General features: G+C 43.2%; 344 protein-coding genes and 2 pseudogenes (2 of these 346 running past the window's edge). 163 read left to right on the top strand and 183 right to left on the bottom strand.

The genetic code is table 11. The features are described 5' to 3' along the window. From ACFGVS_RS08420 to ACFGVS_RS08435, 4 genes are all read left to right on the top strand, one after another. A protein-coding gene (locus ACFGVS_RS08420; RefSeq protein WP_439698265.1) for a RagB/SusD family nutrient uptake outer membrane protein crosses the window boundary here: on the top strand, nucleotides 1-1,144 show its 3' portion. The gene continues 269 nt to the left of window position 1, outside the view; 1,144 of the gene's 1,413 nt are visible here — the last part of the coding sequence; its start codon lies off the left edge, out of view; its stop codon occupies nucleotides 1,142-1,144. A 14-nt stretch (nucleotides 1,145-1,158) separates the two neighbouring features. Next, nucleotides 1,159-2,139 (top strand): ABC transporter ATP-binding protein, encoded by a 981-nt coding sequence (locus ACFGVS_RS08425; RefSeq protein WP_439698266.1) that lies wholly within the window; start codon nucleotides 1,159-1,161, stop codon nucleotides 2,137-2,139. 2 nt (nucleotides 2,140-2,141) lie between these two features. Beyond that, nucleotides 2,142-4,430, top strand: coding sequence for a Gldg family protein (locus tag ACFGVS_RS08430; protein WP_439698267.1), 2,289 nt, complete (start codon nucleotides 2,142-2,144; stop codon nucleotides 4,428-4,430). Between the two features lie 146 nt (nucleotides 4,431-4,576). Continuing rightward, a complete protein-coding gene (locus tag ACFGVS_RS08435) occupies nucleotides 4,577-7,378 on the top strand; it encodes a M16 family metallopeptidase (RefSeq protein ID WP_439698268.1) in 2,802 nt (933 codons plus the stop codon). Between the two features lie 918 nt (nucleotides 7,379-8,296). Here ACFGVS_RS08435 and ACFGVS_RS08440 read toward each other — a convergent pair. From ACFGVS_RS08440 to ACFGVS_RS08450, 3 genes and pseudogenes are all read right to left on the bottom strand, one after another. Continuing rightward, a pseudogene (locus ACFGVS_RS08440) lies at nucleotides 8,297-8,787 on the bottom strand (transposase); the annotation flags it as partial. A 544-nt stretch (nucleotides 8,788-9,331) separates the two neighbouring features. Continuing rightward, nucleotides 9,332-9,802 carry an Lrp/AsnC family transcriptional regulator gene (locus ACFGVS_RS08445; RefSeq protein ID WP_439698269.1) on the bottom strand — a complete coding sequence of 157 codons (471 nt, stop codon included), beginning with the start codon at nucleotides 9,800-9,802 and terminating at the stop codon, nucleotides 9,332-9,334. Between the two features lie 68 nt (nucleotides 9,803-9,870). Beyond that, nucleotides 9,871-10,104: a hypothetical protein gene (locus tag ACFGVS_RS08450; protein WP_439698270.1), complete on the bottom strand. Its 234-nt coding sequence runs from the start codon at nucleotides 10,102-10,104 to the stop codon at nucleotides 9,871-9,873. A gap of 313 nt (nucleotides 10,105-10,417) precedes the next feature. On the opposite strand from ACFGVS_RS08450, the gene serC reads away from it, so the two are divergent. The 5 genes from serC (at nucleotide 10,418) to ACFGVS_RS08475 (ending at nucleotide 15,718) form a co-directional block, all read left to right on the top strand. Further along, complete coding sequence (gene serC, locus ACFGVS_RS08455; RefSeq protein WP_439698271.1) at nucleotides 10,418-11,515, top strand: 3-phosphoserine/phosphohydroxythreonine transaminase; 1,098 nt, start codon at nucleotides 10,418-10,420, stop codon at nucleotides 11,513-11,515. A 2-nt stretch (nucleotides 11,516-11,517) separates the two neighbouring features. Continuing rightward, the gene (locus tag ACFGVS_RS08460) at nucleotides 11,518-12,756 is read left to right on the top strand and encodes a DUF1015 family protein (RefSeq protein ID WP_439698272.1); all 1,239 of its coding nucleotides are present in this window, start codon (nucleotides 11,518-11,520) and stop codon (nucleotides 12,754-12,756) included. Next, nucleotides 12,753-13,757, top strand: a complete 1,005-nt coding sequence (locus ACFGVS_RS08465; protein ID WP_439698273.1) for an NAD-dependent epimerase/dehydratase family protein — start codon at nucleotides 12,753-12,755, stop codon at nucleotides 13,755-13,757. The genes ACFGVS_RS08460 and ACFGVS_RS08465 overlap by 4 nt, the downstream gene beginning before the upstream one ends. 3 nt (nucleotides 13,758-13,760) lie before the next feature. Continuing rightward, entirely contained in the window at nucleotides 13,761-14,615 is an 855-nt protein-coding gene (locus ACFGVS_RS08470) for a sigma-70 family RNA polymerase sigma factor (protein ID WP_439698274.1), read from the top strand. Nucleotides 14,616-14,740: 125 nt separating this feature from the next. Further along, the gene (locus ACFGVS_RS08475) at nucleotides 14,741-15,718 is read left to right on the top strand and encodes a D-2-hydroxyacid dehydrogenase family protein (protein ID WP_439698275.1); all 978 of its coding nucleotides are present in this window, start codon (nucleotides 14,741-14,743) and stop codon (nucleotides 15,716-15,718) included. Nucleotides 15,719-15,763: 45 nt separating this feature from the next. On the opposite strand, the gene ACFGVS_RS08480 is transcribed toward ACFGVS_RS08475, so the two are convergent. Continuing rightward, on the bottom strand, nucleotides 15,764-16,054 hold the full coding sequence (locus ACFGVS_RS08480; protein WP_439698276.1) for a hypothetical protein: 291 nt from the start codon (nucleotides 16,052-16,054) through the stop codon (nucleotides 15,764-15,766). A 346-nt stretch (nucleotides 16,055-16,400) separates the two neighbouring features. On the opposite strand from ACFGVS_RS08480, the gene ACFGVS_RS08485 reads away from it, so the two are divergent. From ACFGVS_RS08485 to ACFGVS_RS08580, 20 genes are all read left to right on the top strand, one after another. Further along, nucleotides 16,401-16,991 (top strand): RNA polymerase sigma factor, encoded by a 591-nt coding sequence (locus ACFGVS_RS08485; protein ID WP_439698277.1) that lies wholly within the window; start codon nucleotides 16,401-16,403, stop codon nucleotides 16,989-16,991. Nucleotides 16,992-17,152: 161 nt separating this feature from the next. Beyond that, nucleotides 17,153-18,283 (top strand): FecR family protein, encoded by a 1,131-nt coding sequence (locus ACFGVS_RS08490; protein ID WP_439698278.1) that lies wholly within the window; start codon nucleotides 17,153-17,155, stop codon nucleotides 18,281-18,283. A 117-nt stretch (nucleotides 18,284-18,400) separates the two neighbouring features. Further along, on the top strand, nucleotides 18,401-21,988 hold the full coding sequence (locus ACFGVS_RS08495; protein ID WP_439698279.1) for a SusC/RagA family TonB-linked outer membrane protein: 3,588 nt from the start codon (nucleotides 18,401-18,403) through the stop codon (nucleotides 21,986-21,988). A gap of 10 nt (nucleotides 21,989-21,998) precedes the next feature. Next, the gene (locus tag ACFGVS_RS08500; RefSeq protein WP_439698280.1) at nucleotides 21,999-23,435 is read left to right on the top strand and encodes a RagB/SusD family nutrient uptake outer membrane protein; all 1,437 of its coding nucleotides are present in this window, start codon (nucleotides 21,999-22,001) and stop codon (nucleotides 23,433-23,435) included. A gap of 26 nt (nucleotides 23,436-23,461) precedes the next feature. After that, nucleotides 23,462-24,631 carry a redoxin domain-containing protein gene (locus ACFGVS_RS08505; protein WP_439698281.1) on the top strand — a complete coding sequence of 390 codons (1,170 nt, stop codon included), beginning with the start codon at nucleotides 23,462-23,464 and terminating at the stop codon, nucleotides 24,629-24,631. Then, nucleotides 24,631-25,185, top strand: coding sequence for a TlpA disulfide reductase family protein (locus ACFGVS_RS08510; protein ID WP_439698282.1), 555 nt, complete (start codon nucleotides 24,631-24,633; stop codon nucleotides 25,183-25,185). The genes ACFGVS_RS08505 and ACFGVS_RS08510 overlap by 1 nt, the downstream gene beginning before the upstream one ends. Then, complete coding sequence (locus tag ACFGVS_RS08515; RefSeq protein ID WP_439698283.1) at nucleotides 25,185-26,705, top strand: S8 family serine peptidase; 1,521 nt, start codon at nucleotides 25,185-25,187, stop codon at nucleotides 26,703-26,705. Before ACFGVS_RS08510 ends, ACFGVS_RS08515 begins: the two co-directional genes overlap by 1 nt. 80 nt (nucleotides 26,706-26,785) lie before the next feature. Next, the gene (locus ACFGVS_RS08520) at nucleotides 26,786-27,346 is read left to right on the top strand and encodes a TlpA disulfide reductase family protein (RefSeq protein ID WP_439698284.1); all 561 of its coding nucleotides are present in this window, start codon (nucleotides 26,786-26,788) and stop codon (nucleotides 27,344-27,346) included. 169 nt (nucleotides 27,347-27,515) lie between these two features. Beyond that, nucleotides 27,516-28,928: a tryptophanase gene (locus tag ACFGVS_RS08525; protein ID WP_439698285.1), complete on the top strand. Its 1,413-nt coding sequence runs from the start codon at nucleotides 27,516-27,518 to the stop codon at nucleotides 28,926-28,928. Beyond that, complete coding sequence (locus tag ACFGVS_RS08530) at nucleotides 28,903-31,749, top strand: M16 family metallopeptidase (protein ID WP_439698286.1); 2,847 nt, start codon at nucleotides 28,903-28,905, stop codon at nucleotides 31,747-31,749. The genes ACFGVS_RS08525 and ACFGVS_RS08530 overlap by 26 nt, the downstream gene beginning before the upstream one ends. A gap of 1,121 nt (nucleotides 31,750-32,870) precedes the next feature. Further along, nucleotides 32,871-33,584 carry an alpha/beta hydrolase gene (locus tag ACFGVS_RS08535; protein ID WP_439698287.1) on the top strand — a complete coding sequence of 238 codons (714 nt, stop codon included), beginning with the start codon at nucleotides 32,871-32,873 and terminating at the stop codon, nucleotides 33,582-33,584. A gap of 127 nt (nucleotides 33,585-33,711) precedes the next feature. Beyond that, complete coding sequence (locus ACFGVS_RS08540; protein ID WP_274212838.1) at nucleotides 33,712-34,572, top strand: helix-turn-helix domain-containing protein; 861 nt, start codon at nucleotides 33,712-33,714, stop codon at nucleotides 34,570-34,572. Nucleotides 34,573-34,667: 95 nt separating this feature from the next. Then, nucleotides 34,668-35,462, top strand: coding sequence for an alpha/beta hydrolase (locus tag ACFGVS_RS08545; protein WP_439698288.1), 795 nt, complete (start codon nucleotides 34,668-34,670; stop codon nucleotides 35,460-35,462). A 748-nt stretch (nucleotides 35,463-36,210) separates the two neighbouring features. Next, nucleotides 36,211-39,348, top strand: a complete 3,138-nt coding sequence (locus ACFGVS_RS08550; protein WP_274212836.1) for a SusC/RagA family TonB-linked outer membrane protein — start codon at nucleotides 36,211-36,213, stop codon at nucleotides 39,346-39,348. Nucleotides 39,349-39,409: 61 nt separating this feature from the next. Further along, complete coding sequence (locus ACFGVS_RS08555) at nucleotides 39,410-41,227, top strand: RagB/SusD family nutrient uptake outer membrane protein (RefSeq protein WP_274212835.1); 1,818 nt, start codon at nucleotides 39,410-39,412, stop codon at nucleotides 41,225-41,227. A gap of 18 nt (nucleotides 41,228-41,245) precedes the next feature. Then, complete coding sequence (locus ACFGVS_RS08560; RefSeq protein WP_274212834.1) at nucleotides 41,246-41,950, top strand: DUF3823 domain-containing protein; 705 nt, start codon at nucleotides 41,246-41,248, stop codon at nucleotides 41,948-41,950. A gap of 24 nt (nucleotides 41,951-41,974) precedes the next feature. Then, nucleotides 41,975-43,123, top strand: a complete 1,149-nt coding sequence (locus ACFGVS_RS08565) for a hypothetical protein (protein ID WP_439698289.1) — start codon at nucleotides 41,975-41,977, stop codon at nucleotides 43,121-43,123. Nucleotides 43,124-43,210: 87 nt separating this feature from the next. After that, a complete protein-coding gene (locus tag ACFGVS_RS08570) occupies nucleotides 43,211-44,188 on the top strand; it encodes a family 43 glycosylhydrolase (protein WP_439698290.1) in 978 nt (325 codons plus the stop codon). Nucleotides 44,189-44,193: 5 nt separating this feature from the next. Next, nucleotides 44,194-45,198: a family 43 glycosylhydrolase gene (locus ACFGVS_RS08575; RefSeq protein WP_439698291.1), complete on the top strand. Its 1,005-nt coding sequence runs from the start codon at nucleotides 44,194-44,196 to the stop codon at nucleotides 45,196-45,198. A gap of 27 nt (nucleotides 45,199-45,225) precedes the next feature. Continuing rightward, the gene (locus ACFGVS_RS08580; RefSeq protein WP_439698292.1) at nucleotides 45,226-46,497 is read left to right on the top strand and encodes a glycoside hydrolase family 71/99-like protein; all 1,272 of its coding nucleotides are present in this window, start codon (nucleotides 45,226-45,228) and stop codon (nucleotides 46,495-46,497) included. 187 nt (nucleotides 46,498-46,684) lie between these two features. Here ACFGVS_RS08580 and ACFGVS_RS08585 read toward each other — a convergent pair whose 3' ends face one another. The 4 genes from ACFGVS_RS08585 to ACFGVS_RS08600 all read right to left on the bottom strand — a co-directional run bounded on the left by ACFGVS_RS08585 (nucleotide 46,685) and on the right by ACFGVS_RS08600 (nucleotide 55,412). Next, nucleotides 46,685-47,941 carry a glycoside hydrolase family 71/99-like protein gene (locus tag ACFGVS_RS08585; protein ID WP_439698293.1) on the bottom strand — a complete coding sequence of 419 codons (1,257 nt, stop codon included), beginning with the start codon at nucleotides 47,939-47,941 and terminating at the stop codon, nucleotides 46,685-46,687. A gap of 36 nt (nucleotides 47,942-47,977) precedes the next feature. Then, nucleotides 47,978-50,224 (bottom strand): GH92 family glycosyl hydrolase, encoded by a 2,247-nt coding sequence (locus ACFGVS_RS08590; protein WP_439698294.1) that lies wholly within the window; start codon nucleotides 50,222-50,224, stop codon nucleotides 47,978-47,980. A 104-nt stretch (nucleotides 50,225-50,328) separates the two neighbouring features. Continuing rightward, nucleotides 50,329-52,878: a galactose oxidase gene (locus ACFGVS_RS08595; RefSeq protein WP_439698295.1), complete on the bottom strand. Its 2,550-nt coding sequence runs from the start codon at nucleotides 52,876-52,878 to the stop codon at nucleotides 50,329-50,331. Between the two features lie 386 nt (nucleotides 52,879-53,264). Then, nucleotides 53,265-55,412, bottom strand: coding sequence for a DUF5703 domain-containing protein (locus tag ACFGVS_RS08600; RefSeq protein ID WP_439698296.1), 2,148 nt, complete (start codon nucleotides 55,410-55,412; stop codon nucleotides 53,265-53,267). A gap of 516 nt (nucleotides 55,413-55,928) precedes the next feature. Here ACFGVS_RS08600 and ACFGVS_RS08605 point away from each other — a divergent pair. The 6 genes from ACFGVS_RS08605 to ACFGVS_RS08630 all read left to right on the top strand — a co-directional run bounded on the left by ACFGVS_RS08605 (nucleotide 55,929) and on the right by ACFGVS_RS08630 (nucleotide 67,079). Further along, nucleotides 55,929-59,027 (top strand): SusC/RagA family TonB-linked outer membrane protein, encoded by a 3,099-nt coding sequence (locus ACFGVS_RS08605; RefSeq protein ID WP_439698297.1) that lies wholly within the window; start codon nucleotides 55,929-55,931, stop codon nucleotides 59,025-59,027. Nucleotides 59,028-59,039: 12 nt separating this feature from the next. Then, nucleotides 59,040-60,692, top strand: coding sequence for a RagB/SusD family nutrient uptake outer membrane protein (locus tag ACFGVS_RS08610; RefSeq protein ID WP_439698298.1), 1,653 nt, complete (start codon nucleotides 59,040-59,042; stop codon nucleotides 60,690-60,692). A gap of 77 nt (nucleotides 60,693-60,769) precedes the next feature. Beyond that, the gene (locus ACFGVS_RS08615; protein WP_439698299.1) at nucleotides 60,770-61,780 is read left to right on the top strand and encodes a winged helix-turn-helix domain-containing protein; all 1,011 of its coding nucleotides are present in this window, start codon (nucleotides 60,770-60,772) and stop codon (nucleotides 61,778-61,780) included. An 8-nt stretch (nucleotides 61,781-61,788) separates the two neighbouring features. Next, nucleotides 61,789-63,387 (top strand): solute:sodium symporter family transporter, encoded by a 1,599-nt coding sequence (locus ACFGVS_RS08620; protein WP_439698300.1) that lies wholly within the window; start codon nucleotides 61,789-61,791, stop codon nucleotides 63,385-63,387. Between the two features lie 156 nt (nucleotides 63,388-63,543). Further along, nucleotides 63,544-64,989 (top strand): trehalase family glycosidase, encoded by a 1,446-nt coding sequence (locus ACFGVS_RS08625; protein ID WP_439698301.1) that lies wholly within the window; start codon nucleotides 63,544-63,546, stop codon nucleotides 64,987-64,989. Between the two features lie 29 nt (nucleotides 64,990-65,018). Beyond that, on the top strand, nucleotides 65,019-67,079 hold the full coding sequence (locus ACFGVS_RS08630) for a hypothetical protein (RefSeq protein ID WP_439698302.1): 2,061 nt from the start codon (nucleotides 65,019-65,021) through the stop codon (nucleotides 67,077-67,079). A gap of 170 nt (nucleotides 67,080-67,249) precedes the next feature. Here ACFGVS_RS08630 and ACFGVS_RS08635 read toward each other — a convergent pair whose 3' ends face one another. Continuing rightward, nucleotides 67,250-68,926, bottom strand: coding sequence for a hypothetical protein (locus tag ACFGVS_RS08635; protein ID WP_439698303.1), 1,677 nt, complete (start codon nucleotides 68,924-68,926; stop codon nucleotides 67,250-67,252). A gap of 660 nt (nucleotides 68,927-69,586) precedes the next feature. Here ACFGVS_RS08635 and ACFGVS_RS08640 point away from each other — a divergent pair. After that, nucleotides 69,587-69,916, top strand: coding sequence for a MarR family winged helix-turn-helix transcriptional regulator (locus tag ACFGVS_RS08640; RefSeq protein WP_439699239.1), 330 nt, complete (start codon nucleotides 69,587-69,589; stop codon nucleotides 69,914-69,916). A gap of 39 nt (nucleotides 69,917-69,955) precedes the next feature. Continuing rightward, nucleotides 69,956-70,882 carry a DUF6268 family outer membrane beta-barrel protein gene (locus ACFGVS_RS08645; protein ID WP_439698304.1) on the top strand — a complete coding sequence of 309 codons (927 nt, stop codon included), beginning with the start codon at nucleotides 69,956-69,958 and terminating at the stop codon, nucleotides 70,880-70,882. Nucleotides 70,883-71,032: 150 nt separating this feature from the next. Here the strand turns inward: ACFGVS_RS08645 and ACFGVS_RS08650 are convergent, their stop codons facing one another. Continuing rightward, complete coding sequence (locus tag ACFGVS_RS08650; RefSeq protein ID WP_439698305.1) at nucleotides 71,033-73,372, bottom strand: beta-galactosidase; 2,340 nt, start codon at nucleotides 73,370-73,372, stop codon at nucleotides 71,033-71,035. A gap of 100 nt (nucleotides 73,373-73,472) precedes the next feature. Continuing rightward, nucleotides 73,473-74,855 carry an alpha-L-fucosidase gene (locus ACFGVS_RS08655; protein ID WP_439698306.1) on the bottom strand — a complete coding sequence of 461 codons (1,383 nt, stop codon included), beginning with the start codon at nucleotides 74,853-74,855 and terminating at the stop codon, nucleotides 73,473-73,475. Nucleotides 74,856-74,949: 94 nt separating this feature from the next. Here ACFGVS_RS08655 and ACFGVS_RS08660 point away from each other — a divergent pair, with 94 nt between their 5' ends. The 3 genes from ACFGVS_RS08660 to ACFGVS_RS08670 are packed head-to-tail and all read left to right on the top strand — an operon-like array spanning nucleotide 74,950 to nucleotide 80,098. Continuing rightward, entirely contained in the window at nucleotides 74,950-77,226 is a 2,277-nt protein-coding gene (locus ACFGVS_RS08660; protein WP_439698307.1) for an alpha-N-acetylglucosaminidase, read from the top strand. A 39-nt stretch (nucleotides 77,227-77,265) separates the two neighbouring features. Next, nucleotides 77,266-78,636 carry an alpha-L-fucosidase gene (locus ACFGVS_RS08665; protein WP_439698308.1) on the top strand — a complete coding sequence of 457 codons (1,371 nt, stop codon included), beginning with the start codon at nucleotides 77,266-77,268 and terminating at the stop codon, nucleotides 78,634-78,636. 37 nt (nucleotides 78,637-78,673) lie between these two features. Next, entirely contained in the window at nucleotides 78,674-80,098 is a 1,425-nt protein-coding gene (locus tag ACFGVS_RS08670; protein ID WP_439698309.1) for an alpha-L-fucosidase, read from the top strand. Between the two features lie 20 nt (nucleotides 80,099-80,118). Here the strand turns inward: ACFGVS_RS08670 and ACFGVS_RS08675 are convergent, their stop codons facing one another. The 16 genes from ACFGVS_RS08675 to ACFGVS_RS08750 form a co-directional block, all read right to left on the bottom strand. Next, a complete protein-coding gene (locus ACFGVS_RS08675) occupies nucleotides 80,119-81,333 on the bottom strand; it encodes a glycoside hydrolase family 27 protein (RefSeq protein ID WP_439698310.1) in 1,215 nt (404 codons plus the stop codon). A gap of 129 nt (nucleotides 81,334-81,462) precedes the next feature. Then, nucleotides 81,463-82,497, bottom strand: a complete 1,035-nt coding sequence (locus ACFGVS_RS08680) for a LacI family DNA-binding transcriptional regulator (RefSeq protein ID WP_439698311.1) — start codon at nucleotides 82,495-82,497, stop codon at nucleotides 81,463-81,465. A gap of 158 nt (nucleotides 82,498-82,655) precedes the next feature. Next, nucleotides 82,656-84,170, bottom strand: coding sequence for a right-handed parallel beta-helix repeat-containing protein (locus ACFGVS_RS08685; protein ID WP_439698312.1), 1,515 nt, complete (start codon nucleotides 84,168-84,170; stop codon nucleotides 82,656-82,658). A gap of 26 nt (nucleotides 84,171-84,196) precedes the next feature. Beyond that, nucleotides 84,197-85,747 carry a hypothetical protein gene (locus ACFGVS_RS08690; protein ID WP_439698313.1) on the bottom strand — a complete coding sequence of 517 codons (1,551 nt, stop codon included), beginning with the start codon at nucleotides 85,745-85,747 and terminating at the stop codon, nucleotides 84,197-84,199. A 230-nt stretch (nucleotides 85,748-85,977) separates the two neighbouring features. After that, nucleotides 85,978-87,291, bottom strand: coding sequence for an IPT/TIG domain-containing protein (locus ACFGVS_RS08695; protein ID WP_090651902.1), 1,314 nt, complete (start codon nucleotides 87,289-87,291; stop codon nucleotides 85,978-85,980). Between the two features lie 95 nt (nucleotides 87,292-87,386). Then, nucleotides 87,387-89,222 (bottom strand): RagB/SusD family nutrient uptake outer membrane protein, encoded by a 1,836-nt coding sequence (locus ACFGVS_RS08700; protein ID WP_439698314.1) that lies wholly within the window; start codon nucleotides 89,220-89,222, stop codon nucleotides 87,387-87,389. 46 nt (nucleotides 89,223-89,268) lie between these two features. Then, a complete protein-coding gene (locus tag ACFGVS_RS08705) occupies nucleotides 89,269-92,619 on the bottom strand; it encodes a TonB-dependent receptor (protein WP_439698315.1) in 3,351 nt (1,116 codons plus the stop codon). Between the two features lie 196 nt (nucleotides 92,620-92,815). Further along, complete coding sequence (locus ACFGVS_RS08710) at nucleotides 92,816-93,994, bottom strand: FecR family protein (protein ID WP_439698316.1); 1,179 nt, start codon at nucleotides 93,992-93,994, stop codon at nucleotides 92,816-92,818. 151 nt (nucleotides 93,995-94,145) lie between these two features. Beyond that, nucleotides 94,146-94,733, bottom strand: a complete 588-nt coding sequence (locus tag ACFGVS_RS08715) for an RNA polymerase sigma-70 factor (RefSeq protein ID WP_439698317.1) — start codon at nucleotides 94,731-94,733, stop codon at nucleotides 94,146-94,148. A gap of 164 nt (nucleotides 94,734-94,897) precedes the next feature. Beyond that, a complete protein-coding gene (locus ACFGVS_RS08720; protein ID WP_439698318.1) occupies nucleotides 94,898-96,646 on the bottom strand; it encodes a glycoside hydrolase domain-containing protein in 1,749 nt (582 codons plus the stop codon). Further along, nucleotides 96,609-97,337 (bottom strand): carbohydrate-binding family 9-like protein, encoded by a 729-nt coding sequence (locus ACFGVS_RS08725; RefSeq protein WP_439698319.1) that lies wholly within the window; start codon nucleotides 97,335-97,337, stop codon nucleotides 96,609-96,611. The genes ACFGVS_RS08720 and ACFGVS_RS08725 overlap by 38 nt, the downstream gene beginning before the upstream one ends. Further along, nucleotides 97,334-98,479 (bottom strand): phosphotransferase enzyme family protein, encoded by a 1,146-nt coding sequence (locus ACFGVS_RS08730; RefSeq protein WP_439698320.1) that lies wholly within the window; start codon nucleotides 98,477-98,479, stop codon nucleotides 97,334-97,336. Before ACFGVS_RS08730 ends, ACFGVS_RS08725 begins: the two co-directional genes overlap by 4 nt. 873 nt (nucleotides 98,480-99,352) lie before the next feature. After that, entirely contained in the window at nucleotides 99,353-100,438 is a 1,086-nt protein-coding gene (locus ACFGVS_RS08735) for a substrate-binding domain-containing protein (protein WP_274212806.1), read from the bottom strand. A 348-nt stretch (nucleotides 100,439-100,786) separates the two neighbouring features. Continuing rightward, nucleotides 100,787-102,547, bottom strand: a complete 1,761-nt coding sequence (locus ACFGVS_RS08740; RefSeq protein WP_439698321.1) for an SGNH/GDSL hydrolase family protein — start codon at nucleotides 102,545-102,547, stop codon at nucleotides 100,787-100,789. A gap of 10 nt (nucleotides 102,548-102,557) precedes the next feature. Continuing rightward, nucleotides 102,558-102,689, bottom strand: coding sequence for a hypothetical protein (locus tag ACFGVS_RS08745; RefSeq protein ID WP_439698322.1), 132 nt, complete (start codon nucleotides 102,687-102,689; stop codon nucleotides 102,558-102,560). Nucleotides 102,690-102,711: 22 nt separating this feature from the next. After that, nucleotides 102,712-104,733, bottom strand: coding sequence for a hypothetical protein (locus ACFGVS_RS08750; RefSeq protein ID WP_439698323.1), 2,022 nt, complete (start codon nucleotides 104,731-104,733; stop codon nucleotides 102,712-102,714). Nucleotides 104,734-105,145: 412 nt separating this feature from the next. Between ACFGVS_RS08750 and ACFGVS_RS08755 the strand changes: the two genes are divergently transcribed. From ACFGVS_RS08755 to ACFGVS_RS08780, 6 genes are all read left to right on the top strand, one after another. Further along, nucleotides 105,146-105,478 (top strand): hypothetical protein, encoded by a 333-nt coding sequence (locus ACFGVS_RS08755; RefSeq protein WP_439698324.1) that lies wholly within the window; start codon nucleotides 105,146-105,148, stop codon nucleotides 105,476-105,478. Nucleotides 105,479-105,601: 123 nt separating this feature from the next. Further along, the gene (locus ACFGVS_RS08760; RefSeq protein ID WP_439698325.1) at nucleotides 105,602-105,985 is read left to right on the top strand and encodes a LiaF domain-containing protein; all 384 of its coding nucleotides are present in this window, start codon (nucleotides 105,602-105,604) and stop codon (nucleotides 105,983-105,985) included. 551 nt (nucleotides 105,986-106,536) lie between these two features. Next, nucleotides 106,537-108,072, top strand: a complete 1,536-nt coding sequence (locus ACFGVS_RS08765; RefSeq protein ID WP_439697858.1) for an IS1182 family transposase — start codon at nucleotides 106,537-106,539, stop codon at nucleotides 108,070-108,072. 152 nt (nucleotides 108,073-108,224) lie between these two features. Next, nucleotides 108,225-108,902: an SAM-dependent methyltransferase gene (locus ACFGVS_RS08770; protein WP_090651915.1), complete on the top strand. Its 678-nt coding sequence runs from the start codon at nucleotides 108,225-108,227 to the stop codon at nucleotides 108,900-108,902. A 109-nt stretch (nucleotides 108,903-109,011) separates the two neighbouring features. Further along, a complete protein-coding gene (locus ACFGVS_RS08775) occupies nucleotides 109,012-110,574 on the top strand; it encodes a M20/M25/M40 family metallo-hydrolase (protein WP_439698326.1) in 1,563 nt (520 codons plus the stop codon). 195 nt (nucleotides 110,575-110,769) lie between these two features. Beyond that, on the top strand, nucleotides 110,770-111,294 hold the full coding sequence (locus ACFGVS_RS08780; protein ID WP_090651916.1) for a hypothetical protein: 525 nt from the start codon (nucleotides 110,770-110,772) through the stop codon (nucleotides 111,292-111,294). Nucleotides 111,295-111,521: 227 nt separating this feature from the next. Here ACFGVS_RS08780 and ACFGVS_RS08785 read toward each other — a convergent pair whose 3' ends face one another. The 7 genes from ACFGVS_RS08785 to ACFGVS_RS08815 form a co-directional block, all read right to left on the bottom strand. Further along, nucleotides 111,522-113,819, bottom strand: a complete 2,298-nt coding sequence (locus ACFGVS_RS08785; RefSeq protein ID WP_439698327.1) for a GH92 family glycosyl hydrolase — start codon at nucleotides 113,817-113,819, stop codon at nucleotides 111,522-111,524. 306 nt (nucleotides 113,820-114,125) lie between these two features. Further along, a complete protein-coding gene (locus ACFGVS_RS08790; protein ID WP_439698328.1) occupies nucleotides 114,126-114,986 on the bottom strand; it encodes an HvfC/BufC N-terminal domain-containing protein in 861 nt (286 codons plus the stop codon). Then, on the bottom strand, nucleotides 114,979-115,899 hold the full coding sequence (bufB, locus tag ACFGVS_RS08795; protein WP_439698329.1) for an MNIO family bufferin maturase: 921 nt from the start codon (nucleotides 115,897-115,899) through the stop codon (nucleotides 114,979-114,981). The genes ACFGVS_RS08790 and bufB overlap by 8 nt, the downstream gene beginning before the upstream one ends. A gap of 14 nt (nucleotides 115,900-115,913) precedes the next feature. Continuing rightward, a complete protein-coding gene (locus ACFGVS_RS08800) occupies nucleotides 115,914-117,995 on the bottom strand; it encodes a ferritin-like domain-containing protein (RefSeq protein ID WP_439698330.1) in 2,082 nt (693 codons plus the stop codon). Nucleotides 117,996-118,015: 20 nt separating this feature from the next. Next, nucleotides 118,016-118,927, bottom strand: coding sequence for a PorP/SprF family type IX secretion system membrane protein (locus tag ACFGVS_RS08805; RefSeq protein WP_439698331.1), 912 nt, complete (start codon nucleotides 118,925-118,927; stop codon nucleotides 118,016-118,018). Between the two features lie 281 nt (nucleotides 118,928-119,208). Next, on the bottom strand, nucleotides 119,209-127,863 hold the full coding sequence (locus tag ACFGVS_RS08810) for a cadherin-like beta sandwich domain-containing protein (RefSeq protein WP_439698332.1): 8,655 nt from the start codon (nucleotides 127,861-127,863) through the stop codon (nucleotides 119,209-119,211). Between the two features lie 269 nt (nucleotides 127,864-128,132). Further along, nucleotides 128,133-128,669 carry a phage tail protein gene (locus ACFGVS_RS08815; RefSeq protein ID WP_274212793.1) on the bottom strand — a complete coding sequence of 179 codons (537 nt, stop codon included), beginning with the start codon at nucleotides 128,667-128,669 and terminating at the stop codon, nucleotides 128,133-128,135. A gap of 463 nt (nucleotides 128,670-129,132) precedes the next feature. Between ACFGVS_RS08815 and ACFGVS_RS08820 the strand changes: the two genes are divergently transcribed. The 4 genes from ACFGVS_RS08820 to ACFGVS_RS08835 all read left to right on the top strand — a co-directional run bounded on the left by ACFGVS_RS08820 (nucleotide 129,133) and on the right by ACFGVS_RS08835 (nucleotide 131,916). After that, complete coding sequence (locus ACFGVS_RS08820) at nucleotides 129,133-129,717, top strand: hypothetical protein (RefSeq protein WP_439698333.1); 585 nt, start codon at nucleotides 129,133-129,135, stop codon at nucleotides 129,715-129,717. A gap of 12 nt (nucleotides 129,718-129,729) precedes the next feature. Next, nucleotides 129,730-130,386 (top strand): hypothetical protein, encoded by a 657-nt coding sequence (locus ACFGVS_RS08825; protein WP_143065507.1) that lies wholly within the window; start codon nucleotides 129,730-129,732, stop codon nucleotides 130,384-130,386. Further along, a complete protein-coding gene (locus ACFGVS_RS08830; RefSeq protein ID WP_090651926.1) occupies nucleotides 130,353-131,141 on the top strand; it encodes a sensor histidine kinase in 789 nt (262 codons plus the stop codon). Before ACFGVS_RS08825 ends, ACFGVS_RS08830 begins: the two co-directional genes overlap by 34 nt. A gap of 121 nt (nucleotides 131,142-131,262) precedes the next feature. Then, nucleotides 131,263-131,916, top strand: a complete 654-nt coding sequence (locus ACFGVS_RS08835; protein WP_090651927.1) for a response regulator transcription factor — start codon at nucleotides 131,263-131,265, stop codon at nucleotides 131,914-131,916. A 214-nt stretch (nucleotides 131,917-132,130) separates the two neighbouring features. Here ACFGVS_RS08835 and galB read toward each other — a convergent pair whose 3' ends face one another. The 12 genes from galB to ACFGVS_RS08895 form a co-directional block, all read right to left on the bottom strand. Beyond that, nucleotides 132,131-134,545, bottom strand: coding sequence for a beta-galactosidase GalB (gene galB / locus ACFGVS_RS08840; RefSeq protein WP_439698334.1), 2,415 nt, complete (start codon nucleotides 134,543-134,545; stop codon nucleotides 132,131-132,133). A gap of 108 nt (nucleotides 134,546-134,653) precedes the next feature. Continuing rightward, nucleotides 134,654-135,772: a glycosylase gene (locus ACFGVS_RS08845; RefSeq protein ID WP_439698335.1), complete on the bottom strand. Its 1,119-nt coding sequence runs from the start codon at nucleotides 135,770-135,772 to the stop codon at nucleotides 134,654-134,656. Nucleotides 135,773-136,153: 381 nt separating this feature from the next. Further along, nucleotides 136,154-138,919, bottom strand: a complete 2,766-nt coding sequence (locus ACFGVS_RS08850) for a family 78 glycoside hydrolase catalytic domain (RefSeq protein WP_439698336.1) — start codon at nucleotides 138,917-138,919, stop codon at nucleotides 136,154-136,156. A gap of 25 nt (nucleotides 138,920-138,944) precedes the next feature. Next, nucleotides 138,945-142,604, bottom strand: coding sequence for a malectin domain-containing carbohydrate-binding protein (locus ACFGVS_RS08855; RefSeq protein ID WP_439698337.1), 3,660 nt, complete (start codon nucleotides 142,602-142,604; stop codon nucleotides 138,945-138,947). After that, the gene (locus tag ACFGVS_RS08860; RefSeq protein WP_439698338.1) at nucleotides 142,531-145,425 is read right to left on the bottom strand and encodes a glycosyl hydrolase family 95 catalytic domain-containing protein; all 2,895 of its coding nucleotides are present in this window, start codon (nucleotides 145,423-145,425) and stop codon (nucleotides 142,531-142,533) included. The genes ACFGVS_RS08855 and ACFGVS_RS08860 overlap by 74 nt, the downstream gene beginning before the upstream one ends. An 8-nt stretch (nucleotides 145,426-145,433) precedes the next feature. Further along, a complete protein-coding gene (locus tag ACFGVS_RS08865; protein ID WP_439698339.1) occupies nucleotides 145,434-148,199 on the bottom strand; it encodes an alpha-d-galacturonidase in 2,766 nt (921 codons plus the stop codon). Nucleotides 148,200-148,414: 215 nt separating this feature from the next. Continuing rightward, complete coding sequence (locus ACFGVS_RS08870) at nucleotides 148,415-149,974, bottom strand: MGH1-like glycoside hydrolase domain-containing protein (protein WP_439698340.1); 1,560 nt, start codon at nucleotides 149,972-149,974, stop codon at nucleotides 148,415-148,417. A 32-nt stretch (nucleotides 149,975-150,006) separates the two neighbouring features. Beyond that, nucleotides 150,007-151,659, bottom strand: coding sequence for a UxaA family hydrolase (locus ACFGVS_RS08875; RefSeq protein WP_439698341.1), 1,653 nt, complete (start codon nucleotides 151,657-151,659; stop codon nucleotides 150,007-150,009). Nucleotides 151,660-151,692: 33 nt separating this feature from the next. Next, on the bottom strand, nucleotides 151,693-153,162 hold the full coding sequence (locus tag ACFGVS_RS08880; RefSeq protein ID WP_439698342.1) for a tagaturonate reductase: 1,470 nt from the start codon (nucleotides 153,160-153,162) through the stop codon (nucleotides 151,693-151,695). A 26-nt stretch (nucleotides 153,163-153,188) separates the two neighbouring features. Continuing rightward, nucleotides 153,189-155,090, bottom strand: coding sequence for a glycoside hydrolase family 88 protein (locus ACFGVS_RS08885; protein WP_439698343.1), 1,902 nt, complete (start codon nucleotides 155,088-155,090; stop codon nucleotides 153,189-153,191). Nucleotides 155,091-155,098: 8 nt separating this feature from the next. Beyond that, nucleotides 155,099-156,097 carry a pectinesterase family protein gene (locus ACFGVS_RS08890; RefSeq protein WP_439698344.1) on the bottom strand — a complete coding sequence of 333 codons (999 nt, stop codon included), beginning with the start codon at nucleotides 156,095-156,097 and terminating at the stop codon, nucleotides 155,099-155,101. Continuing rightward, nucleotides 156,097-157,752, bottom strand: a complete 1,656-nt coding sequence (locus ACFGVS_RS08895) for a glycoside hydrolase family 28 protein (RefSeq protein ID WP_439698345.1) — start codon at nucleotides 157,750-157,752, stop codon at nucleotides 156,097-156,099. The genes ACFGVS_RS08890 and ACFGVS_RS08895 overlap by 1 nt, the downstream gene beginning before the upstream one ends. Nucleotides 157,753-158,044: 292 nt before the next feature. Between ACFGVS_RS08895 and ACFGVS_RS08900 the strand changes: the two genes are divergently transcribed. Further along, nucleotides 158,045-159,076 carry a LacI family DNA-binding transcriptional regulator gene (locus tag ACFGVS_RS08900; RefSeq protein WP_274212776.1) on the top strand — a complete coding sequence of 344 codons (1,032 nt, stop codon included), beginning with the start codon at nucleotides 158,045-158,047 and terminating at the stop codon, nucleotides 159,074-159,076. Nucleotides 159,077-159,203: 127 nt separating this feature from the next. Here ACFGVS_RS08900 and ACFGVS_RS08905 read toward each other — a convergent pair whose 3' ends face one another. The 10 genes from ACFGVS_RS08905 to ACFGVS_RS08950 form a co-directional block, all read right to left on the bottom strand. After that, complete coding sequence (locus ACFGVS_RS08905; protein WP_439698346.1) at nucleotides 159,204-160,544, bottom strand: OmpA family protein; 1,341 nt, start codon at nucleotides 160,542-160,544, stop codon at nucleotides 159,204-159,206. 725 nt (nucleotides 160,545-161,269) lie between these two features. After that, nucleotides 161,270-161,827: a DUF4199 domain-containing protein gene (locus ACFGVS_RS08910; RefSeq protein WP_439698347.1), complete on the bottom strand. Its 558-nt coding sequence runs from the start codon at nucleotides 161,825-161,827 to the stop codon at nucleotides 161,270-161,272. A 203-nt stretch (nucleotides 161,828-162,030) separates the two neighbouring features. Continuing rightward, nucleotides 162,031-162,606 (bottom strand): DUF4199 domain-containing protein, encoded by a 576-nt coding sequence (locus tag ACFGVS_RS08915; RefSeq protein ID WP_274212773.1) that lies wholly within the window; start codon nucleotides 162,604-162,606, stop codon nucleotides 162,031-162,033. Nucleotides 162,607-162,636: 30 nt separating this feature from the next. Continuing rightward, nucleotides 162,637-163,305, bottom strand: a complete 669-nt coding sequence (locus tag ACFGVS_RS08920; protein ID WP_274212772.1) for a hypothetical protein — start codon at nucleotides 163,303-163,305, stop codon at nucleotides 162,637-162,639. A gap of 6 nt (nucleotides 163,306-163,311) precedes the next feature. Beyond that, a complete protein-coding gene (locus tag ACFGVS_RS08925; protein ID WP_274212771.1) occupies nucleotides 163,312-164,562 on the bottom strand; it encodes a dihydroorotase in 1,251 nt (416 codons plus the stop codon). A 28-nt stretch (nucleotides 164,563-164,590) separates the two neighbouring features. Further along, entirely contained in the window at nucleotides 164,591-166,639 is a 2,049-nt protein-coding gene (locus ACFGVS_RS08930; protein ID WP_439698348.1) for a BatA domain-containing protein, read from the bottom strand. A gap of 179 nt (nucleotides 166,640-166,818) precedes the next feature. Beyond that, complete coding sequence (locus tag ACFGVS_RS08935; protein ID WP_439698349.1) at nucleotides 166,819-168,240, bottom strand: alpha-L-fucosidase; 1,422 nt, start codon at nucleotides 168,238-168,240, stop codon at nucleotides 166,819-166,821. A 120-nt stretch (nucleotides 168,241-168,360) separates the two neighbouring features. Next, a complete protein-coding gene (locus ACFGVS_RS08940; protein WP_439698350.1) occupies nucleotides 168,361-169,464 on the bottom strand; it encodes a twin-arginine translocation signal domain-containing protein in 1,104 nt (367 codons plus the stop codon). A 455-nt stretch (nucleotides 169,465-169,919) separates the two neighbouring features. Beyond that, on the bottom strand, nucleotides 169,920-171,422 hold the full coding sequence (locus tag ACFGVS_RS08945) for a DUF1501 domain-containing protein (protein WP_439698351.1): 1,503 nt from the start codon (nucleotides 171,420-171,422) through the stop codon (nucleotides 169,920-169,922). A gap of 5 nt (nucleotides 171,423-171,427) precedes the next feature. Next, nucleotides 171,428-174,661, bottom strand: a complete 3,234-nt coding sequence (locus ACFGVS_RS08950; RefSeq protein ID WP_439698352.1) for a DUF1553 domain-containing protein — start codon at nucleotides 174,659-174,661, stop codon at nucleotides 171,428-171,430. A 144-nt stretch (nucleotides 174,662-174,805) separates the two neighbouring features. Between ACFGVS_RS08950 and ACFGVS_RS08955 the strand changes: the two genes are divergently transcribed. The 4 genes from ACFGVS_RS08955 (at nucleotide 174,806) to ACFGVS_RS08970 (ending at nucleotide 178,657) form a co-directional block, all read left to right on the top strand. Further along, entirely contained in the window at nucleotides 174,806-175,681 is an 876-nt protein-coding gene (locus ACFGVS_RS08955; protein ID WP_439698353.1) for a helix-turn-helix domain-containing protein, read from the top strand. 104 nt (nucleotides 175,682-175,785) lie between these two features. After that, nucleotides 175,786-177,156, top strand: coding sequence for a sensor histidine kinase (locus tag ACFGVS_RS08960; protein WP_439698354.1), 1,371 nt, complete (start codon nucleotides 175,786-175,788; stop codon nucleotides 177,154-177,156). Between the two features lie 80 nt (nucleotides 177,157-177,236). Next, a complete protein-coding gene (locus tag ACFGVS_RS08965) occupies nucleotides 177,237-177,614 on the top strand; it encodes a response regulator (protein ID WP_090651949.1) in 378 nt (125 codons plus the stop codon). Beyond that, on the top strand, nucleotides 177,614-178,657 hold the full coding sequence (locus ACFGVS_RS08970; RefSeq protein ID WP_439698355.1) for an adenylate/guanylate cyclase domain-containing protein: 1,044 nt from the start codon (nucleotides 177,614-177,616) through the stop codon (nucleotides 178,655-178,657). The genes ACFGVS_RS08965 and ACFGVS_RS08970 overlap by 1 nt, the downstream gene beginning before the upstream one ends. A gap of 86 nt (nucleotides 178,658-178,743) precedes the next feature. On the opposite strand, the gene ACFGVS_RS08975 is transcribed toward ACFGVS_RS08970, so the two are convergent. Together ACFGVS_RS08975 and ACFGVS_RS08980 are read right to left on the bottom strand one after the other, a co-directional pair. Further along, the gene (locus ACFGVS_RS08975; protein ID WP_274212761.1) at nucleotides 178,744-179,622 is read right to left on the bottom strand and encodes a YitT family protein; all 879 of its coding nucleotides are present in this window, start codon (nucleotides 179,620-179,622) and stop codon (nucleotides 178,744-178,746) included. Between the two features lie 10 nt (nucleotides 179,623-179,632). Continuing rightward, nucleotides 179,633-180,211, bottom strand: coding sequence for an HD domain-containing protein (locus tag ACFGVS_RS08980; protein WP_439698356.1), 579 nt, complete (start codon nucleotides 180,209-180,211; stop codon nucleotides 179,633-179,635). Between the two features lie 679 nt (nucleotides 180,212-180,890). On the opposite strand from ACFGVS_RS08980, the gene ACFGVS_RS08985 reads away from it, so the two are divergent. Further along, the gene (locus tag ACFGVS_RS08985) at nucleotides 180,891-182,120 is read left to right on the top strand and encodes a dicarboxylate/amino acid:cation symporter (RefSeq protein ID WP_439698357.1); all 1,230 of its coding nucleotides are present in this window, start codon (nucleotides 180,891-180,893) and stop codon (nucleotides 182,118-182,120) included. A gap of 340 nt (nucleotides 182,121-182,460) precedes the next feature. Continuing rightward, nucleotides 182,461-183,075: a trimeric intracellular cation channel family protein gene (locus ACFGVS_RS08990; protein WP_439698358.1), complete on the top strand. Its 615-nt coding sequence runs from the start codon at nucleotides 182,461-182,463 to the stop codon at nucleotides 183,073-183,075. 640 nt (nucleotides 183,076-183,715) lie between these two features. Here the strand turns inward: ACFGVS_RS08990 and ACFGVS_RS08995 are convergent. The 4 genes from ACFGVS_RS08995 to ACFGVS_RS09010 all read right to left on the bottom strand — a co-directional run bounded on the left by ACFGVS_RS08995 (nucleotide 183,716) and on the right by ACFGVS_RS09010 (nucleotide 192,647). Beyond that, complete coding sequence (locus tag ACFGVS_RS08995) at nucleotides 183,716-186,004, bottom strand: GH92 family glycosyl hydrolase (protein WP_439698359.1); 2,289 nt, start codon at nucleotides 186,002-186,004, stop codon at nucleotides 183,716-183,718. A 196-nt stretch (nucleotides 186,005-186,200) separates the two neighbouring features. After that, complete coding sequence (locus ACFGVS_RS09000; RefSeq protein WP_218152471.1) at nucleotides 186,201-187,706, bottom strand: RagB/SusD family nutrient uptake outer membrane protein; 1,506 nt, start codon at nucleotides 187,704-187,706, stop codon at nucleotides 186,201-186,203. A gap of 23 nt (nucleotides 187,707-187,729) precedes the next feature. Continuing rightward, nucleotides 187,730-191,080, bottom strand: a complete 3,351-nt coding sequence (locus ACFGVS_RS09005; RefSeq protein WP_439698360.1) for a SusC/RagA family TonB-linked outer membrane protein — start codon at nucleotides 191,078-191,080, stop codon at nucleotides 187,730-187,732. Between the two features lie 352 nt (nucleotides 191,081-191,432). Further along, nucleotides 191,433-192,647: a FecR family protein gene (locus ACFGVS_RS09010; RefSeq protein ID WP_439698361.1), complete on the bottom strand. Its 1,215-nt coding sequence runs from the start codon at nucleotides 192,645-192,647 to the stop codon at nucleotides 191,433-191,435. A 617-nt stretch (nucleotides 192,648-193,264) separates the two neighbouring features. On the opposite strand from ACFGVS_RS09010, the gene ACFGVS_RS09015 reads away from it, so the two are divergent. Beyond that, complete coding sequence (locus ACFGVS_RS09015; RefSeq protein WP_439698362.1) at nucleotides 193,265-193,468, top strand: hypothetical protein; 204 nt, start codon at nucleotides 193,265-193,267, stop codon at nucleotides 193,466-193,468. Between the two features lie 105 nt (nucleotides 193,469-193,573). Here the strand turns inward: ACFGVS_RS09015 and ACFGVS_RS09020 are convergent, their stop codons facing one another. From ACFGVS_RS09020 to ACFGVS_RS09040, 5 genes are all read right to left on the bottom strand, one after another. Continuing rightward, a complete protein-coding gene (locus ACFGVS_RS09020) occupies nucleotides 193,574-194,212 on the bottom strand; it encodes a sigma-70 family RNA polymerase sigma factor (RefSeq protein ID WP_439698363.1) in 639 nt (212 codons plus the stop codon). Nucleotides 194,213-194,378: 166 nt separating this feature from the next. Next, entirely contained in the window at nucleotides 194,379-194,981 is a 603-nt protein-coding gene (locus tag ACFGVS_RS09025) for a TMEM175 family protein (RefSeq protein WP_439698364.1), read from the bottom strand. Nucleotides 194,982-195,007: 26 nt separating this feature from the next. Further along, nucleotides 195,008-196,222 carry a glycoside hydrolase family 88 protein gene (locus ACFGVS_RS09030; RefSeq protein WP_439698365.1) on the bottom strand — a complete coding sequence of 405 codons (1,215 nt, stop codon included), beginning with the start codon at nucleotides 196,220-196,222 and terminating at the stop codon, nucleotides 195,008-195,010. 181 nt (nucleotides 196,223-196,403) lie between these two features. Further along, on the bottom strand, nucleotides 196,404-197,051 hold the full coding sequence (locus tag ACFGVS_RS09035) for a hypothetical protein (RefSeq protein WP_439698366.1): 648 nt from the start codon (nucleotides 197,049-197,051) through the stop codon (nucleotides 196,404-196,406). A gap of 24 nt (nucleotides 197,052-197,075) precedes the next feature. After that, nucleotides 197,076-197,720 (bottom strand): hypothetical protein, encoded by a 645-nt coding sequence (locus ACFGVS_RS09040; RefSeq protein WP_439698367.1) that lies wholly within the window; start codon nucleotides 197,718-197,720, stop codon nucleotides 197,076-197,078. Between the two features lie 132 nt (nucleotides 197,721-197,852). Here ACFGVS_RS09040 and ACFGVS_RS09045 point away from each other — a divergent pair, with 132 nt between their 5' ends. After that, complete coding sequence (locus ACFGVS_RS09045) at nucleotides 197,853-199,136, top strand: hypothetical protein (protein WP_439698368.1); 1,284 nt, start codon at nucleotides 197,853-197,855, stop codon at nucleotides 199,134-199,136. A 5-nt stretch (nucleotides 199,137-199,141) separates the two neighbouring features. Here the strand turns inward: ACFGVS_RS09045 and ACFGVS_RS09050 are convergent, their stop codons facing one another. The 6 genes from ACFGVS_RS09050 to ACFGVS_RS09075 form a co-directional block, all read right to left on the bottom strand. Beyond that, on the bottom strand, nucleotides 199,142-199,390 hold the full coding sequence (locus tag ACFGVS_RS09050) for a hypothetical protein (RefSeq protein ID WP_439698369.1): 249 nt from the start codon (nucleotides 199,388-199,390) through the stop codon (nucleotides 199,142-199,144). Nucleotides 199,391-199,588: 198 nt separating this feature from the next. After that, on the bottom strand, nucleotides 199,589-201,571 hold the full coding sequence (locus ACFGVS_RS09055; protein ID WP_439698370.1) for a M1 family metallopeptidase: 1,983 nt from the start codon (nucleotides 201,569-201,571) through the stop codon (nucleotides 199,589-199,591). Nucleotides 201,572-201,656: 85 nt separating this feature from the next. Continuing rightward, entirely contained in the window at nucleotides 201,657-202,037 is a 381-nt protein-coding gene (locus tag ACFGVS_RS09060) for a DUF5071 domain-containing protein (protein ID WP_439698371.1), read from the bottom strand. A gap of 17 nt (nucleotides 202,038-202,054) precedes the next feature. Further along, the gene (locus ACFGVS_RS09065) at nucleotides 202,055-204,271 is read right to left on the bottom strand and encodes an outer membrane protein assembly factor BamB family protein (RefSeq protein ID WP_439698372.1); all 2,217 of its coding nucleotides are present in this window, start codon (nucleotides 204,269-204,271) and stop codon (nucleotides 202,055-202,057) included. 329 nt (nucleotides 204,272-204,600) lie between these two features. Continuing rightward, complete coding sequence (locus ACFGVS_RS09070) at nucleotides 204,601-205,530, bottom strand: nucleoside hydrolase (protein WP_439698373.1); 930 nt, start codon at nucleotides 205,528-205,530, stop codon at nucleotides 204,601-204,603. Nucleotides 205,531-205,536: 6 nt separating this feature from the next. After that, nucleotides 205,537-206,847 carry a hypothetical protein gene (locus tag ACFGVS_RS09075; RefSeq protein WP_439698374.1) on the bottom strand — a complete coding sequence of 437 codons (1,311 nt, stop codon included), beginning with the start codon at nucleotides 206,845-206,847 and terminating at the stop codon, nucleotides 205,537-205,539. A gap of 502 nt (nucleotides 206,848-207,349) precedes the next feature. Here ACFGVS_RS09075 and ACFGVS_RS09080 point away from each other — a divergent pair. The 8 genes from ACFGVS_RS09080 to ACFGVS_RS09115 all read left to right on the top strand — a co-directional run bounded on the left by ACFGVS_RS09080 (nucleotide 207,350) and on the right by ACFGVS_RS09115 (nucleotide 218,019). After that, a complete protein-coding gene (locus tag ACFGVS_RS09080) occupies nucleotides 207,350-208,597 on the top strand; it encodes an efflux RND transporter periplasmic adaptor subunit (RefSeq protein ID WP_439698375.1) in 1,248 nt (415 codons plus the stop codon). A 128-nt stretch (nucleotides 208,598-208,725) separates the two neighbouring features. Next, nucleotides 208,726-210,183 carry a TolC family protein gene (locus tag ACFGVS_RS09085; protein ID WP_439698376.1) on the top strand — a complete coding sequence of 486 codons (1,458 nt, stop codon included), beginning with the start codon at nucleotides 208,726-208,728 and terminating at the stop codon, nucleotides 210,181-210,183. Nucleotides 210,184-210,367: 184 nt separating this feature from the next. Then, the gene (locus tag ACFGVS_RS09090) at nucleotides 210,368-211,033 is read left to right on the top strand and encodes an ABC transporter ATP-binding protein (protein ID WP_090651970.1); all 666 of its coding nucleotides are present in this window, start codon (nucleotides 210,368-210,370) and stop codon (nucleotides 211,031-211,033) included. A 22-nt stretch (nucleotides 211,034-211,055) separates the two neighbouring features. Beyond that, nucleotides 211,056-212,288 (top strand): ABC transporter permease, encoded by a 1,233-nt coding sequence (locus ACFGVS_RS09095; RefSeq protein ID WP_439698377.1) that lies wholly within the window; start codon nucleotides 211,056-211,058, stop codon nucleotides 212,286-212,288. Nucleotides 212,289-212,317: 29 nt separating this feature from the next. Further along, nucleotides 212,318-213,505 carry an ABC transporter permease gene (locus tag ACFGVS_RS09100; RefSeq protein ID WP_090651972.1) on the top strand — a complete coding sequence of 396 codons (1,188 nt, stop codon included), beginning with the start codon at nucleotides 212,318-212,320 and terminating at the stop codon, nucleotides 213,503-213,505. Nucleotides 213,506-213,580: 75 nt separating this feature from the next. Beyond that, entirely contained in the window at nucleotides 213,581-214,954 is a 1,374-nt protein-coding gene (locus ACFGVS_RS09105; RefSeq protein ID WP_274212734.1) for a sigma-54-dependent transcriptional regulator, read from the top strand. Continuing rightward, nucleotides 214,938-216,236 (top strand): sensor histidine kinase, encoded by a 1,299-nt coding sequence (locus ACFGVS_RS09110; protein ID WP_439698378.1) that lies wholly within the window; start codon nucleotides 214,938-214,940, stop codon nucleotides 216,234-216,236. The genes ACFGVS_RS09105 and ACFGVS_RS09110 overlap by 17 nt, the downstream gene beginning before the upstream one ends. 112 nt (nucleotides 216,237-216,348) lie before the next feature. Beyond that, nucleotides 216,349-218,019: a hypothetical protein gene (locus tag ACFGVS_RS09115; protein ID WP_439698379.1), complete on the top strand. Its 1,671-nt coding sequence runs from the start codon at nucleotides 216,349-216,351 to the stop codon at nucleotides 218,017-218,019. Between the two features lie 67 nt (nucleotides 218,020-218,086). On the opposite strand, the gene ACFGVS_RS09120 is transcribed toward ACFGVS_RS09115, so the two are convergent. From ACFGVS_RS09120 to ACFGVS_RS09210, 19 genes are all read right to left on the bottom strand, one after another. After that, a complete protein-coding gene (locus ACFGVS_RS09120) occupies nucleotides 218,087-218,425 on the bottom strand; it encodes a response regulator transcription factor (protein WP_177183887.1) in 339 nt (112 codons plus the stop codon). Nucleotides 218,426-218,688: 263 nt separating this feature from the next. After that, nucleotides 218,689-219,471: an NIPSNAP family protein gene (locus tag ACFGVS_RS09125; protein WP_439698380.1), complete on the bottom strand. Its 783-nt coding sequence runs from the start codon at nucleotides 219,469-219,471 to the stop codon at nucleotides 218,689-218,691. Between the two features lie 182 nt (nucleotides 219,472-219,653). Beyond that, on the bottom strand, nucleotides 219,654-220,424 hold the full coding sequence (locus ACFGVS_RS09130) for a 3-keto-disaccharide hydrolase (RefSeq protein WP_439698381.1): 771 nt from the start codon (nucleotides 220,422-220,424) through the stop codon (nucleotides 219,654-219,656). Nucleotides 220,425-220,440: 16 nt separating this feature from the next. After that, entirely contained in the window at nucleotides 220,441-221,316 is an 876-nt protein-coding gene (locus ACFGVS_RS09135) for a sugar phosphate isomerase/epimerase family protein (RefSeq protein WP_439698382.1), read from the bottom strand. A 50-nt stretch (nucleotides 221,317-221,366) separates the two neighbouring features. Beyond that, nucleotides 221,367-222,257: a hydroxypyruvate isomerase family protein gene (locus tag ACFGVS_RS09140; RefSeq protein WP_090651980.1), complete on the bottom strand. Its 891-nt coding sequence runs from the start codon at nucleotides 222,255-222,257 to the stop codon at nucleotides 221,367-221,369. 165 nt (nucleotides 222,258-222,422) lie between these two features. After that, nucleotides 222,423-222,863, bottom strand: coding sequence for a c-type cytochrome (locus ACFGVS_RS09145; protein WP_090651981.1), 441 nt, complete (start codon nucleotides 222,861-222,863; stop codon nucleotides 222,423-222,425). A gap of 178 nt (nucleotides 222,864-223,041) precedes the next feature. After that, complete coding sequence (locus ACFGVS_RS09150) at nucleotides 223,042-224,295, bottom strand: MFS transporter (protein ID WP_147052066.1); 1,254 nt, start codon at nucleotides 224,293-224,295, stop codon at nucleotides 223,042-223,044. 56 nt (nucleotides 224,296-224,351) lie between these two features. Then, nucleotides 224,352-225,404 carry a sugar phosphate isomerase/epimerase family protein gene (locus ACFGVS_RS09155; protein WP_439698384.1) on the bottom strand — a complete coding sequence of 351 codons (1,053 nt, stop codon included), beginning with the start codon at nucleotides 225,402-225,404 and terminating at the stop codon, nucleotides 224,352-224,354. A gap of 9 nt (nucleotides 225,405-225,413) precedes the next feature. Next, nucleotides 225,414-226,565, bottom strand: a complete 1,152-nt coding sequence (locus ACFGVS_RS09160) for a Gfo/Idh/MocA family protein (protein WP_255369895.1) — start codon at nucleotides 226,563-226,565, stop codon at nucleotides 225,414-225,416. A 391-nt stretch (nucleotides 226,566-226,956) separates the two neighbouring features. Continuing rightward, nucleotides 226,957-227,529: a gluconate 2-dehydrogenase subunit 3 family protein gene (locus ACFGVS_RS09165; protein WP_274212728.1), complete on the bottom strand. Its 573-nt coding sequence runs from the start codon at nucleotides 227,527-227,529 to the stop codon at nucleotides 226,957-226,959. A gap of 176 nt (nucleotides 227,530-227,705) precedes the next feature. After that, nucleotides 227,706-229,136 (bottom strand): Gfo/Idh/MocA family protein, encoded by a 1,431-nt coding sequence (locus ACFGVS_RS09170; protein ID WP_090651986.1) that lies wholly within the window; start codon nucleotides 229,134-229,136, stop codon nucleotides 227,706-227,708. A gap of 24 nt (nucleotides 229,137-229,160) precedes the next feature. Continuing rightward, nucleotides 229,161-230,840, bottom strand: coding sequence for a GMC oxidoreductase (locus ACFGVS_RS09175; protein WP_274212727.1), 1,680 nt, complete (start codon nucleotides 230,838-230,840; stop codon nucleotides 229,161-229,163). A 237-nt stretch (nucleotides 230,841-231,077) separates the two neighbouring features. Further along, complete coding sequence (locus tag ACFGVS_RS09180) at nucleotides 231,078-232,793, bottom strand: GMC oxidoreductase (RefSeq protein ID WP_439698386.1); 1,716 nt, start codon at nucleotides 232,791-232,793, stop codon at nucleotides 231,078-231,080. A 3-nt stretch (nucleotides 232,794-232,796) separates the two neighbouring features. Next, nucleotides 232,797-233,351, bottom strand: a complete 555-nt coding sequence (locus ACFGVS_RS09185) for a gluconate 2-dehydrogenase subunit 3 family protein (RefSeq protein ID WP_439698387.1) — start codon at nucleotides 233,349-233,351, stop codon at nucleotides 232,797-232,799. Between the two features lie 170 nt (nucleotides 233,352-233,521). Continuing rightward, on the bottom strand, nucleotides 233,522-234,430 hold the full coding sequence (locus tag ACFGVS_RS09190; protein WP_439698388.1) for a sugar phosphate isomerase/epimerase family protein: 909 nt from the start codon (nucleotides 234,428-234,430) through the stop codon (nucleotides 233,522-233,524). 101 nt (nucleotides 234,431-234,531) lie between these two features. After that, nucleotides 234,532-236,061: a hypothetical protein gene (locus ACFGVS_RS09195; protein ID WP_439698389.1), complete on the bottom strand. Its 1,530-nt coding sequence runs from the start codon at nucleotides 236,059-236,061 to the stop codon at nucleotides 234,532-234,534. A 234-nt stretch (nucleotides 236,062-236,295) separates the two neighbouring features. Then, entirely contained in the window at nucleotides 236,296-237,378 is a 1,083-nt protein-coding gene (locus ACFGVS_RS09200; protein WP_439698391.1) for a fatty acid desaturase, read from the bottom strand. Nucleotides 237,379-237,624: 246 nt separating this feature from the next. Next, nucleotides 237,625-239,532: a tetratricopeptide repeat-containing sensor histidine kinase gene (locus ACFGVS_RS09205; protein WP_439698392.1), complete on the bottom strand. Its 1,908-nt coding sequence runs from the start codon at nucleotides 239,530-239,532 to the stop codon at nucleotides 237,625-237,627. A gap of 99 nt (nucleotides 239,533-239,631) precedes the next feature. Next, on the bottom strand, nucleotides 239,632-240,198 hold the full coding sequence (locus tag ACFGVS_RS09210; protein ID WP_090651994.1) for an acyl-CoA thioesterase: 567 nt from the start codon (nucleotides 240,196-240,198) through the stop codon (nucleotides 239,632-239,634). A gap of 186 nt (nucleotides 240,199-240,384) precedes the next feature. Here ACFGVS_RS09210 and ACFGVS_RS09215 point away from each other — a divergent pair, with 186 nt between their 5' ends. Continuing rightward, nucleotides 240,385-241,068, top strand: coding sequence for a hypothetical protein (locus ACFGVS_RS09215; RefSeq protein WP_439698393.1), 684 nt, complete (start codon nucleotides 240,385-240,387; stop codon nucleotides 241,066-241,068). Nucleotides 241,069-241,114: 46 nt separating this feature from the next. Here ACFGVS_RS09215 and ACFGVS_RS09220 read toward each other — a convergent pair whose 3' ends face one another. Further along, on the bottom strand, nucleotides 241,115-241,480 hold the full coding sequence (locus ACFGVS_RS09220; protein ID WP_439698395.1) for an STAS/SEC14 domain-containing protein: 366 nt from the start codon (nucleotides 241,478-241,480) through the stop codon (nucleotides 241,115-241,117). Nucleotides 241,481-241,641: 161 nt separating this feature from the next. Between ACFGVS_RS09220 and queG the strand changes: the two genes are divergently transcribed. Beyond that, a complete protein-coding gene (queG, locus tag ACFGVS_RS09225; RefSeq protein WP_439698396.1) occupies nucleotides 241,642-242,571 on the top strand; it encodes a tRNA epoxyqueuosine(34) reductase QueG in 930 nt (309 codons plus the stop codon). A gap of 129 nt (nucleotides 242,572-242,700) precedes the next feature. Here the strand turns inward: queG and ACFGVS_RS09230 are convergent, their stop codons facing one another. Next, complete coding sequence (locus ACFGVS_RS09230; protein WP_439698397.1) at nucleotides 242,701-243,738, bottom strand: exonuclease domain-containing protein; 1,038 nt, start codon at nucleotides 243,736-243,738, stop codon at nucleotides 242,701-242,703. A gap of 130 nt (nucleotides 243,739-243,868) precedes the next feature. Between ACFGVS_RS09230 and ACFGVS_RS09235 the strand changes: the two genes are divergently transcribed. Both ACFGVS_RS09235 and ACFGVS_RS09240 read left to right on the top strand, forming a co-directional pair. Beyond that, the gene (locus ACFGVS_RS09235) at nucleotides 243,869-245,848 is read left to right on the top strand and encodes a DUF3857 domain-containing protein (RefSeq protein ID WP_439698399.1); all 1,980 of its coding nucleotides are present in this window, start codon (nucleotides 243,869-243,871) and stop codon (nucleotides 245,846-245,848) included. Beyond that, the gene (locus ACFGVS_RS09240; RefSeq protein WP_439698400.1) at nucleotides 245,848-247,761 is read left to right on the top strand and encodes a DUF3857 domain-containing protein; all 1,914 of its coding nucleotides are present in this window, start codon (nucleotides 245,848-245,850) and stop codon (nucleotides 247,759-247,761) included. The genes ACFGVS_RS09235 and ACFGVS_RS09240 overlap by 1 nt, the downstream gene beginning before the upstream one ends. Here the strand turns inward: ACFGVS_RS09240 and ACFGVS_RS09245 are convergent. The 3 genes from ACFGVS_RS09245 to mutS all read right to left on the bottom strand — a co-directional run bounded on the left by ACFGVS_RS09245 (nucleotide 247,748) and on the right by mutS (nucleotide 251,539). Continuing rightward, nucleotides 247,748-247,876: a hypothetical protein gene (locus tag ACFGVS_RS09245; protein WP_255369896.1), complete on the bottom strand. Its 129-nt coding sequence runs from the start codon at nucleotides 247,874-247,876 to the stop codon at nucleotides 247,748-247,750. The genes ACFGVS_RS09240 and ACFGVS_RS09245 overlap by 14 nt on opposite strands. A 329-nt stretch (nucleotides 247,877-248,205) precedes the next feature. Further along, a complete protein-coding gene (locus ACFGVS_RS09250; RefSeq protein WP_439698401.1) occupies nucleotides 248,206-248,769 on the bottom strand; it encodes a C40 family peptidase in 564 nt (187 codons plus the stop codon). Between the two features lie 160 nt (nucleotides 248,770-248,929). After that, nucleotides 248,930-251,539 carry a DNA mismatch repair protein MutS gene (gene mutS / locus ACFGVS_RS09255; protein WP_439698402.1) on the bottom strand — a complete coding sequence of 870 codons (2,610 nt, stop codon included), beginning with the start codon at nucleotides 251,537-251,539 and terminating at the stop codon, nucleotides 248,930-248,932. A gap of 475 nt (nucleotides 251,540-252,014) precedes the next feature. Between mutS and ACFGVS_RS09260 the strand changes: the two genes are divergently transcribed. Next, a complete protein-coding gene (locus tag ACFGVS_RS09260) occupies nucleotides 252,015-252,722 on the top strand; it encodes a DNA alkylation repair protein (RefSeq protein WP_439698404.1) in 708 nt (235 codons plus the stop codon). Between the two features lie 66 nt (nucleotides 252,723-252,788). Here ACFGVS_RS09260 and ACFGVS_RS09265 read toward each other — a convergent pair whose 3' ends face one another. Together ACFGVS_RS09265 and ACFGVS_RS09270 are read right to left on the bottom strand one after the other, a co-directional pair. After that, nucleotides 252,789-258,737, bottom strand: a complete 5,949-nt coding sequence (locus tag ACFGVS_RS09265) for a gliding motility-associated C-terminal domain-containing protein (protein WP_439698405.1) — start codon at nucleotides 258,735-258,737, stop codon at nucleotides 252,789-252,791. 399 nt (nucleotides 258,738-259,136) lie between these two features. After that, nucleotides 259,137-259,700 (bottom strand): sugar O-acetyltransferase, encoded by a 564-nt coding sequence (locus ACFGVS_RS09270; protein WP_439698406.1) that lies wholly within the window; start codon nucleotides 259,698-259,700, stop codon nucleotides 259,137-259,139. 104 nt (nucleotides 259,701-259,804) lie between these two features. On the opposite strand from ACFGVS_RS09270, the gene ACFGVS_RS09275 reads away from it, so the two are divergent. Both ACFGVS_RS09275 and ACFGVS_RS09280 read left to right on the top strand, forming a co-directional pair. After that, a complete protein-coding gene (locus ACFGVS_RS09275; RefSeq protein WP_439698407.1) occupies nucleotides 259,805-260,215 on the top strand; it encodes a DUF2809 domain-containing protein in 411 nt (136 codons plus the stop codon). Then, nucleotides 260,200-260,958 carry an oxygenase MpaB family protein gene (locus tag ACFGVS_RS09280; RefSeq protein WP_439698408.1) on the top strand — a complete coding sequence of 253 codons (759 nt, stop codon included), beginning with the start codon at nucleotides 260,200-260,202 and terminating at the stop codon, nucleotides 260,956-260,958. Before ACFGVS_RS09275 ends, ACFGVS_RS09280 begins: the two co-directional genes overlap by 16 nt. Before the next feature lie 110 nt (nucleotides 260,959-261,068). Here ACFGVS_RS09280 and ACFGVS_RS09285 read toward each other — a convergent pair whose 3' ends face one another. Beyond that, on the bottom strand, nucleotides 261,069-261,569 hold the full coding sequence (locus ACFGVS_RS09285) for a hypothetical protein (RefSeq protein ID WP_439698409.1): 501 nt from the start codon (nucleotides 261,567-261,569) through the stop codon (nucleotides 261,069-261,071). Between the two features lie 70 nt (nucleotides 261,570-261,639). Further along, on the bottom strand, nucleotides 261,640-262,575 hold the full coding sequence (locus ACFGVS_RS09290) for a cation diffusion facilitator family transporter (RefSeq protein ID WP_439698410.1): 936 nt from the start codon (nucleotides 262,573-262,575) through the stop codon (nucleotides 261,640-261,642). 197 nt (nucleotides 262,576-262,772) lie between these two features. Here ACFGVS_RS09290 and ACFGVS_RS09295 point away from each other — a divergent pair, with 197 nt between their 5' ends. Then, complete coding sequence (locus ACFGVS_RS09295) at nucleotides 262,773-263,159, top strand: hypothetical protein (protein ID WP_439698411.1); 387 nt, start codon at nucleotides 262,773-262,775, stop codon at nucleotides 263,157-263,159. 129 nt (nucleotides 263,160-263,288) lie between these two features. Here the strand turns inward: ACFGVS_RS09295 and ACFGVS_RS09300 are convergent, their stop codons facing one another. Beyond that, nucleotides 263,289-263,861, bottom strand: a complete 573-nt coding sequence (locus tag ACFGVS_RS09300) for a hypothetical protein (RefSeq protein ID WP_090652010.1) — start codon at nucleotides 263,859-263,861, stop codon at nucleotides 263,289-263,291. Between the two features lie 193 nt (nucleotides 263,862-264,054). Between ACFGVS_RS09300 and ACFGVS_RS09305 the strand changes: the two genes are divergently transcribed. Both ACFGVS_RS09305 and ACFGVS_RS09310 read left to right on the top strand, forming a co-directional pair. Further along, on the top strand, nucleotides 264,055-264,336 hold the full coding sequence (locus tag ACFGVS_RS09305; protein ID WP_439698412.1) for a pyrimidine/purine nucleoside phosphorylase: 282 nt from the start codon (nucleotides 264,055-264,057) through the stop codon (nucleotides 264,334-264,336). A 62-nt stretch (nucleotides 264,337-264,398) separates the two neighbouring features. Further along, the gene (locus ACFGVS_RS09310) at nucleotides 264,399-264,728 is read left to right on the top strand and encodes a YbjQ family protein (protein ID WP_090652012.1); all 330 of its coding nucleotides are present in this window, start codon (nucleotides 264,399-264,401) and stop codon (nucleotides 264,726-264,728) included. Nucleotides 264,729-264,852: 124 nt separating this feature from the next. Here ACFGVS_RS09310 and ACFGVS_RS09315 read toward each other — a convergent pair whose 3' ends face one another. The 6 genes from ACFGVS_RS09315 to ACFGVS_RS09340 form a co-directional block, all read right to left on the bottom strand. After that, complete coding sequence (locus tag ACFGVS_RS09315) at nucleotides 264,853-265,050, bottom strand: hypothetical protein (RefSeq protein WP_090652013.1); 198 nt, start codon at nucleotides 265,048-265,050, stop codon at nucleotides 264,853-264,855. 35 nt (nucleotides 265,051-265,085) lie between these two features. Further along, on the bottom strand, nucleotides 265,086-265,577 hold the full coding sequence (locus ACFGVS_RS09320) for a hypothetical protein (protein WP_274212696.1): 492 nt from the start codon (nucleotides 265,575-265,577) through the stop codon (nucleotides 265,086-265,088). A 403-nt stretch (nucleotides 265,578-265,980) separates the two neighbouring features. Next, on the bottom strand, nucleotides 265,981-266,169 hold the full coding sequence (locus ACFGVS_RS09325; RefSeq protein WP_090652016.1) for a hypothetical protein: 189 nt from the start codon (nucleotides 266,167-266,169) through the stop codon (nucleotides 265,981-265,983). 453 nt (nucleotides 266,170-266,622) lie between these two features. Then, entirely contained in the window at nucleotides 266,623-267,222 is a 600-nt protein-coding gene (locus ACFGVS_RS09330; protein ID WP_274212694.1) for a GIN domain-containing protein, read from the bottom strand. Between the two features lie 352 nt (nucleotides 267,223-267,574). Next, entirely contained in the window at nucleotides 267,575-269,467 is a 1,893-nt protein-coding gene (locus ACFGVS_RS09335) for a RecQ family ATP-dependent DNA helicase (protein WP_274212693.1), read from the bottom strand. A 120-nt stretch (nucleotides 269,468-269,587) separates the two neighbouring features. Further along, a complete protein-coding gene (locus ACFGVS_RS09340; protein ID WP_439698413.1) occupies nucleotides 269,588-270,757 on the bottom strand; it encodes an alpha/beta hydrolase in 1,170 nt (389 codons plus the stop codon). Nucleotides 270,758-271,104: 347 nt separating this feature from the next. On the opposite strand from ACFGVS_RS09340, the gene ACFGVS_RS09345 reads away from it, so the two are divergent. The 3 genes from ACFGVS_RS09345 to ACFGVS_RS09355 all read left to right on the top strand — a co-directional run bounded on the left by ACFGVS_RS09345 (nucleotide 271,105) and on the right by ACFGVS_RS09355 (nucleotide 276,814). Beyond that, nucleotides 271,105-274,110, top strand: a complete 3,006-nt coding sequence (locus ACFGVS_RS09345) for a SusC/RagA family TonB-linked outer membrane protein (protein ID WP_439698414.1) — start codon at nucleotides 271,105-271,107, stop codon at nucleotides 274,108-274,110. Between the two features lie 26 nt (nucleotides 274,111-274,136). Further along, nucleotides 274,137-275,720 (top strand): RagB/SusD family nutrient uptake outer membrane protein, encoded by a 1,584-nt coding sequence (locus ACFGVS_RS09350; RefSeq protein WP_274212688.1) that lies wholly within the window; start codon nucleotides 274,137-274,139, stop codon nucleotides 275,718-275,720. Between the two features lie 68 nt (nucleotides 275,721-275,788). Beyond that, complete coding sequence (locus tag ACFGVS_RS09355; RefSeq protein ID WP_274212687.1) at nucleotides 275,789-276,814, top strand: SusE domain-containing protein; 1,026 nt, start codon at nucleotides 275,789-275,791, stop codon at nucleotides 276,812-276,814. A 223-nt stretch (nucleotides 276,815-277,037) separates the two neighbouring features. On the opposite strand, the gene ACFGVS_RS09360 is transcribed toward ACFGVS_RS09355, so the two are convergent. Further along, entirely contained in the window at nucleotides 277,038-278,324 is a 1,287-nt protein-coding gene (locus ACFGVS_RS09360) for a citrate synthase (RefSeq protein WP_274212685.1), read from the bottom strand. Nucleotides 278,325-278,478: 154 nt separating this feature from the next. On the opposite strand from ACFGVS_RS09360, the gene ACFGVS_RS09365 reads away from it, so the two are divergent. Next, nucleotides 278,479-281,748, top strand: a complete 3,270-nt coding sequence (locus tag ACFGVS_RS09365) for a PAS domain S-box protein (protein ID WP_439698415.1) — start codon at nucleotides 278,479-278,481, stop codon at nucleotides 281,746-281,748. A 12-nt stretch (nucleotides 281,749-281,760) separates the two neighbouring features. On the opposite strand, the gene ACFGVS_RS09370 is transcribed toward ACFGVS_RS09365, so the two are convergent. Continuing rightward, the gene (locus tag ACFGVS_RS09370) at nucleotides 281,761-282,288 is read right to left on the bottom strand and encodes a DUF3347 domain-containing protein (protein WP_439698416.1); all 528 of its coding nucleotides are present in this window, start codon (nucleotides 282,286-282,288) and stop codon (nucleotides 281,761-281,763) included. 8 nt (nucleotides 282,289-282,296) lie between these two features. Beyond that, nucleotides 282,297-283,544, bottom strand: a complete 1,248-nt coding sequence (locus ACFGVS_RS09375) for an ABC transporter permease (protein ID WP_090652025.1) — start codon at nucleotides 283,542-283,544, stop codon at nucleotides 282,297-282,299. Nucleotides 283,545-283,782: 238 nt separating this feature from the next. Between ACFGVS_RS09375 and queA the strand changes: the two genes are divergently transcribed. Further along, the gene (gene queA, locus ACFGVS_RS09380; protein WP_090652026.1) at nucleotides 283,783-284,832 is read left to right on the top strand and encodes a tRNA preQ1(34) S-adenosylmethionine ribosyltransferase-isomerase QueA; all 1,050 of its coding nucleotides are present in this window, start codon (nucleotides 283,783-283,785) and stop codon (nucleotides 284,830-284,832) included. Nucleotides 284,833-285,131: 299 nt separating this feature from the next. Beyond that, the gene (locus ACFGVS_RS09385; protein ID WP_439698417.1) at nucleotides 285,132-285,854 is read left to right on the top strand and encodes a 2-C-methyl-D-erythritol 4-phosphate cytidylyltransferase; all 723 of its coding nucleotides are present in this window, start codon (nucleotides 285,132-285,134) and stop codon (nucleotides 285,852-285,854) included. A 41-nt stretch (nucleotides 285,855-285,895) separates the two neighbouring features. On the opposite strand, the gene ACFGVS_RS09390 is transcribed toward ACFGVS_RS09385, so the two are convergent. The 3 genes from ACFGVS_RS09390 to ACFGVS_RS09400 form a co-directional block, all read right to left on the bottom strand. Beyond that, nucleotides 285,896-286,042, bottom strand: coding sequence for a lmo0937 family membrane protein (locus ACFGVS_RS09390; protein ID WP_143065512.1), 147 nt, complete (start codon nucleotides 286,040-286,042; stop codon nucleotides 285,896-285,898). Between the two features lie 104 nt (nucleotides 286,043-286,146). After that, nucleotides 286,147-286,368 (bottom strand): DUF2795 domain-containing protein, encoded by a 222-nt coding sequence (locus ACFGVS_RS09395; RefSeq protein WP_002996718.1) that lies wholly within the window; start codon nucleotides 286,366-286,368, stop codon nucleotides 286,147-286,149. Between the two features lie 92 nt (nucleotides 286,369-286,460). Further along, nucleotides 286,461-287,009: a cob(I)yrinic acid a,c-diamide adenosyltransferase gene (locus ACFGVS_RS09400; RefSeq protein ID WP_090652028.1), complete on the bottom strand. Its 549-nt coding sequence runs from the start codon at nucleotides 287,007-287,009 to the stop codon at nucleotides 286,461-286,463. A 182-nt stretch (nucleotides 287,010-287,191) separates the two neighbouring features. Here ACFGVS_RS09400 and ACFGVS_RS09405 point away from each other — a divergent pair, with 182 nt between their 5' ends. Together ACFGVS_RS09405 and ACFGVS_RS09410 are read left to right on the top strand one after the other, a co-directional pair. Next, nucleotides 287,192-288,208, top strand: a complete 1,017-nt coding sequence (locus tag ACFGVS_RS09405; RefSeq protein ID WP_439698418.1) for a chitinase — start codon at nucleotides 287,192-287,194, stop codon at nucleotides 288,206-288,208. A gap of 76 nt (nucleotides 288,209-288,284) precedes the next feature. Next, nucleotides 288,285-289,073: a hypothetical protein gene (locus ACFGVS_RS09410; protein ID WP_439698419.1), complete on the top strand. Its 789-nt coding sequence runs from the start codon at nucleotides 288,285-288,287 to the stop codon at nucleotides 289,071-289,073. On the opposite strand, the gene ACFGVS_RS09415 is transcribed toward ACFGVS_RS09410, so the two are convergent. From ACFGVS_RS09415 to ACFGVS_RS09435, 5 genes are all read right to left on the bottom strand, one after another. After that, nucleotides 289,074-290,276: a sensor histidine kinase gene (locus ACFGVS_RS09415; protein WP_439698420.1), complete on the bottom strand. Its 1,203-nt coding sequence runs from the start codon at nucleotides 290,274-290,276 to the stop codon at nucleotides 289,074-289,076. Between the two features lie 217 nt (nucleotides 290,277-290,493). Continuing rightward, entirely contained in the window at nucleotides 290,494-292,314 is a 1,821-nt protein-coding gene (gene yidC, locus ACFGVS_RS09420) for a membrane protein insertase YidC (RefSeq protein ID WP_439698421.1), read from the bottom strand. 21 nt (nucleotides 292,315-292,335) lie between these two features. Continuing rightward, nucleotides 292,336-293,946: a CTP synthase gene (locus ACFGVS_RS09425; RefSeq protein ID WP_439698422.1), complete on the bottom strand. Its 1,611-nt coding sequence runs from the start codon at nucleotides 293,944-293,946 to the stop codon at nucleotides 292,336-292,338. 199 nt (nucleotides 293,947-294,145) lie between these two features. After that, nucleotides 294,146-295,678, bottom strand: a complete 1,533-nt coding sequence (locus ACFGVS_RS09430) for a response regulator (protein WP_439698423.1) — start codon at nucleotides 295,676-295,678, stop codon at nucleotides 294,146-294,148. Between the two features lie 3 nt (nucleotides 295,679-295,681). Then, a complete protein-coding gene (locus ACFGVS_RS09435; RefSeq protein WP_439698424.1) occupies nucleotides 295,682-296,818 on the bottom strand; it encodes an FIST signal transduction protein in 1,137 nt (378 codons plus the stop codon). Nucleotides 296,819-297,244: 426 nt separating this feature from the next. Here ACFGVS_RS09435 and ACFGVS_RS09440 point away from each other — a divergent pair, with 426 nt between their 5' ends. Beyond that, nucleotides 297,245-300,274, top strand: a complete 3,030-nt coding sequence (locus ACFGVS_RS09440; RefSeq protein ID WP_439698425.1) for a glycosyltransferase family 117 protein — start codon at nucleotides 297,245-297,247, stop codon at nucleotides 300,272-300,274. Between the two features lie 113 nt (nucleotides 300,275-300,387). On the opposite strand, the gene kdsB is transcribed toward ACFGVS_RS09440, so the two are convergent. The 4 genes from kdsB to trpS form a co-directional block, all read right to left on the bottom strand. Further along, a complete protein-coding gene (gene kdsB / locus ACFGVS_RS09445; protein WP_439698426.1) occupies nucleotides 300,388-301,122 on the bottom strand; it encodes a 3-deoxy-manno-octulosonate cytidylyltransferase in 735 nt (244 codons plus the stop codon). Beyond that, nucleotides 301,119-301,772: a hypothetical protein gene (locus tag ACFGVS_RS09450; RefSeq protein WP_439698427.1), complete on the bottom strand. Its 654-nt coding sequence runs from the start codon at nucleotides 301,770-301,772 to the stop codon at nucleotides 301,119-301,121. The genes kdsB and ACFGVS_RS09450 overlap by 4 nt, the downstream gene beginning before the upstream one ends. 99 nt (nucleotides 301,773-301,871) lie before the next feature. Then, the gene (locus ACFGVS_RS09455; protein ID WP_090652037.1) at nucleotides 301,872-302,486 is read right to left on the bottom strand and encodes a deoxynucleoside kinase; all 615 of its coding nucleotides are present in this window, start codon (nucleotides 302,484-302,486) and stop codon (nucleotides 301,872-301,874) included. Between the two features lie 127 nt (nucleotides 302,487-302,613). Beyond that, the gene (trpS, locus tag ACFGVS_RS09460) at nucleotides 302,614-303,609 is read right to left on the bottom strand and encodes a tryptophan--tRNA ligase (RefSeq protein ID WP_439698428.1); all 996 of its coding nucleotides are present in this window, start codon (nucleotides 303,607-303,609) and stop codon (nucleotides 302,614-302,616) included. A 159-nt stretch (nucleotides 303,610-303,768) separates the two neighbouring features. Between trpS and ACFGVS_RS09465 the strand changes: the two genes are divergently transcribed. The 6 genes from ACFGVS_RS09465 to ACFGVS_RS09490 all read left to right on the top strand — a co-directional run bounded on the left by ACFGVS_RS09465 (nucleotide 303,769) and on the right by ACFGVS_RS09490 (nucleotide 308,965). After that, nucleotides 303,769-304,401: a lysophospholipid acyltransferase family protein gene (locus ACFGVS_RS09465; RefSeq protein WP_439698429.1), complete on the top strand. Its 633-nt coding sequence runs from the start codon at nucleotides 303,769-303,771 to the stop codon at nucleotides 304,399-304,401. 237 nt (nucleotides 304,402-304,638) lie between these two features. Beyond that, the gene (locus ACFGVS_RS09470) at nucleotides 304,639-305,241 is read left to right on the top strand and encodes a lysophospholipid acyltransferase family protein (protein WP_439698430.1); all 603 of its coding nucleotides are present in this window, start codon (nucleotides 304,639-304,641) and stop codon (nucleotides 305,239-305,241) included. Further along, nucleotides 305,238-305,528, top strand: a complete 291-nt coding sequence (gatC, locus tag ACFGVS_RS09475; protein WP_439698431.1) for an Asp-tRNA(Asn)/Glu-tRNA(Gln) amidotransferase subunit GatC — start codon at nucleotides 305,238-305,240, stop codon at nucleotides 305,526-305,528. The genes ACFGVS_RS09470 and gatC overlap by 4 nt, the downstream gene beginning before the upstream one ends. A gap of 195 nt (nucleotides 305,529-305,723) precedes the next feature. Continuing rightward, nucleotides 305,724-306,479, top strand: coding sequence for an ABC transporter ATP-binding protein (locus ACFGVS_RS09480; protein WP_090652042.1), 756 nt, complete (start codon nucleotides 305,724-305,726; stop codon nucleotides 306,477-306,479). A 180-nt stretch (nucleotides 306,480-306,659) separates the two neighbouring features. After that, nucleotides 306,660-308,024 (top strand): exonuclease domain-containing protein, encoded by a 1,365-nt coding sequence (locus ACFGVS_RS09485; protein ID WP_439698432.1) that lies wholly within the window; start codon nucleotides 306,660-306,662, stop codon nucleotides 308,022-308,024. Between the two features lie 404 nt (nucleotides 308,025-308,428). Further along, entirely contained in the window at nucleotides 308,429-308,965 is a 537-nt protein-coding gene (locus tag ACFGVS_RS09490) for a pyridoxamine 5'-phosphate oxidase family protein (protein WP_090646118.1), read from the top strand. A gap of 116 nt (nucleotides 308,966-309,081) precedes the next feature. Here ACFGVS_RS09490 and ACFGVS_RS09495 read toward each other — a convergent pair whose 3' ends face one another. From ACFGVS_RS09495 to ACFGVS_RS09515, 5 genes are all read right to left on the bottom strand, one after another. Beyond that, nucleotides 309,082-310,164, bottom strand: a complete 1,083-nt coding sequence (locus ACFGVS_RS09495) for an efflux RND transporter periplasmic adaptor subunit (RefSeq protein ID WP_439698433.1) — start codon at nucleotides 310,162-310,164, stop codon at nucleotides 309,082-309,084. Nucleotides 310,165-310,168: 4 nt separating this feature from the next. Next, entirely contained in the window at nucleotides 310,169-313,429 is a 3,261-nt protein-coding gene (locus ACFGVS_RS09500; RefSeq protein ID WP_439698434.1) for an efflux RND transporter permease subunit, read from the bottom strand. Nucleotides 313,430-313,435: 6 nt separating this feature from the next. Then, on the bottom strand, nucleotides 313,436-314,827 hold the full coding sequence (locus ACFGVS_RS09505; RefSeq protein WP_439698435.1) for a TolC family protein: 1,392 nt from the start codon (nucleotides 314,825-314,827) through the stop codon (nucleotides 313,436-313,438). A gap of 721 nt (nucleotides 314,828-315,548) precedes the next feature. Then, on the bottom strand, nucleotides 315,549-317,540 hold the full coding sequence (locus tag ACFGVS_RS09510) for a prolyl oligopeptidase family serine peptidase (protein WP_439698436.1): 1,992 nt from the start codon (nucleotides 317,538-317,540) through the stop codon (nucleotides 315,549-315,551). A gap of 55 nt (nucleotides 317,541-317,595) precedes the next feature. Next, the gene (locus tag ACFGVS_RS09515) at nucleotides 317,596-319,563 is read right to left on the bottom strand and encodes a prolyl oligopeptidase family serine peptidase (RefSeq protein ID WP_439698437.1); all 1,968 of its coding nucleotides are present in this window, start codon (nucleotides 319,561-319,563) and stop codon (nucleotides 317,596-317,598) included. A 288-nt stretch (nucleotides 319,564-319,851) separates the two neighbouring features. On the opposite strand from ACFGVS_RS09515, the gene ACFGVS_RS09520 reads away from it, so the two are divergent. Further along, nucleotides 319,852-321,267 carry a B12-binding domain-containing radical SAM protein gene (locus ACFGVS_RS09520; protein WP_090646087.1) on the top strand — a complete coding sequence of 472 codons (1,416 nt, stop codon included), beginning with the start codon at nucleotides 319,852-319,854 and terminating at the stop codon, nucleotides 321,265-321,267. Nucleotides 321,268-321,331: 64 nt separating this feature from the next. Here the strand turns inward: ACFGVS_RS09520 and pyrF are convergent, their stop codons facing one another. Then, the gene (gene pyrF, locus ACFGVS_RS09525) at nucleotides 321,332-322,162 is read right to left on the bottom strand and encodes an orotidine-5'-phosphate decarboxylase (RefSeq protein ID WP_439699240.1); all 831 of its coding nucleotides are present in this window, start codon (nucleotides 322,160-322,162) and stop codon (nucleotides 321,332-321,334) included. 353 nt (nucleotides 322,163-322,515) lie between these two features. Here pyrF and rho point away from each other — a divergent pair, with 353 nt between their 5' ends. The 3 genes from rho (at nucleotide 322,516) to purS (ending at nucleotide 325,199) form a co-directional block, all read left to right on the top strand. Then, nucleotides 322,516-324,150, top strand: coding sequence for a transcription termination factor Rho (rho, locus tag ACFGVS_RS09530; RefSeq protein WP_090646078.1), 1,635 nt, complete (start codon nucleotides 322,516-322,518; stop codon nucleotides 324,148-324,150). Nucleotides 324,151-324,241: 91 nt separating this feature from the next. Continuing rightward, entirely contained in the window at nucleotides 324,242-324,964 is a 723-nt protein-coding gene (gene pssA / locus ACFGVS_RS09535) for a CDP-diacylglycerol--serine O-phosphatidyltransferase (protein WP_439698438.1), read from the top strand. After that, nucleotides 324,945-325,199 carry a phosphoribosylformylglycinamidine synthase subunit PurS gene (purS, locus tag ACFGVS_RS09540; RefSeq protein WP_274212660.1) on the top strand — a complete coding sequence of 85 codons (255 nt, stop codon included), beginning with the start codon at nucleotides 324,945-324,947 and terminating at the stop codon, nucleotides 325,197-325,199. The genes pssA and purS overlap by 20 nt, the downstream gene beginning before the upstream one ends. Nucleotides 325,200-325,438: 239 nt before the next feature. On the opposite strand, the gene ACFGVS_RS09545 is transcribed toward purS, so the two are convergent. Further along, nucleotides 325,439-325,816 carry an Hpt domain-containing protein gene (locus tag ACFGVS_RS09545; protein ID WP_090646064.1) on the bottom strand — a complete coding sequence of 126 codons (378 nt, stop codon included), beginning with the start codon at nucleotides 325,814-325,816 and terminating at the stop codon, nucleotides 325,439-325,441. 24 nt (nucleotides 325,817-325,840) lie between these two features. Then, nucleotides 325,841-326,320 carry a 2-amino-4-hydroxy-6-hydroxymethyldihydropteridine diphosphokinase gene (gene folK, locus ACFGVS_RS09550; RefSeq protein ID WP_090646060.1) on the bottom strand — a complete coding sequence of 160 codons (480 nt, stop codon included), beginning with the start codon at nucleotides 326,318-326,320 and terminating at the stop codon, nucleotides 325,841-325,843. Nucleotides 326,321-326,407: 87 nt separating this feature from the next. On the opposite strand from folK, the gene sppA reads away from it, so the two are divergent. Both sppA and ACFGVS_RS09560 read left to right on the top strand, forming a co-directional pair. Further along, nucleotides 326,408-328,180, top strand: a complete 1,773-nt coding sequence (sppA, locus tag ACFGVS_RS09555; RefSeq protein ID WP_439698439.1) for a signal peptide peptidase SppA — start codon at nucleotides 326,408-326,410, stop codon at nucleotides 328,178-328,180. A gap of 65 nt (nucleotides 328,181-328,245) precedes the next feature. After that, nucleotides 328,246-328,734, top strand: a complete 489-nt coding sequence (locus tag ACFGVS_RS09560; protein ID WP_274212655.1) for a hypothetical protein — start codon at nucleotides 328,246-328,248, stop codon at nucleotides 328,732-328,734. An 82-nt stretch (nucleotides 328,735-328,816) separates the two neighbouring features. Here ACFGVS_RS09560 and ACFGVS_RS09565 read toward each other — a convergent pair whose 3' ends face one another. The 3 genes from ACFGVS_RS09565 to ACFGVS_RS09575 all read right to left on the bottom strand — a co-directional run bounded on the left by ACFGVS_RS09565 (nucleotide 328,817) and on the right by ACFGVS_RS09575 (nucleotide 331,593). Continuing rightward, nucleotides 328,817-329,749: a hypothetical protein gene (locus tag ACFGVS_RS09565; protein WP_439698440.1), complete on the bottom strand. Its 933-nt coding sequence runs from the start codon at nucleotides 329,747-329,749 to the stop codon at nucleotides 328,817-328,819. A 246-nt stretch (nucleotides 329,750-329,995) separates the two neighbouring features. Then, entirely contained in the window at nucleotides 329,996-330,784 is a 789-nt protein-coding gene (locus ACFGVS_RS09570; protein ID WP_274212653.1) for a carbon-nitrogen hydrolase family protein, read from the bottom strand. 59 nt (nucleotides 330,785-330,843) lie between these two features. Then, nucleotides 330,844-331,593 carry an ankyrin repeat domain-containing protein gene (locus ACFGVS_RS09575; RefSeq protein WP_274212652.1) on the bottom strand — a complete coding sequence of 250 codons (750 nt, stop codon included), beginning with the start codon at nucleotides 331,591-331,593 and terminating at the stop codon, nucleotides 330,844-330,846. Nucleotides 331,594-331,858: 265 nt separating this feature from the next. Here ACFGVS_RS09575 and ACFGVS_RS09580 point away from each other — a divergent pair, with 265 nt between their 5' ends. The 11 genes from ACFGVS_RS09580 to ACFGVS_RS09630 all read left to right on the top strand — a co-directional run bounded on the left by ACFGVS_RS09580 (nucleotide 331,859) and on the right by ACFGVS_RS09630 (nucleotide 343,390). Beyond that, nucleotides 331,859-333,538 carry a helix-hairpin-helix domain-containing protein gene (locus tag ACFGVS_RS09580; protein ID WP_439698441.1) on the top strand — a complete coding sequence of 560 codons (1,680 nt, stop codon included), beginning with the start codon at nucleotides 331,859-331,861 and terminating at the stop codon, nucleotides 333,536-333,538. A 135-nt stretch (nucleotides 333,539-333,673) separates the two neighbouring features. After that, entirely contained in the window at nucleotides 333,674-334,657 is a 984-nt protein-coding gene (gene rfaE1 / locus ACFGVS_RS09585; protein WP_439698442.1) for a D-glycero-beta-D-manno-heptose-7-phosphate kinase, read from the top strand. A gap of 97 nt (nucleotides 334,658-334,754) precedes the next feature. Further along, complete coding sequence (locus tag ACFGVS_RS09590) at nucleotides 334,755-335,312, top strand: D-sedoheptulose 7-phosphate isomerase (protein WP_090646025.1); 558 nt, start codon at nucleotides 334,755-334,757, stop codon at nucleotides 335,310-335,312. A 43-nt stretch (nucleotides 335,313-335,355) separates the two neighbouring features. Beyond that, nucleotides 335,356-335,859, top strand: coding sequence for a D-glycero-beta-D-manno-heptose 1-phosphate adenylyltransferase (gene rfaE2, locus ACFGVS_RS09595; RefSeq protein WP_439698443.1), 504 nt, complete (start codon nucleotides 335,356-335,358; stop codon nucleotides 335,857-335,859). A gap of 15 nt (nucleotides 335,860-335,874) precedes the next feature. Next, a complete protein-coding gene (locus tag ACFGVS_RS09600; RefSeq protein ID WP_439698444.1) occupies nucleotides 335,875-336,843 on the top strand; it encodes a glycosyltransferase family 9 protein in 969 nt (322 codons plus the stop codon). Nucleotides 336,844-336,897: 54 nt separating this feature from the next. Beyond that, nucleotides 336,898-337,584, top strand: coding sequence for a porin family protein (locus ACFGVS_RS09605; RefSeq protein WP_439698445.1), 687 nt, complete (start codon nucleotides 336,898-336,900; stop codon nucleotides 337,582-337,584). An 84-nt stretch (nucleotides 337,585-337,668) separates the two neighbouring features. Beyond that, nucleotides 337,669-338,145 (top strand): SixA phosphatase family protein, encoded by a 477-nt coding sequence (locus ACFGVS_RS09610; protein WP_439698446.1) that lies wholly within the window; start codon nucleotides 337,669-337,671, stop codon nucleotides 338,143-338,145. A 165-nt stretch (nucleotides 338,146-338,310) separates the two neighbouring features. Beyond that, nucleotides 338,311-340,938, top strand: coding sequence for a sigma-54-dependent Fis family transcriptional regulator (locus tag ACFGVS_RS09615; protein ID WP_439698447.1), 2,628 nt, complete (start codon nucleotides 338,311-338,313; stop codon nucleotides 340,936-340,938). 176 nt (nucleotides 340,939-341,114) lie between these two features. After that, nucleotides 341,115-341,870 (top strand): SDR family oxidoreductase, encoded by a 756-nt coding sequence (locus tag ACFGVS_RS09620; protein ID WP_439698448.1) that lies wholly within the window; start codon nucleotides 341,115-341,117, stop codon nucleotides 341,868-341,870. Nucleotides 341,871-342,144: 274 nt separating this feature from the next. Beyond that, entirely contained in the window at nucleotides 342,145-342,342 is a 198-nt protein-coding gene (locus ACFGVS_RS09625; protein ID WP_439698449.1) for a hypothetical protein, read from the top strand. Between the two features lie 49 nt (nucleotides 342,343-342,391). Then, entirely contained in the window at nucleotides 342,392-343,390 is a 999-nt protein-coding gene (locus ACFGVS_RS09630; RefSeq protein ID WP_274212642.1) for a hypothetical protein, read from the top strand. Nucleotides 343,391-343,490: 100 nt separating this feature from the next. Here the strand turns inward: ACFGVS_RS09630 and ACFGVS_RS09635 are convergent, their stop codons facing one another. Together ACFGVS_RS09635 and dprA are read right to left on the bottom strand one after the other, a co-directional pair. Beyond that, entirely contained in the window at nucleotides 343,491-343,856 is a 366-nt protein-coding gene (locus tag ACFGVS_RS09635) for a DUF2200 domain-containing protein (RefSeq protein WP_274212641.1), read from the bottom strand. A 117-nt stretch (nucleotides 343,857-343,973) separates the two neighbouring features. Next, nucleotides 343,974-345,065 (bottom strand): DNA-processing protein DprA, encoded by a 1,092-nt coding sequence (dprA, locus tag ACFGVS_RS09640; RefSeq protein WP_274212640.1) that lies wholly within the window; start codon nucleotides 345,063-345,065, stop codon nucleotides 343,974-343,976. Nucleotides 345,066-345,411: 346 nt separating this feature from the next. Here dprA and ACFGVS_RS09645 point away from each other — a divergent pair, with 346 nt between their 5' ends. The 4 genes from ACFGVS_RS09645 (at nucleotide 345,412) to ACFGVS_RS09660 (ending at nucleotide 350,179) form a co-directional block, all read left to right on the top strand. Next, nucleotides 345,412-345,792 carry a BlaI/MecI/CopY family transcriptional regulator gene (locus ACFGVS_RS09645; RefSeq protein WP_090649392.1) on the top strand — a complete coding sequence of 127 codons (381 nt, stop codon included), beginning with the start codon at nucleotides 345,412-345,414 and terminating at the stop codon, nucleotides 345,790-345,792. Next, nucleotides 345,789-347,684 (top strand): energy transducer TonB, encoded by a 1,896-nt coding sequence (locus ACFGVS_RS09650; protein WP_439698450.1) that lies wholly within the window; start codon nucleotides 345,789-345,791, stop codon nucleotides 347,682-347,684. Before ACFGVS_RS09645 ends, ACFGVS_RS09650 begins: the two co-directional genes overlap by 4 nt. A gap of 7 nt (nucleotides 347,685-347,691) precedes the next feature. After that, nucleotides 347,692-349,353, top strand: a complete 1,662-nt coding sequence (locus tag ACFGVS_RS09655) for a M56 family metallopeptidase (protein WP_439698451.1) — start codon at nucleotides 347,692-347,694, stop codon at nucleotides 349,351-349,353. Between the two features lie 583 nt (nucleotides 349,354-349,936). After that, nucleotides 349,937-350,179 carry a hypothetical protein gene (locus tag ACFGVS_RS09660; RefSeq protein ID WP_090649383.1) on the top strand — a complete coding sequence of 81 codons (243 nt, stop codon included), beginning with the start codon at nucleotides 349,937-349,939 and terminating at the stop codon, nucleotides 350,177-350,179. 135 nt (nucleotides 350,180-350,314) lie between these two features. Here ACFGVS_RS09660 and ACFGVS_RS09665 read toward each other — a convergent pair whose 3' ends face one another. The 4 genes from ACFGVS_RS09665 to ACFGVS_RS09680 all read right to left on the bottom strand — a co-directional run bounded on the left by ACFGVS_RS09665 (nucleotide 350,315) and on the right by ACFGVS_RS09680 (nucleotide 353,409). Continuing rightward, nucleotides 350,315-350,893 carry a hypothetical protein gene (locus tag ACFGVS_RS09665; protein WP_439698452.1) on the bottom strand — a complete coding sequence of 193 codons (579 nt, stop codon included), beginning with the start codon at nucleotides 350,891-350,893 and terminating at the stop codon, nucleotides 350,315-350,317. A gap of 179 nt (nucleotides 350,894-351,072) precedes the next feature. Then, nucleotides 351,073-351,705: a 16S rRNA (guanine(527)-N(7))-methyltransferase RsmG gene (gene rsmG, locus ACFGVS_RS09670; protein WP_274212637.1), complete on the bottom strand. Its 633-nt coding sequence runs from the start codon at nucleotides 351,703-351,705 to the stop codon at nucleotides 351,073-351,075. Continuing rightward, the gene (locus ACFGVS_RS09675) at nucleotides 351,695-352,300 is read right to left on the bottom strand and encodes an RNA polymerase sigma factor (protein ID WP_274212636.1); all 606 of its coding nucleotides are present in this window, start codon (nucleotides 352,298-352,300) and stop codon (nucleotides 351,695-351,697) included. The genes rsmG and ACFGVS_RS09675 overlap by 11 nt, the downstream gene beginning before the upstream one ends. Further along, nucleotides 352,291-353,409: a glycosyltransferase gene (locus ACFGVS_RS09680; protein ID WP_177183828.1), complete on the bottom strand. Its 1,119-nt coding sequence runs from the start codon at nucleotides 353,407-353,409 to the stop codon at nucleotides 352,291-352,293. The genes ACFGVS_RS09675 and ACFGVS_RS09680 overlap by 10 nt, the downstream gene beginning before the upstream one ends. Before the next feature lie 241 nt (nucleotides 353,410-353,650). On the opposite strand from ACFGVS_RS09680, the pseudogene ACFGVS_RS09685 reads away from it, so the two are divergent. The 12 genes and pseudogenes from ACFGVS_RS09685 (at nucleotide 353,651) to ACFGVS_RS09740 (ending at nucleotide 368,171) form a co-directional block, all read left to right on the top strand. Continuing rightward, a pseudogene (locus ACFGVS_RS09685) lies at nucleotides 353,651-354,534 on the top strand (Rpn family recombination-promoting nuclease/putative transposase). Nucleotides 354,535-355,288: 754 nt separating this feature from the next. Further along, nucleotides 355,289-356,455, top strand: a complete 1,167-nt coding sequence (locus ACFGVS_RS09690; protein WP_090649363.1) for an alpha-xenorhabdolysin family binary toxin subunit A — start codon at nucleotides 355,289-355,291, stop codon at nucleotides 356,453-356,455. Between the two features lie 78 nt (nucleotides 356,456-356,533). Then, nucleotides 356,534-358,924 (top strand): hypothetical protein, encoded by a 2,391-nt coding sequence (locus tag ACFGVS_RS09695; protein WP_439698453.1) that lies wholly within the window; start codon nucleotides 356,534-356,536, stop codon nucleotides 358,922-358,924. Further along, complete coding sequence (locus ACFGVS_RS09700; protein ID WP_439698454.1) at nucleotides 358,900-359,589, top strand: hypothetical protein; 690 nt, start codon at nucleotides 358,900-358,902, stop codon at nucleotides 359,587-359,589. Before ACFGVS_RS09695 ends, ACFGVS_RS09700 begins: the two co-directional genes overlap by 25 nt. A gap of 360 nt (nucleotides 359,590-359,949) precedes the next feature. Further along, nucleotides 359,950-360,669, top strand: coding sequence for a hypothetical protein (locus ACFGVS_RS09705; RefSeq protein WP_439698455.1), 720 nt, complete (start codon nucleotides 359,950-359,952; stop codon nucleotides 360,667-360,669). A 61-nt stretch (nucleotides 360,670-360,730) separates the two neighbouring features. Continuing rightward, on the top strand, nucleotides 360,731-361,435 hold the full coding sequence (locus ACFGVS_RS09710; protein ID WP_439698456.1) for a hypothetical protein: 705 nt from the start codon (nucleotides 360,731-360,733) through the stop codon (nucleotides 361,433-361,435). Between the two features lie 154 nt (nucleotides 361,436-361,589). Next, nucleotides 361,590-362,720: a tRNA guanosine(34) transglycosylase Tgt gene (gene tgt, locus ACFGVS_RS09715; RefSeq protein WP_274212630.1), complete on the top strand. Its 1,131-nt coding sequence runs from the start codon at nucleotides 361,590-361,592 to the stop codon at nucleotides 362,718-362,720. 83 nt (nucleotides 362,721-362,803) lie between these two features. Continuing rightward, nucleotides 362,804-363,907 (top strand): LptF/LptG family permease, encoded by a 1,104-nt coding sequence (locus ACFGVS_RS09720; protein WP_177183827.1) that lies wholly within the window; start codon nucleotides 362,804-362,806, stop codon nucleotides 363,905-363,907. Between the two features lie 52 nt (nucleotides 363,908-363,959). After that, nucleotides 363,960-364,862, top strand: a complete 903-nt coding sequence (locus tag ACFGVS_RS09725; RefSeq protein ID WP_439698457.1) for a DMT family transporter — start codon at nucleotides 363,960-363,962, stop codon at nucleotides 364,860-364,862. Nucleotides 364,863-365,928: 1,066 nt separating this feature from the next. Next, nucleotides 365,929-366,207, top strand: a complete 279-nt coding sequence (locus ACFGVS_RS09730; RefSeq protein WP_090649341.1) for a LapA family protein — start codon at nucleotides 365,929-365,931, stop codon at nucleotides 366,205-366,207. Nucleotides 366,208-366,211: 4 nt separating this feature from the next. After that, on the top strand, nucleotides 366,212-367,099 hold the full coding sequence (locus ACFGVS_RS09735) for an NAD(P)-dependent oxidoreductase (protein WP_439698458.1): 888 nt from the start codon (nucleotides 366,212-366,214) through the stop codon (nucleotides 367,097-367,099). A 187-nt stretch (nucleotides 367,100-367,286) separates the two neighbouring features. Further along, a complete protein-coding gene (locus ACFGVS_RS09740; RefSeq protein ID WP_218152422.1) occupies nucleotides 367,287-368,171 on the top strand; it encodes a polysaccharide deacetylase family protein in 885 nt (294 codons plus the stop codon). A 387-nt stretch (nucleotides 368,172-368,558) separates the two neighbouring features. On the opposite strand, the gene ACFGVS_RS09745 is transcribed toward ACFGVS_RS09740, so the two are convergent. From ACFGVS_RS09745 to ACFGVS_RS09760, 4 genes are all read right to left on the bottom strand, one after another. After that, nucleotides 368,559-370,445 (bottom strand): alpha/beta fold hydrolase, encoded by a 1,887-nt coding sequence (locus ACFGVS_RS09745; protein ID WP_439698459.1) that lies wholly within the window; start codon nucleotides 370,443-370,445, stop codon nucleotides 368,559-368,561. 338 nt (nucleotides 370,446-370,783) lie between these two features. Then, nucleotides 370,784-371,281, bottom strand: a complete 498-nt coding sequence (locus tag ACFGVS_RS09750; protein ID WP_274212623.1) for an FKBP-type peptidyl-prolyl cis-trans isomerase — start codon at nucleotides 371,279-371,281, stop codon at nucleotides 370,784-370,786. A 25-nt stretch (nucleotides 371,282-371,306) separates the two neighbouring features. Then, nucleotides 371,307-373,316: a thioredoxin domain-containing protein gene (locus ACFGVS_RS09755; RefSeq protein ID WP_439698460.1), complete on the bottom strand. Its 2,010-nt coding sequence runs from the start codon at nucleotides 373,314-373,316 to the stop codon at nucleotides 371,307-371,309. A gap of 115 nt (nucleotides 373,317-373,431) precedes the next feature. Beyond that, the gene (locus ACFGVS_RS09760; protein WP_439698461.1) at nucleotides 373,432-374,046 is read right to left on the bottom strand and encodes a hypothetical protein; all 615 of its coding nucleotides are present in this window, start codon (nucleotides 374,044-374,046) and stop codon (nucleotides 373,432-373,434) included. A gap of 729 nt (nucleotides 374,047-374,775) precedes the next feature. Here ACFGVS_RS09760 and ACFGVS_RS09765 point away from each other — a divergent pair. The 3 genes from ACFGVS_RS09765 to ACFGVS_RS09775 all read left to right on the top strand — a co-directional run bounded on the left by ACFGVS_RS09765 (nucleotide 374,776) and on the right by ACFGVS_RS09775 (nucleotide 377,716). Next, nucleotides 374,776-376,737 (top strand): M1 family metallopeptidase, encoded by a 1,962-nt coding sequence (locus ACFGVS_RS09765; protein ID WP_439698462.1) that lies wholly within the window; start codon nucleotides 374,776-374,778, stop codon nucleotides 376,735-376,737. Nucleotides 376,738-376,918: 181 nt separating this feature from the next. Beyond that, on the top strand, nucleotides 376,919-377,329 hold the full coding sequence (locus ACFGVS_RS09770; protein ID WP_090649316.1) for a response regulator: 411 nt from the start codon (nucleotides 376,919-376,921) through the stop codon (nucleotides 377,327-377,329). A 27-nt stretch (nucleotides 377,330-377,356) separates the two neighbouring features. Further along, complete coding sequence (locus ACFGVS_RS09775; protein ID WP_090649313.1) at nucleotides 377,357-377,716, top strand: response regulator; 360 nt, start codon at nucleotides 377,357-377,359, stop codon at nucleotides 377,714-377,716. Nucleotides 377,717-377,931: 215 nt separating this feature from the next. Here ACFGVS_RS09775 and tnpA read toward each other — a convergent pair whose 3' ends face one another. The 10 genes from tnpA to ACFGVS_RS09825 all read right to left on the bottom strand — a co-directional run bounded on the left by tnpA (nucleotide 377,932) and on the right by ACFGVS_RS09825 (nucleotide 389,732). Further along, nucleotides 377,932-378,327 carry an IS200/IS605 family transposase gene (gene tnpA / locus ACFGVS_RS09780; protein WP_439698463.1) on the bottom strand — a complete coding sequence of 132 codons (396 nt, stop codon included), beginning with the start codon at nucleotides 378,325-378,327 and terminating at the stop codon, nucleotides 377,932-377,934. 365 nt (nucleotides 378,328-378,692) lie between these two features. After that, the gene (locus ACFGVS_RS09785; RefSeq protein ID WP_439698464.1) at nucleotides 378,693-380,909 is read right to left on the bottom strand and encodes a transferrin receptor-like dimerization domain-containing protein; all 2,217 of its coding nucleotides are present in this window, start codon (nucleotides 380,907-380,909) and stop codon (nucleotides 378,693-378,695) included. 420 nt (nucleotides 380,910-381,329) lie between these two features. Next, on the bottom strand, nucleotides 381,330-383,828 hold the full coding sequence (locus ACFGVS_RS09790; RefSeq protein ID WP_439698465.1) for a hypothetical protein: 2,499 nt from the start codon (nucleotides 383,826-383,828) through the stop codon (nucleotides 381,330-381,332). A 279-nt stretch (nucleotides 383,829-384,107) separates the two neighbouring features. Continuing rightward, on the bottom strand, nucleotides 384,108-385,925 hold the full coding sequence (locus ACFGVS_RS09795) for a glycoside hydrolase family 2 protein (RefSeq protein ID WP_439698466.1): 1,818 nt from the start codon (nucleotides 385,923-385,925) through the stop codon (nucleotides 384,108-384,110). Nucleotides 385,926-386,087: 162 nt separating this feature from the next. Then, nucleotides 386,088-387,461, bottom strand: a complete 1,374-nt coding sequence (locus ACFGVS_RS09800) for a dipeptidase (RefSeq protein ID WP_439698467.1) — start codon at nucleotides 387,459-387,461, stop codon at nucleotides 386,088-386,090. A 188-nt stretch (nucleotides 387,462-387,649) separates the two neighbouring features. After that, nucleotides 387,650-387,820, bottom strand: coding sequence for a hypothetical protein (locus ACFGVS_RS09805; RefSeq protein ID WP_177183825.1), 171 nt, complete (start codon nucleotides 387,818-387,820; stop codon nucleotides 387,650-387,652). A gap of 39 nt (nucleotides 387,821-387,859) precedes the next feature. Further along, a complete protein-coding gene (locus ACFGVS_RS09810; RefSeq protein ID WP_274212613.1) occupies nucleotides 387,860-389,095 on the bottom strand; it encodes a hypothetical protein in 1,236 nt (411 codons plus the stop codon). 66 nt (nucleotides 389,096-389,161) lie between these two features. Further along, complete coding sequence (locus ACFGVS_RS09815) at nucleotides 389,162-389,317, bottom strand: hypothetical protein (protein ID WP_177183823.1); 156 nt, start codon at nucleotides 389,315-389,317, stop codon at nucleotides 389,162-389,164. 51 nt (nucleotides 389,318-389,368) lie between these two features. Next, nucleotides 389,369-389,512, bottom strand: a complete 144-nt coding sequence (locus ACFGVS_RS09820) for a hypothetical protein (protein WP_177183822.1) — start codon at nucleotides 389,510-389,512, stop codon at nucleotides 389,369-389,371. A 64-nt stretch (nucleotides 389,513-389,576) separates the two neighbouring features. Then, nucleotides 389,577-389,732, bottom strand: a complete 156-nt coding sequence (locus tag ACFGVS_RS09825; RefSeq protein ID WP_274212612.1) for a hypothetical protein — start codon at nucleotides 389,730-389,732, stop codon at nucleotides 389,577-389,579. A 556-nt stretch (nucleotides 389,733-390,288) separates the two neighbouring features. On the opposite strand from ACFGVS_RS09825, the gene ACFGVS_RS09830 reads away from it, so the two are divergent. Continuing rightward, complete coding sequence (locus ACFGVS_RS09830) at nucleotides 390,289-391,728, top strand: tetratricopeptide repeat protein (RefSeq protein WP_274212611.1); 1,440 nt, start codon at nucleotides 390,289-390,291, stop codon at nucleotides 391,726-391,728. 218 nt (nucleotides 391,729-391,946) lie between these two features. On the opposite strand, the gene ACFGVS_RS09835 is transcribed toward ACFGVS_RS09830, so the two are convergent. From ACFGVS_RS09835 to ACFGVS_RS09845, 3 genes are all read right to left on the bottom strand, one after another. Further along, nucleotides 391,947-392,279, bottom strand: a complete 333-nt coding sequence (locus ACFGVS_RS09835; RefSeq protein ID WP_090649284.1) for a hypothetical protein — start codon at nucleotides 392,277-392,279, stop codon at nucleotides 391,947-391,949. A gap of 202 nt (nucleotides 392,280-392,481) precedes the next feature. Further along, nucleotides 392,482-392,850, bottom strand: coding sequence for a helix-turn-helix domain-containing protein (locus ACFGVS_RS09840; RefSeq protein WP_274212610.1), 369 nt, complete (start codon nucleotides 392,848-392,850; stop codon nucleotides 392,482-392,484). A gap of 149 nt (nucleotides 392,851-392,999) precedes the next feature. After that, nucleotides 393,000-395,300, bottom strand: coding sequence for an ATP-dependent helicase (locus ACFGVS_RS09845; protein WP_439698468.1), 2,301 nt, complete (start codon nucleotides 395,298-395,300; stop codon nucleotides 393,000-393,002). 403 nt (nucleotides 395,301-395,703) lie between these two features. On the opposite strand from ACFGVS_RS09845, the gene ACFGVS_RS09850 reads away from it, so the two are divergent. The 4 genes from ACFGVS_RS09850 (at nucleotide 395,704) to ACFGVS_RS09865 (ending at nucleotide 398,411) form a co-directional block, all read left to right on the top strand. Next, entirely contained in the window at nucleotides 395,704-395,832 is a 129-nt protein-coding gene (locus tag ACFGVS_RS09850; RefSeq protein WP_255369849.1) for a hypothetical protein, read from the top strand. A 289-nt stretch (nucleotides 395,833-396,121) separates the two neighbouring features. Further along, nucleotides 396,122-397,009, top strand: coding sequence for a dienelactone hydrolase family protein (locus ACFGVS_RS09855; protein WP_439698469.1), 888 nt, complete (start codon nucleotides 396,122-396,124; stop codon nucleotides 397,007-397,009). Between the two features lie 335 nt (nucleotides 397,010-397,344). Then, complete coding sequence (locus ACFGVS_RS09860) at nucleotides 397,345-397,818, top strand: hypothetical protein (protein ID WP_439698470.1); 474 nt, start codon at nucleotides 397,345-397,347, stop codon at nucleotides 397,816-397,818. 65 nt (nucleotides 397,819-397,883) lie between these two features. Then, nucleotides 397,884-398,411, top strand: a complete 528-nt coding sequence (locus ACFGVS_RS09865; protein WP_439698471.1) for a hypothetical protein — start codon at nucleotides 397,884-397,886, stop codon at nucleotides 398,409-398,411. Nucleotides 398,412-398,473: 62 nt separating this feature from the next. On the opposite strand, the gene ACFGVS_RS09870 is transcribed toward ACFGVS_RS09865, so the two are convergent. From ACFGVS_RS09870 to ACFGVS_RS09880, 3 genes are all read right to left on the bottom strand, one after another. After that, a complete protein-coding gene (locus ACFGVS_RS09870; RefSeq protein ID WP_439698472.1) occupies nucleotides 398,474-398,917 on the bottom strand; it encodes a DoxX family membrane protein in 444 nt (147 codons plus the stop codon). Nucleotides 398,918-398,999: 82 nt separating this feature from the next. Continuing rightward, a complete protein-coding gene (locus ACFGVS_RS09875) occupies nucleotides 399,000-400,058 on the bottom strand; it encodes an acetylxylan esterase (RefSeq protein WP_439698473.1) in 1,059 nt (352 codons plus the stop codon). Between the two features lie 174 nt (nucleotides 400,059-400,232). After that, the gene (locus ACFGVS_RS09880; RefSeq protein WP_439698474.1) at nucleotides 400,233-400,829 is read right to left on the bottom strand and encodes a short chain dehydrogenase; all 597 of its coding nucleotides are present in this window, start codon (nucleotides 400,827-400,829) and stop codon (nucleotides 400,233-400,235) included. A 106-nt stretch (nucleotides 400,830-400,935) separates the two neighbouring features. Between ACFGVS_RS09880 and ACFGVS_RS09885 the strand changes: the two genes are divergently transcribed. The 4 genes from ACFGVS_RS09885 (at nucleotide 400,936) to ACFGVS_RS09900 (ending at nucleotide 403,051) form a co-directional block, all read left to right on the top strand. After that, nucleotides 400,936-401,283 (top strand): winged helix-turn-helix transcriptional regulator, encoded by a 348-nt coding sequence (locus ACFGVS_RS09885; RefSeq protein ID WP_439698475.1) that lies wholly within the window; start codon nucleotides 400,936-400,938, stop codon nucleotides 401,281-401,283. Between the two features lie 110 nt (nucleotides 401,284-401,393). Continuing rightward, a complete protein-coding gene (locus ACFGVS_RS09890; RefSeq protein WP_090649540.1) occupies nucleotides 401,394-401,969 on the top strand; it encodes a Crp/Fnr family transcriptional regulator in 576 nt (191 codons plus the stop codon). Between the two features lie 46 nt (nucleotides 401,970-402,015). Next, complete coding sequence (locus ACFGVS_RS09895; protein WP_439698476.1) at nucleotides 402,016-402,441, top strand: tautomerase family protein; 426 nt, start codon at nucleotides 402,016-402,018, stop codon at nucleotides 402,439-402,441. A 58-nt stretch (nucleotides 402,442-402,499) separates the two neighbouring features. Then, nucleotides 402,500-403,051 carry a hypothetical protein gene (locus ACFGVS_RS09900; protein ID WP_439698477.1) on the top strand — a complete coding sequence of 184 codons (552 nt, stop codon included), beginning with the start codon at nucleotides 402,500-402,502 and terminating at the stop codon, nucleotides 403,049-403,051. Nucleotides 403,052-403,107: 56 nt separating this feature from the next. Here the strand turns inward: ACFGVS_RS09900 and ACFGVS_RS09905 are convergent, their stop codons facing one another. Further along, entirely contained in the window at nucleotides 403,108-403,539 is a 432-nt protein-coding gene (locus ACFGVS_RS09905) for a DUF1801 domain-containing protein (RefSeq protein ID WP_439698478.1), read from the bottom strand. 268 nt (nucleotides 403,540-403,807) lie between these two features. On the opposite strand from ACFGVS_RS09905, the gene ACFGVS_RS09910 reads away from it, so the two are divergent. From ACFGVS_RS09910 to ACFGVS_RS09920, 3 genes are all read left to right on the top strand, one after another. Beyond that, the gene (locus tag ACFGVS_RS09910; protein WP_439698479.1) at nucleotides 403,808-404,257 is read left to right on the top strand and encodes a hypothetical protein; all 450 of its coding nucleotides are present in this window, start codon (nucleotides 403,808-403,810) and stop codon (nucleotides 404,255-404,257) included. Between the two features lie 187 nt (nucleotides 404,258-404,444). After that, nucleotides 404,445-405,416 carry an aldo/keto reductase gene (locus ACFGVS_RS09915; RefSeq protein ID WP_439698480.1) on the top strand — a complete coding sequence of 324 codons (972 nt, stop codon included), beginning with the start codon at nucleotides 404,445-404,447 and terminating at the stop codon, nucleotides 405,414-405,416. Between the two features lie 184 nt (nucleotides 405,417-405,600). After that, nucleotides 405,601-406,404 (top strand): helix-turn-helix domain-containing protein, encoded by an 804-nt coding sequence (locus tag ACFGVS_RS09920; protein ID WP_439698481.1) that lies wholly within the window; start codon nucleotides 405,601-405,603, stop codon nucleotides 406,402-406,404. Nucleotides 406,405-406,424: 20 nt separating this feature from the next. On the opposite strand, the gene ACFGVS_RS09925 is transcribed toward ACFGVS_RS09920, so the two are convergent. The 4 genes from ACFGVS_RS09925 to ACFGVS_RS09940 form a co-directional block, all read right to left on the bottom strand. After that, nucleotides 406,425-408,821 (bottom strand): hypothetical protein, encoded by a 2,397-nt coding sequence (locus ACFGVS_RS09925; protein WP_439698482.1) that lies wholly within the window; start codon nucleotides 408,819-408,821, stop codon nucleotides 406,425-406,427. A 14-nt stretch (nucleotides 408,822-408,835) separates the two neighbouring features. After that, complete coding sequence (locus ACFGVS_RS09930; protein WP_274212595.1) at nucleotides 408,836-410,020, bottom strand: DUF4249 domain-containing protein; 1,185 nt, start codon at nucleotides 410,018-410,020, stop codon at nucleotides 408,836-408,838. Nucleotides 410,021-410,087: 67 nt separating this feature from the next. Further along, complete coding sequence (locus tag ACFGVS_RS09935) at nucleotides 410,088-412,859, bottom strand: TonB-dependent receptor (protein ID WP_439698483.1); 2,772 nt, start codon at nucleotides 412,857-412,859, stop codon at nucleotides 410,088-410,090. A 1-nt stretch (nucleotide 412,860) separates the two neighbouring features. Further along, on the bottom strand, nucleotides 412,861-413,601 hold the full coding sequence (locus tag ACFGVS_RS09940) for a hypothetical protein (protein WP_439698484.1): 741 nt from the start codon (nucleotides 413,599-413,601) through the stop codon (nucleotides 412,861-412,863). A 337-nt stretch (nucleotides 413,602-413,938) separates the two neighbouring features. Between ACFGVS_RS09940 and ACFGVS_RS09945 the strand changes: the two genes are divergently transcribed. Further along, nucleotides 413,939-414,340 (top strand): protease inhibitor I42 family protein, encoded by a 402-nt coding sequence (locus tag ACFGVS_RS09945; protein WP_439698485.1) that lies wholly within the window; start codon nucleotides 413,939-413,941, stop codon nucleotides 414,338-414,340. 223 nt (nucleotides 414,341-414,563) lie between these two features. On the opposite strand, the gene ACFGVS_RS09950 is transcribed toward ACFGVS_RS09945, so the two are convergent. Both ACFGVS_RS09950 and ACFGVS_RS09955 read right to left on the bottom strand, forming a co-directional pair. Beyond that, a complete protein-coding gene (locus tag ACFGVS_RS09950) occupies nucleotides 414,564-415,583 on the bottom strand; it encodes an LLM class flavin-dependent oxidoreductase (RefSeq protein ID WP_439698486.1) in 1,020 nt (339 codons plus the stop codon). A gap of 185 nt (nucleotides 415,584-415,768) precedes the next feature. Continuing rightward, nucleotides 415,769-416,413, bottom strand: coding sequence for a hypothetical protein (locus tag ACFGVS_RS09955; protein ID WP_439698487.1), 645 nt, complete (start codon nucleotides 416,411-416,413; stop codon nucleotides 415,769-415,771). 168 nt (nucleotides 416,414-416,581) lie between these two features. Between ACFGVS_RS09955 and ACFGVS_RS09960 the strand changes: the two genes are divergently transcribed. Further along, nucleotides 416,582-417,085: an SMI1/KNR4 family protein gene (locus tag ACFGVS_RS09960; protein ID WP_439698488.1), complete on the top strand. Its 504-nt coding sequence runs from the start codon at nucleotides 416,582-416,584 to the stop codon at nucleotides 417,083-417,085. Nucleotides 417,086-417,202: 117 nt separating this feature from the next. Further along, the gene (locus tag ACFGVS_RS09965) at nucleotides 417,203-417,766 is read left to right on the top strand and encodes a hypothetical protein (RefSeq protein ID WP_439698489.1); all 564 of its coding nucleotides are present in this window, start codon (nucleotides 417,203-417,205) and stop codon (nucleotides 417,764-417,766) included. Nucleotides 417,767-417,876: 110 nt separating this feature from the next. Here ACFGVS_RS09965 and ACFGVS_RS09970 read toward each other — a convergent pair whose 3' ends face one another. From ACFGVS_RS09970 to ACFGVS_RS09995, 6 genes are all read right to left on the bottom strand, one after another. Beyond that, nucleotides 417,877-418,899, bottom strand: a complete 1,023-nt coding sequence (locus ACFGVS_RS09970) for an LLM class flavin-dependent oxidoreductase (protein ID WP_439699241.1) — start codon at nucleotides 418,897-418,899, stop codon at nucleotides 417,877-417,879. 451 nt (nucleotides 418,900-419,350) lie between these two features. Further along, nucleotides 419,351-420,877 carry a TlpA family protein disulfide reductase gene (locus ACFGVS_RS09975; RefSeq protein ID WP_439698490.1) on the bottom strand — a complete coding sequence of 509 codons (1,527 nt, stop codon included), beginning with the start codon at nucleotides 420,875-420,877 and terminating at the stop codon, nucleotides 419,351-419,353. Nucleotides 420,878-420,890: 13 nt separating this feature from the next. Beyond that, nucleotides 420,891-421,649, bottom strand: a complete 759-nt coding sequence (locus ACFGVS_RS09980; RefSeq protein WP_090649214.1) for a LytR/AlgR family response regulator transcription factor — start codon at nucleotides 421,647-421,649, stop codon at nucleotides 420,891-420,893. After that, nucleotides 421,646-423,388, bottom strand: a complete 1,743-nt coding sequence (locus ACFGVS_RS09985) for a sensor histidine kinase (RefSeq protein WP_439698491.1) — start codon at nucleotides 423,386-423,388, stop codon at nucleotides 421,646-421,648. The genes ACFGVS_RS09980 and ACFGVS_RS09985 overlap by 4 nt, the downstream gene beginning before the upstream one ends. Nucleotides 423,389-423,803: 415 nt before the next feature. Continuing rightward, nucleotides 423,804-424,262: a GNAT family N-acetyltransferase gene (locus ACFGVS_RS09990; RefSeq protein WP_439698492.1), complete on the bottom strand. Its 459-nt coding sequence runs from the start codon at nucleotides 424,260-424,262 to the stop codon at nucleotides 423,804-423,806. A gap of 252 nt (nucleotides 424,263-424,514) precedes the next feature. After that, entirely contained in the window at nucleotides 424,515-425,624 is a 1,110-nt protein-coding gene (locus ACFGVS_RS09995) for a mandelate racemase/muconate lactonizing enzyme family protein (RefSeq protein ID WP_439698493.1), read from the bottom strand. Between the two features lie 334 nt (nucleotides 425,625-425,958). On the opposite strand from ACFGVS_RS09995, the gene ACFGVS_RS10000 reads away from it, so the two are divergent. The 4 genes from ACFGVS_RS10000 (at nucleotide 425,959) to ACFGVS_RS10015 (ending at nucleotide 431,657) form a co-directional block, all read left to right on the top strand. Continuing rightward, nucleotides 425,959-426,708, top strand: coding sequence for a DUF4290 domain-containing protein (locus ACFGVS_RS10000; protein WP_090649202.1), 750 nt, complete (start codon nucleotides 425,959-425,961; stop codon nucleotides 426,706-426,708). A gap of 499 nt (nucleotides 426,709-427,207) precedes the next feature. Then, nucleotides 427,208-428,515, top strand: coding sequence for a UDP-N-acetylglucosamine 1-carboxyvinyltransferase (gene murA, locus ACFGVS_RS10005; RefSeq protein ID WP_090649199.1), 1,308 nt, complete (start codon nucleotides 427,208-427,210; stop codon nucleotides 428,513-428,515). A gap of 179 nt (nucleotides 428,516-428,694) precedes the next feature. Next, entirely contained in the window at nucleotides 428,695-430,260 is a 1,566-nt protein-coding gene (locus ACFGVS_RS10010; RefSeq protein ID WP_439698494.1) for an ArnT family glycosyltransferase, read from the top strand. A 176-nt stretch (nucleotides 430,261-430,436) separates the two neighbouring features. Continuing rightward, a complete protein-coding gene (locus tag ACFGVS_RS10015; protein WP_439698495.1) occupies nucleotides 430,437-431,657 on the top strand; it encodes a glycosyl hydrolase family 8 in 1,221 nt (406 codons plus the stop codon). Between the two features lie 500 nt (nucleotides 431,658-432,157). On the opposite strand, the gene ACFGVS_RS10020 is transcribed toward ACFGVS_RS10015, so the two are convergent. From ACFGVS_RS10020 to ACFGVS_RS10030, 3 genes are all read right to left on the bottom strand, one after another. Then, nucleotides 432,158-432,724, bottom strand: a complete 567-nt coding sequence (locus ACFGVS_RS10020; RefSeq protein WP_439698496.1) for a Crp/Fnr family transcriptional regulator — start codon at nucleotides 432,722-432,724, stop codon at nucleotides 432,158-432,160. Nucleotides 432,725-432,820: 96 nt separating this feature from the next. Next, nucleotides 432,821-433,240, bottom strand: coding sequence for a response regulator (locus ACFGVS_RS10025; RefSeq protein ID WP_090649184.1), 420 nt, complete (start codon nucleotides 433,238-433,240; stop codon nucleotides 432,821-432,823). A gap of 40 nt (nucleotides 433,241-433,280) precedes the next feature. After that, nucleotides 433,281-433,826 carry a hypothetical protein gene (locus ACFGVS_RS10030; RefSeq protein ID WP_274212576.1) on the bottom strand — a complete coding sequence of 182 codons (546 nt, stop codon included), beginning with the start codon at nucleotides 433,824-433,826 and terminating at the stop codon, nucleotides 433,281-433,283. Nucleotides 433,827-434,185: 359 nt separating this feature from the next. Between ACFGVS_RS10030 and ACFGVS_RS10035 the strand changes: the two genes are divergently transcribed. Continuing rightward, entirely contained in the window at nucleotides 434,186-438,376 is a 4,191-nt protein-coding gene (locus ACFGVS_RS10035; protein WP_439698497.1) for a two-component regulator propeller domain-containing protein, read from the top strand. 118 nt (nucleotides 438,377-438,494) lie between these two features. Next, nucleotides 438,495-438,956 (top strand): DUF1569 domain-containing protein, encoded by a 462-nt coding sequence (locus ACFGVS_RS10040; RefSeq protein WP_439698498.1) that lies wholly within the window; start codon nucleotides 438,495-438,497, stop codon nucleotides 438,954-438,956. Between the two features lie 127 nt (nucleotides 438,957-439,083). Here ACFGVS_RS10040 and ACFGVS_RS10045 read toward each other — a convergent pair whose 3' ends face one another. Both ACFGVS_RS10045 and ACFGVS_RS10050 read right to left on the bottom strand, forming a co-directional pair. Continuing rightward, entirely contained in the window at nucleotides 439,084-440,211 is a 1,128-nt protein-coding gene (locus tag ACFGVS_RS10045) for an AAA family ATPase (RefSeq protein WP_439698499.1), read from the bottom strand. Continuing rightward, nucleotides 440,183-440,890, bottom strand: a complete 708-nt coding sequence (locus ACFGVS_RS10050) for an RNA ligase family protein (protein WP_439698500.1) — start codon at nucleotides 440,888-440,890, stop codon at nucleotides 440,183-440,185. Before ACFGVS_RS10050 ends, ACFGVS_RS10045 begins: the two co-directional genes overlap by 29 nt. A gap of 201 nt (nucleotides 440,891-441,091) precedes the next feature. Between ACFGVS_RS10050 and ACFGVS_RS10055 the strand changes: the two genes are divergently transcribed. The 3 genes from ACFGVS_RS10055 (at nucleotide 441,092) to ACFGVS_RS10065 (ending at nucleotide 443,606) form a co-directional block, all read left to right on the top strand. Then, nucleotides 441,092-441,856 carry a DUF4262 domain-containing protein gene (locus tag ACFGVS_RS10055; protein WP_439698501.1) on the top strand — a complete coding sequence of 255 codons (765 nt, stop codon included), beginning with the start codon at nucleotides 441,092-441,094 and terminating at the stop codon, nucleotides 441,854-441,856. 192 nt (nucleotides 441,857-442,048) lie between these two features. Next, complete coding sequence (locus ACFGVS_RS10060) at nucleotides 442,049-442,570, top strand: YceI family protein (RefSeq protein WP_090649161.1); 522 nt, start codon at nucleotides 442,049-442,051, stop codon at nucleotides 442,568-442,570. Between the two features lie 115 nt (nucleotides 442,571-442,685). Next, nucleotides 442,686-443,606 carry an Rpn family recombination-promoting nuclease/putative transposase gene (locus ACFGVS_RS10065; RefSeq protein ID WP_439698502.1) on the top strand — a complete coding sequence of 307 codons (921 nt, stop codon included), beginning with the start codon at nucleotides 442,686-442,688 and terminating at the stop codon, nucleotides 443,604-443,606. Between the two features lie 82 nt (nucleotides 443,607-443,688). Here the strand turns inward: ACFGVS_RS10065 and ACFGVS_RS10070 are convergent, their stop codons facing one another. After that, nucleotides 443,689-444,318 (bottom strand): hypothetical protein, encoded by a 630-nt coding sequence (locus ACFGVS_RS10070; RefSeq protein WP_439698503.1) that lies wholly within the window; start codon nucleotides 444,316-444,318, stop codon nucleotides 443,689-443,691. A gap of 243 nt (nucleotides 444,319-444,561) precedes the next feature. On the opposite strand from ACFGVS_RS10070, the gene ACFGVS_RS10075 reads away from it, so the two are divergent. The 10 genes from ACFGVS_RS10075 (at nucleotide 444,562) to ACFGVS_RS10120 (ending at nucleotide 454,411) form a co-directional block, all read left to right on the top strand. Then, on the top strand, nucleotides 444,562-445,401 hold the full coding sequence (locus ACFGVS_RS10075) for a phosphatidylinositol-specific phospholipase C/glycerophosphodiester phosphodiesterase family protein (RefSeq protein ID WP_439698504.1): 840 nt from the start codon (nucleotides 444,562-444,564) through the stop codon (nucleotides 445,399-445,401). A gap of 324 nt (nucleotides 445,402-445,725) precedes the next feature. Then, a complete protein-coding gene (locus ACFGVS_RS10080) occupies nucleotides 445,726-446,790 on the top strand; it encodes a hypothetical protein (RefSeq protein WP_439698505.1) in 1,065 nt (354 codons plus the stop codon). Nucleotides 446,791-446,805: 15 nt separating this feature from the next. Continuing rightward, on the top strand, nucleotides 446,806-447,648 hold the full coding sequence (locus ACFGVS_RS10085; RefSeq protein ID WP_274212569.1) for a glycosyltransferase family protein: 843 nt from the start codon (nucleotides 446,806-446,808) through the stop codon (nucleotides 447,646-447,648). Further along, the gene (locus ACFGVS_RS10090; RefSeq protein ID WP_439698506.1) at nucleotides 447,638-448,507 is read left to right on the top strand and encodes a transketolase; all 870 of its coding nucleotides are present in this window, start codon (nucleotides 447,638-447,640) and stop codon (nucleotides 448,505-448,507) included. The genes ACFGVS_RS10085 and ACFGVS_RS10090 overlap by 11 nt, the downstream gene beginning before the upstream one ends. A gap of 2 nt (nucleotides 448,508-448,509) precedes the next feature. After that, nucleotides 448,510-449,448, top strand: a complete 939-nt coding sequence (locus tag ACFGVS_RS10095; protein ID WP_439698507.1) for a transketolase family protein — start codon at nucleotides 448,510-448,512, stop codon at nucleotides 449,446-449,448. A 12-nt stretch (nucleotides 449,449-449,460) separates the two neighbouring features. Beyond that, entirely contained in the window at nucleotides 449,461-450,807 is a 1,347-nt protein-coding gene (locus ACFGVS_RS10100; RefSeq protein WP_439698508.1) for an aminotransferase class III-fold pyridoxal phosphate-dependent enzyme, read from the top strand. Further along, a complete protein-coding gene (locus ACFGVS_RS10105; protein WP_439698509.1) occupies nucleotides 450,808-451,614 on the top strand; it encodes an SDR family oxidoreductase in 807 nt (268 codons plus the stop codon). A gap of 14 nt (nucleotides 451,615-451,628) precedes the next feature. Beyond that, a complete protein-coding gene (locus tag ACFGVS_RS10110) occupies nucleotides 451,629-453,068 on the top strand; it encodes an N-acetylneuraminate synthase family protein (RefSeq protein ID WP_439698510.1) in 1,440 nt (479 codons plus the stop codon). A gap of 3 nt (nucleotides 453,069-453,071) precedes the next feature. Continuing rightward, complete coding sequence (locus ACFGVS_RS10115) at nucleotides 453,072-454,031, top strand: sterol desaturase family protein (protein WP_439698511.1); 960 nt, start codon at nucleotides 453,072-453,074, stop codon at nucleotides 454,029-454,031. 2 nt (nucleotides 454,032-454,033) lie between these two features. Beyond that, nucleotides 454,034-454,411 carry a DMT family transporter gene (locus ACFGVS_RS10120; RefSeq protein ID WP_090649138.1) on the top strand — a complete coding sequence of 126 codons (378 nt, stop codon included), beginning with the start codon at nucleotides 454,034-454,036 and terminating at the stop codon, nucleotides 454,409-454,411. Nucleotides 454,412-454,433: 22 nt separating this feature from the next. On the opposite strand, the gene ACFGVS_RS10125 is transcribed toward ACFGVS_RS10120, so the two are convergent. Beyond that, nucleotides 454,434-455,003 carry a hypothetical protein gene (locus tag ACFGVS_RS10125; protein ID WP_439698512.1) on the bottom strand — a complete coding sequence of 190 codons (570 nt, stop codon included), beginning with the start codon at nucleotides 455,001-455,003 and terminating at the stop codon, nucleotides 454,434-454,436. 283 nt (nucleotides 455,004-455,286) lie between these two features. Here ACFGVS_RS10125 and ACFGVS_RS10130 point away from each other — a divergent pair, with 283 nt between their 5' ends. Then, a complete protein-coding gene (locus ACFGVS_RS10130; RefSeq protein WP_439698513.1) occupies nucleotides 455,287-456,288 on the top strand; it encodes a hypothetical protein in 1,002 nt (333 codons plus the stop codon). 700 nt (nucleotides 456,289-456,988) lie between these two features. Here the strand turns inward: ACFGVS_RS10130 and ACFGVS_RS10135 are convergent. The 3 genes from ACFGVS_RS10135 to ACFGVS_RS10145 form a co-directional block, all read right to left on the bottom strand. Continuing rightward, on the bottom strand, nucleotides 456,989-459,571 hold the full coding sequence (locus tag ACFGVS_RS10135) for a BamA/TamA family outer membrane protein (RefSeq protein ID WP_439698514.1): 2,583 nt from the start codon (nucleotides 459,569-459,571) through the stop codon (nucleotides 456,989-456,991). Nucleotides 459,572-459,837: 266 nt separating this feature from the next. Then, a complete protein-coding gene (locus ACFGVS_RS10140; protein ID WP_439698515.1) occupies nucleotides 459,838-460,773 on the bottom strand; it encodes a hypothetical protein in 936 nt (311 codons plus the stop codon). A gap of 243 nt (nucleotides 460,774-461,016) precedes the next feature. Beyond that, a protein-coding gene (locus ACFGVS_RS10145) for a RagB/SusD family nutrient uptake outer membrane protein (RefSeq protein WP_439698516.1) crosses the window boundary here: on the bottom strand, nucleotides 461,017-461,373 show its end. Its footprint extends 1,458 nt past the window's final position; only the last 357 of its 1,815 coding nucleotides appear in the window; its start codon lies off the right edge, out of view; the stop codon is at nucleotides 461,017-461,019.

Consider the following 461,373-nt stretch of genomic DNA (forward strand, 5'->3'; position numbering starts at 1 on the left):
CGCATTGGAAAACAATACCTACGAGCCCCAAAGCAGCAGCTACACGTCAGATATATGGACAGATTCTTATACATCGATCTACAGTTTCAACAGCATTATCGAACGATTGAAAAACAATACTGCTGTCGGCGAAACTGCCGCGAGGCAAATGAGTTCCGAAGCGCTGGCTATGCGCGCCTATTGTTACATGCAGCTCGTCGGTCATTTCGGTGATGTTCCGCTGGTGGTAAGCACCAACGTAAACGTGACAGCCCTGCTACCCAGGAGTTCAGCGGCTGCCGTTTATACGCAGATCATACAGGATTTAACCGAGGCAAAAGCGGGTTTGAGCGAAGCGTATACCTCCAATTCCGGCGTCAGCGGCCGTTCCCAGGTCAACCGGAGCGCCGCGACCGCTTTGCTTGCCCGGGCCTATCTGGCTACAGGCAACGCACAAGGCGCCGTCAGCAATGCTACGGAAGTAATTAACCATACTGATCTGTACGGATTATTGCCCGGAAACCAGCTTAACAACGTTTTTCTTGCAGGTTCAAGGGAGGCGATCTTCCAACTGGGTTCTGCGCTTAACGAAACCTCCGGTTACACCAATGAGGGACAGGAGTTTGTCAGCGGCATTTATACATTCGCCTTACCCTATACCCTGACTGATGCATTGTTAAATTCATTTGAACCAGGTGACCTGCGCCGATCCGCCTGGGTACGTGACGTAACCCTGGATGGAGTGAACGCCTCGGAATCATTTAAGTATGAGAACTCTGATAATGACGACGCTGTCGCATCCGGAAGAAACGAGGCTCCGACAGTGATCCGACTGGCTGAAATGTATCTGCTGCGCGCAGAAGCGAATGCTACACTTGGCAATGCTGCAGCAGCCTTAGCTGATATCAATGTCATCCGTAACCGGGCCGGGCTTCCCGCGCTTACAACCGGTATAAACTTAAATTTAGCTATCGAGCATGAAAGAAGAATAGAATTATTCTGTGAACGCGGCGACCGCTGGCTGAGCTTAAAAAGAACCGGACGGATTAATGCGATACTTGGCGCAGCCAAACCTACCTGGCAATCGTTCGCTCAATTATTTCCCATACCTCAAACGGCTATTGATGCTAATCCGAACCTGACACAAAATCAAGGGTACAGATAGATGAACATGGTTTGATGTCCCGCGCCATTTTGGCGCGGGACATCGGCCTCAAACTTAAATTAATGGACAACAATATAGTAAGACTGATCGGGCTGTCGCACCGGTACGGGACCTCATGGGCCATTCGTGACATTAGTTTTGAAATCAGTGAGCATGGTGTGCTGGGCTTATTAGGCTCTAACGGCGCAGGTAAATCTACGACGATGAACATCATGTGCGGTGTACTCAACCAGACGGAAGGCTTAGTCGAGGTCGGTGGTTTTACCATGCAGGATAACCCTATAGCGGCCAAAAAACTAATTGGATTTCTGCCGCAAAACGCTCCCCTTTATATGGAGCTTACGGTGAAGGAATACCTCACTCAATGCGCCTACCTCCGGTTGATTTCCAAAAAAGATGTGCCTTACGCTGTTGACAAGGCGATGGCAAAGTGCGGTGTTTCGCATTTTAAAAACCGGCTGATCGCCAATTTGTCCGGAGGCTACAAGCAACGGGTGGGGATTGCCCAGGCCATCATTCATGAACCGCGGCTCGTCGTGCTGGATGAACCCACAAACGGGCTTGACCCCAACCAGATCACAGAAGTACGTAAACTGATTAAAGCAGTAGGTGAAGAAAAAGCGGTTATATTCTCATCCCATATCCTTTCCGAAATACAGGCTACCTGCAGCAATGTCAAGATGATCGAGAACGGGAGAATGGTTTTTTCTGACAGCATGGAAGCCTTCAACAACTACATAGAACCGGATAGCCTGGTTATCACGCTTCAGAATCCCCCACCCTTCGAACTGCTGGAACAAATTGATGCGGTAAAAAGTGTAGAGGTTTTGAGCGATACAAGATTCCGGATTCATTTTACAGGGGGGCCGGAAATCTGTGAACATCTTATCCGGCGGAGCATTGACCAGGATTGGCGCATGCGCGAAATCACGCTGGAGAAAAGCTCTCTCGATCAAATCTTCGCGCAATTATCAACCAAAACATCTAAGAATTAAGCATGAAAAACATTTTAAGGATTGCCCGGATCGAACTGAGCCTTTTATTCTATTCGCCTGTAGCATGGATCGTATTACTGGTATTTATCATTCAGTCCGGCTGGGGATATATGTCCACCCTGGAACGCCTGGAACAAGCACAGCAAATGGGAATGAACCTTAGCGGCCTGACCGATAATGTTTTTGCAGGTTTCAAAAGTTTGTTTCCAAAAATGCAGGAATACCTATACCTGTATATCCCGCTGCTGACTATGGGCCTGATCAGCAGGGAGACGCATAGCGGATCCATTAAACTATTATATTCTTCGCCCATCAGGGTTTTCGACATTGTTGCCGGAAAGTACCTGGCAATGATCACCTACTGTTTTCTTCTGATGTGCATATTGCTGGGGCTGGGGGTGTTATCTATTTTTACGATCAAGGACGTTGATTTTACTTTTATTCTTTCCGGCATCATCGGACTGTATCTCCTTATATGCGCCTATTCAGCAGTAGGTCTCTTTATGTCCAGCTTAACAAGTTACCAGGTGGTGGCGGCCATCAGTACACTGGTTGTTCTGGCTGTCTTAAATTTTATTGGCGGCCTGTGGCAGGATATTGAATTTGTCCGGGATATTACTTACTTCCTTTCTATTTCAGGGCGAGCGGAAGAATCCATCAACGGGCTTTTAGGAAGCAACGATATACTTTACTTCCTGATCGTAATTGCTATGTTTCTCGGCCTCACCTTTCTGAAGCTGCAATTTGAGCGCAGAACCATTTCCCTGTCGCTCAAAGCCGGAGGCTATACTGGTTTAATTGCCTTAATGCTGCTGATCGGCTACATCGGCTCGCTACCTCAGTATATTTTTTATATAGATATGACGGCGGATCAAACCCGTACATTAACAAAACCAAGCAGGGAAGTGATTGCAAAGATTAATGAACCTGTCGTCATGACCACTTATGTGAACCTTTTGGATGAAAATTATTTTATGGGAATGCCCATATTTCAGAACAATGACAAGAAGTCCTTTGATAAATATCTCCGGTTTATGCCTTATATGCGGATGGATTATGTTTATTACTGGGATCATTCTGAAAACGAGCGCCTGTATAAGGAGAATCCAGGATTAACTGATGAACAATTGGCCAGGAAAATGGCAAAAATTAACGGGATGGATTTCGATAGTTTTCTGCGGCCGGAACAGATCAGAAAGATTATTGATCTCAAGCCCGAACGAAACAGGTTAGTCCGGACACTTTCGTATAAAGGTAAGAAAGTGTTTCTCCGCATGTTTGATGATATTATGAAATATCCGTCAGAGAAAGAGACATCCGCCGCATTGAAAAAACTGATAACAGCATCCCCGAGAGTAGGTTTTGCCACGGGGCACCGCGAACGGGACATCACCAGGACCGGGGACAACGATTACGAAGTGTCCACCAATGAAATAGCCTTTCGCTACTCTTTGCTGAATCAGGGTTTCGATGTCCGCTCTGTCAGCCTTGCCGGCCCCAGGCTGCGTAAGCAGGTGGATGTACTGGTGATCGCAGACCCGCTTACCGCGTATACCGCCGGGGAACTAACAAATCTTACAGACTATATCAATGAGGGCGGAAACCTGCTGATAGCGGGTGAACCGGGCAGTCAGGCTATCTTAAATCCTGTGCTGAGTTTAGCTGGCGTTGAAATGGGAGACGGTATACTACTGCAAAAGAGCCGGAACTTTGAACCATCCTTTGTATTAAGCGGCCTGGCAACAAAGAACTGGCTGCAAATCGCAGGCAACGCTGAGTATTTAAATAAAGACAGCGCTTTTGTAACCACGCCGACGGTAGCTCCTCTAAAGATTCTTCCTAATTCGCCTTTCCGCGAATTACCGATTCTGGTAACACAGGCGGCCAATACCTGGCTGATTCCCGGTCTCCTGGTCGATAAAACAAAAGAATTGACAGATGTCCGAAAGAATGAAGACAAAAAATCCTACCCGGTAGCCCTGGCCCTTCGACGGGCAGTCCCCCGAGGCGAGCAACGGATTTTTGCTATCGCCGACGCCGATTTTATGAATAATGCCGAATCAAGAAGAAGAACTCCCCGGTCAATCAATTTCGCTTTCGTTACGGAATTATTCAAGTGGTTCAGTAATGGCGAGTTCCCCATTGATACCACCCGTCCTGAGCCTCAGGATAACCGCATTCTGATGAACAGCACTCAGTTAACCTGGATACGCTGGGCGTGGATGGGCATTCTGCCTTCTCTGATCGCCCTTTCAGTTTCATGGACCTTAATTGCCAGGAAAAGGCGATAGTTTTTTACAGAAAATTCGATATCGCGTGCCGCGTTAGGCAACGCTCCAGACAAAACAATCCGGAGTATATGGTTAATAAACCGGCTTCGAACACTAAATGAATTAAAACGCCGTTTACCCGGCTTTTTTAAATGAATTATTACAATATGCAAATTCCAAAACTGTTCTTTTTTTCAGGAATTTTATTCCTATCCGTAGCGGCAATAGCGCAGGAAAAAAACCTCCCGCTTGATCCTGCTGTCCGTACTGGCAAACTTGCCAACGGCTTTACTTATTACATCCGGCACAACGAAGAACCCAAAAAGCGGGTCGTTTTTTACCTCGCCAACAAAGTGGGTTCAGTATTGGAATCTGAAGACCAGCGCGGATTGGCGCACTTCATGGAACATATGAGCTTTAATGGCACCAAGCATTTTCCAAAAAACGAACTGGTAAACTACCTCCAAAAAAGCGGTGTACGGTTCGGAGCAGACCTGAACGCCTATACGAGTTTTGATGAAACCGTCTACCAGCTGCCGCTGCCAACCGATAACCCGGAACTCCTGCAAAAAGGTATCGCCATCATGCGGGACTGGGCGCAGGAAGCCGCGCTGGATCCCGTTGAGGTTAATAAAGAACGCGGCGTGGTACTGGAGGAAAAACGCCTGGGCAAGGGCGCGCAGGAACGTATGCGCAGACAATACTGGCCGCTGATCCTGAATAATTCCCGGTACGCGGTACGGATTCCCATAGGTACTGATGAAGTGCTGAATAATTTTAAACCTGAAACCATCAGGAGATTCTATCAGGACTGGTACCGTCCTGACCTGCAGGCGCTGATCGTAGTGGGTGACGTGGATGTGAATCAAATGGAGCAAACGATTAAAAGACAATTTAATAGCCTCAAAAACCCCCTGCATGAAAAAAAACGCACGAAGTACAGTGTACCGCTAACCGGGAAGAATCAATTCATCACCGTAACGGATAAGGAAATGACGGCCACCGTAGCAGAAGTGCTGATCAAGCGCCCTATGCTCCCTTTACGCACCGCTTCTGAATATCGTAAGTCTGTTGTCCGCGAACTCTATAACCAGATGCTGAGTGAACGTTACGCGGAACTATCCCGCCAGGCTAACCCTCCATTTGTACGCGGCAATGCGGGGATCAGCAGTTTTATCGGTGGCCTGGATAATTTTGATGTTAGTGTTGTGGCAAGGCCCGGTGAACTGGAAAAAGGGTTTAAAGCGGTGTGGCGGGAAACTGAACGGATCAAACGATTTGGTTTTACCTCCACCGAACTCGGCAGGGCGAAACAAAGTTACCTGAACAATATGGAGTCTGCGCTTAACGAAAAAAACAAGACCAATTCAGAAAATTATGTCCAGGAATATCTCGCTTATTTTTTAAAAGGGACTGCAGCGCCAGGTATCCAATATGAATATGACATGGTCAGAAAGGATCTGCCCGGAATCACGCTCAGCGAGGTCAGCGCGTTGTCAGCTGAATACATTCCCCCGTCTAACCGGGATATTCTGCTGATGGCTCCTGAGAAGGATAAAAATACCCTGCCGGATGAGAAAACGGTGAACAGCTGGATAAAAGCTGTGGCAGATGAAAAACTGGAACCTTACAACGACGAAGTGAGCATTCTGCCTTTGATGACTGTAAGCCCGGCAAACGGAAAAATAACCGGCGCGGCTAAGGACGAAAAGTTGGGTACAACGCTGCTCACCCTGAGTAACGGTGTCAAAGTACTGCTCAAACCTACCGCCTATAAAGACAACGAGGTGCTGTTTACTGCCTTTGCCCCCGGCGGTACTTCCCTTTACCCGGATTCAGATTACCAGAGTGCAGCCAATACGGCCGGGATCATTCCTTCTTTTGGCGCGGGGAATTTTAATCCTACTCAACTGGATAAATTTCTCTCGGGAAAACAGTTAGTAGTAAGGCCCTATATCAGCGAACGGGCGCAGGGTGTCAGCGGAGCGGCAACTCCAAAGGACCTCGAAACAGCTTTACAGCTTTTGTATACATATTATACAGAACCCAGAAAAGATACGGAACTGTTTCAGGGCATCATTGACCGCTCGAAAGCCAGCCTGCAAAACCGGGCCAACGATCCGTCCAGCGTTTTCAAGGATACGGTCAGTGCTGTATTGGGAATGCACAGCATACGTCGTACAGGTCCGACTTTGGCTAAACTTGACCAGATCAGCTTAGACCGCTCTTTTGAGATCTATAAGGAGCGCTTTGGCGATGCATCCGGCCTTGTTTTTACTTTTGTAGGCAGTTTTGATGCAGAACTGCTTAAACCCCAGCTCGAGAAATATATCGGCAGCCTGCCGGCCAGCGGGCATTATACTCAGGCTAAAGACCTGGGCATCGATGTGCCGCCGGGAAAGGTCGAAAAAACAGTTTATAAAGGCACGGAGCCCAAAGCCAGCGTACAGTTATACTGGTCGGGTAATTTCAAGTATAATACGGTTGAAAAAGTAACGATAGATGCGCTAAGGGAATGCCTGGAGATTCGTTTACTGGAAAGGTTAAGGGAAGATGAAAGCGGGGTGTATTCTCCGGGTACTTTTGCACAGACTTTTAAATATCCCAAGAACCGTTACCTGTTCGGGGTAGAATTCGGCTGCGGTCCCCAGAACGCAGAAAAGCTCATTGCTTCCGCTCTTGATGAGATCAGTAAGCTGAAGACACAAGGTCCGGCGCAGATCAACGTAGACAAATGGCGGGCGGAAAGCCTCCGAACCAGGGAGTCGGAAAGCCAGACTAATCGTTGGTGGCTCAGTTATCTCAATGGTCAGCAATCAAATAATGACGACCTGCATGCTTTGGATACCTATCAGTCGGATCTGCAATCGGTAACACCGGAACGCATAAAAGCGGCCGCGAATACATACCTGAGTGGAGAGAATTATATACAAATGGTATTACTACCCGAAAATCAAGCCAAACCATAATCTCAGGGAATGCTAGTCTGTTGGATCTCCGTGATGCCGCGTTAGTTGCGCGCCGCACTGCTGATTTGTACGATTGAACTGAGAAGACCATCATCTATCTCTAATTAAGATAATCAGAATATTGCTCCATCGTTCTTACGTTTTTTTCATGACGTTATATGAAGATCAGTTAATAATAATCGCACCTCCCGGAGCTGGGGGTGCTTTTTTGATTCAAATGGGTAACACGGCCGCCGCTACGACAATATGAGCTATTCCGATTACCATTGCCCGGTAAAAAAGACTGCGTAGCTACTTTCAAAGCTTAAGGAAGTGGTCCTTGCCATTTCGGAATCAGACTCAGCATGTTGCAGAGAATTATAACTAAAAATTTGCGAAAATACTTCCAGCTTATAGCTGGTAAGATTACAGCTTTCCAGAGAAAAGCAGAATGTCCGAGGAATTCAAGCAGCGATGCCGGCAGAAAGCCATGCCACTGGGTTTCGAGATCAGCAAACTGGAATGGAAGGATTATTAAGCGCTTCGCGCCAATTGCTGCTACGTAAACTTTACTGCAGTTGCCGGGGTTTTTCCCGATAACAGCTAACAGGCCCGAATCGGGTGGGCTTCTGCTTCACCGGTCGTATGCAGCGCACGGTAGCTTCCATCCTCATCGGGCTCAAATATAGTGGCTATCTTTTCAATGAATCACACGATAAAGTAAGTGCAGCCGTAACGTTGAAAAATCGCCGGGATTTCCGGGGGCACTGAAAAAGTGCCTCTTTAACGGGAGTTAACATTTTAAAGCGATCAGGTAAAGCATAGTTTTACCTGATCGCTTTTTTTGTAGACTGATCGGGAGTTATATTATTGGATGAACTGGTGGTTAAAAACGGGAGAGAGCAGGTGTTTTAGCCGTTCTTTTAAGTTTTTTTTCGATCAGATGGTTAGTTTGATGGTCCTTTTCAGGTTAACCGTGAAGATCGCCAATGCCCCCTGCATCTGCATATTTTCGATCCCATAAGCTATTGCCCGGTCATAACCGTGGACGTTTTTCAACTCACTGTTTTTTGCCTCGATCTTGTACCGGTGCCGGGCCTTGTCTTTATAAGCGGCCGTTTCCTGAAAAGCCATCTGCTGTTGGTGAAGTTCTGATTTTATGCTTACCGAATAGCTCTTGGTCTTTGCACCGGGTTTATAGCAGTTGTCTCTTAGTGGCAGACCTTACATTTTTCAACGTCAAAGTAATAGGTGTCTGTCTGATTTGTTCCAACGTTCTTTTTCCCCTGTCTTGATTTTCGTATGGCCAGATGTCCTGCCGGGCAAACGAACATATCAGCATCCTTATTGTAATCAAACCTGTCTCCTTCCTTTCTGAGGCCCTGGGTTATGGTGGGGTTTAGCCGGGCCACAACCTGTATATCCTGATCAGCCGTTAAGGATATGGAACTATCGAATATTATGTAATATCAATAACTAACTCTTAATTGCAATTGAAATAACCTTTATTATCACCGTTTTTTTTAAACAGAACACTATGTCACTCTGCGACCTTTGTCAAAAAAATGAAGCTAACAAAAAGAATACCCATTATCTTTCTGATAAGATTATCAGAAGCGGTGTAAATGAGAACGGTAACAATACCCGCGAGAAAGGGCAAATGTTCAATATCTCAAATAATGCAGATACCATAGAATTCAGATTTCAGAGAAGCACCTCACCGGAGGCAGTAGAGGAAACTTTAGGCAGTCGATAAGCACAGTACGGCAATTTAATTTAAATTCACCAAAAGCTAATTTCACTTATTAAGCCGGCCTGGCGAATTGGAGCTGCATTTTAAACATCCTACGTTAACGTCAGTGAAAAGCCAAAATACTGCGGATCGAGATATCCTTATCGTAGTCTTTATAGTGATCGCTTTGAGGTATTTTCAAAATTAATTTTAAAGCCATCTTTATTCAAATAACAGCAAACTCATTTTTCATCAAACATATATCCCGTTTCGTGCTTTACTTCTGACATCACAAACAAACTCTGCATGTTCCCAACATCAGGTAAAACGGAAAGCTTGTCGTTTAGGATAACATTATATTCGTCGATGTCTTTGCAGGCAATACGCAGCAGGAAGTCAAAAGGGCCGGTGAGATGATAGCATTCCATCACTTCAGGAACTTTGACAACTTCCGTTTTATAAGCATTAAGACTCTCCTTAGAATGTTGCTTTAACAGTACCTGAGTGTAACAAATCAAGCCTTTTCCTACCTTTTTGTGATCAACAGTTGCACGATATCCTTTGATATAACCGCTATTTTCAAGATTACGAATACGGGCATGTATAGGATTTACAGTCTTGTACAGCCTATAAGCAATCTCTTTGTGTGTTAGAGTGCCGTCCTGCTCCAGCAGCTTTAAAATACCTTTGTCGGTTTTATCCAATTCTTTCATATTTATATTTTTTTGCAAAACCTCCTACTGTTTCAACCATATCAGTTAAGCCGATAAAATAAAGGAGATTACCGTTGTAAGGCATTTACATTTAGTGCAAGTATTCGTTCGTATTCAGCGACAGTTCTTGCACCTTCCTGCTCTATGACAAAGGCCGGTCTGGGATTATCAATTAGCCCCGCCCTATTCACCTCCCGGTTAACAATTTTCTCAGCAACGCCAATATTGCATAATAACATCAAAAGTTCCCCCTTTGAATTGAGAAAGTCAGCCTGTTTTTCAATAATAAACGTGCCTGCCAATTATATAGTTTCATATATAACCATAGTGTAAAACATACATCAAAAACCACACAACTAAAAGGGCAATATAATGACATTTTTTTGTCTAAATACAAACAATTAGATTTTAAATTAAGCCATTAACTACAAATCAAGAAATGACTTAGTGTACTGGATCAGTGCCAAAACAACGATTTTTATTGATTAAAACATACCAAACAGGTTATTGACACCACTATTTATAGAATAAATGAATTTCTATCCCAAATATAGTAGTAGGTATAGTTTTAAACACCAAAACTACCAAACTTTACCGCGCTAACCACCAATTGATATGCCAATTAAAAAACACAATTTTGGAGCAGGCCCCTGCATCCTGCCCGACACCGTTTTAACCCGCGCCGCGGACGCGGTAAAAGGCTGGGGTACCACAGGCTTGTCGCTATTGGAAATTTCGCACCGCTCGACTGAGTTTGAGTTCGTTGTGAAGGAAACCGAAAAACTGGTCAGAGAATTATTGGCTGTCCCTGACACTTACAGCGTTTTATTCCTGCAGGGCGGCGCAAGCCTGCAATTTGCAATGGTGCCGATGAATTTCCTAGGCAAGATGAAAAAAGCAGCTTATCTTGACGCAGGCTATTTCGGTCAAAAAGCGATTAAAGAAGCCGGTATCAGTGGCGACGTTGTGGTTGTTGCCTCCTCAAAAGAAAAAGCATATAGTTATATTCCCAAGGATTATGCCATTCCACAAGATGCTGCTTACTTCCATATCACATCCAACAATACCATAGAGGGCACAGAATTATTTCATTTTCCAAAATCACCGGTACCGTTGATTTGCGATATGTCATCTGATATTTTTAGCCGGGTTATCGACATTACAGCTTTTGACCTGGTTTATGCGGGTGCGCAGAAAAATATGGGCCCTGCCGGGATGACACTGGTTATCGCCAAAAATAGTTTCCTTGACAGTGTTAAAAATAAAGTAAATGCAATCCTGGACTATCGCGTATACCGGGAGAACGGTTCAATGTACAACACGCCGCCGGTGTTTGCCATTTACACCGCCATGCTGAATCTCCAATGGCTGAAAAGTAAAGGTGGCGTTAAGGTCATTCAGACAGAGAATCTGGCTAAAGCGCAGTTACTATACGATGAAATTGACAGCAACCCATTGTTTTATGGTTTGGCCGAAAGGCAGGATCGTTCTCTGATGAACGTTACCTTCAGGATGCACGCCCCCGCAGCCGAAGCCGGGTTCATTGAGTTTGCTGCAAAGCAGGGAATGGTTGGCATCAGAGGCTATCGCACAGTTGGCGGTTTCCGTGCCTCGTTATATAACGCGCTTCCTTACGACAGTGTTAAAGCTTTGGTGGATTGCATGAAAGCTTATGCCCGCATTCTCCATGTTGATTTAATACCGGCTTATTAAATATGGCAACTATCAAACCATTCCGCGCATTGCGGCCCGACCCCTTTTTAGCTGATCAGCTGGTATTTCCGTCCAGCGAGCAGATTTGCTTTTTTGGCATTGGCGAAAAGATACTACCCTTGAAGCCCCTAAAGGAGCAGTTGGAAGCACCGGCCCGCAGACGGCCTGAAACCGAAGAAGGGCAAATACTTGCCTACCAGGAAATCAGGGAAAATATTGACACCCTCAAAAAACTGGAAAGAATCAAGCTGGAAGATGAACCGGGGATTTATATTTATGAGATTGTTCACCGCGATTACCGGCAAACCGGCATCTGGGCGCTGACCTCTGTAAAGGACTATACCGAGGGTAAAATAAAAATCCACGAACAGACCTTGGCCGACAGTGAGCGCAGGATTTGTAATTACCGTAAATATACCGGCTTTGAAGGCAGCCCGGTTTTGCTGGCCTACCGGCCTGAAATAGCCATAAACCGAATTATTGCAGAAACCTGCGCCGGGCAAAAAAAATCGACGGTTGGCAACAAAAAAGGCCTGCACCGGATCTGGAAAATACAGGATATTGATACGATAAAAGAACTTATCGCCGCTTTTGCCAAAATTCAGCAGGTATATCTTGCTGATGGCCACCACCGGCTGGCGGCAACGGAGCGACTGGCAAATGAAAATGGTGCAGATGCCTTGATATCGTCGCTTTATATCGCCTCTGACCAGCTTCGCATCATCGACTACCACAGGCTTTTTGTACCGGAATTTGATCTGGATACAACTGCAGTTATAGCTAAGCTGCAAGAAGTGTGTGAAATCATTCCGAGCAAAGACAATCAGCCCGTCAGGCCTGGTCACAGCCAGCTCATAGGTATGTGGCTTGAAGGAAATTGGTATGAACTGGTCCTGAAGAATGCCGGCACACTGGACGTGGTGTTTTTGCAAGAGCTAATCCTTGAACCTGTTTTCGGCGTAACCAATCCGAGAACAGACAGCCGGTTAAAATGTATAGGCGGGGAAACCGCAATGAAAGAAATAGAAAGCTTGCTTAGAGCAATACCATCTGCCGTTGCTTTTACGCTTTACCCAATGACGGTGGATCAATTAATGGCCGTTGGTACGGCCTGCCAGATTCTTCCACCAAAATCAACCTGGATAGATCCCAAAGTTCCTTATGGCTTGCTAACGTACCAACATAGCTTTTCAGGGAAGGATATCTCCAAACAGCATTATGATAAGATAAATCAAGTATGAAAAAAGATAAAATTTTGGTAATCGGGGCCTGCGGGCAGATCGGCACTGAACTTACTGCTGCACTTGGCCTGCAATACGGTATAGAAAATGTAATTGCCGCCGACATTCAAACCCACCCAGCCGGCGTAAAAAATTACATCTGCCTGGATGCGCTGGACCATCAGCAAATTGAGCGTGTAGTAAGGGAATGTGATGTTACACAAATTTATTTACTGGCTGCCATGCTATCGGCTAATGGAGAAAAGGATATTAATGCTGCTTGGAGGCTAAATGTACAAAGCCTGATGTCTGTTTTACAAATTGCCCGTGACCAAAAGCTGGATAAGGTATTTTGGCCAAGCAGTATTGCAGTTTTCGGGCCGGGCTCGGCCAAATATAATTGCAGGCAGCATGCCCGTTCCGAACCGATCACCGTTTATGGTATCAGTAAAAAAGCTGGTGAACACTTTTGCAATTATTATTTTGAGAACTTTGGTGTGGATGTGCGCAGCCTGCGTTTCCCAGGCCTTATCTCTTATACCGCGCCTCCGGGAGGCGGTGCCACGGATTATGCGGTTGATATTTACCACCAGGCTTTAGAAAAAGAGCAATACACGGGTTTTCTGGAAGACGATTGCTGTCTTCCAATGATGTATATGCCGGATGCCATTCGTGCGACGCTGGAATTGATGAATGCGCCGAAAGAAAAAATAGCAATACGTACTTCTTACAACATTGCAGGGATGAGCTTCGCCCCCTGTGATATTGCGGCGGCTATAAGGAAGCACATTCCCAGTTTTAAAATGTCGACTGTGCCGGACTTCCGGCAGGCTATCGCACAAAGCTGGCCTGCCAGCATTGATGATCAGCAGGCACATAACGACTGGGGCTGGAAACCGGCATTTGACCTTCGCAGGATGACCGAAGATATGTTAATGAACCTCTCACGTCAAAAAGGGGTTGAATTTGAAATGGCAGCTAATATTGAACCGGTAATCGATTTTTACCCGCACGAACATTAACCCATGAGAAATCTACAAATAACCAATACCATAACCAACCGCGAGACAGCCGCCGTTGAGCTATACTTTAATGACATCGCCAAAATGGATATGGCTAGCCCGCAAGAAGAAGTGGAACTTGCTCAAAAGATCAGGCTGGGTGATCAGGTCGCCCTTGATAAACTAATTCATGCAAATTTACGATTCGTTGTTTCGGTTGCAAAAAAGTACCAATACCAGGGCTTACCTCTTAATGATTTGATTAATGAAGGAAACTTGGGCTTGGTCAAAGCAGCCAGGCGCTTTGATGAAACCAGGGGTTTCAAGTTCATTTCCTTTGCGGTATGGTGGATCAGGCAAAGTATCTTATCAGCGATTGCCGAACATACGCGGATGGTCCGCCTGCCAATGAACCAGATCAACCTGCTTACGAAGATGAACCGCCTGTCTGGCGAGCTGGAAAGCCATTTGGAACGAAAACCCACAAATGAAGAACTGGCAGAATTGATGGAAGTTCCGATACGGAAAATCGAAGATGCTCATTATTTCTCCGCCCGTACCAGCAGCTACGATGCGCCTTTTTGTATTGAGGACCAATATGCCCTGATTGATACACTTCCCGCTCAAGGCCAAAGCGTGGAAAGTATATTAATAAACGAGTCCTGTCAACAAAATATTAGCTGCCTGCTTAATAATTTAACCCCATGCGAACGGCAGGTCATCGAGCTAAGCTTTGGGCTTCACGGTGATTGGCCATTATTGCCCACCGATATCGGCAAGGTCATGAATCTAACCGCAGAAAGAGTAAGGCAGATAAAAAACGATGCGGTGAAAAAACTAAAAGATAAAACAGTGGAAATAAAGACACGCCTTTTATAAAAAAACAAAGCCCCAGAGCACTCGCCGCCGGCGAAATCCATATTCTGATACCGCTTATTCTTTTGAGCGACTGATACTTTTATTAGTTATGGGTTAGTTACTTTTACCCCAAGTATAGACCAATAATGGAACTAAAAATTGCAGTGCTGGACGACTACCAGAAAGTAGCCTCTTCTTATGCGGACTGGCACAATGTTGAAGAACAGGCTGATATTACCTTTTTTCACGACCACATAGCAGACCCCGCTGCGGTCATTGAGCGATTGAAACCTTTCCAGATCGTCTGTGCAATGCGGGAAAGAACGCCACTCACCGCAGCCATATTAAGCCAGCTGCCCAATTTAAAGCTGATTGTTTCGACTGGAAAACGCAATGCAGCCATTGATAGCAAAGCAGCAGAACAGCTGCGAATCACGCTTAAATTTACGGATTACATAGAAAGCGGTGCGCCAGAACATACCTGGGCATTGCTGATGGCGATGGCCCGGCATATCCCTGAGGAAGCCGGAAATTTCAGATCGGGCAATTGGCAGACGACTATTGGGCATGACCTGAAAGGAAAGACACTTGGTATCGTCGGCTTGGGTCGCGTTGGCTCAAAAATAGCGGCATACGCCAAAGCGTTTGAAATGAAGGTGATCGCCTGGAGTGAAAACCTGACTACCGAAAAGGCCGCGGAAGCGGGTGTCGTGCTGGTAAGTAAGGAGCGCTTGTTGCAGTGGTCTGATTTTATTACGCTGCATCTTGTGCTGAGTGACCGCTCAAGGGGAATTATCGGTACAAAGGAATTGGCTTTGATGAAACCATCGGCCTATTTGATCAACACCTCGCGCGGGCCGTTGGTTGATGAGCCTGCCTTGATACAAGCGTTGAGCGAACAGAAAATTGCCGGCGCGGCTTTGGATGTATATGATACTGAACCTTTGCCGGCCGTGCATCCTTTACGGGCCCTATCAAATGTGCTGGCAACGCCACATGTAGGTTATGTTACCGAGCATACCTACCGTGTGTTTTACCGGGATACTGTATTGCAGATAGAAGATTGGCTGAAGGATAATTTCCAGATAGCAAACGGCGTCATTTTGAAAAAATCAAAACCATAAATACAGGATTATGTCAATAAAGTTGACGTGGCAATATGTTCCGTTTTAGGTTGCTAACCTCGAAAATACTATAATCAAACCGTAGTATCCTTTAAATTTTCGGATATTCGGAAGGCCTTGACCAGCCCATTTGATGCGATCTTGAACAATGATTTTTGTTGACGGCAAGGAGAAATCAAACGATCCTTGAATTTGTTGGAATGGTAAAAATATGATGGAACTGCCTGCATGACATTTCAGAATAGCATGGTCAATTGATCCATGTCTGCCACATACACCTCTTATCCGGTTAAACAGGTTTTTCCAAATTCCACCATTCCACCTTACTGCTGTCATAGCTTTAGTTTTAGTCCCCTTCAGTTATTGTCAAGTTGTATTTTCACAGTAAAATCACTTACTAAGTACAAAGTTGGCCCAACCGATATTGATTGATATCCGAGTTCGTCGGGGTCGGGCGGAGACTTTTTTTTGAAATTCAATAGGTAAATCTTTTTTTAATTATGGTAAGTTTGCGATTTCGCGATTTAACAAGCAAATCTCCTACCGGGAAAGATCAGGATAAAAAAAGTCTCAAAATCAATTTGGTATTTCGTTCTTGGTTCCGCTCAACTGCAAGATTCAAACAACCCTGTGTTTTAACATTCGCAAAAAAGCAGTATATTCACAATTTGTATCAACATTCATGTCGAAATATGATGGATTTAGTGACAAAGAATTGCTCGCATTGCTTCAAAAAGACGATGAAGGTGCATTGCGGGCAATATATGATATCCATATCCGTCAGCTCCATTATTTTGTTTTGAAAACTGCCAAATCCCGGGAACTTGCAGAAGACATTGTTCAGGATGTTTTTATTAAAGTTTGGGATAACCGCATCCATATCGACCCAACCCTGCCATTTAAACCTTACCTGTACACCATAGCTAAACGGCATCTCCTTAATTTATTAAAAAGGATTCAGCATGAATCCGGTATTATAGATGAAATAAGAAAATATACGTCCAGCATAGAGAATACGACAGACATGGAGTTGGACTTTGAGGAAAGCAACACGCTCGTTAATGAAGCCATAAGTAAATTGCCGGGGCAGTGCAGAGCGGTTTTTTTAAAATGTAAAATCCAGGGATTGTCCTACAAACAAGCTGCAGAGGAGCTCGGGATTACTGAAGGAACGGTTAACAGCCAAATGGTAAAAGCGCTTAAAAATATAAGGGCATACATTAACCTGAGAAACTCTATTGGCCTATTGTTGATTTGCCTGTCAAAATATTAACCTGTAAATCAAAGCTTTAAAAATAATTTACATTTTCTTTACATTAAGTGTATATGTAATCTGCCTGCCATTTGTATTAGTTACAAAAAGGCAAAATAGTGGACCAAAGAATCATAATCCTGTTTGTTAAATACATCAATGATCAATACGATGCCAATGAATTGGAAGAAGTATTGATGATGTTGAAAAATGGAACTTATCAATCTGAATTGGCTGCCGCAATTTCTCAGGTTGCCGCAGAGGACTTAAATAGTAACACTACAGGCGATTTGACAAGCCTAGAGATTGAAAATATTTATGCCGGGATTCAGCAAAAGCTTCATCACACTGACGCCGAACCGGATGAATTTCAAACCCGGCGAAAAATTATTCCGCTCTGGTCTAAAATTTCAACAGCAGCTGCAATTGCCCTCATTGCCGCAGGTGTTCTCTTTTACAATCAAAGAAAAATGCCGGCAGTACCTGGAACAGCTACTGTTAAAATTAACATTGTGCCAGGAGCTAATAGGGCCTTCCTTACTTTGTCGGGCGGTAAAAGGATTTCATTATCCGATGCCGCCGATGGCAAAATAGCGCAGGAAGAGGGAGTCTCTATCACAAAAACTGCTGGCGGCCAACTGGTTTACTCAGATGCTGGTTCCGGCCCGGAGAAAAATGCAAAACAAAACCGTGTAAGTACCCCCAAAGGGGGTAAATGGCGTATAAATTTACCTGACGGCACCGCTGTTTGGTTAAATGCAGCCTCAAGCATAGCTTATCCGGCTTCCTTTAAGGGGTCGAAAGTTCGCGGGGTTGAACTAAATGGGGAGGCTTATTTTGAGGTTGCGAAGGATAAAGCCCACCCTTTTATTGTGAAGACTGATAATCAGGAAGTAGAGGTATTAGGCACACATTTTAGTGTGAATAGTTACGCCGATGAAACCAGCGTAAAAACCACCTTATTAGAGGGCCGGATCAGAATTACCGGGGCCGGTCAGCAAAAGATACTTAAGCCGGGTGAACAATCTATACTTAACGGAAAGGTTCTGAAAATTGGAACTGCGGATCTGGAGACCGCGGTTGCCTGGAAAAATGATGAATTTGTTTTCAGGGGCGAATCTATCAAAGAGATAATGAGGGTTTTGGTACGATGGTATAATATCGATGTTGAATACCGGGGAGCAGTTACAACGGAGGGATTTCAGGGTAAAATCGGGATGCAAAAAGATATAACAGAGGTTCTTCAACTTTTGGAATTAACAGAGGCCGTTCATTTTAAAATTGAAGGGAGGAAAATTATCGTAACAAAATAAAACAAAAACAACGATGATTTTAAACAAGTCAGTCCCGACGGGCATCGGAACTGACAATAGTTTGGAGCATCAATAAATATCAAGAGAACAATTGTTAACAAACCAAACTGAACGCAAATGTACAAAAAATACATAACTATCGGGCGTTTTCATCCTGGCTATATAACCCTCGTACTGGTGATTATATTGCTTCAAATAAGCATGTCCTCTTTTGCACAAAAGGGGATTACACTGGATGAAAAGAAAAGCTCATTAATGGAGGTCTTCAAAAAGATCAGTACTCAAACAGGAATAGATTTCCTGGTTACCAATAATATGCTTACAGATGCATATCCGGTAACAATTAAAGTAACCAACGCACAATTATCTGATGTGTTGATACAAGTTTTTAAGGGACAGCCGCTTACCTATATTATTCGTAAAAACGCTGTAGTTGTTCAGCGAAAGCAGGCCCCTGCGGCAACCGAGCCAGCGCCCGCCCCCCCGGCTTTGCCGCGTAAAGAAGTAAAGGGGAAGGTCGTAAACGAAAGCGGTCAACCGATGCCCGGTGTTTCAATAACCTTTGACGACTCAGGTATCCAGGCTATTACAGATGCAAATGGTAATTTTGTTATTCAGGAGATCCCTGAAGAAGGCTTCCTGGTTTTTTCCTACATCGGATACGTAAAACAAATCGTTCAGGTAAAGAATGTTAAGGAATTAAAAATCACTATGGTAACAGGAGTTAATAAGCTCAGAGAAGTTACCGTGGTTTCTACAGGATACCAAAACTTAGATAAAGAGCGTGCAACGGGCTCTTTTGCAAAACCGGATATGGAGGTATTCAAAAGCCGCACCGGAACAATGGACATTGTAAGCCGCCTGGAAGGTCTGGTTCCCGGGTTGGCAATTAAAAAAGGACTTAATTCCCTACTTGATGAAAATCCAAATATTCCGAATGGGAAAACTTCGCAAAAAGCTACAATAAGGGGCGAGTCAAGCATATCACTTAGCACCGATCCTTTATATGTGGTTGATGGTGTGCCCATTACCGGCATTAACCAGTTTAACCCGGATGATATCGAAGACATTACCGTCTTGAAAGATGCAGCCGCTTCAGCTATTTGGGGTGCCCGTGCATCCAACGGCGTTATTGTTATAACTACCAAAAAGGCATTAAAAGGAAGTCGCCTGAATATCAGTTATAGCGGTTTTTTGAATTTTGAGGGTAAGCCTGATCTCAGCTATCTCAAGATGATGAACAGTGCGCAGTATATTCAATCGGCTAAAGAGGTTTTTAACCCCCTTCAATTCCCTTATCAGTCATTATCTTACGGTGTTATCGCGCCGCATGAGCAAATACTGTACGATAAATATAGCGGTAAAACTACCGCTGCTCAGGCCGATAAAAGCCTGGATAGCCTCGCTTCTATCAGCAACCTTGGTCAGATAAAGGACTTGTGGTACCAAAATGCTATGACCCAGAGCCACACGCTATCGGTTTCCGGAGGCAGTAATCTATATTCTTTTTACACATCCGCTGCTTATACAGATTCCAGGTCGTCTACTATAGGCCAGGGTGAAAAGACCTACCGGGTCATGTTGAATCAGGAATATAATCCCACCGGAAGACTCAGGCTTACTTTATCAACAACATTAGGAACCAGCGCTGTAAGGCAGGGGGATTCGAGAAATGTAAACAGCACATTCCTCCCTTACCAGTTGTTTCAAGATGCAAACGGCAACAATATTTCCATGGCTTACTTACAAGGGCTTTCTCCGGCAGTACGCAGTGATTATGAGCAGAGGAGCAGGATTGGGCTGAATTATAGCCCTTTAGACGAAATTAACTACAGGCAAATAAAGACCAACAATACGCACATCAACCTTGCAGGTACGGTACAATTGAAGTTATTCAAAGGCTTGAGCTTTAATGGTAACTATGGCATCCAGGAGTCTCCGGGTAATCGCAAGGACTATACCGATCATAACAATTATATGCTAAGGAGGAACCTGGTTGGTCTAACAGTTGCCCCTACATCAAGCAGCGTTCCGGTTTATTATTTGCCCACCAACGGAGGTACCTATATTGAAAGCAACTTCGAAGAAAGAAACTGGACCGTAAGAAACCAATTGGTTTATTCGACACCGTTAAGGAGCGGTAAAGATCAGTTGAACTTGCAGATCGGGCAGGAAGCTCGTGAACAGTTTGCCAGAAATTCTTCGAACACCCTGCTTGGCTATGATCAGCAATTGATGACATATTTTACACCCACGGTTACTAATGCATACATACCTAACACGGTAACCGGCGGGAGTTTTATTTCGAGTAGCAACAATACAACATTTTACGAAGTAAAAAACCGCTTTACGTCTTATTTTGCATTACTTAATTACACCTTAAATGAGCGGTATAATCTTGACGGAAGCTGGAGGGTTGATCACAGCGCGCTATTTGGATCTGATAAATCTGCCCAGAACAGGCCTATCTGGAGCCTCGGCGGAAAGTGGAACATCAAAAAAGAAAGCTTTCTAAAAACGGCCAGTTGGATAGACGGCTTATCCATTAGGGCAACTTATGGGATTACTGGAAATTCTCCTTATGCAGGTACCGGCACCCAATGGGACATACTGATGACACCTTATTATTATATCCTGCCGCTTGCCGGTAATTACTTAGGGCTGACGCCAAAAAATGACCAGTTAAGCTGGGAGTCTACGGCGACCACGAATTTAGGCGTTGATTTTTTGGTTCTAAAATCAAGATTGGGCGGAAGTATCGATATCTATAACAAAAATACGACCGATTTGCTTGGGGAAGTGAACGTAAATCCTTTAACAGGGTTCAGCAGGACGCCTGGTAATATCGGAAAGCTCAGCAATAAAGGAATTGAGTTGAGCCTTCATAGTTTAAATATACAGACGAAGAACTTTAGCTGGTCATCGAATTTTAATATCGCATATAATAAAAATATGCTGGTTTCTTACAGCCAGGTAGACCCAAGGGCAAACAATGTATATTCAAGGCTGGGGAATTCGAGCTACCTGGTGGGTTACAGGCTGCAACCTATGTTTTCATATGCTTACGCGGGCTTGAACAACCAGGGAAACCCGATGATCAAGTTGGCCAATGGCAGTATTAACAGTACGCCGGGTGCTGAAACGGTGGGCGATTTAGTATACAGCGGAACCACCACTCCGCCTTATACCGGCGGGTTAAGTAACATATTCACTTATAAAGCTTTTTCTTTGGGTGCAAACATGATCTTTAATCTCGGGCATGTGATGAGGGCGGATGTCAATCAAACCTATACGGGAAGAATTACGGCAAGCACGTCAAGTTTCGATGGTAACCTGACCACCGACTTTTTAAATCGCTGGAAAAAGCCGGGTGATGAGAAACTCACCAATATTCCTTCGTACATCCCTGGTTTTGAGTCGTATTTCACCAGAACTGTGGCTTACTATACCCAGGGGGATATCAATGTAGTAAGTGCGTCCTATGCCAAGGTCCGCGATATCAACCTGTCTTTTAAACTACCCGATAACCTGTTAAAAAAGATCAAAGTGAAATCGGCCAGCTTCACCATTCAGGCCACAAACTTTTTGGTCTGGACAGCAAATAAAAAGGGGATTGATCCTGAATTTAATGATTTGAATTCCGGCATCAGGGCTGTTCCGCCATTTCGCCATTCTTACAGTATCAGGACTAATGTTACATTTTAAAAAAAAGAACATGAGAACAAAAATATATAAAGTATCAGGGTTGTTGATGGTTGTATTGTTCTTGATTTCCTGTAAAAAGGACTTTTTAGAAATTGTACCCAAAGGCAAGTTGGTTGCCAGTACCCTGAAGGATTACGATCTGTTAATGAACAATACAAGTTTTTACAAGATCGATATTAGTGACGTAACTGTAGCGATGGGCGATGAGGTAGCTGCTGAACAAAATTATTTCAAAAATGCTGGATCAGATGCTCAAAAGGCATTTGCCTGGGCGGATACGCTCTATACGCCTGATCAGGACGTGGTTTATACGAGTAATGAATTGCTGAACTTATATATCTGCAATAAAATCATAAGCGAAGTAACTACTATTTCGGATGGTACTACTGCCCAAAAAGCAGCTTTACAAGCAGAAGCAATTGCTACACGTGCATGGATTAACTTTGATCTGATCAATCATTACGGAAAACCCTATAACGCGGCCACAGCGGCCTCGGATCCCGGCTTTCCGATCATTAAGGAAGCCAATGTCAATTTAACGAATTTTAAAAGGAATTCCGTAAAGGAAGTCTATGACCAGATCGTCGCCGATTTACAGGCTTCAATCGTTAGCCTTCCGCTTAAAGGCTCTTTTGTGACCCGGATGTCACGCCCGGCTGCACGAGGCCTATTGGGAAAAGCTTATTTGTTTATGGGCAGATATCAGGATGCACTGACACAGTTCAACGATGCATTTAGCGATTTGGCAAGTGTTGCATCTCCGCCCAGCCTGTACAATTATAATGATGCTTTTGGCACTGGCGGGGCGTTTTTGCCTGTCGGTTTTTTCGGCCCGGATTATCCCGGCAATGACTATTCAAAATACCAGGAGTCCATACTTTTAAAAACCGCCGACCTGAGTGGTATTAGCCGCGGATTGGTCATGGCACCCGAGACCATGAACTTATATGCAGCTTCAGATTTGAGGCGGAATTTTTACGGTAGCATGCATTCAGATCACACACCTATCCCAGGAGGCCTGTACCGGAAGTACGCAACGTATTCACATGTGGGCCTGGAGCTGGCCGATTTGTTATTGATGCAAGCTGAATCCCGGCTCCGAACCGACGACTTGGCAGGCGCAAGGGCCGATGTTGAATTATTACGCAGAAACAGGATGCCGGTTGCAGATGCCGGTGTGCCGGCAGGCATAACATCGAAGACTGATCTGCTGAAATTTATCATTGATGAGCGAACCCGGGAGTTTGCCGGAGAAGGGCAGCACTGGCTGGATATGAGAAGGCTTTCAGTAGACCCCGTTTTCTCTTCCCGTACCTATACGCATAAGGCCTATGCTGCCGATGGCGTAACTATCTCCCAAACCTATCAGCTAAGGCCGGTGCGGTTTACGTTAAGATTGCCTTTTTCAATACTCCAGGCAAATCCGGGGATGACTGATAATCCATAATTTTTTAATTTTTAAAAATCAAAAAAATGAACTTAAAACAACTTATAAAATATAGCATCTCGTTTATATTATTGCTAACCACCTCTTTAGGTCTTCATGCTCAGAAAGCCTTTTCAATCAACGGTCAGATAGGAAAGGACCAACAGGGAATGATTACGTTAAGATATACCGAAAACAATCAGGGCATGGCTGATTCATCAAAGGTGGTAGACGGCAAATTCTCGTTGAATGGAAAAATTATTGAACCGGAGGCTGCTTCCTTAACCTTTATTCCGGCCGATAAACAAAAAATAGGCGAATACCGGGACATGTTTTTAGATCCTGGGACGATCACGGTTGCAGGAGATTCTACCCTCAATACGGCCGAGATCAAAGGCGGACCTGCGTCAGCGGACTTTGCTGCTTTAAGTAAAGCTGGCGAGTCGGTAGTAAAAAGGGGGCTTGATTTAGATAAGCGTATGCTAAAAGCTAAGGAAGATGATGACCAGGAAAAATTGAAGGAGCTTGGCGCAGAACGCCGTCAGCTGTTAGATGAACGCGCTGCTGTCGGCGTTGCATTTATAAAATCCCATCCCGACAGCTATGTTGCATTCGGTTTGTGGGTCAGGAAGACGCGCCGTTTTTTCCTTCCTGAAGAGATCGAACCTGAATTCAATGCATTTTCGGTAAGGATGAGAAACAGCACGGAGGGCAAAACGGTTGCAGCCAAACTTGAGGCCGCAAAAAAGCTTGCTGTAGGTAGCCCGGCTCCTGATTTCACCATGAACGATGTTTCCGGAAAGCCGGTTTCTCTTGCTTCGCTTAAAGGTAAAAATGTTGTGCTGTTTTTCTGGGGAAGAGCCTGGGTTCCGTTTGAACCGATCAGTTTTGCGATAACTAAAATCAGCAGGCAACTCAAAGACGAAAACCTGGTGATCCTTTCTGTTTATTTCGATGTCCCAAATAGCAGTTATGAATGGAAGCAAGTCCTGGAAGAGTCAGCGCTGACAGCCGCCAATATTATCAATGTAAAAGATACCATGCCTATCGTGCCGTATTATCGCAAGGAAAAGAGTGAACTGATGAAGGCCTTTAACGTATCTGCCGAAATTATCCCGCATGCTTATCTAATCTCAACAGAAGGGAAAATTTTAAATCGTTCAATTGACCTGGGTAAAGATCCCGTTGCTGACATAAAGAAATCGCTCGGAAAGTAATGAAAAAGGTCATATATCTAACTATAACAGCGGCCATGTGGCTGCTGTTATTTACCGCTTATGCCGCTAATGCACAGATTACCTATCTAGATGCCGGCGAAAAAGTAGATAATTACCCCAAAGTTGAATGGCTTAGGGGAGTACCGCTGGAGCGGTTCGAAAAAGATAAAATTTATGTAATAGAACTTTGGGCAACGTGGTGCAGGCCGTGCATCGAGGCCTTGCGTCATCTGAGTGATCTTGAATCAAAGTTCGGAAATAAAATCGTTTTTATCGGTCAGAATGTAATGGACCCGGATATGGCTAAGGTAAAGGCGTTTATTGCCCGGAATGAGAAGTTAATGAAATATAGCATAGCGTACGGCGGCATGGAAGACAGTGACTTTTATAAGAACTGGATGAAACCCTCGGCTACAATAGGAATCCCCCGCACGTTCGTCATCCAGGATAATACCTTGGTTTGGATGACCAGCCCTTCAGAACTGAACGAGCGCGTACTGCAATTATTGGTAGATAAAAAATTCAGCATAGAAGCTGCACAAAAACTTAAATAATGAAACTGAAAGCGATTATCTTTTTAATGCTGCTAAGCAGCGTTATTGGCGCTGCCCATGCCCAAAAAATTAACTGGCAGAACCTGGATTTAAAAACCGACAGCGCTTTCGGGATCAGCACAGAAAAAGCGTATACCCAGTTGCTGAAAGGAAAAAAAGGCCACGAGGTAGTGGTTGCAGTGATCGACGGAGGCGTTGATACCAATCACGCCGACCTAAAGCCCGTTCTGTGGCGCCAGTCAAAAAAATGGGGATGGAGCTTTTTGGGCTCGTCCCGGGGAAATGTAAATAATGAAAGCCTTGAACTCACGCGGTTAGTAAGCGCAGGTCAAAAGAGATTTCCAGACCCGGACCATCTGCCGGCTGATACTGCCGGACTGGCCGAATACCTGAAACTGCGCCAGCTCTTTAACCAAAAAAAGCAACAGAACAAGCAGGCATTGCAATATATGGGGGGTTACAAATCAGTTGCTGATACCATATTGAATGCTATCGGCAAACCGGAGCCATCCATTCAGGATATTATGGCCTATGTGCCGCTTACCTCGCTTCAAAGTTCCATCAAAAGTTTAATGCTGAACGAATTTAAAAAGGATCCTAAGCTAACGGTTGCGGATCTCAAACTCCAGTTAGAGGACGCAGTGAAACACTTCGGGAACGAGAAGGATTACTCCCTGAATCTGGCATTCGATCCGCGTACCATTGTAGGCGACCGTATTGACGATCTCAGGCAGACGGATTATGGAAGTGCCGATGTGATGGGGCCGGATGCTACACATGGTTCGCATGTTTCCGGCATTATCGGTGCTGTCAGGAATAATGGTGTCGGTATGGATGGCGTTGCCGACCATGTCAGTATCTTGAACATCAGGGCCGTTCCAACCGGAGATGAGCGGGATAAAGATGTTGCGAACGCCATTATTTATGCGGTAGATCATGGTGCCAGGGTGATCAATATGAGTTTTGGCAAGCCCTATTCCCCGGCTAAAAGCAGAGTGGATGAAGCAGTAAGGTATGCGATGTCAAAAGATGTACTATTGGTTCATGCAGCCGGCAATGATGGCCTGGATTTAGATGGTGAGGGGAATTACTTCCCGAATAAATTTTATGCCGCGGGTAAAGACACCGCGCAGGCCTGGCTAAATGTGGGTGCCAGCAATGCCCGGGATGATGAAAAGTTGGTAGCCTCCTTTTCCAATTTCGGAAAAACGAGGGTTGATGTATTTGCGCCTGGCGTAGATATTTATTCAACAGTACCCGGTTCGGGCTACAAATCATTAAGCGGAACAAGTATGGCGGCACCGGTAGTTACAGGACTTGCTACACTCATCAGATCCTATTATCCAAAACTAACTGCTGTACAGGTAAAGGAGATCATCATGACTTCTGTTGTTAAGGTCGGCCATGACGTCGAGGTAGTGCAAAAAGGCAGAAAAGTGAAGGTTCCATTCGCTGATGTATGTGTTAGCGGGGGAATTGTCAATGCCTATCAGGCTTTGAAAATGGCGGCGTCTTATTGACTTTTACAGATCAGAACATGATTATTTCGCCCATTTACTCAAGGTGTTATTTAATGCTTATAAACAAAATCAAAGAACATATGAAATCAATAACTATAACGACCGGAACTATTTTACTCTTGTTCATTACATTTTTTACCAGTTCCGCCCAGGTGACATATCTGGATGTCAATGAAAAGGTGGAGCAATACCCCAAAGTTGAGTGGCTTAAAGGAATGCCTGTTGACAAATTTGAGAAGGATAAGATCTATTTGGTGGAACTATGGGCTACATGGTGCAAGCCTTGTATTGCCTCTATGCCTCATATGGCTGAGCTGAATTCGAAATTTAAAGATAGGATAGTTTTTATAAGCCAGGATGTATGGGAAGATGACGTAGAAAAGGTGAAGGCATTTATAGCAAAAAATGAAAAGCTGATGGATTGTAGGATCGGATATGCCGGTACAAGCAAAACAAGCGACTTTGATAAAAACTGGATTAAGCCGTCAGGCACATCAAGTATCCCCCGCACTTTTATCATTCAGAATAATACATTGGTCTGGATGACACAACCCGATCAGGTTAATGAAGAAATACTGCAATTACTGGTAGACCATAAATTCAGTATTGAAGCAGCCGAGAAGCTTGCCAAAAAGAATTGAGGTGAAGCAGCTAAGTTTATTATTTGTTTCGGCCATCTTAAGCGACATCTATAACCCAACCGTAAAAATGAATATCTGGAAAAATATAATTAGAAGGCCTACCTGAAGCTCGCCTTGCTTGTTGAGCCGCGTAATTAGCTTTTTTTAGAATATTTAATTATTTTTTTCAGTGAAAACTATCATAGAACCATTTAGAATTAAATCGGTTGAGCCGATCTTTTTGACTTCACGCAGCGAGCGCGAACAATTATTGCAGGATGCACATTTCAATCCCTTTTTGCTGCGGGCTAAAGATGTAACCATTGATTTATTAACAGACAGCGGGACAGGGGCCATGAGCAGCAACCAGTGGGCTGCCATCATGAGAGGTGATGAAAGCTATGCCGGCAGCGAGAGTTTTTACCGCTTCGAGTCCGTTATCCGCAATCTTACCGCTATGCCTTTCATCCTTCCAGTTCACCAGGGACGGGCGGCGGAAAAGATACTTTTTAGCATAATCGGCGGCCCGGGAAAGTACGTGCTGAGTAATACCCTTTTTGATACCACCAGGGCCAACATAGAAGTTTCCGGCGCGACAGGGGTTGACCTGTTATGCCCCGAAGGGAAGCAACCTTCCCTGATCGCTCCTTTTAAGGGAAATATGGATGAGGCGGCATTGGAGAACTTTATAAACGACAAAGGGGCCGGAAACATCAGCATGGTTATCATGACCGTGACCAATAATTCCGGCGGGGGCCAGCCAGTCAGCATGGCAAACATCCGGAACGTAAAAAAGATCTGCTCCGGCTACGGGATTCCTTTTTTTATTGATGCCTGCCGCTTTGCAGAGAACTGTTACTTTATTAAAACCCGTGAACCCGGCTTCCAGGATCGCAGCATCCTTGAAATAGCGCAGGAATTATTTTCCTATGCCGACGGCTGCACCATGAGCGCCAAAAAAGATGCCTTTGCCAATATTGGAGGCTTTATGGCCATGCACAACAAGGCATTGGCTGACGAGTGTCGCAACGTGCTGATCATTACCGAGGGCTTTCCTACTTATGGAGGCCTGGCGGGCCGCGACCTGGAAGCAATAGCCACCGGACTGGAGGAAATTGTACAGGAAGATTACCTGGCCTACCGGATCCGCAGCATAGCCTATTTGGGCGAACAACTCGATAAAGAGGGCATCCCCTATTTAAAACCAACGGGCGGCCATGCCCTTTACCTTGATGCCAAAGCTTTTTTACCACATATTCCGGTTGATAAATACCCGGCCCAGGCGCTTTGCTGCCAGCTGTATATAGAGGGAGGTGTGAGAGGGGTTGAAATAGGCTCCGTGATGTTTGGAAAATATGATCCGGACGGTAAACTGATACCTGCCGCCAACGAACTGGTAAGGCTTGCTTTTCCCCGCAGAATGTATACCCAAAGCCACCTGGATTATGTAGCCGAGGTGATTGTTCAATTATACCATAGCCGCTCCCGGATAACAGGACTCATTATTACAGAGGAAACCCCTTACCTGCGGCACTTTACCGCAAAGTTTAAACCAGATACTACTAAAATATTACAAGATGACTTGCAACATATTGCGCTTTAAAAAAATTGAATTAGGGCTGCTATTAACTTTATTGCTCCCTGTTTGCTGCCTCGGGCAGCATTGTCCGGAAAAGAGCAAACCGCTACCCACTGCTGAACGCATCCTGCCGTTGGATCCAGCTGTAAGGACCGGCAGGCTGGCCAATGGATTTACTTATTATATCCGGCATAACGAAAATCCAAAAAACCGGGTCACCCTATACCTGGCAAACAAGGTGGGTTCGATCCTGGAGACAGACGACCAGCAGGGACTGGCGCATTTTATGGAACACATGAGTTTTAACGGGACCAAACATTTTCCCAAAAACGAGCTGGTGGAATATTTAATGAAATCAGGGGTACGTTTTGGTGCCGACCTGAACGCCTATACCGGCTTTGACGAAACGGTTTATAAACTGCCAGTTCCTTCTGATGATCCTAAGGTACTTTCAACAGCTATGCAGATTGTGCGGGATTGGGCCCAGGAAGCTACGCTTGACCCTACAGAGATTGACAAAGAGCGCGGCGTAGTCCTGGAAGAAAAACGTCTGGGAAAAGGTGCGCAGGAAAGAATGCAAAGAGTTTACTGGCCGCTGATACTGAACAACTCAAGATACGCAGTGCGGAGCCCCATTGGTACAGATCAGGTTCTGAACAACTTTAACCCCGAAGCGATCAAACGTTTTTACCATGATTGGTACCGCCCCGATCTGCAAGCTTTAATTATAGTTGGCGATGTAAACGTGGATGAAATGGAGAAGAGGATCAAAGCAAAGTTCTCGGATCTGAAAACCCCTTTAAAAGAGCGGACAAGAACAAGGTACACTGTTCCGTTAACAGGTAAAAACCAGTTTATAGCAGTAACTGACCCGGAAATGACCTCTACCACGGCAGAAATTATGATTAAGCTGCCGGAACTCCCTTTACGTACCATTGCTCAATACCGGGAAAGCATTATTCGTCAACTGTTTAACGCTATGCTCAATGAACGTTATAGCGAACTACAGCGCCAGGCGAACCCTCCATTTTTCCAAGGAGGTGCAGGCATCGAAGGTTTCATGGGCGGATTAGATACTTACAGTATTTCTGTAACAGCCAAACCCGGCGAACTGGAAAGGGGCTTTAAAGCCGTATGGCGGGAAACTGAGCGTGCCAAACGCTTTGGATTTACCGGCACCGAACTGGAACGTGCAAAAACCACCTATTTGAATCAGTTCGAATCGGCGCTCAAAGAAAAGAATAAAACCAACTCTGATAGTTATGTTAATGAATACCTGCAATATTTTTTGCATGGTACAGCCGCACCCGGAATAGATTATGAATTTACTCTGGTGAAAAATGCACTGGCAGGTATTACCCTTACTGAGCTAAATACGCTGGCTAAAACAGCAAGCAGATCAACCGACAGGGACATTATATTGATGGCTCCTCAAAAAGAAAAAGCTGGTCTGCCTGATGAGGCAACATTTATTGGCTGGACGAAAGCTGTGGAAGTCGAAAACATTCCGGTTTACAAGGATGAAACCAGTAATGAAAGCTTACTAAAAACGCAGCCGTTACCGGGTAAAATTATCCTTGAGCAAAAGAATGAGCGGTTAGGGCTTACTACGCTTACACTTAGCAATGGAATTAAAGTATTGCTAAAGCCAACTGACTTTAAAAATAATGAAGTTATATTCAGCGGTTTTGCACCGGGTGGTACTTCGCTGTATAGCGATGCAGATTACGAGTCGGCCGCAACTGCGAATCTCATACCATCATTTGGAGCAGGTAACTATAACACAACTGCCTTAAGCAAATATTTATCCGGGAAACAGTTAAGTGTGCGGCCATTTGTAAGTGAACGAATACAAGGGATAGATGGGAGTGCAGTTAATAACGACCTGGAAACTGCCCTGCAACTGGTATATGCCTATATTACGGAGCCGCGTAAAGATTCCCTTATGTTCCTGGGGATGTTAGATCAAACAAAAGCAGCCATCGCCAACCGGCTGAATGAACCAAAAAATGTATTCCAGGATACCATCAGGTCAGTATTAAGCAATAACAACATCCGCAAAACCGGTCCATCGCTGGAAAAAATAAGCCGGATCAGTTTAGACAAAGCCTTTGCTATTTACAAAGAACGCTTTGCCACTGAAGGTAATTTCACATTTGTATTTGTAGGTAATATAGATACCCAGGCAGTCAAACCATTATTAGAAAAGTACTTGGGCAGTTTACCCGGAGTCGGCAAATTTGAACAGGCAAAGGATCTGCATATCAACATCCCCGCAGGGATAATAACAAGAACTGTGTACAAGGGAACTGAACCTAAAGCAACTGTTGAACTGGTATTTTCCGGCCCTTTTGATTACAGCCTTGAAAATAAACTAAAAATGGATGCGTTGACAGAAACACTTCAGATCAGACTAATGGAAAGATTACGCGAAGACGAAAGCGGAGTTTATACGCCATCAGCAAGGATTAACACCAGTAAATATCCGCAGGGAAGATTCAGCCTGACCATATTATTTGGTTGTGCCCCTCAAAATGCGGATAAGCTAATTGCTTCTGCTTTGGATGAGGTCAATAAAATAAAAATATCGGGACCGCTGCAGGGCAATGTCGATAAGTTTAAGGCTGAAAACCAGCGCGCCATTGAAACGGCGTTAAAAACGAATAGTTTTTGGCTCGGCTATCTTAGCGGCCAAATTCAGAATCAGGAAAAGTTGGACCAAATTGGCAATTATTCGGCAAACTTGAACCAAATTACAGTGGCTGATATAAAGGAAGTAGCCAATAAATATCTGAGCGATGATAATTACATCCGACTGGTATTGTTACCCGAAAAAAATCAATAATTACTGGGTATTGATTACCCTATAATTCCGAAAAAACTCCCCGTTCTTTTCAATAGTTAATAGTAAAGTTAATCAATAACAAAAAGTACCTATCGCGGGAGTGGTAGGTGCTTTTTGGATAAACCACTCATGATTAACCCCGTTTGGCCAATTTCAAAATGGCCACCTTTAGCGCTTAAATTCGCGCTTTTAGGACAAGAAAGGAAATTGGCGAAAAGTGGTCAGCCTGGTTCGATCCTGAAACTGATGATGGATCAGGATATAACTATTCCGAAGACCTTATTCCGCAGCTTCCAAAAATATATGAAACTATCACTTGTAGCGTTTCAAACAAATTCCAAGGAGGACGATATAAATTCTTAGTTCACTGCCAAAATCGTTTTCAACAGCGTTTAAAAGGTTTTAATCTGGAAATATCTAAATTATAGTTGATTATTTATAGAGGCCATTTTCTTCAAATCTTCCATAAAAAAGTTCGAAAACTGCGGTCGGAAGGTCACCTTTAAACCCCATTTGCGCTATGTAAATGGGGTTTTTTATTAAAAATGGTTAATGTTTTGTTAGTCCAAAATCATTATGATTCTTTAACACTCTGCTTTAACATATGCAGCTCGCAGATAGCGTCCTCCATTTTTTTCTCTAAATTCCGATTCTGGCCTCCTGTAATTCGATAGTATTTTAAGGGAAATTACATCTGTCAACCCGCATCAATGGCCTCGGCAATAGATGATCGGTTCTGCACATCGAGCCGTGCGACCTGGGTATTCGGCAATTGGTTAAGTTCCGGTTCATTTTGGGGGAACTCGTCGTAGCGATAATAATCGAATCTTTTTGCTGGAACCGTTTGGCGGTTTCCCGCCCAATTCCGGAGGACGCACTGGTGATCAGAATAGTTTTTTTCATGGTCTTATATCATTTTGTTGATACAAAATTCCGTCTATCCTGCTTCCCAGACTTGACTGTATTTATTCAATCCTCGACAATTTCACGGTAGAAGCATCTTAAAATTTAAAAAAGGGAAATAATCACAACTAACCGGGAATTCCACTAATAGCCCGGGGCAGGTATTCACCGCATCTTTGTATCGTCAACAAAAACAAAAAACTTAAAAACTTAAAAAAATGGAAACTCAAGCAAAATCTCAAACAGTAAAAAATGTAGTTTTGGTACATGGCGCATTCGCCGATGGTTCAGGATTTAAAGCGCTTTACAACGAATTAACTAAAAAAGGGTATAACGTATCGGTTGTACAAAACCCGCTAACCTCATTGGAAGACGATGTTTTGGCAACACACGTTGCTCTGGATAGGATTGGCGGTCCGGCTATCCTTGCCGGGCACTCATGGGGTGGCGCGGTGATCACCGAAGCTGGCAATCACCCAAATGTTGCCGCCCTGGTTTATATCGCGGCATTTCAGCCAGACAATGGCGAGTCTGCCCTGCAATGGTTACAAACTGCTCCCCCTGCACCTGAGAACGGCGTGCTTCCTCCTGATGAAAAAGGAATTGTATACTATGACAAAGATAAATATCATGCAGGCTTTTGTGCAGATATCGACGCGGATGAAGCAGCATTTATGTATGCTTCTCAGGGTGCTTTTTATGCCAAAGGCTTTGTAAGCCCCATCACCGATGCTGCCTGGAGGCACAAACCTGCTTATGGCCTGATCGCTACTGAAGATAAAAGCATTAACCCGGACATACAAAGAAATATGTATAGCCGGTCGAACACACAAGTAACCGAAGTTAAAGGCAGTCACGTTATCTTCATGTCGCAGCCCGAAATCGTTGCAGGTGTCATTATTGAAGCTGCTCAGGCAGTGTCAGCCCAATAACAAGAATACCAATTCGCCCACAATCCCTATTTGCTGTGACCGGTAAATGGGGATTGTGCATTTACGGCAAGTTTTAACTTTGTGCTTTGACGCTTCTTTAGTACTTTGGAAGTTCGTTTGATCAACCATGAAACTTACACTAAGAGAGGAAAGCACCGGCGGCGAATTGCTGCTTTTTAAAGAAGAAGCGGGTTTTGACCGCCTGTTTTTTAGCAGGGATAGGTTCAATAAGTATTTTACCATCGCCTGGAACCCCGGAGAACGCCAGACTGTTACCATTGACGGCACCAAATATGATTTCCCGGCCAATTCCCTGCTGACCCTTTTGTTTAACCAAACTTTCAGCTTTGAAAATTCTGCAGGCATCGTTGCCTGGCAGTTTAACCGGGAATTTTACTGTATCATCGATCATGACAGCGAAGTAAGCTGCGTAGGCTTCCTGTTCAGCAGTACCGATCATATGTTTGTTCAGTTAAATGATCCTGCACAACAAAAGCTAAAATTGCTGTCAGATGTTTTCATCGACGAATTTCAAACCTCAGACAATATTCAGAATGAAATGCTGCTGGTACTGCTCAAACGCCTCATCATTTATGTGACCCGGCTGGCAAAATCCGGTTATGTACCGGTCAAAAAGTTGCAGGACGAAAGGTTTCATATCATTAGAAAATTCAACCTGCTGGTCGAAGCTAATTTCAAAACAGAGCACTCCGTTAGTTTTTATGCCGATGTGCTTTGCAAGTCGCCTAAAACCTTATCCAACCTTTTTGCCATTTTCAATCAGAAGACCCCATCACAGATCATCCAGGAAAGAATCACGGTAGAGGCTAAGCGGCTTTTATCCTATACCGACAGGTCGGTAAAGCACATTACCTTCGAACTCGGGTTTGAAGATGTGCCCTACTTCTCCAACTTCTTCAAAAAAAATGCCGGCCTATCGCCATCGGACTTCAGAAATTCGCCAAAAGATTCCAAAGAAGGGAAATAGTCACAACTAACCGGGAATTGTGCCTATGATCTCCGGTCGCTTTTCACCGCAACTTTGTATCGTTGATCCAAACAAAAAAACTCAACGACAAAATCATGAAAAAGCAAACATTAAAGAATTCATTAAAAGGCGGCATTGTAGCCTTAACAGTTGCGTTAGCTACAGTAACAGGCACAGTAACTGAAGCAGCTGCACAAGCAGTAAAAAATGTAGTATTGGTACATGGTGCCTTTGCAGATGGTTCCGGGTATAGAGCCCTGTACACCGCACTAACCAAAAAAGGATACCATGTAACAGTAGTACAAAATCCGCTGACTTCGCTCGAGGACGACGTAACTGCCACAAAAACAGCCCTGGACAAACAGGATGGCCCTGCAATTTTAGTAGGACATTCATGGGGAGGAGCTGTAATTACAGAGGCGGGTAATCACCCTAAGGTAGCTGCCCTTGTATATATCGCCGCTTTCCAGCCAGACAATGGCGAATCTGCCCTGCAATGGCTTCAAACGGCCGCTCCGGCTCCGGAAAACGGCGTTCTTGCTCCTGATGATAAGGGGATTGTATACTATGACAAAGATAAATATCACGCCGGCTTTTGTGCTGATATCAGTAAAGAAGAAGCAGATTTCATGTATGCTTCCCAGGGCGCCTTCTACGCAAAGGGTTTTATAACGCCCATTACTCATGCTGCATGGAGAGACAAACCTGCTTATGGCCTTATTGCCACAGAAGATAAAAGCATTGCCCCGGAAATTCAACAGGCGATGTACAAACGTTCCAATACCAAAGTTACCGAGATAAAGGGGAGCCATGTCATATTCATGTCGCAACCCGAAAAAGTGGCGGCAGTTATTATAGAAGCCGCAACAAAAGGCGCTCAGAAAAAATAACTTAAGCTGGTGTTAAGATGGGTGAACTGCTTAAGACAGTCTACAAGTTCGATATACTGACAGCTATAAACATAATTTTAAAAACTGCAGATGACTAGTTCTGCGGTTTAAATAATGGTAAAAGTCTCTCTTAAATTTCCAATTCGTCGCAACTTCTCAATAAATTGGTTAAAAAAACACCGCTCTCTGAAGCTTAAGCCCCGCACCTCTGCGAGGCTTTTTTTATGCCTTATGGATTTCTGCATTTATATCCTGCATTATCTCCCCTATTTAAAGGTCAGAAGGAAAAAAGTCATTACCGAATTAAGCAATGGCAAAATTTGAGAAAATGGCATTTTATCGTGCCTCTTTTTAAGTTGCCCCCACAATGCCCCCCTTTAGGGATGGCGCTTACAAAATATTAAGCCATCCAGGTGCCTTTATTACAGTTTAGGCGCATCGTCGCGCATAAAATCGCAATCGATTGCGAAAAATAATTCAAAACCTACCTTTTTAGCGCTTTTACAGCTAAAATTAATCTATTATTTATTTTTTATTAATGATCGCCTCTTCTTTTGTGTCAGTAAAATAAACCAATTATAGCACCTGCCAGCCTTCATAAAGGTTCAGGTGATTTATTAACCAACCAAATTAACACCATGTATCATTACGCACCTAACCCGCCGTAAGTATGCCGCTGCACGCGCTATTTATTGCCCTAACGAGGTAACCAAAACCAAATAAACTTAACCATTAACAGAGAGACAATATGAAAAAACTTAGATACTTACTTATACTCCTCTTCCTTTTCCCGCTTGGTTTGTTAGCCCAGCAAACTTCTATCAGCGGAAAGGTCATTGATTTAACCGATGGGTCGGCGCTTCCGGGGGTAAGTGTAAAAATCAAAGGCACTACTGCAGGCGCCATAACCGATGTTGGCGGAAAATTCAGCCTTAACATTGCAAATACCGGTGTTATTTTACAGGTATCATATATAGGTTACCTTACCAAAGAAGTAGTTGTAAAAGATATAAAAGGTGGTATTATCGCTTTAACTGCAACTAACAAAACCCTTGATGAAGTGGTAGTTGTAGGCTACGGTGTTCAAAAAAGAGCAACCATAACCGGCTCTGTATCAACACTGCAAAGTAAGGAAATTACTACAACCAAAAACGAGAGTGTTATAAATATGCTTAGCGGTAAAATACCGGGCGTACGCATTGTTCAAACAACTGCCGAACCGGGATCTTTCGCCAATAACTTAAATATCAGGGGCTTTACAAGCGCTCCATTGGTTGTAATTGATGGTGTTATTGGCGGCGACCAATCAACAATAGGCCGGATGGACCCCAATGAAATTGAAAGTGTTTCTGTGCTAAAAGACGCTGCTGCATCTATATACGGTATAAGGGCCGCGGGCGGCGCCATTTTAATAACCACCAAAAAAGGCGGAAAAAACGGCAATATCAACATCAATTATTCTGTTAACAATGCTATCCAAACCTTTTTAGGTATGCCGCAGGGTGTAGGCGCTGTTGACTACATGATGCTGACCAATGAAAAAGTTAAACGCGATTTTGCCAATAATTTTGTATCCAACGTAACTCCGCAATATTCATATGCCGATATAAAACCATGGCTTGATGGCACTTACAAATCGGCCGACTGGATAGGCATGGTTTTCAGGAAAACAGCCAACCAAATACAGCATAATTTGAATATTGATGGCGGAAACGACAAAATAAGCTACTTTTTCAACTTTGGCTATCAACGGCAGGATGGCGTTTTTAAAACAGGGGATTTAAACTATAATAAGTATAATTTCCGCTCAAACGTTACGGCTAATATAACAAAAGGGCTAAAAGCGCAGGTATTAACATCGGCCTGGATGGATGAAAAAAACATGCCTTACACCGATGAATGGACTATTTATAAATACACCTGGAACCAAATACCTACACACCAGATATATGCTAATGATAATCCTTTATACCCCGCTGTAATTGATGATAACATGAACCCTTCTATCATAACCGATGCCGACAAAGTAGGTTCAAAAAGAAGCCGGAATAAAAGTATTACCAGCCAGCTAAACTTAACCTATGATATTCCAGGTATAAAGGGATTAAGTGCAAAGGCCTTATTTAATATTGATTATGGGGTTAATGATTACAATCAAATAAAAAAGACATTCTCTTTATATACTTACAAAGCAGCCGATGATACGTATATACCAAGTGTGGTTAATTCACCTTCGGGCATAACCCGCGCTTATTATACCCACTTGAATACCTTAAGCCAGGTAACGTTAAATTATGCCCATACCTTTTTTGATGACCACCACATCACAGCTATGGCTACCTATGAGCAAAGCCATGAAACTGCCGATAACTTTAATGCTTACCGGGATACCGAGATTCCGGTAGAATATTTGTTTGGCGGCCTTCAAAATTCCAATATGTACGGTGGTATGGATGCCAACGCTTTACAGGACCAGGCACACAGGAGTATTATAGGACGGTTCAATTATGATTTTAAAGGAAAGTATCTTGCCGAATTCAGCTTTCGCCGGGATGGCACCAGTTTGTATAAACCGGGCGCCGATCAATATGGTTTCTTCCCGGGCGCGTCAGTAGGCTGGGTTTTAACCAAAGAAAACTTTTTCCGCAAACTGATTTCAGAAAACATCCTTTCCAATTTAAAGCTCAGGGCTTCTTACGGCCGGGTTGGCGACGAGAAGGGCAATGCATTCAATTATGTTAACGGTTATACCTACCCGGTAAACAACTACATTTTTGGTGCAAGCGCTGTAAATGGGTCGGCGCCAAAACTTGGCAACCCTGGTTTAACATGGCCAATAAGTACTATAAAGAATATAGCCGTTGATTTTGGTTTGTTTGGTGGAAAAGTTGACGGAACTATTGAAGTTTTCAGAAACGACAGGACCGGATTACCCGCCACACCTTCGGTTGCATTACCCGGAACAGTGGGTGCCGCTGTGCCACAAATCAATTATGAAAGCGACCGGGTGCAGGGTTTAGATTTTAACTTATCGTACAGGAACACCTTTGGCCAGGTGGGTGTAAACCTTACCGGTAACATAGGCACAACACGCCTGAAGAAAATGAAAGTTCTGCGCAGTAATTCGGGTAACGAGTATTTAAACTGGAAAGAGAACCAAACAGACAGGTATCAGAATGTTTGGTGGGGGCCGGAGTATGCCGGGCAGTTTACCACCTACAAGCAAATTTATAATTATGGCGTAAACACAGGTGGTGGCAATAACAATACAATTCCCGGCGACTATTACTACAAAGACTGGAATGGTGACGGCGTTATTGATGATAAGGACAGCCACCCTATTGCAACTACCGATATCCCCCTATACAACTATGGTTTTACCGTAGGCTTAAGCTACAAAGGTTTTGATATGAACATGCTGTTGCAAGGCGCTGCCGGTGTTTACGTACAATACGGCGAACAATTTGCAGAGCCGCTGATGTATGGCAGAAGCGCTTTAACACGTTTCCTTGACAGCTGGCACACGGCAGACCCTTCGGCAAACGTTTTTGACCCCAACACACAATGGGTTCCAGGTTATTATCCTGCAATGGGTTCGCCTGCCGCACAGGGTACAAAAGCTATACAAAACGCAAGTTACCTGCGCATAAAAACATTGGAATTTGGTTATTCATTATCTCCTGCAATACTGAAAAGCATAGGCGTCAGAAAACTCAGGGTGTATGCAAACAGCTACAATCTGCTAACATTTACCGGGTTAAAGAATTACGATCCTGAGCACCAGGGGCCCAATCCAAGAGATAACGGTGATTTCAGCAAAGCTTTCGCAGGCTACACCTACCCGATGAACCGGACTTTTAACCTGGGAGCAAACGTTTCCTTTTAAACTGCTGAGCATCTCATGAGCGCTTTTAAAAAGCGAATTATTAACGAATAACTATTGACACATGAAAAGTATACATAAATTTATTATAGCAATATCTATCAGCGTAGGAGCTTCGCTAACTTCCTGCCAAAAGCTGAATATTGCGCCAACCAATATCTTTACCCCCGATATTATATATGACAGCGAGGCCGGTGTTAAGTCGTTTTTAGCAACCATATACCAGAATTTGCCTATTGAAGACTTTAAATACCGGCCCGACCAGGGATTTAAAACAGGGGGCAACGATTGGGAAAACTTTTACAATTCGGCCTCGGTTACAGGCGAAGAAGTTGGCCCTTTTGGAGGGATGGACATTGGCGGCGGCTTTGGTTACTGGCCATATGGCGATATCAGGAATGTAAATATCCTGATAGACGAACTGCCTAAACATGTGGCCAAGCTAAGCCAGCCAACTGTAAATGCCCTTTTGGGCGAAGCCCATTTTTTAAGGGCATACTATTATTTTGGCCTGGCCAAACGTTATGGCGGCATTCCTATTATAACCGTGCCACAGGATCCGGGCGCCCCGCTGTCAACACTCCAGGTACATCGTGATAAAGAACAGGCTGTATGGGATTTCATAGGGGCCGAACTTGATTTGGGTTACCAGATGATGCCCGAAACCAGTGATGCAGGCAGGGCCAACAGGTATGCCGCAGCCGCATTAAAATCAAGAGCAATGCTGTATGCGGCATGTGTTGCCAGGTACGGCTCGGTAAACTTTGTTGATGGGCCTGCGCGTACGCAAGGTCTGGTAGGCATCCCTGCAGATAAGGCAACCGCCTATTTCCAGGCGGCCTATGATGCCGCCAAATTGCTGGAAGGCCATTACTCCCTTTACAATGCAAATTCAGACAAGGTACAAAACTATGTTGATCTGTTCTTAAAAAGCACAAGCCCCGAAAATATTTTTATAAAACAGTATTCTATCGCTACCCACACTGCACATAGCTGGGATGCTACCATGTCGCCGCGCTACATGACAGCCAATGCGCTTTCGCGTTCATACCCAACGTTGGATTTTGTAAGGCTTTGGGGAGAGTTACCGGTAACTAACGGCGATGGTACGCCCAAGCGTTTTGATAACCGTGCCCAATTGATGCAGGGGCTTGAACCAAGATTGCTGGCCACCGTTTATTTCCCCGGGGCAACCTTAAGGGGGCTCATGTTTGATATGCAAAGGGGCATTTATCCGGCTTTTAGCGGCACAGCTGCCGCCGAGGTTGCAAAACCGGCCAATTCCCGCTCATACATACTTGCAGGCGACACAAAAACATTGTACCAGGGCAAACAGGTAATTGGCTTTACCGGCCCATGGACAGGTGGCGACGAACTAACACGTACAGGCTTTTATGTGCGCAAATATGTTGACTATAACAAACCCCAGTCGGCAGTTGACCTTAACAGGAGCGAACAGCCCTGGATTGACCTTCGTTATGGCGAGATTTTGTTAAACCGGGCAGAAGCAGCTATGGAATTGGGCAACACGGGCGATGCATTAACCTCGGTTAACCTGATCAGGAGCCGGGCCGGTGCAAGCCCTTACGCTTCTATCGATTTGAATAAAGTCCGTAACGAAAGGCGCATGGAACTTGCCTTTGAAAACCAATACTATTGGGATTTAAAAAGATGGCGAACCGCCGATGTGGTGCTTGACCGTGCGCATTTTAAAGGCTTGATGCCATATTACGTATTGAATGAAAATAAATTCATCTTCTTAGCAGAACCCGAGTTGTTTAACCGCGAATATTCTTTCCAGAAGCAATTTTATTATGAAGGAATTCCGGGAGGCGAAATCGGAAAGAACCCTAACCTGCTCCCTAACAATCCAAATTATTAAGAATTTAAAATTTAAGATATGAAAAAACTGATTAGCAGAATTTTGGTGGGCGTAACTATTCTGGCAAGTTCTGCGTGTACAAAAACAGACAATTACGATGGTCCAACCGCTTCATTCCAGGGCAATATAGTTTCCTCCGAAGGCGGTAATTTGCCCACGTCGGGCGGTAGCACTACAATAAAGCTTCAGCAAATTGGCTGGACCACCCCACAAACTATCCCAAGTAAGTTTGACGGTACATTTCAGGACACCAAACTTTTTAAAAGCGCATATAAGGTTGTACCAACCGGGGGCGCCTTTTGGCCAGTTTATGATACCCTGACGGTGAATATTGATAAAGGCACTAAACACGATTTTGTTGTTACTCCGTACATCGTCATTAAAAACTTTACCACCAGTTTAACCGGCACAACCTTAACCATAAAATTTGATATTACCGCACCCGTTATTGCAGGGTTGCCAACCATTAAGGATGTGCAGCCTTATGTAAATACAACAAGGCTGGTAGGTACAGGAGCTTCTATCAGAGATTTCTCGGATTTAAATGCTGTAACCATCAATAAAGAATTTATTGACCTGACTGATGCCCAAAAATCTATCACCTTAACTGTGCCCAATCTCATTCCTGGCCGCACATTTTTTGTACGTGCCGGGGTGCGTCTAAGCGATAGTTTCAACAGCTCAAATTTTTCGGAAATAGTGCAGATAGACGTTCCTAAATAATTTAACCTTAAACCAAAAAAGGAAATGAAATTCATTAAAACAACGATGGTATGCGCCATCCTCATAGCAGGCCTTATAATTGTGGGCTGCCAAAAAGAAAAATATGTTTCGCGGGATACATCAGGTCTTAAACCGCCTCCCCCTGTTGATACTACAACACCTCCGGTTATCGATACGTCCGTGGTAATAGACAATTGCGATAAAACCGACGGCTGGCAGGTAGCAGGCGGAGATCCTGTTTTAGCAACAACCGGCAAAAAAGAAGGTACCGGCTATATCCAGGCAACAATTAAAACGGGACAAGACTTTATGCAGTTTATTAAAACCCTGCCCGCCCCTGTTAACACAAAAGTAAGCTTAAGTACCGGCGAACTAAAACTCTGGTTTTATGTTCAGGATGTTTCTTTGCTTAAAGTAGATGGCCAGATACAATTTAGCAGCGCCGCCGATCCGGATAAGAAGCGCATTGGCTGGGGAATGGATAAAATTATCCCAACATTAACAAATGGCTGGAACCACTTAGAGTTGAAATTCACCGACGGATACGTATCCGGAGATGGCGGCCCGGATTTAACGGCGATGAACTTTATAAAGATATTCTTTTGGACCGCGGCCAAAGCAGCTACCGACCAAAATTTTGGTATCGATGATATCAGGGTTGCTGCGCTGCCGCCACCGCCACCGGTTGTATTTGACGCCTGCGACTCAAAAGACGGCTGGCAAACTGTAGGCGATGTAAATATTACAACTACCGGCCAAAAAGAGGGTGCGGGTTATATCAAAAATACAATTGCCAACGGCGGCGATTTTATGCAGTATATTAAAGATGTGGCTGCACCAATTAATACAACCTTTACCGCGAGTACCGGCAGGTTCCAATTTTGGTGGTATGTATCTGATGTATCGCTGCTTAAAGCTGATGGCTCTATCGAGATCACAAGTTCAGGAAAGTCTGATTTTAATGAGTCGGCCTGGGATGTAGCCCCCCTTATACCGTCGCTTAAAAACGGGTGGAACCTGGTAACGCTGGATTTTGATAAAGCCATTAAAACAGGTGATGGAGGAGCCGATTATACGGCCATCAATCACTTCCGTATCTTCTTTTTTACCAGCGGTAAAGATCATGCCGACCTGATTACCGGTATAGATGACCTGAAGTTTATATCAAAATAATTATCCCCTAACCATCCATTAATTTTTAAACATCAAAAAGGCGGAGAGAGCGATCTCTCTGCCTTTTAAAAAAGAAACACCATCCTGATGATAAAACATAATTTATTAAAAATATCGGCTGTATTGGCCATAAGTTTGGGTACATTATCTACTTCCCTGTGTATTGCCCAGGACAAACCTGCCGATACCGCACCTGTTGGAACCCCTTTTGTTACTGATATTTATACAGCCGACCCATCTGCCCATGTTTGGAAAGATGGCCGCCTTTACGTGTATCCATCACATGATGTAGCCCCGCCGCGCGGCTGCGATTTGATGGACAGGTACCACGTTTACTCAACCGACGACATGGTACATTGGAAAGATCATGGCGAGATACTAAACGCCAGTCAGGTTGAGTGGGGCCGCCCCGAAGGAGGCTTTATGTGGGCGCCCGATTGCGCCTACAAAAATGGCACTTACTATTTCTACTTCCCGCATCCAAGCGGCACCGCCTGGAACAGCACCTGGAAAATTGGCGTAGCTACCAGCAAAAGTCCGGCAAGTGGGTTTAAATCGCAGGGATATATTAAAGGGCTGGAATCGATGATTGATCCATGTGTATTTATTGACGATGATGGACAGGCATACTTTTATTATGGAGGTGGCGGCACCTGCAAAGGTGGCAAGCTAAAAAGCAATATGGTTGAAATTGATGGCGAAATGCAGAAAATGGAAGGCCTGGAAGATTTTCATGAAGCCAGCTGGGTACATAAACGCAATGGCATATACTACCTATCCTATTCAGACAATCATGATGTGAACGGCAAACACAACCAGATGCGTTATGCCACCAGCAACAGTCCATTAGGCCCCTGGGTTTCGAAAGGTGTTTATATGGACCCTACAGATAGTTATACTAACCATGGTTCCATTGTTCAGTTTAAGGGGCAGTGGTACGCGTTTTACCATAACAGTTCGCTCTCCCACCAGGATTGGTTACGGTCTATCTGTGTAGATAAGCTTTACTATAACGCTGATGGTACTATTAAAAAAGTAATACCAACCGGACCTATCAAAAAGTAAATAATATGAATAGGAAGATAGTTCATGCGATACTTTTAATTACCCTGGCGGTGGCAATAAGCAGTTGCTCAAAAAAAAGCAACACTACCAGCGAAACCGCAACAGTGGTTATTGAAGACCCAAAGGGCGATGGTTTTAAAAACCCTTTTATTACCGATATATACACTGCCGATCCTTCGGCACATGTTTGGGCTGATGGCCGGTTGTATATATACCCTTCTCATGACATCGATCCACCGCGTGGCTGCGATTTGATGGATAAATATCATGTATACTCCACCGATGATATGGTACACTGGCGGGATGAAGGACAGGTATTACAGGCAAGCGACGTTGATTGGGGCCGCCCCGAAGGCGGTTTCATGTGGGCGCCCGATTGTGCTTATAAAAACGGCACCTACTACCTGTACTTCACGCACCCCAGCGGTACCGAATGGAATACCACCTGGAAAATAGGCGTAGCAACCAGCAAAAGCCCGGCAAAGGACTTTAAATCGCAGGGATACATCCATGGGCTCGAATCATTGATAGATCCCTGTGTGTTTGTTGACGATAATGGGCAGGCCTATTTATACTATGGCGGCGGCAACATCTGCAAGGGCGGCAAGCTGAAGGATAATATGATAGAGCTTGATGGCGAAATGAAAACCATGCAGGGCCTTACCGATTTTCATGAGGCAAGCTGGGTACATAAAAGAAACGGAATCTACTACCTGTCATACGCCGATAATTTTAACGAGGCCGGTAAATTCAATCGCATGCGCTATGCAACAAGCAATAACCCGCTTGGCCCCTGGACCTATAAAGGCGTATACCTTGACCCTACCGACAGTTTTACCGATCATGGTTCAATAGTTGAATTTAAAGGGCAATGGTATGCCTTTTACCATAACAGTTCGCTATCGCACAACGATTGGCTAAGGTCTATCTGCGTAAATAAATTATACTACAATGCCGATGGCACCATCAGGAAAGTGATTCAGACGGATATTAACGGTTTGAAAAAATAAAAGATATAAACAAATAAAACAAGGGACATGAGAAGAAGATCATTCAACGCGTTGCTACTGATAACGCTGATAGCGGCGAACACCAGTTGTTCAAAAAAAAGTACTAATACCCCAACCCCGCCGGTAACGCCAACCGATACCATCGACCGCACCCCCTCGCCGGCTGGCGATGTAGTTGGCAAGGTAGTAGTAGGTTACCAGGGCTGGTTTGCAGCGATAGGCGACGGATCGCCGATAGACAGGTACTGGCACTGGGCACAAACCTGGGAACAGCAGCCATCAACAACCAATAAAGCTATTTCAGCCTGGCCCGACGTACGCGACTATACCAGCACCTTCCCTACCAAATTTGCCAATTTAGGCAATGGGCAGCCGGCAACGGTATTCTCTTCATTTTCAGACCAAACTATCGATACCCAGTTTAAATGGATGAAAGACTATGGTATTGACGGTGCTGCGCTTCAACGTTTTAACCCAAGCGGACTGGAAGGCCCTGTACGCGATGCCATGGCAGCCAAAACCAAAATAGCAGCCGAAAAAAACGGTGTTAAGTTTTACATTATGTACGATGTAAGCGGCTGGACAAACATGCAAACCGAGCTAAAAACCGACTGGACCAATAAAATGTCGCAATATACTTCGTCGCCTGCCTATGCAAAGCAAAATGGCAAGCCGGTGGTATGTATCTGGGGATTTGGCTTTGCCGATAACAACCATGATTTTACCGCGGCAAACTGTCTTGAAGTGATTAAATGGTTTAAAAGCAAAGGTTGTTATGTTATTGGAGGTGTACCTACAAACTGGCTTACGCAAACCAGCGATTCGCGCCCCGACTTTTTAAATACATATAAGGCATTTGATATGCTTTCGCCCTGGATGGTCGGCAGAATTGGCAATGCCAACCAGTCTGACGGCTTTTTTGTAACTATCAATAAAGCCGACCAGGCCTATTGCAATGCCAACGGCATTGATTACCAGCCCTGTGTACTGCCCGGCGATCTATCCGGCCGGCAGCGCGCCCACGGCGACTTTATGTGGCGGCAGTTTTACAACATGACCCGGGTCGGCGCGCAGGGCATCTACATCTCGATGTTTGATGAATATAACGAAGGCAACCAGATAGCTAAAACTGCCGAAAGCCAGGCATTTATACCGGTAGGCTCCGGCTTTTTGGGACTTGATGAAGACGGCACCGCCTGCTCTGCAGATTACTACCTGAGGCTTACCGGCGACGGGGCTAAAATGTTCAAGAAAATAACTCCGCTTACGGCAACAAGGCCTACAAAGCCGGTGTTGTAATAAAAGTTATATCTATGCAAAAAGGCCGCTGGCACCAATGGTTCCAGCGGCCTTTTTTTGAAAACCATTAGATAGTTTTACTGTCCTGAAAAAGCATACCCTAATTGAAGCAAAAAAATAAGTGTGCCCGTATCTCACCCCGGGCACACCGGTTACCAAACACCTGGTAACATCAACTAAACCCCGGTTATTTTTTTACCGGCGGTGGTACATTTTCCCGTAAAGGCAGCTGCCGCCTAAGCATTTTGGCAGCATAACCCGTAAGGTATAAATAATAATCATTGGGGATATCATCCTCATATTTAACAAACGTGCTGAGCCCTACAGGTGGGTTTTTGGATGCTTTGAGGATGGCGGTACCCTCATCAACCTCATCAAACATGGCAACGTACAGCATGTCGGCGCCGCTTTTAATAGCACCGTTAATTTGTTTCCAGTAAAAGCTTCCCCGGTTGCGCGGAATCTGGTTTTGAGGTGCCCGCGGATTCATATTATGCCAGCTGAAGCCCGGGAAAATTGTAGGCACATAGTCCACCTTATTGGCTTTACACCAGGCAATATCATCCACTATCCGGGCCTGAAATTTGGGGTAAGCATCCTCGTTAAAACGGCCTACAAACCATGGGTGTACAATATCCACCTTACGCAACAGATCATGCAGGTGTTGGTCTTTCTCGGTATCGCTTCCAAAATCGCGCCAATAAGTTGGTACACCAAGCAGTACGGCACATCCGCCATAAACAGGGTCATTCTTTAAAAAATCGATGATTCGCTCAGCTTCGGCAAGGCCATATTTCCTATTATCGTTAAAGCCTACACCCCAAATGGCTACCAGGGGCTTACCGTTATGGTATAGCCAGGTTTGCTTATTGCCGCGGTTGGTTAATTTCATGCTGTCAACCAAATGCTTCCAATCTTTTATTACCAGCGAATCGCCTCCGGCACCCATCCCCGAAAGATCGTACATTACCGAAATTGCCCTACGATACTTTTCCGAAAACTTAAGCGCGCTGCCCAAAACCACATCATTATGGTTACGCCCTCTGCCCCGCTGCACATCGGCAATAAAACGCTGCACAAACACACCGTCTACGCCATATTGCTGCATCCATTTAAAATGGGTTTCAACCGAAGAGGCATCGTATGAACTATAGAGGTACGCATTACTGCCATCGGCCAGTTTAAAGGGCGATTTATAGGTCTTTTTATATTCGCTCACATCGGGCCATATATCAATATTGGTAAAGCCAGGTTCAAACTTACCATGTGATAAGTAATGGTTCCACCACCGGCTGGCCTCATCTTCCGGGGCATTAAACCAACCCTGGTAGCCGGCCATTACCAACCCTTTATAACTTTTAAATGCGGATGTTTTGCCGTGTTTTTGGCTATAAGCAACAGTGCATAGCAGTAGCAGCAAGATGCTAAAAACTTGTTTTTTCATCAGGATAGTGGTTAATGTTTTGTTTTGTTGATTAGATCAAATACCCCAGTCTTTATTTGGTTTTGGCCCCATTTCCAGTTCGAGCGTGCCGCCGGAGATTAGTTGTTCATGAGTAAACCATGGCTTATTTAAAACTTCGCCGTTAAACCTTGCGCTTTGGATATACTTATTAATCACCGAACAGTTATTTGCGATCAATTTAAACTGCTTTCCGTTTGGCAAACTGATAGTAACCTTACTAAAAACAGGGCTTCCAATAGTATATATAGGCTTGCCGGGTGTAATTGGATAAAAGCCCATAGATGAGAACACCACAAAGGCCGACATTCCGCCACCATCCTCGTCGCCTGGGATACCGAAAATGTTATCCTTATACCATACATCAAGCAGGAAACGGATCCGTTTCTGTGTTTTCCAGGGGGCACCTACATAATTATATAGATATGGTATATGGAAACTTGGCTCGTTGCCCATTGAATACTGGCCAACCAAACCAGTAGCATCCGGAAATTTAGCCCAGAACTGGTACTTACTGCGATCAAGGCTTTCGCGAAATGTTTGATCCAGCTTCGCCTCAAAATTAGCTTTGCCACCCATTAAACCGATCAATCCGGGTATATCATGTTGTACCTGCCAAAGGTAAGTCCAGCCGTTATTTTCATCATAAAAATCACGGCCACCCAGGCCACCATCAAATTTAGGGTCGATATTTATCCAGTTGCCGTCCTTATCCTTCGGAATAAACATCTTTTTATCATCGTTCCATAGATTTTTATAGTTAGATGCCCGCTTTGCAAATATTGATTGATCATTTGTCTTCTTCAGCTCCGTAGCCAACTCACCAACCGCCCAATCGTCATAGCTGCCACCCAATGTAACCGCAACAGCTTGTCTTTTCTCGAATGAATGCACAAGGCTTACTGTTTCTTTTTCGCCTTTTTGCAGGGCGGGGAAATAGCCTTTGTTATAATAGAAATCATCCAGCTCGCATTTGGGGCCGTTCTCCCAGGGCAGCATGGTGGCCTGGGTTGCATTTTTCAGGATACCTTCATATGCTTTTTCCACATCAAATCCACGGATCCCTTTGCGATAATCGTCCAGGAACATCACTGTAGAGTGGAAACCATTCATACAGGGGTTATCGCCAAATAAAACCGGGAAGGTAGGCATCCAGCCACTTTGCCGGTACATGTTCACATAGGAGTTCAGCATGTCCGATTCCATGGCAGGGTTCAGGATCGATCTGAGCGGGTGTAGTGCCAAATAAGTATCCCATACCCAATCATCTACATAAAAAGGCCGGTTGCTGTCGTGCACTTTTTTATCGTAGCCGCTGTAATAATGCCCATCCTCATTAATATCAACCATGCGCTCATTACTGCGGTACAGGGCAGTATAAAACGACCGGCGCTGGGCTACTGTCCCCCCTTCAACCTGTACCTGGTTCACTACTTTTGCCCACGCATTTTTAGCAGCTGCCATTAAAGTCGCAAAGTCAACCCCGGTAAATTCATCTTTAAAATTCTGCCTTGCCTGCTGTGCGCTTACGTAAGATATAGCGTATTTAAATTCAATATTATCCGGAGCATCACCTGAAAATGTAATAAATGACCGGGCATCCTTACCTTCTATTGATGTTTGTTTGGTTAAAACACCATCCTTAATTACCCCGGCCGTTCCTTTTGCACTAAACTGCCCATAAACATATACTTTAATATCATCATGATAGGTTTCTGTGCCGGTTACTTCATTGTCGCCGGCAAAATTCCAACTGGCCCCCCCTTCGTTATATACGTTAAAAAGGATGCTTTTAGCTGCAGTTTTAGCAGGAAAGGAGAACCTGTATATACCTACTTTTTTTCCTGGGGTAAACAGCACGGTAATCTCCTTATCAATAAGGTAAGTTGAATAATACCACGGCCGCGTTATTTCCAGATCATGATCATAAGGCATTTGCTCGTTCCATGAGTCGGCGGTGAGCGGTTTATCATCGGGCTTTATGGCAAAAATCTCGCCCAGCCTGTGCGAAACCATATTGAGCGGAAAGCTCGATACCTGGTCGTCAATATAATCAGCCCGTTTAGGGTACATCCTAATCATTTGGTTGGGCAGGTGCATGGTAGGCCGGGTGGGCTCCAAAAGTTGGCCCACATTGCCAATGCGTGGGTCAATGTATTCTAAATTACCATCGGCGCTTTGCGCATAACTTGTACCAGGGTGTGCAACGCTCAATAACGCAAATAACGGAACCGACTTTAACAATCGGGAAAAATGATTAACCATCTCAGAAAATTTATATTTGGTTTACAGTGTCAAAATTGCCCATAAAACTTAATGAACTATTAATAATTGATTAATGGGGCAAGAAAATAGCTTTTGTAACAGATTTATTCCAAAATTGAATTGAAATCGCGGTCAAAAGCTTCGCCATAAATCACTTTATACTCTTTATTAAAACTCTCAAAAGTGTTTTTTGCCAGCGAATGTTTACCAATATGTGCAAGAGCTTTACATTTCAATATCATGGCTTCCTCGTTTACAGGGTCGAAGTAGAAAATATCATTGGCCAGTTTGATTAAAAACTCGGGGTCGTCGGCAATTTGAACACTGTTTGCAAATTGAATGTATGAGTCGATGATTTCGTTAGACACTTCCGATTTAAAAGCATCAAGCCACTCATATTCAATGTTCGATAAAAAATTACCTCTTTGGGTGATATGAGTAAGCTGGATTATTCTTTGCTTGTTCAACCTGGTTTTGTTGCACACGATATTCAGGTAATTGTGATAATCAACCAATATATTGGTATAATCAATCTCTATCTTCCAATAACCGGTATCCTTTGATAAATGGCAATGCCCCATTTTATCCAGCAGCGATTTAAGTTTTGCAATATTTACCGAACGGTTGTTACGTGCGCTTTTTTCTGATTTATCAAACCAAAGTATCTCGTTCAACTTTTCGGAGCTTACCCCCCTATCCAGTTTTACCGAGTACAGTAATATCACAAGGAACAACTCTTTTAATAAAGGTGTAAAATATTTAGTTATCTCGTTCCCATCAGGGGTAAAAAGCTGAAGATCGCCAAATAAAAATATGGCATTACTGTTGCTGGTTCGCGTGTGATCATCTTCTTCTACGAACTCCGGTTCGGTGTGGCGAGCAACTACAGGCAAATCGTTAACTGTCTTAGACGGTACCGGGACGATTCCTTTTTTACGCCGACGGACAATGACAGTAGCCAAAGTTAACACTAAACCAGCAGCGCATACGCCGCCTATCCATAAGAAATAATTGACGTGGCTAATCTCAACCACTTTATCTGCCAACGGCTCGGGTGGGCTTAACAGAGAATATATCTTGATTCTTGTCCGATCGTTTTCCCTGAAAAGCGTTATAGCCAAAAACTTACCGCTGTGCGGAAAATAACCCAAATCGGCATAAGAGTGAATATCATGAAAAAGAAAAGGGATAGTATCACCTACCAAATGATAGCTTGCCTTATCCAAGGATCCCTGGATAAGCTGAATGCTTGAATTAAATTTGTGCTGGGGAAAAATGAGCCCATAGTACGACCTGCTTTTTTCGTTGATGACCAAAGAGTTTGCAAATACAAAATCTTCACCTTTAACATCGATAGTAAACAGCTTTTTAAAGGATTTGTCCTTAACCGAAAACCGCATCATATCGTACAAATTGCGCGGGTTCACTATCTGCTGCCCCGAAGCACTACCGTACCCGCCTATTACATAAGCGGTATCGCCGGTTTTATTGACGCCCAGGCCCGCCAGGTATCGGGGGGTAAAGGTATCGCCTTTCACTGCTACTTTTTGCCAGCTATTGGTAACTACGTTGTAACATTTCACGCTATCCTTATATATCAGCTGACCATAGCCGCCAATGGTATAAATGCAACTATCCTTTTTATTGTAAAACTTATTCAGATGCCCATTATTGGTTGCAAGGCTTTTGAAACCTTTGTTCCACCGTCCGGTTTTAAAATCATAGGTAGCAACGGCCATCTGATCGATATACAAATAATATAGTTTGTCATTACCAAACAGCGCCTGATCGCCGGGCACCAGCAATTGCCTGCCCGAATTGTAAGCCGTACTTTTTAACTGCGGCGTTTTATTCACCGAAAATGTAACTAATGAATCTTGCGAGATTATGTTAACAACTTCATTAGCCCCATCAAAAGCAACGCTGGCATCGCCAGGCACCGTAAACTCTTTTTCTATTTGCCAATTACGATGGCGGGCTTTTATCCATAAGGGGTTTGTTATTGTTCCATTGTTTTGGTTCACGCTTTCATTGGCAACACAACCCTCCCATTCGTTAAGTGGCCAGTTGGCCAACAGCGTACCACTTTGTGTTACATTAACATCCCTTAATTTTAACGGCGGAAGATCGGTTGTTTGATATTGGCGGTAAGCATTGGCACCAAAAAGTAGTTTGTAATTTCGACTTTGCTTCAGGTGAACACCCGACTCAGAAAATGATTCCCGCCCGGAGAATATAGCGATCCTATCATTCTTATAATCAATCAGTAAGCGCAATTTGTTCCAACGCTCAAACAGCATCTTATCGTCAATATTAAAAGAGATTTTTGAAAGCCGGTCGCCAATGATGATCTTAAAATGCCGGGTGTTAGCCTGGTTATCATAAACTAAATCGATGTTTTGTTTATTATCGTCAACAATCCTCAATATATAACCAAAATATATTTCATGATTGGGCATGAAAGACAAGTCGAATGAAATTTCCAGGTTTTCTTTTGGGGAGACATTATTCAGGCTTAAATCTAAAGTAGTACGCTTATCCTGCACCACTTCGTGGCTATAAAACCCAAGCCCATACGATTGCGCATTAACTGGCAATACAAATAGGATATTTAATAGAATAACCGTTATAGCTCCCGATAAAAAAAATCTCATGTTGGTAAGTACACATTAAGCATTAAAACTTATGTACCCGGCGTATAGTTTATAATTCAGGTTATAAAAACATGCAGTATTATTAGGTTACATGTGATGTACCGGCTAAATTACAATAAAAACCATACAGATTCAAGGAATATAACTTTATATAAGGCTATAATGTCATTGAAATTTGAGCCAGATAACTGGCATAAATTTAACAAATAACAATACTAATTTAACATCTATTTTTCGACATTAGGCGTGGAATTTGCCCGGCTATAAGGATAATGTTTAAAACCGGGCTTATATATTTGCAGCTATGCAGGTTACTTTAATTGCAGCTTACCTGTGTGGTTAGGCATAAAACTAAAATTAGGCTTACAATAAATTTTTTCCTTTTTTTATTCTTGTTTAGTCAGATCAGTTACATCGGCCATTCGGCTTTCAGGGCTAACTTTCAAGTTAATCAGCTTTCCATTTTCAACCCTCCCCTCTACAGTTGTGTTATATGGTGCATTTAGTTTAAAATCGGCATCCCAGCCGGCAGGCCAGGCAGGTAAAAGCATTATCTTTTTGCCGTTAACCAGCATTAACATTTGCTGCAATCCGTTTTCGCCGTTACCTCCGTTATCTTCATCAGGCGTATAATCATTACCCTTATCCCAAAATGCCGGAAACTTAAGGGTTGGGTCTTTACGTGTAAGGGCAAAACTCACATATTCTTTGGCCACATCGGCCTGGCCTAACATGGCTGCCTGTATAGGATCTTGCACCCAGCAACCTTTTGAGCGCTGTTTGCGTGCATTAAACGTATTTACAGCTACATCCAGATCCGGCTTTCCTAAGCCATAAATACGAAACGGGTATATTGCATATAATTCTGGATTTTCACTGTTAAATGATTTTGCCGTTTGAGGCCCCGTGTAAGGCAGCAATACCTTTTTGTTGTTATTATTTGATATTGGCAGTGGCGGCAGCTCGTCATAGAGTTTTTCCCATTGCGAAAGAGTCTTTTCATCTACCATACCGCCAGGTAATTTTATCATACGGCTAAGTACAGCTTGCAGGCCGGCAATATCAGGTGCCGGATTGTGCACCTTCCAAAACATTTCTATTGCGTTATCCGGATCAAGCAACAATTTCCCCGTACTATCGCGGCCAAAATGCTGATCAAAAAATTGTAGCCCGGCAGTGGCAACTGGTAATAAGGTTTTCTTAACAAATGCGGTATCACCTGTATATTCATAGTAATCAAGCATCATCATGCTTAATTCCAATATGGGCGTAAAGTAATGATTGGTATAATTGGCTTTAACATCAGGTCCCATAAAATTCAAGCCGCCCCAAAAAGGTGCGGTTTCTGCAAAATAAGCCCCACCATGATGGTAATATTGCTGAACCTGCGCGGCATTAGCCGGCAAAATACTGGCGTACATCCTGAACAAAGGCTGCATCATATCAAAATCGCCGGCCATAAGCCTTGGCCAGTACATGGCCCTGGTGTTTTGAAACCAATACTGGCCGCCCCAGGCACGAAAATCGGCATTCTCATTTTTAGCCGGGTTATCTGCCACGAAAATAGATCCATTAAATTTTATAGGATAAGCCCCCCTACCCGCGCATGCGGTAACAAAGCGTTGCAAAACATAACCCTGGGTAACATTACTTGCCTGTTCATCGCCATGTACAAATACCCAGCTACGCTGCCAAAATTGCTGCCACCATTGCTGATGAGTTAGTCGTGTTTGTTCAAGTTTTAGCTTTTCAATCTGGTTTACTTTCCTTTCGAGACCCGACAGCCACCGGTCTCCACTGGCCGAAACCGATGTTAGGGGATAAATAGAGATTAGTTGCGAGTTAACCTTTTTACGCGACTGCAAGGTTAGGTTATCCATATTCTCCAACCCTTTCCCTTTAATAATGGCCCCAAACGTAAGGTTGGCCAAATGAGGGTCAACCGCCGACGAGTTGTGATGATACCAGGCTATACGTTTCCTTTGACCATTTAAGACGGTATCCGTTAAACCCGCGCGCCAGTTTTCGAGTTTTACATTGATAGTTGCAGGCTTAGCACTTTTAGTCTCCACCCTTATTACCGGGTTATTGGCATCAACCCAAACCCGCAAGATTACAAGAGATGTGCCCTCGCCTTCCTGTATCAGGATTTCGCCTGTTTTTAATTTAAGCACCTGTTTAAAAACCGGACTATTAGCTAATGGATCAGGGTTTATAGAAACCCTGATGGCCCCCAGCTTCATCAGCACGCCCCCCTGTTTCATCCACTCATCTTTTTGGGTATCCGGTTCGCCTCCCCATGCATCCGTTTTACTGATGTAGAAAACCAGGTCGCCGTTTTTCTCAACCCAAACGTTAAGTCCAATATCCCCATTTCCCAAAGGCATCGATTGTGCCGAACCCGGGCCCGGGGAATTCCAGCTCACGTTATATTTATCAAGCAAAGTATCAACCACAGCTCCTGGTTTGGCAAAAACAGGAGAAACTATTATCAAAAACAAGATTGTGATAATCAATAAGGTGTTCTTTTTCATTTTTTATTTGGCAGATGATCAATTGAGGAAACAATTTAGCTTGCATAACCAGTTTTGCGCAGGATGTATACAATTACCGGGATTATTTAGGTTAAAAATAAAAACCGATACTCTCCAATTTTCTCCTAACACGGAAAGAGCTCATTAAATGTAAATACAAATAAAGCTGCATAACTTAATAAATCATTAAAAAAGCATTAACAATAAAGGTTACCGTTAGCCGGTTGCTTAAATATTGTATGCCATACGGATCGCATCTATTGGGCTGTCTTATAGTTTCCATTTTCTCCGATGATCGTTGATATCCACAAGAAAATTAATGTTCAATTTTCGAACCCCTTCATAGTTTTTTATTGCCGCAGGAAATAATTACAAACCTAAAAGAGGTTAACAGCAAAAACGTATTTAAGGTTATAAAAAAATAAAAAACATTTGGAGGTGTCAAAAAACTCCTTATCTTTATTAAAGAATAGAACAGAACAGAATAACCAATTATTCAAAACCAAATCAATTATTATGAAAAAAAAAGTACCACCTAAAAAACTGGGCATGTATTTATTGTGCCTTATTTTGCTGCTTTGTTACCAGCATTGTTTTGCCCAACAAAAGAGAAGTGTATCGGGCCATGTAACCGACGAACACGGCCAGGCCCTTCCCGGAGTAAGTATTTTGCTTGACGGAACTGCTGAAGGCACAAGTACCGATGTGAACGGATTTTACAAGATCAGCGTTCCCGAAACCAATGCAAAGCTCTCGTTCTCCTTTATCGGTTATTTAAAAAAAACAGTCGCAGTTACCAAAGAATGGAATGGAGATGTAGCCATGGCACCAGACAAAACCTCGGGAAACCTTGGTGAAGTAGTGGTGATTGGTTATGGTACCAGGAAAAAAGCAAACCTCACGGGAGCTGTAAGCACCATTAAAGGGACAGAACTGGAGAAGTCGCCCGTTGCTAACGTATCCAATACGCTTGCAGGCGCTGTACCGGGATTAATTGTTAATACCCGGAGCGGCGAACCCGGCGCTGATGATGCCAGTATCCTGGTGAGAGGAAAAGGTACCCTGGGTAATACCAGCCCACTGGTTGTGATCGATGGTATCCCCGATCGTGGTTTTAACCGCTTAGATCCTGCCGATATCGAATCCTTCACCGTTTTAAAGGACGCTGCCGGGGCTATTTACGGCGCCAGAGCGGCAAACGGTGTTATATTGATTACTACGAAAAGAGGCACAGCAGGAAAAACCACCTTATCATTTACGTCCAATTTTTCCATGACGCAGCCTACCCGGGTCCCCAAAATGTTAAACTCCTGGGAGTTTGCGCAATCGGCTAATGAATATGACGACCTGGTTGGCCAGCAGCACGAATACACTGCTGATGATATTCAAAAGTACAAAGATGGCACCGACCCGCTTGGTCACCCGAACACCAATTGGTGGAACGCAGTAATGAGAAACTGGGCGACCCAAACCAACAACGTGTTAACATTAAGAGGCGGTTCGGATAAGGTAAAGTATTACATCTCGGGCCAGCACTTGTTCCAGAACAGTATATATAATAGCGGCACCGATTATTACAAAAATGACAATGGCCGCGCTAATATCGACATCTCGGCTACCGATAATTTCAAGATTGGTGTGGACGTGATGTACCGCGCTGAATACAAAAACGGCGAAGCGCCAGGATACGACGCCAATGCCATATTCAGCCAGTTGTGGAATGCGTATCCTTACCTGATTCCAGTATATCCAAATGGTAAAGTCGGCGTAGGTATTGGTGGCGGCCCTGCCACCAGTATGGTATATATATTGAACGGCGACCTGGGCTATACCCATAACAATTATAACTTTTTGCAAACGAAAACATCGTTCAGCTGGGCATTGCCAAAGGTAACGCCAGGCCTGCACCTTGACGGCTATTTTGCATACGATGTAAACTCAAACCAGTATAAAGGGTTCAACGCGCTGCCCCCTCCTGCTTATAGTTATAATAAAACAACAGGCAATTATGATGAGTTTACTTCAACCGTTCCTCCTAATTTATCCATTACCAATAGTCAAACTGTAAGCAGGCTGGCTAACATTAAACTGGGCTACGAGCACAAATTTAAAAAACATGGTATAGAAGCATTTGTAGCCTACGAGCAGCAACAACAAACGTATACCGAGCTGGATGCCTACCGTACCGGGTTTTTAAGTAATAATGTAACCGAATTATTTGCGGGCAGCACCGTAGGTCAAACCAACAATTCTATAACTACACAATTTGCCCGTCAAAACTTCATTAGCCGGTTATCTTATAATTATGATGACAGATACCTGCTGGATTACAATATGCGTTATGACGGGTCTCCTAACTTTCCGGCAGGCAAACGCTTTGGTTTCTTCCCGTCCTTATCAGCCGCCTGGCGCATATCGCAGGAAAGCTTCTTTCATTCGTCTGTAATTGATGACCTGAAACTGAGAGGATCATGGGGCAAAACCGGTAATGATGCGGTTAACGCCTTCCAGTATATTCAAACCTATGGGCTTCAGGCAGGTCAGATATCACAATACCTGGGGGCAGGTTATTATTTCGGCCCCAACGCTACCCAGGTGCCTGGTTTCTCGTTAGGCCCAACACCAAATACCAATATCACCTGGGAAGTGGCCACAACCACCAACCTTGGCATTGATGCGAAGTTATTTCACGCGCTATCCATCAGCGTAGATGTTTTTCAGTCGTCAAGGAATAATATACTGGTTGCGCCAAGCGCGGCAGTACCCGATTATACAGGGCTTACTTTACCCGATGTAAACCTGGGTAAAGTAAATAACAAGGGTATGGAGCTTGACCTTGGCTACAATAAAAAACTAAACGAAGATTTCTCTTTCAATGTTAACGGCAATATGACCTATGCGGTTAATAAGGTGATATACGGTGCCGAACCGGCAAATGTACCGGCTTACCAGCGCGTAACAGGCTATCCCATTGATTCATGGTTGCTATATCAGGCCGACGGCATTTTTCAAAATACCACTGAACTAAATGCCTCCCCCCACCCAACGGGTACAGGTGTTGGCGACATCAGGTATAAAGATGTAAACGGAGACGGTGCGATAAATGACCTAGACAAGGTAAGAAGTACACTTTCAAACACGCCGCAGATCCTTTACGGCCTCACCCTTGGCGGACGGTATAAAAACTTCGATCTTACTATATTTTTCCAGGGACAGGCCAAATCAAAAGCTATTTTGTTACCAAGCGGATTGAATATGGCCGAAGAATTTTTCACAGGTCGTTGGCAAAAAGAAGGGGATGATACCTACCCCCGCACATTTAATGGTCCAACAAGCCGCACTTTTGGTTCAAACGCTTATCCCTCAACTTTTTGGCTTCGTAATGATGCTTTTCTGCGCCTTAAAAACGTAGAGCTTGGCTATAGCTTTTCTAAAGACTTGTTAGCCCGGATAAAAGTAAAGGCGGCAAGGGTATTCGTAAGCGGAAATAACCTGTTCTCCATTGACAGCTTTGGCCCTTCGTTCGATCCTGAAAGTGCTACCGGTACCGTTAATAACGGCAGGATCTATCCGCAGCAACGGGTCATCAATCTTGGGGTAAATGTTACATTTTAAATGATTTACGCAATGAAAAAAACAGTCAATATATTCAGTTTAGTACTGCTGCTGTGTACAGGCATCTCCTGTAAAAAAGTACTCGACTTGCAGCCAACCAGCTCCTTTTCAACCAATACAGTTTGGACGGATCCCGCGCTTATCCAGGTATTTGTTAACCAAATATATAAAGAATCGGTATTTGCGTTTAAAGATGGCGGCTTTGGATGGGGCTCGCAAACAGATGAGTTATACAGTAACTTTAACTGGTGCCATGAAAATACCTACGTACTGGGGCAGGCCACTCCAGATAACCAGGGCAGTTCTTTCCCTTTAAATTACAGTTCTACCCTTAATTATTGGACAACTTTATACAGCACTATCCAAAAAACCAACCAGTTTTTTCAAAATGTGGCACAGGCAGATACCGTGGGCCATGGTGCACAACTCAACAATATGAAAGGTGAAGTTCACTTTTTAAGAGCGCTATGTTATTTTGAGTTGTTAAATCGTTTCGGCGGGGTGCCGTTGATCACCAAAGTTTATACGGCTAATGATAATACCTTCAATGAATCAAGGGCCACCTGGGACCAGACAAGAGATTTTATCCTGACTGATATTGCCGCCGCAGCTGCCATACTTCCAAAAAGCTATAGCAGTACTGATAATTATGGCAAAGCCACCCTGGGTGCTGCACTCGCGCTTAAATCGCGCCTGTTGCTGTATGCGGCAAGTCCTACTTATAACACAGGCAATGATGCAGGCAGGTGGCAGGCTGCTTCCGATGCGGCAAAGGCAGTTATCGATCTGGGCCAATATTCGTTGCACGGCACATCGTCAACTTATAACACCATTTTTACCGATTTTTTTAACAGCGAGGTAATACTTTCAAGGGTATTCAACGCAACCGTTCAGGAAGATAGATATAACACGCTTTACCGCGATCTTAGCCCGAACGGATACAATGGCTACAGCGCTTACAATGTATTGGAGCAAATGGTGGAAGACTTTGACATGGCCGACGGAACGCCGTTTAACTGGGCTACCAGCGGTGCTAACCCCTACCAGAACCGGGATCCGCGGTTTTATGCAGACATCCTGTTTAACGGATCGCCTTTTCAGGGGCGTGGCGCACAGTTTTATGAAGGCGGCCTCGATTCAAAGGAAAGTCCTTTATCTCCGTGGAATGCTTCAAAAACAGGGTATACCATGCGAAAAATGGTTGATGAAAGCTATAATTTTAATATTCAGCCCTATAGCGCTTGTCAATGGGTATCGTTCCGTCTGGCCGAAATTTATTTAAATTACGCAGAGGCACAAGCTGCGCTTGGCAATAGTGCACAGGCGTTACTTTACCTGAATAAGATAAGGGACAGGGCCGGGATGCCGGCAATTACCGCTACGGGCGCCGCTTTAACAGACGCCATTCGCCATGAAAGACGAATAGAACTGTGTTTTGAAGGGCACCGATACTTTGACCTGCGCCGTTGGGGCATGGCAGAAATTGGTTCAAAAGATGGTTTGGGCATTACTATTACGCCAACCTCGCCTGCCAATACTTCCTTTACTTATAAGGTAGTTACCATGCAAAAAAGAACATGGGTGCCCAGTTTTTATTATTATCCAATTCCCCGCAAGGAGATACAGATTAATCCTAACCTGAAGCAAAACCCTAATTACAATTAAAACTGATGATATATGAAAAAAGGCAGCAAAGCAGCTGCCTTTTTTTTGCTTACTTTGGCTAAAACTACTCGTACTCAATGGATAGAATTTTCGAAGAAATAAGGAAGCTGGCAGAAATCCCGTCTTACTCAAAGCACGACCGCTTTGTACAGGGAATTATTAATTCTATAGATGAAAAAATAATTGGCCAGGACGAAATGCTGCCATCCGTAAACCGGCTGATTAAAGAGCTTGGTTTTTCAAGGGAAACCATTGTGAAAGGCTATAAAGATTTAATTAGCCGCGGAATTGTGGAAGCGAAGAACCGTTTGGGTTATTTTGTAGGCAACGGCAATACGGGGCAAACTTTAAACGTAGCCTTGCTGATGTATAACCTGGATACTTTTGAAGAGCAATTTTACCGTAATTTCAGGCACGAACTGGGCGAAAATGTACAGCTAACCCCGTATTTCCATCACGGTAATATAGAAATATTTGAAACTATCCTGCTGCAAATAAAAGGCAAATACGGCATGTATGTAGTTGCCCCTATTCCTCACCCCAAAACAAAAGAATTATTGGAGACCATCCCCCGCAATAAATTCCTGATGTTTGACCGCTTTGAACAATTGGATGGGGAGTTTAACCATATTACCCAGGAGTTTGGCGATGCATCCTATGCTGTTTTTTCAAAATTGGCTCCCAAAATAAAACAGTTTGATGAATTTATATTTTATCATTCGGCAAATTCATTAGATCCGAAAGAGATTGTAGATTCATTTAAAAAGTTTCTGAAAGAATTTAGTATCAAAGGCCGGATAGAGGAAGAATATCTTCCGGGTTCGGTTGAAAAAGGTAAAGTATATTTTACGCTGGATAACTTTGCCTTATGGCAGATTATGCGTGACTGCAAAACCCAAAAACTTAAGCCGGGTAAAGACCTGGGTGTGTTATCGCATAATGATGAGCCCGCTAAAGAGATCATCGGTATCACCACCTTTTCTGCAGATTTCTCGAACATGGGGAAAATGGCCGGCCATGCTGTTTTATCAAAAGAAAAAATACAGCTTACGGTTCCTATGAACCTGTTTGAGAGGCATACGCTTTAGGCTTTGTTATGAGCGCCAGCATGATCATCGGCTTTCTATTTTTTAACGGGATAGTTGCTTTTGCTTTCTGGTACAAATCTGGCAAAACCAAGGTCAGTACATTAAATGGCCTCTTTTTTGCCAACAGGAGCCTTGGTTTTTTAATGGTTGGCGGCGGCCTGTTGTTTACTAACATCAACACAGCATCAATTATTGGCGAAAACGAACTTACCTACACCAATAACATGACGGTTATGGCCTGGGGCGTAACATCTGTATTAGCCATGTTGTTGGTATCAGAATTTATTATGCCGCTGTACATCAAAATGGGTATAGCAACCACACCCGATTTTTTGACCGCGAGGTATGGGGGCGGCGTTGGCAAATTGGTTTCGGTTATATTTTTGGTCAGCTACGTATTCAACCTGCTCCCATCAGTATTATATGCCGGGGCCGTGGCTTTTAACGGTTTATTTCACTTTTCAGACGTTTGGAAAATAGAATACTCAACTGTTATCCTGATCCTGGTTTGGATAATGGGAACAATCGGCTGCCTTTTTTCTATGCTGGGTGGGTTAAGGGCGATTACCAAACTGGATATCCTGCTTGGGATTGGCTTTTTTACCTGCGGAATCCTGCTGCCATTCTTCGGGTTAAAATATATAGGGCATGGCAATATCCAGGCAGGTTTACATCAGGTGCTTACTGTGCATAAGGAGCACTTGAATAGTATCGGCTCGTCGTCAGATGCTATCCCTTTTGGCACCTTATTCACCGGCATGTTATTGGTCAATCTTTATTACTGGGGCACCGAGCAATATATTATCCAGCAGGTGCTTGCCTCGAAAGACCTTAAAACTTCGCAAAAAGGTTTAGCCGTAGCCTCATTAGGAAAACTGATCTCGCCCCTGCTTTTAAATATACCTGGCATTATAGCAGTGCATGTTTTTTCAAAAATGCATAATACCGCCGAAGTTTTTCCGCGGCTGGACAGCCTGGTATCCCCTCCTTTTATTGCTGGCTTTATTGCCGCGGTGATATTTGTTGCCGCCCTTACCACTTTTAATGCGGGCCTTAACAGTTCCAGTACATTGTTTATGCTGAATATTTATAAGCCCTGGCTACAGAAGAATTCGAAACAGGTACCCGAAAAAAAGCTATTAAGAACAGCCACGCAATTTGAAATTGTGGTTTGCCTGGCAGCCATGTTTATTGCGCCACTTATCCTGTTTGTAAAAAACGGCTTTTATACTTACGTGCAAATAGTTAACGGCTTTTTTAACGTGCCCATATTTACCATTATGTTCATGGGCTTTGTTACAACCAAGGTCCCGGCAATTGCGGCTAAAACAGGGCTGATGTTTTTTATTATATGCTACGCCCTTTCGCAGTTAGTTTTTGATACGCATATCCATTTTCTCCACATCCTGGCTATTTTATTTGTGGTTACCTGTGGTATTATGATGGTTATAGGCAAATTATACCCCATGCCCGTTCCGTATACACTAAAGCTTAATAATGCGGTAGATATAAAGCCCTGGAAAAACCGGCATTATTATACCGTGATATTGCTTGTACTTATGATTGCATTATTTGTTCTTTTTTCACCGCTTATTCTTGCAAAATAATTTTGGCACTATAAAAATATTTAATAATTTTATAGAATAGAACAGAATAGAATTTTTCCAAACAGGCGGAGTTTTATTCGATGATCAAATGGCGATCATACAAGTTCAAATTTAGTTTACCAATTCACTTAACCTGATAATTATAACTTACACAACATGGTTTTGCTTAAACACAAAGCAGCTTTAATCCTATTCCTTTTTACAGGCTATAAAACTATCGCCCAGGAAAAGGAAGTCGCTTTTAACTCATCTGATAAAGAACTTGTACAGTCATTCAACTGGGCTAAAGAAACAGCATTACATTATAAAGGTGCTGATACTGATCCCGTTGGCCCCTGGTATGAATCTGCCCTGCCGCCCAGATCAGCATTTTGTATGCGCGATGTATCTCACCAATGCATCGGTGCCGAGATATTAGGATTGAGCCGCCAAAATACCAATATGTTTAACCTCTTTGCAGCTAATATATCCCAGTCAAAAGATTGGTGTACCTATTGGGAAATTAACAAATGGGCAAAGCCGGCACCAGATGATTACCGGAATGACAAGGAATTTTGGTATAACCTGCCTGCCAATTTCGATATTTTAAATGCAAGCTGGCGGATGTACCTTTGGACCGGAGACAGTCATTATATTGATGCTCCTGCTTTTGTCAATTTTCAGCAAAAAACGGTAAAAGAATATATAGACGCCTGGGTACTTTCACCAGACTCTTTGCTCACAAGGCCAGCCCACCCTAATGCGCCGGTGCCTTATAACGAAAATGATGCTTTTCACAGATGCCGCGGGTTACCTTCTTACTCCGAAGGCGTGCCGAATTTAAAAACCGGGGTCGACCTGGTTGCAGCTTTGTACCGGGGAATGCTTACCTATTCGGAAATTTTGACAACAAAAGGAAAGCTTAAAGAAGCGGCACTTTATGAGCAAAAGGCACAACAGTACCGGAAACACCTGGAAGCCGACTGGTGGAACGAAAAAGATAATCAGTACTACACCTATTACAGCAACAACAACCAATTTGGTATGCAGGAAGGAGAAACCTTTCTGCTTTGGTTTGATGCTTTGAAAGATACTGTAAGAACAAATAAAACCATTAAGCGTGTAGCTGCCTCGAGGTGGAACGTTGAAAACATGTCATATTATCCTTACCTGCTTTATAAATTTGGTGCGTGGGAAAAGGCAAGGGAATATATCGTATTCCTATCTAACCCATCAACAGCAAGGCGTGAATATCCCGAAGTATCTTATGGTATAATTGAAGGAGTTGTGCAAGGCTTAATGGGTATTGCTCCCGATGCGCGAACCAAAACGCTGGGTACCATTTACAAAACCAACAGTGCAGGCAACGCTTCCATTGATCACTTATCTCTTTTAAACACCAGTATCAGTTTGGCACATATAAACAGGAAACAATCAACTATTACTAATACAGGGAAACAACCATTTAAATGGAAAGCGATGTTTTATGGTGCATTTAAACGGGCTAATATTAATGGGAATGCTGTTATCTTAAAAAAAGGGACTGATGACCAAAACAGGGTGATATCTTTTGTTGAAACAACCATAACTCCTGGTCAGAAAGTAAACGTTAAAGTGTATTAATCTTATCGCAATTTCCATCGTCCATCTTTATGAAATTTTCAAAAAAATTGTTTTTTTCAATTTTAGCTATCCTGTTTGCTCATTTAACAATCTATGCACAGCAACAAAATTTACCGGTACAAAATGACAGGTGGAGCATCCAAAAAAACGGCGCCATATCCTGGAAAATAGATAGCAGGCTTCCGCATGCAGACCATATCGAAATGTCGGGCGAAAAGGTTTCCCTTTGGGTTGGCTACCGCGTAGATACGCCTGGTTTAGCTAAAATCACCCGCACGGTGGTTTTCCCTACCTTCAGGATGCTGCCCGATGATACCCGAAGCCATATAGCACACACCTTTCGGGATAATGAACTGCCCCGGATCTTTATCAATAATAAACTGCTGACAATTAATAATACCACCCAGGGAGTATCGGCCGATGAGATACCCCTGAAGGTGAAAGGTATTAGCCAGCGCGGTATTATGCGAATATCCGCCCAAGCCGGGAACCCCAGACTGGTAGATATTGAGCGGAGCATGTTTCCCTCGGTAGATAAACCATTAGCCATAGAAAGATTTAAGCTGACCAACGTTAGCGCTAAACCGGTAACAGTTTCGATGGAAAAGTTAAAACGGGAGGAGACAACAGACCCGCTTACCAGCAAATCATCGCCGCATACAGTCATCATTAAATCGGTTAATGACGGTAACCATGTATTGCAGCCCGGTAAATCTTTCAGCTTTTCGATTTGCTTTCTTGCCACCGACCATCCTGATGCCCTACCGCCTGTGAATCCTGATCTGGAAGAAAAAGCCAGGGAAAAACGGATAGCAGAAATCATGAAACCCCTGCAGCTACAAACCCCGGATAGCATACTAAATACCGAATTTGCCTTTGCCAAAATACGCGCTACAGAAAGCATTTTTAAAACCAAAAGCGGTTATATGCACGGGCCGGGCGGCCTATCCTACTACGCAGCTATATGGGCCAATGACCAGGCAGAATACGTTAGCCCATATTTTGCTTTTTCGGGCGATAAGATAGGAAACTTATCGGCCATGAATTGTTACCGGTTATTTGCCCGGTATATGAATCCGCAGTATAAACCGATACCAAGCTCCATAGTTGCCGAAGGCGATACTACCTGGAATGGTGCTGGCGACCGCGGCGACCAGGCCATGATTGCCTATGGCGCATCAAGATACGCCCTTACTTATGGAAACATTGATTCGGCCAAAAAGCTGTGGCCCTTAATAACCTGGTGCCTGGAATACAGCCGCAGGCACATTAACCAGCAAGGCGTAGTAACATCCGATGCAGATGAGCTGGAAGGTCGGTTTCCTGCCGGCAAAGCCAATTTATCTACCAACTGTTTATATTATGATGCATTGATCTCCGCTGCTTTTCTTAGCGAACAACTTCATCTGCCAAACAAAATAGCTGCCGGATATAACCAGGAGGCTGCCCGGTTAAAAACAAATATTGAGCAGTATTTCGGGGCAACGGTTGATAATTACAAAACATACAGGTATTATGAAACTAACAATACATTACGCGCCTGGATCTGCATGCCCCTGGCCATGGGAATTTTTGACCGGAGCAAAGGCACCATCGATGCACTATTTTCGCCAGAGCTATGGACAGCCGATGGTTTAGCTACCGAACAGAGAAAAGATACTTTCTGGGATCGCTCTACCCTATATGCTTTACGGGGAGTTTTACAGGCTGGTGAAACGGGTAAAGCACTTACATTTTTACATTATTATTCGCGAAGAAGGCTTTTAGGCGAGCACGTTCCCTACCCCGTTGAAGCCTACCCCGAAGGCAATCAAAGGCACCTATCGGCCGAAAGCGGCTTGTATTGCCGGATTTTCATTGAAGGGCTATTCGGGATCAGACCCACCGGATTAAATAACTTTAACTGTACCCCCAGGTTGCCCAAAAATTGGAAAAAGATGGCTTTAAATAATATTCATGCTTTTGGTGCCGAATTTGATTTAAAGGTTGCTGAGCGAAGCGACGGCAAAGTTGCAATATCTATTCTAAAAGGGATAAACAAGCGTACCTACATTATTCAAAACGGACAAACTGCACATATCCAAATATAGTTTGCTTGTGTGGATAATACGATTCCACCAACCACCTATTCCGGAAAGTAAAAGATCAACAATTATAAAGCGAAAAATGCTGGTCAGTTGAAAAACAGATAGGCTACCATTAAAATGACCGGCTATTAATAAGCCGGCCATTTCAAAAAGTTTAATCCCGATCTGGTTGATTATTGATTTACCCGAAACGATTCATAAGTCTGGGCAGCGGTGCGATTACAGGTCATGGCCTGCGTACCGTTTTCGCTCGAAACAAATTTGGCGTTGTTTCCTCTTAGCGAAAATGTGCCATTCCCATTGTTTACCCAATCAAATTGTTCCCATGCCCCAATCGACGTTCGGTTGCAATTTATTGCCTGGGTACCATTTTCAGAAGATACATATTTACCCTGGCTCATCAGGGCTACCTTACCTCCCCCGGCATCAACAATGGTAAACTGCTCCCAGCCCTGGGCGGTAGCACGGTTGCAATTCATCGCCTGGGTACCGTTTTCGCTGCTTACATAAAGGTTATTATTTCCCTTAATGGTAATTGTTTGCCCTATTGGCGCAGGAACACTGCCCGATACAACCGGTAGCGTAGGGCGCGTGGATGTAAGCCCAATCTGGCCTTTCAGCATCCTGCCACCATCGCCTGTAAGGCGCAAATAATAATCTGCAGAACAGGCTGTACCATCTTCATCCAACGAGAAAAAGCCCAAACCAGCGGGTGTGTAGGCCGACGTCTCGGTAGTTTTGGCAATCTGGTTACCCTCATTATATTCATCAAACATGGAAATATAAATACCCTGGGCGCCCAGTCTTACCATGTTATAAAATTGCCTCCACATAAAATCACCGTGTACTCTTTGGTGTTTTTGCAAATCTCCCGGCAAAACACATGGCTGGTAATCAATACCGTTAGCGTTACAATAAGCCTGGTCCCCAACATTATGGTCGGTGTAGAAACCATCGGCTTCCGAGGTATTTGAAATCTTCCCAATCATCCAGGGCGAGATCATGTTCAGTGCATTATAAGTTGCTAAAAAGTCGGGCCTTACCTCGGTGCTATTTGTATCGCGCCAGTAAGCAGGTACGCCGCCAATTATATAACAACCCTGGGCTTTAAACCAGTTAATAACATCAAGACATACGGCTGCCGACCAGGGGTGATTATTATCATTAAAACCGAAACCCCATATACACACAACGGGCTTGCCATTTTGTTTAGCGTAAGCCGATGATGAGGTATAGGCGGCCATTTTGTTGGTCCAATCTGTTTTAATTTCAGATTGCATGTTTGTCCACCCGCCCACATCATACATAATGTAAAATTTACGGCCATAGGTCTCGGCTGCCGTTTTAACTTTAGCAGTAATAGCATCGCGGATTGGCCCTTCCTGTCCGTTGGGGTTAAATCGTTGTAAGGCCGCTCCATCAATATTGTTTTGTTGCATCCATAAAAAATGGGTATTTACTGTTTGATCATTAAACGAAGAGAACAATTTGGCGGGCTGGCCATTGCCGAGGTTGCCAAAGTTGGATGCCGTGTAGGTGCTGGTATATTCACGAACATCGGGCCAGGATATAATACTGGCATTAGTTGGCGTGGGGACACCAAAAGGGTCGCCCGAGGCATAATGCCACCAGGTATTAAGGGGCGAGCCGTCGCCGGGCGCTGCGAACCAGCCCTGGTAGCCTACGATTACTTTGCCAACAACATCGCCGACGGAAGAAGCCGTAGTTTTGAGCTTGGCTGTCTTTCCATCCAAAGTTGTAGAAGGGGGACTAAGTTTGTTCTTTGAGCAGCTGATGATGACAGCCGTGCAAACCGCCATCAAGATAAGATTGGTCTTTTTGAAATTCATAAATAATTGGTGTTAAAAATTTAATAATTGGTTAAACGACGGAGTTGCGTACCAGCTATGGGGGTACAAAGAGTTTCCTTTTCATAGATGCAGATTAATTTGTTCAGTAGAATTGTGAAATTTTTACATGGATAGTTGATTGCTTATAAAGTAAGCCGGGGTAATTAATAAAAGCTTAATTATTGCTTAATGTGCAATTTCCGAAAAGGATGACTGGCAACCCGGCGAAATTTAGAACATCGGGATATGCTCAGGAAACAGACAATGAACTGATACCCCTGATTATAAAACCATATTCAATTTATATTTCCCTGTAAGGGAGCCGGAAAAAGCACAGAGCTATATATTAAAAATCTATGATTATCATTTGAACCGAAACAGGACAGGCAATTAACAATTGCAGAAAATCAAAATCTTTACGACGTTATCTGGGCGCTAAATGTTATTATCTTAAAAAAATCCTAATTCCCGAGTAAACTTTTTTTAATAATTTCCCAATAATATTGGTTGATATATCAACCAATATTATACCTTTGCATTATGGATCGCAAAGTTAATAACCCTGCCCCGCCTTCACTGGTAGCTCAAATAGGCTCTCTTTATCATAGAATATACAAGGAATGTGATAAAATTTTCCGGGGGCATGATTTTCCTCTTCAGATGGATCAGATACCTGTTCTCATGAGCCTGTATTACTCAGGCGGAGGGTCTCAGAAAACTATCGGCTTAGCCCTTGGGCGCGATAAAGCATCAATTAACAGAACAATATCGGTTTTACTTAAAAACGATTTTGTGAAGGTAATCCCGGATATCACCGATAAGCGTAAAACCCATGTAGAACTAACAGCAAGCGGCGTACTACTGGCAAAGCAGGCCGATGCTATTCTTGGAAAATTTGACGCGGTCCTCTCTGCGGAACTGGCAGGCGAAGAAAGAAAGGAATTTGACAAAACGATGCTGAAACTAATCGAGATAGTTACTCCCCGCTAATGTAACTGCTCTTTCGTCTTCAAAAAAAATCAACAAAAAATGAAAAGAAACTTGTTTCTTATGGGCATGCTATTGCCTGTATTTAGCTATTGCCAAAGTGTTGACAGCACCGGCACGCGCAAAAAGTTAACCACTACTGCTCCCCTGTTCGGTGGAGTGACTGTAACCAATATTGTGGCTCCGGTTAGTACCAACGGGGATGCCCTCACCATGCAGCAACCTATTGTAGATGTCGGGTTTCCTGTGTTTAAGAACTTTTCGGCACCACATCCCATTTTGATAAAAACGGGCGTTCGTTACCAGGGGCTTTTTCTTTCGGGCGAGCAACATATAAGTAGTAACGGATTTCAATCTATCGCCATTCCCTTATTAATAAACTATTCACTCTCGCGCTTTACCAGTATCTCTTTTGTAGGGTTGGCAACCGTTGCATCCGACCTTAAACGAAATATCGGCGCGGAAGACATTCTTTATACTGCCGGTATTCGGATAGGTTTTCGCCCAGGCAAGTCTTTCAAGTATGGTGTCACACTTATTTATACCAGTAATTACTCCGGGAAGTTTCTGCTGCCCCTGCCGGATATCGACTGGACAATTAGTAGCAGATTAAGCCTCACGGGCATTATACCAGCCCGGGCCTCCTTAAAATACAAACTATCAAAAATACAATCACTGGGAATTACCGCATCACTAAATGGAAGCATGTACCGGCTTAATGGGGATGACAAAGATCAATACATACATTTGCGGCAAAATAGTGCGGGACTCATCTATGACTTTAAACTTAGCCAGCGATGGAAATTGAACCTGATTGCCGGTCATACTTTTTCGCAAAGACTGGAAACATTTAATATGGATCAAAAAGTGCCCTTCGAAGGGTTCGGCAAACTCAATAACCGGGTAGCCAACGTGTATTATCGTCAGAATTCATTTATATTCCATGGCGGAATCAGTTATGAATTCTGACGAAAGGATACCTTGATTACCCAGAAAGATGGAAAAAGATAATTGTCTTACCTAATAACCCGAAAGTTCGGTCACAGACATATAGCCGGTGAAATAAAGCGACCTTATGATCACTATCTGGCAACGAGTAACGATGCCTTAAAATTGACATTATAAACCATTAAAAAGTTTATCGGCCAAATAAAGTTTAAAATCTTTAATCCTTCCGGTTTCCATATCCTGCCGCGGCAGCATTTTAATACCACTTATGGTTGTTTTACCTCCCAGGTCTATAACAACCTGGTGCGGGTGTTTGGTGGCATTATCCTTCCATTGGGTATGCCAGATACTGGTGTACTGCAGGTCGAACACGTTTTCTGATTTGCCGTCCTCCCCTTTCAGTTCTTCGCTATCTGCATAAATCACTTTCCACAAACCGCGGGGTATTTGATTTCCGTTCTCATCCAGCAATTCGAGCTCGGCCAATGAGGTAAACTGGTCGCCCACAAAGTTGTTTAAAGCTTCCAGGGCAATATAACGACCGCTTTTTATGGGGAACGTAAATGTTTGCCATTTAGTAGAATTTTCCATTACTCCCGAATATAACAAGCTATTCAAATTATTTCCGAACTGTTGCCCGGCTTTACGATGATTGCTGCTCACAGCTTTTATTTCTGTAAGACTATCCAATATTGGTTTATCCAAACCTTGCAGGCGGGCAGCAGATGGCTGGTGCATATCCAATACCACTACTTCATTTTTCCCATTATTTAGCCATACTCCGGGTACATACATGGTTTGGGTTGGCCCAATGTTCCAGTACCGGCCCAGGCAATGCCCGTTTATCCAGGTAACGCCTTTTTTAAACCAGCGCATATCCAAATAAAAATCATCCTTGCTTTTTACATTAAAGTATCCTTTGTAAAACGCGGGCTCATTCAACTTAGCTACGGCATTAATTGGTTTATATTTAAATGCCGGGTTGCCTTCGCCCAACGGAATGGAATAATGTTTCCAGCCCTTTAACATCACTTTTTGCCCCCCTGTTATGTTATAAACTTCGCCTTGCAAGCCCTTACGGTCGTGCAGGTAATAACCGTAATTAACCCGCCCCATGGCTTCAACAAAAACCCTGAGCCTGGTACGCTTAATAAGTGCAGGAATTTCAATTACATGGTCATTTTTTACCCGGTTTAGTACACCAATAAGTTTATCATCAATAAAAACTTCTGCATAATCATGTACTTCGGTAAAATCCAGTTTACTTTTCGGGCCAGCCGGCAATGTTGTTTCATAAACCATCATTCCGTAACCCTGGTTCAAATCTTCCATAAAAAGTGTGGTATCACTTAATACAGGTTTTCCCAGTTGACTCATTATTGGGGCTACCATGGTAAGATTAAAAGGCTTTATTTTTTGTACCGGTAACGCGGCGGGCACGTCCGTCAATACCTCGCCTGGCTGAAGATACTTTTTAAGCGTGTTACGCAACTCATCATATTTTGCAGTTGCAGAGCCATTTTCGCTTATAGGCGCATCATAATCATAACTCGATGTTTCGGGGGCATAAGGCTGACAGTTTGCGCCTGCCCATAAGCCGAATGATGTGCCGCCATGGATCATATAAATGCTAAAAGACGCCTTATGATCAAGCATCCAGCCAATTTCTTTGATAAGATGATCATTTGAGCCCGTATGGTGCGGCGCGCCCCAGCTGTCAAACCAGCCCGGGTAATATTCGCCGCACATCAACGGACCGGTGGGCTGTACCTGGCGCAAGGCCTTAAATCCGGCTTCGGGATTATTGCCGAAATTCACCACGGCAAAAATATCTCTCTGAACATCGTTTTTTAGCTGAACAGTGCCATCGCAGGTAAACAAGGGAACGGTAAAGCCTGCCTCCTTTAAATAATCGCGTATTTTTAAAATATATTCTTTATCTGTGCCGTAGCTGCCATATTCATTTTCAACCTGTACCATTAGTATGGGGCCGCCTTTAGTTATTTGTAAAGGGCTTAACACCCGGCCAACTTCTTTTAAATATTGGCGGCAACGCTGCATGTAGTAAGCGTCCTGGGTACGTAATTGAATGTCTTTCTTTTTTAACAGCCACCAGGGCAGGCCACCAAACTCCCACTCGGCACATGAATATGGGCCGGGGCGCAACAAAACATACAGGCCCTCTTCCTGCGCTATTTTACAAAATTCGGCTGCATCAGCCTGCCCTTCCCAGGTAAACTTCCCTGACTCTGTTTCCTGGAAGTTCCAAAACAGGTAAGCGCATACCGCGTTTAAGCCAACAGCCTTCGCCATTTTTAACCGGTGCCTCCAATACGCCCTGGGTATACGCGCGTAATGCATCTCGCCACAACGAATAACAAATGGCTTACCGTTCAATATAAATGACTCCGTGCCAATTTTAAACGGCTCGTTAATTTCCTGCTGACCAAAGGCGGATCGGGAACTCAATCCGGCTAATAATAAGAGTAACCAAACAATACTTTTCTTCATTAAAAAAACAATTTTAACATCGTTTATAAATTTATAAGAGGCAATAGCTCTATCACTATTGGCAAAATTTTAAGCCTGTAGCTATTTGATCCAAAATCGGTCAATCCTTTTTTAATTGGAGTGTTATCACAAATGGTTGGCTAAACTTAGCTTCTCCTAAATGCAGGTAATATTCGTTTCCATACGTTTTTTCGATTGTGAATTTTTGAAGGCTATCAGTTAAAAGTGAGTTATCTGCAATGCTCGTTTTTTCAGGAAGCTTTAATTTTAATGCTTTTGATACAGGTATATTAAAAACTACCATGTAAAGCTTGTCATCACCCGGCTTTTGTGTAAAATAGCCCCAGTCCTGCTTTTCCAAGCCGGCGTTATCGCAGCCATATATCGCAGCCGAATTGGTTTTTATCCATGCGCCAACCTCTTTGGCCAGGTTTTGCTCATAGGTACGGATAGTGCCATCGGGCTGGGGTCCAAAATTGAGTACAAAATTACCACCCATCGAGGTGCAGGTGGCCAGCATTTCTTCTATTTCGTAAGGAGTTTTTGTATGGCCCTGCCATATTTTGTGGTATCCCCACTGGTTTTCCGGAACGGTCATACAGGCTTCCCAGTCAAAATCAAGGCTTTTTACGTTTGATGGTAAACGACGCTCAAAGCTGCCGTCAAAATCGCCAAAATGCCGGCCCTTATAATCATGATCTACATGCCCCTGCGCATCTGTACGAATGCGGTTATTAAGAATAATACCCGGTTTTAATGCCCGGCAATATTGCTCCAGCTCATAACCCATTTTGTAGTTCTTTTTATACGATGCTTCCCATTGCCCGTCAAACCAAAGGCCTTTAATACCTGGATAAGTGGTTATCAGCTCTTTCAGTTGATTTTTAACGAATGCAAAGTACCGTTCAAAAGCCTTTTGATCATCATCCGATTGTATAACCGACCGGTAATCGGGATGATGCCAGTCAAGGATAGAATAATAAAAATAAACATCAATCCCCTCCTTTTGATAGGCCTTTACAAAAGGCATCAGTAAATCTTTTTTATAAGGTGTTGATACTATAGAAAAATCTGTAAAGGCACTGGGCCACAGGCAAAATCCCTCGTGATGTTTAGTTGTCAGGATAACATATTTCACACCCATATTTTTAGCAATACGGGCCCATTCTGTTGGGTTATATTTTTGAGGATTAAACTGATGGATGAGTTCGGCATATTCTGCCGCGGAAATGTGGGCATCGGCTTTTAACCATTCAGCAGCGCCCGGATAATCTTTACCCTTCCACTGCCCACCCGGAACAGCGTACAAACCCCAATGGATAAATTGTCCGAATCTATTGTCGCGCCATTTTTGCATCGCGGCATCGGTACGCTTGCTTAATATCGTAGCCCCCATCAATGTATCGGCAGGGGTTGTTGTTTGCGCAAATGAAACCACACTTACAACTGTGCAAATAATAAGGCTGATTATGATTTTCTTCATTTTATAAGATGATTTTTAACGATGAAAGGGGCGCCATTTGGAAAAATATGGCCTTTGAGATACAATGGTAGCAAAATAATAATCGAAAAAAATAGTGAAAACTTACGCAACCGTTTGCGCATGCCGCAACAAACGTTTGCGTAAGTTTTATGCAGCAACAGCGCCGGGCTGCGCCTTATTTTCTATTTTAATTTTAGTTAGTTTCGAGGATGTTAACCCTCAAAATCAATATTTTTATATGCGAAAACTAACTTTTCTGCTTGTTCTACTTTTGCCTATACATCTTTTTGCCCAACAATTTGAACCGGTAAAAGCACTGGTTAAAAGGCGTGCTCCCTGGTTAAGTGATCATATTATTTTCAAGACCTTAAAATCTCCCGACTTCGAAATAGCCCAGCTACAAACGGTAAAAAACAAACTGGTGATCAGCGCTTCAGGGCCTAATGCAGCGGCAGTTGGTGTAAACTGGTATTTAAAATATTATTGCCACAGATCCATGTCGCACATGGGCGATAACCTGGCACCTGTGTTTCCGATTCCGGCTGTTGGCAAAAAAGAAACTGTAAAAGCGGAGGCTAAGTATCGTTATGCATTAAATTATTGTACCTATAACTATACCATGAGTTTTTACAGCTGGGCCGATTGGGAACGGGAGCTTGACTGGATGGCGCTAAATGGTGTTAATACGATGCTTACCGTTGAAGGCATGGAAGCGGTATGGCAAAATACACTGAGGAAGATAGGGTATAACGAAAATGAAATTAACAACTTTATAGTTGGCCCCGCTTATACCGCATGGTGGCTGATGGGCAATATTGAAGGCTGGGGCGGACCGATGCCGCAAAGCCAGGTTGACAACCGCAAGCTGATTCAACAAAAAATGATAAAGCGAATGCGGGAATTGGGGATAGAACCTGTTTTACAAGGTTTTTATGGAATGGTGCCAAGTACGTTAAAAAATAAAAGCAAGGCGCACATTATAGACCAGGGCACCTGGGGCGCATTTAAAAGGCCCGACATACTTGATCCTACTGACCCTGAATTTAGCCGCGTAGCGGGTATATATTACAGCGAAATGCAGGCATTATATGGCAAAAACATCCATTTTTTTGCAGGCGATCCTTTTCATGAGGGAGGTAAAACCGACGGTATTGATCTGAAAAAGGCGGGGGCAAGCATACAGGCATCAATGCAAAGTTATTATCCGGGCTCCTCATGGGTGTTGCAGGGCTGGCAGGATAACCCTAAACAGGCCATGCTTGACGGTCTTGATAAATCAAAAGTACTGGTACAGGAACTTTTTGGCGAGTTTACCAACAACTGGGAAAAACGTAAAGCCTATGATAACACACCGTTTATATGGTGCAGTGTTAACAATTTTGGCGAACGCCCCGGTGTATACGGCAAATTACAACGCTTTGCCGATGAAATTTACAGGGCCAGGGAAAGCACTTACAGCAATTATCTTAAGGGTGTTGGTATAATGCCCGAAGGCATCAACAATAATCCCCCAGACTATGATTTGATGCTCGAACTGGGCTGGCGCACAGAACATGTTGATACCCGTACCTGGATTAATAATTACGCCAAATACCGTTATGGTGTAAACAATGCGCATACAAGTAATGCCTGGCAAGGCTTTTTACAAACCATTTATCAAAGCCTTCCCGGTTACCAGGAAGGGGCCGGCGAATCTATTTTTTGTGCAAGGCCCGCGCTTAAGGTTAAGTCAATCTCCAGTTGGGGCACGCTTACCCGGAATTATGATACTGTACAATTTGAAAAAGCGGTAAAAGAATTTGCACTGGCTGCACCCGGGCTCATGAATTCGGCTACCTACAAAATAGATCTCATCAACATGGTTAGGCAGGTGCTGTCAAATAAAGGAACTCTTGTTTTTAATGACCTGGTAACAGCCTATAACAACAAGGATTTACCGGCCTTTAACAAGGCAAGTGAAAAGTTTCTGCACATGATAAAATTGACAGACGACTTGCTGAATACAGATGGTTACTTCAGGCTCAACACCTATCTCAAACAATCCATAGCCAACGGAAACACTGCTGAAGAGAAAGCAAATAACTTAAAAAACGCTTTAATGCAGATTACTTATTGGGGAGAAAACATACGTACCGAAGATAACCTGCATGAATATGCCTATAAAGAATGGGCCGGCCTGATAAATAGTTATTACCTGCCCCGCTGGGAAATTTATTTTGATTACCTGCGTGGTAACCTGCAGGGCAAAAACGCTCCCGAGCCCGATTACTTTTCCTGGGAACGCAAATGGGTGGATGAAAACCAGAAGCTAAATCCCGAAAAACCACACAGGCCTTTACAGGAAGTGGTTAACCAAATTTTATCGATGTAAACTTAGTATACCTAATTTAATTCAAACTAACAGACCGCTATGCGTCAACTCAAAAAAACAGTCTTAATTACGTTATTAATATCCCTGGTATTTTCCTCCTCGTATGCCCAAAAGAAAATAGGAACAGAAACACCCGAACAAAAAGCTAAACGCATGGCCTGGTGGACCAACGATCGGTTTGGCATGTTTATTCATTGGGGGCTTTACTCACAAGCCGCAAGGCACGAATGGGTAAAAAGATGGGAACGGATGACCGACAAACAATACCAGCCTTACTTTGATGAGTTTAACCCGGACTTGTTTAACCCTAAAGAATGGGCAAAAAAAGCCAAAGCAGCCGGAATGAAATATGCCGTACTTACTACCAAACACCACGAAGGGTTTTGCCTGTTTGATTCAAAATACACCGATTATAAAGCCACCAATACCGCAGCTAAACGAGACCTTGTAAGAGAGTTTGTAAATGCATTTAGGGCCGAGGGTATAAAAATAGGATTCTATTATTCGCTGTTGGATTGGCATCACCCTGATTTTACGGTTGATGTTTTGCACCCATTGCAACCGGCAAGCGAAAAGGATGAGGATTACGATAAGTTGAATAAAGGCCGGAATATGGCCAGGTACCGCACCTACATGCACAACCAGATTAAAGAACTGCTTACCAACTACGGTAAAATTGATATGCTTTGGCTCGATTTTTCATACACCGACATGGGAAAACGTGGTAAAGGCAGTAAAGACTGGGGATCTGTTGAATTGGTTAAAGAAATAAGAAAACTACAGCCCAATATTATAATTGATAACCGCCTTGATATAAATGAATACCAGGATGGATGGGACTACCTGACACCCGAACAGGTAAACCTAACAGAATGGACCCAAAAAAACGATTACAAAACTTATTGGGAAACCTGCCAAACGTTTTCTGGCTCCTGGGGATATTTCCGCGATGAAAACAGCTGGAAAAGCACTAAACAGTTAATTACTATGCTGATAGAGGCTGTAAGCAAACGCGGTAACCTGCTGTTGAATGTGGGCCCTACTGCACGTGGTTTATTTGATAAACGGGCCAATGAAAGGCTTGACGGATTAGCAGCCTGGATGAAATACAACAGCCGCGCTATTTATGGATGCACCGAAGCACCGGAAACATTTAAAGCCCCTGAACATACCATGCTTACTTATAATGCCAATACCAGGCGTTTATATGTTCATTTGTTGGAGTACCCGGGCAAAACAATCACTTTACCAGGATACAAGGACAAAGTAAAATATATACAGTTTTTGCACGATGCCTCAGAAATTCAAACGGATAGCAAATCAAAAAATGCAGGAAATGACCTTGTGTTAAATCTACCGGAGACCAAACCTGATACCGAGATACCGGTAATTGAATTGATACTGAACTAATGCAATATACCCTGCTATTAAAATATATCCATTTATCATGATCCCCAAATTCATACTTGGCCTCTGCTTGTTGGCTTGTGGCCAGGCGGCGCTTGCGCAAAACGAGCACGAAATGTCCACTACGTACCAGGCTCCTAAAGACTCCCTGGTACGGAAAAAGCTTGCCCAATGGCAGGACCAAAAATTTGGTTTGTTTATGCACTGGGGCACCTACAGCCAATGGGGCGTGGCAGAAAGCTGGACTATTTGTCCCGATGACTGGGTTACACGTACCGGCCCCTATAGTGCTGATTATTTCACCTATAAAAAAGCCTATGAAAACCTGCAAACCACGTTTAACCCTATAAACTTTAACCCCGAAAAATGGGCTAAAGCTGCCAAGGCCGCTGGCATGAATTACATGGTATTTACTACCAAACACCATGATGGCTTTAGCATGTTTGATACCAAGCAAACGGATTATAAAATTACAGATCCTAAAACGCCTTTCTCAAAAAATCCGCGAAGCAATGTCACTAAAGAAATATTTAACGCTTTCCGTAAAGATAATTTTATGATCGGGGCATATTTCTCCAAACCAGATTGGCACAACCAAAACTATTGGTGGCCATACTTTCCCCCTAAAGACCACAATGTTAATTATTCCCCGCAACGCTACCCCGAACGCTGGCAAAAATTTAAAGATTTTACCTATAACCAGATTGAAGAATTGATGACGGGCTATGGCAAGGTAGATATTTTATGGCTCGATGGAGGCTGGGTAAGGCCCTTGCCAACAAATGATAACGATCCGCAGCACTATAACCAGGATCTTGATATGGCCAAAATAGCCAAAATGGGACGTAGCCATCAGCCAGGCCTTATTATCGTAGACAGAACAGTTGCCGGCGAATTTGAAAACTATACCACCCCAGAGCAGGAAGTACCGGATAAACCTTTATCGTACCCATGGGAAACCTGTATGACCATTGGTAAATATTGGAGTTACGTGCCGGATGACGAATTTAAACCCAGCCGGCAACTGGTGCAAACATTGATAAAAATAGTTTCGCGCGGCGGTAACCTGCTGCTTAATATAGCACCGGGACCTGACGGCGACTGGAATCCGGTTGCCTATCAAAGATTGCAGGATATTGCGGATTGGATGAAAATTAACGGGAAGGGTATTTATGGTTCAGAGCCGGTAGCCCCTTACTCTGCCGGGAATATTTATTTTACTAAATCGAAGGCCACGAAAACGTTATATGCTTTTTGGCTGTCTGAAAAAGATATGGTAAACCTACCGTCCAACGTAAGTTTTCCGGTAAATAACATTAAACAAGTTAAAAAAGTAAGCTTGCTGGGCAGCAGTCAAAAATTAAAATGGGACTACCAAAACGGACTGTTAAGTATTCAAATACCCGATGCTTTACAAAAAAGCGATGCCTTAAAATATAGCGGCACTTTTGTGTTGGCATATTAAGGAAGATGATTATGAAATGGTTACAACTTCGTTAATTTAACCATCACCACATCGTGTATTCCGATAGTTGTTTTTAATGCCCGTTTGGTGTTACCTAAAATTTTCTTTAACCACAAGTCGTATATCTTGTAAGCCGTTGTATTAAAATCAATATTGATTCCCGAAAGATCATCTTTTACCGGATGATCTTTCCAGTTATAAGCGATGGTTTGTTCCTTGGCCGATCTGTTAAAAAAACAAACCGCCAGTTGGTTATTGGCTAAAGGCTTTATCCATATCTCCAACCCGTCAACTGCCGAATACCTAAACCCCTCAATCCCCAAAGCATCCTGATCTACAGCAATTACATCCTTATTTGTGAGTATGGATTTAGTTTGGTCAGTCATTTTACGCAGATCATTACCGGCCATCAATGGTGCTGCCAGCATACACCATAACGAAAAATGCGCCTTATCTTCGTTATAAGACATGCCGTTACCTACTTCCAGCATATCTAAATCGTTCCAATGCCCTGGCCCCGCATATTTTCTGAGGCCCTCCTGCTGATCAAGGATTCCGGTAACCCCTAAGGCATTCCACGTACCCTTGTTTACCAAACGCCCGAAACCGGCACCTATGTCGCCTGTGGTGCGCCATAAATGACCTACGTTTTTGGCCCATAGCCAGGGTTTATGGTTACCCCATTCGCATAAGCTAAATACCATTGGCCGGCCGGCAATTTTGATAGCCTTGCTCATGGTAGTATAGGCCTCGTGCGCATTCAGGCTGTCTGTATTGCACCAATCAAACTTCAAGTAGTCAACACCCCACGAGGCATACAAGCGGGCATCCTGGTACTCATATCCACGGGTGCCGGGGTAGCCGCCGCAGGTTAGCGTACCTGCACAATTGTATATACCAAATTTTAAGCCCTTGGCGTGCACATAATCTACCAGCTTTTTTATGCCTCCAGGAAACTTCGCGGGATCGGCAACAAGGCTGCCATTATTATCTCTTTGCATGGCCATCCATCCGTCGTCCAATACAAAATATTGGTAGCCGGCATCCTTCATACCCGATGAAACAAAATTATCAACCATATTTTCAAGCATTTGCTCATTAATATTGGTTTGAAACGTATTCCAGGTGTTAAAACCCATAGGCGGCGTTTGCGCCAGTTTCTCAAATTTTTGAGCAAACAGGTTATTAACGTTCAATAAAATTATAATCGCAGTATATAAAAATGATTTTACCATAGTGGTGTAATTATTAAGGGAAGGGTAATGTAATGCACTACCTGTCGGGTTAAGCGCATAATGAATAATTTATCAGGCCGACTTATACAGCTGAATAAATGGCTTTCAACCGGGAATAATCACCTGTATTTACATCAAGCTGTTAACCGCATGTATAACCATGCTTGAATCAAATACAACCCGGTGAAAGCCAGGGATTGATGGAGTTTCTTTAGCACGGTCGTCAATTAACTTGAAAAGTATTTCTGCAGCTTTTACGCCTTGCTCTTTAGGGAACTGTTCGATAGATGCGAGCGGCGAATTATCCGTAAAACTCCAGATAGGCGAATTGGCAAAACTAATAAAGCTGATATCGCGATTGACTACCAAATTGTGTATTTTCACCTGCCCCATTGCATCCCGGGCCACATAATCGTTAAAAGTGATGACGGCTGTGGGCCTATCCGCCAATGAAATCAGCTCGTCCATGGCCTGCTGATTTCGCTCACGCGATAGGTCTGAATACACAACAAACTCTGGCTTTATGTCAATTTGATGATCGCTAAGCCCTTTTTGATAAGCCTCCAAACGTTCTTTACTTGCTGCTAACTGCCATGGGCCATTAATTAACCCAATATTGCGGTGCCCTTTGGCTATTAAACACTCAATGGCCTGTAACATTCCCGATTGGAGGTTACAAGCCGAATAATGTATATCTTCCATGTCGGGTATACGATCAACAAATACGATGGGGATATTATATTTTTTCAATTGGTCAAACACTTCATAATCGGTAGTATTTTTACTTATAGATATAATGATGCCATCTAACCGGTGATTCCTCATAGTTTGCAGGATTCCTTTTTCTTTATCGGGGTTTTCTAATGACTGCCCGATAAAAACATTGTAGTTTTTTTTACTCGCATAATCTTCAATGCCGCTAAGAGCCAAAGAAAAAAAAGCATCAGAAAAATCAGGAAGAATAACACCGATAGTGAATGTTTTTCGTTGCTTAAAAAAAACCGCGGTTTGATTACGCTCATAATTTAATTCGTTTGCTACCTTATTAACCCTCATGGTTGTTACCAGGCCAATACTGGGATGCCCATGAAGGGCCCGGGATACCGTTGATGCATTTACTTTTAAGCGTTTAGCTATCTCTTTAATTGTCGGGATCTTTTCCATTTGATAAACGAGATTAAAACAATTGGTATTTATTATCTATTAGTCTTAGTCCAAAAAAATCGTTGAAGTCAAATAATTAAAGGGTTAACGTCACCCGTGTGTTGTTCTATAATTGCAAAACCAAAGCCGTATGCGTAACCTGCATATACAACTAATGGTTATTGATAAGCACCTTTGCTTATTTGCTGATTAACAATACGCGCGTTGCCATCAAAATCAGTATTACCATTAACAACATCTGATATAACCTGCCCGCTATTTTTTGCAGTAGAAGATGATTGCAAACGAAGATTGAGGCCGGATGTATTTATGAATAAAGGATCGGCACCAGTTGTAGAATTAGCATCTCCGCCACTGGCGGCCTTCCAGGCATTGTAATCGGTGTAGGATACGCCGTTCCAGGTCCACTGTGCGGCACCCGTGGTATAATACAGATTGTAATCAATAACGTTTCCGGATCCTTTAGCCGTGTACTTATGAACAAACATATCTGATGCACCTCCATAAATAACATTGTTCTTAATCACATTATTGGTGCAATCTTCCCTGATACTAATTTCTCCTTCTATTTCACCAAAAGCACCCAATGCCTGATTATTATTGTATAAGGTGTTATTTACAATGAATGAGTTACTTGTGCCCGCGCCGGTATAATTCAAATACCCCCCCATGTAAATACCCGAGCACCAACAGTTGTATACCAGGTTGTTCCTTATGGTAACGTGATCAGTAGGAAATCCATTTGTTTCGCTTACTGCACCAATCCCCCTATCTGTAACAGATACCCTGTTCTTTTCTACTACCACGTTTCTGCCGCCATCTACATAAATACCTATAGCGCCATGCCCGCCAAGCGGCCCTCTTTTGCTTTCAATATTATACAGGGTGTTACCGCTGATGACCCCGTTTCGAGCATAATTAAGTGCAGGGTCGGCATTGGCAGCGTAACCGCCGGCAGCATCAATACCAATGTTTTGCGCGTTATAGATGGTATTGTTTGTAATGGCGAACCCGTCAACATACCCGTTGACAGTCAGGTTTTCGCCATAGCCGGTTTTACAATCGTGTATGGTGTTACCGGTAACGGTAATATTTGTTACCGGATCGGATGTGTTCCCGATAATTAAAATGGCATTGCCTCCCCCATTAAGTGGAAGCTGGGTATAATCAATACCGTATATGGTGTTGTTTTTTACGGTAATATAATCAGAGCCCCCCTCAACTATAATGGCTTTAGGATCGCCGGTAGATGTTTTAAAATTGCGTATTTCAAATCCATCAACCACAATAAACTTAGCTTTATCAATGGTTACCAGCGCCTCGCGGCCGTTAACGCTAAAAGCGCTGCCGTCAATAACCGGTTTCTCGCCACGGTAGGCTTTCAATGTAATATACTTATCCATTACTCCCGACTTGGGGAATACCACTTTTTCACTATACGTTCCACTTCTTACAATTACTGTATCGCCGGGGATGGTATGGCTTAGCGCGTTATTAATGGTCTGAAAAGGCGCATCAATCGTTCCCTTATTCGATTCTAATCCGTTGGCAGATACATAATAAACATGAGTATTGCCAGAAGGTGTTACTACTGCTGCGCCGTTTTTTTTACTGCAACCAAATACCTGCGCTGCAAAGCCAAGCATTAAAAAAATATTGATATTACGTTTCATTGCCGTTCGTTTTAAATTAAAAACCTTTACTGCTGCGCCCCCTTGCTTATTTTGTTGTTCACAATCCGCGTATTGCCATCAATATCTGTCGTCCCGTTGATATCGGCTGAAATTACCTGGCCCGAATTTTTTGCAGGGGATGATGACTGTATATGCAAATCAGGCAGCGAAGTACTCTGTAATAACGGGTTGGCGCCGTTTATTGAACTGGCATCGCTGCCGGTGGCGGTCTTCCACGCATTAAAATCGGTATATGGCGTACCGTTGGTACTATTCCAGATCCATTGTGGTGTGCCCGTGGTAAAGTATAAATTGTTATCAATTATATTGTTGCTCCCTGTTGAAGTGTACTTGTGAATAAACACATCAACCGGCCTTGCATACACAATATTGTTTTTTATTACGTTGTTGTCGCAATGTTCCGTGAGCCTTATCTCGCCTTCAATCTCGCCAAATGCGCCCACAACACGATCATTTTGATACAGCGTGTTATTTACTACATAGCAGTCTTTAGTTCCGCCGGATGTATAGTTTAAATAATCGCCCATGTATATGCCTGTACGATAGCAGTCGTATACAAAGTTGTTTCGCACAATGGTGGTTTTGGTGGCATATACATTGCTTTCGCTTACCAACCCTATCCCGCGATCACTGTTATATACTTTATTCCGCTCTATAATGGTGTTAGCACCGCCGCAAACGTAAATTGATATGGCGCCATACCTGTCGGGGCCCCAAATTTCCGGCGTTTTGATCATGGAGTTATCGTGAAACTCATTATCGCTTATTACCCCGTTACGGGCATAATTGGTAGCAACTGCCCCATTTTTATTAAGGTTATCGCCACCGGCAATAATTATCCCTATGTTTTCCGTATCGTATACTTTGTTATGGCTAAAAACAAAGCCGTCTATATTACCCGCCAACGTTACGTTTTCGCTTGTACCGGTTTGTGTATCATGTACGGTACACCCGGTAATAACCAGGTTGGTAATAGCCGCAGTTCCGTTACCTATTACCAGTATAGCATGGGCGCTTCGCCAATCGGCTAATGACGCATTGCTTTTTATGTTATAGATATTGCAGTTTTTGATGGTGATGTCGCGCGACTCGCCGTTAATGGCTATCCCCTCCGGATCAGTATTAAAAGTCGCACTTGTAAAATTGCAGATATCGAAACCCTCCAATGATATATACTTTACATTGCTTAGGGTAATTAATGACATCCAGCCCGAAACTATTATTTTGCTTCCGTCTATTACAGGTTTTTCTCCGGGATACGCCTTTACCGTAATTACCTTATTCATTATTCCCGATTTCGGAAACACCACTTTATCGTAATAAGTGCCCCCCCTAACCATAACTGTATCACCAGGCACGGCACGGCTTAATGCAGTATTGATGGTTTGAAAAGGCGAACTAATTGTGCCTGCATTAGCATCGGAACCATTAGCTGATACGTAATAAACGTGAGTACTGCTCAAGGGTACTACATTGTTGCCGGCAGTTTTTTTACTGCAAGCCAGCGTTTGTACAGCCAAAACAGATACTAACAAAATATTGATACAAAATTTCATTGCGGTTTTTTAATTAAGAAATGTGTGTTGCTTTTTGCTTCCTGATAAATAAAGCTGTAAAGTATAGCCCCTGCAGCAGTTAGGTGTCTGCTACGGGGCACTATACAAACCAAACAATCATAAACTACTACTCAAATGACCTTCCGAATAATAAAAGGAGTGCTTGTCGGAAACAGATGATCAAAGATTTACAGTATTGATTCGGGAAACTATTCAGCCTGCGGATTGCATTATTCTGAAACTATTTTCCTTATTCTGTTATTATTTTTATCCAGCACATACACTGTTCCGTTTTTGTCGACAGCGACACCTGTTGGCGCACTAAAAAGTGCAAAGCCCCCAATTGCATCGGTATAACCTGCTGTGCTGCTTCCGGCAAAGGTGCTTACATCAAACGTACCTGCCTGTATATAGCGGATACTTTGGTCCGGATGGCTGATATCGCCATAAACGGTCCCGTTACCTGCCACATATACATTGTTATTATTATCAACAGCAATGCCCCATGGCAACGAAAACTTTGATACTGCCGGTCCTCCGTTCACATACCCGGCACTCCCCTGCTGCCCGGCAATGATACTGCCTTGCCAGGTGCCGGCGGTATACTTTTTAATAACGTGATCTCCGTTCATTGATACGTATAGATTACCGGTTTTATCAAATTTGATGCCTGCGGGATAATTGAGGCCTGATATAACTTCTTTAGCAGTCCATTGAGCCGATACCTGGTAAATGTTTCCCGGGCTGGAGCAGCTTGAATAATAAACATAGCCGGTAGTTTTATCAACAGCCACACTCCAGGGCGATTGGTTTCCCCAGGCCCAGGTAGTAGCTGTACCGTCGGGAGATATTTTACGGATGTCCCAATTCCCGGGATCGACAGAATATACGTTGCCCTGGGCATCAACAGCCACATCATAAGGCAAAGAAAAAGTTGCGGCTGTGCCTTTTCCATCAGAATAACCAGAAACTCCCGGATTACCGGCCAGCGTTGTAACGTTTCCGCCGGTATCAATTTTCCGGATACAGTGATTCCCAGGATCGGCAACATAAACGTTCAGGTTATCGTCAACAGCTACGCCACAACTCCTGTACCAGCCCTGGCCATTAAAATCAAACTGGGCATCCGCTCCCTGGCCATTGGCAAAACCGGCTTTACCCGATCCGGCCAGGGTAGTTACAGTCCTGGTGTATTGATAAGTAAAGTTAGTTGTGCTTGTAGCGGTTCCTTTACCTATAGTTACAACAATAGGTCCGCTGCCCGCTTTTTTGGGTACTACTACCATCATTTGTGTGGTATTGGCGCCAATAATCTTCAGCTTTACACCATTCAGGGTAACAGCAATTTGCGAAGTGTCTGTTGAAAAATTTGTACCATTAATCAATACTTCTGTGCCGCCGCCGCCCTGCGCCGGGATAAAGCTATTGATGCTAATTGGCGAATTGGCATTATGCGCGGGAGCTTTATCTTTTTTACAACTTATAAAAGCCAGCATTATAAAAACCCCGCCGGCAAGTAAGTATTGATTTATACTTTTTGCCATTATGTTTATGAATGTCTTCATTTGAATAATTACTCTTTAATTATTTATTTTTTTATACACCTTTTATTGCCTTTTGGGCAAATAAAAACACACATTTACCAACCGGGATTTTGTACTAATGCCCTATCGCGGTCTAACTGGTACTGGGAAATTGGGAACAGGTACATTTTATTGTTCCATACTCTTTTTTGGAAAAGCGTTTTGTTATAAAAAGCTCCAAACGAAAATCCCTGGCCCTGATCGTCGGTATTTACATTTAATCCATAAATGGTTTGGTTTTCGTCGGCACCCAATGATAGCCTTCTTATCAAGGTATAGTATCTGTCGCTTTCAAAGCACAACTCTACCTGCCTTTCCCTCAAAATGTATTTGCGCATCAAATCTTTGTTTCCTATAGCACCTGGGTAAACAGTTTCTATACCGGGCAAACCGGCTCTGCTCCTGATCTGGTCAAGGTAAATCACAATATTTTGATTAGCCGGATCGTACTCATTTAAAGCCTCAACATAATCCAGCAAAATTTCGGCATACCTTAGGAGTATAAAAGGGCGGTAATTGGCAGTCCACTGCCTTATATTATCGGCAGGGCTTACATTTTTCAACACGTCATACCCGGTGATATTATTACTGGCACCGCTTGCCTTTGCACCTGCCTTGCCGTTATAATAAAACTCGGCACGGCCTGTTCCATCAATATTTTCGGTTGAGGAATAATAGTTTTTATCGTCAACAGTTGGTGCAGGTAATACCGGGCGGCCGTTATATTGAATGTACGCGTAAAACCGTGGTTCACGATTGGCGTACATATTCCACTGCCCCTTCTTGTGTTCCCAATACTTTGCGCCATTACTTTGCACAAAATTGCTTGCAACGTACCCAGACTGTGGGTCGTCAATGGTTCTGCCGTTATTCATGTAAAATGCATCCACAATGTTTTGGGTAGCGTTATACATACTATAACCTCCGGCTCCCGGTGTTACGCATTTTGTATATCCCGCGTAATTCCATGAATTTCTCGAAAATATAATTTCGCTGTTCCAGTTGGTAATGAATAGATCTCTTACCGACAGGTAAGGATCAAACACAGTTCCGCCATTGTCAAGATTGGTAAACAATTTATAGGAGCCAAGGTCAATTACGGCTTTGGCGGCATCCGCAGCTACTTTCCATTTATTAGCGTCATATGCTGTTGGAGCCAGCTGCTTACCATCCTGGTTTTTAAAAGAAGCAAAGGCCGAGTTACCATTCCATAACGGACTGGCTGCCAGCAAAGCAATTTGTGCTTTTACCGCAAGGCAGCTGCCTTTTGTTGGCCGGCCATAGTTACTGGTTGTGCCCCATTCGGCAGGTAAGCCCGCCGCGGCCTGGTCCATCAATTGGTTAACATAATCCTTACATTCATCAAAAGATGATCTTGGGTATTTATTGAAGTCATCATTTAAGCTTATTGCCTCAGTTACTTTTACAACCGGTCCGTATTGTTTTATCAGCTGCCAGTAAAACCAACCGCGTAAAAAACGGGACTCTGCTTTATATTGATTTTTTAACGTTACGCTTAACTGGCTCAGCGGGACCCTGTCAATATTAGCTTCAAAAATAAATGACGACCGTATTCCCCTGTAATAGTTATCCCAGTTGTCAAAATAAGCATTTACCGGACTCCAGTTGCCCGCAACCATCTGCCGTACATTTGTACCCGGGATAGATACAGATGATTCATCACTTGCTCCCATGGCACTAAAATCGCCTCCATCAGTCTCAACAATATATCCATATATATTGTACAGGTACGATTCGGCATTGGCCCGGGTGCTCCAAATCAGATCAGATGTCAGCAGGTTATCGGGTTTTTTATTGAGATAATTACAGGACGATAAACTGGCACTCAGGAACCATACCCCAACCGCCATAATTAGTATATTTTTTTTCATTGGAAAAACTTTAAATACTTTTAAAATTGATTTAAATCCATTATTTCTAAAACGCAGCCCTTAATCCAAAAGCAAGTATTCTTACCGGTGGATAGCCCGCGCCATTAGAGCCGAGTTCGGGGTCCCAAAGTTTAAATTTGGAGAATGTTAACAGGTTTTGGCCTGTTAAATAAAGGTAAATCGAGTTAACACCCGCATTTGTAAGAAACTGTGGACTAAGCGTATAACCTAATGTTGCCTGTTTTAAACGGACAAAACTCGCATCTTTAGACCACCATGTACTTGGCTGATAGTTGTTACTATTTTGGTTGGAAATACCTAATCGTGGATAATCTACATTTTGACTGGGGTTTTCAACTGTCCACCTGCTTTCAAGATTAGCAAGCATACCTGATGGATATGTACCCATACCCGTAAACGGCACAATACCCGCACCACCGGCACCTGCGCCGGTTATGGCCGAACCATTGGCCATTATAATTACATTGGAGGTTCCCTGGAAGAAGAGCGAGAGATCGAACTTTTTATAACCAACCGTAAAGCCGGCGCCGTATAATATAGTAGGTATATCAGATTTACCGGTGTATACCTTATCAAAGCTATTTATTACACCATCGTTATTTACGTCTTTATATTTAATATCGCCAGGCCTTAAAATTGCTCCAAACTGACCCGGGCTTTTATCAACATCTTCCTGGGATGTAAACAACCCTTCGGCAACGTACATCAAATTATCGCCATACTTGCGCCCTGTTGACTGCTGATAAGCGTACAGCTGTTTAGGTTCGTCTTTTTGTACAATTTTATTATTGTTATAAGTAAAGTTACCATACAGACGAAGGGATACTTTACCTATATTGTCGTTATATTCAACGTTGCCTTCAATACCATGGTTGTTCATTTCGCCCAAATTGGCAAATACGGCCCCGCTTACACCCAATATTCCCGACAGTGAACTGCGTTGAACAAGGATATTGGTCCTTCTTTCTTTATAAGCGTCAATTGTAATGTTCAGTTTGTTAAACAGCCCTATTTCTAACCCGATATTATCTTTGGTTGCCTTCTCCCACGTAAGGTTCTCTACCCCAATTACGGTTTCGGTAGTGCCGCCATATACAGTTCCGTTTAATCCTAAACCCACCGATCCGCCGCTGCCATATTGATTGATGTAGGGGAACCTGGTGATGCCATAGGCAGAGCCAATCTGATCGTTACCCACAAGGCCATGTGAGCCTCTTATTTTAAGTAAATTAAATGTCTTTGAAAGCCCCTTAAAAAAAGGCTCTCTTGAAATTACCCAGCCGCCTGAAACGGAGGGGAAAAAGCCGAATTTTTTACCTGCTTCAAAATTTTCTGAACCTGTATAACCGGCATCAAACTCCAGCAAATATCTGTCGGCGTATGCATAAGTTACCCTGCCCGCCAGGCCCTGGTTATTATAAGGAATAGAGCCAATAACGCTCCCGGCCGAACTAACCACCCGCGACCTCATGTTATATAAAAACAATGCGCCGACATGGTGTTTACCAAAAGCCCGGTCGTAATTTAAATTTGTTTCCAGGTACATGGTTTTTTCGGCAGATGACGATTGTGTATACCCCAAAAACTGGCTTCCGTACCGCGACTGGCCAAATACCAGATTACCCTGCGGATCTCTTGACGTGGCTAAAAAGAGGTCATTGGTGCCGGTCCGGCCATTATCATTTTCGCTATAAGAATCGAACGAAAACCTGGCCATAGCGCTTAACCCGTCTGTAACAGCATCCAATTTTTGGTTAATAGAAAAAACAGACTGGATGGTAGGACGAAACTCGCTGGAATAGCCTGAGTTTTGAATATCATTTACCGGGTTTGAACCTCCGTTGTTAAACGGACCAGCCCATATGCCCCCCGGATATTGTATCGGGAATGCATTAGGCGGTGTTAAATACGATTCATACCAGATACTTGATGCCGATAAGCCGGGATAACGGCTGCTCACCAGCATCGCATCCAGGTTCATCGACAATAAGGTGGTTTTACTTAAATCAATATCAAGATTTGATCGGAAATCGTACCTTTTAAAGTTAAGATTGGGGTTGTAGCCATTTTGCTTGGTAACTTTATAACTCCCGTCCTGATCATAAAAAGAAGCAGAAACATAATACCTTACAGCTGATGCACCACCGCTCACATTCAGGTTGGTATTATAGCCTGGGGCCCAATCCTTATAAACAGATTTTATCCAGTTAACATTAGGGTACAGGTATGGGTCTAAGCCGCTTGCCGTTTTTTGAATAGTTTCTTCAGAATAGGCAGGCAAGTTACCGTCATTTGTAGTTGCCTCGTTGTGCAGCCTCATCCATGATACAGCGTCCAGCATTTTTGGCGTTTTAGTGAGGCCCGACATGCTCATTTCGCTTTTTAAGGAAATTTTAGGCTTACCTGCAACACCTCTTTTGGTAGTAATAATCAAAACGCCGTTGGCACCTTTGGCACCATAAACAGCCGTTGACGAAGCATCTTTTAACAAAGAAATACTTTGAATATCCTCAGGATCGATGTTGTTATAAGCTCCTCCATAGGTGCTGTTTACATCATCGCGCTGCACACCATCTATAATAATAAGCGGGTTTGAATTACCTGTAAAAGTACCTATACCCCTGATGGTAAATGATGCGTTATCGTAGCCGGGCTCTCCGCTTCGCTGCATAGATATAACCCCGGCAACTTTACCCGCCAACGCGTTAGATAGTGAGCGGTTTGGAGTAGTCACATCGGCAACGCTCACTGTTGTTACAGCCCCTGTTATGGTCAGCTTTTTTTGTTTACCATAACCTACAACCACAACTTCATTTATGCCCTTGGTATCGTCAAGTAATTGAACAGTAAGGGATGATGTTGCCCCGGTAACCGTAATTTCTTTAGTTATAAAACCGGCAAATGAAATAACAAGCACGTTATTAACATCGGCATCGATAGTAAACCGGCCCTCGCTATTAGTTACTACACCTTTGCCGGTACCCTTAATACGCACGCTTGCACCTGGCAAAGTAAGCCCCTTTGAATCGGTAACAACACCCGAAACTTTTATAACGGGTGTTGACTGAGACGGCGTTTCAGAAGGTTTAGGTTTAACAATAATTGTTTGCTCGCTTATACTATAAATAAACGGCTGACCTTTAAATGTCAGTTTTAATACTTCCTCTAATTCGGTATTCAGAACACTAATACTTACCGGGTTAGCCTGCTTAATCAATTTTGAATTATAGAAAAAATCATATCCGCATTGTTCCCTAATTTCTTTAAGAACTTTTTCTAATGGGGCGTTTTTTTCTGATAACGTAATTTTTTGCGCGTAACCTGAAGCACTTGCCTGAAGTATGGTTGCTACCAACAGTATGATGGATAGTTTCATAATCAACAAAGCTTTATTTTTTATACAGGGGACCCTGCATAAACTTATTTCATAACATTTCATACATTTGAACTTGTTTGGGTTTAAGGTGTAATTGGACTACGAATTTAGTTTCATGGTAAGCCCTAACTTTTTAGTCGGGAGTGTTCGAGCACTTCCGGCTTATTTTTAGGTTACCTTAATGTGGGGGTAATTATCACGGCATAATGATAACTCTCCTTCCTTCAATTTTAGTTTTAATATTTCCTGTCTGTTCAATAATTTTCAAAGCCTGGGCTAAGTCCCTTGATCGGGAAACCATCCCCCCAAATCTTAAATTATCTACATTGGCGGCGTACTCTACATCAACATTATACCAGCGTGCAAACTTGCTCATAATGCTTTTCAGGTCTTCATCAACAAAAAGGAAATAACCGTTTTTCCAGGCCACAACCTCTTCTGTATTTACCTGTTGCACAGATAATGAGCTATTTGAGTAATTGATATTAGATTGCTCGCCCGGTTTCAGCAATTTTGATTGGTTTGATTTGGTGGATAATACCTTAACAGAACCTTCTAATAAGGTAGTTTTAACCGAAGTGTCATCGATGTACGAACTGATGTTAAAATGCGTACCTAAAACTTCAACCACCTGGTTGTTACTTACAACCCTGAATGGTTTTTTAGCGTTTTTAGCAACTTCAAAATAAGCCTCGCCTGCTAATTCAACACTGCGGATGTTACCATTAAAATTTGTTGGGTACTTTAGCGAAGAACCTGCATTTAGCCAAACTTTTGAACCATCCGGTAAATCAACCTGGTACTGCCCGCCCTTTGGCGTTTCGATGGTGTTGTAGGCTATTGGGCCAGATGTGGCTGAATTGGATGATGTATTTTCGACAGTGTAAACCAATTGGCCATTAGCCGCTTTGGCTACTTTTACGCCGGATTGTTTGGCCAATTCGCCGGTGGCGGCATCATCTAAAATAATTTTCGAACCGTTAGCTAAAGTTAATAAGGCTTTATTGCCTCCGGGGGCAATAGTGTTTTTAATTGGCTGTGTTTTGTTTTTAGTTGATAAAAAAGAATTGTCATTTTTTAAATAAAAGAACAATGAAGCGGAAACACCCAGTAACAAGGTTACGGATGCTGCTATAAACCACCTCCTCATAAAAAAAACCTTTTTTGATGAAGATTCGCGCGCTTTTATCTCTGATAATACTTTACTGTAAAGCTCAACCCTGGCTGTATTTTCATCACCCATTTCAAGCTCATCCCATTTCAACTCATTTTTTTGGAGTGTGCTGTAATAGCTTAACAATAGTTCTTCCTCTTCGGCCGTTGCCTGGTTTGAAAGGTATTTATTTATTAAGTTCAGCAGTATTTCTTTTTCCATTTGGCGTTAATTATATGTAAGTACCCTAACACAGCAGGTACCCCCAAAGAAATTTCAAATATTTCTATATCATTAACAAATCATGAAGTTTTGGGAATTTATTAAGGGAGAATGTTAAGAAAAGAGTCTGGACAAAATCTGCAAAAAAGGATCAAAACCACCGTATGCATAACATAACGGCGGCTATGCAAACAAAATCGCCCAGTGTTTTACGTAAACGGCCCAAAGCTACAGTTAGTTGATTTTCAACGGTTTTTGGCGCTATCCCAAGCCGTTCGGCAATTTGTTTGGTTGATAAATGCTCCTTACGGCTCATGATAAATATTTGCCGGCACTTTTCGGGCAATTCGGCAACGCCCTGATCCAGCAAGCGGTTAATATCTTTTTCAGACAGGAGATCCTCGCCGCCGTTATTGCTAAAAAGTTCTTCGAGGTGATTAAAAAGATCTGCCCTTACTTTGCCGGAGCGGATAACATTAAACACCTGGTACCTGACAGATGTATATAAATAAGCGTTTAAAGAGTTAAGCTGAAGGCTGGCCCGTTTCAACCACAGGTTTACCAACACCTCCTGTGTAACATCCTCAGATACCTGTCTGTCCCTGAGAATATTGTATGCCGATAAGTAGAGTTTTGACCAATATTTATTATAGATGTGTTCAAATGCCGTAAGATCATTCTCCCGGATCAAGGCTATAAGCCGCTCATCTGTCAATATATGGGTCTCAACGCAATTCATTCCGCATGTGAAATTTTAAATTTGGCAACTTTAAGAAAGTGTTTTTATCGTTTTAAATATTAAAATAGTACCTTTTTGTATTGGCACCGAAACCAGCATTTTGTTTAACTCCTCATCAAAAAGTTGTAGAAAAAGTTAAAAAAAATCATTTTTAAACTAAAAACTTACAAGTTATTTAAACTCCTTTGCGCAACATCCAAAACTTCATCCGCACGCTTTCCCTTCAGCTCGCTGATATCAAAACCGCTCAATAGTTTTTTAAGCTGATGTAGTTTGTCTTGTTGGTTGCCCTTTGTAAACTCACCTTTAAGCACATTAATTTTTTCGTAATCCTGGATGCCTTCAATCAACCGTTCAAAGCGGATAGACGACCGCAGGCCCGGGTAAACCAAATAGGCATCCCCCGATGACCATGACCCAAATCGCGTATCGCGCAAAGCATCCTTCGTCCAGCAATTGTAGGCCCACCTCAGGTACCCGTCATATCCCTTATAGGCTGCATACCATGCCAGCCAAACAGATTCGGCGGGTGCAGAAAAGGTAAATGTATTGGGATGCCCTTCTGTACAGCAGGTATAATAAGTAGTGTTAAGCCCCGCTTTTTTACGTGCAAGCATGGTAGAGTTATCTATTACCTGGTTTGAGGCCACACTGTAATCTGCTAAATCGTTCTCAATTTCGGGATGGTAGTTACCGGCCAGTGAAATCTTAAAATCCTTATCGGCGCTTTTGATTAATGCTATCGCCTTTTGCATATCGGCCATCGATCTTTCGTCCATAGCGATAGTGGTTTTGCCAAACCACCCTTTTTGTTTAAGGTGCCTGGCAAAATCGGTAAGCATGGGGCGCCAGTGGGTATCATATTCCGGCGTACCGGGTTTGGCTATAATGGCGGTGTCTTTCCCCAGTGCTTCGTCGTGATAATAGAATTTTAAATTCCAGGGGATCATGCTATAACAGTTGATAAACTTATCAATCCCCAATGTCATCATAAAACTTACCCATTTATCAAAAACCGTATAGTCATATGTCCACGAGCCATTTTTGTTCCGGGTCCATTTGATCATCGATCCATAGATATCGTAGGTTTGGCTGTTCCAGGGATCGTGGATAAGTGTGGTAGTGATTGATTTTTGGCCGGCATCAGCCAGCATTTTCATATAAGGGCGCATAGCATCGAAATGCTGCTCAGACCAGGGTTTTACACCGTACACGCGCGAAACCGAATAGGGATTTTGCCAAAGGTCAAGGTGGAATTTCCAGTTCTTTGGTTCGGGCAGCGTATGGTTAAGTACTTGTATGGTATAATGCAAAATCGCGGGATACTTGCTTTTTCCTTCTTTAACTTTCACGTAGCCGCTATAAGTACCTTCAACCGCATTGCCCGGAACTTTAATGCTTAGCCAAACAGGCCGGGTAGTATTTTTAGCAGCCGGCAGGTATTTTACGTTATCAATTACATCCTCAACCAATGATGAATCATGACCGGCCTTGATACCGCAGCCCCCGCCTTCCTCATTCAGGCCATCGGCCATCACGTAACGTACAAAGTTGGCACTGATATTTTTTACCGGAATTTGATGCCCTTTACCATCATCAAGCTTGCTCCATTCAAAACTCAGCTGTTGCAAGTTACGGGTAACCCACACCAGGAATTGGGTATGTACTTTTTCGCCTTTCCATGCTTTGGCCTGCCAGTGGGTTTGCAAGGGCGATATAGCAGGCGCATCACGTTTATCGTAACGGATATCGGCAGAAGCAAAACTTACATAAATACCCGGTTTCAACCCACTCCAGCTTTGTTGCTGAACCGGTTTAGCATCCGGGAGTTCCTGGTAGTACCCGCCGGTTTTTGATTGCGCCGAAACAAGGGCGCTATATAATAGCAGCAGTACAGTAATTTTCAGTTTCATGCTTACGTTGTTTTTGCTTTGAAGTGGCTAAATATCCCTGTTGCTTCCCGAATTTAATTTTACCAAAAAATTCAGGCAGGTGAAAGTCAGGATCGGCTGATTTAATATGGTTCCAGGTCAAAAAATGGGGGTCGGGCAGGTCATCGCCGCATTTGTAAAAATTGGCCCTGCATTGCCACCCGTCTACTGATTCAAGCGAATGGTAATAAAATGCTTCCAGCGGGATCATCAGGGTAAGTTCCCAGGCTATATTGCCTTCGCCCTGGTTGTTCACCACTTTTAATTGTGCATGGTGCCTTATCATCCTGATAACGGGTTCCGGTAATAATTTGCGATTTTCCCGGTTTGCCCCAAAACCCACCAAACAAGTACCGGCACAGTTAAACTCAAAATTGTAATATTCCTTTTCGTCGCCAAAGGCCACAAAAAATTCTACGCAGCTATCTTTATAAACGGGCTGGTTAGGTTGGCTGTAAACCGCCCTCACCGTTTTTTCGGTTACGTAATACTTTATAAAAATGCAGTCGCTTCCATAGGCTATCGTGAAATTAACATCAGGTTTATATCCGTAACGCGGCCACGGAACCATTCCAATAGTGTTAGTTTGATAACTATCTAACAAAAAAGATAAGTGGGCTATAGGGCTACTTCTGCTTACATCCCTCAAAAATGGTACGGTGAGTTCTTTCATTTAGTTTCGGATGCTAATTGTCTGGATGTTTCTGCTACGTTTTGAATTACCTGGTCTAAAAGGTCATATTTTTCTTCCAGCTTTCTGAGCAATTGAAACTGCGCCCTGGTACGCTGCAAATTATGGCCGGCAAAATGCGTTTTGTAATAAACATCGCCCGCTATATAATCCGTCAGGAAACGCACGCCCTGCATGTAAGGGATTAACAAAACCCCCATCGAAAGCGATTTAACTTCCGTACCTGTTAAAAAACCGCCGGCACTTTCAAAATATCCTTGCGCGTAAGCTGTAAACAACGGAATGCTAAGGTCGATTTTGGTAAGGTCTTCCTCATCTTCGGATGCGGTATTGATAATGGTGCGGATAGCATCGCCAAAATCATACGCTACATAGCCTGGCATCACGGTATCCAAATCTATTACACACTGCCCGTGGTCATTTGCATCAAGCAATATGTTATTAAATTTGGTGTCGTTGTGTATAATACGCAGGGGCAATTTGCCTTCTTTTCCTAAATTGATAATCGTAACCATCTCCTGCGACCTTTCCATCACAAATGTAAGTTCGGGCAACACATCTTTAACCCTGTTTTCCGGGTCGGCCAATACTATTTTATTTAAACTATCAAGCCGCATGGTAATGTCATGAAAACCTTTTATAGTTTCATAAATTAACCCGGCATCCAAATCTGCCAGCAGTAACTGGAATTTACCAAATGCCTTGCCCCCTTCATAGGCTTGCTGTTCGGTTAATACCAGGTCGTAACTTTTGGTATCTTTCAAAAAACAATACATTCTCCAGTAATTTCCTTCCGCGTCGCAAAAAAAGCATTGCCCGTCTTTTGCCAAAACAATGGTAAGCACCTCCTTATCGGGGTTTGACCCTGCTACAAGGGCCAGCTTTTTTTTGAGGTGACCGGTTACCAGCTGAACATTTGCCATCAGGGCGGGCACGTTTTCAAATACATGATGATTGATACGCTGAAGCAGGTAGCCAGGCAATGCAACGTTGGTATTCTTCAAATAAAAGGTATCGTTAATGTGGCCAGATCCATGCGGAACAATAGTTTCGATATTTCCCTCGATGCAAAAATTAGATGCTATTTCAAAAATGTTATAAGCCTTTTTTTCTTCGTTGTTCATTTTAAATTAATCTTCAAATCCTATATCGCGTAAACGCGCTACAGCTTCATTTTTATTGAACCCGGCCTGGTAAAACAACCGGGATGTGTTTGTTTGTGCCTGCTAAACGTTGTTAAAATTAACAACTATGGCATCGGGAGCACCGCAGCCAAATGAGAACAGGGAATAAAAATTGCGTACAACAACTATCGGCAGATAGCCGCGACATGCGTAAAATAAATGACTTTACAGGCAGTAGTATGCGCACACATTAAACTACTAAAGTATAGCCAAATACAAATATAAAAATATTTGCGTGTTCGCACACATTTTTGTTAATTTTATTTAAAATAATTTACAACATGATAAATGATACAGAAGATATGCGGGATGTTATTAAGGATTGGAAGTTAAATTTGGCCGATTAATGTTTTCATACTTCTAATGAAGCGCATATCCACGCATGATTGCGGGTATAAAGAAGGGTGGTCCTGGAAAAAATGGGGATGACTTGTTGGCTTTAGATGCCCACAACCTATAATACGAGCGATAGCGCGGCAATCGCAAGGATGCAAAGCGAATCTGGACAGTTCGCAATTGCTTTGTGCCTATCCATGAGCTGTTTGGTTTTACATAAACATTCACTTAAACGCAGACCACGACTCACCCCGGCTACGCTGCGCTGGCCGACCCTCTCTCCGGCTAAAGCCGCAAAGAGGGTGAAGTTCGATTTTGGTTTTATTGCCCCTCTATGCGACGCAGTCGGAGAGAGGGGCAGACGGGCGCAGCCTCGTCGGGGTGAGTCGACTCGCCGACATGCGATATACGTCATTCTTCCTTCAGAATTTCGCAAAATTTTACCACTCAGGATGACAGAAAAATTACATCAGATTCTTAAATATTCAGATAAACAGTATCCTCATCATCTACATAGTAATTCATATTTTCTTTCGTCACTATATCCAGCGGAAGATATTTGATGATGGGGACTTCCTTTTTAAATACAAGATGATCGGTTAGCTGGTAAATGCCCCAGTAACCCTGGCCCTTTGGGTTTTGGTTAATTAAAAAACTGATTGCTCCTTTATTCAAAAAATGCAAATTGGCGGGCATCAAATCATATCCTATTATTTTGATATGCTTTATATGGCGTTGCTCCAAATGCCTGGCAATTTCATGCGCCTTAGATGTTGTTACAAAAATACTGGCAATATCGGGCGTGCTATCAATAACGTCATCCAACTGCGTTATAAACAACGCCGGGTTCGACCGGTTTAACTCAATCCTTAAAATTTTATACTGGTGCTCCAGGTTATTTTGGGCAAAGTAATTACGGAAGCCCTGTTCTTTTTTCAAAAGGTGGGCGGCGTTACTTATCTCTTCGTCAATATGGGCAATCAGGATTGAACAGGGATCGGGTTGCCCGTATTGAATGAGCTTACCAGCCAAAAAACCGCTTTGGTATGAGTCCTGGCCAATATAACTTATGGGCTCGCACTCGGCAATTTGGGTATTAAACAATACAAATGGTATTTCGGCCGCTTTCCATTTCTCAAAAAACGGCAGGGTTTCCCGGTAAAATATCGGGGACAGAATGATACCATCCGGATTATCTTTGGTTAGCTGATTGGCTTGGGTAATAAATGACTCTACATCGTACGGATTAAAAATATATTGCTGAACAACGATGCCATATTGTTTCAGGTCTTTCTCGGCCTTTTCAATTCCGGCTTTTGGGGCGTACCAATAGGAGTCGGTTTTATGATCGGGTATTAAGGCAGCAATCTGGTATATTTTATTAGAACCCAAGGCCCTTGCCATCAAATTGGGCTCATAATCCATCTCTTCGATGATTTTTAATACCTTTTCCTCCACTTTTTTTGATACCCGCCCCCGCTTGTGTAATACGCGGTCAACTGTACCTGTAGAAACTTTCGCTTTTTCGGCAATATCTTTAATGCGTACAATTTTATTCTTCATATTGGCCTTTTGTATAAAAAAGATAGCAAAGGTAATTTAATATAGTTTTATCACATTATCCTGTTATAATTTTGCCGGGGAGATGTGTTGGACGTTTTATACCTCAGCATGACGGTCTTTTATTTTTGTATGTCATTCCACCTTCGTTGTTTCGCGAAATTTTACCACTATCTATGACATATCCCATTTCCCTGTCATCCTGAGGTACGAAGGATCTGTCAGCTGTGCATGACCGATAGAAAAGTTGGCGAATAGATGCTTCGTTCCTCAGCATAACAGTCTTTTATTTTTGTATGTCATTCCCCCTCAGAACTTTGCAAATTTTACAGCTCAGCATAACAGCCTTTTTTATTTAAGGTAAGAAACCAAAGCAACTGCCAGTTTTTGATACCCCACCTCGTTAGGATGCAGGCCATCGCCAAAAAGGGACTCATCAATATTCCCGGCATTATTAAGGAATATCTTTCCCGGGTTAATAAAACGCACACCGGTTTGCGCGGCCAACTCAGCAACAGCTTTATTAAGCGCCCCTACCCTTTTTTCCAGCGCCCTTCGTGGCAACAGGCCTGATAAAAGAATTTGGGTTTGGGGTTGGCGTACTTTTACAGCCTGTACCAATAATCTTAATCCTTCAATTATCTCCTGGTCGTTGTTAATTGAAAGGTTATTGGTGCCTATCATAATCATCACCTTATCAGCTTTAAAACCATCTAATTCCCCGTGATATACTCTCCATAACACATTTTCTACCTGGTCCCAGCCAAAGCCAAAGTTTATTACACCTAATGGCTGCAGGTATTTGTCCCATGATGCGGCCCCCCTTGCCAAAGGCGCCTTTGGCGTTCCGCCCCAGTAATTCAGGATGGAATTACCGAGGAATACAATTTTCGGCGCATCGGTTTTAACAAGCGTTAATATCTCATTATGCCTGTTTCGCCAATCGTAATAGCCATCCCGGCTCTGCACAACCGGCGCGGTTGTTGAATATGGGCCCACCGGCTCATTAATAATCGCCCGGATGGCTTTTTCATAAGCATCGGCATATTTTTGCATCCCGGCATCATTAGGGTGCACGCCATCAACCGTTGAATTAATATCAAAAGCAATTTCCTTATTGGTTAACAAATAAATGTTTTTTGCTCCGGCGGCAACCAGCCTGGAGTAAGTTTGGTTAAGCACTTTATTTACCCGGTTATAATCGGTATTTCTGCCCGTATCCAACAGGCCATCTACATTACCCTCGCTATGCTCCACAAGCAGTATAGGCGTTAGCGGATGCTTCTCTTGCAAGCCTTGTATCGATGCCGATAAACGTATTTCAATCTCCTGGTCGGGAAAGCTGATTAAATTGGGCATGCAATCAAGCACATAAATTTTTGCGTCCACCTCGGCCATCAGGTCGATCACTGATTTTTCGAGCCGACCCGACCCGGAAAAACCGAGATTTATGAGCGGGCGGTCAAGCGCGCGCTGTAATAGGGCGGTCCATGCCAAACCTGGCCTTGATGCACAGGCACCCTGGGCAATGGATGTACCATATACCAGCACCGGCTTTTCTTTAGATAAAGACATAAAATTAAGTGTATTGCCGACCGGCACACCTACCTGAAGCCAGGATACTGAATTGTATAGCGGCAAAAAAAGCCTGTACTCATAGCTTCTGCCCGGAAAGGTTTTGCTTACCTGTATGTTTGAAAAGCGATAAGTGATGGTGTCTTTAAAAGTAAAACTACCGGGGGCCAGGCACCATTTCCCGTTAGGGTCCAGCGCATACAGGTCAACGCCGCTTACCCCGGTGGCCGGCATGTGCGACATGGCTAAATCGCCCTTTACTTTATAACGGATAACCAGGTTTGGCGCATCTGTTTTAAACTTGATATACAAACCCGCACTACTGTGCGATATGTTCCACACATTGGGGTTAAGGCTTTTTTCGGCACGTGCCGGGAACCTGTCGTAGGTATTTGCAGTTTCTGCCGGCCATGCCTGCCCCTCAATAACCGGGAAGCCGGCGGTAGCCGGGTCGAGCCATTTATAGCTTGCCGAGGTTTGGCAAAAGGATGCTGTATTGAAAAAGCAAAAGATCAATAAGGTTACTATACGGTTCATTTCAGGTTGTTTAAAGGTACTCGTGGGTATAAAACAAGTCGTATTCAGGGTCTATCCGGCGGCTGTATTTACAGGCAGACTTGAGTGTATGCGCACACACATCCCAACTTTCCATAACGCCTGCAACTATGTCAATTTGCATAAACACAAAGTTAAAAACTGACTTATTGCAGCGCAGGTGTGGCGTTTAATACCAATACTTCAAATGGTTGAAGCGTAACGGTAAACATCCCTCCTTTAAATAAAGGATTTATTGCCTGGTTGCTGTTTAGCCTGGCGTTATAAAAAAGATAACTGTATTTACTATTTAAAGGCAATTCAAAAACTTTACCCGCGTTAACCTCAAATGTTTTTGCTTTATCTGAAGGGTTTCTTAGAGTAAGAATAGCTTTTTTGGGCGACCAGGCCGCAAATCCGTAAACATCGCCCCTGGCCGGGTCGCCGCCTACCCAATGTGTATCGGGCATGATATCGGCATTTTCCCGCGACCATTTTATCGCTTTGGCAAGGCAATCCCAGTTAGCAGTATTTAATTTATGCGGATTAATATACAACTCCTGTAAACTTGTTCCCGATCCAAAAAACGACCAGATCTCGTCGGCAATATCTTTATCGTTTATATCAAATTTGGCAGGTGGGCCATTATCGGCAATACAAACGCCATGATACATTAAAGCGCTTATAGGATATAGCGGCGCACGCTGTACAATATTTTTATATACTTCGCCATCGCGATAATTAAGCCATTGCTGCCTGGTACCCCCCTGCCCCTGTGTATTGGTATCCCAGCCGTTTCGCCAAATTACATCGCCATATTTAAGCCAAAAGGGCGACGGCCATGTACCTATGGTCATGCTGAAATAAAGATCTGACTTTACTTTACGGAGCGATGATACCAGGTTTAGGAGCGATTCCATATCCGTTTGATATTCAGGCGTAGCGCCTGTTGATTGGTCTCCCGCTCCTACACCATCGAATTTAAACATCGAGACACCATATTTGGTAACAAAATTAGCGGCCGCATCCTTAAACCTGCCGGAATAAACGGCGCCCGAAAGTGAGAACCCATGCGAATTGGTTTCAAACGGAGGGTTTTGTTTCCTGCCATATTCCAGCCTTTGCTCTTTTGCCTGCTCGTATCCGCCCCATGGCGACATCCAAACTCCCAGCGATGCATTGTATTTATTGGCCATCGTTTTCATATTATCAAAACCTGCCGGAAAATTCGTTTTACTGATTTGCCATAATGTTTGATTATCGTCCCAGCCATCATCAAATAAAAACGCGTTTAGGTTAAGGTGGCGCTTTACTGTAAGGCTATCGCCAAAGGTTTTAATACGGTCAAGGCAACCTGCTTCGGTCAGTTTACGATCGGCCCATGAAATATCATACCAGGAGTTATAATGAAGCATCTGCCTGTATGGAACAACACGCTCCCGCTCCAGGTAATACAAAAATCCCCGGCGAAGCTGGCCTTGCGGTGCAACGCCCCAAACGGTAGAACCTGTTAAATCCAGGGCTGGCTCCTGGCGTTCAATATAGCTGCCAAACCAGCCGTTATCGGCCTTGTATTTACTTATAGGGCTTTCAGATGCAAAAAAGTAATTACCACATACTATCGGCGAGCCATCAACAACACCCGATGGCTTAATACCCGCTTCCGCCGGAAATTTTATGAGTTTCAATTTAGCTACCCTTAATGAATCCTTGAGGCTGTGAAAATTAAAGGCTTGCCTGATATAATTGGAGTTATCTTTTAAAATAGCTTCCCACATTACGCGGATACCATATTTTACGTTCAAAAGTTCGGCAAAAACCGCTGCCCCGTTTTCCTTTTCTGAAAGTTTAACCGCTTTGGGATTGCCTTTCGTCAGCATGATTTTTGGAGGGGCGCTCAATTGAAAATCGGCAGAATTAATTACCGTGCCGTCCTTAAGTTCCAGCTCAAACATGGGCGAGCCTTTTAAGGTAATCTGCTTATTATTTTGCGCGACAAATTCGTTTATCGCAACGGACTTTTTATCGGCCAGCCATTTTACAGATAAGCAGTTGTTTTTTAAAGTTAATATCCCCTTGTTGGAAGATACCAGCGCTTTGCCCGGCTTTATACCCGAAAGAAAGATATCCTGGCCCCTGGCAGCGCCTGCTGAGCCGATACAAATTAAAAGCAATAGTTTTTTTAGCATGTTTGATAATTTACAGGGAAAAACACAAAAAATAATTTGCGTGTGCGCACACAAATATAGATTTTAATTTTTCTATTAAAAACAGGCTGCAGAATATTCCCCCCTTTGAATCACGAAAAAAACGGGAGATTATCTATTAATGGTCAAAACAATCGTTTGCGCTATTTTTAGGGTATGGATGGTGTGTAAATAAATTATTATCCCCCCTCTGTTAATGCATGGCGAATTGTTGTTAAAAAAGATGAAATCTCGAACCATCTGCCAACAACAGGTTTAAGTTTACCGAATATGGGTAATCTGCGGGTTATTTTGCAAAATAATTTTGCCCTCTATTGCAAAAACCAATTACAATAAATAAATTTATAGTGCCTGCAATAAGGCGGGCATGCACAAAACCTAATAACTTATCACAATGGAAGAAACAGCAACCATAACCCAAAATACGTTTGACCAAATGTATCAATATGCGTGCAACCTGTTTATGGCAGGCCAAAACGTATTTGAAGTAAAAGCCGCATTGCTTGAACGCGGCTTAGATACCGAAAACGCCGAATACATTGTTAATACGCTTCAACAACAGATTGTAGATGCTAAAAGAGACAAAGCAAAAAAAGATATGCTTTACGGCGCCTTATGGTGCGGCGGTGGCCTGATACTAACGTTGGCCCATATTGGCTTTATATTTTGGGGCGCGATAGTTTTTGGCGCGATACAATTTTTCAGAGGGGTTGCCAATTTAAACTAAACACTGCCGTTTAGTTTACCGACATAATCCCCACTTTTACCGACAACTTACACCACTTTGCAAACTTTGAGTTTCGGCGGCGGCTGTGTTACTTACCTTTGTTCGACGATTAAATCAAAGGATATGAACATTTTATCAGGAACCATGAGCCAAAACGCCAACGATAGCTTTGATACTTCAACCATTTTTGGCGAGATAAAAAGAACCATAATTTCGAAAGATTTTAAAGGAGGAAGCGTGAAGAATGTATTCGGCAGCACCGAACTGGATTTTACCCAGGCCGATATTACAGGCACTGCCTCCGTAGATATATCGCAGGCATTTGGACAGGTAACCATTGTAATCCCCTCCAACTGGCAAATTGAAGCCGATATAACCCATTTTGCCTCTCAGTTGGAAGACAACCGGAGCTACCTAACCAGGAAACAAAAGTCTGATAAAGTTTTGGTGCTCAAAGGCCTCTCGTTTTTCGCCGCTGTTGAAATTGTGAACGATATGGAGGATTAACTGTTGTCATTCACCGCAGTGGTCACTTATTTGTTATTAGAATGGTGGAAATATTGCGATATCAATGACTCGCCCTCGATTATCTCCATCGGTATTTAATTCTTATTAGCGCTTTAGGCGTTAATTCTGCGCTATGTTATTCTTTTTTCGATCTGTCGAAACCCGCCGTCAATCCGGTTATTAAGAGGCAAAGAATTATCTTTTTTCATTTTCTTGAATATGCAAACATCTCACCGTTGAATATTTACTTATTAAATCTAACCTATCACACTTTTAAGTTTTTAAAGCAAAACTAATTCCTACATTTGTTATCCATAATTCAAATGAAACTAACAGCAAATAATAATTGGCAACCGCGCAGTATAAATTTATTGTAGCAGTTTAAATTATTATTTATAGCGTAAATACTTTAAGGAGGCTGTATCATAAATCATGATCAGCCTCTTTTTTATTATTAAGGGTTTATTACTATAAATTCAAACAGCTATCTATTGTTTTTATTTGTTTTAATCATCTGATTTTCATATATTTAAGGTATAGATATATGAGATATGGCAATTAGGCAACCTGTTTTCAAACATTATGATCAGCAGCAAATATTAGCTATTCCTCCAACCCTGGAGGAGCTAATCCCTCAATCCCACCCGGTTAGAGTTGTAAATGAGGTAATTAACAAGATCAATATTGAACCTCTATTAAAAGCTTACCATATCAGGGGAAGTTCCAGTTATCACCCTCAGTTGTTGCTGAAAGTATTGGTTTATGGCTATGTGACCAATATTTATTCCAGCCGTAAATTGGCGACCGCCTGCCAGGAAAGCATCTACTTTATGTGGTTGAGCTCAATGAGCTACCCCGACCATAATACGATTAACAGGTTTAGGGGTGTTCGGTTAAAGAATGCGTTGCGTAACGTGTTTGAAGATGTGGTAAAGCTATTGGCTGATGAAGGGTTGCTAAGTATTGATGAGATCAATACGGATGGAACAAAGATTGAAGCCAATGCGAACAAGTACACCTTTGTCTGGAAAAAATCAATCCAGACGAACAAGGAAAAAATGAAAAAACAACTGACCGAGATCTGGCAGTATGCACAGCAGATCGCTGCCGATGAGGACAAAATGCCTGAACCGCCTGATTTCACAGAGATCGACAGTCAGAAGGTAAAGGCAACGATAGATCAGCTCAATGAAAAACTATCCGGTAAAGAGAACACCGATAAGAAGATGAAGGCTAAGCTTCAATATGTGACTAAGAACTATCCCGTAAACATTGCTAAATACGAGCAGCAGGAAGCTATACTGGAAGAAAGGAACAGCTACAGTAAAACAGATCCTGACGCTACCTTCATGCGCATGAAAGAAGACCACATGAAAAATGGCCAGTTAAAGCCGGGCTATAATGTGCAGATCTCCACCTCCAATCAATTCATTGTTAATTATACCATTCATCCCAATCCTACAGATACCACTACGTTTCCGGCACATATAACGCAGCATGAAACCAGTTTCGGCAAGGCCCCTAAAGTAGTTACCGCAGATGCGGGGTATGGATCAGAAGAAAATTACACACTGCTTGAAGAAAAACAGGCCACCGCTTTTGTAAAGTATGGCATGTTTGATAAAGAGCAGCATGAAAACCACAACAATAACTTTCCGTTTGCTTCGGATAAGCTTTTTTATAACCAGGAAAAGGATTGTTATATCTGCCCGATGGGCCAGCAGATGGATTTCATTGGAAATTACATCAGGAAAACCAGTACCGGGTTTGAACAGCATGTTAAAAGATACCAGGCAAGAAATTGTAGCAATTGTCCGCTGAACGGTGCTTGTCATAAATCAAAACACAACCGGATCATTGAAATCAATGAAAATCTGAAGCGGCAGAAACAAAAGGCTTATCTACTGCTAAACAGCGAAGAGGGTATAGAACGGCGAAAGAAACGGTGTTTCGACGTCGAACCCGTATTCGGAAATATCAAACAGAACCATGGGTTCCGGCGCTTCATGCTCCGCGGTAAAGAAAAAGTCGCCATTGAATGGGGTTTACTTTCAATCGCTCAAAATCTAAGAAAAAAAGCAGCCTAAAGAGCTTCTTTTCTCTCGTTCTCAATCAATAATGTTCGTTAGTTCGAAATCAACAGTAAAAAACTACTTGAAATCAATTTTTTTGCCGTAAAATAAAAAAACCGCATCATTTGAATTATGATACGGCCTCTTTTTCATTTAAATCATTTTCCATGTCGTTTACTTTAAAATCTGTAGTCCCATGGGGACGTACCTTAACGGAATACCAAAAAATGTTTGGTCTAACTCCTGCCGATTTAAATCTTAACTTTTTAAGCGTTGGTGATGGGCCGGCAAGCTTTAACGCCGAATTTACCCGTATGCAAGGACGCGTAACTTCAATAGATCCTGTTTACCAGTTTTCCAGAACGGAGATAGAACAGCGGATCATTGAAACCAAAACCGAAGTTATTGAACAAATGACCAGCAACTACGACAAATTTGTATGGAACGAAATAAAGACGATAGATAATCTTGTTAGCATTCGCATGAACGCGATGAAAACCTTCCTTGCCGATTTTGAAAAAGGCAAAAATGAAGGCCGTTACGTAACCCATATGATGCCGGATAAAACACCTTATCGCGACCAGCAGTTTGATATCGGATTAAGCTCGCACTTCCTGCTATTGTATGCAAATCTTGGTGTCGATTTCCACATTGCAACCATACAGGAAATGTTACGTGTTTGTAAACAGGTACGAATTTTCCCGGTTTTAAACCTTGATGCACAAAAAAATCACGTTATCGATACTGTATTAGACCACTTTGCAAAACACTCTGTTTTAAAATTGGTAAAAGTAGATTACGAGTTTCAAAAAGGTGGCGACCACATGGTTCAAATTCATGCTTAAGTTAGCCGTATAACTATCACCTTTAAATTTTATGTAACAAAGTGTTTGCAATGAAGCCGGGTGAGGCATAAATTATCAATGCCTGCCTCCTTTTACCTAAATTAGGTTCATGAAACACATTAACCTGAATTTCGGCCTGCATATTTGGTACAAGGCACGACCAATTGTTATAGGCGCTTTACTTTATGGTGGTGTTGCCAGCGCGCAATCTGCCAATCCTGTTATCAACAACATCGTGACCGAAGAAACCGGCAACTCGCAATTGGAAAACCTGGCCCACCAGCTTTTTGACGGCATAGGCCCGCGCCTGGTTGGTACGCCGCAAATGAAACAGGCCAATGATTGGGCCGTAGCCAAATACAAAAGCTGGGATATACAGGCCCATAACGAAAAATGGGGCGAGTGGCGCGGCTGGGAGCGCGGTGTTTCGCATATAGATATGGTATCGCCGAGGGTAAAATCATTAGAAGGCACCCAACTGGCCTGGAGCCCCGGCATGGGCAAAAAAACGGTAACAGCCGAATTGATCATCCTGCCCGACCTTGCCGATTCTGTTGCGTTTCAGCAATGGCTGCCCAATGTAAAAGGTAAATTTGTACTGATATCCATGTGCCAGCCAACCGGCAGGCCCGATTATAACTGGACCGAATTTGCCACCAAAGATTCATTCGACAGGATGAAAGCCGCACGTACCGCCCAAACGGATGCCTGGAGAAAGCGCATCAGCAAAACCGGTTTTACCAACAAAACACTGCCGGTTGCACTTGAAAACGCCGGCGCCGCAGGCATTATCACCAATAACTGGTCGGCAGGCTTTGGGGTTGATAAAATTTTTGGCGCGTACACCAAAATAGTCCCCACGGTTGATATCGCGTTAGAAGATTACGGCATGCTTTACCGCCTAACCGAATCGGGCACCAGCCCTAAAATCAGCATTCACTGCGAATCAAAAGAACTGGGTGTAGTACCAACCTTCAACACCATTGCCGAAATTAAGGGCACAGAAAAACCTGATGAATATGTAATGCTAAGCGCGCACTTTGATTCATGGGACGGCGGCACAGGTGCTACCGACAACGGTACTGGTACGCTTACGATGATGGAGGCTATGCGCCTGCTCAAAAAGTATTACCCCCATCCAAAACGTACCATTTTAGTGGGCCATTGGGGCAGCGAGGAAGAAGGGTTGAATGGTTCGCGCGCATTTGTAGAAGACCATCCCGAAATAGTTAAAAACCTGCAGGCCTTGTTTAACCAGGATAACGGCACAGGTCGTGTGGTAAACATCGGCGGCCAGGGTTTTGTTGAATCAAAAGATTATTTAACCAGGTGGCTTGCAGCCGTGCCAGATACGATAAAAAACAGGATAAAAACCAACTTCCCCGGCCAACCCGGCGGCGGCGGTTCTGATTTTGCTTCGTTTGTAGCAGTTGGCGCTCCCGGCTTTTCGTTAAGCTCGCTCAACTGGTCGTACGGGTCATATACCTGGCACACCAACAGGGATACTTATGACAAGGTAGTATTTGATGACTTGAAGAATAACGCCATGCTGGCGGCTATAATGGCTTACATGGCCAGCGAAGACCCGGTAAAAACAACCAATACCAAAACCGAAGGCATCAAATGGCCGGCACAAACCAAAGCCACGCGAAGGGGCGGATTGGATAAGTAATTGGTTAAAACAAGCACCATATACCGGGCAACGGCAAGGGTTTTAACATTGTACATTTATCGACACATTATATTAAAAGCTTCCGGTTTGGGCCGGGAGCTTTTTTGCTTTATCGCATTGTGTAACAATGTGTTTTTCATTAAAACTTTTTGCGTATTTATAGCTTGTTGATTAAATAAACCAACACATAGAATTATGAAACATGCATTTATTTTTGGCACCACCATCTTTTTAAGCGAACAACGTACGCTTACCGTAAATGATGGTAACAACAGCACAGAGTTTTTGCGGATACTAACTTATTACAATGAGCAAAAAGGCAATATAAATCAGCCGCTCCGCATTGATGCACACATTGCCACTACCGATGGCAAGGCATTAAATATTACCGATAATGCAGTTGCCGACAGAGCCGACATCCGCGTGGATTTAAGCAATTACCGCATTAAAGTTTACCAAACGGGCCACGAGGAGCCGGTGCTTGATGTTTACCAAATGGATAAGCACGAATTTCATGGGCTGTCAAGCCACATTCTGAATGAGATTAATGCCCAGCATCCCGACCGTGTAGTTACCATAAAAGGTAATTTTAACGTAGGCGAAGTGCATTTCTTTATTGAAAACGAAAAAATGTTTGTTGATAATAATGGCTACGCAAACGGCGTGGTAAACGCGCACCACGGCATTATCTTATCACCGGTTGATCATGATTTTGATTGATTTGCAAGTACCATAAAGCAGCCTTTGTGTTTTTGCAAAGGCTGCTTTTGAACAAATATTTATTGGTAATGCAGTTTATATCAGACCAGGTCACTCCTGCTCGCCGCCACTGCACTTATCGGCACAGTCGGCTACATGCTCAATGTGCAATACAGTGTTAAACTCAGCTTAAAGTCTTTAAAACCTTAAAAGTTCTTTTTTTGAATTTTTACTTTTGAATTTTGAATTTAATACCCCCACGCCAGAGGCGCATCGGTAGGTTTAATGCCCCAATTTTTGTTGGGTTTCGGCCCCATTACAAATTCCAGTTTACCGCCGCCGGTGATATCACTTTGGGTGATATAAGTTTTGGTGTAGCTTTTACCGTTTAATTTTACCGATTGGATGTAGGCATTTTGCCTGCCCGCGTTTTTTACATTAACTGCGAATACCGTACCATCACCCAGGTTGATCTCTGCGTTTTTTAATATAGGCGAACCGATAGCATAAACCCCGTTGGCCGGGTTAACCGGATAAAAACCCATGGCACTAAATATATACCATGATGACATTTGCCCACAATCTTCGTTACCCGAATAGCCTGATGAGGAGTTATTATACAATTCATTCAGCACTTTGGCTACATACATCTGTGTTTTCCATGGCTGGCCGGCATAGTCATACAGGTAAGCTACGTGGTGGCTTGGCTCGTTGCCATGCGCATACTGGCCAATAAAGCCGGACGCATTGCCGTTTACCTCGCCGGGTTTATCCTTTGTAGAGAAAAACAGGTCGAGCTTTTGGTTGAAAGCGGTATTCCCTCCTACTAAATCAATTAAGCCGGATACGTTTTGCGGCACGTACCAAAAGTACTGCCAGGCATTACCCTCGGTATACGGGCTGCCACCATTGCCGCCATAAGCCAGCGCATCAAAGGGTTCCTGCCAGTTGCCATCCTTCTTTTTGGCCTGAAAAAAGCCTGTTTTGGTGTTGTACAAGTTCCGGTAATATTCAGATCGTTTCATGAAGCGGTCATAATCTTCGGTTTTATCCAGCTTTTTGGCTAATTGTGCCACGCACCAGTCATCATAAGCCATCTCCAGCGTTACCGAAACCGACTGCGATTCGATATCTTCAGGAATATACTGGTATTTTTCCCAGGTAGTAAAAGGCGAGCCGGGATGATCTGTTATGGATGAACCTTTAACCGCTTCGTAAGCCTTCTCCTGGTTAAAACCTTTAATATCTTTCAAAGCCGCATCGACAATAACCGGGATGGCGTGATTGCCTATCATACAATAATTTTCATCGCCCCATAATTGCCATATAGGCAAGTAGCCATAAGTATCATACTGGCGCATCATGCTGTTGATAAAGCCGGCAGTTTTTTCCGGTTGAATGAGCGTATACAAAGAGTGCGCCGCCCTGTAAGTATCCCACAACGAGAAGGTTGAATAATGCGTTTTATCCGGCGCGTTGGCAATGGTTAAATCCGTAGCCTGGTAATCGCCGTTTACATCGGCCATATTATTGGGCTGGGTAAAGGCATGGTACATTCCGGTATAAAAAATCTGTTTTTGCTCCGGGGTACCTTCTATTTTAATTTTGGCCAGTTCATGTTCCCATTGCAGGCTGCTTTGCGTGCTGGTATTATCAAAATCCCAGCCCGGCAGCTCGGCTTTTATATTCATTCGGGCATTCTCGGTACTTACGGGCGACAGGCCTACTTTTACCAATACTTGTTCTTTATCCTTAGTGCTAAAGTTTAAAGCAGCCTTCAGGTTTGTGCCGTTGATGATTGACAGATCCGGATAGCGTTGGCTGCCGCTGGCCAGTACACTACTGGTGAATGGTTTTGAAAATTCGGCATGGAAATAAATTTTTCGCAATTTGGCCCAGCCGCTTAAAATACGATAACCTTCAATGGTGTGGTCGTCTATTACGCGTATTTGCGCACTCACAATTTTACACGACCAGTAGCCCCGTTTTTTGTCAAGCGAGTGGTCCATATCAATAATCACATGCGATTCATCACTTTTAGGAAAAGTATAGCGGTGCAAGCCAACGTGCGATGTTGAGGTAAGTTCGGCGTTGATGTTATAGTCCTTCAGCATTACCTGGTAGTAACCGGGCCGGGCTGTTTCTTCTTTATGCGAGAAGGCAGAGCTATAGCCGCTTCCGGGCTTCCCAGCGCTGCCTGGCACCAGGTTAATTGCGCCAGTGGTTGGCATCATCAGCACATCAAACAAATCGGCAACGCCGGTACCGCTCAGGTGCGTGTGGCTAAAGCCGATGATGGTTTTATCATTATAATCATAACCGGATGCCGGATCGTCCGGTGCTTCGCGGGTATCGGGGCTTAGTTGTACAAAGCCGAAAGGGACTGTTGAACCGGGAAAATTACTGCCCGATAAACTGTTTTTGTCAACAGCGCCGGTACCTATAAAAGGGTTAACATACTGTACCAAATTGCCCGGGGACGATTTTTTTTGGGCAAACACAATGGGACATAAACAAACGAAGCCAATACTTAAAAGTTTTTTCATTAATCAATAGGGTTGATACGGCTAATATACCGCACAAAACTAAATTTAAATGTATCTACATATTTTTTTTATAAGTATATTGGCCAACAACAGGCACAAATATTTGGATGCGCCTAAATTGCGTGCTCAGTTTAGTGTTAACCGTGTTAAAATACAAAATATTGATTATCAAATATTTATGAATATTTTATTTGAAATATGTTAAGTTATGTTAACCCAATTTGATGCGCTTGCCATGGGTCTTCCTTATCACTTAACCAATCGCTACATCATAACAACACGGTTCAGCTGGGTTTAAGGCCCTCATCAGGCCCAGTCAAGCAAGCCATTTTTATGAAATAGGGGCATCCAAAGAAACACATCTGCCAATAGTTCGGACGGGGGTATTTTATTAAATGATGCTGTCGCGGTTATGGCATCGTATAGGTTATCCCCTGCCTGGCATAACGAAAGCAAGGTATATTGCACTTCGGTAACATCGGTCATCGTGACCCTGAAATTCTTGCGGCTTACTGCGATGAATGTTTTTTGGGGCGACGGCAGTTCATAATCCTCACCCCGGTAAACCGCGGTAAAAAACGGGATCATGGGAAAATCCAGTTCCAGCAATCGCAGGCAATCGGGGGTAATTATTTTAGCCGTGTTAAAAAGGACATTCTGGATACTGATCTCCTGGTCACGTTCGGCAGTGCCCTCAGTTCCCGGCGCACGTACGGCTTCCTGCCGGGCACGTTCCAGTTTGGCAAAGGCTACAGGCAGGTTCATAAAATCATTTATAGCCGATTCTTCGCCCGAAATAACGGGAGGCTTTGTTTTAGCCAAAAATCCTGGAAATGCGGCACCCAGATCATACAAAGTAAACGAGGCGGATGGATGATATAACAGGTAAGCTTTAGCAAAGCTATCAAACACTTCATCGCCCATAAATTTCCGGCTAACGGCATAATCGGCATACATGCATTCCAGCAAACGCAGTAAATATCCAGAGCTATAAACGTTCAGGCGGGTATAAACCGATGCTGTACCCTCATCGGCAACAACTACATCGGCTTCATCAAGCCCATGCAGACGCCATGCCTGCCCCAGTTTTTGAGGCAAGTGGCCCGGCGTCATCACTACGGTTTTGAGCCAGTTTTGCAATAATGCTAATTTTTGTTCTTTAGCCATTTGCTGCCAGCAATTGAAATTCAACCGGGTTTGATACAGGCTGATGTTCAGATTTATTAACACCCTGAACGGGGATATTTCCTTTTAAAGCTTCACGGGCCTTGTAAAGTTCAATAAGCAAATCAGGATAATCGGGTATTTTTGCATCCCATTCCAGCAATGTGCTTACACCACCCGTTGATTGCTGGGCCTGGGCATACAATTTCCAAACTTCAGATGGTACAGGTTGGTCATGGGTATCTATCAGCAAATCGCCGCAATCGGTAGGCCCGGCAATATGCATTTGCACAATATGTTTATGTGGCAGGTTGTTGATATAATTTGGTGCATCAAAACCATGATTTGTTGCCGATACAAATACATTGTTTACATCAAGCAACAACCCACACCCTGTTGTAGCAGCCAATGACGATAAAAAACCCCATTCAGAAATTATCGACGCTTTAAACTGCAGATAAGTTGACGGGTTTTCCAATATCAGTGGCCGTTTTAAATAATCCTGTATACGCATTACGCGTTCGCAAACGTGGGTAAGGCTTTCCTGGGTCATGGGCATTGGCAGTAAATCGTGGGTATTGGTATAGGCAACACCCGTCCAGCATAAATGATCTGATATCCACTCCGGCTCGATAGCTTCAGCTAATGCTTTTAACTTTTCCAGGTATTTATAGTTGATAGGATCGGTACTGCCAACAGATAATGATACCCCATGCATTACCACAGGTACCTGTTTGCGCACATGCATCAGCACGTGGCGGGCAAAGCCAAAATCATCCATAAAGTTTTCGCTGATGATCTCGAACCAGTCTACCTGCGCCGGGTTGTGCAGCAGGTAATTAAAATGCTTGTTTCGTAAACCCACGCCAAGGCCCAAATTTGGCAGGCCCAGGCGTGGTAAATTATTATTATTCATAAAAATAATTTTCTTTAGGTTGACGGCGGGAAGGCCAAACGCAAATCACTTGGTTTTGGCTTTTCGGGTACGGGCAATCCCCTTTTCTCCAACACCGCTTTGTAAGCTTTCCAGGCCACATCATAAACCAGCTCGCCCTTTTCGTAATCAAGAATACCGAATGATTTTGGTTTAAAACCGGGCTTGTCTCCAAAATCATACAGTTGCATCCGGTACTCTTCTCCATCTTTTACCGCAGGGTACATTTGTGATGCCGAAATAGGAACAGCGCAGCCACCCAAAGCTTTACAAGCATTATCTGCCGGCGGGCTAAAAGGCAAAGTGTTTGCTGCAGGCCATCCGGGTTGTGTTTTATAAAACGCAGTAGCCTTGCCACCGCACAGCCCGCCGCCCGTAGTCTTCTGAACAAAGCCGCAACCACCTTCGGTTTTACAATCGTTTGATCCTTTGCAGGTATGGTAAATTGCCGTTGTTGCACAGGTTTCCGGGTTATCCTTCAACACATCATCCAGGCTCATTCCCTGGCAGGCATGGTAAAGGTGCTGGGTACGGTCTATTGGTTTATCGTCAGGCGATGTTACGCCAAGGCTGATATCCGGCGCTTTGCCAAAAACAGCCCAACAGATTGACATCCTATCGCCCGAGCCTCCCATTGATGGGTAAGGGAACTGTGTTTTAGGATTTTTAAAATAATCGTTAAGTACTTTGGTTACACCGGCTATGGCGCCTGTAGAGGCGCGGCTAAACAGTTCAAAGTTTTTTTCATCGGCATCATTCAACTTTAACCTGTTTAAAGCACCGGCAATATCGCCTGATGCAGGCAGCTGCGGATTGTGTGAAGCATCATAAGCTGCCGTTTGCAATGATTCGGCCGACCATGAATTACCTTTCGCATGCCATTGGTCCCAGGTTTCAATCTGTCCTTCCATTAGCAGTTCCATCACAAACTTAAAAGTTTCAAAATGGTCCATTTTTCCAAATGTGTCGCGGGCATCTGCTTTGGCCGATGGCGCATCGGCTCCGGTAGCTGTAAATGATGGATATTTATTTTTCAAAACCGGGCAGCTTGGCCTAAATTGGTCTTGTACGACGCTTAGGTTAACATGCTCATGAGCACCCCTGCTTTTATTCATCCTGTCCAGGATTTGTTTAATTACGCCGCCGCCTTCACCCTGATCGGTAATGCCGTTAATCATGTTCATGGCATCCAGCAGAGCAGCTTCCGATTCGGTATTCTGGATACTGGTAGCAATGCCGGGGTATTCATCATCGCCGGGATCTTTCGGATCTGGTTCTGTTTTAGGGTTGAGTCTCTCCGGATTAAAAATTTCCTTTTGTACGGCTACATCACCTCCGCCCTTTCCTTTTTCAAAAACAATATCCCAAAGGGTTGCCCCATCGGTATAGGTTATGGACAGGTAATTCCACAATTGCAGGTACATGTTCCCTATCGATCCAAACAAAGGCAAATCGGCTCCAGGTTTCCAGTTATCAAAAGGAGCTTTCTCATTGTATTTAGCAATTTTATCAGGATTGAGCACTTTTTCGGCATCAGTTTCGGTTTGCTCAATAGCCAAAAACAAGCGTACCTGTTCTTTATTCATTGCCCCTGTTTTAACTTTTACCTTGTCGAACGGCGCCACGCAATCTTTAAAGTCGAGGATGTGCGGCAGCACTGTTTTATCATCGCCATAACATTTCCAGGCATAAGTTTCCTCATCCTGTAAGGGCTCGCAGGTAAACTTTGGTTCATAACCAATTACTTTTGCCAGGTTTGATACAATTTGCAGGTGCAGCATTTCGGCCACAAAAACACTAAAAACAGCATTAAATGCTTTTTCGTTTGCCGTTGCAGGTTTGGCCGTTGCCGCCATGCCTGGCCAGGTGCGACCCAGGTAAAAGTTATTGCCTTTGCTGTTTATCTCATGCATACCTTGCAGGGAGTACAACGAGGTCATGTACAAAGGGATGGTAAACAACTCGACGTTGACCGCTGCCTGTACAATAGCGTGCAGGGCCTGTTCGTCAACCTCCTTAAAGGAAACCGGGCGGTTTTTTAGCCGGTCGTCATGCGTAAACAGTAAGGTACTTTTCATGGTTAGGGTTTTATTCTGGTTTATAATAGTTTATTGCCGATTACATTTCCAAACCGGTAACTTATGCTTACTTCATGGGTGGTGATATTAACGCCCCCCAGGTTATTTGATGATGTGCCAAACTGGTAGCTATACCCTACCCTGAATGCTTTACCGATCACCGATAACATTGCCGCTGCTTTTTTATCAGTGCGGTAATTTAAGCCTATGCCCAATTGCTCCTTAAGATACAATGTGCCCGAAATATTTGCCAAAACCGGCGATCCGTTTACATAGCTAACCAACGTGGCTGGTTTAACCTTTACATCGTCGCTTACATCGGCCAGGCAGGCCCCTGTAAAGTAATAATGTGTGCGCAGGTAATTGGCCTGCTGTTGTGATGCCGTGCCCAGGCTACGGATGGTAAACTCTGGAACCGATAAGCCTAAATAGTAATTGGCACTGTACAACATCACCCCGAAACCGATGTTAGGTTTCGTTTCGCGCACATCATTCATAAACTGCGGGTCGGTAGCATCCAGTTGCGAATAATTGCCTACATAATTACGTACGCCTAAATTTAAAGCCACAGCCAGGTAATCGGTTTGGGTAAGCTGCACGCCTTTAGCAAAAAAAACGTTAGCCTCAATTTGTTTCTCTACAGCAGCCTGGTCATTCAGTACATACACACCGGCTGCGCCGTTGATAGATTCGATAGGAAAATTGGCATTCAGCATTAGGCTGCTTGGCGCACCATCTATACCTATAAACTGCTTGCGCCCCAGCACGCTTACAGACCCGGCCTTATCAAGTATAGAATACGCCGGGTTAACTGCTGTAAGGTTATCTGCATATTGGCTGTAGTTATAAATTTGTTGTTGCGCAAAAACCTTACTGCAAATTGTAAATGCAAGTATCAGGCTTAGCTTTATCGTATTTTTTTTGATGAACATTTTTTGTAATCCTGGTTAGCCAGTGTGTTTAGTAGTATGGTATTACTCTTTCATCTAAGGCAGCTTTGCGGAATTTACTCCGCAAACCCGCCTATGAAAAACTAAGTAATGATAGCGTGAATTATTAGCTTGTATACAGGGATTATTAGCCTAAATTGTAGCCATTCACCAGCTATTTTTACCCTTCTTTGGCAGATAAATTACAGTAAACCATGGTTACCTGTCTGCTAACGGCAACCATGGCCAGTAATATTCCTTACCAGGCTTCTATTCTATTCCTGTTAATATTTCAGGATGATATAACCTGTCTTACGTTTGGTTTCATTACCATCCTTGTACTCCAACGAATAGTAATAAGTGCCCGGCTTTTGCATAGCCAAGTTCTTGTTGGAGTGGCCGTCAAACACATTCCCATTACTGCCATAGCCTTGTACGTCGTATATCAGTACACCGCCGGCGTTCATGATGCTCAGGTGGTTATCGGCGTAGTTTTCAATACCATCAATGATGAACACGTCGTTAATACCATCGCCGTTTGGCGACAGGGCCTGATGAACGGTGATATTCCTGGTGTTTATTTCATCTGGTTGCTTTTCAATTCCGACGGCGGGGCTCAAAGCCAATGAATTTAAGTTCATGTTACCCGGGTCATTTTTATTTACAACAATCGAATAAGTACGGACACTGACACCATCCTGGGCGGTTACGGATATATGGATTGTTGTGGAACCGGTTGCATTCAGCGTTATTGGGCCGGATGTAACCCCGCTGGCTACCGTATTGCCCTCAATCTGTATGGTTGCATTGGGGTCTGAAGTTGTAGCTACAACCGCAACTGTGGATGCTGTCACCGATACCGAGGTTTGGTAATTTATATTACTCGTACCCGTTGTTATTGATAATGGGCTTGACGGGCTTAATGCCAATGAACTTATTGAGGTATTACTTGATCCGTTTTTGTACACGGTTATGGAATATGTGCGGACACTTACACCATCTTCGGCTGTTGCAGAAACATGGATGATAGTAACTCCGGTGGCGTTCAGCATTATCGGGGCAGATGCACTGCCACTGGCTACCGTATTACCTTCTACCCGTATCACCGCGTTAGGATCTGTAGTTGTAGCCGTAACTGTTATGCTCGATATCGAAGCCAATACTGAAGTTTGATAATTTACCGCGCTGCTACCGGTTATAGCCGTCAAGGTGGAGGCCGGGCTTAGGCTTAACGAGGTTAAAGCGGGGTTACTTGACCCGTTTTTATACACAACGATGGAATAGGTACGAATGGTGACGCCATCCTCGGCTGTTATAGAAATATGAACAGTAGTAGTTCCCGTAGCATTCAGCGTTATAGGGTCAGATGTACTGCCACTTGACACAATATTCCCTTCAACCCGTATCACCGAGTTAGGATCTGACGCTATAGCCTTAATAGTTATGCTGGATGTGCTTGCAGATACCGAAGTTTGATAATTTACGTTACTGCTGCCGGTTGTAGCCGTGAGCGTGGAGGCCGGGCTTAATATTAGGGACGTAAGCAAGGCATTACTTGACCCGTTTTTATTTACAACAATCGAATAAGTACGGACACTGACACCATCCTGGGCGGTTACGGATATATGGATTGTTGTGGAACCGGTTGCATTCAGCGTTATCGGGCCGGATGTAACCCCGCTGGCTACGGTATTGCCCTCAATCCGGATGACTGCATTTGGGTCAGAAGTTGCAGCTACAACGGCGACAGTGCCGGCTGTCACCGATACCGAGGTTTGGTAATTTACGTTACTGGCACCCGTTGTTATTGACAACGGAGTTGACGGGCTTAATGCCAATGAACTTATTGAAGTATTACTCGATCCGTTTTTGTACACGGTAATGGAATAAGTACGAACACTTACCCCATCTGCAGCCGTCGCAGAAACATGGATGATAGTAGCTCCGGTGGCGTTCAGCATTATCGGGGCAGATGCACTGCCACTGGCTACCGTATTACCTTCTACCCGTATCACCGCGTTAGGATCTGTAGTTGTAGCCGTAACTGTTATGCTCGATATCGAAGCCAATACTGAAGTTTGATAATTTACCGCGCTGCTACCGGTTATAGCCGTCAAGGTGGAGGTTGGGCTTAGGCTTAACGAGGTTAAAGCGGGGTTACTTGACCCGTTTTTATACACAACGATGGAATAGGTACGAATGGTGACGCCATCCTGGGCGGTTATAGAAACATGAACGGTAGTAGACCCGGTAGTATTCAGCGTTATAGGGGCAGATGTACTACCGCTGGCTACCGTATTGCCTTCTACTCGTATCACCGCGTTAGGGTCTGTCGTGGTGGCTGTAACTGTTATGCTCGATGTCGGGCCCGATACTGAAGTTTGGTAATTTATGGTGCTGCTGCCGGTTATAACCGTCAAGGTGGAGGCGGGGCTTAATGTTAATGCACTCACACCTACATTAGTTGACAATCCGGCAGCAGAACGATTTACTGTTAATGTATAGGTACTGGTAGTAGTGCCGTCCTGCGCGGTTGTTACTATACTTATAATATTTGAACCCTCGTTCAATGATATAACTGATGATAATACGCCATGGGGAACTGGCGTGCCATTAGCAGTAACTGTTGCATTGGCATCATTGGTGCTTGCCCCAATTTTTATGGTACTAACCGCATTAGGCACATTAAGCGTATAACTACTCGCGGCCTGATTAAATACCGGGTTTAAAGATCCGGCATTGGTAGTTAAACCAGTAAGTGTGGCATCGGCGGATACAGGCCTGCTAACCGTTATTGTATAGGTGTTTTTAGTGATACCATCGGCCGCAGTTATTTCAACAGGTATGATAGTATTACCGCCATTCAAGGTAACAGGGGCGGAAGCCACTCCGGACAGGACTGCTGCCCCATTTACTTTTACGGTTGATGTTGTATCGCTAAGGGTTGGCGTAACCGTTATCGATACATCGCCGATGGATACTGCAGCCGTATAGGCGTTAGTATTGGCATCAAAAACGGGGCTTAAGCTTCCTTTGCTCAAAGTAAGATTAGACAGGCCGACATTCGATTGACGGGTTATTATTAAACTATACGTTTTGGTAGTCGTGCTATCCTGAGCTTTTACCATAATAGTTATGGCATTAGCACCTACGGTTAGGGGGATATCGATGGTGCCGCTAACATCCAGGCCGTTGCCGTTTACAAGTACCGCCGCATTAATATCATTTGCAAATGGCGAAAGTGTTAAAGTACCTGTGGCGTTGCTTACTGTGGCTGTATAAGCTGTTGTACCGGCATCGAATAAAGGGCTTAATGTCCCGTCGCTTAAACCAAGGCCGGCCAAAGCTGCATCAGTTGATGCTGCCGCACGATTAACAGTAAGGCTATAGGTTTTGGTGGTAATACCATCTTCAGCGGTCACAACAACCGGTATTGGATTACTGCCTGCGTTTAAAGGCACACTCAAACCAGATCCGGATGCAGCAAATATACCGCCTATAGTAATTAACGCGTTGGCATTGGTTGCGGCCGGGGTTATGGTAATTGAACCCGTTGTGTAATTCACGGATGTTGTATAAGTATCTGTACCGCTGCTAAACACCGGGCTAAGGGTACCGCTACTGAGGCCTAAGCCGGTCAAAGTAGCATCTGTAGACGGCACTGCCCTGGTAATAGTCACCGTATATGTTTTGGTGGTACTGCCATCCTGTGAGGTTATTGTTGTTGTTACCACATTGGCGCCTGCATTTAGCGGGATCAGCACCGATGGCGTGGCTGGAGTAATAGTTGTTGTATTACCCCCATTTGTTACGGTAATGACAGATGTCGCCTCGGCAGTTACCGGCGTAAAGTTAACAGACGATACATTACCCGCAACCGAAGCTGTATAATTTACGGTGTTCCGGGAAAAAACAGGTGATATAGCTCCGCTGCTCAAAACAATGTTACCCAGGAAAGCCTGGCTTGCCGACGGACGAAGCACATTTAAAGCGTAGCTTGTAAAATTCACTCCATCCGGAGCTGTTACCCTCACAGTGATGCGTTGGTTGCCTACAAATAATGAACTGTTGGTGTATGAAGGCGTTGAAGCATTAATGGTTTGTCCGCCGGCTGTTACGCTTGCATCGGCTGCCGAAGCCACCGGTGTAACCGTAATAGCATTATCACTGGCGGCTACAACTACCGTATAGCTTGTTACAGCCGGTGAAAACGCGGGTGCAAGAGCGCCTTTATCTACCGCTAATGAACTTAGGGTAACATCTACAAACGGCAACCTTATGGCATGTACGGTATAATATTGTGTATTGGAGTTATCCGCTGCTGTAATACCTATGGTAAATAGATTATCACCTACAGCAAGGGGCAGGTTATCAGATGCGCCACCAGATATTGCATAGCCGTTTACTGTAATAACCGTACCGCCAGGGTCAGACGCGTTGGGACTTAGCCTTATAGCCGTTACATTATTAGGAATAGTAGCGGTAAGGCTATTGGTGGCCTGGTTAATGATAGCCGAATATCCCGCGTTACCTGAAAGGATAACATTAATTAAACCTGCATCTGATGAATATGCCCGGTTGATGGTAATATTATAGGTATTGTTACCACCGCCAAATGAGTATACATTTACAGGAACAATGTTCACACCGCCCTGTAACGCTACAAACTTAGACTCACCTGTACTTACGGGTACCCCGCCTACTCTTAATTCGGCACGGCTATCCTGTGCTACAGGTGCAATTGCGACACCGGTTATATTAGGGTTGCTGATGATCATCGTATAGTCATTCGTCGCCGGATCAAATACGGGGATTAACGGTGTTATTGTGCCGTTGATGTTCATCGTTAAGCTTTGCAGCAAGTTATTTGTCGAGAAGTTCCTGGTTACATTTATGGTGTAGGTTTTTTGAGTTACTCCATCGCCGGCAGTAACAACGATCACCATAGGTTCAACTGCCGAAAAGTATTGAAGCGTGGTGGCGTTGCCAGTGGCAGTATTTAAAGCCACGCCGTTGATGGTTATCGTTGCGCCGTCGTTGGTTGCAATTGGTTTCAGGGTGAAGGCCATTACATCGCTGGTTACTGTGGTGTTATAAGTGTAAGTACCACTATCAAAAGGCACATCCAATCCCGAAATGGTGGTCATGATACCCAGATTGACTAATGTAGCATCGGTCGATGTCGCCCTGTTTACTGTTATGTTGTAGGTTCTTGGTGTTCCGTTTTGTGCTGTCACAGTTATAGGTACTTGGTTATCGCCTATAGCAAGTGCACTTGTAAAAGCCGCTCCTGATGGTGCGGGCAAGCCATCATGAGTTCCGTAGGCAGTAGCATCAAAAGTGGGTGTAATATCTATAGATTTAGTTGCATTACTTACCTGCACAGTGTAGTTAAGCGTAGCGCTGTCAAATGCGGGGCTAAGCGACCCTGCGCTTAAAGCCAGGCTGTTCAACAGGTTGTTTGATGAAAAGGCGCGGTTGATTACTATGCCGTAGTAGCTTTGCGTAGTGCCGTCTTGCGCGGTTACTACTAAATTGTATGCGTTGTCGCCCAAATTAAGCGGCAGTGTCACCGACGTACCCGACGTTGCAGGATTGCCGTTGACTGTTATAGTGGCATTGGGTTCATGAACTACTGCGGTAACATCAAAACTGGTTACCGTATTGGCTACGTTTGACCGGTATACATTGTATACATCGGGTGTTGGCGTACCTGTGCTAATGGTAAAGCTATTTAATGTTGCGTCCGAGGAAGGCAGGCGGGTTACGGTAACATTATATGGGTTGGTGGTGGTACCATCCTGCGCGGTTACATTTACCGGGATAACATTGGGGCCAACATTTAAAGAAATACTGCCCGATGACATGCCGGATGTTACCTGGCTGCCATTCACAGTTACCCTGGCGTTAACATCAGATAAGGTTGGCGTTAAAGTTAACGATGTAACACCTGTTGCAACTGTTGCCGTATAATTATTAGTGCCCGATGCAAACGAGGGCGATAAACTGCCCTGGCTGATAGCTAAACTGCTCAGGTTACCATTGGTTGATAAGAATATAGAAAACGCCGAAGCATTTGAAGCATCCTGTACAATGTTATAATTGGCCGAGCTTAACCCTGCGCCATCAATAGCATATGTGCCAACAGGTGTACTTGTTGTTGCAGTTGTACTAAAGCTAAGCGTGCCGGTAGTAGCTGATGCCTGGGTATCGCCATTTAAAAAGCCTGTTACTGTACCAGTTACCGATGGGTTGGCCGTATTAAATGCCCGGCTTGCCGGAGTGGCCACGTAACTCAGTGTGTTTTTGGTGATGGTTAAGGCCGTATTGTTAACTGCGGCAGCTGTTATGTTATAGTTGGCTGCTGACAGGCCGCTTAAAGTTATAGGGTAACTGCCCACACCGCTGGCTGTGCCGGCAGTGGTACTATAAACCGGCGTACCTGTTAAAGCAGTTGCAGCGGTTTCGTTATTTACGTAACCGGTAATAGCACCGCTTAATGTAGGATTGGTTTCACCGTAATGTTTGGTGGCTGCCTGGGCTGTAAAGATTAAATCGGCCTTGGTTACAGTAAACGCAGTGACATTGGATGATGCAGCAGAAAACGTGTAGTTGAGTGCATCGAGGCCGCTAACCGTAATGGGATAAGCGCCAACCGGGCTGCTAACTGTGGCTGTGGTAGCGTACGAAAGGGAATTAAGTACCTGGTCAATCGTCTGACCGTTTGCCATACCGGTAAACACTACATTCAATGCCGGGTTTACGGCACCATAAACTTTGGTTGCCGGTTGTGCGGTATAGGTAATAACAATTTTATTAAGCGTTAATGCTGTAGTATTTGCCGTAGCCTGTACAAAGCTATAATTGGCCGAGTTAAGCCCGCTTCCTACAATTCCGTACTGGATAACATTTGTGTTATTAGTAGTTACAGGAGATGTAGCATCTGCTGCCGAGGTAAAAACCATGGTACCGGTTGTAGCGGTTGCCTGGGTGTCGCCATTCACAAAGCCGGTTACCGAGCCTGTAAAGGTTGGATTGGCTGCGCCGTAATCGCGCGATACAACGTTAGCGGTATAGGTTAATACTGCCTTGTTTACAGTTAGCTGCCTGCTTACATTTGGTGCCGCAAGGTACGTAGTATTGCCCCCTTGTGCTGCCGTAATATTTACGGTACCGGCACCCACAATATGCACAAGGCCGGCACTGGTTACAGTGGCTACATTGTCGTTGTCGCTGGTATAAGTTATAGGTAGCGTACTGGCTGCTACAGCGCCTAAAGTAAAATCTGCCGCCCCATAGGTTACTGCCGGAATACTATTAAAAGTGATGGCCTGAGGGGTTTTGTCCTTGGTAATAGTGGTAGTATACGTTTTTGTGGTGAAACCATCCTGCGCGGTTACTATGGTAGTGATGGTATTACTTCCCGGGTTTAAACTGAGCGCACCGGATGCTGAACCGGATGCTACGGTTGTATTATTAATTTTCACTGAGGCATTCGCTTGCGCAACCGTTGGGGTAATGGTTAACGACGTTACATTATAAGTCACATTTGCAGTATAGGCGGTTGTATCGGGTGCAAATACCGGACTTAAAGTACCGGAGCTGAGTGCAAAACTTGTAAGATTAGCGTTGTTGGATAAAGTTGTGAAGCTTTTTACATCCCCGTACGAAGTACCCGCGCTACTTATTGCGTATGCCCGGGTATAATAAGTTGCCACAGGGTTAAGGCCGGTAATACTTGCCGAAAAAGCACCTATACCACTGCCCATTACCTGTTTGGTATCGGTACCTATAACCGGCAACGCGTGTACCGAGCTATAAACCACTCCCCTTTCTGTAACCGCTACATCGCTCCGGGCTATATTACCCCCGATTGTTACCGAGCCCGACGATATAACGGTGGCTGCTGTTGTTGTAAGCGATGCAAGTTTAGGTACCCAAAGCCCCGGAGCAACCGCAGTTGATGGCAGGGATTGAATAGAGATTACCTCTGTTGTGTTGCCGGTGGTAAGATCAACTGAGAATATTGCCCTATGGGTTGAAAGATTGTCATAAATATACGCTTTGTTGTTACCGGCATCAAGCGCCATCTGGTATGCGGGAGCATTGATAATTGACGACTTTATAGCAACCTGGCCGGTACCGTCAGAATGTATCTTATAAAGTGCGTCATTGGCAGTTTTTGAACCTGTATTATCTGATGTTAACAAATAAATATAATCTGTAACAGGGTCATAATCGCAATCGACGCCTACAATAGAGCCTGATGCAGCGGTTGTTGGCGATACCCTGGCCACCGAGGCAGTATAACCTGACAAACTGAGCGTTACAAATCCATGGTCGGCGAATAAATTTTCATAAACAAATACCCGGCTATTGGCAATATCGAGTGCAAGGAAAGATGGGTTTTTACAAAACCCGCTTATGAGTATTGTCGAACCAGTGCCATCGGGCTTTACCCTAACAAGTGCGTCATTTGCAGTTGCTGTTGATGGCGTACCATCCTGTACTACATAATAAATATAATCGTTGACAGGATCGTACTTTATTGATTGTATCCTGCCGGTTAATGTAACCGGGATAGTTGTTGTTACAGCGCCGGTGTTTAAATCAATTACCTTTATACTTAATCCGTTTGGCGGGGTTAATGAATATGTTTCGTATACAAATGCCCTGTGGTTAGGCAGGTCGACCTGTAATATCGTAGGTGAATATGCAATGCCTGAAACCAGGCTGATTCCCTCAGAGCCATCTGCCTTAACCCTGTATAGCGCGTCATCAACCGATTTGGTATCCTTGTTGGCGTCATTGGTTAAGTAATATACCTGTGCATGGCTCTGCGCGGCAATGCCAACTAAAACCAAAAGCAATAAGACCGTTAAAAGGTTGCGAAGCTTATTTACCCGCGGGCTTTTTAATAAAAGTAAAGGTTTCATCATAAAAAATTTATTGATATCTTGATTATTTTAACCGGCCTATTGCCGTTAACATTTGTCATTAAAAGCCCTGTGTTCGTATTTTTATGTCCATGCGGGGCCATTGCAGACATAGGTTATCAGAGTTTACTATACCAACTATAGTAAGCGGGCATAAATTTCGTGGTATACTTAACAGACGTGATATAGTACAACCCCTGCCTTATTGTAAAGCAGGGGTTAGTTCTTTTTGGTAAACCGGCCTTATTCAGGCCACCGGGTTATAATTAATACTAAGGCCTTGGCGGATAGATACCTTCCAGAGCTATAATGAAAGTTATGGCCAAAACAGGTTGAACTAATTTTACCGCGGTTGCACCTCCAACTGTTGATACCGTACCTGCGTTTAAAGTAACGTCTGGCGCAACATCTGAATACAGGTTTGTACTTTCGCCTGAAACAGAGTCGATAAGGGCCGACGGGTAAAAATTTGTTGGTAAAACCTGGTTGGCGCCGGTTGAATTGGCATTGATAAGGTGTGAGTGAGCAGGCATCTGGTCTTTTGAAAGCACAACAGATTCTGAACCATCTTTTTGACCGAGATAGTAACCTGATGTAATGCCAGTGCTTGCACCTGCATTAACCGGCGCGCGGCCGCGCAAATCGGGCACGGCAAAGTTACTTGCGCCATCACCGCCATAATAGGTCTGGATGATCGAAAATAATTTATCCCACTGATCAATTCTTAATAAGCTGCCATCGCAAAGCGCCCAGCCACGGGGGGCAAAATCGCCTGCAAACATTCTGATCTCGCCAATGTAAGGTTCCATAGTAATAAGTTTTATAGTTTAAATAATAAGTTAGTTTTAGGGGGGAGTGAATTAGTTGTTTTGGTTTAATCGGTTATAAATATATGCCATTATATCAAGCGAAAAATTTTATCTATAGTTAACATTCAAAACCAATTGCTATGAGCATCAGCTTAATTATCAATATTTTATGATAATACACCATTAGTTAATTTAATTACAAATTCCAGTGTACAGCCACTACAACAAAGCATTATTATTGCTGCCAGGTTATGTTTAAACATTGCATCAACACACGTAACAAAACCGTTACTTCATTTTCTTTGCTTTTGCATTACATCACAAATGTCTGCTATAGTTAAAAGGTAGTATAGGGTATAATCAGCTTTTCTAAAGGTGTTTTTAAGGGTAAAAAAAGGTTTAATATAGATGTTGTGGTTCTACACATAATTAAGCACTTTCGATAAACTCAAATAACAATATCATGATCAAAAAAATTACCCTAATTACGTTGACTATTGCCGCTATCGGTTTTAGCTCGTGCCAGCAAAAGCAAACCTCCGATCCCTCGGTTGTCATCGACCCGGACACTTTAAGCCGTGAAGTTGCACTAAAGTATGTTGCCAACTACGGAAAACACGCCGGTACCGTAGATTCGACCATAACCGATGCCCAGGGCTTGGAAAAGAAAAAACAACTACCGAATACCAGGGCCATTTATTTTAGTATTGAGCGTATGGAAGCTTTAGTTAAAAAGATTAAGGACGAAGGCGGTCAGGGTATACGCTTTTACCTGGCTGCTTATGACAGCACTTATACTAAAGGCTTTAATGGCCGTAAGCCTGCCAAAGATTATTGGGGCTATAATACTTTGGTAATGGTATCAACAAAAGATACCACCATAAACGGCACATTATACCATTGGGATTATTACAACCAAAAACCGCCGGCTGGCAAAAACGGAGGCCTGCAAGGTTCTATCATAGGCACCACTCCCGAAAACCGTGGCGAACAATGCCCACCGCCGGCTACATGCTCTACAACCGGTGCAACACTGGTGCAACCCTAATTAACAAAACAAATGATGTTCATCACCATAAATACCGGGTGTGAATTTATATGCTTCCTGGCTGCCCTCATCTTTTTAATAAAAGATAAGGATACAGCCTGGAAGCTGTTTATCCCATACCTGCTACTTACCTGCCTTGTTGAAATGACCGGTGTATACATGCGTAAAGTAGCACACGTGCCTAATTATAACCTGTACAACGCTTTTTTAATGTTTGAATGTGGCGTTACCAGCTATACATTTTATAACTTATATAAACCGTTTAAAAACACAGGTAAATGGCTTATTGCCTGGTATGTATTCTTTATAGCAATGTGCACAACTGAGCTGGTGATGACTCATTTTAAAGCATTTGTTTCTATAACGGCAGTCGTTATGTCGGTTGTATTTGTACTGGCAAGCCTGTATTATTACTACCTTAAACTGATGGATGAAAACTTTGAGCGGCTTTCATTTTCGGCACCGTTCTGGTGGGTAAGCGGCGCGTTATTTTTTTACTTCGGCAGTACAACCTGCAACATATTTTTCGATTATCTTTCCAGTTTAAAACCCATCAATAATCAGCTTTCAATCCGTTACTATATCTTTATTTTACTAAACATAACACTATACTCATTTTGGTCATACGCTTTTTTATGCAGATATCTTCGCAGGAAATCATCTTCCTGATAGGATTAACTTCCATCATTTTTTTGATTGCCCCCCTGTTTCTGATCATTTATGTAGTTTCATATAACCGCAAAAAAAAGAAACACCAGGAGGAGAAGTTGCTGCTGCAAAAAACTTTTGAAAACGAGCTGCTTAAAAGCCAGATAGAAGTACAGGAACAAACGCTTAAAACCATCGCTTACGACCTTCACGATAATATAGGGCAGTTGCTGAGTATCACCGCCATCACGTTAAGTTCTATCGACCTGAACAATACCGATAAAACGACCGAAAAACTTGCATTTATTGAAGACCTGACCACCCGGTCGATTAAGGAAGTAAAAGCCCTGTCGCGCCTGTTACATGGCGAAGAACTGGTAAATCGCGGGTTGGCAGCGGCTATTGAATTTGAACTGGAATGGCTGCAGCGATCAGACAAGTTTAAAATCAATTTCGATAAACGGAATCTCGGCTCATTTAATGCCGACAGCGGTAAAGAAACCATCCTGTTCCGGCTGTTCCAGGAGATTATAAATAACATTATACAGCATGCCAAAGCAACGGAAATATTTATAACTTTAGAGCAGATCGAAAATTCGTTTCAGTTAACAATCCGCGATAATGGGAAAGGTTTTAATGTAGAAGAAACACTGAAACGAAAAAACGGGATGGGCCTGCACAACATCACCAAAAGAGCGGCCATGATAAATGGCACCGCTTTTATCAACTCGGCCCCCGGAAACGGATCTGAAATTATCGTAACTATACCCTACTAAGTTTAAGTTAATAGAACCAAGTTTTGAGTCAAAAGCTGGATCTATCCTTTTTCGACTTAGAACTTAAGACTTTCGATTAAAAACTACCAATTATTGCACAATTAACATAACCTAAATATTAATGGACGCCGATAAAATAGACATAGCCATTGTTGATGACCATACCCTTTTTCGCCAGGGCCTGGTGAGCCTGCTCAGCGATTCGGGCAAGATAAATGTAATTTTTGATGCCGAGAACGGCCAGGATATGATCCATAAGCTATCGCGCCATCCTATACCCGAGGTAATCCTGATGGATATTACCATGCCCCAGATGGATGGTTACGAAAGCACAAAATGGATTAAAGAAAATCATCCCGAAATTAAAGTACTGGCCTTAAGTATGTTTGAAGAAGACAAGCCTATCATCGGTATGCTTAAAAGTGGTGCCGGCGGCTATATGCTCAAACAATCAAGGGCGTCTGATCTGGTTGATGCCATAACCGGTATAGCCAAACAATCTTTTTATATTAATGAGCTGGTAAGCGGTAAATTACTACGCAACATTCAAAACAATCAGCCTGTAAAAACGCTACAGGTTGAGGTAAATGCCAACGAACTAAAATTCCTTGAACTGTGCTGCAGCGACCTCACCTACAAGCAAATAGCCGATATGATGAACCTAAGCCCGCACACCATCGACAATTACCGCGAAGCGCTGTTCCAAAAATTTGAAACCAAATCAAGAACAGGCCTGGTGATTGCCGCATTAAGGCAGGAATTGATAAAGATATAAGGGGCCTGTTTTAACTATCCGAAGTCATGCCGATTACTTGTTTCGGCATGACTGAAGTATAACGCGAAGAAAATGTCATCCTGAACTTGTTTCAGGTTCCCTACAGGACGGTAGCCGTCATGGTGTTCACCTTGCATGTGGGGTGCCGAAACAAGTTTGGCACGACCGTAGTGTAGCGCGAAGAAAATGTCATTCCCCTGCCATCTTCCCGGTTTTATCTACCACTTTGTATAATAAGCTGCCCCGGCTGCAAACCTTCTGCTGCTGCGGTTATACTAATTTTACCTGACTTATTATTCGATTGAATAATAGCCAACCCCAAACCATTAAATACCCGGTGCTGATTGGAAACAAATGGATCAAGATCTGTTTGCGAGCCATTATCAACCGCTTTTAAAATCCCCTGCCCCCCTACTTTAAATTTAATGAGCTGACCGGCATCCGGCACCGGAACATGATTTTTATCCAGTATGGTAACCGTAACATACGAAAGGTCTTTACCATCCGCTTTAATATGGCTCCTGTCGGCTTTAAGCTGTATGCGGTATGGCTCACCTGCCGTAACAACCTGTGTACTCATAATGACTTTGCCATTTTTGCGCGAAACCGCCTTCAAGGTACCGGGCTCATATTTAACCCGCCACATTACATGCAGGTCATCGCCGGTTTTCTTCCGGATGCCTAATGATTTGCCGTTTAAATAAGCCTCCACCTCATCGGCATTATTATAATAAGCCCAAACATCAATAGTTTGACCGGCGCTCCAGTTCCAATGCGGCAGCAGGTGCAATACCGGCTTAGTTGTCCACTCGCTTTGGTACATGTAATAAACATCCTTGGGAAAGCCTGCCAGGTCAACTATCCCAAAGTATGAGCTGCGTGCTGGCCATAAATATGGGGTAGGTTCACCAATATAATCAAAACCAGTCCACACAAATAAGCCCGAAAGGAAATCGTATTTTTTGATGATCTTCCAGGTTTCTTCATGTGTTGAACCCCAATAGGCCGATACATTGTCATAAGCCGATACCGTAAAATCGGGATTGCCATCTTTTAAAGGTGTTTTGCCATCCTTTGGCCAGCGCCTTATGCTATCCGATGGCATATCATAATGCCCGCGGGTAGCCAGTGCCGACATATTTTCGGTGCCGATAAACTTTTGGCCGGGGTAATTCTTTTGAAAATTGGCATACAACTCCTGGTGGTAATTTAAGCCAACCAAATCGAGCGCGCCGGATTGATAGATGAAATTCTTTTTAGGATCAGCCTCGCTCAGGGCCGATGTAACCGGCCTGGTTTTATCCAGCTGCTTCACTATGCCAACCAATTCGCGACTAATACTTATACCGGTAGTGTCAAATTGTTCCCTTATTTCGTTACCTATGCTCCAGGCAAAAATTGAAGGATGGTTACGGTCACGCAATACCTGGTCCTGCAGATCTTTTACATGCCATTTATCCCAATCCTGGTGATAGTCATACTTGCTTTTCTTTTTTCGCCACATATCAAAAGCCTCATCCATCACCAAAAACCCCATCCTGTCGCACAGGTCTAGAAACCCGGGTGCAGGCGCGTTGTGCGATGTGCGGATGGCGTTACAGCCCATGGCTTTCAGTATCTGCAGCTGGCGCTCCATAGCCCTTACGTTTACAGCTGTACCCAAAGCGCCCTGGTCATGATGCAGACAAACGCCTTTTATTTTCATCGGCTCGCCGTTTAAAGTAAATCCTTTATCGGCATCAAAGTTAAAATAACGGATTCCCGTGTAAATTGACTGGTCATCAAGCACTTTGCCATTCTGCAGCACTTTTATTACTACTTTATACAAATATGGCCTTGTTACCGACCAAAGCTTCGGTTTGCTTACTGCCAAAGTTTGATGAACAACAATCGAAGTGTCTCCAACATTTTTTACCGGGGATGTTTGGGAAACAACCATTTTACCTTCGGCGTTGTAAATGGTGGTTTGCAGGCTTAATTTGTTTTTTGACGGGGGTTGATGTACCCCGATCTCCAAAGCCACTTCGGCGGCTTTATCATTTACTTTAGGTGTTGTTATAAAAGTTCTCCAGTTTGTGAGGTAAGTTTTAGCCGTGGTAATCAGCCACACATTACGGTAAATACCCGAGCCTGTATACCAGCGGGAATTAGGCTGATCGGAATTATCTACACGTACCGCAATCACATTTTTTTTGCGGCCAAAGTTAAGGTATGGCGTAATAGCATACCTGAAAGAGATATATCCATTTGGGCGTTTACCCAGGTAATGCCCGTTTATCCAAACCTCGCTGTTGTGGTAAACACCCTCAAAATCAATAAATATATTTTTGTTTTGGGCCGATAAAGGCAAGGTAAAACTTTTACGGTACCAGCCAATGCCCGCGGGTAAGCCACCCTCGGCCTGTGTAGTCGGATTTTTCTGATCAAAGCGGCCTTCTATGCTCCAATCGTGAGGCAGATGCAGGCTGCGCCACTTTGCATCATCAAAGGTGCTGTTTTGGGCCCGCGGCTCATCGCCTAAAAAAAACTTCCAGCCGGTATTAAAACTTTCTGTTTTACGCGCGTTTTGTGCATCAGCCGCAGCGGCACAGATTAATAAAGTAATGAGCAAAAAATAATGATACCGCATAATTAAACCCCCTCTAAATCTCCCCCTGAAGGGGAGACTTTTTGATTTGCATATTTTATGTTTTGTTTTTTAAAGCCCTCCCCTTCAGGGGAGGGTTGGGTGGGGTTCCTATTTCTTCTTTTTAACCGGTGGTGCAACAAAATTCAATTCGCTTTTGCCCACATCTTTTGATGTGGCTACGGCTATACCCCGCTGATCGGCTTTGTTTACCGCGCAATAATAGTGGTATACAACACCCTTATATTTTACCACAAATGATTTGTGGGCAAACATATTATCATAAGGTTCGGACGATTCAATCAGCTTATCGCCTGTCCAATCCGTCCAGTGAACCAGGTCGTACGAACAGGCAAAGCGGTTAAATACACCTGTTGTTCCGGTTTTCCAAAAGGCGCCGAAATAGAACATCACATATACATCGCCCATTTTTTGAATATACGGGTCGCCGGTAATGCCATCGCCATGGTTCAGCACAGGATCTTTACCAAAACGCTGCCAGTGCAGCATATCATCAGATACAGCCATACCAATGCGCTCGGCGCCGCGCTTTTTGTTTACACTATCGCCATTGGCATTGTAATACATTACAAATTGGTGCCCGGTAAGCTTTGCCTTATCCCATATCACGGTTTCTTTGTATTGGGTATGGTTATCCCACCAGCTTACATCTTTATCGATACTTGATAGTACGGGATTATCTAACCGCTGCCACTCGTGCGGTGTTGATGGATCTTTGTCGGTATAGGCAACGCTGATTGATAGCAGCCCTTTCTCGTACCCCCGGCTTTGCCCGCCGAAATACGACATCCAGTATTTATCCCGGTATTTTTGCAACTGGTAACTGCCGCCCCACTTGTAATCCTGTAAAGCGATATAACCAGCCTTTTGGTTGCTATCCCACTGTGTGGTATCAGAGAATGACAGGATACGGCCTCGGGTTTTCCAATGCAGCAGGTCTTTGCTATCAGCCAGCCAGGTTTCATAACCGCGGCCGTTAAAAACAAGATAAGTCATGTACCAACCGTTCCCTTTCCTGAAAACACTGGGGCAATCCATTTTTTTTGAATTGCTATCGGGCACCATCACCAGGCCATATTTATAAGGGGTTTTTACCTGCTGATAAATATCCTGCATTACCTTATTGGGCACCGTGTTGGTTTGTGCCGATAGTTTTATTGCTGGTAACAGGCAAATGAATAGTGTAAAGCGTTTTAATGTATCATTCATAATTTCCATAATTCCTAAAAGCTGTTTAAAAACAGATCGTCATTGCGAGGTACGAATCAATCCCCTACTTACAGAGCACCTTTGTAAATCCGATCTGCATAGTTTGGGATTGCTTCGTTCCTTATAATGACGTGGTTGGTATAAACCAAGCAATTGGCTCTGTATACTGGCAACGACTCACCCCGGCTACGCTTCGCTGGCCGACCCTCTCTCCGGCTGCGCCGCAAAGAGGGTTGAAAAAAAAACGACCTTTTTGCCCCTCTATGCGACGCAGTCGGAGAGAGGGGCAGACAAGCGCAGCGATGTCGGGGTGAGTCGTCGCCGCCATGCTGTATACGTCATTCCTTTCCCAAACTTCATAACTCAACATGACAACCCTCCTTACCTAACCACAAACGAATAACCCCCAGATCCCACCTTAACCAAAGCCTTACCGTTTTTGTATCCTATAAATTCCACGTCTTTCCTGTTCCTGATATCCACCCCTCCTGACATAATCATAGCCGCTTTAGCTGCCGGCAAATAAATGATGGCCGTTGTATTAGCGGGAATACTTACACTCAGCTCAAACTTACCTGCCTCCTTTTTCCAGCTGCTTGAAATGGTGCCGTAAGGCGATTGGTAGTTTGCCTTTGCCCAGGTTACATCGCCTACAACTTCGGGCCTGATCTCTATTTTGTTAAAGGCGATGGCATCATCTGCCGGGCGGATTCCTGCCAGTCCGCTGTAAAACCACTCCATTAAATGGCCCAGCATAAAGTGGTTGTTTGATACCGATGGCAATGCCGCCCATGATTCCGTCAGAGCTGTTGCTCCATGCGCCAGCTGATACCCATAACCAGGCACATCCGCACGGCTATTCATATCAAATATCACATCAGATCGACGTTCATCATCCAATACTCTCAGCAGGTATCGATAACCAATATCACCGGCGGTAAGACTGTTACCCCTGCTGCGGATATCCTTTACAATATCGTTCACCACAGCGGTTTTATATTGCGGTTCAACCAAACCGGTATAAATCGATATGGCATTTGCAGCCTGGCTGCCGGTACCGTATTGTTTGGTTTCGGCGTTAAAGAATTTTTTATTGTAAGATTGCTTTACCTGGGCCGCTAATTGATTGTAAGCTAAAGCGTCTTCGGGTTTTCCCAGCAAGCCGGCAATTTTTGCCGCGATATCCAGGTCGTAATAATATAAGGCTGTGGCGGTGATGCCTTGTGGTGTTAACTGCGATACGCCGGGCGGATTGGGACCCAAATCGTACCAATCGCCTAAGCCCTGCATTAAAATATTACCATCTGCTTTTTTATTGAGGTAAGCCAGGTAGCGTTTTATCATATCGTAATTTTGGACCAATACACCTTTATCGCCATACCATTGATAAACGTACCAGGGCAGGATAACGGCGTTGCTGCCCCATTCTGGCGAGTCGCGGAAGGGCTCATCAAACTTTACATATTCAGGAGCTATCTCCGGTATCAAACCATCTTCGGTTTGCGAAATTCGCATATCGTTGATGCACTTACGCGCCAGCCCAACTATATCATAGTTATAATGCAGGGAACTCCCCACCAAATGTGCTTCTTCCAGCCAGCCCAGCTTTTCGCGGTGAGGGCAATCGGTAAACACGCTGGCCATATTACTCTTCATGGCCCAGTCTATCAGTTTATAGGTTTTATTGAACAGCTCATTTGAACAGGCAAAATCGCCAACCGTAGCAGCGGCGTTGCGCGTATGCAAGCCTTTTATGGCCATGATAGCCGGCTGCTGTTTGGCATTAGTCTCATTTTGCGGAGCCGCGCCCACCACCTGTAAATACCTGAAACCATAATAGGTAAACTGCGGATGCCAGGTTTCAGCACCATCACCTGTTAGAATGTAATTGTAATAATGGGGGCCGCCTGATCCTTTTTGATTGGCACTACCATCTTCATTAACCAATTCGGCAGGAATGATCTTTACGGTATCTCCTTTTTTGCCCTTAACGGTAATCTGCGGGACGCCCGAAAAGTTTTGTCCAAAATCATATATCCATGCCCCGGTGTTTAATTGTGTTTTGCTTTGGGGGATAAACTCCTGCATAATCTTCAGCGGGGCGGCCGCCTGGGCGTTCAGCATCGGCGGGCCATCAACCTGTATAACCTTATGCCAGGTTTCATCATTAAAGCTATTGGTATTCCATCCGGTTTGCTCCAGGTTGGCATTATAGTCCTCGCCACCATAAATACTGCTGAAGGTTACCGGGCCGGGGGCTGTTTTCCATGTGGTATCGCTTACAAGGTTATCTACCCTCCCATCCTGGTACTCCATAACCAAACGACATATCATTTTGGGGTAGCCATATCCACCGGTAAGTTTTCGGTAGCGTTTATCGCGGGGGATATAATAAAACCCGTTACCCAACATTACGCCGATTGTGTTTTTACCGGCTTTTAACTGACCGGTAACATCAAATGGTACATACAGGGCCTGTTTATCATATTTTGTCCAGCCGGGGTCAAGGAAATGATCGCTTACTTTTTTACCGTTCAAACTCAGGTCGAAATGACCCAGCCCGCAGATGTAAAGCGTAGCTTTTTTAAGCTGATTGCCCACACTGAATGTTTTACGCAGCAATGGCAGCACATCATTGGCTATCCCTAATTTTTTTGGGCCTTTACCATGATAAAACGGAACAATAACCGAAGTATCGGGCAGTTTATCATAGGCTATCCAGTTGGCTCCTGCCCAGTCGGTTTTGGTAAGCAAGCCCATTTGCCAGCGGGCAATTCCGCTCCAGGCTGATTGCTGTTGATGGTTATCCCAAACCATTACTTTCCAATAATAGGTTTTGGCCGGCTGCAATTGCCTGCCCTTGTAAGCCACCTGCAAGGATGCCGGCGAGTTCACTTTTTTTGAATCCCAGATGTTGCCACTATTGCTTTTCAACTTTTGCAAATCATCCGATACCAATACCCGGTAAGCCGTTTGCATGGTGCTGGCTCTGCTGCTTTTCAGCCGCCAGCTTAGCCCTGGCGATACCGACTCGATCCCTTGTGGATTTTGTTTGTAATCACATTGTAGACCTGCAACTTTCAGCTCCTGGGCAAATAATCCCAATGGTAATACCAGCAACAAAAACAAAATGATTTTTTTTTGCATTTTTTTGTACTTTTTTTGAAATTTATTACTGCATTTCTATCGCAGATATGCACAAACCTGCACATTTTTCACCCATAATTACCAATTTATAATTACCCGCGTTAATACTCGTCCCCGTTGTGGTAGCCACCATTCCCGACTTGTTTCTAGCTACCGGTTTAAAGCTTAAATCTTCTTCTTTCATCACCGTTCCATCGGCAGCAATAAGTTTCATTTTTGCCGTGAAGGTGTTACCAGTTGCGTTATAATATTTTACGCGCAAGGCATAAGTATCAGCCACGCCGGGCGTAATTGCAAACGATACCGCGCCGCCTTCATCCCTTTCAAATCGGACTACTTTTTTGCCAGCCAAAGTATCCCTGGTTATGCCGTCGCCATGTATTTCTGCGATATCAGCCTTATAATTTATAGTTTTACGCAAATCGGTTGCTGGTTCAAGTGTGGTCACCGGCAAAACAGCTACGGTGTACATGTATTTTCCTTTGTTTGCACCTAATTGTACTAAGTTATCCTTTTTATATCTTTTCCGGTAAACCGGGAATTGATGCCCGCCATTGGCGTCATTTTCTATATATAAACCGGTAACTTCATAATCATTTAACCATTCGGGCCTTTGTGAAGGTTCGGTATCCATTGCCACAAATACATCTGCATCGGCGGTTATATTAAACGAGGCAAACTGCTTATTATCAGAAAGATTGGTACAAATCCAATCAGCCCCAAAAAGTACAGGCGGCAGGTTACTGAAGCTGATGTCAGTGTTCACATATTGCTTTTGGCCCACATCCATCCAGCTTTGCAGTGTCCACCCACCGGCTGATTTTAAATGGGTTATTATACCGCTGTTGTTTGGTACCGCATGTACCTTGCCATTTAAAGTACTGATAGCCACTGCAGATATGATAGCTTCCCCAGCCAGTACATTGGGGAAGCTTATACTTATTTTACCACCCGTGATATGGGCAGTGATTGTTTTCTTTAATGCGCAGGCATAACCCGCTTCTTTCCAGATATCCAGATTTTTGATCTTTATTTCACCGTTAACAGCTACATCAAATAAACGCCACCCGGTGCAATCCATCCCGCCGCCTGTGCCATACCATGGTTCGGTAAAATATAATTCAATACGGTAATCGCCATCAGCTACCGGGAAGTTAAACTGCAATTTATCCATCCCATACCTAAATGTTTGAAACAATGGACTATCATTTGTACCGCCAATATTATCAAACGTACGTTGCTGACTGGCAAAAAAGGCGGGCATGCCCGTATAATCGTCGGTCCATGATAGTGAGCCCGGTTGGTTTTTATTATGTTGATGCCTATCTGCCATCCATAAATTACCAAAGCTGTCTTTATAATCGGGGCCTCCACAATTTAATCTGTACACGTAATTGTAACCAGCTGCAGGTTTAAGAAGCGCCGAATTTGCAGACCTATACCTATTTAAATGTGGGGCAGCTGGTAAATGATTGAGCACAACCTGGTCATGCGCAACGGCTTGGCCATTTACATAGCCAACGGTGTACAAAACATTATATCTTATATCCACACCATCCCACTGAAAATGAGTACCTATCCTACCTTTTTTCTTTTTACCCAACGAAATATGCTGTACATCATTAAACAATTCTACCTCGTCGCAATTGGAGTAAACTATAATGCTATCTTTTTTACCCGCTGCCAACCAGTGGTCGGGCCATGTATGGGATACAATGTAAACCATCGGCTCTTTATCTTTTGGTGCATAATTGGCCTGGTACATATAAAATGCATCGGTTGGCTGGCCCCAGGGTGTAAATAAGCCTTTATAGTTAACCGGCCCTACCCTGTCCAACTCCCGCTGACCTTCTCCCCCTTGGGTGCGACCGGAATTTTCATGTGAGTACAACAGCCATTGAAAATGCCCCGCAACCTGGTCTTTTACAGAATCGGCCAGGCGAACTTTGGTTTCCATCAGTTGGGTCATCCGGTCTTCGCTGAGCGGACCATTCTGATTAAACGGACCTTCGGTATGAAAACCAAGACTTCTCCAGGCGCCATACTCACCCACAAGGATCTGTTTTTTGAGGTCTTCGCCATAAGTTAATGGGTTGCCACCATAGGTGCCGGTCCAGTTTTGGGGAACATCCCAATCGGTGCCCTGGCCACCGTTACAGGTGGTTATTTTACGCTGTGATGATGCTGTAGGATCAAGCTTGCGGATGATTTCGCTGCATTCACGGGCAAAGTCAGCGGGTAGCTTGCTTTCATTCTGCAAACCCCACAAAATTACTGAGGGACTGTTGCGGCGCTCTTTGACCCAATCAACCAACAGGGCTTTATAAGCAGCCCTGAATTCGGGCGTATCAAACCAGATATGCGCCGAATATTGCGGCCACCAAAGGATGCCCAGCTTATCCCAATAGGTTTGATATGCCAGGTTATGCGGTTGATGCGCATCCCTAAAAGCATTAAAACCTGCAGCTTTTACCTGCATCACTCTTGCTTTAATTTCTTCGGCGGTAAAAGCCTGGCTCTTGCCCATCAGGTGTTCATACTCAGCAATGCCATTGATAAACACCGGTTTACTATTCAAATAAAAACGATTGTCGCCATTATTACGCCCAGGTGGCCAGCTTATCCAACGAATGCCATAGGGGGTGTTTGTTTGATCCTCAAGTTTGCCATTTTGCCAAACCCGGGTAATTAAATTGTATAAATACGGATTTTGTAAAGACCATAAATGGACACCGGCTATATCTTTTAGTAATTGCTGTACTATAACAGTTTCTCCTGGTTTAACTTCCTTTGAGGTATTAACTTCTGCAACAACTTTTCCTGTAGCATCAACCAGTTTATTGCCGACACGAATGGAAGATGACTGCTTATTATAATTTTTTATTTCTGTTTCGAGGTTAAGGGTGGCTGATTTTTCGGAGACCGTGGTATCATTCCAAATATGTACACCAAAAGGCTCAATACGTACCGCGTTGGTCACAATCAAATGTACCGGCCTGAAAATACCCATAGGCTGCGATCCTTCCGAAAAACCCGGATCATCTGAGCAGCCGCCACATACCCAGGGCAGGTCTTTTATAAAGGCCGGATGATCTGCACGAACACAAAGCAGGTTTCCGGCACCCGATTTTATCGCGTCGGTAACATCCAATGTAAACGAAGTACGCCCACCTGCATGATAGCCCACCGGCCTGCCATTAAGCCAAACAGTAGCATAAGAGCCAACACCCTCGAACCATAAAAAGTAGCGCTTATTTTGCTGCTTTGCAGGCAGAAAGAACATTTTGCGATACCATGCATAGCCATGCCTGTTGCCATGTTTTAAACGGCGGTAACCTTCATATTCATCCCAATTGTGCGGTACGTTTACAGTTTTCCAGTCTTGATCTTTAAAGCCGGCCTGTTCAAAGCCCGGATAAGCCTTTACGTTATTATCATCAGCGATGGTATGCCAACCGGCGTTTAAAAAAATCTCCTGCCTGGTGTTATTTTGCGCAAATGCCGGGCTTATCAAAAAAGTAAACACCAGGCATATAAAAAGCATTAAAACCGGTTGATGATTAAACCGGGAAAACTGTTTTTTAATATGAGCTTTGTTTACCTGCATCTTTTTATAGCTGTTCCAGATCAGCGTTAAATTGGTACGACCCGCCCTTTTGTGTATTGATGTTGACGGTTTTATCATGATAACGCAAGCGACAAACCCCGCCAATTTTTGATAGCACTTGTCCCCCCTGCAGCTGCCCTTTTTGCCAGTTAAAGTTCAATTCAAAACCACCACGGGCGCAAATGCCTTTTATACTTCCCTGCTCTAATGCAGATGGCAGCGCTGGCAGCAGCTCAATATCATCGTCCTGGCTTTGCAGCAACATTTCTGATAACCCGGCGGCCCCGCCAAAGTTTCCGTCAATCTGGAAAGGCGGATGCGCGTCAAACAGGTTGTGGTAAACACCGCCTTTTTCTTTACCAGAGCTTACATCAGCAGGAGAAAGTAATTTGGTGAACATCAAGTAAGCATGATCGCCCTGCTTCATCCTGGCCCATATATTTACCTTCCAGGCTATACTCCACCCGGTTCCCTCATCACCGCGATATAGCATAGATTTTTCGGCTGCATGCATCAGATCCGGGGTTTCCCAGGTGATATCTGTACCGGGGAATACACCCCACATATGTGATACATGCCGGTGGGTATCGGTAGTATCGTCCTTATCTTCCATCCATTCCTGCAGCTGGTTGTATTTGCCAATCCTGTTGGGGGCTATCTGATCGTATTTTGCTTTTAGTGTATCGGCAAAATCCTTATCAACTCCTAAAACAGTTGATGCTGCTATGCAATTTTTAAATAAATCGCGGATGATCTGGTGATCCATAGCAGGTCCCGCTACCAATCCGCCATGTTCAGGCGAATTGGAGGGGCTGCTGATAAGGTAACCGGTCTTAGGATCTTTCACTAAAAAGTGCACAAAAAACTCCGCCGCCCCCTTCATTTCGGGGTAAGCGCGGTTTTGTAAAAAACTTTTATCCTTAGTATACAAATAATGCTCCCATAACTGGTGACAAAGCCATGCGCCGCCGCTTACCCAAATACCATGATTGGATGCATTTACCGGAGCAGTGCCCCGCCACAGGTCGGTATTATGGTGCAGCACCCAGCCGGGTGCACCGTAATGTTCTTTTGCCGTTTGCTTACCTGTTTTAGCCAGGTCATCAACTATACTGAAAAACGGTTCGCTGCAGACCGAAAGGTTCAACACCTCGGCAGGCCAATAGTTCATCTGTAAATTGATGTTGGTGGTAAATTTACTGCCCCATGGCGGCGTAAGCAGATCATTCCATAAGCCCTGCAAATTGGCCGGACCATTGCCGGCACGAGAGGACGATATCAACAAATACCTGCCATATTGCGTGTACAGTGTGATAAACGAAGGGTCGGGTGTATCCCTGAATTTCAGGAGCCGCTCATCTGTAGGTAAATCGGCATTGATGCCTTTGCCCAGGTCAAGGGAGAAGGTTTTGAAGTATTTTTGATAATCTTTAATATGATCTGCCTTTATAGCCGGGTAGCCTTTATGGGCGATAACCACTATTTGCTTTTTGCAGATGGCTTCCGGGTTGCCCGATACATCATGATAATTTTTAAAATTTGTTGCCGCCGTTAAATAAAACGTAGCTTCATTGGCACCGGTAACTTTAATATTTTTTGTTGTTACCAGCACTTTGCCGCCAACAGCCTGCACGTGCAGGTAACTAACCCCGCTTAATACCCCATCCTGCACTTTTAATGATAATGCGAGGGTATTATCATCAATCTTGCGGGTAATAAATTTTTTATGCAGGCTTTTCATCAGGGCTTTTACCGTAATGCTGCCGGGATTGTTGGCAGTTAAATGAATAGCTATTATCTGACCGGGGGCGCTTGCCAGGTACTCGCGGGTGTAGTTTACTCCATTTGCTGTATAGGTTACATGAGCTGTAGCGGTGGTGATATCAAGGTCGCGTTTGTATTCACTTATTGTTTGGTTGGGGAATTGCAGGTACAGGTCGCCAAAAGGCTGATAATCGGCATTGTAGTGTGGGTACGCCGGCGGGTTATCATCCTGGATCCGGTATTTCCAGGTTCCGTTTAATTTTATAGGAGTTACAATAGTACCCCCTTTATCAACTGCGGTTGTTATTTCACTGCTGGTTATTCCGCCTTTGAGGGTAGTAGCCTCAAACCCTTCGGGGTAGATCAGCATTTCTTTTTCCGGGCTGGTTAAGCCACCTTTATCATTAAAATTCAATACCTGTATAGCTAATAAATTTGTTCCTGTATGTAGCTCTTTAGCCGGGATGATATATTTACGATAAGCGGTTCCGGTGGTTGTGCCTATCTGGGTGCCATTGATATAAGTAAAATCCAAATCCCGGATGCGGCCCAAACTAAGCACCAGGTTTTTTCCTTTCCAATCAACTGGTACTTCAAAAGCTGTCCTAAACCAAACCGCACCATCTAACCCCTCAAAGCCAGGTGTTGTTTCCCAACCTTGGGAGGTGGGTAACCTAATGGATTTCCATGTGTCATCATCAAACCCGGCACTTTGAATCCCCTTTATATTCCGCATCATTTTAACCCAGCGGGCCGAATCGGCAGCATACGTAATTTCATTGCATTTCATGCCCATGAAATGTTTTTCGGCAAGGGCTTCTGCTTCGGCCTGTTTGCCATCAAACAAAAGCTGGCGAATAGGTTGCAGGTATTTTACAGCCCCTTGCCGCTCATAGGCGCGGGGGCCGCCCGTCCATAACGTTTGTTCATTAAACTGGATTCTGTCTTCTTCCACCCCTCCGAATATCATTGCACCTAAACGTCCATTACCAATTGGTAAGGCATCCGTCCATTTTTGTGCAGGCTGCCTGTACCAGAGTTTAAGGTCTGATTGGGCCTGCGCTAAATGAGTGGAAAGCACAAGAATAATTGCAATTATTAGATATTTTAAAGCCGGCAGTGTAGGGTTTTTCATAGCACCGTTTAGTTAAATAACCAGCGTAAATCTTTAATGTTACCCGTATTGCTCAATCCGGCATCGTAAACCGGGATATAAGCATCATCATTAACAATACCTAAAATTAAACAGGCGCCTTTACCCAGTGTAAGCGTATTGGTGCCCGCCTTAAACGAATAGGTATGCACATTTACCGGTGGTAAGCCTTCTACCTGTATGGCATTGGCAATCTTTACATCTGCCTGGCCGTAATCGTTAGCGCTGGCATCGGTTTCCAATTGTGGTTCTGGCAGGTACTTAGCATCCTTCTCATTAAAAAACCCCACCAATACTTTAACCGGTTTGGCGTTGGTAAAGCTCAGTGATGAACCATTTTTAAGCTGATCTGCTTTCATTAATTTTAAAGCCTGCAGGTTTGCCAGTTCAGGAGCTGCATTTTTAACAACTACTGCAGTATCGGCAAATACCTGCTCACCGTTACTCACTTTGTAAAAGGTTATACCCCCTGTTTTAATCACTGCCTGCGCGTTGGTAAGGCTTACCTTCTCAGCTTTTTTCGCTACCACCGGCGGCGATTTCAACGAGTCGATATTCCGCTTAAAATTATCGAGTTCTTTTTGGTAAACCGGCAATAATTCTACCCAGGTTTTCATTTTGGCATCATTACCGCCAACAGGAATTTTACGCTGCTTGGTTTGCATGCTATTGGCATACAGATAAGTATCTTTGGTAAGATTAACCAGCTGGTTAAAATAATCCAGGCTGGTTTGCAATTCAGGCAGCGCCTTTTCAAGGTCGGCAATGTTATCAGAATATTTATACCGAAGCACCCATAATGCTGCTTTTGCTTTATAAGCATAGCTGTTTGCTAAAGCATTATAGCAATACATATCATTTTTTAACCTGTTAAATTCAGTTTTATCTTTTGTTATTTGTGCCGATGCCCGATCAATAGCTTTAACAGCTTTACGGCCCTGCGCTATTACACTATCAATCACCTTAACAGGTGTTTCGCCGATATGCGGCTGGTGTTTCCATTCCTTTTCGGCATACTCACTCATCATTTCGCCAACCGGTCCTTCAGAATTGTAAAGTAATGTGAACAAACCATATTTTTCGGGATTAACCAACTGGCTCATCAGCATACCTAATGTCATGGTTTGCCGGTTACCATCGGTAATCCCAAAACGCCTGAGCAACTCTGGTGCAATCTGGCCCGATTGCTCATAAGCCGCCAAAATGTTTTTCGCGTGGGCTTCGTCACACCCGTACTTGGCAGCCAATTGCTCTGCCCAATACTTTACTTCGCCACCCCTGCTGCGGTTGCTGTTCCAGGCATAGCGCGACCAGGCCTTGTACCAAATCCAATCACGATCCATCTGCAATAACCGCTGCCCACCGGTATTGTCCGCGGTATATGGCCAGTCCCAATAAGATGCCTGGGGATAAAGGTGCAGCCCATTGGCTCCATAAATGTGGTGCATGGCCTGTACACATTTCTGTATAAAATCTGCCGATCCGTATCGAAAAGGTTCCAGGTTAGCCATAATATGAACATTTTCAATTTGTACGGTACCAATACTGCTTAGTTTGCGGTGCAGGTCGGCCCAGGGGCCATGGGGTTCGTAGGTAGTAAGCGCCTCGCCATTGTACTTGGCTTCGGTGTATAAATTCTTGTAAAGTGGCTTGGCATACTTCATAACTTCCGGGGCATCGGTATCATGCGCACGTAGCACTATGGGCGGTTCGTCGGTACGACCAAGCGCTTTTAACCCATCCTTTACGCCAGGAATTATAGTTTTTGTAAACCAGTCGATATCGTCCTGCCCTACGCCTTCCATAGCTTCACCCAGGGTGATCAGCAAACCAACATTCGGATATTTTTGGACAAAAGCAGCTATCGATTTACGGGTGTAATCGGCAATAATGGGCACTATATGGCGGTTCCTGTCCTGCGTTTTCAGGTTATTCTTTTCAGCAAATGGTTTAGATACGATGATGTTATAAAAACCCTGGATCAGCCAGATACCACGCTTGTCGGCTTCGCTGGCCAGGAAACGATAGATCTCCTCATTTTTTTTAAACGTTGCATCATCCACCTCAACCGCGTATGGATATTCCTTTACTTTTACCAATGAAGCAAAGGGATGCCCGTTCCACAGGTATAAGGAGTTCATCCTGTTTTCGGCCAAAGAATCCAGGTACCGCAGCCAAAGTGCTTTATCATAAAACCAGGGGAAATTTTCGGGCGTATAAGGATATTCATAAGTGCCCCTGCCGGGTAGTAATGCTGGCTTTTGCACCCCTATACAGGTGCCACGCAAAACCATTTCGGGTTGATCGGTTATTTCCAGCTTCGCAGGCAAATCATGTGCACCTTTTACCCTTGCGGCAAGTTCCAGGCAACCATATAAAGCACCCGAGTTATCTGCACCTGCTACGATGGTTACATCATTTACACTATTAATGATAAAGCCCTCTTTGCCAGGAAATTTGACACTGTCAGGATACCGCTTTACCAACGCTTTTTTGATTACAGGATCGTTTAAAAGCCCAACAAAAATGGCATTACCAGAAATCGCTTGTGTATTTTGCTGTATAGTAACCACATAACCAACTTGTTGCAAAGCCAGTTTTAGCTTTTGAGCGCCATAATCCAGCCGTTGGTGATGTATTGCGGCTAGTACTATGGTTATTTTTTTATTGGTGTCTTGAGCCTTCAATGAGGAATGAAAACAACTGAATAAGAGTATCAGAAGCGCAATGTAGCTATGGGTTATTCTCATTTTCATGTTTTTACATCATTTGCTACAAGCCATTTCAGGGGCCAGACTTGGTATAGCAGGTTATGTTAAGATGGTATTAAGGTTGAACTTAATTGGTTGTATAACATTCAAAAATATCAGTATAGCATGGGAGTTTCATCTGATATTTTTCCCAGCTACTATACGATATTACCATTATTGCAGCCTTTGCAATCCATGAAAGAGAGAACGTAAGCTACTAATTAAACAGGCATCCTTACCAATACATGCTTAAACCGTGTACTGCGCATAATTATTTTACCATCGGCATAAATTATAAAACCTTTGCCTTTATGATATTTGGTGCCTGTTTTATCCCATAGGATACTGATGCGGTGGCCGTGGTAAAGCACATTATCCAATGCAAACCATTTCCATTGATTTTTAGGGATAAGCGGAAAAATCTCCAGCATATTATCGGCGCGGGGCTTTAAGCCAACCAGGTCGTTAATCACCAGGTCGCAAAAACCGGAGTGGTTATAATAGCTGCTGCGCGGGTTATCGCCTTTTAGCCAATAGCCGGTTTTTTCATCCTGGTACTCACCGAGATATGGTACCCCTCTTTTTATGTGCGATAGGGCATATTTACGCAGTTCATTATAGAAAACAGCCGGGGTCATGCTGCCTTTGTTTTGGTAATTGGTAAGCAAATTTGATAGCCCCTTTAAAGTTTGGGTAGTAGCAAATGGCCAAACTGCCCCATCCCACTCGCAGCCATGCCCGGTACCATGTGTGCGGAACAGGGGGTGGCGTCTTTCGGCTGTGGTAATCCCCCATGGTGCATTAAAACCTTTATCATCAGTTAACTGATCCCATTGTTTGGCAAAAGCTGGTTTATCATCGGGCAGATTAAAATACCATGGGATAAACCCCAATTCCTCACGGGCTCCGGCCAAACTCCCGTCGGGCCTGCGTGCCTCAAAAAATAAAGCAGAATCGTTCCATAAACTATCCTGTACCAGTTTTTTAAGTTCGATAGCCTTTTGGCTGTATCTACTCTTCAACGAATCGATACCAAGCAGCGATGCCATTTTTGATAGCGCCACAGCGTTACCATACATATAACTGTTAATGGTTGGCCTCTTATTTTTTACTTTTCGTGAGCCGCTAATAGATTCTTCCATAGCATCCCTTACATCAAACTGCCAGAACAGTTTTGAGGGTAGTTGCTTTTCGGTTTCCCATTGCCTGTAATCTGTATTTAAGGCAGGTATTACCTGCTCTACAAAATTTTTATTGAGGTTAACCAGGTAATAGTTATAAACGGCATCATCAATCCAGCTGCTGAACGCATGCAAATGAGGCTTCTTTTGCTTTGGATCAACATAGAGCCAGAATTTGATATAGTCGTTTATATATTGGGGATCATGCAGCCAGCGGCCCTCGTAAATTTGGTGACCAAGCGCACTGCTCGAGCTGTTGTAAACACCTGTAAAACTTACCGGTGTAATAAACTCTGTAAAAATAAAGCCATCGGGTGTTTGCTTCAGGTGTTTACGGAACGTCCACCAGCGATAATAATATATCTTTTGTATGGCCGAATTGGGGCATTCAAATAATGGTATATTTTTAGCCATCCAATCATAGGCATGGTCATTGGTTACGTAGTTTTTTACCGTTTCGGTATCTATTTTATTGAAGTACCTTACATAAGTTTTTAGCTTATCATAGCCTATCAGCGCCTTTTGCTGCGCATAAGCACTATCTGCTGCAAAAGAAAGCAAAACGGTTATAACACTGAACGTAAAAATTCTCCTGATCATACTCTCACCTCAACGATAGCTTATCAATATATTTATAAGGATACGCCTCTTTTCCATGGGATAAAATCATCCTGGCCATGCCTTACCGCGCTTACTTCAATTTCGCCGCCGGCTACTTTAATTACGTAGTCAAGGATCCTTTCGCCTGCCTGTTCAATTGTTTCGTCGCCTTCTACTATGGTACCTGTATTAATGTCGATGATATCGCTCATCCGGTTAAACAAAGTGGTGTTTGTGGCGATCTTAACAACAGGGGCTATCGGGTTACCCGTTGGCGTACCCAAACCGGTTGTAAATAAAACTATATTAGCTCCCGAACCAACTTCGGCTGTGGTTGATTCAACATCGTTACCAGGGGTACAAAGCAAATTCAAACCCGGTTTGGTAACTTTTTCGGGATAATCAAGCACATCTGCCACCGGCGATGTACCGCCCTTTTTTGCAGCCCCGGCAGATTTAATAGCATCGGTTATTAAGCCATCTTTTATATTGCCCGGCGACGGGTTCATATAGAAACCAGAGCCTGCTTCTTCGGCGCGCTGGCTATAGCTGCTTACCAGGCTGGCAAAACGTTCGGCTTTATTTTTATCCAAGCAGCGGTCAATCAGGTTCTGTTCAACACCGCAAAGCTCCGGAAACTCAGCCAGGATAACCGAACCGCCCAGCGTCACCAGCAGATCGGACGTATAACCGATCGCGGGGTTTGCCGAAATACCAGAAAAACCATCTGAGCCGCCACATTCCAATCCTATAACGAGTTTACTTAATGGTGCCGGCTTACGAACGTTTGTATTGGCCTGCATTAAGCCAGCCAAAGTTTGCCGAATGGCCAACTCCATCAGGTCGGCTTCCTTCCCGGTTTTTTGCTGATCCAATATGTACAATGGCTTATTAAAGTTTGGCGAACGCTTACTGATCTCTTCCTGCAACGTCTTCACCTCGGCATTCTGGCATCCCAGGCTTAGTACTGTAGCCCCCGCAACATTAGGATGGGTAATATAACCCGCCAACAAACCGCACAAAGTGGTTGAGTCCTGGCGTGTACCTCCGCAACCGCCGGTATGCGATAAAAATTTAATACCATCAACATTAGGGAACAGCTTATTACCAGTTGCCTGGGCTGTATCGCCATCAATTTCGGTATACAACACTTCATTGATCTCTCCGCCAGCTTTAATCATGGTTATCAACTGCTGCGCTTTTATTTCATATGTTTTTTTACGTCCGTAACCCAAGGGCTTTACAAGCGCTTCCTGCAATACCTCAATATTACGGTTCTCGCAAAACACCATCGGGACCACCAGCCAGTAGTTAGCTGTACCCACGCTACCGTCCTCCCGGTGATAGCCGTTAAAGGTTTGGCTTTGCCATTTGCTTACATCCGGTTTATGCCAGTCGGTATGGCTGCTGCCGGTTAAAAAGCTGTTGGCCGCATGCACTACATTGCCGGTTGATAACAAACCACCAACCGGGATAGGGCTTTGCGCTTTACCTACTAAAACCCCATACATAATAATTTCGCCGCCCTGGGGAATATCGGCAATTGCAAATTTATGCTTGGCGGGTATAAATTCGAGCACTTTATAACTATTCCCCTTATATTCAACCTCTTCGCCTGGCTGCAAATCGGCCAGTGCTACCAGTACATTATCGGCAGGATGTACTTTTATAATCCGTTGTTTCATCGTTTTAATTTTTTAATTAGTGCAGCAATCTGTTTATCCTTTATTCACCTGCTTAAATTGCTCAATCACAGCTGCAGTAAAACCTGGTAAAATGTCCAGGTCGGCATCCCACAAATCTTTATTTTTTAATATGTTTTGAATTACAGCATCGCTATCCGGATTTTCCCACACCTTTGCAAAATAGCCAGCCTGGCTATCTGTAACTTTATATTCCTCATTGTCGATGGTACCGGTATATTGCCCCTCATCGCCTGCTTTAACGCGCATAAAACGGATAAAGGCGGCAAAACCCTTGGCCATGCATGCCGGTACAGTGTTGTTTAATTTATAATAGTTTAATAATAACGGAATAACACGCATTTTAATTTTAGTGGAGTATTGTACCGAGATGCTTAACCACTCGTGCCTGATATATGGATTGCGGAACCTATCCAAAACCTTGTTTGCAAAATCGGTGGCTACAACATCATCAATTTTATAGGGGATGGCAGGCCTGATCTCATCAAACACCAGCTGCGTAATAAACTTTGTAAACTGTGCATCATCCATTGCATCTTTAACGGTTTTAAAACCCGATAAATAGGCAAAAGCACAGCACAATGTGTGTGTGCCGTTTAGTAACCTTAACTTTAACTCCCTGAATAATTCAATATCAGGTGTTATTACCACGCCTTCATCCACCTGGCCAAATGATAATACTTCTTTTATTTTATCATCGCCCTCAATGGCCCACAAACTATAGGTTTCGGCCATAATACCAAGGTTATCGGTATAGCCATTCTTGCTCTCTAATTCATCTTTCGACGCATTATCCGGCCGACCAGGCACAATCCTATCTACCAATGAATTACAGAAACTATTGCTACTTTCCAGCCAATCCATAAAGTCGGGTTCCAGTTTGTTCAAATGGGCCAGTTCCAATACAATTGCTTCCAGTTTTTTACCGTTATCAACAATAAGCTCGGTTGGGATAATTACCAGACCGCTATCCGGGCTACCATTAAAAGCCATGTAACGCTCATACAAAACGGCTAAGAGCTTGCCGGGAAATGAAACCGGCGGATGTTTCCGCACATCTTCTTTTACGAGCTTAATGCCCACTTCGGTGGTGTTGGATATGATTACTTTTAATTTAGGTTTCCTGGCCACGTCCAAAATCTCGTCCCACTCATTAGCTGCCGAAAGCACCCTGCTTATTGCCGACGAAATCAGCTGCTCACTTACCTGCCCGCCGTTTACAATGCCTTTTGAATAAATGGTGTATAAATTATCCTGTTTACCAAAATCATCAACGGTACCGGTATCTGTCGACTTAACCACAACTACCCTTCCGTTAAAAATCCCTGCCCTGTTAGCTTTATCAATATAATAATCGGGCAATCCTCTTAATAATACGCCGGTACCAAACTGCAATACTTTTTCGGGGAGCTCAAACAAATGTTCGGCGGGCACTTCAACGCCTTCAACGTTTATTCTTTTAAGGTTATACTTTGATAAGATCATGTTTTGTTTTATTGGGGTATTTATGATTATTTATGTTTTGTTAAAATCTGCCCAGCCACCCAGCTTACCAAGTCGTTAGCGGCATTAATGTTTTCAAATTGCGGGGGCAGCTTCCGGCCATCTACATATTCGTTGTAAAACCATGGATCGCCTACAGCAAACACAGCCCCTTTGCCATATTTAGCGGTGACAACTATTATATCATTATTATTAATAAGTCGGGCTACAGCCGGGGCGCTTATGTTTAATGTGCTAAGCTCCTTGATGTACACCTTTTTTGCTGTTTTAAATATCTTATTATCGGCCGGTATGTTTATTGCGCCCTGCTCAAACTCACGGCCGGCTACATGGTTAATGCTGTTTTTGTTAAAACTGATACCAAACTTTGCCATCAGCTGGTTAAGATGCGTAAACTCTGCATTACCAGTATCATTATTCAGCACCAATAAAACACCTCCGTTTTTAACCCAATCGCTTATGGCTTTAATGTGAGGTTCGAGTATATATTTGGCCTGTGGGTTTTCTTTCGGAATATCCGGATCAACAATTATATACACTGCTGCTTTTTTCAGATTTAATGCATTGGGCTCCTCATTCAAAGTTTGTGTACGGAAGCCGTAATTATTAAATACCTGCCCAAAAAACGAAATGCCATTATTATCCCACTCCTCCCATTTATAATGAAACGATGCCGTTTTGCCGTTAATATCCTGGCGATGTTCGTCATTAAAATAACTATCCAGCAAGGCTATTTTACCTTCGCCTGCAGCCAGGGTTTTTAGTTTTTCCATTTCAACACTGGCCAGTATAAAAGCGCCAACACCCTTAGTTTCATTGGTGACGGTTTTTACACCCGTATAATATTCGTAGCTGCCATCACGATATGGTTGCCCACCCACGCCAACGGCACCACAGGTTCCTTTTATATTTACCTGCCCGGCCGCATCCGTTTCAATAAACTGTTTTATAATGCCGTCATAGGCTTTTTGTGCAGGTTGCAAGTATTTTGAAGGCAGGTAGCCTTCCCGCACACTTTTAGCCAAAGCATATACAAACATACAGGACGCTGATGCTTCCAAATAATTACCTTTTTGAGCGCCTTTGTCCAGCACCTGGTACCACAGCCCTGTTTGTTTATCCTGGTAATTAGTTATCGCAACTGCCAATCGGTTTAAAATAGCCAGCAACTGCGCGCGTTTTGGATGATTTAACGGCAACTGGTCGAGCACATCAACCAGGCCCATAATATACCAGCCATCGGCCCTGGCCCATAAACATGCAGATAAACCCGTTTGGGGGTTAACCCAGCGTTCTTTTTTGCTTTGATCCCAGGCATGGTACAACAGTCCGGTTTTAGCATCGCGGGCGATCTTTTCCATCAGGATGAACTGGCTGGTTATATCATCCAAATCACTCTCCTGGTGAAATTCCGTGGCATATTCTGCATAAAAAGGTTCGGCCATATACAGGCCATCCAGCCACATTTGGTTTGGGTACCGTTTTTTATGCCAGAAACCGCCTTCGGGGACACGGGGTTGCTTGTCTATCTGTTTACGTAACAGAATGGCCGCCTTGTAATACTTTGGGTTATTTAAAACCCGGTAAAGCATGATGAGGCTGCGGCCGGCTAAAATATTATCGAGGGTAAAATCATCCGCTTTATACGTGCGGATAGTGCCGTCAGTATTAACATACCTATCGGCGGCACGTTGTACGTAGCTAAAATACTCGCCGTTGGCGCTTTGCTGCCAAACGCTTTGCATTCCCTGCAAAACTATGCCCTGGTCGTACGACCAATTACCACCGGGCAGCGAATCTTTCCAGATATGCATAACTGTGGCAGCCATGCGTTGAGACCAGGGCTGCTCCTGCGCCCGAAGCAATAATCCTTGCAAGAGAATGGCAAACAACAAAAAGATCTTCTTCATTTTTAAGGTTATTTTAAGGATGAAACATCCCAGTTATCATTACCGGCCAGGATATTTTTTATAGTATATTTTTTAAAATCATCAGCGCTCAACGGGTGCGACCATGTTACTCGTTCTTTTGCATCCGCTCCGTTACCTTTTGACTGGTATTCGGCAAAAAAAGTGGTTTTCTCGTTTTCGGGGTTACGCCAGTTATCCCAGCCTTCTTTGAGTATATGGCTGCCCATAATTGTATTAATGTAAACAGCTTTTGCATATGGGCGCCACGGACGGCCGAGGTAAACTTTATTTACGCTGGTATCTGCAGCGGCAAGCGTGCAATCAAAAAACACAAAGCCAAATTGCTGGCGTGGGGTTGTAGCAGGAGCGGTAATGAATGAGTTTTTAACGCTATTGATAACACAATGCTGAAATACTGCTGTTGCTTCGCCAAAAATAAAATCGGTTGTACCTTCAATATAGCAATCTTTATAAAACTGGCGGCTGCCTTCTGTGGCGGCATAAAGGGTATCCTGGTTACCCAGCAAACGGCAGTTAATCACTGCACACCTGTCGCCTTCAATATGTAAGGCTACGGCCTGCCCCACCTGCCCCGCAGCATTGGCTATGGTAAGGTTTTCGGCGATAAAATCATTACCCTGTACTAAAACAGTGTATGAGGTATAAGTGGTGAAAGTATCCTTACCAAAGGCATCCTTAGCCTGCGGATTTGGCTTTCCCGAAAAATCGCTATTGGTGATGATGGTTTGCTCTTTATCCTCGCCAATTAAAGAGATCCTGGTTTTCCATGATGGGATAACCAGTTTTTCGTGATATACCCCTTTTTTTATAAAGATGGACACTTGCTGCTGCGACAGGTCGCGCACGGCGTTTACGGCCTCTTGTATGGTTTTATAGTTACCGCTGCCATCCTGCGCCACCGTAAAACGGTTGGGATAGGTAACAGCCTGTGCCTGCAGCATGGCAGGCATCATCAGGATCAATATCAGCAGGTATAATTTCTTCATTATTTTGCTGGTATAAGTGAGCTGCTTTCGGCACCGGGGCCAAACTCTGCTTTATTTTTAGCCTTTGCCGCATCGGTATTTAACAATTGTACCTGCGCCGATTTTTTGCCTGCTATTTTAAGCAGTAATTGCGCCTGGTTATACCTTATGCCGCTAAGCATAATGCTGCTGCCGTTTTTAATATTAATAAGCGGGCTGGTGTTTTCACACTCAAGGTGCACATTTTTAAGGCTGATGTTTTGCGCTTCAATAATATCAATACCATCGTTTGTTTTGAATACGCTGTTTTCAATGTGGATGCCTTTAATGCTCATTTCGGGCAGGCCCCGTATCATAATGGCTTTTTCGGCACCGTTGCAGGCTACATTGTCCACATAAAAATTGCGGAACGCGGGTGTAGCTTCCGTTACCGGGAAATTTGCCTGATCGTTAACCTCATCTGCTTCTCCGGGCGATTTGCCGCCGTAATACATGTCAAAAAGTATAGCCTCATGAAGTATATCTTTCATGCTGATGTTTTTGATAAAAATATTTTCTACCACCCCACCTCTGCCACGGGTAGTTTTAAACCTGAGGCCAATATCGGTACCTATAAAGGTGCAATCGGACACGAAAATATTGCGCGCGCCACCCGACATTTCACTGCCAATTACAAAGCCGCCATGCGCACGGTAAACAACATTGTTTCTTACAATAACATTTTCGGTTGGTTTGCCCCTTTTACGGCCCTCCTCATCGCGACCAGATTTGATGCAAATGCCATCGTCGCCGGCATCAAATGTGCTGCCTTCTATCAGCACATTTTTACATGATTCCACATCAATCCCATCACCGTTCTGCGCGTTCCATGCGTTTCTTACACGCACATTTTGCACGGTAAGGTGTTGACACAACAAAGTATGAATATCCCATGCCGGTGAATTTTGAAGCGTAATACCTTGCAGCAAAACGTTTTTACAATTGGTAAGCACCAACATATTCGGCCTGAAAAAATCCTTCATAGCTTCATTATCCTTGATGGTTTTCCCTTGCCCAAGCACACCGGCACCTGGTGTTTTCACACCTTTCATAAAGCCTTCTGATGGATACCATGATTTGCCGTTTTCGCTTACAACACCGCCGCTTGCCACCAGCTTTTTCCATTCGTTTTCGGTAAGCCTGTCTTTGCCGATGGCACGCCAAACCTCGCCATGCCCATCAATGATTCCATCGCCGGTAATAGCAATATTCTGTAGATTGGTAGCCGATATAGGCGACTCATTACGCACGGCGGCATGCCCTTCATAATTGCCTTCAATTAATTTATACTGGGTTTTATCATCGGTAAACTGGAGCAACGCCGCCCTGCTTACATGCAGGTTTACATTGCTTTGCAATACCAACGGCCCCGTTAACCATAAACCCTGCGGAATAAGCACTACCCCACCACCTTTTTTGCTGCAGGCAGCAATTGCTTTATTAATATTAACCGTATTTAATGTAATGCCATCGGGCTTTGCGCCGTAACTTAAAATATTAACGGTATCTTTTTTAAATACAGGTACATCTACATGGGGCAAATACTGCCAAGAATACAGCGGGCCCTGTGCAAATGCAGTTAGTAAACCGGTCGCAAATAAGACCGCAACACTAAATGATACTTTTATTAACGACATGCTTTTATAGGTAATTTTTTTTACGCCTTAATTGGTAGCGAATTAAAATAGGCAACGCTGCTGACGGCGCTATGTAAAATTCTTAAACAAGATTAACGGCTCTTAACTATAAAAAAAAGGAATTGACCAACTAAAACCACGCAATCGTTCCCAGTAACGTTTGCGTGATTTTAAGAGTTATGGGGAAACACGACAAAATCCCGGTTTTTAGGATAACTTAGTCGTAAAATAATTTCTTAATATTTGAAAACGTTTGATCTTGCCGTAATTTGCACGATCAGAGAACCAAATTATGTTTGAATCCTATACCATTAAAGACATTGCAAAGGCGTTGGGTGTATCCACCTCCACCGTATCAAGGGCATTAAAGGGCAGCTATGAAATTGGCGCTGAAACTAAAAAACTCGTTCAGGAGTATGCCGAGAAGGTGAATTACCGCCCCAATCCTATTGCCTTAAGTCTTAAAGATCAAAAAAGCCATTCAATTGGTGTTGTGGTATGCGAAGTGGCGAACGACTATTTCTCGCAAGCCATCAATGGTATCGAATCTATTGCATACAACCTTGGGTACCACGTTATTATTACGCAAACCCACGAATCGTTTGACAGGGAAACAGTTAACGTACAACATTTGCTTTCAAGGCATGTTGATGGGTTGCTGGTTTCTTTATCTGCCCAAACCACAGATACATCGCAGTATAAATATCTTCATGAAAAAGGGTTCCCTATTGTATTTTTTGACAGAATTGCCGCAGATATTGACACACACAGGGTTGTTGCTGATAATTTTAAAGGGGCATTTGATGCTACGGAGCTTTTAATAAAATCCGGATTTAAAAAGATAGCGCACCTAACCAATTCAAATAACTTATCGATAACAGTTGAAAGGCTCAACGGGTTTAAAGCCGCGCTGGATAAGCACGGCATCGAATTTAAACCTGGTTATTTAAAAAACTGCGAGCATGGCGGAATGATACACGATGAAATTGAATTTGCGGTAAAAGCATTGTTAGCTATGGATGACCGGCCCGAAGCCATTTTTATCGGCAGCGACAGGCTGACCATTAATTGCATGTCGATATTAAAAAAAATGGGCGTAAAAGTACCCGACGATTTGGCGCTGGCTGGTTTTACCAATTCGGATGTTGTTGATTTATTTGATCCGCCGCTTACCGTAGTCCGCCAGCCTGCATTCCAGATAGGCCAAAAAGCAACTGAACTACTTATAAAAACCATTGAGAGCAAATGGCCCGTTGAAGAATTTACGACCGAGCGGGTGGATACACAGTTAATTGAAAGATTATCGTCGCAAAAATTAAAATAACAATCACTTTCTTATAAAATAAAACAAGTGGGAGCTCCGTTCGCTTCAAACCGACTTGCTTTTTGTATAAATGCAAAAAGCCCCGGGTTATCCGGGGCTTTCGCAAATAATATTTAATTAAAGACTATTACTTTTTGAACTGAACGCGACGGTTTAATACACGTCCTTCTTCAGTTGAATTATCAGCAATTGGCATGGTTTCGCCATAACCCTTAATTTTTACCTTCTTGGCATCAACACCAGAGTTAACCAGGTAAGTTTTTACCGAGTTAGCACGATCTTTTGATAAAGAAAGATTGTGAGCAGCTGTGCCTTCAGATGAAGCGAAGCCATCAACCTCAACTTTAGCACCAGATGCACGTAAGTCTGCAGATGTAGCATCTAATACAGGGTAAGATGAAGTGCGCAATACCGAGCTGTCAAATTCAAACTGGATGTTTGAGTAAGCGGTACCAACCACTTTACCACCAGCCAGCGTTGAATCTGGTTTAGGGAATACGATAACGCAACCAGAACCATCAACTACGCTGCCTGCAGCAGTACCTGGACATTTGTCAAACTGATCGGCAACACCGTCACCGTCCGAATCTTTTTTCAGGTCGTTAACCGCAGTTTCCACATTGGTAACGCGGCCTTTTAAAGCTTCAACTTCCTGGCGTAAAGCTGCATCGTATAATTCGTCATACATTTGAGCAACCGGGTTAACCCATGTTAGGTTCTGTTTGGTTTTCGGGCCAAAAGTATACTCTAAACCACCATAGGTATAAGAGTAGTGGCTAAACTGCGGATAGGTATGAATAGCGCCAAAGTTATAGCCCTGTACAAAGCTAATAGTGTAACCTAAATTTAAGGCTAACGCGTCAGACAGTCTGAACTTTACGCCTGCACCAACCGGAGCAAATAATTCTTTAATGGTTTTGTCGCCCCATGGATTAGTTACAGGGCTACCGCCAACGGGAGTATTTTCTTTAACTTTATACAAGTCTAAACCTAAACCGGCAGAACCATAAAAGTTAACACTGTTTTTGCGATGCAGGAAACTAACGCTTGCAATGTTAAAAACACCACTAAGTGCGGCTGAATTAAACGAAGTTTTGTATTCGGTGTAGCCAAATTTTTGAGTACCGTCCTTGTCAATGCCATGCACTTTGCCACCTAAATAATCTAACTGTAAGCTAAAAGTGTGCGATAATTGTTGCCTTAAATACACGCCATAGCCCAAATCAGCTTTAAATTTGTTAGTAGTGTTAATGGTAAACGGAACAAGCCCATCAGTAATACCGGCACTTACGCCAATGCTGAATGTGTTGTACTGACCAATGCCACCAAATACCTTGGCGGTAGAAGTCTCAGAAGACATTGTAGTAGTTGTTGTTTTGGTGGAATCGGTTTGGGCATTAGCCATACCTACAACCATCAAAGACGCAAACGATAATGCGACTGTTTTCTTTAATGTAGAGTAATTCATAGTTGTTTGTTGTTGTTTTTTTAAGCCTTACAAAAGGCTTTATAATCACCTATAACTTTTTAAGAAGCAAATTGTTTCGAAAAAGGAAAATTGATTTATAGTTATGAAATTAAAAACACCTTTGGTTGAATTTTCATTTAAATAACTGGTCAACTAACCTTAACATTTTCTCGACCTATTTACCCCTTTTGTTATTTTGCTGTTTTGCAAAAAGAACGCCAAAAACACAAAGTTGCACTTTTAAATTCAAAAAAATAACATATCAACAAGGGTCATGCGGCTTACGTGCATAATTTTAGTTAAAAAAATAGGCTGATTGCAAAAAAATAATAAGCCCCCGATTTATTATTTTTATTTTAAGTACATAAACTGTCTATATTAGGATACATTATTTTCGTCATTCTACAATCAGTTCCTTAATAAACTGCATTCCTGTCCTGAAGATAGTGCGGTGAGCGGTAAATTATCACAAGTCGGAGCAATATCAGGGTATAAAAAACGCCGGTATAATAACCGCGTTTCTGATTGCAGGAGGCAAAACTTGAAGCCGTTGCCTTTAAACTTTAATCAATAATACTTTTACCCTCTGTCTTTTCTTTATTGATATCCCTGGCATTTTTTTGAAGGCCTCGTTAATATGTGTCCCGATAAAATCTGGAAAGCAAAACAGGCCTTTCTTGTTCAGAAAAGGCCTGTTGAATTGTTATAAGATCAGTTGTATCATATTACACGGGTGAATCAAGCGGCTCCGGGTCGTTATATCCGGGAGTATCAAACGGAGAACGCTCTTTTTTAAATATGGCCGCACCAATGAGAGCTCCAATTACCCCCATTATAGCCGAACCAAAAACAGCACTAACGGCACCTATTACTGCAAAATATTTACGGGTTATATTCATCGCCGTATCAATTTGTTCCTGCGACATCCCCTTTGCTTCCATTTGAGCTTGTGCAGAGGCTACTGTTTTTTCCACCATTTCGGGGCTTAATACAGCATAGTATAAATAAAGGAATATAGCCGATAAAATACCGGTAAAAATGGAATATAAAAAACCAGATAAAAAACCCTCACCAAAAGTCATAAATCCGCCAAGTTGTTCTCTGTATTCTTTTTGAGCTAATAATAAAAACCCAAAGAAAGGAATCAGCCCTATGTACTTAACGGCAGAGTTGGGATCGAGATTTGAAAATTGAATAGCATACGTAATAATTATTGATGTAACCAGGCCAATTAGTGCCCATTTTATTGCCGGGGCAGATGGACTTGCTTTTTTTAATTCCATGAGATTGTAGGTTTATTTTTTGTTTCTCTAAATTAACTAATATTTTAGAAATCAGCTAAGTCCGGCCAAATATATTTAATACACCTATTGGTAAATCATCCACATGTGTTGGCAATTGCACCAAATTAAAACAGGCCTCTCCGGGTGAGAAAAGGCCTGTAAAAATCATATATACTTATAAATTAAGCTGATGCATCATTGACTCATGAACTATATTGCTGTTGTTCATTTTTAAAAAATGCAGCGAAAATTAATGCTAACACAAACAGGAATATAATACTGATTCCTAATGATTGAATTTGCTGCCCAACCGTGATGTTTTTTTCTCCCTCTAATGCTTTTTTCATGTCGCTTATTTTAGCGTCCACATCCTTAGCATTTGCAGGATTTTCGGCTTTCAGTTTATTTAACGCGGTAATCATTGCTGTCTCAGTTTTTTGCAGCATATCAGGCTCAATAACTTTGGCAAAAACATTGTCTTTAATTATAAACACCAATAAGTACGAAGCAAAAAACATGATAAAAATACCGGTTGTTGCCTGCCGGACATTCCAGTACCCTCCTATCTTTTTTCTGAGGCTCATGCAAAACAAAATAGCTATCCCTATTGGCAATACATACGAAAACAGCACCGAGCCAACGGTCACTGTAACAGCTGTTTTTGCCACCAGTATCATAAAATAAAAATAAATGATACTTACAACAGACAACACCCCCCCCAAAATCAACCCGTTGATTAATCCTTGTACTTTTATTCTTCTGTTTATGTCTTCGCTCATGCTTGCGTGTAATTAAGGCAACCTAATTGTCTATTGAAAATTGATCAGGATCTCTAAAACAGCCATATCGAAATCAGCTTCCAATGCGTTTTCAGCTATAATAGCTTTTGCCTCCGGCGATGGATCGATATTCTGGAAAAAACACATTACCGGGTAAAACAGTTCGGCCAGCTCAGAATCTTCGGGCAGGCTGCTGGCTACATTGGCAATTTCTTCAACAGGGCTTTCCATCAATATCTGGTTAGCTATTATAGGCTCATAAATGCGGTACTCATCCTGAAACTCGTCTTCATCAACCAACAAAAATTCTTTTAAATAGTCTTCCAGTTCGGGCTCAATATCTTCATCTTCGCACTCGTTCAGGTACAGGAGCATGTTTAGCAGTTCGGTACCACGGTCAAGGGTCTGTTCCTCAATATCTTCCCATTCGGGGGTATCCAGGTAATCTTCTTCCAGCTTTTTAACATCAGCGCTAAAAAAGTTGATCATCAACAGATCAAAAAACACCTCGCGCAATACCTCCACCTGTGGATTATTGTCAAATACCTCGTCCAAAGCGTCAACTTTGGTCAGGAAATCTTCATCGGATATAAAAACATCCCCAAAATCGCCGGTTAGTACTGTTGCATCAAAGCTGTTATATTTAGAAAATGCCTCTAAGGCCGCCTGGAAGGCAGTTTCTATTTTTGGATCTATCATGTTTTTCTATTTAGATATTTGTTTGTTGTTAAATGTTAACAGCACTTTTCCTTTTAAAGTATCGCCAATAAAGGGCGAGTTTATTGATTTTGACATATTGCTCTTGCTATTATACTCCCACTCCGTATCAATATCAAAAAGCACCAGGTTGGCTTTTTCGTCTTCGGCAATTACAGGCACAGCTACCCCAAGTATTTCACGTGGATTGATAGCCAGTTTTTCTACCAGCAATTCAACCGGCAAGCCGGCCTTAAGCGCAAGCGGTAATACAGTTTGAAAACCTACCATACCATAAGCTGCCACTTCAAATTCCACATCTTTAAATTCGATTTCGTGCGGTGTATGCTGCGATACAATGGCATCAATTGTGCCGTCTTTTAAGCCTTTTATAAGCGCTTTTACGTCATCCCTGGTACGTAAGGGTGGCTTTACCTTGTATTGGCTATCAAAGCCCAATAATGCTTCATCAGTAAGTATCAAATGGTGTGCGGCGACATCACAGGTAACCTCCAGCCCCTTTCGTTTGGCTTCCCTGATAAGCTCTACAGAACGGGCAGTTGATATGGTACTGAAATGTATTTTGGACACGGTATACTCGGCCAGGTAAAGGTCGCGGGCTATCATCAGTTCTTCGGCCAATGAGGGGATTCCCTTCATGCCCAAGAGGGTACTGATTTCGCCTTCATTCACCTTGGCCTTGCCTGCAATAGCGGTATCTTCGGGATACGAGAATACCATCGCATCAAAACCTTGCGCATACAGTAAAGCACGTTCCATTAAACCGGCATCCTGCACGGGGCGGTTACCATCAGTAAAAGCTTTGGCACCGCTCAGGAACATATCATACATCTCGGCAAGGTCTTTCCCCTCCCGCTTGTGCGATATGGTACCTAAAGGGTAAACATCTACCAAATTACCTTTTGAACGGTTAATGAGGTATTCAACCTCGGCTTTGGAGTGCACCGGGTTTGCGGTATTAGGCATCATAGCCACGCCGGTAAAACCTCCGGCGGCGGCGGCTTGCGTACCCGATGCTATATCTTCCTTTGTTTCTAACCCCAATTCGCCTATGTTGCAGTTTAAATCGAAAAAGCCAGGCGAAACGTATTTGCCTTCTGCTTCAATTAACTTAGCATCAGCTTCAATATCGTCAGCAATACGGGTGATAACTCCGTTTTCAATTAAAATATCGGCAATTTGTTGATGAAAGGGCGATCCGGGATCAAGGATAGTGGCAGATTTGATAAGCAAATTCATTAGCACCGCTTTAAGGATTTTTTGTTGATTAAACCGGGTGTTTTACTACCGCGACACCCGGTTTAAAATACCTGATGAGCACAATTTCGGCAGCCAGAAAAATCAATGCCAAAATTATACAAAGTTTCCATAATTGTGTACCTAAATTTGTTTCGGCAACAATACCTTTTAATGAGGCGTTACCTCCTGTAATTAAGGCGCTTGACTTTGGCATAATTTCTTTTAAAGCCGCGGCGTCGAGGTAACTCATATCCGATTCGCTCCTGTTATCGTTAAAAGCCAGCGCCGCCAGGGTGCTGTCTTGTTTTTTTAAAGTATAAATGCCGGGTTCATGTAATTGATCGGATACATACAACAACGTGCTACCCTCCTGCTGCCTTACATCTGGTATAATACTTTGTTCCCCCTTGCTCAATTTAAGCAATTGTTTTTCGGCGATTTGCACCGGCGGAATCTCTAAAGCCTCATCCTGCCCTAAAGTGTAAAAAAGCGGCAGGTCATGGCCGCTTAATAAAGCTATCCTGAACAATACCGGCACAAACAACGCATGCCGGGGCAAATTGCTAAATTCTTCATCTAAGGGAACAGCAGCTATGTAAACTTTGCCTTTGCCGCTGTTATAGCCGGCCCAAAAAGTTTGGCCGCCGGTAAGCGTCATCAGGTTATCGGCAACGCCATGGGCAGCACTTAACTGATAATATTTTTTTACCACCGGCAAATCGGGGTTTTGAGGAAAACTTTCAAATACATTTTTGAATACCGGGCTTTGGCGGTTAAGGCCGGATACCTTGTTTGCTTCGGTTATTAACTTTTCGGGGTAAGCGGCATTCATGCCCTGCAGGAACAGCCGGTAATTAGCCAGATCGGCATTGGCCGAGGGGAAAATCGCCAGCGTACCACCTTTGGAAACATAAGTTTTCAGCTGCTGCGCCAATCCGGTAGATATCGCTTTAATATCGCTTAGCACAATTAAAGGATAAGTGCTTAAAGCCCCATAATCAACATTACCCTCAGGCACGTTCCTGGTTTTAAAAAAAACATCGGCTGCAAAAACGGCTTTCAGGTATGGGTTGGCTATGCCTGCATCAATCAGCAAAACAGGCATCTGTTGTGCCACGTTAAAGCTGAAATAGAATTTATTATCAAAGGTAATGGGGTTATCCTGTAATTGCACTTCGCCCTGCTGCCAGCCTGCCTGCAGGCCCATAAACGACAAGGTATCGTTTTGTACAGCGCGTGCAGCAACGGTATAGCTGCCCAGTGCCTTTTGCTCGCCATTAATTAATACTTTTAAAGGGATCTTCTCTGCCTTTTCTCCGGCGTAATTGTGCAGGCGCACCACCAGCTTCTCACTTTCGCCGGGCCGATGGATGGCGCTGAGCAGCCAAACAGAATCAACAGTTACGTTTGACAGGTTACCGGCTTTAAGCTGGATGAGACTGTAAGCGATACTACTATCGGCTTTCAGCGGCTTATCAGCCATGTTTTTTTGTAGATCAGATATAATATAGCCAGCTTTTGTAGTGCCGGGCCGGGCTAACAGTAAACTTTGCTGCCTGCCAATAATTTCCTGCAATTTTCGGCTTTGTGGGCTAATCTTTACCTGGTCTACCGCGTCATTAAACTCATCGCGGCTGAGCAGGCGCTGATGCTTGCCCTCAAAATCCTGCGTAAGCAATTGAAAACGATCATTTATATTGTATGCCGACGCTATCTCTTTAGCTTTTTGCCTGGCATCGTCCAATAATGAACCCTCGCGGTTAAGGGTTTGCATGGAGTATGAATTATCAACAAAAACACTCACTACATTTTGCCTGCCCGCACCCGCAGAATTTTGACCGGGGATAAAAGGCCTTGCAAAAGCCAGCACCAAAAAAAACAAAGCCAATAACCGTGAAGCCAAAATCAAACGCTCCTTTAAATTACGGCGGGACGATTGTTGCTCCTGTATCTCTTTTAAAAACTGAACATTGCTAAAATTAACCTTCTGAAACTTCCGAAAGTTGAACAGGTGGATAATTACCGGGATAGCTAACGTAAGTAATGCAAATAAAAAAGCCGGATAGATGAAGTGCATTTACAAATGAAGTGAAAAATGTGCAGATTTCAGATTACAGATGTGTAGATGTTCAAAAAGCAAAAATTGCCTCATGTATTTGGCATGAGGCAATCGTTTTATAATCATCTGTAAATCTGAAATTTGCAAACTAATCCTTCAAACATCATCTGCACATCTATAATCTAAAATCTGCACATCTACAATTTCGGTTCATTATAAACCTGGAATTCCGCTATACTTGGCGCATTATCATAGGTTTCGATAGACATGCGTACTTTGTCGCCTTTTACCTGGGCAAAGCGGTTTACTTTAACGCGGCTTAGGTTCTCGCCTTCAAATATTGTTTTCCAGGTGGCACCATCAAGGTATTCCAGCTTGTATTTTTTAATGTTGGGTTTGCGTTCAAATATCACCACCGTGTTAAAAGGCTGGCCTGGTTTTAAAGTAACCTCGTACCATGGATTTTTTACCCTTGGGTTCGACTGCCACACGGTGCTAAAATCATCATCGTTGGCAAAATCCATAATCTCGGAGTCATCGCTCCAGCTTGAGTTGGCCGGCGCGTGTTTAGCCAGGTTGTGCGATACTATCGGCGGGCCTGTTTCGCCTAATTTGCCTACCGGGCCTTCATTTTTCCATAGCTGCCCTATTTGTTTTAAACCGGCAAGCGCGTTATCGTCCATCAAACCATCGGTGTTTGGCGCGACGTTCAGGATAAAGTTACAGCTGGCATTATTAAGCGGGATCAGGGTTTCATTAACAAATTTATTTACATCGCGGATTGGTGTTGTTGGGAAGTCTGTTTTCCAAAACCAGTTAGCCTGTATTGGCAGGCAAGCCAAGGCCGGCATTTTATTGGTTTCTTTTGATAAACGCTGGCCGGCACCCATTTCATAGGTTTTAATATCGGTGTAATACAAACCATCTCCCGGGTATTTGGCGCCGTTCAAATCCATCATCAGGCAGTTTGGTTGTAATGATTTTACCAGCTGATAGATTTCCTGGAACGGAACGTCGTCATAAGAGATCCTTGACCATGGTGCATCCCAGCCGTCAATGATCAAAGCTTCTATCGGGCCGTAGTTGGTAAGCAACTCGGTTATCTGCTTTTTGATCATCTCGATATGCCTTGGCTGGATCATATTAGGGCGCAGTTTGTGGTGCGTATCTAAAATAGAGTAGTACAACATCACCTTTAAACCTTCATCCCGAAAAGCTTTAACATACTCTTTAACTACATCGCGTTTCAAAGGGCTGTTCATCACATTGTAATCGGTGCTTTTGGTATCCCAGATGCAAAAACCACTATGGTGCTTGGTAGTTAAACAACCATAGCTCATATTGGCCGATTTTGCTGCCTTTGCCCATTGCACACAATCCAGTTTTTTAGGGTTAAACTCCAATGCGGGTGTTTCAGGATCAGGCCAGTCGGCGTTCTCGTAAGTTGGTATATTAAAGTGAATGAACATGCCGAAACGCAGGTCGACAAATTTTTGCTGTAATTCTGAAAGCGGCAACTGTTTTTTTGAAACGCTTTGGGCGTTTACATTGGTTACGCTTAAAATGAGCGCGGTTATTAAAAACTGGATTAATTTTGTTTTGGTAATACTGTTAATCATAGTTAGCTAAATTAATTTAGTAAGGTGTTTGAAGGTAGCTAAGATTGTTAAAAACAGGTAATTAAAATTGAATTCATATTGGCATATTATTCAACGATATTGACTATATACCTGATTAACTTACACCCTTGTTAATTTCACCGGAGCCGTATGATAAGCATTCCATTGGCATACATAAACATTTTTATCTTCATCAACACAAACGTCATGACCGTGCTGAAAAATGCGGCTCGACGCTTGTAAAGTAGGCTGTAAAACACCGTTTTTATACACAGGCGCGGCACCGCCCGGGTTTGATACCACTTTATTGTCTTTATCCAAAATGGTTACAAAGCCCGAATAATCAAACCGGTTACCGCTGGCATCCTTGCTCCAGCAAACACCGGCGTAAATATTCTGATCGTCAATTACCGCCCGGCAAACATACATGCCCGGCATATCGATACGCTTAATGAATTTACCATCCATGGTAAATACTTTAAAGCAGTTTTCTTCGCGCGAGGTACAAATGAGCGTAGGATTATTTTTGTCGCGCGTATCTACCGTGATGCCATGCGCGTTCACCAGGTTATGATCCTTATTGGCATTATTATGCCCGCCGAAATGACGGATATACTGCCCCTTGCTATCGTAATGAATAATATAATCCGATCCGTAACCATCGGCCACATAAATATCGCCGTTGGGCGCTACCGCCGTCTCGGTTGGTTTAAAGGGTTCATTATCTTTATAAACACCAATGGTACGTGGGTGGCCAATGGCAAATATCAGCTTACCATCAACAGTGGTTTTAAGCACCTGCCCCGATTGCCCGTACGAGTTGCCCGTTTTATCAACTGCCCAGCCGCAGTCAGTCAACAGTAAAAAATCCTCGCCCCCTTCTTTGCTGATGGTTAGCCCATGGCCGCCCGGTAATGCGGTGCCCCAATAATCAAGCAGCTTGCCCGATTTATCAAAAATGAGAATGTTGTTTTGGGTATGATCGCCCAGCATGATCAAACGCCCCTTACTGTCCTGCACCATTTCGTGGCAATTGGCCAGCGGATGGCTGTTTACACTGATTTTTGCCCAGCCTTTGTCGGCTTTGTAGGTGTATCCACCCTGCCCTATGATCTGGTCATCTGGCTTTAAGTCCTTGTGCAAAATAGCAAAACTATTTACCGGTGCAGCAGCCACCAGTGCCGACGCGATGGCCGAGTTTTTTATAAAATTCCTTCTTTCCATAATGTAATAGTATCAAGTAGTAAGTATCAAGTATCAAGACAGCTGCGGAACGCGGCCGGCTTTTCAATTGGTGTTTAATTGGTTAATAAAATAGTATCAAGTAGTTAGTAGCAAAACAGCTTCTTAATGTGGCTGACTTTTACATCACTATTCGATTGGTTAAAACAAGTTCTAATATCTGATTTCTTATTTGTATGTACAAATAAAATATACCTGCCAATTACCAGCTCCTGTGGGCTATATAGTTTCAGCTTTCAGATGAATTTAGGACGCAAGCTTCTATCGCTTTATTGTTAATCTCGATATGCTGATCTTGTAGCTGATAGAAAAACAATCAACCAAATGCAGCTGAAAGCTGCAAACATGATTAACCACGAGCTGGAAGCTCGCGGCAGCGGCTTCACCCTTCTAAAATCTTACTACTTGATACTTACTACTTACTACTAAAAATGATACTAACTCAAAATATCCCTCACCACCTTCCCCTCCACATCGGTAAGCCTGAAACGGCGCCCCTGGAACTGGTAGGTTAGCAATTCGTGGTTGATGCCCATCAGGTGCAGCAGCGTTGCCTGGAAATCGTGTACGTGCACCGGATCTTTTACAATATTGTAGCTAAAATCATCCGTTTCGCCATAGCTGATGCCGTGTTTTACACCTGCACCGGCCATCCACATGGTAAAGCAGCGCGGGTGATGATCGCGACCGTAATTGTCGGCAGTTAGCTTGCCCTGCGAGTATGCAGTGCGGCCAAATTCGCCGCCCCATATTACCAGGGTATCATCCAGCATACCGCGTTGTTTCAGGTCTTTGATCAGCGCAGCGGTAGCCTGGTCGGTAGCCTTACATTGACCAGCTATGCCCGATGGCAGGTTACTATGCTGATCCCAGCCCTGGTGATATAGCTGCACAAACTTCACATCTTTTTCCAGCAGTTTTCGCGCCAGCAGGCAATTGGCAGCATAGGTACCGGGATCTTTACTATCGGGACCGTACATGTCAAAAATTTCTTTGGGTTCGTTGGCGGTGCTCATTACCTCGGGTACCGATGTTTGCATGCGGGCAGCCATTTCATACTGGGCTATGCGGGCATCAACTTCCGGATCGGCATAGGCGGCGTTTTGCAGGTTGTTCAATTTTGACAGGTATTCCAGCATTTCCTTTCTATCAGCACCATCATACCCTTCCGGGTTATTCAGGAACAAAACAGGGTCTTTACCTGAACCAAACTGCACCCCCTGGAACTTGGATGGCAGGAAACCGTTACCCCATAGCCGGGCGTACAAAGGCTGATCTTTAGGTGCGTTTTTTGAGACCAGTACAATAAAAGTAGGCAGGTTTTGATTATCTGACCCCAAACCATAGCTAATCCAGGAGCCTATTGAGGGCCTCCCTGGCAGCTGGTTACCCGTTTGCAGGAAAGTTATAGCCGGATCATGGTTTATGGCTTCAGAATACAGCGATTTCACAATACACAGCTCATCTACCACCTGGGCGGTAAAAGGCATCAATTCGCTCATCCAGGTTTGGCTTTGGCCGTGCCGGTTAAATTTACAAAATGATGGGGCCAGTGGCAGCACGCTCTGGTTCGCGCTCATCCCGGTAAGTCTTTGTCCCTGCCTTACAGAATCGGGCAGGTTTTGGCCAAGCATGGTAGCCAGTTTGGGCTTGTAATCAAAAGTTTCAAATTGCGATGGCCCGCCCGCCTGGAACAGGTATACTACCCTTTTGGCTTTGGGGGCTATCTGCGGCAGGGCGCTCAAAATATCATCCTCCAGGCTGCCAGGGCGTTTTAGCGGGCTGCCAAAAACACTGTTGCCAAATAACGATCCAACGGCCAGCGCGCCCAACCCCAGTGAAGTTTTGGTTAAAAAATTGCGCCTGTCCATCTTCCGGTGAAGCTCATTAAACTCCGGCGTATGCAGCCTGAATTCCTCATCATGGTGAAAATCTGACATTGTGTTTATCTTTTGGTTAATGATGCATCTGAATTTAAAATGGCGCTGGCCACTACGGTATTGGCAGCTATTAAAGCACCGTCCAGCTTTTTATCTACCCGGTACTGGCCGGCAGTAACCCAGCCCTTTTGTTTCTCGGGGTGTGTTTTAAACTTCTTGAGCTCTACCTGTTGCAAGGCCATTAACAGGCTTACTTCATCTGGCGTCGGGTTTCGGCTGGTTAGTTTGCGGTAGGCGGTGGTTATAGCTGCTTTACCGTCAGCGTTTCGGGTCATTTGCTCGCCCAAAACTTTGGCGGCCTCCACAAACGTAGGGTCGTTCAGGGTTACCAAAGCCTGCAACGGTGTATTGGTTTTTTGCCTGCGGATAATACAATAGCTGCGCGATGGCGCGTCAAACGTAGCAAGCGTTGGGTTGGGGACAGATCGCTTTACAATAACGTACAAGCTGCGCCTGTACACCGCCTTCCCGGTATCCGGTGTGTAAGTGGTATTATTAATTTCCCATAAACCGGCAGGCTGGTATGGTTTTATACTTTTGCCGCCTATTTGGGTATTTAACAACCCGCTGGCAAATAAGGCATTGTCGCGAATCATCTCGGCAGGCATCCGGTACGCCGGGCCGTGCGACAGGTAACGATTTTCAGGATCTTTTTCAGCAGCCTCTTTAGTCGGCCGCGAATCCTGGCGGTACGTAGCCGACATCACGATCAATTTATTCAATGCCTTCATATCCCAGCCCTGCTCAACAAAGGTTGTGGCCAGCCAGTCAAGCAGTTCGGGGTGGCTTGGAATTTCGCCCTGGTTGCCAAAGTCCTCGCTGGTTTTCACCAGGCCGGTTCCAAAAAAGTTCTGCCACAAACGGTTTACCGCTACCCTTGCTACCAACGGATTATCGGCATTGGTAGCCCATTGTGCCAGGCCATACCTGTTTTTAGGCAAACCGGCAGCGAATGGCAGTATCGCTTCGGGCGTGTTGGGAAAAACCTGTTCGCTGGGCATATCGTAGTTGCCACGGTTAAGCAGGTACGAGTTTTTAGGCTTAGCCATTTCCTGCATCACCATCAACTCGGCCACGTTTTCGGTCGAATCTGATAAAGTGGTGCGCAAAGCGGTTAACTTTTTTGTTTCGGCCAGCATCAGCGGGTCAACGGCGGTAAGATAGTAGGCTTTTAGCTTAGCAATATCATCGGCACCCAGGGCATCCTTGCTTTTTGCAGCCACCTGCTGCCAGCTATCCTTTTGCGCCAGTATTTTCATCTCGAAAGCGGTAAGGGTCCGGTTGTATACCACAATGTCATCTACCTTTCCATCTTTAAAACCACGCCCGCGTTCCCAGGCGCCTATCTGTAGACCGGGCTGGCTGCCGCCTGTAAATAAAATATCCTTGGTAAGCTGATCCATGGTTGTTTCCATTTTCATTTCGCTGCCATCCAGGTACAATTTAAAGCCGGCGGCACTTGCCGATCCATCATACGTGGCAGTGAGCTGCACCCACCTATCGCGGGGCACATCATCAACGGTAACCAGGGTGATAGCATTTGAAGGCCCGGTGTGGGCCATGTTCAGCTCCAGCTTATTGTTTTTGAGGTATAAATGATAGCCCCTGAAATTGTACAGCCGTTCGGAATTGCCTTTATGGAAAATTACACCTTCGCTCAACTGTTTAGGAATGTTGACCCAAATACCGATGCTAAAGGGCTGCGATTTGCGGAAGACGCCAATCTTATTCAAATCCAGCCAGGTATCGCCATTTAAAGCCAATGCCTTGCCATCGCCCTTAGCCTCAAATAAAGGTGCATCGCCGGCCTGGCCGCCTTCGCGTTTCATGGTGCCCATATCTTTAGGGTTTACGCTGCTTGCCAGGTCGCCCTTATCAAAATTAAAACTGGCCTGTAAGCCATTAGCCGGGATTTTTTCAGTGGCCAGTTTTTTATACTCGCCATTGGCAAGCCATTTATCAAAATCAACTATAGCCTTACTTTCTGTTTGGGCAATGGTGTTTTTTTGCTGCGCGATGTTGTCATTAATAAAAGTAAGTATTTTTTCCTTTTGCGCTGTTGGCAGCATTAATGTCGGTGTTGGCAAGGCATCATCCCAGGATATTTGCCCCGCCTCTTTTACGTTGTTAAAAAAGCTGAACAGCTGGTAGTAATTCTTTTGCGATATCGGGTCGAATTTATGGTCATGGCATTTGGCGCAGCCTACAGTCATCCCTAATACCGCGCTGCCAAAAGTGTTTGTGCGATCAATCACATATTCGGTTTGGTACTCCTCTTCTACAACGCCACCCTCCATATTTTGTTGGTGATTGCGGTTAAAGGCGGTAGCAATGATCATATCTTTTGTAGGGTGTGGCATTAAATCGCCGGCCAATTGCCACTGGATAAATTTATCGTAGCTAAAGTTGCTGTTAAAAGCCTTGATCACCCAATCGCGATAGGGCGACATATCCCTTATCCTATCTACCGTGTACCCATGCGAATCTGCAAAACGGGCGGCATCCAGCCAGTCCACCGCCATTTTTTCGCCATAATACGGCGAAGCCAACAGGCGATCTACCTGTTTTTCGTAAGCGTTGGGCGATGCGTCTTTTAAATAATCATCAATCTCTTTCAGCGTTGGCGGCAGGCCGGTAAGGTCGAGCGAGAGTCTGCGCAACAACAATTCTTTATCAGCTTCTTTAGATGGCAGCAGGTTTTGCCGTTTAAGCCTGGCCAGTACAAAGTTATCAATTGGGTTATTCACAACGCCGTCAACCACGGGAACGGCTGCCTTTACCGGTTTTACAAAGGCCCAATGGGGTTTGTATATGGCCCCGGTTTTTATCCATTTTATAATTACAGCCTTTTCATAAGCCGACAAGGTATGGTGCGATTCGGGCGCGGGCATCAGGTAGGTTGAATCGGTTGATAAAATGCGTTTTACCACCTCGCTATGTTGCAAGTCGCCGGGTTTAATGGCAACAACGCCTATATCGTCGGGTACTTCGGCGTAGGCGTTTGCAGCTATATCCAACCTTAAACCCGCCTTTTGCTTGTTTTTATCGGGTCCATGGCAGGCAAAGCACTTATTGGATAGTATGGGCTTTACATCAATGTTATAATCAACCGTTGGCGGCAAGGCATCGTATGCTTTTTGTACATCAGCGGGCAAGTCGACAGCCGATGAATAAAAAAACAACCCGCTGCCTGTTACCATTACGGCACTCAGCGTTACTAAAAAAGACCTCAGCATCATACAATTTATCAGGTTTGATAATCTGGATAAATCTACGCGGAGCCAGGGATTAAAAATTTCACAAAGGCCACATCAATTTGCACAAATCCGACGTTTACGGGTTAATCTGACGATTAATTTATTAAATTGCATTCCCTTATAGGTATGAACAAAAGCGTTTTAAGATCGACATTCAATTTACTGAACATTGACCATGTAGAACTAAACAAAAACTGGAACTACAAAAACGTTACCAGTACATTTTACCGGCTGTATTATATCGACGGCGGCGAAGGCGTGCTATATAATGCCGATAGCAGCATTAAACTGGAGCCAGACTATATATACCTGGTGCCGAGTTTTACCACCTGCAATTATTATTGCGACAACTATTTAAGCCAGTACTACATCTGCTTTGCCGAGGAATCTGTTGACGGGGCCTCGCTGTTTTCATCAAACCGTAAAATATTTAAGTTAAAAGCCGCCGATAATGCCCTGGCATGTTTTAAACGCATACTGCAATTAAACCCTAACAGAAGTTTGTATATATCCTACAATCCCAAAGTTTACGAGAAGCGACCGGTTCAAAAAAACTTCGAGGAATTGAACCAGTTGACGCATGCCTCGGCTTATATGGAAACTTACGGCTTACTTTTGCAATTGGTATCGATGTTTTTAAAACCGGATGTTTTCTTGATGGAAGATAAAAGCATCATCCACTCCAAAATATCTGATGCTATCAATTATATACAAACCAACCTGCACCAGAACATCACAGTTACCCAGCTGGCCAAACGCGCCAACCATAATGCAGATTATTTTTCGCGCCTGTTTTTTGAGAATACCGGCGAGCGGCCCTTAACCTACATCCAATCAAAACGCATTGAACGCGCGCAATTGTTGCTTACCACAACCAATATGCCTTTTTATGAAATAGCCGCCGAAACAGGTTTTGAGAGCCTTGCCTATTTTTCACGCGTATTCAGGAATATTACCGGGCAAACACCCGGATCATATAAAAAAAACAGCCTGGTAATGTAGCTATACGGCTGAATTCGCTATTAAATGCTGATTAATGCAAATAAAATATTAGTTTTAAAACTGTTTGCCTAAACATCCGGCGCAAATTGAAAATTTGATTCTCTATGATAGGAATAGAACCTGCTGTAACCATATTTCTTACAACCCAGCTGCGCAAAAGTTTAAAAGACCGGGGCATCGTCAGCGAATGGGATAAATATCTTTTGTATGTATTATACGGCGCTGTGGCCGTAATGATGGGGAGCATTTTTCTTGAAAAAGAAGGGCTGATCAGGTGGTTTGGGCATCTTCTTTTAGCATGGCTTATATCGTTACCCTTTACAAAAGAAGAGTTTAAGGCAAATCGATCAATTATCAATTGGGTGCTGCCATTTGCGGTGGCCGTAATTTTTAGCGACCTGGTACGCCTTGTTGCGTCTGGCTTTTACGATGATCATAACGACCTTTTTGAAAACTCGGTAGGCTTTACCGTGCTCTGGCTTTTTGCCATGTGGTGGATAAACCGGAAGCAAGCTAAAGCGCTTGAAACAGAACGGATAAAACGCCGAAATGAAGAAGAACAAAACCGCATGATGGCCGCCATGAAAGTTAACCTGGAAAGCGAAGTAAAGCAACGTACCGCCGAATTAACCAGCCAGAAGGAAGAACTTCAACTCGCTCTATCCGAACTGAGAAGCACCCAGGCACAATTGGTGCAACAGGAAAAAATGGCATCGCTGGGTGAACTTACCGCAGGGATAGCCCATGAAATTCAAAACCCGCTTAATTTTGTGAACAACTTTAGCGAAGTGAGTATCGAATTGCTGGATGAACTTAAAGATGAGGTATTAAGCAAGCTGCCCGACGATATCAAACAGGAAGCGGATGATATTATAAACGATATTACCCAAAACCTAACCAAAATAAACCAGCATGGCAAACGCGCCGATGCCATAGTAAAAGGAATGCTGCAGCATTCGCGTACTACCACGGGTAAAAAAGAGCCAACCGATATTAATGCGCTTGCCGATGAATACCTGCGCTTAAGCTACCATGGTTTACGGGCCAAAGACAAAATGTTTAACGCCGGCATGAAAACCAGTTTCGATGAAAATATTGGTAAAATTGAAGCCATTCCGCAGGATTTAGGGCGGGTATTACTAAACCTGTTTAACAACTCCTTTTACTCGGTTGCCGAAAAGAAAAAGCAAAACATCGCCGGCTATGAGCCAACCGTAACGGTGGTTACCAAAAAATTACCAAACGCTATTGAAATTACCGTAAGCGATAACGGAACAGGCATCCCTCAAAAGGTATTGGACAAAATATACCAGCCATTTTTTACCACCAAACCAACCGGCCAGGGAACTGGTTTAGGCCTGTCTATGAGTTACGATATAATTACCAAAGGCCATGGCGGCGAACTAAAAGTGGAAACAGCCGAGGGTGAGTTTGCCCGGTTTATTATCACTATTCCGGATGTAAAAGCCAATTAATGGCAAAACAGCCGCAATAATGGCGTTTTAGCTGCCTGTTAAATCAATACAAAACCTAAATTTGAAACGAGAATAAAACTATGAAAATACTTGTTGTTGATGACGAGGCCGATGTACAACCATTGTTTTTGCAACGATTTCGCAAAGAGATAAAAAATGGAGAAATCGAGTTCAACTTCGCGCAATCGGGCGAGGAAGCCATGTCGTTTTTGGCGGTTAACCACTCTGAAGTGATCCTGATATTATCCGACATTAATATGCCCGGCATGACGGGGTTAGAATTGCTTGACAAAATAAGGCATACCTACGAAAAACCGCCACCGGTGGTCATGATGATAACCGCTTATGGCGATGATGAAAACTACCAAAAATCGATGGAGTTGGGCGCTAATGACTTCTTAACCAAGCCCCTTGATTTTAATAATTTAAAAGAAAAACTAAAACACATAGAACAATAATGGCCAAAATACTGGTGGTTGACGACGAATTGGACCTGGAGTTGTTAATAAAACAAAAATTCAGGAAAAAGATCCGTGAAAAAGTATATGATTTTGTATTCGCCCACAACGGTTTTGAAGCACTAACCAAACTTGCCGAAGACCCGGAGATTGATATGATTTTGAGTGATATCAATATGCCCGAAATGGACGGCCTCACGCTGCTTACCAAACTGCCCGAAGCCAACCCTATTATAAAAGCTGTAATGGTATCGGCTTACAGCGATATGGACAATATTCGTACCGCCATGAACCGTGGTGCTTTTGACTTTGTTGTTAAGCCGGTAAATTTCGACGACCTGGATATTACCATCGAAAAGACATTAATGCACGTGCTGGAGTTGAAAAAAACCATGCAAGCCATTAAGGAGAATAACATTCTTAAAATGTATGTTGATGAAAATGTGCTTAACTTTATGACCCACAAGGAGTTTGAAACAAGCCTACTGAGCAACGAAACTGTTGATGCCACTGTTTTATTTATCGATATCTGCGGCTTTACGGCCATATCCGAACACGTACCGGCCAATGCTGTGGTAAGTTTAATAAACAAGCTTTTTGATATGATGGTGCAGGAAATTATTGCCCAAACCGGCCACATAGATAAATTTATGGGCGATGCCGTTATGGCGGTTTTCCGCGGAGAGTACCACCTTGACCGCGCCATAGATGCAGCCCTCGCCGTGCGCGAAAAAATGCACAGCACCGAGACTATAGTTTACGGCGATAAAACTTTTAAACCCGATGTATCCATCGGCATCAACTCGGGCGAAATGATATCAGGCAACATTGGTTCTGCCTCCCTGAAACGCCTGGATTATACCGTAATTGGCGATGCCGTAAACCTGGCCCAGCGCCTGCAGGGTGTAGCAAAGGCCAACCAGATTGTGGTTACCGAAGAAGTTTACCAAAAAGCCAAAGAATCCTTCGAGCTCAAAAAAATTGGAGAAGTGACGTTGAAGAACAAAGCGAAGCCGGTGGAGATTTATGAAGTAGTTTCTTGAGTAGTAAGTATCAAGTAGTAAGTATCAAGACAGCTGCAAAAAACCGGGTCAAAAAATCTTACTACTTACTACTTGATACTAAAATCTCAATGCTCCCGTACCCTTTTTTTCAACACCCCACCTGCAGCTTCTTTGATGCTGTTGGTAAATACGAATGCTTTGGGGTCAATGCTATGCACCAGGTTTTTGAGGCGGCGTACTTCGAAGCGGGTTATTACGGTAAAAATGATATCTACAGGTTGGTGAACATCAAAGCTTTCTTTTAAAAAGCCGCGCTCGCCTTTATATATGGTGATGCCCCGGCCCAGTTCCATAACCAGTTTTTGTTTGATGATCTCGCTTTGGCCGGATATGATGTTTACCGCCGTGTATTCTTCCAGCCCGTCAATTACAAAGCTAATGGTGCGCGATGCGGTGTAGTAGGTTAAAATGGAGTATAATGCGGTTGGCAGGCCAAGTTCAAACGCAGCTATTAAAAATATAATAATGTTGATGCCTAAAATAATCTCGCTAATAGTAAAACTACTGCGCTTTAAGGTGTAAAGCGCCAATATCTCAATCCCATCTAACGCACAGCCGCCACGAATAGAAAGGCCAACACCCAGGCCCATAAACACACCGCCGAATATGGATACCAATAGCTTATCGGATGTAATAACCGGATAAGGTACATACAACAAGCAAACCCCAAGCCCTATTACGCAGGCAAAAGTTTTGAGCGCAAAAGACCTGTTCACCTGGAACATTCCCATAATGATGAACGGAATATTGGCAGCTATAATCACAAAAGCGATATTGATGTGATAAAGCTCATGAATCAGCAGGGATATACCTGTTACGCCTCCATCAAAAAATTGGTTAGGCACCAAAAAACCTTTCAGGGCAAATCCGCAAAATAAAATCCCGATAATTACGGTTACTACATCCTTAATTATTTCAGATAAACTATGTTCCGGTTTAGTCATGTATAGTACTTTATATTAATCTTTCAGTTATTGTACACAGGTGCTTTTCTTTTTCAGCTTCTCTTAAACCGATAGCTGTTTTGGTAAAATAGCGGTGGCTTTTCAGAAAGCTTACCTGCTGCTTATCCCACTCCTGTTCTGTTTTCAGTTTATAGGTTATTTCAAGTTCCGAAAATAACCTTTTACTAAGGATAAAAAAATCATTCCGACCTAAATAATCCAAATCGGCATCACAAATAATTTCGCCAAGCTTGTTATGCGGTTTCTGGGGTATTTTGGTAGCCATAATGATATCGCAAACAACGGCTATCTGGGCATCGGTATAATTAAAGGCCGGCAGATGCTCGCGGGCTATTTTACAGGAGTTGCTTTCATGATCATCTACCCCGCACAAAAAACCCGAATCATGAAACAGGGCGGCTGTAAGCAGCAAAGTAGTGTCTGCTAAATCGATACCTTCACCCAACGCTAACTGTTTAGCAGCGTTGCATACATCCTGCGCATGGGTTGCATTGTGGTAGTAAAAATGTACCGGGAGTTCGCGTTTTATTTTATCCAGGATAAATTCCCCGGCCTTATCAATCTGCATTGGTTATAAATTCGCTGCTAATATAATAAAATGTGTTATCGTACATGAATCTGATGCGCCACCACAAAATAAGTTACGCGGGTGCCGGGGGAATCGCCTTTAAAAGTTTGTCTATCGGATGATGGGTAGCCTCTACGAGGCAAAATATTTTTTTGTTTTGGTTGCTACAAACGGGTAGCCTCTACGAGGCACACTACTACCGGTAAATACAGGCAGGGTTATTAAAACTGTAAACTTTCTTTAAAAGCTGTATAAAAACGAGATTTGTTTATTGCCGTTGACTTTAGTCAACGGTAACAGAAGGTACCGTTGCTGGCTTTAGCCAAAATATTCAGTGGAATTTGGCTAAAGCCATTCGCCTTTTAGTCATTATTCCGTTGACTAAAGTCAACGGCAATGATTTTTACATGATACATAAGTAATCTAAATCAAATTTAGACAGGTTCTTAGGACGATAACGTTTCCTTTTATGTAAACTCATTTCAGTACAAGACCCATTTTAGCTAACAATCTTTGCCTCGTAGAGGCTACCTGTTTGTAGCAATATTTACAAATCTTTTTTTGCCTCGTAGAGGCTACCTTTTTAAATAGCGCTTACGTTTTAAAAGTTCCAACGCGATTAACCTGACGCAGGTATGCCACATGCCAAATTATACGTGTAAAAAACTATATTAGCTACATGAATGATTGGTTCAAAAACTACAAGGGCATTATATTGCTGATGGCGGGTATTATAGTTGGCAGTATTGCCGGCATTTTTTTAGGCGATAAGGTAAGTATTATTAAACCCATAGGCGATATTTTCCTGAACCTGTTATTCACCGCCGTGGTACCCCTGGTTTTCTTTGCCATCGCATCGGCCATTGCCGGGTTGGATGCCACAAATAAGCTGGGGAAGTTATTAGGAGTAACCTCGCTGGTATTTTTGGGTACTGTACTGATAGCGGCCATAGTAACTATTATTGCTATCTGGATCTTCCCCATTCATCAGCATTTGGTGGCCAACCCCATTACGGAAGCCATTGACAAAAAACCTTTGGGCGACCAGCTCACCAACCTATTTACCACCAGCGAATTTTACCAGTTGTTATCGCGCAAAAGCATGATGGCCATGATCATATTTTCGGTACTTATTGGCTTTGCCACCCTTAATGCCGGCGAAAAAGGCGCTGCTTTTACCCGCTTTTTGCATAGCGGTAATGAGGTATTTAAAAATATTTTTATCCTGATTATGAAACTGGGGCCTATTGGGTTAGGGGCTTATTTTGCTTACCAGGTGGGCGTTTTCGGCCCGCAGCTATTTGGGGGTTACGCCCGTTCGATGGCTTTGTATTATGGCGTGGGCGCGTTTTATTTTGTGGTGATATTTAGCTTATATGCTTTCATAGCGGGCGGCGTAGGTGCGGTAAAAAGGTACTGGAAAAATAACATTATCCCATCGGCTACGGCAGTAGGCACCTGTAGCAGTATTGCAACCATCCCGGCAAATTTAGATGCCGCAAAAAAAATGGGCATCCGCGATGTTATTGCCAATGTGACTATCCCGCTGGGCGGCACCCTGCACAAGGATGGCTCGAGCATATCCTCAATTGTGAAAATGGCGGTGGTGTTTGCACTCTTCGGCAATAGCTTTAATAACGTACAAACCATTGTGGTAGCGCTGGCTTTAACAGTACTGGTAAGCCTGGTTGAAGGCGGCATACCCAACGGCGGTTATATAGGCGAATTGTTGTTTATATCGGCCTACGGCTTTCCGCCCGAAGCCTTACCGCCCGCTATGATCATTGGCACGTTGGTTGACCCCATGGCTACCCTGCTAAATGCGACCGGCGATACCGTGGCTGCCATGATGATTTCCCGCTTCGTAGATGGAAAAAACTGGATGGGCCCTGAACCTCTGAAGGGGTAGGAAGACTGGGCAAACGCCTCTGATTGGGTTAACATAACTTAACACATTTCGGAAAAAATATTTATAAATATTTGATAATCAATATCTTATATTTTATCATGGTTAACACTAAATTGAGCGCAATTTAGGCGCATTCTAATACTTTTGCCTGTTGCTGGCTAATACAAGTCCCTTCGGTAACCGGATCATTTAACCAGGATCAGCCAATAAAAACAGGGTGTTGTTTGATGCTTATATCGCTCATTCCATTAGCTATTTGGATGCGTTTGCCCTGGAGAGAAAGAATCTCAGCTTTTTGATAGAAAACAAATTAGCTATATTTGTTAAACACCTACCTGCCATGCTACACATATTATATATCATCGCCATTATTGCCGAAGCCATGACGGCAGCCCTATCTGCCGGGCGCCGGGATATGGATTGGGTGGGCGTTTGTATTATTGCCTGGGTAACTGCATTAGGCGGCGGCACAGTGCGCAATATCCTGTTTAACCACTACCCTATGAGTTGGGTTGAACATCCCGAATACCTGGTGATAACCGCCGGCGCAGCGATATTGGCAGCCGTTATAGCCCGCCTGATGACCAAAATGAAAACGCTATTCCTATACCTTGATGCGCTGGGTTTGGTAGTATTTACCATTATAGGCTGCCAGATAGCGCAGCAAATAAACCTGCCGGCTACTATTGTATTATTAAGCGGAATGATAACGGGCTGCGCCGGCGGCGTACTGCGCGACGTGCTTTGTAACGAGGTCCCTTTACTATTCCGCAAGGAGATTTATGCAAGTGCATCAATAGTTACCGGGGCTGTTTACTTAGGGATTGAATATTTGGGCGCCAGCGATGCGGTTGCCATAATAATTGCTTGTATCATTGGCCTGGCGTTACGCCTGCTATCCATCAAATACAACTGGCAAATGCCCAAGTTTGTTTACCGGGAAGAATGGCATTAAGCTTACTTTAGACAGCAGTCTCATACATGCTAAGTCCCACATAGTTCGGGATTATTAATGTTGTGTTTTGATTTTCATAGGTATTAATGAGCTCCCTGCGGTCGGTTATCTTCGTGCCTTATGATGACGTGTTTGTAAGTTACTGATTGTCAATATCAAATATCCGTCATTGCGAGGCACGAAGCAATCCCCGACATGCTAAGTCCCACATAGTTTGGGATTGCTTCGTGCCTCGCAATGACGGTAGTTTTGGACTTTGGTTTAACTATATTTCGTTGCACGTCATCCCCATTTTTTTCAGGATCATCCTGATGGATACTTATAATGACATAATTATAATACGCTGATTATCAAGCGTATTTTTTATTCCCCTCTCGAGAGGGGGCGCGGTAGGAGGTGCGTTGGCAGGGGTGTGTTTTTCCGCGTTTCATTGCGCGTGCATAACACACCCCTCCGCCCCTCTCAAGAGGGGAATCGCACTTTTCCACCGCTTTTTAAAAGGAAGCGCAAATCTGATGGTACCCAGAATAACCCCATTTGCAACCATGTCATTACTGTTTTTTCCAGCCGAAGCTGATGGATACTCGCTATGACATAATGAGAAAAGACTTAAGCCCGTCATCGTTCCCCCTTCAGGGGGTTAGGGGGCTTCGTTTGATAAGGAGTAAGGCACATCGCTATCCTTTACCCCTCTTGTTTTATTAGGCGTTGGGGCCATATTAAAGTTGATGGTTGCGCCTTTTTGTAACTCCTTGTGGCTTAACCAGTTTAAATCATAAGGCTTGCCGTTTACGCTCATGGTATTGATGTACCGGTTGGCGTAATTATTATTGGCGGCATTGATGGTTACCGTTTTGCCGTTCTCGAGCTTTAAAGTGATCTTTTTAAACAAAGGCGCACCCAGCACATATTGGTCGCTGGCCGGCGTTACCGGGTAGAAGCCCATTGCCGAGAATACGTACCAGGCCGAAGTTTGCCCGTTATCTTCATCGCCGCAATAACCATCGGGGGTGGCTTTGTACAGCTTGTTCATTACATCGCGTACATGGAGCTGGGTTTTCCATGGTTCGCCGGCGTAGTTGTACAGGTAAATCATGTGCTGTATAGGCTGGTTACCATGGGCATATTGCCCCATATTCACAATCTGCATCTCGCGGATTTCGTGGATAGTTTCACCGTAGTAGCTATCGTCAAAAACAGGCGGCAGGGTAAATACCGAATCGAGCTTGTTAACAAATTGCTTTTTGCCACCCATCAGGTTTATCAGCCCCTGGATATCATGGAACACACTCCAGCTGTAATGCCAGCTGTTGCCCTCGGTAAAGGCATCGCCCCATTTAAACGGACTAAAAGGCGTTTCAAATGAGCCATCCTTGTTTTTACCGCGCATTAACCCGGTTGATGGATCAAACAGATTTTTGTAGTTCATGCTGCGCTTTTTGTAAACATCTGTTTCAGCAGCAGGTTTGCCTAAGGCTTTACCTAATTTATAAATGGTGAAGTCATCGTAAGCATACTCCAGGGTACGGGCTGCATTTTCGTTTATCTTAACATCATAAGGTACATAGCCTAATGTGTTGTAGTACTCCACCCCTTCGCGGCCGGTTGCTGCCGGCCCTTTGTTGTTCGCACCGTGTACCAAGGCTTCATACAGTTTCTCGATATCATAACCTTTGCCTCCTTTCAGGTAGGCTTCGGATACAACAGATGCAGAGTTGTTGCCTATCATTACAGCAGAATATCCGGGACTGGACCACTCCGGCAGCCAGCCGCCTTCTTTATAATCGTTAATAAGGCCTTCCTGCATCTCTTTATTAATCGAAGGATAAACCAGGTTCAGGAACGGGTACAGCGCCCTGAAGGTATCCCAAAAGCCGGTACCGGCAAACTTATAGCCGGGGAATACTTTACCTGTAGATGCGCTGTAGTGTACAATATTTCCTTTCTCGTCTATCTCATACAGTTTATTCGGGAAGAAAACCATACGGTACATACAGGAGTAAAAAGTACGTGTCTGATCGATAGTGCCACCCTCAACAGTTAAGCGGCTAAGGGTTTTATTCCAAACGTCTTTAGCTTTTTGTTTGGTTACGTCAAAGCTGTCGTTGCCTACTTCCCTTTTCAGGTTCAGTTCGGCCTGCTCAATGCTGATGAATGACGAAGCTACCCGCAGATGTACTTTCTCGCCATGGGTAGTGGCAAAACCTATTAAAGCGCTTGCATGCTCGGCTTTCAGTTCCAGGCCATTGCTCAGAGTTGTATCGCTGTAGGTTTGCGCAATGGTGATAGGCTTATCTACATAAATAACAAAGTAGTTCTTAAAGTTTTTTAAGGGGCCGCGGGCGTACTTGGTAGAGTAACCTACTATCTTTTTTTCGCCGGGAATAATCTTTACGTATGATCCTTTGTTCAGCGCGTCTATCACAATAAATGAGCTGTCCGTTTTGGGATAAGTAAACCTGAACTGGGCCGCCCTTTCTGTTGGTGTAATCTCGGTAGTTACATCATGATCGGCCAGGTAAACGCTGTAGTAATATGGTTTGGCAATCTCAGCCTTGTGCGAAAACCAGCTTGCCCGACCGTTTTGCGATACTTTTAAATGTTTGGTTACCGGCATTATAGCAAACTGCCCATAATCATTCATCCATGGCGATGGCTGGTGGGTTTGCTTAAAGCCACGTATTTTATGGGCATCATAAGTATAAGCCCATCCATCGCCCATTACACCGGTTTGGGGTGTCCAAAAGTTCATGCCCCAGGGCAGTGCAATTGCCGGGTAAGTGTTACCGTTGGATAAATCATAATGCGAATCGGTACCCATCAGCGGGTTAATGTATTCAACAGGGTCGGTTACTTTATTTACCTGCTGCGCCATGGCACATGTGGCAGCCATTAATAATGAACCAATGAGTACAATGTTTTTCTTCATTCCGGGAGACATTTAATATTTTTCAATTTACCTGTAAATATAAAAGACCAGCTGCATTGGCCGGTCTTTTATATTTAAATATTTAGCTTCACCCTGCCCTCTCCAAAGGAGAGGGTTCTTGATTTGAATGTTTTTTTAAGTCCTCTCTTTTGGAGAGGATTTAGGTGAGGCCCTTTTAGTAAGGGCAGGTTGAGGCTTACCAACCCGGGTTTTGGGTTAGTTTAGCATTAGTGCTAATCTCGCGCTGCGGAATAGGCCACAAGTAATACTGAGCTTTCATGGTTACATTTTGCTCGTTTTTGGTTGATGTAGCATCGCCAAAAGTATTGTTGATAACATCATAAACCTGGTGGGTACGCTGTATGTCAAAATAAGCTTTGTTTTCATACGCCAGTTCATGATAGCGCTCTTTCCAAACCTCTTTACGGAAGGCATCCTGGCTTAATGCCCCTATCGGCGCCAGTTGCGCACGTGCCCGTATTTTGTTAAGCTGGGCAATTGCTGTTGCATTTGGTGCTCCTTCAGCTTCGTTGCTTGCTTCTGCATAAATCAGCATAGCTTCAGGCAAGCGCAAAAAGGTCCAGTTTTCATCGCTCTGGCCATTACCTGTTGCACTCTCTACGTGGAAATATTTGTAAAGGGCATGCTCGCCAAAGTTGATGATCGTACCATCTTTAGATGATGGGTAGCTTGAAAAATAAAACTGCCTTTCTTTTGCACGTAAGTCGCCCGCTTCATAACTGTTAAAGAAGGCATTGGTAGGTATCATCGCGCCAAGGTGATCGCCATATACACCAACCAATAAGTTAAATGGAACAGTTAACTGGGGAATGGCATTTGTAGCCACGCCAACCAGGTAATTGGATTGAAATATCAATTCGCCCTGGTTTTTGTGGGCATTGTCATGCAGATAATCATACTTATCAAACAAAGTGTATGCGGTACCATTTATAACCGGTAATATTTCGGCAGCGGCCAAAGCGTAATTCGCAGTCTTTTTAAGCGGAAAACCAGCAGTAGTTAAATAAACACTGGCTAACAAAGTACGCACTGCACCTAACGATACCTTACCTGTTTTATCAGATTCAGGCAGGCCCGATGCTTCCGCGGCTTTGAGGTCGCTGATGATTTGATCATACACAGCAGCGGCAGCTGTACGTGCAGGATAAAGATTGGGGCTTGTAATAGTAACCGGTTCGGTAATTAATGGTACATCGCCGTATAACCTAACCAGGTGATAATAAAAGAACGCCCTTAAGAAATAAGCTTCGCCTAACAAAGCTTTTTTATCCGCGTCGGCAAAAGGAGTTATCGGCGGAATATTTGCTATGGCCACATTGGCATTTGCTATAGCGCCATAGCTATTTTGCCATACATCTTCAAAACCCGGGTTAACAGCGTCGGTACGGTTGTTTATAACGTTGTTATTATTAACACTTTGCCCTAATGAGGTAGTATGACCTGCAAAAAGCTCGATGGTAATAAACGGGCTTTCACCGTAGGCATCCCCATTTTGAAACAGGTAAAGCTTTTGGTAAATACCATTAACAAATATACGCGCCTGGTTTGCACTGGTAAAATAATTACTTTTTACAAAACCGCCTTTATTTTTTTCGACAAGCTCGTTTTTGCAACTACCAAGCATTATAGTGAGAATCAGTAATGAATAACCAATCCGGTATTTTTTTAAATTAAACTTCATAATAGTATGTTTTAACGTTTAAATTAGAAACTAACATTTAAGCCAAGCAGGAAGGTTCTTGGTTTTGGATAATCGTAAAACTGGATGCTTTGATTAAAGTTGCTGTTATTGTTAGGATTCTTAGGATCGTAACCATAGGTAGAAACTTCCGGATCATAGCCGGTGTACTTGGTTATCACAAACAAGTTTTGAGCCTGCGCATACACCCTTAACCTGCTCAATTTAATTTTAGCTATTGAAGCAGTTGGGAAAGTGTAACCAAGTGTTACCGATCTGCCGCGGATAAAATTGCCGCTTTCAACTTTGGTTGAATAGATTTCTGTTTGGTAATACACATAGGCTGGCCTGTCTTCGGCTATGCTTGTATTTTGATTGGTTGGTGTCCATGCATTTAAAACAGTGGCATAGCTGTTAGCCTGGCCTGTACGATCCTGGCCCGAGTGACGGGTTAGGTTCATGATTTGGTTACCATAATTAAATTGCAGGTCGATACCTAAATCGATGTTTTTATAACGGAAAGTGTTACTTAATGTTCCGTATCCATCTGGTATCGATTTACCAAGGATCACTTTATCATCAGCCGTAATTTTGCCATCGCCATTAGTATCCTGAATTTTCAGGTCGCCTGGCAGTTTGTTAAATATTGCAGCTTGCGATGCTTCGGCAGTACCCCATGTACCCAACACTTTATAACCGTAAAAGCTACCTGCAGGTAAGCCAACGCGCATCAGGTTAAATTGTGAAAGGAACGTTGGCGACAAAAATATGTCATCGTTTGATGCGCCCAAAGCCAATATTTTGTTCTTTAAGAACGAGATATTAAATGAAGTATTCCAGGAGAAGTCCTCGGTTTTGATATTTTGGGTATTGATAGTTAACTCCAAACCTTTGTTTTGCAGCCTGCCAATGTTTTTGTAAACGCTGTTAAAGCCGCTGGTTTCTGGCAATGGCGCGTTAAGCAGCAAGGCTTTGGTTTTCTTTAAATAAGCATCAGCTTCAATATTAACACGGTTGTTGAATAAGCCTACCGAGAAACCAAGATCAAACTCGGCGGTTTTTTCCCATGAAAGATCTTCGTTACCAATGGTAGTTTGCTGCGTACCTATAGCCTGCGCACCGTTAAACACGTAGTTAACCGTTCCAATTTGCGCTTGTGAGCGGTACTCACCAATTTCGGAGTTACCTGTTAAACCATAACTCAACCTGAATTTAAGATCAGAAATAGTTTTGTTGTCCTTCAGAAAATCCTCCTGCGAAGCCCTCCATGCGAAAGCTGCCGATGGGAAAAAACCGGTTTTTACATTTGTACCAAAACGGGAAGAGCCATCCTGGCGACCGGTTACTGTTAACAGGTATTTATCTTTGTAGTTATAATTTAAACGTCCAAAATAGGAGCGCATTTGCCATGCGTCATAATTTGAAGAAGGGATACCAGGGATAGAACCTGCGCCTAAATTATAATACTGATAATAATTATCAGACAGGTTACTGGTAGAAGCACCTAACCCGGTTTGTTGAAAATTTTGCTGCTCGGTACCTGCAACAATGTTAATAGTATGCACCTTGTTAAAGGTTTTATTATAGGTAAAGTGATTTTCCCACTGCCAAAAAGTATTGTTCTGCTCATCAATTGATGCAGAGCTTTTTGTTTGGCTTGCTACAGAACCACCTACTAAGCCACTTTGAAAGTGAGGATTATAATTGGCAGACGTTGTAACGCCCAGGGTGCTGCGAAACTCAAGACCTGGAATTATGTTTATATTAAGGTAACTGTTACCGCTAAAAATGCGTTTACGGTAAAGTGCTTCAATCTCGTTGGCCTGGGCTACCGGGTTATCGCCGCCTTCTAAGTTTGGATAATCTGTACGTTTACCATAAGTTCCGTCGGGATATTTAATTGGGATAAACGGAACCATCTCAATTAACATACGCGGAATGTTGTTACCTCCGGTACCATCATCAGCAGTACGCTGATCCTGGGCATTGTAATTTAAAGTAGCCCCAACTTTTAACCATGATTTAATTTGATTGTCGATGGTTAACCGGGCATTGTAGCGTTTTAAATAACTATTTAAAATTATACCCTGATCATTGGCGTAGTTTAAAAATAAACCGTAGGTTAATTTGTCTGATCCACCTGTAAAAGTCAGGTTATGATTTTGACTTACTGCATTACGTGTGGTAGCTTTTTGCCAATCCACATCATATAACGGTTTAAGATTTGAATCAAATAATTTACCAATTAAGGCAGTGCGCAATTTAACCGGATCCTGATCAGCATATTTACCAGACGCCCAGCCGGTAGGGTCGTATTTTTTAATGTTGGCGTATGACAGGTCTTCAACAGCCATAAATTGGGCTGAATTCAACACAGGCAACTCTTTTGCCATGTGGCCTACGCTTACGTAGCTATCATAGCTTACTGTGCCTTCTCCTTTTTTGCCACGTTTGGTAGTAACCAAAATAACACCGTTTGCACCGCGTGTACCGTAAATAGCAGTTGATGATGCATCCTTTAACACATCTACCGACTCGATATCATTAGGGCTTATAGCGTTACCGCCCTCTGTCCATATCACACCGTCAACCACATACAAAGGATCTGTGCGGGTGTTGATGGAACTGTAACCACGAATCCTGATTTTAGTATTACCACCTGGGGCGCCGGAGTTTGTTGAAACGTTTACACCGGCAATTTTACCTGATAATTCCTGCTCCAGGTTGGTTTGTGGCCTTTCCTGCAAACCTTTGGCGCTTACGCTACCAACCGATCCTGTTAAATCAACACGTTTTTGGGTACCATAACCTACAACAACCACTTCGCTTAACGCTTTTGGCGATTCTGCCAGCACCACGTTTAAAGTAGTTTTACCGCCAACAGCAACTTCTTGTGTAGTATAGCCTACAAAGCTAAAAACCAATGTTCCGTTTTCGGGTGCGTTCAATGTGAATTTACCATTTACATCGGTTTGGGTGCCCTGGTCAGACCCCTTGATCCTGATGCTTACGCCTGGAAGCGGACCTTTTGAATCAGACACCGTGCCTGAAACTTTGATGTCTGCGACTGGCGTACTAACTTCATCTTTCTTTTTAACCACAATGGTTTCCTGGAAAATTTTGTAGGTTAAAGGCTGATCTTTAAAAGCAAGGTCGAGCGCCTGCTCCAATGAAACACCGGCAACTTCGATGTTAATTGCGCTTGCTTTAGCTACATCCTGTTTCTCATACATAAAATGATAGCCTGTTTGTTTTTCAATAGAGCGAAGAACTTTTTCGACAGAGGCATTTTTTTGGTGCAGGGTAACAACCTGGCTGTAGGTTTTGGCACTTACGTTGGTAAGTACCGCCACCATAATAATAACTGTTAGCTTCATAGCTAAAATTATTTTGGATAATTGGGGCCATACCAAAGGCGTGGCCTTAGAATTAAAATTCATAAGTTTGTAGAGTTTGGGTTAAACATTAACTTTCAATTCGTCGATTGCATTTTTTTGGGGCCCAGATGCTTAGCCGGGAAAGTACTGCGAATACTTCCCGGTTTTTTATTGGTTATATTTTGGCATAGGCACGTTTATTTTTTACATGAGCAGTAAGCCATTTTCACCATGCGGGTCCCTCCCGGGCTAACTTATTTTTGGTATTTCTTCCATCATAGCTTTTTTAAAAAGTGAGTAATTGGTTGTTGATTAGTTGTATATAAATTGGTTATTAATTGGGGCTGGTTATTTATGGCAGCACTGTTATATGTTTGTCTTCAATTTTAAAATTAACACCCATATATTTTAGCATCCCCATCAGTTCAGAAGCCTTTACATTGCGCGAAATGCGACCGGTAAATTCTTTTACCGGTACTTTGCCGGTATAGCTCACCTGTACATCGTACCAGCGCGCTGCCTGCCTCATGATGGCCTCGATACCTGCGTCTCTAAACTGGAAGATGCCCTCCTTCCAGGCAATGGCATCGTCGGCATCTGCCTCATCCGTTATTTTTATAGGTCCGTTTTGTTTAAGTAACGCCTGCTGCCCGGGTTTTAAAAGGCCGCTAAATTGTTTGTTGCTGATTTTTACCGATCCTTCTAACAAGGTTGTTTTTATAGCATCTTCATCATTATAAGCCATAATGTTAAAATGGGTACCCAGCACTTCAACAACGGTATTATTTACCTTTACTTTAAATGGCATCTTCGCATTTTTGGCCACCTCAAAATAAGCCTCGCCAGTAATTTCAACCTCCCTGGTAGCGCCTTTAAATGTCGCGGGGAAACTTAACGATGATGCCGAGTTTAACCAAACCTTGCTTCCATCATCCAATACCAGCTGATACTGTCCTCCGCGCGGGGTAGATACAGTATTGATAGCAGCGGGCGCATCAGATCCTTCATTTTTACTCCCTTCGTAAACTAACTGGCCATCATGTGTTTTTTTGATATGAGCATTGCCTTCATTAGCCAGCAAACCATTTTTTGCGCTATCCAGCGTTATGGTTTTACCGTTGGCCAGGGTAAGTACAGCCTTGTTACCACCGGGCAAAACATCATGCGCCGGCACAGGCTTTAGCCTGGCCTGGGGCCGCTTATTTGCAGCAGTTTTGTGTTGGTTAATTAATACATAAGCACCAAAACCAACAAACACCATCATGGCGGCTGCAACACCAACTTTTAACCACAACTGGTTTTTATTTGGCGGCCTTATGGGGTGTATATTATCCGGATTTGATTTATTTTGAAGAATATTGTTGAGCATATCCATGCTTTTTGCGGCATCAAAAAGCGGCTCATCTGCCTGCAGCGTGTTCCAGGCTTCATGAATAAGTGCAGTAAGCTCCGCATCGTTGGCAGATGAATTGATGATTTCAAACAATTCATCCCGCTCCTGCTGCGTAGCGGTTTGGTGGTAATAACTATTAAACAGGTAGTTAAGCCTTGCATTAAATGCACTCATACAGGTAGATGTTAATTCATATTATAAATTGGTAAATGCCGAGCTTGGGGTTAACTCACATACAAGACAATAAATGCGATAAAAAAGGGGCTATCGCTTTTGAAAAAAAATAAAAAAAAATTTTAAACGATAGCATAGAAATACACATGTGCTTAACCATCAAAGCATATGGCCATTAAGATAGTAGTAAGGAAAATCGCATTTAAAGTTGATAAGATTTATTTCGTGCGAAGACGCAGAGGTGCAAAGTGATTTGCTTATTTTTTCTTTGCGCCTTAGAGGCCGTCTAAAAACGAGAGTTATTGATTGCCGTTGACTTTAGTCGACGGTAAAAGAAAGCATCTTTACTGGCTTTAGCCAAAATACCCAAGCGAAATTTGGCTAAAGCCAGTAGCCTTTTAGTCATTATTCCGTTGACTAAAGTCAACGGCAATGATTTTTATTAGATAATAAATACTCTAAATCAAATTTAGACAGGCTCTTAGCGATCTTTGCACGAAAAAACTAATAACTTGATACCATTGATACCTGTATAGCACAATATAGTTGATCATGGAATTTTAGAAGGACCCCTTAAGTGGTAGTAATTGCTAATGATTTTTATTAAATTTGTTATCATGACAACATTAACCATTGATGTTTTAAACGACAAAGCGCTAAATCTATTGAAGGATTTGGAAATGCTTAAAATTATCCGTGTCAGAAATAACAAACAGGTTGCCGACACAAATGCTGATGATTTGGTAAGTAAATACAAAGGAGCAATGGCGATACAAACATTAAACGATGTTGATAAGCAATTAAGCGATCTGCGTAACTAATGGGACATAATATGTCTTTGGAATACCAATACATATCATTACTAAATCCATTTGATCTTTAATCAATTCTTTCAAATTAAAGATTTACATCGTCCTTCCATTATCTTATTTTTTATTACTTAACCAATAACTTATTGCCAGTAAAACAACAGGATACACATCCAAATGGCTGCGTACATAATCGGTTATAGAGGTGGTGGCTATTTGCAGGTATTTTTTTACCGTTTCGCGGGAGAGTTTAAGCTGATCGGCAATTTCGTTATACTTAAGCCGGTTGTGCCTGCTTAGCAAATACACTTTTTGCTGTTGCGATGGCAGGTGATCTATTGCTTCATCCAATAAGTTATAGTACAGGTTATCCTGCTGATCGTCCATGATCAAACCAATACTGCTCTCTTCCAGTTTTTTTGCCTGTACCTTTTCTTTCGCCAGCTTTTTGAGGCAATTAAGGGCATGGTTTTTTGATATAACAAACAGGTAAGCCTTAAAATCCTCTACTTGCGCAAGGGTTTCGCGCGCCATCCATATTTTCAAAAAAACATCCTGAACCACTTCTTCGGCCAGTTCTATTGAGTTGGTAATGCGATGAATATGAACACCTAATTGCTGATGGTGCATAATAAACAAACAGCGAAAAGCATGTTCATCCCCTTCCGCTACTTTTAATAGCAAATCCTTGTCATGATGTTGTGGCGCCGCCCTTATAAGCAGTTCCGGCTCATGGTTATAAGCAATATCCAACATAGGTAAACGTATAGTAGTGGCAAATATTGGTTAATTAAAATGCAATAAAAATCACTTAGGTTAAAACACTACTACAACTACGAAATTGCGAAATAGTTTATACTTTTCCATCAACTAAATGCATTTAGTTGATATTATTTAGCAACAGACAACCAGGTATTTCTATTTATAGCTGGCTGTCAGCATCATGATGAGTTAGTTTATTTTCAATTCTTTTGTCAGGAATAAACCAGATGCCGGCAACTAAAACATACAACCCAAGTGCCCCAACAGGGCTAAACCAGGATAAGCAAATGGCTACGGCATATAAAATAACAGATATTTTACCCTTCCAGTCTTCACCAAAGGCCTGTGCCAATAAGGAGTGCTCGCCATGATGGCGAACAAGATTTTTCACCAGGATTGTGTACGCTATGCCATTCATCAGCAGTACAAAACCGTAACACATTACAGGCCATTTGGCAAAGTGATTTTCGCCCATCCATCCGGTTACAAATGGTATCAACGATAGCCAAAACAGCAAATGCAGATTGGCCCACAGCGTTTTGCCATTTATTGATTTTACTGCCTGCAGGGTATGGTGATGGTTGTTCCAATAAATGCCTACGTAAACAAAACTCAATACATAAGTCATAAAGACTGGAATAAACGGCTTTAACACCTCAATACTATCGCCGTGGGGCACCTTCATCTCCAATACCATAATGGTGATAATGATGGCGATAACACCATCGCTGAAAGCCTCTAACCTACCTTTACCTAATGCCATTTTATATTTTTACAGCTAAAAGTAAGTTATTTTTTTGTGCCGAATGCCAGGTAACGCTGCATAGCCTCAATAAAATAGTAATCGGCGTAAGTTAAAGGGACATCAATTTCTGTCCCGGCGGGGAAATGGCCAACGCTGTGCTGCAAAATAAAACCGCCGTTGGTACCCGCAGCAGCCATATAAGGAGGTGCCGATAGTGTTTTTAATATGGTTTGTGCAACATCAAAATACTGCCGCCCTTTTTTGGCATCGCTATACCTGCATAATTCAAGCAGGGCCGAAGCCATAACAGAAGCCGCCGATGCATCTTTTAATGCGTTGGGAATGTTGCTGGCATTGTAATCCCAATATGGAATTTTATCTGCCGGCAAATTTGGGTTAGTCAATATAAAATGCGCTATGTTTTGTGCCTGGTCAAGATATTTTTTATCATGCGTTTCGCGGTACATAACGGTATAACCATACAAACCCCATGACTGGCCCCTTGCCCATGCCGATTCATTAGCAAAGCCCTGGGCAGTTTTCTTTTCCTTTACCGCGCCTGTTAGGGCATCGTAATTTATGACGTGGTACGAGCTAAAATCGGGTCTGAAATGGTTTTTCATGGTTGTATTGGCATGGGTAACCGCTATTTTATAATAACTGGAATCGCCCGTTTCCCGCGTTGCCCAAAAAAGCAGTTCAAGGTTCATCATGTTGTCAATAATCACCAGGTAATCGCCTGGTTTTGAATCCCAGGATTTAATACAGCCCACCGCCGGGTTAAACCTGGTTGATAACGATTTAGCGCTATTGATTAATATCTCCTTATACTCCGGCTTAGGCTCAATTTTGTTGGCGTTGCCAAAGCTGCAATACATCATAAAGCCCAAATCATGGGTATGGGTATTAAACTGCTCTTTAGCCAATACCCCCATAATGCGGTTGGCCTCGGTAAGCAGCTGTTTATCTTTTGTTTCCTGGTATAAAAACAACAGGCTGCCGGGATAAAAGCCACTGCACCACCAGGCCGAGTTGCTGTTTTCCTGTTTGTCCTTATCGTGATGATAAGTTTTCGGGAACTCCTCCGGTCCTATCTTTGTTGCCAATAATTTGTATTGGGCATCCGCAGCAATAAAGTTTTTTTTGATGGTATCTGAAAGCGCTCTTTCCGGTTTTAAAGCCGGTTGGGCATTACTAAAAAAAGCAATCGCTATTAAGCAAACAGTACAGATGAGGGCGGGCAATATTTTGAATTTCATAGATATAATTTGGCTGGCAATAAAGTTGCATATTTTGATTGGAATTTTAAGAACCAAATTTATCTCGTAGCCCTTCCAGCATCAAAACAATTTTGCCCGCTGCATAATATAAATACTGCTCCTGTGCTTGCCATGCATTTTTAGTATCAAACCCGCATGCTGAATTATTGTCCGTTCATCGCTATTCGAGTGTTTTTATTGTCAGATTCCGGTAAGCGCCTAAGGACGAATTACCATGCCAATAACCCACCGAGCCTATTTTTAGTGAAGGATCAAGCGAGGTGTAAACCATCGCAGGTTTAGCAGCATTGTTCACATATACTTCCATTTTTTTGCCTGTAACTATCACTTTAACATGAAACCAGCCGTTAGCAGGCAGTATCGCGCTGGCCTGGTATTTATCGGCTTCGTAATCCCACCAGTTAAATTCTGCTTTTTTTTCGGGCATATATTGGATAGCATTGATGGTACCCGATGACAATGGCCTGAAATATACAGTTTCATAATGATGAGCATCTTTAATCCTGAAGGCAAGGCCGATATAACCATTTCCCTTGCCCGCAAATGCCAAATCAAACTCGATAATACCATCCTTAAAAATTAAACTCTTAGGATAGGCCAGGCTCGCCGATTTGTAATTACCTATCTTCCGTTTTATCAGCAACGCTTTTTTACCCTGGTAGCTGCCAAATTCATAATCAAGGGTGTCATTTTTGGGGATATTCCATTCTTTCGGGTTAATGGCCGGCAGGTTCTGCACCTTATACTTTGGCTGGGCATTTACCCTAATAGCTGCAAAAAGAACAAATAATAACAATAGCTTTTTCATAACGAATTTTTATAGGTTAGTGTTTTATTGTTTGATAACGAGGTTGGCAAAATCGCCGGGCAAACTATCATTCCACAATCCGATGAGGCCGTGTTGCCGGTTATTCAGTTTTTTAACGCTGAGTGATGGTTTGGCTGAATGATTTACATAAACCACAATTTCATCAGCCTTTACAACAATATGTGCGTGGAACCAGGCGGTAGCCAGCGGGAATGGGTTAACGGCATTTTCGTACGCAAGCGGATGATCTGCCCGCAGTTTATCCCACGAAAAATCTGGCTGGCTGATGTATTGCACGGCATGCTTACGCCTAAGCGTATCTGGTGATTGAAAATTAAAAGGCCGAAAATAAATGGCATCATAGGTAACCGTATCGACGCCATGAAAAGCAATGCCCAAAAAACTTTGCTGAAAAACGTCCTTACCCCGAAGGTCGACGTCAATTGTCCCGATGGCAAAATCTATGTCTTTGAGCCAAACGATACCTGTAAGTGAAATTCCCTTCCTGGTGCCATCAGTAATTTTGCTTAATTTTTTTGCGGACGATGTTATCGGCGTATCCTGTTTTAACAGGCTACTCAAATCATAGGCTTCCTTTTGCTGCGCACAGGCATCGCCGCAAAAAAACGTAGTTATTAAAAAGAGGCTAAATAAAATATTGTTCTTCATGGTTTTAGATTTTAACTTTAGCAAAACTTGCAAATAGCATACAGAATTAAGCATAACAGGCGTTTCAATCCTGTTCAAGTTTGTTCAAGCCGTTTTTGCGGGTTTAAATACCGCGTCATTGCCTAAAAATTGATGGAAAAAGAAAAACAACTGCTTTTATTATGCTGCCAGCTTATTGAACGCTCGTTAAACTGGGGCGATAACAGCATTTGGACTAATGACGATTTTGATCAATTGAGCAAATTGATCTTCGAAAAAACAAAAGTAAGGCTTAGTATTTCAACCCTAAAACGCATTTGGGGCAAAGTGCGTTATGATAGCTACCCAACAGCCGCAACACTTAATGCCCTGGCCCGTTTCCTTGATTATGAAAGCTGGCGCGATTTCAGGCAGCACCACCAGGTTAATGGCGTAATTGAACAAAGCGAACTACCCAGCACAATTGAACAAATTCCGGCGGCCAATCCTTCCTCTAAAAACAGGTACAAATACATATGGTTCACAGCTATCCCCTTGCTATTGTTTAGCGCCTTTTATTTTGCCGGATTTAACAGAAAAGACTCACCGGATTTGTCAACCGTAAAATTCAGCAGTAAAAAGACATCTGATGACCTGCCCAATTCTGTGGTTTTTAGTTATGACGCATCTGCCTTTCATTCAGCTAGTGTTTACATCCAGCAATCATGGGACCCACGCCGACGTGAGCTTGTGCCCGGCGATGGTAAACAGCATACGTCAATCTATTATACCCCTGGCCATTTTATAGCAAAACTGGTCGTAAACAACCGGATAGTCAAGCAAACGGTTGTTTTTATAAAAACCAAAGGATGGGTTGGTATTATAGATCATCAGCCAGTACCGGTGTACTTGTCATCTGCCGAAATAAAGGGTGATGGCTATATGGGTATTACAGATAGCCTGATGCAGCAAAAACTGGGCACACCGGTGTTTAATGATACCTGGTTGAAATTTTGCAATGTGCGCGAATTTCCGGGCATCCGGGCCGATAATTTCACGATGGAATGCACACTGCGCAATACAGCAACGCCGGGGCAATCTGTTTGCCGCAAAGCCGATTTAACCATTTTGGGCGATGGGATGGCCATTGTGATACCCATTGTAAACAAAGGATGCATTGCCAATATGGGCGTTTTAACCGGCCAATATTGGATTGGCGGCAATGACCACGATCTGAGCGCGTTCGGCTGCGATTTCAGGCAATATCAAACCTTAAAATGCAGTGTTAACAACCATCGCCTAAAAATTTATCTCAATAACAAACAAATCATGGATGTTGAACAAAAGCGCAACATTGGCCGTATTGTAGGCCTGCGGTTTGAGTTTGAAGGTCCCGGCCAGGTAAAACATTACAAGCTGGAAACGCCCGGTTCAAAGGTATATGAGGAGAGTTTTTAGGCTCTTCAGGAAGTCAATTCAACCTTCTGGTTAAAATCCTCGTAACTCAGTTTGCCTTTTCGCAGCTGGCTGATGTATTTAAATACGCTTAGTTTATCCAGCTCCTGCTTATAGCGTTCGCGGTCATGATCTGTTATCAGGTTGCCCTGTAGTTTTAAGCGGATAGATGTGCGGGAGATATCCTCCTCCAGTTTATCTATCGGGCAATTACGAAGATCATCAAAGTTACTGCGGGGGAAAAGGATACGGTCCATTGGTTTTTTGCTTCCTTAAATTTAAGGGCCAGGCATCAACATCAATTTAACTGTATGTTATTTTATTGTTATTGATAAAGGGTAGAGCGACAAAAAAACCTTTAAAAAACATTATCCTCCCACATACCTTTCATGCACCTTTCCCGCACCGTTGGCGACCTTCCATGCACCCTTCAATCACCTTCCGTGCCCTGTTGGCTAATTAACAATTTTATAAACATTATTGGCCCTGTTTACATCGGGATAGAGGCTATCCGGATCGATGGTTACTTTAATTATCTCGGCTTTTTTGTTGCCTGTAAAAGTGTAGCTGCTGGTATACTCCCATACCTCTACCGGGAACTCCCGGTGCTCTGTCGAGCCGTCGGCGTAGGTTAATTCAACCACCAGCGGCATAGCGGCTTTTTCCAGGTTTTCGATGGTGATCTGCGCCTTGCCATTTGCCAGGTTTTCAACTTTAGTTACCCCCTGGTCAAGGCGGTAATTTTCTAAAAACATCGATTTCCAAAACCAGCTAAGGTCCTCGCCTACCGAGCTATCCATACTCCTGAAAAAATCCCAGGGTGTAGGGTGCTTATAGGCCCAATCGGCAATATACTTGCGGAAAGCTTTATCAAACCTTTCGGGGCCAACTATTTGGTTACGCAGCAAGGTTAGCACATAGGCGACCTTTTGGTACTGGACCGGGAAAACCATATCGCCGGGTATGGCATCGGGCCGGGTAATGATGGGGACCACCCGCTCTGAAAAAAGCGTATCAAGCGGGCTGTATATCTCGGCATAGCCCCTGAATTCGCCTTTGTTAAAATCTTTTACAGCCAGGTTATCAATAAAGGTATTAAAACCTTCATCCATCCAGGCGTATTTACGCTCGTTGCCGCCTACTACCATCGGGAACCAGGTGTGGCCCAATTCGTGGTTTACCACCATAAAATACGCGTTACCGGTATCCCTGGCCGAACAAAATACCATCCCCGGGTACTCCATACCATCCAGGTTGGATGCCACATTTACTGCCTTATTGTAAGGATAGGTAAACCACTTTTCCGAAAAATGCTGCAAAGTGAATTTGATATATTCCGATGACCGTTTCCAGCTATCTTTTTTGTCGGATTCAACCGGGTACAGCGAGCTTCCCATTACCTTTTTACCTCCGGCTACCGGGAAGCTGAAGGCTTCCCAAATAAACGCCTTCGAAGCTGTCCAGGCAAAATCACGGGTATTATCCATCCTGTATTTCCAGGTACAGGTAGGTTTTACGGGGCGCGACGACGCTTCCGTAACTTCTTTGGCCTGGCGGATGAACACCGGCGTCTCGCTTTGTTTAGCAGCCTGCCAGCGCTTAAACTGTACAGGGGTTAATACCTCCTCTGGATTCAGCAGATCGCCCGAGCCCTCTACAATATAACCCGCGGGCACTGTAATATTCACGTTAAAATTGCCGTATTCCAGGTAAAATTCGCCATTACCCAGGTAAGGCAAGGTATTCCAGCCTTCCACATCATCTAATACGCACATCCTCGGGTACCATTGGGCAACCGCGTAAATGTTGCCGTTTTTTGTCGGCAGGATATCGGTACGGTTAACCAGGAAATCGGCATTCTTATAGTTTTGAGGGAAATTGTAACGGTACTGAACACTGAAAGTTATTTTCTGCCCGCTTTTTAGGGGCTGCGGCAATGTCAACTCCATCCGGGTATCGTAAATGTTATATTTAATGTCGCCTGTAATTGCGCCATCCTTAAGCTTTACGGCCTGTATATCGTATCCCCCATCGGCGGTTTCTTCTTCCGGGTTTTTATAAAGGAATAATTTTGATTTTATGCCCCTTGAATCTTTTTTAAAAACATTTTGCTCCAGCTGCAGCCATAATGACGATAGCGATTTGGGGCTGTTGTTGGTATAGGCTATGGTGGCGGTTCCGCTAACCACGTTCTTCTGATCATCCAGGGCTACATCTATCACATAATCGGCCTGGTTTTGCCAATATGCAGGTCCGGGTTCGCCGGTTGCGGTGCGGTATTCATTGCCGGGAGGCAACAACGGTAAGGCTGGGAATAGATCGGTGGGACGGTACCGCGACTGCCCGAAGGATTGGCAAACCGCTAAAACGATTAACGTAAAGGGGATGAAGAACCTAACTAAATGTTTATTTTGAGAAACGGGCTTACTATTTTGCATATGCCGCAATATAATAATTAAAGGAATTTCAGGACAGAAAGTTGCTTTGATTTTTGTTGCCAATTTACCGATGTTCCTTAAAGGCTCATTTATATTCCCCGTTTAAAATAGCAATCGCTTCCAAATTCACCTCATCTTCAATTTCATCTCTTGATGGAAATTTCGCGATCCGTTCAATTTCATTCAACAAAAGGGGATCTGTTGTGCTTCTTGCGAGATATCCCAATACCCACAATTTCCACATTCCATCGTTTGTTTTTAAGATCTTAATTATTTCAGGAACTATCCTATCGGCAAAGGGTTCAAGAATATCGGCAACAGGCCTGGCAATTGGCCAATTCGCATCTTGAAGCCATTCTAATAATTCAGGAATAATAGGCTCTATCTCTTCAAATGAAAGCCCTTTAAGAGCGGCAATTACATCGTGATCGTGCTTATGTTTTGGAATAAGTTTTTTAATATCCATAACTTTTATCAATAATTTTAATCCCCCAACCCAAAACAAACATACTCATCGCCCGATTTACTGTCAATTTTACCACCGCCACAAGCTATAACCACATATTGTTTTCCATCAATTGCATAGGTGGCAGGGGTAGCATACCCGGCGGCGGGCAGTTGGGCCTCCCAAACCATTTTACCTGTTTTTTTATCAAAAGCATGAATTTTTTCGTCCTTAGTGGCTGCCACAAATACAAGCCCGCCTTTGGTTACCAGCGGGCCACCATATAGTTCGGTACCGGTAATGGGGATGCCTTTTTTCTTCAGTTCCGGGTATTCGCCCAGCGGTACTTTCCAAAGCAGTTTGCCGGTTGTAAGGTCAACTGCGTTAAGCGTACCCCATGGCGGTTTAATGCCCGGGTAACCATCCTTATCCAAAAAGCGGTTGTAACCTGTCATGGTGTACGGTATTTCGTCAACCATTTTCTTCTCAGTTTTGGTTGCTGCGGCGCGGTCGCCGGTTGGTTCTTTGGCCAATGTCTTATTTGCCCTGGCATCGGGTAGTTTAAGCAGGAACGCCAGCAATGCCTTTTTATCTTCGGGTGTAATCTGTTTAAAAGATGGCATCATATTGCGCCCGCTGGCTATGATTTGGCTCAACTGATCTTCCTTATATTTTTTCCCGATGTTGACCAACGACGGATATGACGATCCGTTGCCCTTCAGTTGGGGGCCATGACAGCCGATACAATTTTTATTGTAAACCACTTGTCCGTTGCCGGCCAGCGAGCCATTGCTTGTCGTTTTAGGCACATCAATCATCACCTGCGCCCAGGGCATTTCAGAACAGCTTATGTACATAATATTGGTTTGTATATCAACCGCTGCGCCTCCCCACTCGCCCCCGCCGTCAAAACCGGGAAATATCCAGCCGCCTTGTTTACTCGGTGGCGTAAACATAACGCGGTTTTTAACCTGGTTATATTTATCCAGCATTTCTTTGTGAGCCTCGGGTGTGCGGTCAGTAACATCTTCGGGGTTAAACATTTGCCGGGCAAAGGGCTGTGGCAAAGTCGGGATAGGCTGTGTTGGCCATGGCGCTTCGCCGGGCAAGCCTTTGGTTGGTACAGGAGTTTCCACTATCGGGAAAACGGGTTTACCATTTGTCCTGTCGAACATAAAAATATAACCATGCTTGGTGATCTGCGCTACCGCGTCAATCTTTTTACCGTCGTGCATAATAGTCACCAAATTGGGGTTGGCAGGCAAATCCCTGTCCCACAGGTCGTGATGCACCACCTGGAAATGCCATTTAAGCTTGCCGGTGGCAGCATCTAAAGCCAATAGCGAGTTGGCAAACAGGTTTTGCCCCTTACGAAAACCGCCGTAAAAATCGCCGCCAATAGAACCCGTGGGGATATAAACCAACCCGCGCTTTTCATCCAGCGCCATGCCGGCCCAGCTATTAGCGCCACCAAACTTTTTATAAGCGGCTGTATCCATCCACGTTTCGTAACCGGCCTCACCCGGGTGTGGTATGGTATGGAAAATCCAGCGCAATTTCCCTGTACGTACATCGTAAGCTCTTACGTGCCCAGGCGCGGCATCTGCCGATTCAGCTACGCGCGTGCCAACTATCAGCAAATCTTTATAAACTACACCCGGCGTTGTACCGGCCACAAATGATTTGGTATCCCGATCAAGGTTCTTCGTCAGGTCCAGGTAACCATTTTTACCAAAGGTCATAATGGGGTTGCCGTTTTCGGCGTCGATGGCAAAAGTTTTGGCGCCAACGCTGTAAAACAAACGTTTTTCGCCGCCACTTTTGTTTTGCCAGTAAATAACTCCCCTGCTCACTTTGTAGTAAGCCATCGGATCGCCGCTGTTGGTGGTATCGGCCTTGGCCGGGTCAAAAAGCCATTTTTGTTCGCCGGTTGCCGCATCCAATGCAAACAGCTTCAGTTTGGGGCTGGTGCCATATAAAATACCATCAACCATAATGGGGTTACATTGGTTTTGGCTGCGGTTGGCCGTGTCTTTATCGTTAGTGCTGTACCGCCAAACCTCCTTCAGCTTGCTAACGTTACTTAAATTAATTTCCTCATTTGATGAATACCGGTTACCTTCTTTTGATCCCGCGTAGGCCCCCCAGCCACTGTTTGGCGGCCCTGGTTTTAAGTTATGGCTGGGCTTTGGATTTTTACATGACACATATGTACAGGTTGCAATTAAAAGGGCTATCAAAAATCGGGACTTCATTGTTATAATGGGTTAATGGTATTATTATAATGGGTATGCTGAGCAGTAAAACTTTGCTAATTTCTGGGGGGAATGACATTCAAAAATAAAAGACTGTCATCCTGAGTAACGAAGGATCTATTCGCGAACTTTTCTTCCGGCCATGCACAGCTGACAGATCCTTCGTTACTCAGGATGACAGGAAATTTAATATGTCATGGTTAGAAAATCCCAGACTTACGAAGTTTTAAAAACTTCGTAAGTCTCGCGCCGATGTGTCACTCCTCCTTCAGGATTTCACAAATTTTACCACTCGGAATCCCTTCCTTTTTTCAAACAAAATCTTCAATTTACTTCCCTTCCATCCTATTCCAAAAATCGGCCTGCATTTTAGTCGCATCAATGGTTTTGTAAACCGATATCTCGCGCGCGTCATTCTCTGGCGGCACAAGTGCGCTTATCTTTTCGGCTTTGGCGGGATCAAGATAGGCCATTACCAGGGCAAGGTCCCACATAATCCAGGTTTGGCCAGCTTCTACAAAATCCCAGCGGTTATACAACAGCTGGCCCAATTTACCCTTATCTTTTAAATTATCCCGGCAAACTGTGCGGTCGAATTTTAAGGCAATGGCGGTATTAATGGGCATAATTGTCAAATCCAAACCTTTGCAGTTCAGCAACAGGTCAAAGGCGTTCAGGTCGTTACGTACATTAAATTCGCTTTTATCCCAAACCTTGCGGTCGCTAAAATATCGGGCAGCCAGCAGGTAAACTCTTATATGCGGAATAATGGTGGTATCGGCCTGTATAGCCGATGCCAGGTTTGATGCCGCGCCTATGCACAAAACATCCAGTTTTTCGCCTGCTTTAAGCTGGTGTACGGTAGCTATGATACCCTTTTCGGCTGCCGAAAGCACCGGTTCTTTGCCGCCCCAGGCGTGGCCTATGGTTCCGCGGCCACCCAGCGGGTGTGGTATATCGGTGCGGCCCATAAGTTTCAGCATCTCCTCGTTTAAATCCTGGCTTAGCTGTACCGTATTGATGTTTTTGGTAGGGTAATAATGCCATTTTTCGCCAACAAGCATATCGGCATTGTTAAAATGGGCCGAGCTTAGGCCAACTACATTTACACCTGCATCTTTAAGCAGGTAAGTAATGGCGTACAAATCGTCCATCTCATTGGCCGTATCAGAATCAAGCCAAACTATTCGTTTTTGCGCATAGCAGCAGCCGGCTAATAATATAGCCGCAAGACAAACAGGGACAACTTTTTTAAACATAGTGGTTTACTTTTGGAGCAACTGGTCGGGGCCGACCTCATTGCTCAGCAATTTACCAAAAAGTTCCCATTGCTTCGCAGGATTTTTAGCAGTGCCGCCATTTCTTTCAATATAGTCCTTTACCAAATCCTGCCCGTAATTATAGTTAATTACATAACTGCGATTCTTTTTGATAAAGCTGATTGATTTTGCCGCCGTTTCATCGTTCATCAAACAATATTTGGTAAGGTAATTGGCTGCTTTATCCTTAGACATGGTGTTGTTTACCAGCCCCCTTGCAGCCTCGTTGCGGGCATAATTCAACTGACCCCGGATAGCCAGCGCTTTAAAATACAGGTCGATACCGGCTGTATCCAGGCCGGCCAGCGGCAGCAATACATTTTTGGCAAACTTCGCTTTATCCTCCCCCGGGAAAGCCACCTCGATGCCATAATTGGCACTCCCTTCGGCAATTAAACTTTGCGGACTAAACAAAGGGTAAAGCGAAATCTCCACCCAGCCCTTATCGCGATACAAGTGTTTCTCCAACAACATGTTGTATACATGATGGCCGGGATAACTTTCGTGGCTGCCCACATCAATGGCACGGTCAATAAAAATCTTCAGGTCGGTGTTAATTTGTACGGTGCTTTTATAATTACCTTTATACCAGTTGTACCCGCTCCAGGGCTTATCGGTTACATATTCCAGCGAAAACGCTTCGCCGGCGGGCAGGCTGTAATGTGCCATGGTACGTTTACGGGCCTCGGCAATGGCCGCTTTTATAACCGCGTCAAGTTTATCTTTGGGGATAATGAATCTATTGGCAAGTTTTTGAAAACGCTCGCTTACGCGGCCCTTGCCCGGCAAAATACTATCCAGCAAAGCTATCTGCGCTTTAAAATGGTCCTCGTCATAAACAGGCGCCGATACGCCAAAAAGCTCTTTCGATTCCTCGTCAAAAGGCCGCTCCTCGCCCGAGTAAATCCTGATGCGCCGGCCAAATGCCACCAGTTGATTAATCATCCAATCTGCCCGCATTTTATTGCTGTCAACTTGCGCATTGGTCGAAATTATTTTCAACTCGTTCATCAAAATATTGGTATTGGCCAGCAAACTATCCTTCGGAAACTCTTTTGCAGGCGGCAATTTTGGCTTTAACGAGTCGGGCCCGTAGTAGGCATCCACAAAGTCAGTATCGTACTGGCCAATGTTAAGGCCCAGCCTAACATACTCAGTAGCAAGGGTATTAAGCTTCTTATTCTCGTCCAGCTGTGCCGGTCCATGTCCGCATGATAACATAAAAAACAGGGGTAAATAGAGCAGTATTTTCTTCATAGCCAAGTATCCGGTTCGATGTAAATGTGGAACAAGATAATAATTACATTGTTTACAGAAGGAATGTTTGTCTGAATCAGAATTTACAGGATTTTTGAATTAGCAGAATGAAGATGGACACAGGACACTCAACTGTTAACAATTTCCAAATCCACCATACATGGCTTTTGAATTTTACCTTTTGACTTAATTTTAGCGTTGCCTGCGGCCCGGGCCAACCGCTTATACTGCACAGGCCTTATCCGCGAGGCCGGTATCCGCTTTTGTCCCTAATGCAATTTTCTGAACCTGAATTAAACGAATTAAAGAATTAACAGAATTTAAAGCAAATTCGAGAAATTCTAAAAATTCGTTTAATTCGAGTTCAGACACCCCCCGTCCAAAATCAAAACATTTGTCCGATATCGAACACTTTTTCAAAATAAAAACCACATAAAACACTAATAATAAACACTTTAACATTGGTATACCTATTGCAAAACCTTATGCAAATTATATCACAATGGATAAGGAAATTACGCTCGAGGTAACATCGCAAAAAAGAAAAAAAGGCGCGGTGATAGTAGTGATCAGTATCGCGGTATTAGTACTGCTGGTTGTTGCTCTTCGGGGATTCATCAAATCATCAGTAAAAAAAGCAGAGATCACTACCGCCACCGTAGAAGTTGGCAATATAGAAAATACCCTTAACGCTACCGGCGAGGTTTTGCCCGAGTTTGAGGAGATCATCACCAGCCCGATAAATGCATCTATCAAAAGTGCGTTGATGGATGCGGGTAATAAAATTACTCCGGGCCAGTCTATATTAACCTTAGATAAATCGGCCACCCAAACAGAATTTGATAAGCTAAACTTTACCCTCGAATCAAAACGGAACGAGATTGCTAAACTAAAACTCGACCTTGCTAAAAGCTTTTACGATATCCAATCAAACAACGACATCAAGCAACTGCGCATCAGCAGCCTGGCCGATGCCGTTGAAAATGCCAAACGCCTGTTTAAAGCAGGCGGCGGTACCCGCGAGGGCATTGAGCAGGCCGAACTTAATCTTAAAGTTGCCCAGCTGGAAAAAAAGCAGCTGGAAAACGAGATTAAAAACAAGCAGCAAACCATGCAGATAGAGATTAAAGAAGCCCAGATTGCTGCCGCCATACAGGAAAACGACTTGAAGGCCCTGCAACGCAAGCTTGCGCTGGCCAATGTGGTGGCTACCCGCACCGGCGTTATTACCTACGTAAACAAAAATATAGGGGCCAATGTACACGAGGGCGAAACCCTTGCCCGTATTGCCAACCTGGGCAGTTTTAAGGTATCGGGCAGTATCTCGGATAATTCGATGGACCAGCTGCACAGCGGTATCCCGGTAATTATCCGCATTAACGATACGCAATTGCGCGGGCATGTTACCAATGTTTCGCCATCGGTACAAAACAGCATTATATCCTTCGATATCCAGCTGGATGACCGTGCCAACAAACAACTTCGCCCCAATATGAAAGTGGATGTGTTTTTGGTAACGGCAACCCATAGCAAGATACTGCGGGTTGCCAACGGCCCGGCGTTTAAAGGCCCTACCGTACAGGACATTTTTGTAATTAACAACGGCAAAGCCGAACGGCGCACGGTACACATTGGCCTTACCAATTTTGACTATGTGGAGATTGAGGACGGGGTTAAACCCGGGGATGTGGTGATTACATCGGATATGACGGAGTTTAAGAACTCGAAGGAAGTAACGATAACGAATTAAGTTAACCATAAACGTCTTTGCGAGGAACGAAGCAATCTCTTTAGGACAGGTGATTAACCTGCAAAGCTGATTTGCATATCGGGGATTGCTTCGTACCTCGCAATGACGGTTGAATTAGGACAAAACAAATGAAATTTTTACACACCATATTATTACTAACTATTTGTTCAGGGGTATTTGCTGCCGGCAGCAGCGATACGCTCCGGCTTACACTGCAGCAGGTGGTCGAGATGGCCAAGGCCAACTCTATTGCCGCCAAGCAGGCTGCTACGGTGCGCGAAACCAAATACTGGGAATACCGCACTTATAAATCAAACTACCAGCCGCAGTTATCACTCAGCGGCATTTTACCGGGATACACCAAAACGTTTACGCAGGTACAACAACCCGACGGTACCATACAGTTTCAGCCGATACATAATGATAACTCATCGCTGGCGCTTAATTTTAGCCAGAGCATTACCGCCACGGGCGGCACAATTTACGGAACCACACAATTGCAGCGTTTTGATGATTTCGACAGGCATAATGTGCTTTACAATGGCATTCCCTATGGTATCGGGTATACCCAGCCCCTGTTCCAGTTTAACAGTTTAAAGTGGGATAAACGCATTGAGCCTTTAAAATATAACGAGAGTAAACAGGCCTACATTGAAGCACAGGAAAAAATAGCCATAGATGTAGAAGGTTTCTTTTTCGATTTGCTGCTGGCCCAGGTTAACCTTAAAATTGCCGAAACCAATTACGCTAATACCCAAAAAATCATGAGCATTGCCAACACCAAATTTGAGTTGGGCAAGGTTTCAAAAAACGAGATACTGCAATTGCAACTGGAACAAATAAACGCCAAAAAAGCTGTAGGCACCGCCAAACGCGATATGGAAATTGCAACCCTTAACCTGCGCAGCTATACCGGGCAGGAGGGCGAAGAAAAAATTGTACTGGTAGTACCCGAACAAATTAGCCAGATGCAGGTATCGGCAGATAAAGTTTTGGCCGAGGCATTTTCCAACCGCTCGGATGCCATTGCATTTTTGCGCCGAGTGGCCGAGGCTAAGCGGGATGTGGCAAAAGCAAAAGGCCAAAATGGTTTAACCGCTACATTGAATGCCAATTTGGGTTACTCAAATACATCAACCAGCATACCGGGTGTTTACAAAAACCCGCAAAACCAGCAGGTGTTACAGGTGCAATTGGCAGTGCCCATTTTGGATTGGGGTCGCTCTAAATCTCGCACTAAAACAGCCCTGGCCAACCAGCAATTTACCGAGTATGCAGTAGAGCAGGACAAGCAAACTTTTAAACAGCAAATTATAACCCAGGTATCCCTTTTTAATGTAATGAAAGAACAGCTGGTATACACTGCCGAGGCCGACAGTATAGCATCAGAAAAGTACCAGATAGCCCGCGAGCGCTACGTTTTAGGCGACCTGAGCATCACCGACCTTGGCATAGCCTTCCGCGAAAACGACCAGGCCAAACGCGACTATGTAGCTTCCCTCCGCGATTTCTGGGGAGCCTACTACCAGTTACGCTACCTGTCGTTATACGATTTCGAGGCCAACAGGAAAATCAATTATCAGTAGGGAAAGTCAAAATTCAAAAGTAAAAATTCAAAAAGCCCATCGCTTCAATAATTAATCAGCCAAATCACTAATTCACTAACTCAGTAATTCAACAATTAAAAAATTCAATAACTCAATAATTCAGTCATTCAATAATTCAATAATTAACAAACCACTCACTATTCACCACTCACAACTCACCAATATGATCCGTTTACAAAACATCGAAAAAGTGTATCGTACCGACACTATAGAAACCCTGGCCCTGAACAGCATCAGCCTTGACGTGGCCAAGGGCGAATTTTTATCAATTATGGGGCCATCGGGCTGCGGCAAAAGTACGCTGCTTAATATTATAGGTCTGCTGGATGCGCCATCAAAAGGGAACATCAAAATTGCCGATAAATCAACAGAAAAACTGAGCGATAAGCAGTTGGCGCAATTCCGCAATAAAACGCTGGGCTTTATTTTTCAAAGCTATCACCTGATTAACGACCTCCAGGTTTTGGATAACGTAGAACTGCCCCTGCTGTACCGCGATACCACAGCAAAAGAACGCAAAATGCTGGCCACCGAGGCATTGGAAAAGGTAGGCTTAGCCAACCGCATTAAACACTTCCCAACCCAGCTATCGGGCGGGCAACGTCAACGTGTAGCCATAGCCAGGGCCATTGTGGGCAGGCCGGATATTATTTTGGCCGATGAACCAACCGGCAACCTGGATAGCGCCATGGGTAACGAGATTATGGACATCCTCATTAACCTTAACCGCAACGAGGGTACTACCATTGTAATGGTTACACATGATGAAAACATGGCCCACAAAACGCACCGTTTGGTACGCCTGTTTGATGGTTCGCAAGTTCAATAATTAACCACTTAAACAATCAGTCATGCTTAAAAATTATTTTAAAATAGCCATAGCGGTGTTAAGGCGAAGAAAGTTTTTCACCTTTATCAGCCTGTTTGGTATCAGCTTTACCCTTACCATACTGCTGGTACTTACCGCCTTTATAGATAAAATTGCCGGCGACAGCTATCCCGACAGGAAACGCGATCGATCGTTGTATATTTCAAGAATGCAGGAGATAAACAAAACCGGCGGGCAAAGCTCGGGGCCTTTATCTTACTATTTTTTAAGCCACTATGCACGTAGCTTAAAAACGCCTGTTAAGGTGGGCATTTCCTCTATATTCAGCGGTACAAATACCTATGTAAACAATAAAAAGATTGCTGTAAACTATAAATACACCAATGATGCTTACTGGGATATCATGGAATACGATTTTATTGAAGGCAAGGCTTTTAATAAACAGCAGGTTGATAATGCCGATAAAGTAGCAGTAATATCAGAGGATATGAAACAGCAATACTTCGGCGATGTACCCTCGGTTGTAGGCAAGTACTTCGAGGCCGATAACGTGAATTACAGGGTAACCGGCGTGGTAAAAAATGTACCTATAACCAGTTATATGACCTATGGCGACATCTACCTGCCCTATACTGTATCAAAAACTGATTACCGTAAAGATAAAGGGTACAGGGGAGGTTTTTTTGGCGTGTTGCTTGCAAATTCAAAAGCAGATTTACCGCGTATGCATGATGAATATCAAAGTATGGTTGCCCGGTTACCAATGGAAAGCAAGGAGTTTGATAAAATATTCAGCCATGCCGATCCTTATATTGTAAGCTATGTAGATACCGGCAACGAAAAATCATCGGGCGTTATGATCGTGTTGACAACCATTGGCATATTTGCCCTACTGGTAATGATGCTGCCAACGCTTAACCTGGTCAATATCAACATCACCCGTATTATGGAACGCTCGTCAGAAATTGGCGTACGCAAGGCCTTCGGTGCATCATCCGGCACCTTGGTTTACCAGTTTATTGTCGAAAATATCATACTTACGCTGTTGGGCGGCTTTATCGGGGTTATATTATCCTTCGTAGCTATCCAGGTACTAAATGGCATGAACCTCATCCCCAACCTGGTACTATCCATCAATTTTACTGTTTTGGCAATTGGCCTGCTCATTTGTTTTCTGTTTGGTTTAATCTCAGGCGTTTACCCGGCCTGGCGCATGTCAAAACTAAACGTAGTAACGGCTTTGAAAGCTTCATAACAATTATTCATCCTTTAAATCAAGATATTATGTTTAAGCATTTATTTAAACTCATCTGGAATAAAAAGAAGCAAAACTTTTTATTGATGTCCGAGATGCTATTCTCGTTCCTGGTGCTATTCGCGGTATTTAGCCTTTTGGTTTACTACTATAACAATTATAAAAAGCCAATTGGGATTAGCTACCAAAACGTATGGGTTGTTAGTTATAATAACGCCCTGCAAACAAAAAACACCGATTCGCTGAATACTTATTACGAAACATTGCGTAATAATATTAAGGCCATGCCCGAGGTAAAGGAAATCAGCTTTTGCAGCGACAACGTCCCCTTTTCGGCAAATACGTGGACAGGACTGGCTGGTTACAATAACCACAATTACAGCAACGTAAATATGTATAATGCCGAGGATAGCTATTTGAAAACTTTAAACGGACAGCTGCTGGAAGGCCGCTGGTTTAATAAAAGCGATGTGGCTACCAAAATACCATCTGTAGTTATCAATAACGAATTACGCGAGAAGCTGTTTGGTAAAGGCGAAGCGATAGGAAAAATCATTGATGAGAGCGACGACGGCAAAAACAAGAAAAGAGTTGTGGGCGTAATACAGGCCATCAAGGCCAAAGGCGATTATGCTGCTGCCGGCGATGCGGTATACCACAGGACCGACACCGGTTCTTTCAGGTCGCTTGGTAAAATCATGGTGCAGGTTGTACCAGGTGCCAATGCTGCCTTCGAAGCCCGCCTGTACAAAACTTTAGCCAACTATATGAAAGATTCGAACGTGGAGATTGAGCACCTTGTAAACAAACGTAAGGATATTAATTATTTTACTTTAGTGCCCATGATAGTACTAAGTATTGTAGGCTGTTTTTTAGTTATTAACGTGGCGCTCGGCCTGTTTGGAGTACTTTGGTATAACATTAACAAACGCCGGGGCGAAATTGGCTTACGCCGGGCTGTTGGCGCCACGGGTAGCTCGGTATCTAACCAACTCATTATGGAATCAATGATACTGGCCACCTTTTCGCTCATCATCGGGTCATTTTTTGCCGTGCAGTTCCCGTTACTCAATGTGTTTGATCTTTCGGCAGGGATTTACCTGGTAGCCATCCTGTTTTCAATCATATTTATCTACCTGTTGGTATTTTTATGTTCATTATACCCCGGCAGACAGGCTGCTGCTATTTACCCGGCCGTTGCTTTACACGAAGAATAGCATATGGGCATCATAAAAATAACTCAAAACTCACCACGCAATACTTTTAACTAATTACGATATTGACCTGCAATTATGATACTGGTTATTGATGATGATATTGCCGTACGCACCTCGCTTTTGCTGTTACTCAAAAGCGAGGGCTATGATGCTGTGAGCGCCGAAGAGCCCGCCGGGGCCATAAAGATCATAAAGAAAAAAAGTCCCGAACTGATTATTCTCGACCTTAATTTTTCGATTGATACATCGGGCCGTGAAGGGATGAACCTGCTTGAAAACATAAAGCAGCTTAACAGCGCTATCCCGGTAATATTAATTACAGGATGGGGCAGCATCCAGCTTGCCGTACAAGGTATGAAGCTGGGTGCCAACGACTTTATAAACAAACCCTGGAATAACGAACACCTTATACAAACAGTTAAAACACTGTTAGATTTAAGGGATAAAAAAACAGAACACCATACCCGTAAGCAATTAGATAAAACCTACAATTTTCAAAGCATTATTGGCCAGGACCCTCAAATGCTGGATATCCTGGAAACCATAGGCCGTGTGGCAACCACGGACGCATCGATACTGATTATGGGCGAAAGCGGTACCGGCAAAGAGCTGATAGCCGAGGCCATCCACCAAAACAGCCTGCGCCGCAATAAACCATTTATCAAAGTTAATTTGGGCGGTATCTCTACTTCGCTTTTTGAAAGTGAAATGTTTGGCCATATCCGCGGGGCTTTTACCGATGCCCGTTTTGACCGCATTGGCCGTTTTGAAATGGCACACAAGGGTACCATATTTTTAGATGAAATTGGCGACCTGGACGCCAGCAGCCAGGTGAAGCTATTAAGGGTATTACAGGACCGTACTTACGAAATGCTGGGCAGCAGCCGTACCAAAACATTAGATACCCGGGTGGTTTGTGCCACCAATAAAAACCTTAACGAAATGGTATCGCGCGGTACTTTTCGTGAGGATTTGTTATACCGCATTAACCTGATCACCGTTTACCTGCCCGCCCTGCGCGAACGGCCCAAGGATATACCTTTACTGGTCGATTTTTTTATCAATAACCTAAAGGATATCTACAACCGGCCCCAATTATCGGTATCTGCCGCCGCCATGAAGTGGCTGCAGCAACTGCCATTGCCCGGCAATATCAGGCAGCTTAAAAACCTGGTAGAGCGATCAATACTGGTAAGCCGGAAAGACGAGTTGGGGATTGATGATTTCCGGTCGCAGTTAGAATTATCGCCGGTAAAAAAAGGAAACATGCAATTACCCGGCGTAGGTACCCTAACTTTGGAAGAAGTGGAGGTTGAAATGATAAAACGCGCTATGGACCACCACAAAAACAAAATAAGCCGGGCAGCGGCGGCACTTGGGCTCACCCGGAGTGCGCTTTACCGCAGGCTTGACAAATACCAGATACCATACGATGAAGCTGAGGACTAAATATGTTTTATTTGTTGTAACACTGCACCTGGTAACGCTGGTGCTCACTTATTTTATTTTCCAGCAAAACAAGGTCTTCTTTATTGCATCTGAGGTATTTGTACTTATTTCTGTAGTAGTATCGGTGCAGCTTTACCGGCAACTTATAAATCCTTTAAAATTATTAATGCAGGGGCTGGATGCTATAAAAGACAAGGATTTTAACGTAAAATTTTTATCAACCGGCAGGCACGAGGTTGACACATTAATTGATGTATATAATCATATGATGGACGAGTTAAGAACAGAACGTACAAGGCAGGAACAGCAACATTTCTTTTTGGAAAAACTGATCTATACCTCACCTACCGGCATCGTTATTTTAGATTTTGACGACCGGATACAACAAATAAACCCAAAAGCCCTGCAATTATTGGCTATCCCGGATGATAAGTTACAAGGCAATTCCATTTATGAGCTGGACCATCCCCTGTTTGCGCAGATGAGATTGCTTAAATCAGGCGAAACTGCAGTGGTAAAGCCGGACGGTATAAATTCGTTCAAGTTCCAGAAATCGCATTTTGTTGACCGGGGCTTTTCGCGTCATTTTATTATGATAGAGGATTTAACTGCTGAGATTCTGGCGGCCGAGAAAAAGGTTTACGGCAAGGTTATCCGTATGATGGCACATGAAGTGAACAATACCATCGGGCCGGTAAATTCCATTATGCAATCGGCCATGAAAACCGACCAGCTATGGGCCGGGCATGAGTTTGATACCCTTAAGGATGCCTTACAGATAGCCATGGACCGCAACCAAAACCTAAACCTGTTTATGCGCAACTTTGCCGACCTGGTGAAACTCCCGCCTGCCAATAAACAACCTGTTTTACTTCAAAAGCTTGTTCGGTCGGTAGCCACCCTTATGCAGGCAAAAGCCAATGGAAAAGGCGTTGAATTTGAATTTAACCTGCCCGATGAAGCCTTAAGCATCATGGCCGATGAGCAACAATTAGAGCAGGCGCTTATAAATATTGTTAAAAATGCCATTGAAGCCATTGAAGATAAAGGGCTGGTAAAATTCGCACTCTTATCCAAAGAACGAAAACTCATCGTTACCGATACGGGCAAAGGCATCACTGCCGAACAAAACAGCAACCTGTTTTCGCCCTTCTTCAGCACCAAAAAAGATGGACAAGGTATAGGGCTTACCTTAACACGCGAGATACTCCTAAACCATGGTTTTGAATTTAGTTTAAAAACTGTGGCCACGGGGCAAACGGAGTTTGCCATTTGGCTTTAGAGCACGCAAAATAGCTTTAGTCGTTTTAGCAACAACAATTTGCAATATTTTATTTTAAATCACTAAATGCTTTTAGTAATGTTGTATATCCAATTCAGAACATCACTATACTATGCAAAGACGACATTTCCTGAAACTGACGGCAACAACCGGCGCCGCCGTACTGTTTAGCCGCCTAACTTATGCTACATCAGCCCAAACAACAACTATGAATGCACCCGACGAGGTTTGGGCGCAATCCGGTGAAGAATGGGTTAAGCTAAGAGCTTCCGGCGGCACAAAATTCACCTACAAGGATATCGAGGTTGATTTTAAAACTAATGGCAATGCTAAAGGCATCTACCTACAGTCGCCAACACAACCACTGAGCGCCGTTCGGTTGCGCTGGAAACACAATACGCCATCATCGGCAAAATACCTTGGCGATCATTGGGAACGCTCCTATGGCGATTTAAAATGGAAATCGGGCTTTGACGGGAGTAAAAGCCCATGGTATATATTAATAAATGATGGGAAACAAACTGCCTGCTTTGGTGTAAAAACAGGTGCGGGCAGCATTTGCTGGTGGGGATTGGATCAAAACCACCTTGACCTTAACCTGGATACCCATTCAGGCGGCAATGGCGTATTGTTGGGTAACCGCACCCTGCATGCAGCAGATATTGTAACCACGCACAGCAAGCCGGGCGAAAACGCTTTTTATACCGACCATCGCTTTTGTGGTATCATGTGCGAAAAACCGCGATTACCCAAACAACCTATTTATGGTATAAACGATTGGTATTTTGCCTATGGCAACAACAATTTCGACCTGATAAAACAAACCACCGCCATGATGAGCGAACTGGTTACCGATACCAATAACAAACCATTTTCGGTAATTGACGCGGGCTGGGCAACCTATTCGCCACTATTGCCAGGGGATGGCGGCTGGAACGATGATTTTAGCAAGCCGAACGATAAGTTTAAGGATATGCACCTGTTGGGCAACGAGATTAAGAAACTGGGCATGCGCCCGGGCTTATGGATGCGCCCGTTGTGCGCCCGTCATGATGAAAAGACGAGCTTGCTTGCACCAAAAATTCCGGGCCGCGACGATCCTAAAAATCCAACGCTCGACCCTACCATCCCCGAAAACCGGGAGCGTATTAAGCGTAATTTCAGCTTTTACAAGCAATGGGGGTACGAAATGGTTAAACACGACTTTACCACTTACGATATCACCAGCCGCTGGGGGTTTGACATGAAGGACAGCATTACAGCACCCAACTGGAATTATAACGACCGGAGTAAAACCACAGCCGAAATCATTCTTGATTTGTACCGCGATATCCGTGAAGCAGCAGGCGATGGGATATATGTAATAGGCTGTAATACCATGAGCCATTTAAGCGCAGGCATTTTTGAGATGTGCCGAATAGGTGATGACACCAGCGGAAACGAATGGGAACGCACACGCAAAATGGGTGTAAACACGCTGGCTTTCCGCCTGCCGCAGCACAATAAATTTTATGCTGTAGATGGTGATTGTGTAGGTATAACTACTAAAATAGCATGGGGCCGTAACAAGCAGTGGCTTGAATTATTGGCAAAAAGCGGCGCCCCCCTATTTGTATCCGGCCAGCCCGAAGCTATGGGTGCCGAACAAAAGGCCGCCGTTAAAAAAGCCTTTGCCAGCGCAGCTAAAGTATTGCCGTTAGGCGAACCATTAGATTGGATGGAGACAATGCTGCCGCAAAAATGGAAACTCGACGGAACAGTAGTTGACTTTGATTGGGCCTGAAAGCGTCTTAGTCCTCTCTTAATGGTGCGGTATATTTATACCACAGCAATTAAGGGAGGATTTTTATCTACAACAATCGTTTTATTTTTCCTAAAAGATCGTCAATTTCAAAAGGCTTGGCCAGAAAGTCATCGGCACCAGCTTCGTAAGCGGAGCGTTCGATATCGCGGCTGGCTGATATCATGATAATGGGAATTGCCCTGGTATCTGACCGGTGTTTAAGTTCGCGGCAAATATCGCGGCCATCAGAGCCAGACATCCAGATATCAAGTAACAGCAAGTCGGGAAATTCTGTTTTCATATCCAAAACCGTGGCACCGTTAACGGTCGACGAAACCTCGTATCCTTCAAAATCTAATATGATCTCTACTGCATCCACAATCCCCGGATCATCGTCCGCTATCATGATTTTTTTTAAATTTCCCACCTATGCACCTTTCTTAACAAAAATCAAGCCTTTATTGGCAATTTCAGGAATATTCTGGCTTAATGCTCAATTTAATATTAATCGCAGGGTATCTGCTAAAAAAAACAGGATATCAGATGCGACTTAAACAGGTGATCGGTACAAACCTGCAACAGTTACTTTATAAGCAATGCTTTTTTGTAACAATAGAGCGCAAAAACATACAACTGTTGCTTTTTAACAACTACAACTAAATGGATTGCCTAATAATCAGAATAATCTGTTGGGAAAAGAAAAAAGATATCAGCTTTCGACACATTGTGCTGATACTCGGCTTTTGCCGAGAGGGTTTTCCAATAGGTATCGTTACTAAACGCTGCCCAATGCTTTTCTCTTTCTTCTTTACTGTTAAAGGTAGTCATGTACATCAGGTTGGGCATGTGCGAACCCGAAACAACCTCCGAGTAAAAAACCGCGTTAAAACCAAGGCGTTTAAACAGGCCTATCTCGTCGCCGTCATTAAACATGCGCACTTTATTGTAGTTATATTTTTCTGTGGGGCTTTCATAGCTTCTGAGTTCGTAAACCCTATCTGCTTTATTACCGGTAAGCTGTGGAACAGAGGGCGCCGGCATGCCCGGAAAAGCGTGCAATATCATAATTTCAATGCGGGTATACGGGGCATCTTTATAGTCGGCATTCATATACTCCTCCCCATCAGTAAAATATTGGGTATCACCTTGTAATTTTTTATCAATGCCGGTAAGCTTATCTAAGCTGGTAAAAGGTGTGTAAACATAAATACGCATGTCGGCTGTATCCTGCTTTATCGGTTTAAATACACCAACATTGGGTATGCCTGCCCTGTGTAGCGCGGGCAAATAGGCGTCTTTTAAATAATGCTCAATCTTAGCTTCCTGATTAAGGGTTTTATAATGATAAACTTTAAGCTCGTAATAATACCTTTTGGGTGAGGCAGATAAGCTGAAAGCAAAAAGCAAAAAGCTAAAAGCCAAGGTTAAAATACGGGTAAGTTGTGTTTTCATGATTGCTTAAAATTTCGTAAATATAATTTCAAATTCTAATTTTCGGGCATTTTATTAATTTATTTGCGCCATTTTCTCAACAAGAGAAAGATTTTTGGGTAGCGAAATTTTGCGCCATTATAAACTTAAAAAGCCCGTTCCATAAATCAGGAACAGGCTTCTCAAACATTTTTAATAATTAATTACAATTCTCTTACCCAGATATTGCGGAAGCTAAGCGGTTCGCTTTTATCGCCATGCGCTTGCAGTTTTATTGGCGACGCGCCATGGGCTTTACCTTCATAGGATGGTTTACCAATGTATTGGGTTGGCCCAAGCAGTTCAAAGTTGTTTTCAACCAATACGCCGTTGAAGAAAACGGTTGCCCTTGCGGCAGATTTTAGTGTACCATCCTGATTAAACACAGGGGCTGTCCATACCACATCATACACATTCCACTCGCCCGGTTTGCGGCCTGGGTTTGCCAACGGGATAACCTGTTTGTATAAACTGCCTGCCATGCCGTTTACGTAAGTTTTGTTGTTGTATGAATCTAAAACCTGTAGCTCATAACCGGCATCACCTTTACCTATTGATGCTAAAAACACGCCGCTATTGCCACGGGCCTGGCCGCTGCCTGTAATGCTCGCAGGCACACGCCACTCAATATGTAATTGATAATTAGTAAACTTTTTCTTTGTTTCTATATTTCCGGTAGCTTTATTTACAGTAAGCACATCGCCCTTTACAGTCCATTTAGCCGGTGTTTGGGTTTCTACGTCAACCCACTCATCAAGGCCTTTACCATCAAACAAAATAATAGCGTCAGAAGGGGCATCGCCCAAAACCTTACCCGGCACTACTGCTTTAGGAATTGGCTCCCAAATTTCGGTATCCTCTGGTTTAGCATTTTGCGCATTAGCCATTAAAAAACTCGCGGCTAAAATGGTTGTCAATATTATTGAATATTTCATGTTGTTATTTGGTTTATTATATGTGAAGCGTACTTTTTAAGTAGGCAGCGCTTTTGGCTATGCTTACATATGGATCAATATTGGTAAAATTCTCTTGCTCAACAATAAAGTGTTTTATACCCGCCTGTTGTGCTTTGCCCAATATCTTCACAAAATCAATATCGCCTGTACCTATCTCGGTATTCAGGTTTGGATTGGTTTTATCCCTGTCTTTAATATGCACAAAAGTAAAACGTCCGGGGTGCTTTTCAAAAATAGCCAAAGGATCCTGGCCGGCCCGTACCACCCAGTATAAATCCATCTCCATATTAACCAGTTTAGGGTCGGTATTGTTTAATACTACATCGTAAAACGTGGTATCGCCAACCGGCGCCCATTCAAAGTTATGGTTGTGGTAACCTAATTTCAAACCCGACGCCTTGCATATCTCGGCAGCTTTATTCATTTTTTCGGCAACAGCTTTACAGTCGTCAACCGTTTTTATGAAATTATGGTTTAATGAAGGTACTATGATATAAGTTTGACCAATAGTGTTGGCAACCTCCATATACATATTTAAATCATCGGTTTTTCCTTCGCCAAAGTACGAGTCTAAACCATAGTGACCGCTTGGGCTGCTGAGTCCGTTATCCTTTAACAACGTTCCAAAATCTTTGCTGGGCAGTCCCCAGTAGCCTTTTTCTTTGTTATAGCCAAAGGTTTCCACTTCTTTGTAACCAGCTTTAGCCACTTTACCTATTACACCTTTTACATCGGCAGGTAACTCGTTGCGCAAGCTATATAACTGCAGGCCCGCACCTTTCTTTTCTTTTGCCGATAATAAAGACGGCGCTAACATTGCACCTGCCGAAAGTATACCGGCCTGCGCTAAAAATGTTCTTCTGGATGTCATGTATTTCTGTTTGGTTAATATAGCATTGGAGTGTATTTAAACCATAAGGTTTAAACGTCGCAAATATGTACCGCTTTACGCAGCGATGCCACCTTATCTTTTTGCTTCGGAATAAATTCCTGTGCAACAAAACCTTTATGACCGGTTTCTACAATAGCTTTCATTATTGCCGGGTAATAAAGCTCCTGTGTTTCGTCAATCTCGTTACGGCCGGGTACGCCGCCTGTATGGTAGTGGTTAATATATGGGTGATATTGACGTATATTACGGATCACATCACCTTCATCAATCTGCATGTGATAAATATCAAACAGCAATTTAAAATGTTCCGATCCTATCCTTTTGGCCAGTTCGGCACCCCACTCTACCCTGTCGCATTGGTAATCTTTGTGGTCAATTTTGCTGTTCAGCAGTTCCATTACCAGCACAATGTTGTGTTTTTCGGCCAGTTCAACCATTGGTTTCAAACCCTCCACACAATTATTCCAACCGGTTTCATTGTCTTTTCCGCGACGGCTGCCGCTAAAACAGATCAGGTTTTTATAACCGGCTGCAGCAACCTTGGGAATCATTTCGCTGTAGTTTTTATGCAACTGGGCATGAAACTGCGTATCACCAAAACCATCAGTCAGGTTAATTTCGGCACCGTTACACATAGATGAGTACAGGCCATACTTTTTAAGTGTGGGCCAGTCGGCCGGGCCAACCAGGTCGATACCTTTTATGCCAATATCTTTAGCGGCCGCGCAAAGCTGTTCAACTGTCATATCGCCATAGCACCAGCGGCATACGGCATGGTTAATATTACCTTTTAGCGCAGTATCAACTACCATTTCTTTTTCCCCGGGTTTAAATGACGATAACATGCCGGCCGCGGTAATGGCTGCTGTACCGGTAACTATATTTTTTATAGCCGACCGCCTGTTTTGATTTGATTCCATGGTTAATTATCGGTTTATTCCGGGGAGTGTTACTCTCCGGATTATAATTGGTTAAGCACCTTTAATAATTTTATAAAACAGGACAAAAAGCACCGGCTATACTTGCCGGACTATTAAATGATCAGCCTGATTATCTAAAACTTATTGCCCTTATAAATTATCGGGTTATTTTTTTTGTGCAAGAATATATTGTACTATTTCTTTCGCATCGCTTTCGGCAAGTGCAGGGTGCGGGGTCATTGCCATTGTACCCCAGTTACCGCTACCTCCGGCAATTACTTTTTTGGCCAACATCTCAATATTGGCTTCAGAAGCGTCATATTTCTTAGCGATATCCTGGAAGGATGGGCCAATAACTTTTGTGTCAACTTTATGACAAGTTCCACAATCATTGGCCGCCAATAATTTTTCGCCGGCACTTGAGCCCGCCGAGCCACCTGCCGCTTCGGTACCGGTTTTAGTAGCATTGGTATCAGCATCAGAATTAGTTGCCTTGGCAGTTTGATTTGCCGCCGTGGTACTATCGCTACCACCTTTACTTGCCGAATTGCCACCACAGGCAGAAACTACCGCACAGATACCAAGAATAAAAAAAGCCTTTTTCATTGAGTTAATTTGTTTTTAGGGTAACAGGGCTTTACCCCCATTGATTTTGTTTTTTAATTAAATATAAAGCATCAACCTGGTTAAGTTTTACCTATAATTTTGATGCTTTATACTGTTTTTAATTTCATTTATTAATTGTGCCGAAAAATACAATTTTTATCCTAAAAAATATGATTTGTTAAACAGTTACCTGGCTTAACGGCGCTGTTTTTTTCTTTGCACGCATGTAAAACACCAATCCGGTAAAGGCTACAATTAAAACCAGGGGTATGGTAAGCGTAAAATGTAACACATCGGGACCGGCAAGGCTTTTTGCTGTTTCCAAAGCTTTAGCAGGATCGGTACCGGCCGGCAATGCAGCCATTTTAGAAGCTACAATATTATCGTAGTATTTACCCATGATTATAGTCCAGATAGAAACCGCGAACATCCCGGCCCCACCCATCAAGTTTAAACCAAGCGCACCTGATTTGGGGATGTTTTCTGATACAAAACCAAGCATGGTTGGCCAAAAGAAACAAACACCCATACCAAAAATAATTGCCGCCAGGAATATGATATCCCCTGTCATGGTGCTCAACATAAAAAGACCAATTGATGCTACTATGGTCGACATCAGGATTACAACCTGGGGTGAAAATAACTTTAACACCGGCTTAGCAAAAGCCCGACCCAATACCATCACACCTGTTTCTAAAGTCAGCAAAAGCAGTGCATTGTCGGTAACATTTTTCAATAATACATCAATCCACTGCCCGGTAAACAACTCGGTTATAGCTGTACCAAACATGCAGATAAACATAAAAATAAACAGCGGCGATGCCACAGCTTTGTACATACCTGCTGTTGAAACGCCTGATGCCACCCGTTCAGTTACCGGGAAATCAAGTTTTGAAAATAAATATCCGTAAATAGCAGTAGGTATAAGCATTACCCCCACCTGCACCTGCCAGTTAAGGCCGATAAGTTTAAACAGGGTAACTATTAATGTACCTATTACGATACCACCCGGAAACCACAAGTGAAAGTGACTAAGCTTAGTTGTTTTGTTTTCGGTATATAACGAGGTTACCAATGGATTACAGGCAGCCTCAACAGTACCGTTGGCAATACCGATAACCAATGTTGAGAAAAAGAGCGTCCAGTAACCGGTGGCAAAAATGGTAAGTAAAATACCGGTAAGGTGAAATATAAATGCCAGTAACAGCAAACGTTTCATACCAATGATATCTACCACAATGCCCCCAATAACTACAGCAAGTGGAAAGCCCCAGAAAGCGGTGGCTGTTATAGTTCCTAATTGCGAGGCGTTGAGCGCGAATTTCGTTCCAAGTTCGCCAAGGATACCGGCACGGATACCGAATGATAATGATGTTACCAACAGGGATAAACAACTGGCCCTGAATAGTTGTGTGCGGTTAATGGTTTGCATTTAAATATATTAAGTTTAATTAATTGGTTAATTGGCTATTTCAAATGTACTGATTTTTATATTCCCAGTGTCTTCCTGTTAAGCACATCGTCGGCGCCTGATGCGGCGAAATCATCAAACGCGCGTTCGGTTACACGGATGATGTGATTTTTGATAAACTCTGCACCTTCACGCGCACCGTCTTCGGGATGTTTAAGCGCGCATTCCCATTCCAGCACGGCCCATCCGGGGAAATCATATTGCGTCAGCTTGCTAAATATCGCCTTAAAATCAACCTGTCCATCACCTAATGAGCGGAAACGGCCTGCACGATCAACCCAGTTTTGGTAACCGCCATACACGCCTTGCCTACCTGTTGGGTTAAACTCAGCATCCTTAACGTGAAACATTTTGATACGTTCGTGATACAAGTCGATATATTCTAAATAATCCAGGCATTGCAAAACAAAATGCGATGGATCATACAATAAATTGGCCCGTTTATGCCCCTTCACCTTTTCCAAAAACATTTCGAAGGTAATACCATCATGCAGGTCTTCGCCCGGGTGTACTTCGTAGCATAAATCGATACCATTATCCTCGTAAACATTCAAAATAGGTGTCCAGCGTTTAGCTAATTCTTCAAAAGCGGTTTCTACAATACCGGCAGGGCGTTGCGGCCATGGGTATACCATAGGCCAAAGCAGTGCGCCGCTAAAAGTAACAGATGCCTGCAGGCCTAAATTTTTTGAAGCCTGCGCAGCGTATTTAAGTTGCTGTACAGCCCATTTTTGCCTTTCCACAGGATTTTTACGGTATTGCTCGGGAGCAAACCCATCAAAAAGTTCGTCGTAAACTGGGTTTACGGCTACCAGCTGCCCTTGCAGGTGGGTTGATAATTCGGTAATCTCCAATCCGTGGCTGTTTACTACACCTTTTACTTCTTCAGCATAAGTTTTGCTTTCGGCAGCTTTTTGCAGATCAATAAAACGGGCATCCAGCGTTGGCAGTTGTACGCCTTTGTAGCCAAGCCCGGCTGCCCATTGGCAAATAGAATCCAGGCTGTTAAAAGGGGCATTGTCGCCTATAAATTGAGCTATAAATATTGCAGGTCCTTTAATGGTTTTCATAGTTTTTGGTTAGATAGTAAACTCAGTCCACTTTTTATCTGATTTGCCCGAAGCGATCACATTTTCGATGAATGCCATGCCACGAACACCTTCTTCAATACCGGGATAATCCAACTCTTCGGGCGTAGCTTCCCTACCCTCCAAACCTGCCTTTACCGTTAAGGCGAAATTACGGTACAGGTTGGCAAAAGCTTCCAGGTAACCTTCCGGGTGGCCGGCCGGTGTGCGGGTGTTATGCTGCGCAAATGAGCTGGTGTACCCACCTCCTGTGCGCCATACTTCCATCGGCTTATCGGTATACATCAGGGTTAATGAATTAGCATCACTTTGATGCCATTCAAGGCCGCCTTTTTCGCCGTAAACCCTAATCTTTACGTTATTTTCTTCGCCTGCAGCAATCTGGGTAGCCGTAAGCACACCGCTTGCGCCGTTATCAAATTTTAGTAATGCTGCCCCGTCATCGTCAAGCTTACGGCCCGGCACAACTACGTTAATATCGGCACATATTTTTGTTACCTGCAACCCGGTTACGTATTCGGCAAGGTTAAAAGCGTGGGTACCAATATCACCCATGGCGCCGGCTATCCCACTTTTACCTGGGTCGGTACGCCACGAGGCTTGTTTGTTATCATCCCCTTCTAAAAAGCTGCTTAACCATCCTTGCGGATACTCTACATAAACTTTTCGGATTGTGCCCAGTTTACCGGCTTTTATCAGTTGCTTAGCTTCCTTTACCATAGGATAGCCGGTGTAGGTATGTGTTAAGCAAAATAATTTACCGCTTGATTTCACTACTTTTTCCAGTTCTTTAGCCTCGGCCAATGAAAATGTCATTGGTTTATCTAAAACAACATGAAAGCCATTTTCCAATGCAGCTTTTGACGGATCAAAGTGCACATGGTTTGGTGTAACTATGCTAATTACCTGAACACGCTGGTCTTCAGGTAGCTGTTTTTCTTTTTCAATAAGTTCGGTATATGAACTGTAAACGCGATTTTCGGGCAAGCCCAGCAAAACGCCGCTTGCTTTCGATTTTTCGGCGTTACTGCTAAAAGCCCCGCAAACCAATTCATATTCGCCATCAATGCGGGCGGCAATCCTGTGCACGGCGCCAATAAACGCACCTTGCCCGCCGCCAATCATTCCTAATCTTAGTTTCATTGTTTATGTTTTGTTGAATTGAGTTGATCAAGTTAGATTGAGTTGATTAATTAAATCAGAATACAATCGATTGAATGGGGTAAATTTGGCTATTTGAGTTGATTTTTCAAAACATTGCTGTTCATATATTTCCAACTTTGCAAACCATTTATTTAACTCAGACAACCCATGCCAATTTAATCAACTTAATCAACCACAAACCAATTATCATTAAGTGAGTGGTTTGCTGGGTTGATTAGGTTGGATTGTGTTGACTGAGTTAGATTACGTTAATTAAGTTGATAGGATTAAAACCCATTAACTCAATCAACCATTCTCTTATTCAACTCAATCAACCACTCTCTTATTCAACCACTCACCTAATCAACTCAATCCACCACAAACCAACCCCTTAGGTCGCCCAGGCCTTATCTCCTTTTTTGTATGGGAAATTACCATCGTATTTGCCGGGTACAGGCAGGTAACGCAAAGCCTGGGTTGCACCGGGTTTTGAAGTGAAGAAACCTAACAAGGTCAACTCTTTCATCATCCTGAAATAATGGTTAGGATCCTCTGGTTTTTTAGTTTTAGTATAAGCTTTTTGCTCGGCATCAAGTTGGGTAAGCAACTCTGTGCGTTGTTTGGCATCCGCTTCCATGAATTTTTTGCCAAATTTTTTATTGCAGGCTTCGTCAATATTAGAAATACCTTTTAAAAATATTTCCTGATCGGCAGGCTTATAACAATCGGTTACCATTACGCCCATAAACTTGCCTATTTCGGCCGCTTTGGCACCCGGCGAACTTGTAGCCGGTAAAATGGTTTCGCCAACCTCATCAAGGAAGGCAATAATTTCTGGTTTAGACAGGTCGGCCACACCCGAAGCGGATGTTGACGATTTACAGCCCGAAATGAAAAACTCGGCTCCTATTACCGCGCCTCCAAGTAACAAGCCCACCCTGCTAATTGCGTCTCTTCTATTCATTGTTTTATAATTTTTTATTAATTAGTGAATGATTTTGTAATTAGTGAATGACTGATTTAGTGAATTAGTGATTTTTTTTGATCTGTAAATTATTGAATTTGTTCATTAGCTACCTTATTTTCAAAATCACTAACTCACTAATTCTCTAATTCACTAACTATCTCCCACTAATTAACTTAAGCTTTCAGCTCAAAACCTTCGCGGTAATTGCGCTTAATATATTGGTTAACCGGGTCAAAGTTAGTTACTTTCATAGCCTCGTTATCCCAAACCAGCTTTACACGGCCACCTTGTAATTCGTGACCACGTACTGCAAGGTTTGCCATTAACAAAGCCTCGGTAAGCGGCCCGGCCTTATCAAAAGACGAGCTTAACTCTGTTTTACCATAGCCGGCCAAACATCCCTCTACCCATTGTGCGTAGTGACCATTTGCCCCACCCTGTACGCGTGCCCATTTCTGAGGTGCTTTCGCATCCTTAGTGAGCGCTGTTGGCAACAATGTTGGCGCATCTGAATAGGTACTTGCGTACATTTTTCCTTTTGTACCAATAAATAATGTTCCGTTACCTTCTTCGCCGCCAAATTTTTCGCTTGGCAATAACTCTTCAGGTCTTTCGGGTTGTATACCACCATCCATCCAGTGTAGTTTAACATCGCCTTTAGTTTTATCGGTTTTAGGGAATGTTAACGTGATGTGGCTTGACGGAGGGCAGCTTTCAGGGAAATGGCCTTCTTTAAACTCATCTACATATACGCTGCCAACGCTGGCCTGTACATCCTTTGCGTACTGGATACCCAACACCCTGAATGGAGCTTCAACAAGGTGACAGCCCATATCGCCCAGGGCACCTGTTCCGTAATCCCACCATCCGCGCCAGTTAAACGGCACTAATTTATCAACGTAGTCTTTTTTAGGCGCGGTACCCAACCACAGGTCCCAATCTAATTCCTTAGGGATATTAGGGTTGGCTGCCGGCCACTGAATTCCCTGCGGCCATACGGGGCGGTTTGTCCAGCAGTAAACGGTATGTACATCGCCAATCAAATCGGCATCATACCATTCAGATAATAAACGGGTGCCATCATTTGATGATCCCTGGTTACCCATCTGGGTTACTACTTTATATTTTTTTGCAGCCTCGGTTAATAAGCGGGCTTCCCAAATATCATGCGTCATTGGCTTTTGCACGTAAACGTGTTTGCCCATTTGCATCGCTTTATAAGTTATAATGGCATGATTATGATCAGGGGTCGAGATTGATACGGCATCAAAGTGTTTATGCTCTTTATCGTACATCTCGCGCCAGTCTTTATAATATTTAGCTTTAGGGAAGTCGGCACGTGATTTTGCCGCACGCCTGTCGTCTACGTCGCACAGGAAAGCAATTTCGGCTTTGCCGCTTTTATAAAAGTTGGCAATATCGCTCTGGCCTTTACCGCCCGCGCCAACGCCGGCTATCAAAAGCTTGTCGCTTGGCGCTATATAACCTTTGCCGCCCAATACAAAGCGCGGAACGATCATGAAGCTTGCTGCAGCTACCGTAGTGGTTTTAATAAAATCCCGCCTCGATGGATTGGGAGTAACGTTATCTTTTTCTTCAGACATAGGTATGGTATTATGATGTTTTTGTTAGATCTCGTTTTTCTTTAATGCTTCAACCGCATAATTAGCTGCACGGGCTGTTAGCGCCATGTAAGTAAGTGATGGGTTTTGGCATGCGGCAGATGTCATACAGGAACCATCGGTAACAAACACGTTTTTGGCATCCCAAACCTGGTTCCACTGGTTTAGTACCGATGTTTTAGGATCGCGGCCCATACGTGCTGTGCCCATTTCATGAATACCACGGCCAAGGAACGGATTGCTGCTGTGGGTTTGTACATCTTTAACGCCTGCCGCTTCCAGCATCGCTTTAGCTTCACTTTCCATCGCCACACGCATTTTTTTCTCGTTATCCTTCAATTCGGCGTCGATAGCAACAACGTTGAGTCCCCATTTGTCTTTTTTGGTTTTATCAAGCGTTACTTTATTTTCATGATAAGGCAGCGTTTCGCCAAAGCCTCCCATACCAACCGACCATGTGCCTGGTTCGGTAAGTGCATCTTTATAGGCCGCGCCGATATTTAATTCGGCAATATCCCTGCTCCAGCCTTCGCGGCTTGCACCGCCCTGGTAACCAAACCCACGTATAAAATCGCGTTTATCGCCGCCAAGGTTAGCAAAGCGAGGGATGTAAAATCCGTTTGCACGGCGGCCAAAGTAATATTTATCTTCAAAACCTTCGTACCGGCCAGATGCGCCAACACCCAGGTGATGATCCATCAGGTTGTGACCAAGTTCGCCGCTGCTGCTGCCCAAACCGCCATCCCAAACGTCAGTTGCCGAATTCATCAAAATCCAGGCTGAGTTAATTGTTGATGCATTCACAAAAACAATTTTTGCAAAATACTCATAGGTTTGGTTGGTTTCGGCATCCAGTACTTCAACGCCTTTGGCTTTTTTGGTATCCTTATCGTACAAAATTTTTGTAACGATAGACCATGGCCTCACCGTTAAATTGCCGGTAGCCATAGCAGCCGGCAATGTAGCTGATTGTGTGCTAAAGTAAGCACCAAACGGACAACCCAACCAGCATTTATTGCGGTACTGGCAGTTAGTGCGGTCGTTATGCGGTATGGTGATATTGGCTGTACGGCCAATAATCATGTCGCGTGCTTCTTTATAATGATCTTTTAGTCTTTTGGCAACATCCTTTTCAACCACATTCATTTCCATTGGCGGCATAAAATCACCATCGGGAAGAATAGCCAGGCCATCTCTGTTACCCGATATGCCTGCAAATTTCTCGGCATAACTGTACCACGGCGCTATATCCTTATAACGGATAGGCCAGTCAACAGCAATGCCATCTTTCAAATTGGCTTCAAAATCAACATCGGCCCAGCGGTATGATTGCCTGCCCCACATTAATGAACGGCCGCCTACGTGGTAACCACGAAACCAATCGAACCTTTTTGTTTCTGTGTAAGGGCTGTCTTTATCGCTTGCCCAATAATCAAGATTGACCTCATTAAGCGGATAATCGCGTTTTAAAACAGGATAATCGTCAATCATTTTTTGCGTGCGCCCGCCCCTGTGGGTAAAATCCCAGGGATCTTTAGTAGCGTTCACGTAATCTTTTATATGTTTGATATCGCGCCCGCGTTCAAGCATAATGGTTTTTAAACCCTTTTGTGTCAGTTCTTTGGCGGCCCACCCACCAGATATCCCCGAGCCGATGACAATAGCGTCATAAGTATTTGCAGACATACAATTATATTAGGTTGTTAAATTTTGTTTATTACTTGGTTGTTCGGTTAAATGTATGAATAAAAATTATTTTACAAATATAGCTTTGTGTTTTTTTTACACAATGTCTTTAGTTGGCAGCTTTCAGTTTACAGTTGGCAGTAATAATTAATATTGTCAAATCCTATTTTGCTGACAACTGCCTGCTGATAATTCTTTACATTTTTAACTGCAAACTGCGTACTCATAACTGCAAACTCAAATATTCCCCTTTTTCATCTCGCTCACAGCGTAATCGGCTGCCCGCGCGGTAAAGGCCATGTAAGTAAGCGATGGGTTTTGGCATGAGGTTGAGGTCATGCAGGCGCCGTCGGTTACAAATACGTTTTTTACCGCATGCATCTGGTTCCATTTGTTTAATACCGATGTTTTAGGATCATTACCCATCCGGGCGCCACCCATTTCATGGATATCAAGCCCTGGCGCGCGGTTATCGGTGCTGGCTTTTATATTGGTGAAACCGGCGCTGGTAAACATCTCAGTCAACTGCTCCACATAATCCTTCTTCATCTTCTCGTCGTTATCATCATATGCCACCGATATTTTTAGTTGTGGTATACCCCACTGATCTTTCAATGCTTTATCAAGGGCTACATAGTTACTCTCTTTCGGGATAGTTTCGCCCATCATGTGCGATCCTACTTTCCAGCCACTCAGGTTATCTTTAACCAGGTTATCCTTTAGGCTTGCCCCAACGCCATCCCACGGGCGCTGTTGGTAGCGGTACGCGCTAAAGCCGGAAGCATAGCCCCGTAAAAAGTCTGTCTCCTGTTTATAAACGTTACGGAAACGGGGAATATATCCACCACCGGCAGGGTTACGGCCATCAGTTGTCCACTCCTTTTCACCGTCATACTCGGCCCCTATATGGGCCGAATAATTGTGAAAGGCTACATATTTACCCAACACACCACTATCATTACCAAGGCCGTTAGGGAAACGATGCGAAGTTGAATTTAATAACACCAGGTTGGTATTTAAAGCAGCTGCATTTACAAAAATGATATCGGCATAATATTCTATCGCTTCTTTTGTATTAGTATCGATAACGAGAACGCCGCTTGCCTTACCTTTTTTCTCGTCGTAAATAATCTCCTGCACAACAGAAAAGGGACGTAAGGTGGCGTGGCCTGATTTTAATGCCCAGGGAATAGTAGATGCATTTGCGCTAAAGTAACCGCCAAACGGGCAGCCGCGCTGGCACAAAATGCGTTCCTGGCATTGCACCCGTCCCTGGTCTAAATGAATTTGGTTTGGTTTAGATAAATGGGCACAACGTGCGCTAATTACATGCCGGTTGCTGTATTTACTTTTTACGTGGTTACTAAAATAGGTTTCGACGGTATTTAATGGGAAGGCTGGCAAAAATTCGCCATCCGGCAACTCCGGAATGCCATCCCTGTTACCCGAAATGCCGGCAAATTTCTCCACATAGCTGTACCATGGGGCAATATCTTTATACCGGATGGGCCAATCAACAGCAAAACCATCGCGCGCAGGGCCCTCAAAATCAAATTCGCTCCAACGCTGTGTCTGGCGGGCCCAAAGCAGCGATTTACCGCCTACCTGGTAACCACGAATCCAATCAAACGGTTTTTCCTGTACATAAGGATGATCATTATCTTTTACAAAAAAGTGAGCGGCATCCTCGCCAAAAGCATAACAGCGGTTTACTATGGGGTTGGCCTCTTTTATTGCCACCGGCAGTTCGCCACGGTGCTCAAACTCCCAGGGGTACATATTGGTAGTGGGATAATCTTTAATGTGTTTTACATCGCGGCCACGTTCCAATATCAGCGTTTTAAGGCCCTTGTCTGTAAGTTCTTTTGCAGCCCAGCCACCACTCATCCCCGAGCCAATCACTATCGCATCAAATGTTCTGTCTTTAACGCTATCTATATTTAAATTAGCCATTATTTATGCTGATTGCTTTTGCTTGTATGGAAAACGGGCGTTATACCTACCCGGTACAAGTTCATACACTACTTGTTTTGTCATAAAATATTTAGATTTTACATAACCATTTACGGTTTGATTTTTTATTATCCCATAAAAAGATTTGAGTTCCTTCGGATTTGCAGTACTTTTCTCGTCCTTATCATTTTCGATGCTCAATAACACGTCTTCGCGCTGTTTCTGGCTTAAATCCGAAAAGGGTTTATCATATTTATTTTTGACAGCATCAGTAAACTGCCCCATACCTGTCATGAATGCCTGCTGATCTTCTTTTTTGTAGCAATCATCCAGCATTTTGAATACGAATAAATGCAGATTCAGGTCCCTTGAACCAGGTGTTGTTGTTTTTGGAATAATAGTCTCAGCAATGTCGCTCACCAACTTTTCCTGATCGGCGCTGATATCAACATTTTTAAGTGTTACAGACGCCTTACCTTCTATTCGATGGCATGCCGGAAGTATTGCCGCCCCGCCTATTATCAAAGCCAAATTCTTTATTACAGTACGCCTGTGCATATTAAGTAAATTGTTTTAGCAGGAATTGGTTTATTTACCCGCGGCAAGGCAGGCAATTAAACTAATCTGTGTTTACGTTTATAACGGAATTCAAACTTAGTAATTTTAGGCTTTTAAGCTAACCGCCTCAAAAATTAAATCCGTTGATGGTGTAAGTTACCCTTATACTATTAATAACCCCATTTTTTCATGATTTGTAAATCAATTTTTACACTTTCCACCGGATCTTTGCCTTGATAAGCCTCCTGCTCTATAATAAAAAGCGAGGTGCCGCCTTTTTTGCTGCCCGCCTTTACAATATCTTTCACCGGCATAATACCCTGGCCCAAAATGCAGCTTTCGGTATCATCGCCATCATGTGGGGCAACCTTTATTTCGTCTTTAACGTGCATCGACTCAAACCTGCCGGGATATTTGTTAATAAACTCAAGCGCATGCCCACCGGTAGTTAACATATTGCCAATATCTATTTGCTGTGCTACCAATGAGGCATCGGTGTTTTGAATAATATAGTCATATAGAGTTATATCGCCTATTTTGGTGCTGATTTCGAAATGATGGTTATGATAGCCAAATTTCATTGCCGATTTTTGGCACAACTCGCCGCATTTGTTAAACTGCTCCATGGCGCGTTTCAGGGCATCCATGTCTGTGCGTACTTTTTCATCAAGCCATGGGCTTATTACAAATTTTTGCCCCATGGTGGCTGCGTCTTCCACTGTATATTTCCAGGCATCGGTAAAATCTTTTTTTGATTCGTCCCAGTGTTGCGCTGTCATTACGGTATGGCCACTTGGCATTTTAAGTGCCAGATCATTGAGGATAACCTTGAATTCTTTTGCGGTGAAGCCATAAAATTTCCGGTCGACATAATTGGCATGTTCTACATGATGATAACCGGCGTCGGCAATTTTTTTCAGCGTTCCTTTAGGGTCAAGTTTCATGGCATCGCGTACACTGTAAAGCTGGACCCCCACCCTTTCGAGTTTTTTGGGCGCGGCAAATAAGCTATCGTGCAAAAGGGAGGCGCCGGCAACGGCCAGGGCGCCTGTTTTTAAAAATGATCTGCGTGTAGTCATAGTTTTTGTTTTTTATTGGTTCGAGGGTCGGGTTGCCAGGGTCGGGGCATGAGTTTATGACACGATCCTGGCAACCCGAACCCCGAACCTAATATAGGGCTTTACTTTTCTTTCGGGAATACCGGGAACAATAAATCTGAATTACTTACAAAAGCAAGGTGTTTACTATCCGGCGCCCATGACGGGGTGTTAATAGTGCCCTGTCCGCCATATAAATAAGCAATTACTTTTGACTGGCCGCCACCTATTGGCATCAGCCTTAAAAATACGTGCTTGTAAAAAGGGTGATCATCCGGGGCTACTTCGTTTTTAAAGAAGGTGATATATACAATCCATTTGCCATCGGGCGATATGTGCGGGAACCAATTGTTATAATCATCGTTAGTTATCTGCGTTTGCTCGGTGCCATCGGCTTTCATACGCCAAATCTGCATCAACCCGCTGCGTACAGAGTTAAAGTAGATATATTTTCCGTCGGGCGTATATTCTGGCCCATCATCCAAACCAGGCGTATTGGTCAGCTTTTCTTCGGCTCCTCCTCCCGATGGGATGCGGTATACATCAAACTCCTTGTTTCTTTGACCACAAAATACGAGGTATTTACCATCCGGCGACCAGCCGTGCATATAGCTCGCGCCAACGCCAGGTGCCGTAATCCTTTTTGCCTGGCCACCTGTAACCGGCACGGTGTATCCTATAGAAGGGCCGCCATCACCACTGCTAATAACCAGCATTTTACCATCAAAAGAAAGTACATGATCGTTATTATTGTTTTTTGCCGGCGCTGTATTGAGTTGTGCCGGTGTGTTGGTTTTAAGATCGAACTTAAACAACGAACCGTCGCTGTTGTAAATCAATGCCTTACCATCCTTCATCCAGTTTGGCGCTTGTAATGATCGTGGCGACTGGTAAACAATGGTGCTGTTTTGAGTCTCTACGTCAAGTAATTCGATGCTGCTGCCCAGGTATTGTTTGTAAGGTACCAATGTAGCAGGCGCCGGAACTATAATACGTACGTTGCTGAAGGTTGCCTTTTCGGTTACATCAGCATTGTGCGAGCAAATAAAAATCCCAACATAAACTTCATCGCCCAGGTCAAGGTCGCTCACTTCTTCGGTAACAAACAGATCGCCTTTACGGGCTACCGACATGGTGTAGGTATTGCCCTTACGCTCTAACTGGATAACATCTGCCGCGGTGATACTTGCTTTTTTTTCTTCGGTAATTCCGCTAACGGTTTTGCGGTACTGCAACGAGGTAAGGCCATCGCCATGAACAACGGCATTTATATGTTTTGAATTGCTATCTAAAGTGCTGCGTACCATCAGACCAACCTTACGGTGCAGCTCGACACCTTTGCCAATAAAAGCGGCATTGGTGCGTAATATAAAATCGCCTTTCATGCGTTTCCACACAAAATGAAAATCATCATGCGTTGCCCAAATGTTTTGCCCCGCCCCGCTAAGCTCATATTGCTGCGTTTTGGCATCATATTGCCCGCCGCCGGGAAGTTTATTGATACCTACATCTGTTTGATTATCAAATATTCCCAGGCCCTGTGCCTGGGCCCTTTTGTTAAAAAAAACAAGGCACGACAAGCAGGCTGCAAAACAGAAAAGCTTATTTAACATTGATTATGGCGTTTAAGTTGTATAATTAGTTGGCTCGCTAATATATCAATTACAATCGTAAATAAAATGTAACTATTTTAACATAATACTGCTACCCCGGCCCACAGCAAAAAAAGAGATAAACACAAAACGCCATCGCTAAAACAGCAATGGCGTTTAAAAATAATATGACAATATAAACGGATAGTCCTTTGAATGTGAAAACGCTCCTTCTTTAAGGAACATTAAGGCCTTTTATTTTGCCCGCACAAGCACCGGCTTAACTTCCATCTGTTTTATAGCCAGCGCCGTAACCGGCACCTGTACTTTATTGCAATAAGTAAGTAAAAATTCTTTTTTAGAATCGCGGTATGAACTCACGGCGCCTATCATGCTCATGAATTTGATATAGCACCAGGCCAGGTCGAATTGATGCGGCTTAAAACCGGAGCGGGCACTTTTAGGATAAAGATGATGGTTATTGTGCCACTCGCCGGCAACATAGCCCGGCCATAATTGGTTTATTGACATATCCTCGCGATTATAATCGGTGCCATCGCGGCGTTTGTCCTGGCCCTTGCCGTGGCCTTCGTAATTAAAGGTACGCACACCTACAGCCCAAAATCCGGCGGAGCCGAAGATAGCGCAGGCTAAGGGCATGCCGCCCATCAGGTAAAATGCGGTGAACCAGAAGCCCCAGTTAAGGACGATGCCAATAACGGTGCGGTACGGGTTGGCTATAGTACCCCATTTTTGATATTGTTTATAGGTGTTGGGAGTTACGCCAACGTGTTTCATTAGGTTAACACATTTTTTATAACAGGCTTCGGTCATGTTCCTGGCTACAGGCTGATGGTTTACATCGGCCAAAAAGCAGTACATAAAACCACCCTGGGCATTGTAAGGGTCGCCGGGCTGATCTGACAACGCGTGATGAACATGGTGCGATACTGCGTAAATCTCTTCGGGAATAATTTTAAGCGTAAGGTTTTGTGTAAAAAAGCGCCAGAATTTATTGGTGAAAGTGTATGCGTTATGCGTACAGTACCTATGATGCCATATAGTACCATGGGTACCCATAATAATCATGCTGTAAACAAAAGCCACTATTAAGCCTACGATACTGAAATATTTGAATACAAACAAAAACAGGAAAGGTGTTAACGCAAGCACTAAAAACCAGCTTAAAAATGAAAGCCAATTTTTCTTATCCCGGAAAACATTCAGTCTCGAAAAGAATTCTTTTAAAATTGTTGCATTGGTGGGTTTTGCAAGGTTACCATCCTCATCCGTCCATCCGTACGAGGGTGGTTCGAGTACTGTGTTTAAAAAAGCCATTAAATTAGCAGGAATAAAAAAAATGTTAGGAGTAATAAATATTGTCACAATATAGTAAAAAACTCACCATATTGTTACTTTAGAAAATATAATTGATTTCACTAAATCAACATATATAGTTAAAACGTTTTCTAAATAATTAAATTACTTATTCCGTAATATATTTATCAGAATTCTTTTTGACTACTATCCTTTTTCTACGTAAAAGCTTTATGATTTGTTAACACAAAAAGGAATAATTTTTGCTTAATCGGCCAAAGGTAAGCTAAAACTGAAAGTACTCCCCTTGCCTACTTCTGATTTAACCCATAGCCGGCCACCATTAAACTCCACCAGTTCTTTACACAAAAACAGGCCAATGCCTGTACCAACCTCGCCCATTGTGCCATTTTGAGTATAGTGCGAATGAAGATCAAATAGCTTAACTAATTTGTCCTGCGGAATACCCTTACCCGTATCGTTAACATTAACCACAAGCTCTTTACCGGCAACATGGCTGCTCAGGGTCACAACGCCATTATCATCGGTAAATTTTATAGCATTGCTAATAAGGTTCCCTATAACTACCTTAATATGTTTTTCATCGGCTTTTACCATATGGCCGGTGATAGCTATATTTTGAAACCTGATGTTTTTTTGCTGCAACTGGTAGCTATAAATTTGAGCCATCTCTTCGCCCACCAGGTTTATATCAATAACCGATGGTGTTAAATTTATCCCCCTGATCTGGCTGCCCGCCCATTCCAGCAGGTTGGATAGCGTAAGCTCGGCGCCTTTTACTACCGGTTCCATTTTTTTCATCAGGCCATGCATGTCTTCAAGGTTTAAGTTATCCGCTCCAAACAGGCTCATGATGTTACGCAGGTTTGCAAAAGGGGTACGCAAATCGTGCCCTATTACAGCCAATAGCTTATCCTTAAGCTTATTTACAGCGGCAAGGTTAGCCGATTGTTCTTCAATCAGGCCTTTTTGCACCAGTAAGGCCTCATGCTGCCTGCTTAGCTTATTACTAAGTAACTTTTTTTGTTTTAAATTATAATAGGTAATATACAAAGCCGTTAATACGGCCAGCAACGATATGATCAGCGTAATAATGATGACATTTTGAAAATGAATCTTATCCTTATCTTCTTTTGCCCGTTGTTCAATTATAGCAATCTCTTTGAGCCTGTCGTTTAAAGCAAAATAATTCTGGATAAGTTCGGTATTACGCCTTCTGTCAGATTCATTCAGCGAATCAAGCGCTGCGTTATATTTTTTTTGGAACAGCAGCGCGTTGGCCAGGTCTTTCTTTTGTTCAAAGCTAAACATGATTGTCCTGTATGCATCCGAAATTCCGTTCATCAAACCAATGCTATCAGCAAGTGCGGCACCTCTTGTGGCATAACCAATCGCTTTATCAAATTGCTTTAGCCCATTATAGTTATCAGCATATTCAATAAGGGTTTTAGCGCGCAATCGCCGGTTATTGGTTTTAAAACTCATGTAATACGCCGTATCGTCATAAGCTATAGATTTTTTAAATTGTTTTTGAAGGCGCTGTATCGAACTTAACCGCGTATAGATAATGTTGGTGTTATTATCATCCCCGCTGGCCCTGCAAAGTTTTAAGGCCTGCAAACTTGCTGCCATACCCAGCGTGTAATCGCGCATCCGGATGTATACCAGCGACTTCTCGGTGTAAAACTCTCCCAACATTTTGGCATCGTTCCCGGCATATTTTGCCGATTGGTTTAAACTATTGATTGCCTGCTGATAGTTTTTAAGTTCAAGGTAAGTGCGGCCTATTGCACTGTGACACTCGGCCAGCAAAGTGGCATTATTTTTAGGTAAATACGGTAATGCCGAATTAAGATAAAATAAACTGATAGGATAATAGGATTGTGACCAGTACACATGGCCCAGGTTGATATAGGCTAAACCTATTCCTGTATTGTATTTAATTTTTTCGGAAAGCAACAGCGCCTTGCCGGCCATTTCGCGCGCTTTATTGGGGGCACCCATGTATATCTCGCCGGCAGCTTTATTGAGGCTGTCAACCGTATCTTTAACAGATACCGTATTGGCTACAAACCCAACCGGCACATCTTTTTGAGCATAGCAAACCCCATGCATTAGCAATAATAATAGTACCTGGCCAATAGTTCGCCTCATTTATCAATAGGGAATTGAATTCTTATCTGCAATATTATGCCCAAACATTTTGGCAATTAATACGCTAATTTTACTTGCTTATTTTGGATTTGGCGCTGTTTAACCGGCAACCAGGCATCTTTCGCCTTTCAAAAGCTCGATGCAGTGCTCGTAGTTATCAGGCATCTTTATCTGCTCAACTTCTTTCATATAGCCCTGCTTAATTTCTTTACGCCGCCGGGCTTCAATAAACCGCCTTACATGTTCACGGTGTTCCAATATTAAACCGGGCACTTTAGCAGGCTTGTTATGCTCATCCTTTGATACCATGGTAAAATAACTGGTATTGGTGTGCTTTACCGAGTTGTTTTTTATATTTTCTGAAACTACCCTAATGCCAACCACCAGCGATGTATTGCCCACATAGTTAACCGATGCCATTAATGATACCAGTTCGCCCACCTCAACAGGCTGTAAAAAATCGACAGTATCAATAGAAGCGGTAACACAATAATTACCGGCATGTTTAGCGGCGCAAACATAGGCCACCTTATCCATCAGCGATAACAAAATGCCTCCATGAATCTTTCCGCCAAAATTTGAATAAGAAGGGATCATCAACTCGGTTATCGTGGTCTCAGAAAAACGTACCGTTTTGTAATCGGATTGATCAGTTAGCGCCGTCATGAAATATGGTTTACAGCTACAAGTTTAAGCATCCCGTACTATTAATGCAACAAAACTATTACAATAGCCATAATGTGTTACATCGCATTTTGCAAAATGATCAAAAAACAAAGCCGGTATATTAAACCAGCTATTTGATATTGGTACATCCGCGTTATATATTTACCCCAAATATATAACACACCATTGAAAGCCATAACCCTGCTGATAGTTACCCTGTTTTTTATAAATGCGGCCCTTGCCCAGGAAACTGTTGAGCGCAGTCATAAAATAAACGCGCACATTACCGAAAAACTTACTGTTTTAAAAAGCGACAAAAGTACCCGGCAAGGCCTGTACCAAATGATTTATGATAAAACCTATGCCCTGGCCAATGGCCGTTTTGAAAACGACAAAAAAGTGGGCATCTGGCGTTTTTATGCCCCTGACGGCCATTTGCTGCAAAACTACGACTATACAAAAAAGGAATTTCTTTACGAGGCCCCCGAAGACACTACATCAAACTTAAGGTATTTTGTTGATAAGCAATTGACCGATAGCGACCGTACTACCAAACCGTTAAAAATAGGCGGAAGGTATTTTGGTTACCTGCCTTATTTAAAACTCTTCAGGCTGCCGGCAAACCTCATGGATATAAGCAGGGAAGCATCCATCGCTGTTGTTGAATTACTGGTGAGCCCCGGCGGCAGGCTGGCCTATTTTAAAGTGACTATTTATAGCGGCAATTTTTCAAAAACATTTAACATGAATGTTAACGTTTTGCCCGAAGAAGACAAAGTATTTGTTCCCGCTACAGTAAATGGCGAGCCGATAGGCTGTAGGATAGTGAGCAGGTGTTTTATTGACGACGACGGCACACTAATTTTTTAGCAAGTACATTTATTAGCAACCGCCAAATCGCGACCTGCACGGCAGGCTATTTCTCTGCTATCCATTTTACGGCTTCGTTCAGTTCGTTAAGGGGATAGCCTTTGTATTTGCCTGGTATTATATATTTAAAAAGATGGCTAAACTCCCTTACTCCCTCTTTATCGGTAACTATGGCAAGCTTGTTCCATTTAGTAAAGTATTTTAGGCCAATGCCTATATTACCGCACCAGGCACCGGCTTCAAAATCCTTAATATCGGTTTCCAATACCAGTATAAAATTAATTTTTCCGTGTTGTTTTATATGTTCGTCAAGCAAAGGCTCCAACGCTTTCTCATATTCGGCATTTGTAATTTCACCCGTGGCATGTAGCCCTAAAACGTGTTGCGGCAGGTAGCTTAAGTGAGTTAGCATTTGTAGATTATATATTTACCAATAGTTACAAAAACCACACCATTGATTAAATAATCAGGATTTTTTCCGTAGAAATACTATTACAATATCTAACTATTTCAGAATCACTACCAAACACTGTATATTTTACGAATTTTAATTTGTAGTATCTTTGTAGCGATATGCAAAACAGGACGGTATATAGCCAGTTAATAAAAAGCGAAGCGCAAAAGCTCGGTTTTTTGTTTTGCGGTATATCAAAAGCTGAATTTTTAGAAGAGGAAGCACCCAGATTGGAGGGATGGCTAAAAAAAAACATGCATGGCGAAATGCAATACATGGAAAATCACTTTGATAAACGCCTTGATCCGCGCCTGCTTGTTGATGGTGCAAAATCGGTGATTTCATTAGGGATTAACTACTATACCGATAACCAGCAAACCGATCCAACAGCACCCAAAATATCAAAATATGCTTACGGCATGGATTATCATACCGTTATTAAAGATAAACTAAGGCTTCTGTTACAAATCATAAACGAAAAAATTGGTGAAGTTGGCGGCCGGGTGTTTGTTGATTCGGCACCGGTGCTGGATAAGGCCTGGGCCAAAAAATCGGGCATGGGCTGGATAGGCAAAAACGCCAACCTGCTCAACAAAAAAGCAGGCTCGTTTTTTTTCCTGGCCGAACTGATCATTGATCTGGAATTGGAATATGATATAGCGCCCACTGCCGATCATTGCGGCACCTGTACCAATTGTATTGATGCCTGCCCTACTGATGCTATTGTTGGGCCTTATATTGTTGATGGCAGCCGCTGCATATCGTACCTGACCATCGAACTGAAAAACGAAATTCCTGCAGAGTTTAAGGGCAAAATGGACAACTGGATGTTTGGCTGTGATGTTTGCCAGGACGTATGCCCATGGAACCGATTTTCGGTACTGAACACCGAACCTGCTTTTACACCACATCCGGATTTACTCCACCTGCAAGCTGCCGACTGGCAGGATATCACCCAGGATGTTTTTCAGAAAGTATTTAAAAACTCAGCTGTAAAACGCACCAAATTCAGTGGATTGAAGCGTAATATCGATTTTTTGAAGAAGTGAGTGGTGAGTGGTGAGTGGTGAGTGGTGAGAAAAGCCACTTTGATGCTTATTGTTTTAAATAAAAAGGTCTCCTTAAACTATATTTCTAAGGAGACTTTTTAAACTCATCACTCACCACTCAAAACTCCACTACCCTTTCTTAAACTTCAATGCCAACTGTGCCAGCATATCGTCATTAACGGGTTGAGCTGGCTCATCCTTCTTTTTAAAAGGCTTGGGTGGATATTGGGTTTTGGTATGATCGGGTTTGTGAAATTCTTTTTTAGGGTAATCAGCTTTTGGCGCCTCGGGGCGTGGTGCATGGGCCTGGTCGGCTGGTTTTGGCTGTTGTGCAGCGTTTTTGGCCTGGCGGTCCGCATTCTTTTTAGCATTCCAGCGCGTGTATATTTCTTCCAGTTTACGTTTGGTGTACAGCGGAAAATCGCCCTGCATCATCCATGAATAGTAACTTGGTTCGGCATTTAACACGTCCTCAACCCTTTTGCCTTTATGCTTGCCAAAGTTAATGGTTTCTTCGCCCTGCTCGTTGTAAACCATGCGGCCTGCAAAATCAACCGGCTTGCTTAAGTTGGTAAACTTGTGCAGCGCCTCTACGTCGCCAACAACCGGCACGGTAATATTCCCTTTTTTATCCTCCCACTCCATGTTTTCATAGCGCTCAATCTGCGCCAGCAAAACTTCCATGGTTGCCCGCGTATCAGCCTCGGCCGAGTGGGCGTTTTCAATCTTTTTATCGCAATAAAACTGGTAGGCCGCTTTAAGCGTGCGCTGTTCCATCTGGTGAAATATGTTTTGTACATCCACAAAATGGCGGTCGTCTAATGTAAACGATACACCTGCGCGCAAAAACTCTTCCATCAGCATCGGGATGTCAAACTTGTTGGAGTTATAGCCGGCAAGGTCGCTATCGCCAATAAATTCGGCAATGGCCTGGCCCAAAGCTTTAAACTCCGGTTCGTCCTTTATATGCTCGTCATAAATACCATGTACCAGCGATGACTCCAGCGGTATAGGCATCCCCGGATGTACACGCCAGGTTTTAACATCTTCGCTGCCATCAGGATGCAGTTTAATAACCGATATTTCAACTATCCTGTCAACCCCGATATTAGTACCCGTAGTTTCCAGATCAAAAAAGGCAAGCGGGCGTTTTAGTTTTAATTTCATTGTAATGATTCAGTATTACTGTAAACGTCGCAAATGTCCTAAAAAGAATCAGCACAATAAATTTTTTAATTTAATTAATATCTAAGTTTTATTTTTTAATTAATACCATCCTAATTATCGCGATTATTGTATGAAAAAACTGCTACTTATTATTGTTTTATTTATTGGTACTCAACACATTATAAAGGCCCAGGATTTTGAAGGGAGTGTAACCACCGAAGACCTTGAACTAAAAAAATACGCAAAAGACACCTCGGCACACGCCCTTTTCCTGAATGAATTTGGGAAAACCCGGATAGATATGGTAAGCGACGACCATGTGCGCCTGATATTTGATTACCATGCCCGCATAAAAATATTTGATACAAAAGGACTTGAACACGGCACCATTGAGATACCTTTTCATCACAGCGCCAACGGCGAAACAACCGAAGAAGTTAGCGACATAACCGGCACCACCTATTACCGCGATGACGATGGACTAATGCGCAGCGCCCCGCTCGATTTAAAAAAGGTGTATACCGTAAAAGATTATAAATACCGCAGCACTGTAAAATTTGCCTTGCCTGCCTTAAAGCCTGGTTGTGTTATTGATTTTAAGTATAAACTGGTCTCGCCTTATCTTGATGAATTCAGGAATTGGGATTTTCAGGATGAAATACCCAAAATACATTCGAAATATGATGTGCATATCCCCGCATTTTGGGTGTTCAACGCCTCATTACGCGGTAGCCAAAAACTTTCAAAATCGACATCGGAGGTTGAACGGGAATGCTTTTCATCACATGGCGCCAAATGCGATTGTTCGTACATAACTTATGAAATGACGGATATTCCGGCGTTTGTATCTGAGGATTATATGACATCGCCAAAAAACTTTTTATCGGCCATATATTTTGATGAGGTTGAATGGACCAACCCATACACCGGAGCTAAAACCGTAGTATCTAAAACCTGGAAAGATATTGAGCACCAACTAAAAACCGACGAGTTTTTTGGATCGCAGTTTAAGCGTAAGGAGCTGATGAAAGACAGGATTGCATCCGTAATAGCTGGTAAAACAGACGAATTGGAAAAGGCAAAGGCCATTTATGCTTACCTGCAAAAATGGTTTAAGTGGAATGACATTACATCAATATATAGCCCGGATGGTATAAAAAAAGCGTATGAAGCACACACGGGTACTATTGGTGATATTAACCTTGCCCTTGGAGCGGCCTTAAGGGCCGCCGACCTTAATACCGAGCTTGTAGTGCTATCAACCCGTAATAACGGCAGCATCAATATGCTTTACCCCGTAATTAATGATTTTGATTACGTAATTGCCAAAGTTAATATTGGCGATAAAAGCTACTTACTTGATGCAACAGACCCATTATTATCATTCGGTTTGTTGCCCCTGAAATGCCTTAATGATAAAGGGCGGGTGATAAACCTTGATAAACCATCGTACTGGATGGAATTAAGCGGCCTGCAAAAAGAATCGACAACACGATCACTTGATTTAACCTTGCTTGATAATGGTAAACTAAAAGGAACCATCATCAACTATTACCGTGGTTACGATGCCTACTTAAAAAGAAAAGCCATCAAAAAATTCAACTCGATTGATGAGTACGTTGAAAACCAGGACGAAAAACTTCCTAAATTAAAAATACTAAAATCAAACATAGCCAACCTGGATAGCCTTGATATGCCGCTTGGCGAAACTTTTGAAGTTGAGATTGACGCCTATGACAATACTAACCATAACCGTTTGGTGTTTAACCCTTTTTTATGGGAAAAAATAACCAAAAACCCATTTAAGCTGGCCGAAAGGGATTACCCGGTAGATTGGGGAATGGCATCAGACGACCGTTTAATATTAACTATGCGGCTACCGCAGGGCTATACCGTTGAAACGCCACCACAAACAGTAGCCTTTAAAATGCCCGGTGATGGCGGTATGTATGCAACCACTTTTGAAAATTCAGATAACACTTTCACCTTCTCGAACATTACAAAATTTACTAAACCTATTTACACATCCGAGGAATATCCTTACCTTAAGGAATTGTACAACAAAATAATACTTACCGAAAAGGCGGATATGGTTTTCAAGAAAAAATAATGAAAGTACTTACGTGGCTCATTTTATTATCTGCGTCGGCATTAAGTGCAAATGCGCAGGAAAACTACGATGCATCGCTTATACCTAAAGAATTGCTACCCTACGCCAGCGCCGTTATCCGCAGCAATGATATGAGCATTGAGGTAAAAGACCTGGATAATACCTATTACCGTATTAAAACCGCGGTAACCATATTAAATAAAAATGGCGACGACGAAGCCGAAATTGTGATATTTCACGACAAGGCGAACGTGATTAAAAACATAAAAGGACTGGTTTACAACCAGTTTGGTAAACCTATTGGCAAGTTTTCTGAAAGTGATTTCCAGGACGACGCCGCAGTAAGTCGCTCAGCTTTATTTGAAGATACTAAGGTAAAACATTTTCAGCCTGCTGTAACTGATTATCCTTACACGGTTGTTTATGAATACGAATATAAATCAAAGCAATCGTTGAGTTTCCAGGACTGGGAGCCTAAACCATCAGTTGATGTAGCTGTTGAAAAAAGTTCCTATACATTTAGCTGCAAACCCGATTTTAAGATCAGGTATAAAGAAATTAACATGCCCTCGCATTTGGTGGAAGGTACAAATAAGCAGGGCGAAAACACTTATAGCTGGCAGGTAAGTAACCTTAACGCATCAAAAGTTGAGCCTTATAGCCCTATTTATGAAAAGATGAGCAGCAGGGTGAAGATTTCGCCTGCGTCGCAATTTAATTACCTTGGAGTAACAGGTTCTTTTAACGACTGGAACGGTATGGGTAAATGGATCTACGATAAATTGCTATCGTCGCGCAGGGCATTACCCCAAAGCACTGTTTACAGGATGCAGGAAATAACCAAAGACATTACCGATCCTAAAGCCAAAGCCAAAAAGATATATGAATATATGCAGGGAAAAACGCATTACATTAGCGTACAGGTTGGTATAGGCGGCTATCAGCCGTTTTTAGCAAGCGATGTTGACGCGCAAAATTATGGCGATTGTAAAGCCCTGGTAAACTATACGCAATCACTTTTTAAGGCTGTTGATATCGATTCTTATTACTGCATTGTAAAGTCGGGAAGCTTAAAACGCAGCCCGCTCACTGATTTTGCGAGCATGAACCAGTTTGACCATGTGATCCTGTGCCTGCCTTTTAAAAACGACACCACCTTTTTAGAGTGCACCAGCCAGCAAATTCCTTTTGGTTTTTTGAGCGATTTTACCGACGACCGCGACGTATTAGCCTGCACACCCGAAGGCGGCAAATTGATGCATACCCCAAAATACCCGGCCAAAACCAATACACAACAGTGCACGGCCTATTTTACCCTGGCTGCCGACGGAACATTATCGGGCAATATGCTTACCAGTTTTAAAGGCTTGCAGTATGATAACCGTACCTACCTGCTTACCGAACCACCAAAAGAACAAGTAAAAATACTCCAGAAAATTTATGCAATTAATAACCTGGATATCGAAAAATTTGATTTTAAGGACGATAAAAACATCCACCCAAGCCTCACAGAAACAATCAAGCTAACTGCCCCGGATTATGGGTCGGCCGTCAATGGTAAAATAGACTTTTTGGCCAATGCTACCAACAGAAAAGATAATACCCCGCGCGAGGTACGTAACAGGCATTATGACCTCTATATTAACACTGGTTACACCGATGAAGACGAAATTACATATACCCTGCCCAAAGGCTATCATGTAGATATGCGCCCGGCCAGCATTTCGCTCGAAAAGCCATTTGGCAATTTCTCGGTATCTGCCACCGTTGTTGGCAACCAGTTAATTTACAAACGAAAACTGCAAATAATTGATGGTACCTACAGTAAAGATTTGTACCAGGCCTTTGTAGATTTTTACCAATCGGTAAGCGAAACCGACAACAGTAATGTAACGTTGATTAAAGATAACTAAATATCACGATGCCCAGGATGATACCAATAATCATGACCAGGTAAAGGGTGATCTCGTTACCGGCAAACTTTTTATATTTAGTCCAAAATGAGTATTCTTCTTTTTGCTTTGACATAAGGTTGCAAAGTTAGTACTTTTTAGTGAGTGGTTGATTGGGTTGATTAAGTGAGTGGTTTAGAAGCCGCCGCCCGATTCAATATAATACAGTGGACCAACGGGAATAAGCAGGAATGTAAGGAAGATGTAAGCATTAAACCACACCTGATGTTTGTTGCCTGTTGTTGGCCAAAACAGACACAAACATTTGGATACACTTAAATTGTTCAAAACATCAGTTTGATGTTAACCATGCAAAATATAAAATATTGATTATCAAATATTTATAAAATATATTTCTAAAATATGTTAAGTTATGTTAACCCAATTTACGTTTATCCTGATGAACTAATTAACCTGCACCGTTCCTTCGTCCACAGAACCTGCTCTTGAAAAGTATTTGTAAAGCGATGGATCGCGAAGTTTTACGATAACTACGCCGCGCCTTGAACTGGCGTGAACTACGTAGCCGTTTTGCAGGTAAACACCCACATGGCTAAATTGCTTGCCATCAAAATCGAAGAAAACCAGGTCGCCTTCTTTTAGTTCGTCTTCATATTTGCGTTTAATAACGGTTATTTGCTTACTGGTCATGCGGGGAATGGTGATGCCATATACCTGCTGCTCCAGCAAAAAGGCCAATCCTGAACAATCCACACCATCTTTATCAAGGCCGCCAAATTTGTAGGGGGTGCCCATCCATTGCTCGATAAAGGCATACAGCCTGCCATTTTCGATATCGCTTTTGTTTACCCCCATAATTTCTGAGTATTTAGAGGCAATATCCCCATCCGGCTTTACCACTTCGCCCGGCAGGCCACGCATAGCTGCCTTGCGGGTGTGGCAAGATGTTAATACTATCGGCACAAAAAACAAAACGAAGCAATAGAAAAATAGGCGATGTTTGGTCATGCTGCAAATGTAGAATTTAGTGAGATGTAGTGAGAACTGATGTTTTTAACAAATTAACACTATTTGAGAATTTGAGAATTTGAAGATTTGAAAATGTCTTAATTATCAAATCGAGATCCTACAAATCATTTTCAAATTCTCAAATCTTCAAATTCTCAAATTAACTTTTTATCACTCTTTGTATCTCGTCCAGCTTCATCAGCGCTTCAACGGGTGTTAAAGTATTTACATCGAGGTTATTCAGCGTGTCGCGGATTTTTACCAGCACAGGGTCGTCTATCGAGAACATTTGCATCTGCACGGCCTGCTTTTGCACTTTGCGGATGCTTTCTTTGATATGTTCCCCTCCTGTCCGTTCGTTTTCCAGTTTCTTCAGAATTTCGTTGGCACGGCTCAGTACCTTTTGCGGCATCCCGGCAAGCTTGGCTACGTGGATCCCGAAACTATGCTCGCTGCCACCAGGTACCAGTTTACGCAGGAAGATTATTTGCTGGCCAACTTCCTTAACCGATACGTTAAAGTTTTTGATACGGTTAAAACTGTTGCTCAGTTCGTTCAGTTCGTGATAGTGGGTGGCAAACAGCGTTTTAGCCTTTGCCGTTGGGTGGTTATGCAGGTATTCGGCTATAGACCAGGCAATGGAAATACCATCATAAGTTGAGGTACCACGACCTATCTCGTCAAGCAGGATAAGGCTTCTGTCGGATAGGTTATTGAGGATACTGGCTGTTTCGTTCATCTCCACCATAAAGGTTGATTCGCCCGACGACAGATTATCTGATGCCCCTACCCTGGTAAATATCTTGTCAACCAGGCCTATCGAAGCCGATTTGGCCGGCACAAAGCAGCCCATTTGGGCCATCAGCACAATTAAACCGGTTTGCCTGAGCAAAGCCGACTTACCCGCCATGTTGGGACCGGTAATGATGATGATCTGCTGCGTTTCCGAATCCAGGAATACATCGTTGGTAATATAAGTTTCGCCAAGCGGCAGGTTCTTTTCAATTACCGGATGGCGGCCACCTTTGATGTCGAGCACTTTACTCTCGTTCATCTGGGGCTTGGCATAATAGTTTTTGATAGATATATGGGCAAAATTAAGCAACACATCCAAACGGGCTATCAGCTGCGCATTCAGCTGGATAGGCTTTATATATTCGGCAAGCGAATACAGCAGATCGTTATATAACCGGGTCTCAATCACCAGGATTTTTTCCTCGGCACCCAAAATCTGCTCTTCGTATTCTTTTAGTTCGGGGGTAATATAGCGCTCGGCATTAACCAAAGTTTGCTTTCTTATCCACTCCGAAGGCACCTTATCGCGGTGGCTGTGTGTAACCTCCAGGTAGTACCCAAAAACGTTATTAAAAGATACTTTAAGCGAAGGGATGCCGGTTGCCTCGGCCTCGCGTTTTTGTATCTCCAGCAGGTAACCTTTGCCGCCAAAGGCAATTTTACGCAGCCTGTCCAGTTCCTCGTTGATCCCCTCGTTCATCACCGATCCTTTGATGATCATTACCGGCGGCTCGGGGTTCAGTTCGCGTTCTATTTTCTCACAGATAGTTACGCAGGGATTTAACTGTTCGCCAATAGCGCGCAGTGGCAGGCTTTCAGATGCCTCAGCTGTTTTTTTGATGGAGCCGATAGCCATCAATGCTTTTTTAAGCTGGCAAACCTCGCGCGGGTTGGCTTTTTGTAAACCTATCTTGCTGATTAACCGCTCCAGGTCGCCTATCTGCCGGATGCAGTTCTGCAGGTTTTCGCGTAGCTCCTCGTGCTCAATCATGTACTCTACAACGCCAAGGCGGTCGTTTATAGGCTTTATCTCTTTAAGGGGCATCACAATCCACCGGCGCAGCAAACGGGCGCCCATGGGTGAGCAGGTATGGTCAAGCACATCAACCAGGGTAAGGGCATTATCATTGGTCGATCCTACCAGTTCCAGGTTGCGTACGCTAAACCTGTCGAGCCATAAATACCGGTCTTCCTCTATCCGGCCAATAGCACTAATGTGCTGCAGGTTGCGGTGCTCGGTCTCATTCAAATAATGGATGGCTACACCTGCGGCTATAATACCAAGGTTAAGCTTATCTATCCCGAAGCCTTTTAGTGATTTTACCCCGAAGTGCTTCAATAGCGTTTCGGTGGCGTAATCGCCGCTGTAGGGCCATTCATCAAGGGCGTAGGTATAAAAGCGGTCGCCATAGTTATCCTTAAAATCGCGGGTGCGACTTTTGGGGTATATCACTTCACTTGGCGAAAAACTTTGCAGCAGCTTATCAATATAATCGCTGTTGCCCTGGGCGGTCCAAAACTCGCCTGTCGAAATATCGATGAGGGCAATGCCTATACTGTTTTTTTCAAAATGCAGCGATGCCAGGTAGTTATTGCTTTTTTGATTAAGGATATTATCATTAGTGGCAACCCCGGGCGTAACCAGTTCGGTAACTCCGCGTTTAACAATCGTTTTGGTGGTTTTAGGATCTTCCAGCTGATCGCAGATGGCCACCCGCTGCCCGGCGCGTACCAGTTTGGGCAAATAGGTATCCAGCGAGTGGTGCGGGAAACCAGCCAGTTCGATATGGGTAGCAGCACCATTTGCACGGCGGGTAAGCACAATGCCCAATATGCCCGCGGCTTTAACGGCGTCTTCGCCAAAAGTTTCGTAAAAATCGCCCACGCGGAACAGCAGCAGAGCACCTGGATACTTCACCTTGATGGCGTTGTATTGCTGCATTAATGGGGTTTCTTTGGTAGTGTCTTTAGCCAAGCGGTTTACTCCTTTTGTTAATCGGGTAAAGTTAATGCATTGCCCGTGCTTTTAGGGCATTGTGGAAAAGTTGGATGGATGTGGATATCGGGGGGGGGGCGGGTTGCGGGTGTTCGGGTTGCGGGTGGTGTTTCTTGTTGTTATGGGTGTACCACCAAAAAATATGAAACACCCTGGTACGCCCTGGTACGCCCTGACACGCCCTGACACGCCCTGGTACGGGGTGACACACCCTGAAACACCCTGACACGGGGTGACCACCCTGGAGCACTTTATAGGTGATATTCACACTTACATTTCATCGGCAAGCGAAACATTATTATCATTGATGAACAATAAATTAACCATTTTGGCAAAACAAATGTTTTGTTGGGCAAACGGGCTAACCTGTGTTGTATAATGTTCGCATTTATTTCATAGTTATTCATAAAAGTCGGGAAATAGCATAAATTTATACCTGATTGAATTTGATAAAATGAACGTAGCCGAAATCATGACCTACCTGCAGGCTAATGGCAACCAGGGCATCAAAAATATCCTGTTAAAACATGGGGTTAAAGAGCCGTTTTTTGGGGTGAAGGTTGAGTATTTAAAAACCATCCAAAAAAAGGTTAAAAAAGATTACCAGTTGGCTAAAGATTTGTATGCCACCGGTAACGCCGATGCCATGTACCTTGCCGGCCTGATTGCCGACGATGCTAAAATGACCAGGGCCGACCTGCAAACCTGGGTTAATGAGGCCATATCCAACAACATTAGCGAATATACGGTACCCTGGGTAGCTACCGAAGGCCAATATGGATTTGAACTGGCCCAGGAATGGATAAACGACAGCAGGGAGTACGTTGCCGCCGCGGGCTGGTCTACCTTAAGCAATATAGTTTCGTTTAAACCAGATAGCGAGCTCGATCTTCGGGTATTGAGTGCTTTGTTAAATCGTGTTGAGCAAACTATCCATTCATCGCCAAACCGGGTACGATCGACCATGAACGGGTTTATCATCAACCTGGGAACTTATGTAGACGCATTAATGAATGAGGCTATCGCAACGGGCAATAAAATAGGAACTGTATTCGTGGATCAAAACGGAACCGCATGTAAGGTACCGGTTGCAGTGGATTACATTCAAAAGTCGCGCGCAAGGCGTAAACCGGGGACAAAGAAGAAGACTGTTAAGTGTTAAGGCACCCAAAAGCACCCGCAATTTGTTTTTTAACTTTTTATTATTACCCAATAAGAAACAAAGTAGCTACCTGATAACCGCAACATATCCGGATAAATTGCCGGATTTATTGCCAAGGTTGATGATATAGTAGTATATACCCGCCGGCACGTTGCCACCCTTATATTTGCCGTTCCAGGGACTGCTGTAGCCCATTGAAGAAAATATATTTGCGCCGTACCTGTTATAAACATTTACTAAAACCGATGGATAACTATCCAGGTACTTAATTTCCCAGGTATCATTTGTTCCATCGCCGTTTGGTGTAAAGGCATTTGGGATTTTTATAGCAAAAAAAACAGGATCGATTGTAAGTACGCCGTCAACGTAGGTAAAACTATAGTTAACAGCCGATGCTCCGCTTACATTAATTGGGTATTGCCCTACGGGCGATGCTGTTATTGCCGTTGTGGTGAGTAATGGCGGAGTAGTAAGCTCCAGAACAGATTCGTTATTTTTAAACCCCGAATATACTGCCTCTAATTCCGGGTTAGGGTCGCCAGCCTTTTTGCTTTTGTTAACCGCGGTTATGGTAAGCAACGCCGCATTTACGGTTAGGTTGCCATTGATATAACTTATGGCATAATTACCCGGGTTAAAAGTGCCTCCTGTGGCATTGCCAGGCAGTACAGATCCATTGTAAACACCAACAATATCCGTTCCGGCCTGCCCTTTATCGTAAGTTATGGCAACGCTGCCAACAGTTTCGGCATTTTGCAGGCCATTTGTGGTGAACGCTCCCGATCCGCTACCGCTGGTAAGTATATCGCCATAAATTTTAGCCACGTTATTTGCACTGATAGCTAAAGGCGCTTTGTTTACTATATTGTTTAATAACGAAATATTTTTGCTTACCGCTCCCGGGCTGCTCAAAACCACATCGCCAGGGTAAGTACCAACGTTTGTTTTGGATGTAAGCCTGATATAAACCTTAACCGAATTGACGCTACCGGCCCCACCAAGAGTAGCTGTTTTGTAAAAATTGATATTATCGGTACTAACCTCAAAACCGGCAGGCAGATTGACCAGGACGCCAGCAGATAAATCCTTGCCCGAAACGGTAAAAGTAGTGGAAGCCGATGGCATACCATATGTTGTAGTTAAATCAGCCAGGTTTTGGGTGTAGGTTATAACCGGAACAGCATCAACTACAATATCGCCATTTACATAAGTAATGATATAGTTGCTTGCTGTAAACGTACCACCAGTTGCAGCAGAAGGCACAGCCATTCCGTTGTATGTATTTATGACATCAGCGGCATTGGCTCCCTGGCCGTAAGTAATGGTTACACTGCCAATCTCTTCTGAATTTTGCAACCCCATTGCGATAAAATCTGCTGAAGCAATTTGAGAACTAAGCATATTACCATAGGGCTTATGTATGGTATTAGCGATGATAGTGAGCAGGGCGGGTTTTACAGTTCCGGTTGAATTTGGTCCTATTACATTTGCAGCTCCGGAACTCGTTAACAAAATTAAACCCGAATAATTACCTGCCGCAGTTGCCTGATTCAACCTCACATAAACTTTGGCAGGTGCAATTACCCCTGCCCCACCCAACATAACGCTATGGCTAAAATTGATGTTATCGGTACTTACATCAAAACCGTCAGGTGGTGATATCAAAATACCATCTGTAAGATTTGTGCCCGACAAGGTAAAACTTGCGGAAGCCGAAGGTGTACCATAAACAGTTGAGAGTGCTGTTAACAGCCCGGTTGATGTTATAGTTGGTTTGTTGGAATTTACAGTAATGGTGAATGTGGTGGATGGGCCAGGACAATCAGTCCCCTCGCCAATGAAATTTCCATATGACGTTGGCGTTAATCCTACGGGAATGGTGTTAATTACCTCATTTGTTGCAGTACTGATCACGGATACAACAGCCGCCTGTTCACCAGTAACAAAAATCCGGCTGCCATCCAGGCTAAGAGACATCGAATAAGGACCGGTTTTTAAGGGGATGGCTTTGATAACTTTACCATCTGATAAGCTTATAACTTTAAGGGTATTAGCGGCAAAACTCGACGCATATAATTTGCTGCCATCAGCACTCATTAAAAAAAAGCTTGGGGAGATGCCTGCATCAATATAGTTTTTTACGGTATTTGTTTGGGTATCTATTACTATGATATTATTTTCATCTGCGCTTGCTACATAAAGCGTTTTACCATCTGCACTTAAAGTTAAGGCATCTAAACGGCGGGAAACGGCGAGAGGTATAAATCCCGTCACAGAATTTGTTAAAGTATTTATTATTGTTACCCTATCGCCCTGCGAAACATAAATAGCACTTCCATCCTGACTTTTCGCCACGCCGTATACACCAAATGCACCAAGATCGATGCTACCAACCAACCTATTTGTTTCGGTACTTATTATCCGCACGATACCTGATGAACTTTGAGTTGTAGCGTATAAAAATTTACCATCATTTGTAATAACCAAACCAGCGTCGAGTCTTTCGGTACCCACGGTAATTACATCCGAAACCTTATTAGTTGCTGTATTTATAACCTGTATAGTGTTAAAATTCGAGTTGCCAATATATACCTTACTTCCGTCAGGATGAATTGCTATTGATAGTGGCTGTTTGCCTACCGGAATAGTGGCCATAACCTTGCTGGATAATGTGTTAAAAACCGAAACCGTACCATCATAGTAATTTGCCGTATAACCAAGCGGCCCGCTGTAAGGCGTTACCGTAATATGCGCCTGCACAGAATTGGCAGTTGAGTTGATGGCTTTAAAAGAGGCAATATCTCCTACCCCGCTTGCAGGCAAACCTACCAACGGATTATCATTCACCCAGGTATACAGATTGCCCGTACCGCTAAAAGTTACGGCATCTGTAGCCTGTCCGTTAACTTTAGTCTGATCGTTAATTTTGTCAGCCGCCGGCAGCGGGCTAACAATTGCATTAACCGCAACATTTTGCTTTGTTGTGCCTGATGATAGTACAACATTGCCCGCCACATTACTGGTAGCCGATGCGGAAGAACGTACATATATAACTTTAGCCGTTACCGTACCATTGGTTTGAGCAAGCGTGATGGTTTTACCGTACCCCGCCATTGGAGTTAATGATACCTCGAAACCGGTAGGAGCTGTAGCAGTAATGTCGGCAGACAGGTTGCTCGCCTCGACCGTAAACTGTTCGATGTTCGGACTGGATGATGGTGTACCTGCACAGGCTTGTATAGTACCGGTTATTGCACCGGCGGTTATCACCGGCGGTGCAGCGCTTACAGTAATGCTGAAAGTGACAGGCGGCCCGGTACAGCCGGTGCCATGGTTTGTAAAATTACCCATTGCCGATGGTTCTTCACAAACATCAAATGTAGATACCACGGTGTTTGTAGCAATATCTATTAAAGTCACACCGTTGGCGTTCTGGTTGGTTACATACACGCCTGTTCCATCGGGACTTAATGACAAACCCCGCGGGCCAAGATCTACCTGTATATTTTTTATAATGCTATTTGTTTCTGTATTTATCACCACCACATTAGATGGTGAAATTTGGGTTACATACAGGTTTTTCCCATCAGGGCTCAATAGTAAATTATTAATATAGGGGCCTGTTGTAACTGTCGACAAAACCGAATTTGCTTTTGTGTCGATTACCGAAACAGCGCCCGCATTGGCGTCGGCCACATATAGTTTGCCCCCATCTGCGCTTAACGTTAAAGCAACTGGCGCGGCGTAATAACCTAATCCCAAGTCGATATACGTAATTTCATAAGTAGAACTGTTGACAACCGCTATTTGGCCGTTGCCGTTGGTTACGTACATTTTGCTGCCATCCGGGCTAAACGCTACAGCTTGCACAGGATAACTAAACGGCACAACTTTTATGATGCTGTTGGTAGCGCCATCAATAATGGCAACGTCGCTAATAGTGTTTCCATTTCCATTTGTAACGGCAACGGCCACGCGGCTGCCATCGGGGCTCACTGCGATACCTGTTGGATTAACACCTACAGAAATAGTTGAAACAACCACATTGGTCCTAGCATCAATAACAGATACAGAGTTAGAGGCCAGGTTACTAACGTATACTTTGCTATCATCGGGACTTACCGATACCCCCCAGGGCTCCTTACCAACAGGAATAGTAGTTACAACTTTATTAGTGGCTGTATTAAGCACAGATATATTTGCAGTTTGACTGCTGCTGATATAGGCATAGCCGGCCGATACCGGGGTTACCACAATATTGGCTTTAATAGTCCCTTTGCCGGGATTTAGCGCGGTAAATGACGAAATATCTCCGGTGCCGCTTGCTGGCAAACCAATTACAGGGTTGTCATTTGTCCAGTTAAAGGCCGTTGCTGTACCGGAAAATGTAATGGCATTTGTAGTATCACCAGCAACTTTAACCTGGCTTGGTACTTTATCTGCCGTTGGCAATGCTTTGACAATACCTTTAACCGAAACGCCCGTGTTTTTTATTCCCGACGATAGTTTTACGTCTCCTGCAATACTACCCAAAGCATTCGTGGCCGAACGGACGTATATCACCTGTTTGCTCACTGTACCGTTAACCTCAGGTAGCCTGAGCGTTGTTCCATAGCCGCTTAACGCCATTGCAGATATCTCAAAGCCCGCCGGAGCTGTTGCAATAATATCGGCAATAAGTCCACTCCCTTCAACGGTAAACTGCTCAATGTTGGGGCTTGCCGATGGCGCACCTGCGCATGAAGCAATATTTCCCGTGACCGATCCCGCAGTGATTGTTGGCGATACCTGTGTTGGGTTAACCGTAATGGTATAGGTTACAGGTTTACTATTAGTACAAGTACTGTTTGATATAAAGTTACCAATGGCAATGGGGTTATACCCAACTGAAATGTCTTCCTTAGTTTTTCTTGCTACAGGATCAAAGACAGATACAGTTGTAAAAAGGCCGTTGGCCAGGTAAACGAGGCTATTATCGTAACTAACTGATACACCAATAGGCTCATTATCTAAAGTCGCAGCGTAATCTATTTGTTCCGTAGCATTATCTATTTGCCAAAGCATAGGAATATGCCCCCCGGTAACATACACCTTTTTTCCATCCGGGCTTACTGCCACACCATCAGGATATTGGTTTATAATAGGTATCACCTTTTCAACACTTTTGTTAGCAGTATTAATTATAGTAATATTGGTATTACCTATAGATGTATCCGTTACATAAAGTTTAGCCCCGTCTGGTGTTATGGCCAGGTAATATGGGTCTTGCCCCGTTGGTATTTTAGTAACTTGATTTGTGGCTGTATTTATAGCAGAAACACATGATTGTCCATAATTTGTGACATACAACGTAGAACCATCCGGACTGATTACCATTCCTAATGGCTTTGATGCAACCAAAATAGGAGCATCAACTTCAAAGGTGGATGTATTGATTACATAAATCTCACCTTGATCATAATTCTCTACATAAACCTTGCTTCCATCTGGGCTTACTGCTAAGCAACCTAATAAACCATACCCCAATGTTATTTTACGGATAACAGTATTATCAGCAGTGTTAATGACGTCCAGATAATTAGTCAAAGGAGGACTTGGTGCACAGGTTACATACGCCCGGCCTCCATCTTTGCTTATAGCAATAGCATATGGCTGCATATCTGTTGCAATTGTTGCCACAGTTGAATTATCTGAAAGATCAATTACCGACACAGATGCCGAATTGTTATTGGGAATGTAGGCAAAATTCCGGTTTTGCGGCGTTGCCGTAATAGTCGCCGTTATTGGACTTTTACTTGTATTTATCGCTGTAAAAGCAGGTATATCGCCACCACCGCTTGTTGGCAATCCAACAGATGGGTTATCAACTGTCCATTTATAGTAACACCCGGTTCCGTTAAAATTTATAGGATTAGTTATTTGCCCGCCGTTAACATCCTGGTGCTGAGCCACAGCATATAGGGATGAAAATAAAAAATATATAAAGATACTTAATGATAGTAAGTATTTATTCATGAATCACCAGCTCAATAGTTTTAACAAGACAATAAATATAACATTATTTTCTATTTTTGATAATACTGATGGCTGGTTTGAGGGGCATTTTAGATTGGTTTAGGATTTACTCGTTACGGGGTTATCACATTAATAGTAGTATCGTTCCGGCTCAAATAAAAATTCTGTTTAAAGCTTAACGTATCGGCATACCCCTATTGGCGCCAATACCCCTGAAATTGTACATGCTAAGTTGGGGTATTTTGTAGCTTACTGTAGCATTAATCAAAATATGGCTAAACTCGTCAGTATAAACAGGATAACCGGCGATGAAGCAAGGCCATATTTCTACATGAAAATTAGTGCAATTTTGGGTAGAGTTGTTTCTTAAATGAATTGTAAGTTTGGCGTAATTCTGCCTCACAAAGCAATCTCTTTTATCACCCTACACGGATTCCCCACCGCCACCACATTAGCCGGAATATCTTTGGTTACCACGCTGCCGGCGCCAATAGTAGTATTATCGCCAATGGTAACACCGGGGCAAACAATTACGCCGCCGCCAAGCCATACATTGTTGCCTATGGTTATAGGCGCGGCATACTCGGGGCCTTTTACCCGTTCAGAAGCTATAACGGGATGATAAGCGGTATATAGCTGTACATTGGGCGCCATAAATACATTATTACCCAGCGTTACGCGGGCACAATCCAGTATAATACAGTTAAAATTCAGGAACAGGTTATCGCCGACAAAAATATTAAAGCCATAATCGCAGTAAAATGGCGACTGGATGTCGATGGCATTCGTAAAGCCACCCAGCAACTCTTTTAAAACGCTCCTCTTGCCCTCTTTATCATCGTAATCAAGCGCATTATAACGGGTAAATAATTTGCGTGCCTTTGAGCGACCGGCAACCAGTTCGGCATCGCTGGCATCGTACAGGTCGCCATCCAGCATTTTTTGAAGTTCGGATTTTTGCATGGTTAAATATATCAATTGCCGTTTAGGAAGCCAACGGTGTAATATTTAAAAATTTGCATTTCAATTCAATATTTATTTACTTTGAATATCAAAGTACTTCAAAAATGAAATTAAACAAAACTTGTTTCATATTTACCATACTACTCGTCATAACCGAAGTTTTAATAGGTAAATACATGCACGATAACGTCATACGGCCTTTTGGCGGCGATTTTTTTATGGTGATACTGTTGTATTGTTTTGTAAAAGCATTTGTTAACACACCGGTGTTGCCTACAGCATTTGGCGTGCTGCTTTTTGCTTACGTAACCGAGGTTTCGCAATATTTTCACCTGGTAAAGTTGTTAGGCATGCAGCATTCCAAAATAGCGGCACTGTTATTGGGCACTTCCTTTTCGTGGATGGATTTGCTTTGTTATACATTAGGCATAGCATTGGTAATCGGCATCGAAAAAAAACGGCCAACAAACTACTCTTCAATTAAATCAGCATTAAGCCCATGGAATATTTTGTAAGCGAGGATTCGATAGTGCGGAAAATTTGGGGCAAGGCCGATACCATCCTGTTTATTTTTGCAGGGGCGGCAGCCGAGTTTGCGCTAAACAAAGCAGTTGACTGGCTATACTTTACCGGCCGCCTGCCTGCCGACCCGCTTGGGCGGTTATTTTCGACAGTTGAATATTCAAGGCAAATCATTTTTTCGGACCAGGAATCGGCGTTAAAAGCTATCGACCGGATAACCGCCATTCACAAAGGTGTTGAAAACAACCGCGGCGCACAGATCCCCGATTGGGCGTACCGCGATGTGTTGTTCCTGTTGATTGATCTGTCTATCCGGTCATATGAGCTGTTGGAGCGCAAACTAACCCAGGCCGAAAAAGGCCAAACGTTTATGGTTTTTAACCGGGTAGGCCAGCGCATGGGGCTTACTGGCCTACCAAAAAACTACTTTGAATACCTGGATATGCGCGATGAACATTTACAGCATAACCTGGTTCATGGCGAACTGACTTTGGATTTATACCGCCAGTACAAAAAACATCTTGGCACTTCACGTTACGCGGTGTTAAAACAGGCGCAACTGCTGGTGGTGCCACCATTGGTAGGCAGACATCTTCCGTTAGGAAAACTGCCCTGGCTTTTACCGGTGATATGGACATACAAGTTTTTGAGGGTGCTAAAGGTGGAAACCTTTTTACGCAACGCCCTGCTCCCGGCTGCTTATAAAGCCCAGATCATTAGCATGGATAATGCTTAGTCTGAAGTCCGGAAGTCGGAAAGATGAGAAGGCAAACTGGAGTTGAAAGCCTTAGGTCAAAGTCAGAAGTGATCCGTCGGAAGTCTTAACTTCCGGACTTTGAACAAACATCAAAGTAATTGCTGCGTTTCGTCGTAGCTTAACTGCAGGTATGCTTCTGCGGCATTAACTGATGGCCTTAAACTGATCATGGTAATTATTAAACATGCCGAAATAAGCAGATAAAATAAATTACCTGTTAATAAAAAGCATACGATACCGAATAAAGAGGGACCTTCCAACAGCGCGTATCTTACAATTGAGGCAGATTGATATACTTTCAATTTTTCTAAAAGTGTTTTACTGGTACCGGCGGCCTGCTGATGGAATTTACCCAATTGCTGGTTAAACAAAAAACCGCCAATCACCGTACATACAATAGCCATTAAGGGCACAATGTAAAAAAATACGTCGTCCCTGCTGTCTTTATAATCAAAGTATTTGATGTTTTTATTGGTTATATAAGCCACTATCATAAACAATACCTGCCCCGTTATTAAGGCCAGGTGTATAATTGATGTTGTTTTTAAAGCGTTTTTAGGGGTAGCTGTTGCGGGCTGGTTATAATTCATGATAATAAGTTTAGCACTGCATATTAGCTATTTTTTCAGATATGGAGGATGTTTATTTTACAATTACCAATTAAACGTACAACTGCATATTGGGGCTTACTTTTTCCATAAAGGTATCTGGTTGGATAATAACAAAGTGAATGAGGCTATACTCATCTTTTACCCGGTTGCGGATGCGAATAATAGCATTATTAATGCCCGCGGTATCCAGGTTACTTTTAAACGAAATGATTAGCATGAGCAAAACCTCGGTAGGCGATTGATAGGTTGACATGAGGTGCATGAGCTTTAAAGCGTCCTGATCCTGCTCTACAATTTCGATGATGTGTTTTTTAGTGCTTGCGCCTATCCCCTCGCCCATGAGCAAACTGCGGCTTTCGCGCGCCAGTATGATAGAAACAAATATGAGCACCAATCCAACCAGCAATGAGGCCAGGCCATCAAGATAATTAATGTGATAAGTATGACCGATAAACATACAAACAGCTACGATAACCAGGCCTATAACGGCCGCGCTATCTTCAAACAGCACCAAAAAAGTTGATGGATCTTTACTCTTGACAATAGCCTGCCACCACGAAAGCTCGCTACGCAGTTTGTTAAACTCTTTGGCCGCTATTAACAACGATGAACCCTCGAATATTACCGACATGCCCAACACCGCGTAATTCCAGGTTGGGTTACCCGGAACTTCGGGCGTGATGATATGGGCAATACCCTGGTATATGGAAACGCCCCCGCCCAGCCCAAATATGAGTATCGACACGATGAACGAATAAAAATACAACTCCTTACCATAGCCAAAAGGATGCTTTGCATCGGGCTTTTTGCGGCTTTGGTGCAAACCAAACAACAATAATACCTGGTTGGCGGTGTCAACCACAGAGTGTACCCCCTCGGCTACCATAGCGGCACTGTTACTAAAAAAGCCTGCCATAAATTTGGTTAAAGCGATAAGCAAATTTGCCGCCAGCGCAGCATAAATAGACTTGTTTGATGATGCCATACAAAACCATAAAGCGTTAACGCAATATATTGTTTTAGCAAAACGCTAATGTTGAGCGGCACACTTTCGCAGTCGCTGATGACTAAAAATGCTGGTAGTTTTCTTGTTCAAAAAAAGAGTTATCGCAATTAATGAAAACTAAAACTTATTGGCACTGTTATCATTTAAGTTAATTTATTAATTTAAAATAAATTATTATGAAAAATTTAAAGTTAACAGCAGCAGCTGTAGCATTATCATTTGCATGTTCGGTAGTTTTTGCCGCCAATCATACGGCCATTAATGGTACCGGCAACAACGGAATCATCGCAAAAAAAGGTATGGTAACCGATACTATACCAGGTAAAAAGAAAAAGACGCCAAAAACACCTGCTCCGGCGCCAACCCCGGCACCTGTACCGTCGCCAACACCAACACCTACTGACCCGGCACCTGTTCCATCGCCAACACCTGCACCTGTGCCAAATCCGAGCCCTACACCCACTCCGAGCCCAACCCCGACTCCAAACCCCGCACCTACGCCAAACCCAAGTCCTACGCCCACACCTATGCCTACAACTCCCTCGCCTACAAAACCAGCTTAACACCTGGTAGTTTAGTTGTAGCCCGGAAAGGGCGGTTTTGACTTTAGCTAAAAAATGGATATAAAAACAAAGCCCTCTGTTTTTCAACAGAGGGCTTTAATATTTTGCAAAATACCTGGCTATGCCCGGCTATAAATTGCCATCTCCTAATTGATATGGTAATTTATCGAAGGTGCCTAAAAGTATCTGCGATATTTCTATGGATTGATAGCTTCCATCAGGATTAAGATTAACCTTTTTTGAGGTAAACGAATACGTTCCGGTAATTACTTTGGCAACCGTATCAATTGCAGTTATGGTAGCCAATCCGGAGCCCGGTTCAACAGTGCCGGTTTGTACAAATACATATTCGCCAGCATCGTTTCTTTGTTGGGTGTAATAAGTCATGTTTAATTTTCCCGTGCCGTCTACTTTGTAAGTTGCTAAAGGAAAACTATTGGTATTTGTGCTGTTGGGCACATTGATATTAAAGATAACCCGCTTTGAATCGGCAGTACCAATTACCGAAAAGGTTTTAACTTTTGTAGTACTGTTAAAAGTAATCCGTGCGTTAACCGTATCCGGGTACCATTCAACACCATTAATATTTGCAGCAAGTATTTTATCAGATGTGGTAGAAGCAGAAGTAACAACGTCTTTTTTACAGCCTTGGAAGTAGATAGCCGATATAAGTAACAGAACAATAAGTTGAATTTTCCTCATATATAAATTTTGTGCAAACTATGCGCCTTGCAGATTTTATGCAAATAACGCTCTTTGCAGATTAATAATTACAACCAAAGTTAATTTTTTCACATATTTTAACATTCGGCAGTTTTACCTTGAATTATTTAAGGCCGGCATTTATTAAACAAATGATTTTATTTAGGCATATTAGGCGCTTAATTTAAAAAATATGATTCACGTAAACGAATATTTTGAAGGCACGGTAAAATCACTGGGCTATACCAGTGCCGAAGGGAAAAGCACCATCGGCGTAATGGAAAAAGGCGAGTATGAATTTGGCACATCGAGCCACGAAACCATGACCGTTATTGAAGGCGGGCTGGATGTACTGTTACCTGCCGAAGATGAATGGCAAACTTACACACCGGGTCAATCCTTTGAAGTTGAGGCCAATATAAAATTCAAGGTAAAAACGCACGTTCAAAGTTCGTACTTGTGTAAATACCGGTAAGCAGTCATTATTGTAACATTTGGCCTTGCCTGCGCTCTAATCAACATAAACTAAATAAAACAATGGATACTTCGCTTATTACAACCAGTACCGGATTAGATGGTTACCGGATAGTTAAACATTTAGGTGTTGTACGTGGTATTACCGTACGCAGCCGCAGCGCGCTGGGCAATATTGCCGGTGGTTTTCAGTCGCTTTTTGGCGGCCGGCTTTCTATTTATGTCGAGCTTTGCGAAAACGCCCGTGAAGAAGCCTACCAGCTTTTGATACAGCATGCCCAGGCCATTGGCGCAAATGCCATTATCAACATGCGTTACGACGCAAACGAAGTAATGCAGGGCATTACCGAAGTATTGGCATACGGCACAGCAGTTGTTGTTGAAAAGGTTTGATAAACCAGCGTTGCGTGGTAACAACCGGGCCGGGCGCTCCTATGCTACCTGATAGCTAATTTAAAACAAAAAATGCCCGGCTGTTAACCGGGCATAAATAGTAAAAAATATTTTGACAGCTATACTAATTAAAATACGATAGCGGAATTGTACGCCAAAGCCCGTGGGCAAGGTGGCCAATCAGCAATTCGTACACCAGGTACACCGGCCAGATAAGGTAATGGATAAGCAACAAAATCAGCGAATGGTTATAATACCAACTGATCATGAGGGTATATAATCCCAATACAAGATAAAGTATGCTGGTGTCCCTGGTTTTCATTTTTTGATGGTGATAATTTTATCTAAATTAAATAATTACTTGCAATTTTTCATATTGTAAATTACGGTATAGGCAGCCGAGTTATTGGTTTGCTGCCTGCCGGTTTTGGCATCGTATTGATAAGGCTTTTGCGCCAGCGCGTTCCCCCGTAGTTGAAATTCAACGGCCATAGTGTCGGTACTTCCCTCCTGTGTATAATTCCATACGGCCTTAATAGCGTTACCCGCAAGCGTACCCGTTAAAGTTCCCTTCCGGGCATCTTTCTGCTTTGGCATCCAGTACATATCGCCGGTAACTTTATTGCCGTTTATGAATATACTTACCTCGGTTGTATCCTGGGCCCGTGTACCATCAGTATAAAAAAAACAATATCGCATGTTTACAGCCGGGGCATTTGGCGCACTGCCCAATTGCGTATCGGCCGGCGAAAGTATTGAAATTGTTGTATCATTATCGGCTGTGTTATTGCTACCAGAACAGGATGCCAGCAAAGCAATAGAAACCAGTAAGTAAAAGTTTATTTTCATGGCAGTTTAATCGTCGGTATTTTTTAGGTACGACAATTGAAAACTAAAAAGGTTCAATTTAAAAAATGCAGATTTTTCAGTGCTTTGAAACATTTTTGCGGGCAGACCGCCTTATTCGCCACAGATTTAAAAAACCAACCGTCAATATAGCAGGGCTGCAGCTACTGATAACAAATGCCAATTGAGGATGCAGTAACGGAAAGTACCTGCGCATTATAATACCCGTAGCAAATAAAACCAACCCAATGCCCATAATCACTTTTAGCTGGTTTTTGTTGATCATAGCGTAAAGCTACCAATTACAAGGGGTAAATTGAGGCTTTTTATAGATAAAACATTACAATTTTTTATGTAGTGTAAACATTCATTGTGTTACACTACATAATATTGTAAAGCGGATGGGTTATCCTTTTTTTTCGGGGGGAGTAGATACAATTTCGCCAAACTCGTTAACGTAGGCCATCATACTGTCCAGGTCGCTGCCGCCGCCGTTTTGCTGGCGCTCCAGTTTACGTTGTTCTTTATCTTCTTTTTTCTTCTGACGATTTTTTTCGAGTTGTTTTTTCATGAATGTTGCCTGCGATTTAGCCATGTTTATTAAAATTTAGTTAAACAATGTGCATTTCCCGGTTTACAACTGTATCAATCTGATCAACGGAACAAAAGTTCGGTATCGGCACAAAATGAAGAGGATCTCATTAATTAAATTCCGGGCAGCAACGGTATCAGCGGGGATAAAAATGAACCCTGATCAATAAAAATTGACAGTGGCGGCTATCGGGAAATAGCTATAATTTTCCGTTATTACGCAAATATACGATTTTTTAGCACATTTCATTGGTTCATGGTTCATGGAACGCGGGCATAACGGGCAAAAAGCTTTCGGGCGGGGGAGCATAATACGACGACAGGCAGACAAACGTCTAATACCTACAAAAACAGCCACCCTTGCGAGGTGGCTGGCTAAGTCTTTCTGCAACAGGCAGGCAAGACCAATGAACTAATGAACCAGTGAACTAATGAACCAAAGTGAACCAGTGAACGATTATATACCTGCATATTCGGCGGCTTTGGCTGGTGCACCGGTTAATTTATCGGTTGCATTTTCAGTCACCAGGTAAGTGCGGTTAACACTTGATGCTATGTTACGTACCTGGCTATATTCAGTTACATTGCCGCTTAAATTTGCTTTTGCATGATCATTCATGGTAACACTGGCGCTGTAGGCATCTAATTTTAAATCGGCAGACGCATTGTTGTACAATTTAACATCAAGCTCGATAGATGATAAGTTTCCGAATGATTTTATTTCGGCATTATCATAAGCGGTTATTGAGGAAAGCTCTTTTGCAGTAACCCAAACCACCAGTTTTTCGGTTTTGTATGATGAAATCCTCAATACACCTTTTTGTGATTGTACCAAAGCGCTTTCGGCATAATATTGGTTGTAAACCTTTACCTGGTCGGCTGTCCCGGTAGTAACGTATACCTGTACGTTACCGTAAACTTCTATTTTATTGATGCTGCTGATATCGGTTAAAACTACGCCTTTATTGTTATTATTATCTACAGATGCGTAAGTTGAATTTGTGATGCCCAATACGGTAACTATTACTGTAAAAATGGCTATTAAGTTAGTTTTCATGGTATTAATATTTTGATTGTCAAGTAATTATTTTGTTATTTTTAAATACACCTATATGACGATCTCCAATAAAAATCGTTACAGCCGTTTCCGGTGTATTAGTTGTATGCAGGTTTTTTGTCGGTGAAGCGTATAATTTATACGGTGAATTTGGAGGATCTGAGGACTGGAATCTGTGGTCGGAGGACTGAGATCGGGTTACAATGTTCGGGAACGAAGCTCGGGATACCTGAGATGGAGTATATAGACCATAAGTATCGATTTCGCTCCGTTACCTCGCAACGAAACCACACTCGTCCATCGGGGCTGAGGCTTCAGACCTCAGAATCCCGGCCTCAGACCTCAGAACCAATTAAAGATAATACTTCTCCCCGTCGGTTTTTATTTTGCCGGCATCAAGCAGCAGGCGGATGGTTTCCATTTTATCTTTTTCGGTACCTATGTTGATGGTGGTTATCAATGTGCCGATATCGGGGGTTGAGATGCTGAGCAGTTGTACAACCTCGTTGGTAATGTTATCAAAAAGTTCATCTTCGTTTTTGTGGCGCTTTTCGTCGAGGCAAACATCGCAGATGCCGCATTTGCGGGCGTTGGGCTCATCAAAATAAGCCAGTAACATTTGGCTGCGGCACTGTTTATGAACAGCATACGCAAAAACTGCCTCCATTTTTTGGCGGTAAGTTTCCTTACGCTCCTGGATGTAGTTCTTGTTGATAAACAGCCTGTTTGATTGCTGCCGCGCTTTTAAATAAGTAACCTGTGGTTTATCTGTTTGCTGAAGATAGCTAATTAAGCCAAACTGCTGTAGCTGCAACAACCCTTCAACAACCTGCTGAACGCTTAATGTAGTACGCCTTGACAGGTCATACTCTTTGATTTTAACATAATTTTCAAACGCGCCACCATACGATCGCAACAACGTTTTAATAAACGGGTCCCAGCCGGCATTCTGGATCTGGAAGTTGTAAAGCACCTCGTTAACCACCTCGAACCTGAACCGGGATGGAAGGAAAACGCTCTCGTTGAACGACAGGTATTCGTCTTTTTCCAAAAACTTAAGGGCGTTTAGCGTTTTGATGGCATCCAACTTAAAACGGCTGCAAAATTCGCCCAGGTCAAGGTCAAAGCTAAGCCCTTCGCCTGCTTCATAAGCAAGCTGGTAATAGTTGGCAAGGCAGTGGTAAACATGTTTTATTTCATCAACCGTAGGAAAGTTAAGTTCAAACAACTTCTCCTGCCGCAGCCTGTCGGCATGGGTGTATAGCAACACGCCATAAGCCTTTTGCCCGTCACGGCCTCCCCTGCCGGCTTCCTGGTAATAAGCTTCCAGGCTTTCGGGCATATCTTTATGAATAACAAACCGAACGTCGGGTTTGTCAATACCCATCCCAAAGGCATTAGTGGCTACAATTACCCGCGTGCGGTTATTTTTCCAGCTTTCCTGGCGTTCGGCACGCTCGTCCATAGGCAGACCAGCGTGGTAAAAATCGGCTTTGATACCGTTTTCATTATAATATTTGGCAATTTCGGCGGCATCTTTACGGCTGCGCACATATACGATGCCGCTGCCTTTAACCCCTTTGGCAATATCCAGCATCCGCCTGAATTTATTTTCGGCATCCTGAACAACGTAGCTGATGTTACTACGCTCAAAACTTTGCTGATAGATAACCGGATTTTTAAATTGCAGTTTATCCTGGATGTCCTTTTTAACATCAGCCGTGGCTGTTGCGGTAAGGGCAAGCACAGGCACATTGGGATGTAATTGGCGCAAATCGGCTATGTGCAGGTATGGGGGGCGAAAATCATAGCCCCATTGCGAGATACAGTGTGCTTCGTCGACGGCTATCAGGTTAACCTTCATGTATTTTATCCGCTCCTGTACCAGTTCTGACAGTAAACGCTCGGGCGAGAGGTATAAAAATTTAACCGTGCCATAAATGCAGTTATCCAACGCCAGGTCAATCTCGCGCCGACCCATTCCAGACACAATGGCTACGGCATTAATTCCCTTATCTTTTAAGTTCTCAACCTGGTCTTTCATCAGGGCAATCAGCGGTGATATGACGATGCATACCCCCTCTTTAGCTAACGCAGGCACCTGGAAACAAACAGATTTACCACCACCTGTAGGCAGCAAAGCCAGCGTATCATGACCCAATAAAACAGACTTGATGATCTCGGCCTGCATCGGCCTGAAATGATCATGGTTCCAATACTGTTTTAATATTTCTTCGATAGTCATTTGTTAGTCGGAAAGTCCGTAAGTCGGTAAAGTCCGAAAGATAATAAATGTCGGGCAGGTACAATGTCGCGGTTTTAAAAAAACAAAAATTGCCTGATATCCCTAAGCTCAGATCTGAGGCTACTTTCGGACTTTCCAGACTTCCAAACTTTCCGACTGCATTAGCCAATTATAAAATCCTGGCCAATCTCCGTTCCATTGCTTTTCATTATGGCTGGCTCCTTTGATGATGGTTACCGGGGCGTTTTCGGGCTTAGCCCCATTATTCTTTATGATCGAGGCCATTTTTTGCATATCGGCAACCATGTCTTCACTTTCGGCATCGCCGCAAACAAAATAAAAACGGGTTTTATGGCTGATGGTTTTTTGTTTGGCCAGATCGTAAATTTGGGGGGCTATCCAAAAAGCGGGCGAAAATATGCCGGCATTGCCAAATACACGCGGATATTTTAACGCGGCATACATTGATATCAGCCCACCCATCGAACTACCGGCTATTGTAGTATGTTTTGCATCAGCCACGGTTTTATAATGTGTATCAATGTAGGGTTTCAACGTTTTTGCCAGGAACTCTACATAATCATCGCCGCGTCCTTTGCCATACTTTGAATCATAAGCATCATATTCGGTGATCCTGGAATCGCCGCCATGATCAATTCCTACTATAATACACTGCTTTTGCGGCGATACTTTATCCATCAACTCGTCAAGACCCCACTCCCCGTAACCACTGGTGTATTCATCAAAAAGGTTTTGCCCGTCGTGCATATAAATAACCGGGTACCTTTTTTTTGATGAAGTATAATTTTCGGGCAGGTAAATCCAAATGCGGCGCTGCCTGTTCAGTTGAGGCATCTCAAATTTACCGCTAATGATATGTACCCGGGCGGTGGTCGTATGTTTCTTTTCAGCCGGGGCAAAATTATCCTGCCAGGCGGCAACATCTAAAACTATAATAGTATCGCCGGTAATTATAAGGCTGCGGTTATCGGCAGGCTTGCCGGTTGCAGTGCATTCCACTTTATCCCAGCTCCCCCGTGTTATTTTGTAGTTATAAATCCCCTTAGGCATTGCTTTTAAAAGTCGGTAGCCACCAATGCCATCGGGGAGCAATTTCCAGGCACTGTCGGCCGGGTTCCAACCGTTAAAATTACCCGCCAAAAACAGGCTTTCAGACTGGTTTTTCAGGGGTGGTATTTTACCCGTTTTGAAGGTTGTTTTTACCTGCCCGAAAAGCAAAAAAGTTTGGGCAAAAACCCAAAACGCGCAGAAAAATATTTTTTTTATCATTATTAATTGTTTTGATGACAATTATTTTCCGGGAACGTTCCCGGAAAATCGTTGCATATTAGTAAAATTGCCTATTGTGTAATTTTGACACTTAGTTTTGTATAAATGTTAGCCAGTTTGCAAATTTCCCACAAAAAAAGGCAAAAAGTATTAAAAGTACTGCCCTTTTTTGTGTTTCATTAAAGTTAATTATAACTTAATTAATGGGGTCAAAATTATCTTTTATATAAAATTTGCTTTTATTATTTCTAAATGTAAATTAGTCGCGTGCTGTTTCAGCAAAATTATCAGACCAATTTAACACCGGCTAATTAAGCCTTTTTAATTCACAAAAACCCAAAAAGTAAATGAGAAAAAATTACTCAAAAAAGTACGTTCTTCTTTGTGCCTTTCTAATGATGTCAGTAATGGCGTTTGCCCAAACAGGAAGCATTAAAGGGAAAGTATTAGACGAAACCAATGCACCCCTGCCCGGTGCTGCCGTTACTATTGACGGTACAACCATAGGTGCAACTACCGATGGCAATGGTAACTACACCATTACCGGTGTTAAGACCGGGAACGTTACCGTAACCGCTAAGTTTTTAGGTTATGTGGCTTTAAAGAAAGCTGTAACGGTAGGCGGCTCCGTAGTTATTGTAGATTTCGGCCTCCAGCCTGACAGTAAAAGCCTGAATGAAGTTGTTGTTATAGGATATGGTACACAGAAAAAGAAAGACCTTTCCGGTTCGATAGCAAACGTAACCTCAAAAGATTTTCAGAAAGGTGTTATCACTACGCCCGAACAATTGATTGCCGGTAAAGTTGCCGGTGTTTCGGTTGTGTCTAACAGTGGCGCCCCTGGTTCTGGAAGTACCATCCGTATCCGTGGAGGTGCTTCTTTATCCGCAAGTAATGATCCGCTTATTGTTATCGATGGTGTGCCGGTAAGTAACAGCGGCATCTCCGGTGCCGCCAATCCTTTAAGCCTGATCAATCCGAACGATATTGAATCATTTTCGATATTAAAAGACGCTTCTGCGTCGGCCATTTATGGTAACAGAGCGTCAAACGGTGTAATTTTAATTACTACCAAAAAAGGTAAATCGGGCAAACCTGTTATTGATTTCAGTTCCCAGTTTTCTGTTGCTAAGTTAGTGAAAGAAGCCAGTGTGCTTACGGCAGATCAGCTTCGCGCTTATGTAAAAGCAAACGGAACAACTACTCAACAAGCGCAATTAGGCACGGCAAATACCGATTGGCAAAAACAAATATATCAAACAGCGCTGACTACTGATAATAATATCAGCTTATCCGGCGCTACAAAAGTATTGCCTTACCGCGTTTCGTTTGGCTACCTTGACCAGGACGGTATCCTTAAAACAAGTTCGTTGCAGCGCCTTACAGGTGCTATTAACCTTAGCCCCAGTTTCTTTACCGACCATTTAAAAGTAAACTTAAATGTAAAGGGCTCGCAGGTAAAACAAAGGTTTGCAAATGAAGGTGCAGTGGGGGCTGCCGTTAGTTTTGACCCAACAAAGCCTGTATATTCGGGCAGCAAACGTTTTGGCGGCTATTATGAGTGGCTTGATCCGTCTTCCGCCTCTGGCTTAAGATCATTAGCTGGTTTAAACCCACTTGGGTTGCTTGAACAACAGGATAACAGAAGCAAAGTTTATCGCAGCATTGGCAACTTGCAACTTGATTATAAATTCCACTTTTTACCAGAATTGCATGCCAATGTTAATTTAGGATACGATATTTCAAAGGGAGATGGTCATACTATTATTCCCGATAGCGCAGCTAACGGATATAACCGCTACAAAGACCCCGCAGGTAAGTTCCACGGCGGTACAAATAATATCTATAAGCAAACACAGTCAAATAAAATTTTCGAAGGATACCTAAGTTATGCCAAGGATATTAAAAGTATATCGAGTCATATCGATGCGGTAGCTGGCTATTCATACCAGGATTTTTTGATCACTAATTATAACTATAACGATTATACTTATGATAAAACAGTGGTTACCTCTCCTACTTATCCTTTTAATAAACCAGAAAACAGGCTGATCTCTTTCTACGGACGTTTAAATTATGTATTTGATGATAAATATATCTTAACCGGAACAGTACGTCGTGATGGGTCTTCAAGGTTTAACCCCGACAAAAAGTTTGGTACTTTTCCATCTGGTGCATTTGCCTGGAAAATCAAGCAAGAGTCATTTATGCAAAGCTTAACCGCCCTTTCTGATTTGAAATTGCGTGTAGGTTATGGTGTTACCGGACAGCAAGAAGGCATTGGCAATTATGATTATATTTCTTATTATAACTTAAGTAACAGCACAGCTCAATATCAGTTTGGCAATACCTTTTATAGTCTTTATCGTCCAAATGGGTACTATTATAACAGAACCTGGGAACAAACAGCAGCTGCCAACGTAGCTTTGGATTTTGGTTTTATCGACAACAGAATAACTGGTAGTATTGATTATTTTAACCGCAAAACAACACATTTGCTAAATAACATTTCACAACCGGCAGGTACAAACTTTTCCAATGAAATTGTAGCCAATATTGGTGATGCAAAAAGTAGTGGTGTTGAGTTTAATATCAGTGCAGATATCATCAGAAACAAGAACGTAACGTGGAATGTGAACTTCAATGCCACTTATAATACCAACAAAATAACCAAGCTTACCATTTCAAATGATCCGAGCTATGCGGGTAGCCCGACCGGTGGTGTCTCTGGAGGTACGGGTAATAATATTCAGATACAATCTGTAGGCTATGCCCGTAATTCATTTTATGTTTATCAACAAGTTTATGGTACAGACGGAAAGCCACTTGACGGTGTATTTGTTGACCGCAACAACGATGGCGTAATAAACGGCCAAGATCTTTATCATTATAAAAGCCCCGATCCTAAAGGTTACTTTGGGTTAACATCAAATGTTACTTATAAAAAGTGGTCAGCTGGTTTCGTAGCAAGGGCAAGTGTTGGTAATTATGTTTACAACAACGTATTCTCAGGCTCAGGCACCAAAATCAGTGTCCTTAACCCGATAGGCATCATCAATAATGCCTCTACAAACTTGTTAGAAAGTGGATTGAGCGGCAGTAACGACAAAAATGTATTGTCTGATTACTATGTTCAAAACGGGTCGTTTATAAGGATGGACAATGCCAACATAGGTTACAACTTCGGTAAAATATTTGGCAGCACAGGAAACCTGAGAATTAGCGCAAATGTTCAAAACGTATTCATTATAACAAAATATAAAGGTTTAGATCCGGAAGTAAACGGCGGTATCGATAACAACTTTTATCCAAGGCCACGTACTTATGTTATAGGTTTAAATCTATCGCTATAATTATTTGATAATAATAAAGATTTAGCATGAAAAGAAATTCAATTAAAATAGTAATAATCGCCGGTTTGATATCCGGTAGTTTGGTATCATGTACCAAAAAACTCGACCTGCTCCCAACCAATGATATTACATCTGCGCAGGTTTATAGCACCGCAACCGGTTATAAGCAGGCATTTGCAAAAGTTTATGGAAGTTTTGCGCTGACAGGCAACCAGGGGCCTGCCGGAAATGGCGACATACAGGGTATAGACGAAGGTACTTCTGACTATTTCCGCTTACTGTGGTGCGCCCAGGAATTATCAACAGATGAAGCTGTTATAGGCTGGGGAGATGTGGGATTGCCCGATTTCCATAATATGAGTTGGTCATCAAGCAATGTGTTTTTAAAAGGCTTGTACTATCGCTCAATGTATCAAATCACACTCGCTAATGATTTCATCCGCCAGTCATCTGATGCAAATTTGAGCAGCAGGGGGATCTCTGGCACCGATGCCGATAACATACGCAGATTTAAAACAGAAGCCCGTTTTTTAAGAGCTTATCAATATGCGTCATTAATGGATTTGTTTGGCAACCCGCCTTTTGTAACAGAAAACGATGCACTGGGCTCAACTTTACCTAAACAAATTTCGCGCAAGGACCTATTTACTTATGTTGAAAGCGAATTAAAAGCAATTGACGCCGGTTTAGCCGACCCTAAAACCAACGAATATGGCCGTGCTGATAAAGCAGCCGCATGGGCATTATTGGCGAGAATATATTTAAACGCCAAAGTTTATACCGGTACCGAAAGGTATACCGACGCTATAACCTACTCTAAAAAAGTGATCGGAGCTGGCTACTCATTAATTAGCGATTATACTAAGCTGATGCGTGCCGACAATAATTTGAACACAAATGAATTTATCCTTACAATTAATTATGATGGGCTACATACGCAAAGCTATGGTGGTGCAACTTTTATGACCCATGCACCTGTGGGTGGCTCAATGCCAGCATCAGATTTTGGTATAAGCGGTGGATGGGGTGGTGCGCGCACCACAAAAGCGTTAGTTAGCTTATTCCCGGGCGGCGCTTCGAGTGCCGATAAACGCGCACAATTTTACACAAATGGCCAAAATCTTGAAATTAGCGAGATAGGCACTTTTACGGATGGTTATGCCATAACTAAATTTAAGAATGTTAAAATAAACGGAGGCGCCCCGCAAAGTTTGGATTTTGCCGATATGGACATTCCAATCTTCCGTTTACCCGAAATGTACCTTATTTATGCCGAAGCAGTTTTGCGTGGCGGCACAGGTGGCGACCCTGTTACTGCTTTAGCTTACGTAAATGCACTGCGTACACGTGCATATGGAAATATTACCGGAAATTTAGCCACCTTAACTGTTGATAATATTCTTGATGAAAGAGGCCGTGAATTGTATTGGGAAGGTTTTCGCCGGACAGATTTGATTCGTTATGGAAAATTTGTTGAGGATACCTACCTGTGGCCATTTAAAGGCGGTGCCAAAAGCGGTAAAGGTGTTGAATCGTTCCGTACCCTTTACCCATTGCCAAGCAGCGATGTTGCAGCAAATACCAATTTGAAACAAAATACAGGATATTAATCACACTGATGCAGGTGCAAGTTTACATCTGCATCGGTTTTTAAGGTAAATCAATTACATAAAAGTATATGAAAAAGAATTTAAACCGTGTTTTAGCCATTGGCAGCATCACGCTGCTTATGCTGACGTCGTGTAAAAAGGATGAAAGTAATAAGGTGGTAGCTTCATCCAACACAAAAGCAGGTACATTAAGTGCGTCAGAAACAACCCTGGTTTTAACTAAAGCCAATCAGGACAAAACAGCCATCACATTTACGCTGCAATCACCTAATTACGGCTTTAGCGCAGCTGTCACAAACACGCTGCAGATAAGTGCGTCTTCCGATTTTAGTAGTCCGAAAGAAGTTGCAATTGGCACTAAGGTTACTACCAAAAGTTACACTGTGTTAGATTTTAATGCCATGATATTGGCACTTAACCTGAGCACAGGAGTAAATTCAACGGTGCAGGCCCGTTTAAAAACACAACTAACCGGTGCTACCGCAACGCCTATTTATTCAAACGTTGTAACCCTAAATGTAACACCTTATGCTTTGATATCATTTCTATATGTACCTGGTGCCTATCAGGGATGGAAACCGGAAACAGCCGATAGCCTTCAATCGGCTACAAGCAATGGGGTTTATACTGGTGTTATTAACTTTACTGCAGGTAATCTTGAATATAAAATTACCCCCGCCAAAGTTTGGACTAACTCATACGGAATTACATCGGCAGGGGTTGTAACCTACAATGGTGGCGATAATTTTAAAGTGCCCTCAGCCGGTTCATATTTCCTTACGTTAGATCTCAACAAAAACACCATGGTTGCAAAACAAACTCTATGGGCGGTAATTGGCGATGCTACACCAGGCGGATGGGGTGGCGATACGGATCTTCAATTTAGCAATGCTACCCAGCAATGGATAGGAACAATTGCCCTTATTGGTGGCAAACAATTAAAGTTTCGGCTAAATCATGATTGGGGTGTTAATTTCGGCGCTACAGGAAGTACACTTGTTGCTGGTGGAGATAATATTAATGTTAGCGCATCCGGGACATACAAAGTTGTCTTAGATTTAAATGCGAATACATACTCGCTTACAAAACTATAAGATATTTATTCACAGTTGATTGATTTGATAGACCCGCCCGGTGAAAACCAGCGGGTCTTTTTAGTTCATTTGTTCAATGGTTCATTAGTTCATTGGTCTTGTACGCAGGTTATTGACTGCATAAAAAAAGCGATTGGGTTTACCAATCGCTTTTTTTTGTTTATTGCTTTAGCCGCCGGTCTGAAAAAGCAGACTAATGAACCATTGAACTAATGAACAATAACTATCTTTCTTTTATATCCTTATATTCCCTGTCGGTGTCGCCGGTATAAATTTGGCGTGGGCGGCCAATGGGTTCTTTGTTGGCTTTCATCTCTTTCCATTGGGCTATCCAACCTGGCAGGCGGCCAAGGGCGAATAGTACGGTAAACATCTCGGTTGGGAAACCTAATGCCCGGTAAATGATGCCTGAGTAAAAATCAACGTTGGGGTACAGCTTGCGCTCAACAAAATAAGGGTCTTTCAGGGCTACTTCTTCCAGCTTTTTGGCTATTTCCAGTACCTCGTCATTGATGCCTAATTTTTCTAATATATCATCACAGGCCTTCTTAATGATCTTGGCCCTCGGGTCGAAATTTTTATATACCCGGTGACCAAAACCCATTAAACGGAAAGGATCGTTTTTATCCTTTGCCTTGGCTATCCATTTATCGGTATCTCCGCCATCATTTTTAATTTTCTCCAGCATTTCTATCACGGCTTGGTTGGCGCCGCCGTGCAGCGGGCCCCAAAGTGCTGAAATACCTGCCGAAATAGACGCGTATAAATTAGCATCTGATGAACCTACAATACGTACTGTTGACGTTGAGCAGTTTTGCTCATGATCGGCATGTAATATCAGTAGTTTATTCATTACATCTACCACTACCCTATCAACTTTATAATCTTCTGTACGCTCGGCAAACGTCATGTACAGGAAGTTGGTTACATAATCGTATTTATTTTGTGGATACACAACCGGGTGGCCTAACGATTTTTTATAAATCCATGATACTACAGTGCTCATTTTAGCCAGCAGCTTCATAATCTCGAGGTTCACTTCCTCGACAGATAAACCTGGCTTTAACGATTCGGGATTAAAAGCAGCTAATGCGCCAATTAATGACGACAACTGGCCCATAGGATGTGATTTTGATGGAAAGCCATCAAAAAACTTTTTCATATCCTCGTGCACAAGGGTGTGGCGGCTAACCTGGTATTGAAAATCGGCTAACTCCTGCTCCTTTGGTAATTCGCCGTATATCAATAAGTAGGCTACTTCAATAAAACTGGCATTTTCGGCCAGTTGTTCAATCGAGTAACCACGATATTTAAGGATGCCTTTTTCTCCATCCAAAAAAGTAATGGCGCTTTTGGTAGCACCTGTGTTTTTGTAGCCGATATCCAGCGTTACGTAACCGCTTTGATCTCGCAGTTTTGAAATATCTATTGCTTTTTCGCCTTCTGTACCCTCAATTACCGGGAGTTCAAATGTTTTATCACCAATTTTTAGCTGTGCTGTTTCCGACATAGAAATTTTTGTATCTGCAACAAATGTAATTAAATCTGCGTATTAATAACCGCTAAGATAATTTACTATTTGTAAATTTTTAACGGCAAAATTATTAAATTACCCCTCGTTTACTAAGTAATATTGCCCTGAATCATTTAAAAAGTATCTGTTAATGTCGTTGAAAGTTAAAACACTGTTAATAATCCAAAACGACGATACAGTTTACCGGTTATTACTCATCGGCCTGTTTATTGCAAGCCCTTCGTTACATTATCTTTGTTATTATAACTCATATGACCCTATTTGGTTGAGGCTTATTAACAGTTTTTTTTGCGTTGTTTCACTGGGCCTGTCTTTCGGCAACAATAAAGCCATTTATACGGCAAGTACTTATATCACAATTTTAGCTTTCCTGATAATTAATAATTACATATTATTAACCATTAATGGTTTTGGGCATGCATACCTGTTTAGCTCCATTACCATATTTATAGCCCTTACTTTGTTTTGTAATAAAGCATGGGAATTTGTTACCATTTGCGGCCTTAATTTACTGGCAATCATCGCTGCTTATATTAATGGCCCCCGGCTTAATATATCGCTGCCTGTACTGGCGGTGCTTATTGTGGTTTTCTCCATCATCGCCTACGTGTCATTCCTGGTTGTAAAATCATATCAATATAAGCTTAAAAATGCTGTCGATAATGTAATGCAGCTTAACAGTAACCTGATAGCTAATGACGGCATGTTGCGCCAAAGCCGGGAAGACCTTTCATCGCTCATAAACTCATTAAATGATATTATTTATGAGTTTAATGAAGATAAGGTTTGCCAAAACGCCTGGTTTAGCGATTTAACAAAAATAACAGTTAACCCAAGAGCATTTATAGGAAAAAAAATAGAAGACGTATTAGGCACAGACAAGGCGAAGAAATATAATGAGGCGCTTGATTATGTAATACAAACCCGTTTGTCAACGTCTTTTGATTTCATGTCGGATTTTGATCCCGATCTTTGGTTTATAGCTAAGGTTGTGCCAATTTTTGACAGGAATGGCGCATATATGCAGCGTATTTCGTTAGTTTTTGTAGATATATCCGAACAAAAAAGGTATGCAAACGCTCTAAAGGCCAATGAAGCTCTTTTACTTGAGGCGCAGGCCATTTCAAAAACCGGTAACTGGTGGTATGATAGCATTACAAGTGAAGCCTATTGGTCAGATAACTTATTCAGCCTGCTCGAGATTGAGAGTATCCCCCCTAATATCAGCAAATTTCATTATTATATTAGCCTCATCCATCAGGACGACCGCAAAAATGCCGAAGCTTACCTATCAAGCGTTCACCAGATAACACAGCCCCAGTTTGAACATAAATTTATTACGCCGAAGGGCAATTTAAAATATATTAAAATTATCCGTGGCGATTTGTTGCAGGCTGATGATGGCAGTGGTAAAAAGATTTTTGGCGTATTGCAGGACATCACAGAAGCTAAGCTATCTGAAAAAGCTATAAAAGTTAGCCAGGTAGAACTGGTGGAAGCCCAAACCATTGCCAAAATAGGTAACTGGAAATGGAACTTAACCACAAACCTGCTTGCCTGGTCGGATGAATTGAACATTATATATGAAGTTTCGGCCGTTGACTTGCGGGAATTAAACCAAATAAGGTTGTTGTTAAAATATGTCCATCCTAATGACAGGCATATTTTAAAGCAATTGCTCAGAAAACCCCAAAATTTAAAAGATATCTCGCAAGAATACCGCATAATTACCCCAAATGGCAACGTAAAATATCTAAGCGTAATTATAGGTAAGCTGATGAGGCGCGATGATGGCACCATACGTAAAATCATTGGTACTTTACAGGATATAACAGAACGCAAACAAGCCGAATTAGACTACCGGCAGTCAGAAAGCAAGTATAAATTGGTTTTAGAGACCATTAACCTGGCAGCCGTTACTTTAGATAAAAACGGTAATGTGATTTTTTGCAATAAATACCTGGCCAAACTGCTTGGTTACTCCCAAACCGAAATTGCAGGCATGAACTGGATGGAACATTTTATACCGCACGACTTAAAAGATTTCATGACCAACTGGTTTAAAAATAATGCGGTGGAAGCCCATTTTATTAATCCTATTATTTGCCGCAATGGCGAGGAACGGATTATAAGCTGGCAAAACACCATTATTTTTGACGAAAATGGCGACCTGAGAGAAACCAGTAGCATTGGCGAAGATATAACCGACCAGCAAAAGGCACGGCAAGAGTTGATCTGGGCGAAAGAGGTAGCCGAAAAAGCATCGAAATTTAAATCGGAGTTTTTGTCGATAATGAGCCATGAGATACGCACCCCGATGAATGCGGTTATTGGCACTACCAATTTATTACTCTCGGAAAATCCCCGGCCAGAGCAACTGGAATACCTGAATACCTTAAAGTTTTCGGGCGAGAACCTGCTGGCTATCATCAATGACATTTTAGATTATAATAAAATTGAGGCAGGCAAACTTGAGCTTAACAACTCGCCGTTCAACCTTCATCAATTAATCCATAAAATAAAGCAGTCCTTTCACGCCAGGGTTACCGAAAAGCAATTATATCTGGATGTTGTAATTGACGATGGTATACCAGAAATGGTAACCGGCGACAACATGCGTTTAAGCCAGGTAATGAACAACCTGGTGAGCAATGCTGTAAAGTTTACCCATACCGGCGGGGTTACCATTAAACTGGAGAAAGAACTAATAAACAGCACTACTGTAACGGTTAAGTTTACGGTTACCGATACCGGGATAGGCATCAGTGCCGATAGTTTCGGTATTGTTTTTGATCCGTTTATGCAGGATAAGCATGTAATTAACAATGATTATGGCGGTACAGGCCTTGGCCTTGCCATTACCAAACGCCTGGTTGAGCTGCACAACAGCACTATATCTGTTATAAGCGAACTGCGCAAGGGCACATCCTTTGCATTTTCTATCGCCTTTAATATAGCTTCAAAAACTACAGGTCATCAGCCTGTTACACCATCTGTAGCCGGGTTTACACTTAACCTGGCTGGCATGAATATACTGGTAGTTGATGACAATAAAATGAACCTGATGATTGCCACCCGTTTTTTAAAAAAATGGAATGCGAGTACTGATGAGGCGCTAAATGGCGAAATAGCCGTAAATATGGTAAATAATAACAGCTATAACCTTATCATTATGGATTTACAGATGCCGGTTATGGATGGATTTGAAGCTTCGGCTATTATCAAAAAATCGCACCCGGATATACCCATCATAGCATTAACAGCCGATGCCATGCCCGAAACCTACAACAAAGCCTTAGAAGCAGGGATGAGCGATTATCTTACCAAGCCTTTTGTACCCGAAACTTTGTTTGAAAAAGCGGCCAAATATTATAACCCTGCGGTGAGTGTAAATCAGTAAATAAGGTTTGTATTAATTCAGCTGCTCCTTCACCAATCCGCACTCTCTCATATGTTCGGGAAAGTATGGATTTGCAATTTTCTTATCGAACGATAACCAATAGCCGCCTTTACCGGCATCAGCCATAGGGCAAAAATCAACGTAGATAGCTGTTGTTTTTATCTTACTTCCTTTAACAAGGGCAATCACATCATTACTCAGCGTTAAAAAGGCTGCACGTTGATCTTTTATATCATCGGTTGTTACCATTTTATTAGTGAGCGTAGCGGTTTCTGAACAACCTTTAATGCCAATAAGCTTACTTTCAAGTACCGAAGCCGCAGCTTTAATCCCTGCTATATTTGATTTAAGAAATTCATTTTTAAGCGCAATGTAAGCAGAAAACACCTGGGCCGTATTGGCAGTATCTGCAATTTTTGCATCTACAACTTTAACAGCGGCAGTATCGGCTTTAACAGCCTCCTGCTGCTTTACTGGTTGGTTACATGCCTGTGCAGCCACCAGCACGGCAACAATAAAAATACTGTTTACAATTTTCATTTATTACGTTAGTTAGTCCGTATTGCTTCAACAGGGTCTAGTACCGATGCAAAATAAGCCGGAATTATCCCTGATAAAACACCTGTTATCAGCGAGAAGCTTAAACCTGTTATAATATTTGAAGCCCCAAGTATCACCTGCACATCAAATACAGCTTTAATACCAAACGTTAAAAAATATACAAATAACAGGCCTATTAACCCACCCATGAGGCAAAGCGATACGGATTCAATTAAGAACTGTAATAATATGAAATAGTTTTTAGCACCCAATGATTTTTGGATGCCTATAATATTTGTGCGCTCCTTTACCGATACAAACATGATGTTGGCTATACCAAACCCGCCAACCAGCATCGAAAATAAACCTATTATAGCCCCGCCGGTGTTTAAAACTTTAAAAACACTATCCAATTGCTGGGTTAGCATAGTGGTACGGTTAAGCGCAAAATTATCTTCGACACCTGGCCTTAAGCTCCTGATTGAACGCATGAGGCCCCTTATCTCGCTTTCAACATCATCGGTAGGGATACCATCTTTACCCCGCACAATGATGGATGGGTGATAATTTTCGGCCTGGATATCAACCAGGTTATGTGCAAAATTAAGTGGCAATAAAACTTCTTTATCGGTAGATATGCCCAGCATGTCCTTACCTTGTTTTGAAAACACACCAACTACCGTAACATAGCGGCCCATTACTTTTATCTGTTTGCCAATTGCATCACCGGCCGGGAAAAGGTTTTGGGCTATATCGAAACCTATATCGGTTATCGGGGCACCTGTTTTTGATTCCATCCCGGTAAAATACCGTCCTTCCGCAAAATCAAAATTCCAGGTTTTGTTGTGGTCTTGCGATGCCGCATCAATCTGGGCGCCATCAACGGTATTGCTTTTATATTTAATGGTACGGTTGTCAACGCTTATCTCGTAAGACAAAGCTTCGGCGGTTTGGCTACGGCGCGACAGCTCATTAAAATCTTTAAGCTTGGGTACCGGCCTGCGCAAGTATTTCCACCACGGAAAATCGCTGCCGCCTACCCATGGCCATTTTTCAACGTAAATACTGTTGTTGCCTAACTTATTAACGCTGTTTTGCAGGTTGTTACGCAGTGTATCAACTGCCGAAAATACGGCTATAATGGTAAATATGCCAATGGTTACACCTAACAACGAAAGTGTTGTGCGGGTTTTGTTTTGTTTTAGTGCATCAAAAGCAAACAAAAAGCTTTCCCCGAAAAGTTTTAAAAACAGCATATAAACTTATTTTGATTTCAATGGTTAACCTTATTGCATTTGCACCGTAGCAAAAGCTAAAATGAACAGATTTTACCCGGTTGAATGTTTTTGTTTTTTAGACGGTATTGCTGCGTTTAAGTTACAGCAATTTAATATTAAACTTAAAGGTTTATAAAATAAGGAGACCCTTAAAAAAATCCGTGAATTTAACAAAAAAATTCATACATTTGCGCCCTGAAAATTCATATACACAAACATGAAATTATCTCAATTTAAATTCAATTTACCAGAGTCACTAATTGCACACAACCCATCAGCTACCCGCGACGAAGCGCGTTTAATGGTATTACACAAGGATTCTGGCAAAATTGAGCATAAAATATTTAAAGACGTACTTGATTATTTTGACGATAAGGATGTAATGATCCTTAACAATACTAAAGTATTCCCTGCCCGTTTGTATGGAAATAAAGAAAAAACAGGCGCTACCATTGAAGTTTTTTTATTACGCGAACTAAACAAAGAACTACGCTTATGGGATGTACTAGTTGATCCGGCCCGTAAAATACGTGTAGGTAATAAATTATATTTTGGCGATGACGATTTGTTAATTGCCGAAGTTGTTGACAATACCACTTCGCGTGGCCGTACCATTCGCTTTTTATTTGATGGAACCGACGAGGAATTCCGCCGCAATGTGGAGATCCTGGGCGAAACACCGCTGCCAAAATACATTAAGCGTAAAGCTACTGCCGAAGATAAAGAACGCTACCAAACTATTTTTGCCAAACACGAAGGCGCAGTTGCAGCCCCTACTGCAGGTTTGCACTTCAGCCGCGAGCTGATGAAACGCCTTGAGCTAAAAGGCGTTGATTTTGCTGAAGTTACCCTTCACGTAGGTTTAGGAACTTTTCGCCCGGTTGAGGTTGAGGACTTAACCAAGCACAAAATGGATTCAGAACAATTCATTATCGAGCAAAAACAAGCCGACATTGTAAACCGCGGTATTGAGCGCAAAGCACGGATATGCGCTGTTGGTACCACATCAATGCGCGCCATCGAATCGGCGGTATCTGCAGGTAAAACACTGAAAGCTGCCAACGACTGGACCAGCAAATTCATTTTCCCTCCGTACGATTTTAGCATTGCAAACTCCATGATCACCAACTTCCACACGCCAGAATCAACCCTGTTGATGATGGTATCGGCATTTGGCGGTTACGAACATGTAATGAACGCTTACGAAGTTGCAGTTAAAGAAAAATACCGCTTTTACAGCTATGGTGATGCCATGCTGATTATATAAGTTTAGATTTGAGATATCAAAAATGAGATATGAGGCTAAAGCCTATATCTCATTTTTTTTGTTTTAGATTTACTGAAAATTAATGTCATCCTGAGCAGTAAAATTTCGCAAAATTCTCAAAAGGGGAATGACATTGAAAAATAAAAAACTGTCATGCTGAGGAACGAAGCATCTATTCGCGAACTTTTCTATCGGTCATGCATAGCCGATAGAGCCTTCGTACCTCGGGATGACAGAAAAATTGAAGCTGTCGTGCTGAAGAACAAAGCACGACAGGTAAATGGTTAAACAAAAGAAAAATGACCGAAGCCAATCTCCTATCTCAAATTTCAAATCTCAAATCTAAATATGCTATTATAGTAGCCGGGGGCTCGGGTACCCGTATGCAGACTGCCGTGCCAAAACAATTTCTTTTGATTAATGGTTTGCCTGTACTAATGCATACTATGCTGGCATTTTACAATTCCGGCGTTAATCCAGATATCGTTCTTGTTCTTCATCCCGATTTTCATGCGTACTGGCATGAGTTGTGCAAAAAACACGATTTCGACATTCCCCACCTATTGGTCGCCGGCGGCGAAACACGCTTTCATTCTGTAAAATACGGATTGAATGCTATTTGTAGTGACGATGACGATTTGATTGCCGTGCATGACGCCGTTCGGCTGCTCACCAGCGCTTCTATCATCCAAACATCATACAACCATGCCCATGAGCATGGCAACGCGGTAACAGCCGTTAAAAGCCGCGATTCTGTAAGGCAGGGCACTGCCGATAAATCGGTAAGTTTATTACGGGATGACATTTACCTGGTTCAGACGCCCCAAACCTTTAAAGCCGGCTTGTTAAGAAAAGCTTATGAACAGGCCTTCAGCCCTAAATTTACTGATGATGCCAGCGTTGTTGAACAAATCGGCATTGATATTCAACTTACTGAGGGCAGTTATGAAAACATTAAAATTACATTCCCTGAAGACATCGCGATAGCAGCATTGCTTTTAAGCAAAAAAGCCACCGGGTAGTCCGATGGCTTTTTTATTTATGCAGGGTTATACAGGGTTTGTTAAGCCCGCCTGATTACGCCTAATAGTAAAGCTATAATGGCTATTACCAAAAGTATGTGAATTAAATTTCCGGCATGCCCAAAGAAAAAGCCGAATAGCCATCCTATTACCAGGATAACCGCGATAATGTACAATAAGCCTCTCATTTTTGTAAGTTTTAAGTGATAAATGTGTTAAGCTTATTACTAAAATCATTCCAAAAATGTAGCCTAAATAAAAAAGCCCCTAAAAAGAGGCTTTTTTATGCAGATTAGTATTCGTCTTCGTTAAAAAAGAAATCATCTTTGGTCGGGTAATCCGGCCATATCTCTTCTATATTTTCGTACGGTTCACCATCATCTTCCAATGCCTGCAGGTTTTCAATCACCTCAACAGGAGCTCCGGAACGGATAGCGTAATCAATTAATTCATCTTTTGTTGCGGGCCATGGTGCATCTTCAAGATGCGATGCAAGTTCAAGTGTCCAATACATATTTCTCTATATTTTATAATTTATCAGTAAATTAACTTTTTCGCAAAACTATAATATTTTTAAGTGGAATATCAATATTTTTTTTCACATTATCAAATTCTCGGTATCCATTGATTCTCAGGCACTTTATTATCATATCCAATTTTGCGGGCCAAAGTAAACAGGTAGTCGCTCAGCCTGTTCAGGTAAATATTCACTTTTTCGTCTACTGTACTCCCGGTAGCCAGTTCAACGGTTATCCGCTCGGCACGCCTGCATATACATCTTGCAATATGGCAAAACGAAATGGCATTACTGCCACCTGGTAAAATAAAATGACGCAGCTCGGGCAATTGTTCATTCATGCTGTCCATTTCTTTTTCAAGTAACTCCACATCTTCCATATGCAAATCAGGTATCACCATTTTTGACCGTTCGGGGTCTGCTGCCAGAGAGGAGCCTATTGTAAACAACCTGTCCTGTATCTGCTTCAATATTTCCTTATCATGGCTGGCAATATCCTGATCGCGGATAAGGCCAATGTATGAGTTTAGCTCATCAACAGTTCCGTAGCTTTCAATCCGCAAATGGTATTTAGCTACCCGGGTACCACCTATTAGTGATGTAAACCCTTTATCTCCTGTTTTAGTATATATCTTCATGAATTCTTTTCACACCTCGTTCGGTCAAAGTGAATATATCACTTTTACCGGAAACAAATAGCGCAATTCCAATATTATAACACAACACTTTTGTGTAATTTTTACATATAAAATGCTTTTATAAAATGATAGCGTTAAACTTGCACCTATAATATAGTCAAAACCGTTATTTAATGAAAATCATGAAATCGATCATATTATCATCTAAGCTATTGTTTGTTGCCGCCAGCACCATGATTATATCATCTGTTAGCTGCGGCGGCAGCACCGGGGATAAAAAAGCTCAGGATACTGCCGCAATAGTTACAACTGCACCTAAGGCATCCATAAACAGCATTCTTACCGAGAAACAGTTCAATGAGCTTTTCCCACAACGTAATAAATTTTATACTTATGCCGCATTTATTAAAGCGGCTAATGAATTGGGGCTGGTTAAAGTAAAGGTATCCCGCAGGGCCGTGTCGGTTTATCAATTCATCCGCACCAACAAAAAAACAGGTAAAGATTCTGTTGCACGCCAGGATGCCGACTGGAATGAAGAATGGGCAAAAAAGAAACCAGACAGCGTGTTTACCGTTGACTACGGAGACTTTTGCACTGCCTCGGCAGCCGATATCAACAAAAAAGAACTCGCAGCTTTTTTTGCGCAGATAGCCCACGAAACGCGTCACGGCATGAACGGGAGTTATACCGACGGATTGATGTTGATACACGAAGACAATACATCAAACGTATATATATCCGACAGCGACGAATATCCTGCGGTTAAAGGGAAAAAATACTACGGCCGCGGCCCCATGCAATTAAGTTATAACGGAAACTATGGTTTTGCCTCGAACATTATTTTTGGCAACTCAAAAATATTGCTCAACAACCCCGAATTGGTAGAGCAAGACCCGGTAATAGCTTTTAAAGCCGCCATATATTTTTGGATGACCCCCGAAACCCACAAGCCATCGGCCCATGATGTGATGACCGGCAAATGGCAACCGACAGCTAATGATAAAGCAAACGGCCGTACAACACCCGGCTTTGGCATGACAATCAACATTGTTAATGGCGACGTAGAATGCGGTAAAGGCGATAACTTCGGCATGGCAGATCGTATTGGTTTTTACCAGTTCTTTTTAAAGAAGCTTGGCATCACCGATGCAAATTGCGCCTGTTCATGTGCTACAATGAAGCCGTATAAATATTAAACAGATTAACTTTCAACGTAAAATAAAATAAGCGTAACAAATTCATCGGATAATTTCATAATCTTATATTTAGACTATGAAAAAGCTTGCTTTATTTTTCTTGCTAATCACGATTGTACATTTTTGCTTTGCACAATCCAGCGCCAAACCAAATAAAAGCCGGGAGGGAACGAATGGCCCAGCCATTAAAAAGAATTTAGCCCCTCAATTTATTAGCCGGGATTTTGCCAAACTGTGGACAAAAACAACAAATCAAAATATTTATGGGTTTATAGGAGATCAATACCAACGTATTCGAGTCAAATTCATATCCATTAAAAAGATACCAGCAACTAATACGTATACGGTGGTAGGTAGATCAATGGTTAAAACCAACATCTGCGACTTCACTGGAACTATCGCTATAGCCGATATATCTAAGCTTGAAAATATTTCCTATGGAGTTGATGATGAATATAAAAACAAAGGGATAAAAGGCCGGTTTGTAATAAAGGGAAATTACAGCTTTGCCGAAACCAAAGGGCAGCCTCACTCCGGCACATTTGAAGGAAGCTTCGAAACGTCTTTCTATTTGGATAAAAGTAACACCATTATTTACGACGATATTGATTTAGATGCCGATGGTTATGCCAACAACGAGTTTGCCGGCATCTGGAAAATGTACGACAGCAATTTTACCCAGCGCTGCAATTGGGGCGATTTTCGAATCCCAAATAGCGGCGATTTGGATTTAGGGGCGGGTGAATTTAGCCCTAATGACAAGTACTTAAAGTATGGTTGGCAGACCGTTAGAGATGCTTATATTGGCAATAAGCCAAATTCAAAAATGGCTTTAAAAGAAGAAAAAGCTGAATGGTGGAAATAGCTACCTTTTAAGCGTAAATGTAAACGTCGTAAACTCATCAATAACCGAGTTAACCTTTATAGTGCCGCCCAATGCCTCAACCAGGCTTTTTACGGTACTTAATCCAACACCCGAACCCTGTACGTCAAACCTGTCTTTAACGCCCAGTGTGGTCATGGGTTCAAATATTTTGGTGTAATTTTCCGGAGCAATGCCTATGCCATTGTCGGTAATAGCAAAAGTGTAAAACCAGTTATCGGCTGTAAATTCAATCTGTATAATGCCCTTAGGTTTGTTGTTATAACGGATAGCGTTATTAATCAGGTTAGCCATGATCTGTTCAAACGCAACAACCGATGTGGTAATTTTAACAGGCCGCGATGATATGTTAACAGTAAAAGCAGCTGGTATGTTCACCAGTTTAAGTACTTCATCTAACAGGCTCATTACCTCAGCTTCCTCCCTGTTCTGCATCAGCACTTTGCTTGATTTGGAATAGTCGAGCATCTTTTCGAGCAACGAGATCAATTTATAGGAAGATGCATTGATAATATCCAGGAATTTATTGCCTTTTTCATCAAGCTTATCTTTAAATCTATCTTTTAATACTTGCCCGGTAAGCAAAATATTGGTGAGCGGGTTGCGAATATCATGAGCCGCCATTATGGCAAATTTTTCAAGATGTTGGTTTGACTCTTCCAGTTGGAGCCTGGTTGCGTTAAGTTCATTAACTTTCTTTTTAAGTTCAAGCTGCGCCACCACCTGGTTCGCCAAGGCTTTAAGAGCAAGTATTTGAGCGTTATTGAGCTGGCGGGCTTTATGGTCAATAACGCAAAGAGTGCCCAGGGCATAGCCATCCGGATTAATCAGCGGCACACCTGTATAAAAAACAACCTGTGGCGAACCTGTTACCAGCGGATTATCGGCAAATCGTTCATCAATTTGCGCATCGGCAACTACCATTACTTCTTTGGGTTCCAAAATGGCATGAGCACAAAAAGCAAGTTCTTTAGGCGTTTGGGTAACCTCCAGGCCTTTGTTTGATTTAAACCATTGCCTGTCGTTATCAATTAAGCTAACTAACGAGATAGGCGTTTGACAAATTTCGGAAGCGATGAGCGTAATTTCATCAAAAGCCCGCTCGGGCAAAGTGTCCAGAATTTGGTAGGAGTTTAAAGCGGCGAGACGCTCATTTTCATTTTCCGGAACAGAGGGTTTTATCATTAAATTTCATTGATAACAAAACAGCTTCCTAAGTTAAAAAAATGTTATTGTAATTAAGGAGTATTTGTATCATTAAAATTACACCCGGCCGAGTATGCGATTAACCAAACTGCAAATTTACGTTTACACAATTGACACTTCCCACCCATCAAACGCAAAATATCCCGAAAGGCGAACCTCCCGGGATATCTGACAGTTTAATCTTTCGTACAAAAAACTATTTCTTAGCTTGTTGTTGATTTTTCATCATCTCTTCCATACGGGCCTGGAAACCTGATTTCTTTTTCTTTTCCTCAGGTTTCTTTTTGTTTTCCTGGATTTGGGCATGAATTTTTTTATCATCAACCATGAATTTAATCAGGTATTGCTGTAAAAATGTAAGCATGTTGGCCAGGAAGTAGTAATAATTCAAACCTGAAGGATAGCTATTCAAGGTAATCAGGAATATAAGCGGCGTAATGTAGCCGATATATTTCATTTGCCCGGTAGCCCCCGATATCTGGTTATTAAAATAAGTGTATATCAATGTAGAAATGGTCATCAGCAAACACATCAAACTGATGTGGTCGACACCCATAATGGGGGCAAATTTAATTACCGAATCATACGTTGATAAATCATGCATCCATAAAAAGCTTTGTCCGCGCAGTTCAAATAAGCTTGGGAAAAACTTAAAAAAGGCGATAACAATTGGCATCTGTATCACTAACGGCAAACAGCCACCCAATGGGTTTACTCCCGCTTTTTTGTAAAGCTTAAGGTATTCCTGTTGTAAAAGTGTTGGGTTATCCTCTCCTACCTTTGCCTTTATTTCATCCATCTCGGGCTTCAGCACACGCATTTTAGCCATCGACAGGTATGATTTGTAAGTAAGCGGCGATAATACCAGCTTAAGGGCAATTGTCAGTATCAAAATGATTAACCCATAGTTCCAGTTAAATTGGTTCAGGAAGTTAAACAACGGCAACACAGCAAACTGGTTGATATATTTTAACGGCCCCCAGCCCAGGTTAACCAATTTTTGTAAATCTGAGCCCTGTGCCTTAAGCGTTGAATAGCGGTTAGGACCAAAATAAAACTCCAGGGGAACGCTGCCATCGGCCAAGCGCACTAAAGTTAAATCGGCTTTCATCTGCCTTACATCCGTAGTATCGGCTACATCGGTTACTGCTGCAAAATTTGATTTGCTTATCCCATTTTTAGCCACCAGCGCATCAGAGAAAAAATGCTGTTTAAAAGCAACCCAGGTCATCTTTTTATCACTAACCTCTTTTTGGTCGTCCTTGGTCTCGCTCAAATAATCAACATCGCCATCTGTATTATAGTAGTAAACAGTTGTATACTGGCGTTCCTGTTTCATATCTTTTTCCTGTTTGTGCAGGCTGGCGGCCCAGTTCAGGTTAAGGTTGCTGCTATTGGCCATAACGCCGTCAAGGCCGGTTGGCTTAATGGTAAGGCCTAATTTAAAACCGGTACCTTTCAAGCTGTATACATAATCAATATACTGTGTTGGACTGTAGCTTAAACGCAGGGTAATGGAAGCCGAATCTTTTTCGGCTACTTTTAAATCGGTTCCACTTGGGGTAAAATAATACTCGTCGGTATTGATATTTTTAGCGCCAACGTTAAAGTTTAAACCAAAATGATCTTTATCGCCACTAAACAATACCAGCGGCTTTTTATCAAAGGTTTTATAATTTTTTAACTCAACAGATGCTACTTTACCACCTTTGGTATTCAGTTTAACTAATAATTCCTGGTTTTCTATAGTGATAAGCTTCTCGCTGCCTACAGATGCCGCGCCGAAGGGGCTTTTTAAAGTTGCAGAATCGGCCACAGTTTTAACCACGGCTTTAGCGGTATCAAACTTAGCGGCCACAGGCGTATTTGTTTTATTAAGCAAGCCCTTTTTTACCGAATCCTGGTGTTGCACCAGGCGCTCTTTTTTCAATTCGGCTTCATTCGGCTTTAAAAAATAAATTGAGCCGGCTATGATAGCCATAATCAGGAATAATCCTGTGAAAGTATTTTTATCCATTATATTGTATCGTACAATTACTTATTTCTTACGGGCATAAGCCAGTGAAGCGGCGACAAAGTTAATAAAAAGTGGGTGCGGATTTGCAACTGTTGATTTTAATTCGGGATGAAATTGCGAGCCAACAAAAAACGGGTGATTTTTTAACTCTACAACCTCCACCAGGTTATTCTCGGGGTTAATTCCAGAAGGTATCAAACCGGCTGCTTCGTACTGTTTCAAGTACACGTTATTAAACTCGTAACGGTGACGGTGCCTTTCGGATATACTGGTTTTACCATATATAGCAGCAGCCTTACTGCCCTTTTTTAATTCGCAGGCATAGGCCCCCAGGCGCATGGTGCCTCCTTTATTGGTGATGTTTTTTTGATCTTCCATCATTCCAATAACAGGGTGCCTGGTGTCGGGGTTCATCTCGGTGCTGTTGGCATTTTCAAGGCCCAAAACATTGCGGCCAAACTCAACAACCGCGCATTGCATGCCCAAACAAATACCAAAGAAAGGTATGTTGTTTTCGCGTACATAACGGATAGCTTCAATTTTACCTTCAAAACCACGTTCGCCAAAACCAGGGGCAACCAGCACACCGTGCATGCCTTTAAGCTTTTCGATTGCGTTTTCGGGCGTCAGGCTTTCTGATGGTATATATTCAACCCTTACCTTACACTCTTTGGCAGCGCCCGCGTGAATGAACGCTTCGGTGATGGATTTATAGGCATCCGGTAACTCTACATATTTGCCTACCAGGGCAATGCGTACATCTGCGGTAGGATTTTTTAAGCGGCCCAGGAAATCTTTCCAGTTATCCAGGCTCGGTTCATTTTTGTGCGATAATTTTAATTTGGTAAGTACTGTTTTATCCAGTTGCTCTTTCAGCATCAGCAAAGGCACATCGTAAATAGTTGAGGCATCAATAGATTCAATAACCGCGTTAATATTTACGTTACAGAAAAGCGCGATTTTTTTACGGATATCCATATTCAGGTGATGCTCGGTGCGGCAAACCAAAATATCCGGCTGGATACCGTATTCAAGCAGCATTTTTACTGAGTGCTGCGTTGGCTTGGTTTTCAACTCGCCTGCGGCAGCAAGGAAAGGGACCAAAGTAAGGTGAATAACCAATGAGTTACCAGAGCCTATCTCCCACCTGAACTGGCGTACCGCCTCGATATAAGGCAATGATTCGATGTCTCCCACAGTACCACCCAGTTCGGTAATCACGATATCATAATCACCGCTTTCGCCAAGAATGCGGAAATTGCGTTTAATTTCGTCGGTAATGTGTGGTACCACTTGTACCGTTTTACCTAAAAAAGCACCTTCACGCTCTTTATTGATCACATTTTGATAAATACGGCCGGTAGTAATGTTATTTGCTTTTGATGTTGGGGTATTTAAAAAGCGTTCGTAATGACCAAGGTCTAAGTCTGTTTCGGCGCCATCCTCGGTTACGTAGCATTCGCCATGCTCGTATGGGTTTAACGTTCCCGGATCAATATTGATATAGGGGTCAAACTTTTGGATTGTGACACGATAACCGCGCGATTGAAGTAATTTGGCTAATGAGGCTGAGATAATACCTTTTCCTAACGACGAGGTAACGCCACCCGTAACAAAAATATATTTAGTCATGATTTTTTTGAAAAATGGCCGCGGTTTTGTGCCGAAACCAAATGTTTGTGTACGGGATACAAAAGTAAGAAAATTTTCAGGCTTTGGTGTACTTGTTGAGAAAAAACGGCCAAATCTTGATATTTAGTAAACACCCGGATTTATAACATTTTATTATTGAGATAATTACAAATATGCAACTTAATGAAATGACAAATAGTTAAATTATTGTCTGATGCTTACTGTACAAAGCTATTTTGCGGTGAAGTTCGTTAGGATTAAATGGTTTGCTCACGTAGTCATTCATCCCAACGGTAAATGCCATATCCTGTATATCCAGCATGGCCGAAGCGGTAAGCGCTATAATGGGCAGGTTTTTATATTTCTCGCCCTCTAAGTTGCGTATTGCCGTGGTGGTTTGGTAGCCATCCATCTCGGGCATCTGTAAATCCATCAGCACCATATCGTAATCACGGGTTTGTACCAGCATCAGTGCAATTTCGCCATTCTCGGCTACGTCGCATTCTACATCCCATTGCTTCATAAAATGTTTAGCCAATATTACATTAATCTGGTTATCCTCGGCTATCAGCAGCCTGGTACCTTTCAGGCTTTTTAGCGCATAAAATTCGTCGCTGTCTGATGTACTACTTAGGTGCTTTTTGCTGTTTTTAAACACCAGGCTAAAGCTAAAAACAGATCCAACGCCAAATTCACTTTTCAGTTTAATATCAGTACCTAATAATTGCAAAAGGCGTTTTGTAATTGTTAGACCCAATCCTGTGCCTCCATATTTGCGGGTAGTATCGGTACTGGCCTGGTTAAAGCTATCAAAAATATGGTCAATTTTATCGGGCATAATTCCAATACCGGTATCAGCAACTTCAAAATCAATAGTTGAGTTTTCGCCGTCGTTACCGGCCATTGTGGCTGTAATGGTGACCTTTCCTTTATTGGTAAATTTCACGGCATTGCTTATCAAATTGGTTAATATCTGCCCCAACCGTACCGGGTCGCCTATAATAGCATTGGGCAGGTCGTGGTCCATCATCAGTTTAATCTGGATATTTTTTTCGTTTGCTTTTTGCAGCAACGATAGACGGGTATTTTTAATCAGTTCGATTACGCTGAAATCGACCTGTTCAAATTCAACTTTACCAGCCTCAATTTTGCTAAAATCCAATATATCATTAATCAACACCAATAGGTTTTCGGCCGAAAATTTTAAAAAACCCAAAAATTCTTTTTGCTCGGGTTTAGGGTCCTGGTGTATGAGTAAATGCGTAAAGCCTATTACAGCGTTCATCGGCGTACGTATTTCATGGCTCATGATGCTCAAAAACTGAGCTTTGGCCATGGCAGCTTTTTCGGCAAGTTCTTTTGATTGAATAAGCTCTACTTCCAGTTCCTTGGCCTTGGTTATCCGCTCCTGTAAAAAGCTGATGATGTGGATCAGGTCATCATCCGAATCGGAAAGGTTTAGCTCGACATCGGGATTAAGCGCTTTTATGGCTTCCTTTAATTGCTGTATTGATCTTTTTTTGATCTCGTTTTGTTGCTTAAGATCATCGGTTGCAGCCAAATACTCACGTTCGCTGATGTTGAACGCGTGATCTGCAAGCTTTATGGATTTTTCAAAGTTCTTAAAACTATTATTTACGGCGCTCAAAAATTGCAAAATAGCATCATCCTGCAGGTATTGGGCCGGCAGCATTTTTTTTATTTGCTTGGCTAACAGGTAATGGTAGTCCATAAATTAGTTCTCAGTAAAAGTGGTAATGGTCATGGTTTGATTGTGCAGTTCGCAATTTGAGCCTTTGTTCAATGGGGATAACTCGCCGTAGGAGTAAAAGCCTGCAATCACCGTTTTGTCGCCAAAAACCTGTTTAGCCACCATTAATTCCTCGTCGGTACGCTCGTTAAGCACCAGTTTACGACCTACGCAGCTCACCATAATGGCAAGATTAGTGGCCGCCGCCCTATCCGAAGCATCTGTTGCCGCAGTTGACGATGCATTTATCAGCTTATCAAAGTTGGCTTTCATCAGCCGCACGTGGCTCCCCTCTGGCAGGTTACCTGCAAAGGTCATGGATTTTTCCTGTTCGTTAACACTCAAAATTGTACGTACTAACTTTTTATCAGACCCTGGTATGCTTAATGATAACGGAAACAACAGGGCCGATCCCGGCAACTCTTTTACATATTCGCCAAGATATTCTTTGTAAAGGTCAAGCGCACTCTTGTTATCAATCTCGAACAATACATTTTTATCAGATTTGGTTATAGTACGTTGCGGGCCAAACTCATCCCATCCCCCATTTGAACCGTGGCTGATAACCAAATTATCGCCGTAAAAACCAATAGCGGTTACATTACCTTGCGCCGGTATATTGTTAAGGCTGGTAAACGTGCTGTTAAACCTGGCCGCATCGCCCGCCAGGCCACCTGTTACCGGCACATTATTAAGGTTATCGCTATTAAAACCAGCCACCAGGTCGCTACCGTTAATAAACGTACCATCGGAAATAATGAACACACATTTCAAGCCATTTTTATCCAGCTGCGACATCAGGTAAGCACCCGTTTCAAAGCTGCTGGTTTGATTGCTTACGTGGGTTGTAGCACAACTTATGTTTGATTTTTCAAACTCGATGGCGGTAACTACAATACTATCGTCATATACCTCGCTGTCCAGTATCTCGCCCGAAGTTGAGGAAAAAACAATATCGGCAACGGGATATTTTATTTTCAGATACTCATACACAGCCGGCACCATAATTAGCTGGGTGGCGCCAAATACAAGCACAAGCTGGCATTTTGCCTCCTCAAATTCACTATCGGCATTGAGATCAATCCACTTATTGTTGATAAAATGATGCTGTCTGGTTCTCATGACTGAAAAGGTTTATCCCGGTGTATTTTTTTTAATTTAAACAAAAGAAGGAGTAATAACGGCCAAAAACATTAAATACCTGAGCGATTTACTGAAAAGCTACGGTTTATTAATTGATGATTATTAGGTCGCTTTCTTATTGGTTAACCAGCCATTTTATCGCCCAGATATTGGGTATTTGTTAAATCGGCTAATATTCTTTGTACGTTTTAAATTTGATAATGTTGTTGTTGTTTTTGCCTCTAATTTATCGGTGATTAATTACAGGGTTATACGGTAAGCCATCCTTACCTACTCACTCAAAATCAATAAGTTAAATTTTGTTAAAAGATGTTAAGCAGATGTTAATACTCATGGCGTTCTGATATTTTACTTCGAAATTGTACCGCATTCACGTATGATAAAACAATTACAACCTTATTAATAATGCAGTACAACAAAATCAACAATCTGCTGGGCTGGCTTTGCCTCGTAATTGCCCTTACAACCTATATTTTAACCCTCGAGCCATCAGTTAGCTTTTGGGATTGCGGCGAGTTTATAGCCTGCGCCTACCGCCTGCAGGTATCGCACCAGCCAGGTTACCCCATGTTTGCCATGCTGGGTAAAGTATTTTCGCTGCTATCCATGGGCGATAAAACCAAAGTACCTTATTTTACCAACCTCGGTTCGGCCCTTGCAAGCGCTGCCACGGTAATGTTTTTGTTCTGGACAATTACCGCACTGGCCAAAAAGCTGCTTATCGCAAAAGGCGAAACAATCACATCATCACAACTGATTGCGATAATGGGGGCCGGCCTGGTTGGTTCATTAGCCTTTGCTTATACCGATACCTTTTGGTTTTCGGCGGTAGAGACCATTGTATTCGCCCTGTCCTCGCTTTGTACAGCTGTAGTATTCTGGGCCATTTTAAAATGGGAGGCACATGCTGATGAACGCGGCACCGATAAATGGATAGTTTTAATAGCCTACGTCATGGGCTTATCCATAGGCATCCACCTGCTTAACCTGTTAACCATCCCGGCTATTACCATGGTGTATTATTTCCGCAGGTATAAAAACCCAACTGTAAAAAGCGGCATCGTGGTATTTTTGCTCAGCATCGTATTACTTGGTTTGGTACAGTATGGCATCAGGGAATACACCATCAAATTGGCCGCTTACTCCGACCTGTTTTTTGTGAATTCCCTGGGCCTGGGTTTTGGCAGTGGCGCCATGTGTTTTGTAATGCTGATTGTAGCTTCATTAGCCCTGGGTATCCGGTATAGCATTCGCCATAAAAAACCGGCGCTAAACCTGGCGCTGATTTGCCTTGCCTTCATTTACTTTGGTTACGGATCATTTTTTTATATCCCTATCCGGGCTACCGCCAATACAGATCTGAATAACTCGCACCCGGACAATGCTTTTACACTTAACGATTATCTTGGCCGTATACAGTATGGTGAAACGCCGCTGCTTTACGGCCCTTACTTTGACGCCAAACTTACCGACCAGCAGGAAGGTAAAAACCTTTACCGCAAGGGCGCCGAACGGTACGAAGTAAGCGGCAAAAAACTCATCAACACGTACGATCATAACACACTTATGCCACGTATGCACAGTACGCAGGGCGATCCGCAATATGCCCAAAACGTACAGTTTTACAAACAATGGTTGCAATTAGCCGAGGGGCAAAGCCCCACTTTTGCCGATAACATGAAGTGGATGCTAAGCTGGCAAATGTACCAGATGTACTGGCGCTACTTTTTATGGAATTTTGTTGGCCGCTACAATGATGCCGACGGCCAAACCAGCGCAGTATCAATAGATGGTAACTGGACATCGGGCTGGTTTGATGGCAGCAAACACCTGCCAAAATCGATAACCAGCTCCAATACCTATACTCCTCTATATGCCTTGCCTTTGGTTGTTGGCTTATTGGGCATGGCCTACCACATTAAACGCAAAAAAGCCGATGCTATAGTTATTGCCCTGCTGTGGTTTTTTACGGGCCTGGCCATTGTATTATATGTTAACCAGGCCAACATACAGCCCCGCGAACGCGATTACTCGTACGTAGGCTCCTTTTACGCCTTTGCCATCTGGATAGGCCTGGGCGTGCTGGCTATTAATGATTTTATACGGCGAAAAGTAAATGCAAAGGGAGCTGCTTTTGCTTCGGTGGCTGTTTGCTTGCTTGTTGCCCCTGTTTTAATGGCCAGGCAGGAATGGGGCGATCATGACCGGTCGACCAAGATGACGGCACATGATATGGCGTATAATTTTCTGATCTCGTGCCCCAAAAATGCTATCCTGTTTACCAATGGCGATAATGACACCTACTCCCTTTGGTACGATCAGGAAGTTGAAGGCGTAAGGCCCGATGTGCGTATAGTTTGTACCAGCCTGTTTAGCGGCGATTGGTACATCCGCCAGATGCAAAAGCCCATGAACCAATCGGCCCCGTTGCCCATTACCATGCCTTTTGACAAATATAAACAGGGCGTACGCGATTTTATGGCTTATAATGATGCCAAAATACCTGGTTCTGTTGATGTAAAAGAGGTATTTGATTTTATTACATCAGACGATGAACGCACCAAAGTACAATACCAAAGCGGCGAAAGCATGAACTACCTGCCCACCAAAAACTTTAAACTTAAAGTAGATCCGGATGAGCTGGTAAAAAACGGCGTGGTACCCCCGCAACAAAAGGCTAAGCTGACCAACAGCATGGAGTGGACATATCCTGGCGATTACCTATACAAAGATAAACTGGCCATAATAGACCTGCTGGCAAATAACGATTGGAAACGCCCGGTATGTTTCACCATCGGTGTAGCTCCTGAATATATGATGGGAATGCAGCCTTACCTGTATAAAGAAGGTTTTACCTACCGCCTCATTCCATTTAAGGCCGATACAGCAGTGCACGACCAGTTAGGCAAGGTAAACAGCCTGGTGATGTACAACAACGTAATGAACAAGTTTAAATACGGTAATTTTAAACATGCCCGCTACCTTGACGATGTAAGCAAAACCCAGTTTTACCCTTACCTGGAAACCACCTTTCACGACCTTGCCCAAGGCTTGATTAAAGATGGCCGCAGCGACCTGGCCCTAAATGCCCTGCATAAGTTTGACCAGGAAATGCCCGACATTAACCCCAACATTGATACCGCTCATCGTAAGCTGCTGTTGGCCCAATTAGCCTATAAACTCAACGACAAGGAGCTGGCCAACCGCTATGTCAAAGGCATAAGCAATTACCTTACCGACCAGCTTGCCTATAATTACACCCTATTAAAAGACAAGCCCGAGGCCCTTAATGCTGGCGAAGTACAATTTCAGCTGTATGTATTGAACGGATTGGCAGAAACCACCAAAGCATACAACGAAACCGGGTTGCATAAACAATTCCAGGCCGAGTTAAATGATTACGGGAGTAAGTTTGCTGTGCTGGAAAACAGATAGAAAGCTGAAAGCGAAAAGCCTAAGGCTGAAGGAGTACTTGCCCACCAAATGCAGGCGAAAAACTTACGAAGTTTTCAAAACTTCGTAAGTTTTTCGCCTGCTTAGCTATTTAGTTATTTAAACAAATTCAATTTTTCCAAATCAGCCGGCACATCAACAGCGTGGGTTTCCAGCTCCGTTTCGGCAACTTTTATGCGGTAGCCATTCTCAATCCAACGCAGTTGTTCAAGGCTTTCGGCTTTCTCGAGGCCCGAGATGGGGAGTTTGGTAATCTTCTGCAACACATCTGCCCGGTAACCATAAATGCCTATGTGTTTAAAATAAGTATAAAACTCCAGCCAGTTGTCGGGCTCCTGTCCGCGAATGTGTGGCAGCGTGGCGCGCGAAAAATAAACCGCCTCGGATAGTTTATTGATAACCACTTTGGGTGAGTTGTAGTTAAACAATTCCTCCCTGGTCAGTATCTTTTTTATCAGCGTAGCTATTTGGGTACCGGCATCGTTAAAGCAGGCGGCAAGCTTAGTAATTTGTTCCGGGTCGATGTACGGTTCATCGCCCTGTATGTTGATTATCACATCGTATTCAGGATGTAAGGAGGCAACTTCGGCACAACGGTCGGTACCGCTTTGATGGTAGTCGGCCGTCATAACCGCAACGCCGCCAAAGGCTTGTACATGGTCAAATATGCGATTATCGTCGGTAGCCACTATTACCTCGGCAACATTAACGCATTTCTTAGCCTGCTCATACACCCTTTGAATCATGCTTTTACCGGCAATATCAACTAAAGGCTTTCCCGGAAATCGGGAGGATGCGTAGCGTGCGGGAATTATACCAAGGATTTTCATTTGATTACAATGGTTTTGAAGGCTTGCAAGGCCAGGTCTTGGTCTTTTTTTGAAAGATTAATACCGACTATATTAAAAGTTAAACGCGATGAACGGCCTTTAAAATATATTTCCGTAATCCCCGTACCGGGATTTTTTGGCCAAATAGTATTAACAACGTATTTATCCGTACTATCAACTTGAATATTATGAGCTTTTATTTCCAGTGGTATTTCTATCGGCACATGAATGGTGCTATCCCTAAAAGTAAGGTCGGCAACGTAGTCGGCATTTAAATATTTTATCCTTTGAGCCTGTGTAGGTAAATGAACATTTGTTTTTGTTTCATAGCTCGGATCGGCCTCTACATGCACCTTTGTTGAATCAGTAGTACCCAACTTCTTCATTTGCGCCGCTCTTTCGTTTTTAACATTAAAATCAGCCGTATAGGTTACCCCTGGTTTATAAAAATATTCGTCTTTTTTCCACTCTTGCTTTTTCAAATATTCCTGTTCTGTTGGCAACAGGCTATTTGTGTAGCCATTGTTGCTAAAATCAAACTGAAGAATTGTATTAGATGCAGGAATAACGATTTTTCCTATAAACGAATCATCACCTTGTTCTTTGATATATTTCCAGCTACCAGGAATTGTGATTTTAAATACATTCAAATCCAACACCTTTAAGTCGTCAATCATCGACACACAGCCAACAAGTAAGGGCAGCAGCAAAATGAGATTCAACTTTTTCATATAATAACTCAATGCGACCTAAAACAGCCCATTAATTTCCCGTTCAATCAACTGAACTATGGTTGCCATATCTTCGGTATTATTGGCGAAATCGAGGTTGTCTTTATCAAGGATCAGCAATTTGCCCAGTTTATAGTTTTTGATCCATTTATCGTACTTCTCGTTTAGTTTTGACAAGTAATCCAGGCGGATGCCTATTTCATACTCGCGGCCACGGCGCTGGATGTTGCTTACCAGTGTTGGTACCGATGCTTTAAGGTAAACCAGCAAATCGGGCGGCTTTATAAACTCGGTAATATTCTCAAATATCGATTCATAGTTTTGATAATCGCGGGTGGTCATCAGCCCCATATCGTGCAGGTTTTCGGCAAATATGTAGGCATCTTCATAAATGGTACGGTCCTGTAAAATATTGCGGCCGGTTTTCTGGATATCGATGATCTGGCGGTAACGGCTGTTCAGGAAATAAATTTGCAGGTTAAAACTCCAGCGTTTCATGTCGCTGTAAAAATCTTCCAGGTAGGGGTTATTGTCTACGGCTTCAAAAAGTGGTTCCCAGCCGTAGTTATGGGCCAGCATTTCAGTCAGCGTGGTTTTACCGGCGCCAATATTTCCTACAATAGCTATATGCATTTTTTAGTTGATAATGAATTTGTCTGAATCAGAATTTTCCTAATTTACAGAATTGTCAGAATTATAAAAATCTTTTACAACTCAATTCTGATAATTTCAAAATTCTGCAAATTCTGATTCTGACAACTTAAAATTTCTTAAATCCTATAATTTCCCGTACTTCCCTGATGGTTTTTGAGGCGCTTGCGCGGGCTTTCTCTTCGCCCATGGCGGCCACTTTTCTTAAATAATCGGCATCGCCTGCAATCGCGTTTATCCGCTCGCGGATGGGCGCCGTGGCAATGATCATATCCTCGGTAAGCTGTTTTTTAAGATCGCCGTAACGGATAGTCATTTTGTTATACAAATCGTCAAAATGGGCAACGGTATCGGCAGATGATACTACCTTCATCAAATCAAACAGGTTTTGAATTTCCTGGGGTTTGGTCTGATTTTCGGTTGTTGGCCCGCCATCGGTAACAGCACGCATTACCTTCTTTTTGATGGCTTCGGGGGTATCGCAAAGGAAAATGGCATTGCCCTCCCCTTCTGATTTGCCCATTTTACCCTTACCATCAAGCCCCGGAATTTTTACCAGGTTGCTGCTGTAATTAAAGGCGTAAGGCTCGGGAAAATAATCGTGGTTGTACAGCCGGTTAAAACGGTTACCAAAGGTACGGGCCATTTCCAGGTGTTGTTCCTGATCTTTACCAACTGGAACTTTGGTTGCTTTATGGATAATGATATCTGCCGCCATTAATACCGGGTAGGTAAGCAGGCCAGCGTTCACATTATCGGGATTGGCGCGTACTTTGTCTTTAAACGATGTAGCGCGTTCCAGTTCGCCCAGGTAGGCATTCATGTTTAAATATAAATATAGCTCGCTAATCTCGGGCACATCTGATTGTACGTAAATAGTAGCCTTTTCAGGGTCGATACCCGCGGCAAGATACTCCACCAAAACCTGTTTTACATTACTATGCAGGTTGGCGGGGGTTGGGTGCGTGGTTAACGAATGCAAATCGGCAATAAAAAAAAAGCAGTTATATTCATTCTGCATTTTTATAAAGTTCTGCAAAGCCCCGTAATAGTTTCCTAAGTGCAAATTTCCGGTCGAACGGATGCCACTAACAACAGTTTCCATAGGTGGCGAAAGTAAGGAATTTTTCTATTTTTGATGGCGATGAAAATGATATTGAAAAAAGTGCACATCTATTTATACGTATTGAGTGTAGCGCTTTCCTACTTTTTATTATGGCCTTTTTTTAAATATTTTTCTAAAAAACCCTCCCGGTACCATAGCATGAACAAACTGCGCCGGGCCTGGGGGTATATCAGTTCGGCCATGGTAGGCATCTTCTATAATTTTGAATATGAAGAGCCTGTTGACTGGAGCAAACCTTATATCATTTGCCCGAATCATACCTCCAACCTCGATATTTCGGCCATGTGCATTCTGGTAAATAGCAACTGCAGCTTCATGGGCAAGCAGGAACTGGAAAATGGTTTGGTAACCGGTATATTCTTCCGCTCGGTTGATATCCCGGTTAACCGTGAAAGTAAAATGTCGTCTTTCCGGGCTTTTAAAAAAGCCTCCGAAAAGTTACAGGAAGGAGTTTCGTTGATTATCTTTCCTGAAGGAATGATCTCAGATCATTATCCGCCCCAATTGTGTGAATTTAAAAGCGGACCGTTTCGCCTGGCTATTGAACATAAAATACCCATCATCCCGGTAACATCTGTAAACACCTGGCAAATACTTTGGGATACCGGCACCAAATATGGCAGCAGGCCAGGCATTTGCCATTTTTACGTACATAAACCCATAGATACCAGTAACCTTACAATTGCCGGTGCCGATGCCTTGCGCGATGACGTTTACGCCATCATCCAACAAAAGCTGGCCGCAACCGAAAAATCACACCCAATCGCTTGAAATTTATTGAGACCTGCAAATGAAGTTAACATGAAAATTTTAGCTTTAGGCCTTTCACATTAAGCTTTAAGCTTTCTGAAACCAGTATTTTTTTTACATTTGGGGAACATGAAATTAACACTGAAAAGGATCCATACCAAATTTTATAGGTATAGCATAGCCGTCTTTTTCACCCTTTGTTACCCGGTTTTATATATACTCAGGCAAAAAACCAGTAGATACCGGTACATTAACCAAATGCGGCGACTTATTATTTTTTTGAGTTCGAGCATTTCGGGAATTTTTTACAGCGCTACTTTCGAAGAGCCGCTGGATTGGAAAAAAACTTATGTAATATGCGGCAACCACACATCAAACCTTGATGTATCGGCCATAAATACCATCCTTAAAAACAATATTTGTTTTATGGGGAAAGAAGAATTGCTGAACAATTATGTACTTGGCTATTTTTTTAAGACCATTGATGTTACGGTTAACAGGGAAAGTAAAATGTCGTCATTCCGGGCATTTAAAACTGCTGCAGAGCGTATTAAAAACGGGGTAAGCGTTGTTATTTTCCCCGAAGCCACTATCCCGAAAGACTATCCGCCCGAGTTGCATAGTTTTAAGAACGGCCCGTTCAGGCTGGCAATTGAAATGAAAGTACCCATTTTGCCCATATCATCCCTGGATACCTGGAAAGTGCTTTGGGATACCGGCAAAGAATATGGCAGCAGACCCGGAATTTGTAATATATTTGTACATAAACCCATTGAAACGGCCCATTTAACACTGGATGATGCCGATGCGCTACGCGATGAGGTATTTGAAATTATAAAAAACAAACTGCAAACGGCATGACCATAGATAAAGAAACAGTTGAAAAAGTTGCCCACCTGGCCCGCTTAGAGCTAAGCGAGAGCGAAAAGCAGGACATGATACAGGATATGAGCAAAATCCTTGATTTTATGGCCAAACTGAACGAACTGGACACCACCGGCGTAGAACCGCTTATTTACATGACCGATGGGGCCAACATATTGCGCGAGGATGTGGTAAAACAAGAAATAACCCACGAAGAAGCACTTGAAAACGCTCCTAAGCACGATAAAGACTACTTTTTGGTGGCTAAGGTGATTGAGAAGTAATTTTTTAAGAAGTGGAAAGTCCGGAAGTCCGAAAGACGGAAAGTAAGTGAAACAACACTTTCAAACTTTACCGCTTAACAAAAACTTCCGGACTTCCGGTCTTTCGGACTTCCGGACTTTCTGACTTCCCAACTAATAAAAACAAAAAGCTTGTAACATTCCGCCCCTATCAACAGTCCAAATAAAAAAACATTCATGGAGCCATTAAAAGACAAGCCTTTAATTACCATAAACGAGATTGGACGTAAGTACGTGATAGGTAGCGAAGTTATTCACGCGCTTAAATCGGTGTCGTTAACCATAAATAAAGGCGAATTTGTGGCTTTGATGGGCCCGTCAGGTTCCGGCAAATCAACGCTGATGAATATCCTGGGCTGCCTGGATACCCCAACTAAGGGCGTGTATATTTTGAACGGAATAAATGTAAGCCACATGACCGATAATGAGTTGGCAGAAGTGCGTAACTCAGAGATTGGTTTCGTTTTCCAAACGTTTAACCTATTGCCCCGTAATACCGCCCTTGATAACGTTGCCCTGCCCTTAATTTACGCAGGCATCAGTAAGGAAAAACGTACCGAACGCGCAAACGCCGCCCTTAAAAATGTTGGTTTGGAGCATAGGGTTGACCATAAACCAAATGAGCTTTCTGGTGGTCAGCGTCAGCGTGTGGCCGTGGCGCGGGCTCTTATTAACGACCCCTCTATTATACTGGCCGATGAACCAACCGGTAACCTGGATACCAAAACCTCTATTGAAATTATGGGCCTGCTGGAAGATATCCATGCCAAAGGCAATACCATTATACTGGTAACCCACGAAGAAGATATTGCCAAGCATGCCCACCGCATTGTGCGTATGCGCGACGGGCTGATTGAAAAAGATTACCAAAACGAGGATATCCAAAAGGTTGACAGAAGACTTGCCGTAGAAACGGCTGAAGAGAAAGCTTAATCATCCATTTAATAGAGAGGTTGATATTAACTGAGAGGTTTATAATCTTGTCCGTCTTCCCTACTTTCGGACTTTCGAACTTCCATCTTTCGGACTTCCCGTCTTTTGGACTTTCCATCTTCCCGACTAAAAAATAAAATAACACTAAAATAATTAGCAAACTTGTATTACATTTGAAATATGTATGCAATTGTTGATATCGAGACTACCGGGGGGCATGCCAGCGCCAATGGCATTACAGAAATTGCCATATGCATACATGATGGTAAAAAAGTTGTAAAACGTTTTCAAACCCTGGTTAACCCCCAACGCGAAATACCCATATATATCAGCGCCTTAACAGGTATTACCAACGAGATGGTACAAAGCGCCCCGCCCTTTGAGGATGTTGCGGCTGATATTTACCATTTGATACACGGCAAAATCTTCGTAGCGCATAATGTAAATTTTGATTATTCATTTGTGCGCTACCACCTGGCCGCCGCCGGATACGATTTACAACTGAACAAGCTTTGTACCGTACGCCTGGGCCGTAAAATATTGCCCGGCCTGCCATCCTATAGCCTTGGCCGCCTATGCCGCCATTTAGGTATAGATAACGAAGCCCGCCACCGCGCCGCCGGCGATGCCGAAGCCACGGCCGAATTATTTACCCTGTTAATAAACAGCGATACCGAAGGCCATATTAAACAGGCACTTAAGCAAAATTCAAAAGAACAGGTATTGCCCGCCAACCTGCCCAAAAAAGATGTGGAGCAATTGCCATACTCGCCGGGCGTATATTATTTTCATGACCAAAAAGGGAAAGTGATTTATGTAGGCAAAGCCAAAAACATCAAGAAACGGGTAAGCAGCCATTTTACCGGAAATAACCCGGGCCTGCAACGGCAGGAGTTTTTACGCAATATTCACCAGGTAAGCTACCAGGTTTGCGGCACCGAGCTGATTGCTTTTGTACTGGAGGCCATCGAGATTAAACGCCTGTGGCCAAAATACAACCGGTCGTTAAAACGCTTTGAAAACGCCTATTGCCTGTATGCTTTTGAAGATCAGCGCGGCTATACCAGGCTGGCGGTTGATAAACGCCGCAAATTCAGCGATGTTATTTATACCTGCAACTCATTGCTGGATGGTTATAATCTGCTTAACAAACTGATAGAAGCTTTTGGCCTATGCCCCAAGCTTTGCTTTATACAAACCAACACGGCCCCATGTACCGGTGCCGCCGGCAGCCAGTGTGCCTGCGAAGGTGTTGAATCTGTAGAGGACTATAACAAAAAGGTTAACAACGCTATTGACCAGCTTAAACTTGCCCTGCCTACCTACGCCATTCGCGATGAAGGCCGTACCGGCGATGAACACAGCTGTATTTTGGTTGAAAAAGGCCAGTTTTACGGAATGGGATACATCTCGCACTATTTTGATGCTAATAACGTGCAGCAACTCAAAAACTACCTGACCCCCTACCCGGGCAATGACTACATCAAAAACATCGTATCCAGCTATGCTACACGGTATCCGGATAGGATGGTGGTGTTTGCATAATGTCATTGGGTCATTGGGTCATTGGGTCATTGGGTCATTGGGTCATTGGGTCATTGGGTCATTGGGTCATTGGGTCATTGGGTCATTGGGTCATTGGGTCATACGGAAAGTCGGTTTCACAAATATTGTTTTATCTATTTAACATAATTCCACTCACCACTCACCACTCACCACTCACAACTCACCACTCACAACTCACAACTCACAACTCACCACTCACAACTCACAACTCACAACTCACAACTCACAACTCACAACTCACAACTCACAACTCACAACTCACAACTCACAACTCACAACTCACAACTCACAACTCACAACTTTATCCTAAAAGTTAATTTTATTAACACAATAAAGATTTTGATTGGTTATTCTATAACATTTACCAACAAAAACTTTAAATAATGGATAGCATTAATCAACAACAACCAGAAGATAATTATCAGGACCTTGGCGGACCAGAGGCCATAGCTAAATTAAAAGACATGGTCGATAGCGCTAAAAGCTGCTTCTTTTTAACCAATATTAAAACCGGTATCCCGGCAAATGTTCGCCCGATGTCTGTTCAACAAGTGGATGACGAGGGCAACCTTTGGTTTCTGAGTGCCAATGACAGCCACAAGAATGAAGATCTGCAGAAGGACCCTATGGTCCATCTGTTATTCCAGGGATCTGCACATTCCGATTTCCTGAATGTTTATGGTATAGCCACCGTGAGCGAAGACAAGGAAAAAATTAAAGAGCTTTGGGAACCAATACTAAAGGTATGGTTCACCGATGGCATCGATGACCCGCGCATCTCGGTAATAAAAGTTGAACCTACCGAAAGCTATTACTGGGACAACAAGCATGGCAATGCCATAGCTTTTGTAAAAATGCTGGCCGGCGCGGCTATAGGCAAAACCTTCGATGATTCGATTGAAGGCAAAATAAACGTATAACTACTTTTAAGGGGGAAAGATGTCCTTAATGGACAAAAGCCATGCAGTTGATTTTCTGCATGGCTTTTTAAATGTTACGACGTTTTAGAAACCTGGCAAGGTTTAATGAGCAACTATTAATTTATCGCATCTCCTTGTCGCATCTCGTCCCTGGCGTGTTTTACAATTGTATCGCCGGCTTTTAAATTACCAAATACTTCTGTCGAATCATTACGTGAAAGCCCTTCTTTAATATCCTGCAATTGGGCCTTGCCATCTTTTACCACAATTACATATTCCCGCTCTGTCGACCGGACGATGGCCTGGTTAGGCACCAGCAATGATTTGGCACCCGATAACATCGGGATATGCACCTCGGCATACATACCCGGTTTCAGGTTGCCGTTTTTGTTCTGAACGTCTATCTCAATGGCCTCAGACCGCATACTGCCCAACGCATTTGCCGACCGGCTGATCCTTGCAGTTTGCTGTGTACCAGGCATGGCGTTGTAGGTAAAATTTACCGGTTTGGTTAAATCTACCTTATCTACATAATCTTCGGGGATAAAAACCTCTAAACGCAATTTGCTAATATCCTGTAAGATTAACATTGGTTGGTCTGTCCCTTTACCCGGTGAAACAAGCGCACCCGGCGACACATTACGCTGAACAATCATTCCATCAAACGGTGCCCTTATATTCAAATAATCCTGCATGGTACGTACCGATGCCACGTTGGATTGTTCTGATTTTGCCATGGCTTCATCGGCCCTCATTTTGGCCGAGGCGTTATCCAGGTCAAGCGGCGATACCGAACCGGGCTCTTTGGCGGCTTCCTTTAACCGCTGGTATTTTTCTTTACTGGCAACGGCATTTTCCTGTGCTTGCAGATACCTTGAATTGGCTGCCTGTAGCTGCGATTCCATTTCGGGTGCCTCAAGGGTGACCAATAATTGTCCTTTTTTTACAATGGTACCCCTATCTACATACATATTTTTCACGAAGCCGTTTACCTTCGGGAAAATATTTACTTCGTTGTAAGGCTTAAGCTGGCCAGGCAGGCGGGCGTTACTTGACAAGGCTTTTTCGGTTACAATACCTGTTTCGGTGACCGCTTTACTTTTTGCAGCCGGGGCCGAAATATCTACCGGCTTTTGATTGCCACCGCATGCAGCAAATAGGCTTACGGCTGCTATTAATATAATTGATTGAAATTTCATGATTTTAAACTATGGAGGTTTCTGGTTCTGTTATTTTAGCTGATTGTTCGTCGGTTTCACCAGGCATTAGCGAAGGCGATAAAAAATCTGTTTTTTGCTGTACCCACGCAAATACCTGGGGCAAAATGAATAAGGCCGCAAGGGTTGATGCAAACAAACCACCAATAACCGCACGCCCTAAAGGTGCCGACTGCTCGCCTGCCTCGCCCATGCCCGAAGCCATAGGGATCATACCTGCTATCATGGCCAGGCTGGTCATCAGGATGGGCCGCAACCGGATAGATGCACTGGTTATAGCCGCTTTTTTAGCATCCTTATAATCAATCCGCAATTTTTCGGCATTCGTTACAATCAAAATGGCATTGGCCACGGATACCCCCGTCGACATGATCATCCCCATATATGATTGGAGGTTTAAGGTCGATCCTGTAAGCAGCAACATCAGCAACGATCCCAAAATAACGGCCGGCACTGTTGATAGTACGGCAAGCGATACTTTAAAAGACTGATAGTTGGCAGCCAACAATAAAAAGATAACTACAATGGCAAGCATTAGTCCGTTTTGTAAACTGCCCAATGTATCTGTTAACAGGGTCGACATTCCTCCCATGCTGGCAATCAACCCTTTTGGCGGTGCGCCTATCGAGTTCAGCGCTTTTTGCACATCTGTAGTGGCAGTACCCAAATCGGTTTTATAAATGTTGGCGCTGATAGTCAAAAACCGCCTGGGCCCGGCCCTGTCATACTCGCCAGGAACATAGGTTGTAGTAAATGTGGCTATATCGCTTAAAACCGGGCTGCTTTGCCCTTTTACCAGCGGCACCTCCTTAAGCTGATCCATCGTGTTCATAACATACTCGGGAATTTGCACCTGCACCTGGTAGGTATAGGCGCCTTTTTCATCAAGCCACAAGTTTTTATCAGTAAAACGGCTGGACGATGTACTTGCCGTAACCGAGCGGGCAATATCTTTAATATTCAACCCTAACTGAGCCGCTTTTAACCTATCCAAAGTGATCTTTATTACCGGGAACTTTAAAGGTTGCTCTATTTGTACGTCGCGCAAATAACTGATATTCTTTAGCTTGGTTACTACCTTATTGGCGTAACCTTCAATTTGCTGCATATCCTTACCGGCTACCTGTACTTCAATAGGCGATGAGGCCCCCTGGCTCATGATCTTTTCGGTCATATCTATCGGCTCAAAGGTTATTTGCAGTTCGGGGAGTTTATAATGGATGTTTTTGCGCAGCGCATCTTTTAGTTCATCCATATTCACCTTGTATTTTTCATCAAGGTTTACCTGTAATACGGCTTCCTGGGTACCTGTATTAAAAATATAAAGGTTACTGGTACCGTAGCTGCTGGGTATTAGCCCCACGTATCCTGATGTAATTTCTACACGGTTATTTACCGTTTGGTTGATAACCTGCAATACTTGTTTAAAAGCATCCTCGGTGCGTTCCAACCGGGTGCCGTCCGGCTCTTTAATCCTTATCTGAAACTGCCCGTTATTGATTTTTGGCATCATATCCTTACCAATAAAAACAAAGCATAACCCTGCTAAAATGATAACCACGCCTAAATAAACAGACACGATAAGCCGCTTTCGGGGCATAGAATTATTAAGGGCATTAATAAGCCAGAGCTTTACCTTTTCAAACAGGTCGTTGTTTTCGGGATGCTCCTGCTCGTTTTGCAGGTGTTTTTCGACTTGTTTTTCCTCCCTATCATCCAATGATTCGCCGGCATGGGCGTGTACTTCCCCGTGGTGATAGTGTTGATAGCGTTCGGCTTTAATAAGCCAGTTACTCAATATCGGCACACCTGTTTGGGCAAGTATGTACGATACGATCATGGTTAAACCTATTGACAAAGAAAGCGGTAAAAACATCGCTTTAGGCACGCCCGACATCATGAACGATGGCGCGAATACCGCCAGGATACACAACAATATCAGCAGCAGCGGGAACGAGATCTCTTCACAGGCATCATAAATTGCCTGCTTTTTGGATTTACCCATCTCCAGGTGCTGGTGGATATTTTCGATGGTTACCGTGGCCTGGTCTACAAGGATACCGATAGCCAGCGCCAGCCCGCTCAATGTCATGATGTTGATGGTTTGCCCAAACAGGCTCAATAATAACACTCCTATCAGTATAGAAACCGGGATGGTTATTACTACAATAAGGCTGCTTCGCCAATCGCGCAAAAACAGCAGTACCATTAAGCCTGTAAGCAGGGCACCCAGCCCACCCTCGGTCATCAAACTTTTAACCGCGTTAACCACAAATACCGACTGATCAAAGGCATAGCTCACCTTTACGTCATCCGGCAGCAGGCTTTGCATTTCGGGCAATTTACTTTTAAGGGTTTGTACTACCGTCCAGGTAGAAGCATCGGCTGTTTTTACTACAGGGATATAAACCGACCGCTTGCCGTTAATAAGCGCATAATCAACCGTAACATCGGCAGCATCAGCAACCCGGGCTACATCTTTTATAAATATGGGTACGCCGTTTTGCGTTTTTACGGGTATATCGCCAAAGTTATCCGGGCTTTTAATCAGCGAGTTCATGGTGGTTAAAAACATGGTGTTATTTAACCGGAGATTGCCCGACGGCGACATCACATTAAATTTAGATAATGCTTCAACCACCTCATCTGGCGTTAAATTGTAACTGCGCAGCTTATCGGGATCAACACTTACTGTAATTGACCGCGCGTTTGCACCAAATGGCGGCGGTGCCGAAAGCCCTGGTATAGTTGCAAACATGGGCCGTATTTTGGTAGCAGCCAGATCATAAATATCTTTTAAGCTACGTGTAGGGCTGGAGAAAACCAGCTGGCCAACGGGCAATGAGGAAGCATCAAACCGGATTACCTGCGGCGGCAATGCTCCCGGCGGAAAAAAAGCGGTTGCCCTGTTTACCTGCAAAGCCACCTGGGCCGATGCTTCGGCCATGTTGGTGGTTTCATAAAACGAGAGCTTGATGAGGGTTAAACCTTGGATGTTTTTACTGGTGATGCTTTTTATCCCGTTTACATACAGAAACTGATCTTGCAGGCGGGTGGAGAAAAAGCCCTCCATTTGCTGTGGCGACATGCCGCCGTACGATTCAATTACATATATGGTGGGCAGGTTTAACTGCGGGAAAATATCGATAGGTATTTTTATTGCACTAAGCACTGCAAAAAGCAAAAGGCTCATGGTGATAACCACCGTGGTAATAGGCCTTTTTAGTGCGGATGTGACCATTGACATATTTACTTATTTTAAAAGGTTTAAAACTGCGTTTACCTGGTTATCGGTAACTGCTTTTTGGAACAACGCGCTTGAATAACTGTATTTTGCCTGCGCGTAATCGGTTTCGGCACGGTAAAGGATATTGAGCGCCGCGTTTAATTCAATGATATCGGTAAGGCCGTTTTTATAAAGCGACAATTTTTGCCGGTATCCGTCATTAGCTGCCCTCAACTGGTGCGGAATTTCCTGTAGGCGCTGGCGGGCGGTTTCCAACTCCACATCGGCCTGGTTGGCGTTTACTGCAAGCAGTTGTTTTTGCTCCTGTAGCTTTTGAGCATTATAGCTGGTTTCGGCCTTTTGGGTGCGGAGTTTTAGCAGCCTGCGGCGCAGGTCGAACAAATTATAGCTAATACCCACACCCACAAGATAATTGTTGCGGTCGAAACCCCAACCGGTGGATAGGCTGTTAAAATGATCATTAGCATCAACGCTCGATCCCCTGCCCCACACGGCACCCTCTAACATAATTTTAGGATTATAGCTTTTTTTAACCAGATTTTCCCGCTGCAGGCTGTTTTGATACACCGATCTGTAATAGTTAATAAGCGGATGGTTAACGGTATCCTGATCAATTGACTGTAATGATGCAGGCTGATCTATCAACGCGGTTTCGGCGGCGGTATCTGGCACAATAGATTGATATGGTAAGCCACTAACTGCCGAAAGCTGTAATTGTACCTGTTTTACCTGGTTGGCCAGTTCGATGTAGTTTAACCTGGCTTTGGATAGTTCGGCTTCGGCAATGCTGGTATCTACCCCTGCCCTTACGCCGCTTTTGGCCAATGATTGTACAGATCGCCTAATCTCCACATTTCGCTGGATGTTTCGTGACTGGATATCCAAAAAGTTTTGCAACCTCATCAGCAGTAAATAATTGCCGATGGTATAAGCCTGTAGTTGATATTTTGAGTTGGCAAACTGGCTTTGTTGCACCCGGATATCGGAATTAGCCACCTTATTTTGGGCACCGTAAGCGCCAAAATTATATACTTCCCAATCCAGGGCAGCTACGCCTACATTGGCAGATACAGCGGTTGTATTGTTAGTAGTGCGTACGCCTCGTGAATCGGATGGAATGATGCCGAAGCCCAAATAAGGCCCCGCTACGTTATTATTTGTGCCAATATCGGCCTGGTAATTAAGCTTTAAATTAGGCAGCCAATTGCTGTGTGTTTCGGCTGCCTGCGCCTGGCGGATACCTATTGCCGCCGAATCTGTAATTAACGTTGGCGCATTGGCATTTACCTGGTTCAGCAGGGTTTTAAGGCCAATAGGTGTTATATTTTGTTGTGCAAAAGTATTCAGGCTGATGAGCAGGCCCGTCAGTATAAATACATTTCGTTTTATGAGTTGCATATAAGTTTCCTGGAATTTGATGTACCGGTACAATCGGGCCGTAAGAAAACCATGTAAAAACACTACGTGGCAAACCTGGTTAGTACCGGTAAATAATTTAAATAGATTTAAATGAATGCCTAAAGCAGGATAGCTTAGGCAAATGCCCCTAAACAGGCCATCACATCAAATGCGGAAGGAACAGAAAGAAAGGTATGAATACCGGCAATTACTAAACAGAACATGCGAAAGCCGTTGCCAATTGGACCGCATTTTCCAAATCTGCAGGGCAAAGAAAAGCAGGATAAAACTGCTTATAACAGCCTTCAGTAGGTCAATCACCGATTTTTTATCATTAATCACTACCTTATCTGTACGCTGAATAAAATTCCAATGCACAGCGTTCAACGCCAAATTATCGAGTTTTCTTTTAAAAATAGAATTGTGGCCAGAACCCAGCCGGCTGGCCTGTTGAGTAAGTTTGGGAAGCAAAAAAACATGCGAAACAGCTATAAAGACATAACAGGCCGCCACAAGCAGCACTTTTAAATCTTTAATTACACCATTTTTTTCACTCAACATCGTAAACGGTATTCTTTTGGATGCAAACATCTAAATAAAAAATATGTTTTTCTGCAAAAGTATTGTTGCAATTGGGTCGGCAAGAGCAATCTTCATCAATTCTACATAAACCGGGGTAATAAAATTAATCAAGTTATACCGGGGCTCCAAAAAATCTCCGTTAAGGGGCTGGGGAGCCTTTCAAATACTTATCATACCAATCAATATAACGCTGCAGTCTATCCACCTGGTAGCTTGGTATGGTGATACCGTGAAACTGGCCGGGGTAAAGCACCATTTGAGCAGGCACGCCCTGCGATTTAAGCGCCTGGTACATTTGCTCGGTGCCACCGGTTGGTACATTAAAATCCTTCAGTCCCGACATAAACTGCGTAGGCGTTTTAATTTTATCTGCATGGAAAAACGGATACGATAACTTGATATATTTTTCCGGGTTTTTCCAGGGTGCACCCAATTCATTGTCATATTGCACAACCCATTGGTCGCTGCCGTAAATGGCCAGTTGCATAGCGCTGCCCGCCCCGCTCGATGCAGCTTTAAAGCGCGGATCGGTTGCTATGGTGTAATCGGTCAAAATACCACCGTAGCTCCAACCACCTATACCTAACCGGTCACGGTCGGCTATGCCAAACTTCACCAGTTCGTCTACCGCGCCTAACAAATCCTGAACTTCTTTATTACCCCAATCGGCATAAATGGCTTTGGTATATTCCAGCCCGCGGCCTGTGCTGCCCCGGTAATTAACCGCGGCGACTGCATATCCTGCCGAAGCTAAAGTTTGACGGATCATATCAAACTCAAACTCGTCCTGGTCAGTAGGGCCGCCGTGGATGTACAGGATGAATGGCAGCTTTTTATTTACTACGCTATCGGGGGTATATAAAATTCCCGATACCAGCGTACCATCGGCACTAAAAGATTGAAAACCTTTTACGTGAGCCAGTTTTACCCCACTTAGCCACTTGTCCTGGTGAAAGGTGAGCCGCCTGATTTTTCCGTTTTCGATAGCAACAAGTTCATGAGGCATATAGGGAGTAGTCATTTTAGCAATCCACACGCCAGGCGCTGCGCCAATAACGTTTTCAAAACTGCACTCGGTGCCTTTATATACTGTAGTTGATTTGCGGAGCAACAAGTTGTATTGCGCCAAATACCTGATACGGTCGTTGCTAACCAGGTAACCAATATTTTTGCTATCGCGGCTCCACGCCACATTGCTTACAGGCCTGTCCAGTGCTTCGGTAAGTACCCGGTTATTTTTGCCGTCGGCATCCATCATGCACAACAAATCATGCTGGTAAATATAATAGTCGGCATCACTCGTCGATCGCAGGTAGGCAATGTGCTTACCATCCGGGCTCCAAAGCGGCTGAATATCGTGACCGGTAAAAGTAGTAAGCTGCTTAATCTCGCCATCATCTTTGGCCTCAACTGTAAAAATATCCGAATTTTCGTTCCTATCGGGATCATTCGTATGGTTGCTTACAAAAGCGATGTATTTGCCATCCGGGCTCCACACCGGCGATTGATCATCTCTGTTACCAGTAGTCAATGTATCCAGCTTTTTGCTTTCAATATCATACAGGTACAAATGCGTGTGCCGGTGCTGCAGGTACCCATCAATGTCCTGTTTAAAATGGTAGCGGTCAATCTTTATAGGCGGGATTGTTTTTTGTTCCTTACCATCATACTCAGGATCTTTAATTACCAGCGCCAGCTTTTTACTATCCGGCGACCATGCATAATCTTCCAGGCTGCCCTTTTTTAGGTCTGTTAGTTTATGCCCCTCACCTCCCCTGCGGTCCATCAGCCAAATCTGTCCGCCGTTTTTTGATTCGCGCGCTGATACAAATGACAAAAATTTACCATCCGGCGTCCATTTTGGTGAAGAAGCCGGTTCGGCACCATAAGTGAGTTGAATAGACTGCTTGCCGTCAACACTTTGCATCCACAAATGCGATACCCGGTTATCTTTTGCCGTATCCACGTCCGAAACGCTATAAGCCAGCCACCTACCATCGGGCGATAATTGCGGATCGGCAAGTGTGGGAATATTATTTACGTCAGACGGTTTTAAAGGGCGCTTTGCCGTTTGTGCCGCGACGCCTGTAAAAGCAAATATGGCGACAAACATTAGTACATTTTTATTCATAGCAATGGAACAAGAATCAATAGTTTTAGCAAATTACCCAATGTATAAATGACATTTACTTCTTCAAATACTTATCATACCAATCCACATACCGCTGCAGCCTGTCAACCTGGTAGCTTGGCTTGGTGATGCCATGGAACGAGTTTGGATAAAGTATTAACTCCGTAGGTATCCCTTGCGACCGCAGAGCCTGGTACATCTGTTCGCTGCCGATTGTTGGTACATTGAAGTCCTTCAAACCGGACATATATAATACAGGAGTTTTGATTTTATCAGCATGAAAAAATGGGTACGATAAGGCAATCCACTTATCGGCATTTTTCCAGGGCACACCAATTTCGTTTTCATATTGTAAAACATACTGATCGCTGCCATAAACTGCTAATTGCAAGGCACTGCCGGCGCCGCTGGCCGCAGCTTTAAAGCGGGTATCAGATGCGATGGTGTAATCGGTAAGGATACCGCCGTAGCTCCAGCCACCTATACCTAAATGGTCGGGATCGGCAATTCCCAATTTTTCCAGTTTGTCAACTGCGCCCAGCAGGTCTTTTACTTCTTTGTTGCCCCAATCGGCATAAATGGCTTTGCAATAATCAAGGCCACGGCCGTTACTTCCCCTATAATTTACACCGGCAACGGCATAACCCGCACAGGCCAAAACCTGGCGTACGGCATCAAAGGCATATTCATCCTGCCCAACAGGGCCGCCGTGTATAAATAAAATAAAAGGTAACTTTTTGGCATTACTATCGGGTGTTAAAACAATACCGTTAACCAAAGTACCATCTGCGCTGGCAGATTCAAAACCTTCTACATGGGCCAGTTTAACATTGGATAACCAGGCTTGCTGATGGAAGGTTAAGCGGCGCAGCTTGCCACCTTCCAACGCGAATAACTCAGCAGGAGTATAAGGATCGGTTTTTTGAACAACCCAATTGCCGCTTAGGTTGGTGTTTATATCTGTAATGCTGTAGGTGCCTTTATTAACCGTACTTATTTTACCATTGTTTACGTTCACACTGGCAACGTATCGCTCACGGTCGTCAACAACTAAAAAGGATATGTTTTTACTGTCTTTTGCCCATGCCAGGTCGGTAACCGGGCGGTCAAGTTGCTGCGTTAGTATCTTTTTATTGGAGCCAACCACATCCATGGTGCACAACATATTTTGATCGTACATCATATAATCGGCATCACTGGTAGAGCGCAAAAAAGCGATTAGTTTGCCGTCAGGGCTCCATTGTGGGTTTGTATCAGGGCCTTTCCACGAAGTAATCTGGAGCATGCTGGCATTCGGCCGGGCATCAATGGTAAAAATATCTGTGTTCTCATTTTTATCCGGGTCTGCACTGCGGTTGCTCACAAAGGCAATCGTTTTGCCATCCGGCGACCATACCGGCGAGCTTTCATCCTTATCTCCCTTGGTTAAGGTATCAAGCTTTTTTGCTGCAACATCAAACAGGTACAAATGCTTGTGCAGGTGCTGCAGGTAGCCTTCTATATCCTGTTTAAAATGATAACGGTCGATAACAATGGGTTTAGGCGTTTTGGGCTCTTCTTTACCTTTATTTTCAGGGTCGCCAATAACAATTGCCAGTTTTTTACCATCCGGCGACCAGGCATATTCGCCCACATCGCCTTTAATGTCTGTCAGCTTCACGCCTTCGCCTCCGCGCCTGTCCATCAGCCAAATCTGGCCGCCCTTTTTTGAATCGCGGGACGAAACAAACGACAAATACTTGCCATCCGGCGACCATCGCGGCACCGAAGCTGCTTCGTCGCCATGCGTTAACTCTATTGATTCCTTACCGTCCCAGCTTTGCATCCACAGGTGCGATACCCGCTTGTCCTTGGCCGTATCAACTTCAGATACGCTGTAGGCCACCCATTTGCCATCGGGCGAAAGCTGCGGGTCACTTACTGTAGGAATTTTATAAAAATCGGCTGGTTTAAATGGTTTTGTTTGAGCAGTAGCATACAACGCACAGGATAGCGCAAAAAGCGAGAGTAGTGTTTTTTTCATAGCGTCAACTTACGAGGCGGTAAGTTAGGAATTTTTGCGATAAGAAGAATCAAGACGCAAGGATCAAGGCAAGACAAACGTATCTAATTGGGTTAACATAACTTAACACATTTCAGATAAAATATTTGTAATTATTTAATAATCAATATATTATATTTTAACATGGTTAACACTAAATTGATGTATCGTGCAATTTAGGCTGCACACCAAATTTATAACACAGATTGTTTGTTTAATTAAATTCAATTCATTTACTTTGTACATCAAAGTACTTTTATTTCACTATCTATGAAAGTTAAAATGATCCTTCCAGCCTTAACCGAAGCCGAAAGTCCGTTTTGGAGGCCGATAAAATATTCCCTGTTTCCTCCTTTAGGTTTGGCCACGCTGGCTGCATACCTATCCCCCGATGATGAAATAGATTTGCAGGATCAACATGTAGAGAAACTTAATTTAGATGATAACCCCGACCTGGTGGTTATACAGGTGTATATCACCAATGCTTACCGCGCCTACAAAATTGCCGACCATTACCGCGCAAAAGGAGCCTACGTTATTCTTGGCGGCCTGCACGTTACCTCGCTGCCGTTTGAAGCCGCACCGCATGCCGACAGTATTTTTACAGGACCGGGAGAAGATACATTCCCCAAGTTTTTGTTAGATTTTAAAAATCGCTGTCCTCAAAAAATATATAATTCAACCATCCGCACCTTAGAAAAGGTTCCGCCCATCCGCCGGGACCTCATCAAAAGGCACTTGTACCTTGTACCCAACTCCATTGTAGTTACCAGGGGCTGCCCGCATCATTGCAGCTTTTGTTATAAGGATGCTTTTTTTGAAGGAGGCCGTACTTTTTATACCCAGGAGGTTGACGATGCCCTTGCCGAAATTGACCGGCTACCGGGCAGGCATTTATATTTTTTAGACGATCACTTATTAGGAAACACCAAGTTTTCGGGAGCCCTTTTTGAGGGGATGAAGGGCATGAACCGCGTTTTCCAGGGGGCCGCAACTGTAGATTCGATATTAAGGGGAAACCTTGTTGAAAAGGCTGCCGAAGCCGGGTTAAGGAGTTTATTTGTAGGTTTCGAAACATTTTCGCCGCAAAACCTTAAACAAAGTAATAAAAAGCAAAACCTCGAAAAAGATTATGTAAAAGCCGTAAACAGGCTCCACAGCCTTGGCATCATGATAAATGGCAGTTTTGTTTTTGGGTTGGATGATGATGACAAAGATGTTTTCAAGCGAACGGTTGATTGGGGCGTAAAACATTCTATTACTACATCAACCTATCATGTGTTAACCCCTTACCCGGGTACCGAATTGTTTAAAAGCATGGAAAGACAGGGAAGGATAATTACCAAAAACTGGGATTTGTATGATACCAGAAAAGTGGTTTACCAAACTATTGGGCTAAGCGCGCAAGAGCTGGAAGATGGCTATTGGTGGGCCTATAAAGAATTTTATAAGTGGAATAACATCTTCAAGGCCAGCATTCGGCACCAATCGCATACGCACAAGCTCAAACACTTTTTTTATGCCGGCGGCTGGAAAAAATTTGAACCGGTGTGGAATTTCCTCATCAAAACAAAACACCTCAACAATACGCTGCCGGCCCTCGAAACCGTGTTATCAAAAATCAACTTCGGCAATAAACATGAAAAAGAAGCCGAACCAATGCCCTTTTATTTACCCGAAGCTTAACCTGATCAACCACTAACCATTCACTTAAAAATCTTGCTACTTGATACTAACTACTTGATACTATCTAAATAACTCCCGCCTTCTCCAATTCCACCTCCATTTGCTGCTGCATGCGTAATGCTTCGGCGCGGGCGGCTTCGGCAAAGTTTTCATCGTTGCCCGCATAGATGATGGAGCGGGACGCATTTACAATCAGGCCGCAATCTTTGGTAATGCCGTATTTGCAAACTTCTTCCAGGCTGCCCCCTTGTGCACCTACGCCTGGTACCAGCAGGAAGTTATCTGGCGCGTATTTGCGAATGTTGGTAAATTCGGTGCTTTTGGTGGCACCTACCACATACATGATCCTATCAGCCCCTGCCCAGGTATTGGCTTTTTGGATTACGGTTTCGTACAAATAACCGTCGCCGGTTTCCAGGTACTGAAAATCCTTACTGCCTACCGATGATGTGAGCGCCAGGATAATAATCCATTTGCCATCATATTTAAGGTATGGCGTAACGCTGTCATTACCCATATAAGGGGTGATGGTGATAGCATCGAAGCTCATACCCGATGCTTCTTCATTAAAAAAGGCCGTGGCGTATTTATCAGATGTGTTACCGATATCGCCCCTTTTAGCATCTATTATATTTAAGGTATCTGTTGGCAGGTATTTCCAGGTATCTATCAGGCTTTGCAGGCCTTTTATACCCCGCGCCTCGTAAAAAGCGGCATTGGGTTTGTAGGATATGCAAAGGTCTTTAGTGGCGTCAATAATGCGTTTATTAAACTCAAGGATGGGATCGGGATATTCCTTTAAAAATTCGGGTATCTTATCAATGTCGGTATCAAGGCCTACACATAAAAAGGATTTTTTTTGCTTGATCTGGTCTATTAGCTGCCTGCGCGATATCATAGGGAGGGGTTAAATATTCGGATGGCAAAAAAACTAAAAATTTAGCTTAAACGTTATACCAGTGGAGATATTTATTTAATTAATTTGATATTAAGAAATAATTGTTTACAATTGCATCGTTTTCCTTTGAATTTTTTCTTGCACCAAAGAAACAATTTAAAACCCCACAATATTTATTAACTAATGTTTTGAGTGGGTTTGGATGTTTATTTAATCAATGCTTCAAGATCAATTTCTTACTATAACACCCCGTGTGTAACAACGTATAAGCCAAAATGCACATGGAAGTTTTATAACCATTTGAAAACTATTTACGATATTAAAAATCCCTTTGAACTATAATTCATATCATGTCTGATAAAATCGAATTGAACGACAAACTCGTTTCAGAGTTGCGCGAAATTGCAAAAAATTTAGGTATTGCTGAGGCCGACGAACTACGTAAAGCTCAGCTAATTGCACGTATTATTGAACAACAACAATTAATTGAGGCCGCAAGGGTACAACAGAACATTGTTGAACAAAATTATGCACCAATTACAGCCGAGCCTGTAGCCGAAGAAGCCGGTGAAAAAACACGCAAACGTACCCGCGTGTTAAAACCAAAAACGCAGCCCCGTGTTGAAGTGCCTTTGGACGATACCAACCTGTTTGACCAGGAAGAGGACGATCAAAACAACGCAGATGCTGTTAATGATACAACCCTGCCGGCGCCCGTAACAGGCGAAACCCCTGATAACCAACCCGGAGAATCGGCACCAAAACCCGAAGCCGTTGTGGCCGAAGGCCGCCCGCAAAAATTTGACAGGCGCCAGCCAAATGGCAACCCTAACCAGCAAAAAGCCCAGGAGCCACCAATAAACCTTGATTTTGACAATGTTATTGTAAACGAAGGTGTATTGGAAATTATGCCCGATGGTTATGGCTTTTTAAGATCGTCTGATTATAACTACCTTACTTCTCCCGATGATATTTACGTATCACAATCGCAAATAAAACTTTTCGGCTTAAAAACAGGTGATACCGTTCGCGGTAGCATCCGTCCACCAAAAGAAGGCGAAAAATACTTTCCTTTGGTACGTGTTGAAGCTATTAACGGCCGTATACCTGCCGAAGTTCGTGACCGCGTTCCTTTTGATCACTTAACACCGCTTTTCCCATCCGAGAAACTGAGTTTGTTTACCGATCCGGGTAATTATTCAACCCGTATTATGGATTTGTTCTCGCCTATCGGTAAAGGTCAGCGTGGGTTAATCGTGGCGCAGCCTAAAACAGGTAAAACCATGTTATTAAAGGATGTGGCCAATGCTATTGCCCGTAACCACCCCGAAGTTTACCTGATTATTTTACTGATTGACGAGCGCCCCGAAGAGGTAACCGATATGGCCCGCAGCGTACGCGCCGAGGTGGTATCATCAACATTTGATGAGCCTGCCGAGCGCCACGTGAAAATTGCCAATATTGTTTTGGAGAAAGCAAAGCGTATGGTAGAATGTGGTCATGATGTGGTAATCCTTTTAGATTCAATTACCCGCCTGGCCCGTGCTTATAACACTGTAGCACCGGCATCCGGTAAAATACTATCGGGTGGTGTTGATGCCAACGCATTACACAAACCAAAACGCTTTTTTGGCGCGGCCCGTAATATTGAAGATGGCGGTTCATTAACCATCATCGCTACTGCGCTTACAGAAACCGGATCAAAAATGGATGAGGTTATTTTTGAAGAGTTTAAAGGTACCGGTAACATGGAGTTACAGTTGGATCGTAAACTTTCAAACAAACGTATTTTCCCTGCTATCGACATCACTGCATCAAGTACCCGCCGCGACGATCTGTTGCTTGATCGCGAAACACTGCAACGCATCTGGATATTGCGTAACCACCTGGCCGACATGAACTCGCAAGAATCAATGGAGTTTTTACAGGCACAAATAAGGGGTACCAAAACAAACGAAGAATTCCTGATTTCGATGAATTCGTAATATTTTAGTGGTAATGAAGTTATATTTAATGTAAATATTATTTGTAACTTCATTATTACTTAATAAAATCCTGATAACTTCGTAACACAAAATGAAGAGACGCGTTAGAAAACACCTGCCCAATACCATAACCTGCGCCAACCTGTTTAGCGGCTGTATAGGGATAGTGTTTGCCTTTCAGGGTAATTTATTAATTGCTTCCTACGCTATTTTTCTTGCCGCCATTTTTGATTTTTTTGATGGCTTTGCATCCAGGGTACTTAACTCCTACTCGTTTATAGGTAAAGATCTGGATTCGTTGGCCGATATGGTAAGCTTTGGCTTTTTGCCGTCGGCTATATTGTATGAGCTGTTTTTAAAGGCTCCGCAAATTAATCACGTAAGCGACTATTTGTGTTACGTTGCGTTTTTAATAACTGTGTTTTCGGCTTTGCGCCTGGCCAAATTCAATAATGATACCCGTCAATCAGATAGCTTTATTGGTTTGCCAACACCTGCCAATGCTATATTTATAGCATCGCTGCCATTAATTATTGAACAGTACGAGGTTTTGGCCCGTTTTATCCTAAATCCGTATACGTTAACTGTACTGATAGTTATCATGTGTACCCTGCTGGTGTCCGAATTGCCGCTGATGTCGCTTAAATTCAAGAACCGCGACTTCAATAAAAACATTTTCCGTTATTTACTGCTCATGTTTTCGGCAATACTGATTCTATTTTTTAAATTTGTGGCAGTTCCGGTGGTTATATTTATGTACATCACCTTATCTTTAATTCAAACTAAAATAACTAATGACAAAGTTCCAGGCTGAAATTGACGTAATGCCCAAAAAAGAAATTCTTGACCCGCAAGGAAAAGCAGTAACAGGAAGCATGAAAAACCTCGGTTTAGCCGAAATTCAAAACGTACGTATTGGCAAGCATATCACCCTTGAACTTGAAGCCGACAGCGCCGAAACAGCACACAACAAAGTAGACGAAGCCTGCAAAAACTTATTGGCCAACCTTATTATGGAAAGCTATACTTTTAAGGTAGTAGAAGTTTAGTTTTTGACGGAAAAGGTGAAAGGAAAAAGGTTAAAGGCGAAAGGTTTTAACAACTCTATAAAAGGCGAAAGGCTTTAACACTCTAAAATATAAAAAGAGGCTATCTCACAGAGAGGTAGCCTCTTTTTTTGTTCAATTTATAAGGACATAGAATGCAAAGAGGCCACCCTTTTAAGGATGGCCCCTTTTATATTTTAAGCAAAAAACCTTTTACCTTTCGCCTTTAACCTTTTACCTCCTTAAAGACTGGCTTCTTTTTCGGCTTTAATTTGCTGCAGGGTAATCAAATTAGCATTAACAGTTGCTTTTACCTGGTTAAATTTGGCAAAAATTTCTGCCGGGTTTTGGCCGCCTGCTTTACAAGCCAATTCAACTTCCTGGATAGTAGCCTGGCTTATCGGCATACCAAAAAAGCCAAGATTGGGTTTCAATTTATGCGATGCTTTACCGGCTTCAGCCCAGTCGCCCGATTCAAGGGCAACAGTTATCATACCCAATAATTGAGGTGTTTGCTCCAGAAACATACCAATTGATTCCACAATAAATTCATCGCTGCCATCGGCAATTTCATATAGGAAAGAAAGATCAAAGTCTTGTTCGGGTGAAATATCTGACATATAAAGATTTATGAATATTCAAAATTATACTTTTTTTACGACCAAGTCATCAATAAGTTCATTTTTTAGCTGCAAAATATTTTTTTTTATTAGGGGGTGTTCAAATTCAGGCACCAGTTCGGCCAAAGGCGCTAAGGTAAACCTCCGTTTATGCATTTCAGGGTGCGGTATTTTCAAATCGGGCTCATCAATAATGGCATCGCCGTAAAACAAAATATCAATATCAATCGTCCGCGAGCCCCATTTTTCTTCGCGCCTGCGTCCCATTAACAGCTCAATTGCCAATATTTTCCCGAGCACTTCCCGCGCTGTTAAATCAGTTTGCAGCAGCAGCACCTGGTTCAAATAATCGGGAGCATCTGTTTTGCCCCATGATTGTGTTTCATAAACTGATGAAGCCTGTAATACCGGCGCTACAGCAGCTTCAATGCGCTCAATTGCCTCATTCAGCAGCAATTTTCTATTGCCAAGGTTGCTGCCCAAAAGTAAAAAAACATCAATCATGTTGTAACAAATATTATAGAACAGGCTCTTACCACTATACGGTATTGAATTACTAAGTTTGCATAGTTAAACAGATTTATAACATTAATGAAACAATTCTTCAAATTCGTTTTTGCCACCATGCTGGGGGTAGTATTAACAACAGTGGTACTGGCTTTTGTGATTGTAGGTATAATAGTTGCCGCCAGCAGCGAAAAAGAGGTAGAAGTTGAACCCAACTCGGTATTGCACATGGCGTTTACCACACCAATAACCGAGCGTACACCAAATAACCCGCTTGCCGGGTTAAGCTTTTTGGGATTAAACAGCGATAAATCAACCGGCTTAAATGATATTTTGGCCAACATTAAAAAAGCAAAAACCGACCCCAACATCAAAGGTATCTTTTTAGACGAAAGCTATATGACATCGGGCCAGGCCACCACCGAAGAAATCCGTAACGCGTTAATCAACTTTAAAAAATCGGGTAAGTTTGTTATTGCCTATTCAGAAATTTACACCCAGGGCTTTTACTACCTGGCATCGGTTGCCGATAAAGTATACATGAACCCCAAAGGCATTTTTGAATTTACCGGTTTTAGCCAACAGATCACTTTCCTGAAAGGCGCGCTTGATAAATTGGGTATCGATGTACAAATTATTAAAGTAGGCACCTACAAAAGCGCGGTTGAGCCGTTATTCCTCACCAAAATGAGCGAACCAAACCGTTTGCAGGTTACCTCCTATTTGGGATCGTTATACAATCATTTTTTAACAGGCATCAGCACAAGCCGTGGCATTAATAAAGATTCGTTGTTTAATTATGCAAATAATGGCCGCATTCAATTCCCCGAAGACGCATTGAAACTGAAGCTGATAGATGGTTTAAAATATAAGGACGAGCTTTTAGATGAACTTAGGCAGCGTACAGGCAAAGGCAAAAAAGAAGATATTGCCAGCGTTGATCTTGACGAATATACCAAAAGCAAAACCGACGATAACACAGATGACGATAATTCGTCAAAAAACCGCATAGCTATTGTTTATGCCAGCGGCGACATTACCGGCGGCCAGGGCGATGATAACAGCATCGGATCTGAAAGAATTTCAAAAGCAATCCGTAAAGTACGTTTAGATAATAAAGTAAAGGCTGTTGTATTACGCGTTAACTCGCCCGGCGGCAGCTCGTTAGCATCTGATGTGATATGGCGCGAAGTTGCGCTTACCAAAAAAGTAAAACCTATTATTGTTTCGATGGGCGACTATGCCGCCTCGGGTGGCTACTATATCAGTTGCGCCGCCGATTCGATATTTGCCGAACCTAATACCATAACCGGCTCAATTGGTATTTTTGCCGTGTTGCCTAACATGCAAAAGCTGTTTAATGACAAGCTGGGCGTTACTTTTGACGGTGTAAAAACCGGAAAATATGCTGACCTGGGCGACGTGAGCCGGCCATTAACTCCAGAAGAAAGGGCAATACTGCAAAACAACGTGAACCATGGTTATGACGATTTTACCAAAGCAGTAGCGGCAGGCCGCGGCAAAACACAAGCCTACATCAACAGCATTGGGCAGGGCCGCGTTTGGACCGGTGCGCAAGCCATAAAAATTGGATTGGTTGACCGCTTAGGCAATATTAACGATGCTATTGCTTCGGCTGCTAAAAAGGCCAAACTTAAAAACTATAACCTGGTAAGCTACCCCGAGCAAAAAAGCTTTTTTAAACAGCTGGATAGTGATGTAACCGGCCAGATGAAAACTAAAATGCTAAAATCAGAATTAGGTGATAATTACCGCGTGTACGAACAATTAAAAGGCCTTACCCAAATAATGCGCAGCCCACAGGCCAGGTTGCCTTATGAAATTGTGATCAAGTAAGTTTTATGTTATATTTTGAAAGAAGAGCTGCCCGAAAGGGTGGCTTTTTTTATTAATTTTATTGGATGTTAGCCTTTTTCAACAAAAAATCTATCAATAACAATCACGTAAAGCGCGTTTCGTTATATATTTCTGAACAGGAGAAAAAAATTATTATTGCGCCACTGTATAAAAACAACGCGGGAATTTACTACGAACAGGAAAAATGTTCTGTATTGAAGTTCCCAACTGATGCAACGATTTTAGGAGACGAAGTGATAAAGAACTTCCATCTTTTTAAGGTACAAGACAAAAATCTTCGCGACCAAAAACTTAAGGAATGGCCTGCTTTTATTCACAGCAAGCTAAAAACGGTTAAAGCCTTTGAAACGCTCTATTTTAAAATAGGGATCGATGGCATAAACGCCGGTAATCTTTTCATAAATATTGAGGGTGAAACAATTGCAGATAACGATATTATCATTAAGTCTTCCCTACCAGCAACTACAGATACCAAAGCTATTGGCGAACGGATTATCAGGATTTATAAATCGTGTATCACCGGGATAATATAAATGACCTAATTGAACAAAAACCACCATATGAAAGATAAGCATCTTCATACAGTGGTTTAAAAAGCTGATAAACAGGAACGATTTAATCCCGAATATGCAACGCCGCTTTCAATTCATTATAATTTTTCAGTTTAACAGCAGCTATGTGTACTCCGCCAGGTATAATCACGTACCTGTAACTATGAGCATTTGAAATGCTGCCATACACATTGTTATTGTTTTTCATACTGATTTGTACATTGCCAAGGCTATAAAGGCCCGACCAGGTATCAATTTCGGGAGTGGTACCGCTTAAGTAGTTAATTACGATGGGCAATTGAGCTACCTGGTCTGTTGGCCAAATTACCGGGTTGTAGCCATTTAATTTGCCATAAACCACAACAACGCCTTTATCTAATATATCCTGTGTTATTTTGGGTTCGGCTACGTCGAAAGTAAACGTGCTTGTACTAAAAACGGTTGTTTTCACATACGATGACGGTGTAAACCAATCAGAGTAAATAACATTTGCAGTACCGGGATCGCCTTTAGGCCCTTTCAGGTTAATTGGGGCCGGCCATGTACCGCCAATTTTTGGCCCATAAAATAAGTAGGTGGCAGTGTTCAGGTAATAATCGCCATTGGCACCTACAGCCGCACTTGGTGCAACATTGCCGCTTTTAATGGTCGAGCCGTCGGCGCCGGCAGCGCCAGTTGCACCGGTGGCACCAGTAGCCCCGGTAGCACCCTTTAAACTAAAAGGCGAACCCCAGCCGGCAGCTGTTTTTGGGCCGTAGAAGCCGCTGGTTGCGGTATTAATGTAAAAATCGCCATTGATACCAAGCGTTGTAGCCGGGGCCGTTGTACCCGAGTAAATTTTGGTTCCATCGGCACCTGTTGCGCCAACTGCCCCGGCAGCACCGGCTGCACCTTGTGTACCTGCAGGCCCGGCAGGGCCTACTGCTCCGTCTTTACCGCAAGAAGTTATTGCCAATACAACAACCGCCAGTAACTGTAATAAATAGATTTTTTTCATGTGGATAGATTTTTAATAAATAAATTTTAGCTGATTGAAACAAAATTTCTTTATTGTTTAATCAGAGGCTAAAGTCGGCAGGCGCCGAAAAAAATCTATCAGGAGATTCACGCAAACGCGAACGTGTTATTACCTGTTTTGCATCGCGTATAAATGCTTGCTTTTTTAGGTAGAATTACCAGAAGACATTTTGGGGCAACGAAAACACTATTGGCAATAGTGCTATATTGTATACTGGAAGTATTCTTAAATGTAGAGCTGTGGCTTAAACCTCCTGGCCAACAGGCCTGTAGCTAAACCAGGATCAATATCGGTTATAATCACACCGATTTTACCGTAGGTTTCGTGAGCTATGCATGTGCCATCCGGCGCAATTATACAGCTGGCCGAATCCGGGTATTTAAACGCGTAGTTCGAACTGGCAAAATAGATGGTATTTTCCATCGCCCTTAGCATAATGGCCTTTTCATAGTAGGGATTATCCTTGCTGCCCCACTCGGTAAGCTCAACTCCCTGCACATTGCTGCCTGTGCAATGCGGATGAAATACAATTTTAGCATCATTGCGGGCTGCCCACCGTACAGATTCGGGGTAGCGGAAACCTTCATGACATATGGTGATACCAAACTTAACACCATTTACTTCAAAAATATGGCGCTCCGTTCCGGGTATCCAGATGTTATCTTCAGATGGATCTAACTGATTTTTGGTTTGATAGCCTAAAATTTCGCCTGTTTTTGATATTACATGGGCTACATTTAAAACACCACCAATGGTATACCAATCCATGGGCATAATAATAGCTATTGAATTTTTTGCCGCCATGGCGCTTACTTCTTCTAAAGCCAAACGCATTTTTTCGGGCGAACTTGTTTCTACCCCAAATTCTTCAGCAGGGTAACCCGGGAGATAGGATTCGGGAAAACAGATGATCTCGGCCTGTTGATTTGCAGCTTCCTGGATCAAAAATTCGGCCTGTTGCAATCCCTCTTTAATAGATGCCGGCATTGGTGGCGAAGCTATGGCAATTTTCATTTTTCTAAATTATATCACAAAATTACCAAATCCAACAATGTGTACCATATACTTTAAGCCTATCCCCTTTTTAAATAAACATTCGGTACATTATTTGGCAAGTAATCAATCCCGTAAGCATGTTTCAATAACAAACTTACTGTTTCCATTACCGTAACCTCTTTACGGTGAACCTGTGGCAGCAAGCCCATCATAGCGTAACTTAACGGGTTAACGGCGGGCATCAGCGTTTCCCACTCATACCCTTTCCCCCAAATAAGTCCTTTAACCGTGATTGATAAATCGGCACCATTTTGCAGCAGGAAGTGGAGCATATCAATTGAGCTATTGCCGTTTTGGTTTACAGTATGGAATATTGGTGTATGGCCGCCAAAACCATATTCGTCAACGGCTGCACTGGCGTTTAAGTCAGCCCCGTGCTGCAACAGTACCTGGGCGCAGGCAAGGCTATTATATTCGGCGCAGTAATGCATTAAAGTTGCGCCGGTAAGCGGTGTATAGGTATTTTTGTGTATTGCATATGTTTTAACAGTTATTTGTGGATCGTCAATAATACACGATTCTAACTTTTCGGCATCATGCGCCAGTACGGCCAAAAGCGCCTGATCTTCAAACTCCAAACCGGCATCAATAAATGCCCGGATACAATCTTTAAATTGGGGGCTGCGGTAATACATCTCTACCATCGTGGTAAAAAGTGGCACGCCGCCATTAACTTCGTTTGGATTTCCTCTGTCACTGAAATATTGCTTAATTCCTTCAACAGAATGTACTTCGGTGGCGTAAAGGATTTGATTGTAATCGGGCATGGTATCTGAAATTATCTGACTATTAATAATGTCGTGTCCCATCGCGCAATGAGGGACTGGCGTTAGTTCAAATTCATTGCAACCCAAACTTACAAAGTTTTCCATACTTCATGAACCATCGCTCCAAGGCAAATTTATTTTAAATAGGTCCGTATCCGCCCGAAAAACAGGTATTGGTTTATTTATAAATTCAATGCCCAAAACAAACCATCCCGCAACACTGTCTTTACAATGGCTTTTTGTATTTTTACCGCTCAATTTAATTATGGAAAACAAACCCATAGCCCGCAAACTTCGATTACTATCGCAACTCATGGAGTTACATGAGGTTAACCCTTTTAAAATTAAGTCGATAGCTAATGCTGCTTTTAAGGTTGATAAGCTCCCCTTCCCTATTGCCGGTAAAACACTGGCCGAACTGGAAAAGGTTGACGGCATTGGCAAAAGCATAGCCGGCAAAATCATCGAGCTTTTTGAAACCGGTACTATGGCCGAAATGGAAGAAATGCTTGCCCAAACCCCAGAGGGCGTGGTAGAGATGATGCACATTAAAGGCATCGGCCCCAAAAAAGTTGCTATTATATGGAAGGAGCTGGGGATTGAAAACACGGGGGAACTTTTTTACGCCTGTAACGAAAACCGCCTGATTGAGGCCAAAGGCTTCGGGCTGAAAACACAGGAAGAGATCCGTAAGGCTATTGAATTCAGGATGGCCAGTAACGGCAAGTTCCTGTTTGCCCAGGTTGAAAAAGAAGCTAACGAGCTGATGGACATGGTAAAAGCTGTTTTCCCGGGTGCCTTAAAGCATTTCGCCGGTGAATTCAGGAGGCTAAATGAAATCATTACCGAAATTGTGATTGTGATTGGCAGTATTGACCAAAAGATTGCCTACGATGCTTTTTTAGCATCGGACATATTGCAAAATATAGCTGAGAATGAAAATCATATTTCGGGCGAGTTGAAGAACGGCTTGCTGGTTGATATTGTTTGTGTAGAAAAAGGTGATTACTATTTAGAGCTATTTAAAAATACCGGTACCGACGATCATGTACAGGCCGTTTTAGACCGCATTAATACCCCGCTTCAACAGCCCGAGACTGAAGAACTCATATACACCAAAGCCGGCCTGGCCTGGATGCAGCCCGAACTACGCGAAGGCACCATGTTTATTGAAAAGGCCGAAACAAACACGCTGCCGGTACTTATAAACTGGCACGATTTAAAAGGCAGCCTGCATAATCACAGTACCTGGAGCGATGGTGTAAACACGGTTGAAGAAATGGCCTTATACTGCCGGGATACCCTGAAACTGGAATACCTGGGTATGTGCGACCACAGTAAAAGCGCCTTTTATGCCAAAGGCCTGACCATTGAACGCGTACTGCAACAACAGGAAGAAATTGACCACCTGAACAAAAAGCTGGATGGCTTTCATATATTTAAAGGTATCGAATCGGATATTTTGTACGATGGCTCATTGGATTACCCGGATGAGATATTGAAAAAATTCGATTTTATCGTAGCATCGGTGCACTCTATATTAAAAATGGATGAGGCCAAGGCTACATCGAGGCTGATAACAGCCATTGAAAATCCATACACCACCATATTGGGCCACCCTACCGGCAGGTTGCTATTAAGCCGCAAGGGCTACCCTATTGATTATAAAAAGGTAATTGACGCCTGTGCCGCCAACAATGTGGTAATTGAAATAAACGCCAACCCGCTAAGGCTCGACCTCGATTGGCGCTGGCACCAATACGCCCTTGAAAAAGGTGTTATGCTATCCATCAATCCGGATGCCCACCGCCTGGAAGGCCACCTGGATATGCATTACGGTATTTTGGCAGCACGAAAAGGCGGCTTATATAAGGAAATGTGCCTAAATGCGTTATCGTTACCAGAGATTACAAAAGCCTTTGATAAGAAGAGAGGCGAAAGGTAAAAGGTGAAAGGCAAAACGCAAAAGCCAATTGACCAATGACAGCGAAGCGAATGACCAATGACAAGCGAAGCGAATGACCAATGACAAGCGAAGCGAATGACCAATGACAGCGCAGCGAAATGAACTAATGAACAAATGAATTTAAAGGATAAAGTACACGCTATACAGTCATCAGGTGCAAAACCGAAAATACTCGTTATAGGAGATTTGATGGTTGACCATTATATAATAGGCGGAGCCACAAGGCTTTCGCCAGAGGCTCCGGTGCCCATTGTGAACGTAAAAAAAGAAACCTACACCCTTGGCGGTGCCGGTAACGTAGTGCAAAACCTGGTATCCCTTGGCGCCGGCGTTTCTGTAGCCGGCGTAATTGGTGATGATGCTGCAGCAATACAGGTATTTGATATCCTGGCTAACGAAGGGGTACAAACACTTAGCATTATTAAGGATAGCAGCCGCCCCACTACGGTTAAAACCAGGGTATTGGCAGGCAGTCACCAACTGGTGCGGGTGGATAGGGAGGTAACAGATACCGTTTCTCCAGCTATTGAAGATGAATTGATTGGCAAATTAGGCAAATATATTGAACAGGCCGATATGGTAATATTGTCTGATTACAACAAAGGCCTTTTTTCGCCATCGTTAACCCAAAGAGTTATCATCGAGGCTACCAAGCAGGGTAAAAAAGTGGTAATTGACCCGAAGGGACTCAATTACGAAAAGTATAAAGGTGCATTTATTATCAAACCAAACCGTAAGGAACTGGCCGAAGCAGCTAAAGTAGAAAAGATAAATTCGATTGAAAGCCTGCAGGAGGCATCGAAAGTTATTTTTGGACAAACGGGCTCTGAATACATCGTGGTTACTCTATCGGAAGAAGGGATGGTGATATTAAGCGAAACGGAGTACACAGCCTTGCCTGTAAAAGCCACCGAAGTGTTTGACGTAACCGGTGCCGGTGATACGGTTTTGGCAACCATGACCTATTTTATCGCCTCCGGATTATCTGTTGAAGAAGCATGTGAGTTAGCAAACCACGCGGCAGCAATAGTGATACGCCACGTAGGCAGCGCCACAACAACTATCGACGAAATTATTGAAGATATGGGAATGAGCTAAAAGGCGAAGGCTTAAAGCAGAAAACTTTTTTTGAAGAAGGTAAAACGAGTTCAAAAAAAAAATTCCAAACTGACAACACAAAACCCAAAACTATAAAATGGTTTTAAAAGAGCTTATAGATCATCAAAATACGATACAACGGGTAATTGACACCCTGCAGGGTGATATTGAAACAGCCTGTGAAATGATGACCACTACTTTAAAAAATGGCAACAAGGTATTATTTGCCGGTAATGGAGGCAGTGCGGCAGACGCACAGCACCTTGCGGCCGAATTAACCGGCCGGTTTGTAAAGGAACGAAAAGCTTTTCCTGGGATTGCTTTAACCGTCGACACTTCGGCTATAACGGCTATTGCCAATGATTACCATTACGATAGGGTATTTGCACGCCAGGTTGAGGCATATGCCAAACCAGGCGACCTGTTTATTGGCATATCTACCAGCGGCAATAGCCAGGGAATTTTAAATGCCTTTGAAACTGCTGCGCAATATGGCTGCAAAACTTTAGGGTTATCGGGCAGGGATGGCGGTAAAATGAATGGCAATTGCGATTTAAACATTGTTGTACCATCAAATACCACGGCCCGCATCCAGGAAATGCATATCCTGATAGGCCATATCATGTGCCAGGCGGTTGATAACATGTTTGATTAAAAAATATAAAGACACAACATACCCTCTACCCAAAAACAAGATAATGAGAATCGACCTTGAAAAAACACTTACCGGAAAAATTAACGATTTGGCATCGCTTAAGACCCTGGTACAAAGCTGGCAAAGCGAAGGAAAAAAAGTGGTATTTACCAATGGCGTGTTCGATTTACTGCATATTGGCCACATTACCTACCTGGCCAAAGCTGCCGAACTGGGCGATAAACTGATCATCGGGCTTAATGCCGATAGCTCTGTGAGACGCATCAAGGGCGAAAGCAGGCCGGTTAACGACCAAAATAGCCGCGCAGCAATATTAGCGGCATTGTTTTTTGTAGATGGCATAGTTGTGTTTGAGGAAGATACACCGCTAAATTTAATCAGTACCCTACTACCCGACTATTTGGTGAAAGGCGCCGATTATTCGGTAGAAAATATAGTTGGATCAAAAGAAGTGATTGCCAATGGCGGCGAGGTTAAAACCATTAATTTTGTAGAAGGCTATTCCTCAACGTCGATAATCAACAAAATCAGGAACCAAATTTCCTGATACGGCAGCAACATCATGAAGATACTGGTAATCCGCTTTAGTTCGATGGGTGATATTATATATACAACCCCCATTGTACGTTGTATTAAAAAGCAGGTTCCTGATGCCGAAGTACATTTTTTAACCAAACCGGCGTTTAAGTATATTTATGACAACAATCCCTATGTTGATAAACTACTGCTGTTAAAGCCTTCTCTTTCAGATACTATTAACGACATTAAGGCCGAAAAATACGATCATATTGTCGATTTACATAACAACCTGCGCACCGCAATTATTAAACTGCGCACGGGCATAAAAGCCACAACCTACAAAAAGCAACCCATAAGGAAATGGCTCAGCTTAAAATTTAAACTAAAGCTTATCGCCCCTACCCACCTGGTTGACAGGTACCTGGAAGCCGCAAAACCATTGGGCGTTACCAACGATGGCCAGCCCATTGATTACTACGTTAAAGCCGAGCACCAGCTAAGTAAACTACTTCCCCCGTCGCATCAAAACGGCTATATCGCCTTTGTCATAGGCGCCACGCATTTCACCAAACGGATGCCGAATGAAAAAATCATCAGTATTTGCAGTCAGCTTAAATTGCCTGTTGTGCTATTGGGCGGTAATGATGTTAAAGCTAACGGCGATATCGTCGCCGCTGCCATCGGTACTCATATCTATAATGCCTGCGGGGTAACCACTCTAGACGAATCGGTTTACCTGGTATCCAAAGCCGAAAGTATCATAGGTTTTGACACCGGCCTTACCCACATTGCCGAAGCTTTTAACAAACCCATTGTATCTGTTTGGGGCGGCACCGTACCCGAGCTGCTTGGCGTACAGCCCTATATGGTTAAAGATGTACTGGTTGCCGGCATCGACCTGGATTGCCGCCCATGCTCAAAATTCGGGTTGGAGAAATGCCCGCTGGGGCATTTTAAATGCATGAATAATATGCCTGAGGATGATATCGTCGGATTTGTAAATAAGACGTAACGTCAAATCACCAAATTATTTACATTTGCTTACCGGCAACCTAAGGATGTCCCAATGAAAATACTTTTATATTTCCTGCTTTTATCCTGCTCGTCATTAGCCGCCTTCGCGCAACTGCCATCTATTGGCATTAAGGGCGGTGTAAATTTTTCAACCATGCAGGCATCGGGCACGCAGGCCAATGTAGTTGCCGGCACCAACACAATAGCCAACAGCGGCTCTATAACATCTTTTAACTTCGGCGTTTTTGTTGATGTTAAACTTGGGCATTTTTCATTGCAGCCGGCTGTTAATTTTACCGGCAAAGGCGGTACGTTTAATGGCTTTACCGGGACGCTTCCAAATGGATCTGTAAGCCAGGTTAGTACAAAGTACAATTTATATTATGTACAGGTTCCGGTTAATTTAGTTTATCATGTGCCTTTCGTGGTGGGTGAATTTTATGTCGGGGCCGGCCCATTTGTGGGCATGGGTGTTTATGGCCGAAAAAAACTATCGGCCGACAACAATAATAATGGTACACATACCGTCATTGCCAGCAGCGATAAAATCACGTTTGGCGATAACGGCGATATCAGATCGGACGAATATGGTGCAGGTGCCATCGCGGGCATCAAACTTAAAGGCGGGCTGCTCTTCAATCTGAATTACGATCTGGGCCTGTCAAACATAGCGCCAGATCAGGCTGGTAACACGTTCAAAAACCATGTTTTCGGTGCTTCCGTAGGCTTTGTTTTTTAACATTTCTACTGCAAAACAACAAACAAAAAGCAACGTTAATACTTAATAAACCAAACTTAAAATACCCGGAAAATCCGTTTTGTTATGAAAAAATTGCTGCTCATCCGCCATGCCAAAGCCACACATGAAAGTGGCTACGCTGATTTTGACCGACCATTAAAGCAGGTGGGCAAGGAGGACGCCGTGCTCATGGCGTCGATACTGAAAGGGCAATCCATCATACCGCAAATAATAGTAACCAGCCCGGCGCTGCGTACGCAAACCACAGCCGATATTTTTACCGCGCAACTGCAGCTACCCAATGCCGGCACCGATAAAAGAATTTACGAAGCCAACGAATACACCTGGGTAAAAGTGATTAACGGACTGCCAAACGAATATGATTTCATTGGTATTGTAGGCCATAACCCCGGCATCAGCCAGGTATTATATTACCTTACCGGCCAGTACCGCGATTTGCCAACCTGCGCCGTAGCCCTCATCACTTTTGATAACGACACCTGGGAATCCATCAGCGGCGAAGATGGCCACTTAACTTTTTTTGATTCGCCGAAGGGGTGATCCGAGTGCATGTTCGGGGGAAGGATTGCTGAATTTCTGGGAGAACGCACACCGACGTTTCACATTAAAATGTGGAGCGCTTTGGTTTAATGATAAGCTGTATGCATATTTGAAGAACAGCAACCACGCGGAAACATCTGCCTGTAATTTCCATAAATTGCCATCATGAAAAAGACAAAACTTTCCGAATCAAATTTGCCGGCCCCCTCAATGGCCGGCCTTGAGCAGGAAAGAAGTATCTTGCTGGAACTGGGGAACGATATTACCCGGGTTCGGGACAAGAATGATCTTATTGTACTTTTTAAAAAAAGGATCAAAGGGTTATTTTACTTTACTCATACGATTGTTACCCTTATTGACTATAAGGACGAAACATACGTCCCTTTCCTGCTTGACAATGAAGGCTCTCCCATCCGGTCGCATCCAAGATACCAGGAAATGGTTAAGTCTCATTTTTCCTTGAACGAGCCCTTTATCCAGACGGTATTGGAGGCAGAAGAACCTGTATCTTTTCTACTGGAAGATATATTGGACAAGCCGCAAAGCCCCGCTTTTCTCCGCGTTAATTACGAAGAAGGCGTAAGAGAAATTTTAATGACGCGGCTTATGAATGAGGGAAAGCCCATGGGCTTTATTCATATTTATTCAGATAAACCCGGCAGTTTTAGCAGCGAATTCAGGAGCATTATTAAAGGCATTATACCCCAGTTGTCGAGCGCCGTATCTAATATTATCAAAAATGAGGAGCTGCTTGATAAGGAAAAAGAAAAATCATTCCTTCTTGACTTTAGCAGCGATATCGTAACCGTAAGGACGAAGGAAGAGCTTGCCCGCGCCGTCCGCACGGCATTAGGCAAGTTAAATCCACCGGGAGGCTTTGTCATTCGCCGGGTCAATGAAGATCAGACGACCATGAGCCCTTATGTGTACGATCTTCAAAAGGCACAAGATCCCAAAATAGTGAGTGCGCTTGAGCAAGCCCGGTACCTCATCAATGACGGACTTCAAAATCGTGTATTAAATAACTCAATCCCTTTGCTATTTAACATAGACAGGGAAATACAACGCGGCATCACCTCACCTTATTTACAATATTGGAAGCAGATGGGGTTTAAAGACATTGTAGGTATCCGGTTGCGCAACGGGGAAACCAACCTTGGAATTTTGTTCCTCGACATCGGGGAGATCAATGTGCAGCTGTTGCAAGGTATTTGCGCACAAATATCCATCGCTATGGCTAATATTCTGGCGCATGAGCAAATCAATAAAAAACAGGAAGAGCAGGCCTTTTTGCTGAATTTCAGCAACGATATTACACAGTCGAGAACGAAGCTGGATTTGCAAAATGCCATTTTCAGGGTGTTGGATAAAACAATGCAAACAAAACTCGCCATGCTGCGGGTGATAGATGATGACGGCTTTCACCTGAGCCCATTTATGTTTGACGGTAAATTGTTTGACAAAGCCCAAACCTATTACGGTAAAAGCCTGGCCAACCGGGTCACCATTGAAGAAACCTACACGGCGCAGGTGCTTGCAAGTAAGGATGGATTGGTGTTTAATGTAGAAGAAGAATTAAAAACCGGTAATACATACGCGAAGCTATGGCAAACAACCGGCTTGAGAAATATGTACGCCCTGCCATTACGTGTGGGCGACAAAAGCATAGGCACCATCTGGCTGCTGGCAAACCGGCTGAGCCAGTTGCTGCTGAAAGGGATATGTGCCCAAATAGCTGTTGCTGTTGCCAATATACAGGCTAATGAAAAATTGCTGGCCTACAAAAAACAGCTGGAAGTAGAAAATGATTATCTGAAAGAACAGATCAAAACCATTTACAACTTCTCGGAAATAATTGGCAATGGCGACCAGATGCAAAAAGTATATCGCCTGATGTCATTGGTGGCCGATTCCAATACTACTGTGATGGTATCAGGCGAAACAGGAACAGGAAAGGAGTTGATTGGAAGAGCCATTCACAACGCATCGCCGCGCCGCGATAAGCTGATGGTAAAGGTCAATTGCGCCGCGTTGCCGGCAAATCTTATTGAGAGCGAATTGTTTGGTCATGAAAAGGGCGCCTTTACCGGGGCCATTGACCGGCGCATAGGTAAATTTGAGCTGGCCAATAACAGTACGCTGTTCCTTGATGAAATTGGCGAACTGCCGCTTGAAGCACAGGCTAAATTGCTGCGTGTAATACAAGAACGTGAACTGGAACGAATTGGAGGTAAGCAAACAATAAAGATAGATGTAAGGCTGATTGCCGCAACTAACCGCAACCTGGAAGAAGAGGTAAAGGCCGGCCGTTTTCGCCCAGATCTGTATTTTCGGCTAAATGTATTTCCCATCAGCCTCCCCCCTCTTCGTGACAGATTGGAGGATATTGAAGCCCTTACCCATTTTTTTGTAAAGAAACACAGCAGAAATACCGGCCGCAGGATCAGGAAAATTGCACCAAAAGTAATACAGCAGTTACGCAGCTACACCTGGCCGGGCAATGTACGCGAATTGGAACATTTACTGGAACGCAGTATATTATTAACAACCGACGGTATATTGCAAGATGTATATATACCCAGGAATATGAATTCAGAAAAGCAAGACGAGGCTGATCTCTTAAACCGCTCACTGGAGGAAGTTGAACGTAGTTATATTATTGAAGCATTGAAACGGTGTTCCGGCAAAATTTCAGGTGCAGGCGGCGCCGCCGAAATTTTGAAAATTCCCGGCAATACTTTACACTCCAAAATGAAAAAATTAGGCATCAGCAAGAGCGATTATTTTGCCTGACACCTTCTTAAAATTCCCGAATTCCTTCCCTTTATATAGTGAGAAAGATCGTAATTTCACTGAATATAGTGAAAAATACGACATCTAAAATAATGTATATTGTTGACTATCAATGATTTGAATTATTTGGCATTGGCTTTGTCTTTTGTATAACAAATCATTAAAAAATCAACATTATGAAAATCGTAGTCATTGGAGGCACAGGCCTCATCGGAAGCAAAGTAGTTTCAAAACTTCGCCAGCAGGGGCACCAGGTTATAGCTGCCTCGCCAGACACAGGTATCAACACCATCACGGGAGCAGGGCTGGCCGAGGCCATGAACAATACCGATGTGGTTGTAGACCTGGCAAATTCTCCGTCTTTTGAAGACAAAGCTGTCCTGGAATTCTTCCAGACGGCCGGCCGCAATTTACTGGCTGCAGAAATCAATGCCGGTGTAAAACATCACGTGGCGCTTTCCATTGTTGGGGTCGACATCATGCAGAACATTGGTTACATGCGGGCCAAAAAAGCTCAGGAAGACCTTATCAAGCAATCGGGAGTGCCTTACACTATTATCCGGAGCACCCAATTTTTAGAGTTCCTGGCAGGTATCGCCAACCAGGCTACTAATGGAAGTGAAGTACATCTTTCCGATGTTCTGTTCCAGCCTATCGCTGCAGAAGATGTAGCCTCCTTTGTAGCTAAATACGCCCTGGCGGCCCCTATTAATGGCGAAACGGAAATAGCCGGTCCCGAACGCTTTGCCTTGTATGAAATAGTGGCCCGGTATCTGCAGTATACAAACGATCCCCGCCAGGTGTTATCCGACGGCAAACCATCGTACTTCGGCGGAGAAATTACCCATGCAGCATTGGTACCGGCCGGGCAGGCGGAGCTGGGAGCCATTAACTTTGAAAAATGGTGGAGCTACCAACTGCAAAAGGCCTGATGGTAGCGATCTGTCACCTGTTGAAACGAAGATGACGGGTGGCAGCTTGCCGGGGCGGTTGTAACGGGAATGCACTTTCCACCAGTTCGTGCACCAGGATATCCCTACGCCGGCGTATTATCCTTACGAAAACCGGTCAACAACACGGCAAGTCAGCAGGTAGCAGATCGAACTCTCACCGATTTTTTTGACAATAAATTGTCCAGCTGGTCCGGGTGATCGGGTCAGCTGTTGCTGAAAGAAAAACAAATTATTCATTAACAATGTAAACATCATGAATCCCTTCATTTTATATCCCGCCGGTGAAAATCTGAAAGATCAATCAGATAAACACACCATAGCTATTAACGAGCCGCCGTACAGTATGAACGAAGGCGGCGAGTTTTTAGACGATGCTATCCGCATGAAAGATATGCCATTATTCTATAGCGAAAAAGGCGTTGCTGCCAGAAGCAGCTGGAACTTATTGTAACAGCCCAGGCAGATATTCAGCCCCATTATTATTATTAAAAAATTGAGCCATGCAAGTTTATAATATCGAAATCAAAAACGTGCTTCCTATATTAACAGACCTGGTCGAATCTATCAGGAACTTTAATGATTCTCAAAATATTTACCTGAGCCGTACATATGATGGCAGCACACCCGGGCCGGGAACCCTTAAAAAGGCCTTTGGAATTAAAGAGGCCAAACTGCCCGAATTTTTAACCAATTTAGGTGTCCGTAGTCTAACTTTAAGTTCTCCGTACGCTGAAGATGCACTTTCCAGGTGTGCCTTTGATGTTGGGGAGGGTGGAAACAGAAGCAACAGATGGTCTGAAATTAAAAGCGAAAAACTAATTGCTGATCTTTCTGACCTGTTTCGGGCTTGTCGGACGATCGCGTTTGACGACTGGGCAAATGTGGCAAACTCATCGGATTTATGGAACGGTTTGCTTTCGGATGTTATTCGGCCTTTACAGAAAAACGATTTAGAGTTTATTTTTTATCTTGGAGATCCTGCCAAAAGGTTATTCTTCCAGGTGGATGAGATCCTCGACATTATAAGTGAATTTTCAAAACATGGCCGGGTGACATTTTGCCTGGACGAAAGTGAGGCTGTTAAATTATGGATGGTGCTGAATGGCGAACGTCCGGACAATACATTAAACGCTTTTGCACTAAGCGATTTAAAAAGGAAATACTTTTCCATATTTAAGACGATGACGGTGGACCAGTTATTAATTTATTCTGTAAATGACGCCCTGGTATATTCCGAAGATCAGCAATTCGTATTAACGCGAAAGGTAGTGGATTATAACATTGAGATTGCCAGGGATGCAAGAGACAATTTTATTGCCGGCTTTACCATAGGTTTAATATTGCAGCTCGACATCAGGTATTGCATTGCTTTGGGATTAATTGTTTTTGGCTCACGTGGAGAAAACAATTCGAGCCCTGATAAAGATGACCTGCTTGCCTACATTGAAAAGTGGATTATTGATCTTAATAAGGAGGATGCTATAAGTCTTTATCAATAACAACCGGCAATGCATATTTATATAACAGAGGATTTATAAGCCGATTAGGGTTTGCACTATAACCGGCTTTGCGTTGGGGGGATGTAAATTTCCCGATGCCTCAAGGGTTCCGTAATATCTTCTCCATCTTCCGTCCCTTCGCCAGCTCATCTACCAACTTATCTAAGTATCTAACCTGCTGTGTCAAAGGATTCTCGATTTCCTCTACCCGATACCCACAGATTACTCCCGTAATAAGGTGTGCATTGGGATTTAGCGAAGCCACCTGAAAAAAGGTTTCAAAAGTTGCTTTTTGTTCAATCAGGTCTTTTAGTTTCTCGTCATTAAAGCCAGTTAGCCATGCGATAACCTGATGTAATTCTTCCTTTGTTCTACCTTTCTTCTCCACTTTTACCAGGTACAAAGGGTAAACCGAGGCAAAAGTCATTTTTGCAATACGCTCATTGTGTATATCGATCTTGTTCATATCTTATATAAAGCGACTGATTTTCTTTATACCAAAAATATCCACAAAAACATTCATGACCAATACCCAAACCTCAAAATTCTCACCCGAACCCCGCAACCGGCAACACGTACCCCATCAATTCACCCGATAAGTTTTCCCCGGCAAACTACGGATATAGCCCTGCATTTCCATGTTGAGCAGGTTCATGGCCAGCGAGCTCATGGGCATGTTGGCCTTTATGGTAAGTTCGTCAATAGCCAACGGGGCTTTATGTTGTTGTAAAATATCAAATATCAGGCTCTCGTCTTTGGTTAAATCCAGCGGCAGCATAAACTGTTCGGTGGGTTTCAGGTTTTCGTCTTTTTCCCAGCCAAGGCTAAAGGCCAGGTCGGCCATGCAGGTAAGCAGTGCTGCTTTATTGTTGCGGATCAGAAAGTTACACCCTTCCGAATACACATCATCCAGCCTGCCGGGGAATGCGAACACATCCCGGTTATAGGAGTTGGCAATTTCGGCGGTTATGAGTGCGCCGCCCTTAAGGCCTGCTTCTATCACAACCGTGGCATCGGCCATGCCGGCAACAATCCGGTTTCGTTGGGGGAAGTTTTCCCTGTCGGGGATAGTGCCCGATGGGTATTCGGTAAGCAAGCCACCGTTTTCCAGCATTTTTTCGGCAGTCGCCCGGTTTTGGCTGGGGTACATCCTGTCGAGGCCATGCCCTAATACCCCTACCGTGGGCACATTCAACCGCAGGCATTCTTTATGGGCAGCAACATCAATGCCCAGGGCAAGACCACTCGCTATTAATACATTATATTGCTGTAACTCCTCTATCAGTTGCCTGCATAATTGCTTGCCGTAATCAGTAGCGTTGCGGGTGCCAACTATACTGATCACTTTGGGCATGTTCAGTTCCATTTTACCCTTACTATATAATAGTATAGGCGAATCGCCACAATTTTTTAAACGTTTTGGATATCGGGCGTCGGTATAAAATATCAATTCGATGCCATGTTTAGCGGCAAATTCCAATTCCTTTTCGGCCAGGCGCAACGCTTCATTAAAATCCCATTGGCTTGCCCGTTTCTCGCCAATGCCGGGTATAGAAGCCATTTTTAAGGGCGATGTTTTAAAAACCTGCTCGGCGCTGCCTAAATAAGCCATCAATGATTTGGCCGCAACAGGGCCTAAGTTTTTAACAAATGATAAAGCGGTATTGTAGATCATTGATGTGCAGATTTCAGATTTCAGATGTGCAGATTAAACGCCACTATCAGTACCACGAATATACAAATCCTAAAAATATTAGCAAATTAATTAATTTCAAATGTGCAAATTTCAGATGTGCAGATGAAAAGAGCCTGTGCCGCTACAATTTCTGCCTACACTATCCTCTAATTTGTAGCTCTACTCTTCATCTGCACATCTGAAATCTGCATATCTGCACGTCCACTCCCCCTCATCTGCACATCTGAAATTTGCACATCTGAAATCTATTTTCAAAAAACTATAAAAATAGTTTGCAAACTATAAAAATAGTTTTACCTTTATCTAACTATAAAAATAGTTTACTATGAATGTTAAAGAACTAACCAAAGCCGAGGAACAGATTATGCAGATTCTGTGGCAATTAAAGGAAGCTATTGTAAAAGATATCATTGAGCAAATGCCCGATCCTAAGCCAGCCTACAATACCGTATCAACCGTGGTGCGTGTACTGGAAGGCAAAGGTTTTATCGACCATAAAGCTTATGGCAACTCGCACGTTTACTTCCCGCTTATCAGCGATGATCAGTATAAAAAGTTCACGTTTGATAAGATGATGAAAAACTATTTCAGCAATTCGTACCAAAGCCTGGTATCGTTTATTGTAGACGAAAAGAAGATCAGCGTAAAAGAACTGGACGAATTAACCTCACTGATTGATAACCTTAAAAACAAAAAACAATCATGAACTGGCTACACTACCTACTGGAAGCAAACATATACCTGGCCGTTTTTTACGCCTTTTATTGCCTGTTTTTAAATAAAGAAACACATTATACCCTTAACCGGGTGTACCTATTGCTAAGCTGTACAGTGGCATTTATTTTACCATTGGTACAGGTAAGCGCACTGAAACCCGCTGCCGAAAGTGCTCAACAAACTTATGTAACCATTGCCACTAACAGTCACAATAACACAACACCTGCGCTGGTAAACTACCAGCCGCCGGTAAGTCACTTTACCGTGCAGGATGCTATTTTATACTTATATATAACAGGTATGGCGGTAATGGCCTTACTACTGCTTATTAAAATTGGTAAGCTCATTAAAATGACTACCAGGGGTAACACTATACTGAATGATAAATACAAGTTAATAGGTATCGAAAGTTCAAACACTGCGTTTTCATTTTTCAATTACCTGTTTATCGGCACAAAAATAAACGGCAGCGATACCATCATCCGGCATGAGCTGGTACATATCAAACAAAAACACTCGGCAGATATTATTTTTATCGAGATCCTGAGGATTGTTAACTGGTTTAACCCCATCATCTATTTTGTACAAATAAGCCTTAAAACCGTTCACGAATATATTGCCGACGAGCAAACCGCAGTACATGAAACCGATGCCATCACCTACTCGTCGTTCCTGGTTGATAATGCTTACGGCATTGGCGGCTCATCAATCACACATTCATTTTTCAATTATAATCTACTTAAAAAGAGAATCATTATGTTAAACCAGAAACGTTCGGGGAACTTAGCCAGGCTAAAATACCTGGTGGCTGTACCTATTTGTGCCGGGATGCTTTGTGCATCAACATTGGCGTTCAGTAAAGATTACGCACTGATTGACCTTGCGCCTGTGCACCGTCAACCAGCGTTGCCCACCCTGACAGATAGTATACCCAAGGTAAAATCGCAACAAAACGACACGCACCTGCAGCCTCCGCCGCCACCCATCTTCGTTAAAGATACCTACGTCGACCTTTTCAATTATCTAAATAAAACCATTACCTATCCAAAAAGCGAGTTAAAAACAAACAAGGCCGGCCTTGTAGCTCTTAGCTTTGATGTTAGAGCCCAAGGCAAAATTGCAAATATCAGCATTACCAAAAATGCAGGCACAGCATTTAATCAGCAAGTTTTGCAAGCACTAAAAACATATCCGGGCACAGTTAACGAAACTGTGGGCAGGCATAAAATGATAGTTTATTTTTGTACCGACTATTACAAATTCATAAAAACACCTGATGCCACCGAACTAAAAGCGCCGGATTACGACTTTAGCCTGATGGTTTTTGGAGCCAGCAAATACCCCTTTATGCCGCCCTATAAGACCAATAAAAAAGCGACAAACGTCCCTGCCGTCCAGGTTGAAATTAACCACACTACCAAGCTTCCGCCGCCACCGCCGCCTGCGCCGCCGGTTAGCATGCAGGCCGATACACCGATCCGCGCAACAACCGATGTTTTTAACAAATATGTAGCCAGGAACGTCCGATATCCCGCTATCGACCGCGATAAGAAAATCGGCGGCAGGGTAATTGCAGCCTTTGATGTGGTTGATGGAAAAATTAACGATCCGCAAATTGTACGGGGTGTAGAACCGGTGATGGACGGGGAGCTTTTACGTGCCATTAAAGCCTATGACGGCACACTTGATTTAAAAGACGGGCATTATTCAATCCCTACGTTATTTCAGGTGGTTGATTATAAAGGCAGCAATCAGGTGGTGGTTTCCCATTTACCAGAAGCGAATACCGCTGATAAGCCTGCCAAACAATCCGCCGGCTTTTCAACTGCGGTTAGTTTAAATGAAGTTGTGATAGTTGCTTATCCTTCACAAATTAAATAAAAACCCAATGAACTGGCTGCATTATCTCCTGGAGGCAAATATATACCTGGCTGTATTTTATGCCGGCTACTGCTTGTTTTTAAATCGCGAAACGCATTATAACCTTAACCGAGTATACTTGTTGCTGAGTTGTGTGCTATCGTTTGTACTGCCTGTTATCCAGGTAGGAGTGTTAAAACCAGCAAAAAATGTCCCGGAAATTGCCGCGATAAGTTATACCGCTGTAACAGCTGACGGCTCCGTGACGGTGCAGCCCACCGCTGTTCATCAAATCACCTGGGATAATGCTTTATGGGCTGTTTATATTATTGGCATATCGGTATTAGCTTTACTACTGGTTATCAAACTGTTTAAACTGGTAAACCTAACCACGTCAGGTAAAAGGCTTATTGATAATAAGTACAAGCTTATAGATATTGAAGATGCAGATACAGCCTTTTCATTTTTTAACTACCTCTTTATAGGCACAAAAACAAGCGCCAGCGATGTTATTATCCGGCACGAGCTGGTACACATTCGCCAAAAGCACTCGTTTGATATTGTTTTTATCGAGGTTATTAAAATTATCAATTGGTTTAATCCCATCATTTACCTGTTGCAGATAAGCCTTAAAACCGTACATGAGTATATTGCCGATGAGCAAACCGCAGCTCATGAAGCAGATGCCCTGGCTTACTCATCGTTCCTGGTGAACAATGCTTACGGGCTCAATGGCTCGTCTATCACGCATTCATTTTTCAATTATAATTTGTTAAAAAAGAGGATCATTATGTTAAACCAAAAACGTTCGGGCAATTTAGCAAGGCTAAAATACCTGGTGGCCGTACCCATATGTGCGGGGATGCTTTGCGCATCAACATTGGCGTTCAGTAAAAACTATGCATTTATTGACCTGGCGCCTAAAACAGCAAAGCCAACCCTTACAGTGCCTAAAACAGCCACAGCCGATACATCTAACCGCAAGATGAGAACAAGGGCCACTACATCAAAAGGCTATGCTTATGATGAAACCGGCTACCTTATTAACAACAAAACCGATTTCAGGGTAATTATTACCGATAAAAACGGCGATCAGAAAGAGTATTATAAAAGTAAGGCAAAACCAGCAGAGCTGGCCATGCTGAAGGAAAAATACGGTTATTCGTTTCCTAAAATGATGATCTACCCTAAACTTCCACCGCCGCCGCCCATGCCACCCGGTGCCCAGCCAGACATGGACAGAATGCCGCCACCACCTGCACCACCAAAACACGGGGCTAAACACCTGCGCATGCCGCCGCCGGCTGAAGGAGCAGACGTGAACAGGACGCCACCTCCTCCCCCGCCTGCGCCTCCGGTTGTGTCACGCGATATAAACAAAATGCCGCCACCACCACCAGTACCGCCAGTTGGATCAGGAGATATAAACAGAATGCCACCGCCGCCACCAGTACCTCCTGTTTATTCAAAAGATACGGTTGGATTGCCTGTAGCGCCTCAACCCGGCACACCGCCGCAAGCACCAAAACCTGCTAAAGCGTTGAAGTTGAAACCTGTATCGGCAAGCCTGAGCTCTAAAGTTACAGGGGCAAAACCTGTTAAATTGAAGTTAAAACTGATATCGGCAACCCTCTACCTGAAACCAGCTCCAGCTGTATCCCCTGCTGAGGCTACGCCGGAGGCCAATTAGCCGTCAGGCAACAAACTAATTACCCCAAAAACCAATGGGTCAAAAATTGCTGAACGGTAAAACCCGCTTCGGCATTTTTCTGTGTAAAGTATTTCTCCCCTTTTGGTAACAAATACCAACATCTTTCATTGCGGTACATGCTATATCATATGCCCGTCGCTATGCGCCGTTAGGTGCAACCCATTTGTAGCACAATAGATTCTCCATTAACCTTTGCCTCGGCAGAGGCTACCTACACGCTGAAAGGATGGCTACCTTCATATCCAGAGGTAGCACCTACGGCGCAAAATAATTTTTGCGTGCCATAGCTACAAACGGGTAACTCCTACGGAGTAGCAAACCCGCTGTTCGAAGTCTCCGACTTCGAACCATTATGCCTGTTTCTCTGACTACAGGATGCCAAAACAAACAATTGACATCACAATACCATCAATACCCGCGTATTCCGGCTTTTTGCATCTGCTTAAATAATAATTAAATAAAGTATACACTTACCATTTAAACTTGTTAAATTTGATATACTACTCAGTTGATATACAGTGCCTAAAATACCGATTGGGTATATCATTTAAATTTAATCATCATGAAAAAGTTTGGAATTATTGTAGCCATTTTGGGTATTGCGCTGTTTATTACCAGCAACTTTTTTTACAAAAAAACATCAAACGCCGTTGATAGCAGCGGCAGCAAAGAAATTGTTACCGGGCCCAATGGCAGCTGGACATTTAAACTACCAGTATTTGCCGGCGGTGCGCTGTTTGTAATTGGCCTGATATTCTTCGCCGCATCGCGAACCGATAACCAACACCACGATCACTTGATTTGAGCAAAATCAAGTGAAATGTTCCACCAAGCAACCGGGAAAACATCCCGAATAAGCTTGCTATGCGCTTTCTTGAAAAAATCGAGGCAAAAACTGATGCAGATTGATTTTTACCGACGTCGCCTCGACATCGATAATTTAATTGCTTTTGTCTTGGTAAATAGTTGGAAAGATATCTTTTCTTTTAAGTGAAAGAAGGGGATAAAAATCACTTCGATAAATTTTAAATTCGAAACCTTTGAAATATTTTTCCACTAAATAACCTATTTCTCTTGCTTTAGCGCTTGCCATTTTAAAATACAAACTTTCTATAATAATATAGTCTATTTCGTTACTGTTATTGTAAATAGCCATTACCGTTTCTCTATATGAAGCACCGTGCGAAGGCACAATAAAAACGATGTTTGAAATATCAGACCAAATAAAATATGTGGTTTGTCCTTTTTTTGTTATAACGAGCGCTATTTCTGTAATCTCCAACATCGCGTTTGCATAAAACCGCGTTACAATAACACAAAAAATAACCATCAAAATGGAGAACATTCCTAAATAAAGTGCTAAATCTGAATACCTGGTTAACAATCCAAGCAAAATTGAAATGATAAAAATCACATAAGCAGGCCAAAACTGGAGCCCAATTTGATTAGCAAATTCTTTGTATGAAGAATAGTAAGATACTTGATAAGTATTATTTAAACTTTTATTTTCAATTTTCACAGTTCCTCCTATTTGAAAACGGCTTCCTGATAAATTTAATTTCCCCCGCTATTCGATTTCAGAGACCTCAAACAGCCTCGGGCCCGGTTGAAAGCTGAAACCATATTAGCGCTAAGGGTTAAAACCCCGCGGCAGCCAACGTAAACTGAAATTTTGAATTTTTACTTTTGAATTTTGAATTACAACTTCCCCTTCACATAAATTACCTGTTTAGTTTCAAAAAACTCTTCGGTAAAATAATCTTTAAGGTAATATTGCTGCACTTTAAGGCCCGATTCTTTGATCTCCTGGTCAAGGTCGCCGCCTTTTAAATACAGGATGCCATTAGGCAGTTTATTGCCAGATTGCTTTTTGAATTTGCTGCGCACCCAGGGATAAAAATCTTTTAGTTGGGTTACCGCGCGCGATACTACAAAGTCAAAATTCTCGTCAATTTCTTCGGCGCGGGCATGGGTAGCCTTCACATTGGTAAGGCCCAATGCTTTGGCAACTTCCTGCACAACTTTTATTTTTTTGCCGATGGAATCAACCAAATGGAAAGAAGTCTGGGGGAATAATATTGCCAGCGGAATGCCTGGGAAACCGCCTCCTGTGCCTACATCAAGTACACTTTCGCCGGGCAAAAAAGGCATTATCTTGGCAATACCCATAGAGTGTAAAACATGGCGCTCATACAACAAATCAATATCCTTACGGGATATCACGTTGATCTGGCTGTTCCAGGTGTTATATAATTCGGGCAACTGCTCAACCTGGGCACGTTGCTGCGCTGTTAGTTCGGGAAAATATTTAAAAACGATATCAGATGTCATCCCTGTTAAATCGGTTGATGATGTTGCCAAGCAGGTACCTGGCCCTAAACAATTGCGCCTTTACCGTACCTAATGGCAAATCCAGCTGTTGAGCTATTTCCTCGTAGGATAGCTCATCAAAATAACGCAGGGTAATAAGGTTGCGGTAGCGCGGCGGCAGGCTTTCTATCAGCAATTTCAGCTCCTGGGTTTGCTGCTTTTTTATAGATGTTTCTTCCGGGTTTAATATGTCGGCTTTAATTTGAAGCGGCTTTTCGTCGCCATCCTCATCCGTCATCCCGTGGATAGATTGGGTGTTGAGTTTCTTTTTACGGATAAAATCAATACAATTGTTGGTGGCCACCCTAAAAAGCCAGGTACTGAAAGCATAGTCGGGCTGATATTTTTCCAGCTTTTCAAATGCTTTGGCAAAGGTCTCCACGGTAAGGTCCATGGCGTCCTCTTTATTGTTCACCATTTTAAGTACCATAAAATATATGGAATCCTTATAACGGTGCATCAGGTCGGCATACGCCTTTTGATCGCCCGTACGGGCCTTCACTACCAGGTGAAAATCATTCTTGGCGTTTTCGGTAAAATTTGCGTTTATTTCCATTGGGTGGTTTTTAAAAGTAGCCCAACTAATCCAAATCCAATTAAATACATATAATATATGATATCAAAAAACGGTAAATACCAAATCAGATCTTTGCTATCCAGCTTCCTGAACACCTTATTATAAATTAATAATTGGATAATCAGCCTAAAAAGCAACAAACCTAATGCCAACAACGGTTCGAATTTACAAACCAGGCATAGTATAAGCAGCGAATAAAACAAAAAGCCGCTAATGCCATCAAAAATAAGCATTTTACGGTGTTTGGCCTTATATAATTTACCTACCCCCGCGTGCCTTTTTTTTTGCCTGTACCACGATGCTAAAGTTGATTTTGCCGCAGTGTACATAAAGGTATCCGGGTGTACTTCAATAGCAGTATTATAAGGCGTGGCGTGCTGGTTCACAAATAAATCGTCATCGCCGGATATAACGTGCATGTGCGATGCAAAGCCTTTTGCACTAAAAAACAATGTTTTGGTATAGGCCAGGTTACGCCCAACCCCCATGTAGGCATTGCCGTTTAACGCGCTTGACAAGTAATTTGTGGCCGCCTTTACCGACTCGTACCGGGTAAACAAATTCAAAAAGCTCCTGGTTTGATAAAACGGCGAATAACCTAAAACTATTTGGGCCCCACCGCCAAAATTGGCTACCATCCGGGTTATCCAATTTGCCGATACGGGTTTACAATCAGCATCAGTAAACAACAGGTATTCGTTTTTTGACGCCTTTATGCCCAGCGTAAGTGCGAATTTTTTTCCGGTTTTAAAGCGGTCATGCTCGGTTATGGTAACCACTTTAAGGTTGGGATACCGGCGCTCCATATCCTCCAAAACCTCATCCGATCTGTCGTATGAGCAATCGTTTATCACCACAACCTCAAAATCGGGATAGTTTTGTTCCAGTATCGAGGGCAGGTTTTCCTGTAGGTTTTGCGCCTCGTTACGGGCGGCGATGATTACCGAAACAGGTATTAACACCGTTGGCAGCTCCTCACGGGGTTTGTAACCGGCAAGACTAATGTGGTTGCTTACCAGGTAGTACAGCTGAACGATAAAACAGAGCTGAAAAAGTAGAAATAGTACTATTTGTATATAAGTTTCCAATGAGCCAAAAATAATCAGGCAAAGTTGTTAAAATTACACGAATTTAAAGGGCTTAATCGGGTTAAATTTAAGGCTTAGGAGACATGGCACCAGGTAGTTTTCCACACTTTTAATATAAAAGGTATTTATGTGGATAAGTTGCTCCCCGATGCTGTCATCCAACGTATACCTTCTATTTTTGCCAGGCCCGAGCTACTTTCACAGCTAAGGTTGGATAACGAATAAACTTTTATATTTGACTATGCCAAACTATCCCCCACCTGTTACCGGGAAATATATCGACCCTTTGGTTGACTTCGCTTTTAAAAAAATATTCGGCAGCGAGCCTAATAAAGACTTGCTGACCGCCTTTTTAAATGAAGTATTCAGGGGGCGTAAGCATATTGTAGACTTAGTTTACATAAAAACGAACATCCGGGCGATTTAAAAGACGAGGGCTCGGCCATATTCGATCTGCTTTGTACTGGTGATAACGGCGAACGTTTTATAATTGAGGTGCAACGGGCGAAACAAGGATATTTTAAAGAAAGGGCTTTATTTTATACCAGTCGCCTTATAAGCGACCAGGCGCCAAAAGGCAAACGAAACACCTGGGGTTACAACATAGCCGAGGTATATTTAATAGCTTTGTTAGAAGATTTTACGCTGGAAGATAGCCCGGCAAACAGTTACCTGCATGATATTTGTCTGTGCAACAGGGATACCGGTGAAATTTTTTACGATAAACTGGGTTATACGTATATAGAATTGAGTAAATTTGTGAAAGAGGAGACCGAACTGGAAACCGATTTGGATAGATGGCTTTATGTTTTAAAGCACCTTAGCCAAATGGATAAGATTCCCGTTTATCTTCGGAAACCCATATTTGAGAAATTGTTCAGTATTGCAGAATATACAAACCTGACAAAGGAGGAAAAAACGATGTACGATAGCAGCTTAAAATATAAATGGGATAATAAGAATGTAGTTGATTATGCCCGGCAGGAAGGCATGGAAAAAGGTATTGAAAAAGGCGAGTATAAAAAAGCTTTGGACATTGCTCGTGAAATGAAAAAAGATGGCTTGCCACTTGTTCAAATCTCAAAGTTTACTAAACTCTCTGTTGAGGAAATAGAAAAACTTTAGTCAAACACAGAATATCTCTTTTTAAATTATAAAACAGGCAGAGTTTTCTTTTCAACATCCCCAATTTGAGGTTTTCTTTCTGAAGAAATATTACAGAAAAGATATCTTCAATAGCGTCTGTTAATGCATCTTTTGTTGAAAAAGCCAAGGGTAGATTTAAATTAATAACCTCCGCCTCAATATTCATAACTGCCCCTCATTTGGCTCTGTAACCCATAACTCTTTTTCGGACTTAACCTGCCCTATCTATATTTTTTTCAGGAAAGGCTTAACCTGCCATACAACGCCGAGGAACAATTACCTATGCCAACAAAGCTATTAGTTCCATTTGCAAAGGTTACACCTAACATCCTATAAAATAAACAGCTTCCCAAAATCGCATACATAAGCGGGGTCCTCAACTATCTTAATAAATCCCCCCAAAAAAGAGACTATTTCCATGTTAGCGAAATAGCGCCGCTGCTATCCTTTTTTTAGCACCCTTAAATATTCAGAAATTCCACCTGGTTGTATCGGTTTTTACAGCTAAAAAGCCCCTCAAATAAAAGCTGTTTTGTCCCTCCCTTCCTTTTATCAAATAACTGACCTTGCATTATCAAATAACTCGCAATACCGGGGTTATAAACAAATAATTCAAAAGGCCCGGGCATTGCCTGGTACGTTGAGTTTTGTTTTTTAAGCAACCGGTGTCAGTCGACGTTTTGCTTCAACACAAATTAATATAATCTATAAACCCAATTTAACTTTCAATTTTATGTCAAACCCAACAATCGATCTTAGTCCGCGCGACCTGGCTAAAGGCACCACCTTCGTGCTATCTACCAATGAGTGGTTATCAATACAGGTATTTGTTACCGGTGCCATGTTATTACCAACTACCACTGCGCTTCTGCAAAAAACACTGCCTGCAGTACCATCCGGAGGCATTGAACAATTTGAGCCCCTGGTAAAGGGTTACAAAAACCTATATGACATTTGCGACACTTTTGATACTGTTACCAAACCCGACAGCGTAAAGTGCGCTTCAAACCTCATCGCTTACAATGTTAAAGTGCCGATATTTTACCGGGCTATTTTAGCATTGCTGTTAAAAATCGAGGCCGACCCAACTGATACCGTATCAATCAATCAGCTTAAACAAACGCTACAGGTAATGATCAATGAAGCCCAGGCTTTTTCAACCCATGCTACCAATGTTGCAGCGGCCATGCAAAAATTTTCTTTAGATACATCAGTTAACGAAGCGGCCATTGGCACATTGTTTAAAACTTATAGCGACAAGATATCAGGAACAAGTGGAACTATTAAAACAATGCAAGCCCAACTGGCCCAGGATAAGGCTGACCTTGCCGACGCGGAAGACGAATATAAGCACGATATTATTGTAGCTGCCACATCGGCAAGCTACGCCTGGATTTGGCCGTGTGGATCTATTGCCGCAGGGATTGTGGCCGGAATTTATGGCGACAAAGCAACCAAGGCAAAAGCAAGAATAGACGCACTTGGCGACCTGGTGAACAGCCTTGAGGCTAAAATTGCCGCCGACGCCACGCTTGTGCTCGATTTAACCCGCATTAATAACGATATCACCGGCATCACTAAAAAAATAGATGACGCCTTGCCTGCCATTCAGAAAATACAAGGCATGTGGAACGCGCTGAAGGATGACCTTTCCAGCCTACTGGCCACTATTAATGGCGAAATTAAAGATATGCCATCATTTATTGCGGGGCTTGGTATCGAGGCGGCTATAGTATTGTGGCAGCAAGTAGCCGACGAGGCTAATGCTTACCGCATTAACGCTTATATTACTATAGTACCCAACCCTACAGTGGCTTTTTATGCTGCCGATAATCTTGAAAGGTTGCTGACCCGGAAAAACAGGGTGAGCATACACCAGAAAGAAAGTGCGTTAGCATAAAAACAAAATGTGATATAAACACAAGCCGGGCAAAAAACCGGCTTGTAAACTTAACCTACACTTTTTAATTCCATTAAAATGGCAATTTCAGTACATGACAAAAAAGACTGGGCCGATTATTATAAAAACGCCCAGCTATCAAAAGATAAAATACCATGCACAACCGCTACAATTCCCTTTAACGGTCAGCTTATTTTCCGCGACCTGTTTGTGGATATGGACGAAGTATTGGCAACCGCCGATAAACACAAATCGGTTATTGTATATATCATAGCAGATATTGTAAAGATGCCGGCTGCCAATATCCAGCTTTTTAACCGCGGGATATTTATCATCAGCCGCAGGCTGGTTTGCAATTCATCGGTGGTTAACATCGATTTTAGCTCAACCAATGCTGCAACTTTTATGCTGTTTGCCACAGAAATTAGCGGCAAACTAAAAATAAACACCTTAGGCCCACATTCCGATGAAAATAAAAATTTTGCCATCGCCGATTTTCCAGGCTTAGGTATTCATGTTAAGCACGCCAATTATAAAACTCAACTGGTTGACTTATATTCAAAAGACCTTAAGCTCATTACAGATAACCCCGTACATCCCCTGCCTGGCATAGAGTTGCAGCTCACACTTTCCTCTCTTTACCAGTTTAGTACACGCCTTGTAGATGCCGAACCAGGCGCGGCAAGGGCTATACTTAGCTGGGTTAAGGCCGCTTCTCAAAATAACGTTGTCCTCGCCGATCTTTATTACCAAAGCTCGGCCCTGTTGGGCGAACTTACGCTTGAAGCAAGTAATTTAAATTTTATACCGCAGCTTAGCCCTGCCATTTACGAAACACTTGCCACCGCCTATCTGGCATCTGTTGGCAATTATGAAACTCAATACAACTTGGTAACCCAGGACGCGGTAAGTAAAGCCGATCAGATTAGGGCCGGAAACCAAATGCTTACTTATTTTAATAATACCGCTGCATTTACCGATAGTTTAATAAAACAAGCTGTATCTAACCTTGATGCCGCAAAAAATGCATACGAACAGGCACAAGCCAACATGACATCGGCAAATATAGCCAGTATGCGGGCTGCCGCCGATTTTAAGGCAGGCGTAGCGATATGGGAGCGCGACCAAACCTTAAAAGCCGCTTTTCAGATATGTATGGCCGTGGGCACTTTTGCAGCATCCATAGGGGCAATGTGCGTTGGCGATGTAGCCGCTGCAGGCGCTACCGCCGGTGCGGTGGCCAAAGCAGGAGAAGCCGCCGCTGCGGCAGCAGATTCGGCAAAAACAGTATCAAAATTTGCCACGGCTATCGGCAACTTATCCAAGGCTATGTCAAAGCTCGAAAACATAGCAAAAATGCTGCAGAACACTTTTAAATTCATGAATGATTTAAGAGAGGTTGCCAAAAGCATGGATTATACTAAAGCTGTTACCGACTTTGAGATACCTGATTCCGGTGACATTTCCAGCCAGGCCGAGTGGGACATTTTTCGGTTACAGGTAGATGATATGATGAGGGGTGCAGAAGGTGAAAGCATTGCCGGCGCTACAGAATACCGGCAGCAACTGGATATCCTTTCGATATACGGAAAGGCGCAATCAGCCGCGCAGGCAGCCATGGTACAGGTTACCCAGGAATTGGCCAGGCTATATATGCAAAAAAAGGTAAGCGCAAACATGATTGAATCTTATAAAGATTATCTTAAAGCGCTGGAAGGAGATATCGCGACAGATAAAAACACCCTACATAACGTTTATGTATTGCAGATGAACATGAAAACTTATATGTACCTGGCTATCAGAAATTATACCCGGGCATATAAATACTGGGCCTTGCAGGAATCCACGGTCGCTCCTTCTATTTTAAAAACAGCCGCGCAACTTACCAATGATCTGGCCTCGATGAAAACGGATTATGCCGAGGCACTGGGGAAATTTGAACCGAAGCCGCAGGATTTTAAAATATCCGAAGAGGGCTATAGTATCCATATTACTGATGCGGACGCAATTGCGGCATTTATCAAAGATGGGCAAATTACAATTGCTGTTGGAACGGATTCTGAACTGTTCCAGGATATGGACCGGGCCAGGGTAACCAGCGTACAGGCGTTAGTACATGGCATCGACGTTGCTAAAATGCTTAAGGTAAGCATCCGCACTTCTGGTGTATATGCCGACCAGTACAAAAAACAAAAATTTAGTTTTAGCAGCAAGCCCGAAAAACTCACATTCGGATATCATGAAGAGAATGGTAAAATTATCACCGACATTCCGGGCGAGATTAGTAAAGAACTACAGGCCGCTTACTTTCAACCCTCCCTTTTTACAGAATGGACTATCTCGGTAGATAAAAAGGTGCCCCGTAACCAGGTAAACAAAATAACACTATCATTTGCAGGCTCTGCAATACAAACAAAGTCGCTGAAAAAAAACAGTATAAAGACATGGGAATTACAGGCAGATCACTGATAACTTTTGATATGGGGGCGCTATTTACCATACCCAAAACGGATATGGATGCCATTAAAGCCCGTGTAAAAACCTGCAAACAGGGAGAGGCTATTGAGGACGTGATTAAGCAGCACCTTCCTCATTTTCCTGATGCACTTGCTGCAGCCTACCTGTGGGACACCGATATTGCCCCGCAAATGAAAGCTCAATGTAACCTGTTGATGGGATACGCCTCAAAAGCCAGGGCTGATTTTTCGGCACTGGATAATATGGTGCAGCAATTGATTAAAGATAAGCAGGATATGACACCCGCAGTGCAGCAACAGGCAACGGTAGCGATAGCGGCTTTATATGGCTCAACCCAGGCTTTATCTGCTTCTTTCATCAATATTGTAAATCAGATAGTAGCCTTCAATAAAGCCAACCAAAGCCTCGATATTGATATTGCCGGTACAGAATTTGGTTTTATGAAAGAAATAACCGCAAGCTTAGCGGTGCTTGACCATGCCACCGGAAGCATTCGGGGGGCATGGTCGGCACTTGCCGATGACCTGGAAGCCCTTGCAACAACAAGCCCGGTTGATTTTACAATCCCCCTCATCGCCGGGCTGAACATTTCTGTAGCCATAGCAGCATGGGATCAGCTTCAAACAGAATGCGATGCATTTTTGAGGTCGCAATAAACGGTTATCGCATTGGGAAATCGCGGTTATAGGTTTTTCGCGCAGAGTTGAAAAGATCGCTAAGAAACTCCTAAAAATAAAAAACAGACCGTCGTCGCGAGGTACGAAGCAATCCCCTACATGCTAAGTCCCACATGGTTTGGGATTGCTTCGTACCTCGCAATGATGGTAGTTTTGGACATTGGTTTAACTATATTTCGCTGCACGTCATCCCCATTTTTTTTCAGGATCATCCTGATGGATACCCGCAATGACGGATAGTTTACTATTGATTAGCGTCTTTGCGCGAAATAAAACTTGACATTTTTAAAGCCTTTACAAGCACATTTACTTCCATAAACCAATTTAATCTACAAAATTATGCCCCCAATTAACTATGCCAATCCCATGCAGGGGAAATTATTTTCGCTGGCACAAGGCAAAGGCAGTTTAAGTGGTCTTTTTCAGGACGAAGTTATCATTTGGGTGCCCAGGCCCGGTTATATGCCCATCCCGCCGGCAGAACGTGTAGATCTGGGGATAGACAGGATTACAGATATTATGAGTAATAATTTAATTGATAGCTGTATCCAATGGTCATTCATCAGCCTGACTGACAACAAATACATACTTACCTGCCGTAGCCCGCGGACAGGCAAAACTCACGTAATGACTTGCAGCGAGTACCCCAATGTTTGCCAAACGGTTAAAGTAAATCATTTTGATCTTCCTGTTAATACAGAAAATGTAGACCGGGCCAATCAGTTCACATTGACCTATGTAGAACAAAGTCCCTGTTTTTTTTATTTAAAAAATGCCGATAATTTATACCTGGCCACAACAACAGAATCTGTACAGATATTGGGGCTAAACATTGGGATATTAACCTTTTTTACCGAAGATCAAAAAAACAACCCGGCTATCAACGCCAATTGCGTTTGGTTCATCGATACCGTTGTTGACAGGATTCGCCAGGTGGCCGGTGATATCGTTTTTATCGACGATCAGGATATTAAACGGCCTGTATCGTTTGCCGACATCTCTGAAAAAGTGAACAAAACTATTGACATGGCTTACCTTAACACCCTGATGGGAAGATGAGTTAACCCCAAATTGGCCAGCATCGTAAATCTTATTCTATAATCAATTAATCTACTATATCATGCCCCCAATTAACTATGCCAACCCCATGCAGGGCAAACTATTTTCGCTTGTACAAGGCCGAGGCAGTTTAAGTGGTATCTTTCTGGATGTTGTTTTTATTTTGAATCCCAGGAACATTTACGTACCCTTAGATAGCGAGATAGACAGGAGTACACATATTGTTAGTAATAATAGTATAATTGATGAATTTATACGATGGTCATTTATCAGCCTAAGCGATAACAAATATATGCTAACCTGCCGTAGCCCACGAACAAGCAAAATCCATGTAATGACTTGTAGTGAATATCCTAATTTTTACCAAACTGTTAAAGCCAATACTTTTGATCTTCCTGTTAACATCGAGGATGTAAACAGCGCAAACCAATTTACCTTGACCTTTGTAGAGCAAAGTCCCTGCTTTTTTTATTTAAAAAATGCCAACAACTTATACCTGGCAACCACCACAGAAACTGTGCAGGTATTCGGGCGGACGATAGGGTTATTAACCTTTTTTTCTGAAGAACAAAAAAACGACCCTGCCATCAACGCCAATTGTATTTGGTTCATCGACACCCTTGTTGATAAGATCCACCAGGAGGCTGATCATACGTTTTTTATTGACGATCAGGATGTAAAAAGGCCTGTTTCGTTTGCCGATATCTCTGAAAAAGTGAACAAAACTATTAATATAGCTTACCTTAATGAGTTAATGGGAAGATGAGTTGACATAAAGGTGCCGGGGCTTCTTCCCAATGTCATTAAGTTAAGAACTTCCCGATGATAAAGAATTAAAAAAAGTGTAGTTAAAGTCTCTCCAACCGGGGGAGATTTAGAGGGGGCTGGTAGTTTTTTTTTGCTAATTTTACCCCCTCGAAATGAAATTTAAATTAGCAGCACAAGATCCTCTATCAAAGGCCCGTGCCGGTGAAATCACCACCGATCATGGCACTATTGAAACCCCCATATTTATGCCCGTTGGCACGGCCGGCACCGTTAAAGCGGTGCATCAGCGCGAGCTTAAAACGGATATTGAAGCACAAATTATTTTAGGAAACACCTATCATTTATACTTGCGCCCCGGCCTTAATACGCTGGAAAGCGCCGGCGGCCTGCATAAATTTAATGGCTGGGATGGCCCTATTTTAACCGATAGCGGCGGTTACCAGGTGTATTCGCTTACCGAAGTACGTAAGATAAAGGAGGAAGGCGTAACCTTCCGTTCGCATATTGATGGGTCAAAACACCTGTTTACACCCGAGAATGTGATGGATATTCAGCGTGTTATTGGCGCCGATATCATCATGGCTTTTGACGAGTGTACCCCCTACCCCTGCGAGTATGGTTATGCGCGCCGGTCGATAGAAATGACGCATCGCTGGCTTAAACGCTGCTGCGACAGGTTTGATAGCACCGAGCCAAAATACGGCTATAGCCAAACACTTTTCCCCATTGTACAGGGCTCGGTTTATAAAGATTTAAGGGTAAAATCGGCCGAAGTTATTGCTTCATTTGAGCGCGAAGGGAATGCCATAGGTGGCCTTTCGGTAGGCGAACCAGCCGAAGAAATGTACGCCATGACCGAAATTGTATGCAATATTTTGCCCGAACACAAGCCTCGTTACCTGATGGGCGTAGGCACCCCCATCAATTTATTGGAAAATATTGCCCTGGGAATTGATATGTTTGATTGCGTTATGCCTACCCGCAATGCCCGTAACGGCATGCTTTTTACCAAAAACGGCATTATTAATATCAAGAATGAGAAGTGGAAAAACGACTTTAGCGCGATAGAAGACGACAGCGATTTATTTGCAGATAAGGAATACAGCAAGGCTTATTTACGACATTTGATCCACTCGGGCGAGATGCTTGGGGCGCAAATTGCCACCCTGCACAACCTCCACTTTTATCTGTGGCTGGTAAAAGAAGCGCGTAAAAAGATCATCAGCGGCGAGTTTTATGCCTGGAAAAACATGATGGTGGGCCGTTTAGGGCAGCGATTATAATTGCAGGACGATCAAATAATGCGCCATAAAAAGCGTTGCTTACATAATATAAACCATGGCTTTAAAAAACATTTAATCTGCCGATGAGGACTTTTATACACCGGTACCTGATGGTTATCGACAGGTTTATTATTAAAAAATACCTGGGCACATTTGTGTTTACGATGGCCATTTTCGCAGCTATTTCGGTGGTGTTTGACATCTCCGAGAAGCTGGATAACTTCACCAGCAGGCACGCCACGCTGCACGATATTGTATTTAAATACTACGCCGGTTTTGTGCCTTTTTACCTCAATTTGCTATCGCCGCTGATTAACTTTTTGGCGGTGATCTTCTTTACGGCCAAGATGGCAAACCAAACAGAAATCGTTCCCATCCTGAGTGGCAAGGCCAGTTTTAACCGCTTTTTAAGGCCCTATTTTATTGCTGCATCGCTCATATTTGTGGTATCTTTTTTTGCCAATGTGTACCTTATCCCGTATACAAACCACCTTAAAAACGATTTTGAAAACGCCAACGGAATCACCGATAACGACCCTACCAAGAGCGAGGTGCACATGCAAATTGATAAACATACCTTTGTTTACCTGGCCAATTACGACCCAACAGTGCACACCGGCTACACCTTTATTATGGAGAAATTTAACGGTGATACCCTGCGCGAAAAGCTCATTGCCCAGCAGGTAACCTATGATTCTGTAAAAAGGATCTGGGCTTTAAAAAACTACGACGTTAGATATATTAAGGGATTAAAGGAACAGTTTATCCACAATCCGGGCCAAAAAGATACCGTACTGGACATGCACCCAACCGACTTTATTGTGTACGATAACGTATACGCGGCGATGTCATTAAGCGAGCTGAACAAGAATATCGATAAGGAAAAGCTACGCCGGCCGGAGGTTTTAAACAACCTTTATTACGAAAAATATCACCGCTTTGTGTACCCTTTATCGGCATATGTTTTAACGATTTTAGGGGTCGCGCTATCGTCCCGCAAGGTGCGTGGCGGCGTAGGATTACCACTTGGGATTGGGATTTTGTTGTGTTTTACCTACATCATTATCGAGAAATTCTCGATCGTATTTTCGATAAAAGGCGGTGTCCCGCCAATTTTTACGGTGCTAATTCCTAATACATTATTTGGCATATTAGGTTATTACGTGTTGTTAAAAGCACCTAAATAGTGTTAAAAAGTGTTTTAAAATTGCTGGAAAGTTGAAATAAATTGTCGAAAAATTGGATAAAAATAGCCCAAAAGTACTCAATAAGAACCTGATTATACTCCATTTTACAGTTTTTATCTGGGGTTTTACCGGTATTTTGGGTCAATTAATCACCATTTCGGCAGTACAATTGGTGTGGTACCGGGTGTTAATTGCCTTTGTTTCGTTGTTTTTATATTTTAAATTCAGCAAAACCGACTTTAAAGTTGAGCGAAAAACCATGCTGAAAATGGTTTTTACGGGCGCTTTGGTGGGCGGCCATTGGATACTTTTCTTCGCTTCCATCAAGCTTTCTACCGTGCCGGTAACACTGGTTTGCCTCTCCAGCATCACTTTGTTTACGGCTATTTTTGAGCCGCTGATTAACAAAACCAGGATCTCTAAACTGGAAATCATGGCGGGTTTATTAATCATTACCGGCATCATTTTAATTTTCAAATTCGAAACTCAATACACTAAGGGAATCATAGCCGGGCTGGCAAGCGCAGTTTGCGCGGCGCTTTTTGCCATTATCAACTCGCGGTTTGTTAAGAAAAGTGAGGCTCCTATCATTGCCTTTTATGAGCTCACAGGAGCATTTTTTTGGATCTCACTGTACCTTTTTGCAACCAACGGATACAACCAAAAACTACTTTTAAAACCGGCAGATATTGGCTACCTGGTACTGCTTGGCACGGTGTGCACCTCGCTTGCTTATGTTGCCGGGGTATCCGTCATGCGCGAACTTTCGGCCTTCCGGGTAGCGCTCATCACCAACCTGGAGCCGGTATATGGCATCATCATGGCTTTTATTTTCTTCGGCGATATGAATAAAATGTCCATCGGTTTTTGGGCGGGTTCGGTACTTATCCTGTCCACCATCTTCTTGTACCCGGTTGCACAGTCGCAAATTGCAAGGCGCAAAAATCGCGGCTAACCTTTCCATTATCTTTAGCGTTACGCTGTTCTTTTGAATCAGTTCTCCCTGTTATTTTTATTGGCTGCCGGTAGTCCCTTTGCCAAAAAAAGTTGTCGTTTATCCAGGGATTCTTTGCGTAAACAGTGCCTGAGTAGGGGATAAATTCATGTGCCATAAAATGCCATTTTTAAGCCCTGTGAGCGATTGTAATTTTCCGGCACATTCCTGCCTGTTTAAATCAACGTGCGTCGATTAGCGCCAAAATTCAATTTTTAGTTAGTGTATTAAAATTCAAAAATGGAAAACTGTTGGAAAAATACCAAAAGGAGATTTATATCTGATAATTTCTTTGATAAAAATTAAAAATCATGTTTTTAAACAAATTTTAGTGAATTAAAAATCACTGGTTTATATAATTTATCAGAAGTAAAAATTAAACAAAAGAAAGCTAAGTTAAACCGTAAAAAACTAAAAAAATTAGCAAGTAAAAAAACTGTCAATTAATATGCATATATAAATCATTAAATGAGATACTTAAAACATGTTATTTAACCAAAAAATACAGATTCAGAATTAATACATAGCAATACATCAAAGTGTACCGAATGGCAAAATGAGAATTCTAATTAAATGAAGGCAGGTATCGGTTTTGTATACAGGACTGAAAAATGAGCAGCAAAAATTTACTTCTCATCAACGAATACAGCGCGTGAATCTGGCTTTTAAAAACGCCGAAATATTAAAGTTAAGACCGTACACCGCCATAAAAAACGCCAACAAAAATTATCCAGCAATGACGACTGCCCGGCCACTTCCCCACCAATAAAATTCACAGATGAAATCAGTCCGATTTTTTTCGCGACGGAATTTCGCTTCAAATTCCTGAGGCGAAAAAATACATGTACAGACAGAAAAATCAGATCGGGAATAATTACAAATTTGGAACATCAAACTATCGGCCGTCCCAGTGTCTCAGATCTCACATCTAATATCTCAAATCTCTCCACTATCTAAAACGCCCTTTTATTTCAACATTAAAAACTGCATCTTGTATTAACTGTTAACTTTATTAAATCAAAACATCATGAGCATAAAAACCATCACAATAATTATCATCACCATTTTGCTTACGGCCGCTCTTGCCCAAAATACCGACAATGTAACCTTCGCGTTTTTGTTCATGAGTTTCAGGGTATCCAAACTGGCCATCATGATCACCATGACCCTTGTAGGTTTTGTCCTGGGCTTTATGGTTGGCCGCCCCAAAAAAGCAAAATATGATATTGAAGGTTACCACGACAACATCCACCAAAAAGAAGATAAAAATACACTAAGTGACGAAGACAGGGACTACATTAACTAACACTATGAAAAACAAAATCGGATTTATCGGCCTTGGCAACATGGGCATCCACATGGCCAAAAACCTTATCGAGGCAGGCTACCATCTGCAAGTCCATAACCGCACCCTCAGCAAAGCCGACGAGCTTGACCAGGCCGGCATCACCAAATGCCAAACACCTGCCGAGGCGGCCGCCGGTGTACCTATCGTGATCACCATGTTATCGGAAGATGAGGTGCTGCGAGAATCGGTTACAGGGCCCGACGGAATTTTAAAAACGCTACAGCCAAATGCTGTGCACATATCCATGAGCACCATCTCGCCCGAAACGGCCGTTGAGCTGGCCAAAGCCCATGAGCAGGCGGGCAGCCATTACCTGGCTTCACCAGTGTTCGGAAGGCCCGAGGCGGCAGCAGCAAAAAAACTTTTCATCTGCGTTTCCGGCCCTCAGCAGGTAAAAGATATTGCCAAACCAGTACTCGATTGCCTGGGCCAGGCCATACACGATTTTGGCGAAGAAGTTGGCGGCGCCAACGTGGTGAAGATTGCCGGCAACTTTATGATCATGGCATCAATGGAGATGATGGCCGAAGCTTACACTCTTGCCGAGAAGAATGGCCTTGACCGTACGCAGGTGGCTAACTTTTTTGGCTCAACGCTCTTCAACGCCCCCATTTACCAAAACTACGGGAGGCTGATTGCAAACAAGCAATATGAACCCGTAGGATTCAAAGCCAAATTAGGCTATAAAGACGCCCGCCTTGCCTTTAAACTGTCGCAGGCGAGCTACACACCCATGCCACTTGTAAACGCCGTGCACAGCCGCTTATTGAGCGCCATAGCAAAAGGACTTGGCGACAGGGACTGGGTAGAAGGTTTTGGCCGCGGTGTAAGCGAAGATGCAGGACTTTAGGATTTCGGAATTGGGATTTTCGATTTCGGATTTAGTTTGATTACAAATTTGAAATGAGATTTTTTGCTTCAGGGTGTAGGACATTTCCGTCTTGATTCTCGACTCTTGATTCTTAACCCTAAGAAAATCTCAATAAAATCCTAATTTCGCCGTTGTTGAACTAATTAAAAAAAACATCCACTATTTTATGATAAAGAAAACATTTGTATGGATGGCAGTTTGCGCATTGGGCGCAACCATGTCATGCCAGGGAAAACCAACCGACAAGTCTGCCAGTGCATCTGCCACGAGCCCTGCGCCTGCTTCGGCCGCCTCTGTAGATAACAAAGCTGTGATGGCCCGCAAACAGGTGCCCATCGTTTGCTACCACCAAATACGCGATTGGAAGCCTACTGATTCCAAAGGAGCCAAAGATTACATTGTTCAGGTTGCCGCATTTAAAGAGCATATAAAAATGCTGGCCGATAGTGGCTACCATACCATCCTGCCCGATCAGTTGTACGCCTACCTTACCACCGGCGCGGCGTTGCCCAAAAAACCAATCATGCTCACTTTTGACGATACCGATCTTGACCAGTTTACCATTGCCAACCCTACGCTTAAAAAGTACGGTTTTAAGGCAGTTTATTTTGTGATGACAGTATCGTTAGGCCGCCCGCATTATATGACCGCAGACATGGTTAAAAAGCTATCAGACGAGGGCAATGTAATTGCCAGCCATACCTGGGATCATCACCGGGTAGATAAGTACTCGCATAACTCTGAAATTAAGATCAAAGGCAAAAACGGTAAGATAACCACGAAGCCAGTTGACGACTGGGTTACCCAGATTGACAAGCCTACCAAAAAACTGGAAGAAATTACCGGTAAAAAAATAGAATATTTTGCCTACCCATTTGGTGTATGGAAAAAACCGGTATTGCCGGAAATTCAAAAGAAAGGTTTTAAAATAGCCTTCCAGCTTGCCGATAAACGCGACCCTGATTATCCGCTGATGACGGTACGCCGTATTTTAGATAGTGGCTACTGGACAACTAAAACTTTCAGCAATAGCGTAAGAAATAGTTTCTAAGCCACCTAACCCCCTGAAGGGGGAATGTGAAAACGGCCTTTCTTTTTTAAGAGGGGCCGTTTTTTGTGATCATCGCCACTTCAATTGGTTATTTCGTTAATAAGATAAAGCATTGAAAGCCATTTTACAATTTGCCATTGCGAGTACATATCAGGATGATCCTGAAAAAAACAGGGATTACATGTTGGCTTTAGAGCCTCGCAACAACCATGTCATTGCGAGTGTAGCGCGGCAATCGCGAACTCTGCAAGTCCACCCTGTATAGTTCGCGATTGCTTCGTTCCTCGCAATGACATAGATTTCGTTAAAAACAACATTGATAATCAGCTATTTATAATCATGTCAATATAAAGAACGAAGCAATGATATCAATGTGCAAACTTAGTCCTACTTTTTCCCAGCCAAATACTTATCTAAAAACGCGAGGGTTTTGTTGGCTGTTGTTATCTGGTCATCTTTTTTGGTAAAGCCATGGCCTTCGTTGGGATAGGTGATGTATTCCACCGATACGCCGTTCTTTTTAACCCCATCCACAATTTCCTTACTTTCAATGGGCAGCACCCGCACATCATTCATGCCCTGGAAAACAATTAGCGGCTTGTTGATGGTTTGGTAATGGAACAGAGGCGAAATCTTTTTCAGGTGTACACTATCAGCCGTGTACGGATCGCCCAATTCCTCGTAAAGGGCTTTACGCTGGGCCTCCCAGTACGGAGGGATACTTTTGAGTGTCCGCATCCAGTTGGCCACGCCAAAGAGGTCTACACCCACTTTAAATTCGTTAGGGTGAAAGGCAAGGGCACCCAGCACCATGCAGCCGCCGTAACTACCACCCAGTATGCCTATTTTGGCGGTATCGATGTAGGCTTGTTGCTGCAACCATTTTTTACCCCAGATGCAGTCCTTTAAATCGCCGTTGCTGTGGTCTTTGTTATCCAGCTTGTAAAAAGTTTTACCATAACCGCTGCTGCCCCGGTTATTAACCGCCAACACCGCGTAGCCATGGTTTACCAAAAACTGTATTTGATTACTAAAGCTGGTTGTGGTTTGGCCGCCCGGCCCTCCGTGTATCCAAAGTATAGCCGGCACCGGTTTATCTTTGCCGGCATTTTTGGGTTTGTAATAAATCGCCGGAATTTCCAACCCGTCAAAAGATTTAAAATGGACAACTTCTGCACTTACCAAATCATCACTGCTTACCGCCGGGTTTAGTGTGCGGGTTATCGGTTTTAATTCCTTCCTATCAAAATTGTAAACGTACAGGTTATTCGGGCTTGTGCTGCTACCTACCGTAAGCATTATGTTTTTCTCGCTTGGCGAAAACACTGCCGACTTAGCCTCGCCATCTTTAATTTCCGGAAAATCCATTTGTTTACCGGTACTATTATCAAACAGCAAAACCTTGGTTTTACCATCGGCATTTACATACACGGTGTAATATTTTTCAAGGTCGCTTAGCTCCATACCAACAACATCCCAGTTGGTGCTGTAAACTTTGACGGTTGCCCCGGTTACCAGGTTATATTTTACCAAATAACTAAATTCGCTTCCGTCGTTGGTAATGTAGTACAGGCTCGAATCGCCTTTGGTAAAAGCCGCCGGGTACCAGGTTGCGTCTTTATCGTTACTTAGCTTTTTGGTGGCTTTTGTCGTTCTGTCATAAAGGTACAACTCATTTTTATCAGTCGTGATAGATTTGGTTAATGTGATGTACCGTTCGGATTTTGAAACAGGGCCGGGCGAATAGCCGTCGTTGTTTTGATATAACAACTCATCTTTCCAGTTTTTCGCATCAAGTTTATAAACGTCAAAAAACTTAGGGTCGCGCTTGTTACTTACAACGTAAAGGTACTTTTTATCGGTACTCCAGCCGTTTGTACTATTGGTAGTGTTTGCCCAAGGTGTAAGATCCTTCACGGGCGAGCCATCTGCTTTTTGCAGGTAAATGTGACTATTTTCGTTACCACCCTGGTCGGCGCTGTATAAAAAATCGTTGGTGCCCGGCACGTAGCCTATAGAAAAATAGGAATCTTTAGTTGAATGGGTGAGCTGTTTTGATGAGGTATCGGCCAAATTAATGGCGTAGATGTTAAATATCCCCGTGCTGTTGTCCTCTATCAGCACTTTGGTTTCATCGGCATTAAAGCCCGCCCCTGCTATTGATTTATTGTTATACAACTGCTCAATGGTGTATGATTTTACATCGGCAGGCTTGTTTGTGCTTTTGCAAGCGCTGAACATTACAGCCACGGCCAGTAAGGATAGGTATTTCATTTTTAGGTTTAATTTTCAGCAAGTTATGGCAAATAATCTGCAAAAACAAAAGGGCCTTGCCCCGTTATTTCCAACAAAAAAAACTTTTGATTTGCAACCCGATTTTATTAATCCGGGCGTTGCCTGCGGCCGCGCTTTACGCTTATACTGCACAGGCATTAAGCGCTGGGCCGGTATCCGCTGCAATCGCTAACGTGAATTGTCTGAACCAGAATTTCCAGAATTAAAGAATTAACTGAATAAAAAAACAGTTATGCCGCACACATGCATAACTACAGGGCACAAAAAAAGCCCGCTATTCACATAACGGGCTTTCAAATATTTTACGATCAATAAAATTAGTGAGCGTGATGGCCATCCGGGCCATGCGCGTGGCCGTGTGATAATTCTTCTGGCGTAGCCGGGCGTACGTTCAGGATGCTGCCTTTAAAGTGCAGTTCCTGGCCGGCCATAGGGTGGTTAAGATCAACAATTACCGCGTCTTCGGCTATTGATACTACCTGGGCCTGGAAACGGTTGCCATTGTTATCCTGTAAAGGCAAAATAGTGCCAACTTCGGGAAGTTCTGCTCCCTGGAACATTTCTTTAGGCAGGTTGGCTACGGCTTCCTCATCATATTCGCCATAAGCATCGCCTGCAGTTAAACGGAATTCATAAGTATCACCTGTTGAAAGGCTGCTTAAGTTTTCTTCAAATTTGGGCAGCATCTGGCCGGCACCAAACAAAAAAGTTAAAGGTTGTTCTTGTGTGGCACTTTCTGTTAAAGTTTCGGTACCATCCTGGTCAACATACAAATCGTAAGTTAATGACACTACGTGCTGTGGTTCAATCTTCATTGTTACTGTTTTTATAAATAAGCAATCAGGCCTGCATTTGTTTTAGTGCATCGGCCGTGTTATTAGCAGGTAATCCGCAGGTTTTATCTATACAAACAAAAATTTGTGTTGATTTACCAAACTTATCCTGTAACAAAGGTAAACTTCCTTTTGTACCTCCCAATATAATTTTATTGGGTATGTAATTATTTTCAAGTTCCTTTCTTACAGTTTCGGCTTCGGGACCGGTTACGGCAACTTCATAAATACCATACACTTCATCAAGCAATAACATAGTCCAGTTTGAATAAGCCGTACCATACTTTGCCAACTGTGGCATAATGTTGCGTAACAGCTGTGCCGAAACCGCTGCATAATTTTCATTATCAAAAAGCAGGCCCAATTTTTTAAGGTTGCGTGCCATTGCCGAGTTACTGGCCGGCGTAACCCCGTCCATAATTTCAGATTTGCGGGCTATCAATTGCTCATCATCATCGGCGGTGTAAAAGAAAATACCATGAGCTTCATCGTAATAATGAGCCATTGCAGTATCGGCAAGGGCTTTTGCCTGCTGCACCCAGTATTCATTAAAGGTAACTTCGTACAGGGCTATAAGGCCATCAATGATGTTGGCATAATCGTCCAAAAACGCTACAGGGATACCTTCAATTACCGGGCTGCCGTAAACCCGCGATAGCCTGCCATTTTGACCTATAAGATTATTCATGATAAAATCGGCGTTCTTCAAAGCCATTTCCAGGTATTTCGGTTCAGCGAAAGACCGGTAAGCTTCGCACAGGCCTTTCAGCATCAAACCATTCCATGATGCCAGTATCTTGTTATCCAAACCTGGCCTGATACGGTGGCGGCGGGCTTCAAACACCTTTTTGCGGGATGCTTTTACTTGTAATAACAAATCATCCACCCCTAAGCCCAGCTTTTCGGCCAGTTGCCCGTCCGTTTCTTTTCTGAAGAGCACGTTGGAGTGTTCTTCTTCCCAGTTGCCGTCTTGGGTAATATGGTAGTAAATGCAAAACAGGTCGGCATCGTCGCCTAAAATGGTTTCAATTTCGGTTTTAGTAAAAATATAGAATTTACCCTCTACCCCCTCGCTATCGGCATCAAGAGCCGAGTAAAAACCCAAATCCGGTGATGCCAATTCGGTTGTGGCAAAATGGATGATCTCATCAACCACTGTTTTATACAATTCATCTGGCTGCCAGGTGTAGGCTTCGGAGTACAGGGTTATGAGCTGGGCATTGTCATAAAGCATTTTTTCAAAATGCGGCACATGCCAGCGGCCATCAACCGAGTAGCGGGCAAAGCCGCCGCCTATATGATCGTAGATACCGCCGAAAGCCATTTTATGCAAGGTTAATTTTACTTGTTTGGCAATTTCGTCGTCGTTGGTCAAATGCGCATATCGCATCAGCAATTGCCAGTTATTGGGCATCGGGAATTTGGGCGCATTGCCTGTACCTCCCTCCTGCCTGTCAAAATATCGCTTCCAGTTATCGCCGATAACTTTCAGGTCGTCCTTTGTGTAGTCCGGCTGATCGGCTATAAATTGGATCGATTCATATTTTTGGATCCCATCTGTCAGGCGAACGGCGTACTCCTCTGCTTCCTCCGGTTTTTGTTTATAAAAATCGGCCAGGTTAAACAGCAGCGATGTCCAGTCGTTTTTACGGAAGTAGGTACCGCCATAAATTGGCCGCTGATCGGGCAGGCAAATACAGTTTAACGGCCAGCCGCCGCGGCCGCTCATGAGTTGCACGGCGCTCATGTAAATCTGGTCAACATCGGGCCGCTCTTCCCTATCAACCTTAATACAAACAAAATACTCGTTCATTACGGCGGCCACGGCTGCGTCCTCAAAGCTTTCGTGCTCCATTACGTGGCACCAGTGGCAGGCCGAGTAGCCAATGCTTACCAATATCAGTTTATTCTCGGCTTTGGCCTTATCCAGGGCTTCTTTACCCCAGGGGTACCAGTTTACAGGGTTGTTGGCATGCTGTAATAGATATGGAGAGGTGGAATTTGCAAGTTTATTCATAGCAGATGGTATTGCGTTATCAATGCAATGTGCGAATATAATTGTACCTGTAGGTTAAAGCGGGATTATTTGGAAAAGTTTTGGGGGAAGGTGTGGTTAATTGAAACTACTTTGATTAAACTTTGTCCAAAAGTTCCGCTAAAGTAATATCGGAAACGGAAAATTTCTCTTTGGTCGTTAACCGTGCCTTCTCTATCATGTCTATAAAATTATCGGCATAGTTTTTATTCATATACCCACCACCGTAATTAAATATCCATTTACTGTTATCAGCGGATTTAAGGGCACCTGCAATTTTAAACCATTTATCAAGCGCATCGAAAAACAAAACCCGGGTATCCTTTTCATAAATAATACCCATAACATTTCCACGATAAATAGCCGTTTTCCATTCGCTGCTTAATGCATCAAGCCCATACAATCGGCTTTCCTTAAACGTCTGCAAGTCGGGCATCTCACGCGTCTCAAAGTCGAGAAAGCAAAACATTATCTCTCCCTTATACCTGAAATGTTCGGACTCTTTAATATAAATACCAATATAATTGCCCGCGCTATTTTTGTAAACCAAACAAGTTCCGGGTGAATAAATAGACGGGAACTCCTGGGGTTGCTTTTTGACTAACCGGGCTTTGGTTTTTTCTGTAGATATTTTATTTAAAAACTTATCTAAATTCTTTTGTCTTTCTTTTAAAAACTGTTCGCTTGCATCAAGTTCGCGGCAAGCCTTCATGTCCTCTCCTGTTTCAATGATATCTTTTACAACATCATAAATTTCGGGTGTTAATACTTTACACTCCCAACAAGCCAGAGCAAGCCCAAACCAAACATTGGTTTTGTCATAAATGATATTCTCTGCCTGTTCATCTAAAACGATCGCTGCAATTTCATTTGCCTTTTCTCCCCAATTATACAGATCGATAAACCTTTCATAAACCTCGCTGGTTGTATCATTTCCTAAAATAGCTGCGCTACAGGCTCCTATATGCGGTTTGTATTTAAAACCTACGGTAACAAATATTTATAAACCGAAGGTCTTGATGCATCAATCTCTTTTGCACGGATTTTTACTAAATTCAATATGGCTTTTTTTCGTAAAGGCTTCGCAATTAAAGCGTCATTACCTGCCTTCTTATTTATCGTCGACTGATTGCTCATATGCTGTTGCTTTACACAAATGTACTTTATCGATTATTATTTCAAACTAACCGATCTCCATTTTGACTAAGTACTTACCAAGTGTACCACCCCGTACCAGGGTGTTTCAGGCCGTACCACCCTGTACCACCCCGTCTCATGGTGTTTCAGGGTGTTTCATTCCCAGTGGGTACACACAGTTTGTTGGTATTACATAGTACCCCAATTATGTTAAACCCATTTAATTCCACTTACTTAAGCTTCCAAATTACCAACTTCACAATTTATTTCGCTTTATTTGCGGTTTTTATTATTGACTGACAAAATGCGTTATTTAAAACTGATCAACATTTTATGTGCTGTTGGCTTGTTTGCAATTGCAAATACGGCATCGGCACAAACCGACTCTGTTAAGTATAATCACCAGGAATCATTTGGCCCCATTACCTGGCCGGTAACCGGGCAGGGCACCCGCTCAAATGCCGGCAAACCATCGCCAACTTATTGGCAAAACCGTGCCGACTACCAGATTAAAGCCGCCCTGAACGAAGGTAAAGACACCACCATTACCGGCGAAGTTACCATCACCTATACCAACAACAGCCCCGACCAATTAGACTACCTGTGGCTGCAACTTGACCAGAATTTATTTAAACCCGACTCGCGCGGCGCAGCGGTAACCCCCTACACCGGCGACCGCTTTGATGTGCGTGGCTTTAGTCGTGGCGGTTACCACATAGGCTCGGTTGAGGTCACCTACAAAGGCGAAACTTATAAAGTTACCCCGGTTGTAACCGATGCCCGTATGCAACTGCGCCTGAATGCCCCAATGGAAGGTAAAGGCGAAAAAATAAGCGTAAAAATCAATTACGATTTTGCTATCCCTTTTTATGGTGCCGACCGCATGGGCCGCAAAAAGTTTAAACAAGGTTATGTTTACGAAATTGCCCAATGGTACCCCCGCATGTGCGTTTATGATGATGTTGAAGGCTGGAACACCCTGCCCTACATGGGCCTTGGCGAATTTTATTGCGAATACGGCGATTTTGACTATTACATAACCGCCCCCGCCAATATGGTGGTTGTAGGCAGTGGCGATTTGCAAAACCCCGAAGAAGTATTGTCGCCTGCACAGTTGAGCCGCATGGCCGAAGCCAAAAGCAGCGATAAAACAGTAATGCTTATTAAACAGAATGAAGTTGGCAAATCGTCGACCCGTCCGTTTAAAGGCAGCCTTACCTGGCACTATAAAATGCTGAATAGCCGCGATGTGGCCTTTGGCGCATCAAATGCTTTTATATGGGATGCTGCAAGAGTTAATTTCCCATCGGGCCGTAAGGGTATTGCAATGTCGGCCTACCCTGTTGAGAGCGCCGGCGTTGATAGCTGGGGTCGTTCAACCGAGTACCTGAAAAACAGCATGGAAATTTATTCAAAAGCTTATTTTGAATACCCATGGAACTCGGCTGTGAACGTATCTGGCGTTGCCCTTGGCATGGAATACCCTGGTGCTATATTTTGCCTTGGCGGCCTTAAAAAAGGCCAGCTGTGGGGCGATGTTACCCATGAAATTGGCCACAACTGGTTCCCGATGATAGTAGGCTCAAACGAGCGTAAATACATGTGGATGGATGAGGGCTTCAACACTTTTATTAATGAATATGCCTCGCAACAGTTTAACAAAGGCGAGTATAACGATACCAGCAAACAGGCGCAACGCATTTTAGGCATGTACCGCAACAGTAAAGATCCGCTGATGACAGCGCCCGAAGCCATAGGCCTGAATGACTATGGCCAATATTACGTCAAAACCGCTTTGGGTATGGATATTTTGCGCAACGTGGTTTTAGGTCCCGAGCGCTTCGACTATGCATTTCACGAGTACATTAAAAACTGGGCATTTAAACACCCGTTGCCGTATGATTTATTCCGCGCGATGAACGATGCCAGCGGCGAAGACCTGAACTGGTTTTGGAAAGGTTGGTTTACTACTACCTGGAAAATTGACCAGGCCATTACCGGCGTTAAATATATTGACGATAACGCTGCAAACGGGTCGCTGATCACCATTACCAACAACGAAAAAATGGCCATGCCTGTCGACCTGAAAATTACCCAGGCCAACGGCAAGGTTGAAACCCTGCACCTGCCGGTAAACGTTTGGCAGCGCGGCGGAGTATGGACGTTTAAATATCCATCAACATCAAAAATTAAATCAATGGTGATTGACCCGGAACACGAATTACCCGATGTTGATTTGAAAAACAATGTGTATTACGGGGAGTGATTTTAATTATTGAGTTACTGATTTAGTGAATTAGTGATTTGTAGCATAAAAAATGGCGATGAGTTAAAACACATCGCCATTTTTTATGTACCCGTTTTAATTAAAAGTTGTAACAAAATAAATTCATTCCCGTATATACAACATATTGGAATATTAATGTTGTTTAATAGTTTATCGGCTGATGGGAATTATTGATTCGGGTGTGAGCATTCTTGTCATAGATGACGAAGAGTTGGATTGCGTTATCGTAAAAGCATTGATGAAAAAGGTGCTGATGGATCCTCATATTGACTCTTTCCAAAATGGCAAAAGTGCAATAGACGAGCTCAGCAAAATTAATGAAAACAACCCCGGGCAGCTTCCGGATTTTATTTTTCTGGATCTGGCTATGCCGGTAATGGACGGGTGGCAATTTTTGGCCGAATTTGACAGGTTAAAAATTGACTCGTTAAAGAAAAGCAAAATCTATATACTCACTTCGTCTGTAAGCATCGACGATGTAACCAGGTCGAAAGAGAATCCTCTTGTAATCGACTTTATAAATAAGCCGTTAAATTTTGAAAAAATAAAAAACATTTTTGCCAATTCGTGAATTTAATATAGCATATATAATATTCACATGGCTAAAAATATTTTGATCATCGAAGATGATGACGACATTCTTGCCGTGCTTACAACCGTTTTAAATTTCAATAATTTTTCGGTCAGCGGCATCAATCGTACCGATGATATTATCGGGTCGATAAAAAACTTCTCGCCCGACCTGGTTTTAACCGATTATATGTTGCCTGGGTTAAACGGCGGCCAAATTTGCATCCTGATCAAAAAAAACAAAGAAACCGCCCATATCCCCGTGGTATTAATATCCGCATATCATGAAATGGCCATATCACTGGCAAACTTTGGTTACGACGCTTTTATACCGAAACCCTTCGATATTAACAAACTGGTAAAAACCATCAATAAGTTTTTGAATTGATCTTTCCCTGGCTGTTAAACATAGCAATCGGGGTTTTAAATTTTATGATCAATGATATTGCGCTATTCCCACTACATTGGCTGTTTATATGATTTCGCTTACGGATTTTTCGCACCAATCAAAAAATCGCTTTGTTTCTTCGCACATTGCAGGAAAATAAAATAGCAGGAGAGTTATACCGATTACATTTTGCATCAAAATATAGCGGTAAATACTTACATCAAATCCTGAAAAACATACCGATCATCATAAGCTACTTTAAACTTTTTTAAAAAGTCAAGATATTCTTCCCTGAATGTTTGTTTTTTATGATGCTCTTCCTGGTTTTGGATATATTTATAAACCTTATCAACCTGCGATTGGCTATAGGAAAATACGCCAAAACCGTCCTGCCATTCAAAACGCTTAGGGATTAACGAATGATCATTAATATATTTTGATGATTTTGCTTTTACTGTTTGCATTAGATCCGAAACTGAAACAATAGGTTTCAAGCCGATAAAACAATGTACATGATCTTCCACACCATTTACAATAATGATTTTGCAATTGTTTTCATTGATTAGATTGCCTATTACAACAAACAGTTCGGCGCTCCATTTTTTTTTCAATCACCGCGTCTCTGTATTTAACGGCAAAAATTGTTTGAATGTAGATTTGATGATAAGTGTTTGCCATTTTATCGGGGCAATTGATGTTTACTATTTATTTTATATGTACCGAGCCTACGGCTCTCACTCTTCATTTATTTTTATACCACGGGTTGAAACCCGTGGCTACAAAATTGATCGAGGCTACGCCTCTGTATTATGTTTAGCCATATCTGCTCTGGTCAAATGCAGCTAAGGGCCATCGGCCCGAAACATTTTGTAGCCCCGGGTTTCAACCCGGGGTACATAAATACAAACAAGCATAAGTGCCGCAGGCACGGCCCATATTATCAGCCTGGTAGTTCTAAAATATTTATATCGCTGCCCTACTTCACCCCCATCGCCAAATATCCCGCCAATGCATTTATTCTGCCTGCAACCACCCCTATCTGCTCCTTTACTTCGTCCCAATTGCGTTGCTCAATTGCTTCGCGGATGCCGGGGATGGTTTTAACACCATAGCCGGTATAAAAGCCCGGTGCGTAAATAGTGTGTTTGTACCAGCCACGACGAGGCAACCCTTCGGCGGCAAGCAATTGCTGCTCGGCCTGGTACAGGAGTTTGTTTAGTTTATCGTGGTCGCCATCTTTTAGGGCGGCGGCGCTCCAGTAGGTGGCCAGTTTATCGGCGCTTTTCTTTAACGAATCCAGGGCGCCGGTTAGTGGTTTAAAATCAATTGGGGGTACGGTATCTTTAGCAACAGGCGCTTTGTACAGGCGGGTTGGGTCGGCAGCCAGCGTGTAATCGTTAGCTTTTATAAGCTGGTTATCAATTTTGGTGGCTTCACGGGTATCATCTGCAAGCTTGGTTAGCTCGGTAGCATATTTGGCAATGGTAGCTTGCAGGCTCCTGAAATCAAATGGCAATACTTCGGCATCGGCCATGCGCAATACCGAGTGGCCCGCAGTTTGGGCCAGGGCAACGCCGTAAGCAAAATCAGGATCTTTAAAACGTTTGTAATCATCAAACGAATCATAAATGGAATGATATTCGCCACCGCCGTCTTCGCCGCCAAAACCAAAATCAAGCGTAGGGATACCCAAATGCTGCAGGAATGAAGAAAAATCAGATCCTGAACCCAGCGCTTCCAGCTTTTCGCCTTTACGCTCCAATATCTCTTTCTTGTCGCCGGTTGATTTGGCATTTACCAGTTGCATCGCCTTTTTCCTATCGAACACACTTACTTTGGTTTGTGGGTCGGTTACGCCATTCGTTACCTCGTCAATAAAACTTTCCAGCGCCTGCGAACCGCCTGCACCCAAAAAACCGCGGCCGTTACTATCCGAGTTGATATATACCACCGTTTTCTGCTGCAATTCTTTATCATGTGCCTCGGCATACTCTGTCGAACCTATTAGGCCGGGTTCTTCGCCGTCCCACGAGCAGTAAATGATGCTGCGTTTGGGTTTCCAGCCGGTTTTTAGCAGATCGCCAAGTGCTTTGGCTTCCTCAATCATGGCTGCTTGTCCGCTTATAGGGTCGTTGGCGCCGTTTACCCAGGCATCGTGGTGATTTCCACGCATTACCCACTCATCGGGATAAGTTGATCCTTTTATTTTGGCAATTACATCATAGGCGGGCACCATATCCCAGTTAAACTCCATTTTTAAATGTACCACGGCCTTGCCGCCGCCGATGTGGTAAGTTATAGGCAGCGAGCCAGCCCATCCGGCAGGCGCCACAGGCCCATCAAGCGCGGCCAACAAGGGCTGTGCATCGTGATAGCTGATAGGTAGCACTGGTATTTTTAATATCGTGGTTGCATCCTTTCTATCTAAACGCTTAGCGTCTTTAGTTGCGCCAACGCCCGGCGTAAGCGGATCGCCGGGGTAAATCACCATGTCCATTACCGAGCCGCGCTGTACGCCAAATTCATTTTTGTACGCTCCTTTGGGGTATACATCGCCGGCAGAGTAGCCATCATCCGCAGGGTCAGAGTAAATAATGCAGCCTATAGCCCCGTGCTCATAGGCTACTTTGGGCTTTATGCCACGCCATGAGCGGCCATATTTCGCAATTACAATTTTACCTTTAACATCAATGCCCATGGCGGCCAGTTTAATATAATCATCGGGCAAACCATAGTTTACAAATACCAGCGGACCGCTAACATCGCCATCGGCACTCCAGGCGTTGTAAGTTGGCAGCTGATTGGGCTGGCCGGATGTGGCATCTTCCGGCACGGCCTGTTCTTTTAACACAGATGTATAAGTTGTTGGTGCAGTAAGCTCAAGTACCCGCGTTTTAGGCGTTGGGAAAAGTACCGTATAGGTTTCTATATGCGCATCCAGCCCGTAGCTTTTGTACATGGCCAATATCTTTTCGGCCACAGCCTTGCTGCCTGGCGAACCAATATTATGCGGAAATGCCGAAAGTGTTTTAATGGTTTCGCCAATGCGTTGCGGACTTAAACCTGCATCAAACGTTTTTTCGGTTTCCAGTTGTTTTGCCGACGATGCCGGCGTAAAGCCAATTAATGTTTTTTGCTGCGCGAAACTTGCCGACGACAGCGCCAATAAGCCAAGGGTAAGGGTTTTCTTCATGACAGTGTATATGGTGATCCGTGAAGATAATAAAATTTGTTCATGGTTCATGGTTCATGGTTCATGGTTCATGGTTCATAAGTGGAATTCGATATCAATGCTATTGTTTTGGCTTTTTAATTTTTTTTCCCGGTTATCAAAAATCTTGCTACTTGATACTAACTACTTGATACTTTTTTGGGCGTTCCCTGCGGGCGGGCTTTACGCTGCAAGTCCTCGCAGGCCATCGCACCCTACCCCCTCGCTCCGGGCTTTCCGCTGCAATCCCTAACGCTTTTTTTTCTGAACCGCGATTCATCGGATTAGAGGATTACCGGGATTTTTTTGATTGTCTCGTCCTCCAAATCAAATCCAAATAATCCGAAAAGTCTGCTTAATCCGAGTTCAGACAAACTACCGGCATCTCTAAACAAATCAAAATTATTTGTCCTTGCTTTTCTTCCCTACCATTTCCTTTATCTCATCTCCAAAAACAGCCCCGCCCAGCAACAGTACTAACAACACCGAACCTGCCATCGAAATATCTTCCCCAACATAATACGATACCGGATGAAATACAAACTCCACTTTATGTTCACCTGCCGGGATTGAAGCCGCACGCAGCAGGTAATCGGCACGGAAGTATGGCTTCTCTATCCCATCAATCAGCATCTTCCAGCCTTTGTCATAATATATCTCCGAGAACACCGCTACGCCACCTGTTTTTGACGCCGATTTGTATGTCATATGGTCGGGGTTATAGCTTACCAGTTTGATAACGGAAGTAGTATCGCCTGCCTGCAAATTGCCGGCAACGCTTTGATAACTTTTATCAGCCACGGCCTCGTTTTTTGGCGAGAAGCTGCTAAGTGCCTTCATTTCCGCGTCTGCGCCATCAACATATTTTATACTTTTTATAAACCAGGCATTACCGCATGCCTCGGGATTTGGCAATAACATTTGTCCTTGTTTAGATGAATCGGGCACGATGACATATTTGGCATTTAACATGTTCAATACAGCCGGATTTGCTCCCCTGGTAAATTGATTATCTATCAACTCATCATATCGTTTCATTCGTGCAGCCGAGTACCCGCCTAAAGTTTTATGAAAAAACGGGTTCTGTACATCTTGTTTTATAGCGGCCGTGGCGTCGTATACCCTAAAATCAGGATCCGGATCTTTAGCTATCTCCACATCAACAGGTCTTTGCGGTACTGCCGATTCCTGTTTATCGGTAAAATTGGCATCCTTTAAATAGCGTTTATCTACCTGCCAAAGGTCAACCAGTACGATAGCGAACAGCAACATAGATACTGTCGTGAGGCTTAGTTTTTGCTTTATAAGCGCCCAAACAATACCGAAAGTAATCAGCACAAATACCAGCGAACGGATGGCGTCGGAGCGTTCAAGATTAATCCGGTCTTTTACTACCGCATTGGCCAACGCGTTAGCAGTTGCAGCATCGCCTTTTAAAGCCTGAGTTAAATTTGTGATACTGCTTAACTGGTCGCTTGGCCTGAAACTGAGCAGCAATTCGGGCACCAGGATCAATATCAGCACCAGCCCACCGGTTATATACAAGGCAAGCAATAGCTTTTTAACCAAAACCTTTTTATCAACCGTAATAATAACCTCCTGTATGGCCAGGAAGGCCAGCACGGGGAAGCAAAGCCCGGCCACCGCCAAAATTGATTCGACCGCACGGAACTTATTGTATAGCGGAAAGTACTTCAGAAATATATCGGATACATATGGCCAGTTGCCGCCGAATGAAAGCAGCATAGTTAATACCACTGTACCCAACAGCCACCACTTCATTCGGTTTTTTACTATAATGAGGCCCAATACAAACAGGAAACAAATACTTGCACCGAAATAATAGGGACCGCTGGTGCCCGGCCGTTTCTCGCCCCAGTAAAGGGACAGACCTTCCATCCCCCGGACAGACGCTATTTGTTGAACAATACTCAATGCCTGATCGGCTGGCTGGCCTTTATCAGTCAGTACCTTAACCATTTCGGAACTTTCATCAAACAATTCCGGCCCGGATGCACCACCCGAAGCATTTGGCACCAAAAAGGTAAGGCACTCGGCCACACCCTGGCTGTACTGGTAAATATAATCTTTAGCCAGGCCATTTTGCGGCTCTTTGGTGGCGGTGGTTAAATTTGATTTGCCACGATAACTATCCTTGCCATATTCATAGGTGCTCCACAGGGTTGATGCATTTACCGCGAAGGCCAATAGCGATGCAGCAAGCAAATACCCTAACGATTTGAGGAAAGATGCTGTAGTTTTATTTTTGATAGCGTGATAAAGCTCGATACCAACCAAAATCAAAATGGCCAGCATCAGGTAGTAGGTCATTTGCAGGTGGTTCACCTTAATTTCGATAGACAGGAACAAAGCCAATAAGGATGCACCCAACAAATACCGCCCCCTTAAAGCCAGCATAATACTGGCTATTATTGGCGCAAAAAAAGCGATGGCAAAAGCCTGGTTAGTGTGGCCGGCCGCCAGCAATATCAAATTATAGCTTGTAAACGTAAAGGCCACGGCACCGGCAGCCGCCAGCCAGGGGCTAAGCTTTAACACATTAAATAAAAAGTAGGTACCAAACAAAAATACCAGCACCATACCAACCGGGTTAGGTACGGTATAACCAATAACACCTATAATATGTGTAGCGATGTTAGCCTTGTAAGGTGCCCAGATCTGGTATGCGGGCATACCGCCGAAGATCTGGTTAGTCCATAAAATGGTAGTATCGCGGGCGTGGTAATCCAAGATCTCTTTTTGGGTCGACTGCGCACCAAGCACATCCCCCTGGCCCAACGTTTTGCCCTGAAATGCAGGCGAAAAGTATAAAAAGCACAACACTAAAAAAACACCCGCAACGGCAAAATGTATCCCGTTACGCTTTAGCCAATCCATCATAAGCAGTAATAATTATATAATTTTTAAAAATACAATTATTATTGGTCATTGGTCATTGGTCATTGGTCATTGGTCATTGGTCATTGGTCATTGGTCATTGGTCATTGGTCATTGGTCATTGGTCATTTAAGGGCAAGTTTGATTGGCAACGATTGTTTTAATTTTTTTAATAAATCTACCAATGACTAATCACAGCGCAGCGAAATGACCTATGACCAATGACAAGCGCAGCGTCAATGACTAATGACAAGCAAAGCGTAATGACCAATGACAAACAGGTTATGGCTTAATTTTATAACTCTCCTTAATAACTGCTTCATTTACGGCTTTTACCCTGTTTAACTCCATCTTTTCAACAGCGCGATCGTAGGTTAATATGCCATTTACCTCATGCTCCACATCGGTGGTTTGAGTATAAATGGCAACACTTAGCCCCTTGTATTTCATCAGCTGTTCCACTTCATCCAGTAAAAACACATACCTATCGGTAAGGCGTGCTTTTGTAGGCTCATAATCATAGGCGTTGTTTTCTACCGGCCACATATGGTTGCGAACAAACAGGCCGACGCCGCCAAATTCGCCCAAAGATGCCGCGCGATGGTCGTCGGGCACCGAGGCATCGTATGGGCCTACGTAGATATGGGTATCTACATAATCGCCATTGCCGGGGTCGCCATAGGCTTTTTGATACGAGGGATTATTATTAAAGCCCGAATTGCCGTTAACCAGCCTGGATGGGTCGTACTGCTTAACCCAATTGGTTATATTTTTAACATCAAACGCGCCCCAGTTTTCATTAAAAGGCACCCATGTAATGATGGATGGCGAATTATAATGATCGTCCATAATCGCCTTCAATTCCTTCCGGAATTCCTTGCGTGTTTTAAGGGTATCTTCATTTTGATACCAGATGGCCGGCATATCCTGCCAAACAAACAAGCCCATTTTATCGGCCCAGTAATAAAAACGTTGCGGCTCGGTTTTCATGTGCTTGCGAATAAGGTTGAAACCCGCATTTTTGGCGAAACTGATATCATATTTAAGCGCCTCATCTGTAGGTGCCGTCAAAATCCCGTCGGGCCAATAGCCCTGATCGAGCAAGCCAAGCTGCATGATAAACTTGCCGTTAACCAAAGGACGGATAACGCCGTTAACCTTACCCAATTTAATATCGCGCATCCCGAAGTAGCTTTTCACTTCGTCGGCAACGCTGCCATCGGCACTTTTAAGGCTGATCTTCAGATCGTATAAAAAAGGATCGTCTGGCGACCAAAGTTTAGGTGCTTTAATGGGCAGGTAAAAGTAAGTATCGCCGGCTGATTCTGCTTGCGAAACTACTTTGCCGCCATCAAGTACCACAGCGGTTAATTTTCCGCCACCCTGTGTATTTACCTGCACTTTTAGCCGGTTATTCGCCAGGTCGGGCAGTAAACGGATGTTATCAATGTAGGTTTTGTTAACCGGTTCCAGCCAAACGGTTTGCCAAATGCCCGAGCAGAAGGTATAATCGCCACGCGGCCCGCTTTTTCCTGATGGCACACGGCCATCATTTAAATCATACGCCGCCACAACCACAGTATTGTTGCCCGCTGTTAAAAAGGGCGTTATATTAAAGCTGAATGCATCATAGCTACCGGCATGTGCTCCCACTTTGTGCCCGTTTACAAATAAGGTGGCATGGTGGGCTACTGCATCAAAATGAATGATCACCTGTTTATTTTTCCAACCGGCTGGCACCTCAAAACTGCGGCGGTACCACATATTAATTTCCTGCTTACGCTGGATGCCGGATAATACGGATTCCGGACAGTAAGGAACGCGGATTTTATTTACTTCGCCGGCAAATGACAATGGCTTTTGGGGAGCAAGCGCATCCTGCACATTTTTTCCGCCCTGGTAATCCCACTGCCCATTAAGACACATCCAATCGCTGCGCTGCAATTGCGGCCTCGGATATTCGGGAAACGGAACCGGGGCGTCCATAGCCGCTTTTGTCCAGGCTGTGGGTAACACTGCCTCCTGGGCAAATAAAACAGAACAACTATTAACGGTAAACAACAGGGACAACAATACCCGCTTAGTTTGTTTTTTAGTCATGGTTTATAGGTTTACTTTGATGTTAAGCCAAACTTAAAATAATTTATTTGATTAGCTGTCTTGATCTGTTTAAGCTGTTTTCTTCCTGGTAGTAAAATAAAAATGGCCGGCGAAATTATCCGCCGGCCTTGAATCTTTTATTTAAAAATCATTGTTCCAAAACTAAGCTTCGCTTAGTTCAGCAAAGTACTTATGGAACAACGGGATAGTTTCAATCCCTTTATAGTAGTTGAAGATATCGTATTTTTCGTTGGGTGAGTGCAGCGCATCACTATCCAAACCAAAGCCCATTAATACTGTTTTAAGGCCAAGTTCGGCTTCAAACAGGGCAACAATAGGAATACTACCGCCGCCGCGTGTAGGTATAGGTTCTTTGCCAAATGATTCGGCGATGGCTTTTTGAGCGGCTTTGTAGGCAATGCCATCTGTTGGCGTTACGACGGGTTCGCCGCCGTGATGCGGTGTTATTTTCACCTTTACATTGGCTGGGGCTATACTCAGGAAATGTTTAGTAAACATTTCTGTAATCTGCTCAAATGTTTGGTTAGGTACCAGGCGCATAGATATTTTTGCGTGGGCCTTTGATGGCAATACCGTTTTGGCACCCTCGCCGATGTAACCACCCCAAATGCCATTAACCTCTAAAGTTGGGCGTGTACCGGTGCGTTCGAATGTTGAATAGCCTTTTTCGCCCCAAAGTTCAACAACATCAAGATCTTTCTTGTACTCAGCCTCATCATAAGGTGCGTTGTTAAGGGCAGTACGTTCGGCCGGGGTAAGTTCAATTACCTCATCGTAAAAGCCCGGGATGGTGATATGGTTATTTTCATCATGCATAGCGGCAATCATTTTACTCAGGATAGTAATAGGATTAGCCACCGCTCCACCATAAACGCCCGAATGCAAATCGCGGTTAGGGCCGGTAACTTCTACCTCGACATACGATAAACCGCGCAGGCCGGTCTCTAAAGATGGATGCTCCATGCTGATCATCGACGTATCCGATATCAGCACCACATCGGCTTTTAGTTTTTCTTTATTGGCCTTAACAAATATGGATAAGTTTGATGAGCCAACTTCTTCCTCGCCCTCAATCATAAACTTAATATTGCAGGGCAAGGTATCTGTTTGCATCATCAGCTCAAATGCTTTTACATGCATATAAAACTGGCCTTTATCATCACAGGCGCCACGGGCATAAATTTTGCCGTCGCGCACAGTGGGCTCAAACGGTGGCGTGTGCCATAGCTCGATAGGATCGGCTGGTTGCACATCATAATGCCCGTAAACCAGCACGGTTGGCTTTGCGGCATTAATTATCTTTTCACCGTAAACAATAGGATAGCCTGCGGTTTGGCATACTTCTACATTATCGGCACCTGCGTCGCGCAGCTTTTGGGCTACATGGTCGGCAGTATTTAAAACATCTGTTTTGTATTTGGGGTCGGCGCTAACCGAAGGGAAACGCAAAAGGGCAAATAATTCGTCGAGTAAACGTTGCCTGTGCTCATCAACATATTGCTTTATGTGCTGCATGGTATTTAGTTTGGCGCAAATATATTGATGTTTATTGATTTGGGCGAACGCTGCATAACGACGGACGTTACAAAACCAAGCGCCCTATCAAACACAAATTCCCCGAAATATCCAGGGAATATAAAAGTGTTTCAGGAAAACGAACGCCTGTACCTTTAAAAGCTGAAGAGCACATCGGCCCACGTTAGTTAATCGGCAGTGCCCAGGTCAGCTTTGGGACCGTGACCTGCTTTGGCAGTGAATGACACGGTTTGGTTTTTTGTAGTATCGGGAGTTGCCTTTGTTTCCTTATTATTTAATGAGTAGGCTGTAATTCCTGATGTTAATATGATGGCTATTGCGATGATGATCTTTTTCATGTTGTGGTGTTGTTATAAGCTGTCAAAATGGAGAGACAATTATGCTGTGAAGTCAGCATTGCCTAAATCTCTTTTTGGGCCACCGGTAAAATCTGCATTACCCAAGTCTCTTTTGGGACCACCAGTGAAATCTGCGTTACCCAAGTCTCTTTTAGGGCCACCGGTGAATGCAAAGTCAGCATTACCTAAATCCCTTTTTGGGCCACCTGTGAAATCTGCGTTACCTAAATCTCTTTTTGGACCACCTGTGAAATCTGCATTACCCAAATCTCTTTTGGGGCCGCCTGTGAAATCTGCATTACCCAAATCTCTTTTGGGGCCGCCTGTGAATGCGAAATCAGCATTACCTAAATCCCTTTTTGGGCCACCAGTGAAATCTGCATTACCCAAGTCTCTTTTGGGGCCGCCAGTGAATGCGAAGTCAGCATTACCTAAATCTCTTTTTGGACCACCAGTGAAATCGGCATTACCTAAGTCTCTTTTTGGACCACCTGTGAAATCTGCATTACCCAAATCTCTTTTGGGGCCGCCAGTGAATGCGAAATCAGCATTGCCTAAATCTCTTTTTGGACCACCTGTGAAATCGGCATTACCTAAGTCTCTTTTTGGACCACCTGTGAAATCAGCATTACCTAAGTCTCTTTTTGGACCACCTGTGAATGCGAAATCAGCATTGCCTAAATCTCTTTTTGGACCGCCGGTGAAATCTGCATTACCCAAATCTCTTTTTGGACCACCGGTGAAAGCAAAATCAGCATTACCTAAATCTCTTTTTGGACCGCCGGTGAATGCGAAGTCAGCATTACCTAAATCTCTTTTTGGACCACCAGTGAAATCTGCATTACCTAAATCTCTTTTGGGGCCGCCGGTGAATGCGAAATCAGCATTACCCAAATCTCTTTTTGGACCACCGGTGAATGCAAAGTCTGCATTACCTAAATCTCTTTTTGGACCACCGGTGAAATCGGCATTACCTAAGTCTCTTTTTGGACCGCCGGTGAAAGCAAAATCAGCATTACCTAAATCTCTTTTTGGGCCACCTGTGAAATCTGCATTGCCCAAATCCCTTTTGGGGCCGCCAGTGAATGCGAAGTCAGCATTGCCTAAATCTCTTTTTGGACCGCCGGTGAAATCTGCATTACCCAAGTCTCTTTTTGGACCGCCGGTGAAAGCTGTTTGACTGGATGATAAGATTGCTGTTTTTTTATCTGCACTTACAAATGATGTAAGGATAGTGCTTAGTGCTAATGCTGCTATAATTGATTGCTTTTTCATGATTTTTATTTGAAGAAAGGGGATGTAGTATTTTGTTTGATTGTGAATGTTATTGATGTATATAATTTAGTCGGCCTGGCCTAAATCCTTTTTGAAACCCGATATTGACGGTGCAAGGGAAATAGCTTCTGGTTTTGCAGTTTGTTTAACAGTAGTTTGTGATGATAAAATACCTGTTGCAGCGGTTAAGCTAACAAGGGTTATGATGATGAACTTTTTCATTTCGTTTTTAATTTTTGAGTTCTTAAATGTTTTTACTGATCATTTTGAAAATTAATCTGCACTGCCAAGATCCCTGCGTGCACTGTTTTCGTACGAATGCAGTGACGCCGTTTCGCGGATTATAGTTTGCTTTTTACAAGACGAAATAACCGCGGTGAATAAAACTGCCAGGGTGAGGGTGATGAATTTTTTCATGATCATTATATATTTTGTGTACTTGTGTAGTCCAATTATTTTTTTCCGTTGCGCTGCCTGATAATCAATCGGCATTTGCCAGGTCTTTTTTAAAGCCCGAATCTACTTTTATGAAACTCGCGGCCTGCGGCAGCTCAACTCTTTTTTGCGAAACCAAAATCGCCGATGATAAAACTCCTGTGCTTGCTACAAGCAATGTTAAGAGTGTCAATTTTTTCATATTTATAAATATTTTATATTAAAATTATATTACTTTAAGTATTAATTAATCATATAGATCCAACAATTTGTAAAGGCTTTTTTTGATAGCCTGTAAAATCTCCCAGTTATATTTTATCCTCTTCTTTTTGCCAAATAATGTGCACTACTGTTAAAAATTGTTACATTTTTGTACCCAAATTGTACATATTTTATAAAATTAAATTGTTAGTTTTAAACATAAAATCCCGCAATTATCAACAAAGCAACTTTATACTTTATCAATTATATTTAAGCAACAGGCAGCATATTAACACACATATAATATTTCTTGATATTTTTCACTGCCTAAAAGCAGTTTTAAACGTCATTTTTATGCTAAAAAAATATTATTAAATTCACATTACAGTAATTTAATAAACTGTATATCAATCAATTAACAAGACAAATATAGATATGTTTTTTAATTTTCAAGAAAAATTCATAAAATAATTATCAACATCTTTTTCTTAAGGATTGCTAATATATTTCGGTATAATTTATAACTTTCACTTTCAATATATTGTAACAGCGCTTTAATGAAAAGAACCATCACATTTCTTTTATTTTTTCTTACCACATTTGCCTTATACGCGAAGGATCTTGATGGAGATGCAAAGGCAGATACGAATGAAATTATCCGCATCAATAAACAGGCGCTGGCAAATCGTTTAACCGATCCTGAACAAACAGTTATTGATGCTACCAAAGCCATGGACCTGGCGCGTAAATTAAATTACAACAATGGTATAGCCGAGGCATACCGCGTGTTGGGCCTGGCCAATTATTACCTTGATCAGCCCGAAAAATCATTTGAAAATTATTTAAGCGCCGCTACTTTTTTTACCAGGGCCGGAAACCTGGGCGGCGAAGCCAAAGTGTATAATAACATGGGAAATCTTTATCGTGACCATGACAGCAACAAATCACTCGATTACTTTTTTAAATCCCTGGCCATCGCCAACAAAATAAACGATATCCGTTTAATTGCCTCGCTTAATCTTAATTTGGGCAACGTTTATACCCGCAAAAACAGCTACAGCCAGGCACTTAAATATTACAATAACAGCCAATCTATTTTTAAATCGCTAAAAGACTCGGTGAACCTGGTGCAATGCGCACAAAATATTGGTGTGGTTTATTTTAAGCTGGGGCAATATGATAAGGCTTTAGTGATGTTACTGGAAGCTAATTCGAACGCCAAACGACAGGATTTAAACGAATCAATAGCCAGTATTGATTTAACGCTGGCATCGTTGTACATGAACCAGAAAAAATTTGATGAGGCCGAAAATATAGTAAACGAAGGCATAAACTATACCCGGCTGGTAAAAGACCCTAAACTGGAATACGATTACAAACATACCACATACGAACTGGAATATAACCGTAAAAACTACGCAAAGGCCATGTTTTACCTGCGCGAAATATATAAAATTGATAGCGCTACTTTTAAAACAAATACATCGGTACAAATGAAGCTGATTGAGGCCACACGAAAGCAGGAGGAACAGATAAAAGAGAACGAACGCATTGCCGAACGACAGGCGTATGACCGTACCAAATTTTGGGCTGTAACAGTAGTTGCAGGCCTTTTACTTGTTGTAATAGGGTTGTTGTTTGGCAACGTAAAACGTAAGGCAAAAACAAATGCCCAACTTACACTACTTAATGGCGAAGTATCAAGGCAGAAAGACAATCTTGACCGTATAAACCACCACCTTGAAGAGATCATAGATGAGCGAACCAAAGACCTCCAGATCAAAAACCGTAAATTATCTGAACACTCCTCTTACCTATCGCACCAGATACGGGGGCCTATAGCTACCCTGCGTGGCCTTATCAACCTTGAAAAAGAAGGACTTGTAGACGAAAAAGAATGTATAGCCATGATGGATAGATGTGTATCCGAAATTGATGAAAAAATCATCGAGATGAGCGATATGCTGCACAGCCCACCAAAATCCGGCGCAAGCTGATCGGTTAAAAAAATCAGCGCGGGCATTCGAAACAATAAAAAGGCGAGTTGCAATTATCTAAAGTTAAGCCACTTTTGTATACCGGGTAATTTTCAGTTTTAATCAAATAAACGAATTCGGTTAATGGCTCACAACTTAGCATTGTTACACTACAAAAGCTTTAAATTCATTAAAAATACAAAATCAAACGTCCGGATATCTAAATAAAACCGTTGCAACTAATTAAAATTAAAGGCCATTGGCAGCGTACTATGGATCTGGGCTTCAAAAAGCCCCAGGTAAATGCAGTACCATGATATCATTTGCAGTATAAGCAACTGGCGGTGCCTTTTGTAGCCTTGGGTTTCAAATGCGAGGGTTTCATCGCCTGCCGTAACAAAAAACGTTATTTCGCCTTTACGGGGTTTAAAAGTAGAGCGCAACATATCAAAAGCTTTAACTTTAAGCTTACTGTGCGGATCATGAATAGTACCATTTTTTAAAGCTTCGTTTTTAGAGATGGAAATCAGGTAATTAGACATATTGAGCATGTTTTTCAGGGTGAAAAACATGCCACAATTTTTACTCCAAAACCTAAAATTTATAGGCGATATAAAACTTTTATGTTTATATCGCCTATAAATTTTACAAATGTTTCCTGCTATTAAATATTATTAATCAATATTTAATAGCAAAAAAAAACGGATGAGCAATGTGTAGCAATTAGTGTATGGTAAACCCGGATGTGTAAGATTTACAACACAGCTATTAAATTTATACGGCTACAGCGCTTTTATTGCGCAATTCTTCATAAAGTAAGATTACTTTACGTTGCAAATTTGCAATCTCGGTTTCACGATCAACCAGCTTCTTTTGGGCAACGCTAAGGTTGGATGGTGTAAGATCAATTTCTTCGGCATCAAGTGCAAGCAGGTTAACTACGTTAAGCTCAAATATGTTTGCAATTTGTTCCAGGCGCGAGAGGTTAATATCCGTGACCCCAGTTTCAATTTTTGAAAAGGCAGGGATAGAAATGCCTAAACGGTTTGCTACATCTTCCTGGCTCCAGCCGTGCTGGTGGCGTAGGGTACGAATGTTTTTGCCGACAAACTTATTTGTCTTCTTTTTTGTGTTCTCGCTCATTTGGGGTATCAATAATAAATTAATTATTAAAACATATCCAAACGTTATGCCATCATTAATTTACCTTTAAATCTGTGTCGTCTCAACACAATCTATGTGGCGAAATTGGTGTGATTGGGGAAACAATTCCACAAAATCGGAATTAACTGTTAGTTTATATTGTTAATTATATACAGTTTAGCAAATTTTAGCAACAGTTGTTTTTGGCCTATTTCTTTAAAAAAGATAGTGGCCTTAACATCGGGTTTGCTACCTTCCAGGCTCAACACTTTGCCAAAGCCAAAGCGTTCGTGCTCTACCTCCATACCTACCTGCAGGTTTGAGGTATCTGATGGTTTAAACCCTGCCGATACCACATGCGCCTTGGCCAGTATTGATGTTGTTTTTACAGGTGCCGATGTTGCAGGTTTCGGTTTCGAGAAAGCATCAGGTTGTTTATTGCCCCCGCCGGTCCAGGCTTTGCGCTCGTCATCAAAAAACGGGTTGTTGCTGGTTGTTGGTTTGGCGCTGTAATCAAGCTCAAGGTATTTGGCATCTATCTCATCCAAAAAGCGGCTTGGTTCGCAGCTAATAAGCGTTCCAAACTTAAAACGTGATGTGGCATAGCTAATGGTAAGTTTTGATTCGGCACGCGTTACCGCCACGTAAAACAAGCGGCGTTCTTCTTCCAGGTCGCTGCGCGAGTTGAGGGACATTTGCGAAGGGAAAAGGTTTTCTTCGAGCCCCACCACGTTCACCTGCGAAAACTCAAGTCCTTTTGATGAATGTATAGTCATTAGCGATACCGTATCGGCATCCTTATCTTTATCCTTATCATCGTTGGTAAGCAGGGCAATATCCTGCATAAAAACATCCAGGCCTTTCTCTTCAATATCCTCGCGCTCGCTAAACTCTTTGATACCGTTCAGCAACTCCTGTATATTTTCGTAACGGTTAAGACCCTCTACAGATTTATCCTCATACAGGTCTTTTAAAAGCCCTGAGTGCTGCGCAATATACAAAGCCGACTCATAGGCTGATTTGGTTTTGGCCAGCACCTGGAAGCTTTGAATCATGGTTGCAAAGGCCGCCAGGGTTGATGGCGGCTTACCATCGTAATATTTAGCAGGTTCGGCAATTACCTCCCAGGGGGTTACCTGGTGCGCATCGGCACTTACAATAATTCTGTCAACACTGGTATCGCCAATGCCGCGTTTGGGGTAATTAATAACGCGTTTCAGCGCTTCCTCATCGTTGGGATTAAACGTGAGGCGGAAATAGGAAATTAAATCTTTGATCTCTTTACGCTGATAAAATGATAGTCCTCCGTAAATTTTATAAGGCACCCCCAACTTTCGTAAGGCCTCCTCCATGGAGCGCGACTGGGCATTAGTGCGGTACAGGATGGCAAAATCGTTCCATTTTTTTCCCAACCGGCTCCTGTCTTCCATTATAGCCTCGGCCACCATTTTGCCCTCTTCGTTATCACTGAAGGCACGCATTATCTTTATTTTATCGCCGGCTTCTTTCTCGCTAAAAACATTCTTTTTAAGCTGCTCTTTATTATTACTGATGATGCTGTTGGCAACATTCACAATATTCTGGGTCGACCGGTAGTTTTGCTCCAGTTTAAACACCTTCAAATCGGGGTAATCCTTCTCAAAATTCAGGATGTTTTGAATATTTGCCCCACGGAAAGCGTAAATACTTTGCGCATCATCACCCACAACACATAAATTTTCATTAACAGCGGCCAGTTTTTTCACAATAAGGTATTGCGAAAAGTTAGTATCCTGGTACTCATCAACCATCAGGTATTTAAACTTGTGCTGGTATTTGTTAAGCACATCGGGGTGCAATTTAAGTAACTCATTGGTTTTGTAAAGCAAATCGTCAAAATCCATGGCGCCGGCACGGAAACAGCGGGTAGCATACATTTCGTAAATTTTCCCCAGCTGCCCACGCCCTGTCGACATATCATCGGCCTGTATCTGCTCGTTCTTGTTATATTCCCTGAATGATATCAGGTTATTTTTTGATGCCGAAATACGGTTAAGCACAAAGTTTACTGCATACAACTTATCATCAAGGTTAAGTTCCTTGATAATGGCGCGTAACACGCTTTTACTGTCGTCGGTATCGTAAATGGTAAAGTTGCTGGGGTAACCAATCTTCTCGGCCTCCACTCGTAAAATTTTGGCAAATACCGAGTGAAAAGTACCCATCCAGATATTTTTGGCCTCAGGGCCAACTACATGCGTGATACGTTCGCGCATTTCGCGGGCGGCTTTGTTGGTAAATGTTAAAACCAATATATTAAACGGATCAACACCCTTGCGGACAAGGTGTGCTACCCGGTAAGTGATCACCCTTGTTTTGCCCGATCCGGCGCCGGCAATAATCATTACCGGCCCTTCGGTTTGCTCTACTGCTGCCCTTTGTTCGGGATTTAAACCCTGTAAATAATCCAAAATCTTTTCCTCTTTTTCTTGAAACAGCGAAATTAAGGTTTTGTGCCGAAAGGGGAAAGTAAGATTAGCATAGAAATACTAACAATGAGGTTTCAGATGTGCAAATTTCAGATTTAAGATGTGCAGATGGTGTCTGAACTCAGATAGCAATTTTCACATCTAAAATCAACATATCTGTAATCTACACATCCATAATTAGTTAGCCCTATTTTTTTATTTATTTCTCTTCTTTATTAACTATATATTTAATACATTCGTGTAATATATAGATTGAAGCAAAAAAACAGTCTAATAAATTAAAAACGTTTCTGTTTTTGATATTAAAATGACATTATAATACTCAAAAACCAAAACAAATTAACCTAAAAGAAACTTATCTTAATAACAATTAAAACACTGCACCATGGAAACCAGGGAAAAAGAAAAGAACGAGGCCACCAAAGAAATGCGCGACCCTAAAACTATCAAACAGGAAAAGACCGAGGCTGCAAAAATCCTTGCCAAAAGGTACAAGAGAAAGCCTTTGCTATAAACGCGCCACACAAAAAGCCTGTTGAACTTAAGCCAACGGGCTTTTTGTGTTTATAATTTACTTTGCTTACCCTATTTTGGCGGATGATTATATCGCTAAAGTAACACCGTTAGTTACAACCTAAATCCTCCCCATCTCATTCAGGATCCTGCTAAACTTTATTTCCAGGTGGCACATGTATTCACACGGACTCCATCAGCATAAATAAAACAGTGGTACGTAGCAAAGCTGTTACCAATTGAATAACAAACCATTACCCCGAATTGCTAAATTTGACTAAAACCTTTTTATGAGCCAGATAAACAAAGACGACATTAAACAGGAGGTGTTCGACCTGTATGACGATTATGCACACAACCGGCTTAACCGACGCGATTTTGTGCAAAGGCTTTCGCTTTATGCAGTCGGCGGCTTAACTGTACCCGCCCTGATGAGTTTCCTGATGCCCGACTACCAGGGCAACGTGCAAATTAAACCCGATGATCCACGCTTAACATCAGGATATATCAATTATCCATCGCCAAAAGGCGGCGGGACAATAAAAGGCTTGCTATCAAAACCAACTGAGGCTAAGAATAAGCTTGGGGGGATCATTGTAGTTCATGAAAACCGCGGCTTAAACCCCTATATTGAAGATGTAGGCCGAAGGGCCGCCCTGGCGGGCTTTATTTCACTCGCCCCAGATGCGCTTACACCACTGGGCGGCTACCCAGGCAATGACGATGCCGGCCGTGCCCTGCAAAGCAAGCGCGATAAAGGCGAAATGGAAGAAGACTTTATAGCAGCTTTCAATTACCTTAAAAACCATAAAGATTGTAACGGCAAGGTAGGTGTGGTAGGTTTTTGTTTCGGCGGAGGTATTGCCAATACCATGGCTGTACGCGTGCCCGATTTGGCAGCTGCCGTCCCTTTTTACGGTGCCCAGCCCGCTGCTGCAGATGTACCTAAAATTAATGCGCCGCTGATGCTGCATTATGCCTCGTTGGATACCAGGATTACAGAGGGCTGGCCGGCCTATGAGGCGGCGCTAAAAGAGAACGGCAAAAAGTACCAGGCATTTATTTACCAAAACGTAAACCATGGCTTTCATAACGACACCACACCCCGGTATGATAAAGCCGCCGCCGAACTGGCCTGGAAACGTACGATTGATTTTTTTGGAGAGCAGTTGAAATAACATTTCGCGAAATTCTGAAGGGGATGACTTTGTAAAAAGGGCTGTCATGGTAAGGCCGTCGAAGCTTGGTGGGCAAAGGCCTCGCCGGGTTAATCTTGGCTACCATGCGATATATGTCATTTCTCTTTCAGAATTTTCGCGAATTCTTATCACTCAAGATGATAGTCTTTAATTTTTGAATGTCATTTCCCTTTCAGAATCCGCGGCTTTTACTACTTAGACTGACGGCCCTTGAAACGCAGCTATGCAGGCAGCAAAAATTCAGCAATCAAATCATTATAAAACCGGATTTTTCCTATATTGTACCTGTACAATTATACCTATAACCAAATCATATGAAACTTATCCGAAAAACAATTCTTAGAACAATCCCTGTACTGATATTGGTCCCTTCATTATTATTTTACAACCGCAGCAGCAGTTACGCTACTATAAACCGTAAGGCTTTAACAGATTCAGGGCGTTATTCATCAAAGGAGAGGGAAGTACTTACATCGCAGCAATTATTTGTTGTTGAAATGACCAGGGCCAGGCATAAATCAGTGAAACATACATTGGTTAACTTTAAGGCCGAACTCAAGGACGTCTTTACCATTGTCTGTTATGAAAAAGACACATCCTACACCGAGTTAAAATGGACAATGTGTCCGGGTGGTGTATGCCCTGTCACCGGAACTTTTAAGTTTGGCACACCTGGCTATAAAAAACTCGACGCGCTTATAGCTCAAACAAAGCAAAATGAAATAGTAGACCAGAAGAAAACGAACGCATTAATAGCAGATGCGAAAAAACGCGGTGTAAATAAATAGAAATGATAATGTGGTTCGACTAATGTTTTGTAGTACAACCTGGCTTACCCAATAATATAACAATTATGAAATTGATTAACCTGTATCTGCTCTTCAGCTTAGTTATTTTATCAAGCGCTTTTGGCCAAACCAAAGACAACACTACGCATGAATATCGAAACGAGATTTATAAATTCATTGTAAAAATTCCTGGTGACTGGAAACTATACGGGCAGATACAAAATGACACCATTCAGCACCGCGCAATAGCGGATTGGGGCCTGCCATTAACCCACAGCGAGTTGGAAAATGCCGACATCGAAAACTCCATATCCATAACAGCTTATAAAAGGACCGGAGTTAATTCATTGGCTCAGCTAATTGAATTTGACAAAAAAAGAGCTAGTCAGGCTACTACATTTGAAGCCAAAGGCATTGATGATAATTCACGCATCATCAATACAACAACTAATGGACTAAAGTACAAAGGAAAATCGTACTATATCTTCAAAAACGGGATTGGCTATGTTGTAAACTTTATGGCGACACCCGGTACTTATGACAAAAACATAGCGATGTTTGAGCGTTTTTATAAAAGTATTAAGTACGAGTGATTATCCGGTTTTTTGATTGCTATTGCCGTAAATACTTTTAATGACATTAAAGCCCGACGGCACTATATTTTATCACCCGTAAAATCATCAATGCTCCATTTATAACGACCTATACCAGATAAAACCAATCCGGCACCGGTAAAAACAAAAACGGGGTAATTGAAAGGAGCGCCGATGCCTAAAAAAACAGCCATAGATAAGCCGAACGCGAGGGTTAGCAGCGCCGCTCCCAGCGCAACCTGCTTAGTTTTATAACCTATTATAAGGCAAATGCCAAAAATAATTTCGGCGAGGGTGGCCAGGGCTGCCATTACATTGGCCAAAGTGCGGTTTAAAAAAGGTGTTAATGTATTGGTGTAGTCAACAAAATGCTTCCAATCGCCCCAGGCTACACCGGTTGATCCCTTTGGGCCCAGTGCGCCCAGCCTGTCCAATACCGGCAGAATAAAGCCCAGTCCGAGCGCTACACGTAAAACTAATTGTGCTATTCCTGATGAGTTTTTCATTGGTGGTTATTTGAAACCTCAAAGTTAAAAACTTATCCTTTCATTAGCAGTTGGTTTATGTTGTTAAACTGCAAACCTTAACCTACAACCATTTACTAAACCAATCCAGCGTCATTTTAAAATGTTCCGGCGTGGATGTATGAAAAAGCTTCGGCGTTACATCACGATTGATTTTATCCGTAGCTTTTTTAGAGACATAGGCTTGCATGGCCGATGCATAGGCGATGTTTGCACCAGGCAACGGGCAGTTAGGATCGTTCTCGGTACCCACAACCAGCAGCGCCCGCGGCGCCATCAGCCTAAGCATGGACGGGCAGTCAAATTCGCCGGTAATATTGGGCAGCAATTTATCCCATACCGCCTTTACGTTCCGTTTATTTAAAACGGAGTCGCCAAGATCTTTGGCAGCTTGCAAGTGAGCGCCCTGGATAGTACCGGCACGGGCCTGCCATTGATCATGATCTAACGACCATTTGAAGCTCTGTACCGAAATATCCAGCACAATTACTTTTATCCGCGTATCAGCCGATGCCGCAAGCCACGTTTCGATGCCGCCCATAGATATACCGCCCATGCCAATACGATTTGCATCCACATCCGGCCTGCTCGCCAGGTAATCGGTTACCCGCCAAAGGTCAAAGGCGGTATCAAACAAAAATGGGTGAGTTTGGCGGGCCTTGTCCTTATTTTTCCAGGCCGCGGTGGCGGCTGCTACATATTCTGTTGAGCCATGTGCGCCGCCGGCAATACGTTCGCCATGAAAGCGGGCGTCAATGGCCACGCCCATGATGCCGCGTTTGGCCAACTGGTACAATATTTTCTTGTTATCCTCTTTGCGGCCGCCGGTGCCATGTAAAAAAATAACCGCCGGGTACGGTCCGGTTCCGGTAACCGGCTTGTAAATAAGCATGGGTACCCTTTCATTTTTTTCGCTGTAAATAAAACCATGCTCAATGATAACTGAATCTGATTTGGTTACCTCAAAAGCGGGATTTAACGGAACACGTGGCCTTTCAAGCAGCTTTTTAAAATCGGCTGCCACCTTATCAGCAGGCGGATAATTTATTTGCTGGGCGAATGAAGCAAGTGAGCACAACCACAACACAATGGCTGGGTAAAGTATCCTGGTTTTAAACAACATAATGAAACTGGTTTATGGGCACAATGTATAAAACATAGCGCTTAATATTTGTAACAATACCATTAGGTGTGTATCTCAGGGATTGCAATTTTGCACAGATGCGTTCGACCCGGGGCTGGTATTTCAGCCAGCCGCAGGCCAAATGCATTTATTCATAAACAACGCTACCGCCCATTACAATACTTTATAAACTTGCCCCGTTTGGCTGCCCAGTACGCTTTTTAGGTACGCTTGCGTTACCCGGTGCATGCTCACCGGGATATGCCCATGAAAATATGGGAAATAGGCCGGCGATTCTTCTACCACATCAGGTGCCACAGCATTTATGCGTACGTTGTTTTCAAGCTCAACCGCTGCTCCGCGCACAAAACCGTTGATAGCGCCGTTCATCGCGCTTAAATTAGCCCCTAACACAATCGGATCCTCGGCCAACGAGCCCGAAGTTAAAGTAAACGACCCTTTTGGGTTGATGTAGTGCTGCCCTATCAATACCAGGTTAACCTGCCCCATCATTTTGCTGTTAACTCCAATCCTGAAATCGGCATCCTTCATACTGCCCAAAGGCCCAAAATGGCCGTCGCCGCTTGCGCAAACCAGGGCATCAAACTTGCCTGCCTGTTTGTAAAAGTTTTCTATCGATTCGGGCGAAGAGATATCCACCTGCAAGTCGCCGCTTTTTGATCCGGCCTTTATCACTTCATTGTCCTTTTGCAATGCTTCGGTAATGTGTTTTCCAATTGTGCCTGTGGCACCTACAATAATTATTTTCATAATAGCTTTCTTTTTTTCAACAATATTAAGCCAATACTTTACTTTTGTCAAGTAATGGCACAGTTGTCAAGTATTGACAAATTTGTCACTAATGTTAAATACCAATATGTTAACAGCAGAAATAAATAAAAAATATATCGACCCGGTTTGCGATTGCCCCATAACGGCGGCTATTGGCATTGTAGGTGGCAAGTGGAAACCCGTTATTATCTGGATTTTGATAACCGGCCCCAAGCGGTTTGGCGAGCTACATAAAACAATACCAGGAATAGCGTTGAAAGTTTTATCGAGGCATTTAAAAGAATTGGAAGCCGATGGCATTATAAGCCGGAAGGTATATGCCCAGGTGCCACCGAAGGTGGAGTACACACTTACCGAAAAAGGGCAGTCGCTAAATGATGTTATGCAGTTGCTGGCCGATTGGGGCCGCAAAAACATTGTGGTAGCGGAATAATCCCGTTGATAACATTTGCACCATACCACAGCCATATTTTATAATAGTTGGAGGATGTTAACGCAGCAAAACTAAACTTACCTTTAAATCATCCCTCAAATAGCCGTAAAATGGAACAGTTGGCAGTTTTATTTAACCAAAAATTAGGAATGGATATTCATCATTGGGAAACATTTTGTGCCCTGCTGAAAACAAAAGACTTAAAGAAAAAGGAGCATTTGATCAGCGAAGGTTCGGTATGTAATTTTATTGGTTTTGTATCGTCCGGAACACTCAGATCATACGTGCGGAATAATGAAGAGGAATTTAACAATGATTTTTATTTTGATAATGATTTTGTAAGTGCCTATACCAGCTTTTTAACCCAAACAGCCACCAATTGCAATATCGAAGCCCTAACTGACTGCACCATCCATTATATCAGTTACCAAAAGCTAAATAACCTTATTGCGCAGGATAGCGCTTTTCTTAAGCTCAGCAAATATATTTCTGATACATACTTTATCAGGAAATGTAAGCGGGAAACATCGTTTTTAAAGTATTCGGCATCACAGCGACTGGAAAATCTGAACTCACTTTATCCGGGGATAGAACAGCGGGTTTCGCAATACCATATCGCGTCTTATTTAGGTGTTAAACCCGAATCACTCAGCCGCATCAAACTCTTAACATATATCAATAAATAAGGTATACTTTAAACTGAACTTCGTACTTCATTAATCACATTGAAGTATGCCAATAATCAATTTAAAAATAAGCGGCCCCGAAGATCCTGCTTTAGCCCAACAGCTTGCAACTGAGATCAGCAGAATCACAAAAGATGTTTTAAATAAAAAGCCTGAGGTTACGGCAGTCGTCGTATCGTTTGTTCCGGATTATCTCTGGTTTATCAATTCCTTGTCCCTGGCCGAATTACAGGCAAAAAGCTTTCATCTCGACATCAAAATTACCGACTCATCCAACCTTAAAATTGAGAAGGCCAATTATATTGAGGCTATACATATTGCCTTAACTACGCTTCTTGGCAATATCCACCCGGCAAGTTACACCGCCATCCAGGAAATGAAAGCAGATGCATATGGCTACAACGGCACAACTATGGAGTATAACTACACCACTAATCAAACAAAACCTAACACAGTTAGCCCAGGCGTTTAACGCCGTATCTCTTTCGCCTGTGTTTGTCACCTTCATAAATCTTATAAAATCAGCCATAATGAAAACCATAAAACTCATCTTGTTAATACTATTAATAACCATACAGCAATCACACGCTCAACTCACCACAGCCAATAAAAAAGAAATAAGTACCCTTATAAACACCTACATAAAAAGCGTAATTGAAAAGGATTCCACAGCATTTTACAATTTGTTCAACGATGGCCCTGTTACCTGGTGTGCCGCCCTTAAAGACGGGTCGCAAGCCAAAGAAATAGAGCGGAAGGGAGCAAAAAATGCAGGCAGTAATTATTTTTCGGGAAGCTACAAAGGCTTTTTCAGATCATTATTCAGCAATAAAACAACCGAAGACAAGTTTGATAATATTCAAATTATTGAAGATGGAACAGTTGCATCCGTAACTTTGGATTATAGTTTTTGGGCCGATAATAAAATGACCAACTGGGGCAACAAATACCTGGGCTTTATAAAAAGAGATGGAAAATGGAAGATCACCAGTGTTATTTACTCCCTGGAACTCATCGAATACTTTAAGCAGCCAACACTAAAAGAACGGCAAAAGCTTACGGTGCCGGGTGCTACGCAATAAATTCCCGCTGGGATGCCCACTGCATCAAGCTTACTGGTAATACCCCGATTTGAAATTTAACTTTCACTTGTAGCTGCAACGCCATATTGCATTGCTGCTGCAAGTACATTAAGGTTTATATTTTTTACTGTTTTAAACTTAATACAATAACCGCTTACGCTGGCCTTTCCCAATGTTTTTCCAAACGTTTGTGCTAAGTATGTTTTATCCTTAATGCCGAGGATGTAAACAGATATTCCGGTTGTGTTTGCGCTCAGGCCAACCTGATAAAATTCCCTGGTTTTGCCATCGGCATATTTAATAGTGTAAGATCCATAGCCTATATTAGGATTTGAAACGGTTTTATTTTCACTGTCTTTACCATCAAGAAACCATAGTTTACTTCCTGGTAACACCTGGAGTATAAAATCATGCAACTCCTGCATTTCAATACGTTTTGGTTCGGGCTGGCTGGCGATATACGCTTTGATTTGTTCTTGTACGTTCATATCAAATATTGAATTATGGGTTAATTAATCCTGTTTTTCAAAAGCTCACTTTATTTTTGGTCATTCAGCAATTCGCTTCTTTTACGTTTTTCGAAAGTGCCCTGTTCTTTGCTTTGACCCAAATTTCAAACTGGTAAAACCACCAGCCTGCAAGCCTTATATTTTTTAAAAACTTTCGTTTATTTAGGCAGACTAAAAAGGTTAAATAGCTTAAATTGCGTTAACAGATTTATATCAGATCGCTATAAACCAAAGCTAAGCTTAACACATGGGAAATTCTGAAAAAAATACAGAGTCATTTGTTCACACAGTTATCCGCACAATTATTACTACAACAATAATTGCTGCCATTTTATATTGGGTTCACGTATTTCCATCCGGCGGAAAAAGCAAACTTGTGTTGTTTGAAATGATTTGGTTCGTTGTGTTTTGTATCGTTTTTGGCGGCCATTGGCTGGAGTTATTATTCATCAACCATATAAAATTCTCCTTACCCAAAAACATACTATCGTTGTATGTAATAAGAGTTGTTTATTGGTTTTTATGCGCTGCCCCTTTATTTTTTGCAGCAAATTTAATTGCTGATTTATTTTCGGCCAGAACAGTGCAGATGGGCCGCTGGTGGATGTTTGGCTTTTTTTATATCGGCATCCAACTGCTGATGCATGCCATTATGCAGGTAAGGTTTAAAAAGAGCTTTTATAACGGAGTTTACTGAAGGTCTTTATACGCATAAGTTACCCGATAAAACCAGCAACCAAGCTTGCGGCACTATGTCCTGGCTAAGTCAGTAAAATAAACACCTCGGGTAATTGAGCCACACAGACAAGTAAATTGAGCCGTAAAAGACACCTGGCATAGGGTATAAAGCTGATCTTTGTATCGTTAAAAGATAAATATCAGCTATGAAAAACATAACAAAAATAAACCTTGGCAACAATGGGCCATTGGTTTCTAAACTCGGATTAGGCTGCATGCGCATGTCGTCGGTTTGGGGCGGACCGGTGAATGACGAAAGTGAGAGTATTGCAACCATTCAGGCGGCATTAGATAACGGGATTAATTTCCTGAATACAGGCGATTTTTATGGAAGTGGCCATAACGAGCTGCTGGTAGGCAAAGCCATCAAAGGCCGAAGGGACGACGCATTTATCAGTGTTAAATTTGGCGCTATCTTCTACAACGGCCAATGGATAGGGTTGGATTTGCGTCCCGCAGCCATCAAAAACTTCATCAACTATTCGCTGGTGCGCTTAGGGATAGATACTATCGACCTTTATCAACCCTGCAGGCTTGATAACAGCGTTCCGGTAGAGGATGTGATAGGCACCGTAGCCGACATGATTAAAGAAGGGAAGGTGCGACACCTCGGCGTTTCTGAAATAACTGCCGAACAGTTGCGCAAGGCCCACAGTGTACACCCTGTAACGGCGCTGGAAATAGGTTATTCATTAGCAGACCGCCAGATAGAAACCGACTTGCTGCCTACAGCGAAAGAACTGGGCATTGGCATAGTAGCTTTTGCCAACACCGCCGAAGGTTTGCTTACCGGTGACATGAAGGCACCGCTGGCGGCCAATGATTATCACAGCCACTTCTCGCGTTTTCAGGGCGATAACCTGGTAAAAAACCTGGAGAAGGTAGAGGTATTGAAAACAATGGCTAAAGAAAAAGGGGCCACTCCTACCCAACTGGCGATAGCCTGGGTGAATGCGCAGGGTGATGACATTATGCCATTGGTAAGCATGAGCCGCAGGACCCGCCTGCCGGAGAATATCCGGGCTATGGAGATTGAATTTACCCCCGGTGAGATGAATACACTTAACACGCAATTTGCTCCTGGTGCTATACTTGGAGACACATATCTGCAGCGATAAGGTTTTGCTGTGCAATTAGTTAAAATGGAAGATTGAAATATCGAACACTGAACGTCGAATATCGAATTATGAGGAAAAACTTCAGTGTTGGATATTCGACATTCAGTGTTGGATATTATTTCCCCTTTATTTTTTGCTTGCTGCGCTTTGGCCATAAGCCCCGCTTGTTTTATATCTTTACGTCGTGACAAATCCAACCGAAATAATACCAGGAGTAATATTTTATTCCTATCTCTCTACCCGGCAAAAGCATAGGGTGGGCTTTATGTCGCATCATACCCTGGTATTGCAGGTTTCCGGCCAGTTTACTTTAGAAACCTCGGGCCAAAAAATTTCGATGAAAAGGGGCGAGATGTTGCTGATAGGCAAAAATCAACTGGGGCAAATCACCAAAACGCCTCTACCTGATGAGGATTACGAAACCATCGTGATTTCGTTGCAGGAAGACCTGCTTAGGAAGATAGCGCTGGCCGAGCATATAGATATACAGCATAAATACACTGGCCCTCCCAATATTCTTATTCCCGCAAACGATTTTCTGCAAGGTTATTTTCAGTCTGTAATACCTTATGTACGTAATCCGGCAGAAAAACTGACGACTGACCTGGGTATTTTAAAAGTAAATGAGGGTGTAAAGCTGTTGCTGCATATTATGCCCGAGCTCAGGAACTTTCTGTTCGACTTTTCCGAACCGTATAAGATTGACCTGGAAAAATTCATGCTTCGCAATTTTCATTTCAATCTCCCCGTCGAAAAATTTGCACAACTCACGGGGCGAAGCCTTGCCGGGTTTAAGCGCGACTTCCAAAAAACATTCGGCATGGCGCCCAGGCACTGGCTGCAAGAAAAAAGGCTGACGGAAGCCCGCCATCTTATAGAAACCAAAAACAAAAGACCATCCGCCATTTACCTCGACCTGGGTTTTGAAAGCCTCTCTCACTTCTCGCATTCCTTTAAGAAAAAGTTTGGCAAGGCGCCTACGGGGTAGCAACCAGCCCTGAAATCTTCTTACTTTATCTGTGATGAATAGTTTGGTTTTACTTCAAAACTAAAGGTTTGGCTGCCCGCTTCGCCGCTTTGGGTTATCCCTTGTATTACGCCAACATAAGTACCGGGTTGATCGGATGTATAAAATGACAATTGTTGCTTACCATCGGCACCTGTATTTACAGATGGTGACCAGTAAAGTACATTCCTGAAATCGGGCATGTGGCTGGCAGCCTGCGCCTCGGTATCATAGGTCGGCGAGTAAAACCGGCGTTCCTGCTGCAACCCTTCATAATCGAGTACCACAGCATGCGGATCTATTTCGGCACCTCCAAGGTCGCCTTTGTAGCTGGTAAAACTAAATATCCCGTGCTCATATGATGGCCCCAGCGAGTAGTTATATGGTACATCCTCCAGTTTACGAATTTTGAGCGGATCAACCTTAAATACTTTATTCATATCAAAAAAAGGTACGCCATCTATCAGCATCATTGGGTCATCATCGGCCAGGAAACCTATGCCAATACCGGTAACCACTTTTACATGAAATTGGTTGCCGGTATGAAAAACGTTTGCCTCCCTGATGTATTCGCGCATTACTTCCTCCATCGTGGTAAAGCGGGTATAGTTATCCAACAGGTAAGTTTTATATGGTGTTCCATAAAATGCCGTGGTATCCGGATACGAGTCGACGAACTGCCTCATTTTTGCACCGTTGTAGATATTTTGCACCTGCATGGCTAATGCTGCATCTTCAAAAGTTGTTTGCAGGCCTGGTGTAACGTCAAAATGCGGCGTTGCCGCTTTAGCAAACTGGTCAGAGAATGGTGTCAATACATCTATCCGGTAATTGGTATCAACAGCGGTATTGGTTTCAACAACAATTTCATTTGGCCCGTAAAAGTTACGCATGTTAAATACCAGTTTACCACGTGCATCACTTTTAGCGGCATATAGCTGGATATGTTTACCAGGTATGCCCAGGTAGGCCTGGATATCTTTTTCGGGTTGGTTATTCAATTTATTAACCAGGGTAGCAGTAATAACCGGGCCATTTAACTCGGGTAAAAAATTAAAAGCCGGTGTTTTTTTATTTAACACATCGTCCCAGGCAAAACTTCGCCAGCCCTGGGTAAGCATCAGGTTGTCTGCAGCCTGGGTAACTGCCGCGTTTTGATCGTTAAAATAATACCCCGGCGATTCAACCTCTCCCCTCAAATCCGATTTTAACCATAAGTAACTCAGGATATCTTCCTGTTGGTTGTGTTGCAACGAATCTATCCTGTAAACAGATACCGACAAGCTGGCTGCAACCGGCTTTTTATCGGCACCTTGCGCAGTTAAAGCAACATCAGCTTTTTTACGTATAGCGTACTGTGCAGCGCTTGCACTGGCGCCGATAGATAGTTTTTTTGTTGGGCGTTTAAAATAAAGACGTTCGCAAACCGGCTTTTTATCGGCGCTAAAAACTGTTATCTGTGATATCCCCTCGCCAAGCCTGCCTTTATCTACAATAAAATTGGCTATACCGTTGTTTACAGCAGATGATTGCACTGCTTTAACCACTTGATGGCTTTGAGCAAAAAGAAAAACTTTGCCATCAGGCAGGTTTGTATTAACACTAACTGAAAGTTGGCCGCCGCCATTATCTTTTAAGCTCATTACATAGCCTTTATCGCTTATGGCCGGCATATCCTTTTGTATTACTTTCCCTTCAATTTTAATTAGGGCACGGTAGGTAGCATTAATTTGAGGCTTAAAAACAAACCGGCCGATTCCGAATTTCAAAGGCTCAAACCTGGCTACCGTATCATTGTTCTGATTAACAATGGCCCCCCTAAAATTTACGCCTTTACCAAATTGATCGGCAGCTTTTACCCCTACTATACTTTCCATACCACTAACCAGGTGGCCACCTTCAGGAAAAAACTGGATATCATAGGCGGCCAATTGGGCTTTTTCTGCCTTTTCCGGGCTCTTCAGCGGGTTTATAATGACCAGCTTTTTTGAAAAATAATAATCGGGGCTAAAGTTTTTCATCCAACTGGTATAAGCCCGCAATACAAAGTTACCCGTTGGTAAATTTACCGGGATATACAATGATCCGTTACCGCTGCCATCCTTCATGGCAATTTTTGTTTGTAAAACCGGCGTTTGCTTATCATCAAGTACTTCAACATAAACCACCTTACTTAAACCAATGGGTTTAATAAAAACACCATCCACATTATATACTTTAAACCAAAGTACTTCCCCCGCGGTATAGCCGTTTTTATCGGTATGTACAAATAACTTTTCCTGCAGCGCGTTTGATGTGTAATCATTAAAATTGGCCTGCACTTCGGGTAATACCTGCCCAAACAACCTGGTTATTGACATGATCGCTATTGCGAAAAAAATACTGGTAATTTTTTTCATGGTTTGGTGTTGTCTTATTTCCAAAATGATGGTTTTTTATTGGAGCCACGCAAGGTACAATCAACACAAATAGGTGTTGATGCGGTGTAGCCTCCTGGCGCATAATCAACCGATAATGTTATACCCGAATAAATAAGATTGTATACTTCATTAATATATATGGGAGGGATATTTGGAATGGTGCTTGTTACCTTACGGGCATAAAGCAATGTATCTAAATGGCAGCTGCCGTAAGGAGTTTCGGCCACCCAATTTGCCGGCAGGCTTGTTTTATCAACAAAAATTCGTTTTTGGGTTACTTGTCCTACGGTAACAAAACCGATAACAGGCTCGTTAGGGTTGCTGATACAATGCAAATTGCCTGTTAGCTCTGATGGTTGCGGGTCAAAAATTCCGCCAATCTGTTCTGTATTTTTCTTCAACAACTCAAAATAGTTATATGCATCAGACGTAATTGCATACTGTTTTACAAGCATGCTATACCTGAATCTAAGTTTTTCTGAGTTAGCGAGAATCAACGCCAGTGGTGCGTTACTTACTTTATCAGCTGAAAGTTTGGCCGTTGTAGTGGTAATTATAGTGTTGGAGGTGTCACTTATCCAACAATTATATATTTTTTGTGCAGGAGTCCGGACATACTGAAAATCGGGCGGGGGCGCCGTTGGGTTTTGAACCACTGTAATTAATGATTCAAACGCACTTTGAATCTGGTAGGTTTCTGTATATTCCCATCTGTAATATTTGCTATTATTAGTTGCATCATGTGTATCAACCCCAATTTGCAAGCCAACATTGGTTATGGCAGTCCTCACACTGTCAATTGTCGGCGAGTTTTTTACCGGTACAAAATCCGAAGCATATTTCCCACCGTTTACCGTGGTGATTTTTAGGCTGTATTTTTCGGCAGCAGACAAGTTTAACGGCGCCGACACATAAGTTCCGTTACCTTTACCAATCAATTTGTAAATTGCTCCGCCTGCGCTTTCAACAGTAACTACAGCCCCCAATTCGGGGTTGGCTTTTGCGTTACTATCCAGGTTTACCGTACGGCGTAATGTTATGGTGGTTGAATCGCCCAATGCGATATTGCCATCAACTACCAAATAGCTGGTTACTTTGGCCGAGGGAGCAATGGTGATTTGCTTTTTACAAGCCGTTGCTCCCATTAATACTAATAATATATTTAGTATCCTTTTCATCGTATTAATCCCTCAATAGCATTGTTAAATAAATCAACCTCGCTGTCATTTGTCCTTCTCATCAACATTAAAACCTTATATTATAATTTATAAACGGTATCGGCCTGGCAAAAATGGATAGCTGGTACGAGTTAATTACCCCGCCCTGTTGCTGAAAAAATGTTGAATATGCATTTTGCCTTCCTGTTAAATTGTACACCCCTACCGTCCATGAATTATGGAAGGTTTGGTGTATTTTATGGTTACCATCTATATTGATAGAAAAATCGGACCTGAAATAGTCCGGAATTCTGTATTCGTTCCGTCCGGAGTAAAATACACGCTCGGCTCCATTTGAATAATATTTGGCAATAGGTAATGTTATGGGCCGGCCGGTACTATAAGTAACATCCAGCGAAACACTGTAACGGTGCGTTATGCGGTAATTACCGGTAAAATTAAAGCTGTGTGGCTTATCGTAATTGGCCGGGTAGTATGCCCCGCCGTTTATCAGTTGGCCGGCAATGGCATCGTCCTGCTTTAAAAATGTGCGCGAGTAAGTATAATTAACCCAGCCGTTTAACTTGCCGGTAGTTTTACGAACAGATAACTCAACACCATAGGCCTTGCCCTGGGTATTTAAAACTTCCTGCTCAATGGCATGGCTCATTACCAGTTTTGCCCCGCTTTTATAATCCAGGTAATTATCGATGTGTTTGTAATAAACCTCTACCGAAGTTTCGATGGTGTTTTGTTGCGCGTTTTTAAATATACCAAAAGATACCTGGCTGCCATACTGTGGTTTGATGTTGGGGTCGCTTAGCTTGTAAATATCAATCGGCGATATAGCGGTGGTGTTTGAAAGCTGGTGAATATACTGCGCAAGCGTATTATAACTGGCCTTTAATGACAAGTCATCCTGGATATTGTAACGGGCAGAAACCCTGATTTCGGGTCGGGAATATGTTTTTATTACTTTGCCGCCGCCATAGTTGGTGCTATCAACAACGTTCTGCGAGGTACGCGGTAATCCGGGCGCATAATTACGCACGGTTTGCGCGCCAAGGTAGTTAAACAGCGAATACCTGACACCTGCACTAATGGTAAAATCTGGCGTAATGTCTATTTTATCGCCCAGGTATAAGGCGCTTTCCAGGGCCTGCTCATCCGCTATCTTATCGGGTATTATTAACGAGGATGAACTATTGGGCGTTTCGCTCCCCGGGTTTAGTTTATAATAAATAGAACTTAAACCAAAATTAAGGGTATTGTTGCGGTTAAGGTAGTAGGTAAAATCGGCTTTAAAATTGGTTTGATTAATACCAAATTTAAGTTTGTAGGCATTAACAGGGTTTGCTGTACTGGCAATATCATATTTATAGCTATCGTAACCAACGCTTAACAAGCTGTATAACTTACTGCTAAAATTATGCTTCCATTTAATGTTGGCGTTCTTGTTGCTGTAGTTATAAGTGGTATCGCTGTTTAACCTGAAATTGTCGTTGCTTAAATAGGTAGTAATATAAATGTTATTATCCTTATTAACCTGGTGACTTAAATCGAGGTTAAAATCATAAAACGACGCATGGCTGTGTTTGTACTCCGCCGGCAATAATTTTAGTAACCAATCTGAATAGCTGGTACGGCCGCCAAAAATGAACGACGTTTTATCCTTCACAATAGGCCCTTCAACATTAAGCCTGCTGGTAAGCAGGCCTATACCTGCCGAACCTGTAAAGTTCTTTTTATTGCCCTCACGGTCGGTAACTTCCAATACCGATGATAAACGCCCGCCAAATTTTTCGGGGATGGTACTTTTGTACAACTCAATCCCTTTTACAATATCGGGGTTAAAGGCCGAGAAGAAACCAAAAAAATGGGCGGGGTTATAAATCGTTTTATCATCAAGCAGTATCAGGTTTTGATCCGCAGCGCCCCCTCTTACGTTAAACCCGGTTGTGGCTTCGCCAACAGTTTGTACACCGGGCAAGGTTAATACAATGCGCAAAACATCGGCCTCGCCAAAAACAGCGGGCACCTGTTTTATACTTTTAATATCCAGCCTGCTTACAGCCATTTCGGTACTGCGTACATTAGCCACTTTATCTGCCGATATTTTTACTTCTTTTAACGTGGTAACCTGGTCCTGAAGTTCAATATTCAATTGACCATCGGTATAAAGCATAATTTGTCGGCGCGCATCTTTCATCCCTATCCCTTTAACTATCAGCAATTGTTTGCCGCGCGGCAGCGCCAGTGTAAAATAACCAAACTGGTCTGTTGTAACCCCAATGCTGGTATTGCTTACATAAATACTTGCGCCTGCAATAGGCACGCCTGATTTGGCACTTTTTACATAGCCTGATAAAGCTGCTTTGCCGGGTTTTAACTCGTTGCTTTTTATACCAATCTCATACAGTTTGTTTTCGATGGTTGATTCAATTACCGTTTTTTTAACGGGCGCCGTTGTAAAATCAATTACAGGCGATGGCGTAACCGGCTTGCTTTGCCCCGGTTTTACATTAAAATAACCTTCGGCCGGCTGCGTACGGATCTCTTTACCAAGGGTTAAAAAAACCTGCATTTTTGATGCAACTATAGCATATTGAAAGGCAGAGTTATGAAAAGCCTGCCTAAGCACCTCTTCCAGCGGCTGGTTATTTACCTGTAGCGTTATTTTCAAGCTATCAAACTGGGTACGGTCGTAATAAAACCGGTAACCTGTTTTAGCCTCAAGGTCGCCGGCAAACTGATCAATATCGGCCTGTTGAAAATTAACACTGATGCTTTTTGAAGTAACCTGTGCATGCAATAGTTTAACCGCCAATAAAAGAATAATAGCCAGGTAAAATTTTTTCATATTATTGGGTTATACTATCATAATAAGCCGTTACTGAAGTCAGCGCCAGTTCGGGCAGGTCAACAAACTGTAAGTGCTTGTCTTTTATATATTGCTTAAGTTCCTTCTTCTTGTCGGCAAACAGGTCGAGTACCGAACTTTGGTTGCTCACTTTATAATAAACAGACCCTTTTTTGATGTAATAATCGGGTGCCTCTTTAAAGGGTACAAAAAACCGCTCCCTGCCGTTGCTGCCCGATGTAGATTTGAGCAATTTTTCGGTCCTTTTTATTACTTGCGATTTGCCGCCATAAAGCTGTTCGTAAAAACCGGCCTTTATGCCGCCATTACTATTAGGCACCCTAACAAAATGTCGTTGGTGTAAATCAAAATTGGAAACTTTATCGGCTATTAAAGCAATTGGCGAAGCGTGATTGTACAGCAGTACCACCAGTTGATCGGTGTACAGGTCATAGATCATAGATACATTTTCAAAGTTTTGCCCATCATATTCAACCGAGCCTGGCCGCCAGGCATCAATATCATCAAGGTAAGGGCTACCTTTAATAGATGAGTCATAAGAGTCATAAACCAGGCCGTTATACAACCGGGATTGCTCACCGACGCCCTGGTAAAACCGGTTTGTTGTATTGGTTAGCGCGGCCTCATAAGCCAAACTATCTGAAGATTGTGCAGATACGGTTTTATACAACAGGGCAACAACAAAACAAAGTACTATTTTAGTTGGATAATGGACAGGCATCGGTTAATATTTATTCAGTAATTAAACCATTTTTAACCGTAAAACCAAATTTTTATTAATTTGACAGCTGCTTAAGTGTAATATAATAAATTTGTTACAGTATTTAATATCATATTAACAATTCGATACTTAACGCTTTTATCAGTTATGCAACCAAGCGTCGAAAAAAATACCGTCTGTTTGTTTTGTCCGGGTCTGTAGCTGGTATTTTCAAGCTTAATTTTTGTTCTTAATAGGTATTGACTGTAGCGTTTAGTATCGTAACAACGTATATATGATATATAATGGTTATTAATATAATGCGCTTACATTTATAAACTAACAAACTAAACTTATCATGAAATTAATTTACAACTTTACATGTATCATAGCTTGTATGGCTATAATGGCTTGCCATAAGGATAAAAACATGGGAGATAAAGGTATTGTTAAGCAACTAACTACGGCCGATGCAGGCAGCAAAGCCTCGGTTTCCATAGGGCAAACCATTTCGTTAACCTTAGGCAACCCCGGCGATGGCGGCTACCAGTTTAACACGCCACAGTACAACACTTCGGTATTAACATTGGTGAGCCATCAGGAAAATGTAGGCGTACACCCGGGCTTAATAGGCGATTTTGGTAAGGATATCTGGACGTTTACCGCAAAAGGAAGCGGCACAACTACGCTCGAAGTAACCGCCCACCGTGCCAGTACCGAGACTATATCAATGTTTACTAACCAGATCGTCGTAAAATAAAAATTATCAAAACGATGTTGACTGGTATCCCAATTTAAGTTAAGGAATTAAGGATAGCTTCATATCGAACACCGAATGTCCCAATATCGAATAATGAAGAAAAACTTCGGTGTTGGAAATTCGAAATTCAGTGTTAGATATTATTCGCCCTTCTATTTTCTTAACCTAACATATCCTCACGCGGGTATTTTCAATTACCTGTTACGGGTGTATTGCAATTCAGCTAATCGCCATTAACCAGCGGAATAACCTTTTTGCCAATCAGTTCGATAGAGCTCATTAACTGTGCATGTGTTAACCCGGCATTATCCATTTGGAAGGTAAACCGATCTACTCCCCCCAATGCTTCGCTATGGCGCAGCAGCTTTTCGGCTACCTGTTCCGGACTGCCTAATACTAAAACACCTTTTGGCGCTGCCAGGCTATCAAATTGCGCTTTGGTTACCGGCGGCCATCCGCGTTCGCGGCCCAGCTTAGTCCAAAGCTCTGCATAGCCGGGGTAATAGTCGGCAATCGCTTCCTCGTTGGTTGCTGCCACATAACCTGGCGAATGCAGGCCCACTTTTAATTGCTCAGGGCTGAAACCTGCCCGACGGCCGGCCTCACGGTAATGATCAACCAGGGGCCTGAACCTGTGCGTTTCGCCACCAATAACGGCCACCATCAAGGGCAGCCCCAGCGTACCGGCACGTGCAAACGACTCTGGGGTACCACCCACGCCCAACCATACCGGCAACTTTGGTTGTAAAGCCCTGGGATAAACCGGCAGATCGGCCAATGGAGCACGGAACCTGCCCGACCAGGTAACAAATTCACTATCCCTAACTTTAAGCAGCAAATCCAATTTCTCCTTAAATAACGCATCATAGTCGTTCAGGCTGAAACCGAACAAAGGATAGGCCTCAATAGATGACCCGCGGCCAACCACCATTTCGGCGCGGCCTTTTGAGATCAAATCAAGCGTGGCAAAGCTCTGGTACACACGCACCGGGTCTGCAGCGCTTAGTACAGTTACCGCACTTGTAAGCTTAATCCGTTTGGTGCGCGTGGCAGCAGCGGCCAGGATCACCGCAGTGGCCGAATCCAGGAACTCCTTTTTATGATGTTCGCCAATCCCAAAAACGTCCAAACCCACCTCATCAGCAAAAGCAATGCGGTCAAGCAGTTGTTCCATCGCATCAACGCCGCTCAACTCGTTACTGCCGTACATCGCCGAAGCAAAGCTATCTATTCCTATTTCCATTATATTACCTTTGAATTAAATGTTACAACATTTAATTCAAAGGTCGGAAGTAAATCGTTTTTAACCAAGTGAGGGATAATTTTTAGTGTCTGATTTATGACATAAATTTAAAAACGAAAAAAACCTTTAATCTTTCAATCAAAGGCTTTTATAGTTTACCTCATATTTAACCGCACGGGGGCATATTAGATATCAAAAACCGTAAATTCTGCTTTTGCCGAAGCCGGGAATTGAGTACTCATACTAACGTCCTCATCGCACACCAGCGGATTTGAAAAGTCGGCATTTTCAGCAATCTGCTCATTTCCATCTATTTTTATAACCACAGTACGATGCCCGGTAACTGTGTAGGTACTTTTGAGTTGCCACCACATAAAGGATGCCCGCGGCACCTGCGTTTTGGCATTGAAGGTTTTCTTTTTAGTAACCACCTCGGCAAGTGTCACTTCTGCCGAAAGTTCCAGGGTCAGTTTTGCGCCTATATCTATAAACGATGCCACTTTTAAACCAAGCGAGGCCGAAAATTCCTCACGGGCGCCAACACTTAGCGCTACGCCAATACTTACCGAGTCTTCCTGCGAAAAAGGTGTATCAGGTGTAATGGTGCAACTGTTTACACGTACCCATTGTTGCTTGAATTCCAATTGCTGGTTGGTAAGTCGTTTTTCCCAGATAATTTTAAAGCCCACCATCTGAATTTCTTTGATAACTATGGTTTGATCGGGCAGGGGTACTTTCAATATTACTTTTGCCGGCGGCGGAAGCGGAAAGTCATTAATCCCATTAGGGGCCGGTGGGTCCGGCAATAATTTAATTGTTGATGTTGTCATAATCTGATGTTTTAAGTTGCTGCAAAATAGCGTGTCGCCATTTTATCCGGCAGGGTAAAAAACTCCTTTTTATAGGAGAAGAAAAGGGTTTATGAAAGGTGCTGTTAAGTCATCTTCGAAAGATTCTGTATCTTTCCGTACCGGAAATCTTATAGCCCTTAATTTTTAATGAAAACTATCCTCCAGCAAATCTCGAAATTGGCAATTCAACTGAATAGAACAACATTTACTGATGAACAAATAAAGTCAAATTGGTTAGGAACAACAGCTGCTTCTAACGAAGCAATACTTGCAGCAGAAAGTAGATTAGGAATTAAATTACCCGACGATTATAAAAGATTTCTATCAATCACAAATGGATTTTTCACACCGCGCGATGCTACAGAGCCAACATTTGAAACAATAGACAAAATCAATTACCTGAAATATGTAGACGCCTTTTTATTGGAGGTGTGGAATAAGGGCATATTAGCTAATGTGGGTGAGCAATTAAACAGAGCCATAGTAATTGGCGGTTTGAATGATGAACAATATTTTTTCCTGATTCCGCCGAAGGGAGCTAATAGCAAATGGCAGTACTGGAAATTCGCAAACTGGATCCCTGGCGAAGAGCCATATTTAAATTTAGAAAGTTACTTCCTTTCGGTTTTGGATTTTATGAAGAAGATGTAAAAACGCCATTTTGGGAACACGACGGGCTTACCGGGGTTAGCGCGCTGATAAATTATTTGATCAAAGTATTTTTATGGAAATTAAGGCATAACTGCATCCTGTATTAAATTCAATTTTATGATGATGAACCTTGACCACCTGACATTAAAAAAAGGACTTGGATTTATACTGCTTTGTTTTAGTACTGTGCTTGTTAAGGCACAAGCCGATACAGTTTACCGGCACTTACCAGATGCAAGGCAACGAATACCCTTGTATGTAATAAATAACCAAATTATTGGCAGCGGCCTAAACATTAACCCTAATGATATTGAGGCCATCAACGTTTTTAAGGGCACGGAAAATATTCCGCCGCAGTTCAGGAACCTTTCTAAAGATGGAATTTTATTCATAAACCTTAAAAAAGGAATTGAAATAAAAACGCGGTCGTTTAAAGAAATTAAAGATTGGCTGGATATAAAAGAAGACGTTAGGTTTGCTGTAGATGGCTTTTATGTAGACGACATGAACCTGGCGGTAGCCGTATCGTCCATTTGCCAGTTGGAAGTGATTAAAAAGCAACAGCAAAACAAATCAGTCCCCGATGTAATCAACATCTGGACGCTTGAGCCCGGCTCGCGCAAAGGTTTTGTACCACCGCCGCCCGTGGCCGGCAAGCCAGGCGTGATTTATATCAGGTAATTGATCAGGCAAAAACAAAAATGCTACCTTGTATTTGTTTAAAGTTTGGAATAAAACGAACTACGCCGCTGTTCGTTCCGGAGGCACCAACGGCGGCGTATTAAGCTTATTCATCGCCAACCCAATGCCGGGGCAACATGCTCTAAAATGGCCGATAGCACATGAACATTGTAATCAACGCCCAAAGTGTTCGGTATAGTAAGCAGCAAAGTGTCTGCTTCCTGTATCGCTTCGTCCTGGGCCAGTTCTTTGATGAGCTGGTCGGGTTCGGCTGCATAGCTTTTGCCGAAGACTGCACGTTTATCAGCCTCGATGTAACCAAAGCTGTCGGCACCTTTTCCCTGTTGGCCAAAGTAAAGCCTGTCCTGCTCGGTTACCAGTGCAAAAATGGACCGGCTTACCGAAACCCTCGCTTCGCGCTGATGCCCGGCTTTTTTCCAGGCTTCTTTATATAGCCTGATCTGTTCTGCCTGCTGGATGTGGAAAGGCTTGCCGCTTTCGTCAAATTTCAGGGTCGAACTTTGCAGGTGCATGCCTTGTTCGGCCGCCCAAACCGCGGTTGCATTTGATGCAGCTCCCCACCAGATACGTTCCCGCAAGCCCTCCGAATGCGGTTCCAGCCGTAACAAGCCGGGCGGATTCGGGAACATTGGGTAAGGGTTAGGCTGGGCAAACCCGGCACCTTTTAATTTATCCAGAAAGTCCAGGGCCTTTTTTCGCCCCATATCCGCATCGTTTTCTCCGGCAGCAGGCTCGTAGCCAAAATAACGCCAGCCCTCAATAACCTGCTCGGGCGAACCACGGCTGATGCCCAATTGTAAGCGCCCGCCCGAGATCAGGTCGGCAGCGCCGGCATCTTCTACCATGTACATGGGGTTTTCATAACGCATATCGATAACGCCCGTTCCAATCTCAATCTTACTGGTTTTTGCCCCGATAGCCGAAAGCAACGGAAATGGCGATGCCAGCTGCCGCGCAAAATGATGAACCCGAAAATAAGCCCCGTCCAAACCAATTTCTTCCGCGGCAACAGCCAGATCAATAGACTGCAGCAAGGTATCGCCAGCGGTACGGGCCTGGTACGCGGGATGGTTGGACCAATGCCCGAATGATAAAAATCCTATTTTCTTCATCATTAAATTCGATAATTTACCTGCAAATGTAAGTAAACGGGTGGTGGACGGAGGTCACGGGTTGGTAATAATGATTTGATTTGTGAGGTTAGATATTATGGCATTGGTTGTGGCAGATCAGCGTTGCTGTGGTGTCATTTTAGCATAGGTCTTGTGTCGTGGCCTGGACATTGGCTGACCTGCCCTTTTTTCAGCGCAGTTCCTGTGTTATGGGTTATGCAATGGCGGACCTGTGTTTACGATGTGATTGGTTTGCAAAAATCACAAGCGATCCCCGCTCATGCAGTAGCACAACATTTGCGCTAAATGGGATGGCGGGCCTGTTCTTTGTGTGTATTATAAAAAAAATCACAAGTGATTCTCCCCCATGCAGCCACACAACCTTGCGCCAAAGTGGTCGAAATAAGACGGCATGGCTAAGGTTCATACAGCGTTTTCAGCATGCGTTCTGCTAAAGTCCCACATTTTTTTTTAAACTTTCCCTATCCAAAGCCTCCATCCTGGTAATTTTTGACTTGTTTACTTTGCCATTAACGTCAATAACCACATAAGTTGGGAATCCCCCTTCCGCATTAAGCACAGTTTTTAGCCTGGCGATGATTTTATCATTCACGTAAATATGCGTACCGGGGATCTGCATCTCTCCTATTCTGTTTTTCCATATATCAATACTTGAACTACTGGTAGTACATAGATAAATATATTCAACGGGCAGATCTTTATTTTTTTGGTGCAAACTTTTGCTGAACGGCATATCGGCTATGCACGGGGCGCACCAGGTTGCCCAAAAATCAATAATAAGCGCTTTGTTGGGGAATTTTGCCTTTAAATTTAATATAAAGCTATCAATATTTGCTACGGTATCTAACCGGTATAAGCTGGCATCAAAAGGTAACCGAATTAAGGGGGTACCAATATCCGCCTTTTCTAACTTTGTTGATAAAGCTAAAACGCTATCTATTCTCTTTTGGTTATCATCAACCTTAATCATTTCATCTGCAGCGATTTTTTTGCACCAGGCTGTTTTGATACTGCTGATGATCATGGGGTAAGTGCGGGCATAATTATCTTTCTCCGATTCTAAAAGAAATAGTTTTAAAAGATCTGATCGCTGCTGCGTATATAAACTATCACATAGCATCATGATACTGTTGAGCGCCGATTCTTTTTTAAAGCGCTTTTGGGCCATTGTATAAATGCCCAGGTATTTGTAAAACATCACACCATCGTTACTTGTAAATATTGGCTGGTGCGCGTTTATCTGCTTAATAAGCTGGCCGGGTATGGTGTCATTCCAATAGGCGATGCAAATTTCACCGTAAAACTCCGACAAGGTTTCATTGTTAACAGCCCATCCATATTTAGGGTAACCGCTGATGAATTCGCTATCTATACTTTTCAATAGCCTTAAAACAGAATCGGTTTTAAAAGTGAAGGCATCTGCAGTGTATTTTTTTCTCCAGTTACATACGGCCCGCAGATCATTAACCAAACTCTCCCTTTCTTTCTTTTTAAACAACACTTTTTTGTTCATTACGGTATTTAATTCGCCGTCGTAACCAGAAAAGGTAATCCCCTCGCCTATCATATACGCGCCATCTTTAGGTACTTTCCGCGTGTCTACTGTAACAGTAAGCCCTTTATCCACATATATCCCTGTATATAAGTAGTTACCTGCGTCTAACCAAATTTGTTGGTAAGGCAAATTCTCATCAAGAATTATTTTTACCTGGCCGGTGGCATCTGTTTCTGCATATTTAGTTGCCTGCATGCTTCCGCCGAGTTGTACAAGGGTATATTTGATATTTATTTTTTTAACGCTATCGGGCAGGTTTTTTATTTGCACGGTTAATGTTGCGGGCTTCCTGTTCATCAGATAGGCGTCCATTTTTTTATCCTCGATGGCAATAGCTGGTAAATTTTGGGCACTTAAGTAGCTGCTGCAGCACACTAATGCTGCCAGTAATAGGTTTTTCATGATATGATTTTTTTTATTTTTTTATAGTGTGTAAGCGTTTTATTACGTTCTCTTTTTTGTTCCTGGAGATGGGGATGCGGGTATTATCGTCCATTAATAAATAGCCCGAATCTTCCTTGAGTAAACTTTTGATAAACTTTATATTCACCAGGTGCGATTGATGGCACCTGATAAAATCGTAGCTGCTTAATAATTCGTCGTATTCAAAAATTGGTTTTGATACCATGATACTTGTTCCGTCTGATAAAAAGAACTGCGTGTAAGCGTTTGATGATTCGCAACGGATGATATCCCCGGTGTGCACAAACCTGATCTCCTTGGTTGAAGACAGGGCCAATTTGTGATCCTTTTTCGCGTCCTTATCCTTTATAAATTCCATTAAGTTTTCAAGCTGCAGGTTGGCCTTCTTTTGCATCAGTTTAGCCTCCACTTTGCTTACCGATGCTTTTAATTCTTCCGGATCTATCGGCTTCAGCAAATAATCTATAGCCGAAAATTTAACGGCCTGTATCCCGTAGTTGTCAAACGCGGTAACAAAAACAACTTCAAACTGTTGATGTGGCAAAGCTTTAAGCACTTCAAAGCCATTCTTATCCGGCATCTGGATATCTAAGAACAACAAATCGGGATTGCTTGCTGTAATTAAACTAACCCCGTCATCGGCATTGGTGGCTGTGCCCACAACTGTTACCGGCAGCTCATTTTTTTTTAACAGGTGCACAATATTTTCGATATTGTTTTTTTCGTCGTCAATAATTACCGCTCGTATCATATTAGCCAATTTTTAAAATGGATAATAACCTGGGTTACATTATCCGTCCGTTTTACCAAAAATTCTATGTGCTGCCCGTTCAATGTCTTGTTCAATAATTTTATGCGCTCTTTGGTTAGCTGAAGGCCAAAGCCGTTAGCATTATCATTGGGGTTAAAACCTTTGCCATTGTCATTTACAGTAACTACCATGTCGTTATCCAATTTCTCAAACAGGACAATTAGCTGCCCGTTTTCCTGCAAAGCCGATATACCATGCTTTACCGCATTCTCTACCAGGGGTTGTAAAAATAAAGCGGGCATTTCAATGGCGCTGGCATCTATTTCTTTGCTCACTTTAATTTGATAATCGAAGCCAAACCGTAGTTTTTCGAGTGCCAGATAGTTCTCCAGTATCTTTATTTCGGTAAAAATGTTTACAAATTCGTTGTCACTGGCTTTCAGTGAATCGCGCATTAGATTGCTAAACTCAATTAAATATTTAGACGCGTTTTGCGAATCGTTTTTGGTGATGAGCCCTTGTATGGAGCTAAGGGCATTAAACACAAAATGCGGGTTAAATTGCGACCGGATGGACCTGAGCTCGGTTTGTACCAATTGCTTTAAGGTACTTTCTTCTTTAAGCTTTGCTGCCTGCTTCCTTGATCGCCAGAGTAGCAGTACAAACCCGACGGCAAACACAACAAGCATACTTAAGGCTGCTTTTGCCCATACCGTTTGATACCAGGCTGCTGTTACAGTAAATGCATAGGTGCAAATATTATTGCGCTGTACGCTATAACGTATTTTTAACTGATAATGCCCGGGCGACAGATTTTTGAGCCACACTAAGTTAAAATCAAAATCATTAACCGTCCAGCCGGTGCTGTCTTTTCCGTTCACCAGGTTATATTCAATGATACTTCGCGACTTAATAATATCATCCAAATAAAAAATCAGGTTATTTTCGTTGTGCCGGAAGTCTTTTCTCAACTTCAACAAAACAGTGTCCTTACTCCAATCGCTTTGGCTTGGGTCTTCCAGCGGGCTTGTCCACTGCTTTTTAAAAAGACTTAAAAAATCGGGCAGTTGCGCAAACGTAAACACACCCACAACTCTTGGCTGCCATTTTACCCAATACGCCGAGATCGAAGATTCAATACTGTCGGGCGTATTAATCCTGCGTACCTGGAAGGTAAGCGCTTTGCCATAGGCCTCTTTAAATTGGCCTAAATATGCAGATAGCTCATCAATCTTACCAATTTCGGCAATTTGAGTCATCAGGTAGGCTTTGCAAAACAACTTTGGCTTTGTCCAAGGTAATACCACTTTCTGCTTATCCTCTATAACCCTGAATTGAAATTGGTTTACATTTTGCGGGTTGATACCATTAACCGTTATAACTATTCCCGACGAATCAAAAATAGGGATGGCATATCTGCCCGCATAACCATCAACCATTTGGATATATGATTGCGACCGGGAGTTGTCGTATTCCTTTAACCGGGGTATTTTTTGTACAGCCTGCCGATAGTTTACCGCCAGTTTATTGGAGTAAAATGCAGTAAGCAGCACTTTTTTATTTTTAGGGTGAAAGCTTTGGTAATTAAAAAATGTCATGGAAAAATACTTCCGGATAGAATCGCCATGGCTATCGTACCGGATGACCGGGTTGATACTATCCAGGTACATTACCGGCTTTTGCGCCTGGCAGCAAAGCCCCAGGAAAGCACAAAATATAAATATGATGATACTGCGCATCAGCTCCATTTGATTTTATGCAACAAAGTAAAGCTTTTAAACCCTGGTTAAGATACGCTGATTTGAATATGGCAGGTGTTATTTTGAATTGGGTAGTATGGACGAATTCACTTCAAGTAAAACCTTCATCAACGGATGCTATTAAATGAACATGGTTGCTTATAATTACATATGCATGAAGGTGCAGCCTTTTTTTGCTGACAATATTTTAACGATTCAATTACCAAATCGTGGTATTGCTGCCGGATGAATCAGTCTATCCAACCCACAACTGTAAATGTCATACTTGCTAATCGCGGATAACGTAGCCTTTTTTAAACATGATATTTTTTGTTGATAAATATAAGATGCGGTTACTGTAGTTGCAAACTACAGGCATAGACGTTCGAAGTCAGAGACTTCGAACAGCGCTACCTCACTCCAACCCCATTCGCATCTCCACCATATGCTTCTCAAATCCCACTTTTTCATAAGCCCGTACCGCGCCTTCGTTATCAGCATAAACCTGCAGACGCAGTTCTTGAAGGCCTTGTGCTTTGGCCCATTCTTTTAACCTGTCGATAATGAGTTTATTGATGCCTTTGCCCCTGTGTTGCGGCAAAACGTACATAAAACCAAGGTAGGCAAATTGCTCAAAGTCAAAATAAACCTTTTCGCTTTGTTTAATACGGGCGTAGCCGCTACCCACCAGTTGGCCGTCCAATTCGGCCACTAAAAGTTCCACATCGGGCGAAGTGATAAACATTTCCAGGTCGTAATATTTGATAGCGCCGGGCACCAGGGTTGGATCGAAGGGGCGCTCGGCAGTGATAACGCCCTGCTCAAATTGCAGCAGGGCCGGGATATCGGTGAGGGTAGCGGGGCGGATTTGCATGGAGTGGTGAATGGTTATGTTAATGTGTTATAGTTGTGTGGTGTCGACCGGAGAGTTCGCTCTGCATGGCGGTTACGACTCACCCCGGCTACGCTGCGCTGGCCGACCCTCTCTCCGGCTTAAGCCGCAAAGAGGGTTAAACTCTCTTTTTATTTTCTTATTTTTTCCTTTTTAGCCCCTCTATGCGACGCAGTCGGAGAGAGGGGCAGACGGGCGTAGCCTCGTCGGGGTGAGTCGTCGCCGCCACGCCGCCTACACCCTAAAGTGCCCGCAGCCCTTCAAAAATTCCTCATCAGCATCGGCACCAATGCCTATGGCATCATCAATATTCAGTTTATAGCCATCATAAGTAACGCCGCCAATGCAGGGGTCAACCAGGTGGCCCAGCATGCAGGTGTCCATATCATAAAATCTGATGTTGAGGCTGGCGTATACAAAATGCAGTTTGGCGCTCAGGGCAATTCGGCTTTCCAGCATCCCGCCCATCATACAGGCAATGCCTTTGGCTGCGGCTTCATCGTGGATGGCTTTGGCCTCCAGCAGTCCGCCCGATTTGGCCATTTTGATGTTGACGTAGTGGCAGCTGCCGCTGTTGATTTGTTTGCGGGCATCGTGGTGGTTGTATACGCTTTCGTCGGCCATAATTTTTACGGGCGATAGCTGCATCAGTTCAGGCAGGCGGTCATCGTACCAGGTGCGCATGGGCTGTTCGCAAAATTCAACGTTGTACTCGCCCATCGCCTGCAGGGCAAAAACGGCATCGTCAAAGCTCCAGCCCTGGTTGGCATCAATGCGGATGAGCATTTCGGGGCCAACCGCTTCGCGGATCTGTTTAACCCGTTCCACATCAGCATCTGCATTTTTGCCCAGTTTTACCTTCAAAATATTTGCCCCCGAGGCTTTAAAGTACAACGCCTTCATGGCCATAGTTGGCGGGCTATCAATGCCAATGGTGATATCTGATTCCACAATGCGTTTTTCGCCGCCTAAAAACCGGTATAATGGCAAGCCGGCATTTTTGGCAGCTAAATCGTGCAGGGCAATGTCAAAGGCGCTTTTAATGGTGGTATTGCCTGCGGCGGCAGCGTGAAGCTGCTGCATGCGTGCGGGTATATCAAGCGCATCTTTACCAATCCACAGCCGGGCAAAACCCTTAGCCATTACCAGGCAGGTATCCTGCGTTTCGCCCACAATCATCGGGAAGGCCGAGCACTCGCCCACCCCGTAAAACCCGGCATCGGTATGCACCCGGATAAACACATTTTGAGCATGGTCCATAGTGCCGGTGGCAATAGTGAACGGCTCCATGGGGATGCTAAAACGATAAACATCGATGTGAGTAATGAGTAGTTTGTGTTGCATGGATACGGTATTCGTTTCTCTGCCCTCCCTGTCATGCTGAGGAACGAAGCATCTATTCCCAAACTTTGCATGTTGGCCATGCTTGGTGGTTAACAGATGCTTCGTTCCTCAGCATGACAGGCGGGTTATGTTGCCGCAAATTACATATTTTTCTAATGCATGTAATTGATACGTGAGGCATCGGCTCTTTTTTTATTTGCACATTATATAACTATAATGTTATATTTGCGTTACTACTATTCAAATACAATTCAATTTTAGCCTCCTGGGCCCTTGTTACACAGGGAAAAGACGCATGGCTAACTTAAAACTTTCTTAAAACATTATTAATTGCATGGCACAAGAAAACACGCCTATATTTGACTATAATTCAACCAGGAATAAACTAATCCTGTCGGAATATGGCCGCAACGTACAAAACATGGTTAAGTACATAGTTGCACTACCCACTAAAGAAGAACGTAACCGCTACGCACAGGTAGTAATTGACCTGATGGGTTTTTTAAACCCGCACCTGCGCGATGTGGCCGATTTTAAACACAAGCTATGGGATCACCTGCACATTATATCTGACTACCAGATTGATGTGGATGCCCCCTACCCCAAACCAACGCCCGAGGCTATCCACCTGAAGCCGCAACCACTGCGTTACCCCCACCAGCGTATTAAATACAAGCACTATGGCAAAACCATTGAGCTGATGATTGAAAAGGCCAAGGCAATTGATGAGCCCGAGCGCAAACGCCACATGGTACAGGCTATAGCCAATTTCATGAAAATGGCCTACGTACAATGGAACAAAGATTCTGTTACCGACGAAAGCATTATTGCCGATTTATACGCCTTATCTGGCGGCACCTTAAAACTGGATGAAAACGTTAACCTTAACCGCGTTGAGTTTAGGCCAAACAACAACCAGCAAAACAACAACAATAACAGCCGTGGCCGTAACAACCAGCAAAACAACAATAACAACAACCGTGGTGGCGGTGGCGGCCGTGCTAACAATAACCAAAACAACAACGGCCCGCGCAACAATAACCAAAACAACCGTAACCGTAACCAGGGAGCTAAAAAATATTAGTCCTGGTTGATTAATTAGTTCCGGTTGGTTTATTAGTTCATTAGTTCATTGGTCTTGTCTAATGGATTTTTTGGTGAGGATGATTTTTACAATCGGCGGTTGATACACCGGTAAATTATTACGATAAATACTGCAACCCCGTTCTTTGATAGAGAACGGGGTTGTTTGTTTTGCCGACTTTTTAAACTAAAAAAACTTGAATTTTCTTTGAATTTTTCTGGATATTTCTTGACCAAAATTGCCCTTTTCTATCACCTTTTTGATCATTTATTGCATTCTTATACGTAAAAAGGCTTATTTAAAAAGTCATGCACCAGCAAAACCCTTAAAACCGCCACGCAAGACCAATGAACTAATGAACCAGTGAACTAATGAACAAACTGAACTAATGAACGAACAATCAGGAAAAATTATAATCTTTGCCGGATATAAAAACACATTTAACACTTTCGGGTGTTCACAACATTTGAAGCATTTGACCTATCAATTATAAACACCCATGACTAACGCATTTGTGATAAACGGCGGCAAACCGCTAAAAGGTGAAATTACCCCTCAAGGGGCCAAAAACGAAGCACTACAGGTAATTTCGGCGGTACTGCTTACCGAAGAAAAAGTTACCATCAGCAACATACCTGACATTAAGGATGTTAACAAACTCATTGAGCTACTGGGCGATATGGGTGTTATCACCGAAAAAACAGACGAGTCAACTTATACCTTTATAGCCAAAGACATCGACCAGGATTTTTTCCAGTCGGAGGCTTTTAAAACCAAGGGTGGTGGCTTAAGGGGCTCTATCATGATTGTGGGGCCGCTGCTGGCGCGTTTCGGCAAGGCTTCCATCCCCAAACCCGGCGGCGACAAAATAGGCCGCAGGAGGCTGGATACGCACTTTCTTGGCTTCGAGAAGCTTGGTGCCCGCTTTGATTATAACCCCGAGGATGGTTTTTTTAATGTAGATGCATCCAACCTGCAAGGCACCTATATCCTTCTGGATGAGGCATCTGTAACCGGCACCGCCAACATTGTGATGACTGCCGTGCTTGCCAAAGGTACCACCACCATTTACAACGCTGCCTGCGAACCATACCTGCAGCAGCTTTGCAAAATGCTTAACCGCATGGGTGCAAAAATCAGCGGCATAGGCTCAAACCTGCTTACTATCGAGGGTGTTACCAAATTAGGCGGCACCGAGCACCGCTTGCTGCCGGATATGATCGAGATTGGTTCATTCATCGGCCTTGCTGCCATGACAGGGTCCGAGATCACCATTAAAGATGTGCATTACAAAGAGTTAGGCATGATCCCGGATGTTTTTAAACGCCTGGGGATCAAGTTAGAGTTACGTGGTGACGATATTTACATTCCTGCACAGGATCATTATGAAATTGAAACCTTCATCGACGGTTCTATCATGACCATTGCCGATGCCCCATGGCCCGGCTTCACTCCAGATCTGCTGAGTATTGTATTAGTAGTGGCAATACAGGCCAAAGGGTCGGTTTTAATCCACCAGAAGATGTTCGAGAGCCGTTTGTTCTTCGTAGATAAACTATTGGATATGGGCGCCCAGATCATCCTTTGCGATCCGCACCGGGCTACAGTTATCGGTCTGGATAAACAGGTACAGTTACGCGGCATCAGCATGACCTCGCCTGATATCCGCGCGGGAGTATCGCTGCTAATAGCGGCATTATCGGCACAAGGTAAATCAACCATTTACAACATTGAGCAAATTGAACGTGGCTATCAGCACATCGATACCCGTTTAAAGGCTTTAGGAGCCGATATAACCCGGATATGAGGTAAAAAGTAAAAGGCGAAAGGTTAAAGGTAGCCGCAAAGAGTTTCCCACCTTTCGCCTTTAACCTTTCTCCTTTTACCTCCCCTTGCCCCCTTTTGCTTTTTACCGGTAAAGAATTATCTTTACCCTCCAGCATCAGGCTTTCAGCTTGCTGCATTCAGCCTTAAGCTACCTAAAACATGCCCTACAGAAACCGGAAGTCGACGTACGTTTATTTCATATTGATTTTTGTATTTATAAAGGTCGTTTTAAATCTGTTTGCCATTGGGCATTTCGGCTTTCACCGCGACGAGTTTTTGCATCTTGTACTGGCCGATCACCTGGATTGGGGTTATAAGGAAGTACCGCCATTTATCGCGCTGCTGGCCAAGCTAACTATCACCTTATTTGGCAATTCGGTTTTCGCCGCACGCATTTTCCCCACCGTATTTGCCGGGCTCATCATCTGGTTTACAGGCCGTATTGTAGTTGAATTTGGGGGCCGCAGGTTTGCCATTACCCTGGCCTGCCTCGTCCTGATATTTTCGCCGGCCTTTGCCGCAAGCGATTACCTTTTTCAGCCGGTAGTGTTTGATCAGTTTTGGTGGGTTTTAACAGTCTGGCTGTTTATTAAGTACCTTAATACAACCGATGTAAGATATTTATACTGGTTGGGCATGGCAGTTGGTTTTGGCATGCTTACCAAGTATACCATGTTGTTTTTCACCATCGCCCTTATAGTGGGCATCCTCATTAGCAAACAGCGTAAGCTATTATTTAACAAGCACATATTGGGCGCAATGGCTTTAGCCATGCTCATATTTTTGCCTAACTTTATATGGCAGGTAACGCACCATTTCCCGGTGATAACCCACATGAAAGCACTCCGCGAGGAACAACTTGATTATATTACCACCGGCGACTTTATCAAACAGCAACTTACAGTTCATGGCATCGCTTTATTTGTTTGGTTCACGGGGTTTGTGTTTTTAATCTTTTCGTTCAAGCTGCGCAATTTCCAGTTTCTGGCTATCGCTTACGTACTGATATTCATTTTTTTACTCGAAATGGACGGTAAAAACTATTACCTTTTCGGGGCCTATCCTATGTTGTTTGCAGCAGGTGGCTTTGGGTTTGAACGATGGTTAAAAACAAGTGGTTACGCTTTGCGTACTTTAACTATTGCCAGCTTTACCATCCCTAATATGCTGTTGCTTCCTTTGGTACTGCCCATTTTACCATTGCAGCAAACATTGGCTTTTTTCAGGTTCACCGGCAAAAACCTGCCTCCCTTTAGGTTTGCCATGACCTGGGAGGATCAAAAGTTGCATGCTACCACGCAAGACTATGCCGACATGCTGGGCTGGGACGAAATGGCCCAAAAAGTTGGTATCGCTTACAATAGCCTTACACCCGAGCAGCAAAAACAAACTATTGTATACGCCGACAACTACGGCGAAGCCGGAGCATTGCACCACTACCGCAAGCAATACAACTACCCCGATGTAGCATCCCTTAACAGTAGTTTTACCCTTTGGGCCCCGGATACGCTAAATTGTAAATACATGATTTATGTGGATGACAGCGGCGGCGAAAACATTCGGCAGTTTGTGGCCGGCAACATGATAGGCTCCTACAAAAAAATCGGCGAAGTGGAATATTATCTTGCCCGCGAAAAAGGCACCGGTATTTACCTGCTTACAGATATCAAATTCCCGCTGAAAGAAAGGTACCGGAAGGAGTTGATCCGGAAGAGGATCGAGTAGTTATTTAGGCGAAAGGATAAAGGTCAAAGGCGAAAGGTAGAAATTTCGATGATTTTCTGCAGATCTAACAGCGGGCATTCTGGCATCTATGCCATTCACCCAACAACAATCTGCACCCTTTGCGTTAAAATAGGTAAATATTGCATTGAATGGCTTTTCTTATATAATAAAAAACCATGCTAAAAAGGGGAATTACATTACTGCTTACGCTGCTTACCTGCCATAGTTTAAGCGCGCAGCATGTATCGAAGCCTTTTCCCCAACATACAATTTATACAAAAAGTTCCATCCTACCTAATCACCTCAATCAGCAAAACCTTGATAATAGCGTCCTTACTTTTTATTGGCAATGGAAAAGCCGCTATGTAAAACAGGCTGCAGATAAAAGCCAAAGTTACATCTGGTTTGAAAGGCCGGGCAACAAACAATGTGTATCCGAAGGACAAGGCTATGGCATGATTATCGTAGCCCTGATGGCCGGGGCCGACGCTTCTGCAAAAACAGTGTATGACGCGTTGTTTCGATATTATCAATTGCATCCTGCGCGAAAAGGGCAATACCTGATGGCATGGGCGCAGGATAAAAAAGGCAATAACACCGATCATTCTTCGGCAACAGATGGTGATATGGACATTGCCTATTCATTATTACTGGCCGATAAGCAATGGGGTAGCCGCGGTAATGTTAATTATTTAAAAGCAGCTAAATTGCTGATTGCCGATATCATGAAATATGAAATTAACCGGCATCAGTTTACCGTTCTGCTTGGCAATGACGTTGAAACCGATAGCGATGATTATTTTGATACCCGTACATCAGATTTTATGCCATCGCATTTTAAAGCTTTTAAGGCCGCTACAGGCGATGTACGCTGGGATAAAGTAACCGATAACACCTATCGCCTTTTCGCCCACCTACAGCAAAAATACAGCCCGGATGCAGGCCTTGTGCCCGACTTTATACAGCAGGTAAACAAAAGCCCGCGTCCGGCCAGGCCTATGTACCTGGAATCGAAGTATGATGGCTGTTATAATTATAATGCCTGCCGGGTACCCTGGCGCATAGCCGCCGACTATTTATTATATGGCGATGAAAGGGCGAAAGTAATAACCGGCAAAATTAACCGGTGGATCCGGTCGACAAGCAGCGATAATCCTGATAACATATCTGCAGGCTACACATTAGCTGGTAACGACCTGCCCACCCGCCATTTTGAAGCATTGAGCTTTATAGCGCCTTTTGCTGTTTCGGCCATGACAGATTCTAAAAACCAGCAATGGCTAAACCATACGTGGGATTACCTGCTTCATTTTAAGCTGAAAGATTATGACTATTACGATAACAGCATTAAAATGTTAAATATGATCATACTCAGCGGCAATTATTGGAAGATTTAGCCGTCCGCATAAACTAAAAAGTATATTTTTCAGATCAGCCTAAAAAATTGCACTTATAGGCTTAGGTTCCTGCACAGATTAATTATATATTACCTCGAATTTAAGCCGCTAAACATTTCTCTCGATTGTTGCTGGGTTTGACTAAACAGCCTTTTCTTTACCGGATATAGCTTTAAATGTTAAGCCAGGTTGGATTTATATGGTTGGCACCCAGGGTGCCCCCTGAGAAGTTTCACCGGCACCTGTTTACTGTGCATAAACATCAGCCCAAAAAAACAAAGGCTTGCCGGCCAAAAACATTTAACCATTTATCAGAAAAAAGCATGATACTAAGCCTACTATAATAACCCTTATGGCTATTTCTCTCAGCAAGGATAAGGACAATTGTTTTAAAACCTCAATGCATTGCTATTGATCTAAATCTATCAACATCAAAAGTTATTGCCACCCTGATAAATGCTTACAATAAAAACAAAAGGTAAAAGCCACTCCCTCTCAAGCTACCTGATATTTTTTCGGATACGACTTAACGACGTTGGCGTAACCCCTATAAATGAAGCCAGGTATTTTTGCGGAATTTTTTGCAAATATGGCGGTTTTGACAACAGCTGAAGGTAACGCTCCTCTGCCGAGTCTCTTTGCAGCGCGGTAAACCTGTCAATAAGATTAAGCACGGCATCTTCCCAAAAGTTACGCATCATTTCCTGCGTTTTGGGATGTGTTTGGTATAGTTTTAACAATTCGGCTTTGGGCAAGTACATCACTTCGCTATTTTCAATTGCCTGCAAAAAATACACCGAAGGTTTCTCGCTTATAAAGCTATAAATATCAATAGCCGATGAATTTTTAAAAGCAAACCAAACGGATATCTCTACATCGCCGGTAAGGTAAAACAAACGCAGACATCCCTCCTGAACAAAAACAAGATCGCCGCAAATATCGCCCTCCTTTAAAAGAAACTCATTTTTGCATACCTGTCTTTTTTTAAAACGGCCAACAATATCATCCAGTTCGGCATCTTCCAACTTTACATAGTTATTGATAAAGTTTTTTAGTTCTGTACTCATGTTCACAATAAAAGTTGGTCTAAGTTCAGCAATTCTGCTGTAGAATTAACGTTGCCTGATAAATTATTGCAGGCAAAAAGCAGATGCTATAAATCGCTACCAATTATCGTGATGATCTACCCTTAATATCCTTTTTACCAATTCCATGCTAAGCGGCTTCTTAACATATTCTTTCACTATGGCATTCCCAAGCGCACGGTCAATATCGTGCCTGAACCGTGACGAAGAGACCATAATAATTTCACTATTGCTTCCATCGCCCAACTTTAAACGGTGGTATTCGTCAAGAAACTTCCAGCCGTCCATTACCGGCATTGCAATATCTAAAAATATAAACCTGGGTAGCTTACCCGAGCTTTGTTTGATGCTTAGCAATTGTTCTATGGCTTCCTGTCCGTTTAAACAAATAGTAATTTCCGCGTCTTTGGCTGCTTTTTTAATAAGGGTTTCGGCAATAAAATTATTAACCGCATCGTCATCAATGATCAGCACATTGGTGGTTTGATTATAATTCATTCAAATACAACAAATTAAAATAAAATTGTTTTATATTTTTTCAAATTTCCGGTTCAATTGTCGCTATTTCATAATTTACCTTTTCGTGTCGCAGGGCTTCCCTTAATTTGTCGATAAAATAAATTAGGTAAATTGCCAAAAAATTGACAGATAGTTTAAAAGATAAATCGTCAGATGCGATGGAAAACAACCATTTTGATATTATCCCAAAATCAACACCAAAATTAAGGCCGCTACTCACAGTACCGGAACCATAACTTAACGTCAGTTCAACCGCAGCACCGGCATTATATTGGTATGCATAACCAATAAAAACAAAACTTACAATTTGCGGTACCTGGTTTAGGATGGATAAGCTTAGCCCCCTGCTATATTGTGCGCCCAGGAGTAATTTTCCGCAATAGATAGAGAAACTGTACAATGCGAATGCAAGTAAAAAAAGCAACGCAATCACCCAGGTAATTTGCTCTGTTTTTGATAATATCCAAAAGGTTACCAACACGCCGGCTATACCACCCACAATTTGATACCAGCCCAATAACTCAAGCCGGGTTTTGCGTTGTTTTGATATAAAATCGGGAATCATAATAAGGTTTGTTATATTTATTAAATATAGCATTTAATACTAAATTAAATGTGCCATTTGTTCCTGATACTCTTCGGCCCCCAACCTTTATTAAATATAAAAAGCATAATCAATTTATGCAATGCTGTGTTACAGGTATCATCAGCCGGTTTCAGGGCAAAGTTATTGTCAGTAAGTATTTTTGCAACGCCATTAACGATAATTTTTACGACACATACTGCTAAATCGCTTTTAAAATCCCGAGATATCATTAAATTTGGAGTAACCTATTACTAATATCGACGTATACAAATTTTGTATATAAACCCGGTGCCAGGGGGCAGTTTTCTTAATTCAACACAGCATATTAACAACGTTCTATGTACAGGCCATGCCATAAGCTTAAACATATTATCAGTGCTTTACTTTTAATTTGCATTATAATACCGTTTAGCAGCTATGCTCAAAACGAAAGTCTTAAATTTTTGCATGTGGGCACTGCCGAAGGATTATCGCAAATAAACGTAAACTGCATTTTTCAGGATAGCCGGGGTTTTATGTGGATAGCTACCCGAAACGGCCTTAACAGGTATGATGGTTATCGTTTTATCACTTACCGATACGATGACAAGGACAGCAGATCATTAAGCAATAATACGATAACCGATATTGCCGAAGATAGTAGCGGCAACATGTGGCTGGCCACCCAGGGCGGCTTAAATATGTACCAGCGCTCAACCGGACATTTTATAAGGTACCTGCATGACATTAGCCGCCCAAATAGCATTAATGATAACATTATTAACCGTTTACTTTTTGATAATGGCAATTTATGGATAGCAACCCAAAACGGCGGGCTCGACCGCTATAATTTAAAAACCAATACTTTTTACCACTTTCAGCACAATGATAAAGATGCCGGCAGTTTGAGCGAGGATAATGTACGTACCGTTTACAAAGATTCGGAAAAACGCATTTGGATAGGAACCGGTGGCGGAGGTTTAAACCTTTACAATCCTAAAACAAACAATTTTATTCATTTCCCCTATTATGACCCAGCAACAAAAACTATATTGGGTAAAATTATCCCTTGTATATTCGAAGATAAATTTCATAACCTATGGCTTGGCAGCCAGGGCGATGGCCTATTTTTGTTTGATAGTGCCCATAAAACTTTTAAACGTTTTGTGCAGGACAAAAGCCGCACAGGTAGCATTTCATCCAATACTATTTATGCTTTAAACAGCGATGCAGCAGGCAATCTGTGGGTTGGCACCGAAAACGGTGGCCTGTGCGTATTAAATAACCAAACTGGCAAATTCAGCACATACGAGCACGACGAGGTAGATAATAACAGTATTAATGGCAACTCTGTATACGGTATTTGCCGCGACCGGACGGGTAATATGTGGGTTGGCGCTTTTGGTGGGGGCATTAACCTGTCAAAAAAATCAACATCAAGCTTTACATTATACCGGCATAACAGCCACCCGCAAAGCCTTTCAAATAATTACGTGCTTGATTTGGCCGAGGATAAAGAGCATAAAATTTGGATTGGCACCGATGGCGGTGGCCTAAATAAGTTTGACCCGGCAACTAAAACGTTTAAGAACTATAAACAAGCAGCTAATGGAAAAAACAGCATAACAGGTAACTATGTACTTACAGTTAAACCAGATTATGAAGGGAAGCTTTGGATAGGTACCTGGGGCGATGGGCTTAGTGTATATGATCCTAAAACAAATGTTTTTACCAACTACAAACATGACGATGCCAAGCCACAGGGAATTGGCGGCAACAATATTTATTACATTTTACATACCCGCGACCGGAAGACCTGGTTAGCTACCTTTAACGATGGGTTAGACTGTTACGACCACAACACCAAAATATTTACTCATTACCGTTTTAACGTAAACGATCTCAAAGGAATAAGCAGCCCAAGGCCCTATGTAATGTTTGAAGATAAAAAAAGCAACCTTTGGATTGGCACTTCCGACGGCGGTTTAGACCTTTTTAACCGCACTACAAATACTTTTACGCGCTTTGTTCATGACGAAAAAACAAACAGTATAAGCAATAATGGTGTAACCGATATTTTTGAAGACGATAAAGGCCGGCTATGGCTGGCTACCCTTTCGGGTTTCAACCTGTTTGATCCGTTGCACAACCACTTTACTACGTTTACAAAAAAAGACGGTTTACCCAGCGATATTATATACGGCATAAGGGCCGACGATACCGGTAACCTCTGGATCAGCAGTAACGGCGGGCTATCTAAGTTTAATCCCGAAAATAAAACCTTTTATAACTATACAACAGAAGATGGTTTGCAGGGCGACGAATATAAGCCTCACTCGGCCTTAAAAACAGATGATAAAACCCTTTATTTTGGCGGCATTAACGGGTTTAATTGTTTTTCGCCGGGTAAAGTATTAAAACAGGCCGGTTTTGCTCCCCTGGTTATCACATCTTTTCAATTGTTTAACAAACCGCTTACCATTGCCACAAATGCCCAGGACCCATCGCCGTTAAAAAATGACATTACTGATACCCGCAACCTTACTTTATCCTACAAACAATCAGTGTTTTCATTTGAGTTTGCAGCACTTGATTATGCATCGGCAGATAGAAAGCAGTATGCTTATTATTTAGACGGCTTTGATAAAGAATGGAATTATATAGGCAACCATAATACAGCCTTATATACCAACCTTGGGCCTGGCACTTATCATGTACGGTTAAAATATCGTAATAGCCAGGGTTTATGGTCGCCGGTAACAACTCCGCTTCAGATAACTATTATACCACCCTTTTGGCTTACCTGGTGGTTTGATACGCTTGCCGTTATAGCATTTGCGGGCGCCATTTATGCCTTTTTCAGGTACAGAACGCATACAATAAGGCAACAAAAAGAATACCTTGAAATGCAGGTAAAGGAACGTACTGAAAGCATTACACAACTTACTATAGAAGAAAGAAGATCGCGCGAAGCGGCAGAGAAGGCCCGGGAGGAGGCAGAAAACGCCAACAAAGCCAAAAGTATCTTTTTAGCTACCATGAGCCATGAAATTCGTACCCCCATGAACGGTGTGATAGGCATGGCAACCTTACTGGCCAATACCGACCTTACCACGGAGCAGGCCGAATACACCGAAACTATTAAACACTCGGGCGATGCCCTGTTGACAGTAATTAACGACATCCTCGATTTCTCTAAAATCGAATCGGGCAACATGGAGCTGGAAGAGCATGACTTTAACATCAGAGATTGCGTGGAAAGCGTACTCGACCTTTTTGCCGATAAAGCGTCGAAATTAAACATCGACCTTATTTACCAGATAGCGCCCGGCGTACCAGAGCATATCATTGCCGATTCGATGCGCCTGAGGCAAGTATTGATAAACCTGGTAGGCAACGCAATTAAGTTTACCACCGAAGGCGAAATATTCATTGATGTAGAAAGGCTTTCGGGAGACGACGAGGATTTTAACTTGTCGTTCACCGTCCGCGATACGGGCATCGGGATATCTGAAGATAAATTGTCGCGCCTTTTTAAAGCCTTTTCGCAGGTAGATTCAAGTACAACACGCAAGTACGGCGGTACCGGGCTTGGGTTGGTTATCAGCGAAAAACTGATTCACTTGATGGGCGGCCAGATTAAAGTAAGCAGCCAGGTTGCACATGGCACCACATTTAGCTTTAACATAAAAACCAGGGTGGGCATAAAAACCAATTCAAGCAATTTTAACCTGGATACCGCCAACCTTGAAAATAAGCAGGTATTGGTGGTGGATGACAATGCCACCAATCGCAATATTATGGAAAACCAGCTAAAGCATTGGAAATTTGTTCCTGTAATAGCCAGCTCCGGCGATGAGGCTTTAGCCATTTTAGAGGCCAACAATCAAATTGAACTTGTTATTACAGATATGCACATGCCGCAGATGGATGGCGCCCAACTGGCACGCAAAATAAAGGCAGCCCACCCCTCTCTGCCGCTGATTTTACTAAGCTCTATTGATAAACAAACCAAACGCGAGTTTGACCTTTTTAATGTAATATTAACCAAGCCGGCCAAGCACAATATATTGCTTAAACACATTATCGATCAGCTTAAAAGTGATAAAGCTGTTACCGCCGATCAAAAGCCTGCAAAAGATGGCCTGTCAAAAGAACTGGCTATTAAATACCCCTTAAATATTTTGATAGCCGAAGACAATGCGATAAACCAAAAGGTAGCCAAACAGATACTCAATAAAATGGGCTATCAGCCCGATATTGCGGTAAACGGCCGGGAAGCTATTGACGCGGTAGCAGCCAGGCCGTACGACGTTATCCTGATGGACATCCAGATGCCCGAAATGGACGGGCTGGAAGCTACCCGCCACATCAGGAAAAACATGGCCATACAGCCTATTATTATAGCCATGACGGCCAATGCGATGGTAGAAGACAAGGAAGCCTGCCTGCAAGCCGGCATGAACGATTACCTGAGCAAACCCATGAAGCTTGCCGAAATTATTGGTATGCTGGAAAAGTATGGAAAACTGGTGAATGCAGGAGGATAAACTTCACCTCATTTTTTTTCTTAGTATTTATTCCTCGATTCGTGGTAAAAAAGTTTTACCTTTTGTCTCATATTGAGTTACATCTAAAACTCTATAAATCAATACAAAACAAACCATTATGGCTTTACCCAATATCTTTTCGCAGCCCGTTGCTGATGGTATTATCGAAAGGATTAACACCCTTACCCCAGCCACCACTCCACAATGGGGTAAAATGAATGTATCGCAAATGCTTGCGCATTGCTGTGTATCGTACGAAATGGTTTACGAGCCGGAAAAACACCCCAAACCTAATGGCTTTATGAAGCTGATCCTGAAGTTGCTGGTAAAAAATAAGGTGGTAAGCGAAGTACCATACAAACATAATGGGCCTACCGCCCCGGCCTTTATCATCACCACCGAAAGAGATTTTGAGACCGAAAAAGCCAGGCTGATTGGCTACATCCAAAAAACGCAGCAACTTGGCGAAAAGGAGTTCGACGGAAAAATGTCGCATTCGTTTGGGCCTTTAAAGGTTGGGGAATGGAATAATATGTTTTACAAACATCTGAACCATCACTTAACCCAGTTTGGGAGTTAAATTTGGTGCTGATAAGCGTTTACTTTCAAATAAGCAAGGCGGTTATCCTAAATTGGTTAACCGCCTTGTTTGTCTTCAGTCGAATATAATAAAACAGGAATCATCTACCCAAACCCCTCCCCTTTAATTAAAAAGGGACGGAATTATACTCAACCTGGTGGGCTTCCCAAAGCGCCGGTACTTCCAGCTTACCAATCAACCTATCCAATACGGCACCGGGCACGGCGGCCTCGCGGCTTTTATTTTGGCGGTGCAGGTGGGTATAGGGCACCTCTACATAAACTATCTTTACCCTGGCTTTATAGGTGGTAAACAAATCAACCAGTTGCTGCCGCATCTGGCGGGTAGTGTTGGTGGCGTTCCATATAAAACCGGTTTGTTTACGCAGGTAAATTCTTGCTAACTCCTTAGCCTCCTGCACTACCTGGCCATTACCCGACTTATCCGTTGGCGAAATTCCCCGTGCCGTCCGGATATCATCCAAACACACCACCGGCATATCCGGGTAATTCTTTTGGATAAACGTGTTTTTACCGGCACCCGGCAAGCCACTCATCAATATTACTTCAAAGGCAGTCTGCTCAAAAGGAACATAATCCGCGTAGGCATTGTCATGTTGCAGGTAGTACATCATGGCGTCGTCATTGCCAAAATTACGTGCAGTTCCCCAGCAGTTCTGCTCGCGGCAAAATGCTTCAAAACAGTCTATTTTAAAAAGCATTTCCGCCTGGTCGGCACAGGTACGCCCCAGAACATCGGCACGCGCCAATAAAGCCAGCCATTCGGTATTAACCTCCATGCTGGCTATAATCAAAGCTTTTGCCGGGTCGGGTTTCTCAAATACCCAAAGCGGCAGGCCGTGGTACCTCACCAAGCCTACCACCTGTTCCCTGATGGCAAACGGGACAGGCACGTCCCTGTACAATATTTGCCTGGCCGTCATGGCGCCTTTACGCGCATGGCCGTTTGATGTAATACGCCCATCAGGCTCAACCACGGTGGTGCTATATTTTTCAACATCGTGCAGCAGCGCGGCTGCCCATAGTATTTCCTGCTCCTGTGCAGGCAGTTGCCGGTAAGCTGGTTGGGCAATCAAAGCAGCCAATACCATTTGCGTGTGAATAGCCACGTTACCTTCCGCATGGTAAATTGGGTCTTGCTGCACCCCTTCCATCCTGCTTACCCATTCAAAACGGGTTGCCAGGCTGTCCCAGTCTTTATGTTCATTAATGGCCCACATAGGTACCTCCTTCATTTTTTAAGCGGGCGCGTTTCCAGCTGCGCGTCCAGTGTTCGTCAGTTTTAACGTGTCCTTTGCGTACGTATTTAAATACGTTACGGGCAAACTCGTCAGTGGCATAGCCGTTTGCGTTACGGGTAACAATACCCTCAATGGTTGTTGGCGTGCCCGTAATAATATCGTGCGGCTCCAACGTCCCCCTGCCCGCAGTTAAAGCCAGTACGTCTTTTTCAAAAACCTGTTGGCTTGCCGGTGTTGTTACAACAGCAAGCTCGGGCACGGTTGGCAATCCTATCATTGCGGCATAAAACCGGGTTTCGTCCCAGCTTAACCAGCGGTCATGCTCGCGGATGCCAAACACATAAAAATGGCTGTCCAGGTTATGGTATTCGATGGAGTGTATCGCGTAAAGGTTCTCTAAAAAAATCTCGAGGTCGCCCAGGTCATTTTTAATCAATTGCCAAAAGCGACGGATGCTCTGTGTCCACGGTGAAACCGTTGGGGCGGCATGTGAGCGGGCGAATACACCATATTTCGACAGGCAATTATTCTCGCCATCCAGTTTTTCGGTATGTATCAATTTGGGAATCTGCTGCAGATGCGCCCAGTAGTCGTGTTGTATCCTGTCGTCGCTGGTAGTACCGGGCGAAAACGGGTAATGATACGTACGACCATATTTTTGTGAAATAGCCATGTTGTAAAATTTAAGAAATGGAAATAGTAAATTTGTTTCCTCCCCGCGGGTGTTGGGGAAGATCATTAAACATTTTTTATGCTAATGAGATTACATGGCTCAAAGTGTTGACAGACTGATTTAATCTGCGGCAAATGTAGAAAGATATTTTGAATTACGGGCAGGCAAAAACTTTGTATATTTCTGCCAAATTCTTTTATCATGGATAAAGACCACAGCCAGCACAATACGGAAGCCGAAGCGATTATTATTAACAATGTTGAAGAATATGGGTGCCATTTGGCTTTGATAGAGCCGGACAACTACCTGCCTGGCTTTGTTTATACAATTGGTTTGTATAAAAACTATAGGCATCCAGAAGTCATCTGTTTCGGGTTGAATACCAACGTTATGGCCGGCATATTAAATCATGTTCGCGATATAGCAAAAGATGGTAGTGCCGTCGTTCCTAACGTATTATATCCCGGCTATTTACAGGGTTACCAAGTTCAGTTTATTGAAGTTGATAAGGCCTTTTATCCTAATTACCTCGGTTATGCAAGCTGGTTCTACGATTATAGCCATGATTATCCCGTTTTTCAATTAGTTTGGCCCGATAAACAGCAGCTATTCCCGTGGGATGAAGCTTTTAATCCGGCCTGGAAATTCAAACAACCACTTTTAAACAGGGATATCGGCTTTAAATTTTACGAGGAAAAGAACATGGGCGTATATACCACAAAACAGGTATTTGAGGGCCAACCAATATTATACGTTTATCATAACGAAGACGGCGACTGGCAGTTTCACACCAGCGATCACCCTGATATAACTGATTCACTGCTGGTTTGCCTTGAAGAGATTACCAAACTTGATCCCAGTATTAACGAAATATATCACCTGCAATATGGTTGGAACGCCTGGAGAAGCAGCGTTGATGAGAATTGGCAATATGCCGAAAGTGCAGATGAAGAGGATATTGACTAGTATTCTGCTCTTCTTAACCTAATTGGATTACGCCTGCACTAACAGGAATAAAAAGGTAATAAACCAAATCAATTTACTACAGTCATACCTTTAAGTTTAACAACCAAGGCAACCTACCTATATTGTAAAACGTATTTTACATACCTGCCTGTAATAAACACGGGGGCATCTATTAATGTAAAAAGAAATAATATGAAAAAGATCACGTATTCGTTAATCGTCTTGCTGGTAATCAGCCTTTCGGCATTTGCCCTATCGCTTGTTACTTATAAAGTTAAAAGCCCTTATGAGGTTAAATTTGAGGGCGGCCGTATCAGCGGAAAATTTGAAACGTTAAAGGCCAATATCCAGTTTGACAAAGTTGACCCCGGGCAATCAAAAATTTCGGCATCTATTGATGTAGAAAGTATTGCTACCGGTTTCTTTATCAAAAACAATCACGCCAAAGATGCCCTGGATGCCGACAATCATCCCACCATAACCTTTACCTCAACGGCGGTTAGCAAAAGCGGCAACGCTTACCAAGCTATAGGTAACCTAAATATGAAGGGCGTTACCAAACCAGTCACCATTCATTTTACTTTTGATGACAAAGGCAACGAAGGCCTTTTTAAAGGCAGCTTTAAAGTAAAACCCAAAGATTTTAACATTACCCGCAACGGATCGCCGGAGGAGTTGACTATTAGTTTAACCGTACCGGTTACTAAGGGGTAAATAGCAGTACACAGCAACGGTGCCACGTTATATTTAATTATAGCGTGGCTTTTTTGTTTTGAGCCGGCTACATTTGTTGTGGAGTTGAATAACCAATAAACTTTTATATTTGACTATGCCAAACAATAACCCACCTATTCCAGGGAAATACATCGATCCTTTAGTTGACTTCGCCTTTAAAAAAATCTTTGGCAGTGAACCCAATAAAGACTTGCTGATCGCTTTTTTAAATGAAGTATTCAGAGGGCGGAAGCATATCGTTGATTTAGTGTATAACAAGAATGAGCATCATGGCGATTTAAAAGACGAGGGCTCGGCCATATTCGACCTGCTTTGCACGGGAGGTAACGGCGAAAACTTTATAATTGAGATTCAACGCGCAAAACAAGGATATTTTAAAGAAAGAGCCTTGTTTTATACCAGCCGTTTAATAAGCGACCAGGCGCCCAAGGGCAGGCGAAACGCCTGGGCTTACAACATTGCCGAGGTTTATTTTATTGCACTGCTGGAAGATTTCACTTTGGACGACACCCCTAAAGATAAATACCTGCACGATATTTGCCTTTGCAACAGGGATACCGGCGAAATATTTTACGATAAACTGGGTTATACTTATATAGAATTAAGTAAATTTGTGAAAGAGGGTATTGACTTAGATACGGATTTGGAAAAATGGCTTTATGTATTAAAGAACATGAGCCGGATGGAAAAGATCCCGGTTTACTTACGTAAACCCATATTTGAAAAATTATTCAATATTGCAGCATATATTAACCTTACTAAGGAGGAAAAAACAATGTACGATAGCAGCTTAAAATACAAATGGGATAATAAAAATGTGATGGATTACGCTGTATCAACCGCTGAGGCCAGGGGTGAGGCGAAAGGTATGGAGAAAGGCATGGAGAAAGGCATGGAGAAAGGTGAATATAAAAAGGCCTTAGATATTGCCCGTGAAATGAAAAAAGATGGTCTACCACTTGTCCAAATCTCAAAGTTTACTAAACTTTCTGTTGAAGAAATAGAAAAGCTTTAAATATCCACACTAAAAAAGGGGAGCGACAAAATCATCGCTCCCCTTTAGTTTAGCTTTCTGCTTTAAGCCTTAAGCTTTTGGCTTACAACCCAAAGCCATATGCTAAACGCAAAGCCACCAGGCCTGTGTGATAATCCTTCATGTAAAAATCCTCATACCGCGCACTCAGGTCCCAGTGTTTGTTTGCGTACCCTATTCGTCCGGCCAGGTCGCGCCTGTGAAATGGCGCCCATCCCTGCCCATCTTCTAATTTTTCCCATGCTAAACCGCCTTCAACGCCAACATATACATTGGGTATAAAAAATTGTTTAACACCTATTTTAAGCGGGATTTCGCCGTAGCTATCAAATTTCTTACCGGTATTTGGGTTTGTCTTCGAAAAAAAATGATAACCGCCGGCAGCAAATGTCGCCGCGAAATTATTGGTAATACCATATTGAAACTGGCCCGTTGCCCCCAATACAAAGCTACTGCCCTTGCGCGATATACCGGTTGGCAAACCTGTTTCGGCTCCCAGGCTAAAGGTAAATTGTTTAGCTGCAACTGTTTGAGCCTGTGCATTTGTTGTAAAAAATATAGCTGAGGCAATAATTGAAACGGCTATTAATTTTGATAGAACTTTCATTTGACGTGGTTTTAGTAAATAATCATTTACATGTATTACTGCCACTTTTACAAATACGTTGCCTGTAGTTCCCAATTTTTTTTCCATGACTAAATCATATAAAGTAAAATCAGGATTTTTTATACCGTTTATATTTCTTAACGGGTACAATTACTGGCGGCTAATTATGATATAAACAATAAAATATATCATTATCAGCTAACCAAACAACGGTTACTATCGTATAAAAAAGTGTTATCAAACCCTTGTCGCCATAAAAATTTTCATCATAATAAGGTAACATTTATGCAACATTGGACAGGTACATTTGGGGAAACAAAAAAATTATCGATGCGAACAGCAATTTTTTGCCCTAAGCACCTTAAGTTATTGTTCCTGAGCCTGCTGATATTTCTCGGCCACAACGCCTACCCCCAAAATCCCACCATCTCCAATGGCTTTGCCCACAATGATTACTGGCACAAACGGCCTTTGTATGATGCTTTGGATAATGGTTTTACAAATATTGAGGCCGATGTTTATTTAAGGAACAACAAACTGATTGTAGCACACATCCTCCCCTTCTTCAAAAAACAAAGAACGTTGGAGCGCTTGTACCTGGCCCCGCTGATGGAATGCATCACAGGCACCAATAAAGAGATCAAATGCCCCACCTATCCGTTAACACTGATGATTGACATAAAATCTGACGGTGCTAAAACTTACCAGGCGCTGCAGTTGGTGCTCGAAAAATACAAATCTATTCTATCCGGCTACGAAAACGGCATTTACACCCAACGACAGGTAACCGTTGTAATTACCGGCCACAGGCCATATAACCTGATCAAAGCCCAAAACAGCAGGCTGGCCTTCATTGATGACGATCTTATGCAGGTAAGGCAGGATACGACTTCAAGAGATTTATACCAAACTGCAAGCTGCAAATACTCTCATTTATTAAAATGGGACGGCAAAGGCAACTTTTCGCCCTTTGAAAGGCAGCGCCTGCGTATGTACGTGTTGCTGGCACACAAGTTTGGCAAAAAAGTGAGGCTCTGGGCTTCGCCCGAGAATGAAGTGGTATGGCGCGAGTTGCTGAACTGTGGCGTTGACTTGATTAATACTGACAGGTTGGTTGAACTTAAAAACTTTTTGCAGGCAGGTACAAAAAGCTATGCAAAGGTTGATTGAGGAAAAGAATCAAGAGTTAAGATAGTTAATGCCATTAATTACTAGCCATTTATTCATTAAAGCTTATTGCAATAAGCCTTTCCGTTTTTTCTTTCTTGATTCTTGACTCTAATATCTTGACTCTCTACTTGTATTGTTAATAAATTCTTTTCCCAAAAACCACCTCTTAATAATTTCATAACGCTGGCTTCGCTTTATCTAAAAGTAGCGCGATTACTTTTAACAAATTATAAAGCAAAGCATTAGCCAGGCTTTATAGTTTAAATAAACAAGTAAAGCATTCAACCCTTGAGTTTAACTACACCGATAATTGAAAGTAAAGGAATGAAGAAGATATTATTCATTACCGGTTCAATTAACCAAACAACCCAAATGCACCAGATTGCAAATGAGTTACCCGAATTTGATTGCTGGTTTAGTCAGTTATTTACAGATAATACACTCTTAAACTATCTGCTTGCCAAAACCCCCATTTTTAACGGCACGGTGTTATCGCGCAAATTCAAGTTAAAATCTGAAAGGTATTTATATCAAAATTCACTACAGGTTGACTTCAGGGCCCAAAAAAATCAGTACGACCTTGTAGTGTATTGTACCGATATGATTGTGCCCAGGCGCATGCGCCAATTTAAAACCATTTGGGTGCAGGAGGGCATGATAGACCGCTACACCACCTGGAGCAAAATTGTACGCACCCTTAGGCTGCCATCAACCATGTGCGGCAATACATCACTAAACGGTGCAGCCAATATATGCGATGTTTATTGTGCGGCGTCTGAAGGTTATAAGCAGCAGTTTGCCGATAAAGGCACCCATATAAACAAGATCATTGTAACCGGCATGCCCAACTATGACAACCAGCAGCAGCATTTAAATAACGATTTTCCGCACCGCGACTACGTAATGGTAGCTACAACCGATATGCGCGAAACCTTCCGGATAGAGCACAGGGTAGCATTTATCAAAAACGCCGTTAAAATAGCGGCAGGCAGGCCCCTGCTTTTCAAACTTCATCCTAACGAGAATTTTGCCAGGGCCGAAAGAGAGATCCGTGAACATGCCCCCCTAACTACGATGATCTATAAAGACGGTAATACCGCCCATATGATAGCCAATTGCTGCGAATTGATTACGCAATACTCCACGGTGGTGTATACAGGCATAGCACTGGGCAAAAAAGTACATTCCTGGTTTGATATTAACGAGCTGCACGAGCTTGCGCCTTTACAAAATGAAGGAACATCGGCCAAAGCAATTGCCGCGCTTTGCCGTGAATATTTAAACCACAAGGGGACTAAAAAAAGTTTTGATCCGCAGCTGGCCATTTATAAATACCTGGTTGGCAAACAACAACCGGAATTAACAAACGAACTGATAGCAAACTGGTAATTAATAGTAAGTACCATGACAGAAAAAATTGTGATTATAGTGCAGGCCCGCATGGCGTCAAGCCGCCTGCCAGGCAAAGTAATGCTCCCCATACTGGGCAAAAGCCTTTTGGCGCGCATGATTGAACGGCTGCAAATGATGCAGCACAAAGCCGATATCATCATCGCTACATCCGAAAATGAAGAGGACGATATCATCGTGAAGGAAGCTTCGGAGATGAATATTCCCAGTTATCGCGGTAGCCTGGGCAATTTGCTTGACAGGCACTACCAGGCCGCCCGACGGTTTAAAGCCGACATTGTTTTAAAGATCCCATCTGACTGCCCGCTGATAGACCCCCGGATTATTGACCAGGTACTTGAATATTTTTTTGCCAACCGTGGCAAATACGACTATGTAAGCAACCTGCACCCGGCCACCTGGCCCGATGGCAATGATGTGGAGGTAATGACCATGGCCTGCCTTAAACAAGCCTGGGAAAACGCCGGCCGCCCGCTCGAGCTGGAACATACCACGCCTTACATCTGGGAAAACCCGCTCATTTTTAGCATTGGCAATGTAAGCTGCAAAACAGGTATGGATTACTCCATGTCGCACAGGTTTACGATTGATTACCCCGAGGATTATTATTTTATTGAAAAAGTATACAGCGAGTTATATCCTATCTGCCACCAGTTTTCCTGCCAGGATATTCTTAACCTGCTTAACCGCAAGCCCGAAATAATGCAAATCAACACACAGTACGCAGGCGTAAACTGGTACCGCCATCACCTGGATGAATTGCAAACCATTTTGCCCGATCAAACAAAAAAAGCACCGAAGGAAAACTCACAACAATTTGAACAAAGTGAAGCATAACACCCCAAACATCAACGAGCAGGAGTTAACGGCTATTGCTTTAAACGTGCGCGAACACATTGTGCGCATGTCGACAGATGGCGGATGCTTTACCGGCGCATCGCTATCGGCTGTTGATTTGATAGTTTACTTATATAGCCGGTTTTTAAATATCAACAAGGATAATCTTAACCATCCCGACAGGGATTACCTGTTCCTTTCAAAAGGGCATGATGTGCCTGCCTTATACGGCACCTTTGCCGAGCTGGGCTTGCTGGATAAAGAACGGCTTAAAAATCACCTGTCCCTTAACGATCATATTTACTGGCACCCCAATACCCATATCCCGGGTATCGAGTTTCACTCCGGCTCGTTGGGCCATTTGCCTTCGGTAGCTATCGGCGTTGCGCTCGATCTTAAAATAAGCGGAGGCAATAACAAGGTAGTATGCATTTTAGGCGATGGCGAACTAAACGAAGGCACCTGCTGGGAAGCCGTATTGGTAGCCAATGCCTACAAACTGGATAATTTGATATTCGTGGTCGACCGTAACCAATTCCAGGCCAATGTACGCACCGAAGACCTGATTCCGCTGGAACCACTCGCCGATAAATTCAGGGCCTTTGGCGCTGCCGTAAAACGTATAGACGGGCATAACTTTATTGACTTACAACACGCATTCGGCGCGTATCCTTTTGAAGAAGGAAAACTAAATGTAGTGATTGCCGATACCGTACGCGGCAAAGGGCTGCCCAGTATTGAAGAGCGTGCCGACCGTTGGTTCTGCAATTTTTCTGCAGATGAGATTGGTCAGCTTTTGCTTGAACTGCACGGCGACCAAAACACACTATTGACATCAGAAACTTTAGTAGTGAGATAAATATGACCTACGAAGAATTATTAACAGAAACGGCATTTGCCAATGAGCAGATCATTGTGATGACTGCCGAAAACCGTGCGCTGGTACGTAACCTGCCCGGCATATTGGGCAAACGCTTTATTGACACCGGTATTACCGAGCAAACCATGATAGGCGCCGCTGCGGGTTTGGCTTTGCGTGGCCGTATCCCGGTAGTGCATGCGCTTGCCGCGTTTTTAACCATGCGCGCCTTTGAATTTGTACGTACCGATTTGGGAATCCCTAACCTACCGGTTAAGCTGAGTGGTTTTATTCCCGGCCTTTTATCAGATGGCAACGGCCCTACCCACCAGGCTATTGAGGATATATCAATTATGCGCGGCGTCCCCAACGTAACCGTATTTGCCCCGGCCGATGAAGATGACCTGGTAAAAATGCTGCCGCAAATCTGGAACGGCGCATACCCTACTTATACCCGAATTAACACCCGTAAAACCTCATACAATCACGCGCCCTTTGTTTTAGGCAAGGCTGAAGTAATAGCCCAGGGCAGCGACGTAACCATATTAACCTACGGCTTATTGTTTGAGCAGGCGCTTATTGCGGTTGACATGTTGCGCAGCGAAGGCCTTTCTGTAGGGCTGGTAAACATGCGCAGCCTTAAACCGGTTGATGAGCAGGCTATACTGCAGGCATGCGCCCAAAGCAGCCTGGTAGTAACCCTCGAAGATCATTTTGTAACAGGCGGCTTGTACAGCATTGTGGCCGAGGTATTATTAAAACACCAAACCACCGCAAAAGTACTGCCCATAGCCCTGAACAATAAATGGTTCAGGCCGGCATTACTGCCCGATGTTTTGCAGCACGAAGGCTTTACAGGCAAGCAAATTGCCGAACAGATTTTGGGTTACCAAACAGCCCACCACCAACCAGAGATTTTAACACCTGAATTTTCAGAATAAACAGCAATTAAAATGGCTAACAAAATAGCGCTCGACAATAATTATCCCGATATCAGCCAGTCTGACAACCTATACCAGCGAGCTTTAAAAGTACAAAAACCCGTTACACAAACCCTGGCCAAAGGTCCCGGCCAGTTTACCAATGGCGTGGCCCCTAAGTACATCGTAAAAGGCAAAGGATCGCACGTTTGGGATGCAGATGGTAACGAGTATATCGATCTTAATTCGGCTATAGGCCCTATCTCATTGGGCTACGCTTACCCTGCTGTTGACGAAGCTATCCGCAGGCAACTGGAAGATGGCATCACCTTTTCGTTGATGCACCCCCTGGAGGTTGAATTGAGCGAGTTGGTACAGCAGGTTGTGCCTAACGCCGAAGCGGTTAAAATAAGCAAAACCGGTGCTGATGTGTGCTCGGCAGCTGTACGCGTAGCCCGTGCTTTTACAGGCCGCGATAAAATATTTTGCTGTGGCTACCACGGCTGGCACGATTGGTATATAGGCATTACCAGCCGCAACGCGGGCGTACCCAATGCCATACAGGATTTAACCTACACTTTTGAATATAACGATATCGAATCGGTAAAAGCCGCCCTGGATGAAACCGTGGCCGCCGTAATATTGGAGCCCTTTATTTTTGAAGCCCCCAAACCCGGCTACCTACAGCGGCTCGCCGAGGTATGCAAAGCAAATGGCACCCTGCTGATATTTGACGAAATGTGGACCGGTTTCCGGGTGGCTGTTGGCGGCGCACAGGAATATTTTGGCGTTAAAGCCGACCTGGCTGTGTTTTCAAAAGCCTGTGCCAACGGAATGCCCATAGCACTGTTAACCGGCCGTGCCGATGTAATGGAGTTGTTTAACTCCGAAGTGTTTAGCTACACCACGTTTGGCGGCGAAGCGCTATCATTAGCAGCCTGCATAGCAACTATTAACGAGCTGCGTAATAAAAATGTGCCCCTGTATTTAGATACACACGGCGCGCTATTAAAAGATGGATATAACCTTATTGCAATTGAAACCGGCATGGATAAATACACGCGCTGCGTAGGTTTTAACTGCCGCAGTATGGTAACTTTTACTCCCGAAGCAGGTAGCGCCTTAGAGGTTAAAACCCTGATGCAACAGGAGATGATAAAACGCGGTGTGCTTTGGGCCGGCTTCCATAATATGTGTTACAGCCATACTTCCGAAGATATCGACTACATTTTGTTAGCATACCGCGATGTGTTGCCCCTGGTAAAAGAAGCAATTGAAAGTGGCAACATCAAAAATTATTTAAAGGGCGAAGTACTGGAGGCTGTTTTCCGTAAGGTGAGCAACTATAACATTAAACCTAAAAGCGTTATAGCCGGCTAAATGATGAATCTTTTTTCATTAAATCACAAAACGGCTGTAGTTACAGGCGCGCTTGGCCTTATAGGCAAAAAACACTGCGAAGCGCTGGCAGCGGCAGGCGCCAATGTGGTAGTAGCCGATATTGACGCCGAAGCCGCACAAACCTTTGCGCAGCAATTAGGCCAAAACCATATTGGGATAGGCTTAGATGTAACCAGCAAGCAATCGTTAATTGACGCGCTTAATACCATACTGAATAAATACGATGGCCTGGATATCCTGGTGAACAACGCAGCCATCAACGATAAGTTTGAAGATCCTGCTATGGCCAAAGAGCTTTCGGCATTTGAAAACTATCCGTTAGAGGCTTTCCAGCGGTCACTAAATGTAAATGTAACCGGGGTATTTTTAAGCTCACAGATATTGGGTACGCATATGGCCCTGCAGGGCAGTGGCAGTATCATCAATATTGCCAGCACCTATGGCATGGTAGGTCCAGATCAAACTATTTACCGTAACGCCGCGGGCGAACAAACATTTTATAAATCAGCAGCTTACCCGGTAACCAAGGGGGCTATTATCAACTTTACCCGCTTTTTGGCAGCTTACTGGGGGCATACCGGGGTAAGGGTAAATACCCTATCGCCGGGTGGTGTCGAGAACGGACAAACAGAAGATTTTATAGGCAATTATTCAGCAAAAACTTTATTGGGCCGTATGGCCAAAGCAGCTGATTACCAGGGCGCCCTTGTATTCCTGGCCAGCGAGGCCTCGGCATATATGACGGGTGCAAACCTGGTAGTTGATGGAGGATGGACAGCAATTTAATTCACACATAAAACATGAATGAAATTTTAAAACAAAAAGCGGCGGGCATCAAACTTTTGCTAACCGACAACGATGGTGTACTAACCGATGCCGGTGTTTACTATAACACCGATGGCGAACTGCTTAAAAAATTCAACATGCGCGACGGCATGGGTGTGGAGCGGCTGCGTAAATTTGCAGGCGTAGATACCGGCATCATCACCGGCGAGCACTCCCCTTCCCTTATAAAAAGGGCCGCCAAATTGCAGATAGTTGAATTGCACACAGGAATTAAAGATAAAGTTGCTGTTTTAAAAGAAATTTGCAGCCGTTTAAACCTGTCATTAAACGAAGTTGCCTACATAGGCGATGATTATAACGACCTTGAAGTAATGAAACTGGCTGGCCTAACCGCCTGCCCTGCCGATGCTTTGCCTTTGATAAAAACAAAGGCTGATTTTGTAAGCACCCTAAATGGCGGCGAAGGCTGTTTCCGCGAGGTTGCAGAATTTATTATAGATGCCAAAGTTAATGCTACTTTATCAGCCGGTACCCGTAATGGCACTATAACCCTGCAAAACGGCCGTGTTATTGGAAAAGGACAGCCAAGCTATATTATTGCCGAAATTGGTATTAACCATAACGGATCGCTGGAAACCTGCAAAAAGCTGATTGACGAGGCGGTTGCGGCCAAGGCTGATGCTGTTAAATTTCAGAAACGCACACCCGAAATTTGTGTACCTAAAGACCAATGGGAAATTATGCGCGATACCCCCTGGGGCCGCATCACCTACATCGATTACAAACGCAAAACAGAGTTTGGCATTGCCGAATATGCAACTATAGATCACTACTGCAAAAAGCTGGGTATCGATTGGTTTGTATCTGCCTGGGACGTTCCATCGGTTGATTTTATGGAGCGCTTTGATACCATTTTATACAAACTGGCATCTGCATCGTTAACAGATTTCGACCTGATCCAGCGTATCCTGGAAACCGGTAAGCCGCTGATGTTATCAACAGGCATGTCCGCCATGAAAGAGATTGAGGCCACCATGGATTTTGTGAATGCCTTTGATGAAAACTACCCGTTGTTCATAGCGCACTCTACCTCGGCCTATCCATGCGCCCCGCAGGAATTAAACCTTAAAATGATCCAGACGTTGGAGGCCAAATATCCGGGCATACCTATTGGTTATTCGGGCCACGAAACCGGTTTGGCTACTACGGTTGCCGCTGTATCATTAGGTGCAGCTTTTGTTGAACGCCATTTTACGCTCGACCGTGCCATGTGGGGATCGGACCATGCTGCTTCTGTTGAGCCACAAGGCCTGCAACGCCTGGTACGCGATATCCGCGATGTGGAAACTGCAACCGGCGACGGCGAAAAAAGAGTTTATGAGTCTGAGCTGGCCCCTATGAAAAGGTTAAGGGTAAACATCAGCGATGAATACAAAGAAAAACCACTAGTGTAAATAATGCCGCTGGACAAAGTATACACCATAACAACCATTATCCTTGCCTGCTGGGTGGTTTTCATTATCGCCTGGGAACGTGTTTCGCCTTATCGCAAAGGCCTCGCATTTTTCAGGGAAGGATTTTGGGTTGATTTGGTTTGGTATACTTTGATTCAGAGCTATTTTTTGAAGATCCTGATCTTCAGCTATATCATTGCGCCGCTACAACAGCATTTCGATCTATCGGGTTGGAGTGCTGTTGGCAGCTGGCCGCTGGCCGTCCAGGTATTATTTTTTGTGGTAACACATGACTTATACATCTACCTTTTCCACCGTTTTCAGCACTCCAATAAAGTGTTCTGGCGCATTCATGAAGCGCACCATTCCGGTAAAGAGGTTGATTTTTTAGCAGGCTCACGCTCGCATTTCATGGAGATAGTGATTAACCAAACCATCGAGTTTGCCCCTATCATATTGCTTGGCGCAAACCCCATGGTAATACCTATCAAGGCGCTGATAGATGCGATGTACGGCATGTTTATTCATGCCAACGTTAAAGTAAAATTCGGCAGGTGGAAGTACATTTTTAACACCCCCGAATTGCATTTATGGCACCATGCCAATTACCAGGAGGTTTTTCATGCCAATTTCGCAACCAAACTATCCGTTTGGGACTATCTCTTCGGCACCGCTTATGATCCGGGCCACGCACCGGGTAACAATCCCGAAAACTGGGGGCTTTATTATGACTACCCGAAGGATTACTTTTTACAGCACGCCTTCAGCATAAAACGTTTTGAAGAGCAAAAGCTGCTTAAGTATCCCTGGTTTAAATGGTATTATACCCTACGCCCGAGGGTGATTAGCTGGCTTACAAAAAGGCTGCCGGCTAAATACAATGAACCCGTGATTGATTTGCAGCCAACACCCCTACCTATAAAACAAGTATCCACTGAAGATAACCTCATACAACAAAACTAACATTGGCCTGGATATACCTCATCATAGCAGCCGCATTTGAAGCTGCCTGGACATTTTCGCTCAAGTTCATGAAATTCAGCGACCTGAAAGCCCTGCGCTGGCATTCGGCTTTAAGCTTACAATACGGCTTACCTGTTTGGCTGCCTTTTGCCGGCTACGTACTGTTCGGGATTGGCAATATCTATTTCTTCTCGCTGGCCATCAAGCTCGTGCCCACGGCGGTGGCCTATGCCGTATGGACGGCCATTACCCTTGTACTCATCAAAATTGCCGAAATGGCCATCTTTCACCAGAAACTATCCTGGATGGAGGTGTTTTTTATGACACTGATTATGAGCGGAATATTAGGACTGAAGTTTTTCGGAGCGGAAGTGAAATAACAAATCGACCGTTTGAAGTACTTTAAGATTCTACGTTAAGGATAAGATATATTTTACCTTCATCGTTCTTAAAAACATCTATCGAACTTAAATCCAGGTCGGACAGATCATGGCAACAAATTCCATATTTTCCGTTAGTTTCATTCCTGTTAATCAGGCCTTCCCTCTTATCCCTCGGTACAATTTCCGTTTTCGTAGATTTTTCTTCTTCCGCATAAATTTCGTGATATTTTTCGCTGATGGCTTTAATCAATTCTTTACGGGAAAAGCTCGTTGATTTTGATTCCAATATAAAAGATGCAGGTTTGGTAAGCGGATAATCAATGATGAGTGTAACTTTTGCAAAGGCTAAAACTACTTCATCAGAATCCACAAGCCTATTTAACTCCTTGCCCGGGTTGTCGAGGTTTACCCAGGGTATAATTCCGGTAAAAAAAACACTGGTATCTTTGGGCATCGCTTTAACCCTATATTCAATACTCGATATTTTCACCCCAAGTGTATCGGTGGCATCGCCGTTTTTTTGCTGCGAAAAGCTTTTGCTACCATATCCGATAAAAGCGAGTAAAATTAAGGCCAGTTTAAGTGTCATGCCGTTATGTTAAATATGTTAAAGTATTACAATAATATCGGGTTTTATTTAGAAAAATGAACTGACGACGCAATAAAACCGGATAAAATACGCCCGATTAAAGCAACAGTAGTAAGCCGGAAGTTTAAAGTTGATCTTTTTCGTTTTTTAGCATTATCGCGAATATGTGGCAATGGCTGCAACTCTGATTTTACTTTTAAAGTTAAAAAAAAACAGACTTAATTTTAGTATTAGATTAATGTTGTTTTAGTTAATTTAGCGGTATCTAAACATCCTGCTACTTATGAAAACACAAAAAAAAATTGCTACACTCATCGCATTTATGTTTTACGTTGCTGCTGCCCAGGCCCAATTTGGAGGCCTTGGTAAAAAAATATTAGATAAAGGCACCGAGATGGCCTCGGGTGGTGGTGTAAGCAAAATCCTAAAACAGCCACAGGCCATTACAACCAGTTTTAAAGATGTAAACAAAACAGGTTCTAAACCACCATCATTTATTGAAGGACAGCAACCCGATCCGTTGTATCTTTTACCCAAAGCGCCCGGTGGCGGTTTTAAACTTTGCGCCGGCTTTTTTGAAATGACCAATAAAAGTTATTGCCTGCATGCCGGTACACATGGCCCAAGTACCGGCGACGGCTATATGCTGGCACCGGTATTGGGCCCCAAGGCTGATGTTGTGATACTGATACTTAAAAATGCAGAAAAACACCCCGAAGTAAAACAGCGCAGCATACAGGTATTACTTTGGGCAATAGTGGCCCGTACCCGTTTTGCCGATTTTGGTACAGATATTAAACTAACAGCAACCACCCTATTATCTCCGCAGGAACTGCTTATGCTGGAGGGTGGCGCATTGGGCGTACTTCCGGCAGGCCTGATAGCAAAAGCCAAAGACCAGTTGCCGCCTGCGGCCCAAAGCGTTTTTGAGGCCGAGAATAACATCCGCCAGCTGGCTGCATCGGGCAACGCATCATATGAAGAAATGGAAAAGTATGCCATGTTGGCCGGCATAGCTCCGCAACCTGATCCGGAAGTGCCATCGGGCATATGGTCGTTACACCCGGATGGTTATTATATCCGTTATTTTCCGAGGGTATATTCGGTTACCAACGTACAGATATATGTGCCTAAAGAATTGATTAATACCAAACCCGACCTGGTTTATGACGGCCCTAAAGGCATTGCCTGCCCTGCCAACGTAGGATCACAGCGGCTTGCCCAAACCAACGAGCCGCTAAATGCAGATTATAGCAAAAAACTAAAAACGATTTGCACTCCGTAATGCAACAATCATAGAGAGAGTTATTTCTTAGAAGCTGTTTAAAAACGAGATTTATTTATTGCCGTTGACTTTAGTCAACGGTAATAGATAGTATCGCTGCTGGCTTTAGCCAAATTATTCAGTGGAATTTGGCTAAAGCCATTCGCCTTTTAGTCATTATTCCGTTGACTAAAGTCAACGGCAATGATTTTTATAGGATACATAAATAATCTAAATCAAATTTAGACAGGTTCTTAGATCTGGTTAAATTTGGTTTGCTAATGCTTTTATGAAGGGACAACAACGTATCTCGCATGGTGGCGAAGACTCACCCCGCCAGGCTATGCCGGCGACCCTCTTCGGCTTCGCCGGAAAGAGAGTTTTGGAAATTTATATCTTTAAATAACTGATTATAAAATAATTACATTACAAACACTCTTTCCACCGCAGGTGAAGAGAGTGTGGTCAGGCGTAGCCTCGACCGGGTAAGTCGTAGCCTGCGTTCAAGCGAATGTTTGGTAAATCCCAACACACGTGCGTAGGTATGAAGCAATAACGATCAGTTTTTTTATTTTTAAACAGCTACTTAGATCTGTTTAAAAATGAAGTTTATTCATTGCCGTTGGCTTAGCCGACGGCAATGCTTTCTGCTTAATACATAAATAATCTAAATCACATTTAACCAGCGACTCAGAACTAAAGACTTATAATTAACACCAGGTCACAACCTGAAATTAAGCGATATATAAGGGTACCAGCCTTCGTCTGAATGGCCGGCAAGCAGCTGCAATACTGTTAGGCTTGCGGGTGCAAAATAGAGACCACCGCCTGCGCCTGTGTGCCATTTATCAGAATGTTCGCCACTGATCCATACCCGGCCGGTATCGTAAAAACCGGTGATGCCCAATTGACCTGGTAAAATATAACTGGCTATATCGGCAATTTTTACCCGGCCCTGCAGGTTATTAAAAAACATATTTTGCCCGGCAAACCTGTTTTGCAGGTACCCTAAGAGGTTTCCCTGCCCACCCAGGAACATGGATTGATAAAACGCCGGTTTGCCAAAACTGATGCCGCCGCCTACACGATCGGATAGCACGATGTTTCCTTTGGCATCCAGCGGCTGGTAATACGTAAACTCGGGTTTAATTTGCACAAAGGCTTTTGAATAATCATTAAGCCCCTTGTACCCTGTTAAAGTAACTTCAAAATAGTACCCTTTAAATGGCAATACGTTGTTATTGCGCTTATTGCTGGTAAAATTCAGCATCAAACCCAGGTGGGCTTTGTTTTTATTTACACTTGCACTATCATATGAGTTGATAAGCGCCGGCTGTGAAATAAACCTGCCTGTGTTATCGTCGGGGCTGTAGTGATAGTACTGTGCAGATGGCCCTGCGCTAAAAAAGCTTCCTTTGCCGGTTTGCCAGCGTAACGCGGCGTCAAATTCCAGAGTGTTAAACCTTGCCCTGTAATATTTGCGGTATCCTTCGCTTTTAACCAATACAGTTTCGTTTCCACGGCCAAAAAAGTTGGTGGTATTATCGGGCGCCAGGATATTTGCTTTCATTACAAAATCGGCTTTCCCAATAACCTGCGCCCATTCGCCGCTGTAATTAAGTCTGAAAGCATCGGTAGCAAAAGCATGGCTGATCATCAATTGTTGCCGGGTAGCATAAGGCAGCTTACGGAAACCATCATACCCCGTATACTTAAAGCCCAGCCCCAACAGAAAACCATCATCGGCGTTTATAGCGGCTGTTGCCAGCGGCATCCAAACGTTATATAAATTAGTTGGCCTAAACCTGGTGGCATTGGTATCGGCCGACAGGCGGTTGCTTAAACGATTGGTTTTGCCGGTGAAGGTAATACTATCTTTTGAGCCGTAAACAGGTATGGTATTTACCGAGTTTTTGATATCGTAAGTTTTATGGCCGGTACTATCAACAAACCTTAATTTTATTGGCGACGTATTGTTATCAACCACAATATGATCGTCGCCTCCCGAAACATAAATCCTGATTTCTTTAGTAATGGCCGGATCATAAGTTATATCCATAAACGATCCCTTAACATCGTCGCTTTTGTTAAGCTTGTCAATTTTAACCCGCAGGGTTTTATCCGGCCCTCCCGTAATGGTAAGCAGTTCGTCTTTATTGGTTGTACGGATATCAACAATCCTGTTTACAAAATAAAAATATTGGGTCATGGCTGCCGGAATGTTGTCCCTACGTTTTTTTAATATCGCCAGCAACTCATTATGCCTTAACCGGTAGTTTTCTTTGGGCAGCAGTTTAAGGCCGGCTTCCAAAACATCGTCTGTTTCGGCTTTAACAAAGTCATTAGCAATCTTCATCCATTGCGCGTAGGTAAACTGCACATCGGGCACTGCATTCAAAAATTTTGTTTTGAAGATAGAATACTTTACGTTGGGGATATCGGCCGTAAAATTTCCTAAAACAGGATCTATCCAGGGCAGCGCGGCTATGGATGGTAACAAACCCTGGTTAACGTGAAATACCTGGTCCCTATCGCGCGGTACCGGCAAATAGGCTTTTTGCTTGCCATCAATGTCGCCTGCCCATCGCCATTGATCTTCATGACGGTCCCAGTCGCCTATCAACAGATCGAGCATCCGGGCACGCAAAAACATTTCACCATCTAATCTGCTGTCATAGCTCTTGATTAGGGCACGCTCCATCTTAATCGTGTTATCTGATGGGCCTGCCGGCTCACGTTCTTCCAACAGGCAAATTAAACCTGTAAAAACCTTGCTATACTGGCCCAAAGCAGCATCATCGGCTACAACGCCAATCACAGGATTGGCATGCGGTACATGAACAGCATCGGCCAGCGGCGGCACAATCAATGCCGAATAAGGGTGTTGCCCACTAAACTCATCTCCTATCCAGTCAACAGCAAAAGTTCCCTGCAGGTTTTCGGGCAGCAGCTTATCCGGGGCTTTCTCTACACTGCGAAGCACCCATTCTTTACCATCTTTATCCTCCAGCCGCAACGATTTTGATTCCATCCCCCCGCCCTGTTTTAAGGGAGAAAGGCCTCCTTTAAATTTTGATAGCCGGATGATAGGCAGCTTAACGGGCTGGGCCCAGTCTTTACGGAAGTTTTCGCCAAACAGCCAGCGATGCACCCCGGTTACATCATCATATTCCGGATGCGCACTTATGGTAATACTATCACCGGTCATTTGAGTTTTATTTGCGCGGGCGCTACTGGTTATTTGTGCATTAGACGCTAAGGAGCCCACAGCGAATAAAAGGATCAATGGTAGTTTTTTCAACATAGTAGTGTAGGTATTGTTGCCAATCTCCGTTCAATTTACGAATTGAGCTCAACAATCCGGAAAAAAACTGGAGGTAGTTTGTCATACCAAAGCTACAAAATTCGAACCCTATCATAAATCACTACAAACCAATTAATTAAACAAAGCCAGCAATATATACGTAACGATATTTCGCCAATTGATTAAAATATCGTTTTTATTTCGGTAAAAGATAGAAAAGCGGGCTGCTTTTACTACTCGATTAAAACACAGCCAGGGCGGGTCATTTAATATTTCAGGTTCGGAAAATCTACCTGGGCCTGTTTAAACTGGGTTTCCCATTCGTCTTTCCAGCCGAAGGCAATTGTTGCCTGCGCTTTCAGATTGGCACCGGCAGCCCCACTCCAAAAATGGATAAACTCGCCCCAGTTAAGGTCATGAGCATACTCTTTACCATTTTTGGGATAGTATTTAGCCAGCAGGTCGAAATATTTGTTCAATAATTGGGCCTTGCCGTATTTGGAATAGATTGGATAGAACCAGTTTTTGAACCATTGCACATGCGGCACCGGGAAATCATCATATTGGGATTGCATTTGTTCATAAACCCGGCCTGCTTCATCTTTCATGCCGATGTTCATGAGCACATCGTAGTTGTAAATCTCCATAAATTTACTGTCGCCCCAAAGCGCGTCAGATGGTGAACCTTTAACGCCGTGGCTGGCGCCGCTTACAATATGCCCGGTTTCGTGAATGGGCATACCTATTTGCTGGCCGGTAGGTGCTGTCCAATCGTCAAGGCCGCAATCTATGGTATTCCGGTAATCATGGCTATCGTCAAAATACGAAGCGGGATGACCACCGCCATAGGTACCTTTATGAAAAACGCAGTATAGCTTTGTAGAATCGCCAAACAAGCCGTAAGTTTTTTTGGCATAAGCCCAAACAGCCGACATGGTTTTATATGGCCAGGTAACTGAAGTTTCCATGTTATCGTCATAATAAACGGCAGTATTTTTATCATAATAAACCAGGTGCAGCAAAAGCTTATGCTCAAACCAATGTTCCTGCCATGTTTTAGGGGGTACACCTATTTTATTGGTATCGGGTTTAATAACAGTTACCGGCGCAGGGGCAACGTTGTTTTTTGATTTACCGCATGAATTATGCACCGTGGCTGCTGTTATTAACGTGCATAGCAGTATTATTTTTTTAAATTTCATAGTAGTGTAATGAAGGGTAGTCTTTAGTCGAAAGTCTTAAGTTCTAAGTCAGAAAAGAATAAATTTACCTTAAGACTTAGTACTATTAAATTAACAGTAGTTTATGTTTACAAGAGATTGAGAACCACAAGAACTTTATGAACACATAGGCCTTATATAAAGGCAGATAAAAAGATTAAAAAATGGGACCAGCCATTACAGCCGGCCCCGGATTCATAGGTATAGAAAAAATCTTAGGTGCGGTTACCAACCTGTATTTTGTACCAGTTGCTTATCGCTATCTACGTCATTTTGTGGTATTGGGTAAAAGTAATTCCTTTTTTCAAACACGCGGTTTTCAAAAGTTACCACATTATAAAACTCAGGCGGATTGGTGCTGATGTTTAATGCCTTAAACGGACCGTTATCGGTGGTTTCGGCTATTTTCCAACGACGGGTATCAAAGAAACGGGTATTTTCAAAAGCAAGTTCTACGCGGCGCTCTTTCCTGATGGCTTCCCTAACGGCAGCCTGCCCTGCTGGTGCCGGCAGTGATGGGCTACCGTATTCGGGGATGCCTGCACGGTTCCTGATAAGGTTAACATATTTTAAAATATCGGC

This window comes from Mucilaginibacter sediminis, assembly GCF_051903035.1.
In the GTDB taxonomy this organism is placed as follows: domain Bacteria; phylum Bacteroidota; class Bacteroidia; order Sphingobacteriales; family Sphingobacteriaceae; genus Mucilaginibacter.

What these genes read in the sequence shown, in the direction of transcription:
- ACFGVS_RS08425 (WP_439698266.1), top strand. Translation starts at nt 1,159, where the DNA reads ATGTCCCGCGCCATTTTGGCGCGGGACATCGGCCTCAAACTTAAATTA.
- ACFGVS_RS08430 (WP_439698267.1), top strand. Translation starts at nt 2,142, where the DNA reads ATGAAAAACATTTTAAGGATTGCCCGGATCGAACTGAGCCTTTTATTC.
- ACFGVS_RS08435 (WP_439698268.1), top strand. Translation starts at nt 4,577, where the DNA reads ATGCAAATTCCAAAACTGTTCTTTTTTTCAGGAATTTTATTCCTATCC.
- ACFGVS_RS08445 (WP_439698269.1), bottom strand. Translation starts at nt 9,802, where the DNA reads ATGAAAGAATTGGATAAAACCGACAAAGGTATTTTAAAGCTGCTGGAG.
- serC (WP_439698271.1), top strand. Translation starts at nt 10,418, where the DNA reads ATGCCAATTAAAAAACACAATTTTGGAGCAGGCCCCTGCATCCTGCCC.
- ACFGVS_RS08460 (WP_439698272.1), top strand. Translation starts at nt 11,518, where the DNA reads ATGGCAACTATCAAACCATTCCGCGCATTGCGGCCCGACCCCTTTTTA.
- ACFGVS_RS08465 (WP_439698273.1), top strand. Translation starts at nt 12,753, where the DNA reads ATGAAAAAAGATAAAATTTTGGTAATCGGGGCCTGCGGGCAGATCGGC.
- ACFGVS_RS08470 (WP_439698274.1), top strand. Translation starts at nt 13,761, where the DNA reads ATGAGAAATCTACAAATAACCAATACCATAACCAACCGCGAGACAGCC.
- ACFGVS_RS08475 (WP_439698275.1), top strand. Translation starts at nt 14,741, where the DNA reads ATGGAACTAAAAATTGCAGTGCTGGACGACTACCAGAAAGTAGCCTCT.
- ACFGVS_RS08480 (WP_439698276.1), bottom strand. Translation starts at nt 16,054, where the DNA reads ATGACAGCAGTAAGGTGGAATGGTGGAATTTGGAAAAACCTGTTTAAC.
- ACFGVS_RS08485 (WP_439698277.1), top strand. Translation starts at nt 16,401, where the DNA reads ATGTCGAAATATGATGGATTTAGTGACAAAGAATTGCTCGCATTGCTT.
- ACFGVS_RS08495 (WP_439698279.1), top strand. Translation starts at nt 18,401, where the DNA reads ATGTACAAAAAATACATAACTATCGGGCGTTTTCATCCTGGCTATATA.
- ACFGVS_RS08500 (WP_439698280.1), top strand. Translation starts at nt 21,999, where the DNA reads ATGAGAACAAAAATATATAAAGTATCAGGGTTGTTGATGGTTGTATTG.
- ACFGVS_RS08505 (WP_439698281.1), top strand. Translation starts at nt 23,462, where the DNA reads ATGAACTTAAAACAACTTATAAAATATAGCATCTCGTTTATATTATTG.
- ACFGVS_RS08510 (WP_439698282.1), top strand. Translation starts at nt 24,631, where the DNA reads ATGAAAAAGGTCATATATCTAACTATAACAGCGGCCATGTGGCTGCTG.
- ACFGVS_RS08515 (WP_439698283.1), top strand. Translation starts at nt 25,185, where the DNA reads ATGAAACTGAAAGCGATTATCTTTTTAATGCTGCTAAGCAGCGTTATT.
- ACFGVS_RS08520 (WP_439698284.1), top strand. Translation starts at nt 26,786, where the DNA reads ATGAAATCAATAACTATAACGACCGGAACTATTTTACTCTTGTTCATT.
- ACFGVS_RS08530 (WP_439698286.1), top strand. Translation starts at nt 28,903, where the DNA reads ATGACTTGCAACATATTGCGCTTTAAAAAAATTGAATTAGGGCTGCTA.
- ACFGVS_RS08535 (WP_439698287.1), top strand. Translation starts at nt 32,871, where the DNA reads ATGGAAACTCAAGCAAAATCTCAAACAGTAAAAAATGTAGTTTTGGTA.
- ACFGVS_RS08540 (WP_274212838.1), top strand. Translation starts at nt 33,712, where the DNA reads ATGAAACTTACACTAAGAGAGGAAAGCACCGGCGGCGAATTGCTGCTT.
- ACFGVS_RS08545 (WP_439698288.1), top strand. Translation starts at nt 34,668, where the DNA reads ATGAAAAAGCAAACATTAAAGAATTCATTAAAAGGCGGCATTGTAGCC.
- ACFGVS_RS08550 (WP_274212836.1), top strand. Translation starts at nt 36,211, where the DNA reads ATGAAAAAACTTAGATACTTACTTATACTCCTCTTCCTTTTCCCGCTT.
- ACFGVS_RS08555 (WP_274212835.1), top strand. Translation starts at nt 39,410, where the DNA reads ATGAAAAGTATACATAAATTTATTATAGCAATATCTATCAGCGTAGGA.
- ACFGVS_RS08560 (WP_274212834.1), top strand. Translation starts at nt 41,246, where the DNA reads ATGAAAAAACTGATTAGCAGAATTTTGGTGGGCGTAACTATTCTGGCA.
- ACFGVS_RS08565 (WP_439698289.1), top strand. Translation starts at nt 41,975, where the DNA reads ATGAAATTCATTAAAACAACGATGGTATGCGCCATCCTCATAGCAGGC.
- ACFGVS_RS08570 (WP_439698290.1), top strand. Translation starts at nt 43,211, where the DNA reads ATGATAAAACATAATTTATTAAAAATATCGGCTGTATTGGCCATAAGT.
- ACFGVS_RS08575 (WP_439698291.1), top strand. Translation starts at nt 44,194, where the DNA reads ATGAATAGGAAGATAGTTCATGCGATACTTTTAATTACCCTGGCGGTG.
- ACFGVS_RS08580 (WP_439698292.1), top strand. Translation starts at nt 45,226, where the DNA reads ATGAGAAGAAGATCATTCAACGCGTTGCTACTGATAACGCTGATAGCG.
- ACFGVS_RS08585 (WP_439698293.1), bottom strand. Translation starts at nt 47,941, where the DNA reads ATGAAAAAACAAGTTTTTAGCATCTTGCTGCTACTGCTATGCACTGTT.
- ACFGVS_RS08590 (WP_439698294.1), bottom strand. Translation starts at nt 50,224, where the DNA reads ATGGTTAATCATTTTTCCCGATTGTTAAAGTCGGTTCCGTTATTTGCG.
- ACFGVS_RS08595 (WP_439698295.1), bottom strand. Translation starts at nt 52,878, where the DNA reads ATGAGATTTTTTTTATCGGGAGCTATAACGGTTATTCTATTAAATATC.
- ACFGVS_RS08600 (WP_439698296.1), bottom strand. Translation starts at nt 55,412, where the DNA reads ATGAAAAAGAACACCTTATTGATTATCACAATCTTGTTTTTGATAATA.
- ACFGVS_RS08605 (WP_439698297.1), top strand. Translation starts at nt 55,929, where the DNA reads ATGAAAAAAAAAGTACCACCTAAAAAACTGGGCATGTATTTATTGTGC.
- ACFGVS_RS08610 (WP_439698298.1), top strand. Translation starts at nt 59,040, where the DNA reads ATGAAAAAAACAGTCAATATATTCAGTTTAGTACTGCTGCTGTGTACA.
- ACFGVS_RS08615 (WP_439698299.1), top strand. Translation starts at nt 60,770, where the DNA reads ATGGATAGAATTTTCGAAGAAATAAGGAAGCTGGCAGAAATCCCGTCT.
- ACFGVS_RS08620 (WP_439698300.1), top strand. Translation starts at nt 61,789, where the DNA reads ATGAGCGCCAGCATGATCATCGGCTTTCTATTTTTTAACGGGATAGTT.
- ACFGVS_RS08625 (WP_439698301.1), top strand. Translation starts at nt 63,544, where the DNA reads ATGGTTTTGCTTAAACACAAAGCAGCTTTAATCCTATTCCTTTTTACA.
- ACFGVS_RS08630 (WP_439698302.1), top strand. Translation starts at nt 65,019, where the DNA reads ATGAAATTTTCAAAAAAATTGTTTTTTTCAATTTTAGCTATCCTGTTT.
- ACFGVS_RS08635 (WP_439698303.1), bottom strand. Translation starts at nt 68,926, where the DNA reads ATGAATTTCAAAAAGACCAATCTTATCTTGATGGCGGTTTGCACGGCT.
- ACFGVS_RS08640 (WP_439699239.1), top strand. Translation starts at nt 69,587, where the DNA reads ATGGATCAGATACCTGTTCTCATGAGCCTGTATTACTCAGGCGGAGGG.
- ACFGVS_RS08645 (WP_439698304.1), top strand. Translation starts at nt 69,956, where the DNA reads ATGAAAAGAAACTTGTTTCTTATGGGCATGCTATTGCCTGTATTTAGC.
- ACFGVS_RS08650 (WP_439698305.1), bottom strand. Translation starts at nt 73,372, where the DNA reads ATGAAGAAAAGTATTGTTTGGTTACTCTTATTATTAGCCGGATTGAGT.
- ACFGVS_RS08655 (WP_439698306.1), bottom strand. Translation starts at nt 74,855, where the DNA reads ATGAAGAAAATCATAATCAGCCTTATTATTTGCACAGTTGTAAGTGTG.
- ACFGVS_RS08665 (WP_439698308.1), top strand. Translation starts at nt 77,266, where the DNA reads ATGCGTCAACTCAAAAAAACAGTCTTAATTACGTTATTAATATCCCTG.
- ACFGVS_RS08670 (WP_439698309.1), top strand. Translation starts at nt 78,674, where the DNA reads ATGATCCCCAAATTCATACTTGGCCTCTGCTTGTTGGCTTGTGGCCAG.
- ACFGVS_RS08675 (WP_439698310.1), bottom strand. Translation starts at nt 81,333, where the DNA reads ATGGTAAAATCATTTTTATATACTGCGATTATAATTTTATTGAACGTT.
- ACFGVS_RS08680 (WP_439698311.1), bottom strand. Translation starts at nt 82,497, where the DNA reads ATGGAAAAGATCCCGACAATTAAAGAGATAGCTAAACGCTTAAAAGTA.
- ACFGVS_RS08685 (WP_439698312.1), bottom strand. Translation starts at nt 84,170, where the DNA reads ATGAAACGTAATATCAATATTTTTTTAATGCTTGGCTTTGCAGCGCAG.
- ACFGVS_RS08690 (WP_439698313.1), bottom strand. Translation starts at nt 85,747, where the DNA reads ATGAAATTTTGTATCAATATTTTGTTAGTATCTGTTTTGGCTGTACAA.
- ACFGVS_RS08695 (WP_090651902.1), bottom strand. Translation starts at nt 87,291, where the DNA reads ATGGCAAAAAGTATAAATCAATACTTACTTGCCGGCGGGGTTTTTATA.
- ACFGVS_RS08700 (WP_439698314.1), bottom strand. Translation starts at nt 89,222, where the DNA reads ATGAAAAAAAATATACTAATTATGGCGGTTGGGGTATGGTTCCTGAGT.
- ACFGVS_RS08705 (WP_439698315.1), bottom strand. Translation starts at nt 92,619, where the DNA reads ATGAAACTATCCATCATACTGTTGGTAGCAACCATACTTCAGGCAAGT.
- ACFGVS_RS08710 (WP_439698316.1), bottom strand. Translation starts at nt 93,994, where the DNA reads ATGGAAAAAGAAATACTGCTGAACTTAATAAATAAATACCTTTCAAAC.
- ACFGVS_RS08715 (WP_439698317.1), bottom strand. Translation starts at nt 94,733, where the DNA reads ATGAATTGCGTTGAGACCCATATATTGACAGATGAGCGGCTTATAGCC.
- ACFGVS_RS08720 (WP_439698318.1), bottom strand. Translation starts at nt 96,646, where the DNA reads ATGAAACTGAAAATTACTGTACTGCTGCTATTATATAGCGCCCTTGTT.
- ACFGVS_RS08725 (WP_439698319.1), bottom strand. Translation starts at nt 97,337, where the DNA reads ATGAAAGAACTCACCGTACCATTTTTGAGGGATGTAAGCAGAAGTAGC.
- ACFGVS_RS08730 (WP_439698320.1), bottom strand. Translation starts at nt 98,479, where the DNA reads ATGAACAACGAAGAAAAAAAGGCTTATAACATTTTTGAAATAGCATCT.
- ACFGVS_RS08735 (WP_274212806.1), bottom strand. Translation starts at nt 100,438, where the DNA reads ATGAAGAATAAAATTGTACGCATTAAAGATATTGCCGAAAAAGCGAAA.
- ACFGVS_RS08740 (WP_439698321.1), bottom strand. Translation starts at nt 102,547, where the DNA reads ATGAACCGTATAGTAACCTTATTGATCTTTTGCTTTTTCAATACAGCA.
- ACFGVS_RS08745 (WP_439698322.1), bottom strand. Translation starts at nt 102,689, where the DNA reads ATGCAAATTGACATAGTTGCAGGCGTTATGGAAAGTTGGGATGTGTGT.
- ACFGVS_RS08750 (WP_439698323.1), bottom strand. Translation starts at nt 104,733, where the DNA reads ATGCTAAAAAAACTATTGCTTTTAATTTGTATCGGCTCAGCAGGCGCT.
- ACFGVS_RS08755 (WP_439698324.1), top strand. Translation starts at nt 105,146, where the DNA reads ATGGAAGAAACAGCAACCATAACCCAAAATACGTTTGACCAAATGTAT.
- ACFGVS_RS08760 (WP_439698325.1), top strand. Translation starts at nt 105,602, where the DNA reads ATGAACATTTTATCAGGAACCATGAGCCAAAACGCCAACGATAGCTTT.
- ACFGVS_RS08765 (WP_439697858.1), top strand. Translation starts at nt 106,537, where the DNA reads ATGGCAATTAGGCAACCTGTTTTCAAACATTATGATCAGCAGCAAATA.
- ACFGVS_RS08770 (WP_090651915.1), top strand. Translation starts at nt 108,225, where the DNA reads ATGTCGTTTACTTTAAAATCTGTAGTCCCATGGGGACGTACCTTAACG.
- ACFGVS_RS08775 (WP_439698326.1), top strand. Translation starts at nt 109,012, where the DNA reads ATGAAACACATTAACCTGAATTTCGGCCTGCATATTTGGTACAAGGCA.
- ACFGVS_RS08780 (WP_090651916.1), top strand. Translation starts at nt 110,770, where the DNA reads ATGAAACATGCATTTATTTTTGGCACCACCATCTTTTTAAGCGAACAA.
- ACFGVS_RS08785 (WP_439698327.1), bottom strand. Translation starts at nt 113,819, where the DNA reads ATGAAAAAACTTTTAAGTATTGGCTTCGTTTGTTTATGTCCCATTGTG.
- ACFGVS_RS08790 (WP_439698328.1), bottom strand. Translation starts at nt 114,986, where the DNA reads ATGGCTAAAGAACAAAAATTAGCATTATTGCAAAACTGGCTCAAAACC.
- bufB (WP_439698329.1), bottom strand. Translation starts at nt 115,899, where the DNA reads ATGAATAATAATAATTTACCACGCCTGGGCCTGCCAAATTTGGGCCTT.
- ACFGVS_RS08800 (WP_439698330.1), bottom strand. Translation starts at nt 117,995, where the DNA reads ATGAAAAGTACCTTACTGTTTACGCATGACGACCGGCTAAAAAACCGC.
- ACFGVS_RS08805 (WP_439698331.1), bottom strand. Translation starts at nt 118,927, where the DNA reads ATGTTCATCAAAAAAAATACGATAAAGCTAAGCCTGATACTTGCATTT.
- ACFGVS_RS08810 (WP_439698332.1), bottom strand. Translation starts at nt 127,863, where the DNA reads ATGATGAAACCTTTACTTTTATTAAAAAGCCCGCGGGTAAATAAGCTT.
- ACFGVS_RS08815 (WP_274212793.1), bottom strand. Translation starts at nt 128,669, where the DNA reads ATGGAACCTTACATTGGCGAGATCAGAATGTTTGCAGGCGATTTTGCC.
- ACFGVS_RS08820 (WP_439698333.1), top strand. Translation starts at nt 129,133, where the DNA reads ATGATCAAAAAAATTACCCTAATTACGTTGACTATTGCCGCTATCGGT.
- ACFGVS_RS08825 (WP_143065507.1), top strand. Translation starts at nt 129,730, where the DNA reads ATGATGTTCATCACCATAAATACCGGGTGTGAATTTATATGCTTCCTG.
- ACFGVS_RS08830 (WP_090651926.1), top strand. Translation starts at nt 130,353, where the DNA reads ATGCAGATATCTTCGCAGGAAATCATCTTCCTGATAGGATTAACTTCC.
- ACFGVS_RS08835 (WP_090651927.1), top strand. Translation starts at nt 131,263, where the DNA reads ATGGACGCCGATAAAATAGACATAGCCATTGTTGATGACCATACCCTT.
- galB (WP_439698334.1), bottom strand. Translation starts at nt 134,545, where the DNA reads ATGCGGTATCATTATTTTTTGCTCATTACTTTATTAATCTGTGCCGCT.
- ACFGVS_RS08845 (WP_439698335.1), bottom strand. Translation starts at nt 135,772, where the DNA reads ATGAATGATACATTAAAACGCTTTACACTATTCATTTGCCTGTTACCA.
- ACFGVS_RS08850 (WP_439698336.1), bottom strand. Translation starts at nt 138,919, where the DNA reads ATGCAAAAAAAAATCATTTTGTTTTTGTTGCTGGTATTACCATTGGGA.
- ACFGVS_RS08855 (WP_439698337.1), bottom strand. Translation starts at nt 142,604, where the DNA reads ATGATAAAACCGTCAACATCAATACACAAAAGGGCGGGTCGTACCAAT.
- ACFGVS_RS08860 (WP_439698338.1), bottom strand. Translation starts at nt 145,425, where the DNA reads ATGAAAAACCCTACACTGCCGGCTTTAAAATATCTAATAATTGCAATT.
- ACFGVS_RS08865 (WP_439698339.1), bottom strand. Translation starts at nt 148,199, where the DNA reads ATGAAAATGAGAATAACCCATAGCTACATTGCGCTTCTGATACTCTTA.
- ACFGVS_RS08870 (WP_439698340.1), bottom strand. Translation starts at nt 149,974, where the DNA reads ATGATCAGGAGAATTTTTACGTTCAGTGTTATAACCGTTTTGCTTTCT.
- ACFGVS_RS08875 (WP_439698341.1), bottom strand. Translation starts at nt 151,659, where the DNA reads ATGAAACAACGGATTATAAAAGTACATCCTGCCGATAATGTACTGGTA.
- ACFGVS_RS08880 (WP_439698342.1), bottom strand. Translation starts at nt 153,162, where the DNA reads ATGATCTTATCAAAGTATAACCTTAAAAGAATAAACGTTGAAGGCGTT.
- ACFGVS_RS08885 (WP_439698343.1), bottom strand. Translation starts at nt 155,090, where the DNA reads ATGAAGAAGATCTTTTTGTTGTTTGCCATTCTCTTGCAAGGATTATTG.
- ACFGVS_RS08890 (WP_439698344.1), bottom strand. Translation starts at nt 156,097, where the DNA reads ATGAAGAAATTATACCTGCTGATATTGATCCTGATGATGCCTGCCATG.
- ACFGVS_RS08895 (WP_439698345.1), bottom strand. Translation starts at nt 157,752, where the DNA reads ATGTCGTTAATAAAAGTATCATTTAGTGTTGCGGTCTTATTTGCGACC.
- ACFGVS_RS08900 (WP_274212776.1), top strand. Translation starts at nt 158,045, where the DNA reads ATGTTTGAATCCTATACCATTAAAGACATTGCAAAGGCGTTGGGTGTA.
- ACFGVS_RS08905 (WP_439698346.1), bottom strand. Translation starts at nt 160,544, where the DNA reads ATGAATTACTCTACATTAAAGAAAACAGTCGCATTATCGTTTGCGTCT.
- ACFGVS_RS08910 (WP_439698347.1), bottom strand. Translation starts at nt 161,827, where the DNA reads ATGGAATTAAAAAAAGCAAGTCCATCTGCCCCGGCAATAAAATGGGCA.
- ACFGVS_RS08915 (WP_274212773.1), bottom strand. Translation starts at nt 162,606, where the DNA reads ATGAGCGAAGACATAAACAGAAGAATAAAAGTACAAGGATTAATCAAC.
- ACFGVS_RS08920 (WP_274212772.1), bottom strand. Translation starts at nt 163,305, where the DNA reads ATGATAGATCCAAAAATAGAAACTGCCTTCCAGGCGGCCTTAGAGGCA.
- ACFGVS_RS08925 (WP_274212771.1), bottom strand. Translation starts at nt 164,562, where the DNA reads ATGAATTTGCTTATCAAATCTGCCACTATCCTTGATCCCGGATCGCCC.
- ACFGVS_RS08930 (WP_439698348.1), bottom strand. Translation starts at nt 166,639, where the DNA reads ATGCACTTCATCTATCCGGCTTTTTTATTTGCATTACTTACGTTAGCT.
- ACFGVS_RS08935 (WP_439698349.1), bottom strand. Translation starts at nt 168,240, where the DNA reads ATGATTAACAGTATTACCAAAACAAAATTAATCCAGTTTTTAATAACC.
- ACFGVS_RS08940 (WP_439698350.1), bottom strand. Translation starts at nt 169,464, where the DNA reads ATGGAAAGAAGGAATTTTATAAAAAACTCGGCCATCGCGTCGGCACTG.
- ACFGVS_RS08945 (WP_439698351.1), bottom strand. Translation starts at nt 171,422, where the DNA reads ATGTCAGATTTTCACCATGATGAGGAATTCAGGCTGCATACGCCGGAG.
- ACFGVS_RS08950 (WP_439698352.1), bottom strand. Translation starts at nt 174,661, where the DNA reads ATGATGCTGAGGTCTTTTTTAGTAACGCTGAGTGCCGTAATGGTAACA.
- ACFGVS_RS08955 (WP_439698353.1), top strand. Translation starts at nt 174,806, where the DNA reads ATGAACAAAAGCGTTTTAAGATCGACATTCAATTTACTGAACATTGAC.
- ACFGVS_RS08960 (WP_439698354.1), top strand. Translation starts at nt 175,786, where the DNA reads ATGATAGGAATAGAACCTGCTGTAACCATATTTCTTACAACCCAGCTG.
- ACFGVS_RS08965 (WP_090651949.1), top strand. Translation starts at nt 177,237, where the DNA reads ATGAAAATACTTGTTGTTGATGACGAGGCCGATGTACAACCATTGTTT.
- ACFGVS_RS08970 (WP_439698355.1), top strand. Translation starts at nt 177,614, where the DNA reads ATGGCCAAAATACTGGTGGTTGACGACGAATTGGACCTGGAGTTGTTA.
- ACFGVS_RS08975 (WP_274212761.1), bottom strand. Translation starts at nt 179,622, where the DNA reads ATGACTAAACCGGAACATAGTTTATCTGAAATAATTAAGGATGTAGTA.
- ACFGVS_RS08980 (WP_439698356.1), bottom strand. Translation starts at nt 180,211, where the DNA reads ATGCAGATTGATAAGGCCGGGGAATTTATCCTGGATAAAATAAAACGC.
- ACFGVS_RS08985 (WP_439698357.1), top strand. Translation starts at nt 180,891, where the DNA reads ATGAATGATTGGTTCAAAAACTACAAGGGCATTATATTGCTGATGGCG.
- ACFGVS_RS08990 (WP_439698358.1), top strand. Translation starts at nt 182,461, where the DNA reads ATGCTACACATATTATATATCATCGCCATTATTGCCGAAGCCATGACG.
- ACFGVS_RS08995 (WP_439698359.1), bottom strand. Translation starts at nt 186,004, where the DNA reads ATGAAGAAAAACATTGTACTCATTGGTTCATTATTAATGGCTGCCACA.
- ACFGVS_RS09000 (WP_218152471.1), bottom strand. Translation starts at nt 187,706, where the DNA reads ATGAAGTTTAATTTAAAAAAATACCGGATTGGTTATTCATTACTGATT.
- ACFGVS_RS09005 (WP_439698360.1), bottom strand. Translation starts at nt 191,080, where the DNA reads ATGAAGCTAACAGTTATTATTATGGTGGCGGTACTTACCAACGTAAGT.
- ACFGVS_RS09010 (WP_439698361.1), bottom strand. Translation starts at nt 192,647, where the DNA reads ATGAGTGCATTTAATGCAAGGCTTAACTACCTGTTTAATAGTTATTAC.
- ACFGVS_RS09015 (WP_439698362.1), top strand. Translation starts at nt 193,265, where the DNA reads ATGACAACATTAACCATTGATGTTTTAAACGACAAAGCGCTAAATCTA.
- ACFGVS_RS09020 (WP_439698363.1), bottom strand. Translation starts at nt 194,212, where the DNA reads ATGTTGGATATTGCTTATAACCATGAGCCGGAACTGCTTATAAGGGCG.
- ACFGVS_RS09025 (WP_439698364.1), bottom strand. Translation starts at nt 194,981, where the DNA reads ATGGCATTAGGTAAAGGTAGGTTAGAGGCTTTCAGCGATGGTGTTATC.
- ACFGVS_RS09030 (WP_439698365.1), bottom strand. Translation starts at nt 196,222, where the DNA reads ATGAAATTCAAAATATTGCCCGCCCTCATCTGTACTGTTTGCTTAATA.
- ACFGVS_RS09035 (WP_439698366.1), bottom strand. Translation starts at nt 197,051, where the DNA reads ATGAAAAAGCTATTGTTATTATTTGTTCTTTTTGCAGCTATTAGGGTA.
- ACFGVS_RS09040 (WP_439698367.1), bottom strand. Translation starts at nt 197,720, where the DNA reads ATGAAGAACAATATTTTATTTAGCCTCTTTTTAATAACTACGTTTTTT.
- ACFGVS_RS09045 (WP_439698368.1), top strand. Translation starts at nt 197,853, where the DNA reads ATGGAAAAAGAAAAACAACTGCTTTTATTATGCTGCCAGCTTATTGAA.
- ACFGVS_RS09050 (WP_439698369.1), bottom strand. Translation starts at nt 199,390, where the DNA reads ATGGACCGTATCCTTTTCCCCCGCAGTAACTTTGATGATCTTCGTAAT.
- ACFGVS_RS09055 (WP_439698370.1), bottom strand. Translation starts at nt 201,571, where the DNA reads ATGCAAAATAGTAAGCCCGTTTCTCAAAATAAACATTTAGTTAGGTTC.
- ACFGVS_RS09060 (WP_439698371.1), bottom strand. Translation starts at nt 202,037, where the DNA reads ATGGATATTAAAAAACTTATTCCAAAACATAAGCACGATCACGATGTA.
- ACFGVS_RS09065 (WP_439698372.1), bottom strand. Translation starts at nt 204,271, where the DNA reads ATGAAGTCCCGATTTTTGATAGCCCTTTTAATTGCAACCTGTACATAT.
- ACFGVS_RS09070 (WP_439698373.1), bottom strand. Translation starts at nt 205,530, where the DNA reads ATGTTTAAAAAAGTTGTCCCTGTTTGTCTTGCGGCTATATTATTAGCC.
- ACFGVS_RS09075 (WP_439698374.1), bottom strand. Translation starts at nt 206,847, where the DNA reads ATGAAGAAAATACTGCTCTATTTACCCCTGTTTTTTATGTTATCATGC.
- ACFGVS_RS09080 (WP_439698375.1), top strand. Translation starts at nt 207,350, where the DNA reads ATGGATAAGGAAATTACGCTCGAGGTAACATCGCAAAAAAGAAAAAAA.
- ACFGVS_RS09085 (WP_439698376.1), top strand. Translation starts at nt 208,726, where the DNA reads ATGAAATTTTTACACACCATATTATTACTAACTATTTGTTCAGGGGTA.
- ACFGVS_RS09090 (WP_090651970.1), top strand. Translation starts at nt 210,368, where the DNA reads ATGATCCGTTTACAAAACATCGAAAAAGTGTATCGTACCGACACTATA.
- ACFGVS_RS09095 (WP_439698377.1), top strand. Translation starts at nt 211,056, where the DNA reads ATGCTTAAAAATTATTTTAAAATAGCCATAGCGGTGTTAAGGCGAAGA.
- ACFGVS_RS09100 (WP_090651972.1), top strand. Translation starts at nt 212,318, where the DNA reads ATGTTTAAGCATTTATTTAAACTCATCTGGAATAAAAAGAAGCAAAAC.
- ACFGVS_RS09105 (WP_274212734.1), top strand. Translation starts at nt 213,581, where the DNA reads ATGATACTGGTTATTGATGATGATATTGCCGTACGCACCTCGCTTTTG.
- ACFGVS_RS09110 (WP_439698378.1), top strand. Translation starts at nt 214,938, where the DNA reads ATGAAGCTGAGGACTAAATATGTTTTATTTGTTGTAACACTGCACCTG.
- ACFGVS_RS09115 (WP_439698379.1), top strand. Translation starts at nt 216,349, where the DNA reads ATGCAAAGACGACATTTCCTGAAACTGACGGCAACAACCGGCGCCGCC.
- ACFGVS_RS09120 (WP_177183887.1), bottom strand. Translation starts at nt 218,425, where the DNA reads ATGATAGCGGACGATGATCCGGGGATTGTGGATGCAGTAGAGATCATA.
- ACFGVS_RS09125 (WP_439698380.1), bottom strand. Translation starts at nt 219,471, where the DNA reads ATGAAAACACAACTTACCCGTATTTTAACCTTGGCTTTTAGCTTTTTG.
- ACFGVS_RS09130 (WP_439698381.1), bottom strand. Translation starts at nt 220,424, where the DNA reads ATGAAATATTCAATAATATTGACAACCATTTTAGCCGCGAGTTTTTTA.
- ACFGVS_RS09135 (WP_439698382.1), bottom strand. Translation starts at nt 221,316, where the DNA reads ATGACATCCAGAAGAACATTTTTAGCGCAGGCCGGTATACTTTCGGCA.
- ACFGVS_RS09140 (WP_090651980.1), bottom strand. Translation starts at nt 222,257, where the DNA reads ATGGAATCAAATCAAAACAGGCGGTCGGCTATAAAAAATATAGTTACC.
- ACFGVS_RS09145 (WP_090651981.1), bottom strand. Translation starts at nt 222,863, where the DNA reads ATGAAAAAGGCTTTTTTTATTCTTGGTATCTGTGCGGTAGTTTCTGCC.
- ACFGVS_RS09150 (WP_147052066.1), bottom strand. Translation starts at nt 224,295, where the DNA reads ATGCAAACCATTAACCGCACACAACTATTCAGGGCCAGTTGTTTATCC.
- ACFGVS_RS09155 (WP_439698384.1), bottom strand. Translation starts at nt 225,404, where the DNA reads ATGAAAACCATTAAAGGACCTGCAATATTTATAGCTCAATTTATAGGC.
- ACFGVS_RS09160 (WP_255369895.1), bottom strand. Translation starts at nt 226,565, where the DNA reads ATGAAACTAAGATTAGGAATGATTGGCGGCGGGCAAGGTGCGTTTATT.
- ACFGVS_RS09165 (WP_274212728.1), bottom strand. Translation starts at nt 227,529, where the DNA reads ATGAATAGAAGAGACGCAATTAGCAGGGTGGGCTTGTTACTTGGAGGC.
- ACFGVS_RS09170 (WP_090651986.1), bottom strand. Translation starts at nt 229,136, where the DNA reads ATGTCTGAAGAAAAAGATAACGTTACTCCCAATCCATCGAGGCGGGAT.
- ACFGVS_RS09175 (WP_274212727.1), bottom strand. Translation starts at nt 230,840, where the DNA reads ATGTCTGCAAATACTTATGACGCTATTGTCATCGGCTCGGGGATATCT.
- ACFGVS_RS09180 (WP_439698386.1), bottom strand. Translation starts at nt 232,793, where the DNA reads ATGGCTAATTTAAATATAGATAGCGTTAAAGACAGAACATTTGATGCG.
- ACFGVS_RS09185 (WP_439698387.1), bottom strand. Translation starts at nt 233,351, where the DNA reads ATGCACAGGCGTACTGTAATAAAGAATTTGGCTTTGATAATAGGCGGG.
- ACFGVS_RS09190 (WP_439698388.1), bottom strand. Translation starts at nt 234,430, where the DNA reads ATGACTACACGCAGATCATTTTTAAAAACAGGCGCCCTGGCCGTTGCC.
- ACFGVS_RS09195 (WP_439698389.1), bottom strand. Translation starts at nt 236,061, where the DNA reads ATGTTAAATAAGCTTTTCTGTTTTGCAGCCTGCTTGTCGTGCCTTGTT.
- ACFGVS_RS09200 (WP_439698391.1), bottom strand. Translation starts at nt 237,378, where the DNA reads ATGGCTTTTTTAAACACAGTACTCGAACCACCCTCGTACGGATGGACG.
- ACFGVS_RS09205 (WP_439698392.1), bottom strand. Translation starts at nt 239,532, where the DNA reads ATGAGGCGAACTATTGGCCAGGTACTATTATTATTGCTAATGCATGGG.
- ACFGVS_RS09210 (WP_090651994.1), bottom strand. Translation starts at nt 240,198, where the DNA reads ATGACGGCGCTAACTGATCAATCCGATTACAAAACGGTACGTTTTTCT.
- ACFGVS_RS09220 (WP_439698395.1), bottom strand. Translation starts at nt 241,480, where the DNA reads ATGCTAACTCACTTAAGCTACCTGCCGCAACACGTTTTAGGGCTACAT.
- queG (WP_439698396.1), top strand. Translation starts at nt 241,642, where the DNA reads ATGCAAAACAGGACGGTATATAGCCAGTTAATAAAAAGCGAAGCGCAA.
- ACFGVS_RS09230 (WP_439698397.1), bottom strand. Translation starts at nt 243,738, where the DNA reads ATGAAATTAAAACTAAAACGCCCGCTTGCCTTTTTTGATCTGGAAACT.
- ACFGVS_RS09235 (WP_439698399.1), top strand. Translation starts at nt 243,869, where the DNA reads ATGAAAAAACTGCTACTTATTATTGTTTTATTTATTGGTACTCAACAC.
- ACFGVS_RS09240 (WP_439698400.1), top strand. Translation starts at nt 245,848, where the DNA reads ATGAAAGTACTTACGTGGCTCATTTTATTATCTGCGTCGGCATTAAGT.
- ACFGVS_RS09245 (WP_255369896.1), bottom strand. Translation starts at nt 247,876, where the DNA reads ATGTCAAAGCAAAAAGAAGAATACTCATTTTGGACTAAATATAAAAAG.
- ACFGVS_RS09250 (WP_439698401.1), bottom strand. Translation starts at nt 248,769, where the DNA reads ATGACCAAACATCGCCTATTTTTCTATTGCTTCGTTTTGTTTTTTGTG.
- ACFGVS_RS09260 (WP_439698404.1), top strand. Translation starts at nt 252,015, where the DNA reads ATGAACGTAGCCGAAATCATGACCTACCTGCAGGCTAATGGCAACCAG.
- ACFGVS_RS09265 (WP_439698405.1), bottom strand. Translation starts at nt 258,737, where the DNA reads ATGAATAAATACTTACTATCATTAAGTATCTTTATATATTTTTTATTT.
- ACFGVS_RS09270 (WP_439698406.1), bottom strand. Translation starts at nt 259,700, where the DNA reads ATGCAAAAATCCGAACTTCAAAAAATGCTGGATGGCGACCTGTACGAT.
- ACFGVS_RS09275 (WP_439698407.1), top strand. Translation starts at nt 259,805, where the DNA reads ATGAAATTAAACAAAACTTGTTTCATATTTACCATACTACTCGTCATA.
- ACFGVS_RS09280 (WP_439698408.1), top strand. Translation starts at nt 260,200, where the DNA reads ATGGAATATTTTGTAAGCGAGGATTCGATAGTGCGGAAAATTTGGGGC.
- ACFGVS_RS09285 (WP_439698409.1), bottom strand. Translation starts at nt 261,569, where the DNA reads ATGAATTATAACCAGCCCGCAACAGCTACCCCTAAAAACGCTTTAAAA.
- ACFGVS_RS09290 (WP_439698410.1), bottom strand. Translation starts at nt 262,575, where the DNA reads ATGGCATCATCAAACAAGTCTATTTATGCTGCGCTGGCGGCAAATTTG.
- ACFGVS_RS09295 (WP_439698411.1), top strand. Translation starts at nt 262,773, where the DNA reads ATGAAAAATTTAAAGTTAACAGCAGCAGCTGTAGCATTATCATTTGCA.
- ACFGVS_RS09300 (WP_090652010.1), bottom strand. Translation starts at nt 263,861, where the DNA reads ATGAGGAAAATTCAACTTATTGTTCTGTTACTTATATCGGCTATCTAC.
- ACFGVS_RS09305 (WP_439698412.1), top strand. Translation starts at nt 264,055, where the DNA reads ATGATTCACGTAAACGAATATTTTGAAGGCACGGTAAAATCACTGGGC.
- ACFGVS_RS09310 (WP_090652012.1), top strand. Translation starts at nt 264,399, where the DNA reads ATGGATACTTCGCTTATTACAACCAGTACCGGATTAGATGGTTACCGG.
- ACFGVS_RS09315 (WP_090652013.1), bottom strand. Translation starts at nt 265,050, where the DNA reads ATGAAAACCAGGGACACCAGCATACTTTATCTTGTATTGGGATTATAT.
- ACFGVS_RS09320 (WP_274212696.1), bottom strand. Translation starts at nt 265,577, where the DNA reads ATGAAAATAAACTTTTACTTACTGGTTTCTATTGCTTTGCTGGCATCC.
- ACFGVS_RS09325 (WP_090652016.1), bottom strand. Translation starts at nt 266,169, where the DNA reads ATGGCTAAATCGCAGGCAACATTCATGAAAAAACAACTCGAAAAAAAT.
- ACFGVS_RS09330 (WP_274212694.1), bottom strand. Translation starts at nt 267,222, where the DNA reads ATGAAAACTAACTTAATAGCCATTTTTACAGTAATAGTTACCGTATTG.
- ACFGVS_RS09335 (WP_274212693.1), bottom strand. Translation starts at nt 269,467, where the DNA reads ATGACTATCGAAGAAATATTAAAACAGTATTGGAACCATGATCATTTC.
- ACFGVS_RS09340 (WP_439698413.1), bottom strand. Translation starts at nt 270,757, where the DNA reads ATGATAAAAAAAATATTTTTCTGCGCGTTTTGGGTTTTTGCCCAAACT.
- ACFGVS_RS09345 (WP_439698414.1), top strand. Translation starts at nt 271,105, where the DNA reads ATGAGAAAAAATTACTCAAAAAAGTACGTTCTTCTTTGTGCCTTTCTA.
- ACFGVS_RS09350 (WP_274212688.1), top strand. Translation starts at nt 274,137, where the DNA reads ATGAAAAGAAATTCAATTAAAATAGTAATAATCGCCGGTTTGATATCC.
- ACFGVS_RS09355 (WP_274212687.1), top strand. Translation starts at nt 275,789, where the DNA reads ATGAAAAAGAATTTAAACCGTGTTTTAGCCATTGGCAGCATCACGCTG.
- ACFGVS_RS09360 (WP_274212685.1), bottom strand. Translation starts at nt 278,324, where the DNA reads ATGTCGGAAACAGCACAGCTAAAAATTGGTGATAAAACATTTGAACTC.
- ACFGVS_RS09365 (WP_439698415.1), top strand. Translation starts at nt 278,479, where the DNA reads ATGTCGTTGAAAGTTAAAACACTGTTAATAATCCAAAACGACGATACA.
- ACFGVS_RS09370 (WP_439698416.1), bottom strand. Translation starts at nt 282,288, where the DNA reads ATGAAAATTGTAAACAGTATTTTTATTGTTGCCGTGCTGGTGGCTGCA.
- ACFGVS_RS09375 (WP_090652025.1), bottom strand. Translation starts at nt 283,544, where the DNA reads ATGCTGTTTTTAAAACTTTTCGGGGAAAGCTTTTTGTTTGCTTTTGAT.
- queA (WP_090652026.1), top strand. Translation starts at nt 283,783, where the DNA reads ATGAAATTATCTCAATTTAAATTCAATTTACCAGAGTCACTAATTGCA.
- ACFGVS_RS09385 (WP_439698417.1), top strand. Translation starts at nt 285,132, where the DNA reads ATGACCGAAGCCAATCTCCTATCTCAAATTTCAAATCTCAAATCTAAA.
- ACFGVS_RS09390 (WP_143065512.1), bottom strand. Translation starts at nt 286,042, where the DNA reads ATGAGAGGCTTATTGTACATTATCGCGGTTATCCTGGTAATAGGATGG.
- ACFGVS_RS09395 (WP_002996718.1), bottom strand. Translation starts at nt 286,368, where the DNA reads ATGTATTGGACACTTGAACTTGCATCGCATCTTGAAGATGCACCATGG.
- ACFGVS_RS09400 (WP_090652028.1), bottom strand. Translation starts at nt 287,009, where the DNA reads ATGAAGATATATACTAAAACAGGAGATAAAGGGTTTACATCACTAATA.
- ACFGVS_RS09405 (WP_439698418.1), top strand. Translation starts at nt 287,192, where the DNA reads ATGAAATCGATCATATTATCATCTAAGCTATTGTTTGTTGCCGCCAGC.
- ACFGVS_RS09410 (WP_439698419.1), top strand. Translation starts at nt 288,285, where the DNA reads ATGAAAAAGCTTGCTTTATTTTTCTTGCTAATCACGATTGTACATTTT.
- ACFGVS_RS09415 (WP_439698420.1), bottom strand. Translation starts at nt 290,276, where the DNA reads ATGATAAAACCCTCTGTTCCGGAAAATGAAAATGAGCGTCTCGCCGCT.
- yidC (WP_439698421.1), bottom strand. Translation starts at nt 292,314, where the DNA reads ATGGATAAAAATACTTTCACAGGATTATTCCTGATTATGGCTATCATA.
- ACFGVS_RS09425 (WP_439698422.1), bottom strand. Translation starts at nt 293,946, where the DNA reads ATGACTAAATATATTTTTGTTACGGGTGGCGTTACCTCGTCGTTAGGA.
- ACFGVS_RS09430 (WP_439698423.1), bottom strand. Translation starts at nt 295,678, where the DNA reads ATGGACTACCATTACCTGTTAGCCAAGCAAATAAAAAAAATGCTGCCG.
- ACFGVS_RS09435 (WP_439698424.1), bottom strand. Translation starts at nt 296,818, where the DNA reads ATGAGAACCAGACAGCATCATTTTATCAACAATAAGTGGATTGATCTC.
- ACFGVS_RS09440 (WP_439698425.1), top strand. Translation starts at nt 297,245, where the DNA reads ATGCAGTACAACAAAATCAACAATCTGCTGGGCTGGCTTTGCCTCGTA.
- kdsB (WP_439698426.1), bottom strand. Translation starts at nt 301,122, where the DNA reads ATGAAAATCCTTGGTATAATTCCCGCACGCTACGCATCCTCCCGATTT.
- ACFGVS_RS09455 (WP_090652037.1), bottom strand. Translation starts at nt 302,486, where the DNA reads ATGCATATAGCTATTGTAGGAAATATTGGCGCCGGTAAAACCACGCTG.
- trpS (WP_439698428.1), bottom strand. Translation starts at nt 303,609, where the DNA reads ATGGAAACTGTTGTTAGTGGCATCCGTTCGACCGGAAATTTGCACTTA.
- ACFGVS_RS09465 (WP_439698429.1), top strand. Translation starts at nt 303,769, where the DNA reads ATGAACAAACTGCGCCGGGCCTGGGGGTATATCAGTTCGGCCATGGTA.
- ACFGVS_RS09470 (WP_439698430.1), top strand. Translation starts at nt 304,639, where the DNA reads ATGCGGCGACTTATTATTTTTTTGAGTTCGAGCATTTCGGGAATTTTT.
- gatC (WP_439698431.1), top strand. Translation starts at nt 305,238, where the DNA reads ATGACCATAGATAAAGAAACAGTTGAAAAAGTTGCCCACCTGGCCCGC.
- ACFGVS_RS09480 (WP_090652042.1), top strand. Translation starts at nt 305,724, where the DNA reads ATGGAGCCATTAAAAGACAAGCCTTTAATTACCATAAACGAGATTGGA.
- ACFGVS_RS09485 (WP_439698432.1), top strand. Translation starts at nt 306,660, where the DNA reads ATGTATGCAATTGTTGATATCGAGACTACCGGGGGGCATGCCAGCGCC.
- ACFGVS_RS09490 (WP_090646118.1), top strand. Translation starts at nt 308,429, where the DNA reads ATGGATAGCATTAATCAACAACAACCAGAAGATAATTATCAGGACCTT.
- ACFGVS_RS09495 (WP_439698433.1), bottom strand. Translation starts at nt 310,164, where the DNA reads ATGAAATTTCAATCAATTATATTAATAGCAGCCGTAAGCCTATTTGCT.
- ACFGVS_RS09500 (WP_439698434.1), bottom strand. Translation starts at nt 313,429, where the DNA reads ATGTCAATGGTCACATCCGCACTAAAAAGGCCTATTACCACGGTGGTT.
- ACFGVS_RS09505 (WP_439698435.1), bottom strand. Translation starts at nt 314,827, where the DNA reads ATGCAACTCATAAAACGAAATGTATTTATACTGACGGGCCTGCTCATC.
- ACFGVS_RS09510 (WP_439698436.1), bottom strand. Translation starts at nt 317,540, where the DNA reads ATGAATAAAAATGTACTAATGTTTGTCGCCATATTTGCTTTTACAGGC.
- ACFGVS_RS09515 (WP_439698437.1), bottom strand. Translation starts at nt 319,563, where the DNA reads ATGAAAAAAACACTACTCTCGCTTTTTGCGCTATCCTGTGCGTTGTAT.
- ACFGVS_RS09520 (WP_090646087.1), top strand. Translation starts at nt 319,852, where the DNA reads ATGAAAGTTAAAATGATCCTTCCAGCCTTAACCGAAGCCGAAAGTCCG.
- rho (WP_090646078.1), top strand. Translation starts at nt 322,516, where the DNA reads ATGTCTGATAAAATCGAATTGAACGACAAACTCGTTTCAGAGTTGCGC.
- pssA (WP_439698438.1), top strand. Translation starts at nt 324,242, where the DNA reads ATGAAGAGACGCGTTAGAAAACACCTGCCCAATACCATAACCTGCGCC.
- purS (WP_274212660.1), top strand. Translation starts at nt 324,945, where the DNA reads ATGACAAAGTTCCAGGCTGAAATTGACGTAATGCCCAAAAAAGAAATT.
- ACFGVS_RS09545 (WP_090646064.1), bottom strand. Translation starts at nt 325,816, where the DNA reads ATGTCAGATATTTCACCCGAACAAGACTTTGATCTTTCTTTCCTATAT.
- folK (WP_090646060.1), bottom strand. Translation starts at nt 326,320, where the DNA reads ATGATTGATGTTTTTTTACTTTTGGGCAGCAACCTTGGCAATAGAAAA.
- sppA (WP_439698439.1), top strand. Translation starts at nt 326,408, where the DNA reads ATGAAACAATTCTTCAAATTCGTTTTTGCCACCATGCTGGGGGTAGTA.
- ACFGVS_RS09560 (WP_274212655.1), top strand. Translation starts at nt 328,246, where the DNA reads ATGTTAGCCTTTTTCAACAAAAAATCTATCAATAACAATCACGTAAAG.
- ACFGVS_RS09565 (WP_439698440.1), bottom strand. Translation starts at nt 329,749, where the DNA reads ATGAAAAAAATCTATTTATTACAGTTACTGGCGGTTGTTGTATTGGCA.
- ACFGVS_RS09570 (WP_274212653.1), bottom strand. Translation starts at nt 330,784, where the DNA reads ATGAAAATTGCCATAGCTTCGCCACCAATGCCGGCATCTATTAAAGAG.
- ACFGVS_RS09575 (WP_274212652.1), bottom strand. Translation starts at nt 331,593, where the DNA reads ATGCCCGATTACAATCAAATCCTTTACGCCACCGAAGTACATTCTGTT.
- ACFGVS_RS09580 (WP_439698441.1), top strand. Translation starts at nt 331,859, where the DNA reads ATGGAAAACAAACCCATAGCCCGCAAACTTCGATTACTATCGCAACTC.
- rfaE1 (WP_439698442.1), top strand. Translation starts at nt 333,674, where the DNA reads ATGAATTTAAAGGATAAAGTACACGCTATACAGTCATCAGGTGCAAAA.
- ACFGVS_RS09590 (WP_090646025.1), top strand. Translation starts at nt 334,755, where the DNA reads ATGGTTTTAAAAGAGCTTATAGATCATCAAAATACGATACAACGGGTA.
- rfaE2 (WP_439698443.1), top strand. Translation starts at nt 335,356, where the DNA reads ATGAGAATCGACCTTGAAAAAACACTTACCGGAAAAATTAACGATTTG.
- ACFGVS_RS09600 (WP_439698444.1), top strand. Translation starts at nt 335,875, where the DNA reads ATGAAGATACTGGTAATCCGCTTTAGTTCGATGGGTGATATTATATAT.
- ACFGVS_RS09605 (WP_439698445.1), top strand. Translation starts at nt 336,898, where the DNA reads ATGAAAATACTTTTATATTTCCTGCTTTTATCCTGCTCGTCATTAGCC.
- ACFGVS_RS09610 (WP_439698446.1), top strand. Translation starts at nt 337,669, where the DNA reads ATGAAAAAATTGCTGCTCATCCGCCATGCCAAAGCCACACATGAAAGT.
- ACFGVS_RS09615 (WP_439698447.1), top strand. Translation starts at nt 338,311, where the DNA reads ATGAAAAAGACAAAACTTTCCGAATCAAATTTGCCGGCCCCCTCAATG.
- ACFGVS_RS09620 (WP_439698448.1), top strand. Translation starts at nt 341,115, where the DNA reads ATGAAAATCGTAGTCATTGGAGGCACAGGCCTCATCGGAAGCAAAGTA.
- ACFGVS_RS09625 (WP_439698449.1), top strand. Translation starts at nt 342,145, where the DNA reads ATGAATCCCTTCATTTTATATCCCGCCGGTGAAAATCTGAAAGATCAA.
- ACFGVS_RS09630 (WP_274212642.1), top strand. Translation starts at nt 342,392, where the DNA reads ATGCAAGTTTATAATATCGAAATCAAAAACGTGCTTCCTATATTAACA.
- ACFGVS_RS09635 (WP_274212641.1), bottom strand. Translation starts at nt 343,856, where the DNA reads ATGAACAAGATCGATATACACAATGAGCGTATTGCAAAAATGACTTTT.
- dprA (WP_274212640.1), bottom strand. Translation starts at nt 345,065, where the DNA reads ATGATCTACAATACCGCTTTATCATTTGTTAAAAACTTAGGCCCTGTT.
- ACFGVS_RS09645 (WP_090649392.1), top strand. Translation starts at nt 345,412, where the DNA reads ATGAATGTTAAAGAACTAACCAAAGCCGAGGAACAGATTATGCAGATT.
- ACFGVS_RS09650 (WP_439698450.1), top strand. Translation starts at nt 345,789, where the DNA reads ATGAACTGGCTACACTACCTACTGGAAGCAAACATATACCTGGCCGTT.
- ACFGVS_RS09655 (WP_439698451.1), top strand. Translation starts at nt 347,692, where the DNA reads ATGAACTGGCTGCATTATCTCCTGGAGGCAAATATATACCTGGCTGTA.
- ACFGVS_RS09660 (WP_090649383.1), top strand. Translation starts at nt 349,937, where the DNA reads ATGAAAAAGTTTGGAATTATTGTAGCCATTTTGGGTATTGCGCTGTTT.
- rsmG (WP_274212637.1), bottom strand. Translation starts at nt 351,705, where the DNA reads ATGACATCTGATATCGTTTTTAAATATTTTCCCGAACTAACAGCGCAG.
- ACFGVS_RS09675 (WP_274212636.1), bottom strand. Translation starts at nt 352,300, where the DNA reads ATGGAAATAAACGCAAATTTTACCGAAAACGCCAAGAATGATTTTCAC.
- ACFGVS_RS09690 (WP_090649363.1), top strand. Translation starts at nt 355,289, where the DNA reads ATGTCAAACCCAACAATCGATCTTAGTCCGCGCGACCTGGCTAAAGGC.
- ACFGVS_RS09695 (WP_439698453.1), top strand. Translation starts at nt 356,534, where the DNA reads ATGGCAATTTCAGTACATGACAAAAAAGACTGGGCCGATTATTATAAA.
- ACFGVS_RS09700 (WP_439698454.1), top strand. Translation starts at nt 358,900, where the DNA reads ATGGGAATTACAGGCAGATCACTGATAACTTTTGATATGGGGGCGCTA.
- ACFGVS_RS09705 (WP_439698455.1), top strand. Translation starts at nt 359,950, where the DNA reads ATGCCCCCAATTAACTATGCCAATCCCATGCAGGGGAAATTATTTTCG.
- ACFGVS_RS09710 (WP_439698456.1), top strand. Translation starts at nt 360,731, where the DNA reads ATGCCCCCAATTAACTATGCCAACCCCATGCAGGGCAAACTATTTTCG.
- tgt (WP_274212630.1), top strand. Translation starts at nt 361,590, where the DNA reads ATGAAATTTAAATTAGCAGCACAAGATCCTCTATCAAAGGCCCGTGCC.
- ACFGVS_RS09720 (WP_177183827.1), top strand. Translation starts at nt 362,804, where the DNA reads ATGAGGACTTTTATACACCGGTACCTGATGGTTATCGACAGGTTTATT.
- ACFGVS_RS09730 (WP_090649341.1), top strand. Translation starts at nt 365,929, where the DNA reads ATGAGCATAAAAACCATCACAATAATTATCATCACCATTTTGCTTACG.
- ACFGVS_RS09735 (WP_439698458.1), top strand. Translation starts at nt 366,212, where the DNA reads ATGAAAAACAAAATCGGATTTATCGGCCTTGGCAACATGGGCATCCAC.
- ACFGVS_RS09740 (WP_218152422.1), top strand. Translation starts at nt 367,287, where the DNA reads ATGATAAAGAAAACATTTGTATGGATGGCAGTTTGCGCATTGGGCGCA.
- ACFGVS_RS09745 (WP_439698459.1), bottom strand. Translation starts at nt 370,445, where the DNA reads ATGAAATACCTATCCTTACTGGCCGTGGCTGTAATGTTCAGCGCTTGC.
- ACFGVS_RS09750 (WP_274212623.1), bottom strand. Translation starts at nt 371,281, where the DNA reads ATGAAGATTGAACCACAGCACGTAGTGTCATTAACTTACGATTTGTAT.
- ACFGVS_RS09755 (WP_439698460.1), bottom strand. Translation starts at nt 373,316, where the DNA reads ATGAATAAACTTGCAAATTCCACCTCTCCATATCTATTACAGCATGCC.
- ACFGVS_RS09760 (WP_439698461.1), bottom strand. Translation starts at nt 374,046, where the DNA reads ATGAAGGCTTGCCGCGAACTTGATGCAAGCGAACAGTTTTTAAAAGAA.
- ACFGVS_RS09765 (WP_439698462.1), top strand. Translation starts at nt 374,776, where the DNA reads ATGCGTTATTTAAAACTGATCAACATTTTATGTGCTGTTGGCTTGTTT.
- ACFGVS_RS09770 (WP_090649316.1), top strand. Translation starts at nt 376,919, where the DNA reads ATGGGAATTATTGATTCGGGTGTGAGCATTCTTGTCATAGATGACGAA.
- ACFGVS_RS09775 (WP_090649313.1), top strand. Translation starts at nt 377,357, where the DNA reads ATGGCTAAAAATATTTTGATCATCGAAGATGATGACGACATTCTTGCC.
- ACFGVS_RS09785 (WP_439698464.1), bottom strand. Translation starts at nt 380,909, where the DNA reads ATGAAGAAAACCCTTACCCTTGGCTTATTGGCGCTGTCGTCGGCAAGT.
- ACFGVS_RS09790 (WP_439698465.1), bottom strand. Translation starts at nt 383,828, where the DNA reads ATGATGGATTGGCTAAAGCGTAACGGGATACATTTTGCCGTTGCGGGT.
- ACFGVS_RS09795 (WP_439698466.1), bottom strand. Translation starts at nt 385,925, where the DNA reads ATGACTAAAAAACAAACTAAGCGGGTATTGTTGTCCCTGTTGTTTACC.
- ACFGVS_RS09800 (WP_439698467.1), bottom strand. Translation starts at nt 387,461, where the DNA reads ATGCAGCACATAAAGCAATATGTTGATGAGCACAGGCAACGTTTACTC.
- ACFGVS_RS09805 (WP_177183825.1), bottom strand. Translation starts at nt 387,820, where the DNA reads ATGAAAAAGATCATCATCGCAATAGCCATCATATTAACATCAGGAATT.
- ACFGVS_RS09810 (WP_274212613.1), bottom strand. Translation starts at nt 389,095, where the DNA reads ATGAAAAAGCAATCAATTATAGCAGCATTAGCACTAAGCACTATCCTT.
- ACFGVS_RS09815 (WP_177183823.1), bottom strand. Translation starts at nt 389,317, where the DNA reads ATGAAAAAGTTCATCATCATAACCCTTGTTAGCTTAACCGCTGCAACA.
- ACFGVS_RS09820 (WP_177183822.1), bottom strand. Translation starts at nt 389,512, where the DNA reads ATGAAAAAATTCATCACCCTCACCCTGGCAGTTTTATTCACCGCGGTT.
- ACFGVS_RS09825 (WP_274212612.1), bottom strand. Translation starts at nt 389,732, where the DNA reads ATGAAAAAATTGACACTCTTAACATTGCTTGTAGCAAGCACAGGAGTT.
- ACFGVS_RS09830 (WP_274212611.1), top strand. Translation starts at nt 390,289, where the DNA reads ATGAAAAGAACCATCACATTTCTTTTATTTTTTCTTACCACATTTGCC.
- ACFGVS_RS09835 (WP_090649284.1), bottom strand. Translation starts at nt 392,279, where the DNA reads ATGTTTTTCACCCTGAAAAACATGCTCAATATGTCTAATTACCTGATT.
- ACFGVS_RS09840 (WP_274212610.1), bottom strand. Translation starts at nt 392,850, where the DNA reads ATGAGCGAGAACACAAAAAAGAAGACAAATAAGTTTGTCGGCAAAAAC.
- ACFGVS_RS09850 (WP_255369849.1), top strand. Translation starts at nt 395,704, where the DNA reads ATGGAAACCAGGGAAAAAGAAAAGAACGAGGCCACCAAAGAAATGCGC.
- ACFGVS_RS09855 (WP_439698469.1), top strand. Translation starts at nt 396,122, where the DNA reads ATGAGCCAGATAAACAAAGACGACATTAAACAGGAGGTGTTCGACCTG.
- ACFGVS_RS09860 (WP_439698470.1), top strand. Translation starts at nt 397,345, where the DNA reads ATGAAACTTATCCGAAAAACAATTCTTAGAACAATCCCTGTACTGATA.
- ACFGVS_RS09865 (WP_439698471.1), top strand. Translation starts at nt 397,884, where the DNA reads ATGAAATTGATTAACCTGTATCTGCTCTTCAGCTTAGTTATTTTATCA.
- ACFGVS_RS09870 (WP_439698472.1), bottom strand. Translation starts at nt 398,917, where the DNA reads ATGAAAAACTCATCAGGAATAGCACAATTAGTTTTACGTGTAGCGCTC.
- ACFGVS_RS09875 (WP_439698473.1), bottom strand. Translation starts at nt 400,058, where the DNA reads ATGTTGTTTAAAACCAGGATACTTTACCCAGCCATTGTGTTGTGGTTG.
- ACFGVS_RS09880 (WP_439698474.1), bottom strand. Translation starts at nt 400,829, where the DNA reads ATGAAAATAATTATTGTAGGTGCCACAGGCACAATTGGAAAACACATT.
- ACFGVS_RS09885 (WP_439698475.1), top strand. Translation starts at nt 400,936, where the DNA reads ATGTTAACAGCAGAAATAAATAAAAAATATATCGACCCGGTTTGCGAT.
- ACFGVS_RS09890 (WP_090649540.1), top strand. Translation starts at nt 401,394, where the DNA reads ATGGAACAGTTGGCAGTTTTATTTAACCAAAAATTAGGAATGGATATT.
- ACFGVS_RS09895 (WP_439698476.1), top strand. Translation starts at nt 402,016, where the DNA reads ATGCCAATAATCAATTTAAAAATAAGCGGCCCCGAAGATCCTGCTTTA.
- ACFGVS_RS09900 (WP_439698477.1), top strand. Translation starts at nt 402,500, where the DNA reads ATGAAAACCATAAAACTCATCTTGTTAATACTATTAATAACCATACAG.
- ACFGVS_RS09905 (WP_439698478.1), bottom strand. Translation starts at nt 403,539, where the DNA reads ATGAACGTACAAGAACAAATCAAAGCGTATATCGCCAGCCAGCCCGAA.
- ACFGVS_RS09910 (WP_439698479.1), top strand. Translation starts at nt 403,808, where the DNA reads ATGGGAAATTCTGAAAAAAATACAGAGTCATTTGTTCACACAGTTATC.
- ACFGVS_RS09915 (WP_439698480.1), top strand. Translation starts at nt 404,445, where the DNA reads ATGAAAAACATAACAAAAATAAACCTTGGCAACAATGGGCCATTGGTT.
- ACFGVS_RS09925 (WP_439698482.1), bottom strand. Translation starts at nt 408,821, where the DNA reads ATGAAAAAAATTACCAGTATTTTTTTCGCAATAGCGATCATGTCAATA.
- ACFGVS_RS09930 (WP_274212595.1), bottom strand. Translation starts at nt 410,020, where the DNA reads ATGAAAAGGATACTAAATATATTATTAGTATTAATGGGAGCAACGGCT.
- ACFGVS_RS09935 (WP_439698483.1), bottom strand. Translation starts at nt 412,859, where the DNA reads ATGAAAAAATTTTACCTGGCTATTATTCTTTTATTGGCGGTTAAACTA.
- ACFGVS_RS09940 (WP_439698484.1), bottom strand. Translation starts at nt 413,601, where the DNA reads ATGCCTGTCCATTATCCAACTAAAATAGTACTTTGTTTTGTTGTTGCC.
- ACFGVS_RS09945 (WP_439698485.1), top strand. Translation starts at nt 413,939, where the DNA reads ATGAAATTAATTTACAACTTTACATGTATCATAGCTTGTATGGCTATA.
- ACFGVS_RS09950 (WP_439698486.1), bottom strand. Translation starts at nt 415,583, where the DNA reads ATGGAAATAGGAATAGATAGCTTTGCTTCGGCGATGTACGGCAGTAAC.
- ACFGVS_RS09955 (WP_439698487.1), bottom strand. Translation starts at nt 416,413, where the DNA reads ATGACAACATCAACAATTAAATTATTGCCGGACCCACCGGCCCCTAAT.
- ACFGVS_RS09960 (WP_439698488.1), top strand. Translation starts at nt 416,582, where the DNA reads ATGAAAACTATCCTCCAGCAAATCTCGAAATTGGCAATTCAACTGAAT.
- ACFGVS_RS09965 (WP_439698489.1), top strand. Translation starts at nt 417,203, where the DNA reads ATGATGATGAACCTTGACCACCTGACATTAAAAAAAGGACTTGGATTT.
- ACFGVS_RS09970 (WP_439699241.1), bottom strand. Translation starts at nt 418,899, where the DNA reads ATGAAGAAAATAGGATTTTTATCATTCGGGCATTGGTCCAACCATCCC.
- ACFGVS_RS09975 (WP_439698490.1), bottom strand. Translation starts at nt 420,877, where the DNA reads ATGAAAAACCTATTACTGGCAGCATTAGTGTGCTGCAGCAGCTACTTA.
- ACFGVS_RS09980 (WP_090649214.1), bottom strand. Translation starts at nt 421,649, where the DNA reads ATGATACGAGCGGTAATTATTGACGACGAAAAAAACAATATCGAAAAT.
- ACFGVS_RS09985 (WP_439698491.1), bottom strand. Translation starts at nt 423,388, where the DNA reads ATGCGCAGTATCATCATATTTATATTTTGTGCTTTCCTGGGGCTTTGC.
- ACFGVS_RS09990 (WP_439698492.1), bottom strand. Translation starts at nt 424,262, where the DNA reads ATGCAAATCCGCCCCGCTACCCTCACCGATATCCCGGCCCTGCTGCAA.
- ACFGVS_RS09995 (WP_439698493.1), bottom strand. Translation starts at nt 425,624, where the DNA reads ATGCAACACAAACTACTCATTACTCACATCGATGTTTATCGTTTTAGC.
- ACFGVS_RS10000 (WP_090649202.1), top strand. Translation starts at nt 425,959, where the DNA reads ATGGCACAAGAAAACACGCCTATATTTGACTATAATTCAACCAGGAAT.
- murA (WP_090649199.1), top strand. Translation starts at nt 427,208, where the DNA reads ATGACTAACGCATTTGTGATAAACGGCGGCAAACCGCTAAAAGGTGAA.
- ACFGVS_RS10010 (WP_439698494.1), top strand. Translation starts at nt 428,695, where the DNA reads ATGCCCTACAGAAACCGGAAGTCGACGTACGTTTATTTCATATTGATT.
- ACFGVS_RS10015 (WP_439698495.1), top strand. Translation starts at nt 430,437, where the DNA reads ATGCTAAAAAGGGGAATTACATTACTGCTTACGCTGCTTACCTGCCAT.
- ACFGVS_RS10020 (WP_439698496.1), bottom strand. Translation starts at nt 432,724, where the DNA reads ATGAGTACAGAACTAAAAAACTTTATCAATAACTATGTAAAGTTGGAA.
- ACFGVS_RS10025 (WP_090649184.1), bottom strand. Translation starts at nt 433,240, where the DNA reads ATGAATTATAATCAAACCACCAATGTGCTGATCATTGATGACGATGCG.
- ACFGVS_RS10030 (WP_274212576.1), bottom strand. Translation starts at nt 433,826, where the DNA reads ATGATTCCCGATTTTATATCAAAACAACGCAAAACCCGGCTTGAGTTA.
- ACFGVS_RS10035 (WP_439698497.1), top strand. Translation starts at nt 434,186, where the DNA reads ATGTACAGGCCATGCCATAAGCTTAAACATATTATCAGTGCTTTACTT.
- ACFGVS_RS10040 (WP_439698498.1), top strand. Translation starts at nt 438,495, where the DNA reads ATGGCTTTACCCAATATCTTTTCGCAGCCCGTTGCTGATGGTATTATC.
- ACFGVS_RS10045 (WP_439698499.1), bottom strand. Translation starts at nt 440,211, where the DNA reads ATGAAGGAGGTACCTATGTGGGCCATTAATGAACATAAAGACTGGGAC.
- ACFGVS_RS10050 (WP_439698500.1), bottom strand. Translation starts at nt 440,890, where the DNA reads ATGGCTATTTCACAAAAATATGGTCGTACGTATCATTACCCGTTTTCG.
- ACFGVS_RS10055 (WP_439698501.1), top strand. Translation starts at nt 441,092, where the DNA reads ATGGATAAAGACCACAGCCAGCACAATACGGAAGCCGAAGCGATTATT.
- ACFGVS_RS10060 (WP_090649161.1), top strand. Translation starts at nt 442,049, where the DNA reads ATGAAAAAGATCACGTATTCGTTAATCGTCTTGCTGGTAATCAGCCTT.
- ACFGVS_RS10065 (WP_439698502.1), top strand. Translation starts at nt 442,686, where the DNA reads ATGCCAAACAATAACCCACCTATTCCAGGGAAATACATCGATCCTTTA.
- ACFGVS_RS10070 (WP_439698503.1), bottom strand. Translation starts at nt 444,318, where the DNA reads ATGGAAAAAAAATTGGGAACTACAGGCAACGTATTTGTAAAAGTGGCA.
- ACFGVS_RS10075 (WP_439698504.1), top strand. Translation starts at nt 444,562, where the DNA reads ATGCGAACAGCAATTTTTTGCCCTAAGCACCTTAAGTTATTGTTCCTG.
- ACFGVS_RS10080 (WP_439698505.1), top strand. Translation starts at nt 445,726, where the DNA reads ATGAAGAAGATATTATTCATTACCGGTTCAATTAACCAAACAACCCAA.
- ACFGVS_RS10085 (WP_274212569.1), top strand. Translation starts at nt 446,806, where the DNA reads ATGACAGAAAAAATTGTGATTATAGTGCAGGCCCGCATGGCGTCAAGC.
- ACFGVS_RS10095 (WP_439698507.1), top strand. Translation starts at nt 448,510, where the DNA reads ATGACCTACGAAGAATTATTAACAGAAACGGCATTTGCCAATGAGCAG.
- ACFGVS_RS10100 (WP_439698508.1), top strand. Translation starts at nt 449,461, where the DNA reads ATGGCTAACAAAATAGCGCTCGACAATAATTATCCCGATATCAGCCAG.
- ACFGVS_RS10105 (WP_439698509.1), top strand. Translation starts at nt 450,808, where the DNA reads ATGATGAATCTTTTTTCATTAAATCACAAAACGGCTGTAGTTACAGGC.
- ACFGVS_RS10110 (WP_439698510.1), top strand. Translation starts at nt 451,629, where the DNA reads ATGAATGAAATTTTAAAACAAAAAGCGGCGGGCATCAAACTTTTGCTA.
- ACFGVS_RS10115 (WP_439698511.1), top strand. Translation starts at nt 453,072, where the DNA reads ATGCCGCTGGACAAAGTATACACCATAACAACCATTATCCTTGCCTGC.
- ACFGVS_RS10125 (WP_439698512.1), bottom strand. Translation starts at nt 455,003, where the DNA reads ATGACACTTAAACTGGCCTTAATTTTACTCGCTTTTATCGGATATGGT.
- ACFGVS_RS10130 (WP_439698513.1), top strand. Translation starts at nt 455,287, where the DNA reads ATGAAAACACAAAAAAAAATTGCTACACTCATCGCATTTATGTTTTAC.
- ACFGVS_RS10135 (WP_439698514.1), bottom strand. Translation starts at nt 459,571, where the DNA reads ATGTTGAAAAAACTACCATTGATCCTTTTATTCGCTGTGGGCTCCTTA.
- ACFGVS_RS10140 (WP_439698515.1), bottom strand. Translation starts at nt 460,773, where the DNA reads ATGAAATTTAAAAAAATAATACTGCTATGCACGTTAATAACAGCAGCC.